Annotated in this window: 314 protein-coding genes and 1 tRNA gene (1 of these 315 running past the window's edge); 98 read left to right on the top strand and 217 right to left on the bottom strand. The window is 69.1% G+C overall.

Annotated elements, in window-relative coordinates:
- Positions 1-331: 331 nt before the first annotated feature.
- Positions 332-1633, bottom strand: a complete 1302-nt coding sequence (gene tyrS / locus AC6CH0_RS17720) for a tyrosine--tRNA ligase (RefSeq protein WP_498103276.1) — start codon at positions 1631-1633, stop codon at positions 332-334.
- A gap of 108 nt (positions 1634-1741) precedes the next feature.
- Between tyrS and AC6CH0_RS17715 the strand changes: the two genes are divergently transcribed.
- Complete coding sequence (locus tag AC6CH0_RS17715; protein ID WP_498103274.1) at positions 1742-2347, top strand: DNA-binding protein; 606 nt, start codon at positions 1742-1744, stop codon at positions 2345-2347.
- Positions 2344-2946 (top strand): hypothetical protein, encoded by a 603-nt coding sequence (locus AC6CH0_RS17710; protein WP_498103272.1) that lies wholly within the window; start codon positions 2344-2346, stop codon positions 2944-2946. The genes AC6CH0_RS17715 and AC6CH0_RS17710 overlap by 4 nt, the downstream gene beginning before the upstream one ends.
- Before the next feature lie 25 nt (positions 2947-2971).
- Here the strand turns inward: AC6CH0_RS17710 and AC6CH0_RS17705 are convergent, their stop codons facing one another.
- The 17 genes from AC6CH0_RS17705 to infC all read right to left on the bottom strand — a co-directional run bounded on the left by AC6CH0_RS17705 (position 2972) and on the right by infC (position 19858).
- Positions 2972-3589, bottom strand: coding sequence for a DNA-3-methyladenine glycosylase (locus AC6CH0_RS17705; protein WP_498103322.1), 618 nt, complete (start codon positions 3587-3589; stop codon positions 2972-2974).
- Positions 3586-5046 (bottom strand): argininosuccinate lyase, encoded by a 1461-nt coding sequence (gene argH / locus AC6CH0_RS17700; RefSeq protein WP_498103270.1) that lies wholly within the window; start codon positions 5044-5046, stop codon positions 3586-3588. The genes AC6CH0_RS17705 and argH overlap by 4 nt, the downstream gene beginning before the upstream one ends.
- On the bottom strand, positions 5046-5975 hold the full coding sequence (argF, locus tag AC6CH0_RS17695; RefSeq protein WP_498103268.1) for an ornithine carbamoyltransferase: 930 nt from the start codon (positions 5973-5975) through the stop codon (positions 5046-5048). The genes argH and argF overlap by 1 nt, the downstream gene beginning before the upstream one ends.
- 24 nt (positions 5976-5999) lie before the next feature.
- Complete coding sequence (locus AC6CH0_RS17690) at positions 6000-7205, bottom strand: acetylornithine transaminase (protein WP_498103266.1); 1206 nt, start codon at positions 7203-7205, stop codon at positions 6000-6002.
- Positions 7202-8101 carry an acetylglutamate kinase gene (gene argB, locus AC6CH0_RS17685; RefSeq protein ID WP_498103264.1) on the bottom strand — a complete coding sequence of 300 codons (900 nt, stop codon included), beginning with the start codon at positions 8099-8101 and terminating at the stop codon, positions 7202-7204. The genes AC6CH0_RS17690 and argB overlap by 4 nt, the downstream gene beginning before the upstream one ends.
- A 2-nt stretch (positions 8102-8103) precedes the next feature.
- Entirely contained in the window at positions 8104-9255 is a 1152-nt protein-coding gene (gene argJ, locus AC6CH0_RS17680) for a bifunctional glutamate N-acetyltransferase/amino-acid acetyltransferase ArgJ (RefSeq protein WP_498103262.1), read from the bottom strand.
- Positions 9252-10295, bottom strand: a complete 1044-nt coding sequence (gene argC, locus AC6CH0_RS17675) for an N-acetyl-gamma-glutamyl-phosphate reductase (RefSeq protein WP_498103260.1) — start codon at positions 10293-10295, stop codon at positions 9252-9254. Before argC ends, argJ begins: the two co-directional genes overlap by 4 nt.
- Before the next feature lie 249 nt (positions 10296-10544).
- A complete protein-coding gene (gene pheT, locus AC6CH0_RS17670; protein ID WP_498103258.1) occupies positions 10545-13085 on the bottom strand; it encodes a phenylalanine--tRNA ligase subunit beta in 2541 nt (846 codons plus the stop codon).
- Position 13086: 1 nt separating this feature from the next.
- Positions 13087-14127 carry a phenylalanine--tRNA ligase subunit alpha gene (gene pheS, locus AC6CH0_RS17665; RefSeq protein WP_498103256.1) on the bottom strand — a complete coding sequence of 347 codons (1041 nt, stop codon included), beginning with the start codon at positions 14125-14127 and terminating at the stop codon, positions 13087-13089.
- Between the two features lie 49 nt (positions 14128-14176).
- Positions 14177-15109, bottom strand: a complete 933-nt coding sequence (locus AC6CH0_RS17660) for an amino acid ABC transporter permease (RefSeq protein WP_498103254.1) — start codon at positions 15107-15109, stop codon at positions 14177-14179.
- Positions 15106-15753 carry an amino acid ABC transporter permease gene (locus tag AC6CH0_RS17655; protein WP_498103252.1) on the bottom strand — a complete coding sequence of 216 codons (648 nt, stop codon included), beginning with the start codon at positions 15751-15753 and terminating at the stop codon, positions 15106-15108. Before AC6CH0_RS17655 ends, AC6CH0_RS17660 begins: the two co-directional genes overlap by 4 nt.
- Before the next feature lie 67 nt (positions 15754-15820).
- Positions 15821-16687 (bottom strand): glutamate ABC transporter substrate-binding protein, encoded by an 867-nt coding sequence (locus AC6CH0_RS17650; protein ID WP_498103250.1) that lies wholly within the window; start codon positions 16685-16687, stop codon positions 15821-15823.
- A gap of 53 nt (positions 16688-16740) precedes the next feature.
- Positions 16741-17529, bottom strand: a complete 789-nt coding sequence (locus tag AC6CH0_RS17645; RefSeq protein ID WP_498103248.1) for an amino acid ABC transporter ATP-binding protein — start codon at positions 17527-17529, stop codon at positions 16741-16743.
- 56 nt (positions 17530-17585) lie between these two features.
- Positions 17586-18398, bottom strand: coding sequence for a TrmH family RNA methyltransferase (locus tag AC6CH0_RS17640; protein ID WP_498103246.1), 813 nt, complete (start codon positions 18396-18398; stop codon positions 17586-17588).
- A gap of 170 nt (positions 18399-18568) precedes the next feature.
- Complete coding sequence (rplT, locus tag AC6CH0_RS17635) at positions 18569-18955, bottom strand: 50S ribosomal protein L20 (RefSeq protein ID WP_056657885.1); 387 nt, start codon at positions 18953-18955, stop codon at positions 18569-18571.
- A gap of 32 nt (positions 18956-18987) precedes the next feature.
- Complete coding sequence (rpmI, locus tag AC6CH0_RS17630) at positions 18988-19182, bottom strand: 50S ribosomal protein L35 (protein WP_495350512.1); 195 nt, start codon at positions 19180-19182, stop codon at positions 18988-18990.
- Positions 19183-19237: 55 nt separating this feature from the next.
- The gene (infC, locus tag AC6CH0_RS17625) at positions 19238-19858 is read right to left on the bottom strand and encodes a translation initiation factor IF-3 (protein ID WP_498103320.1); all 621 of its coding nucleotides are present in this window, start codon (positions 19856-19858) and stop codon (positions 19238-19240) included.
- Positions 19859-20121: 263 nt separating this feature from the next.
- Between infC and AC6CH0_RS17620 the strand changes: the two genes are divergently transcribed.
- A complete protein-coding gene (locus AC6CH0_RS17620; RefSeq protein ID WP_074261092.1) occupies positions 20122-20472 on the top strand; it encodes a DUF1844 domain-containing protein in 351 nt (116 codons plus the stop codon).
- 41 nt (positions 20473-20513) lie between these two features.
- Here the strand turns inward: AC6CH0_RS17620 and AC6CH0_RS17615 are convergent, their stop codons facing one another.
- From AC6CH0_RS17615 to AC6CH0_RS17600, 4 genes are all read right to left on the bottom strand, one after another.
- Complete coding sequence (locus tag AC6CH0_RS17615) at positions 20514-21290, bottom strand: DNA-formamidopyrimidine glycosylase family protein (protein WP_498103244.1); 777 nt, start codon at positions 21288-21290, stop codon at positions 20514-20516.
- Positions 21277-25905 (bottom strand): ATP-dependent helicase, encoded by a 4629-nt coding sequence (locus AC6CH0_RS17610; protein WP_498103242.1) that lies wholly within the window; start codon positions 25903-25905, stop codon positions 21277-21279. Before AC6CH0_RS17610 ends, AC6CH0_RS17615 begins: the two co-directional genes overlap by 14 nt.
- Positions 25906-25982: 77 nt before the next feature.
- Positions 25983-27404, bottom strand: coding sequence for a pyridoxal phosphate-dependent decarboxylase family protein (locus AC6CH0_RS17605; protein WP_498103240.1), 1422 nt, complete (start codon positions 27402-27404; stop codon positions 25983-25985).
- 101 nt (positions 27405-27505) lie between these two features.
- Positions 27506-29032 carry an alpha/beta hydrolase gene (locus AC6CH0_RS17600; protein WP_498103238.1) on the bottom strand — a complete coding sequence of 509 codons (1527 nt, stop codon included), beginning with the start codon at positions 29030-29032 and terminating at the stop codon, positions 27506-27508.
- Positions 29033-29314: 282 nt separating this feature from the next.
- Here AC6CH0_RS17600 and AC6CH0_RS17595 point away from each other — a divergent pair, with 282 nt between their 5' ends.
- From AC6CH0_RS17595 to AC6CH0_RS17575, 5 genes are all read left to right on the top strand, one after another.
- The gene (locus AC6CH0_RS17595; protein WP_498103236.1) at positions 29315-31120 is read left to right on the top strand and encodes an Hsp70 family protein; all 1806 of its coding nucleotides are present in this window, start codon (positions 29315-29317) and stop codon (positions 31118-31120) included.
- Between the two features lie 191 nt (positions 31121-31311).
- Positions 31312-33669 (top strand): helix-turn-helix transcriptional regulator, encoded by a 2358-nt coding sequence (locus AC6CH0_RS17590; protein WP_498103234.1) that lies wholly within the window; start codon positions 31312-31314, stop codon positions 33667-33669.
- Between the two features lie 286 nt (positions 33670-33955).
- Positions 33956-35119 (top strand): IniB N-terminal domain-containing protein, encoded by a 1164-nt coding sequence (locus tag AC6CH0_RS17585; protein WP_498103232.1) that lies wholly within the window; start codon positions 33956-33958, stop codon positions 35117-35119.
- A gap of 118 nt (positions 35120-35237) precedes the next feature.
- On the top strand, positions 35238-37145 hold the full coding sequence (locus AC6CH0_RS17580; protein ID WP_498103230.1) for a dynamin family protein: 1908 nt from the start codon (positions 35238-35240) through the stop codon (positions 37143-37145).
- Positions 37142-38725: a dynamin family protein gene (locus tag AC6CH0_RS17575; protein WP_498103228.1), complete on the top strand. Its 1584-nt coding sequence runs from the start codon at positions 37142-37144 to the stop codon at positions 38723-38725. The genes AC6CH0_RS17580 and AC6CH0_RS17575 overlap by 4 nt, the downstream gene beginning before the upstream one ends.
- Here the strand turns inward: AC6CH0_RS17575 and AC6CH0_RS17570 are convergent.
- From AC6CH0_RS17570 to AC6CH0_RS17540, 7 genes are all read right to left on the bottom strand, one after another.
- The gene (locus AC6CH0_RS17570; protein WP_498103226.1) at positions 38612-39262 is read right to left on the bottom strand and encodes a hypothetical protein; all 651 of its coding nucleotides are present in this window, start codon (positions 39260-39262) and stop codon (positions 38612-38614) included. The two genes, AC6CH0_RS17575 and AC6CH0_RS17570, sit on opposite strands and share 114 nt — an antisense overlap.
- Positions 39263-39296: 34 nt before the next feature.
- Entirely contained in the window at positions 39297-40082 is a 786-nt protein-coding gene (locus tag AC6CH0_RS17565; RefSeq protein ID WP_498103318.1) for an SseB family protein, read from the bottom strand.
- Between the two features lie 100 nt (positions 40083-40182).
- Positions 40183-40929, bottom strand: coding sequence for a bifunctional 1-(5-phosphoribosyl)-5-((5-phosphoribosylamino)methylideneamino)imidazole-4-carboxamide isomerase/phosphoribosylanthranilate isomerase PriA (gene priA, locus AC6CH0_RS17560; RefSeq protein ID WP_498103224.1), 747 nt, complete (start codon positions 40927-40929; stop codon positions 40183-40185).
- A gap of 101 nt (positions 40930-41030) precedes the next feature.
- On the bottom strand, positions 41031-41669 hold the full coding sequence (gene hisH, locus AC6CH0_RS17555; protein ID WP_498103222.1) for an imidazole glycerol phosphate synthase subunit HisH: 639 nt from the start codon (positions 41667-41669) through the stop codon (positions 41031-41033).
- Complete coding sequence (gene hisB / locus AC6CH0_RS17550; protein ID WP_498103220.1) at positions 41666-42280, bottom strand: imidazoleglycerol-phosphate dehydratase HisB; 615 nt, start codon at positions 42278-42280, stop codon at positions 41666-41668. Before hisB ends, hisH begins: the two co-directional genes overlap by 4 nt.
- Entirely contained in the window at positions 42277-43377 is a 1101-nt protein-coding gene (locus AC6CH0_RS17545; protein ID WP_498103219.1) for a histidinol-phosphate transaminase, read from the bottom strand. The genes hisB and AC6CH0_RS17545 overlap by 4 nt, the downstream gene beginning before the upstream one ends.
- Before the next feature lie 44 nt (positions 43378-43421).
- Entirely contained in the window at positions 43422-43805 is a 384-nt protein-coding gene (locus AC6CH0_RS17540) for a LysM peptidoglycan-binding domain-containing protein (protein WP_498103217.1), read from the bottom strand.
- Between the two features lie 269 nt (positions 43806-44074).
- Here AC6CH0_RS17540 and lexA point away from each other — a divergent pair, with 269 nt between their 5' ends.
- Positions 44075-44752: a transcriptional repressor LexA gene (lexA, locus tag AC6CH0_RS17535; protein WP_498103316.1), complete on the top strand. Its 678-nt coding sequence runs from the start codon at positions 44075-44077 to the stop codon at positions 44750-44752.
- Between the two features lie 61 nt (positions 44753-44813).
- Here the strand turns inward: lexA and AC6CH0_RS17530 are convergent, their stop codons facing one another.
- The 4 genes from AC6CH0_RS17530 to hflX all read right to left on the bottom strand — a co-directional run bounded on the left by AC6CH0_RS17530 (position 44814) and on the right by hflX (position 50757).
- On the bottom strand, positions 44814-45581 hold the full coding sequence (locus AC6CH0_RS17530) for an alpha/beta fold hydrolase (RefSeq protein ID WP_498103215.1): 768 nt from the start codon (positions 45579-45581) through the stop codon (positions 44814-44816).
- 86 nt (positions 45582-45667) lie between these two features.
- The gene (gene metE / locus AC6CH0_RS17525; protein ID WP_498103213.1) at positions 45668-48013 is read right to left on the bottom strand and encodes a 5-methyltetrahydropteroyltriglutamate--homocysteine S-methyltransferase; all 2346 of its coding nucleotides are present in this window, start codon (positions 48011-48013) and stop codon (positions 45668-45670) included.
- The gene (locus tag AC6CH0_RS17520; protein ID WP_498103211.1) at positions 48010-48996 is read right to left on the bottom strand and encodes a methylenetetrahydrofolate reductase; all 987 of its coding nucleotides are present in this window, start codon (positions 48994-48996) and stop codon (positions 48010-48012) included. The genes metE and AC6CH0_RS17520 overlap by 4 nt, the downstream gene beginning before the upstream one ends.
- Positions 48997-49206: 210 nt before the next feature.
- Positions 49207-50757: a GTPase HflX gene (gene hflX / locus AC6CH0_RS17515; protein ID WP_498103209.1), complete on the bottom strand. Its 1551-nt coding sequence runs from the start codon at positions 50755-50757 to the stop codon at positions 49207-49209.
- A gap of 21 nt (positions 50758-50778) precedes the next feature.
- Between hflX and AC6CH0_RS17510 the strand changes: the two genes are divergently transcribed.
- The gene (locus AC6CH0_RS17510; RefSeq protein WP_498103207.1) at positions 50779-51393 is read left to right on the top strand and encodes a class I SAM-dependent methyltransferase; all 615 of its coding nucleotides are present in this window, start codon (positions 50779-50781) and stop codon (positions 51391-51393) included.
- Between the two features lie 81 nt (positions 51394-51474).
- Here the strand turns inward: AC6CH0_RS17510 and dapF are convergent, their stop codons facing one another.
- The 10 genes from dapF to AC6CH0_RS17460 all read right to left on the bottom strand — a co-directional run bounded on the left by dapF (position 51475) and on the right by AC6CH0_RS17460 (position 61099).
- Positions 51475-52356 (bottom strand): diaminopimelate epimerase, encoded by an 882-nt coding sequence (gene dapF, locus AC6CH0_RS17505; protein ID WP_498103205.1) that lies wholly within the window; start codon positions 52354-52356, stop codon positions 51475-51477.
- A 4-nt stretch (positions 52357-52360) separates the two neighbouring features.
- Positions 52361-53281: a tRNA (adenosine(37)-N6)-dimethylallyltransferase MiaA gene (gene miaA, locus AC6CH0_RS17500; RefSeq protein WP_498103203.1), complete on the bottom strand. Its 921-nt coding sequence runs from the start codon at positions 53279-53281 to the stop codon at positions 52361-52363.
- Position 53282: 1 nt separating this feature from the next.
- Positions 53283-54860 (bottom strand): tRNA (N6-isopentenyl adenosine(37)-C2)-methylthiotransferase MiaB, encoded by a 1578-nt coding sequence (gene miaB, locus AC6CH0_RS17495; protein WP_498103314.1) that lies wholly within the window; start codon positions 54858-54860, stop codon positions 53283-53285.
- A gap of 45 nt (positions 54861-54905) precedes the next feature.
- The gene (locus tag AC6CH0_RS17490; protein ID WP_498103201.1) at positions 54906-55520 is read right to left on the bottom strand and encodes a regulatory protein RecX; all 615 of its coding nucleotides are present in this window, start codon (positions 55518-55520) and stop codon (positions 54906-54908) included.
- A gap of 202 nt (positions 55521-55722) precedes the next feature.
- Positions 55723-56790, bottom strand: coding sequence for a recombinase RecA (recA, locus tag AC6CH0_RS17485; RefSeq protein ID WP_498103199.1), 1068 nt, complete (start codon positions 56788-56790; stop codon positions 55723-55725).
- Between the two features lie 325 nt (positions 56791-57115).
- Positions 57116-57361 carry a DUF3046 domain-containing protein gene (locus tag AC6CH0_RS17480; RefSeq protein ID WP_498103197.1) on the bottom strand — a complete coding sequence of 82 codons (246 nt, stop codon included), beginning with the start codon at positions 57359-57361 and terminating at the stop codon, positions 57116-57118.
- Between the two features lie 67 nt (positions 57362-57428).
- The gene (locus AC6CH0_RS17475; protein WP_056013571.1) at positions 57429-57737 is read right to left on the bottom strand and encodes a helix-turn-helix domain-containing protein; all 309 of its coding nucleotides are present in this window, start codon (positions 57735-57737) and stop codon (positions 57429-57431) included.
- Positions 57738-57883: 146 nt separating this feature from the next.
- The gene (locus AC6CH0_RS17470) at positions 57884-59485 is read right to left on the bottom strand and encodes a tripartite tricarboxylate transporter permease (protein WP_498103195.1); all 1602 of its coding nucleotides are present in this window, start codon (positions 59483-59485) and stop codon (positions 57884-57886) included.
- Positions 59478-60035 carry a tripartite tricarboxylate transporter TctB family protein gene (locus AC6CH0_RS17465; protein WP_498103193.1) on the bottom strand — a complete coding sequence of 186 codons (558 nt, stop codon included), beginning with the start codon at positions 60033-60035 and terminating at the stop codon, positions 59478-59480. Before AC6CH0_RS17465 ends, AC6CH0_RS17470 begins: the two co-directional genes overlap by 8 nt.
- Positions 60032-61099, bottom strand: coding sequence for a Bug family tripartite tricarboxylate transporter substrate binding protein (locus tag AC6CH0_RS17460; protein ID WP_498103191.1), 1068 nt, complete (start codon positions 61097-61099; stop codon positions 60032-60034). Before AC6CH0_RS17460 ends, AC6CH0_RS17465 begins: the two co-directional genes overlap by 4 nt.
- 187 nt (positions 61100-61286) lie before the next feature.
- On the opposite strand from AC6CH0_RS17460, the gene AC6CH0_RS17455 reads away from it, so the two are divergent.
- Both AC6CH0_RS17455 and AC6CH0_RS17450 read left to right on the top strand, forming a co-directional pair.
- A complete protein-coding gene (locus AC6CH0_RS17455; RefSeq protein WP_498103189.1) occupies positions 61287-62930 on the top strand; it encodes an ATP-binding protein in 1644 nt (547 codons plus the stop codon).
- Entirely contained in the window at positions 62927-63622 is a 696-nt protein-coding gene (locus tag AC6CH0_RS17450) for a response regulator (protein ID WP_498103187.1), read from the top strand. Before AC6CH0_RS17455 ends, AC6CH0_RS17450 begins: the two co-directional genes overlap by 4 nt.
- Positions 63623-63650: 28 nt before the next feature.
- Here AC6CH0_RS17450 and AC6CH0_RS17445 read toward each other — a convergent pair whose 3' ends face one another.
- From AC6CH0_RS17445 to AC6CH0_RS17405, 9 genes are all read right to left on the bottom strand, one after another.
- Positions 63651-64151: a CinA family protein gene (locus AC6CH0_RS17445; RefSeq protein ID WP_498103185.1), complete on the bottom strand. Its 501-nt coding sequence runs from the start codon at positions 64149-64151 to the stop codon at positions 63651-63653.
- A 13-nt stretch (positions 64152-64164) separates the two neighbouring features.
- The gene (gene pgsA / locus AC6CH0_RS17440; RefSeq protein WP_498103183.1) at positions 64165-64767 is read right to left on the bottom strand and encodes a CDP-diacylglycerol--glycerol-3-phosphate 3-phosphatidyltransferase; all 603 of its coding nucleotides are present in this window, start codon (positions 64765-64767) and stop codon (positions 64165-64167) included.
- 37 nt (positions 64768-64804) lie between these two features.
- Positions 64805-67711, bottom strand: a complete 2907-nt coding sequence (locus tag AC6CH0_RS17435; protein WP_498103181.1) for a DNA translocase FtsK — start codon at positions 67709-67711, stop codon at positions 64805-64807.
- 96 nt (positions 67712-67807) lie between these two features.
- Entirely contained in the window at positions 67808-68296 is a 489-nt protein-coding gene (locus AC6CH0_RS17430) for a GNAT family N-acetyltransferase (protein WP_498103179.1), read from the bottom strand.
- A 49-nt stretch (positions 68297-68345) separates the two neighbouring features.
- The gene (locus AC6CH0_RS17425; RefSeq protein WP_498103177.1) at positions 68346-69587 is read right to left on the bottom strand and encodes an ABC transporter permease; all 1242 of its coding nucleotides are present in this window, start codon (positions 69585-69587) and stop codon (positions 68346-68348) included.
- Positions 69584-70378, bottom strand: coding sequence for an ABC transporter ATP-binding protein (locus tag AC6CH0_RS17420; RefSeq protein WP_498103175.1), 795 nt, complete (start codon positions 70376-70378; stop codon positions 69584-69586). Before AC6CH0_RS17420 ends, AC6CH0_RS17425 begins: the two co-directional genes overlap by 4 nt.
- Positions 70375-71457, bottom strand: a complete 1083-nt coding sequence (locus tag AC6CH0_RS17415) for an efflux RND transporter periplasmic adaptor subunit (RefSeq protein ID WP_498103173.1) — start codon at positions 71455-71457, stop codon at positions 70375-70377. The genes AC6CH0_RS17420 and AC6CH0_RS17415 overlap by 4 nt, the downstream gene beginning before the upstream one ends.
- Positions 71458-71542: 85 nt before the next feature.
- Positions 71543-72829: an MFS transporter gene (locus AC6CH0_RS17410; RefSeq protein WP_498103171.1), complete on the bottom strand. Its 1287-nt coding sequence runs from the start codon at positions 72827-72829 to the stop codon at positions 71543-71545.
- Positions 72819-73388, bottom strand: a complete 570-nt coding sequence (locus AC6CH0_RS17405; RefSeq protein WP_498103169.1) for a dihydrofolate reductase family protein — start codon at positions 73386-73388, stop codon at positions 72819-72821. The genes AC6CH0_RS17410 and AC6CH0_RS17405 overlap by 11 nt, the downstream gene beginning before the upstream one ends.
- Before the next feature lie 80 nt (positions 73389-73468).
- Between AC6CH0_RS17405 and pdxR the strand changes: the two genes are divergently transcribed.
- Positions 73469-74911 (top strand): MocR-like pyridoxine biosynthesis transcription factor PdxR, encoded by a 1443-nt coding sequence (gene pdxR, locus AC6CH0_RS17400; protein WP_498103167.1) that lies wholly within the window; start codon positions 73469-73471, stop codon positions 74909-74911.
- Between the two features lie 21 nt (positions 74912-74932).
- Here pdxR and AC6CH0_RS17395 read toward each other — a convergent pair whose 3' ends face one another.
- The 4 genes from AC6CH0_RS17395 to AC6CH0_RS17380 form a co-directional block, all read right to left on the bottom strand.
- Positions 74933-76609, bottom strand: a complete 1677-nt coding sequence (locus AC6CH0_RS17395) for a ribonuclease J (protein ID WP_498103165.1) — start codon at positions 76607-76609, stop codon at positions 74933-74935.
- Positions 76610-76696: 87 nt separating this feature from the next.
- On the bottom strand, positions 76697-77671 hold the full coding sequence (dapA, locus tag AC6CH0_RS17390) for a 4-hydroxy-tetrahydrodipicolinate synthase (RefSeq protein ID WP_498103163.1): 975 nt from the start codon (positions 77669-77671) through the stop codon (positions 76697-76699).
- A 48-nt stretch (positions 77672-77719) separates the two neighbouring features.
- Complete coding sequence (locus tag AC6CH0_RS17385) at positions 77720-78229, bottom strand: dihydrofolate reductase (protein WP_498103161.1); 510 nt, start codon at positions 78227-78229, stop codon at positions 77720-77722.
- Positions 78226-79035 (bottom strand): thymidylate synthase, encoded by an 810-nt coding sequence (locus AC6CH0_RS17380; protein ID WP_498103159.1) that lies wholly within the window; start codon positions 79033-79035, stop codon positions 78226-78228. Before AC6CH0_RS17380 ends, AC6CH0_RS17385 begins: the two co-directional genes overlap by 4 nt.
- Positions 79036-79169: 134 nt before the next feature.
- On the opposite strand from AC6CH0_RS17380, the gene AC6CH0_RS17375 reads away from it, so the two are divergent.
- Genes AC6CH0_RS17375 through AC6CH0_RS17360 form a run of 4 tightly spaced genes read left to right on the top strand, consistent with a single transcriptional unit; the run spans position 79170 to position 81480 of the window.
- Entirely contained in the window at positions 79170-79610 is a 441-nt protein-coding gene (locus AC6CH0_RS17375) for a thioredoxin family protein (RefSeq protein WP_498103157.1), read from the top strand.
- On the top strand, positions 79594-80094 hold the full coding sequence (locus AC6CH0_RS17370; protein ID WP_498103155.1) for a DUF4395 domain-containing protein: 501 nt from the start codon (positions 79594-79596) through the stop codon (positions 80092-80094). Before AC6CH0_RS17375 ends, AC6CH0_RS17370 begins: the two co-directional genes overlap by 17 nt.
- 54 nt (positions 80095-80148) lie before the next feature.
- Positions 80149-80574: an OsmC family peroxiredoxin gene (locus AC6CH0_RS17365; RefSeq protein ID WP_498103154.1), complete on the top strand. Its 426-nt coding sequence runs from the start codon at positions 80149-80151 to the stop codon at positions 80572-80574.
- A 3-nt stretch (positions 80575-80577) separates the two neighbouring features.
- Positions 80578-81480 carry a TIGR01777 family oxidoreductase gene (locus AC6CH0_RS17360; protein ID WP_498103152.1) on the top strand — a complete coding sequence of 301 codons (903 nt, stop codon included), beginning with the start codon at positions 80578-80580 and terminating at the stop codon, positions 81478-81480.
- A 66-nt stretch (positions 81481-81546) separates the two neighbouring features.
- Here AC6CH0_RS17360 and AC6CH0_RS17355 read toward each other — a convergent pair whose 3' ends face one another.
- Together AC6CH0_RS17355 and dapB are read right to left on the bottom strand one after the other, a co-directional pair.
- Positions 81547-81987, bottom strand: a complete 441-nt coding sequence (locus AC6CH0_RS17355) for a hypothetical protein (protein ID WP_498103150.1) — start codon at positions 81985-81987, stop codon at positions 81547-81549.
- Positions 81984-82736 carry a 4-hydroxy-tetrahydrodipicolinate reductase gene (gene dapB / locus AC6CH0_RS17350; RefSeq protein WP_498103148.1) on the bottom strand — a complete coding sequence of 251 codons (753 nt, stop codon included), beginning with the start codon at positions 82734-82736 and terminating at the stop codon, positions 81984-81986. The genes AC6CH0_RS17355 and dapB overlap by 4 nt, the downstream gene beginning before the upstream one ends.
- A gap of 93 nt (positions 82737-82829) precedes the next feature.
- Between dapB and AC6CH0_RS17345 the strand changes: the two genes are divergently transcribed.
- Positions 82830-83312 (top strand): GNAT family N-acetyltransferase, encoded by a 483-nt coding sequence (locus AC6CH0_RS17345; RefSeq protein ID WP_498103146.1) that lies wholly within the window; start codon positions 82830-82832, stop codon positions 83310-83312.
- A 51-nt stretch (positions 83313-83363) separates the two neighbouring features.
- Here the strand turns inward: AC6CH0_RS17345 and AC6CH0_RS17340 are convergent, their stop codons facing one another.
- The 3 genes from AC6CH0_RS17340 to AC6CH0_RS17330 are packed head-to-tail and all read right to left on the bottom strand — an operon-like array spanning position 83364 to position 86503.
- On the bottom strand, positions 83364-83966 hold the full coding sequence (locus AC6CH0_RS17340; RefSeq protein ID WP_498103144.1) for a histidine phosphatase family protein: 603 nt from the start codon (positions 83964-83966) through the stop codon (positions 83364-83366).
- Between the two features lie 36 nt (positions 83967-84002).
- Positions 84003-85388, bottom strand: a complete 1386-nt coding sequence (locus tag AC6CH0_RS17335; RefSeq protein ID WP_498103142.1) for a M16 family metallopeptidase — start codon at positions 85386-85388, stop codon at positions 84003-84005.
- Positions 85389-85441: 53 nt separating this feature from the next.
- Positions 85442-86503 carry an aldo/keto reductase gene (locus AC6CH0_RS17330; protein WP_498103140.1) on the bottom strand — a complete coding sequence of 354 codons (1062 nt, stop codon included), beginning with the start codon at positions 86501-86503 and terminating at the stop codon, positions 85442-85444.
- Positions 86504-86670: 167 nt separating this feature from the next.
- Here AC6CH0_RS17330 and AC6CH0_RS17325 point away from each other — a divergent pair, with 167 nt between their 5' ends.
- Genes AC6CH0_RS17325 through AC6CH0_RS17315 form a run of 3 tightly spaced genes read left to right on the top strand, consistent with a single transcriptional unit; the run spans position 86671 to position 89172 of the window.
- Entirely contained in the window at positions 86671-87396 is a 726-nt protein-coding gene (locus AC6CH0_RS17325; RefSeq protein WP_498103138.1) for a TetR/AcrR family transcriptional regulator, read from the top strand.
- A 49-nt stretch (positions 87397-87445) separates the two neighbouring features.
- Positions 87446-88381, top strand: a complete 936-nt coding sequence (locus AC6CH0_RS17320) for an ABC transporter ATP-binding protein (RefSeq protein ID WP_498103136.1) — start codon at positions 87446-87448, stop codon at positions 88379-88381.
- Entirely contained in the window at positions 88378-89172 is a 795-nt protein-coding gene (locus AC6CH0_RS17315; RefSeq protein ID WP_498103134.1) for an ABC transporter permease subunit, read from the top strand. The genes AC6CH0_RS17320 and AC6CH0_RS17315 overlap by 4 nt, the downstream gene beginning before the upstream one ends.
- A gap of 82 nt (positions 89173-89254) precedes the next feature.
- Here AC6CH0_RS17315 and AC6CH0_RS17310 read toward each other — a convergent pair whose 3' ends face one another.
- The 8 genes from AC6CH0_RS17310 to AC6CH0_RS17275 all read right to left on the bottom strand — a co-directional run bounded on the left by AC6CH0_RS17310 (position 89255) and on the right by AC6CH0_RS17275 (position 98223).
- Positions 89255-90070, bottom strand: a complete 816-nt coding sequence (locus AC6CH0_RS17310) for an HpcH/HpaI aldolase/citrate lyase family protein (protein WP_498103132.1) — start codon at positions 90068-90070, stop codon at positions 89255-89257.
- Positions 90067-90624, bottom strand: a complete 558-nt coding sequence (locus tag AC6CH0_RS17305) for a MaoC family dehydratase (RefSeq protein ID WP_498103130.1) — start codon at positions 90622-90624, stop codon at positions 90067-90069. Before AC6CH0_RS17305 ends, AC6CH0_RS17310 begins: the two co-directional genes overlap by 4 nt.
- Before the next feature lie 9 nt (positions 90625-90633).
- Positions 90634-91794: an acyl-CoA dehydrogenase family protein gene (locus AC6CH0_RS17300; RefSeq protein WP_498103128.1), complete on the bottom strand. Its 1161-nt coding sequence runs from the start codon at positions 91792-91794 to the stop codon at positions 90634-90636.
- An 8-nt stretch (positions 91795-91802) separates the two neighbouring features.
- Positions 91803-93881 carry an acetyl/propionyl/methylcrotonyl-CoA carboxylase subunit alpha gene (locus AC6CH0_RS17295; RefSeq protein WP_498103126.1) on the bottom strand — a complete coding sequence of 693 codons (2079 nt, stop codon included), beginning with the start codon at positions 93879-93881 and terminating at the stop codon, positions 91803-91805.
- Positions 93882-94023: 142 nt separating this feature from the next.
- Complete coding sequence (locus tag AC6CH0_RS17290) at positions 94024-95667, bottom strand: cytochrome b/b6 domain-containing protein (protein ID WP_498103124.1); 1644 nt, start codon at positions 95665-95667, stop codon at positions 94024-94026.
- A gap of 3 nt (positions 95668-95670) precedes the next feature.
- Positions 95671-96657 carry an electron transfer flavoprotein subunit alpha/FixB family protein gene (locus tag AC6CH0_RS17285; RefSeq protein ID WP_498103122.1) on the bottom strand — a complete coding sequence of 329 codons (987 nt, stop codon included), beginning with the start codon at positions 96655-96657 and terminating at the stop codon, positions 95671-95673.
- Between the two features lie 10 nt (positions 96658-96667).
- Positions 96668-97444 carry an electron transfer flavoprotein subunit beta/FixA family protein gene (locus AC6CH0_RS17280; RefSeq protein WP_498103120.1) on the bottom strand — a complete coding sequence of 259 codons (777 nt, stop codon included), beginning with the start codon at positions 97442-97444 and terminating at the stop codon, positions 96668-96670.
- A gap of 212 nt (positions 97445-97656) precedes the next feature.
- Positions 97657-98223, bottom strand: coding sequence for a TetR/AcrR family transcriptional regulator (locus AC6CH0_RS17275; RefSeq protein WP_498103118.1), 567 nt, complete (start codon positions 98221-98223; stop codon positions 97657-97659).
- Positions 98224-98317: 94 nt separating this feature from the next.
- Here AC6CH0_RS17275 and AC6CH0_RS17270 point away from each other — a divergent pair, with 94 nt between their 5' ends.
- Positions 98318-99043, top strand: coding sequence for an MBL fold metallo-hydrolase (locus AC6CH0_RS17270; protein WP_498103116.1), 726 nt, complete (start codon positions 98318-98320; stop codon positions 99041-99043).
- 6 nt (positions 99044-99049) lie between these two features.
- Here the strand turns inward: AC6CH0_RS17270 and AC6CH0_RS17265 are convergent, their stop codons facing one another.
- On the bottom strand, positions 99050-100657 hold the full coding sequence (locus AC6CH0_RS17265; protein ID WP_498103114.1) for a carboxyl transferase domain-containing protein: 1608 nt from the start codon (positions 100655-100657) through the stop codon (positions 99050-99052).
- 174 nt (positions 100658-100831) lie between these two features.
- Between AC6CH0_RS17265 and AC6CH0_RS17260 the strand changes: the two genes are divergently transcribed.
- Together AC6CH0_RS17260 and AC6CH0_RS17255 are read left to right on the top strand one after the other, a co-directional pair.
- Positions 100832-101437 (top strand): TetR/AcrR family transcriptional regulator, encoded by a 606-nt coding sequence (locus tag AC6CH0_RS17260; protein WP_498103312.1) that lies wholly within the window; start codon positions 100832-100834, stop codon positions 101435-101437.
- Positions 101416-101898 (top strand): GNAT family N-acetyltransferase, encoded by a 483-nt coding sequence (locus AC6CH0_RS17255; RefSeq protein WP_498103112.1) that lies wholly within the window; start codon positions 101416-101418, stop codon positions 101896-101898. The genes AC6CH0_RS17260 and AC6CH0_RS17255 overlap by 22 nt, the downstream gene beginning before the upstream one ends.
- Positions 101899-101956: 58 nt before the next feature.
- On the opposite strand, the gene AC6CH0_RS17250 is transcribed toward AC6CH0_RS17255, so the two are convergent.
- Genes AC6CH0_RS17250 through pdhA form a run of 4 tightly spaced genes read right to left on the bottom strand, consistent with a single transcriptional unit; the run spans position 101957 to position 105918 of the window.
- The gene (locus AC6CH0_RS17250) at positions 101957-102268 is read right to left on the bottom strand and encodes a 4a-hydroxytetrahydrobiopterin dehydratase (protein WP_498103110.1); all 312 of its coding nucleotides are present in this window, start codon (positions 102266-102268) and stop codon (positions 101957-101959) included.
- A 43-nt stretch (positions 102269-102311) separates the two neighbouring features.
- Entirely contained in the window at positions 102312-103721 is a 1410-nt protein-coding gene (locus tag AC6CH0_RS17245) for a dihydrolipoamide acetyltransferase family protein (RefSeq protein ID WP_498103310.1), read from the bottom strand.
- Between the two features lie 5 nt (positions 103722-103726).
- Positions 103727-104737 carry an alpha-ketoacid dehydrogenase subunit beta gene (locus tag AC6CH0_RS17240; RefSeq protein WP_498103108.1) on the bottom strand — a complete coding sequence of 337 codons (1011 nt, stop codon included), beginning with the start codon at positions 104735-104737 and terminating at the stop codon, positions 103727-103729.
- Positions 104734-105918, bottom strand: a complete 1185-nt coding sequence (pdhA, locus tag AC6CH0_RS17235) for a pyruvate dehydrogenase (acetyl-transferring) E1 component subunit alpha (RefSeq protein WP_498103106.1) — start codon at positions 105916-105918, stop codon at positions 104734-104736. Before pdhA ends, AC6CH0_RS17240 begins: the two co-directional genes overlap by 4 nt.
- Before the next feature lie 166 nt (positions 105919-106084).
- Here pdhA and AC6CH0_RS17230 point away from each other — a divergent pair, with 166 nt between their 5' ends.
- The 3 genes from AC6CH0_RS17230 to AC6CH0_RS17220 all read left to right on the top strand — a co-directional run bounded on the left by AC6CH0_RS17230 (position 106085) and on the right by AC6CH0_RS17220 (position 107534).
- On the top strand, positions 106085-106543 hold the full coding sequence (locus AC6CH0_RS17230; RefSeq protein ID WP_498103104.1) for an Lrp/AsnC family transcriptional regulator: 459 nt from the start codon (positions 106085-106087) through the stop codon (positions 106541-106543).
- A gap of 112 nt (positions 106544-106655) precedes the next feature.
- Positions 106656-107306 carry an ArsR/SmtB family transcription factor gene (locus AC6CH0_RS17225; RefSeq protein WP_498103102.1) on the top strand — a complete coding sequence of 217 codons (651 nt, stop codon included), beginning with the start codon at positions 106656-106658 and terminating at the stop codon, positions 107304-107306.
- 6 nt (positions 107307-107312) lie between these two features.
- Positions 107313-107534 (top strand): hypothetical protein, encoded by a 222-nt coding sequence (locus AC6CH0_RS17220; RefSeq protein WP_498103100.1) that lies wholly within the window; start codon positions 107313-107315, stop codon positions 107532-107534.
- A gap of 82 nt (positions 107535-107616) precedes the next feature.
- On the opposite strand, the gene AC6CH0_RS17215 is transcribed toward AC6CH0_RS17220, so the two are convergent.
- Positions 107617-109899: a polyribonucleotide nucleotidyltransferase gene (locus AC6CH0_RS17215; RefSeq protein ID WP_498103098.1), complete on the bottom strand. Its 2283-nt coding sequence runs from the start codon at positions 109897-109899 to the stop codon at positions 107617-107619.
- Positions 109900-110335: 436 nt separating this feature from the next.
- Between AC6CH0_RS17215 and AC6CH0_RS17210 the strand changes: the two genes are divergently transcribed.
- Complete coding sequence (locus tag AC6CH0_RS17210; RefSeq protein ID WP_498103096.1) at positions 110336-110527, top strand: DUF5302 domain-containing protein; 192 nt, start codon at positions 110336-110338, stop codon at positions 110525-110527.
- 6 nt (positions 110528-110533) lie between these two features.
- Here the strand turns inward: AC6CH0_RS17210 and AC6CH0_RS17205 are convergent, their stop codons facing one another.
- Positions 110534-112627: a glycosyltransferase gene (locus AC6CH0_RS17205; RefSeq protein ID WP_498103094.1), complete on the bottom strand. Its 2094-nt coding sequence runs from the start codon at positions 112625-112627 to the stop codon at positions 110534-110536.
- Between the two features lie 208 nt (positions 112628-112835).
- Between AC6CH0_RS17205 and AC6CH0_RS17200 the strand changes: the two genes are divergently transcribed.
- Positions 112836-113042: a dodecin family protein gene (locus AC6CH0_RS17200; protein ID WP_498103092.1), complete on the top strand. Its 207-nt coding sequence runs from the start codon at positions 112836-112838 to the stop codon at positions 113040-113042.
- Between the two features lie 113 nt (positions 113043-113155).
- Positions 113156-113809 (top strand): DedA family protein, encoded by a 654-nt coding sequence (locus AC6CH0_RS17195; RefSeq protein WP_498103090.1) that lies wholly within the window; start codon positions 113156-113158, stop codon positions 113807-113809.
- Here AC6CH0_RS17195 and AC6CH0_RS17190 read toward each other — a convergent pair.
- From AC6CH0_RS17190 to AC6CH0_RS17180, 3 genes are all read right to left on the bottom strand, one after another.
- Positions 113784-114413, bottom strand: coding sequence for an FMN reductase (locus tag AC6CH0_RS17190; protein WP_498103088.1), 630 nt, complete (start codon positions 114411-114413; stop codon positions 113784-113786). The two genes, AC6CH0_RS17195 and AC6CH0_RS17190, sit on opposite strands and share 26 nt — an antisense overlap.
- 2 nt (positions 114414-114415) lie before the next feature.
- Positions 114416-115564 carry an LLM class flavin-dependent oxidoreductase gene (locus AC6CH0_RS17185; protein ID WP_498103086.1) on the bottom strand — a complete coding sequence of 383 codons (1149 nt, stop codon included), beginning with the start codon at positions 115562-115564 and terminating at the stop codon, positions 114416-114418.
- Between the two features lie 184 nt (positions 115565-115748).
- Positions 115749-117320 carry a M28 family peptidase gene (locus tag AC6CH0_RS17180; protein WP_498103084.1) on the bottom strand — a complete coding sequence of 524 codons (1572 nt, stop codon included), beginning with the start codon at positions 117318-117320 and terminating at the stop codon, positions 115749-115751.
- Between the two features lie 197 nt (positions 117321-117517).
- On the opposite strand from AC6CH0_RS17180, the gene AC6CH0_RS17175 reads away from it, so the two are divergent.
- On the top strand, positions 117518-118324 hold the full coding sequence (locus AC6CH0_RS17175; protein ID WP_498103082.1) for a glycosyltransferase family 2 protein: 807 nt from the start codon (positions 117518-117520) through the stop codon (positions 118322-118324).
- Positions 118325-118328: 4 nt separating this feature from the next.
- Here AC6CH0_RS17175 and AC6CH0_RS17170 read toward each other — a convergent pair whose 3' ends face one another.
- Positions 118329-119297, bottom strand: a complete 969-nt coding sequence (locus tag AC6CH0_RS17170) for an alpha/beta fold hydrolase (protein WP_498103080.1) — start codon at positions 119295-119297, stop codon at positions 118329-118331.
- 121 nt (positions 119298-119418) lie between these two features.
- Between AC6CH0_RS17170 and AC6CH0_RS17165 the strand changes: the two genes are divergently transcribed.
- Complete coding sequence (locus AC6CH0_RS17165; RefSeq protein ID WP_498103078.1) at positions 119419-119796, top strand: thioredoxin family protein; 378 nt, start codon at positions 119419-119421, stop codon at positions 119794-119796.
- Positions 119797-119826: 30 nt separating this feature from the next.
- Here the strand turns inward: AC6CH0_RS17165 and AC6CH0_RS17160 are convergent, their stop codons facing one another.
- Genes AC6CH0_RS17160 through AC6CH0_RS17150 form a run of 3 tightly spaced genes read right to left on the bottom strand, consistent with a single transcriptional unit; the run spans position 119827 to position 122391 of the window.
- Positions 119827-120444: a hypothetical protein gene (locus AC6CH0_RS17160; protein WP_498103076.1), complete on the bottom strand. Its 618-nt coding sequence runs from the start codon at positions 120442-120444 to the stop codon at positions 119827-119829.
- A 45-nt stretch (positions 120445-120489) separates the two neighbouring features.
- The gene (locus tag AC6CH0_RS17155; protein ID WP_498103074.1) at positions 120490-121377 is read right to left on the bottom strand and encodes an LLM class flavin-dependent oxidoreductase; all 888 of its coding nucleotides are present in this window, start codon (positions 121375-121377) and stop codon (positions 120490-120492) included.
- Between the two features lie 9 nt (positions 121378-121386).
- Complete coding sequence (locus tag AC6CH0_RS17150) at positions 121387-122391, bottom strand: EamA family transporter (protein WP_498103072.1); 1005 nt, start codon at positions 122389-122391, stop codon at positions 121387-121389.
- 92 nt (positions 122392-122483) lie between these two features.
- Between AC6CH0_RS17150 and AC6CH0_RS17145 the strand changes: the two genes are divergently transcribed.
- Entirely contained in the window at positions 122484-123032 is a 549-nt protein-coding gene (locus AC6CH0_RS17145) for a CGNR zinc finger domain-containing protein (protein ID WP_498103070.1), read from the top strand.
- Positions 123033-123147: 115 nt separating this feature from the next.
- Here AC6CH0_RS17145 and rpsO read toward each other — a convergent pair whose 3' ends face one another.
- Both rpsO and AC6CH0_RS17135 read right to left on the bottom strand, forming a co-directional pair.
- Entirely contained in the window at positions 123148-123417 is a 270-nt protein-coding gene (rpsO, locus tag AC6CH0_RS17140; RefSeq protein WP_022893496.1) for a 30S ribosomal protein S15, read from the bottom strand.
- 175 nt (positions 123418-123592) lie between these two features.
- A complete protein-coding gene (locus tag AC6CH0_RS17135) occupies positions 123593-124612 on the bottom strand; it encodes an NAD(P)-dependent alcohol dehydrogenase (protein ID WP_498103068.1) in 1020 nt (339 codons plus the stop codon).
- A 128-nt stretch (positions 124613-124740) separates the two neighbouring features.
- Between AC6CH0_RS17135 and AC6CH0_RS17130 the strand changes: the two genes are divergently transcribed.
- Positions 124741-125106, top strand: a complete 366-nt coding sequence (locus tag AC6CH0_RS17130) for a DUF488 domain-containing protein (protein WP_498103066.1) — start codon at positions 124741-124743, stop codon at positions 125104-125106.
- Positions 125107-125168: 62 nt separating this feature from the next.
- A complete protein-coding gene (locus AC6CH0_RS17125; protein ID WP_498103064.1) occupies positions 125169-125627 on the top strand; it encodes a CHRD domain-containing protein in 459 nt (152 codons plus the stop codon).
- A 49-nt stretch (positions 125628-125676) separates the two neighbouring features.
- On the opposite strand, the gene AC6CH0_RS17120 is transcribed toward AC6CH0_RS17125, so the two are convergent.
- Complete coding sequence (locus tag AC6CH0_RS17120) at positions 125677-126552, bottom strand: CPBP family intramembrane glutamic endopeptidase (RefSeq protein ID WP_498103062.1); 876 nt, start codon at positions 126550-126552, stop codon at positions 125677-125679.
- 14 nt (positions 126553-126566) lie between these two features.
- A complete protein-coding gene (locus AC6CH0_RS17115) occupies positions 126567-127457 on the bottom strand; it encodes a hypothetical protein (RefSeq protein WP_498103060.1) in 891 nt (296 codons plus the stop codon).
- 60 nt (positions 127458-127517) lie between these two features.
- Between AC6CH0_RS17115 and AC6CH0_RS17110 the strand changes: the two genes are divergently transcribed.
- Positions 127518-128567 carry a M4 family metallopeptidase gene (locus tag AC6CH0_RS17110; protein ID WP_498103058.1) on the top strand — a complete coding sequence of 350 codons (1050 nt, stop codon included), beginning with the start codon at positions 127518-127520 and terminating at the stop codon, positions 128565-128567.
- Positions 128568-128622: 55 nt separating this feature from the next.
- The gene (locus tag AC6CH0_RS17105; protein ID WP_498103056.1) at positions 128623-128961 is read left to right on the top strand and encodes a protealysin inhibitor emfourin; all 339 of its coding nucleotides are present in this window, start codon (positions 128623-128625) and stop codon (positions 128959-128961) included.
- Here the strand turns inward: AC6CH0_RS17105 and AC6CH0_RS17100 are convergent.
- Positions 128955-129542 carry a TetR/AcrR family transcriptional regulator gene (locus AC6CH0_RS17100; protein ID WP_498103054.1) on the bottom strand — a complete coding sequence of 196 codons (588 nt, stop codon included), beginning with the start codon at positions 129540-129542 and terminating at the stop codon, positions 128955-128957. The genes AC6CH0_RS17105 and AC6CH0_RS17100 overlap by 7 nt on opposite strands.
- 134 nt (positions 129543-129676) lie before the next feature.
- On the opposite strand from AC6CH0_RS17100, the gene AC6CH0_RS17095 reads away from it, so the two are divergent.
- On the top strand, positions 129677-130066 hold the full coding sequence (locus AC6CH0_RS17095) for a nuclear transport factor 2 family protein (protein WP_498103052.1): 390 nt from the start codon (positions 129677-129679) through the stop codon (positions 130064-130066).
- A 97-nt stretch (positions 130067-130163) separates the two neighbouring features.
- Here the strand turns inward: AC6CH0_RS17095 and AC6CH0_RS17090 are convergent, their stop codons facing one another.
- The 4 genes from AC6CH0_RS17090 to AC6CH0_RS17075 form a co-directional block, all read right to left on the bottom strand.
- Positions 130164-130871, bottom strand: a complete 708-nt coding sequence (locus tag AC6CH0_RS17090) for a lysoplasmalogenase (RefSeq protein ID WP_498103050.1) — start codon at positions 130869-130871, stop codon at positions 130164-130166.
- 179 nt (positions 130872-131050) lie between these two features.
- On the bottom strand, positions 131051-131422 hold the full coding sequence (locus tag AC6CH0_RS17085; protein WP_498103048.1) for an FKBP-type peptidyl-prolyl cis-trans isomerase: 372 nt from the start codon (positions 131420-131422) through the stop codon (positions 131051-131053).
- Positions 131423-131601: 179 nt separating this feature from the next.
- Complete coding sequence (locus tag AC6CH0_RS17080) at positions 131602-132759, bottom strand: PrsW family intramembrane metalloprotease (RefSeq protein WP_498103046.1); 1158 nt, start codon at positions 132757-132759, stop codon at positions 131602-131604.
- Between the two features lie 9 nt (positions 132760-132768).
- On the bottom strand, positions 132769-134175 hold the full coding sequence (locus tag AC6CH0_RS17075) for an FAD-binding oxidoreductase (protein WP_498103044.1): 1407 nt from the start codon (positions 134173-134175) through the stop codon (positions 132769-132771).
- A gap of 75 nt (positions 134176-134250) precedes the next feature.
- Here AC6CH0_RS17075 and AC6CH0_RS17070 point away from each other — a divergent pair, with 75 nt between their 5' ends.
- Both AC6CH0_RS17070 and AC6CH0_RS17065 read left to right on the top strand, forming a co-directional pair.
- The gene (locus AC6CH0_RS17070; protein ID WP_498103042.1) at positions 134251-135822 is read left to right on the top strand and encodes a DNA-3-methyladenine glycosylase 2 family protein; all 1572 of its coding nucleotides are present in this window, start codon (positions 134251-134253) and stop codon (positions 135820-135822) included.
- Between the two features lie 31 nt (positions 135823-135853).
- A complete protein-coding gene (locus tag AC6CH0_RS17065; protein WP_498103040.1) occupies positions 135854-136525 on the top strand; it encodes a FadR/GntR family transcriptional regulator in 672 nt (223 codons plus the stop codon).
- Between the two features lie 85 nt (positions 136526-136610).
- Here AC6CH0_RS17065 and AC6CH0_RS17060 read toward each other — a convergent pair whose 3' ends face one another.
- From AC6CH0_RS17060 to AC6CH0_RS17030, 7 genes are all read right to left on the bottom strand, one after another.
- Entirely contained in the window at positions 136611-137597 is a 987-nt protein-coding gene (locus AC6CH0_RS17060) for an ABC transporter substrate-binding protein (protein WP_498103038.1), read from the bottom strand.
- A gap of 58 nt (positions 137598-137655) precedes the next feature.
- Positions 137656-138687, bottom strand: coding sequence for an ABC transporter permease (locus tag AC6CH0_RS17055; protein ID WP_498103036.1), 1032 nt, complete (start codon positions 138685-138687; stop codon positions 137656-137658).
- On the bottom strand, positions 138684-140219 hold the full coding sequence (locus tag AC6CH0_RS17050) for a sugar ABC transporter ATP-binding protein (protein ID WP_498103034.1): 1536 nt from the start codon (positions 140217-140219) through the stop codon (positions 138684-138686). Before AC6CH0_RS17050 ends, AC6CH0_RS17055 begins: the two co-directional genes overlap by 4 nt.
- Positions 140216-140656: an RbsD/FucU family protein gene (locus tag AC6CH0_RS17045; RefSeq protein WP_498103032.1), complete on the bottom strand. Its 441-nt coding sequence runs from the start codon at positions 140654-140656 to the stop codon at positions 140216-140218. The genes AC6CH0_RS17050 and AC6CH0_RS17045 overlap by 4 nt, the downstream gene beginning before the upstream one ends.
- 106 nt (positions 140657-140762) lie before the next feature.
- The gene (locus tag AC6CH0_RS17040; RefSeq protein WP_498103030.1) at positions 140763-141614 is read right to left on the bottom strand and encodes an amidohydrolase family protein; all 852 of its coding nucleotides are present in this window, start codon (positions 141612-141614) and stop codon (positions 140763-140765) included.
- The gene (locus tag AC6CH0_RS17035) at positions 141611-142579 is read right to left on the bottom strand and encodes an aldo/keto reductase (protein ID WP_498103028.1); all 969 of its coding nucleotides are present in this window, start codon (positions 142577-142579) and stop codon (positions 141611-141613) included. Before AC6CH0_RS17035 ends, AC6CH0_RS17040 begins: the two co-directional genes overlap by 4 nt.
- A complete protein-coding gene (locus AC6CH0_RS17030) occupies positions 142576-143880 on the bottom strand; it encodes an enolase C-terminal domain-like protein (protein WP_498103026.1) in 1305 nt (434 codons plus the stop codon). The genes AC6CH0_RS17035 and AC6CH0_RS17030 overlap by 4 nt, the downstream gene beginning before the upstream one ends.
- A gap of 149 nt (positions 143881-144029) precedes the next feature.
- On the opposite strand from AC6CH0_RS17030, the gene AC6CH0_RS17025 reads away from it, so the two are divergent.
- The 3 genes from AC6CH0_RS17025 to AC6CH0_RS17015 all read left to right on the top strand — a co-directional run bounded on the left by AC6CH0_RS17025 (position 144030) and on the right by AC6CH0_RS17015 (position 146640).
- Positions 144030-144878, top strand: a complete 849-nt coding sequence (locus AC6CH0_RS17025) for a fumarylacetoacetate hydrolase family protein (RefSeq protein ID WP_498103024.1) — start codon at positions 144030-144032, stop codon at positions 144876-144878.
- A gap of 17 nt (positions 144879-144895) precedes the next feature.
- The gene (locus AC6CH0_RS17020) at positions 144896-145654 is read left to right on the top strand and encodes an SDR family NAD(P)-dependent oxidoreductase (RefSeq protein WP_498103022.1); all 759 of its coding nucleotides are present in this window, start codon (positions 144896-144898) and stop codon (positions 145652-145654) included.
- Between the two features lie 107 nt (positions 145655-145761).
- On the top strand, positions 145762-146640 hold the full coding sequence (locus tag AC6CH0_RS17015; RefSeq protein ID WP_498103020.1) for a fumarylacetoacetate hydrolase family protein: 879 nt from the start codon (positions 145762-145764) through the stop codon (positions 146638-146640).
- A 13-nt stretch (positions 146641-146653) separates the two neighbouring features.
- Here the strand turns inward: AC6CH0_RS17015 and AC6CH0_RS17010 are convergent, their stop codons facing one another.
- Both AC6CH0_RS17010 and AC6CH0_RS17005 read right to left on the bottom strand, forming a co-directional pair.
- Positions 146654-148159: an aspartate ammonia-lyase gene (locus AC6CH0_RS17010; protein ID WP_498103018.1), complete on the bottom strand. Its 1506-nt coding sequence runs from the start codon at positions 148157-148159 to the stop codon at positions 146654-146656.
- Positions 148160-148298: 139 nt separating this feature from the next.
- Entirely contained in the window at positions 148299-149861 is a 1563-nt protein-coding gene (locus tag AC6CH0_RS17005; RefSeq protein WP_498103016.1) for an amino acid permease, read from the bottom strand.
- 225 nt (positions 149862-150086) lie between these two features.
- Between AC6CH0_RS17005 and AC6CH0_RS17000 the strand changes: the two genes are divergently transcribed.
- From AC6CH0_RS17000 to AC6CH0_RS16980, 5 genes are read left to right on the top strand one after another with little or no spacing between them, the layout of a single operon-like run.
- Positions 150087-151454 (top strand): glutamine synthetase family protein, encoded by a 1368-nt coding sequence (locus AC6CH0_RS17000; RefSeq protein WP_498103014.1) that lies wholly within the window; start codon positions 150087-150089, stop codon positions 151452-151454.
- Positions 151435-152208: a gamma-glutamyl-gamma-aminobutyrate hydrolase family protein gene (locus AC6CH0_RS16995; RefSeq protein WP_498103012.1), complete on the top strand. Its 774-nt coding sequence runs from the start codon at positions 151435-151437 to the stop codon at positions 152206-152208. The genes AC6CH0_RS17000 and AC6CH0_RS16995 overlap by 20 nt, the downstream gene beginning before the upstream one ends.
- Complete coding sequence (locus tag AC6CH0_RS16990; RefSeq protein ID WP_498103010.1) at positions 152205-153560, top strand: aldehyde dehydrogenase family protein; 1356 nt, start codon at positions 152205-152207, stop codon at positions 153558-153560. The genes AC6CH0_RS16995 and AC6CH0_RS16990 overlap by 4 nt, the downstream gene beginning before the upstream one ends.
- Before the next feature lie 25 nt (positions 153561-153585).
- Entirely contained in the window at positions 153586-154377 is a 792-nt protein-coding gene (locus tag AC6CH0_RS16985; protein WP_498103008.1) for a 3-oxoacyl-ACP reductase, read from the top strand.
- Positions 154378-154386: 9 nt separating this feature from the next.
- Positions 154387-155148, top strand: a complete 762-nt coding sequence (locus AC6CH0_RS16980) for a FadR/GntR family transcriptional regulator (RefSeq protein WP_498103006.1) — start codon at positions 154387-154389, stop codon at positions 155146-155148.
- A gap of 67 nt (positions 155149-155215) precedes the next feature.
- Here the strand turns inward: AC6CH0_RS16980 and AC6CH0_RS16975 are convergent, their stop codons facing one another.
- Positions 155216-155533, bottom strand: coding sequence for a hypothetical protein (locus AC6CH0_RS16975; RefSeq protein WP_498103004.1), 318 nt, complete (start codon positions 155531-155533; stop codon positions 155216-155218).
- A 208-nt stretch (positions 155534-155741) separates the two neighbouring features.
- On the opposite strand from AC6CH0_RS16975, the gene AC6CH0_RS16970 reads away from it, so the two are divergent.
- On the top strand, positions 155742-157028 hold the full coding sequence (locus tag AC6CH0_RS16970; protein ID WP_498103002.1) for a uracil-xanthine permease family protein: 1287 nt from the start codon (positions 155742-155744) through the stop codon (positions 157026-157028).
- Between the two features lie 87 nt (positions 157029-157115).
- Here the strand turns inward: AC6CH0_RS16970 and AC6CH0_RS16965 are convergent, their stop codons facing one another.
- The 7 genes from AC6CH0_RS16965 to AC6CH0_RS16935 all read right to left on the bottom strand — a co-directional run bounded on the left by AC6CH0_RS16965 (position 157116) and on the right by AC6CH0_RS16935 (position 166297).
- On the bottom strand, positions 157116-158600 hold the full coding sequence (locus AC6CH0_RS16965) for an NCS2 family permease (RefSeq protein ID WP_498103000.1): 1485 nt from the start codon (positions 158598-158600) through the stop codon (positions 157116-157118).
- 57 nt (positions 158601-158657) lie between these two features.
- A complete protein-coding gene (locus AC6CH0_RS16960) occupies positions 158658-159002 on the bottom strand; it encodes a peptidase (protein WP_498102998.1) in 345 nt (114 codons plus the stop codon).
- The gene (locus AC6CH0_RS16955) at positions 158999-160177 is read right to left on the bottom strand and encodes an inorganic phosphate transporter (protein WP_498102996.1); all 1179 of its coding nucleotides are present in this window, start codon (positions 160175-160177) and stop codon (positions 158999-159001) included. Before AC6CH0_RS16955 ends, AC6CH0_RS16960 begins: the two co-directional genes overlap by 4 nt.
- A gap of 109 nt (positions 160178-160286) precedes the next feature.
- On the bottom strand, positions 160287-160769 hold the full coding sequence (locus AC6CH0_RS16950) for an 8-oxo-dGTP diphosphatase (RefSeq protein WP_498102994.1): 483 nt from the start codon (positions 160767-160769) through the stop codon (positions 160287-160289).
- 2 nt (positions 160770-160771) lie between these two features.
- Positions 160772-161803, bottom strand: a complete 1032-nt coding sequence (locus AC6CH0_RS16945; RefSeq protein ID WP_498102992.1) for a 6-phosphofructokinase — start codon at positions 161801-161803, stop codon at positions 160772-160774.
- A gap of 115 nt (positions 161804-161918) precedes the next feature.
- Positions 161919-164042 carry a DEAD/DEAH box helicase gene (locus AC6CH0_RS16940; RefSeq protein ID WP_498102990.1) on the bottom strand — a complete coding sequence of 708 codons (2124 nt, stop codon included), beginning with the start codon at positions 164040-164042 and terminating at the stop codon, positions 161919-161921.
- Between the two features lie 323 nt (positions 164043-164365).
- Positions 164366-166297 carry a DUF2207 domain-containing protein gene (locus tag AC6CH0_RS16935; RefSeq protein WP_498102988.1) on the bottom strand — a complete coding sequence of 644 codons (1932 nt, stop codon included), beginning with the start codon at positions 166295-166297 and terminating at the stop codon, positions 164366-164368.
- 85 nt (positions 166298-166382) lie between these two features.
- On the opposite strand from AC6CH0_RS16935, the gene AC6CH0_RS16930 reads away from it, so the two are divergent.
- Positions 166383-166661 (top strand): metal-sensitive transcriptional regulator, encoded by a 279-nt coding sequence (locus AC6CH0_RS16930; RefSeq protein WP_498102986.1) that lies wholly within the window; start codon positions 166383-166385, stop codon positions 166659-166661.
- Between the two features lie 38 nt (positions 166662-166699).
- Here the strand turns inward: AC6CH0_RS16930 and AC6CH0_RS16925 are convergent, their stop codons facing one another.
- The 13 genes from AC6CH0_RS16925 to truB all read right to left on the bottom strand — a co-directional run bounded on the left by AC6CH0_RS16925 (position 166700) and on the right by truB (position 178518).
- A complete protein-coding gene (locus AC6CH0_RS16925) occupies positions 166700-167689 on the bottom strand; it encodes a glycerophosphodiester phosphodiesterase (protein WP_498102984.1) in 990 nt (329 codons plus the stop codon).
- 119 nt (positions 167690-167808) lie between these two features.
- Positions 167809-168969, bottom strand: coding sequence for a N(5)-(carboxyethyl)ornithine synthase (locus tag AC6CH0_RS16920; protein WP_498102982.1), 1161 nt, complete (start codon positions 168967-168969; stop codon positions 167809-167811).
- 191 nt (positions 168970-169160) lie between these two features.
- Positions 169161-169400: a hypothetical protein gene (locus tag AC6CH0_RS16915; RefSeq protein WP_498102980.1), complete on the bottom strand. Its 240-nt coding sequence runs from the start codon at positions 169398-169400 to the stop codon at positions 169161-169163.
- 9 nt (positions 169401-169409) lie between these two features.
- A complete protein-coding gene (locus AC6CH0_RS16910; protein WP_498102979.1) occupies positions 169410-170270 on the bottom strand; it encodes an aldehyde dehydrogenase family protein in 861 nt (286 codons plus the stop codon).
- Positions 170267-171862 (bottom strand): aldehyde dehydrogenase family protein, encoded by a 1596-nt coding sequence (locus AC6CH0_RS16905; protein WP_498102978.1) that lies wholly within the window; start codon positions 171860-171862, stop codon positions 170267-170269. The genes AC6CH0_RS16910 and AC6CH0_RS16905 overlap by 4 nt, the downstream gene beginning before the upstream one ends.
- 82 nt (positions 171863-171944) lie before the next feature.
- Complete coding sequence (gene deoC / locus AC6CH0_RS16900; protein ID WP_498102976.1) at positions 171945-172952, bottom strand: deoxyribose-phosphate aldolase; 1008 nt, start codon at positions 172950-172952, stop codon at positions 171945-171947.
- Positions 172953-172996: 44 nt separating this feature from the next.
- Entirely contained in the window at positions 172997-173941 is a 945-nt protein-coding gene (locus AC6CH0_RS16895; protein ID WP_498102974.1) for a sugar-binding transcriptional regulator, read from the bottom strand.
- Positions 173942-174090: 149 nt separating this feature from the next.
- Entirely contained in the window at positions 174091-174501 is a 411-nt protein-coding gene (locus AC6CH0_RS16890; RefSeq protein ID WP_498102972.1) for a hypothetical protein, read from the bottom strand.
- A 74-nt stretch (positions 174502-174575) separates the two neighbouring features.
- Entirely contained in the window at positions 174576-175790 is a 1215-nt protein-coding gene (locus tag AC6CH0_RS16885; RefSeq protein ID WP_498102970.1) for an MFS transporter, read from the bottom strand.
- Positions 175791-175822: 32 nt separating this feature from the next.
- A complete protein-coding gene (locus tag AC6CH0_RS16880) occupies positions 175823-176755 on the bottom strand; it encodes a bifunctional riboflavin kinase/FAD synthetase (RefSeq protein WP_498102968.1) in 933 nt (310 codons plus the stop codon).
- A complete protein-coding gene (locus tag AC6CH0_RS16875) occupies positions 176752-177195 on the bottom strand; it encodes a hypothetical protein (RefSeq protein ID WP_498102966.1) in 444 nt (147 codons plus the stop codon). The genes AC6CH0_RS16880 and AC6CH0_RS16875 overlap by 4 nt, the downstream gene beginning before the upstream one ends.
- 25 nt (positions 177196-177220) lie before the next feature.
- Positions 177221-177589 carry a hypothetical protein gene (locus AC6CH0_RS16870; protein WP_498102964.1) on the bottom strand — a complete coding sequence of 123 codons (369 nt, stop codon included), beginning with the start codon at positions 177587-177589 and terminating at the stop codon, positions 177221-177223.
- Complete coding sequence (gene truB / locus AC6CH0_RS16865) at positions 177586-178518, bottom strand: tRNA pseudouridine(55) synthase TruB (protein WP_498102962.1); 933 nt, start codon at positions 178516-178518, stop codon at positions 177586-177588. Before truB ends, AC6CH0_RS16870 begins: the two co-directional genes overlap by 4 nt.
- 58 nt (positions 178519-178576) lie before the next feature.
- On the opposite strand from truB, the gene AC6CH0_RS16860 reads away from it, so the two are divergent.
- Positions 178577-179572 carry a ketopantoate reductase family protein gene (locus tag AC6CH0_RS16860; RefSeq protein ID WP_498102960.1) on the top strand — a complete coding sequence of 332 codons (996 nt, stop codon included), beginning with the start codon at positions 178577-178579 and terminating at the stop codon, positions 179570-179572.
- A gap of 69 nt (positions 179573-179641) precedes the next feature.
- On the opposite strand, the gene AC6CH0_RS16855 is transcribed toward AC6CH0_RS16860, so the two are convergent.
- A complete protein-coding gene (locus tag AC6CH0_RS16855; RefSeq protein ID WP_498102958.1) occupies positions 179642-181780 on the bottom strand; it encodes a hypothetical protein in 2139 nt (712 codons plus the stop codon).
- 340 nt (positions 181781-182120) lie between these two features.
- A complete protein-coding gene (locus AC6CH0_RS16850; protein ID WP_498102956.1) occupies positions 182121-182723 on the bottom strand; it encodes a nucleoside/nucleotide kinase family protein in 603 nt (200 codons plus the stop codon).
- A 47-nt stretch (positions 182724-182770) separates the two neighbouring features.
- On the opposite strand from AC6CH0_RS16850, the gene AC6CH0_RS16845 reads away from it, so the two are divergent.
- Positions 182771-183661, top strand: a complete 891-nt coding sequence (locus AC6CH0_RS16845; RefSeq protein ID WP_498102954.1) for an HhH-GPD family protein — start codon at positions 182771-182773, stop codon at positions 183659-183661.
- On the opposite strand, the gene rbfA is transcribed toward AC6CH0_RS16845, so the two are convergent.
- From rbfA to nusA, 4 genes are all read right to left on the bottom strand, one after another.
- Positions 183662-184147 (bottom strand): 30S ribosome-binding factor RbfA, encoded by a 486-nt coding sequence (gene rbfA, locus AC6CH0_RS16840; protein WP_498102952.1) that lies wholly within the window; start codon positions 184145-184147, stop codon positions 183662-183664.
- Between the two features lie 123 nt (positions 184148-184270).
- Positions 184271-187096, bottom strand: coding sequence for a translation initiation factor IF-2 (infB, locus tag AC6CH0_RS16835; RefSeq protein ID WP_498102950.1), 2826 nt, complete (start codon positions 187094-187096; stop codon positions 184271-184273).
- An 83-nt stretch (positions 187097-187179) separates the two neighbouring features.
- On the bottom strand, positions 187180-187440 hold the full coding sequence (locus tag AC6CH0_RS16830; RefSeq protein WP_498102948.1) for a YlxR family protein: 261 nt from the start codon (positions 187438-187440) through the stop codon (positions 187180-187182).
- Between the two features lie 77 nt (positions 187441-187517).
- Positions 187518-188516: a transcription termination factor NusA gene (gene nusA, locus AC6CH0_RS16825; protein WP_498102946.1), complete on the bottom strand. Its 999-nt coding sequence runs from the start codon at positions 188514-188516 to the stop codon at positions 187518-187520.
- Between the two features lie 154 nt (positions 188517-188670).
- Between nusA and AC6CH0_RS16820 the strand changes: the two genes are divergently transcribed.
- Complete coding sequence (locus tag AC6CH0_RS16820; protein ID WP_498102944.1) at positions 188671-190170, top strand: alanine/glycine:cation symporter family protein; 1500 nt, start codon at positions 188671-188673, stop codon at positions 190168-190170.
- A gap of 63 nt (positions 190171-190233) precedes the next feature.
- On the opposite strand, the gene AC6CH0_RS16815 is transcribed toward AC6CH0_RS16820, so the two are convergent.
- The gene (locus tag AC6CH0_RS16815; RefSeq protein WP_498103308.1) at positions 190234-192255 is read right to left on the bottom strand and encodes a PhoX family protein; all 2022 of its coding nucleotides are present in this window, start codon (positions 192253-192255) and stop codon (positions 190234-190236) included.
- 220 nt (positions 192256-192475) lie between these two features.
- Between AC6CH0_RS16815 and AC6CH0_RS16810 the strand changes: the two genes are divergently transcribed.
- Positions 192476-193288, top strand: a complete 813-nt coding sequence (locus tag AC6CH0_RS16810) for a DUF1206 domain-containing protein (protein ID WP_498102942.1) — start codon at positions 192476-192478, stop codon at positions 193286-193288.
- Between the two features lie 3 nt (positions 193289-193291).
- On the opposite strand, the gene AC6CH0_RS16805 is transcribed toward AC6CH0_RS16810, so the two are convergent.
- Entirely contained in the window at positions 193292-195058 is a 1767-nt protein-coding gene (locus AC6CH0_RS16805) for a proline--tRNA ligase (protein ID WP_498102940.1), read from the bottom strand.
- A 39-nt stretch (positions 195059-195097) separates the two neighbouring features.
- On the opposite strand from AC6CH0_RS16805, the gene AC6CH0_RS16800 reads away from it, so the two are divergent.
- The 5 genes from AC6CH0_RS16800 (at position 195098) to AC6CH0_RS16780 (ending at position 198376) form a co-directional block, all read left to right on the top strand.
- Positions 195098-196558, top strand: coding sequence for an RNB domain-containing ribonuclease (locus AC6CH0_RS16800; protein WP_498102938.1), 1461 nt, complete (start codon positions 195098-195100; stop codon positions 196556-196558).
- Positions 196559-196685: 127 nt separating this feature from the next.
- Positions 196686-197690, top strand: a complete 1005-nt coding sequence (locus AC6CH0_RS16795) for an iron-containing redox enzyme family protein (RefSeq protein ID WP_498103306.1) — start codon at positions 196686-196688, stop codon at positions 197688-197690.
- The gene (locus tag AC6CH0_RS16790; RefSeq protein ID WP_498102936.1) at positions 197687-197935 is read left to right on the top strand and encodes a CDGSH iron-sulfur domain-containing protein; all 249 of its coding nucleotides are present in this window, start codon (positions 197687-197689) and stop codon (positions 197933-197935) included. Before AC6CH0_RS16795 ends, AC6CH0_RS16790 begins: the two co-directional genes overlap by 4 nt.
- A gap of 50 nt (positions 197936-197985) precedes the next feature.
- Positions 197986-198177 carry a hypothetical protein gene (locus AC6CH0_RS16785; protein ID WP_498102934.1) on the top strand — a complete coding sequence of 64 codons (192 nt, stop codon included), beginning with the start codon at positions 197986-197988 and terminating at the stop codon, positions 198175-198177.
- On the top strand, positions 198170-198376 hold the full coding sequence (locus AC6CH0_RS16780; RefSeq protein WP_498102932.1) for a multidrug transporter: 207 nt from the start codon (positions 198170-198172) through the stop codon (positions 198374-198376). The genes AC6CH0_RS16785 and AC6CH0_RS16780 overlap by 8 nt, the downstream gene beginning before the upstream one ends.
- 71 nt (positions 198377-198447) lie before the next feature.
- Here AC6CH0_RS16780 and ispG read toward each other — a convergent pair whose 3' ends face one another.
- The 5 genes from ispG to AC6CH0_RS16755 form a co-directional block, all read right to left on the bottom strand.
- Positions 198448-199578: a flavodoxin-dependent (E)-4-hydroxy-3-methylbut-2-enyl-diphosphate synthase gene (gene ispG, locus AC6CH0_RS16775; RefSeq protein ID WP_498102930.1), complete on the bottom strand. Its 1131-nt coding sequence runs from the start codon at positions 199576-199578 to the stop codon at positions 198448-198450.
- A 158-nt stretch (positions 199579-199736) separates the two neighbouring features.
- Positions 199737-200471: a hypothetical protein gene (locus tag AC6CH0_RS16770; RefSeq protein WP_498102928.1), complete on the bottom strand. Its 735-nt coding sequence runs from the start codon at positions 200469-200471 to the stop codon at positions 199737-199739.
- A 228-nt stretch (positions 200472-200699) separates the two neighbouring features.
- Positions 200700-201428 (bottom strand): hypothetical protein, encoded by a 729-nt coding sequence (locus AC6CH0_RS16765; RefSeq protein WP_498102926.1) that lies wholly within the window; start codon positions 201426-201428, stop codon positions 200700-200702.
- 110 nt (positions 201429-201538) lie between these two features.
- Positions 201539-202171, bottom strand: coding sequence for a CoA transferase subunit B (locus AC6CH0_RS16760; protein ID WP_498102924.1), 633 nt, complete (start codon positions 202169-202171; stop codon positions 201539-201541).
- A 1-nt stretch (position 202172) separates the two neighbouring features.
- The gene (locus tag AC6CH0_RS16755) at positions 202173-202946 is read right to left on the bottom strand and encodes a CoA transferase subunit A (protein WP_498102922.1); all 774 of its coding nucleotides are present in this window, start codon (positions 202944-202946) and stop codon (positions 202173-202175) included.
- A gap of 121 nt (positions 202947-203067) precedes the next feature.
- On the opposite strand from AC6CH0_RS16755, the gene AC6CH0_RS16750 reads away from it, so the two are divergent.
- Entirely contained in the window at positions 203068-204252 is a 1185-nt protein-coding gene (locus AC6CH0_RS16750) for an acetyl-CoA C-acetyltransferase (protein ID WP_498102920.1), read from the top strand.
- Between the two features lie 68 nt (positions 204253-204320).
- Positions 204321-205607: a low temperature requirement protein A gene (locus tag AC6CH0_RS16745; RefSeq protein WP_498102918.1), complete on the top strand. Its 1287-nt coding sequence runs from the start codon at positions 204321-204323 to the stop codon at positions 205605-205607.
- A 60-nt stretch (positions 205608-205667) separates the two neighbouring features.
- Here AC6CH0_RS16745 and AC6CH0_RS16740 read toward each other — a convergent pair whose 3' ends face one another.
- The 6 genes from AC6CH0_RS16740 to AC6CH0_RS16715 all read right to left on the bottom strand — a co-directional run bounded on the left by AC6CH0_RS16740 (position 205668) and on the right by AC6CH0_RS16715 (position 211324).
- Entirely contained in the window at positions 205668-205982 is a 315-nt protein-coding gene (locus AC6CH0_RS16740; protein ID WP_498102916.1) for an SHOCT domain-containing protein, read from the bottom strand.
- 130 nt (positions 205983-206112) lie between these two features.
- Complete coding sequence (locus AC6CH0_RS16735; protein ID WP_498102914.1) at positions 206113-206775, bottom strand: response regulator; 663 nt, start codon at positions 206773-206775, stop codon at positions 206113-206115.
- On the bottom strand, positions 206772-207944 hold the full coding sequence (locus AC6CH0_RS16730; RefSeq protein ID WP_498102912.1) for a sensor histidine kinase: 1173 nt from the start codon (positions 207942-207944) through the stop codon (positions 206772-206774). The genes AC6CH0_RS16735 and AC6CH0_RS16730 overlap by 4 nt, the downstream gene beginning before the upstream one ends.
- A gap of 115 nt (positions 207945-208059) precedes the next feature.
- Positions 208060-209385 carry a M50 family metallopeptidase gene (locus tag AC6CH0_RS16725; RefSeq protein WP_498102910.1) on the bottom strand — a complete coding sequence of 442 codons (1326 nt, stop codon included), beginning with the start codon at positions 209383-209385 and terminating at the stop codon, positions 208060-208062.
- A 140-nt stretch (positions 209386-209525) separates the two neighbouring features.
- Positions 209526-210623, bottom strand: coding sequence for a 1-deoxy-D-xylulose-5-phosphate reductoisomerase (gene dxr, locus AC6CH0_RS16720; RefSeq protein WP_498102908.1), 1098 nt, complete (start codon positions 210621-210623; stop codon positions 209526-209528).
- A 53-nt stretch (positions 210624-210676) separates the two neighbouring features.
- Positions 210677-211324 (bottom strand): 4'-phosphopantetheinyl transferase family protein, encoded by a 648-nt coding sequence (locus AC6CH0_RS16715; RefSeq protein ID WP_498102906.1) that lies wholly within the window; start codon positions 211322-211324, stop codon positions 210677-210679.
- 95 nt (positions 211325-211419) lie between these two features.
- Here AC6CH0_RS16715 and AC6CH0_RS16710 point away from each other — a divergent pair, with 95 nt between their 5' ends.
- Both AC6CH0_RS16710 and AC6CH0_RS16705 read left to right on the top strand, forming a co-directional pair.
- Positions 211420-212178 (top strand): lysophospholipid acyltransferase family protein, encoded by a 759-nt coding sequence (locus AC6CH0_RS16710; RefSeq protein WP_498102904.1) that lies wholly within the window; start codon positions 211420-211422, stop codon positions 212176-212178.
- 46 nt (positions 212179-212224) lie between these two features.
- Positions 212225-213157 carry a hypothetical protein gene (locus tag AC6CH0_RS16705; protein ID WP_498102902.1) on the top strand — a complete coding sequence of 311 codons (933 nt, stop codon included), beginning with the start codon at positions 212225-212227 and terminating at the stop codon, positions 213155-213157.
- A 46-nt stretch (positions 213158-213203) separates the two neighbouring features.
- Here the strand turns inward: AC6CH0_RS16705 and AC6CH0_RS16700 are convergent, their stop codons facing one another.
- Positions 213204-213680 (bottom strand): OsmC family protein, encoded by a 477-nt coding sequence (locus AC6CH0_RS16700; protein ID WP_498102900.1) that lies wholly within the window; start codon positions 213678-213680, stop codon positions 213204-213206.
- 137 nt (positions 213681-213817) lie between these two features.
- Between AC6CH0_RS16700 and gabT the strand changes: the two genes are divergently transcribed.
- Together gabT and AC6CH0_RS16690 are read left to right on the top strand one after the other, a co-directional pair.
- On the top strand, positions 213818-215194 hold the full coding sequence (gene gabT, locus AC6CH0_RS16695; RefSeq protein ID WP_498102898.1) for a 4-aminobutyrate--2-oxoglutarate transaminase: 1377 nt from the start codon (positions 213818-213820) through the stop codon (positions 215192-215194).
- Positions 215195-215199: 5 nt separating this feature from the next.
- Complete coding sequence (locus AC6CH0_RS16690; RefSeq protein ID WP_498102896.1) at positions 215200-216189, top strand: asparaginase; 990 nt, start codon at positions 215200-215202, stop codon at positions 216187-216189.
- Positions 216190-216292: 103 nt separating this feature from the next.
- On the opposite strand, the gene AC6CH0_RS16685 is transcribed toward AC6CH0_RS16690, so the two are convergent.
- The 14 genes from AC6CH0_RS16685 to AC6CH0_RS16620 all read right to left on the bottom strand — a co-directional run bounded on the left by AC6CH0_RS16685 (position 216293) and on the right by AC6CH0_RS16620 (position 240053).
- Entirely contained in the window at positions 216293-217093 is an 801-nt protein-coding gene (locus AC6CH0_RS16685) for an ABC transporter permease (RefSeq protein ID WP_498103304.1), read from the bottom strand.
- Positions 217094-217188: 95 nt separating this feature from the next.
- Positions 217189-218100 (bottom strand): ABC transporter permease, encoded by a 912-nt coding sequence (locus tag AC6CH0_RS16680; protein WP_498102894.1) that lies wholly within the window; start codon positions 218098-218100, stop codon positions 217189-217191.
- Positions 218101-218102: 2 nt separating this feature from the next.
- Positions 218103-219302, bottom strand: a complete 1200-nt coding sequence (locus tag AC6CH0_RS16675) for an ABC transporter ATP-binding protein (protein ID WP_498103302.1) — start codon at positions 219300-219302, stop codon at positions 218103-218105.
- A gap of 1 nt (position 219303) precedes the next feature.
- The gene (locus tag AC6CH0_RS16670) at positions 219304-220518 is read right to left on the bottom strand and encodes an ABC transporter substrate-binding protein (RefSeq protein ID WP_498102892.1); all 1215 of its coding nucleotides are present in this window, start codon (positions 220516-220518) and stop codon (positions 219304-219306) included.
- 150 nt (positions 220519-220668) lie between these two features.
- Positions 220669-223698, bottom strand: coding sequence for an FtsK/SpoIIIE domain-containing protein (locus AC6CH0_RS16665; protein WP_498102890.1), 3030 nt, complete (start codon positions 223696-223698; stop codon positions 220669-220671).
- A 153-nt stretch (positions 223699-223851) separates the two neighbouring features.
- Positions 223852-224463, bottom strand: coding sequence for a zinc-ribbon domain-containing protein (locus AC6CH0_RS16660; RefSeq protein ID WP_498102888.1), 612 nt, complete (start codon positions 224461-224463; stop codon positions 223852-223854).
- A complete protein-coding gene (locus tag AC6CH0_RS16655; RefSeq protein ID WP_498102886.1) occupies positions 224460-226805 on the bottom strand; it encodes a transglutaminaseTgpA domain-containing protein in 2346 nt (781 codons plus the stop codon). The genes AC6CH0_RS16660 and AC6CH0_RS16655 overlap by 4 nt, the downstream gene beginning before the upstream one ends.
- Positions 226802-228124 carry a DUF58 domain-containing protein gene (locus AC6CH0_RS16650; protein ID WP_498102884.1) on the bottom strand — a complete coding sequence of 441 codons (1323 nt, stop codon included), beginning with the start codon at positions 228122-228124 and terminating at the stop codon, positions 226802-226804. Before AC6CH0_RS16650 ends, AC6CH0_RS16655 begins: the two co-directional genes overlap by 4 nt.
- Complete coding sequence (locus AC6CH0_RS16645; protein ID WP_498102882.1) at positions 228121-229092, bottom strand: AAA family ATPase; 972 nt, start codon at positions 229090-229092, stop codon at positions 228121-228123. Before AC6CH0_RS16645 ends, AC6CH0_RS16650 begins: the two co-directional genes overlap by 4 nt.
- 12 nt (positions 229093-229104) lie before the next feature.
- Complete coding sequence (locus tag AC6CH0_RS16640) at positions 229105-234999, bottom strand: Ig-like domain-containing protein (RefSeq protein ID WP_498102880.1); 5895 nt, start codon at positions 234997-234999, stop codon at positions 229105-229107.
- On the bottom strand, positions 234999-236423 hold the full coding sequence (locus tag AC6CH0_RS16635) for a serine/threonine-protein kinase (protein WP_498102878.1): 1425 nt from the start codon (positions 236421-236423) through the stop codon (positions 234999-235001). Before AC6CH0_RS16635 ends, AC6CH0_RS16640 begins: the two co-directional genes overlap by 1 nt.
- Before the next feature lie 131 nt (positions 236424-236554).
- Positions 236555-237382: a PP2C family protein-serine/threonine phosphatase gene (locus AC6CH0_RS16630; RefSeq protein WP_498102876.1), complete on the bottom strand. Its 828-nt coding sequence runs from the start codon at positions 237380-237382 to the stop codon at positions 236555-236557.
- Between the two features lie 25 nt (positions 237383-237407).
- A complete protein-coding gene (locus AC6CH0_RS16625) occupies positions 237408-238541 on the bottom strand; it encodes an FHA domain-containing protein (protein ID WP_498102874.1) in 1134 nt (377 codons plus the stop codon).
- A gap of 78 nt (positions 238542-238619) precedes the next feature.
- A complete protein-coding gene (locus AC6CH0_RS16620; protein WP_498102872.1) occupies positions 238620-240053 on the bottom strand; it encodes a gamma-aminobutyraldehyde dehydrogenase in 1434 nt (477 codons plus the stop codon).
- Positions 240054-240241: 188 nt separating this feature from the next.
- On the opposite strand from AC6CH0_RS16620, the gene AC6CH0_RS16615 reads away from it, so the two are divergent.
- From AC6CH0_RS16615 to AC6CH0_RS16605, 3 genes are read left to right on the top strand one after another with little or no spacing between them, the layout of a single operon-like run.
- Complete coding sequence (locus tag AC6CH0_RS16615; RefSeq protein WP_498102870.1) at positions 240242-240769, top strand: Lrp/AsnC family transcriptional regulator; 528 nt, start codon at positions 240242-240244, stop codon at positions 240767-240769.
- Between the two features lie 32 nt (positions 240770-240801).
- Positions 240802-242190 (top strand): aspartate aminotransferase family protein, encoded by a 1389-nt coding sequence (locus AC6CH0_RS16610; RefSeq protein WP_498102868.1) that lies wholly within the window; start codon positions 240802-240804, stop codon positions 242188-242190.
- A complete protein-coding gene (locus AC6CH0_RS16605; protein WP_498102866.1) occupies positions 242190-243641 on the top strand; it encodes an NAD(P)/FAD-dependent oxidoreductase in 1452 nt (483 codons plus the stop codon). The genes AC6CH0_RS16610 and AC6CH0_RS16605 overlap by 1 nt, the downstream gene beginning before the upstream one ends.
- On the opposite strand, the gene AC6CH0_RS16600 is transcribed toward AC6CH0_RS16605, so the two are convergent.
- Complete coding sequence (locus AC6CH0_RS16600; protein WP_498102864.1) at positions 243628-244770, bottom strand: DUF4192 family protein; 1143 nt, start codon at positions 244768-244770, stop codon at positions 243628-243630. The two genes, AC6CH0_RS16605 and AC6CH0_RS16600, sit on opposite strands and share 14 nt — an antisense overlap.
- 186 nt (positions 244771-244956) lie before the next feature.
- On the opposite strand from AC6CH0_RS16600, the gene AC6CH0_RS16595 reads away from it, so the two are divergent.
- A complete protein-coding gene (locus AC6CH0_RS16595; RefSeq protein WP_498102862.1) occupies positions 244957-245448 on the top strand; it encodes a methylated-DNA--[protein]-cysteine S-methyltransferase in 492 nt (163 codons plus the stop codon).
- Positions 245449-245453: 5 nt separating this feature from the next.
- Positions 245454-246044, top strand: a complete 591-nt coding sequence (locus AC6CH0_RS16590) for a DNA-3-methyladenine glycosylase I (RefSeq protein WP_498103300.1) — start codon at positions 245454-245456, stop codon at positions 246042-246044.
- A gap of 24 nt (positions 246045-246068) precedes the next feature.
- Here AC6CH0_RS16590 and AC6CH0_RS16585 read toward each other — a convergent pair whose 3' ends face one another.
- From AC6CH0_RS16585 to AC6CH0_RS16515, 15 genes are all read right to left on the bottom strand, one after another.
- Positions 246069-246833, bottom strand: coding sequence for a YaaA family protein (locus AC6CH0_RS16585; protein ID WP_498102860.1), 765 nt, complete (start codon positions 246831-246833; stop codon positions 246069-246071).
- Positions 246834-247388, bottom strand: a complete 555-nt coding sequence (locus AC6CH0_RS16580; protein WP_498102858.1) for a P-loop nucleotide/nucleoside kinase family protein — start codon at positions 247386-247388, stop codon at positions 246834-246836. It abuts the gene before it with no gap.
- A gap of 28 nt (positions 247389-247416) precedes the next feature.
- Positions 247417-247677 (bottom strand): F0F1 ATP synthase subunit epsilon, encoded by a 261-nt coding sequence (locus AC6CH0_RS16575; RefSeq protein WP_498102856.1) that lies wholly within the window; start codon positions 247675-247677, stop codon positions 247417-247419.
- A 2-nt stretch (positions 247678-247679) separates the two neighbouring features.
- Positions 247680-249143 carry a F0F1 ATP synthase subunit beta gene (gene atpD / locus AC6CH0_RS16570; RefSeq protein ID WP_498102854.1) on the bottom strand — a complete coding sequence of 488 codons (1464 nt, stop codon included), beginning with the start codon at positions 249141-249143 and terminating at the stop codon, positions 247680-247682.
- Between the two features lie 23 nt (positions 249144-249166).
- Positions 249167-250069, bottom strand: coding sequence for a F0F1 ATP synthase subunit gamma (locus tag AC6CH0_RS16565; RefSeq protein ID WP_498102852.1), 903 nt, complete (start codon positions 250067-250069; stop codon positions 249167-249169).
- A 93-nt stretch (positions 250070-250162) separates the two neighbouring features.
- The gene (gene atpA, locus AC6CH0_RS16560) at positions 250163-251803 is read right to left on the bottom strand and encodes a F0F1 ATP synthase subunit alpha (protein ID WP_498102850.1); all 1641 of its coding nucleotides are present in this window, start codon (positions 251801-251803) and stop codon (positions 250163-250165) included.
- A gap of 76 nt (positions 251804-251879) precedes the next feature.
- Complete coding sequence (locus tag AC6CH0_RS16555) at positions 251880-252674, bottom strand: F0F1 ATP synthase subunit delta (protein ID WP_498102848.1); 795 nt, start codon at positions 252672-252674, stop codon at positions 251880-251882.
- A gap of 3 nt (positions 252675-252677) precedes the next feature.
- Positions 252678-253244, bottom strand: a complete 567-nt coding sequence (locus AC6CH0_RS16550; RefSeq protein WP_498102846.1) for a F0F1 ATP synthase subunit B — start codon at positions 253242-253244, stop codon at positions 252678-252680.
- 28 nt (positions 253245-253272) lie between these two features.
- Positions 253273-253506, bottom strand: coding sequence for an ATP synthase F0 subunit C (atpE, locus tag AC6CH0_RS16545; RefSeq protein ID WP_022888426.1), 234 nt, complete (start codon positions 253504-253506; stop codon positions 253273-253275).
- Between the two features lie 45 nt (positions 253507-253551).
- Positions 253552-254331, bottom strand: a complete 780-nt coding sequence (gene atpB, locus AC6CH0_RS16540; RefSeq protein ID WP_498102844.1) for a F0F1 ATP synthase subunit A — start codon at positions 254329-254331, stop codon at positions 253552-253554.
- A 182-nt stretch (positions 254332-254513) separates the two neighbouring features.
- Positions 254514-254990 (bottom strand): Cg1360 family ATP-synthase-associated protein, encoded by a 477-nt coding sequence (locus tag AC6CH0_RS16535; RefSeq protein WP_498102842.1) that lies wholly within the window; start codon positions 254988-254990, stop codon positions 254514-254516.
- Positions 254971-256275: an MraY family glycosyltransferase gene (locus AC6CH0_RS16530; RefSeq protein ID WP_498102840.1), complete on the bottom strand. Its 1305-nt coding sequence runs from the start codon at positions 256273-256275 to the stop codon at positions 254971-254973. Before AC6CH0_RS16530 ends, AC6CH0_RS16535 begins: the two co-directional genes overlap by 20 nt.
- A complete protein-coding gene (locus tag AC6CH0_RS16525) occupies positions 256272-257057 on the bottom strand; it encodes an L-threonylcarbamoyladenylate synthase (protein ID WP_498102838.1) in 786 nt (261 codons plus the stop codon). Before AC6CH0_RS16525 ends, AC6CH0_RS16530 begins: the two co-directional genes overlap by 4 nt.
- Positions 257058-257157: 100 nt before the next feature.
- Positions 257158-257982: an ABC transporter permease gene (locus AC6CH0_RS16520; RefSeq protein WP_498102836.1), complete on the bottom strand. Its 825-nt coding sequence runs from the start codon at positions 257980-257982 to the stop codon at positions 257158-257160.
- Between the two features lie 5 nt (positions 257983-257987).
- Positions 257988-258896, bottom strand: coding sequence for an ATP-binding cassette domain-containing protein (locus tag AC6CH0_RS16515; RefSeq protein ID WP_498102834.1), 909 nt, complete (start codon positions 258894-258896; stop codon positions 257988-257990).
- 131 nt (positions 258897-259027) lie between these two features.
- Here AC6CH0_RS16515 and AC6CH0_RS16510 point away from each other — a divergent pair, with 131 nt between their 5' ends.
- The gene (locus AC6CH0_RS16510; protein WP_498102832.1) at positions 259028-259990 is read left to right on the top strand and encodes a TetR/AcrR family transcriptional regulator; all 963 of its coding nucleotides are present in this window, start codon (positions 259028-259030) and stop codon (positions 259988-259990) included.
- Between the two features lie 34 nt (positions 259991-260024).
- Here the strand turns inward: AC6CH0_RS16510 and prmC are convergent, their stop codons facing one another.
- Complete coding sequence (gene prmC, locus AC6CH0_RS16505) at positions 260025-260909, bottom strand: peptide chain release factor N(5)-glutamine methyltransferase (protein ID WP_498102830.1); 885 nt, start codon at positions 260907-260909, stop codon at positions 260025-260027.
- Between the two features lie 87 nt (positions 260910-260996).
- Between prmC and cysK the strand changes: the two genes are divergently transcribed.
- Both cysK and epsC read left to right on the top strand, forming a co-directional pair.
- Positions 260997-261932: a cysteine synthase A gene (cysK, locus tag AC6CH0_RS16500; protein ID WP_498102828.1), complete on the top strand. Its 936-nt coding sequence runs from the start codon at positions 260997-260999 to the stop codon at positions 261930-261932.
- Between the two features lie 4 nt (positions 261933-261936).
- Positions 261937-262515: a serine O-acetyltransferase EpsC gene (gene epsC / locus AC6CH0_RS16495; RefSeq protein ID WP_498103298.1), complete on the top strand. Its 579-nt coding sequence runs from the start codon at positions 261937-261939 to the stop codon at positions 262513-262515.
- Between the two features lie 90 nt (positions 262516-262605).
- Here the strand turns inward: epsC and prfA are convergent, their stop codons facing one another.
- The 8 genes from prfA to AC6CH0_RS16455 all read right to left on the bottom strand — a co-directional run bounded on the left by prfA (position 262606) and on the right by AC6CH0_RS16455 (position 273834).
- On the bottom strand, positions 262606-263682 hold the full coding sequence (prfA, locus tag AC6CH0_RS16490; protein ID WP_498102826.1) for a peptide chain release factor 1: 1077 nt from the start codon (positions 263680-263682) through the stop codon (positions 262606-262608).
- A 7-nt stretch (positions 263683-263689) separates the two neighbouring features.
- The gene (gene rho, locus AC6CH0_RS16485; RefSeq protein WP_498102824.1) at positions 263690-265951 is read right to left on the bottom strand and encodes a transcription termination factor Rho; all 2262 of its coding nucleotides are present in this window, start codon (positions 265949-265951) and stop codon (positions 263690-263692) included.
- 367 nt (positions 265952-266318) lie between these two features.
- The gene (thrB, locus tag AC6CH0_RS16480) at positions 266319-267284 is read right to left on the bottom strand and encodes a homoserine kinase (RefSeq protein ID WP_498102822.1); all 966 of its coding nucleotides are present in this window, start codon (positions 267282-267284) and stop codon (positions 266319-266321) included.
- The gene (thrC, locus tag AC6CH0_RS16475) at positions 267281-268378 is read right to left on the bottom strand and encodes a threonine synthase (RefSeq protein ID WP_498102820.1); all 1098 of its coding nucleotides are present in this window, start codon (positions 268376-268378) and stop codon (positions 267281-267283) included. The genes thrB and thrC overlap by 4 nt, the downstream gene beginning before the upstream one ends.
- Entirely contained in the window at positions 268379-269686 is a 1308-nt protein-coding gene (locus AC6CH0_RS16470; RefSeq protein WP_498102818.1) for a homoserine dehydrogenase, read from the bottom strand. It abuts the gene before it with no gap.
- Positions 269683-271113, bottom strand: a complete 1431-nt coding sequence (lysA, locus tag AC6CH0_RS16465; RefSeq protein ID WP_498102816.1) for a diaminopimelate decarboxylase — start codon at positions 271111-271113, stop codon at positions 269683-269685. Before lysA ends, AC6CH0_RS16470 begins: the two co-directional genes overlap by 4 nt.
- 193 nt (positions 271114-271306) lie before the next feature.
- Positions 271307-272134 carry an LmeA family phospholipid-binding protein gene (locus tag AC6CH0_RS16460; protein WP_498102814.1) on the bottom strand — a complete coding sequence of 276 codons (828 nt, stop codon included), beginning with the start codon at positions 272132-272134 and terminating at the stop codon, positions 271307-271309.
- Positions 272135-272160: 26 nt separating this feature from the next.
- Complete coding sequence (locus AC6CH0_RS16455; RefSeq protein WP_498102812.1) at positions 272161-273834, bottom strand: arginine--tRNA ligase; 1674 nt, start codon at positions 273832-273834, stop codon at positions 272161-272163.
- A gap of 39 nt (positions 273835-273873) precedes the next feature.
- On the opposite strand from AC6CH0_RS16455, the gene AC6CH0_RS16450 reads away from it, so the two are divergent.
- The 10 genes from AC6CH0_RS16450 (at position 273874) to AC6CH0_RS16405 (ending at position 283224) form a co-directional block, all read left to right on the top strand.
- Positions 273874-274488 carry an iron ABC transporter ATP-binding protein gene (locus tag AC6CH0_RS16450; RefSeq protein ID WP_498102810.1) on the top strand — a complete coding sequence of 205 codons (615 nt, stop codon included), beginning with the start codon at positions 273874-273876 and terminating at the stop codon, positions 274486-274488.
- Positions 274489-274504: 16 nt separating this feature from the next.
- On the top strand, positions 274505-275686 hold the full coding sequence (locus tag AC6CH0_RS16445) for an ROK family protein (RefSeq protein ID WP_498102808.1): 1182 nt from the start codon (positions 274505-274507) through the stop codon (positions 275684-275686).
- A gap of 65 nt (positions 275687-275751) precedes the next feature.
- A tRNA-Arg gene (locus AC6CH0_RS16440) sits at positions 275752-275824 on the top strand.
- A 164-nt stretch (positions 275825-275988) separates the two neighbouring features.
- Complete coding sequence (locus tag AC6CH0_RS16435) at positions 275989-276516, top strand: SigE family RNA polymerase sigma factor (RefSeq protein WP_498102806.1); 528 nt, start codon at positions 275989-275991, stop codon at positions 276514-276516.
- Positions 276509-277327 carry a hypothetical protein gene (locus tag AC6CH0_RS16430; protein WP_498102804.1) on the top strand — a complete coding sequence of 273 codons (819 nt, stop codon included), beginning with the start codon at positions 276509-276511 and terminating at the stop codon, positions 277325-277327. The genes AC6CH0_RS16435 and AC6CH0_RS16430 overlap by 8 nt, the downstream gene beginning before the upstream one ends.
- A 95-nt stretch (positions 277328-277422) precedes the next feature.
- A complete protein-coding gene (locus tag AC6CH0_RS16425; RefSeq protein WP_498102802.1) occupies positions 277423-279447 on the top strand; it encodes a TPM domain-containing protein in 2025 nt (674 codons plus the stop codon).
- 100 nt (positions 279448-279547) lie between these two features.
- A complete protein-coding gene (locus tag AC6CH0_RS16420; RefSeq protein WP_498102800.1) occupies positions 279548-280285 on the top strand; it encodes a PspA/IM30 family protein in 738 nt (245 codons plus the stop codon).
- Between the two features lie 88 nt (positions 280286-280373).
- Complete coding sequence (locus AC6CH0_RS16415) at positions 280374-281225, top strand: arginase family protein (RefSeq protein ID WP_498102798.1); 852 nt, start codon at positions 280374-280376, stop codon at positions 281223-281225.
- Between the two features lie 80 nt (positions 281226-281305).
- Positions 281306-282790 (top strand): dihydrolipoyl dehydrogenase family protein, encoded by a 1485-nt coding sequence (locus AC6CH0_RS16410; protein ID WP_498102796.1) that lies wholly within the window; start codon positions 281306-281308, stop codon positions 282788-282790.
- Positions 282787-283224, top strand: a complete 438-nt coding sequence (locus AC6CH0_RS16405; RefSeq protein WP_498102794.1) for a Fe-S oxidoreductase — start codon at positions 282787-282789, stop codon at positions 283222-283224. Before AC6CH0_RS16410 ends, AC6CH0_RS16405 begins: the two co-directional genes overlap by 4 nt.
- On the opposite strand, the gene AC6CH0_RS16400 is transcribed toward AC6CH0_RS16405, so the two are convergent.
- The 5 genes from AC6CH0_RS16400 to AC6CH0_RS16380 form a co-directional block, all read right to left on the bottom strand.
- Positions 283187-284110 carry a siderophore-interacting protein gene (locus AC6CH0_RS16400; RefSeq protein ID WP_498102792.1) on the bottom strand — a complete coding sequence of 308 codons (924 nt, stop codon included), beginning with the start codon at positions 284108-284110 and terminating at the stop codon, positions 283187-283189. The genes AC6CH0_RS16405 and AC6CH0_RS16400 overlap by 38 nt on opposite strands.
- 28 nt (positions 284111-284138) lie before the next feature.
- The gene (locus AC6CH0_RS16395; RefSeq protein ID WP_498102790.1) at positions 284139-286247 is read right to left on the bottom strand and encodes an iron ABC transporter permease; all 2109 of its coding nucleotides are present in this window, start codon (positions 286245-286247) and stop codon (positions 284139-284141) included.
- Positions 286219-287199 (bottom strand): ABC transporter substrate-binding protein, encoded by a 981-nt coding sequence (locus AC6CH0_RS16390; RefSeq protein ID WP_498102788.1) that lies wholly within the window; start codon positions 287197-287199, stop codon positions 286219-286221. The genes AC6CH0_RS16395 and AC6CH0_RS16390 overlap by 29 nt, the downstream gene beginning before the upstream one ends.
- A gap of 63 nt (positions 287200-287262) precedes the next feature.
- Positions 287263-288138 (bottom strand): ABC transporter ATP-binding protein, encoded by an 876-nt coding sequence (locus AC6CH0_RS16385; RefSeq protein ID WP_498102786.1) that lies wholly within the window; start codon positions 288136-288138, stop codon positions 287263-287265.
- A gap of 73 nt (positions 288139-288211) precedes the next feature.
- The gene (locus tag AC6CH0_RS16380; RefSeq protein ID WP_498102784.1) at positions 288212-289636 is read right to left on the bottom strand and encodes an amidase; all 1425 of its coding nucleotides are present in this window, start codon (positions 289634-289636) and stop codon (positions 288212-288214) included.
- Positions 289637-289818: 182 nt separating this feature from the next.
- On the opposite strand from AC6CH0_RS16380, the gene AC6CH0_RS16375 reads away from it, so the two are divergent.
- Positions 289819-290442, top strand: coding sequence for a hypothetical protein (locus AC6CH0_RS16375; RefSeq protein ID WP_498102782.1), 624 nt, complete (start codon positions 289819-289821; stop codon positions 290440-290442).
- A 31-nt stretch (positions 290443-290473) separates the two neighbouring features.
- Here AC6CH0_RS16375 and AC6CH0_RS16370 read toward each other — a convergent pair whose 3' ends face one another.
- The 5 genes from AC6CH0_RS16370 to AC6CH0_RS16350 all read right to left on the bottom strand — a co-directional run bounded on the left by AC6CH0_RS16370 (position 290474) and on the right by AC6CH0_RS16350 (position 293890).
- Positions 290474-291052, bottom strand: a complete 579-nt coding sequence (locus AC6CH0_RS16370) for a GNAT family N-acetyltransferase (RefSeq protein ID WP_498102780.1) — start codon at positions 291050-291052, stop codon at positions 290474-290476.
- Positions 291053-291116: 64 nt separating this feature from the next.
- Positions 291117-291827, bottom strand: coding sequence for a uracil-DNA glycosylase (locus AC6CH0_RS16365; RefSeq protein WP_498102778.1), 711 nt, complete (start codon positions 291825-291827; stop codon positions 291117-291119).
- Positions 291824-292345, bottom strand: a complete 522-nt coding sequence (locus AC6CH0_RS16360) for a phosphoribosyltransferase (RefSeq protein ID WP_498102776.1) — start codon at positions 292343-292345, stop codon at positions 291824-291826. Before AC6CH0_RS16360 ends, AC6CH0_RS16365 begins: the two co-directional genes overlap by 4 nt.
- 25 nt (positions 292346-292370) lie before the next feature.
- The gene (locus tag AC6CH0_RS16355; protein ID WP_498102774.1) at positions 292371-293102 is read right to left on the bottom strand and encodes a potassium channel family protein; all 732 of its coding nucleotides are present in this window, start codon (positions 293100-293102) and stop codon (positions 292371-292373) included.
- A gap of 2 nt (positions 293103-293104) precedes the next feature.
- Positions 293105-293890 carry an SDR family NAD(P)-dependent oxidoreductase gene (locus AC6CH0_RS16350; protein ID WP_498102772.1) on the bottom strand — a complete coding sequence of 262 codons (786 nt, stop codon included), beginning with the start codon at positions 293888-293890 and terminating at the stop codon, positions 293105-293107.
- 48 nt (positions 293891-293938) lie between these two features.
- Here AC6CH0_RS16350 and AC6CH0_RS16345 point away from each other — a divergent pair, with 48 nt between their 5' ends.
- The 6 genes from AC6CH0_RS16345 to AC6CH0_RS16320 all read left to right on the top strand — a co-directional run bounded on the left by AC6CH0_RS16345 (position 293939) and on the right by AC6CH0_RS16320 (position 301030).
- Positions 293939-295039: an acyltransferase family protein gene (locus AC6CH0_RS16345; RefSeq protein WP_498102770.1), complete on the top strand. Its 1101-nt coding sequence runs from the start codon at positions 293939-293941 to the stop codon at positions 295037-295039.
- Positions 295040-295153: 114 nt separating this feature from the next.
- Positions 295154-296476 (top strand): bifunctional o-acetylhomoserine/o-acetylserine sulfhydrylase, encoded by a 1323-nt coding sequence (locus tag AC6CH0_RS16340; protein ID WP_498102768.1) that lies wholly within the window; start codon positions 295154-295156, stop codon positions 296474-296476.
- A 155-nt stretch (positions 296477-296631) separates the two neighbouring features.
- Positions 296632-297837: a homoserine O-acetyltransferase MetX gene (metX, locus tag AC6CH0_RS16335; RefSeq protein WP_498102766.1), complete on the top strand. Its 1206-nt coding sequence runs from the start codon at positions 296632-296634 to the stop codon at positions 297835-297837.
- Positions 297838-297968: 131 nt separating this feature from the next.
- Positions 297969-299126: a sensor histidine kinase gene (locus AC6CH0_RS16330; RefSeq protein ID WP_498102764.1), complete on the top strand. Its 1158-nt coding sequence runs from the start codon at positions 297969-297971 to the stop codon at positions 299124-299126.
- Positions 299123-300379, top strand: a complete 1257-nt coding sequence (locus AC6CH0_RS16325) for a hypothetical protein (RefSeq protein WP_498102762.1) — start codon at positions 299123-299125, stop codon at positions 300377-300379. The genes AC6CH0_RS16330 and AC6CH0_RS16325 overlap by 4 nt, the downstream gene beginning before the upstream one ends.
- Positions 300380-301030: a response regulator gene (locus tag AC6CH0_RS16320; RefSeq protein WP_498102760.1), complete on the top strand. Its 651-nt coding sequence runs from the start codon at positions 300380-300382 to the stop codon at positions 301028-301030.
- A gap of 51 nt (positions 301031-301081) precedes the next feature.
- Here AC6CH0_RS16320 and AC6CH0_RS16315 read toward each other — a convergent pair whose 3' ends face one another.
- From AC6CH0_RS16315 to AC6CH0_RS16300, 4 genes are all read right to left on the bottom strand, one after another.
- Entirely contained in the window at positions 301082-302365 is a 1284-nt protein-coding gene (locus tag AC6CH0_RS16315) for an MFS transporter (protein WP_498102758.1), read from the bottom strand.
- 69 nt (positions 302366-302434) lie between these two features.
- The gene (locus tag AC6CH0_RS16310) at positions 302435-302755 is read right to left on the bottom strand and encodes a thiamine-binding protein (protein ID WP_498102756.1); all 321 of its coding nucleotides are present in this window, start codon (positions 302753-302755) and stop codon (positions 302435-302437) included.
- Between the two features lie 17 nt (positions 302756-302772).
- Positions 302773-304062, bottom strand: a complete 1290-nt coding sequence (locus AC6CH0_RS16305; protein ID WP_498102754.1) for a glycosyltransferase 87 family protein — start codon at positions 304060-304062, stop codon at positions 302773-302775.
- A 77-nt stretch (positions 304063-304139) separates the two neighbouring features.
- Positions 304140-304988, bottom strand: coding sequence for an ADP-dependent NAD(P)H-hydrate dehydratase (locus AC6CH0_RS16300; protein ID WP_498102752.1), 849 nt, complete (start codon positions 304986-304988; stop codon positions 304140-304142).
- A gap of 23 nt (positions 304989-305011) precedes the next feature.
- Here AC6CH0_RS16300 and AC6CH0_RS16295 point away from each other — a divergent pair, with 23 nt between their 5' ends.
- The gene (locus tag AC6CH0_RS16295; RefSeq protein ID WP_498102750.1) at positions 305012-305650 is read left to right on the top strand and encodes an HAD family hydrolase; all 639 of its coding nucleotides are present in this window, start codon (positions 305012-305014) and stop codon (positions 305648-305650) included.
- 13 nt (positions 305651-305663) lie between these two features.
- Here AC6CH0_RS16295 and AC6CH0_RS16290 read toward each other — a convergent pair whose 3' ends face one another.
- The 5 genes from AC6CH0_RS16290 to guaB1 all read right to left on the bottom strand — a co-directional run bounded on the left by AC6CH0_RS16290 (position 305664) and on the right by guaB1 (position 310782).
- Positions 305664-306038 carry a VOC family protein gene (locus tag AC6CH0_RS16290; protein WP_498102748.1) on the bottom strand — a complete coding sequence of 125 codons (375 nt, stop codon included), beginning with the start codon at positions 306036-306038 and terminating at the stop codon, positions 305664-305666.
- 88 nt (positions 306039-306126) lie between these two features.
- Complete coding sequence (locus AC6CH0_RS16285) at positions 306127-307164, bottom strand: hemolysin family protein (RefSeq protein WP_498102746.1); 1038 nt, start codon at positions 307162-307164, stop codon at positions 306127-306129.
- A complete protein-coding gene (locus AC6CH0_RS16280) occupies positions 307161-308489 on the bottom strand; it encodes a hemolysin family protein (RefSeq protein WP_498102744.1) in 1329 nt (442 codons plus the stop codon). The genes AC6CH0_RS16285 and AC6CH0_RS16280 overlap by 4 nt, the downstream gene beginning before the upstream one ends.
- A 384-nt stretch (positions 308490-308873) precedes the next feature.
- A complete protein-coding gene (locus AC6CH0_RS16275; protein ID WP_498102742.1) occupies positions 308874-309275 on the bottom strand; it encodes an ArsR/SmtB family transcription factor in 402 nt (133 codons plus the stop codon).
- A 67-nt stretch (positions 309276-309342) separates the two neighbouring features.
- The gene (gene guaB1 / locus AC6CH0_RS16270; RefSeq protein WP_498102740.1) at positions 309343-310782 is read right to left on the bottom strand and encodes a GMP reductase; all 1440 of its coding nucleotides are present in this window, start codon (positions 310780-310782) and stop codon (positions 309343-309345) included.
- Positions 310783-310943: 161 nt separating this feature from the next.
- Between guaB1 and AC6CH0_RS16265 the strand changes: the two genes are divergently transcribed.
- Entirely contained in the window at positions 310944-314738 is a 3795-nt protein-coding gene (locus tag AC6CH0_RS16265; RefSeq protein WP_498102738.1) for a multifunctional oxoglutarate decarboxylase/oxoglutarate dehydrogenase thiamine pyrophosphate-binding subunit/dihydrolipoyllysine-residue succinyltransferase subunit, read from the top strand.
- Positions 314739-314845: 107 nt separating this feature from the next.
- Here AC6CH0_RS16265 and AC6CH0_RS16260 read toward each other — a convergent pair whose 3' ends face one another.
- The 3 genes from AC6CH0_RS16260 to AC6CH0_RS16250 all read right to left on the bottom strand — a co-directional run bounded on the left by AC6CH0_RS16260 (position 314846) and on the right by AC6CH0_RS16250 (position 318015).
- Positions 314846-316993 carry an MMPL family transporter gene (locus AC6CH0_RS16260; protein ID WP_498102736.1) on the bottom strand — a complete coding sequence of 716 codons (2148 nt, stop codon included), beginning with the start codon at positions 316991-316993 and terminating at the stop codon, positions 314846-314848.
- A gap of 111 nt (positions 316994-317104) precedes the next feature.
- Positions 317105-317356 (bottom strand): zf-HC2 domain-containing protein, encoded by a 252-nt coding sequence (locus tag AC6CH0_RS16255; RefSeq protein WP_498102734.1) that lies wholly within the window; start codon positions 317354-317356, stop codon positions 317105-317107.
- Positions 317353-318015: a sigma-70 family RNA polymerase sigma factor gene (locus AC6CH0_RS16250; protein ID WP_498102732.1), complete on the bottom strand. Its 663-nt coding sequence runs from the start codon at positions 318013-318015 to the stop codon at positions 317353-317355. The genes AC6CH0_RS16255 and AC6CH0_RS16250 overlap by 4 nt, the downstream gene beginning before the upstream one ends.
- Positions 318016-318126: 111 nt before the next feature.
- Here AC6CH0_RS16250 and aroA point away from each other — a divergent pair, with 111 nt between their 5' ends.
- The 3 genes from aroA to bcp are packed head-to-tail and all read left to right on the top strand — an operon-like array spanning position 318127 to position 321126.
- Positions 318127-319497 (top strand): 3-phosphoshikimate 1-carboxyvinyltransferase, encoded by a 1371-nt coding sequence (gene aroA, locus AC6CH0_RS16245; protein WP_498102730.1) that lies wholly within the window; start codon positions 318127-318129, stop codon positions 319495-319497.
- Positions 319494-320597 (top strand): ribosome small subunit-dependent GTPase A, encoded by a 1104-nt coding sequence (rsgA, locus tag AC6CH0_RS16240; protein WP_498102728.1) that lies wholly within the window; start codon positions 319494-319496, stop codon positions 320595-320597. Before aroA ends, rsgA begins: the two co-directional genes overlap by 4 nt.
- A gap of 52 nt (positions 320598-320649) precedes the next feature.
- Positions 320650-321126 (top strand): thioredoxin-dependent thiol peroxidase, encoded by a 477-nt coding sequence (bcp, locus tag AC6CH0_RS16235; RefSeq protein WP_498102726.1) that lies wholly within the window; start codon positions 320650-320652, stop codon positions 321124-321126.
- A 45-nt stretch (positions 321127-321171) separates the two neighbouring features.
- Here the strand turns inward: bcp and AC6CH0_RS16230 are convergent, their stop codons facing one another.
- Positions 321172-321639, bottom strand: coding sequence for a hypothetical protein (locus AC6CH0_RS16230; protein ID WP_498102724.1), 468 nt, complete (start codon positions 321637-321639; stop codon positions 321172-321174).
- 203 nt (positions 321640-321842) lie between these two features.
- Between AC6CH0_RS16230 and AC6CH0_RS16225 the strand changes: the two genes are divergently transcribed.
- Positions 321843-322091 carry a WhiB family transcriptional regulator gene (locus AC6CH0_RS16225; protein WP_022893204.1) on the top strand — a complete coding sequence of 83 codons (249 nt, stop codon included), beginning with the start codon at positions 321843-321845 and terminating at the stop codon, positions 322089-322091.
- Between the two features lie 33 nt (positions 322092-322124).
- Here AC6CH0_RS16225 and rdgB read toward each other — a convergent pair whose 3' ends face one another.
- Genes rdgB through murI form a run of 3 tightly spaced genes read right to left on the bottom strand, consistent with a single transcriptional unit; the run spans position 322125 to position 324375 of the window.
- Positions 322125-322736 carry an RdgB/HAM1 family non-canonical purine NTP pyrophosphatase gene (rdgB, locus tag AC6CH0_RS16220; protein ID WP_498102722.1) on the bottom strand — a complete coding sequence of 204 codons (612 nt, stop codon included), beginning with the start codon at positions 322734-322736 and terminating at the stop codon, positions 322125-322127.
- 5 nt (positions 322737-322741) lie between these two features.
- A complete protein-coding gene (gene rph / locus AC6CH0_RS16215) occupies positions 322742-323515 on the bottom strand; it encodes a ribonuclease PH (RefSeq protein WP_498102720.1) in 774 nt (257 codons plus the stop codon).
- Positions 323512-324375 carry a glutamate racemase gene (murI, locus tag AC6CH0_RS16210; RefSeq protein WP_498102718.1) on the bottom strand — a complete coding sequence of 288 codons (864 nt, stop codon included), beginning with the start codon at positions 324373-324375 and terminating at the stop codon, positions 323512-323514. The genes rph and murI overlap by 4 nt, the downstream gene beginning before the upstream one ends.
- Positions 324376-324430: 55 nt before the next feature.
- Between murI and AC6CH0_RS16205 the strand changes: the two genes are divergently transcribed.
- Positions 324431-325750 (top strand): nicotinate phosphoribosyltransferase, encoded by a 1320-nt coding sequence (locus tag AC6CH0_RS16205; protein ID WP_498102716.1) that lies wholly within the window; start codon positions 324431-324433, stop codon positions 325748-325750.
- Positions 325751-325807: 57 nt separating this feature from the next.
- On the opposite strand, the gene AC6CH0_RS16200 is transcribed toward AC6CH0_RS16205, so the two are convergent.
- The 4 genes from AC6CH0_RS16200 to AC6CH0_RS16185 form a co-directional block, all read right to left on the bottom strand.
- On the bottom strand, positions 325808-326095 hold the full coding sequence (locus tag AC6CH0_RS16200; RefSeq protein WP_498102714.1) for a DUF3039 domain-containing protein: 288 nt from the start codon (positions 326093-326095) through the stop codon (positions 325808-325810).
- 10 nt (positions 326096-326105) lie between these two features.
- Positions 326106-327680, bottom strand: a complete 1575-nt coding sequence (locus AC6CH0_RS16195; RefSeq protein WP_498102712.1) for a hypothetical protein — start codon at positions 327678-327680, stop codon at positions 326106-326108.
- Between the two features lie 118 nt (positions 327681-327798).
- A complete protein-coding gene (locus AC6CH0_RS16190) occupies positions 327799-329070 on the bottom strand; it encodes a DUF6575 domain-containing protein (protein ID WP_498102710.1) in 1272 nt (423 codons plus the stop codon).
- Positions 329067-329486: a hypothetical protein gene (locus tag AC6CH0_RS16185; protein ID WP_498102708.1), complete on the bottom strand. Its 420-nt coding sequence runs from the start codon at positions 329484-329486 to the stop codon at positions 329067-329069. Before AC6CH0_RS16185 ends, AC6CH0_RS16190 begins: the two co-directional genes overlap by 4 nt.
- 147 nt (positions 329487-329633) lie before the next feature.
- On the opposite strand from AC6CH0_RS16185, the gene AC6CH0_RS16180 reads away from it, so the two are divergent.
- On the top strand, positions 329634-330437 hold the full coding sequence (locus AC6CH0_RS16180; protein ID WP_498102706.1) for a hypothetical protein: 804 nt from the start codon (positions 329634-329636) through the stop codon (positions 330435-330437).
- Here AC6CH0_RS16180 and AC6CH0_RS16175 read toward each other — a convergent pair.
- The 6 genes from AC6CH0_RS16175 to AC6CH0_RS16150 form a co-directional block, all read right to left on the bottom strand.
- The gene (locus AC6CH0_RS16175; protein ID WP_498102704.1) at positions 330406-331578 is read right to left on the bottom strand and encodes a tyrosine-type recombinase/integrase; all 1173 of its coding nucleotides are present in this window, start codon (positions 331576-331578) and stop codon (positions 330406-330408) included. The genes AC6CH0_RS16180 and AC6CH0_RS16175 overlap by 32 nt on opposite strands.
- Before the next feature lie 109 nt (positions 331579-331687).
- Positions 331688-332326 (bottom strand): recombinase family protein, encoded by a 639-nt coding sequence (locus AC6CH0_RS16170; RefSeq protein ID WP_498102702.1) that lies wholly within the window; start codon positions 332324-332326, stop codon positions 331688-331690.
- 211 nt (positions 332327-332537) lie between these two features.
- Positions 332538-332933 (bottom strand): hypothetical protein, encoded by a 396-nt coding sequence (locus AC6CH0_RS16165; RefSeq protein WP_498102700.1) that lies wholly within the window; start codon positions 332931-332933, stop codon positions 332538-332540.
- A 454-nt stretch (positions 332934-333387) separates the two neighbouring features.
- A complete protein-coding gene (locus AC6CH0_RS16160; protein ID WP_498102698.1) occupies positions 333388-335580 on the bottom strand; it encodes an AAA family ATPase in 2193 nt (730 codons plus the stop codon).
- A 9-nt stretch (positions 335581-335589) separates the two neighbouring features.
- Positions 335590-335805, bottom strand: coding sequence for a helix-turn-helix domain-containing protein (locus tag AC6CH0_RS16155; protein WP_498102696.1), 216 nt, complete (start codon positions 335803-335805; stop codon positions 335590-335592).
- Between the two features lie 230 nt (positions 335806-336035).
- Positions 336036-336201, bottom strand: partial view of a hypothetical protein gene (locus AC6CH0_RS16150; protein ID WP_498102694.1) — the final stretch only. The gene runs 353 nt beyond the window's last position; 166 of the gene's 519 nt are visible here — the last part of the coding sequence; its start codon lies beyond the right edge, outside the window; the stop codon is at positions 336036-336038.

Below are 336201 nucleotides of genomic sequence, written 5' to 3'. Positions count from 1 at the left end.
CGGTGCTCGAACCTGATCGGATCGAACTGCCGGAGCTTTTCCTTCTCATTCGGGCATCCTTTACAGGACGGAACCGAACGCTTCAAACACAGTGAAGACATCGTCTTCATGGTTTGGGATCTTCGTGCCACTTGAGGAGGATGAGCTGGACGCTTCTCAGCAGTTCCGCTCTTTCGCTCCTGTGGGGCAACGAGTGATTACATTACGTGGATCCTGGGGGTCGTGCAAGTTCTCCCTGCATCCCGGGCGTGTCGCAGTGTTGGGCCCGGAAACACAAGGGCTCCGGCCGCGCACCGAGGTGCGCTACCGGAGCCCAGACGAGGTCGCGCGACTACTCCACGAAGATTCCGGCGAGCGTCTTCTTGCCACGACGAAGCACGGCCATTCCGCCGGCAGCGACCCGTCCGGCGAGCGTCGCCGCTTCGTCGTCGATGCGCACGTTGTCGAGCGAGACGCCGCCCTGCGCGATGGCACGTCGCCCCTCGCTCTGGCTCGACACCAGGCGGGTCTCGACGAGCAACTGCACGATCGATGCATCCGGAGCGCTGATCGTGTGCGGGAGTTCGCGCAGCGCCGCCTCGAGCGTCGAGGGATCGAGTGTCGCGAGGTCGCCCTGTCCGAACAACGCACGCGACGCCGCGATGACGGCAGATGTCGCGTCTTCGCCGTGGACCAGCGTGGTGACCTCGGTGGCGAGCACTCGTTGCGCCTCGCGCTTGTACGGCTCGGCCTCGACGAGCTGGGCGAGCTGTTCGATGCGCTCGCGGCTCAGGAAGGTGAAGATCTTCAAGCGCTCGATGACATCGGCGTCGTCGGTGTTGAGCCAGAACTGGTAGAACGCGTACGGGCTGCACATCGCGGCATCCAGCCAGATCGCGTTGCCCTCGCTCTTGCCGAACTTCGTGCCGTCGGCGTTCGTCACGAGCGGAGTGCCGATGGCATGCGCACTCACGCCTTCGACCCGGTGGATGAGATCGGTTCCGCTCGTGAGGTTTCCCCACTGGTCACTGCCGCCGGTCTGCAGCACGCAGTCGTACTGGCGGTGGAGCTCGAGGTAGTCGAAGCCCTGCAGGATCTGGTAACTGAACTCGGTGTAGCTGATGCCTGCGTCGGAGTTCAGCCGAGACGCGACCGCGTCTTTCTTGAGCATCGTGCCGACCCGGTAGTACTTGCCGATGTCACGAAGGAAGTCGATCGCGGAGAGTCCCGCGGTCCAGTCGAGGTTGTTGACGAGCCGAACGGCGTTCTCTCCTTCAGCCGAGAGGAACCGGGAGACCTGCCCCTGCAGGTACCCCACCCACTCGGCGACCGTCTCCTTCGTGTTGAGGGTTCGTTCGGCCGTCGGTCGTGGGTCGCCGATCAGGCCGGTCGATCCACCGACGAGTCCCAGTGGCTTGTGGCCCGCCAGCTGCAGGCGTCGCATCACGAGGAGTTGCACGAGATTGCCGAGGTGCAGGCTCGGCGCCGTGGGGTCGAATCCGCAGTAGTACGTGATCGGCTCCCCCGCGAGGAGCTCTTTCAGCGCGGCTTGGTCGGTGGAGACGTGCACGAGGCCACGCCACACGAGTTCTTCCCAGACGTCTGCGAAGGAGGCGTCGTTCTGCTGGGTACTGAGGATCACGGGGTCTGGCACCCTGTCAGGTTATCAGCGAGCGAATTAGGTTCCATCTCTAACCGAAGTCAAATTAATGATGTATGCTTATCTGTGCCTCGATAAAGGCTGCAAACTGAAGGAGTCGTCATGATCGTCGTCACCGCAGACCAGGTCGCGAGTCGCACCAATGCCGACCTCGCCGGCGCGGAACGCGACCGAATCCAGCACGACCACGGGGAGCAGCTCCTGCTGCCGGTCGCCCGCAATGCGGGAGATGAGATCCAACTGCTCACGCACGATGCGCAGACGGTGGTCGAGGTCGTCTTCGAGCTCACCCGAGGCGGGGCCTGGAGCGTCGGCATCGGGTGCGGCGATGTACGGTCTCCCCTTCCCTCCGATATCCGGGAGGCGAGCGGCGAAGCATTCTTCGCCGCTCGCGACGCCGTCGAACGCGCCAAGAAGAGCTCGCCGCGGCTCGCGATCGAAGCCGCGCACGAGGACGCCGCGCACGTCGAAGCGCTTTTCAAGCTCGCGCTCCTGCTTCGGGAGCGCCGCTCAGATCAGGGCTGGGAAGTCTACGACCGCATCATCGCGGGTGCCATGCAGTCCGAGATCGCCGATGAGCTCGGCGTCAGCGCCCCGGCGATCAGCTCGCGAATGAAGTCGGCCAACATCCGTGCAGAACTCGACGCCGTGCCCGCGCTCGCTAGGCTGCTCGAGAACCTCGACAGTTCGACGGGAGCCCGAGCATGAACCTCTTCATCATCGCCGACGCCATCACGTGGTCGGCCCTCGTGGTCTCGCTGATCGCTGCCGCCGGGCTCTCAGTACTCGCGTACCTCCGACCACGCCGCACATTCATCTGGTTCGCGGCCGGAGCTCTCGCCGCCGCGCTGCTCGCTGCAGCCACCGCGACGGATCCCGCGCAATTCGGCCTCGCCCCGCTGATCACGGTTCTCGGATTCGCGATCGCCGTGTTCGGCGGAAGCCCTGCCGCCGCCACCGCGCTCGACCTCGCGATGGGAGGCACGGTCGCCCCAGGGCTCCACGGCGGCATCATCGTCGCCGAGAAGCGATCCGCCGACGAGGAACATCGCGGCGTGCAGTCCAGCGCGCGGCGAGAGGTGCTGCGGGGCGGCCTCACCATCGGAGTACTCGAGCGCATCGCCTCGGCCGGCGCCATCATCGCCGGCTTCCCGGAGGCCCTGGCAATCGTGGTCGCCGTCAAAGGCGTCGGTCGCTTCACTGAACTCGAAGCACCCGAAGCGCGCGAGCGATTCATCATCGGCACCTTCGCAAGCCTCATCTGGGCATGTGCCGCGGCCCTCGTCGTACATCTCGCGGTGCGCTGAGGCGCCTGCCGCCATGCACTCCGCGTCACTCCGCGGCGAGTTTGTGCCTTCGGTAGGGCGAGACGCCCTCGTCGCCGGGCAGCCAGAATCGCCAGGGGTACTGCGACCCGCCGCCCGCCCCACCGACACCGGTGCGGGGGCCGCTCGCATGATGGAACGGAGTTCGCGGCGCCTGCAGCGTGAAGGGCGGTGCGAGCAGATCGCTGCCGTCCGCGACGAGCGGCACGCCGAGCGCTTTCGCGAGCCGCCCCGGGCCCCGGGCGAGGTCACGGTCGTTCACCCCCGGACGACGATGACGAGCGAGCTCGATACCCTCGACGACCGTGGCACCGCGCAGGAGCACTCCCGACGAGCTGCCGACCGGCCGGGCGACGACGTTCAAGCAGACGTGCATGCCGTAGCTGAAGTACGCATACAGATGAGCGGGTGCGCCGAACATCACCTCATTGCGCGGCGTGCGGCCCCGGAACGCATGCGACCCGGGATCTTCACCGACGCCGCGGTACGCCTCGAGCTCCGACAGCCGGATCGCCACGCGACCATCGGGCGCGTCGTACCCCAGCACCGCTCCCAGCAGGAGCGGAGCGAGCGTGACAGGGTCCTGTTCGAAGAACTCCCGATCGGGTGTGAAGAATTGGCTCAGCTCCGCGCCTCCGGCAACCCGGCGACGAGGTGGCGCACCCGGTCTGCCAATCGGGAGAACTGCTCGGCGACGCGCACCGGCGCAGTGCCTCCGATGCCGTCGCGACTCGCGATCGAGCCCTCGACCGTGAGCACCTCGCGCACGTCGGGCGTGAGGTGCGGGGAGATCGCCGCGAGCGCGTCATCGTCGACCGCGTCGAGTTCGAGCGAGCGCTCCTCGGCGTACCGCACGAGCGCGCCGGTGATCTCGTGCGCATCGCGGAACGGAACCCGACGTTTGACGAGCCACTCCGCGACATCCGTTGCCAGCGAGAAGCCGGCCGGCGCGAGCTCGGCCATGCGTTCGGTGTGGAACGTGAGCGTGGCGACCATTCCCGTGAACGCCGGCAGCAGCACCTCGAGTGTCTCGACCGAATCGAAGACGGGCTCCTTGTCTTCCTGCAGGTCGCGGTTGTACGCGAGCGGGAGCGCCTTGAGCGTCGCGAGCAGGCCGGTCAGATTGCCGATGAGCCGGCCGGACTTGCCGCGCGCGAGCTCGGCGATGTCGGGGTTCTTCTTCTGCGGCATGATCGACGAGCCGGTCGAGTAGCCGTCGTCGAGGGTGACGAAGCCGAACTCACGGGTGTTCCAGAGGATGATCTCTTCAGCGAATCGCGACAGGTCGATGCCGATCATCGCCGTCACGAATGCGAACTCTGCGACCACGTCGCGGCTCGCGGTGCCATCGATCGAATTCTCGGCCGGCGCGGCGAGGCCGAGGTCGCGAGCGACGGATGCCGCGTCGAGACCGAGCGTCGAGCCCGCGAGCGCTCCCCCGCCATACGGTGACACATCCGCGCGCTTCGTCCAGTCGACGAGGCGTTCGAGGTCTCGTGAGAGTGCCCAGGCATGCGCGAGCAGGTGGTGCGCGAGGAGCACCGGCTGCGCGTGCTGCAGATGCGTGCGCCCGGGCATGACGGCGGCACGGTGGGCATCCGCCTGCGCCGCGAGTGCATCGATCAGGTGCACGAGATCGCGGCCGATGGTCGCCGCGTGGTCTTTGAGGTACAGGCGCACGAGCGTGGCGATCTGGTCGTTGCGACTGCGGCCCGCGCGGAGCTTGCCGCCGAGTTCGGGTCCGACGATCTGGATCAAGGCCGTCTCGAGCGCGCCGTGCACGTCTTCGTCGGTCTCGGCGGCGACGATCTCGCCCGTGACAACCCGCGCCTCGAGGACATCGAGACCGGAGAGCATCGCGTCGAGTTCGTCTGCAGCGAGATACCCGGCGGCTGCGAGTGCGCGGGCGTGCGCCCGGGAGCCGGCCAGGTCGTAGCCGGCGAGCTGCCAGTCGAAATGGGTCGACTTCGAGAGGCGCTGCAGTTCGGGCGACGGGCCCGTCGCGAACCGTGCACCCCAGAGCGAACCCTCATTGGTGCCGTGGGCATCGGTCGCGCCCGGAGTGCCGTTCACGTCGCTCATCAGGCGTCCTTTCTCGCGAGCAACCAGACGAGCAACGCCTTCTGCGCATGCAAGCGATTCTCGGCCTCGTCCCAGATGATCGATTGCGGTCCGTCGATGACGTCTGCCGTCACCTCGTAGCCGCGGTCGGCGGGGAGGCAGTGCATGAAGGCGGCGCCGGGCGCCGCGAGCGACATGAGCTCGGCGTCGACCTGGTAGGCGCCGAACATCGCGACACGATGCGCCTTCTCCTCCTCTTTGCCCATCGACACCCAGGTGTCGGTCACGACCACATCGGCTCCGGTCACCGACTCACGAGCGTCGGTGAGCACCGCGACCGATCCGCCCGTGCTAGCGGCAATCCGCTCGGCATCGGCGACGACGGACGCATCGGGCGCGAATTCCGCCGGAGTGGCGACGCGCACATGCATGCCCGCCGTGGCACCCGCCAACAGGTACGACTGGGCCATATTGCTGCGACCGTCGCCGAGGAAGGTGACGGTGAGCCCGGCGAGCCGGCCCTTGTGCTCACGAATGGTGAGCAGGTCGGCGAGGAGCTGGCACGGGTGGAAGTCGTCGGACAGGGCGTTGACGACGGGCACGGTCGTGCCGGCCGCCATCTCTTCGAGGCCTGCCTGCGCATAGGTGCGCCAGACGATGGCGGAAACCATGCGTTCCAGCACCCGCGCAGTGTCCGACGGCGTTTCCTTGCCGCCGAGCTGGCTGTTGGCCGTGGAGATGATCAGGGGCGAGCCGCCGAGGTCGGCGATGCCGACCGCGAACGAGACCCGTGTGCGCGTCGAGGACTTGTCGAAGATCACGGCGACGGTCTGCGGACCGGCGAGCGGCGTCTGCGACCAGCGGTCGGCCTTCAGTTGCACGGCGAGATCGAGGATCTCGGACTGCTCGGCTTGGGTGAGGTCGTCATCCCGGAGGAAGTGGCGGGTCATGGTCGTTCTCGTCCGTTTCGTGATTCAGGTCAAGTCGTGGTGAGCATCGGCGAGCGCGCGAGCGAATCGCGCCTCGAACTCGTCGATCTCGGCGTCGCCGATGATGAGCGGCGGCGCGATTCGGATGGTGTGGTCGTTGGCGGCGTTCACGATGAGCCCACCGCGCATGGCGTGGGCGACGACTGAACCGGCGACCGGCTCGGTGAGGGCGACGCCGACGAGCAGGCCACGGCCCCGGGTGCCGCTGACGAGCGGGGAACCGATCGCCTCGATGCGCGCGCGCAATTGCGGGCCGCGAGCGGCGGCGTTCGCGACCAGCCCCGCGCGTTCGATCTCACCGAGCACGGCATTCGAGACGGCGGTCGCGAGCGGATTGCCCCCGAAGGTCGACCCGTGCTGGCCCTTGCGGAGGAGCTCTGACGCGTGGCCGAACGTCAGGAGGCCTCCGATGGGCATGCCACCCCCGATGCCCTTCGCGACGGTGATCGCGTCGGGCGTGATACCGGCGTGCTGGAACCCGAACCACTCGCCGGTGCGGCCGGCGCCGGTCTGGATCTCATCGACGATGAGCAGCGCCCCATGTCGCCGCGTCAGATCGCGGGCGGCCTGCAGGAAGCCGTCTGGCAGTTCGACGACTCCGGCTTCACCCTGGATCGGTTCGACGAACACCGCGGCCACGCCGTCGTCGACGGATGCTTCGAGCGCTTCGATCGTGGCGGGGATATGCTCGACTCCCCCGGCCATCGGCTCGAATGGAGCGCGCATATGCGGCTTGCCCGTGAGGGCGAGCGAACCCATGGTGCGCCCGTGGAAGGCGTCGACCAGCGCGAGGATACGCGTTCGCGCGCCGCCCGAGTTGTTCAGCCGCGCGAGCTTGAACGCCGCTTCATTGGCCTCGGCCCCCGAGTTGCCGAACCAGGCGCGCCCCTCGGGGTCGGCGCCTGCGAGCCGCACGAGCCGCTCGGCCAGTTCGAGCGCGGGCTCGGTCGTGAAGTAGTTCGACACGTGCGCGAGCTTCGACGCCTGTGCGGTGATGGCCTCGACGAACACGGGATGGGCGTACCCCAGCGAGTTGACCGCGATGCCGGCGAGGAAGTCGAGGTAGGTCGTGCCCGAGGCATCCGTCACCCACGCGCCCGACCCATGCTCGAGCTTCGCGAGGGGCATGCCGATCGACCGCATGATGCGCTGGTCGAAGCGCTGCTGCCAGTCGCTCATGCCGTCGCTCATGCCGCCACCACCTCGGTGCCGATGCCCGAGGTGGTGAAGACCTCGAGCAGGATCGAGTGCGGCACGCGTCCGTCGATGATCGCCGCCTTGGCCACGCCGCCCTCGACGGCTTCGAGGCAGGCCGCCATTTTCGGGATCATGCCCGATTCGAGATTCGGCAGCAGCTCGATGAGCGATGGCACATCGATGACGGACACGAGCGAGTCGCGATTCGGCCAGTCACGGTAGAGGCCGGCGACATCGGTCAGGATCACGAGCTTCGCCGCGCCGAGCGCCACGGCGAGCGAGGCCGCGGCGGAATCGGCATTCACGTTGAGCGACTGCCCGGTGACGTCGCCGTCGGGCGCGATCGAGGAGACGACCGGGATGCGCTCGGCCGCGAGTTCGGCGAGAACTGCAGCCGGGTCGACCGCGATGACATCGCCGACGAGGCCGAGGTCGACCTCTTCGCCGTCGACGATGGCACCGCGACGACGGCCCGTGAAGAGACCGGCGTCTTCGCCAGAGAGCCCCGACGCGAGCGGGCCGTGCTCATTGATGAGCGAGACGAGTTCGCGGTTCACCTGGCCCGAGAGCACCATGCGCACGACGTCCATGGTCTCGGGAGTGGTCACGCGATAGCCGCCCCGGAACTCGCTCGGGATGCCGAGGCGCTCGAGCATCGCCGAGATCTGCGGGCCCCCGCCGTGCACGACGACGGGCTTGATTCCCGCATAGCGCAGGTAGACCATGTCTTCGGCGAATGCGCGCTGCAACTCGGGGCTCACCATGGCGTTGCCGCCGAACTTCACCACGATCGTCTCGCCGCGGAATCGCTTCAGCCAGGGCAGCGAATCGATCAGCACCTGAGCCTTCGCGGCGGCGTCATTGGTATCGGGTTCTGTGTCGTCGCTCATGCTCAACTCGCGTAGGCGCTGTTCTCATGCACGTAGTCGTGCGTGAGGTCGTTCGTGAAGATGGTGGCGGATGCCTCGCCCGCGTGCAGTTCGATGAGCACGTGCGTGGCGCGCGGCGCGAGATCGACCTGCTCTCGGGGCGCATCGGGTCGCCCGGCGTGGCAGACGCGCACCCCGTTCATCGAGACGTCGACGAGGTACGGGTCGAACGGTGCCGACGTGGTGCCGATCGCCGCGAGGACGCGGCCCCAGTTCGGGTCGTTGCCGAAGATCGCCGCCTTGAAGAGGTTGTTGCGGGCGACCGAGCGGCCCACCTCGACGGCATCGTCTTCGGTGTGGGCGCCGACTACCTCGATGGCGATGTCGTGGCTCGCCCCCTCGGCGTCGGCCTGGAGCTGCAGCGCCAGGTCCCGGCACGCCTCGGTGAGCGCGGCGGTGAACACCGCGAGGTCGGGCGTCACCCCCGACGCACCCGACGAGAGCAGGGAGACCTGGTCATTCGTCGACATGCACCCGTCGGAGTCGAGACGATCGAAGGTCACCCGCGTGGCTGCGCGGAGCGCGGTGTCGAGGTCGGCGGCCGGCAGCGCGGCATCCGTCGTCACCACCACCAGCATCGTGGCGAGACCCGGCGCCAGCATGCCGGCACCCTTCGCGATACCGCCGATCGACCAGCCGTCGCCGGCGACGACGACCTGTTTCGGCGTCGTGTCGGTCGTCATGATCGCGCGCGCCGCGTCATCTCCGCCGTCGGCGGAGAGCCGGGCGATCGCCGAGAGCACGCCCTCTTCGAGCAGCTCGCCGTCGAGCTGCTCGCCGATGAGGCCCGTCGAGCAGACGAGCACGTCGCCTGCGGCGACGCCGAGGCCGGAGGCGGTGGCCTCGGCCGTGCGATGAGTGACCTGGAACCCCTCTGGGCCGGTGAAGCAATTGGCGCCGCCCGAGTTCAGCACGATCGCCGAGACGATACCGTCGGCAGCGACCTGCCTCGACCAGATGATCGGGTTGGCCTGGGCGCGATTGGCCGTGAAGACCACGGCCGCCTGCTGCGAAGGGCCGCGATTCACGATGAGCGCGAGATCGAGCGCTCCGGTGCGCTTGATGCCGGCGGCGACGCCAGCCGCCTCGAATCCCTGCGGATGGGTGACGGTCACGGGGCGACTCCGTTCACGGGCAGCCCGGTCGACTCGGTGAGGCCGAGCGCGATGTTCGCGGACTGGATGGCGGCACCCGCGGTGCCCTTCACGAGGTTGTCGACCGCGGCGATCACGACGACACGGCCCGCGTTCTCGTCGATCTGCAGGCCGAGCAAGGCGGTGTTCGCGCCGAGCACGTCGGCGGTGCGCGGAAACTGGCCTGCTGGCAGCAGTTGCACGAAACGCTCTCCCGCATAGGCGTCTTCCCAAGCCGCACGTACCGTCGCGGCATCCGTACCCGGCACGATTCTCGCGGTCGAGGTCGCGAGGATGCCCCGCGACATCGGCACGATGACCGGCGTGAACGAGATGGTGGGCTGCGCTCCGCCGGCCCACCGCAGCGCCTGCTGGATCTCGGGGATGTGCCGGTGCACGCCTCCGACCGAGTACGGGTTGGCAGACCCGAGCAGCTCCGAACCGAGCAGGTGAGCCTTCAGGCTCTTGCCGGCTCCCGACGGGCCCACCGCGAGCACCGAGACGAGGTCGGCAGCCTCGATGACGCCGGCACGGATGCCCGGCGCGAGCGAGAGGGCCACGGTCGAGGCGTTGCAGCCGGGTGCCGCGATGCGCTTCGTCTTCGCGAGACGGTCACGCTGCGTGCCCGACAGCCGTGGCAGCTCGGGCACACCGTAGGTCCAGGCGCCATGGAATTCGCCGCCGTAGAACGACGCCCAGTCGGTCTTCGACTCGAGCCGATGATCGGCGCCGCAATCGATGACCAGGGTCTCGGCTGAGAGCTCGGCGGCGATGGCGCCGGATGCGCCGTGCGGAAGCGCGAGGAACACGATGTCGTGCCCCGCGAGATTCTCGGCCGTCGTGTCTTTCAGCGTGAGATGCGTGTAGCTGCGCAGGTGCGGCTGCACCGCGATGAGCGGCTGGCCGGCGTTGGAGTGCGCAGTGACCGTGCGCACGTCGAAATCGGGATGATCGGCGAGGAGACGGAGAATCTCGCCTCCGGCATAGCCGGACGCGCCGGAAACGGCGACGGAGAACGTCATGGTTCCACCTTAAAGGTCGAAGCGGTCGAGGGATGGCTCCGGCGACACCTGCTGACGGCCTCGTTGCCGTGCGCTGGGTCGCCTAGAGTCGGCGCTCGCCACGACGTCGGCTGCGCACCACGGCCGCACGCGTGACGCGTGCGGAGGTGGCGAACCGAGCGGCGGACATGATGCGACCCTATCGGGCGGGCGCTGACCGGCGCAAACGCGCGGCCGCTGCACGTCACACGCGGCCGCGCGCGCCATCGGTCATTCGCGGATGCTCGCCTCGAACCGCTCGTGTGCGAGCGCAGCGCCCGCGAGCTTCGCCTCGCTGGCCTCGGCCGCCGTCAGCGTGCGGTCGGAAGCACGGAACCGGAGAGCGAACGTGAGGCTCTTCGACCCCGCCGGCACGCCCTGACCGCGGTAGTCGTCGACGATCGAGAGCTGCTCGAGCAGCTCACCGGCACCCTCACGAACCGCCGTCGCGACATCGGCGGCGGCCACGTCGGCGGGAACGATGAGCGACAGGTCCTGTGTCGCCGCCGGCAGCGTGCCGATCGTGCCGGCCTCGACGACCGGCTCGGTCAGCGCGATGACCGAGTCGAGGTCGAGCTCGACGATCGCAACGACGCGCGGAAGGTCGGCGTCGGCGGCGAGTGCCGGCAGCAGCTCACCCGCGAAACCGACCGTCGTGCCGGCGACTCGAAGCTCAGCAGTGCGCCCCGGGTGCAGGGCACCGTGCGAGCCGCGCACGATGTCGATGCGGGCTCCGGTGGCGAGCTCGACCTGGCGCACCACGTCGAGTGCGTCGGCGATGCCGGCGGGCAGTGCTGCTTGACCAGGCTGCTTCGACACCACCTCCCCCACGATGAGTGCGCCGAGGTGGCGGGGCTGCGGCGGGATGCCGGAGTCGAGCGCGGCGAGCACGTCGTCGCTCGGCTTCGCGTCGCCGACCGGCAGCTCGGCTGAGCCGTAGTTGCGGCCGAGCTCAGGCAGGAAGACCGTGCCGATCTCGAAGAGCGAGAGATCGGTGAGTCCGCGCGACAGGTTGCGGCGTGCCGCGCCGATCAGTCCGGAAATGAGCGAGCGTCGCAGGTACGGTGCCGTCTGGTCGAGTGCATTCGCAATGCGCACGGAGGCCACTGGCGATCCGTCAGCGCTGCCGAACACGGCGTTGTCGTCGGCCGACACGAACGGGAACGAGAGCACCTCGGTCGAGCCCGCGGCCGCGAGAGCGTCGGCGGCGCGACGGCGGAGCCGCTGCGAACGAGTGAGGCCCCGACCGGGAGGAGCGACCGGCAGCACCGAAGGGATGCGGTCGTAGCCGATCAGGCGCGCGACTTCTTCCGCGAGCTCCTCGCGGCCGGTCAGGTCGGGGCGCCAGGCCGGAGGTACGACCGAGAACCCGCCGTCGACTGGCGTGATGGTGCCGCCGATCTCGGCGAGCGCATCATGCACTTCGTCGTTCGTGTACTCGACACCGATGATCGCCGAGACGAACCCATGCGGCAGGACGATCGCCGACCGCGCCGGCGTGGTCTGGATGAGCGATCCGCCGTCGTCGGCGGTTCCCCCGGCGAGGTCGACCATGAGCTGCGCGACCCGTGAGACCGCCGCCGCGGCGATCTCGGGGTCGACACCGCGTTCGTAGCGCTTCGCTGCCTCGCTCGGCAGCTTGTGGCGTCGGGCAGTGCGGGCGATCGACACCGGGTCCCAGTTCGCCGCCTCGACGAGCACGTTGCGGGTCGTCTCGCCCATCTCGGTCTCAGCGCCGCCCATGACGCCGCCGAGCCCGATCGGGCCGCGGTCGTCGGTCACGACGAGGTCTTCGACATGGAGCGTGCGCTCCTTGCCGTCGAGCGTCGTGAACTTCTCACCGGCGGTGGCGCGGCGCACGACGATGCCGCCCTGCAGCTGGTCGAGGTCGTAGCCGTGGATCGGCTGGCCGAGCTCGAGCATGACGTAGTTCGTGATGTCGACCAGCACCGAGATCGAGCGGATGCCGGCGAGCTTCAGCCGTGCGATCATCCATGCCGGCGTCGGACGCGACGGGTCGACACCGCGCACGATGCGCGTCGCGAAGACCGAGGATCCGACCTTGCCGCGGATCGGGGCTGCATCGTCGATGACGACGGAGAACGCCGCCGTCGAGCCGGGTTCGGTGGGCACTGCCGCGGGTGCCGACTGCTCGACCGGATCGCGGAAGCGTGCGCCCGTCGCGTGCGCGTACTCGCGAGCGACTCCGCGAATCGAGAAGGCGTAGCCGCGATCGGGCGTGACGTTGATCTCGACCGCCGCGTCGTCGAGTCCGAGGAGGGCGATGGCATCGCTGCCGACTGGAGCGTCGAGGCCGAGCGTGGAGAGCCGGAGGATGCCGTCGTGCTCCTCGCCGAGGCCGAGCTCGCGCGCCGACGCGATCATGCCGTCGGAGACATGTCCGTATGTCGTGCGCGCCGCGATGGGGAACGGGCCCGGCAGTACGGAACCCGGCAAGGTCACGACGACCTTGTCGCCGACGAAGAAGTTGCGTGCACCGCAGACGATGCCGTGCACGGCCTCGCCGCCGTCGGCAGCGGTCTCGCCGTCGGGGGCGACGCGCACCTGGCACCACCGGATGGTCTTGCCGTTGGTCTGCGGCTCCTCGACGAACTCGAGCACCTCACCGACGACGATCGGCCCCTCGAGGTCGAACGTGTGCACATCTTCTTCTTCGAGACCGACCTTCACGAGGGCGGCGTGCACCTCTTCGGGCGTCGTGCCCGGCACGAGTTCGACGTACTCGGCGAGCCAGCTGAGCGGCACCCTCATGTCAGACCACCATTCCGAACTGCTGGGAGAAGCGGATGTCTCCCTCGACCATTTCGCGCATGTCCTGCACGTCGTTGCGGAGCATCAGCCCGCGCTCGATGCCCATGCCGAACGCGAATCCGGTGTAGACCTCGGGGTCGATGCCGGCCGCCTTGAGCACGTTGGGGTGCATCATGCCGCAGCCGCCCCATTCGATCCAGCGCGGACCCTCTTTGAAGGTCGGGTGCCAGAAGTCGAGCTCGGCGGATGGCTCGGTGAACGGGAAGTAGCTCGGGCGCAGGCGGATCTTCGCCTCGTCACCGAAGATCGACTTCACGAAGTGGTCGAGCGTGCCCCTGAGGTGCGCCATCGTGAGGCCCTTGTCGACGGCAACACCCTCGAACTGCATGAAGACCGGCAGGTGGGTCGCGTCGAATTCATCGGTGCGGTACACGCGGCCCGGAGCCAGCACGTAGAGCGGCAGCTCTCGCTCGAGCATCGAACGGATCTGCACCGGGCTCGTGTGCGTGCGCAGTACGAGGTGCGCCTCGGGCGGGTCGACGAAGAACGTGTCCTGCATCGCGCGCGCCGGGTGGTCGGCGTCGAAGTTCAGGGCGTCGAAGTTGAACCACTCGCTCTCGACCTCAGGGCCCTCTGCGATCTCCCAGCCCATGCCGGTGAAGACATCGCAGACGCGGTCCTGCAGCAACGTCAGCGGATGCCGCGCGCCCGGCCGGTATCGCGAGGCGAGCGCCGTGACGTCCACCGTCTCCGCCTCGAGCTGCGCGGCTGCTTCGGCCTCGAGGATCTCGGCCTCGCGAACCGCGAACGCCTGGTTCACTCGACCGCGGGCGCCGCCCACGAGCTTGCCCAGGGCGGCCTTCTGGTCGCCCGGCACGTTGCGCAGCTGCGCGTTCAGGAGCGCGAGGGTGGACTTCTCCCCGGTGTGCTCGGTGCGGACCTGCTTCAGCGCGGCGGAGTCGCCGGCCGACGCGATCGCCGCGAGGGCTGCGTCGACCGCCGTCTGGACGGCGCTCTCGGTGATTTCACGGGGCTCGGACACGAAGAACGAGTCTAGTCGTCCAGCGTCGCCACAGCGGCGTTCGACGAGGTCAAAGAGTCGCGGTGCCGCTCTGATCTTCGGACCGTCGAGCCGCTGCCGACGCCTGCGCGACGAGCACCGCCTGGTTGGGATCCTCGGGGTCGAGCCGCATGCCGGACGACTTGCTCGCCGTTCGACGGGAGAGCCACCGTGCGAACCACGACAGCGACAGGTTCATGATCAGGTAGAGCACCAGGGTCACGACGAACAGCGAGAACAGGTAGCGGTTGCCGTAGAAGCTCGCGAGGTTGTTCATGTTGACGCGCAGCAACTCGACGTACCCGACGATGTACCCCAGCGAGGTGTCTTTCAGGAGCACCACGAGCTGCGCCACGATGATCGGCAGCATCTGGCGGAACGCCTGAGGGAACTCGACGAGCATCTTCGACTGGAGCGGACGCATGCCGAGACTCAGACCGGCTTCTCGCTGACCTCTCGGCAGTGACACCAGGCCGGCGCGCAGTGCCTCGCCGATGAGCGCGCCGTTGTACAGCGAGAGTGCCGCCACCACGGCCCAGAACGCGCCCGTGCTCATCACGAGCAGGATGAACAGCATCATGAGCAGCACGGGCATGCCGCGGAGGAACTCGAGCACTACTGCGGTGGGCACCCGGATCCACGCCGTCTCGGCGCTGCGGAGCAGGGAGAAGAGGATGCCGAGTGCGACCGCGAAAACGGCAGCGGTGAGGGCGGCCCGGAGCGTGCCGAGCACACCCTCGAAGATGATGAACGACCACACCTCGGGGTCGGCGAAGATGTCCCATCTGCTCGGGTCGAAGTAGCCCGGCAAGGTGATGCCGCCGCTGTCGCGCGGGGCGGCGAGGATGAGGACGATCCACGTCAGCCCGGCGAGGATGACCACACCGGCGACGATCGACAGGATGAGCGACAGCCGCCGGGCCTTGGGGCCCGGGGCGTCGAAGAGCACGCTCGAGCCGCTCATCGCTGCACCACCCACTTCCGTTCGAGTTGACCGGCGAGGATGCCGAGCGGAACCGTGATCACGAGGTAGAGCGTGGCGGCGGCGAGGAGGATCGCCAACACGGCATTGCCGTTGGCGTTCGCGACCTCACGAGTCGCCGCGAAGAGTTCGAACACGAAGAAGCCGCCCGCGACCGAGGTGTTCTTGGTGAGAGCGATGAAGACGTTGATGAGCGGCGGGATCGTCATGCGGAAGGCCTGCGGCAAGACGATGAACCCGACCGTCTGACCGAACCCGAGGCCGAGGCTTCGGGCCGCTTCCGCCTGGCCGACGGGCACGCCGTTGATGCCCGAGCGAAGCGCCTCGGCGATGAACGGCGAGGTGTAGACCGAGAGCCCGATGGTCGCGGCCGTCGCATAGTCGAGGCGCGAACCGATGTACGGCAGGATGATCGCGCAGAAGAAGAGCACGAGGGTGAGCGGAGTGTTGCGCACCAGCTCGGTGTAGACCGTGGCGAAGCCACGAAGCGAGGCGACCGGCGAGATCCGCATGGCGGCGATGATCGTGCCGAGCACGAGTGCCACGAGGCCGCTCACGACGAGCAGCCGGAGCGTCATGCCGAACCCCTCGAGGTAGGTCGGCAGGTTATCGATGACGGCGTCCACACGCCTCCGTTCGGGATCTCAGGTCGATCGGCGTGGCCCGGGCACCGAGTGCCCGGGCCACGATCGATCAGTAGCGGTCGACTGCGGGCGGCTCGACGAACGGGAGCACGGCTCCGGCCGTCGACTCCCATGCCTCTTCGTAGCGGCCGTCTTCATAGGCCTCTTCGAGCACGTCGTTGATCCAGTCACGGAACTCGGTGTCTTCGAGCGCGAGACCGATGCCGTACGGCTCCTCGGTGAAGGGCTTGCCGACGACCTTGAACTCGCCCTCGTTCTGCGCGGCGAGGCCGGCGAGGATGACGTTGTCGGTCGAAACGGCGACGACCTGACCGCTGCGCAGCGGCTCGAGGCAGTTGGTGTACGTGTCGGTCTCGAGCACCTCGGCGCCGAGCTCCTTCAGGTTGGCGGCGGGCGTCGACCCGGTCACCGAGCAGACGGGCTGACCGACGAGATCTTCTTCGCCCTTGATGTCGTCGTTGTCGGCGAGCGTCAGGATCGACTGGCCGGCGAGGTAGTACGGCCCCGCAAAGGACACGACCTCCTTGCGCTTGTCGTTGATCGTGTACGTCGCGACGACGATGTCGACGTCACCGTTCTGGATGAACGGCTCGCGGTTCGCGGAGACGGTCTCGGTCCACTCGATCTTGTCTTCGGCGATGCCGAGCTCGCTCGCGATGATCTTCGCGATCTCGACGTCGAAGCCCTCGGGCGCGCCGGACGGACCCTTGAGACCGAACAGCGGCTGGTCGAACTTCGTTCCGACCGTGATCGTGCCGGCCTCGGCCAGCGTCTCCATGGTGCTCCCGGCTGCGAACGTGGGAGCAGGCTCAGCCGTCGGCTCCTCGGTGGCGTCGCCGCTGCCGCCGGCACAACCGGCAAGCGCGAGCGCCGACACCGCAGCTGCTGCGACGAGTGCGATTCTCATGCGTTTCATGTCTCTGCCTCTTTCCTGTGTGATGGTTCCTCGCCGCTCGTGGCAGCGCAGGTCTAGTGGTCGAGGATCTTCGAGAGGAAGTCCTGCGCGCGCTCCGACTGCGGGTTGTCGAAGAACTCCGCGGGCGTCGCCTCTTCGACGATCTTGCCGTCGGCCATGAACAGCACTCGATCGGCCGCCTTGCGGGCGAAGCCCATCTCGTGAGTGACGACGATCATGGTCATGCCGTCTTTGGCGAGACCGATCATCACGTCGAGCACCTCGTTGATCATCTCGGGATCGAGTGCGCTCGTCGGCTCGTCCATCAGGATGAGCTTCGGGTTCATCGCGAGCGAACGCGCGATGGCGACTCGCTGCTGCTGCCCGCCCGAGAGCTGGGCCGGCAACTTCTTGGCCTGGTTCGCCACGCCGACGCGCTCGAGCAACTGCATCGCCTTCGCCTCGGCGTCTTTGCGCGACATCCGCTTCACCTTGATCGGTGCGAGCGTGACGTTCTCGAGCACCGTCTTGTGCGCGAACAGGTTGAACGACTGGAAGACCATGCCGACGTCAGCACGGAGTCGAGCGAGCGCGGCGCCCTCTTCGGGCATCGTCTGGCCGTCGATGGAGATCGACCCCGAGTCGATCGTCTCGAGACGGTTGATCGCCCGACACAGGGTCGACTTGCCGGATCCGCTCGGACCGATGACGACGACGACCTCGCCGCGGTTGACGACGGTGTTGATGTCGTTCAGCACATGCAGATCGCCGAAGTGCTTCTCGACGTGCTCGACGACGACGAGTGGTTCACCACGACGCACGGAGATGTTCGAGGTCGGCGGGGCGGGCTGGGTTGGCTCCATACCCCCAAAACTAGGGCTCACGATGGCTCAGCGCCAAGTAGCGCCGCGGAGGTTACCTAACCGTGATGCGCGCTGCGCTGCGCGAAGGCGCTCTCGTACAGGCAGACGGATGCCGCGGTGGCGAGGTTCATCGATTCGGCGTGCCCGTAGATCGGCACGGTGACGGCCCGATCGGCGAGCTCGAGCTGCTCATCGGGCAGACCGCGCGCCTCGTTGCCGAACACCCACGCCGTGGGCTGAGCGAGCACGCCGTCGTTGCGGGCGGCGAGCAGGTCGTCGCCCTTCACGTCGGCGGCGAGCACCGTGAGCCCGGCGGCCCTCGCGCGCACGAGAACGTCTGCGAGTTCTGCGCCGATGGCGACGGGCAGGTGGAAGATCGAACCGGTCGAGGAGCGCACGACCTTCGGGTTGTACAGGTCGACGGTTCGCCCGGTGAAGATCACGGCATCGGCGCCCGCCGCGTCGGCCGCGCGCACGATGGTGCCTGCGTTGCCCGGGTCGCGTACCTCTTCGAGGATGGCGACGAGCTTCGGGCCCGCCGCGAACACGTCTTTCACGGCCGTGGGGAACTGACGGCACACCGCCACGAACCCCTGGGGGGTCACCGTGTCGGCCATCGAGTCGAGCACCTCTTCGGTGACGAACTCGATCTCGACGTCGGCTGCCTCGGCGGCCGCCGCGAGCTCGTCGTACCGCTCGAGTGCGCTCGGCGTGGCGAACAGCTCGACGACCAGTTGCGGGCGGAACGTCAACGCCTCGGCGACGGCCTGCGGCCCCTCGAGCAGGAACAGCCCGCTCTCGGCACGTGCCGCCTTCTTGGCGAGCTTCGCGACGGCGCGGACGCGCGGCGACCTGGGATTCTCGAGCATGCCGCCAGTCTACGGCCGACGCACTACGACCTTTCGCGTGACGCAGCAGTCCTCGCGTCCGTGTCGGAGTGCGCGAATGTTCGTGACGCGCCACCTGGGAACGCAGAACGGCCCGGTACTCGCTGCGTGTTCACGCAGCGAGTACCGGGCCGGACGAATGCAGACGCTGCTTACGCGGCGGTCTTCGGTGCCGAGGTGTCGGCCGGGAGGGCCTTCTTGGCCGACTCGACGAGCGCCGCGAACGTGGCGGGCTCGTTGACCGCGAGGTCGGCGAGGATGCGACGGTCGACCTCGATGCCCGCAAGGCCGAGGCCCTGGATCAGGCGGTTGTACGTGAGGCCGTTCGCACGCGACGCGGCGTTGATGCGCTGGATCCAGAGGCGACGGAAGTCACCCTTCTTCTGGCGGCGGTCGCGGTATGCGTAGACGAGGGAGTGGGTGACCTGCTCCTTCGCCTTGCGGTACAGACGCGAACGCTGGCCGCGGTAACCCTCGGCGCGCTCGAGGATGACCCGGCGCTTCTTGTGGGCGTTGACCGCCCGCTTCACTCTTGCCATGACTCTGTTTCTCTCTTAACGGGTCTCGCGGCTCAGCGGCCGAGAAGCTTCTTGATGACCTTGGCGTCGGGGGCCGACACGACCTTGTCCTGGTTCAGGCGGGCCTTGCGCTTCGAGGACTTGACCTCGAGGTTGTGGCGCATCCCGGCCTGCTGCTTCTTGATCTTGCCGCTGCCGGTGATCTTGAAGCGCTTCTTGGACCCGGAATGGGTCTTCTGCTTCGGCATCTCGTCTTTCTCCTTGGTTCTGCCGCCACGCGAGTGACGGACGGGTGTGTCTGGCTCAGCCCTCGGCGGGCTCTGCCGTCTGCGGCTCTGCTTCGACCGGGGCATCCGCCGCCGGTCGCGCCTTCGCCGCAGCACGCTGTGCGTTCGCCTCGGCCTTGGCCTCGGACTTGTTCTTGAGGGGCCCGATCACCATGACCATGTTGCGGCCATCGATCGTGGGGTTGTGCTCGACGGTGCCGAACTCGGCCACGTCTTCGGCGAAGCGCTGCAGAAGACGCACGCCCATCTCGGGGCGCGACTGCTCGCGACCACGGAACAGGATCATCGCCTTCACCTTGTCGCCGGCCTTCAGGAAGCCGACGGCGCGCTTCATCTTCGTCTCGTAGTCGTGCTTGTCGATCTTGAGACGGAACCGCACCTCTTTGAGGATGGTGTTCGCCTGGTTGCGCCGGGCCTCTTTCGCCTTCTGCGCAGCCTCGTACTTGAACTTGCCGTAGTCCATGATCTTCGCGACCGGCGGCTTCGAGTTCGGAGCGACCTCGACGAGATCGAGATCGGCCTCCTGCGCGAGCCGCAGTGCCACCTCGATCTTGACGACGCCGACCTGCTCTCCGGCAGGCCCGACGAGGCGAACCTCGGGGACGCGGATACGGTCGTTTGTACGGGGATCGCTGATGCGTGTTCTCCTCTACTCAAGCTGATTCGCTCGGTCGGGAGGCGGTTGCCGCCCGACGACGAAAGGAGAAATCCACGCATTTGCGCACGGAATCCCACCGTGCAAATCATGCGGCACCCTGCCTACTCCCCCGTCTTGCGACGTGAGAGCGGAGTGCAATCGACCCGGTAACCTTGATGAAGCGGTATGCGCGGGTGGGAGAATCTCCACTTTCGTACCGGGGTGAAGCCCCGGAGCCCGAAGTAGTCTAGCAGAGGAACTCCGTGAACAGTAGTTCAGACGAGACCACCGTCGAGGGCGCCACCCGCGACATCGCCGAGGTCCCCGCGGTCGAGATCATCACGACCGCAGCAGTGCACCTCATGAGCGCAGCCGCCGTCAAGGTCGGACTCGCCGAAGATCCCGAGGAGCAGATCGACCTCGACGAGGCGCGCAAGCTCATCAACGCCCTTGCCGGCCTCATCACCGCGGGAGCCCCCGAGATCAGCGACATGCACGCACGCAGCCTCCGCGACGGCCTGCGTTCGCTGCAGCTCGCGTTCCGCGAGGCATCGGTGATCCCCGACCCCATCGGCAAGGGCCCGGGCGAGAAGTGGACCGGCCCGGTCAGCTGAGCCCGCTCACTCTCCCACGAGGGATCGGCTGAACCGGCAGCTCAGCGCTGACAGTTCGGGCACCACCAGGTCTCGCGCAGTTCGAGCTCGTTCCGGCCGAGTCGGCCATGCTCGATGCGGGTGCCGCAGCGCCGACAGGCTTCGCCGCCGCGACCGTACACCCACAGCCGACGGCCGCGATGGGTGTCACCCGTCGTGGTGCGCGCGCCGCGCTCGCGGTTGGCACGGATGACCAGGCTGGCGAGCGCGACGAGCGGCGGGAGTTCCACGTCGGCGACGACGCGCGAGGGCAGGATGCCGCGAAGGAAGCAGAGCTCGTTGACGTAGACGTTGCCGAGGCCGGCGAGATTGCGCTGCTCGCCGAGCGCGACCGCGATGGGCATGTCGGGACTGCTCGCGAGTCGTCGCACCGCCTCGTCGGGGCGCCAATCGGGGCCGAGCAGGTCGGGTCCGAGATGCTCGAGTCGGTGCGCCTCCTCATCGGCCGGGAAGACCTCGAGCGTTCCGAGGTCGAAGCCGACCGCTGTGGCGTCGGCGACCTCGATGATGGCTCGCGCCTGCCACGCCGGACGCCGCCACGGCTCACCGGGGTGGAATACCCGCCATTCCCCCTCCATCTTGAGGTGCGAGTGCACCACCTGTGCGCCGATGCGCATCAGGAGGTGCTTGCCGCGGCTGCCCACGGAGTGCACGGTCTGGCCGGAGAGGTCGACGGTGGCGAACGCCGGCACCCGGAAATCGGAGCGTGTCACGATGCGCCCCGCGAGCGCGGCGTCGAGCCGGAGCGCGGCCCGGTAGACGGTGTCACCCTCGGGCATCGAAGCGCAACCCACGTGGTGTCTCACGGAAACCGGCGGCACGAAGCGGACGGTCGAGCGTTGACCCGAACACGCCGCCGCCGTTGACGGTCTCGACGCGGAGCCGCTCGGACCGGCCGCGGGCGAGGGCGGCGGCGAGGGCGGTCGCCGCCGCTGCAAGCGCTTCATCGTCATCGGCGAAGGTCAAGGCGGTGCGCCCGCCGCGCTCGAGGTAGAGCACTGCCTCGCCGTCGACGATGGCGACGAATGCGCCCGCCTTGCGAGCCGGGCGATGCGTACCGTCACCGATGGACTCGGGCCAGTCGAGGGCAGCACCGAACGGATTCGCCGGGTCGGTTGCCGCGAGGGCGACGGCTTCAGCCTTCGGAGCGGCACGCAACCGGTCGACCGCAGCACCGGTCGCGAACTGCGCCCCTCCCTGACCCTCGATGAAGTAGCCCCGACGAACCCGCCCGGAGTCCTCGAAGCCCGACAGGGTGCGATACGCGAGGGCGAACCCGCCGAAATGCCCCTCGGCCACGACGGAGCCGCGCGTCACGACGCCGTAGCGTTCGAGCAGCGCCTCGCCGAGCGCATGCGCCCGCGGCGTCGCGGCCGCAGTGACGAGCGGCAGCACCGACCAGCGTCCGGCGGCGTGCGGCGGATTCGCACGAGCTGCCGCGGCGCGGCCCGCCTGCACGCTCGCTGCGAGGGATCGACGAGACAACGAGCCGGCCCGCAGACGCGCCCGAGGGGTCGGCGCCGTCGTCTTGTGCGCGCCCCCGCCGCTGAGCATGCCGCGCACCGGTGCGAAGGTGTCGTTCGTGACGAGCCCGGCCCAGACCAGTCGCCACAGCGCGTCGGCGAGTGCGCGATCGTCGTCGGAACCGACGGCGTCGGCCAGCTGCCGGAAGAAGAAGCCACCGCCGCCACCGAGCACCGCGATCAGCTCCGATTCGAGCGGATCGAGCGGTGCGGAGGCCGGCTGCGGCAGCGTGAGCTCCGCCGCCTCCGCCAAGTGCAGGCTGATCCACCCGTCGTCCCCGGCAAGCGGCCCTGCTCCCGCCCAGAGCACCTCCCCGGCTGCCGTCAACTCGTCGAGCATGCCGGGTCGATAGTCGGTGACGCGCGCCGGCAGCACGTAGGACTCCCACGCCGATGCGGGAATGCGCGCCCCCTCGAGCTGCTCGATCACGGCAGCGACGCCGTCGACACCGGTGAGCCTGCCGCCGACGTGCTGCCACGACGGCAGGAAGCGGGCGAACTCGCGCGGCTCGACCGGTTCGACCTCATTGCGGAGCACGGCGAGGGACCGTCGTCGGATGCGCCGCAGCACACCGTTGTCGCACCACTCCATGCCTGATCCGTGAGGGAGGAACTCGCCCTCGACCACCCGGCGTTCACCCGCGAGCCGGGCGAGGGCAGCGGATGCCACGGCCTGCCCGATGCCGAAGCGCGCCGCGACGGCCGGCGCGGTGAACGGCCCGTGGGTGCGCGCGAATCTGGCGATGAGGTCGCCGAGCGGGTCGCGCACCGGCTCACCGAACACCTCGGGCAGGCCAGGCGGGATCGGCACCCCGAGCGCATCGCGCAAGCGGCTGACGTCTTCGACCGCGACGAACCACGACTCGCCCGCGAATCGGACGCGTGCCGCTCGCCGCGTCTCCACGAGCACGGCGAGCGCGGCCGCAGCATCGGTCTCCTCGTCGACGCGAGCGGCGACTTCGTCGCCCGTGAGCGGCCCGAGGTCGCTCAGCAGGTCGGCCACGCCCTCGTCGCCGCGCGCGACCCGATCGGGATGCACGCGCTGGAGCATGCGTTCGACGTCATCGACGACCTCGGGGTCGAGGAGCTCGCGCAGTTCGACCGTGCCGAGCAGTTCGGCGAGCAGAGCAGGGTCGAGCGAGAGCGCGGCGGCACGTCGCTCGGCGAGCGGCGCGTCGCCCTCGTACATGAACGCACCGACGTATCCGAAGAGCAGGCTCGAGGCGAATGGGCTCGGCGACTCGGTGGTGACATCGACGAAACGCAGTTCACGGCGCTCGATGCGCTCGGCGAGACGCGTCAGGGCGGGCAGGTCGTAGACGTCTTGCAGGCATTCGCGTACCGCTTCGAGCACGATGGGGAACTCGGGGAAGTCGCGAGCCACCTCGAGGAGCTGCGACGCGCGCTGGCGCTGCTGCCAGAGCGGCGACCGCTTGCCCGGATTGCTGCGGGGCAGGATGAGCGCCCGGGCTGCGCACTCGCGGAACCGCGCGGCGAAGAGCGCCGAACCACCGACGTTCGTCGTGACCAGCTCGGTCAACTCCGCCGGCTCGAACGCGAACAACTCGGCACCCGGCGGCTCATCGCCGGTGTCGGGCATGCGCAGCACGATGCCGTCGTCGCTCGCGACGGCGTTCGCGTCGACGCCGCTCTGCTCGCGAATGCGGGCGCCGATGGCGAGCGCCCACGGCGCATGCACGCGCATGCCGTAGGGCGAATGGAGCACGATGCGCCAGTCGCCGAGCTCGTCACGGAACCGCTCGACCACGAGATTCGTCGCATCGGGCACCACGCGGGTCGCCGCACGCTGGTCGTCGATGAACTTCACGAGGTTGACGGCTGCTCGTTCGTCGAGCCCGGCGGCCCGACTTCGCACGAGGGCGTCTGCCGTCGGTGCGCCGGCGAGTTCGGCGATGAATTCCCCGATGGCAGCGCCGAGTTCGGCTGGCCGCCCGATGCCGTCACCTCTCCAGAACGGGAGTCTTCCGGGTTCGCCGAAGGCCGGAGCCACGAGCACCCGGTCGTGCGTGATCTCCTGGATGCGCCAGCTGGTCGCACCGAGCGCGAAGACATCGCCGACCCTCGACTCGTAGACCATCTCTTCGTCGAGCTCTCCGACTCGACGGCCCGGACCCGCCTCGCCGACCATGAACACCCCGAACAAGCCTCGATCGGGGATCGTGCCGCCGCTCGTGACCGCGAGCCGCTGGGCACCGCGTCGGCCGATGATCGTGCCGGCATCACGATCCCAGACGATGCGTGCGCGGAGCTCGCCGAATCGATCGGATGGATAGCGGCCGGCAAGCAGGTCGAGGGTTGCGTCGAAAGCCGATCGCGGCAATGCGGCATACGGCGCCGCCCGGCGCACGAGCTCGAACCACGACTCGACGTCCCACTCGTCGAGGGCGGTCGCAGCGATGGTCTGCTGCGCGAGCACGTCGAGGGGGTTGGCCGGAATGCGCAGGTCTTCGATGGCTCCGCCGATCATGCGCTCGGCCACGACCGCCGAGTGCAGCACATCGGCGCGATGCTTCGGGAAGATGAGCCCCTTCGAGGTCTCGCCGACCTGATGGCCGGCGCGGCCGAGCCGTTGCAGGCCGCTCGCGACGGACGGCGGCGATTCGACCTGCATGACGAGATCGACCGCGCCCATGTCGATGCCGAGTTCGAGGCTCGAGGTCGCCACGACGCAACGCAGCCGCCCCGACTTCAGGTCGGCCTCGACGAGCGCCCGCTCCTCTTTGCTGACCGAACCATGGTGCGAGCGGGCGATCACCGGCGGTGCGCCGCCGGTGATGCCCGACGCGCCCACCGCTTCTGCGGGTGCGCGTCGAAGCGATGTCGGTGGCTGCGGTGCATCCACCACGATCGGTGCGCCGTCGACGGCAGCGGATGTCGCGTCATCCGCCGCCCGCATGGCGCCGACCGCGGCGACCGCACCGGCCTCGGTTGCGTCTGTCACCTCGAGCACGACCGCGGTGCGTTCGGCCCACAACTCGTTGAGCCTCGCGGTCAGGCGCTCGGCGAGACGACGAGAGTTCGCGAAGACGATCGTGGAGCGGTGCGCCAGCACTTCGTCGAGGATGGCCTCTTCGACGTGCGGCCACACCGAGCCCGACGCCGTCTCGCCGGCGAGATCGGACAGATCGTCGACGGGCACGGTGACCCTGAGATCGAACCGCTTGCCCGAGGCCGGGGCGACGATCGTGACCGCACGCGTGCCGCCGAGGAATCGTGCCACCTCCTCATGCGGGCGAACGGTCGCCGAGAGCCCGATGCGCTGCACCGGCTGCGCGGTGAGTTCGTCGAGCCGCTCGAGGGAGAGGGCGAGGTGCGAGCCGCGCTTCGTGCCCGCGAGTGCGTGGATCTCGTCGACGATGACCGTCTGCACGCCTCGGAGCGTCTCGCGCGCGGCCGAGGTGAGCATGAGGAAGAGCGACTCGGGCGTCGTGATGAGGATCTCAGGGGGGTGTGCGACGAGCGAACGTCGCTCGGCCGGCGGGGTGTCGCCCGACCGCACGCCGACCGACACCTCGGGCACCTCGAGTCCGTGCGCCGCGGCAGTACGGGCGATGCCGATGAGCGGGGCGCGCAGGTTTCGTTCGACGTCGACGCCGAGCGCCTTGAGCGGCGAGAGGTAGATCACCCGGGTGCCGGTCGTGCTCGCGTCGGCGCCCTCGTGGTGCAGGCGGTCGATCGCCCAGAGGAACGCAGCGAGCGTCTTGCCCGACCCCGTCGGTGCCACGACGAGCGAGTGGTCGCCCCGCGAGATCGACTGCCACGCACCCAGCTGAACCGCGGTGGGTTCGCTGAAGGACTCGCTGAACCACGCCCGCGTCGCGGGCGAGAACGCATCGAGCGCCTCTGACATGTCTCCATTCAAGCGGATGCCACCGACGGCGACGCCGCCGTTGTGCGGTTGCGATGCACCTGCTCCTGAGTGGGGCGCTATTCGTCCGGCGTCTGCGCCCGGATCGCGGCGAGGGCACGAGCGACGGCGTCGACCGTGCGTCGCACCTCCGACGCATCCGTACGCCAATTGCTCACCGAGAACCGCACGACCGTTCGGCCGCGCCAGCGCGAGGTCATCGCGAGCACCTCGCCATCGTTCCAGAGCCCTTCGCTGAGCGCCGCGGTGGCGTCGTCGGTCTCGAGTGCGATGCACACCTGCGTGAAGACGACGTCGTTCAGCACCTCGACACCCGGAAGACCGCCCACCCCATCGGCGATGCCCCGAGCCGCTGCAGCGAGACCATCGACGAGCCGGGCCACGCCGTCACGACCGAGGGACCGGAGCACGGCCCAGGTCGGCACGCCGCGTGCGCGGCGCGAGAGCTCGGGGACGCTCTCATGCGGGTCGGCGCCGACATCGGTCGCCTGCAGGTAGCTCGCGTGCATTCCGAGCGCACGGCGCATCGCGGCGGGGTCGCGCACGATCGCGATGCCGCAGTCGTAGGGCACGTTCAACGTCTTGTGCGCATCCGTCGACCACGAGTCGGCAGCCTCGTACCCCGTCGTCAGGTGCCGAAGCGCCGGCGACGCCGCGGCCCACAGTCCGAACGCCCCGTCGACGTGCACCCAGGCGCCAGCCGTATGCGCGACCGCGATCGCCGCGTCGAAGTCGTCGAATCCGCCCGAGTGGATGTTGCCGGCTTGGAGGGCGACGATCGCCGGACCGGAACCCGATGCGAGCACGGTTTCCAGTTCATCGACTCGGATGCGCCCCTGCTCATCGGCGGGCACGGTGGTGGGAGCGCCGAGACCGAGGTAGCGCGCGGCCAGGTCGACCGTGCCATGTCGCTCCTCACCGGCGACGTACCGCACGGCCGGGACGCCGGTCAGGCCGTCGGCCTCCACGTCCCAGCCGACTCGGCGCAGCACCTCGTTGCGGGCGGCCGCCATGCAGGAGAACTGCGCCATCGTCGCCCCGGTGGTGAAGCCGACATCGCTGCTCGACGGCAGCCCGAGCAGCTCGAGGAGCCACGCCGCCGCGAGCTCCTCCACCGCGGCTGCGCCGGGAGTGATCGCCCGGAGACCGGTGTTCTGGTCCCACGCGGACACGAGCCAATCCGCAGCGAGCGCGACAGGCTGCGTGCCGCCGATCACCCAGCCGTAGAAGCGCGGCGAGCCGATCGCGATCATCCCCGGTTCGGTGCCCTCTGCGAGGCGGTCGATGACTTCGGCGGGAGCCTCGCCCGATTCCGGCAGCGAGCGCCCGAGCCGCTCTTTGATCTCCTCGGCTCCCATCCGGGGCGGGATGTGCCTCTCGCCGACCCCAGCCAGCCAGGCCCGCGCGTGCCGCTCGGCGACGTCGAGAACCTCGTCGTACCCGACATCGCCATCGGAGTGCCGCTCGTGCGAATCGGCCATGGGACACCTGGATTCCGCGCGACTGAGCGCGCCTCCTCGATTCTGCTCCGACGACGGCATCCGGTCAACGGCACCACCGATGGCCGTGTTCGGTTCGCGGGTCAGCACAGCACGTCGGCCGGCGGCACGACGCCGTCGATCAGGTACTGCTCCACCGTCGCGTCGACGCAGGCATTGCCCTTGTTGAACGCCGTGTGTCCATCGCCCTGTCGCGTCACGAGGATGCCGCTCTCGAGTTGCGCCGCGACGTTGACCGCCCACTGGTAGGGCGTCGACGGGTCGTTGGTCGTGCCGAGCACCAGGATGGGCGCCGCCCCGGGAGCCGCGACCGGAGCTGGCACGTTCTCGGACTGGAACGGCCACGACAGACACGCGAGGTCGCTGTACGCGAAGTAGGGACCGAGGTACGGGGCGGCGTCCGCCAGCGCCTTGCCCTGCTCCTTCATGACGGAAACGCTGTTCTGCGCCGGATAGTCGAGGCAGCGCACTGCGCGGAGCGACTCGAACAGGTTGCTCGTGTACGTCCCGTCGGCGGTTCGCCCGAAGTAGCCGTCGACGACGGTCAGGGCGAAGTCCGGCTGCCCGGCGAGGATGGTGGTGAACAGCGTGTCCAGAGCCGGCCAGGTGTCGGCGCTGTAGAGCGGGGCCGCGATGGCGATGAGCAGGGTGTCCGCGCCGACGGTTCGGCCGTCGGTCGACGGAATCGGATTCTTCGAGACCGCGTCGAGGATGCTCCGCACCATCGCCATGCCGTCGTCGACCGTGCCCTGGAAGGGGCAGGTCGCCGCGGCGATGCACGCCGCGAGGTAGGACCGGAGCGCCGTCTCCACGCCCTGCGCCTGCGCCAGGGTGATCTGCGACTCGCTGAAGCTCGGGTCGATCGCGCCGTCGAGCACGAGCCGCCCCACATTCTCCGGGTAGGTCCCCGCGTAGATCGTGCCGAGATAGGCACCGTACGAGTAGCCGAGGTAGTCGAGCTGGTCCTCGCCCAGGAGGGCGCGCAGCAGGTCGAGATCGCGCGCGGCGCTGACCGTGTCGACGTTGGCGAGCAACGGTCCGGTATTCGTGAGGCAGGCCTGCCCGAGTGAGTGGGTGAGCTCGTTCTGGCCGGTGATCCACCCGTTGCTGCCTCGGGATCCGGGTGCGACCCCGTACAGCACGTCGTCGAGTTCCTTCGGTTCGAGGCAGGTGACGGCGGTCGAGCGCCCGACGCCGCGCGGATCGAAGCCGACGATGTCGTAGCGATCCTGAACGGGCGCGGTGACGGCGAGATCGATGGAAGTCGCCACGAAGTTGTACCCCGAAACGCCAGGTCCACCCGGGTTGAGGAGCAACGAACCGACCTTCTCCTCCTTCGCCGGCTGTCGGATGAGCGCCAGCTCGATCTCATCGGTCGACGGCTCGTTCCAGTCCAGCGGCGCATTCGCCGTCGAGCAGAGGAACTCGCCGCACTGATCCCACCGGAGGACTTGAGAATAGAACGGTTCGAGCACGGCGTCGACGTTCTCGGGGTACGGCGTGGACTCCTCGACGACCGGAAAGAACAGCGACATCCCACAGCCGCTCATGGCGACCGGCAGCGCGATCGCCATCGCGACCGCGAGCATCGTCTTCGGGGCCCGGCCCATGTGTCCCAAGTATGAGCCGCTGCACGCCGATTTGCGGGCTTACCCCTTGTTTTGGGGGTAGGGCCGCGCTTTCCCGACGCGGAACGACGCTCCGTTCCGATCAGGCGCGGAATCCCGGCGATGCCGCGCCGGCGTGGTCGCCGCGTGTCCCCCGAACCGGCTTCTCCGACGCGAAACGCGCCATTGCCGCGTCCAAGACGATGAGGGATACTCGCGTTGTTGTGTGGGGCTCTCCCCGAGTACTCGACCGGGCGGCGCTGCTCACACCGTGAGGGGACAGTCATGGGGAGCGCCTTCGTGCTCGGCATCGACATCGGCACGAGCTTCACCGCCGCCGCCGTCGGTCGGCGACGAGCAGACGGCTCGATGGAGATCGAATCGCTCGAACTCGGTTCGCGCCGGACCGCAGTGCCCACAGTGCTGTTCCTCGGAGACGACGGTGGCGTCCTCGTCGGCGAAGCGGCCGAACGACGGGCGATCGACCAGCCGGAGCGGGTGGTGCGCGAGTTCAAGCGACGCATCGGCGACCAGACGCCGATCATCGTCGGCGAGCTCAGCGTCGCCCCCGAGGACATCTTCGCGATACTCGCCCAATGGGTCGTCGAGCGCGCCGAGCAGCAGGAGGGCGAAGCGCCCGCCGTCATCGCGCTGTCGCACCCCGCATCGTGGGGCGAGCATCGTCTCGGGCTCATCCGCGCGGCTCTCGCCGGCGTGGGGCTCGGCGAGGTCGAGCTCGTGAGCGAACCGGAGGCGGCGGGCCTGCACTATCTCGGCCGGCAGAAGGTGGACAGCGGCGCGGCGATCGCCGTCTACGACCTCGGCGGCGGCACATTCGATGTCGCGCTCCTCCGGATGCAGGGCGACGAGGCCTTCCGACTCATCGGCGCACCGGCCGGCATCGAGCACCTCGGCGGCGCGGACTTCGACCAGCGGATCTTCGAGCACGTGAGGTCGCTCGCGGGTGACGCGTTCCACGGCCTCGACGAGTCCGAGCCGGACGACGCGCTCGCGCTCGCACGGGTCCGGCGCGACTGCGTCGACGCGAAGGAGGCGCTCTCCTTCGACGCCGAGACCGTCGTCCCCGTGCTCCTGTCGAGCGGGCAGACTCGCGTGCGCCTCGTGCGAGCGGAGTTCGAGCACATGATCGCCGCCGACCTGGGGCGAACGGTGGAGACGTTGCGTGGTGCCGTCTCCGCTGCCGAACTCGAGCTCGCCGATCTTTCGACGGTGCTGCTCATCGGTGGTTCGTCGCGCATCCCCGCGGTTGCGCAACTCATCTCCGTCGAGCTCGAACTCCCGGTCGCGGTCGATACCGATCCCAAAGCCGCCATCAGCCTCGGCGCGGCCGCGGCCGCTTCGCGCCGTCTCGTGCCACTGGCGGTCGAATCACCCGATGAAGGCTCCGATCCCCCGCACCAAGACGCCCTGGATTCACTCGCCCGTGCGGGTGCTCCAGTCGGAATCGCCGCAGCGCCGTCCACGCACGGCACGTCGGTCGGTGTGCGTGCCACGGTGCTCGCGGGGGTCGCCGCCGCGCTCATTGCAATCCTCATTCCGGTCACGCCCCTCGCGATCGGCACGCAACAGCAGCCAGGGGAAGGCGACTCGAACGGCTCGACCGCCGACGTCGACGGCACGCCCGCCGGAGTGTACGTGACCGGCGAAGCTCCACTCGTCGAGCTCCCACCGGACCCCGTGTTCGAGAAGCCGGACCCGGTGTTCGAGCGCGAGCGCGCCACCGGCGGAACCGACGCCCGGGTCGAGGATGAATCGCCCGCCAGTCCCATCCGTTCGTCGCCGAACGCGGAAAACGCCCCGTCGGAGCAGTCATCCGCGAACGTCCCCACGCCCGATCCGACGGCCGACCCCGTTCCGACCGTCGACCCGGCCCCGAGCCCCGAGCCGGACCCGACACCGGATCCCGTTCCCGACCCGGAGCCGACTCCGGACCCCGTGCCCGAGCCGGACCCCGTTCCCGACCCGGAGCCGACTCCGGACCCCGTTCCCGAGCCGGACCCGACTCCAGCGCCGACCGGTACACCGGACCCAGCGCAAGAACCGACGGCGCCGCTGCTGTCAGAGTCATGACCCAGGCGCGCTCGACGATGGAAGCGCTGGATCCGGCGTCCCTCGGTGGGGACGATGCCGCCGTTCTCGTTCGACAGGTACTCGATGACACCGCCGCGGTTCACGCTGGAATCGTCGGGCCCGGAGGGGCCGGGAAGTCGACCCTCCTGCATGAGCTGGCTGAGGTTCTGCGCGGAGAAGGTCTCGACGTCATGAGGAGCCTCGACGACTTCCAAGGTGCGGATTCCGGCAGCGAACGGGCTGTCCTCCTCGTCGATGATGCGCACTTCCTCAGCAATGAGGATGCCGCGGCGCTCACGACGCTCATGCGCGGCGACGGCCCGCACATCATCCTCGCCTTCCGTCCGTGGCCCCGGTCGGAGTCGGTGGCCCGTCTCGTGGACCGCGTCGGCCGTGAGCGGCCCCACATCGCGTTGCAGTACTTGTCGGCGACCGCCATCCGTCGCCGCGCCGCCGCCCTGCTGGATGAGGAGTTGTCCGACGCGCAGGTCGAGACGGTTCTCGATCTCACGTCCGGAAGCCCTCGGTTCGTCGACGAGGTACTGCTTGCGCTTCGCGATGACGGGTGGGACCTGAACCCGGTCACCCCATTGCCGGCGACGGCGTTGGAGCGCCTCCGGCACCCGGTCGACGGCTTCCACCGTGAGCTCCGCGACTTCGTCGTGGCCCTCGCCATCGGGTTCTCGATCTCCGAACCGGCTTTCGCCATGTCGGCGCGATTCGCCGATTTCGACCAACGCGAGCTGATGGCGGCGGCCCGGGCGTCGGGGACGGTCTCCCCCGACGGAACACTCCTTCCCATCGTGCAGACCGCCATCCTGCAGAGCACCCCGGCGCACGAACTGTGGCCGGTTCGGCGCGAGTTGGTGGACGCGCTGGAGGCGGCCGGTCTCCCCCTCGGCGGCACGGCGCTGCAGCTCGCACTTCACGGTTTCCGTGACCCCAGAGTTGCGGACGCTCTGTGCGCGCAAGCCGATGCGGCACTGTCCACCGAGCCTGTGGAGGCATGGCGCCTCTACGCCGCCTCGATCGAGGCCGGAGCGGATGCCGCCTCCCTCGCCGGGCGACGGGCCCAGGCGGCGTGGGCCGCCGGCGACATCCCCACCGCCGAGCGACTGGTCGACGGTCTGCTCACCGGCAGCGAACATCCAGACCTCCCTCGCGCCATGCACATCGCAGCGGCCATCTGGTCGCGGAAGGGGATGCTGCGCCGCGCCGCCGACGCCTACGTGGGGCTCGCTGACACAGGCGTCTCGGCGGCACCGCTCGCAGCAGTGACCCTCGCGGTCCTCGGCGAACCCGAGCGGGCCCGGTCGATCCTCGCCGGCGCTGCGGTCGCAGAGTATCCGACGTCGGCACAGGTCGCGATCTCGCTCGCAGCGGAGGGGATCCTCGACTCACTCGAGGGAGCTCCCGACCGTGCACTGTCGGCGCTCCTCCAGGCGTCGAGCGTCATGAACGAGTCGGGCGAGGCCATCCCCCTGCCGGAGGCGCCCGCCGTACTCGCAGCACATGTCGCATTCAACGCCGGAGAACTCGACATCGCCGCCGGCGTCCTGCACGCCTCGGCCGATTCCGTGCAGGGCGGCCCGGCGCTACGGAATCGACTCCGACTCACGCATGCGCTCGTGGAACTGCGCGCCGACCGTCCCGCTCGCGCGCGCAAGCTCCTGGAGGCGGTCGACTCCTCACAGCGGCCCCTCGGTCTCCGCGACGAGGTTCTCGCTCACTCGGTACGCATCGGGCTGGCCCGCCGCACCGACGACCTCGCCAACCTCGTGCGCGCATGGACAGCCGCTCGCCAGACAGTGGCCCGCATGCCGATGGATCTGACCGCCCTTCCCGCGCTGGCGGAATTCGCCATCGCGGCAGCACGGCTCAACGAGTCGCACTTCATCGCGCAACCCCTCGCGAGTGCTTGGGCGCTGCTGGACGGCGTGGGCAAGCCCGCGTCCTGGTCGACCAACCTCCACTGGGCGGAACTCCAGGCGGCGATCCTGCGCAACGACCCGGCAGGCCAGGCTGCGCACTCGTCGGCACTGCTCGACGCCGCTGCGACGAATCGCGTCGCGAGCCGGCTGGCGGAGGCGGGTCGGGTATGGGCCTCCGCCCTCGGCGGTGATGTCGATCCGCCGACCGTCGAGCGGGCGGCGCGCGACCTCGCCGCGGCCGGCTACCGATGGGATGCCATCAGGCTCGCCGGCCATGCCGCAGGGCGCGCCGCAGACCACCGGGACACGATCACCCTGCTCGCCCTCGCGCGCGACCTGCATCCCGATGGAACAGCGTCCGAGAAACGCCGTGAGCCCCAGGAGACGGTGGAGCACCGAATCGGCGACGGGTCGCTGAGCACCCGCGAACGAGAAGTGGCCCTGCTGGTGCTCGAGGGCAAGACCTACGCGGAGATCGGCGCGGCCATGTTCATCTCCCCGCGCACGGCGGAGCATCACATCGGCCGAATTCGTCGACGGCTCGGCGTCACCACGCGCTCGGATCTGATCGCACGTCTGCGTCTCGCGCTCGACGACGACGACGACGGATCCCCGTAGCGAGCGTCCCGAACCCCCTACCCGAACCCGTACCCCACCCCCGGACCCCGAACCCCCCACCCGCCCCCCACTTCGAAACCCGTAACCGAGATGCCAACCACTCCCCACCCCCTATCCGCTTCCCAGAACTCCCCTGCTCGCGCCCGCGCCCACCCCCAGTCGGCCGCCGGCAGACAGGGGGCTTCGCACCGATGCCGTGGACGGCGGAAACCGGGAGTCTTCTTCGTGGAGGCCGGCATTCGTATCGGCCATCGAACTCACACCTCGAAGAGGAGGGGAACAGATCATGGCGAACATCACAACAGCGCTGCTTGACTTCCTGATGGGCTTGCTCAAGAGCCCGCAAGCCGGCGCGGACTTCGCAGCCGATCCTGACACGGCACTGCAGAATGCAGGTCTCCAGGGCATCTGCGCGGCAGACGTCGACGCGGTCCTTCCGGTCGCACTCGACTTCTCGCCGGTCGGCAACCGCGAATACGACACCGGCGGCAACTCGATCGACAGCGGCGCCTGGGGCGGTGCCGGCGGTGCCGGCGGCGGCGGCGGTGCCGGCGGTGGCGGCGGTGGCGGCGGCGGCGGCGGCGGTGGCGGCTGGGGCGGCGGCGGCGGTGGCGGCGGTGGCGGCGGCGGTGGCGGTGGCGGTGGCGGTGGCGACTATGCCGCGGCGAAGGCCAAGCTGGTCAGCGTCGTGAACAACTACTCGTACATCGACGACCGCGACGTGGTCAACGACCAGTCGACGACCACGGCGATCTGGGCCGAGGACAGCATCGTCGGCGTCAACAACGAGGTCGAGAACACGGCGACGAACGTCGGTGACGGCAGCATGGTGGCCACGACCGGAGGCACGATCATCGCCGGCAACACCGAGTACGACCTCGACGTCGACATCGAGGACTCCTTCAACGAGGAGACCGAAGTCGAGATCGAGGACTCGTTCAACGACAACTCGGACAACTCGACCAACGTCCTGGTGAACGACTCGTTCAACACGGACAACTCGGTCGAGGTCGACATCGAGGACTCCTTCCAGGACAACTCGGTCGAGATCGAGGACTCCTTCCAGGACAACTCGACCGAGGTCGACATCGAGGAGTCGTTCAACGAGACCGACACCGAAGTCGAGGTGGACATCGAGGACTCGTTCAACGAGGACAACTCGACGGACAGCTCGGTCAACACCGACGTCGAGGTCGAGATCGAGGACTCGTTCCAGGCGAACGACAACGTGGTCGACTCGTTCGACGACAACGTCGTCGTGGAGGACTCGTTCCAGGTCAACGACAACACCGTGGTCGAGGACAACATCGTCGTGGACGACTCGTTCCAGGCCAACACCGATGTCGACGTCGAGGTGGAGGACTCGTTCCAGTCGAACGACAACTTCAGCGACAACGCGGTCGAGACGGGCCCTGGAGACCAGGTCGCCGACAACGACGTCGCGTTCTAGGAACAAGTACAGACAGCACAAGACCGGTTCGGCCCGGCACGGCGAGCTCCGTGTCGGGCCGAACCCACGGCCGTTTCCACCAATCAACTCGATCCTGCCGGAACCCGGGAGTGCAGACATGCAGCAGCTCATCGAACTGGTCGACCATGGCATCACCCTCGCAGGCAGCGGAGACCGCGCAGACCTTCGCAGACGACTCGAACAGACCAGAGACCGCCTGCTCGATCCGAGCATCCGGGTCATCGTCGTCGGCGAGTTCAAGCAGGGCAAGAGCCAGCTGGTGAACGCCCTGGTGAACGCCCCGGTCTGCCCCGTCGATGACGACATCGCCACGGCCGTGACGACCAGCGTCCGCTACGGGGAGCATTCGACCGCGTTCGTGCTCTCCCAGCGATCGAGCTCGGGGACCGTCGAATCCGGAGGGCGGGTGGAGCGGACCGAGGTTGCGATCCGAGAACTCGCGCAGTTCGTCTCCGAGCGTGCGGATCCGGAGCCCGGGCACGAGATCATCGGCGCCGAGGTTCTGCTCCCCAGGAAGCTCCTGCGGAGTGGACTCACGCTCGTCGACTCGCCCGGAGTCGGCGGCCTGACCTCAGCACACGCGCTCACCACGCTCGCCGCCCTTCCCTCGGCGCATGCACTCCTGTTCGTCTCCGACGCCTCCCAGGAGTACACGGAGCCCGAGATCCAGTTCCTCCGACATGCGATGCGCATCTCACCGAACGTCGCGTGCGTGCTCACGAAGACCGACCTCTATCCGCATTGGCGACAGGTCGAGGAACTAAACCGTGCCCACCTCGCCCGCATCGATCCGTCGATCCGACAGTTCTCCGTGTCATCCCAGTTGCGACTGACCGCAGCGACGAACTCGGACGCCGAGTTGAACGCGGAGTCCGGCTTCCCCGAGCTGGTCTCGTACCTCCGACAGGACATCATCGGAAAGGCGGAGATCCTGCAGCGGCGATCGACCGTGAACGATCTCCTGTCCACGACCGAGCACGTGCGACTCGCGATCGACGCCGAGCTGAGCGCGCTTCAGAACCCCGAGCGCACACCTGAAATCGTGGCGCAACTGGAGGCGACGAAGGGTCGCGCCGATGAGCTGCGGAGGATCTCGTCGCGCTGGCAGGTCACACTCAACGATGGAGTCACCGACCTCATCGCCGACATGGAGCACGATCTGCGCGACCGGATGCGTTCCATCCAGCGAGAGGCGGAGGACTCGATCGACGAAGGCGATCCCGGACCCGTCTGGGACCAGTTCGTCGAGTGGTTCGAGAAACGCGTCTCCGCGGCCGTCACGGATACTTTCGTCTGGACGCAGGAGCGCGCCACCTGGCTCTCCGAGAAGGTGGCACGGCACTTCACCGAAGACGAGGTCGCCCTTCCCATCATCAACGTCGACGACACTCGTGACGTGATGGAGTCCGTGGGGATGGTCTCCGATCTCGATTCGGGCCGACTCGGCGCGATGCAGAAGTTCTACATCGGCCTCAAGGGCTCCTACGGCGGCGTGCTCATGGTGGGCATCATCACCAGCATCATCGGGATGTCCCTCATCAACCCGCTCTCGCTGGCCGCCGGTGCCGTGATCGGGCGAAAGGCGTACAAGGACGACGTCGAGGCACGGCTGCTCCGACGGCGCAACGAGGCGAAGGTGCTGGTCCGCCGACAGGTCGACGAGCTCATCTTCCAGGTCGGCAAGCAGCTGCGCGATCGCCTCAGGATCGTGCAGCGCACCACGCGCGACCACTTCACCGCGATCGCGGACGAGCACCACCGGTCGCTGGCGGACTCGGTGCTCGCGGCGCAGAAAGCCGCGACGATGTACGCGACCGAACGCGACAAGCGAGTCACGGCCCTGCGAACGGACCTCGAACGGGTCGACCTCCTCACGAAGCGGGCTCGCGCCATCACGACGGTGGACTCCCGAGCGGCGACGACTGATGGCGCTGCTTCCGCGAAGCAGCCTGCTGCGTCGGCCGACGTGGCGGTGCAACCGGCAGTGCGGACGGCCGCGACGTGACACTCCACGTGCTCGAGGAGACGCGCTCCCTCCTCGACACCGTCATCAGCGAGTACCACGACGACGCCGTCGCGGTCCGGCAATTGCGCGACCACTCCACCCGGCTTCGAGAGCCACTGCGTCTCGCCATCGCGGGAATGGTGAAAGCGGGCAAGTCCACCCTGCTGAACGCGATCATCGGCGAGGAGATCGCGCCCACCGATGCGGGCGAGTGCACGAAGGTGATCACGTGGTACCGGCACGGAACGACCCCCCGCATCACGCTGCGCCTTCGTGCCGGCGACACGCGCACGCTTCCGGTTCGGCGCAATGACGGACGGCTCGTCATCGACCTCGGCGCGACCTCCGTCGAAGAAGTCGAGCGGATCGAGGTGGAATGGCCCTCTGCGCGCCTCGAAGATGTCACGCTCATCGATACACCTGGCATCGCGTCGTTGTCACCGGAGGTCTCTGCGCGATCCGCCGCGTTCCTCACCCCTGAGGGGGCGCCGTCCGAGACGGACGCCATCATCTACCTGATGCGACACCTGCACTCGGCCGACCTCGGCTTCCTCTCCGCCTTCCACGACACGGCGGTCGGCCGGTCCGGCACTGTGAACGCCATGGCAGTGCTCTCGCGAGCCGACGAGATCGGCGCCGGGCGCATCGACGCTCTGCTCTCAGCCCGTGGCATCGCCGAGCGATACCGCACCGACGGCGCACTCCGCTCACTCGCGCTGGATGTCGTCCCCGTCGCCGGGTTGGTCGCCCAGTCGGCGCGAACTCTTCGCCAGCGCGAATACGATGCCCTGCGGCAGATCGCGCGCCTCGGCCGCCAGGCGCGGGAGCGACTCCTCGTCTCGGTCGACCGCTTCGTTCGAGCGGATGCCGATATCGACGTGTCCTCCGACGATCGTGAGCTGCTCCTCGACCGATTCGGCATGTTCGGCATCCGGATGTCATCGGTCATCATCCGCTCAGGGTGCGACGACTCGACGGAGCTGGCTGATGAGCTCTACCGGCGAAGTGGCATGGACGACCTTCTGCGCCTCGTCTCCGATCAGTTCCGGAGCCGATCGGATGCGTTGAAGGCCCGAACCGCCATCGCCGCCGTCAGGGCACTCCTGGAGCGTCGACCGACTCCTCGCTCGCCCGAACTCGTGCGTATCGTCGAACGCCTCGAGGCGAACGCGCACGAGCTGCGCGAACTCGCCCTGCTGTCCGACGCCCGCTCAGCCGGACTCGGCCTCACTCCCCCCGAGGCGGCCGAAGCGGAGCGACTGATCGGCGGATCGGGAACCGCGCCCGCGCGACGCCTGGGTCTGCCCGACGACGCACCCCTCGAAGAGCTGCGCACGGCGGCGACCCGAGCGCTGCATCGCTGGCGCGCGATGGCGGGGAGTCCGCTGCGTGACCGAGCCGCCACCGAGGCGTGCCAAGCGGTGATCCGCTCGTGCGAAGCACTGATGGTGAGTATCGCCCCGGACTCAGCCGAGCGCCGCCAGCTGCGCCTCATCCTTCAGCCGGAACCAGCGATTGGCCTGTGGGACGAGACCGAGCAGCCAGGCGGCGACCGCCAGCACGAGGCCGGCCAGGATTGATAGCTCGATGACGACCGCCCAGTCGCCGATCGCGATGAAGGCCGACGCCACCAGCACCACACCGGCGTGCAGCAGGAGGACGAGGAACTGCAACCACCTGGCTCGCCCGCGGCGGTTGAGGACGAATGCGAGGAGCACCGCTTCGATCGTGATGATCAACGCGAGTCCGACGATGCTCGCCCAGTACACGACGTTGACGAGCGACTCGACCTCACCGGGATCGTATCCGGGTGCCAGCCGGCCGAGCGTCTCGGTGAGCTCCACGATGAGCGTGTCCCGGGACAGGAAGGCGATGAACACAGCGGATCCGCCCAAGACGAAGCTCAGGACCCAGAACGAGCGGGCTACCTTGACCACGCGGGGTATGGGGATCTTGCGCAGTACCGGCGGCTTGGTGTCGTCCGACATCGGCGGTCGCGCCGGCGGCGGCGAGTCGTCTTCGTCCGTGCGCGGTGACGTCGACGGCGCAGCCGCCCCGGGCGGCGCGTCCTGATGCCCGGTGTCGTCCACCGGCGGCTTCGAATCGCCATCCCCCATACCGAGGAATATACGGCAGCAAGTGCCTCGGATGTCAGGCGGAGGCGGTATCCGGCCCGTCCGGCCCGGTCACGAGTCGCACGGTGAGCGAGTCGACGAGCGTTGCGATCGCGTCGTCGGCGGCCCACCTCGCGGCAAGCCGCTGGAGAACGACGTCGAGCTCAGCGCGTGTCAGGCCCCCGACGAGCGTCAGTCGAACGACGAGCTCGGGCCCCGCCAGACGGGCATCGGGATCGCCGGCGAGCAGCCTCACTTCGAGCACCGCGAGTTCGCGCTCGATCGAGCGCCGGAACGCGGCGTCGACGTCGGGAGATTCGAAGGGCGGCCGCCATTCGAGCGACTGCGCAACCGCCCAGACGGCCGGCCGTCGCAGCACGAACTCGCTCGGCGAGCCCGGGTCGAGCACGACGAGATCGGTGCCGTCGTCGGCCGCGGCCAATGCCACCCGCACACCGTCGGCCGGTACCGGCCGAGCGAGCGGGTTCCAGCGGGACATCGCCTGCACCGATACGAACACCGGAAGCACCTTTCGCCCGTCTGGACCCTGCACGGTCACGATCGAGAGCTCCTGGCTCTTGTCGACCGCGAGACCGTGAGCGCCGACCTCGGTTCCACCGTCGCCGAGTTCGGCGAGCAACGGGATCAGCAGCCGAGCGCGGGCGAATTCTGCGACGACGGCCGCCTGCCCACCGTCACCCGAACGGAACGCGGTCAGTGCCGCAGCGAGTGCTTCAGGTGCGCGCCCGTCGTCGGCCGCATGGGTGTTCGATTGGAAGGATCGGCCGGCCCACGGCACGCCTGCCGAATCCGTCGCATGCATCGGACCGGCCGATGTGGCGTCGCGCGCGCCGGGTTCGGAGCCCGATGCCGCGACGGATGCCGCGGCATCCGTCACTCCGCGACCCGGCTCGGTGCCGGGGTCACTGGGAAGCGACATCCAGTGCCTCGACCAGCGTGAACGCGCCGGCGTAGAGCGCCTTGCCCACGATCGTGCCCTCGAGGCCGAGTGGCACGAGTTCGCGCAACGCGACGATGTCATCGAGGCTCGAAATGCCGCCAGAGGCGACGACCGGACGGTGAGTGCGGTCCATCACCTGACGGAGGAGGTCGAGATTCGGTCCCTGCAGGGTTCCGTCTTTCGTGACGTCGGTCACGACGTAGCGGGCGGCACCCGCCTCTTCGAGGCGGTCCATGACCTGCCAGAGATCTCCGCCGTCCTGGGTCCACCCGCGTGCAGCGAGGGTCGTGCCGCGCACATCGAGTCCGACGGCGATCGCCTCGCCGTACTGGGCGATCACCGAGGCTGCCCACTCGGGGTTCTCGAGGGCCGCCGTGCCGAGGTTGATGCGCTTGGCGCCGATCTCGAGCGCGTGCTCGAGCGACTCGTCATCACGGATGCCTCCGGAGAGTTCGACGTTGACTCCGCGCACCTGACGGATGACCTTCTTGAGCACACCCGCGTTCGAACCGCGACCGAACGCGGCGTCGAGGTCGACGAGGTGGATCCACTCCGCGCCCTGGTCAGCCCAATCGACCGCCGCGTCGACGGGGTCGCCGTAGCTCGTCTCGGTGCCGGCCTCGCCCTTCGTCAGGCGCACGGCCTTGCCGCCGGCGACATCCACTGCCGGCAGCAGCACGAGGCGGGGGGTCTTGTTGAATTCACTCATTCACTGTCCTAGTCATCGCGGGCGCGCCTTGCGAGTCGGCACAGTCACAGCATCCTAGTCCGACCTGCGTCCGACCGGGATTCACGTGACGTGCCGACGCCTCACTCGAGGGTGCCGAGCCAGTTGGCGAGGAGCCGGATGCCGGCGTCCGACGACTTCTCTGGATGGAACTGCGTCGCCGAGAGCGGACCGTTCTCGACCGCAGCGAGGAATCGACCACCGTGCTCGGCCCAGGTCAGCGCGGGCGAGGGGAACGGCGGCATCACGTCGAGCAGCCACTGCTGCGCGGCGAAGGAGTGCACGAAGTAGAAGCGCTCCTCTTCGATGCCGGCGAACAGGGCAGAGCCTTCGCCCGGCTCGACCGTATTCCAGCCCATGTGCGGCAATACCGGCGCCGGCAGCTCGGTCACCGTTCCCGGCCATTCGCCGAGACCCTCGGTGTCGACACCGCGCTCGACGCCACGCTCGAACAACACCTGCATTCCCACGCAGATGCCGAGCACCGCCCGCCCGCCCGCGAGACGGCGATCGATGATCTCTTCGCCGCGCACCGAACGCAACTGGTCCATCACCGCCTTGAACGCGCCGACTCCGGGAACGACGAGGCCGTCGGCCTCGAGCGCTGCTGCGCGATCGGCCGTGACGGTGACCTCGGCACCCGCCCGCTCGAGCGCCTTCGCGGCCGAGTGCACGTTGCCCGAGCCGTAGTCGAGCACGACGACCTGCCGGCTGCGACTCACAGGGCACCCTTCGTCGACGGGACGCCGGACACCAGCGGATCCAACGACTTGGCCTGACGGAAGGCGCGCGCGAACGCCTTGAACTCGGCCTCGGCGATGTGGTGCGGGTCACGGCCGCCGAGCACGGTCACGTGCACGGTGAGACCCGCGTTGAACGCGATCGCCTCGAACACGTGCCGCACCATGGAACCGGTGAAGTGGCCGCCGATGAGGTGGTACTCGAACCCCGCGGGCTCACCCGTGTGCACGAGGAACGGACGCCCCGAGATGTCGACGACGGCCTGGGCCAGCGCCTCGTCGAGCGGCACCACGGCATCGCCGTATCGGGAGATGCCGCGCTTGTCGCCGAGCGCCTGCCTGATGGCCTGGCCGAGCACGATGCCGACGTCCTCCACCGTGTGGTGCACGTCGATCTCGATGTCGCCGCGCGCACGCACGGTGAGGTCGGTGAGCGAGTGCTTCGCGAACGCCGTCAGCAGGTGGTCGTAGAAGGGCACGCTCGTCTCGATGTCACTGACGCCGGTGCCGTCGAGGTCGATCGAGAGGTCGATGCTGGATTCGCTCGTCTCACGCTGGACCCTTGCGGTGCGCGATGCGCTCGATGCGGTCATGACCTCATCTTATTCGGGGCGTTCGGGGCCCAGACCGCGATCGCCTCGAGGAAGGCCGTGGTCTCCGCCTCGGTGCCCGCCGTCACCCGCAGGTGACCAGGGATGCCGATCTCGCGGATCAGGATGCCTCGCGCCAGCAGGTGCTCGAACACCGCTCGCGGGTCGTCGACGCCACCGAAGAGCACGAAGTTGGAACCGCTGCGGTAGGGGTGGAAACCGAGGCGCGACAGCTCGGCCGAGATCCGATCGCGCTGGTCTCGAATCTCGGCGACCATCGCGAGCATCTCGCCCGAGTGCGCGAGGGCGCCGAGGGCCGCCGCCTGCGTCAGTGCCGAGAGGTGGTAGGGCAGCCGCACCAGGCGCAGCGCGTCGACCGCGGCGGGATCGCCGGCCAGGTAACCGACGCGCGCACCGGCGAAGGCGAAGGCCTTGCTCATGGTGCGCGAAATGAGCAGACGCGGCCGGCCGCTCAGCAGGGTCAGGGCGCTCGGCGTGCCAGGCTCGGCGAACTCGAAGTAGGCCTCGTCGACCACGACGATGCCGCGCGCAGCGTCGGCGACCGCCTCGATCGTCTCGATCGAGAGCGGCGTACCCGTCGGATTGTTCGGCGCGCAGAGCAGCACGATATCGGGATCGTGCTCGTGCACTGCCGCGACCGCAGTGGCGGGACTCAGCTCGAACTCGTCGTCTCGATGCGCGGTGACCCACTCGGTGCCGGTGCCGGCGGCGAGCAGGCCGTACATCGAATACGTGGGATCGAAGCCGAGCACCGTTCGTCCCGGACCTCCATAGGCCTGCAGCACGTGTTGGAGCACCTCGTTCGACCCATTCGCAGCCCAGATCTGCGCCGGCTCGAGACCATGCCCAAGATACTCGGCGAGAGCATCGCGGAGCTCACTGAATTCGCGATCGGGATACCGGTTGAGCGTGAGGATGGCCGCGGCGACGCGGGCGACGATGTCGTGCGCGACGGCCTCGGGAATCGGATGCGTGTTCTCGTTGACGTTCAACGCGACCGGGACGGTCTTTTGCGGGGCACCGTATGGCGCACGACCGCGAAGGTCGTCGCGAATGGGGAGGTCTTCGAGACTCGTCACGAATCCATGCTAACGACGCACAGCGACGTGATTTCAGACTGTCGTCACGGAACGACCGGCAACGCGAGGCGCTGGCCAGGCTCGACCACCGCGTCGTCGAGACCGTTGAGGCGCATGATCTGGTCGATGACCTCACGCACGTCGGCAGCGGGATCGACCGACTCGGCGATCGCCCACAGGGAATCGCCCTGGCCGACGGTCACGTAGTCGAAGGTGGCGCCCGCAGCGTCGATATCGGCGGCAGCGGCGCCTGCGCCGAGCACGGCGACGAATGCCCAGACCACGAGCGGCACCGAAGCGAGCCCGGTGAAGACCACGCGGCCGCGCCGGGTGAGCCGCAACCGCGTGCGGACAGGAGTAGTCGCGGCGGACTCCGCCTGATGGGCCCCTGCGGGCTGGAAACCGGTCGTAATGGTCACTGCGCTCATGTCACACCTCCTGTAGGAGTCGTATCCGGCCCTCGGCCGGGAGGACCGGATACGAAACTCTGTTCCGAATATATCTTCGAACAATCGACATCGCAAGGACGAAATGCCGGAAACTCCTGTCGCGGATTCTCCGACACACTCGAACGAATGTTTGCCGCACCCGCGTGAGGCGGATACAGTTTCGAATGTCTGGAAGACAGTCGACCAGACACCACCGACATTCGGCCGCGAGACGGCCGTTACGAGGGGCGGAGACGTTGAGCACCGACATCGATGACGTGCAGGCAGTCGGCAGGCCGCGCCGCCGCAAGAGCCTGAGCGCCAAGCAGATCGCGATCCTCGAGATGATCCAGCGCTCCGTTTCGAGCCGCGGCTATCCGCCGAGCATGCGCGAGATCGGCGACGCGGTCGGTCTCTCGTCGCTGTCGAGCGTCACGCATCAGCTCAACCAGCTCGAACTCGCCGGATACCTTCGCCGCGATCCCAACCGTCCTCGCGCACTCGAGGTGCTGATCGAGCTTCCCGGCGTCACTGAGCGCAGCGTCACCTCGTCGGCCCCGACGCCCGTCGGCGACGCGGCGATGGTGCCACTCGTCGGCCGCATCGCCGCCGGCGTACCGATCATGGCCGAGCAGCAGATCGACGAGGTGTTCCCGCTCCCCCGCCAGCTGGTCGGCAAGGGAGAGCTGTTCATTCTCAAGGTCGTCGGCGAGTCGATGATCGACGCCGCGATCTGCGACGGCGACTGGGTCGTGGTGCGCTCGCAGCGCACCGCCGAGAACGGCGAGATCGTCGCGGCGATGCTCGACGGCGAGGCCACGGTCAAGGTGTTCCGCCAGCGCGACGGCCACACCTGGCTGCTCCCCCGCAACAGCGCCTTCGAGCCGATCGTCGGCGACCACGCCGAGGTGCTGGGCAAGGTCGTCGCCGTGCTGCGGGCGGTCTGATCCGTTCGTTCGCGCTGCCCGCGAACGTCACCGCGACATCGACACGACCGGCCGCGAAGGCCTAGCCTGCGGCAGGAGCCGAGCGCAACGGCGCTTCGGCTGCGCCCGGCGCGAGCGCTTGGAGCCACCCGAACACGGCCTCCATGAACCCGGCGTGATCGTCGCGGAACACGGTGTGCCCGGTCCCCGCCACCGTCTCGACGGTCATGCCCTGGCGGCGAAGCTGCCGCGCGACCTTCGCAGTGATGAGCAGGCTCTTCTCCGCCAGCACCACGAGCGTGGGAGCGACCAGGCGGGCGGGCGGCACGAGTCCCCGCGTGTCGGCGAACCCGAGAACGGTGCGCTTGTCCCAGTCGCGAAGTGTCGCGAGTTCGATCTCGACGTCGTCGGCACTCCATTTGGGGTTCATGCGAACGAGTGCTGAGCGACGAGGTCGCGGTGCCATGGCGAAGAACGCCTTGAACGCCCAGCCCTTCACCCCTGTCGGGAACGAGAACGCCGGGTCGATGTAGATCGCGGCACGCGGCGCCAGCCGGTCGGCGACGAGACTCGCCACGAGGCCGCCGAGCGAGTGGCCCATGACGACCTCGGGCGGCCGGTCGAGCAGGGGCGCCAGCGTCTCGACCACGTCGTCGGCCCACCTGGCGGGTGAGTACCGCACCGCGCGCGGGCTGCGTCCATGCCCGGCGAGATCGACGGCGAGCACGCGGAAGCCCCGCGCCTCGAGCTCAGCCGTGACCCGATGCCAGGCGCGCGAGTCCGACATGATGCCGTGGATGAGGATCGCCGTTCGCGAGCCGCCGCCGGATTCGTGGACCGCGAGTTGCATGGGCCGACCGTACGCGCCGCGCCTGTGCGTCAGCCCGGCGGGAGCCGAGCGGATGCCGCGAGCCCGCGACATCCGCTCGCCTCGAGCTATCCGGCGAGCACGGGCGCATCGAGCTGCGCGCGCACGGCGCGCGTCGCCTCGACGATGTGCCGCAGGGACTCGACGGTCTCGTCGTAGCCGCGGGTCTTCAGGCCGCAGTCGGGGTTCACCCAGAGCCGCGACGAGGGAATCGCCGCAGCGGCGCGCTCGAGCAGCGTCTGCACCTCGTCGGTGCTCGGCACGCGGGGAGAGTGGATGTCGTAGACGCCCGGCCCGATTCCGTGGTCGAAGCCGCTCGTCTCGAGATCGTCGACGACCTCCATTCGACTGCGCGCCGCTTCGATCGAGGTCACGTCCGCGTCGAGGTTCTTGATCGCGTCGATCACGACGCCGAACTCCGAGTAGCAGAGGTGCGTGTGCACCTGGGTCGCCGGCTCGGCGCCGCCGGTCGCGAGCCGGAACGAACCGACCGACCAGTCGAGGTAGGCGGGATGGTCGGCGAGCTTCAACGGCAGCAGCTCACGCAGGGCGGGCTCGTCGACCTGGATGACGCGGATGCCGGCCGCTTCGAGGTCGGCGATCTCGTCACGCAATGCGAGCGCCACCTGCCGCGCAGTGTCACCGAGCGGCTGGTCGTCGCGAACGAACGACCACGCGAGAATCGTGACCGGTCCGGTCAGCATGCCCTTCATCGGCTTCTCGGTCAGCGACTGCGCGAATGCCGACCACTCGACGGTCATCGGCTGCGGTCGGGACACGTCGCCCCAGAGGATCGAGGGGCGCGTGCACCGCGAGCCGTACGACTGCACCCAACCGTGCTGCGTGACGGCGAACCCGTCGAGCAGCTCGGCGAAGTACTGCACCATGTCGTTGCGCTCGGGCTCCCCGTGCACGAGCACGTCGAGGCCGAGTTCCTCTTGCAGCTCCACCACGCGCGTGATCTCGTCACGCATCAGGCCGGTGTACTCGTCGCTCGTCAGTGTGCCGTTCACGAGGCGCGCACGGGCACGGCGGATCTCGCTCGTCTGCGGGAACGATCCGATCGTCGTCGTCGGCAGCGCGGGCAGGTCGAGCGCGTCCTGCGCGGCGACGCGCTCGTCGTACGAGGCGCGGGCGAAGTCCTGGTCGCCGAGTGCGGTGAGTCGGTCGCGAACCGTGGGCACGTGCACCCCGGGCGCCTCGTTGCGATCGACGAGGGCAGCGGATGCCGCGGCGAGCTCGCCCTCGATCGCGGTACGCCCGTCGACGAGCCCGCGAGCGAGCACGGCGACCTGGCCGACCTTCTGGTCCGCGAACGCGAGCCAGCTCACGAGCCGCGCGTCGAGGGCGCTCTCGTCGTCGACGTCGTGCGGCACGTGCAGCAGCGAGGTCGACGTGGCGACCGCGACAGAAGCCGAGAGGTGCTGCGCGGCCTCGACCCGCTCGAAGGCGGCAGCGAGGTCACCGCGCCAGATGTTGTGACCGTCGATGACGCCGGCGACGACGGTCTTCGACGCCAGCGACTCGGCGGTGGCCGGGTCGAGGTTCTCGGGCAGCGTGCCGCGCACCAGGTCGAGGCCGATCGCTTCGACGGGCGTGGCAGCGAGCGCGGGCAGCGCATCGTCGAGCGAGCCGTAGGGCGCCGCGACGAAGATCGCCGGCCGCTCCTCGAGCGCGCCGAGCACGTCGTACGCGGCGCCGACGGACTCGATGATCCGGCCGCGGGCGACGTCGATGCTCTCGCTCACGAGCGCGGGCTCGTCGAGCTGCACCCACTCGGCACCGGCCGCGGCGAGCTGCGCCAGCAACGCCGCGTAGACGGGCACGAGGTCGGGGAGCCGATCGATCGGCTCGAAGCCGGCCGGAGCGCCGTCAGCGGCCTTGGCGAGCAGCAGGAAGGTCACGGGGCCGACGATCACCGGCCGCGTCAGGTAGCCGGCCGCCTTCGCCTCGGCGAATTCGGCGACGATGCGCTCGGCGTGCAGCGAGAACTCGGTGCCGGGTCCGATCTCGGGCACCAGGTAGTGGTAGTTGGAGTCGAACCACTTGGTCATCTCGAGCGGTGCATCATCGCCGGCGCCGCGCGCGATCGTGAAATAGCCCGCGAGGTCGACGTCGCCGTGCTCGTCAGCGAGCCCGGCGAACCGCGTGGGCACCGCGCCCACCGCGATCGCGGCATCGAGTACCTGGTCGTAGTACGAGAACGACTCGGGAATCGCCGAGTCGGTGCGGCCGAGGCCGAGCGACGCGAGCCGCTCGCGAGTGGCTGCACGCAGCCGCGCAGCTTCCTGCTCGAGTTCGTCGGCGGAGATCGAACCGGCCCAGAACGACTCGACGGCGCGCTTGAGCTCGCGTCGTCGCCCGATGCGCGGGTAGCCGAGGATCGTCCCGTCGGGGAAGGCGGAGGTGGTCATCGTGTGGTGTTCCTTTCGTGGGCGAGCCGGTCGGCACGGATCCCGAGCCGGTCGACGACGTCGAGCACGGCTTCATGGCGGTTGAAGGTGTACAGGTGCAGGCCCGGAGCATCGCCCGCGAGCACTTCGGTTGCGAGTCGAGTCGCGTAGGCGATGCCGAGTTCGGCCTGGGCCGCGGCATCCGGTTCGATCTCGAGGTCGATGGAGAGCTCCGCGGGCGGTTCCACGCCCGTGAGTTCGGTGAGGCGGCTCAGACGCGCGGGAGTCGTGACCGGCATGATGCCGGGCAGGATCGGAATGGTGACGCCGCCGGCTCGAGCCCGATCGACGAAGCCGAGGTAGTCATCGGCGCGCCAGAAGAGCTGGGTGATCGCGAGGTTCGCTCCGGCGATCTCCTTCGCGAGCAGCGTGTCGACGTCTTGCCCGACTCCACGAGAGCGGGGATGCCCCGTGGGGAACGCGGCCACCGCGACCCGCTCGGGTCGCGGCCGATCGCGGATGCGCGACGCCCCGGGGTTGCCCGGGACTCGAACCTGCGCGAACGGCTCCCGCTCCTCCTGCACCCGGTGGATGAGCTGCACGAGCTCTGCAGCGCTGCCGAGGTCGCCGATGCCGGCGTCGGGATCGGAGACGGCCGGCGGATCGCCCCGGAGGGCCAGGAAGCTCGTGATGCCGGCGTCGAGGAACTCTCGCACGATTCGATTGGCTTCGGCGTGCGATGAGCCGACGCACGTGAGGTGGGCCATGGCCTCGACGGAGGTGTGCTCGAGCATGTACCGGAGGACGGTCAAGGATCGTTCGCGCGAGCTGCCGCCGGCGCCGAAGGTCACCGAGATGAACGCCGGGTCGACCTCGGCGAGTCGGTCGATCGTGCGACCGAGGGCGAGGGCGGCAGCGTCGCTGCGCGGCGGGAACAGCTCGAAGGAGATCGGCACGGCAGGCGAACAGTCGGCGCCCGATGAGTCGGAGGCGGTCGATGCCATGGTGCTCCTGCGTGGCAAGCGGCAACGGCGGAAACACGGCAGGCCGCGCTCCCCCGGCCGGAACGGCGGGTGGGTCTCGCGGGCGGATGCCGGGCTCGGCGGTCGCTCCAAGTGGTCGGCTTCGGGCCGATCACTGTTCGATCAGGAGCGACGATACGCCGCCTCGGCGGCGTTCGGTGCGTCTATGACGCGAGGTGACGACGACGGCGTTCAGGCGCCGGCTTCGGCCGCGGTGAAGTCTGCGAGCTGGCCGGCGAGCTCGGGCGATGCCAGCGCCCGCACGCGAGTGCCTTCTTCTGCGTAGTCGATCGAGAGCACGCGGCCGGTCTCGTGCAGAGTCGAGACGATGTCGCCGCGGTCGTAGGGCACGAGCAGGTCGATCTCGACCGCCGGGTCTGGCATCATGCGCGCGATCGCCTCGAGCACCTCTGGGATGCCCTCGCCCGTTCGCGCCGACGCGAAGATCGCCGTGGGGGCGAGGCCGCGCAGCACGAGACGGTCTTCGGGCGTCACGAGATCGGCCTTGTTGAACACGATGAGCTCGGGGATGTCTCGGGCGCCGACCTCGCCGATGACGTCGCGCACCGTGGCGATCTGGCCCGCCGGGTCGGGGTGGGCGGCGTCGACGACGTGCACGATCAGGTCGGAGTCGCCGACCTCCTCGAGCGTCGAGCGGAATGCCTCGACGAGCTGGTGCGGAAGGTTGCGGACGAAGCCGACCGTGTCGGCGATCGTGTAGACGCGACCGTCGGCGGTCGTGTTGCGCCGCACGGTCGCGTCGAGCGTCGCGAAGAGCGCGTTCTCGACGAGCACCCCGGCGCCCGTGATGCGGTTCAGGATGCTCGACTTGCCGGCATTCGTGTACCCGGCGATCGCGACGGAGGGCACGGCGTTGCGCTTGCGGTTGGCGCGCTTGGCCTCGCGGGCCGGCTTCATGCCGGCGATCTGCTTGCGCAGCCTGGCCATGCGGGAGTGGATGCGCCGTCGGTCGAGCTCGATCTTCGTCTCACCGGGGCCACGGGATCCCATGCCTGCGCCGGCGCCGCCGACCTGACCACCGGCCTGGCGCGACATCGACTCGCCCCAACCGCGAAGGCGCGGCAGGAGGTACTCGAGCTGCGCGAGCTCGACCTGGGCCTTGCCCTCACGGCTCTTCGCGTGCTGGCTGAAGATGTCGAGGATGACGGCGGTGCGGTCGATCACCTTCACCTTGATGGCGTCTTCGAGCGCACGCCGCTGGCTCGGGGCGAGTTCGGTGTCGGCGACGACGGTGTCGGCCCCGAGTGAGGCGACGATGTGGCGCAGTTCTTCGACCTTGCCGCGCCCGAGGTAGGTGCTCGGGTCGGGGTGCGGCCGACGCTGCAGCACGCCGTCGAGCACACGTGCACCCGCGGTCTCGGCGAGGGCAGCGAGTTCGCGCATCGAGTTCTCGGCCTCGTCTTGCGAACCCTGCGAGTAGACCCCGATGAGCACGACGTTCTCGAGACGCAGCTGCCGGTACTCGACCTCGGTGACGTCTTCGAGCTCGGTGGAGAGCCCGGCGACCCGACGAAGGCCGGCTCGGGCCTCGCGGTCGTACTGTTCGCCGTCGGAATCGGCGCCGCCGCCGAACAGCGATTCGGGTGCCATCAGCGCCTCGGCGGCCGCTGAGCCGAACCGGGTCACCCCCGCCTTGGACTCTGCGCCCCTGAGCACTCGTTCGACCGCGTCGTCTGCGGAGTTCTGTTCGGCGTCGTTCATCGTGTTAACCCTAGTTCCCATGGCTGCGATAGGTTCCCCTGTATGGCCTCCGACCACTATTTCTCCTCTCGACCGGGCGGCGAGGCCACTCTCCGCACCATCACCGCCACCCTGGCCGGGCGCGAACTCTCGCTCTCGACCGCCGGCGGGGTCTTCAGCCCCGAGCATCTCGACGACGGCACGCGCATCCTCCTCGATCGCGCACCGGCACCGCCGGCGAGCGGTGACCTGCTCGATCTCGGCACCGGATGGGGACCGATCGCGATCTCCTTGGCCCTTCGGGCTCCGGATGCCACGGTGTGGGCGGTCGATGTCAACGAACGCGCACTCGACCTCGTGCGCCGCAACACCGCACGCCTCGGCATCACCAATGTCAACGCAGTGGCGCCCGACGATGTTCCTGCCGACGTGCGATTCGCCGGGATCTGGTCGAACCCGCCGATCCGCGTCGGAAAGGTCGAGTTGCATGCGCTCCTCGAACGCTGGCTCCCCCGGCTCGACACGGATGCCAGCGCGTGGCTCGTCGTGGCGAAGCACCTCGGTGCCGAGTCGCTGCAACGCTGGATCGGCGAGGAGCTCGGACTCCCGATCGATCGCGCGGCCCAAGACAAGGGCTTCCGCGTGCTCGAGGTGACGGCCGCGGCATCCGACCGCTGATCGCCGAGTCTCACGACACGAGAACGCGGCACGGGTCGTTCGACGCTCCCTGTTGCAGCGCAACGAGGCTGCGCCTCGCGCTCAGGCGAGGCTGAGGACGCCGTCGAAGACGAGCTCCGCCGGCCCCGAGAGGGCCACGTGTTCGCCGTCGTCGCCTGGGAACATGCGCACGCCGAGCACCCCGCCAGGCACCTGGACGCGCCAGACGTCGGGCGCCGCCTCGCCGGCCCAGTGGCGTACGGCGAGCGCTGACGCCACGGCGCCGGTGCCGCACGAGAGCGTCTCTCCGGAACCGCGTTCGTGCACTCGCATGCGGATGCGTCCGACGCCGCCTTCGACGAGCGGGTCGGCCGGCACGACGAACTCGACGTTGGCACCCGCGTCGGGGACCGGTTCGATCACGGGCTGGTAGGCGAGGTCGAGGCCATCGAGCTCTTCATCGTCGGCGAGAGCGACGACGATGTGCGGGTTGCCGACGTCGATGCCGAGTCCGGGCCGGGCCACCGCCAGGCTCTTCCCGCGCACGACCGGTTCGCCGTCGGTGAGTCGCCAACGCCCGAGATCGGCCTCGAAGCCGGTGGCGGTGCGGCGCACCGTGCGCACGCCGGCGCGGGTTCCGATCGCGATCGAGGCATCGGCGTCGATGTCGGCGAGCCCCTGGTCGAGCAGATAGCTCGTGAACACCCGGATGCCGTTGCCGCACATCTCGGAGACCGTGCCATCGGCATTCCAGTAGTCCATGAACCACACGGCATGCGGGTTCTCGGCGAGTGCTGCAGCGCCGTCGTCGAGGTTCGCGGAGCGAACCGCGCGAATGACCCCGTCGCCGCCCACGCCGAATCGACGATCGCAGACCGCTGCGATCTGCGTGGGGGTCAGCGGCGACTCCCCCTCTGGGTCGCTGAAGAGCACGAAATCATTGCCCGTGCCCTGGCCCTTGGTGAACCGCAGATCGAACGCCATCGGATCAGTCTAGGGCCGCGAGCCGGGCGAGTTCCGCGGCGCGATCGTCGGCGTCATCGGCGTCGATCGTGACCGCGTCGCGGTATCGCTTGAACCAGCTCACCTGGCGTCTCGCGTAGGTGCGGGTGAGCTGTTGCGTCTCGGCGATCGCGTCGGCCCGCGAGAGCCGCCCGCTGATCTCGCCGAGCGCTTGCGCGTAGCCGATGGCCCTGCGCGCGGTCACGCCTCGTTCGATGCCCTGCGGCAGGAGAGAACGCGCCTCGTCGACGAGACCGTCGTGCCACATCGTCTCGACACGGGCATCGAGTCGCTGGACGAGCGTCGCCCGCTCGCTCCGCAGATGCACCGCACGGTACGGTCGCCATGGCACCGGTTCGTCGGGCAGTCGCGCCGCCTTCGGCTCTCCGGTCAGCTCGATCACCTCGAGCGCACGCACGAGTCGGCGCCCGTTCTGCGCGTCGACGCTCGCAGCGGTGACGGCGTCGAGTTCGCGGAGACGCGCGTGCAGGAGACCGGGGCCACCTGCGGCGAGCTCGGCCTCGAGACGGGCGCGCACTGCGGCATCCGTGCCGGGAAAGCGGAAGTCGTGGATGACGGACGAGACGTAGAGGCCGGACCCGCCGACGAGCAACGCAGTGGCACCGCGCGCGAGCAGCTCGTCGACGGCCGCGCGAGCGTCTGATTGGTACGCGGCCACGGATGCTTCGTCGACGACACCGAGCACGTCGAGCAGGTGATGCGGCACACCGCGACGCTCGTGGGGCGGGAGTTTCGCGGTACCGATGTCCATGCCACGGTAGAGCTGCATCGCATCGGCGTTCACCACCTCGGCCGCGCGACCGGCCCGGCCGAGGGCTTCGGCGAGGTCGAGTGCGAACGCGGACTTGCCCGTGCCGGTCGCGCCGACGATCGCGATGAGGGTCACGTCAGCGTTGGCCGTCTGTCGGGTCGTAGATCGGCATCGTTGCGACTCCGGGCGAGACGAGCGGCTCGCCGGCACGGGCGCGCAGCACGGGCAGTCCGAGCGAGACCCGACCGGCGACGGACGCTCCGGGGGCGGATGGAACGGCGCAGCTCTCGGCTTCGGATCGGTCCCACGCATCGCCGGCACGGGTTCGGCGGATGCGCAGTGCGGCATCGTCGGACGAATCGGCGATCAGATGGAATGGTGCCGCCTGGGTGACGACGACCGAGACGACGTCGCCAGGACGCGGCGGTTCGGACCCGGTGGGCACCTCGAAGTGCACGAGGCGGCTGTCTTCGGCGCGACCGCTCAACCGGTGCGTCTCTGCGTCTTTGCGGCCATCGCTCGTGGAGACGAGCACCTCGACGGATCGGCCGATGAGACGCTGGTTCTCTTCCAAGGAGATGCGCTCCTGCAGGGCGACGAGACGCTCGTAGCGCTCTTGCACGACCTCTTTGGGCACTTGGTCTTCCATCGTCGCCGCAGGCGTGCCGGGACGGATGGAGTACTGGAAGGTGAATGCCGTGGCGAACCGCGCGGCTTCGACGACGCGCAGGGTGTCTTGGAAGTCCGCTTCGGTCTCGCCCGGGAACCCCACGATGATGTCGGTGGAGATGGCGGCCTCGGGGATACGTGCGCGCACTCGATCGAGGATGCCGAGGAACTTCTCGGAACGGTAGGAGCGGCGCATCGCCTTCAGGATGCGATCGGAGCCCGATTGCAGCGGCATGTGCAGTTGCGGCATCACACTGGGCGTCTCGGCCATGGCGTCGATGACGTCGTCGGTGAACGCCGCCGGGTGCGGGCTCGTGAAGCGGATGCGCTCGAGTCCGTTGATCTGCCCGGCGGCCCGCAGCAGTTTGCCGAATGCCTGCCGGTCGCCGAACTCGACCCCGTAGGAGTTCACGTTCTGGCCGAGCAGCGTGACTTCGACGACCCCGTCGTCGACGAGCGTCTGGATCTCGGCGAGCACGTCGCCGGGCCGCCGGTCTTTCTCTTTGCCGCGAAGCGCCGGGACGATGCAGAAGGTGCAGGTGTTGTTGCACCCCACCGAGATCGACACCCAGCCGCTGGAGACCGAGTCGCGCTTGGTCGGCAGCGTCGACGGGAAGACCTCGAGCGAGTCGAGGATCTCGAGCTGCGCCTCGTCGTTGTGTCGAGCACGCTCGAGCAGCCTCGGCAACGCACCCATGTTGTGCGTGCCGAAGACGACATCGACCCACGGCGCCTTCTCGAGGATGACGTTCTTGTCTTTCTGGGCCAGGCAACCGCCGACCGCGATCTGCATGCCGGCGTGACGTCGCTTGACCGAGGCGAGGTGGCCGAGGTTGCCGTAGAGCTTGTTGTCGGCGTTCTCGCGGACGGCGCAGGTGTTGATCACGACGATGTCGGGCTCGGCGCCGTCGGCGGGCACGTAGCCCGCAGCCTCGAGCGAGCCCGAGAGCCGCTCGGAATCGTGCACGTTCATCTGGCACCCGAACGTGCGAACCTCGTACGTGCGCGGCAGTACTGCAGGTTCAGCGACCCGGTCGCGGGGCATCTCATCAAGGGAGACGTCGTGAATGGTGCTCATGATCGCACCAGTTTACGAGCGATCGGCTGCCAGTGCCGCCGACACCGCCTCGCGCACGACGTCACCGGGGTACCCCCGTCGCTGCAGGAACGCCGAAAGCCGGCGCTCTGCCGTCTGCCGGTCGAGTCCCCTGAGCTGCCGCGCACGACGCTCGGCGACCACTCGCGCGTTGTCGAGCTCGGTCTCGGGGTCGAGGTCTTCGACCGCGGCGCGCGCAAGGGAGTTGTCGACGCCGCGACGGCCCAGTTCTTGCAGAATCGCACCGCTGCCGCGGCCTCGACGCACGCCGTGACTGTGCACCACCTGCTCGGCGAGTCTGGCGTCGTCGAGATAGCCGAGGCGCTCGTAACGCTCGACCCACTCCTCGACCTCGATGTCGTCGAGCCCGTGCTCGACGAGCACTGCCCGCACCTCGGATACCGAGAGGGCGGATCGGCGCAGCCGCGAAACGACGAGCCGGTCGACTCGTGCATCACGTTCGGCCCCCGTCTCGTCGGGCTCATCCGCACCGTTCTGGACTTCTCGCGCGCGACCGTGCCCGGCAGCCCCACGCCCCCAGGTGGTGGACGCCTGCTCTCTGCGCGGTGACTCAGGGGGCAGGTCTTGAGCGGGAGTCACGAGGGGCACGATCCCGTCTCGGGGAGAATCGCGTGCGTCGACACCCGCCTGCTGCGCGCGAGACGCACGGGTCGGAGGAGCCACTGGCTCCTTCGCCCACGGCAAGTACGTGACCGGGGCAAGCCGTTCCGATGATTCGTCGCTCATATCTGGCTCACCCCGGTCTTCGTCGTGTTCACTACGCCGTCAGGCTTCGATCGCTTTCGGTGCGTCAGGCGCCCTTGCGGCCGAGCTTCGGCTCGATGGATTCGACATTCGACGGTGCCGCGACCGCGCCGGCAGGCTGCCCGACGCCGAGCTTGACGAGGATCTTCTGCTCGATATCGGCCGCGATGTCGGGATTCTGCAACAGGAAGTTGCGAGCGTTCTCTTTGCCCTGGCCCAGCTGATCGCCGTCGTAGGTGTACCACGCGCCCGACTTCTTCACGATCGCCTGGTCGACGCCGAAGTCGATGAGGCTGCCCTCGCGCGAGATGCCCGTGCCGTACAGGATGTCGAACTCCGCCTGCTTGAACGGCGGCGCCATCTTGTTCTTCACGACCTTGACCCGGGTGCGGTTGCCCACCGCCTCCGTGCCGTCTTTCATCGTCTCGATGCGACGGATGTCGAGGCGCACCGAGGCGTAGAACTTCAGCGCCTTGCCGCCGGCGGTGGTCTCGGGGCTGCCGAAGAACACGCCGATCTTCTCGCGCAACTGGTTGATGAAGATCATGGTCGTGTTCGTCTGGCTGAGGCCACCCGTGAGCTTGCGGAGTGCCTGCGACATGAGGCGCGCCTGCAGACCCACGTGCGAGTCGCCCATCTCGCCCTCGATCTCAGCGCGAGGCACGAGTGCGGCCACCGAGTCGATGACGATGAGGTCGATCGAGCCCGAGCGCACGAGCATGTCGGCGATCTCGAGCGCTTGCTCACCCGTGTCGGGCTGGGAGACGAGGAGCGCATCGATGTCGACGCCGAGCTTCTTGGCATACTCGGGGTCGAGCGCGTGCTCTGCATCGATGAATGCCGCAATGCCGCCGGCCTTCTGAGCATTGGCAATCGCGTGCAGCGTCAGCGTGGTCTTGCCCGAGGACTCGGGGCCGTAGATCTCGACGATGCGGCCGCGTGGGATGCCCCCGATGCCGAGCGCGATGTCGAGGGCGATCGAACCGGTCGGGATGACCTCGACGGGTGCGCGATCTTCGCTGCCGAGACGCATGACCGAGCCCTTGCCGAATTGGCGATCGATCTGCGCGAGTGCGGTCTCAAGCGATTTCTCGCGGTCTGCTGGTGATGCCATGGTGGGCTCCTTCGATGCTCGATTGCTGCTGCCTCTAGGCTGTCGTTCCACGTTGCGGGCCCCAATGGATTGGTGCTGACCCGCGGCGTCTCGCGACAAGGCGTTTGCGGTGTGTTCCGACGCATCGACCGTATGACCGGCCACCGACATCCGACGCCAGACTCGACGAGGATGTGGACAGATGCGCTGGTACTCCTGCTGTTGAGGAGCCTAGCGCAGCCTCCGAACACACATTCGAAGAAACACCCGCGTGTCGAACATGGATTCGATGCAGATTCGATGCAGATTCGATGCGGTTTCGATGCGGTGAGGAACTGCCCGCGCGTCAGAGTCGTCTCGGTGGGCGCGACTCCCCCGGCACCGGGCGTCCTGCGCCGTGGCGTCGCTCGTCGGGGACGTCCGTCGCCTCGCAGAGCGCGAACCAGACCTCGCGCGGCCGTACACCCGCAGCCAGCGCTTCGCGCGCCGTGCGACCGCCGAGCGAAGTGAGGACCAGGTCGTTCACGAGCACGCCGCCGTAGCCGGCGCCGAACTCGTCGTCGATCGCGGTCCGGAATTCGCTGAGCTTCACTGGCACCTCTCGGACAGACGATCGGCCGGTCCGAGGACCGGCCGATCGGCGTTTCGTAAGCGGGTGGTCAGCGGACCATCAGGTCGGCGTCGAACTCTGCGACGAGCTCGTCGGGCAGGCTGTCGGGCACCACCGAGAGGCCCTCGAGCACTGCGATGCGATCGCCGACCTCGTGCATGATCACGGAGATGGGCGTGTCGAGTGCGTCGGCAACGGAGGCGAGGATCTCGGAGGAGGCCTCTTTCTGGCCGCGCTCCACCTCGCTCAGGTAGCCGAGCGCGACGCTCGCCTTGGACGCGACCTGACGAAGGGTGCGACCCTTCTGCAGGCGGAAGTCCCTCAGCACATCGCCGATCTCCTGTCGAACCAGGACCATCGGGAACCTCCTTCTCTTTGCCTGCGACTCCGCTGGAGCCGGAAACGGGAGCGTCAGTCTACCTGACTCTCCGTGGCTTCCAATCTAGCGTTGCACACTGGGGCTTTCGTGTGAACCTGCCACATGTAACAGGGTGTTCACGAAGACTATTCCGCGTTCCCGCCGGATTCCCTTCGACTCCCGGATGTCTCGTGCTCCCGGCCCTCGATGGCCGCGATCGCCGCCGTCGGCACGAGCGTCGGCGTCGCCTCGAGCTTCGCCTTGCGCCGCTTCAACCAGATGCCGAGCACGATGATGGCGGCCAGCGTGCTGTAGGCGACGATCGCGAACGGGCTGTGCACGAGATAGGCGAGTTCGCCCTGGCTGATCGCCATCGACTTGCGCAGCTGCTCCTCGGCCATCGGACCGAGGATGCCGCCGACCACCATCGGCGCCACCGGGTACCCGTATCGGCGCATGAAGAAGCCGACGAGGCCGACCACGAGCAGGGTCACCGTGTCGAACACGTTGAAGTGCAGCGCGTAGGCGCCGAGCCCTGCGAAGGCGAGGATGCCCGCGTAGAGGTACGGCCGCGGGATGCGCAGCACCTTCACCCACATCCCGACGAGGGGCAGGTTCAACACGAGCAGCATGACGTTGCCGATGTAGAGGCTCGCGATGAGCGCCCACACGAGGCCCGACTGGTTCTCGAAGAGCATCGGCCCGGGGCGGATCCCGTACGACTGGAACGCCGAGATGATGATGGCGGCCGTCGCCGTGGTCGGCAGCCCGAGCGTGAGGAGCGGGACGAGCACGCCCGCGGCCGCCGCGTTGTTGGCGGCTTCGGGCCCGGCCACTCCCTCGATCGCACCGCGGCCGAACTCGGCCCGCGCATCGCCCTTCGCGAGCTTCCGCTCCGCCGCGTAGGAGAGGAAGGTCGCGACATCCGCACCGCCCGCCGGGATCGTGCCGATCGGGAAGCCGATCGCGGTGCCGCGCAACCACGGGCGCCACGAGCGCGACCAGTCGCCGCGGGTCATCCAGCTGCGCCATCCCTTCGTCACCGGGATGACGCGCACAGCGCCGTGCCGGAGGCGCGACGCGACGTAGAGCGTCTCACCGAGGGCGAAGAGGCCGACGGCGATGATCACGACGTCGATGCCGTCGGCGAGGCTCGGGATGCCGAAGGTGTAGCGCTGCTGGCCCGAGAGCACCTCGGTGCCCACGAGCCCGAGCAGCAGGCCGAGGCCGAGCGAGACGAGCCCGCGCGGCACACTCGAGCCGAGCAGTGCGCCGACCGTGAGGAAGGCGACGACGATGAGCGCGAAGTAGTCGGCGGGGCCGAGCTGCACCGCGAGCTTGGAGATGCCGGGGGCGAGGAACGTAAGGGCGAGCGTCGCCGCCGTTCCCGCGACGAAGGACCCGATCGCAGCCGTCGCGAGGGCCGCCGCACCGCGACCGGCCTTCGCCATGCGATTGCCCTCGAGCGCCGTCACGATCGACGCGGACTCCCCCGGCGTGTTCAGCAGGATCGAGGTCGTCGATCCGCCGTACATGCCGCCGTAGTAGATGCCGGCGAAGACGATGAGCGCACCCGTGGGATCCAGCGAGTAGGTGAGCGGCAGTAGGAGCGCGACCGTCATCGCGGGGCCGATTCCCGGCAGCACGCCGACGGCGGTGCCGATGAACACGCCGAAGAGGGCGTACAGCAGGTACTGGGGCTGCAGCGCGGTGGCGAACCCCTCGAGCAGTGCGGTGAGGCTATCCATGGAAGATCGGGATCCAGTCGAGGAGGGGTCCGGCGGGCAGCGAGAGTCCGAGCCACGAGCCGAACACGAGTTGGGTGACGAGTCCGAGACCGAACCCGACGGCGACGGCCATCCACCAGCGCTTCGCGCCGAGCGACCACGCGGCCCCCGCGAAGAGGACCGTCACCGCGAGCGGCCAGCCGGCGAACTCGATGAGCACGATCTGCGAGAGGAAGCACACGACGAGCTTGACCACCGTGAGCCAGTCGGTCGGAGCATCGGGGTCGACGTCCTCCCCCTCGTCGGGCACGCCTCGGCGGCCGCGCACGAGCTGCACCACGACGGCGACGGATGCCGCGACGAGCAGCACCCCGACGGCGTACGGGAAGGCCCGGGGCCCGAGCACGCTCGCCGAGCCCGGCGGCACGCGGATGAATCCGGCGCCGATGATCGCGTAGGCGCCGAGGGCTGCGCACACCGCTGCGAAGACGTACTCCCCGACCGGTGCACCCAGAGGCGCGGGTCCCCCCGGCGCCGCAGCGTCGAGGGGAGCCCTGGCGGCGTCGGTCACGGGGCGACCAGGCCGATCGTGGCGAGCGTCTTCGTCACCTCTGCGATGTCGCCGTCGAGGAACGACTGGAACTCGTCGCCGACGAGGAACGCGTCGGCCCAGCCCTTGTCTGCGAGCGTCGCGGTCCAGCCCTCCGAGTCGTGCAACTCGGTGACGAGCGTCGTGAGCGCCTCGATCTCGGCGTCCGAGATGCCGCCGGGCGCGAGGAGTCCGCGCCAGTTGGTGAGTTCGACGTCGTAGCCCTCGTCGACGAGGGTCGGGGTGTCGGGCAGCAGTTCGACGGGCTCGGACGACGAGACGGCGAGTGCGCGGAGTTCGCCGGCCTCGATCTGCTCGACGAACTCGCCCACGCCCGAGATGCCCGCCTGCACGGTGTTGCCGAGCAGCATCGTGACGGCCTCGCCGCCGCCGGCGTTCGGGATGTAGTTGAGCGTCGTCGGGATGTCGTCGGGATCCACGCCGGCGTCCGTCAGGAGCATTCCGGCGAGGATGTGGTCGGCGCCGCCCGCGGAGCCACCGGTCACCGAGATCGCCGCGCCCTCTTCGACGATCGCGTCGACGAGGTCTTCGGTGGTCTTGTAGGGCGACGAGGCGGGCACCACGAGCACGAGCGCCTCTTCGGTGAGCCGCGCGATGGGGGTCATGTCCTCGATGCGCACGTCGGAGGCGTTCGTCTCGACGGCGCCGACCATGACGAGACCGGTGACCATGAGCGTCGCCGGGTCCTTCTCGTTCGCGAGGGAGGCGAGCCCGACGGTTCCGCCGGCGCCGCCGACGTTCTGCACGGGCGCCTGCGTGACGAGACCCTCGTCGGCCAGCACCTGCGAGATGGCGCGGGCCGTCTGGTCCCAGCCGCCGCCGGGGTCGGCCGGAGCGATCAGGTTCACGGCATCGAGGGATGCCGCAGCGCCATCCGCCTCGCCTGCGTCGCCGCCGGCAGGGGCCGCGCACGCGGCGAGGCCGAGCAGGGCGGCGACGCCGACGCCCGTGAACGCGATGCGCGCCGTGGTGCGGGGGGTCCGGGTGAGTGCGGCCGACGTGCTCGGCCCGCTGTGAGATCGCAAAGCTCCTCCTTGAGTGCCCGGGAGATCCACGGGCGTGACGATCGATGTGCCGCCGACGCTAGGGCGGGCGGAGCCCGCGTCGGAAGCCTGCGGTCGTAACGGTCGTACTGGTCGTTTCGGTCGATTCGGTCGTATTGGTCACGGTCGCGCGGGCTTGCGCTCCGTCGTCGTGCGGCAGACTTGACGGATGGGCCGGTCGATGACGCTTGGCATGCAGCTCCTGCTGCTGCAGCTCGTCATCGTGCTCACGACCGTGGTCGGCACGGGCGTCACCGCGGTGTGGATGCAGGAACAGCAACTGCGCGACGCCTACGAGGACCGCATGGTCGCCGTCGCCCAGTCGGTGGCCGGACTCCCCGTGATCACCGGCGCCTTCGACGATCTCGACCCCTCGGCGACGATCCAGCCGGTGGCGGAGGTGGTGCGGCGCGCCTCGAACGTCACGTACGTCGTCGTGGCGAACGACCTCGGCATCCGCTACTCGCACCCGAACCCCGACCGCATCGGCGAGAAGGTGTCGACCGACCCCGCGATCCCCCTCTCGGGCGAGGTCTACGTCGGCACGCAGACGGGCACGCTCGGCGAGTCATGGCGCGTGAAGGTGCCGATCTTCGCGGCCGACGGCGAGGTCATGGGACAGGTCTCGGTGGGAATCCTCGAGTCCGAGCTGCGTGCCGACTTCGCGGGCGGGCTCACGATGCTCCTCGTCGCGCTCGTCGCGGCCGCCGTGATCGGGGTGATCGGTTCGGCGTGGATCGGCCGCGTCATCCGTCGCCGCATCTACGGGCTCGAACCCGATGAGATCCGGGCGCTCCTCGAGACCCGGGAGGCGATGCTGCACGGCATCCGCGAAGGACTCGTCGCCGTCGACGACGCCGGGCGCATCGTGCTCATGAACGATGCCGCCGCCCGCCTGCTCGACATCGACGAGCCGGCGGCAGTGCTCGGCGAGCAGGTCAACGCGGTGCTCGATCGCGAGCTCGCCGCGTTCATCGCGTCGGGAGAAGACCGCGAGACGCTCGTGCTGTCGGGCGAACGAGTGCTGCTCGTGCACGGCGACCGCGTCGACGTCGACGGGCGCGAGATCGGTTCGATCGCGATCCTGCGCGACCGCACCGAGCTCGAGACCATGCTGCGCGAGCTCGAAGGAGCGCAAGGGCTCGCCGAGGGGCTGCGGGCGCAGTCGCACGAGTTCGCCAACAAGCTGCACGTCGTGAGCGGGCTGCTCGAGCTCGGACACGTCGAGGCGGCGATCGCGTTCATCGAACGCGTCGGCAGCGGCGGCGCGCTCTCCACCCTCGACGAGCACGACGGCATCGGCGACGTCGAGACGGCCGCCCTGGTGCTCGCCAAGCGCTCGCGCTCGCAGGAGCTCGGCATCGAGTTGACCCTCGACCCCGAATCGCACCTCGATGCGGCCGGCGACGGTGCTCCGAGAACCGAGCTGCTGACCGTGGTCGGCAATCTCCTCGACAATGCGATCGAAGCGTGCGTGCTCGGCGGTCGGGTGACGCTCTCGATTCGTGACGACCTCGTGCCAGGAGAGGTGGTCGTGCGCGTCGACGACGACGGCCCCGGAGTGCCCGTCGACCGGCGCGCGGCGATCTTCGAACCCGATGTGAGCGAGAAGTCGCCGGCCCCGGGCAAGGCGCGTCGCGGCATCGGACTCACGATCGTCACGCGCATCGCCGATCGTCTCGGCGGCTCGGCGACGGTCGACGCGGCACCGGCTGGCGGCGCGCGATTCACGGTGCGACTCCCCTGGCCGGAGCCACGCCGTCGGGAACATCCCGAGACGCTGGCAGGCACCGGCATCGGGGCGCCCGCATGAGCGACATCCGTGTCGTCATCGTCGACGACGACTTCGCCGTGGCGCAGGTCAACCGGGCCTTCGTCGACGCGCGTTCCGGCTTCACGGTCGTCGCCGAGGCGCACACCGGCACCGAGGCGCTCGCGGCGATCGAGCTGCACCGCCCGCAGCTCGTGCTCCTCGACGTCTACCTGCCCGACCTCGGCGGCATCGACGTGCTGCGGCGCCTTCGCGCGGCCGACGACGACGTCGAGGTCATCGCCGTCACCGCGGCGCGCGACCTCGACACGGTGCGCCGGGCGCGACAGCTCGGCGTGCGCCACTACCTCGTCAAGCCCTTCTCGGGTGCCTCACTCGGCGAACGGCTCGACGAGGTGCGCCGTGGCATCGTCGCCGACTCCGCGATGCCGGACGCCGCGCTCGACCAGCGCGCGGTCGACCAGATACTCGGTGGCGCGTCGACCCGGCGAGCGGTGCTTCCGAAGGGCCTGTCCTCGGTGAGCCTCGAGCGCGTCGCCGCGCAATTGGCCGTCTGCGAATCGGATGCCTCGGCCGCCGAGATCGCCGAGTCCCTCGGCATGTCGCGGGTCAGTGCACGCCGCTACCTCGAGCACCTCGTCGCGCGTGGTGCCGCCGAGGTGTCGCCGCGATACGGCACCGCCGGGCGACCCGAACACCGGTACCGTGCGCCTCGGGCGCGACCGGTCGCCTGACGCGGTCTCGACTCCTCGGCGACCCGCCTCAGGCGTGAGCCAGGCCGACGAGCGCCGCCTCGATCGCGGCGCGCACGGTCGCGGTGCGGATCTCGGCACGGCTGCCGCTCAGCGCGAGCTCGACCGCCTCGACCTCGCCGCTGAACGCGATGCCCACGAAGACCGTGCCCGGCGGCTTGCCGTCTTGCCCGGTCGGCCCGGCGACCCCGGTGGTCGCGATGCCGAGGTCGGCGGCGCGGCCGTCGACCGCGAGGGCGATGCGTACCCGATCGGCCATCTGCCGGGCGACCTCGGGGTGCACGGCGCCCTCGGCTTCGAGCAGCTCGGCGTCGACGCCGAGCACCGACCGCTTCACGGCGGTGGCGTAGGCCACGACGCCGCCGCTGACCACGACGGACGCCCCGGGCACGCTCGTGAGCTCGGCGACCACGAGCCCGCCCGTCAGCGACTCGGCGACGGCGACGCGCAGGTCGCGCTGTGTGAGCTCGGCGATGAGCCGGGCTGCCGGGTCTCCGGTGGCACGAGGCATCCGTTCGCTCGTCTCAGCTCGCGTCGCGGGGCGCGCGTGCGAGACGAATGGCGTCACGCACGTAGAGCAGGCCCGACCAGAGCGTGAGCACGACCGCCGCGGTCATGAGCACGCCGTTGACCCAGTGCACCCACTCGCCGACCACGAGCCACAGGGGCACGAGCGCGAACGAGATCGCGACCGATTGCACCACGGTCTTCAACTTGCCGCCGGATGACGCGGGCACGACGTTGCCGCGACGCAGCTCGACGAGGCGCCAGACGGTGATGCCGACTTCGCGCACCACGATGATCGCCGTCACCCACCAGGGCAGTTCACCGAGGATCGAGAGACAGACGAGTGCGCCGCTCGTCAGCAGCTTGTCGGCGATCGGGTCGAGGATCTTGCCGAGATCGGTGACGAGTCCCCGCGAACGGGCGATGTGCCCATCGATGCCGTCGGTGGCGATGGCCAGGATGAACAGCACGGCCGCGGCCCACCGCAGCCAGCCGTCGGCTCCCCCGTCGGCGAGCAGCATCCAGAAGAACACCGGCGCTGCCAGGATGCGAACGACGGTGATCGCGTTCGGAAGGTTCCAGTTCGCCGATCGCACGGGGCTTCCGGCGGAGGAGGTCATGGTTCCAGACTACCGGCCACGGCGGCGCGGATCATGCTCAGTCGCGGCCCGTGAGGCCCCAGGCGTCTTCATCGGAGTCGGAGTCCGCCTCGACCTCGGGCAGGCCCTCGCTCGCTCGGGCCACCGGATCGTCGTACCGGGAGTCGGGTTCGTCGTAGGCCTCGCCCGACGCGATGCCGTCGCCGAGCGGCCCGCTCTGGTTCGTCGCCGGCGCCGGCGCCGCAGCACGGGGCGCTGGCGCGCCCGCCGGCTCCTCGCCGCGAAGACGTGCCAGCACGCCGGCCAGCTGCTCGGCGGTCACGAGCACGTCGCGCGCCTTCGAGCCCTCGGACGGGCCGACGATCTCGCGGGACTCGAGCAGGTCCATGAGTCGGCCGGCCTTCGCGAAGCCGACGCGGAGCTTGCGCTGCAGCATCGACGTCGAGCCGAACTGCGTCGACACCACGAGCTCGGCGGCCGCCAGCAGCAGCTCGAGGTCGTCGCCGATGTCGGAGTCGATCTCTTTGCGTTCGACGGATGCCGCGACATCCTGCCGGTACTCGGGCCGCGCCTGCCGGGTGACGTGCTTGACGACCTTCTCGATCTCGGCCTCGGTGACCCAGGCGCCCTGCACGCGGATCGACTTGGACGCACCCATCGGGAGGAACAGCGCATCGCCCTGGCCGATGAGCTTGTCGGCACCGGGCTGGTCGAGGATGACGCGGGAGTCGGTGACGCTCGTCACCGCGAACGCGAGGCGCGAGGGCACATTCGCCTTGATGAGCCCCGTCACGACGTCGACCGACGGTCGCTGGGTCGCCAGCACGAGGTGGATGCCGGAGGCGCGCGCCAGCTGGGTGATGCGCACGATGGAGTCTTCGACGTCGCGCGGAGCCACCATCATGAGGTCGGCGAGCTCATCGACCACCACGAGCAGGTACGGGTACGGCTTGAGCTTGCGCTCGGAGCCGGCGGGCAGCACGATCTCTTCGTTGACGACGGCCTTGTTGAAGTCGTCGATGTGGCGGAAGCCGAACGACGCGAGGTCGTCGTAGCGCATGTCCATCTCTTTCACGACCCAGGAGAGCGCTTCGGCGGCCTTCTTCGGGTTCGTGATGATGGGCGTGATGAGATGCGGGACACCCGCGTACGGTGCGAGCTCGACGCGCTTCGGGTCGATGAGCACCATGCGCACGTCTGAGGGCTTCGCCCGCATCAGGAGCGAAGTGATCATCGAGTTCACGAAACTCGACTTGCCCGAACCGGTCGAACCGGCGACGAGCAGGTGCGGCATCTTCGCGAGGTTGGCGACGACGTAGCCACCGCCGACGTCTTTGCCGACGCCGATCGTCATCGGGTGGTTCGCATTGACGGCTGCGCTCGAGCGCAGCACGTCGCCGAGCGTCACCGTCTCGCGGTCGGCATTCGGGATCTCGACGCCGATCGCGCTCTTGCCCGGAATCGGCGAGAGGATGCGCACCTCGTTGGAAGCGACCGAGTAGGCCAGGTTCTTCGAGAGCGCGGTGACCCGCTCGACCTTCACGCCGGGGCCGAGCTCGATCTCGTACTGCGTGACCGTCGGTCCGCGCGAGAATCCGGTGACCTTCGCGTCGACGCCGAACTGGTCGAGCACTGCGGTGATCTGTCGCACGACGTCGTCGTTCGCCTGCGACCGGGTCTTGGGCGGCGGGCCCGCTGCGAGGCTCGATGCCGCCGGCAGATTGTACGGACGGTCGGGTTCGGATGCCGCCTCCGCCTCGAACTCCGACGATTCCGCCGCAGCCGGCACCGCGGCGGCGGAACCGGCGTCGTCGAACACGGCGAGCGCGTTCGTGGCCCCCGCGTCATCGCCGCGGAGTCCGGTGCCGCCTCGCGGCACGTCTCCGGTGAACTGCTGCAGCGCGGACTCGGCGCGCTCGAGATCGCCGAGCACCTCGGTGTTGTACGTGCTGGGCGCGGGCACACCCTCGAGCGGGGTCTCGAAACTGCCGGCGACCGAACCGGGCCCGAAGACCTCGGTGAGGCCTTCGACGCCGGGTGCAGCGAAGGACGGGTCCTCCTCGCGGTTGGAGTCGTTGCGACGCCACCACGGCACGAGACCGCCGCGGGCCGGCTCGTCGTCGTCTTCGCCGGGCACGCCGAGCGCGTCGATGCCGTCGAGTTCGGTCTGCACCGACTTCTTGCGATCGCGCTTCGCGGGCTTCGGGCCGACTTCGGTGACGGGCTCGTCGTGCGTGGCGCCGAAGAGCCATTCGTAGAGCTCGCGGAAACGGGCCGGGATGCGGTTCGGCGGCGTCTTGGTGATGATGAGCAACGACAGGAGGAGCAGCACGATCACGACGGCTGTCGCGCCGGCCTGGGTGATGAGCAACGTGAGTGGAGCCGCCACCATCCAGCCGAGGATGCCGCCGGCCCGCGCGAGCACTGCCATGCCTTCGCTCGGCTCGGGCTGGCCGCCGAAGAGGTGGCAGAGCGCCGAGACGGTCAGCAGGAGGAGCCCGAGACCGATGCCGATGCGCGTGTTGTCGTGCACGGAACTCGGATGCCGGAACAGCCACACGGCGAACAGCAGCATCACGACCGGCAGCGCGAACGCGACACGGCCGAAGAGACCACCGAAGGTCCACGAGTCGAACGCCTGCGCGACGGGGTCGTTGATGAAGAACCACTCGACGACCGCGCCGACGATGGCGAGTACCACGATGAAGAACGGCAGCCCGTCTCGGCGTTCTTCTTTGGAGAGCGTCTCGGGGCCGAGTGCACGGGCCGCGCCGCCGATCAGGTGCGCCAGCCCCATCCACGCGCGCACGAGGAGGTTCGGTCCCTCGGGTGCCGCAGGGGTCTTCTTCGCCGCAGCGGTACGGGTGCTCGTGGCGGGCAGTTTCTTCGTGGGCGCCGTGCGGGCACTCGAAGCACGCGAGGGCGCGCCCGAGGCACGACCGTTCGACCTGGTGCTCGTAGCCATGCCCATAAGGCTACGGCCGCTCGCCCACACCGGGCCGCATCCTGCCGCGAGTGTTGACGATCCGTGCGCGACATCCGCTCGCCAGATGTCGCGCACTCAGCGCAGCGACCGCACCATCGTGTGCCGGTCCGCGCCCCTCGCGACGATGACGAAGCCCTCCGATCGATACAGCGACTCGGCGAAGTTGCCGTGCTCGACGCTGAGCGTGAGCCGCGAGAACCCGGCAGTGCGCGCCGTGTCGGCGAGGGCCTGCATGAGCGCTCGCCCGACGCCCTGCGCGCGCCAGAGCGGCCGGACCCCGATGATCACCTCGGGCACCCCGACCGCGACGAAGCCATGAGCTGCACCTGCCGCGAACAGCCGGTACCACGCGGCACCCACCGGTCGCCCGCCGCCGTCGATCGCGACGACACCGCGGTCGGCCGGTCGCTGCCAGCCTGCGATGTACCCGCGGGAGTAGGGGTCGGCGAGCACGGTCGGTCGCGGCCGGACAGCTCCCGACCGCCAGTTCGCCGCCTCGACCACCATGTCGGCGAGGAACGAGCCGTCGCTCGGGGTGGCCGGGCGCACGCTGAACGCCGCCATGCGCGGAGGCTACGCGCGCCGTGTTTCGTCGGTGTTACGTGCGTCGAGGTCAGAAGCGGATGGCGTCGATGACCTTCACCCGCACCGCGCCGAGTGCCGGAAGCAGACCTGCGAGGGCGCCCACCGCGACCGCCGAACCGATGCCGATCAGTGCGGCCTCGACGGGGAATCCCGGCATGTCCTGGATCTCGGCGCCGCCCAGCATCATGCCCATGAGCGGGCTCCGCACCAGCGCGATCGCGATGCCGACCCCGACGACACCCGCCACGAAGGTGCCGACGACCGTCTCCATGAGCACCGAGAAGAACACCCGGCCCGCCGTGGCTCCGAACGAACGCCGCACCCCGATCTCGCGGATGCGGCCCCGCACGGTCACGAGTGCGATCGTCAGGAGCCCGAGCGCGCCGAGCAGCAGGATCACGACCGCCACACCGACCACCAGCAGCTTGATCGGCAGGAACGGGTCGCCCTCCTGCGCGGCGAAGTCGCTGCGCCATCCCTCGACCGTCGCACCCTCGCCCAGCTCCGAGGTGAATGCCTGCTTCATGGATGCCGTCAGCTCTTCGGCCGAGCTGTCGGGAACCCACATCTCGTACGACGGCGTGTAGGCGCCCATCATCGGATCGGCCGTGGCGCTCTGCAGCGGCAGAAAGGCATCCGTCAGGATCATCGCGGTGGGTTCGGTCTCCCACTCGCTCTGCGACGGGGTGACGCCGGTGATCACACCGGTGGTGGCACCCCTGCCGACGAGTTCGACCGTCGGATGACTCGCGAGCGGCGGGCTCCCGAGTCGCGCCCAGAACACCTCGTTCACGATGACGGCCGGCGCCAGCCGGTCGGCATCGCGTTCCGTGAACCACGCACCCTCCATGAGGCGCACCCGGTGCATGACGCCGTAGTCGGCGTCGACGACCTGCATCGGCACGGACACCGCTCCATCGGCGAACTGCACGGTCAGACTCCCCGAGCCCGTACGGCTCGCGTACTCGATCTCGTGCCGATCGAGCGCGGTCCGCCAGGCGGTGGCGGCGGCTTGGGCGTCGGGCGCGCTGCTCGCCACGCTGACGTTGAACGAAACGGTGGCGGGCCGACCGCCGTACCGCTCCTGCATCTCGCGGCTCGCCTGTTCGGCGATCGCGCCGGCGCCGACGACCGTCGCGAGCGCACACACCGCGATCGCGACACCGATGAGCGAGAGCAGCACCCGACCGCGGTGGATGCGCAGCTCCTCGAGCGCCTCGACGACGGTGCTCACCATGCCCGTCGCGATGCGGGCCAGCCAGCCGGTCACGCGACGGCCTCCGCTTCGGCGTCCGCTTCCGACATCGCCGACGACCCCCACGTGTCCGCCCGCACGGACGACCCCGACGGCTCGGACGAATCGGATGCGTCAGCAGCGCCATCCGTCGACTGCAGCCGCCCGCTCACGAGCCGGAAGTGTCGATTCGAGCGCGCAGCGATCGCAGGATCGTGCGTGATGGTGACGAGCGCGGCGCCGGTCTCGACGGCGACCGACTCGATGAGCGCCATCACCTCGGCACCTGTTTCGAGGTCGAGCGCCCCCGTCGGCTCGTCGGCGAGGATCAGCCGCGGCCGTCGAACGAGTGCGCGCGCGATGGCGACACGCTGCTGCTCGCCGCCCGAGAGCCGTTCGGGCTTCGTCGTGAGCCGCTCGCCGAGCCCCACGCGCTCGAGCATCTCGCGGGCGATGCGCTCGCGGCGCCAGAACTCGATGCCTCCCGAATACAGCAGCGGCGTCTGCACATTCTCGAGCGCCGTGCGCCCCGGCAGCAGGTTGAACTGCTGGAAGACGAATCCGATCTCGCGCCCGCGCAGCCGATCTCGAGCGCCGCTGCCGATGCGACGCATGTCATGGCCGAGGAACGCGAGTTCACCCTCGGTCGGCGCATCGAGCAGGCCGAGCAGATTCAGGAGGGTCGACTTGCCCGAGCCGGAACGGCCGACGATCGACACCCGGTCGCCCTCCGACACCGTGAGGTCGACGCTCGAGAGGATCGTGAGTGGGCGCCCGTCCGGGAGTTCGACCGTGCGGCCGACGCCGCGCGCCTCGATGAGCGTCATTGGGTGACGGTTCCGCACATCATCATGCCGTCGGGGGTCTGGATGCAGCCCTCGGCACCGGTCTCACCCGGTGCGCCCGGCACGAACTGCAGCACCTCGTCTCCCTCTGCGAGGCCCTCGACGACCTCGACCTGGGTGCCGTCGCTGAGCCCGAGTCGCACGGCCTGCTCAGCTCGTTCGCCGTCGGGCGTGACGATCCAGACCACCCCGGTCTCAGCACCGCCCTCGACCGCCGTGATCGGCACGACCAGCACGTCGGCGACGCTGCCTGCCGAGATCTTCACCTGGGCCGACAGCCCGGGGAACACCCTGACGTCGCCCGGCACCGCGCAACGAACGGTCGTACCGCTCGCTCCCGCGCCACCGCCGCCGGCGACGGACTCGCCCGACGCCCCCGCCGCCCCGGCCGCGCCGCCGGCCGGATTCGCGCCGGCACCGGAGAGCGGCGTCGAGATCACGAGGCCGCCGCAGGTGAACGGCGCAGGGCCGCCGGCGATCGTCACCAGCGCCTCGGTGGGCGCGCTCGTGAGCCGGTACTGCTGTTCAGGACTGAGCGTCGCGGTGACGTTGAAGCTCGGCGGCGCGACCTGGCCTGCGACATCCCCGGTGGCGACGGGCTGCCCCGCGATGACGTCGAGAGACGAGAGCACGCCGGCGGTCGGCGCCAGCACCTTCTCGAAGTGGAACGTTGCACGCGGCATCGTCGTCATCGGCAGGCCGTCGGGCCCCGTCGACTCGACGGGCTCGACTTTGTCTTCGACCTTGATGTCGAAGAGCTTCTGCCCGGCCGAGACCTGCTGCCCCGCCCCGACGAAGACCTCGTCGACCGTGCCGGTGCCCGTCGCCTTCACGGGCGCCGAGGCATCCGCGTTCACCGTGCCGGTGAGCACGATGTCGTTGGCGATCGACCCACGTGCGACCGCGACCTGCGGTTCGGAGACGGTGCCCGTCGGCGAGATCGACTCTGCGTCGGCTTCGGCCCGATCAGGGAAGAACGCGAGCTTCGCGAGTGCGATCGCGATCACCGCCACCAGCACGACTCGAACGATCGGGAAGATCCACTTGCGCCAGACGCCCACGGCACTCCTTCTTGATGTCGCCCGGTCAGAGGCCGCCGGGCATCTTCACCACCCTAGGGAGTCGCGGTGGATCGCGGAGTCCCTCTCAGGGATGATTCGGGGACATCCCCGACGCGGCGGCAGCCGGCATCGGGACGCGTCCGCGTCCGACCCGATCGGAGCGGGTGCCGCGTTCCGGCCCGTCGCCGCGCCGAACGAGCACCAGTGCCGCAGCCGGCAGCAGGAGCACGCCGGCGATGGCCGCGGCACTCTGGGGTGCGATCGACGACGCGAGGACACCGAAACCGAACGTGCCGGCCGCGAGCCCGAGATCGTAGGCGAGGTTCCACAGTGCGCTCGCAGCGGCGAGGTCGGCGGCGACACGGGCGCGGCAGAGCGCCTGCAGCGTCGCATTCTGCACGGCACCGAACCCCGCACCCGATGCGCCGGCCGCGATGATGAGCGCGACCGGATCCGTGGCGATCGCGGCCACGAGCAGGCCCCCCGCGCTGAGCACGAGCGACGGCGCCAGAAGGACCCGTGGGGCGAGTCGGTCGCCGAGACGGCCAGCGATCACCCGGGCGATGGGAGCGCCGAGCGCGAGTGCCGTGAGAGCCGCGACCCCGACCACCATGTCACCGCCCGACAACGGCACGAAGACGACGAACACCCCGTTCGCCGCAGCGGCAGCGGCGAGCGCCGCCGCGAGGGGCACGGCGCCGCGAGATCGGACCGCAGCGCGGAGGCCGGCGCTCCCGGCCGTGCGGCGCTGGCGGGCGGAACCCGCTGTCCGCACCGAGGTGGGCCGAGCGGATGTCCCGGCGCCCTCCCCTGCCCGGTGCGGGAGCGCGATCGCCGCAGGGATCGCCGCAACGGCGGCGCCGGCGGCGATGAGGTGCACCGCCGTGTACGCGCCTGCATCCGCGAGCGCAAGCCCGAGTGGGAGTCCGACGATCGACGGCACGCCCGCCACGAGCCCGTACCAGCCGAGCTCCGAGCCGAGACGACCCTCTTCGGCCGCCGCCGCGACGATGGCCGCAGCAGCGATGACCACCGCGGCGAAGCCGATGCCCCGAGCCGCGGAACAGAGTGCCCACACGACGAGCTGGTCGGAGGCGGCGAAGACGAGCGACGGCAGCCCGAGCATCACGAGACCGCACACGACTGCGCGGCGTTCTCCGAGTCGTCCGATGACCGCCGTCGACCCGAGCTCTCCGAGCACGATCCCCATGAGGAACACGGTCGAGAGCAGCGCCGCCGCCGCTGCACCGTTCCCGGCGGCGGCCGCTTGCGCCGGCGTCGCGGCGAGGGGAACGGCGAACGCCGTCATCGCCCCGGCCGAGACCGCGAACACCGGAAGACGCCGGAGACCGCCTGCACGCTCACACGGCATGACGCACCCCGTACCCGACCTCCGTGACCTCGGGGCCCGGAACGCATGATCGCGATTCGAGCTCGATCGTCGCCGGCAGCCCGCCGTCGAACAGACGAGTGCCTCCGCCGAGCAGGATCGGCACGAGGTGCAGAAGGACCTCGTCGACGAGTCCGGCGCGCAGGAACTGGTTCGCGACATCGGGCGCGCCCATCAGCGCGACGGTACGCTCGCCGGCCGCGGCCTGCGCGAGGGCCAGCACTTCGGCGGGCGTTCCCGCGACGAAGGTGAACACCGTGCCGTTCTTGGCCACCGGCGGCAGCGTCTCGTGAGTGACGACGAACACCGGGGCGCTGAAGACCTCCTCGTCGCCCCAGGGCTCCTGCCCCGAATCGTAGGTGCGTCGCCCGAAGACGATCGCGCCGGCCTCGCCGAATCGCCGGGTGAATTCGTCCGAATAGCCCGTGCCGGTCGCGGCCTCGAAGTCGTACAGCCACCGGTGCAGCCGAGTGAGGTCGCCGTCGACGCCGGTCGCGTATCCGTCGACGGAGACCGAGGCGAAGAGCGCCGTGGTGCCCATAATCTGTTCCTTTCGCGGGAAAGCGGTGATGTCTCCGACGGTACGGATCATCTGGCCCAGTGCTAAAGTCCACTTTCATAGTGGAAAACTGGACCAGTTCGGAACTTCTCCTCACCCTCACCCCCTACCTCGCGGGCGACGGGGGCATCGGAGCTCGCCTGCAATCCGCCCTGCGCGATGCCGCTCGCGCGGGCAGGCTCGCCGGCGGCGACACGCTCCCCTCGAGCCGAGCGCTGGCGCCCGAACTCGGCGTCGCCCGCGGCACGGTCGTGCAGGCGTACGAGCAACTCGTCGCCGAGGGCTACCTCGACGCAGAGCCCGGATCGAAGACCCGGGTCTCACCCCGTGCCGCGAGACGCGACGCCGCGAGCGCCCCGAGCTCCAAGTCCGGGGCGCCGCCCGGACCGGTGCATGCGCGCTACGACCTCCGCCCCGGCGTGCCCGATCTCTCGCGCTTTCCGGCCCGCGATTGGGCCTGGGCGTTCACGGAAGCGACCCGGCGGGTACGGCCCAGAGACCTCGACTACGACGACGGTCGGGGGCATCCGCTCGCGCTCGACGCCGTCGCCGCCCACCTCCGTCGGGCGAGGGGCGCAGACGCCTCGGCCGAACGCCTCGTGCTCGCGACCGGGTTCGCCCAGTGCATCGCCATCGCGATCGACGTCATCGCCCGGCGGGGCATCCGCACCCTGGCCGTCGAGGACCCCGGAGACCGTTCCGTCGACCAGCTCGCCATCGCGGCCGGAGTCTCGCCCGTTCCTGTCCCCGTCGATGCCGACGGCATCGACGTCGCGCTGCTCGAAGCCTCCGGCGCGCGCGCCGTGCTCGTCACCCCGGCGCACCAATCACCGACCGGAGCGGTGCTGTCGCCAGTGCGACGGCGCGCCCTCGCCGAGTGGGCCGAGCGCGTCGACGGGTACATCATCGAAGACGACTACGACTCCGAGTTCCGCTATGACCGCCAGCCGATCGGCGCCGTGCAGGGTCTCGCTCCGAACCGAGTGCTGCTCATCGGTTCGGCCAGCAAGACCCATGCGCCCGGCCTGCGGCTCGCGTGGATGGCGACGCCGGCGTCGCTCACCGAACCGCTCGCCGACGCCAAGCGCTCGCGAGACCGAGGCAGCTCACGACTCGATCAATACGCGTTCGGTCTCCTGCTCGAGAGCGGCCGACACGATCGGCATGTCCGGGCCATGCGCGGCATCTACGCGTCACGTCGCCGCGTGCTGCTCGATGCGCTCGACCGGTACGCACCGGGACGCACCCTCACCGGCCTGGCAGCCGGTTTCCACGGCGTGCTCGAACTCCCGTCGGGGGTGAGCGAATCGCACGCCGTCGCAGCCGCGGCCGAACGATCGATCGCCGCGGTCGGTCTCGCCCGGTCGGTGCTCACTCGCACCGACCTCGTGCCGGCACTCGTCATCGGCTTCGGCAACACCGACGAGGAGTCCCTCGTCGAGGCGATCGCCGCGCTCGGGCCCGTCATCGCCGAGCCCGAGCCTGCCGCCGCGGCCGCGCCCTGACGACGAGCGCGCCTCGCCGGGTTACGCCTCGATGACGAGGGGCACGAGCATCGGGCGCCGACGCAGGCGCCGGTTGACCCAGCCGCCGAGCACGCGGCGCAAGATCTGCGAGAGCGCGTGCGAATCACGAACGCCGTTCTGCGCCGCCTCGGCGAGCGCCTCGATGATCTTCGGCTTGACGTCGTCGAACACCGACGCGTCTTCGGCGAAACCGCGTGCGTGGATCTCGGGCCCGGTGATGACCCGGCCGGTCGACGCGTCGACGACGACGATGACCGAGATGAAGCCCTCCTCGGCGAGGATGCGGCGGTCTTTCAAGTCGGCGTCGGTGATCTCGCCGACCGTCGAGCCGTCGACGTAGACGAAGCCGAGATCGAGCTGTCCGACAACCCGCAGCACGCCGTCGCGCAAGTCGTAGACCGAGCCGTTCTCGCCGATGAAGGTGTTCTTCGCGGGGATGCCGGTGTCTTGCGCAAGCTTGGCGTTCGCGAACAGGTGGCGGTACTCGCCGTGGATCGGCAGCACGTTCTTCGGCTTCAGGATGTTGTAGCAGTAGAGCAGCTCGCCGGCCGCCGCGTGCCCGGAGACGTGCACCTTGGCGTTCGCCTTGTGCACGACGTTCGCGCCGAGTTTCGTGAGCCCGTCGATCACGCGGTAGACCGCGTTCTCGTTGCCGGGGATCAGGCTCGAGGCGAGGATCACCGTGTCGCCCTCGCCGACCTCGATCTGGTGGTCGCGATTCGCCATGCGGGAGAGCACGGCCATCGGTTCGCCCTGCGATCCGGTCGACATGTAGACGATCTGGTCGTCGGGGATGTTGCCGGCCTTCTTGTAGTCGATGAGCACGCCCTCGGGCACCTTCAGGTAGCCGAGTTCGGCGGCGATCGTCATGTTGCGCACCATGCTGCGACCGAGGAGCGCGACGCGTCGGTGGTTCGCCCATGCTGCATCGAGCACCTGCTGCACACGGTGCACGTGGCTCGAGAAGCTCGCGACGATGACGCGGCGAGGAGCACGGTTGATGACCTCGTCGAGCACGGGGCCGATCGAGCGCTCGAGGGGGGTGAAGCCCGGGACATCCGCGTTCGTGGAGTCGACCATGAACACGTCGACGCCCTCTGCACCGAGCCGCGCGAACTCGCCCAGGTCGGTCAGACGGCCGTCGAGCGGCAGCTGGTCCATCTTGAAGTCGCCGGTCGCGAGCACGGTGCCCGCGTCGGTCTTGATCGCCACGGCGAGCGCGTCGGGGATCGAGTGGTTGACGGCGATGAACTCGAGGCGGAACGGGCCGATCTGCTCTCGCCCGCCCTCCTTCACCGTGAGGGTGTACGGCTTGATGCGGTGCTCTTTGAGCTTCGCCTCGATGAGCGCGAGCGTGAGCTGCGAGCCGATCAGCGGGATGTCGCCCCGGAGCCGCAGCAGGTACGGCACAGCGCCGATGTGGTCTTCGTGACCGTGCGTCAGTACGACGCCCACGATGTCGTCGACGCGATCCTTGAGGAAGCCGAAGTCCGGCAGGATCAGGTCGACGCCCGGCTGGTGCTCTTCGGGGAAGAGCACGCCGCAGTCGACGATGAGGATCTTGCCGTCGATCTCGTAGCTGGTCATGTTGCGGCCGACCTCCCCCAGGCCGCCGATGGGGATGATGCGGAGCGTCCCGGCTTCGAGCGGGGCAGGATCGATGACGACGTCGGGCATGGGCCCTCCTTCTGTTGCGGTGTTCAGTTCAGTGCGACCACTCGCGGCCGCGGATGCCTCGTGGCGCGAGCGGACTCGCGCGGGGGTCTAACGGGTCGTACCCGCCACCTTCGGCAGTGCGCCGCCGGCTGCGGCGTTGCGATCGGGGCGGAAGTTGTGGAAGTCGGCGCCCGGGATGCCCGTGACGTGGTCGATCTCGTCTTCGATGAGCGCGGCCTCCCACTCTTCGGGACCGACGAGCGGCAGGCGCACGCGAGGGCTCCCGATGCGACCGAGGCCGTGCAGGATGTACTTCGCGGCGACCGTGCCGGGAACGTGCGTCATCACGGCACGTACGAGCGGCTCGAGCTGCTGGTGCGCGGCAGTCGCCGTGGTGAGGTCGCCGGCGTTCACCGCGTCGATCATCTGGCGGTACGGCGCCGGCGCGATGTTCGCCGTGATGCCGATGAGCCCGGTCGCGCCGATCGCGAGGTGCGGCAGCACGTTCGCGTCGTCGCCCGAGAAGTAGAGCAGATCGGTCTGGTTCAGCACGCGGCTGACCTCGGAGAAGTCGCCCTTTGCGTCTTTCACGGCGAGGATGTTCGGATGCTTCGCGAGCCGCATGATCGTCTCGTACATGATCGGGACGCCGGTGCGCCCGGGGATGTCGTAGAGGATGACGGGCAGGTCGGTCGCGTCGGCCACGAGGCGGAAGTGCGTGAGGATGCCCGCCTGGGTGGGCTTGTTGTAGTACGGCGTGACGATCATGATGCCGTCGGCGCCGGCCTGCTCGCTGTGCTTGTAGAGCTCGATCGCGTGCGCGGTCTCGTTCGACCCGCCACCCGTGATGATCTTCGCACGCCCCGCGGCGACGTCTCTGCCGACCTCGACGAGGCGGATCTTCTCGGGGTCGGTGAGGGTCGACGTCTCGCCCGTCGTGCCCGTGACCACGATGCCGTCGGCGCCGTTCGTGATGACGTCGTCGATGTGCTTCTCGACTCCGGGCCAATCGACCTCGCCGTCCGCCGTCATCGGCGTGACGAGCGCGACGAGCACTTGTCCGAAGGGATTCTCAGAAGTCACGCCCTCCAGCGTATCGGTTCGCCCCCGCACTGCGGGTCACCGGCAGCCTCAGGGGCGCTCATAGCGACGGAACAGGTACCCGACGCCGGCACGGGAGACCGCGGCCGCGGTCCCGGTGTCGGCGAGACGCCAGCTCAGGTCGATCGAGGGAGCGAACGCGTCGCCGGGAACGTCGAGGTCGAGTTCGGTGACCTCGAGGCGATCGGCCCGATCGATGAGCCGGTCGAAGAGCTCGGCACCGCCGATCACCCAGATCCATTCGGGGTCGGATGCCGCGGCCGACGCCAGCGCCTCGTCGATGGACCCGGCGCGGACGGCGCCGTCGGCCGACCACGCGGGATTCCGGGTCACGACGATGTTCTCGCGCTCCGGCAGCGGGCGGAAGCGCTCGGGCAGCGAGTCCCAGGTCTTTCGCCCCATCACGACGGGGCTGCCGAGCGTCACCGCCTTGAAGTGGGCGAGGTCTTCGGGCACGTGCCAGGGCATCACTCCCCCGGCCCCGATCACGCCGCCATGCGCCTCGGCCCAGACGAGACCGAGTTTCGGTGCTGCGCTCATACGGCGACGGCAGCGCGGATCGGGGGGTGGTGCTGGTAATCCTCGACGACGAAGTCGTCGTACTCGTAGTCGAGGACCGAGTGGGGCGTGCGCGCCAGTCTCAGCCTCGGCGGCGCGAACGGCTCGCGCGTGAGCTGCTCCGTCACCTGCTCGACGTGGTTGTCGTAGATGTGGCAGTCACCGCCGGTCCAGACGAAGTCGCCCACCTCGAGACCTGTCTGCGCCGCGATCATGTGGGTGAGCAGCGCGTACGAGGCGATGTTGAACGGCACGCCGAGGAACAGGTCGGCGCTGCGCTGGTAGAGCTGGCACGAGAGCTTTCCGTCGGCCACGTAGAACTGGAACAGTGCGTGGCACGGCGCCAGCGCCATGTCGGGGATGTCGGCCGGGTTCCACGCCGAGACGATGAGCCGTCGCGAGTCGGGGTTCGTACGGATCTGCTCGACGACCTGCGTGATCTGATCGATGGTCTCGCCCGACGGCGTCGGCCAGGAACGCCACTGCACGCCGTACACGGGTCCGAGTTCGCCCGCAGCGTCGGCCCACTCGTCCCAGATGGTGACGCCGTGGTCGCGCAGCCATCCCACGTTCGACGAGCCCTGCAGGAACCACAGCAGCTCGTAGGCGATCGACTTGAAGTGCACGCGCTTCGTCGTGACGAGCGGGAACCCTTGCGAAAGGTCGAACCGCAATTGGCGGCCGAACACGCTTCGGGTGCCGGTGCCGGTGCGATCGGTCTTCACCGTGCCGTGCTCGAGCACGTCGCGCAACAGGTCTTCGTACGGAGTGGGAATCGTCTCGGCCATCTCGTCAAGGCTAACCCCGTCGGGCGAGATCGGGGTGGAGCGCGCGCTGCTGCACGACGAACGGATGCCGCATACCCCCGTCATCCGCGGTCACACTGCCCGACCACGGCCGCGTGCTGCGTACGCTCGACCGCATGGACTGGCTGACCGCTCTCGCGACCGGCGCCGCACTGCTCCTCGCCACGACGGCGATCGGACTCGTGTGGCGCTCGCGGCAAGGGGTCGCGCAGCGCGGCTCGGGCGATGTCGTGCGTCCGGCCGATCTCGGAGTCGCCGCCTTCGGTGCACGAGCCACGCTCGTGCAATTCAGCACCGAGTTCTGCGCTCGCTGCCCGGCGGCCGGGCGGCTGCTCTCGCATCTCGCGCACGAGCACGACGGCGCCAGCCATGTCGAAGTGGACCTCACGCATCGGCCCGACCTCGCCGGCCGGTTCCGGGTCACCGAGACGCCGACCACCCTGCTGCTCGACGGCGAGGGCGTCGTCCGCGCCCGCATCTCCGGCCTGCCGCGCGCCGCGGCAGTACGTGAACGCCTCGACGACCTCTTGAGGAGCCCAGATGTCATCCCCTCGTGAATCGGCCGACGCCCCCGCCGACCGCCCCGCCGCGTCGGAACGCACGGGCATCGACCCGCGCGGTCCGCGCTTCGGCGCGGCGATCACCGCGACCCTGCTCCTGGCCACCGTGGTGCTCTCCGTCGCCGGTGCCGCCTCGGCGGCCTTCTGGCTGCTCGTCGCCATCGCCCTGCTCTTCGCTTGGGGCGCGTTCGCCGGCATTCGGCGACACCCCTACGGACTGGTCTTCGCGAGACTCGTGCGCCCGCGGCTCGCACCTCCGGCCGAACTCGAAGACCCCCGACCGCCGACCTTCGCACAGGGCATCGGCTTCGCCGTGGCACTCGCCGGCGTCATCCTCGCGCTCATCGGCGTCGAGTACGCCGTGCCGATCGCCGCCGCGATCGCGTTCGTCGCGGCGTTCCTGAACGCGGTGTTCGACTTCTGCCTCGGCTGCCAGATCTACCTGCTGCTCACTCGCGCCCGCCTCGTTCCCGGTATCTGACCGGCGGCCGCGCTCGCCGCTAGGCTGGGAGCCCGGTTCGACGAGGAGGATGACATGGCACTCACGAGTGAAGCGACCACAGTCTGGAAGGGCACGCTCTTCGAAGGTTCGGGCGATGTCGCGCTCGACTCCTCGGGCCTGGCCAGCTTTCCGGTGAACTGGAAGGCCCGCGCCGAGGGCACCGCAGGCACCACCAACCCCGAAGAACTCCTCGCCGCCGCGCACTCCTCGTGCTTCTCGATGGCCCTCTCGCTCGCTCTCGCCCAGGCGGGCACCCCCGCCGAGAGCATCCAGACCACGGCGGCCGTCACGTTCGAGGCCGGCAAGGGGGTGCTCGGCAGCCACCTGCTCGTGAGCGCACGCGTGCCGGGGCTCACCGAAGAGCAGTTCGAGGGACTCGCAGAGGACGCGAAGAAGAACTGCCCCATCTCGCAGGCGCTCGCGGGAGTCCCGATCACGATCGAAGCCGAGCTCGCCTGACCCATGCGGGTCCTCGTCGCCGGCGCCTCCGGATTCATCGGCACCGCGCTCGTCGGCGTACTGACCGCCGAGGGGCACGACGTGGTGCGCCTCGTTCGCCGTCGCGCCCACGGATCCGACGAAGCGGCGTGGTCGCCCGCGGCCGGCATCATCGACTTCACCGTCATGGACCGCGTCGACGCGGTCGTGAACCTCGCCGGCGCATCGCTGGCGCGCCTGCCGTGGACGAAGTCGTACCAGGGCGAGATCCTCGACTCGCGCATCACGGCGACGCGGACGCTCGCCGACGCCATGCGCAAGGCGCGACGGGCGCCGCCGGTCTTCCTCAACGCGTCGGCGGTCGGATACTACGGCGACCGCCCTGGCGAGCTCCTCACGGAATACTCCAGCCAGGGAACCGGGTTCCTCGCCGAGGTCGTCGGGCGCTGGGAGGCCGCCGCCCAGCTCGCTCCCGAAGAGACCCGAACGGTCACCTTTCGCACGGGAGTGGTCGTGGGGCACGGCGGCGCACTGAAACGTGTCGGCACACTCACCCGGCTCGGCGTGTCGGCCCGACTCGGCACGGGGGGCCAGCACTGGCCGTGGGTCGCACTCGACGACGAGGTCGGTGCGCTCGTGCACCTGCTCGACTCATCGTTGTCGGGGCCGGTGAACCTCGTGGGTCCCACTCCGGCCACCGCCGATCGCGTGCTGAGCGCGATGGCAGAGCGGATGCACCGTCCGTACGCGTTCGGCGTCCCCGAACGCCTGCTCGAACTCGCCCTCGGCCGGGCCGCAGACGAGCTGCTGCTCTCGAGCCAGAAGGTTCGACCGCAACGCCTCATCGACGACGGCTACCGGTTCCGGCATGCCACCGTGGAGTCGGCGCTCGAGGCGATGCTCAGCAGCCCGCCGGCTGCAGCCTGAGCGCCCGCGAGGGGAGCTCGACGATCGGCGCGCGCCTGCGCGACCTGCCGTGCCGTGGAGACCGGCTCAGCGCTCGGCCCGCTCCAGTTCGATCGCCCGTCGGACCGCCTGGCGAGCGGCGCGCCGGTCGCCGGCGGCGTCGTATGCGAGCCCGAGGCGCAGAGCCGCGCGCCACGATGCCGGCTCTGCATCGGCGGCCGTGCTGAAGGCGTCGAGCTCGGCCCGCGCGGCGCTTCGTTCGGGCTTGCCGCTCGGCAGCAGGGGGAGCCCCAGGTCGAGCCCGCCCTCGGCATCGAGACGCTTGACCAGCTCGTGCGATCGCACGCCGAACGACAGTTCGCGCCAGAGCGCCCAGACGGCGATGACCGGCAGCACGACGAGCGCGATGCCCATGGCGATCGCGATGGGCTCACCGGTCGCCATGAACTGCACCGCGCGCCAGCCGACGAGCGCGATGTAGAGCACGAGGAGGGCGGCCATGATGAGCGCGCCGATCTTCGTCGTCATCGGGTGGCGCCGGGCAGTCCGAGATCGAGCAGCTTGTCGAGCCCGACCGTCACACCGGTCGCCGAGGGGGCGCTGCGCAGGGCGAGCAGGATGCCGGTCTCGTACGAGCTGGGAGACAACGTGGCATGGGTGATGGTCAGCGTCTCGCCGTCGCCGCCGAAGACGACCCGCTGTTCGGCCGCGACACCCGCCATGCGCAGGCTGTGCACCGGCACGCCGCTGACCAGCTGGCCCCTGGCTCGCTGATCGGCATGCGGCGCAGCGACCGGGCCGCCGGCCGCACGGGCATCGCCGATCAGTTCGGCCGTGCGCACGGCGGTGCCCGACGGCGAGTCGACCTTTGCCGCGTGGTGCGCCTCGACGATCTCGATCGAGGCGAAGTACGGCGCGGCGAGCGCGGCGAACGCCGTGCCGAGCACGCTGCCGATCGAGAAGTTCGGAACGAACAGCACCGCGCCTGCGTCGGCGTGGCCCCGCACGAACGCCGAGATGTCGGCGATGCGATCGCTCGACCAGCCCGAGGTGCCGACGACGATCGGGATACCGGCGCCGGCTGCGAACTCGACGATCTCGGCGCTCGCGCCGGGGTGCGTCACGTCGAGTGCGACGTCGGCCCCCAGCATGAGGTCGAGGCTCGATCGCGAGTCGAGTGCGGCGTGGAGTTCGAGGTCGTCGGCCTCTTCGATCAGCCGAACCGCCAGTTGACCCATCTTGCCCGTGGCTCCGGCCACGGCGACCCGTATCGTCACGGCTTCACCCTAGCAAGCGTGCGTCGGCGCCACCGATGCCGGGCCTCCACTCGCGGACGCACGCCGCGAGTCCGACCGTCATAGTGTGGAAGCATGCTGCGCTTTCGAGACGCCCCCGTCACCGACGCCGAAGCGCACGCGCTGCTCGGCGCCTACTTCGCCGAACGGGCGATCGGCTTTCCGGCGGCACAGGGCGAGTACCGGCCGACCTGGCCCGACGCCGCGCAGTTCACTCCCCCGATGGGTATCTTCGTCATCGCGGTCGACGAGTCCGATGCCGCCGTCGGATGCGGCGGGGTTCGGCGAATCCCCTCGCACCCGAGGTCGGTTGCGGCTCGCTTCGAGCTGAAGCACCTCTGGCTCGCTCCGTCGGCACGCGGTTCCGGCGAGGGGCGTCGCCTGCTCGAGCAACTCGAACGTCGTGCGGTCGAGTTCGGCGCGGGCGAGCTCGTGCTCGACACGAATGCGAGCCTCGAGGCGGCGGGGCGGCTCTACCGATCGAGCGGCTTCGTCGAGATCGAGCCGTACAACGAGAACCCGAACGCGACCCACTGGTTCGGCAAGCGCCTCGACTGATGCCGCGATCGACGTCGCTCGTCTCGCGACGACCGGCGTCACCGCACGCCGTCAGAGCGCGTAGGGCTCGGGCAGGCCGGTGCGCAGCTCGGGAGGCAGGTGGGCGATGTCGTTGTGCGCGACGAGGCTCCACGGCCGACCTGGCTTCTGCGTGAGCACGGTGAGCGCGCAGTTCGCCTGGTTCAGCGAGACCCAGCGCCAGTCGGGCGCGCCCAGCACTTCGCGCACGAACCACGCGATCACGAAGTTGTGGGTGATGAGCAGGTCGTGCCGGTCTTCCCGGTGGGAACGCAGGAACTCGGCAGCCGCGTCGGCCATCTGCGCACTGCCGGCCTCGATCTCGGCCTCGGTCACGGACCCGAAGAAGGGGTCGTAGGCCTTCGGCGTCTCGGGGGCAGGACCCGATGGAATGCAGTCGAAGAGCAGGGCCGACGGCTCGGGATTCAGCGCCGGCATCTTCGCCGCGATGATCTTCGCCGTCTCGGTGGCGCGTTGCAGGGGCGAGTGCCAGGCGTTGTCGAACGGCACGCCGCCGAGGCGTTCGGCGAGGAGCTCGGCCTGACGTCGGCCGCGCGGAGACAGCGGGCCGTCGGGCAAGCCGTGCTCGGCGTCGAGCTGCTCGCCGTGCCGGACGAGGTAGAGATGGTGGGCCACGGTATCGGTTCCTCTGGTGCGGGGCTGGTGCCGCCGTCAGGCGACGTCGGAGCTCGCGGCGACCGCGTCGGCCGCCCCGGTGAAGACCGAATCCTCGATCGCACCGACGGCGACGAGCGAGAACGGGCGGGAGGCGAGGTCGCCGGCGAGACGTTGCACGTCGCCGGCCGTGACGAGTGCGATGCGGCGCAAGGCCTCATCGAGGTCGACGAACTCCCCGAGGGTCAATTCGGCCCGGCCGAGCCGCGACATCCTCGTGTCGGAGTCTTCGAGTGCGAGCGCCGATGCCCCGGCGAGCTGGCCGGAGGCTCGCCTGAGTTCATCGGCGGTGACGCCGTGCTCGGCGAGGCGCTCGAGCTCGTCGCGCATGAGTGCCGCGACGGTGCCGGCCTTCGTCGGAGCGCAGCCCGCGTACATGCCGAAGAGGCCTGCATCGGAGTAGCCCGGCGCGAAGGAGTAGACCGAGTAGGCGAGGCCGCGGCGTTCGCGCACCTGCTGGAACAGTCGGGAGGACATACCCGAGCCGAAGATCGCGTTCAGCACGCTCATCGTCGGGCGTCGATCGTCGGTCGCGACGAGTCCGGGAACGCCGAGCAGCAGATTGACCTGCTCGGTGGGACGCGAGACGACCGTGACGGCGGGGCCCGCCTCGAGCGCGGCGGGGGCGACCGACCGCCGCTCGACCGGTGCGCCCGGTGCCGCCGGGTCCCATCCGGCGAACGCGAGCGCTCGATCGAGTTCGGCGAGCAGCAGATCGTGGTCGACCGCTCCGGCGACCGTCACGACGAGATCTTGCGGGCGGTAGTTCGCCCGGTAGTGCTCCCACACCCCGTCGCGGGTGGCGGCGCGAATCGTCTCGGGGCTGCCGCCGATCGGCCGGCCGAGCGGGTGCGCACCGAGCACCGCTTCGAAGAAGCGCTCGTTCGCGACGTCGCCCGGGTCGTCGCCCGCCATCGAGAGCTCTTCGAGGATCACGCCGCGTTCGCTCTCGAACTCGTCGGCGTCGAGGAGGGATGAGGTGAACATGTCGGCGAGCACGGCGACCGCCATCGGGAGGTCGCGGTCCTGCACCTTCGCGTAGTAGCAGGTGTACTCCTTGGCGGTGAGGGCGTTGTGCTCGCCGCCGACCGCGTCGAAGGAGATGGCGATGTCGAAGGCTGAACGCGTCGTCGTGCCCTTGAACAGCAAGTGCTCGAGGAAGTGGGTCGAACCGTACGTGGCGAGGTGCGCGGCATCCGCTCGCTGTTCGTCTCGCGACCCGACGGCGACCCAGAAGCCGATGGTCGCGCTGCGGCTGCCCGGCACCTGTTCGCTCAGCACCCGCACTCCCGATGGGAGCACGCTGCGCCGAACTCGCGCGTCGCCTGCGGCTGTGAAGGAGAGTTCGGCTTGGCCGAGTGGGAGGTCGACAGCGCCGTTCATCCGGATCAGCCTATGCCACGTGCGTCGCGAATGCTCGGCCGGCTCGGCCGTGGTCAGTCGGAGGCGCGGTCGAGTTCGACGATCTCGGAGCGCTGGAGCTCGACGGATGCCGCTGCGACCAGCGCGTCGACCTGTTCGGGCCGGCTCGCACTGACGACCGGTGCGACGACCGTCGGTTTGGCGAGCAGCCATGCAAGGGCGATCGTCGCCGGCTGAACACCGTGGGCGAATGCCACCTGGTCGACCGCGGCGAGCACTCGGTGCCCCCGCCGACCGAGGTATCGTGCCTGACGTTCGCCTCGCGCGTCGTGGCGCACGTCGGCACGGCGACGCACCTGCCCGCCGAGGAATCCGTTCGCGAGGCCGAAGTAGGGCAGCACCGCGAGCCCCTGGGCGTGCGCGACGAGCTCGGGCGCGCCCTCGAAGACGCGTCGTTCCATGAGGTTGTACCTCGTTGTGAGCGCCTGGAATCGGGGCAGTCCGTTGGCCGCAAGCACACGCGCCTCGATGAGGCGTTCGGGAGCGAAGTCGGCGGCGCCGATGGCACGCACCTTCCCGGCGGAGATCAGGGCATCGACGGCGCCGAGGCTCTCTTCGAGCGGTACAGCGGCGTCATCGCCGTGGAAGTACAGCAGATCGATGCGCTCGATGCCGAGGCGCAGCAGGGAGTCGTCGACGGCCGCAGCGATGTCGACGGGCGCGAGCCCGCGGTGATCGGGGTGGTGTCCGACCTTCGTCGCCACTGCCACACGGTCGCGGGTGCCGCGCGAGGACATCCACTTGCCGATGATCGACTCGCTGCGGCCCGCTGCGTAGCTGTCGGCCGTGTCGATGAGCGAGCCGCCGATGCCGGCGAAGCGGTCGAGCACCTCGAATGCCTGCTCGGTGCTGAGCGTCCAGCCGAAGGTGCTGCCCCCGAGCGCGAGCGGGTGCACCTCGATGCCGCTGTCGCCGATCGGCACGCGATGGGGAACGCTGATGGGGCCTGAGAGCGGGTTCGATGTCACGACGTCGACGCGGTGAGCGTCGAAGACCTCGGCATCGTGCATCGCATCAGCGAACGCCAGGGCGCCACCGGTCGCCGCGTGCGCCTGATACACGTGTCGTCGTGCCATGTTCTCCCCTCCTCCCCAGGATTGACTCCGAGAATACGTGCTCGGGGTATGGGATCCGCGGAACGACGGGTGAACTGTTATCGAATCGTTTGCACCGGCGGGTCCTGTGGCCGTGGCGCCCGGCTCGCCTCTTGCGCTCGACTGAACGACTGTTTAGCATTATGAACATGCGTTCAGTCTCCGCCGAGGATGCCACCGCGGCAGCACGGATCCGCGACGCCGCGGTCGCCCGGTTCGGCGTGCACGGCTACGACGGCACGACGGTGCGCGACATCGCGATCGATGCCGGCGTCAGCGCTGCTCTCGTCATCCACCACTTCGGATCGAAAGACGGCCTGCGCCAGGCCTGCGACGAGTGGCTGGTCGCCGAGCTCATGGGCGAGAAGTCCAAGAGCTCGGCACCGGCGGTCGCCCAGTCGCTGCGCTCGTGGCTCGACGAGCCCGAGCAGTTCCGACCGTACATCGACTACTTCGCGACGATGCTCGCCGCAGGCGGTGACGGCGGCAACCGGCTCTTCGATCGCCTCCTCCGCGAGACCATCGCGATGATCGACGATGGCGTCGCGAACGGCACCATGCTGCCGAGCGCCGACCCCGAGATGCGCGCGATCATGATCACCCTCAACGGACTCGCACCGCTCCTGCTCCGTGAGCAGCTCACGCGAGTGCTCGGCTCGCCGATGACGAGCGCGGCCGGCATCCGGCGAATGACCCTGCCGACCCTCGAGCTCTACACGCACGGGCTGTACGCCGACTCGAGCCTGCTCGACGCCGCCCGCAGCGCGCTCGAGGGCACCGTCGAGACGAGTGGCACCCTGCGGTCCGACAAGGGCCCCGGAAATCCCAATCAGGATCCGGATCCACCGACCACCGAGCCCGAACGCTCCCCCTGACGGCGCCGTGACCGGTGTCCGTCGACCACTCGACTCGAACAGGACCGGAATGACCGCACTCACCTCGCCCGCCGTCACGACCCGCGGGCTCATCAAGCGCTATGGATCGCGGACCGCGCTCCACGGCATCGACCTCGACATCGCGCGCGGCAGCGTCTTCGGTGTCATCGGCCCGAACGGCGCCGGCAAGACGACGACCATGCGCCTGCTGCTCGACATCATCCGCCCGAACGGCGGCGAACTGCGCGTACTCGGCGAGTCGCCGCGCGACGGCGGTGCTGCGCTTCGCCGTCGCATCGGATACCTGCCGGGCGAACTGCATCTCGCAACCCGGGCACGCGGACGCGAGTTCCTCGCCCACTACGCCGAGATCTCGGGACCCGTGCGCCGCGGCGTCGTCGAATCCCTGGCCGAGCGCCTCGGGCTCGAGCTCGGCCGTCCGGTGCGCAGCCTCTCGAAGGGCAACAAGCAGAAGCTCGGGCTCGTGCAGGCCTTCATGCACGAGCCCGAGCTGCTCGTGCTCGACGAACCGACGAGCGGGCTGGACCCGCTCGTCCAGCAAGAGTTCCTGACGATGCTGCGAGAGGCGAAGGAGCGCGGGCAGACCGTGTTCCTCAGCTCTCACGTGCTGAGCGAGATCCAGCAGGCCGCCGACGAGGTCGCGGTGCTGCGCGCCGGGCGGATCGTCCAGGTCTCGACGGTCGCGCGGCTCCGCGAGACGGCGGTGCGCCGTGTTCGCATCATCGTGCCCGAGTCCTCGGCAACTTCGGTCGACGCCACCCTCGAGCAGCTGCCCGGCATCACGGGCGTGCGCCGTAGCGACGACCGCCCCGGCGCTGCCGCGTTCGAAGCGCAGCTCGACGCGCACGTCGACACCTTCGTGAAGGCCGTCGGCAGGCACGAACTCATCGACCTGACGATCGAAGAACCCGATCTCGAGCAAGCGGTGCTCGGCCTCTACTCCGGTGCGGAGGTCGAACGATGAGCGCGCTCCCCCTGTTCCGGCGCAGTCTCGCCGACTCCTGGCGTGGTCTTCTCGGGTGGACGGCGGGCGTTGCGGCCGCACTGCTGCTGTACCTGCCCCTGTTCCCGTCGCTCGGCGGCAACGGCCAGTTGCAGGGCATGATCGACTCGATGCCGCCCGAGCTGGTGAAGACGCTCGGCTACGACGCGATCGGCACCGGCGCGGGCTACACGCAATCGACCTTCTTCGCGCTCATCGGTTTCGTGCTGCTCACGATCGCGAGCGTCGCCTGGGGTACCGGCGCGATCGCGAACGACGAGGAGAACGGGCAGCTCGAGCTGACGATCGCGCACGGCGTGACCCGAGGCCAACTCCTCGGCGAACGCAGTGCAGCGGTGTTCGTCAAGCTCGCCTGGCTGGGGCTCGTCGCGGTCGCGCTCGTCAGCGCGCTCAACGACAGCGCCGAGCTCGGCATCGAGTTCGCGCCGCTCGTCGCGACGGCGGCGGCCCTGGTCGGCCTCACGTCCCTGTCGGCGTCGGCAGCGATCCTGGTGGGCGCAGTCGCGGGCCGCCGGAGCTGGGCACTCGCGGCGGGATCGGGCATCGCCGTGCTGGGCTACGTGATGAACGCGCTCGGCAACCAGACCGGCGACCTCGCCTGGCTGCACGAATGGTCGCCGTACTCGTGGGCATTCAGCACCGATCCGCTCACGAACGGGTGGGACTGGCACATCTGGCTGCTGTTCGCAGGGACGGCCCTCTTCCTCGTCGCCGGTTGGCTCGTCTTCCGGCGGCGCGACCTGACCGTCTGAACCACGGCCCAGACGAGGGATGCCGCATTTCGCGCCGCGGCATCCCTCGGTCTGTTCGGGTCTCGGGTGTCTCCGCGGCGCGTCAGGAAACGGCTCGACGGAGCAGCGCCGCGGCCTGCCGGAGCACCGGCGCATCGACCATCTCGCCGCGAAAGGTGAAGACGCCCGCCTGCTCCTCCGCCGCGGCGGTGACCGCCCGCGCCCATTCGAGTCGATGCTCGTCGGGCCGATAGGCGGCGCGAACCACCTCGACCTGGGTCGGATGGATGCACGCCGTCGCCGCGAAGCCCAAGGCCACGGCATCTTCGGCCTCGGCCTGCAGCCCGTCGATGTCGCCGATCTCGAGATGCACGGTGTCGACCACGGCGATGTCGTGCGCGGCCGCCGCGAGGCACACCTGGGACCTGGCATGCCTCGCGACATCGCGGTACCGGCCGTCGGCGAACCGGCTCGAAGAACCCCCGAGCGACGCCACGAGGTCTTCAGCACCCCACATGAGCGCGGCGACGTTCGGAATCGCCGCGATGTCGTTCGACGCGAGGACGCCTCTCGCCGTCTCGCACAGTGCAATGACCTCGAAGCCGCCGAGATCGACGAGGTCGGCGGTGCCCTCGCACTTCGCGAGCATCACGGTGCGGTACTCGGTCTGGGCGATGGCCGCCAGATCATCGGCGAGATGGGCGGTCGATGCCGGATTCACCCGCACGATGACCCGTTCGGGATCGAGGGAGGTCTCGACCAGCGTGCGCCGGGCGCGGGGCTTCGCGTCCTCGCCGACCGCGTCTTCGAGGTCGAGGATCACCGCGTCGGCGCGCTCCAGCGCCTTCGCGTAGCGATCGGGCCGGTCGGCCGGGCAGAAGAGCAGGGCCGGGCCGAAACGGAACGGCGGATGCGTCATCCGTTCACCGCCGCATCGGAGGCGCGGCCCGCGGCCGTGGCCCCGGCATCGGCGATCGTTGCCTGGCGCTCCCCCGCCTCTCGGAACCACACGAGCACTGAGCGCGTGGCATGGGCCACCTCGACGCCGTCTTGGTTGCGACCCGTGTGGCGCACCGTCACGATGCCCTGCCCGGGCCGAGACGCCGACGGCCGCGTCTCGATGATGAGGCTCTCGCTGTAGAGCGTGTCGCCGTGGAAGAGCGGCGCGGGAAAGCCGACCTCGGTGAAGCCGAGGTTGGCGACGATCGTGCCCTGCGTGAGCTGTGCGACGGAGGCCCCCACGATGGTGGCGAGCGTGAACATCGAGTTCACGAGCCGCTGGCCGAAGGGCTGGGTCGCGGCCCACGCGGCATCGAGGTGCAGGGCCTGCGTGTTCATCGTCAGCGTGGTGAACAACACGTTGTCGGCCTCGGTCACCGTGCGCCCGGGGCGATGCAGGTACCGTGTGCCGGGCTCGAACTCCTCGAACCAGAGGCCGCGCTCCACGACCTCGCGCATCGGGACATCCGTCATGGCGACCTCCTAGTCGAGTCCGAGCTCACGCGCGATGACCATGAGCTGCACCTCGTTCGTGCCCTCGCCGATCTCGAGGATCTTCGAGTCACGGTAGTGCCTGGCCACGAGGCTTTCGTTCATGAACCCCATGCCGCCGAAGATCTGGGTGGCATCGCGGGAGTTGAGCATGGCGGCGTCGCTCGAGACGAGCTTCGCCATCGCGGCCTCCTTCTTGAACGGGAGGCCCGCGTCGACGCGCCGAGCGGCGTCGTGCCAGGCGAGGCGTGAGGTGTAGACGCGTGCCTGCATCTGCGCGATCGTGAAGGCGATGTACTGGTGGGAGGCGATCGGCACGCCGAAGACGTTGCGCGTCTTCGCGTAGGCGAGTGCCTCGTCGAGGCACCCCTGTGCCACGCCGGTCGCAAGGGCGGCGATCGCGACGCGCCCCTCGTCGAGGGTGCGCAGGAAGTTGGCGAAGCCGCGGCCCCGTTCGCCGAGCAGGTTGGCGGAGGGCACCCGCACGTCGTCGAACGTCAGCGGGTGTGTGTCGGAGGCGCGCCAACCCGACTTGTCGTACCCCGGCGCAACGGTGAACCCGGGCGTGCCGTTCGGCACGATGATCGTCGACAGCTCTTTCGAGACCGAGCCGTCGGGTCGCGTCCGCTCACCCGTCACGGCGGTGACGGTGACGAACTTCGTGATCGGCGTGCCCGAGTTGGTGATGAACTGCTTCGAGCCGTTGATGACCCACTCGTCGCCGTCGAGCACCGCCGTCGTGCGCGTGGCGCCGGCATCGGACCCGGCCTCGGATTCCGTGAGGCCGAAGCCGCCGAGCGCGCGTCCGGCCACGAGGTCGGGCAGGTGTTCGGCCTTCTGCTCCTCGGTTCCGTGACGGTAGATCGGCATGGTGCCCAGCCCTACGGCTGCCTCGAGGGTGATCGCGATGGACTGGTCGACACGGGCGAGGGCTTCGATCGCGAGCCCGAGCGCCATGTAGTCGCCGCCCTGGCCCCCGTACTCCTCGGGGAACGGCAGGCCGAAGAGGCCGAGTTCGCCCATCTGGGCGACGACGTCCATCGACAGGGTGTGCGTGCGGTCGGCCTCATACGACTGCGGGGCGACCACCGTGTCGGCGAACTCGCAGACCATCTCGTACAGCTGCAGTTCCTCGGGGCTCAGGTCGTGCATGGTGTTCCTCATTCCTGGTGGGATGCGTGCGCGACGGCGCCCTCGTGAGGGCCGTCGGTCGACTCTGGTTCGGATGCGTCGTGGTGCGGCTCGATGCGTGCGACCGCCTGGTCGCGACCGACGAGATCGCCGACCCCGACGCTGAGCCGCACGGTGCCCGCGAGGGCGGCGACGACGCGATGCTCCATCTTCATCGCCTCGATGGCGACGATGGCGTCGCCCGCCTCGACGGTGTCGCCGTCCACGGCGAACACCGCCGTGACGGTTCCCGGCATGGGCGCTCGCAGTTCGGGGTCGGCGGCGAGGCCGCCTCCGCGTTCGGTCGCGGCGCGGCGGTGCTCGGCGTGCGCCCGACGATCGATGCGCACGAAGGAGGCCGACGCGCCATCGCGGTGCACCCACACCGAACCGTCGTCGCCGACCCGCACGACCGTCTCGCCGGGGTGGGCGGGCGGACCGTCACCGGGCTCCACCTCGACCGCGTGCGCCTCGTGCGGATGGTCGCGCGGGGCGAGCAGTACGACGGCTGGGCGCACGGATCCCGGGCGCCAGCCGGTGGCCGACTGCCAGGCGTTCGGCCCTGCCCCGGTCGACGCGAGCCGGTCGGCGACCTCTGCAGAGGCGAACCGGCGCGCAGCCGCATCGAGCAACGCCGGCGACAGCTCGGCGTGGTCGACCTCGGGCATCCGATCGATGAGTCCGGTATCGAGCTCGCCCGCGCGCACCGCGGGCTCGGCGAGCAGGCGCCGGAGGAAGGCGATGTTCGTGTCGACGCCGAGCACGACGGTGTCGGCGAGCGCGCGGTCGAGGCGATCGAGGGCCTGCGAGCGGTCGGAACCGAATGCGATCACCTTGGCGATCATCGGGTCGTAGTGGGCAGAGATCTCGAGCTGCTCGGCGATGCCGGCGTCGACCCGTACGCCCTCGCCCGCCGGAGCCCGCCAGGCGAGCACCTCGCCCGTCGACGGCAGGAAGCCGCGGTGCGGGGTCTCCGCGTAGACGCGAGCCTCGATCGCGTGCCCGTGCAGCTGGATCTGCTCCTGCGTGAAGGCGAGCGGCTCGCCCGAGGCGATGCGAAGCTGCTGCTCCACGAGGTCGACACCGGTGACGAGCTCCGTCACGGGATGCTCGACCTGGAGCCGGGTGTTCATCTCGATGAAGAAGAACTCGTCGGGCGCGACATCCGACACCAGGAACTCGACGGTGCCTGCACCCAGGTAGTCGACGCTGCGAGCCGCATCGCAAGCGGCCTTGCCGATGCGCGACCGCGTCGCGGCGTCGAGCAGTGGTGAGGGCGATTCCTCGATGACCTTCTGGTGCCGGCGCTGCAGGGAGCACTCGCGTTCGCCGAGGTGCACCACGGCGCCGTGCGCATCGGCGAGCACCTGCACCTCGATGTGGCGGGGCCGCTCGATGAGCCGCTCGATCAGCAGCGTGTCGTCGCCGAAGGCGGCGAGCGCGATGCGGCGGGCGGCGGGAAGCGCAGCGGCGAGCTCCTCGGCATCGCGCGCGACCTGCATGCCCTTGCCGCCGCCGCCCGCCGATGGCTTCACGAGCACGGGGAAGCCGACCGGGCCGGCCGTGGCGAGCAGCGCGGCATCGTCGAGCGACGGGTCCGCGATGCCCGGCACCGTCGGCACTCCCGACCCCTCGACGTGTTGCTTCGCGCGGATCTTGTCACCCATGACGTCGAGCGCCTCGATGCCGGGGCCCACGAACACCAGTCCGGCGGCGCGGCAGGCCCGGGCGAAGCCGGCATGTTCCGAGAGGAACCCGTAGCCCGGATGCACGGCCTCGGCACCGGTCTCGAGAGCTGCGCCGATGATGCGCTCGGGGTCGAGGTAGCTCTCGATCGCGGGCGCCGGCCCGATGCGCACGGCCTCGTCGGCGAGCCGGACGTGCGGTGCGTCGGCATCGGCATCGGAGTAGACGGCGATCGAGTGGATGCCGAGGCGGCGCAGCGTGCGGATGACGCGAACGGCGATCTCGCCCCGGTTGGCGACGAGCACTCGCTCGAAGGGGCGCGACGCCTCGGCGCGCGGCGTCGGCTCCGATGCACGATCGGGCGAGCTCATGAGCGTGACCATCCGCGCCTCTCTGCGACGTTGCCCGCGCGTCCAGTTAACGCGCACTAACTGGAATAGATGTTAGCGGTCGCTAACTGAAATGACAAGCGCTCGCGCAGGCACCCGGTCTCGAATTCCCGGCCGACCACGGGTCGGTTGCGGGCTAGCGGCCGACCTTGCCGAACACCCCTGCGATCGGGGCGAGCACCATCGGCCGAGCTGCGACCCAGGCCGCCGCGATCACCACGAGGGAGGCGACGAAGATCCAGAAGCCCAGCCAGTTATCGGCATCTCGAGCCGCGTACATGTGGTTCAGGTTGCGGAGCGCGCCGGTCGTGAAGACCAGAACGACGTGCACCGCGATGAAGGCGACGAAGTACAGCATCACCGGGAAGTGCACGGCGCGCGCCCACTCGACGGGATAGACCCGGTTGAGCGTCGTCGCGTTCTTCGGCCACAGCCCCGACATACGCACGCCGGTCAGCGCGGCGAGCGGCGCCGCGATGAAGATCGTCGCGAAGTACGCGAGCACCTGGAGGCTGTTGTAGTTGACCCATCCGTTCTCGAGCGGCCAGTTCAGCGACAGGTACTGCAGCCCGGCCGAGGCCGCGTTCGGGATGAACTCCCAACTCGTCGGCACGACGCGCATCCACTGGCCGGTCGCGAACAGGAGGACGACGAAGACGATGCCGTTCACCAGCCACAGGATGTCGAGAGCCTGGTGGAACCAGAGGTTCAGGCTGATCTTGCCCTGCCCTCCCTTCGACCACCGCGGCGTCCAGTAGGCCGCCGGCCGCTTCTCGGTGCGCACCTGCAGGCCCGAGCGGATGATGAGCACGATGAGGAAGGCGTTGAAGAAATGCTGCCAGCCGAGCCACGCCGGCAGACCCACCGGCGCTCCCTCGGGGAGATGCGTCTCGCCGGGGTACGTCGCGAGGAAGTCCTGCATGAAGTCCAGCCCGATGAACCAACGCGTGAGCTGCACGACGACGGTCGCGGCGCCGATGACCGCGAGAATGCCGACGACGGATGCCCCGAGCCACTGCGTTCGGGTGAGTGGCCCGTACCGCTTCACACCGGATTCCTCGTGAGTGCTCGCTCGGGTCACCGCCTCGGACGTGGGCTGCACGGGGGCCCTCGGAGGCGTCGGTGCGGCTGCCGCAGCGCCTGTGGCGGGGGGCGCGACTGAGGGCGGCGCTGTTGCCGGGGCGATGGCAACCGCGGGAGACGGAGCGGCCGGCACCCGGGCGGCGACCGGCGCGGGGGCGGCGGCGGGCGTTGCGACCGGCGCGGGGGCGGCTATGGATACGGCTGCCGGCGCGACCGGCGACGACGGCCACGGGTCTCCCCCGGCGACGCGCGGCAGCCCGCGGCGAACCGCACCGTGCGAAGCCGGTGCCGGCACCGGAGCCGGGGCGGGCTGTGGTGCGGCGGGCTTCGGAGGAGCGGGCAACTGCGTCGTCTCGCCGACGTTCGTGGGCTGCGTGACGACCGCGGCCGCAGCATCCGTCACCTCGATGTTCACCGCATCGGGCGCCTCAGCGGCCTCCGGCCACGACCGACCGCCGGCCACCCGCGGAAGGCCGCTTCGACGGCGCGAAGGCGGCGCCGAGGCGACGACGGCAGGAGCCGCCGGCATCGACGCAACCGGGGCCGCCGCAACCGCCGCATCCGCCGCAGCGGCGGACGTGGAGGGCTCGACCGGCGCAGCGTCGAGGTCACCAGACGCGTCGCCGGGCGGCGGCCAGGCGTCACCGCCGCGTTGTCGAGGCAGTCCGCTGCGCAGCTTGCCCGTATGGTTGGCCACCGGTCACCGCTTCCGCTCGGCGAGCGCGCTGATCAGCTGCGGCACCACCGTGAACACGTCGCCGACGACGCCGAGATCGGCGACCTCGAAGATCGGAGCGTCGGGGTCTTTGTTCACGGCAACGATGTGCTTGGCGGTCTGCATGCCGGCGCGGTGCTGGATCGCACCCGAGATGCCGAGCGCGATGTACAGCTGCGGCGAGACCGAGACGCCGGTCTGCCCCACCTGGTGACTCACCGGGATGTAGCCGGCGTCGACTGCGGCGCGCGATGCGCCGACGGCGGCGCCCAGCGCGTCGGCGAGCTCCTCGACGAGGGCGAACTTCTCGACGGAGCCCAGGCCGCGACCACCTGAGACGACCCTCGTCGCTCCTCGCAGTTCGGGCCGACTCGATGTCTCGGTCACCGCCTCGACCGACTCGACGGTCGCGGACGCCGCACCCGAGGCCTGCACCTCGAGCGTCTCGAGCGCAACCGGCTGCGCCTCGGCGCGAGCTTCGATCACGCCACGGCGCACAGTCACCACGAGCGGCCCGAAGGTCGCCGCCGAGTCGACGCTGTACGCACCGCCGTAGACGGAGTGGTGGGCGACGATGCCCTCGTCGTCGCGCGAGACGCCGATCGCGTCGACGGCGATCGGGGCGCTCACACGGGCCGCGAGGCGGCCTGCGATGTCGCGACCGTCGATCGAGTTCGAGATGAGCACAGCGTGCGGGTCGACGGCCGCCACGGCAGCCACGAGCGCGTCGACCTGCGGGATCGTGAGCTGGGGCTGTGTCGTGTTCATCTCGACGACCAGAACTCGCGCGGCTCCGGCGGCCGCAGCCTGCTCGGCGATCGGCTGCGCCTTGCCCGACGCGACGACAATGAGCGCCACGGGCGTGCCGACGAGCGAAGCCGCGCCGAGGACACCGGCCGCACTCGTCGCGAGCTCGCCGTTCGCCGAGGTCTCGAGGAGCACGAGAATCGAGTCTGCAGGGTAGTCGGGCATGGTCTTCCTCTCAGACGAGCCGGTTCTCGATCAGGTACTCGGCGATCTTCGTGCCGCCATCGCCGTCATCGGTGACCTTGACGCCGGCCGCGCGCGGGGGCCGCTCGGCGACGGCGGTCATGATCGACATCGCGACCGAGAAATCGTGCGGCTCGATGCCGAGATCGGCCAGGCTCAGGGTCTCGAACGGCTTCTTCTTCGCTGCCATGATGCCCTTGAAGTTCGGGAAGCGAGCGGTCGGGAGCGCCTCGGTGATCGAGATGACGGCGGGCAGTGCGGCATGGACGCGCATCGTGCTGTCGTCGGTGTTCCGAATGCCGGATACCGAGTCGGCCGCGATCTCGACCGACGAGAGGGAGGTGGCGTTCGGCACGTCGAGCAGTTCGGCCAGCATCGCGGGGAGTACGCCGCCGCTGCCGTCGGTCGAGAGGTTGCCGGTGATGACGAGGTCGAACCCGGTTCGGCGGATCGCGGCCGCGAGCACGCGGGCCGTCAGGCCGAGGTCGGCGCCGGCGAGGGCGGGGTCGGCGACCTGCACGGCGGATGCCGCCCCCATCGCCAGACCCTTGCGGATCGTCGCAGCGGCGCTCTCGGGCGCCATCGAGAGGATCACGATCTCCGCATCGTCGCGCGAGTCGGCATGGGCGAGTGCCACTTCGAGGGCCCGCTCGCTGATCTCGTCGAGCACCGCTTCGCTGGCAGCACGATCGGCCAGTGCCGTCTCGAGGTCGAGTCTGCGCTCCCCGTACGTGTCGGGGACCTCCTTGACGAGGACGATGATCTTCATCGGACAGGGTCCTTTCCTCTGCCGGTGAGCCGCGGCGCACACCGATTTCCGTCGAGCTGGTCGCGAGGTTCAGGCGGCACCTGTTGGGACCGCACTCAGCACCACCGAACCGCACCACCTGCGACGTCGTGTCATGCGCTCACAGTTAGTGAGCACTAACTGGATTCGATGTTAGTTCCGACTAACTGTAATGGCAAGGCCCGACATGCTGCTCACGCACGCAGCGACAGCGCGTCCGTGAGGATCGCAATGCCGAACTCGAACGCCCGATCGACCTCACCACCGAGGCGGAATGCGCCCGAGAGCTCCATGCCGACGAACCCGTTCAGCCAGGCGGTCACCGTGCGCGCCGCGTCGAGCGCTCGATCCTCGCCCGCGAGCTCGGCCGCGACGCGGATCATCGTGGCGCTCGCCCGCGCGAGCGACTCGGTATCGAGGTCGACCTCGGTGCCCGGGGCGAACACGAGGCCGAACGCGACCGGACGCTCGTGCGCGAACGACCGCGCCGCTCGCGCGAGTGCCGACAGGGCTCGTCGCGGATCCGGCTCGGGCGCGGCGGCGACAGCGAGCCGCTCGCCGAGTTCGCGGATAGTGGCCTCGGCGACGAGCGAGACCAGCTCGCTCCGATCGCGCACCCGCTTGTAGAGCGAGGGAGCGCGCACGCCGACCCGATCCGCGACGGCCTGCATCGTGAGACCCGAGAGACCGCCGGATTCGAGCAGGGAGCGTGCGGCGTCGACGATCTCGGCGAGCGAGGTGCGGTCGGGTGCGGGCATCATGTCCTCCGGCTCGATCCTAAGCTATTGACCATAGCCATGATGGCTATGTATCATAGCCATCGATCGCGCCCCACCCGCAACCGCAAGGAACCAGTTGAAACTCGGCCCATCCCTCCACCGCATCGGCTCCGACATCGTGGCCGTCTACCTCATCGACGCGCCCGAGGGGGTGACCGTCATCGACGCGGGCCTCGCCGGCCACTGGCGAGAGCTCGTCACCGAGCTCCAGGCGATGGGTCGAACACTCGCCGACATCCGCGGCGTGGTGCTGACCCACGGCGACACCGACCACATCGGCTTCGCCGAGCGGCTGCACCGCGAGCACGGCGTACCCGTCTACGTGCACGAGGCCGACGCGGCGCGTGCCCGCGGCGAAGCGACCTCGAAGCCCGAATGGGGTCGGCTCAAGATCGGCCCGACCTCGCGATTCCTCTGGTATGCACTACGGAAGAACGGGCTGCGCACGACGGCGCTGACCGAAGTGGTCGCCGTGCACGACGGCGAGGTGCTCGACCTCCCGGGCGCACCGCGGGTGATCGGATTGCCCGGTCACTCCGCGGGCAGCATCGCGATCCACGTTCCGATCGCCGACGCCGTCTTCGTCGGCGATGCACTCACCACGCGGCACGTACTCACCGGCGCGAAAGGCCCGCAGCCGGCACCGTTCACCGACGACCCGGCCATGGCCCTGGTGTCGCTCCGCCGTCTCGAGGGCCTCGACGCCACCTGGGTGCTGCCCGGCCACGGCTCACCGTGGAACCGCGGGGTCGACGAAGCGGTGCGCGAGGTCAGCGCGGCGGCGGCGAGATCGGGCTCGTGAGCCGGCTCACATCCTGAAGAGGCCGAACGCCGGCTCGGGCAGCGGCGTGCGACTCGCGAGCTCGAGCGCCAGTGCGAGCACGGTGCGGGTGTCATCGGGGGCGATGATGCCGTCATCCCAGAGCCGCGCAGTGGAGTGGTACGGACTCCCCTGCTCGTCGTACTGGGTGCGGATCGGCGCCTTGAAGGCCTGCTCCGCGGCATCCGGCCAGCCTTCGCCCTTCACCGCGAGCTGATCGCGCTTGACGGTCGAGAGCACGGATGCCGCCTGCTCACCGCCCATCACCGAGATGCGCGCATTCGGCCACATCCAGAGGAACCGCGGGGAGTACGCCCGACCGCACATCGAGTAGTTGCCGGCACCGAACGATCCACCGATCACGACCGTGAACTTCGGAACCCGGGTCGTCGCGACCGCGGTGACCATCTTCGCCCCGTGCTTCGCGATGCCCCCGGCTTCGGCATCGCGGCCGACCATGAAGCCCGAGATGTTCTGCAGGAACAGCAGCGGGATGCCGCGCTGGTCGCAGAGCTCGATGAAGTGCGCTCCCTTCATCGCGGACTCGCTGAACAGGACGCCGTTGTTGGCGATGATCCCGACTGGGTGGCCGTCGATGTGCGCGAAGCCCGTCACGAGCGTGTCGCCGTACTCGCGTTTGAACTCGCTGAACTCGCTCGCGTCGACGAGTCGAGCGATGACCTCGCGCACATCGTAGGGCTGCTGCACGTCGACGGGCACGACCGAGGTGAGGCCCGCCGGGTCGACGGCAGGGGGCCGCGGCTCGCGCACCGGCCAGGCTCGCGGCGCCAGAGCGGGAAGGGTCGCCACCATGTCGCGCACGAGCTCGAGGGCGTGCTCGTCGTCGTCGGCGAGGTGGTCGGTGACGCCCGAGACCCGCGAGTGCAGCTCTCCGCCGCCGAGCTCTTCGGGAGTCACGACCTCGCCGATCGCCGCCTTCACGAGCGGCGGCCCGCCGAGGAAGATGGTGCCCTGTTCACGCACGATGACCGTCTCGTCGCTCATCGCCGGCACGTAGGCGCCGCCGGCCGTGCACGAGCCGAGCACCGCAGCGAGCTGCGGGATGCGCATCGAGGAGAGCTGGGCCTGGTTGAAGAAGATGCGACCGAAGTGCTCTCGGTCGGGGAACACCTCGTCTTGCAGAGGCAGGAACGCACCGCCGGAATCGACGAGGTAGATGCACGGGAGCCGGTGCTCCTTCGCGACCTCCTGCGCGCGCAGGTGCTTCTTGACGGTCATCGGGTAGTACGTGCCGCCCTTGACGGTGGCGTCGTTGCAGACGACGAGCACGGGTCGCCCGTGCACGAGGCCGACGCCGGTGATGATGCCGGCACCCGGCGAATCCCCGCCGTACAGGCCATCCGCCGCGAGCGGTGACAGCTCGAGGAACGGGCTGCCGTCGTCGAGCAGCCGGGCGACCCGGTCGCGCGGGAGCAGCTTGCCGCGGGCGACATGGCGATCACGGGACGCCACCGGGCCGCCGGCCGCCGCTGCGGCCACCTTCTCGCGGAGTTCGCGCACGAGTGCCGCGTGCGCCGCGGCGTTCGCGCGCGCCGTTTCACCGACGGGATCGATGCCGCTGTGGAGAGTGCCCATTCGCTTCGCCTTCGAGCTCGGCGCGGCCCCTTGTGCGGGTGCGCGATTTCGGTTAGTGTACACTAACTCGATTCCCGATGTTAGCGAGCATTAACCGAGATGGCAACCACTTCCGCCGCAGCCGAGCAGAACGGCAGCGAGCTCCGCACCGGTGCGGTCCTCGCCGACGAGCTGATGCGCCCGCGCGCGACGAGCACGACCGAACGCAGCCGGCAGAAGGCCGACCGTCGACAGGCGATCCTCACCGCCGCCGCGACGCTCTTCGCCGAACGCGGCTACGCGGGCGTCACGATCGAAGACCTCGGCGCCGCGGTCGGCGTGAGCGGACCCGCGGTCTACCGGCACTTCCCCGGCAAGGCCGCCGTGCTCGCCGCGATCCTCCAGGGCGCGAGCCGCACCCTGCTCGACGGCGCCGAGCGCGTGCTCACCGAGGCGAACGATGCGACGGCGGCGCTCCGCGAACTCATCGCCTTCCATGTCGATTTCGCGCTCGGCGACGCCGACGTGATCCTCGTGCAAGACCGGGAACTCGAACAACTCGACGTCGGCGCCCGGCACGAAGTGCGACTCCTTCAGCGCAGATACGTCGAGCACTGGGTCGACACCCTCTCCAGACTCCGGCCCGATCGGGCCGAGGCGGAGCTCAGGTTCCGGGCACACGCCGCCTTCGGCCTCCTGAACTCCACTCCGCACAGCGCCCGCATCCCCGGGCGCAGACCAGCCGACGGCGCCGTCCGCGGCATCCTGGAGGAAATGGCATGGGCGAGCCTCATGTCGTGACCCTGCGCGCGACCCGCGCGGGCGATCTCGACGCACTGTTCGACGTCCGGCACGACCCGGTCGCGATGCACATGGCCGGTTTCACTGCAGACGACGCCAACGATCGCACCACCTTCGACGAACGCTGGGCGCGTCTCATCAGCGACCCCGATGCCAGAGTGCGCACGGTGCGCGCCGACGGGCAGATCGTCGGCGATCTCGTCGTCCGGCACGACGGCGAGGGGTGGCTCGTCGAGGCCTGGATCGGCCGGTCGCAATGGGACCGCGGCATCGCCACGCGGGCGCTTCGCCTGTTGCTCGACGACGTCGTCGAACGCCCGGTGCACGCCAAGATCGCCGCCGACAACGCCCGCGCGACTGCGGTGCTCGACCGTCTGGGCTTCCGGCGAGTCGGGCTCGACATCGCGTACGCGAGCGGTCGCGGCGCCGAGATCGAAGAGCTGCTGTACCTCCTTGCGTGACGCTGGTCGTCGACGGTGGGCTCGGCCGGTTCGAACGCGCCGCGTTGAGCGATGACCCTCAGGCGCCGGGGCCCGCGCCCTGCTCGGTGGCGATGCCGCCGATGCGTTGGGCGAGCGCGAGGTCGCGTGACGTGACTCCGCCGACGTCGTGCGAGCTCAGCTCGAACACGACTTTCCCCCAGCCCAGACGCACGTCGGGATGGTGGTTCATTTCGTCGGCGACGAGTGCCACGGCGTCGAGCAGCCGCACGGCGCTCGCGAAGTCAGCCGTCGAATAGGTCACGACGAGGTGGTCGTCGACGTGCACGAAGCGCGAGCCGGAGAGTTCGTCGGCGGTCTCGGCCGGCGAGAGGATGTCGCGTGCATTCATACGACCATCCTCTCGCCGTCTCGGCGATCGTGCTACGGCGGGTTCACAGCATGGTCAGTGCGCGGGCGGGGTCGCGGAGGATCGTGCCGATATCGGCGAGGAACCGCGACCCCTGCGCGCCGTCGACGAGCCGGTGATCGAACGAAAGGCTCAACGTCATCACCTCGCGCAGCGCGATCTCGCCCTGGTGCTCCCACGGCTGCCTGCGCACCGCGCCCAGCGCCAGGATCGCCGCCTCGCCCGGATTCAGGATGGGCGTGCCCGCGTCGATGCCGAAGACCCCGATGTTCGTGATCGAGATCGTGCCGCCCGTGAGCTCGGCGGGACTCGTGCGGCCGGCCCGGGCGGTTTCGGCGAGCGCGGTGATCGCGTCGGCCAGCTGGGCGAGGGTCATGCGCTCGGCCCCCTTGACGTTCGGCACCACGAGTCCGCGATCGGTTGCCGCCGCGATGCCGAGGTTGACGCTGCCGAATCGCACGATCTCCTGCGCCTCCTCGTCCCAGCGCGAGTTCACCTCTGGAGTACGGCGTGCAGCGAGGCACACGGCCTTCGCGGCCACGGTGAGCGGCGTCACCTTTCGTCCGGCGAACTCGCGGTCGTCGCGAAGGCTCCGAAGCAGTGCCATGGTGCCTGTCACATCGACCGTCAGGAACTCGGTGACATGCGGAGCGGTGAAGGCGCTGCGCACCATCGCCGCCGCCGTGTGCTTGCGCACGCCCTTGATGGGGACCCGAGTCTCGGTCGCTGCGCCTCCGACGGTCGGCGAGAGCGACGAGAGGTCATCGGGCACCGGCATCGAGACTCCGGATGCCGCGCGCTCGACGTCGACCCTCGTGATCAGCCCGCGCTCCCCCGTGCCGCTGATCGTCTCGAGGTCGAGGCCGAGATCGCGGGCGAGCTTGCGCACCGGCGGCGTCGAACGCGGTCGCTCGGATCGGGCGGCCACGCCGCTCGTGGGAACCGACGGTGCCGGCTCGACGCCGTGGCTCGACACCTCAGGCGCCTCCGGTACCGAGGGCACCAGGTCTTCGGCGAGCGCTGAACGACGCGCACGGCGCTTCGGGCCGGTCTCGGCCGCAGCCCCGTAGCCGACGAGGTTCGGTCCCGGTGCGGCATCCGGCGAGGAACTCGACTCGCTCGCGGGCGAGGGGGCGGCCATGCTCGGCGCCTCATCGACGCTGGAGGCCGCCGCGCCTTCCGTCCCGGTAGCCGGTTCCCCCGTGTCGCAGGAGAACAGGGGCGCACCGACCTCGACCGTCTCGCCCTCGGCCGCGTGCAGCGCCGTCACGACACCGGCGAACGGCGACGGCAGTTCGACCACGGCCTTGGCGGTCTCGACGTCGGCGATGATCTGGTTCAGCTCCACCCGGTCGCCGACCTCCACTCGCCACGCCACGACCTCGGATTCGGTGAGCCCCTCACCGAGATCGGGCAACGCGAAGTCGCGGATCATCGCGGTCACGCCTCCACTCCACTCATCGAGTTCGGCCTGCCGAGCACGCGGTCGACGCCGTCGAGGATGCGATCGAGGTCGGGAAGGTGGTGACGCTCGAGCTTCGCCGGCGGATAGGGGATGTCATGCCCCGTCACCCGCACGGGTGCCGCCTCGAGAAACTCGAAGCACCGCTCGGTGATCGAGGCGGCGAGCTCGGCGCCCACCCCGCCCTGTTGCCCGGCCTCGTGGGTCACCACGAGTCGTCCGGTGCGCCGCACCGACGCCTCGATCGTCGCATAGTCGACCGGCGCGAGCGACCGAAGGTCGATGACCTCGATCGACACCCCGTCCTCGGCGGCGGCGATGGCCGCATCGCGAGCCGTCTGCACGAGGGCGCCGTACGTCACGAGGGTGACATCGGTGCCGTTCGAGATCGTCGTCGCGACACCCATCGGGCGGGCATCTGCGAGGTTCGCCATCTCGTCGACCTCGCCCTTCACGTGGTAGCGGCGCTTCGGCTCGAAGAAGAGCACCGGGTCATCGCTCGCGATCGCCTGCCGGATCATCACGTACGCGTCGGCGGGGTTCGAGCAGGCGATGACGCGGAGCCCGGCCGTGTGGGCGAAGTAGGCTTCGGGCGATTCCGAGTGATGCTCGGCCGCACCGATACCGCCGCCGAACGGCACGCGGATCGTGATCGGCATGCGCACGTTGCCGCGCGATCGGTAGTGCAGTTTCGCGACCTGCGCCACGATCTGGTCGAAGCCCGGGTAGATGAAGCCGTCGAACTGGATCTCGACGACCGGCCGGAACCCCCGGTACGCGAGTCCGACCGCGGTGCCGACGATGCCGGCTTCCGAGAGCGGCGTGTCGACCACCCGCTTCGCGCCGAACTCGGCTTTCAGTCCGTCGGTGACGCGGAACACACCGCCGAGCGTGCCGATGTCCTCCCCCATCAAGACGACCTTCTCGTCATCGGCGAGGGCGCGCCGCAGCCCCGCGTTCAGGGCCTTCGCGAGTGTGAGCGTGGTCATCGTGCGTCTCCTTCGGCGCTCGCGGATGCCGCGGCATCCTCACTGCCCTCCGTCGACGCAGCGTCGAACATCGCGAGGTAGCGCGTGTAGTGCTCGCGCTGCCGCTCGAGGTGGCTGTTGGGTTCGGTGTAGACGTGATCGAAGACGCTGAGCGGCGCCGGATCGGCGATCGTCGTGATGGCGGCCCGAAGGTCGGCTGCGGCGCGATCGGCCTCGGCGGCGACGTCGCGCTGGAGACCGATGATGTCGACCCCGGATGCCTCGAGCAGCGCGAGCACGCGCGCGAGCGGATCGCGGCCTCCCCACTCGACCAGCTCCTCGTCGGTGCGGTAGCGCTTGGGGTCGTCGGCCGTCGTGTGCGGCCCCATGCGGTAGGTGACCGCCTCGATGAACGTCGGACCCGCGCCGCGCCGTGCACGATCGAGGGCGATGCGCGTCGCCGCGAGCACCGCGAGCACGTCATTGCCGTCGACACGCACCCCCGGCATGCCGAAACCGTCGGCTCGGCGTGCGAGGTGCTGCTTGGACTGCAGGCCGACCGGCTCGGAGATCGCCCACTGGTTGTTCTGGCAGAAGAACACGACGGGGGCATCGAAGCTCGCGGCGAACACGAGGGCCTCGTTCACATCGCCCTCGCTCGTGGCGCCGTCGCCGAAGTACGCGATCGCGGCAGTGTCGGTGCCGTCCCACGCTGCACCCATGGCATAGCCGGTGGCGTGCAGTGCTTGCGCGCCGATGATGATCTGGGGCACGGCCATGCCGTGCTCGAACGGGTTCCAACCCGATGCGGTGCTGCCGCGCCACACCGAGAGCAGTTCGGCCGGCTCGACGCCGCGACACCATGCGAGCGCGTGCTCGCGGTAGCTCGAGAAGATGAAGTCGTCATCGCGGAGCGCGCGCCCCGACCCGATCTGCGCCGCCTCCTGACCGGCGAGCGGTGGCCAGAGCCCCAGTTCGCCCTGCCGCTGCAGTGCGGTGGCCTCGGTGTCGATGCGCCGCACGATGGCCATGTCGCGGTAGAGGCGGCCGAGCGCAGCCAGGTCGACGTCGGTGATCCAGGGGTCGAACTCCGCATTCGAACGGCGCTCGCCGGTGGGAGTGACGAGCTGCACGAAGTCGTCGGGCCGTGTGACCTCGCTCTGCGTGAGGAGCCCGGTGGCGTCTCGGTCGGATGGGGTCATCGTCGATCCTCGCTGTCGGCGGGCTGGCTTCGTGGGCTGCCCGCGCCCGGCGGCTCTGCCGGATACCCAGAGCGTACGTCGATATGGCACACAGCTCAACCATCTGCGCACCCGTTGAGCATGTTGCAAAGGAGGCGTCGCACTCGGGGTGCTATCGTGTGGCGTTATGCCCGGTTATGATGACGTCGACAAAGCGCTCCTCACGGCACTCGCCCCCGATCCACGAGCGACGGTCGTCGCACTGGCCGACCGGCTCGGGCTCTCGCGCAACACGGTGCAGGCGCGAATGGCGCGCCTCGAGGCATCCGGTGCCTTCCTCTCGTTCGAACGCAGCATGGACCCGACGCCGCTCGGCTACCCGCTCGAGGCGTTCATCGCGGTGCACGTGCGGCAGAAGCTGCTCGGGGCAGTGGTCGACGAGATCGGGCGCATCCCCGAGGTGATCCAGGCGCACGGACTGTCGGGATCGATCGACCTGCTCGTGCGCGTCGTCTGCCGTGATGCGCACGACCTCTTCCGCATCGACGGAGAGATTCTCGCGGTCGACGGCGTCGAACGCACCGAGACCTCGCTCGCGATGGGCGAGCTGATCCCGTACCGATTGAAGCCGCTCCTCGACCGCTGACCGCCGTCCGGCGTTCGCCGAGCGCCGCGCGCCGCCGTCTCCTCGCAGGCCGACTCCGACGAGTTGCAAACAAACCCTTGCAAAGCTTTCTTTGCAACGGTATCTTTGCATCATGTCCACGAACGCCGAAGACCTCGAGTCCCAGCCGAGCAGCACCCGCCATCCCGGCATCGATCACGTGCTCACGAGCGACAGCCTGAAGAGCCTCGCCCACCCGCTTCGCGTGCGCATCTACGACGAGCTCTCCTCCTACGGGCCGATGACCGCGAGCGGCCTGGCCGAGCGGCTCGGCGAGTCCAGCGGCTCGACGAGCTACCACCTGCGCCAGCTCGAACGAGCAGGCCTCGTGCGCGAAGACGAATCGCGCGGCAAGGGCCGCGAGCGCTGGTGGGAGCGACGACCTGGGTCGATCGCCGTACCGGACGCCCGCAATCTGCCACCGGGGAGCGCCGAGCGACTCGCCGTGAAGTTCCTCGAAGAGGAGTGGTACCGCACGCGCGAGCAGAACTTCCGCGAATACGTCGCCGACGGCGACGACGTCTTCGGACCCGAGTGGCTCGATGTCGCGACGAGCGACACGATCAACCTCCGCCTCACGCCGGAGCAGCTGCACACGCTCGTCACCGACATCGACGTCGTGCTCAAGAAGTACCTCGACGCCTACAAGAAGTCGCCGACGCCGGGATCCCGCCCGGTGCAGATCCACATCAACGCCTTCCCGCTCGTGCGCGGAGAGCCGACAGCGGACGCAGACATGAGATGAGATGAGATGACCATGAACACCGCGCTCCTCCCCCGCCGCCCCGGAATTCTCGCCGGCCTGGCGGTCCGCGGCGGCCTCACGCTGGCGAGCTGGGGCCTCGAGCGGGCGGCCGCCCGCATCGACCGCGATCGCCTCGCGCGCCGGCTCGCGGCGCGGGCCGCCGCCGAGACTGCCCTGGCCGAGCGCGACGCGGTCTACCGGTCGTCGGCCTATTTCGGCCTGATGTAGGCAGCGCGTCGCTTCGGCGATGAAACGACGGATGCCCCGCCCGAACGAATCGGGCGGGGCATCCGTGTCTCGCGGTTGCGAACTACGCGTCGGCGCCCTCTGCGGGCTCTTCGGCGTGCGTGCCGGAGGTCTCGCGACCCTCGGTGTCGGCGTCTTCGGCCAGCACCGGGGCGAGCGAGAGCTTTCCGCGGTCGTCGATCTTCGTGATCTCGACGAGGATCTTCTGGCCGACGCCGAGCACGTCTTCGACGTTCTCGACGCGCTTGCCGCCGGCGAGCTTGCGCACCTCGCTGATGTGCAGCAGGCCGTCTTTACCCGGGAGCAGCGAGACGAAGGCGCCGAAGGCGGCGATCTTCACGACGGTGCCGAGGAACTGCTCGCCGACCTCGGGGTTGGTCGGGTTGGCGATCGCGTTGACCTGGGCGCGGGCGGCCTCGGCCGAGGGGCCGTCGGTCGCGCCGATGTAGACGGTGCCGTCCTCCTCGATGGAGATGTCGGCGCCGGTCTCATCTTGAATGGCGTTGATCGTCTTGCCCTTCGGGCCGATCAGCTCGCCGATCTTGTCGACGGGGATCTGCACCGAGATCACGCGGGGCGCGGTCGGGGCCATCTCGTCGGGCGCGTCGATCGCGGCGTTCAGCACGGCGAGGATCGTCGTGCGGGCGTCCTTCGCCTGCGTCAGCGCGCCGGCGAGCACCGAGGCGGGGATGCCGTCGAGCTTCGTGTCGAGCTGGATCGCCGTGACGAACTCCGACGTGCCGGCGACCTTGAAGTCCATGTCGCCGAGCGCGTCTTCTGCACCGAGGATGTCGGTGAGCGCCGCGTAGCGGGTCTCACCGTTCACGGTGTCGGAGATGAGACCCATCGCGATGCCGGCGACCGGAGCCTTCAGCGGCACACCGGCGTTCAGCAGCGCGAGCGTCGAAGCGCAGACCGAGCCCATCGACGTCGAGCCATTGGAGCCGAGCGCCTCGGACACCTGGCGAATGGCGTAGGGGAACTCCTCGCGCGTGGGCAGCACCGGCACGAGTGCGCGCTCGGCGAGTGCGCCGTGCCCGATCTCGCGACGCTTCGGCGACCCGACGCGACCGGTCTCACCGGTCGAGTAGGGCGGGAAGTTGTAGTTGTGCATGTAGCGCTTCTTGGTGACCGGGCTCAGCGAGTCGATCGACTGCTCGAGCTTCAGCATGTTCAGCGTGGTGATGCCCATGATCTGGGTCTCGCCGCGCTGGAAGATGGCCGAGCCGTGCACGCGGGGCACGACCTGCACCTCTGCGTCGAGCGGGCGGATGTCGGCGAGCCCGCGGCCGTCGATGCGCACACCCTCTTCGAGCACGCGCGAACGAACGACGTGCTTCGTGACCGACTTGTACGCAGCGGAGACCTCGGCGTTGGCGGACTCGGGCAGCTCGCCCGCTTCGACCTTGGCCGCGACGTGCTCCTTGACGCGCGCCTTGAGGGCGTCGTCGGCGTCTTGACGCTCGACCTTGCCGGCGACCTGGTAGATGCCCTTGAGCTCCTCGAGCGCGAACGCCTCGACGACGCTCTTCGTCTCGGCCTGGTAGGGCGGGAACGTCGGGTAGTCGGCCGTGGGCTTGGCTGCGGTCTTCGCGACCGACTGCTGCGCCTCGACGAGCTGCTTGATGAAGGGCTTCGATGCCTCGATGCCCTGCGCGATGACGGCCTCGTCGGGCTTGACCCCGCCGGCCTGGATGAGGTTCCACGCGTTGTCGGTGGCCTCGGCCTCGATCATCATGATCGCGACATCCTGCGAGCCGTCGGCCTCGGTGACCACGCGACCGGCGACGACCATGCTGAACACGGCGTCTTCGATCTGCGAGTACTTCGGGAACGCGACCCACTGGCCGTCGATGAGCGCGACGCGCACGCCGCCGACGGGACCCGAGAAGGGCAGGCCGGAGAGCTGCGTCGAGAGCGATGCCGCGTTGATCGCGAGCACGTCGTAGTACTCGTCGGGCTCGATGGCGAGCACGGTGACGACGACCTGCACCTCATTGCGAAGGCCCTCGACGAACGAGGGACGCAGGGGGCGGTCGATCAGACGGCAGGTGAGGATCGCCTCAGTCGAGGGGCGGCCCTCACGACGGAAGAACGAGCCCGGGATGCGGCCGGCGGCGTACATGCGCTCTTCGACGTCGATCGTGAGCGGGAAGAAGTCGAAGTGCTCCTTCGGCTGCTTGGAGACCGAGGTCGCCGAGAGCAGCATGGTCTCTTCGTCGATGTAGGCGACGGCGGAGCCCTGCGCCTGCTGTGCGAGACGTCCCGTCTCGAAGCGGATGGTGCGGGTGCCGAACTTGCCATTGTCGATGACGGCTTCGGCGAACGTGATTTCAGGACCTTCCAAGAGGTCGTCTCCTTTGTTTACCGTCGCACCCCGTGTGGGCGCGACTCTACAGAGGAGCAGGAACAGGCAATACGAATTGCATCGGGCGATGCATTCACGCTGGCCACCAGTAGAAGTCCACCGCTCGAATCTCGATACACGACTTCGTCGCACTCGATCAACGATCGGTAATCCACCACAGGGGACCAGCTTCCTGCCGGCCTGCTCCAAATGCTCGAATGAGCACAGTGCTCGATCTTGAGTTGTGCGTCTGCGGCCCTGCGGCTTCGCGCCGCTTCACGGCACTGCAGACGACGGCAACCCATCGGGCAACCGCTCCCATGCTAGCAGAGCACGGCATTTCGCCCGGTGAACAGCGGATGTCGCGCCTCGAAATGCCCGCCGCGCCATGCCGCGCGGTGCGCGGCACCCCGGCATCCGTGCCAGACTCGAACGCATGAGTTCCGACGAGCAGAGCACACCGGGCCCGTCCGACGAGACGAAGCGCAAGTTCCGCGAGGCCCTCGACCGCAAGAACAAGGCCTCGAAGCAGCGCGAGGGCGAGTCGCATCTCGACGCCGCCGGCGGCGCCCAGCACACGCAGGGCCCGGCCGACCACAAGCGCGAGTTCCGCCGCAAGAGCGGCTGATCCGGCTCAGTCCGTCGACAACGCCGACGGCCGCCCCTTCTCGTACGCGACCGGCGACGGAACCGCGCTCGGTGCGATGACGGGGAGCAGTGCGGCCCGCTTCGGCTCGCGTCCATCACCCGCGGTCCGACCCTGAAGCCGACGGCGCATCCAGGGAACCGCATGCCGGCGCAGCCACTCCAGGTCGCCGACAGCGGTCACCGACTGGTCGTCGCCGACATCGTGCACGGCGCGTTCCAGCGCGCCGAGTTCGCTCGCGTCAGGGACGCCGAGGATCCGTGCGGCGGCGTACGCGATGCCGCGATGCCCGGCTGCGTTCAGGTGCACGCGATCGGCAGCCCAGCGCTCGTTCCCGATGAGGTCGGGGTGCGCGCCGACATCGAGCAGCATCGAGCCCGAGGCGGCCGCGAGCTCACGGAGCCGCGCGTTGTAGATCGTGAAGCGCCGTGCGAAGAGGCGCGCCGCCGGCCTTCTCGGCATGAACGCCGTGACCAGCAGCACATCGCAGCCCGTCGCGCGGAGTCGGGTCACGGCAGCAGCGAGTTCCGCGGCCAACTGCTCGGGGTCTGCGCGACGCCCGACGAGATCGTTCCCGCCGATGAGCACCGAGACGAGGTCGGCGCCGAGCGCTTCGGCCTGTGGCAGCTGCACCTGCGCGACATCGCGCACCCGGCGACTGCGCACCGCGAGGTTCGCGTACCCGACGGGAGTCTTCGCCGAGTTCGTGACGGCCAAGAGCATCGCGAGCCGGTCGGCCCAGCCTCGGTACTCCCCCGACGGCATGCGCGAATCGTCGCAGAGCCCCTCGGTCAATGAGTCGCCCACCGCGACGTAGCGCCGCCAGCGTCGAGTCGCGGTCGCGGGAGGCGTCACGTTTCGCGCCGCTGCGACGATCGATGCCGGGAGTGCGGCGTGGGCGGCGGGTGGCCGGGCCGGCGTCATGGTCGGCGGCGCGGCGGCATCGCCGGCCACGGGCGGAGCAGCGGCCGGCAGCCGACCGCCGACCGCCTCCTCGTAGTGCCCGATGAGCTCGTCGCCGAGCCGGTCCCAGCTGCGCCCCGCCACAGACGCGCGCGCCTGCTCGCCGAATACGCGGCGCTTCGCGGCATCTCCCGTCAGATCGCGAACCCGTTCGCGCAGGTCGTCGAGGTCACCGGGCCGGTACAGCCATCCGTTGGTGCTGTTCTGCACGAGGTCGAGCGGACCGCCGCGCCCGGTCGCGACCACCGGCACCCCGCTCGCCAGCGACTCCTGCACGGTCTGGCAGAATGTCTCGCTCTCGCCGGGGTGCACGAAGACGTCGAGGCTCGCCATCGCCCGCGCGAGCTCGTCTCCGCCGAGGAAGCCGGTGAACACAGCGGTCGGCAGCATCCGCTCGAGCACCGGTCTCGAGGGACCGTCGCCGATCACGACGAGACGCACACCGGGCAGGTCGGAGATCGCGCGGAGGTCCTCCACCTGCTTCTCGGGTGCGAGGCGGCCCACGTAGCCGACGAGGATCTCACCCGCCGGTGCGATGGAGTGCCGCCACGCGTCGTCGCGCCGAGCCGGAGCGAACCGCTCGGTGTCGACGCCCCGACGCCAGAGGCGGATGTCGGGGACGCCGAGGGACTCGAGCCGCTCGACCGCCGATGAGGAGGGCGCGAGTGTCAGCGTCGCCCGCCGGTGCAGGCGGCCGAGGTGTCGAGTGAGCGCGGGTGCCGCGCCGGGCACGCCGTAGCGCTCGGCATACGACGGGATATCGGTCTGGTAGATCGCGACCGACGGAATGCCGAGCGCCTCTGCCGCGAGCACCCCGCGCCAGCCGAGCACGAACGGCGACGCGAGATGCACGACGTCGGCATCGTGCGCCCGCATCACGGCGGCGAGCCGATGGGCGCTCGCGAGCGTGACGCGCACATCGGGATAGCTCGGCAGCGGCATCGACGGCAGCAGCACGGCGCGAGCGCCGTAGAGCGTGTGGTCGATCGGCCCGGATCGCGGGGCGATCACGAGGGCATCGTGCCCCCGTCGCTCGAGGTGGCGCAACGCCTGCAGGAGCGAGTGCGTCACGCCGTTCATGTGCGGGAGGAACGATTCTGCGAGGAGGACGACCTTCACGCCTCCAGCGTGAGGCCCGCGCGCGCCGCGAGCCGCCGGAATCGGGTTCCGGCGCCGAGGATTCACCGACTGGTCGGCTGCCGTTCGCCGGCGCTTCGCCCGATCACGCCGTGTGCGGCACCGAGGCGCGTCAAGGCCTCGCTTTCCCGCGGCGCGGGGCGGATGATGGGGGTCGTACGCACGCACGCATCATTCGAGGAGGAATGCCATGGCTTCCGTTGCACGTGTCACCACCATCACGGTCCGCTCGGAGACGAGCTTCGAGGACGCCGTCAGCGCGGGCGTCGCGCGCGCCGCAGAGACGCTCCGAAACGTCAGCGGTGCCTGGGTCAAGGAGCAGAAGGTCGAGGCGGTCGACGGCAAGGTCACCGCGTGGTCGGTCACCCTCGAGGTGACCTTCGTGCTCGACGACTGACGGGCCCCGCGAAGCGGGTGTGCCGGGCGAGGCGTCGAACGTTCTCGCCCGGCTGCCTGCGCCCGAGGCCGGTGCGACATCCGCCGTTCACCTGGGGCCGTTAGAACGGGCAGGTGGACGAAGCATGGATCGGTGAGCTCGCGGCATCGCCCTGGATCGCTCCACTGCTCTTCGCCCTCGTGGTCGGCGACGCATTCCTGGTGGTGCTGCCGAGCGAGACCGCCGTGGTCGCCCTCGGAGCGCTCTCGGCCACCACCGACGAGCCCAGCCTGGCCGTCATCGTTCCCGTCGCCGCCGCGGGCGCGGTCGTCGGCGACGGTCTCTGCTACCTGATCGGGCGACGTCTCGGTCTCGAACGATGGCGGTGGCAGCGCACCGGTCGCATCGGTGCCGCGATCTCTCGGATCCGCATCGCCGTGCACCGCCGCACCGCCGTGCTGGTGTTCACGGCCCGATATGTGCCATTCGCCCGAATCGCGGTGAACCTCGCGGCCGGAGCCGGTCGTGTGCCCCTTCGTCGCTACCTGCCGCTCTCGGCAGTGGCGGGTCTCGTCTGGGCCTGCTACAACGTCGCGATCGGCGCGATCGTGGGAGGCGTCATCCGTGACTCGCCACTGCTGGCGATCGCGGTCTCGATTCCGATCGCCATCGTGCTCGGGCTGCTCGTCGATCGGGGCGTCGCAATGCTCGGTTCGCGCGATCGAGCCGGAGCCGCCGCCGAGGCGGGCCCCGGCTCCGACGTCACTCCCCCGCCAGACCCCCGATGAGGTGGCCGAACGGGCGGTCGAGTGCGAACGGGTCGCGCACGCGGCCCGAGCGGTCGCTCGCCGCGACGAGCGTCGCGAGTTCACCGGCGGCACGCTCGATGCGCGCGGGCAGTGTCTTCACGCTGTCGGCGGACTCGCCCCAATCGCCCGTGGCGGCGAACACGCCCGTCGGCGCGACGATCGCGTGCAGGTAGGTGAACATCGGTCGCAGCGCGTAGTCGAGCGCCAGCGAATGCCGCGGGGTTCCCGCCGTGGCGCCGATCACGACCGGAAGCTCGGCGAGGGCTGCGCTGTCGACCACGTCGAAGAACGACTTGAAGAGCCCCGAATAGCTCGTCGTGAAGATCGGCGTGACGGCGATCAGGCCGTCGGCGCCGGTCACGGCATCGATCACCGCCTCGAGCCTGGGGCTCGGAAAGCCCGTCAGCATGTGATTCATGACGTCGGTCGCGACATCGCGGAGCTCGAACGTCTCGACCGTCGTGTCGATGCCTTGCTCGGCGAGCTTGGCGACCGTGGCGTCGCTGAGCTTGTCGGCGAGCATGCGCGTCGACGACGGCTGGCTGAGCCCGGCCGAGACGACGGCGAGGGTACGGGTGGTCATGGTCATGCTCCCTTCACTGCCGCAGCGCCGAACGCCGCGCCCTTCGGTGCTTCGGTCGCCCCGCCGGCGGCCTTTGCGGCGTTGCGCGAGGCGACGAGCGACGTGTGCGTGGGGGCATCCGGAACCGACGCGGGACGGTTTGTCGCGAACTCGCGTCGCAACACCGGCACGACCTCGGAGCCGAGCAGGTCGAGCTGCTCGAGCACCGTCTTCAGCGGGAGGCCCGCGTGGTCCATGAGGAAGAGCTGGCGCTGGTAGTCACCCACGTAGTCGCGGAATCCGAGTGTCTTGTCGATGACCTCCTGCGGGCTGCCGACGGTGAGGGGAGTCTGCGAGGTGAATTCCTCGAGACTCGGCCCGTGTCCGTAGACCGGCGCGTTGTCGAAGTACGGACGGAACTCGCGAACGGCATCTTGCGAGTTCTTGCGCATGAAGACCTGGCCGCCGAGCCCGACGATCGCCTGGGCGGCGGTGCCGTGCTCGTAGTGTTCGAAGCGCTGGCGGTAGAGGGCGACCATGCGCTGGGTGTGGGAGGCCGGCCAGAAGATGTGGTTCGCGAAGAAGCCGTCGCCGTAGTAGGCCGCCTGCTCGGCGATCTCGGGGCTGCGGATCGAGCCGTGCCACACGAACGGCGGCACGTCGTCGAGCGGTCGCGGAGTCGACTGGAAGCCCTGCAGCGGGGTGCGGAACCTGCCGTCCCAGTCGACGAAGTCCTCGCGCCACAGGCGGTGCAGCAGCGCGTAGTTCTCGAGGGCGAGGTCGATGCCCTGGCGGATGTCCTTGCCGAACCACGGGTAGACCGGCCCGGTGTTGCCGCGGCCGAGCATGAGGTCGACCCGACCGTCGGCCACGTGCTGGAGCATCGCGAAGTCTTCGGCGATCTTCACCGGGTCATTCGTCGTGATGAGCGTGGTCGACGTCGTGAGCTGGATCTTCGACGTCTTCGCCGCGATGTAGGCGAGCGTCGTCGTCGGCGAGGAGGAGAAGAAGGGCGGGTTGTGGTGCTCACCGAGTGCGAAGACGTCGAGCCCGACCTCTTCGGCGTGCTGCGCGATCGTCAGCACGTCGGTGATGCGCTCGTGCTCGCTCGGGGTACGTCCCGTCGTGGGGTCTTGCGTGATGTCGCTGACGGTGAAGATTCCGAACTGCATGGTGCCCTCCTGGGCTCATCCTCGTGGGAGTTCCGTATTGCATGCTTTTGCATACATCTGAGCAAACGGATGTCTCCTGCACAGTATTCCCGATCGGTTCCACCCGCGCAGGCGCGCGAACGGGGCGGGCACGCCCATGGCCTGCCCGCCCCGTGTTGCCGCTCTCAGCCGGCGTCAGTCGACCTCAGTCGACATCATCGTGATCGTGGCCGTGATCGGGTGCGAGTCCACCTCCACCGGGAAGGTTGACCGTGCCCTCGGGGCCGCCCGGTGCCGGCAGGGTGAATCCGCCGGGTACCTTCTTGCCGACGACGCCGTTCACGGTCTCGGTGGAGTAGGCGTACGTGAGCACCGCCGTCGCGATCGCATCGGTGTTGACGTCGAGCGCGTCGAGGGAGAGGTTATCGATCGTGTCGCAGGCGAGGTGGTAGCACGGGTCGTACTGCGCATCGGCGGTGCCGCCCCAGATCGACGCCTGCTCCTCGGTCTTCACGACTTCGGCGCCCGTGAACAGGCCGCCCGCGGGCACGCCATTCTGGATGAACGCCTGGTAGTCGCTGCGACCGCTGAACTCGGCGTCGTCGTACGGCACGCCCGCCCATGTGTAATAGCTCTCGAACAGGTCCTCGATCTGCACCGATCCCTCGGGCACGACGACCGGCGCCGGCCATCCGGACTCGTCGCCGTCGTAGACCATGAAGATGTAGTTGGGCGAGGCCACCATGTCGAAGTTCAAGTAGAGCGCGACCTCATCGAGCGTGCCTGCCGCGACCTGATCGGCGACGTAGGCACGCGAGCCGAGCAGTCCGCTCTCTTCGGCACCCCACCATGCGAGGCGGATCGTGTTCTCGGGCTGCAGCTTCGAGATCTGCTGCGCGACCTCGAGGAGCGCCGAGGAGCCGCTGCCGTTGTCGTTGATGCCCGGACCGGCCTGCACCGAGTCGAGGTGCGCTCCGGCCATCACGACGTTGGCGTCGTTCTTGCCCGGCAGTTCGGCGATGACGTTGACCTGCGGACGCGGCTCAGGAGAGAGGACCGCGACTCGCGCGGTCGAGTTCGCCTGAGCGAGCGCGGCGCCGTCGGCGAAGCTCGCGCCGACCACCGGGATCGACAGCGGCGTCTGGTTGACGCCGAAGAGCGTGCCCGTCAGGAGTCCGGACCGGAGTTCGGTGTTGCCCTGGTTGAAGAGGATGACGGCGGTCGCGCCGGCCTCCTGCGCGTTGATCGCCTTCTCGCCGAACTCGCACGTGCCGCGCTGGATGAGCGCGATGGACCCGACCGGGAACCCGGCGAAGTCGCTGTCTTCACAACCGCTCGTCACGGGCTCACGCGGCGGCGCGAGCATGATGTCGACCGGCACCACGTCGCCGCTGATGTCGCCGAACCCCGTACCCGTGAAGACCGCCGACTCGTAGTCCGCGGCAACCGGCGTGAGCTGTTGAAGGGTGGGCGGTGGCACGTAGGTGAAGTCGAACTCGTCGAGCTCGACGCTCCAACCCGCTGCCTCGAGCGTTTCGACGACGTAGTCGACGCTCTCGGTGTAGCCGGTGGTGCCCGCGGCGCGGTTGCCGTCGTTGGCATCCGCGATGGCCTGCAGGGCCTCTTGGTGCTCCATGACGCCGTCGACGCGGACGCACTCGAGGAGCTTCTGGTACGTGTTGTTCGTGCGGTTGTCGCACCCGGCGCCCGATGGCGCCGCCATCGCCGCGCCGGTCGGCACGAGTGCCATTCCGGCGATCGCCGCGGTTGCGATCATCGCCGTCCTGGCACGTCTGGAAAGTGTTGCAGATGGATACATCGTCGTCCCTTCCGAACCGGTACGTCTCCGTCGACCCCCGGCTGGGGGCCAGCATATGTGTTGGCTGTGCGCGCGCGACAGCCCCCATTCCCATTCGGCCACCACGACGCAGCGAACGTGCGTCGCACGACGAAGTGGTGGCTAGACTCGCCGTGATGGGCACGATTTCGGTCATCATCCCGAGCCTGAACGATGCGGGCTATCTCGCGGCCTGCCTCGACGCGCTCGCACGGCAGCTTCGCCCCGCCGACGAGATCATCGTGGTCGACAACGGCTCCACGGACGCCACGGCAGACATCGCGCGGCGGTCCGGCGCGCGGGTCGTGCGCGAACCGCTGCGCGGCATCTGGCCGGCGACCGCGGCGGGCTTCGACGCGGCATCCGGTGCCGTGCTTGCACGGCTCGACGCCGACTCGGTGCCTGCTCCCGACTGGATCGCCGAGATCGAGCGGCGCATGAGCAGCTCCGACCGACCCGCCGTCGTCACGAACGGCGGCGCGTTCTACGGTCGGAACGCCGCCGTGCGCTGGGTCGCGCGCAACATCTACATCGGCGGCTACTTCACGGTGATCGGAGCGCTGCTCGGGCACCCGCCGATCTTCGGGTCGAACTACGCCATCAGGGCCGATGCGTGGCGTGAACTTCGCGACGTGGTGCACCGCGACCGGGCCGACGTGCACGATGACCTCGACCTGGCGTGGTGGATGCGACCGGGCATGACCGTCGTGCGCGATCGCCGACTCGTCGTCGGCGTCTCTGCGCGGCCGTTCGACAGTTTCGAGGGCCTCTCGCGACGGGTGCGGATGGCGTTCCACACGATGTCGGTGGAATCACGCGAGTGGCCGCCACTCGCGCGACGCGCCGAGCGCCGACGTGCACCGGCCTGGGTGTGGGAATCCGTGATCGATCCACCAGGCACGCCCGCGGGCGATCGCGAGGGCGACGAGACGCTCCCGGTCTGATCGGTCACGGAATGGCGTCGGTTGCGGCGAACAGCGTCAGCATGTCGCGCACGAGCTGATGCGGCGCCGTCTCGCAGGGACTGTGCCCCGTGGGATACACCGCCAGGTGCGCGCCGATCCGGCGGGCGAACCGCTCGTGAAGACTGCGAGGCCACAGGTCGTGCTCGCCGACCGCGACGAGCTTGGGAACCGGTGCGGCGGCGAGTTCGGCACGAAGATCGGGCGTCTGCATCATGAGCGCGATGATGTCGTCGACGCTCTCGCGGCGGGTCAGCGCGAACCGGTCGCGCACGAACTCGAGGCGGCGCGGCGGCACCCGATTGAGGTTGTTTCGGATTCCCCAGAGCATGAGCGTTGCGCCCTGGTGCGGCGAGGTGAACCCGCTGATCTGGCCGATGCGCTTGACGCCGCGGAAGGCCTGGCCAGGCTCGGGCGGCGCGCTCAGCAGCGTGAGGCTCGCGAAGCGGTCGGGCCGTTGCAGCAGGGCGAGCTCGGCGAGCGTGCCGGCGAAACTGTAGCCGAGCACGTGCGCCGCGCCGGCGCCGTCGTCGAGCACAGCGAGCAGGTCGTCGAGGAACAGCTGCTGGTCGTAGCTCGTGCGCGGCGGATCGAGGTTCCACGGTCCTGCACGCCACGACTCGTACTGACCGGCCAGATCGAACGACTCGACCCGGTAGCCGGCCTCGGCCAGGAGCGGCATCATCAGCACGAAGTCTTCTTTCGAACCCGTGGCCCCGGGCACGAGCACGATGCGCGGGCCCGAACGCGGGCCGAGCGCGACTCGCGCGAGCGCACCACTCGGCGCCGCGAAGATCGAGTGCTCGGTCTCGGCCGGGAACACGCGCCAGTCGAGGTCGGGGATCGCTTCGTCGGCGAGCCGCGCGGCATCGACCGCGGACCCGGGCTCCGATCGCCCATCGACGATCGCGCCGCGTCGACGGAACGAACCGAGAGCGCCTCCGAATGCGACCACGGCTTCACGATACCGGCGACCGCCCACCTCAGGGTGGCTGCCGCCGAGCGATCTCGGCGCGCACAGCTCGCTCGAAGCCGGTACCGGGCACGAGCACAGCGAGCGCGCCTAGGCTGGAAGCATGGCTACCGTGGCACTCACCCTGGACACCTTCGAGAAGACGATCCTCGAGGGCGGCACCGTCTTCGTCGACTTCTGGGCGGGGTGGTGCGGCCCGTGCCTGCAGTTCGCACCGCACTACGAGGCTGCGTCCGAGGCCAACCCCGACCTCACATTCGCGAAGGTCGACACCGAAGACCAGCAGCAGCTCGCCGCGGCCATGAACATCACGTCGATCCCGACGATCATGGCGTTCAAAGACGGCATCGGCGTCTTCGCCCAGGCCGGCGCCCTGCCGCGGCCGACGCTCGACGACCTCATCTCGCAGGTTCGTGCGCTCGACATGGAGCGGGTGCGGGCCGACCTCGCCGAGCAGGAAGCTGCCGAGGCGACCGCCTGACCGGGTCCGAGCTCGCGTCGGCGCGGGCTGTCAGCCCTCGGCACCGTTGCCGAGCCGTTCGAGCCCGCTGAGGTCGAGTTCGACGCCGTAGGGCCGCGAGGCGCCGGTGATGAGCGCCGGCACCTGCACGTACCTGCCGCGATCGCGTAGCGCGTCGAGCTGGTCGCGCCACCGATCGTCGGCCACCTCACCGAGGAAGCCGGCATGGCGTGGCCGATCACCGCCGGCGACGAGCTGCACGCCCACCCGGTACCGTCGGGAGAGCCAGCGGCTCGCGCGCGGCACGAGCACGGCCTGCTGCGCGGTTCCGCCGTGCAGGCGGGCCAGCTCGATCGCCGCCTGGTGGCGATGCGCGTCGGTCACGGGCACGACCGTGCGTACCGCGCGTTCAACAGGCGACGCAGCCACGAGCTCGATCCCGTCGAGATCGGCGAGGTCGCCCCAGCGGTCGGGATTCGCGGGTCGCGCACCACGCACGAGAACGACCACGAGCCACGCGACGGCGGCCACGATCAGCAGCACGAACGGCCAGAACAGCCAGGGCGCGGCACTCGGACGCACGATGCCCGTCGCGAGGAGCAGCACCAGCACGACGAGGAACGGGAGTGGCTCCCACGCGAGCAGGGGCTTCGAGCGGGGCGCAGGCATGGGAGTCAGGCTATCGCGAGCGGGCGGATGTCTCGGCGCCCGCCCTCAGCGGGCGTCGCTCATGAACTGCGCCACCTCGTCGAGCACCGACTCGTCGCCGGCGTAGAGCCCGTGTTCGCGCGGCCAATGCGCGACGACGTCGGTGAATCCGAGCTCGGTCGCCCGGCCGACCGCGTCTTCGAAGGCGGCAGTGCTCGAGAGGCTGTAGCGCGGCTCGGAGTCGAGGGAGAGGATGCGGTCGATGCTCGAGGCGTCGCGGCCCACCCTGGCGCAGGCATCGTCGAGCCGAGACGCCAGCTCGGCCACGCGTCGCCACCACGCGTCGTCGTCGTCGACCGTACCGGCGGTCGTGACCCAGCCGTCACCGAGCCGCGCCGCCACCTCCAGCCCCTTTGGGCCTTCGGCGGCGAGGTGCAACGGGGTGCGAGGACGCTGCACGGGCTCGCCGACCATGCGGGCGCCGGATGCCGTGAACCACTCGCCCTCGAAGGAGATGCCGTCGGAGCCGGACCGCTCGAATCGAAGCAGCACGTCGAGCGCCTCGGCGAACTCGGTGAACCGCTCGAGGCGCTGCCGCGGCGTGTACTCGGGCTGGCCGAGCACGAAGGCGTCGAAACCCGTGCCCCCGGAACCCACGCCGAGCATCAGGCGACCGCCCGAGAGCTGGTCGAGGGTTGCGACCTCCTTCGCGAAGGGGACCGGATGCCGATAGTTCGGACTCGCCACGAAGGTGCCGAGGCGGATGCGTTCGGTGACCATCGCCGCCGCGGTGAGCGTCGGCACCGTCGCGTGCCATCGCTCTCCCGCGAGGCCGCGCCACGAGAGGTGGTCGTACGTCCAGGCGTGATCGAAGCCGAGCTGCTCGGCGCCGCGCCAGTGACGGGCGGCGTCGGGCCAGTCGTGCTGCGGGAGGATGACGATGCCGAAGCGCATGTTCAGAGTCTAGGCAGTGGCGCGCGAGCCACGTGGCCGTGGGCTCACGGGAACGGGAACGGGAACGAGATCGATCTCGAGCGCGACATCCGCAGCGCCCCCTGTCGTGCCCCCGGGTCGTTCGAATCGCACGAGCACGATGCCGCCGAGGATGAGCAGCCCACCGAGGGCCTGCAGCGGGCCGACCGCCTCGCCGAGCACCAACCACGCGACGATCGCCGCGAAGATCACCTCGGAGAGCCCGAGGAACGAGGAGAGCCGTGCACCGAGGAGGCGGATCGCACTGATGCCGGCGACATAGGCGAACGCGGTCGACACGAGGCCGACCGTGAGCACCGGCACCCACCACGGGGCGATCGTGCCGAAGTACGGCACCTCGACGAAGCTCGCGGAGAACGGCACGATGCCGAGTGCGCCTGCACCGCCGAGCACGATGGCACCGACCACGAATCCACTCGCAGCGAGCGCGATCGGCGGCACCGACGCATCCGCTCGCTCGCCCAGCACGTAGTAGACGCAGACCCCGATCATGGCGACGCCCGCGAGCAGGAGCCCGACGAGGTCGAGCCCCTCGCCACCCGGGCCGATGACCAGCACGAGGCCGGCGATCGCGAGCACTGAGCCCACGAGCACGACGGCTTGCGGCGCACGGCGCTGCCGCGCCCAGGCGAGGAGCACGAGCGCGACGGGTGCCAGGTACTCGATGAGCAGGGTCGTGCTCACCGGAATGAGCGCGATCGACGCGTAGAACGCGACCTGCGTGCCGACGATGGCGATCAGCGCGTAGGCGAGTACCGTCCAGCGTGCCCGCCAGAGCGGCCGGAGGTCGAAGCGGAGGGCGATGAGCCCGGGCACGATGAGGGCGAGTGCGGCGACGCTGATTCGGGCGAAGACCGCGGCCCCCGGGGACCAGCCCGATTCGAGCAGCGGCTTCACCACCGCACCGCCCGCGCCGAATGCGAGCCCCGCCCCGAGGCCGAGCACGATGCCGAGCAGGCCCTTCGAACCGCGCATCCACGTCTCCTTCGCATCGGGGCGCCGAGGCCACGTCATGACCGAACAGCGTTATGCTCGTGACGCTACTCGGTACCACCGTCAGGAGTCAAATGATTTTCACCGATGACACGATCGCCGCGCTCGGCTTCGTCGCCGCACTGGCCGACACGGTGCCCGAAGCCTCCGAATCCGGCGTCGACGAACTCTCGACGCCGCAGGAGCTGTCGGCCGTGCTCGATGCCTGGTGGTACTCCGGCCGCCGCGACGGCGACGCCTCCGAAGTGGCCGAGGTGGCGGCAGCGCGAGACCGCCTCCGCGCGCTCTGGCGACTGGATCGCGACGACGCCGTGACCGAGGTGAACGCGATCCTCGCCGAGGCCCACGCGACCCCTCGCCTCGTGCGGCACGACGACCTCGACTGGCACGTGCACGCGACCTCGCAGGACGCCCCCCTCGCCGAACGCATCCTCGTCGAAGCGGCGATGGCACTCGTCGACGTCATCCGGGCCGACAGCATGGACCGCCTCCGCAGCTGCGATGCCGAGGACTGCGCCGGCGTCTTCCTCGACCTGTCGAAGAACGCGTCGCGCCGGTTCTGCAGCACGCGCTGCGGCAATCGCATGGCCGCACGGGCGCATCGCGCGCGCGTCGGCGAGTAGCCGCGCGATCGCCGGCACACCACCCGGCGGTCACGCGAAACGGGCCGCCACCCGGAGGTGACGACCCGTTCGAAGAAGTTCGCGGTATCAACGAGAGCCGCAGAGACGACTCTGCTTAGCGGCGCAGACCGAGACGCTCGATGAGCTTGCGGTAGCGGTTGATCTCCACATCGGCGAGGTAGCCGAGCAGACGACGACGCTGACCGACGAGGAGGAGCAGGCCACGACGCGAGTGGTGGTCGTGCTTGTGCTCCTTCAGGTGCTCGGTGAGGTCTTTGATGCGCTTCGTGAGGAGCGCGATCTGGACCTCGGGGGATCCAGTGTCACCGGGGTGGGTCGCGTACTCTTCGATGATCGCCTTCTTGACATCAGCTTCAAGTGCCATAGATGGGATCCCCTTTCTCTTCGTTGCGCGCTGCCCGTGGCCGAATGCCTGGGCTCTCTTTGTGCGCGGCCGTCATGACGGCAACCTCCACACTCTACCAGAGCGGATGCCTCGTGGCCGCCGCGAGCGGATCCCCGCCCGAGTCCCGAACCCACGTCGGCGCGCACGCATCAGGTCAGCCGACGGCGATGACCGCCTTGCCGAGAATCTCCCCCGCACGAAGTCGCCCGAGTTCATGCGGCACCTGTTCGAGCGGGTGCGGACCGTCGATGACCGCGCGCAACTCCCCTGCCGCGGCGAGCACGGCCAACGCCGGCAGGTCGCGGTTCGGGACAGCCGCGAGCAGCCCGACACGAGCACCGCTCGGGGCCGCGCTCCGACCGCCGCGCGCGCTCGCGACGAGCACCTGCATGATGCGGCCCGGGCTCCCGCCGATGGTGACGGCACGGCCACCCTCGGCGAGCAGCGATCGCGACCGCGACGGCGGCAGCGCGCCGACGACGTCGAGCACGAGGTCGAAGGGTCCGGGCGAGGCCGACTCGCCGTCGACGCCGGTGTCGACGACGTCCGCACCCAGTTCGGCGAGCGCGTCGAGCTTCGACACCGCGCGCTCGACCGCCGTCACCCTGGCTCCAGCACGTGTCGCGAGCTGGATCGCGAACGTGCCGACTCCCCCGCCCGCGCCGACGATGAGCACACGACGCCCGTGCAGCGCACCGTCCGGGGCGACCGCCTCGACCCCGCCGAGCGCCTGCCACGCCATGCTCGCTGCCTGCGGCAGTGCGGCGGCGGTGACGTCGTCGAGCCCGGGCGGCCGCGACACGACAGCGTCCTCGGGTGCGACCACGAGCTCGGCGAAGCCGCCCCAGCCCGACGCCGAAAGCTCGCCGAAGACGGCGTCGCCCACGCGGTGACGGGAGACCCCGCGGCCGACCGCGACGACCGTACCGGAGACATCCGAGCCGATCACCCGATGCTTCGGGCGGAAGGGCGCCGCAAGGCGCACGAGTGTCGCACCGGTGGCGAGGTCGACGTCCCAGGAGTTGAGCGAGACCGCGGTGACGCGCACGGCGACCTCCCCCGCGGCCGGCACGGGTTCTGCGACCTCGGCGAGCCGCATGACGCGCTCGGGGAGGCCGTACCGGTCGAGCACGATCGCACGCATCGCCACGGCGCCCTCCCATCGCTCCAACACGTGCTCCGAGGATAGCGATCCCAGGCTCCGCGGCGGAGAGCTGCGGCCGCTCGCCTGAGGGCCGGCAGCGCCCGCAGGCGATCGCTGCGAGGCTTGGCATGACGGATGCCCCGGAGCAGACTGACCCCATGGGGTTCGTCATCAAGCGGGTCTACGACCCGGCCGAGGCATCCGACGGCTACCGCGTGCTCGTCGACCGGCTCTGGCCGCGCGGCGTGAGCAAGGAGCGCGCCGCGCTCGACCTGTGGGACAAAGAGGTCGCACCCTCCCCCGAACTCCGCACCGAGTGGCACCGCAACCGTGAACGGTACGACGAGTTCGCCGCGCGGTACCGAGCCGAGCTCGACGGGAACGACGCGGCGCCGGCGCTCATCGCGGTGGGTCACGAGCACGAGCGGGTGACGCTGCTCTTCGGCGCACGCGACGAGCAGGTGAACCACGCGGTCGTGCTGCTCGACTGGCTCGCCGACCACGGGGCATCCGTCGACCGTTGATCTTGCAGTCGCCACCCGGGCGGCGTAGCGTGCGAACCGATCGAAGGAAGTGAGCAGCCATCATGATCACGATCGCTCGAACACGCACCATCGCACTCGGCCTCGCAGCCGCCGCCCTCGCGTTCGCGGGCACGGGAGCAGCCCAGGCGGCGCCGCCCGGCACCCCCGCGATTCCGCTCAACAACGAGCAGGAAGCGCAGACGACCGGCGCCACCGGCGGGGCACGAGGCTTCTTCGCCTACGAGATCACCGGCGGCGACTTCTGCTACACGCTCGAGGTGTCCGGCCTCACCGCCGGCGCTACCGCGGCGCACGTCCACGTCGGCCCCCGCAACGCCGCCGGCCCCGTCGTCATCCCGATCCCGGTGCCGAACTCGACGAGCTTCGAGGTGACCGCCTGCGCCATCCCCGCCCCCGCTCCGGCGCTGCTCGACGCGATCGCCTCGACACCGAAGGCCTACTACATCAACGTGCACACGCAGACGTTCCCCGGCGGCGAGGCCCGCGGCCAGCTGAAGTAGCCGCGCGATCCGAGAGAGCGGATGCCGCGCCATCCGCTGGTTCTCTGCGCTACGGCGCCAACAGGAAGATCGCGGGCCAGCCCGTGTGCGCGTAGACGATGACGGCGAACACGACCGCGTCGAAGAGCATGTGCACCACGAACACGTACGTGAGCGACTTCGTCAGCTTGAACGTGTAGCCCTGGATGAGTGCGAAGGGGATCGTGAGCAGCGGCCCCCACGACTGGTAGCCGAGCTCCCACAGGAACGACACGAACACGATCGTCTGCAGCAGGTTCGCCTGCCAGCTCGGAAAGTGCCGGCGCAGCAACACGAAGACGGTGCAGACGAAGAACAGTTCATCCCAGGTGCCGACGGCGACGACGCCCACGAGCAAGCGGGCGATCTCGTCGGGTTCCGTCACCGTCGGCCAGTTCTGGTACGAGCCCGAGGTGATGAAGTAGAAGGGCAGGATCAGCCAGCCGGCGAGGGTCACGAAGATCAGGTACAGCCACTGCGTGCGGTTCCAGCGCCGGCCGGTCCGCCAGGGGAAGCGGATGACGCGTTCGCGGTAGAGGAACCGTGAGATGAGGTACGGCACGAGCACGGCGAGCCCGAGCACGACGGCGAAGCGCAGCATGCCCTCGTCGCTGAGATCGGCCTTCAGCGAGACCGTCGAGATGATGACCTGGCCGACAGCGATGAGCGCGAGGTCGGCGAACAGCCGCTCGGTGCGGCCGGAGCGATCGCAGAGCCACGCCGCGAGGAGGCCGACCGCGAGCATCGCGTAGCCGACGATCGACAGCAGGAAGCCGAACAGCAGCACTGCTGCACCGCACACGAGCAGGGCAGGAAGGAGTGCGATCGGGTGCGTTCGCAGGGCCGGCGGGTCGGAGGATGCCGCCGTGCCGGCGTCTGGGGCTCCGTTCTCGTCCGCGCGCGACATCCGCTGCTCGCCGTCTACTCGTCGTCGCCGAGTTCGCCGCGACGCGACGCCCCGGCCCAGCGGGAGAGGAACACCGCGCCGGCCTCGTCGTGGATGAGCTCGCCCGCGGTCAATACCCGGTACCCGGTGGCCGGGATGCCCTCGGCCGGGCGCACATCGACGTGCCGCACCCGCTCGCCGCGGTCATGGAGCCAGTCGGCCATGCGGTAGTCGCCCCGCGAATCGCCCATCGTGCGCCAGTACTGCGGCCGGATGCCGCGCCCGGCGAGCAGCTCGACGGCGCGCTCGGCGCCCAGGTCTTTACCGAGTCGCACCGACTCGACGTCGGTCGAGATGATGGTCGGGTCGATGCGCCAGTGCACGCGGCCCGCGGCATCCGGTCGCTCCTCGCTGCCCAGCACCGTGCCGAAGCCGCGCGAGGCGAGCGACTCGTGCGCGTGCGCGTCGAAGCGCGGCTGCGCCTCGAGGTACGCCTCGGATGCCACGTGCACGTGCTGCTCGACCGAGACCATGGCCCGCTTCGTGTCGTCGAAGAAGGCGAACTCGTCGAAATGAGCCTCGACGTAGGCGCGCATGTCGGCCGCGAAGTCGTGGGGCATCGCCAGCTCGAGGTCGACGAAGACCTCGCCGAGACCGCCGCGGTCGATCTCGGCCCAGACGGCTCCCTTCTCGCAGATCGCCCAGACCGGCGCGCCGGCCTCGAGACCGGCCGCGAGAAGCGGTGGCACGACCTGCTCGGCGATGAATGCGTCGGAGCGGCCCGTATTGAAGATCACGGGATTTCCGGCGTTCGCCAGCGCAGCGAGGTCGCGCGCGATCGAGGGAATCGCGATCGACCGCGTCACGGGACTGGCGATGGGGCCGTCGACGTCGAGCAGGAGGCCGAGGAGCGGGGTGGAGGTCACGCAACCAGCCTATGGGCGCGGCGCCCCGGCGATGTCGTCGGCAGGTGCGAGCATCGAGCCATGCAGCAGATCGTGCCTCCCTACCTGCTCGACCGCATCGCTCACGCAGCCGGCCCGAGGTTCCCGCTCGCGGCCGAGGCCGCGAGACGCGCACTCCTCCGCGAACCTCCGGCGCGACTCGGCATCGAGACGCTGCACGACCTTCCGAGCCTGCTCCCCGACGTCCCCTCGAAGCCCGATCGTCGCATCTCCGATGCCGAGGGTCGCGAGGCGCTTCCGGGCCGACTCGTGCGCCGCGAAGGCGAACGCGCCACGGGCGACGAGGCCGTCGACGACGCGTACAACGGCCTGGGCGACACGCACCGCATGTTCGACCGCGTCTTCGGTCGCGACTCGATCGACGGCGACGGCATGCCGCTCGAGGCCACCGTGCACTTCGGCGACCGCTACGACAACGCCTTCTGGGACGGCGAGCGCATGGTGTTCGGCGACGGCGACGGCGAGGTCTTCCGCGGGTTCACCGATTCGCTGAGCGTCATCGGCCACGAACTCGCCCACGGGGTCACCGAGCACACGGCGAAGCTGCGCTACCACGGGCAGTCCGGCGCGCTCAACGAGCACGTCTCCGACGCATTCGGCGCGCTCGTCGAGCAGTACTCGCTCGGCCAAGACGCGGGCGCCGCGAGCTGGTTGATCGGCGAGGGCATCTTCACCGACGAGGTGCAGGGGCGCGCGCTGCGATCGATGCTCGAACCTGGCACGGCGTACGACGACGACGTGCTCGGGCGCGACCCGCAGCCCGGGCACATGCGCGACTACATCGAGACCACCGACGACAACGGCGGTGTGCACCTGAACTCGGGCATACCGAACCGGGCGTTCGCCCTCGCCGCCCGAGAGCTCGGCGGCTTCGCCTGGGAGCACGTCGGGCGCATCTGGTACGACGTGCTCACCTCGGGGCGCTTGCCGATCGACGCCGAATTCGACCGTTTCGCGGCCGAGACACGGCGCGCGGCGCGTGAGCGCTACGGACCCGACAGTGCAGAGGAGCGCGCCGTCGCTCGCGGCTGGTCGGCCGTCGGCATCGAGCCGCCGACACCCTCCGACTGAGCGGGCTCCGCGACATCCTGTCGTCTCGTACCGGCACGGGAGTACGATCGCCAGCATGGACGTCATCGTGTCGCGCTCGGGTGGCCTCGCCGGCCTGCGCCTCACATGGCAGGTTCACGTCGACGACCAGCCCGACTCCGACGACTGGTACGTGCTGATCGAACGGATCCCGTGGACCGCGGCTCCCCCGGTCCCGCCTGAACCCGACCGTTTCGTCTATCGCATCCGATGCGAGCCGAACACCGCGAGTACAGCCGATCGTGCTCACGAGGCGACCCTCGCCGAACGTCAGCTCACCGGACCGTGGCGGAAGCTCGTCGACCTCGTGCAGGATCGAGCCGAACCCGAGCGGCAGGGACGGCGCGCAGCTTCGACACGCGATGATGCTCAGTGATCGGTGCCGACCGAGGCCTTCACGAGCTGCAGCTGCAGTGCGACTCCTGCGCGCACCGGCAACGCAACTGCCCGGTCGTGCTTGAGGCCGTCGACCACTGAGACGATCAGGCTCGCCAACTGCTCGCTCGTCGCATCGATCTCGGCGAGCCGGATCTCGCCGGACTCGTCGGCGTTTCTCACGGCTGCAGCGAGCAGCTGGAGCAGCCGCTGACGGGCATCGCGAGCAACGTCACCCACGAGTTGCGTGCTCACGTCGAAGAGCTCCGATCCGTGTGGACTCGCGCTGATCTCCTCCATCAGACCGGTGAAGTACGCGGCGACGGCCGCTTCGATGCGTTCGAACACGCCTGTCGGTCGCGCCAGCTCCGCCTCGACGGCATGCAGCACACGCTCGTGGGTGCGGATCGACCCCGACCGGAAGATGTCCTCCTTGTTCGCGAAGTGGAGGTACAGTGCCGCGCGGGACATGCCGGCGGCTTGGGCGATGTCGCTCATCGACGTCTTCTGAAACCCGTACCGGCAGAACACCGTCAGCGAGGAGTCGAGGATCGCGTCGGAGGTGCGCTCGGAGGTGGTCACCGAGACAGATTGACACTTTGTGCCGAAAGTGTCAATCTGTCGTTGCCCGCGAACCGACGGGTGGGAAGCCGCCGCCGGCGCCGCCCCACGGCGTGGCCACCACCGACGACAACAGCTCCGGATGAGGAATCGCCATGCAACAGCCCGCCCATGAGATCGAAGCCGAACTGCTTCGCGACGTCGAACGAGCCCGACTGCGTGCGCTCGTCGAGGGGAACATCGCGGCCGCCGGCGTACTGCACGCCGCAGATTTCCAACTCATCACGCCCATCGGAGCGCCCCTCAGCAAAGAGCAGTACCTCAGCGCCATCGACGCCGGCCGCATCAACTACATCTCCTGGGATCCCGGCCCCATCGCCGTCCGACTCTCCGGGCCTGTCGCGACGCTCCGCTACGCAGCCGAGCTCGAGGTCGTCTTCGACGGCCTCCACATCGCGAAGACCGGCTATTGGCACACCGACACCTACGAGCTGAATCACGGACATTGGCAGGCGGTGTGGTCGCAGGCGACCGCGATTCGATAGCGGCCGGTCGCAACGCACCCGCCACATCGGTTCACGGCGCGTGCGGACGCACGGCAATCGTCGCGGTGCCTGCTCGTACAGCAACGGTCGCCGAGCATCATCCGGCCGCGGCGGAAGCGCTCCGACCTCTGTTCTGCTCACGCCGTGCCCGAGCGGCCGGCGCGCCGCGCAGGGCTGACACGGCGCCCCACGCGATGAGGCCCTGGGCCGCGAGGTAGCTGAGCATGACCACGAGGTCGTGCAGGCCGAACTCGTACCCCGGCAGGAATCGGCCGAGCGCGAGCACCGAATCCGAGACGACGAAGAGCGCACCGCCGAGGGCGACGACTCCGCCGCGCCCGCCCGCGAGTGCTCCCATCAGGCCGAGCACGGCGCCGTAGACCGCCACCGGCACGAGCAGCGCCCCGAGGTGCCCGGCGAGCAGGGCGAGGAAGACGCCGTACCAGCCGAGGTACACGAGCGTCCACGCCGGCAGACGTACGCCGGTCGACGGCGCCGGCAGCCGGAGGAACAGCCCGACGTACGCGAGATGCGCCAGGAGGAAGCCGAGCAGTCCTGGCACGAACAGTCCCGGAAACGACAGCAGCACGTCGCCGACCCACGATGCCGCCAGCGCGGCGAGGAGCAGCCATTCCGTCGACGTTCGCACCGGGCGGAGCGCGACGATCACCGCGACGAGGAGCGCCGGCACCAGCAGCGCCTTGGAGATCGTGATCGCCGAAGCCGGACCGGTGTACAGCACCACCAGATGGAGGAGCGAGAGCAGCAGATACGGCAGGAAGAGGCGCAGGGTGCGGCCGGTCACGTCATCGTGTCCTCAGGTCGGGGCGGAATCAGGTCATCGTATCCGGTCGCATCGACGCCGTTCGATTCCGGCGATCCGGCGCCGTTCCACTCGTCGCAGCACGCGATGCGAGCAGTCGGGGAACGGCGAAGGCCGGCGAGCACACGCTCGCCGGCCTTCGAGATTCGGATCGGTTCGGCTCAGCTCACGCCGAGCAGGTCGATCACGAAGATGAGCGTCTTGCCCGAGAGCTGGTGGCCGCCACCGGCGGGCCCGTAGGCCTGCTGCGGCGGCACGGTGAGCTTGCGACGCCCACCGACCTTCATGCCGGGGATGCCCTCCTGCCAGCCGCTGATCAGCGCTTGCAGCGGGAAGTTGATCGACTGACCGCGGCCCCATGAGGAGTCGAACTCCTCGCCGCTGTCGTACTCGACGCCGAGGTAGTGCACGTCGACCGTCGAGCCGCGCTGCGCCTCGTCGCCGTCGCCCACGACGATGTCTTCAATCACGAGTTCGGCAGGAGCCGGCCCCTCGGGGGCGTCGATCTCGGGCTTGCTGTTCGTATCGGTCATGCATCCAGTTGAACAGGTTCGCGGCGCGGTCGCAATCGCGGACAACCGTCCACCCCCCTCTTGCGCTGACTGCGAACAGGATGCACTCTGGAATTCGAGAACTCGTCGCCTGGTAGAGATGTCGGCAGTGCCACACCACAAGGCGGCGAGTTTCTTTGCGCCGGGAGGCTGCCCGAAAGCTACCCGACGAGCACTCGTCGCTCATCGACGACCGCCGCGAGCAACGCCTGTTCTTCGGCGAAGGTGCGCTCCCCGGCGAGACCGGTTGCGATGCGTTGCCTCGTGAACGCCAGGTGCGTGGCGGCCGTGATCATCTTCTTCATGGCGCTCGTGCGCGGTGGCGTCTGCGCCCGCGCCCACGCCCTCGCCTGACGGCGGCCGCCGGGCGTCGCGAGCATCTCGACCTCGGCGGGGCTGAACCAGCCTGCGGCGCCGTACTCGGCGAGTCGGCGCCGCGTCACCCGCACCTCTTGGCGACGGAGGAAGAAGGTGAGCAGCACCGCACCGACGAAGATCGGCACCTGCACCGTGAAGTAGAGCCCGATCGCGTCGTCGGCGAACGCGAGCGATCCGTTCCACAGGGCGTGCAGCAGCACGGCGCCGAGGAGGCCGAGCAGGAACCAGCCGATCACTCCGGCTCCCCCACCGCGGCGCGCGCCGATGCCGATCGCCAGACCCGTGCACACCGTGAACAGCACGTGCGCGAACGGCGAGAAGAGCCCGCGCACCACGAAGGTCGCACCGAGCGTCGCTGCGCCTCCCTCTGCGAGTGCAGCGCCGAAGTACAGCACGTTCTCGGTGAACGCGAACCCGGCTGCGACGGTCGCTGCGTACACGAGGCCGTCGACCGGTCCGTCGAAATGCGACCGCGAGAAGGCGAAGATCAGGAGCACGCCGATGCCCTTGGCGAGCTCTTCGACGATCGGCGCCTGAACGACGGCTTGCAGCGCCTCGTCGCGTGCGCCACCGGGTTCGGCGTAGGCCAGCGCGAGCTGCACGCCGAGGTCGACGACGAGCGCGATGGCGACCGAGACGGCCGCGCCCCAGAGGAAGGCGAACCAGAGCGCCCAGCGCGGCTCCGGCTCCCACCGGTCGACCCAGCGCACGGCGAGCAGCACGACGGCGAGGGGCACGAGTGCGAGGAGGGAGCCGATGGCGAGCGTCGGCAGGCCGAAGCCGATGGCGATGTACGCGACGACGAGCAGGCCCACGAATCCACCGACCACGATGCCGACGATCGCGAACGCGAGTCCGCCGCCCCGCGCCTTCGGAGACGCGGACCAGATCGGCGGTGCGGGAGACGGGTTCTGGGCAGGTTCTGGGGCCACGGAGGTCACCCGGGCAGCCTATCGAGCGCCGGGCGCGGATGCCGCGAACATGACCCCCGGGTTCAGGATGCCGGTCGGGTCGAAGAGCGCCTTGATGCCGCGCTGCAGCTCGAACGAGTCATCGCCGAGCTCGTCGGCGAGCCAACGCCGTTTCAGCACCCCCACTCCGTGCTCGCCGGTGAGCGTGCCGCCGAGCGCGACGGCAGCTCGGAACATGTCGTCGGCGGCGGCCCAGACGGGTTCGGGCACCTCATCGCCCGTGAAGACGAAGTTCGGGTGCAGGTTGCCGTCTCCCGCGTGGGCGATCGTCGGGATCTCGATGCCGTAGCGGCGGCTGATCTCCTCGATGGCGCGGAACATCTCGGGCAGGCGCGAACGCGGCACGGCGACGTCTTCGATGAGCACCTGGCCCGAAGCCGCGAGGGCGGGGTGCATGGCCCGGCGGATGCCGAGCAGGCGGTCGCCCGTCGCCGCATCCGTCGACAGGGTCACCCGACCGCCCGAGGCGGAGAACAGGCGGGCGATCTCGGCCGCCTCTCCGGCGGCACCGGCCCCGTCGCTCTGCGCGAGCAGGAACGTCTCTGCCGGGGCCACGGTCTCGAGCGGCGTACCGGCGAGTTCGGTCGGGCCGAGGAAGGCCGCGACCCTCGCGAGCCCGACGGCGTCGATCAGTTCGAGCACTGCCGGTCGCAAACGCGCAGCGGTGACGGCAGCGGCTGCCGCGGCGGCGGTCTCGACGTCGGGGAACACCGCAGCGACGGTCACGATCTCGCCGGCGGTGATCGGCCGCAATCGCACCGTCGCCTCGACGATGACCCCGAGGGTGCCCTCCGAGCCGGTGAACAGCGCGGTGAGGTCGTATCCGGTGACGCCCTTCACCGTTCGGTGACCCGTGCGCAGCAGCCGGCCGTCGGCGAGCACCACAGCGAGGCCGAGCACCGCCTCTCGCGTCACGCCGTACTTCGCGCAGAGCAGCCCGCCGGCATTGGTCGCGATGTTGCCGCCGATCGACGAGATCGCGCGGCTCGCGGGGTCGGGCGCGAACCAGAGTCCGCGTGCGGCGAGCGCATCGTTCAGGTCGCCGTTGAGCACTCCGGGTTCGACGACCGCGAGTTCATCGGCTTCGGAGATCTCGAGCACCCGGTTCATTCGCGAGAGGTCGAGCACGATGGCGCCGGGGCTCGCGATCGCGCCGCCGGCCAGGCCGGTGCCGGCTCCCCTCGGCACCACGGGAGTGCCGGTCTCGTGCGCGATGCGCATGACGTGCTGCACATCGGCGACGGATGCCGCGTGCACGACGGCGAGCGGAGGGGTGGCGCTGCGCCACCCCGACCGGTCGTCGCGACTCGCCTCGAGGTCTGCCGGATCGGTGGACACTGCTGCCCCGATGACGTGTTGCAAACGGGTCACGACGGCGTGCGGCATCCCTCCACCCTACGGCGAACCGCTCGTGTCCGATTCCCGCTGGTCGATGTCGGTGCGGCGTGCGAGGCTGGAGCCATGACGAGCACCGCCACCAACCGCCGACTCGCGATCGAACCGCTCGACGACCCCGTGTTCGCCGAGCGGTACCGCGCGATGCAGGCGCGCGACGCCCGATTCGACGGTCAATTCATCACGGGCGTGCACTCCACCGGCATCTACTGCCGCCCGAGCTGCCCCGCGGTCGCTCCGAAGCCGAAGAACGTCAGCTTCTACCTCACGGCGGCCGCGGCGCACGAGGCCGGTCTGCGTGCGTGCAAGCGGTGCCTGCCTGACGCCGTGCCCGGCTCTCCCCAGTGGGACCTGCGCGATGACCTCGCGGCCAGGGCCATGCGTCTCATCGCCGATGGCGTCGTCGAGCGAGCCGGAGTGCCCGGTCTCGCCGCGCGCCTCGGCTACACGCCGCGCCACCTCACCCGAGTGCTGACCGCCGAGCTCGGGGCCGGCCCGCTCGCGTTGGCACGGGCGCACCGCGCGCAGACCGCGCGGGCGCTGCTCACTTCGACGACCCTGCCCGCAGCGGATGTCGCCTTCGCCTCGGGCTTCGGCAGCATTCGCCAGTTCAACGACACGATCCGCGAGGTCTACGAGCGCAGCCCGCTCGAGCTCCGCGCCGCAGCGCGGTTGCGCGAACGCCGCCCGTCGGCGCCTTCTGCGGCGCCGGCATCACCCGAAGGCGTGTCGATCGACCCGACGGCCGACAGCGGCGTGGTCCGGCTCCGGCTCCCTGCGCGAGCGCCGTTCGATGCCGCAGGCGTGTTCGCCTGGCTGGCCGCGAGAGCCCTCGACGGTGTCGAGCGGGCCGGCGACGACCGGTACGAACGCACGCTCGGCCTCCCCGGCGGACCTGCCGTCGTCATCTTCACCCCGGCGGGCGACACCACGGCTCCGGCGATCGAGGTCGAGGCGCGACTCGCGATCCTTTCCGACCTCCCACCCCTCGTCGCTCGGGTTCGCCGCCTCTTCGATCTCGACGCCGACGCGGTGGCGATCGACGCGCTGCTCGCCCGCGACCCGGCACTCGCGGCATCGGTCGCAGCGACTCCCGGCATCAGGGTGCCGGGATGCCTCGACCCGCACGAACTCGTCTTCCGCGCGCTGATCGGTCAACAGGTCTCGGTCAAGGCGGCACGCACCGCCCTCGCACGGCTCGCCGCCGAGCTCGGCGAGCGCGTGCCCCGGCATGCCGACGGCGCCCCGACAGTGCTGTTCCCGAGCGCGGCGACGATCGCCGAGCACGGCGACGCGGTGCTCAGGGGGCCGGCAGCGCGGGTTCGCACGATTCTCGAGGTCGCAGCCCGACTCGCCACCGGTGAGCTCATCGTGGCCGCCGAATGCGAGCGCCACGAGCTGCAGGCCGAACTCCTCGCCCTGTCCGGCATCGGTCCGTGGACCGCGGGCTACGTGGCCATGCGCGTGACTCGGGCGCCTGACGTGCTGCTGACCGGCGACCTGGCGCTCCGCAACGGCGCCGAGCGGCTCGGGCTCCCGTCATCGCAGGCCGAACTCGCGTCGACGAGCGCGCGTTGGGCGCCATGGCGCAGCTACGCCTCGATGCATCTCTGGCGCGCCGCCGGCACAAAGATCTGATGTCTCGGCCGACCCGCGGTACGATCACCGCATGGCCGTCACCGACGAAGCGATTCTGCGCATCAAAGAGATGATCATCGCGGGCGAACTCGCCCCCGGTGATCGATTGCCGCCCGAGAAGGAACTCAGCGAACGACTCGGTCTGTCACGCTCCTCGCTGCGTGAGGCCGTGAAGGCCCTCGAGGTGATCCGCGTCCTCGATGTGCGGCGCGGCGACGGCACGTATGTCACGAGCCTCGAACCGCGCCTGCTGCTCGAGGCGATGTCGTTCGTCGTCGACCTCCACGACGACCATTCGGTGCTCGAGATCTTCGCCGTACGCCGCATCCTCGAACCTGCCGCGAGTTCGCTCGCGACACGGAACGCCGGCCCCGACGACGTCGATCGTCTTCGCGAGATCGTGGCGAGCGTCGACCATGCGGCGGGCGTCGAGGCACTCGTCGAGCACGACCTCGAGTTCCACCGCGGCATCGCCGAGGCTGCAGGCAACGCATATCTCGCGAGCCTCATCGACTCGCTCTCGAGCCACACCGTGCGTGCGCGCATCTGGCGCGGCATCACGCAGGAGAACGCCGTCGAACGCACCCTCTCCGAGCACCACGCGATCCTCGACGCGATCGCCGCGGGCGACGCCGACCTCGCCTCCGCCCTCACCGTCGTGCACGTCAGCGGTGTCGAGCAGTGGCTCCGTTCCGCCCTCTGACGCCTTCCACCGTCGGCGGCCTGACCGCCGGCGTGCACGACGAAGGGGCGCCGGTCGCGACCGACGCCCCTGCGACATCCTGCGTCTACTCGTAGAGCACTGCCTGGATCTCGTCATCGTCGATGTTCGACGCGTCGTACCAGTAGAAGCCCGTGTCGATCGTCTTCGGCAGTTCCTTGCCGTCGAGCGCCTCGACGGCGGCCTTCACCGTCTCGTAGCCGATGCCGACCGGGTTCTGGGTGATCGCGCCGATCATGAGGCCGTCGCGGATCGCATCCATCTGCGCCTTGCCGGAGTCGAACCCGACCACGACGAGCTGGCTCGGGTCGATGCCGAGTTCCTTGACCGCCTGAACCACGCCGATCGCCGATCCCTCGTTCGAGCCGTAGATGCCCTTCAGGTCGGGGTTCGCCGCGAGGATCGCCTTGGCGAGGTCGGCGGACTTGGCCTGGTCGCCGCCGCCGTACTGGACGTCGACGATCTCGATGTTCGGCTCGTTCTCCTCCATGTAGTCGACGAAGCCGTCGCGGCGTTCCTGACCGGTGACCGAGGTCTGGTCGTGCACGACGAGGGCGACCTTGCCCTCGTGGCCGACGGCCTCGGCCATGTGCTTGGCGGCCTCGGCGGCGGCGGCGAGGTTGTCGGTCGCCGCGGTCGTGAGCGGGATGTCGCTGTCGACGCCCGAGTCGAACGCGATGACCGGGATGTTCGAGTCCTTCGCCTGCTGCAGCAGCGGACCCGCCGCCTGGCTGTCGAGGGCCGCGAACCCGATCGCCGCGGGGTTCTTGTCGAGCGCGGTCTGCAGCTGCTGGATCTGCTGGTCGACGTCGGCCTCGGTGTCGGGACCCTCGAAGGTGATCTCGACGTCGAACTCCTCGGCCGCCTGCTCGGCGCCCGACTTCACGGCCTGCCAGAACTGGTGCTGGAAGCCCTTCGAGACGAGCGCGATGTACGGCTTTTCGCCGTCTCCTCCGCCCGTGTCCGAACCTCCGCCGTCGCTCGCGCAACCGGCGAGCACGAGCGCTGCGGCAACGGCGCCGACGATCACGCCCATCGTTCGCTTCTTGAACATGGTCACTCCTTGGTGTTGTGGGTATTCGTGGGTGGAACGGGGGTGCAGGCGATTCGGTCTACGACCGTCGCCGACGCAGCATGTCGAGGTACACGGCGACGAGGATGACGATGCCGACGGCGACCGACTGCCACTCCTGCGGAACGGAGATGATGCGCAGGCCGTTCGTCAGCACGGCCATGATGAGGGCGCCGATGACGGTGCCGACGATGGAGCCCTTGCCGCCCTGCAGCGAGGTGCCGCCGATCACAACGGCCGCGATCGCCTCGAGCTCGAGGCCCATACCGCCCGTCGGTTGTGCCGACGAGAGACGGGAGGCGCTCAGCACGCCGGCGAGACCGACGAACAGCCCCGCGAGCGTGTAGACGATGATCTTCCAGCGGCGAACGTTGACACCGGACAGGGCCGTGGCCGCCTCGTTCGAGCCGATCGAGAAGGTGTACCGGCCGACGATCGTCTTCGACAGCAGCACCGCGGCGACGATGATCATGACGATGAAGATCGCGACGCCGAGTGGGAAGCGCACGCCAGGGATGATCGACAGGTTCATGATCGATTGGAACTCGGGGGTGTCGTTGAAGTAGATCGGCTTCGTGCCCGAGATCACGAGCGACAGGCCCGCCGCGATGAGCATCATGCCGAGTGTCGCGATGAACGGCGGAATGCCGAGCACTGAGACGTTCACGCCGTTGATGAGGCCGATCAGTCCACCGAACAGGATGGTGGCGCCGACGCCGGCCCAGAGCGGCCAGCCGAGATAGGTGAGGAAGACGCCGGCCATCACGCCGCAGAGCACCATTCCGGTGCCGATCGAGAGGTCGATGCCGCCGGTGATGATCACGAAGGTCGTGCCGAGCGCCAGGATTCCCGTGACCGTCGCTGCGGTCAGGATCGAGACGAGGTTGTTCGTCGTGAAGAAGTGCGGACTCGCGAAGGAGAAGACCGCGACGATCACGATGAGGCTGGCGAACGCGAGCAGCTGCTGCAGCGAGCCGCGCAGCCACGCGAATCGGGGGGTACCGGCTTCGACCGCGGCGAATGCCGTCGTCGACGGGGTCGGTGCTGGCGGTTGCGTCGTCGTCGGGCTCATCGTGCGATCGTTCCTTCGCTGGTGAATCGGGTGGCGTAGTCCATGAGGTTCTCCTGCGTCGCCTCGGCGTTGTCGAGCACCGCGGTGAGGCGACCCTCGGCCATGACGGCGATCCTGTCCGAGAGTCGCAGCACCTCGGGCAGCTCCGAGGAGATCATGATGATCGCCTTGCCCTGGTCGGCGAGCTGGCGCAGGAGGGCGTAGATCTCCTCCTTGGCACCGACGTCGATGCCGCGGGTGGGTTCGTCGAAGATCAGCACTTCGCAGTCCTTCGCGAGCCATTTCGCGATGACGACCTTCTGCTGGTTGCCACCGGAGAGGTTCTTCACGAGCTGCGCCGTCGACGGCGTCTTGATGCGGAGCTTCTCGACGTACTCGCGCCCGGTGGTCTCGATGCGAGACCCGTTCACGAAGCCGAGACCCGAGACGTAGTCGCGCAGCGACGCGAGCACGATGTTCTCGCGAACACTGCGCTCGAGCAGCACGCCGAGCTGCTTGCGGTCTTCGGAGAGGTAGCCGATGCCGTACCGCGCCGCTTCGGCGGGATTCGCGATCGTCACCGGCCGGCCGTGCACGAGGATCTCGCCCGCCTCCCGGCGATCGGCACCGACGATCGCGCGAGCCACCTCGGTACGCCCGGCGCCCATGAGCCCGGCGAAGCCGAGGATCTCCCCCGGTCGGACATCGAAGCTGACGTCGCGAAGGAGGTGCTTGGTCGAGAGGCCGCGGACCGAGAGCACCGGCTCGCCGCTCGACCCGGTCGCCTGCGGCCGTTGCTCGCCGGAGATCGCCCGGCCGACCATGAGCGAGATGATCTCGCTCGGCTCGGTCTCCGTCGTGATGCGCGTGCCGATGTACCGGCCGTCGCGGAGCACCGTGATTCGGTCGGAGACACGGGCGAGCTCTTCCATGCGGTGCGAGATGTAGATGACGCCGGTTCCGGGGGTGCGGAACCGGCCGATGAGCTCGAAGAGCACGTCGACCTCTGCGTCGTTCAACGCTGCCGTCGGCTCATCCATGATGAGCACCTTGGCGTCGAACGAGAGCGCCTTCGCGATCTCGACCATCTGCTGGCGCGCAACCGTGAGGCGCTCGACGCGCTCAGCCGGGTCGAGCGCGAGTCCGAGCCGATCGAACAGCTCCTGCGCGCGACGGTTGAGGGCCCGCTCGTCGAGGAAGAGCCCGCCCGCGCGGTGCTCGCGCCCGATGAAGATGTTCTGCGCGACCGTGAGGTCGGGCATGAGGTTGAACTCCTGGTGGATGATCGAGATGCCGAGTTCTTGCGCATGCCGCGGTCCCTCGATCGTGAGCTCCTCGCCGTTGAGGCGGAAGGACCCGGCGTCGGGCGTGTAGATGCCGGCCAGCAGCTTCATCAGGGTGGACTTGCCGGCCCCGTTCTCGCCGACGAGGGCGAGCACCTCGCCGTGGCGGAGCTCGAGCTGCACATCGGCGAGCGCCTGCACCCCGGGGAACCCCTTGCTCACGCCCTCCAGGTCGAGCAGCGGCGTCGCACTCGCCGTCTGAGCGCTCATCGCGCTGCGCCGCTCGGTGAGGAGTCGTTCACGACGCCCTTGCGCATTACGGCATTGCCGTATGGCCGCAGTTCTCCGGTGCGGACGACGAGCTGCGCTGCGGCCGCCCGATCGTAGAACGCGAATCGCTCGAGCTCCTCCACCCGGCCGGCGCCGGCGTCGGCGGCGGCGACGAGCTCGTGCTGCACAGGCGGTCGTTCGCCTCCCTCGGCCGACATGAGGAGGACCGATGCGCCCTCGTAGCCGTCGAGCGGCAGGACGGTGCGGATCGCTGTGACCACATCTGCAGCAGAGAGCGCCGGCAGCTCGATGACGGGCTTCCCCATGCGGTGCGCGGGAAAGTTCGCGTCTGCGACGACGAGTTCGTCGCCGTGACCGAGCCGATCGAGTGCAGCGAGCAGTTCGCCGCAGAGGATCGGGTGGATGCCAGTCAGCACGTGCGCCTCTCTTCCTTGAGATTCGAGATGATTGTACTACTCATCCGATGTTTCGTCAGATTTCGCTCGACTTTGTCGCGATTCAGCACTCGTTCGGCATGAGACATCAGATTACTCCGGCCGAATACACGCGCTCAGCAGTACCGCCGAGCACGGCGGCGCGCTCCTCGGGCGCGAGCGCGTCGAGGCATCCGCTCATGACGGTCCACGTCGGTCGATAGCCGCCGTGTGGCACCGTCATCGGCCAATCCCCGCCGTACATGAGGCGATCCGGCCCGAACGCGTCGAGTGCGAGCTCCCAGAGGGGTCGAACCGACGCGACGCCGAACCGCACGCCCGGCAGATGCAGGCCCGAGAACTTCGCGACGGTGTTCGGCAGCGCCGCCGCCTCTTCGAACTCCGCGCGCCAGGCGGCGAAGTCGTCACGGCCGACCGGCGGTTTCGCAAGGTGATCGATCACCACGGTGAGCTCGGGCAGCGCGCGAGCGAGTGCACCGGCCGAACGCAGATGGTGCGGCCACGCGTCGGGCACGTCGAATGCGAGCCCGCGGCCGGCGACCTCCGCCAATGAGGCGCGCACGTCGGGCAGCTCGAGGAAGTCGTTTCGCGGGTCGTCGTGCACGAGATGGCGGATGCCGCGGAGTGCAGGTTCGTCCTCGAGCGCGTCGAGCGCCCGGAATGCCGCAGCGCGATCGTCGAGCGGAACCCAGCCCACGACCCCGGCCACCCAGTCGTGGCGCGCCGCGACGTCGAGCATGAAACGCGTGTCCGCGAGCGAGTCCTCGGCCTGCACGAGGATCGCAGCGTCGATACCTGCCGCCTCGAGCTCGGCCCACGCCTGCTCAGGGCCGAAGTCCGCATCGAGCGGGCCGAGCTCCGGCGTGATCCACGCGTACTCGCTCACCGCGCGATCCCAGAGGTGCAGGTGCGCGTCGATCGTTCGGACAGTGTCGGTCACGGGATGAACCCCTCGTCTCGCAGCCTGGTCCACAGGGAATCGGGCACCGCTGCGCCCATGCGCGCGGCATTCTCGGCGACGCCGCGCGCCCTCGCGGAGCCCACGACGACGGTACGCACGGCGGGATGGCGCAGCGGATAGTGCAGTGCCGCCACGGGAAGCGCGACGCCTTCGGCGCGACAGCTGTCGGCCAGGCGCTGTGCATGCGCCAGCGTGGCGGGGGGAACGATGCCGTAGTTGTACCGGCCACTCGCCGAGGGCTCATCCGTGGCCAGAAGCCCGGAGTTGAAGACGGCGGCGGCGACAACGCCGACACCGCGTTCGAGGCAGAGGGGCAGCAGCTCGACGAGGGCGGGTTGTTCGAGCAGCGTGTACCGCCCGGCGACCATCACGAGGTCGAGGTCACCCTCCCGAACCGCACGAGCTGCGGCATCCGCGCTGTTGGTGCCGATGCCGATCGCACCGACGATGCCCTCGTCTCGCAGCTTTGCGAGCGCAGGGAGCCCCTCGCCGAGCCCTCGATCGAGGTCGTAGACATCAGGATCATGCAGGTAGGCGACGTCGATGCGGTCGAGCCCGAGGCGCTCGAGTGAGTCCTCGATGCTGCGGCGGATGCCCGCCTCGCTCGGATCGAAGCGCCGGACGGTGCGGTTCGGCACGGCGAATTCGTGGGCGAGATCGTCGCCGCCCGCGAAGTCGGGGTTCGGATCGAGCACCCGGCCGACCTTCGTCGAGAGCACGAAGTCGTCACGTGGCTTCTCGGCCAGGAACGCGCCGAGCCGACGCTCGGAAAGGCCGAGACCGTAGTGCGGTGCGGTGTCGAAGTACCTGATACCGCCGTCCCAGGCCGCGGCGAGCGCGTCAGCCGACTCTGCGTCACTCACCTCGCGGTAGAGATTGCCGACCGGGGCGGCACCGTAGCCGAGCGGGCCGAGCCGCTCGGCGGAGCACACGTCGGAGCTCACGCAACCACCTCGTCGACGTGCGCGCCGCGCCAGGTGTACGCGTCGACGGATGCCTCGAGCATCTCGGTGCCGGCTCCGGGCGCCACCGGCGTGAGGTAGCGGCCCCGGCGCACCACGGCGGGGGTCACGAAGTGCTCGTGGAGGTGGTCGACGAACTCGATCATGCGCCCGTCCATCGTGCCTGAGAGTGCGACGAAGTCGAACATCGAGAGGTGCTGCACCGCTTCGCAGAGACCGACCCCGCCGGCGTGCGGGCAGACGGGCACACCGAACTTCGCCGCGAGCAGCAGGTTCGCGATGTTCTCATTGACGCCGCCGACTCGCGTCGCATCGATCTGCATGACGTGCATGCCGCCCGCCTGCAGCAGTTGCTTGAACATGATCCGGTTCGCCGCATGCTCGCCCGTCGCCACCTTGATCGGCGCGATGCCGCGCGCGATGGCGGCGTGGCCGAGAATGTCGTCGGGGCTCGTCGGCTCCTCGATCCAGGTGACGTCGAATCCGGCGAGCGCGCGAACCCACTCGATGGCGACGTCGACGTCCCACCGCTGATTCGCGTCGATCGCGATCGGAAAGCCGTCCCCGACCGCTGCGCGGGCGATGCCGAGGCGACGGATGTCGTCGGCGAGGTCGGCGCCGACCTTGAGCTTGATCTGCGGGTACCCCTCGGCGACGGCCTCGCGGCAGAGCCGATCGAGTTTCTCGTCGGAGTACCCGAGCCACCCCGGCGTGGTCGTATAGGCGGGGTAGCCGAGCTCGAGGAGCTCGGCGGTGCGCTCGGCGCGGCCGGGTTCGGCGGCACGGAACAACTCGAGCGCCTCGCCGGGAGTGAGTGCGTCGCTGAGGTAGCGGAAGTCGACGAGCGCGACGAGCTCTTCGGGCGAGAGCTCGGCGAGCAGGCGCCAGAGCGGCAGTCCGGCGCGCTTCGCCTTGAGGTCCCAGAGGGCGTTGATCGCCGCGCCGATCGCCATGTGCATGACGCCCTTCTCCGGGCCGAGCCAACGGAGCTGCGAATCGTGGGCGAGCAGGCGCCACGCCGCGCCCATGTCATCGAGCAGCGCCTCGACGTCTTGGCCGATCAGGTGCCCGCGAAGCGCGTCGAGTGCCGCAACCTCGACGTCGTTGCCTCGGCCGATCGTGAAGACGAAGGCGTGGCCCTCGAGGTCGTCGTCCGCGTCGGTGCGGAGCGTGAGGTACGCCGCCGAGTAGTCGGGGTCGGGGTTCATCGCGTCCGACCCGTCGAGCTCGAGGGAGGTCGGGAAGCGGATGTCCCGGGTATCAACGCTGACGATGGTGCTCATGAGGTCCTTTCGTGGCGATCCCGAGCATAAACATCCGATGTCTACTGTGTCAAGCGCGATGAGATGTGCAAGAATCTCCCTGATTCAGCGCACACCTCAGTCAGAGTTCAGATGTTCTCGCGGCGCCGCGCTCAATGGAGAGGACCAGCATGAGATTCGCCCGGCTCGGCAGCATCGGCACCGAGATCCCCGTCGTCTTCGACGGAGATCGCGCGCTCGACCTGCGTGCGATCACCCCCGACATCGACGGGTCGTTCCTCGGCTCCGACGGGATCGAACGTGCGCGTGCCGCGGTCGCCGCCGGCGAACTGCCCGAACTGCCCGATGCCGCGAGCCTTCGCACCGGTGCCCCCATCGCCCGGCCGTCGGCCGTGTACTGCATCGGCATGAACTACGCGGCCCACGCTGCCGAGTCCGGCTCGGAACCGCCGAAGCAGATCGTCATGTTCATGAAGTCCCCGAACACCGTCGTCGGCCCGTTCGACGACGTCGCGATCCCGCGCGGCAGCGAGAAGACCGACTGGGAGGTCGAACTGGGCGTCGTGATCGGCCGGCGCGCGAGCACCCTCGATTCCCCGGCGGAAGCCCGTGCGCACATCGCCGGCTACGTCACGGCGAACGACCTCTCCGAGCGCGATTGGCAGATCGCGCAGTCGGGTGGGCAATGGTCGAAGGGCAAGAGCGCACCCGGCTTCTGCCCGACCGGGCCGTGGCTCGCGACCGACGATGAACTGATCGCGGACGACGTGCGCCTGCAGAGCTTCGTCAACGGCGAGCCGCGACAGGACTCGCGCACGAGCGACCTCATCTTCGGCATCGACACGATCATCTGGACGCTCAGCCGGTACCTCACGCTCGAACCGGGCGACCTCGTGCTCACGGGTACTCCCGAGGGCGTTGCACTGTCGGGCCGGTTCCCCTACCTCTCCGCCGGCGACGTCGTGGAACTCGAGATCGACGGCCTCGGACGCCAGCGTCAACAGTACGTCTCCGCCTGACCGGAAGGACCCTCAACATGACCAGTGAATTCAGCGGCCTCGTCGCGATCGTCACGGGCGGAGCATCCGGCATCGGCGCCGCGATCGCCGCCCGGCTCCAGCAGGGTGGCGCACGCGTAGCCGTCTTCGATCTGCAGCCGGATGCCGCGGCGCACGCCGATCTGGCGGTCGCCGTCGACGTGGCCGACGATGACAGCGTGCGCGCCGGCATCGAGCAGGTCGTCACCGAGCTCGGCCGCATCGACATCGTCGTGAACAACGCCGGCATCGGGGCGCAGGGCACGATCGAGTCGAACCCAGACGACGAATGGCACCGGGTCTTCGATATCAACGTGGTCGGCATGGTGCGCGTCGCGCGGGCGGCACTGCCGCACCTCCGCAACTCGCCGGCCGCCGCGATCGTCAACACGGCGTCGATCGCCTCGACGGCGGGTCTGCCCCAGCGAGCGCTCTACAGCGCGAGCAAGGGTGCCGTCGCTGCGCTGACCAGGGCGATGGCCGCCGACCACGTGCGCGAGGGCATTCGCGTGAACGCCGTGAACCCCGGCACCGCCGACACTCCCTGGATCGGCCGACTGCTCGACTCCGCCGACGACCCGGCGGCCGAGCGTGCGGCGCTCGAGGCCCGACAGCCGCACGGGCGTCTCGTCTCAGCCGACGAGGTCGCGGGTGCCGTCGCGTATCTCGCGAGCCCCGCCTCGGGGTCGACGACCGGTGTCGCGCTGGCCGTCGACGGGGGCATGCAGGAACTGCGGCTACGGCCCGCCGCCCACTGACGAGGGGTGGTCTCCGGGCGCCGCTTGTCGACGCGGCGGTGCTCGGAGCCTCCTTCGTTGTACATCGTGCACAGCGCGTTCGCCCGGTCGCCCGATAGCCTGAAGAGGTGAAGTTCGCGCACCTGAGAGTCGAAGGCCAGACCACCCCTCGACTCGCGGCGGTGATCGCCGAGCACGCGATCTTCCTCGACGAGCTCATGGAGCGCCCACCGCGCGACCTGCAAGACCTCATCGAACGAGGCGCAGAGGGGCTCTCCGAGGTTCGCGACGTCGTCAACAGCGCGGTCGCACGAGGCACCGCGACGACCCCGCCGGTCGCCGAGCTCCGTCACTCGTCGGCCGTGCTGCGCCCGGCGCAGGTCATCGCCATCGGCGCGAACTACGCCGCGCACGCTTCCGAGCTCAAGCTGCGCTCCGAGACGGCGATGACGATCTTCTCGCTCTGGCCGAACTCCCTCACCGGCCACGGCGCCACCACGACGTGGCCCGACGACCTCACCACGCAGGTCGACTACGAGGCCGAGCTCGGCGTCATCATCGGCCGACCGGCCCGCGGCGTGCACGTTCGCGACGCGCTCGACTACGTGTGGGGCTACACCGTCGTGAACGACATCACCGCCCGCGACCTGCAGTTCAGCGAGGCGCAGTGGTCGCGCTGCAAATCGTTCGATGGATTCACCCCGACCGGGCCGGTGGTCGTGACCGCCGACGAGATCGCCGACCCGCAAGATCTGTGGCTGACGACGAATCTCGACGGCCGGATCCTGCAGGACGCGTCGACGAACGAGATGGTGCGGGGCGTTGCCGAGATCATCTCCTACCTCTCACGTTCCGCGACGATCCCGGCGGGCACGCTCATCTCGACCGGCAGTCCGGGCGGCGCCGGGTATTCGCGCAACCCGCAGGTGTTCCTGCGCGACGGCTCGACGGTCACCGTCACGATCGAGGGCATCGGGTCGCTGACGACGCACTGCCGGGTCGTCTGACTCGCTTCGGACCCTACTCCGAGGGTTCGCCCTGCAGGTCGATCAACGGGATCGCCGTCGTGATCGGGTGGATGCCCGAGAGCTTCGACGGTTGCAGCTGCGCCATCACGGCTTCACGGCTCATCAGCCCCGCCTCGACGACGAGGTCGGCGACCGGCCGGCCGGTCTTCAACGCGAGCTTCGCGAGTGTGGATGCCTCGGTGTAGCCGATGAACGGGATGAGCGCCGTGATGACACCGACACTCGAGGCGACCATGGCCTCGAGCCGATCGACGTTGGCCGTGATGCCGTCGATGCAGTTGACCCTGAGCGTCCAGCACGCCTGCCGCATCCAGGTGATCGACTGCAGCAGTGAGTGGGCCATCACGGGCTCGAACGCGTTCAACTGCAGCTGGCCGCTCTCGGCCGCCATCATCACCGTGACATCCGCCCCGGCGACCGCGTAGGCGACCTGGCTGACGGCCTCGGGGATGACGGGGTTGACCTTGCCCGGCATGATGCTGGACCCGGCCTGCTTCGGCGGCAGGTTGATCTCGCCGAACCCGGCCTGCGGCCCTGACGAGAGCAGACGGAGGTCGTTGCAGATCTTGGACAGCTTGATCGCGCTGCGCTTCAGCGCACTCGAGAAGGTCATGAAGACGCCCGTGTCGCTCGTCGCCTCGATCAGGTCGGGCGCCGTCTCGAGGCGCAGCCCGGTGATCGCGCTCAGGTGCCGCACGGCCGCCGCCGCGTACCCGGGGTCGGCCGTGATGCCGGTGCCGATCGCGGTCGCACCGAGGTTCACCTCCGAGAGCAGGGTGATCGTCTCGCTCAACCGCTCGTGGTCTTCACCGAGGGTCGTGGCGAAACCGTGGAACTCCTGGCCGAGCGTCATCGGCACCGCGTCCTGCAGTTGGGTGCGCCCGACCTTCAGCACCTCGTGGAACTCCTGACCCTTGCGGCCGAACGAGAGTCGCAGCAGATCCAGCTCGCGGAGCATGCTCGTCAGCGAGAACGTCATCGCGAGCTTGACCGCGGTCGGATAGGTGTCGTTCGTCGACTGGCTTCGGTTGACGTCGTCGATCGGGTGCAGCACGTCGTAGCTGCCCTTTGGGTGGCCGGCGATCTCGAGCGCGAGGTTCGCGATGACCTCGTTGGCATTCATGTTCGTCGAGGTGCCGGCACCTCCCTGGATCACGCCGACCACGAACTGCTCGTGGAGCTCGCCGTCGATGATGCGCTGGCAGGCCTCGTCGATCCATTCGGCCTTCTGCTCGGTGAGCACGCCGACCTCGCGGTTCGCCCGTGCCGCGGCCTGCTTCACCGAGGCGAGCGCCACGACGAGGTCGGGATAGACCGAGATCGGGCGCTTCGAGATCGGGAAGTTCTCGAGCGCGCGCATCGTATGCACGCCCCAGTATGCGTCGAACGGCACCTCGAGGGACCCCAGGGAGTCGGTCTCGGTGCGGGTGAGCGGCTGCGCGCCGCCCACCGGGCTCGGTTCGGTGTACGTCTCGTCGGTGGTGTCGGGCTCGTGCATCTCTTCCTCCACGGAGTCGTGCGCGAGTGGACGTCGAGGGTGTCGACGCCCCCGCTGCCGGCTCCATCGCCTGGGGTCTGCGCGGGATCGCCGCGCTCGTACTCGAACCGAGCCTATCGCCGCAGGCGGTCGCCCGCGTTCAGACGCGGTCGCTCTCGTCGACGCCGTCCGCCGAGAGCAGTTCGCTCTCCACCGCGCCCCCGTACCCCTCGGTCTGCGGGTCGCCGTGCAGGCCGCCCGACACGGCGTACTCCTCTTCGGGCGAGAGGATGAGCCGGTGCCGGCCCCAGAGCGCGAAGATCGCGAGCATCACGGCGTAGACCACGACGATCGCGATGATCGCCGGCACGAAGGTCGGGTTCAGCAGGAATCCGAGGAAGATGAGTGCGGCGATCAGCGCGGCGACCACTGCTCCGGGCACACCCCACGGGCTGCGATACGGGCGCTTCGCGTTCGGGTACTTGCGACGCAGGATCACGAACGCGACCATCTGCAGCAGGTAGGCGAGCACCGCTCCCCACACCGCGATGTTCAGCACGACCGCGCCGGCGACCGCACCCGCCCCCTCGGCATCGACCTGCGCGAGCACGTCGAGCACGATGAGGGCGGCGAACCCGATCAGCGCGCCGGCGACGAGCGCGACCCACGGCGTCTGCCGCTTTCCCGTCAGTGAGAGGAACTTCGGGTAGTAGCCGGCACGCGAGAGGGAGTACATGTTGCGGCCGTAGGCGAACATAATGCCCTGCAGTGACGCCATGAGGCCGATCAGTGCGAAGAGCGCGAGCACCGCGGCGAGTTCGTCGCCCACGATCGCCCGGAAGCCGTCGAGGAGGGGCTCCCCGGCCACGCCCGTCGCCTCAGCACCGACGACGCCGGTGTTCAAGAAGAGCACCAGGAGGCCCGTGACGATGAGCGTGGCGCGCGCGATGAGGCCGGCCTTCGGGATGTCGCGGACCGGATCCTTCGACTCCTCGGCCGCGAGCGGCAGCTCTTCGATGCCGAGGAAGAACCACATCGCGAACGGCAGGGCGAACAGGATCGGCAGCACGCCGTGCGGGAGGAATGCGGTCTGGCCGGCGTCGGGCACGATGTCGAAGAGCTTGTCCCATGAGAACTGTCCCGAGAAGATCGCCATGGCGCTGAAGACGAGCAGGATCGCGATCGAGATGATCGAGACGACGATCGCGAACTTGAACGAGATGTTCGCGCCGGCGGCGTTGATCCCGATGAACACGACGTAGAGGATCAGCCACCAGATCCATTGCGGCATCGAGAAGCCGAGCAGTTCACTCGTGATCGCGTCGGCATACGAACCCGAGAAGAAGACGATCACGGCGGTCGTCGCGACGTACTCGATCGTCTCGGCGAGTCCCGTCACGAATCCGCCCCACGGCCCCATCGCCGCCCGTGAGAAGGAGTAGGCGCCGCCCGTGTGCGGCATCGCCGACGCCATCTCCCCGATCGAGAAGATCAGGCCGTAGTACATGACCACCAGCACGGCGAACGCGATCAGCATGCCGCCGAAGCCGGCGAAGTCGATGCCGAAGTTCCAACCCGAGAAGTCGCCCGAGATGACCGCGGCGACGGCGAGGCCCCAGAGGCCCCAGACTCCGGCCGTACGGGTGAGTCGGCGTTTCTCGAAGTACCCGGCATCGGCGGTCGTGTACTTCACTCCCGAGACCTTGAGCGTGTCCTTGGTCATGGCGGTTCCCTTGCTCTCTCGAAGCGCGCGGCCGTGAGCAGCGCGGGGGTGGGATGCGTTGGCCCGACTATAGGGCCCCCAATGGTTGCTCGTACAGACCTTTCTTGGAGATCCACTTCGAGAACTGCTGCACTTCGCGGCGTCGAGACAGGTGGATATCGCGCGACCGTGTGATGTAATGGTCGGCATCACCGACCATTCACCGACTCGAGGAGGCGCCAGCGGATGTCGGCACCCACCGGATACCTCACGCTCGACGCCCTGCGCGGCGCAGTCGCCGACGGCCACGTCGACACGGTCATCGTCGCGTTCACCGACATGCAGGGCCGGCTCATCGGCAAGCGCGTGTCAGCCCGGCTCTTCCTCGACGACGTCGCCGAGCACGGCGCGGAGTGCTGCAACTACCTCCTCGCCGTCGACGTCGAGATGAACACCGTCGACGGGTATGCGATGTCGAGCTGGGAGCACGGCTACGGCGACATGGCGATGATTCCCGACTTCTCGACCCTGCGCATGGCGCCCTGGCTCGAGGCGACGGCGCTCGTCACCGCCGAACTGCAGTGGCTCGACGGCACGCCCGTCGAGGCGTCCCCGCGGCGCATCCTGCAACGACAGCTCGAGCGCCTCGCCGAGCGCGGCCTCACGGCATTCGTCGGCACCGAACTCGAGTTCATCGTCTTCGACGACTCCTTCCGCGAGGCGTGGCGCAAGGGCTACCGGGAGCTCGCTCCCGCGAGCGACTACAACATCGACTACGCACTGCTCGCGTCGACGCGCATGGAGCCCCTGCTCCGCGACATCCGGAATTCCATGGACGGCGCCGGCATGTACTGCGAAGGGGTCAAGGGCGAGTGCAACCTCGGCCAGCAGGAGATCGCCTTCCGCTACACCGATGCGCTCGGCACGTGCGACAACCACTCGATCTACAAGAACGGGGCGAAGGAGATCGCCGACCGGCACGGCAAGTCGTTGACCTTCATGGCGAAGTTCAACGAGCGCGAGGGCAACAGCTGCCACATCCACATCTCGCTCCGGGGCGAGAGCGGTGACGCGGTCTTCAGCGATCCGGATGCCCCGCACGGCATGTCGACGCTCTTCCGTCAGTTCCTCGCCGGACAGCTCGCCGCGATGCGCGAGCTCACGCTCTTCTCGGCGCCGAACATCAACTCGTACAAGCGCTACGTGGCCGGCTCCTTCGCGCCGACCGCGATCGCCTGGGGACTCGACAACCGCACCTGCGCGCTTCGCGTCGTCGGCCGCGGCCTCGGAATGCGCGTCGAGAACCGGGTACCGGGCGGCGACGTGAACCAGTACCTCGCGGTCGCGGCGCTCATCGCGGCGGGGCTGCACGGCATCGAGAACGAGCTCGAGCTGCCCGACGCATTCGTGGGCAACGCGTACGAGAGCGACGTGTCGCGCGTCCCGGCGACGCTGCGCGAATCAGCCGCCCTCTTCGCCGAATCGGCCATCGCGCGCGACGCATTCGGCGACGAGGTCGTCGATCACTACCTGAACAACGCCGGTATCGAACTCGCCGCATACGACGCGGCCGTCACGGACTGGGAGCGGGTGCGTGGCTTCGAACGGCTCTGAACCGATCCGACCGGTCATCGGCGTCACCACCTACCTCGAGCAGGCGCAGACCGGCGTCTGGGACCTGCCGGCCTCGTTCCTGCCGAAGGCCTACATCGACGCCGTGACCGATGCCGGCGGCATCGCCGTGCTGCTGCCGCCCCAGCCCGCCACCGACGAGATCGCCACCACCCTGCTCGCGACGCTCGACGGGCTCATCGTCTCGGGCGGTGCCGACGTCGACCCGCGACGGTACGGACAATCACCGCACGAGCGCACCGGGGCGCCGCGCACCGACCGCGACGAGTGGGAGGACCGGCTGCTGACCGCGGCGATCGAGCTCGAGCTGCCGTTCCTCGGCATCTGTCGCGGTGCGCAGATGCTGAACGTCGCGCTCGGCGGCACGCTCGTGCAGCACCTGCCCGATGTCGTCGGCAGCGATGCCTACCAGCCCGCGCCGGCGAAGTTCGGCGAAGCCGAGGCCTCCGTGGCACCTGGTTCCCGGCTCGCCGCGCTGCTCGGCGACCCCGCCGCACCCCTGCCGATCCACGTGTACCACCACCAGGCGCTCGACGAGGTGGCGCCCGGCCTTCGCGTGACGGCCCGCACCGACGACGGCGTGATCGAAGCCGTCGAGCTCGCAGCCGTGCCGTTCGGCATCGGCGTGCAATGGCATCCCGAAGAGAACGCCGCCGATCGCCGGCTCTTCGCCGGTCTCGTCGAGGCCGCACGCGCGCACCACCGAACCCGATCACGAACGAGGAGCCAGGCGTGAGCCACACGATCGTCAACCCCGCCGACGAGAGCATCGTGACCACGGTCGCGTCAGCCTCGATCGACGAGACCGATGCGGCCATCGCACGGGCCGCCAGAGCGCAGCGCGACTGGGCGCGGATCGCACCCGTCGACCGCGCTCGCCTGCTGCGCCGCTTCGCCGACGCCGTCGACGGCGCCATCGAGGAGCTCGCGAGGATCGAGGTGCGGAATTCGGGGCATCCGATCAGCCAGGCCCGGTGGGAGGCCTCGCACGTGCGCGACGTGCTCGAGTACTACTCGGCGGCGCCCGAGCGACTCTTCGGCCGCCAGATCCCCGTGGCAGGTGGGCTCGACGTGACCTTCCAGGAGCCGCTCGGGGTCGTCGGCGTGATCACACCGTGGAACTTCCCGATGACGATCGCCGCATGGGGGTTCGCGCCGGCGCTCGCGGCGGGCAACGCCGTCGTCCTGAAGCCCGCGGAGTGGACCCCGCTGTCGAGCCTGCGACTCGCCGAGCTCGGGCTCGAGGCAGGCCTCCCCGACGGCCTCTTCCAGGTGATCCCCGGGTCGGGTTCCGTCGTCGGAGAGCGCTTCGTGACGAATGAGACGGTGCGCAAGATCGTCTTCACCGGCTCGACCGAGACGGGCAAGCACATCATGGCGGGCTGCGCCGACCAGGTGAAGCGGGTCACCCTCGAGCTCGGCGGGAAGAGCGCGAACATCGTGTTCGCCGATGCCGACCTCGAACGCGCCGCAGCGACGGCCCCGTACGGGGTCTTCGAGAACGCCGGCCAGGACTGCTGCGCCCGCAGTCGCATCCTCGTCGAACGCAGCGTCTACGACCGGTTCATGGAATTGCTCGAACCGGCCGTCGCCGGGGTCAGGGTCGGCGACCCCGCCGACGAATCGACCGAGATGGGTCCGTTGGTCGCCGCTGCGCACCTCGAGCGGGTGCGATCCTTCGTTCCGGATGACTCCGAACTCGCCTTCCGCGCGGGCGCGCCGGACGGGCCCGGCTTCTGGTTCCCGCCCACAGTGCTCACCCCGACGCGCGATGCCCGTGCCGCGAGCGAGGAGATCTTCGGACCGGTGGTCTCGGTCTTCCCGTTCGACGACGAAGACGATGCCGTGGGCTTCGCGAATGCCGGTCGCTTCGGCCTGTCGGGTTCGATCTGGACGCGCGACCTCAGCCGCGGCATCCGTGTCGCCCGTGCCGTCGAGTCGGGCAACCTGTCGGTCAACTCGCACTCGTCGGTGCGGTACACGACGCCGTTCGGCGGTTTCAAGCAATCGGGCCTCGGCCGGGAGCTCGGCCCCGACGCGCCGCTCGCCTTCACCGAGACCAAGAACGTCTTCCTCGCCGTCGACTGACGGCACGATCCACGACAGGAGCACCATGACCGACCTTCCCCGCATCGACCTCACCCAACGCCTCGCCGGTCGCGTCGCCGTCATCACGGGCGGCGCATCGGGCATCGGACTCGCCACCGCGAAACGCCTCGCCGCCGAGGGAGCGAAGGTCGTCATCGGCGACATGGATGCCACGGCAGGACCGGCCGCCGCCGAGCTCGTCGACGGGCTCTTCGTGCAGGTCGACGTCACCGACGAAGCACAGGTCGACCACCTCTTCGATGAGGCCGCGCGCGTCTACGGCGCGGTCGACATCGCGTTCAACAACGCCGGCATCTCGCCGCCAGACGACGACTCCATCGAGACGACCGAACTCCCGGCCTGGCAGAAGGTGCAGGACGTCAACCTGAAGTCGGTCTATCTCTGCTCGCGGGCCGCTCTTCGGCACATGACCGCGAAGGGGCGCGGCTCGATCATCAACACGGCGTCGTTCGTCGCCGTGCTGGGTTCGGCCACCTCCCAGATCTCGTACACCGCCTCGAAGGGCGGGGTGCTCGCGATGAGCCGCGAACTCGGCGTGCAGTTCGCCCGACAGGGGATCCGCGTGAACGCGCTGTGCCCGGGTCCGGTCAACACGCCCCTGCTGCAGGAGCTCTTCGCCAAGGATCCCGAGCGTGCCCAGCGGCGGCTCGTGCACATCCCGGTCGGCAGGTTCGCCGAGCCCGACGAGCTCGCGGCGGCCGTCGCGTTCCTCGCGAGCGATGACTCCTCGTTCATCACCGGCTCGACCTTCCTCGTCGACGGCGGCATCAGCTCCGCGTACGTCACACCGCTCTAGGCTCGAGACATGACCGACGCGGGGCACGACGAGCAGGCGGAACCCGCCGAGGTGCTCAGCGCCGGCCTGCTGCTGACCCCGGCCCGCCCGGCGAACGCCTTCGAAGAGACGGTGCAGCGGCTGCTGCAGTCCATCCGCCTGGGCCTCATCGGGCCGGGCGAGCGACTGCCCGCCGAACGCGAGCTGGCGACCATGCTCGAGGTCAGCCGCGACACCCTCAGGGAGGCGATCGCGTCACTGGCCGACGCGGGGTGGATCGTGGCGCGCCGCGGCCGCTACGGCGGCACGTTCGTCGCCGACGAGCTGCCGACCACCGTCGCCGCGACGTCGGGTTCCTCGGCCGATCCGCTCGTCACGTCGGGACGTCTGGAAGACACGCTCGCCCTGCGCTCGGTGATCGAAGTGGGCGCCGCCCGCCGCGCCGCCGAGAGCGAGCTCACCGGCAACGACCGCGAGCGACTGTGGCAGGCCGACGAGGAGTGCCGCGCCGCCGCCGGAGAGCAGTACCGCATGGCCGACTCCCGGCTGCACCTGCTGATCGCCGAGGTGCTCGGGGCACCGAGCGTCATTCCGCTCGTGGCCGACGTGCGGATGCGCGTCAACGAGTTACTCGACGGCATCCCCCTGCTGGCACCGAACATCGCGCACTCCAACGAGCAGCACCGGGCCATCGTCGAAGCGATCCTGCGCGGCAGTGCCGACGACGCGGCGACCGCGATGGCAGAACATCTCGAGGGCACGGAGGCGCTGCTCCGCGGCTTCTACGCCTGACCGCGTTCCGCGGCACGCGAACGGGCCGCCTCCCGGAGGAGACGGCCCGAATCTCGGAGCAGCGGGCTCAGATGAAGGCGAAGGGCAGCATCGCGAGGCCGAAGACGAGGAAGCCGAGCGTCGCAAGCACGGCTCCGGCGAGCATGACCGAGTTCAGCACGATGCCCCAGATGGCCATGGTGCGTGCCGCGGGCTCGCGCTTGAGTGCCATGATGCCGAGCACCAGGCCGATCGCCGGCACGACGAAGGTGTAGCTCGCGACGATTGAGACGAGGCCGAGCACGAGGCTCGAGATGCTGAACCCGCGCGTCTCCGCCGCCGGCGCGGCGTACGGGTTCGGCTCCGCGAACGGCGCCTGGGTTGCGGTGTCGGTGAGGGTCGTCATGGTGGTGGTCTCCTGTTCGTGGGTGCCCGGTTCGTGGGCATGAGACAAGGCTACGGATGCGTCCGACGGCACGATATGGGGCTATCCCCCGGTTCCCGGGGCGGGCGTGCACACGTCCGGCCCGCGGGTGAACCGCGGCGCTGGTACCCGCCTGCTGAGCCGATACGATCTGATGGATTCCCCGCCCCCTCCTCCTGAACGGAGCAGTATGACCCTGCCCTGGACCATCCACGGCGATGGCAAGAACGTGGCCCCCGACGAGGTCGTGGCCCCCGGCGAGCGGCTCAGCTGGCCGCGCACGATCGGCCTCGGCGCCCAGCACGTCGTCGCCATGTTCGGTGCGACCTTCCTCGTGCCGATCCTCACGGGCTTCCCGCCCGCGACGACCCTGCTCTTCTCCGGCCTCGGCACGATCCTCTTCCTCGTCATCACGAGGAATCGGGTGCCGAGCTACCTCGGTTCCTCGTTCGCGTTCATCGCACCGATCACGGCGGCGACGGCCGCGAGGGGTGTGGCCGACCCGATGGGCGCAGCGCTCTTCGGCATCGTCGTGGTCGGCGTGCTGCTCGCGCTCGTGGGGCTGCTGGTGCTGTGGGTCGGCACGAGATGGATCGATGTGCTCATGCCTCCCGTGGTGTCCGGCGCGATCGTTGCCCTCATCGGGTTCAACCTGGCGCCGGCGGCGTTCGACAACTTCAAGGCCGCCCCCCTCACGGCACTCATCACCCTCGTGGTCGTCGTCATCGCGAGCGTCGCGTTCCGCGGCATCCTCGGCCGAGTGTCGATCCTCATCGGCGTGCTGGTCGGCTACGCAGCTGCCGCGATCCAGGGCGAGATCGACTTCACCCGCATCGAGACGGCGGCGTGGGTCGGCCTGCCGGCATTCCACCTGCCCGCCAATCCGCTCGCCGATGCCGCCGTCTGGGGCGTGCTGCCGGCGTTCCTCCCGGTCGTCCTGGTACTCGTCGCCGAGAACGTCGGTCACATCAAGGGCATCGCCCAGATGACCGACCCCTCGGTCAATGCGCACACCGGGCGAGCACTCTTCGCCGACGGCCTCGCGACCACCATCGCCGGATTCTTCGGCGGCTCCGCGACCACGACCTATGGCGAGAACATCGGCGTGATGGCCGCGACGCGCATCTACTCCACCGCGGCGTACTGGGTCGCGGGCGTCATCGCGGTGCTCCTCGGCCTCTCCCCCAAGTTCGGCGAGGTCATCAACACGATTCCCGCCGGCGTGCTCGGCGGCGTGACGACGGCGCTGTACGGACTCATCGGCATCATCGGCGTGAAGATCTGGCTCGAAAACCGGGTCGACTTCTCGAAGCCGGTGAACCAGTTCACCGCCGCGACGGCGCTCATCATCGGCATCGCGAACTTCACCTTCCAGATCGGCACGGTCGCGTTCAACGGCATCGCCCTCGGCACGATCGCCGCAATCGTGATCTACCACCTCATGAACGGCATCGCCCGGGCACGCGGCACCGCGTGAGAACGGTGTCGACCTGACGAGGCCACGAACGACGGATGCCCCGGGGCCGATGATCGGCTCCGGGGCATCCGTCGTTCGATGGCTCGATCAGCCGCCGAGCAGCGCCTCGACCGGCCCGCGAGCGAAGTAGATCAGGAAGCCCGCGGCCACGACCCAGAGCAGCGGGCTGATCTGGCGCACCTTGCCCGACAGCGAGCGGATCACGACCCAGGCGATGAAGCCCGCACCGATGCCGTTGGCGATCGAGTACGTCAGCGGCATGACGGTGACGGTGAGGAAGACCGGCACGAGCACCGAGAACTCGGTGAAGTCGATCGACTTGATCTGCGCCATCATCAGCGCACCGACGATGACCAGCGCAGCGGCGGCGACCTCGGTCGGCACGATCGAGACGAGCGGCGTGAAGAACATCGCCGCGAGGAACAGGAGGCCGGTCACGATGTTCGCGAGTCCAGTGCGCGCCCCCTCGCCGATGCCCGCCCCCGACTCGATGAAGACCGTGTTCGAGGAGCCGGACGTGAAGCCGCCGGCGACCGCACCGACGCCCTCGACGACGAGGGCGGACTTCAGACGGGGGAAGTCGCCCTTCTCGTCGGCGAGACCGGCCTCTTTCGAGAGCCCGGTCAGGGTTCCCATCGCGTCGAAGAAGTTCGTGAACACGAGGGTGAAGACGAGCATCAGCGCGGCGAGCACACCGATGCGCTCGAAGCTGCCGAACGAGACCTGGCCCACGAGCGAGAGGTCGGGAAGACTCACCCATTGCGCCGGGAGCTCCGGCACCGAGAGACCCCAACCACCCGGGTTGACCTCGTCACCCGCGAACTTCGGGCCGATGTTCCAGATGGCCTCGACGAGCACCGCGATGACCGTGCCGGAGAGCAGGCCGATCAGGATGCCGCCCTTGACCTTGCGCGCCACGAGGATCGCCGTGAGCAGCAGCGTGACGACGAAGATGATCGTCGGAACGGTGCTGACCGAGCCGTTGATGCCGAGACCGACTGGCGGGGACCCCGCGCCCGTCGAGGTCACGAAACCGGCGTCGACGAAGCCGATGAACGCGATGAAGAGGCCGATGCCCACGGTGATCGCGATCTTCAGCTGGATCGGCACTGCGTCGAAGATCAGACGTCGAAGGCCCGTCACCGCGAGCAGCACGATGATGAGGCCGTTGATGATCACGAGCCCCATGGCTTCGGGCCAGGTGACCTGGCCCACGACCGAGACCGCGAGGAAGGAGTTGATGCCGAGACCCGCGGCGAAGCCGAAGGGCAGTCGCGCCACGAGGCCGAACAGGATCGTCATCACGCCGGCAGTGAGACCCGTGACGGCCGACACCTGTGCGAACCCCAACTGATCGCCGTCGACGTCGACGCCGGCCGACAGGATGATCGGGTTCAGGATCACGATGTAGGCCATCGTCACGAAGGTGACGATGCCGCCGCGAATCTCGGTCGCGACCGTCGATCCGCGTTTCGTGATCTCGAAGAAGCGGTCGAGGCGGCCCCCTGCCCGCTCGCGCTGCGGTGCGGCCTCGGGGGCCGTTTGCGTCTCAGGGGTCGTTTCAGTGGTCATCCGGGAACCTTCGATGAGGGACGCGCACTGCGTGCGCGACGGGTGGACTGGACGGGGTCAGCCGAACAACTTGGTGAGGTGCTCGCCCACGATCAGGTAGATGCCGAGGATCACGGCGAGGCCGCTCACCACGAAGCAGGCCCAAGCTCCGATGAAGGCGGCGCGCTTCTGCCCGTCGCTCAACGGGCTCTTGCGCGCTGCCTTGGCCGCACGCTTCTCGGCTTGGCGGATCTCGGCGGGCGTCACGATGGTGATCGCGTCGGTGAACTCGGCGGGAGTGACGATCGGTGTGCGGCCCGAGGTCGTCAGCAGCCGGATGCCGAGCGCATACGAGGCGACGACCACGCCAGTGCCGACCATCGCCGACACGAGCACGAGCAGGAAGGAGAGCCAGTTGATCACGAGGCCACCTTCTTCTTCGGCTTCGGGTTCCGCTTGATCTTGACGGCGCGACCGGAATGCGCGACCTCGCTGACCACGTTGTGGTGCGAGACCTCGCTGCGACGCGACCACAGGAAGATGCCCGCGATGACGGCGACTCCGACGATCGCGTCGATGATGATGCCGATGACGCCGAGATGCGCCACGAGCGCGGCGAGCGCGCCGACGCCACCCGCCGCCGGGAGCGTGAGCAGCCAGCCGATGCCGATGCGTCCCGCGGTGCGCCAACGCACCTTCGAGCCGCGGCGGCCGAGGCCGGAGCCGATCACGGATCCCGACGCGACCTGCGTGGTCGAGAGTGCGAAGCCCACGTGGCTCGAGGCGAGGATCGTCGCCGCGGTTGCGGTCTCCGAGGCGAACCCCTGCGCGGGCTTCACGTCGGTCAGGCCGGTGCCGAGGGTCTTGATGATGCGCCAGCCGCCCATGTACGTGCCGAGCGCGATCGCCACGGCGCACGTAACGATGACCCAGAGCTGCACGTCTGCACCCGCCGGCTGCAGGCCTGCGGCGACGAGGGTGAGCGTGATGACGCCCATCGTCTTCTGAGCGTCGTTCGTGCCGTGCGCGAGCGCGACGAGAGACGAGGAGAACACCTGCGCGTGGCGGAATCCGTCGCGGCCGTCGGGCTTGCCGTCGTAGCGACGGGTGATGGCGTAGGCGAGTTTCGTGGCTGCGTACGCGATGAGCCCAGCAGTGAGGGGCGCGAGCAGTGCCGGCAGGATGACCTTCGACATCACGACCGCGAAATCGATCGCTCCCACGCCGAAGCCGACGAGCGCCGCGCCGATCAGTCCGCCGAACAGCGCATGACTCGACGACGACGGCAGCCCGAGCAGCCACGTGATCATGTTCCACACGATCGCGCCGATGAGCCCGGCGAAGATCAGCTCGGGAGTGATCAGCACCCCGCCGTCGCCCTCTTTGATGATGCCGCCGGAGATGGTCTTCGCCACCTCGGTCGAGAGGAACGCACCGACGAGGTTCAGGATCGCGGCGAGCCCGACGGCGACCTTCGGCCGCAGCGCGCCAGTGGCGATGGGAGTCGCCATGGCGTTCGCCGTGTCGTGGAATCCGTTGGTGAAATCGAAGAAGAGCGCCAGTGCGATGACCAGCACGACGATGAGGGTGAGATCCACCGGCGTCTTTCTCTGGGATCGGTGAGGCCCATGCCTTCGAGCGTGGAATTCACCAGATGTTCAGGGGACGTGCCTTGCAGAGTCGGCGTTCGCCGTGCACCCGTCGATACTACGCGACGGGACTCCGCTCCTCCACCACGGTCGCGAGGTCGGCGCCGAAGACGAAAGTCCGGCGCACATCGCCGCCCGCGAGTACCCCGGGAAGCCATCGCTTCGCGTCGTCCCACATCTCGTCGAGCGGGATTTCGAGCACGTCGAACCACTCGGGATCGAGTTCATCGGACGACGCCGGCACGCCGTTCCAGCGACGGCACACGAACACGTTCGACTCCTGGCTCCACGCCTCGCGATGCGGGAAGAGATAGCTCAGCAGCCCGCGCGGCTCGAGGTCGGCGGTCGAGACCACGAGACCGGACTCTTCGAAGACCTCGCGCACCGCGGCATCCGCCGGCGACTCCCCCGGCTCGAGCTTGCCGCCCGGCGCGACGAAGTAGCCCGTGCCGAGCCCGTGCTTCTTGCGGCCGAGCAGCACCTCGGTGCGACCACCGTGCTCGCGCAGGAGATAGCAGACGCACACCTGGGGCAACGACATGCTCAGCCGAAGAGGATCTTCGCCTCGTCGTACCGGGACTGCGGGACGCGGTTGAGGCTGCCGACGGCGTCGGCGATCGAAACGGTGCGGATGTCGGTGCCGCGGAGTGTGACCATCGAGCCCCACGCGCGATCGTAGACGGCCTCGACGGCGGCCATGCCGAGGCGGGTCGCGAGCACGCGGTCGTACGCCGAGGGGGCACCGCCGCGCTGGATGTGGCCGAGCACCGTGGCCCGCGATTCGATGCCCGTGCGCTCTTCGATCATCGGGGCGAGCTGTTCCGAGATGCCGCCGAGGCGGGGGCGGTTGAAGGCATCGAGGCCCTTGTGGGAGTGCGCCTCGTTCATGCCGGGCAGGGTGAAGCCCTCGGCGACGACGACGAGCGGTGCACGACCGCGGTCGCGCACCGACTCGACCCATTCGCAGATCTGCTCGATCGACTGGGGCTGCTCGGGGATCAGGATCGCGTGCGCTCCCCCGGCCATGCCGGAGTGCAGGGCGATCCAGCCGACGTGGCGGCCCATGACCTCGAGCACCATGCAGCGGCCGTGCGAGTCGGCGGTGGTGCGCAGGCGATCGATCGCCTCGGTGGCGATCTCGACGGCCGTGTCGAAGCCGAAGGAGTAGTCGGTGGCGGCGAGGTCGTTGTCGATCGTCTTCGGCACGCCGACGACGTTGATGCCTCCCTCGTCGTGCAGGCGGCGCGCAGCCGTCAGGGTGCCCTCGCCGCCGATCGCGATGATCGCGTCGATGCCCTGCTCGTCGAGCATGCGCTGGATGTTCTCGGGCCCGCCGCCCTCGCCCTCGAACGGGTTGGTGCGACTGGAGCCGAGGATCGTGCCGCCCTGCTTCGCGAGACCGCGCACGTCATGACGCGTGATCGGCATGATGTCGGCTTCGACGACGCCCTTCCAGCCCCAACGGAACCCGACGAACTCGGTCTCGTGCGAGATGACGCCCTTCAGCACCGCACCGCGGATGACCGAGTTGAGGCCGGGGCAATCGCCGCCCGACGTGAGGATGCCGATCTTCATGGCGCGTGAGACTCCTTGCTGTGGGGGAATGCGTCGCGGGAGCCGCTTCATCGGGGCACGACTCCGGGAAGTCTAGCGAACCTCGACTTCGCCTTCCGACGCGGTCCGGGATCGTCTACAACGACCCGTCGAGCGCCTGCCGCAGGAGGTGCTGCAGGGCGTCGAGTTGCACCGAGTCGGCCGAGCCCGGCTCGACGTCGCTGCCGTCGAGTGCTCGAGCGGCGAGGCCCTGCTTGGAATCGATGAGCTCGGCGATGCGGGCATCGATGGTATGCGCCGCGATGATGCGCCAGGCCGTGACCGGCTCGTCTTGGCCGATGCGGTGCACGCGGTCGATCGCCTGCGTCTGCTCTGCTGCCGTCCAGCTGAGCTCGGCGAGCACGACGTTCGACGCGGCCTGCAGGTTGACGCCGACGCCCGCCGCGGTGAGCGAGCAGACGGCGACGGCGACCTCGGGGTCGTTGTTGAACGCGTCGATCGCAGCCTGACGCTGCAGTGCGGTCTGGTCTCCGCGCAGCGAGACGGTTCGGAGCTCCCGGGCGGCGAAGGCCGCCTCGGCCTGGTCCATGACGTCGATGTGCTTGGCGAAGAAGACGACCTTCCCGACCGAGCGCGCCAGCTGGGCCGCGTAGTCGGCAGCGAGCCCGGCCTTGGCCTGGCCGATGCGGCGCACCATCGTGAAGACGTTCTCACCCGACTTCGTCGACTTCGACTCCTCGAGTTCGGCGCTTGCCACGGCTCGGATGAACTGGTCGCGCTGTTCCTCGTCGAGGTCGCCGACACGCAACTTGCGCGCCTCGACGAGAGCCCGGAAGCGTCCGGCGAGGCGGTTGCCGAGCTCGCGCTCGGCGGCGCGGACCGAACGGCCGAGCTCATCGTCGAGCTCGACGGGGAGATCGGCGATGCGCTTGGCGGGCAGGTCGGCCGCGACATCCACCTTTCGACGGCGCACGATGCCGAGATCGATCACCGAGCGACGAGCGGCGCTGTAGAAGCCGGGATCGGCGGGCGTGAGCCCCGTCTCTTCGAGCCGGCCGAGCAGCTCGGGCGAGGGCTTGTCGCCCTCGATCCAGCCGAGGAACTTCCAGATCGCCCGGAAGTCGTCGACGTCGTTGATGAGGGGGGTACCGGTGAGCGCGAGCAGCAGTGGGTCTCCACCGGGCGCGGCGCGGCGGATGCGCTCGGCGAGGGCGAGCACGTTCTTCGATCGCTGCGATTGCAGGTTCTTGATGAAGTGCGCTTCGTCGACGACCATGCCCTTGAATCCGAGGGTCGACAGCCACGCCATGTGCCGGTCGAGCACGTCGTAGTTGACGATGACGACGTCGGCGAAGGCATCGAGAGTGTCGCCGTCGCCGTGGATCACGGTGGCCCGGCGATGGGGAGTCCACCGCTCGACCTCGCGCGCCCAGTTCATCTTCACGACGTTCGGTACGACCGCGAGCAGCGGGTAGGCACCCGAGACGGATGCCGCGAGCACCGACTGCGCCGTCTTGCCGAGGCCCGGTTCATCGGCGAGGAGGAAGGTGCGGTGGCCCTCTCGCGCGCTCTCGATGAAGCGCACCTGGTGTTTCATCAGCTCGAGGCCGCGCGGCGAGAGCCGGTCGACCTTGGGCGCCTCGGGCAGCTCCATGCTGGCCGCCTGACCGCCTGAACCGACCTCGAACGACTTGAACAGCGGTCCGAGCAGCTCCCAGTTCGCGAGCCGGCGCACCGGCACCGTCGAGGCGGCCGGCTTGGAGAAGTCGGGCGGGAGGAACGGGTTCGCGAGCTGCCGCGAGCGAACAGATGCCGGGATGACCTGATTCTCGCTGAGCTGGGGTGCGACCTCGGCCTCCCTCGTGATGATGAGCTCGTCTGGTGAGAGTTCGGCGCCGGACTCGAGCAGCCAGTCGCGACGGAATCGCTGCGCCACGGTGGAGATCGAGGCATCGGGTTCGAGCAGGGCGATGAGGCTCGTGTCGCGGGCCGCGGTCTTCGCGAGGATCTGCGCGATGCCGTCGAGCCGCTTGAGCAACTCGGCTCTCGCGGAGTCGGTCACCTCGGTGTCGGTCTTCACCCGGGCACGCTCCTCGCGCATGAGGAGCGCGATCACCTGGAACTTCGTGCGGTTCGTCGGGCCGAGTTTGCCCTTCTGCGCCTTCTGCTCCACCTCGCGCACCTTGCGCGCGAGGATCGGGATGATCGGTGCGTCATCGTCGCGTGAGCGCGTCCGCTGTCGCTGCCTCGTCTGGGCCAATGGTCCTCCAGTATCTGGGCCGAATCCGGCACGCCCCTCGCCACCGTCGGATGATCGAGACCGCTCGATCGCACCGACTGCATCGGTGGCCCGCGGTGCGCGAATCCCGAACCGAGCATCGCGAGAACTCAGGTTCTGTGATCAGACCCAGCTCACGCGGTCGGCCGAAGAACGGATTCGCCGTGCGCAAGCCCAGTCTAGCGTCAACGCCGTGCAGGATCGGTGCGCGAGAGGCACGGCGCGGTGAGTCGGCCCCCATCGACGATCGCGAGCCTCTCGGCGATCACGAGCCCCGACGGCGAGGAGTGCGCGCGACTCGAAGCTCAGACGCCGCCACCGCCGCCGCCGCCACCACCGCCACCCGAGGAGCCACCGCCGCCCGAGCCACTCGACGACGAACTCGAGCTCGAACCCGACCACGAGGAGCTCGAGGCCGACGAGAACGACGACACCCCGGCAGCCAGCATCCCTGCATTGAATCCGGCTCGGCCGCTGTACCACGTGGGCTCGGCACCGGTCTGCTCGTAGAGCGCGGAGAGCACGCGACTCCATTGCCGTTCGAGGCCGAACAGCACGGCGTACGGCAGCAGCCGCTCGTTGAGCTTCAGCACGGTCACGGGATCGAGGTTCGCAGCGTGAGCCGGAATGCTCGCACCACCTGTCGAGCCGGGCCCCGGTACGGATGCCGCGGCCGGCCGTTGCTCCCGCAGGGCGCCGCTCGGACTCTGCAGCACGCGGAGTCGATCAGCCTCGGCGAGCCTGATGTAGAGCCTGAGTCCTTCGAGATGGTCGCGGATCGTGCGCCCGCGTTCGGTGAGCGGCCGCACCGAGATGATCACCGCAATCGTCGAGATCGCCGCAAGGATGGCGACGATGAAGCAGATCGCTGGCCAGAATCCACCCATCTGCGTCTCGAGGGCGACGATGCCGAAGAAGAACGAGAGCGCCGCGCCGGCGACCGCAACGGCGATGAGCAGCAACCGCGGACCGAGCGGCGGCTTCCAACGGAGCCCTCCGGCGACGACCTGCTTCGCCACCGACTGGCGCAGCGCGAGCAACTGCTTGCCGAGTGCGGTGTCTTCCGTGAGTTGTCGGCGGCCGTAGTTGCGCTGCTCCCCGAACAGGACGCTCAACACGGCTGCGGACTCGGGGTCGACGTCGGCCCGCGCCGCATCGTGGCGGTACTCGACGGCGTACTTGCGCTTGCCCGACTCGACGATGCGCACCTCGCCGGCGACTGCTCGATCGAGGATGGTCGCCGTCACACCCTTGTCGGGCCGCCCGACCAGATCGGCGGCGATCATCGGCGAGACTCCGGCCGGCGGTTCGTACTCGGCGATGATCGTGCCGCGCCCGGCGTGGTTTCGCCACCGGATGCCGCGCATGAAGACGGCGACGCCCGCGGCGAGCACGGCGAGCACGGCGGCGATCGCACTCGTGATCGCGGCCGGCGACGAGCCGAACGACTCGTCACGCGGCACGAAGGTGCCGTCGGTGAATGCCGCTGCGATCGTCAGGTTCTCGAACGGCCCGAGGTCGAGGGCCTCGGCCGTGATCACGAGAGGCTGCGCCTCGGCGACCTCGAGCGAACCGCACACGGTGCTCGATCCGATGCCGCCCTGGTAGCAGGCGACGTCACCGGTGAACGCCGTCGCCACGTCGTCACTCAGGTGCAGTTCCGCGCTCACGCGGCCGAACGGCTGGGCCCAGCCGGTGCCGTTCACGTCCCAGTAGAACTCGTCGATCGCCGCATCGTCGGGCTGCAGCGTGACGTTGTGCTGGCGGTACCCGATCACGTAGGTCTGCTCGCCGTGCACGTAGTCGTCGGCCCGGATCGTGACGAAGAGGAAGTCCTCGTCATCGTCGTCTTCGTGCACCTCGAACCGCCGGGGTGCGCCCGACTCATCCGTCACCGTGATGCGCTCGATGTCGGTGGGGTGCCCGCGATAGGAGCTCGGGATCGCTCGTCGGATGCCGCGGTTCTGGTCGATCTCGGGAAACCTGGCGACGATGGACTCGGTCGTGTCGAGCACCGAGCGACCCGCGTCGTCGCGCGACAGCTCGTAGACCGCGTCGAATGAATCGAAGGTGAAGTCGTCGACACCGGCCGAGAGGTCGGTGAGCACGGATGTCGCGGGCTCGGCGACGGTGAACGGCGTCACCTGGGCCCAGGCCGCTGCAACCGGCACGAGGGCGAGCCCGACGACGGCCGTGCCGACGGCGACGAGTGTTGCGGCGAGGCGGATGCGGCGCATGCCCCTACGCTAGCGCGGCGGGGCGCAGGGCTCCGAGGAAATGTACCCCTTGGGGGTATCCGGGTCGACGGGGTATCCTGTACTCGTGATCGAGGACATCAAGAAGCGCGCCATCCACCGCACGAAGATCATCGAGGGCCAGTTGCGCGGCATCGAGAAGATGATCGAGAACGACGAGTACTGCGTCGACATCATCACGCTCTCGCTCGCCGTGCAGAAGTCGCTCGGGTCGCTGAACAAGCTCCTCGTCGAGAACCACCTGCGCACCCACGTCACCGAGATGTACGAGGCAGGGGGCGAGCAGCGCGACGCGGCGGTGGCCGAACTCGTGCGTGTCTTCGAGCTCTCCAACAACCGCGGGTAGACCGCCGGCTGATCGAGCAGACCAGCGGACGCCTCGGCTCAGGTGCCGGGTGCCGTGACTGCCAGCCAATCGTCGAGCTCGCTCGGCTCATCGGTGATGATGCCGTCGACGCCGAGCGCACTCACTTCCTCCCAGTGCTCATGGCTGTTGAGCGTGTAGCAGAGCACCGCGACGCCCGCCTCATGCAGTGCCGCGAGGGCGCCGGGCTCTGCGGTGACCGAGACCACCGTCGTGCCGAACCCGATCACGCCGAGTCGTTCGGCCAGTGGGACCGGATCGGCCGGAAGTTCGCGCGTCAGCAGGATGCGCGGAATGGTCGGGGCGACGCGTTGCAGGTTGAACAGCGTCTCGAGGCTGAAGCTCTGCAGCACGATGCGACCCCTGAGCCCGTGCTGGTCGATGAGACCGGTGACCTTCCGCACGCCGTCGGCATCCCAGTCGGCCTTCAGCTCGACGAGCGCGCGCGCCTCGCGCCGTTCGGCGAGTGCCGCGAAGAAGGCGTCGAGCGTCGGAATGCGGGTGCCCGCGAATTCGGGGCCGTACCAGGACCCGGCGTCGAGCCGCGCGATGGCGTCGGCGTCGAGCTCTCCGACGGTTCGCGGGTCGCCCGTGATGCGCTCGAGGGTCGTGTCGTGGAACAGCACGGGCACGCCGTCGCGCGTGAGTTGCACGTCGGTCTCGACGAATGCCAACTCGTCCATCGCGAGCTCGAGCGATGGCATCGTGTTCTCGGGGGCTGCGGCCCGGTCACCGCGGTGCCCGACGGTGAAGGCCGGCTCGCCCGGCTCCCGCAGCGCTCCGAACACGTCGATCGCATACACGGTCGGGGGCATCTGGGCAAACAGCAGGAGCCCGGCGAGCACCGCCACGCCGCCAACCGCCATCGCCAGCCGGGCGGCACGGCGGCGCGGCGAGAAGTGGCGCGATCGCGCCTCGGAACGCGCAGGAATCGGTGTTCGAGTCCGGCCGGCCGGGTCGGTCGGTCGGAGGTCGGTCGCAGCGGTGAACGCGCCGGGGGCGTGGTACACGAGTTCGGGCCTTTCCACCGTTCGCGCGCCGTTGCGCGATCGGTGCAGGTCACTCTAGCAAAGCCCGTTACCATTTCGTTACCTCCCGTTCGCGGCACATCTCGCCCACGAACGGGACCTCACTCGATGGTCGGGTGCGGATACTCGGCTGCCCGCCGCTGGAACTCCAAGATGGCCGGATTGCGGACACGCCCCTCGGCGATCTCGATCGCTCGATCGATCGTCGACGATTCCGCCCAGGCCGCCGGTCCCTCCATGACCGTGCGCAGGAACGGCAGCAGCGCTTCGCTGATCTCCCACGTCGCCGAGTTCCAGAGGTACGACGGGCTGTGATCGACCGCGTAGTAGTTCGTCGTCTCCCCCACGGTGAACATCGGGTCCTCGAACGACGTCGGGCGCGCCCAGCTGAAGCCCATGCCCTCATCGACCGAGACGTCCACGATGAGGCTGCCCGGCCGGAAGACGCCGAGGTCTTCAGTGCGGAGGTAGGTGAGCGGTGCATTCGGATCCTGCAGCGTGCAGTTCACCACGACGTCTCGCTCGGCGAGGAACGGAGCGAGCGGCACGGGGCCGTCCTCCGTGTTGACCGTGCTGAGGAACGGCGCCTCGGGGTTGTGTTCGAACTGGAGGATGTCGACCGACGGGATCGGCGACCCCACCGCGGCCGTATCCCGATTGGTGAGCACCCGGACGTCGTGGATGCCGTGCGCGTTGAGCGCGGTCACGGCGCCTCGAGCGGTCGCCCCGAAACCGATGACGACCGCACTCAGGCGCCGCCCGTAGTCCCCCGTCGAGCCGCAGAGCTGCAGCGCATGCAGCACCGAGCAGTAGCCGGCGAGCTCGTTGTTCTTGTGGAACACGTGCAGCCCGAATCCACCGCCGGCGGTCCAGTGATTCATGGCCTCCCACGCGATCAGCGTGAGTCGCCTGTCGATGGCGACCTGCGTCATTGCGCGGTCTTGAACGCAGTGCGGCCAGCCCCAGAGCACCTGGCCGTCGCGCATCTCCGCAAGATCCGACGCCCGGGGCTTCGGCAGCAGCACGACCTCCGACCGGGCGATGAGCTCACCGCGAGCGCCGAACCCGGCGACGAACGGCTCGAGCTCGGCATCTGTGAAGCCGAAGCGCTCACCGTAACCGTGCTCGAGGAACAGGTTCTGCCGCAGCTCGGCATCGATGCGGTCGAGGTGCGACGGATGCAGCGGCAGTCGCTTCTCGTCGGGCTTGCTCGAGTGCGCCAGCACTCCGAGACGAAGGAGCTTCGAGCTGGTGGTGGTCATGGCGGACGTCCTGTCTCGCCGGTGCGCTGCACTCGACGGATTCACTCGGAGGAATCCGCGATGAACAGGTCGCCGTCGAATCACCGGTCGCGCATGCGGCGACCTGCTCTGAGGCTACGCCATGCCGTCGACCCCGTCGGTGGGCGACGAGCGCACGCACGAGGACCGCTTCGCTCGGTCGTCAGCGGGCGTTACGACCGTTCGTTGCCTCGACGGTAGTTGCCGCTCGCCCGGGCCAGCAGGTGCTGCGCTTGTGCATCGTCCGCGAGTTGCAGTGCGGCGACGAGTCGCGCCGCGTCACGACCTCCGACGGTCATGACCGGCTGGCCGCCTCGGACGACGATCACGCCGCCCTGTTTCGTGACACGGTACTCGAACGGGTCGCTCACGAGCCGACCGCGTTCGTCGGAGGCTCCATTTCGACCGGCCATGGCGTCGCGCTACTTGAGGCTCTTCGTGTGCCACACGGTCTTGCTCTCGGTGAACGCCGAGATTCGGCCGAGCGCGGGCGCCGCGGCATCCGGACCCGATTCGGGACGCAGCACGCGCTTGAGCGTGTCCGCGGCATCGATCTCGAGTGAGATCCAGTCGAGGTCGCCCGCGCCGACGAGGTCGAGTGCGTTGACATCGGCGTGGCTCGCGAGCCACGGCGCGATTTCAGCCGGTGAACCGGTGAGCACGTTGACGACGCCCTTCGGCACGTCGCTCGTGGCGAGCACCTCGGCGAGGCTGATCGCCGAGAGCGGGAACCGCTCGCTCGCGACGGCGACGACGGCGTTGCCGGCGACGAGCGCCGGAGCGATCGCGGAGACGAGGCCGAGCAGCGAATCGTGCTGCGGCACGATGACCGCGACGATCCCCGTCGGTTCGGGCACCGTGATGTTGAAGTAGGGTCCGGCCACCGGATTCGCGTTGCCCGTCACCTGAGCGAACTTGTCGGCCCAGCCGGCGTACCAGACCCAGCGGTCGATCGCCTCGTCGACCTGGGCGGATGCCGCGGCGCGGGAGATTCCCTCGGCCAGCTCGATCTCAGCGACGAACTGGGCCCGGCGCCCTTCGAGCAGCTCGGCGATGCGGTAGAGCACCTGCCCGCGATTGTAGGCCGTGGCGCCGGACCAGCCCCCGACGGCGCCGCGGGCAGCGACGATCGCGTCGCGGGCGTCTTTGCGCGATGCCTTCGCGGCATTCGCGAGGAAACCACCGTCAGCGGCGAGCACCTCGTACGTGCGCCCTGACTCGCTGCGCGGGAAGGCGCCTCCGATGTAGAGCTTGTAGGTCTTCGGCACGGCGAGGCGGCTCATCGCTTCGATCCCTTCGTCATGGCGCCGGCTTGTCGACGCTTCGTCGTTCGCGCCCGCCGGGTAGCGGCCGACTCGAGATCAGCGGTCGCGGCATCCTTGGTCTCGAGACGCGGCTTCGCCGCTCCTCGCCCGGCCGAGAGCGCGGACTGGCCGATCGGCGCGGGCATCAGGTACGCCCCGAGCCCGTGCCGGCCGCCCTCGCGGCCGTAGCCCGACTCCTTGTAGCCGCCGAACGGCGACGCGGGGTCGAAGCGGTTGAAGGTGTTCGCCCAGATGACGCCGGCGCGCAGCTGATCGGCGACCGCGAGGATGCGGCTGCCCTTGTCGCTCCAGATGCCGGCGGAGAGGCCGTAGGGCGTGTTGTTCGCCTTCGCGATCGCCTCGGCGGGCGTGCGGAAGGTGAGCACCGAGAGCACCGGGCCGAAGATCTCCTCACGGGCGATGCGGCTCGAAGTCTGCACGTTCGTGAAGATCGTCGGCGCGTACCAGAAGCCGTTCTCGGGGATCACGCACGGAGCGCTCCACCGATCGGCGCCTTCGGCGACGCCGATGTCGGAGAGCTCGCGGATGCGCTCGAGCTGCTCCTTGGAGTTGATGGCGCCGATGTCGGTGTTCTTGTCGAGCGGGTCGCCGAGGCGGAGCGTCGACAGGCGCAGCTTCAGGCGCTCGACGACCTCGTCGTGGATGTTCTCCTGCACGAGCAGGCGGGAGCCTGCGCAGCACACGTGCCCCTGGTTGAAGAAGATGCCGTTGACGATGCCCTCGATGGCCTGGTCGATGGGCGCGTCGTCGAAGACGATGTTCGCGGCCTTGCCGCCGAGCTCGAGCGTGACCTTCTTGTCGGTGCCGGCGATCTGCTTCGCGATCGCCCGCCCGACACCGGTCGAGCCCGTGAAGGCGACCTTGTCGACGCCCTCATGGGCGACGAGTGCGGCACCCGTGTCGCCGGCCCCCGTGATGATGTTCACGACACCCGGCGGAAGCTCGGCCTGCTGCAGGATCTCGGCGAAGATGAGCGCCGTGAGCGGCGTCGTCTCGGCCGGCTTCAGCACGACCGTGTTTCCGGCGGCGAGCGCCGGTGCGATCTTCCACGCGAGCATCAGCAGCGGGAAGTTCCACGGGATCACCTGGGCAGCGACGCCGAGGGAGCGCGGGTTCGCGCCGAGACCGGCGTGATCGAGCTTGTCGGCCCAGCCGGCGTAGTAGAAGAACCACGCGGCGACGAGGGGCACGTCGACGTCGCGCGACTCCTTGATCGGCTTGCCGTTGTCGAGCGACTCGGCGACGGCGAGTTCGCGTGCCCGCTCCTGCACGAGGCGGGCGATGCGGAAGAGGTACTTGCCGCGGTCGCGGCCGGACATGCGCGACCAGGTGCGGTCATAGGCGCGCCGGGCCGCAGCCACCGCGGCATCGACATCGGCCGTGTTCGCGCTCGAGATCGTCGCGATGCGCTCTTCGGTGGCGGGGCTGATCGTCTGGAACGGCTCGCCGCGTCCATCGACGAACTCGCCGTCGATGAAGAGGCCGTAGCTGTCGCGGAGCGACAGGATCGCTCGGGACTCGGGTGCGGGTGCGTAGTCGAGGAAGTTCATAGCTGGGAACCTTTCGGTTCGAGAATCATGTGGATGCGGGTGGTTCGGTGATCGAGTAGGCCCGCCAGGGCCGTATCGAGATTCAATCGATCGTCACGTAGTCGGCGCCGGAGTAGTGGCCGGTCGCGATCTTCTGCCGTTGCAGCAGCACGTCGTTCAGCAGGCTCGACGCGCCGAATCGGAAGAGGTGCGGCACCAGCCATTCCTCACCCACCGTCTCGGCAACCGTCACGAGGTACTTGATGGCGTCTTTCGACGAACGGATGCCGCCGGCCGGCTTCACTCCGATGCGCTGGCCTGTGGCCAGGTGCCAGTCGCGCACGACCTCGAGCATGAGCAGCGTGACCGGCAGCGTCGCCGCGGGAGCCACCTTGCCCGTGGAGGTCTTGATGAAATCGCCGCCCGCGAGAATCGCCAGCCACGAGGCGCGTCGCACGTTGTCGTAGGTCACGAGTTCACCGGTCTCGAGAATCACCTTGAGGCTGGCGCTCGAACCGTCGGGCCGTCGGCACGCCTCTTTCACGGCGGCGATCTGGTCGAAGACGAGTCCGTAGCGGCCGGCGAGGAAGGCTCCACGATCGATGACCATGTCGATCTCATCGGCGCCCGCCGCGACCGCCTCGGCCGTGTCGGCGAGTTTGATCTCGAGAGATGCCCGGCCGCTCGGGAACGCGGTCGCCACTGCCGCCACCGAGATGAGGCCGTTGTCGGGGTCGCCATGTGCGGCGCCGAGCGCATCGATCGCGTACGGCACCATGTCGCCGTAGACGCAGACCGCCGCGACCCGCGGCGTCGTGGCATCGGCGGGGTCGGGGGTCATCGCCTTGGCGACGAGGGAACGCACCTTGCCTGGAGTGTCGGCGCCCTCGAGCGTGGTGAGGTCGATGAGGGTGATGATCTTGTCGAGGGCCCACCGCTTCGATGTGGTCTTGATCGACCGCGAGCCGAGACCGGCGGCGCGCTGCTCGAGGCCGACCGCGTCGACCCCGGGAATGCCGTGCAGGTAGCGCCGAAGAGTCGCGTCGTCGGGCTCGCCGCCCAGCACGGCGATGGCCCGCTCGCGGGCGGTGACGAGTGAGGTGCCTGACATGAGGAAGAACCTGGCTTTCGTGATGGGAATGGCCGACGGTCGCGTCAGCCGTCGAGGAGGTGGAGGGCGGTGGCTTCATCGGTGACGAGCACCGAGCACAATCTGCTGCGCACCACGGCGTCGGCCACGGCGTGCTTGCCCGGGCCGGATACGACGGCGATCGCGAGTTCGGCACGGCGCAGCTCGTCGAGCGTGAGCCCGACGGTCCGCGCGTCGAGCGCCGGGTCGACGATGTTTCCGTCGGAGTCGATGTATCGGCCGACGACGTCGCCGACGGCCCCCTTCTGCACGAGTACATCGACGTCGGGCATCGAGAGGTAGCCGCTCTCGACATGCACCGAGGAGTGATCGGCGGCCCCGGCACTGAACAGGTACGCGTCGGCGGATCGTGCGAGGTCGATGACGCCCGCGACGACCCGGTCGGACTCGATCGCCTCTTTCGTCTCGAGTCGCTCGAGGATCGCCGGGCTCGGCAGCAGCGTGGCGCTGCCGCCGCCCTTCTGCGCGATGCCGACCGCCGTCGCCGCTGCGGTGCCCGGCCGGCGATTGAGGCTCACGCCGCCGTTGATCTGCACGACGTTCACACCGGTGGCCCAGCCGTTGCGGAGCTGCTGCGAGATCTCGAAGAGCGTTCGCCCCCAGCTCACGCCGAGGGTGCGCGGCACGGGTCGGAGCGCGGTGAGGTAGTCGGCAGCCGCCTGTGCGGTGCGCGCTTGCAGCTCTTCAGGTGAGGTGACCCCGGCCGTCGAGACGACGATCGCGTCGGCGAGGCCGCGTTCGTCACGCAGTCGCCGCTCGATCGCCAGCCGCCGTGCGCGCGGGTGCAGGATCTCGATGCGGATGAAGCCGCGCTGCTTCGCCTGCGCGAGAAGTCGGCCGACCTTCCACCGGGTCAGGCGCAGTGCCTGTCCGATCTCGTCTTGGGTCTTGTTCTCCTCGTAGTAGAGCTCAGCCGCCCTGATCGAGAGCAGTTCGTCGATCTCGTCCATGCGCCTCCGTCCGTCCACTCCAGCGTAGGCAGCCGAGTGCGCATCGGCAACACTCGTTGGCCCTACTGCTCATATGAGCAGGGCGATGGCGGATGTCGCGCGCCGCTGCGACCCGGATCGCGTTCGCGCATTCCGGCCTGCAACCGGAGTCAGCCTCCGACGAGGGGCGGCGAATCCGACACGGGCGGCGGTGCGTGCCTCGCGAGCTGCACGGCTGAAACGGCGCGATGCCGCACGAGTACGAGCGCGCCGATGCCGACCAGCACGATGAACACGACGGTGAGCGCGACGAGCGCGAACCAGTTCGAGTCGAGCGCGAGCACCGTACCGGCGGAGACCACCGTGATGCCGGCGGCGGAGAGCTTGGACCCCGACTTCAGTTTCAATGCCGGCGACATCCTGCCGTCGGGCCGGTCGCCTCGCGCGAGCAGCATGTCGGCGAACGAATCGATCGTCGCGAAGAGCGCTCCGCTGTAGGCGAGCGCGCAACCGAGCGCTCCCCAGAGATTCGGGGGCTTCGCGGTGGTCGCGGCCTCGGCGAGTTGCAGCAGCGTTTCCATGGCACCCGGATCCTACGACTCGGCGGCCTCCGCGGCAATGGTGCACCGCGCATCCGCGGCACGAGGTGCCGGAGCTACGAGGCGCGCTCTTCCTCGAAGTAGCGCGGCCGGGCGACCACGGCGCCCGCGATCGCCGCAGGCACGGCGGAGGCGAGGAGGAAGAGCAGCGGCCACGTCCACCCGCCCGACCATTCGTGCAAGAGCCCGACCAGGAGCGGTCCGACGGCCACGATGACGTAGCCCGCCGATTGCACGAACCCCGAAAGCGCCACCGCGCCGGAATGCGTTCTCGTGCGGAGGTTGATGAGCACGAGCGCGAGCGGGAACAGAAGCGGGCCGGTACCCACCAGCGCGACCCAGAGCCACGTCGCCCAGTCGGGAACGAGCAGCAGTCCGAGGTACCCGATCACGAAGGTCGTGACCGCGACCGCGATCAACAGGTGCACCTTGCCGTACTTGGCCGCGACCACCGGCACGAGCAGCCCTGCCGGCAGCCCCATCGCCGCGTACAGCGAGAGCAGGGCACCTGCTTCGGCCGGTGAAACACCTGCGACGTCGTGCAGGATCGTCGGCAGCCACGCGAACGCTGCGTAGGCATTGAATCCGGCGACGGCGAACACGATCGCGAGGGACCACGCGAGGGGTGAGCGCAGGGCGTGGCGGAGCTGGCCGGGGTCGGCCTCTTCGGGAAGCGCCGCAGCGGTCCGGCGCCCCGGCTGCAACAGCATCACGACCCACGGCACGAGCGAGATCGTGGCGATGAGCGCCCACTGGCCGAGGGAGACGCGCCAGCCGGCGGCATCCGCCATCGGAACGGCGATCAACGGCGGCGTGAAGGTGCTGATCGACATGGCCGTCACGTAGATCGTCGTGACGAGACCGATGCGGTCGGGGAAGTAGCGCTTGACGAGCGGCGGCAACAGCACGTTGCCCACGCCGATCGCCGCGAAGGTGACCGTCGAGGCCGCGACGAGCCACAGCGCGGAACCGGCGAGGCCACGACCGGCCAGCCCGACCGTGAGTGCGAGGAGCGCGATGACGAGGGTCAGTTCGAGCCCGAGCCGTTTCGCGACCATCGGGGTCAGGATGCCGAAGAGCGCATAGCAGAGCGGGGGCAGCATGCCGAGGAAGCCGACGACCGCCGGCGCGAGCTGAACCTCGGCCTCGAGTTGTCCGAGGATCGGCGAGAGCGAGGCCACCGCGGTGCGGAGGTTGAACGCGACCAGCACGATTCCGGTGAGGGCGAGCGCGCGACCCGCCCAGAGCGGTCGGGACGGGAGCGAATTCATCCCCTCGAGTCTATGGGCGCGCGCGTGGCTCCTCAGCCGGCGAGGATGCCGCGGGAACGCTCGACGTCGTCGCGGATCGTCTCGACCAGCGCATCGATGCTCGTGAACGCGACCATGCCGCGGATTCGCTCGACGAACTCCACGTCGACGACGTGGTCGTAGAGGTCGAGCTCACGATCGAGCACATACGCCTCCACCTGCTTCTTCGGAACGCCCTCGAAGGTCGGATTGTTGCCCACGGAGATCGCCGCCGGGTATCGGGTGCCGGCGTCGGTGAGCCACCCCGCGTACACCCCGTCGGCCGGAATCAGCCCCTCGGACTCCGGGCTGAGATTCGCCGTCGGGAAGCCGAGTTCCCGCCCGCGAGCGGCTCCGTGCACGACGATGCCCGACACCGTCGGCGTGTGGCCGAGCAGTTGCGTCGCTCGTCGCACGTCGCCTTCGGCCAGCAACTCGCGAATCCAGGTCGAGGAGACGCGGCGCTCGCCCTCGGGCCGCACATCGTCGATGACCTCGACGGTGAAGCCGAACTTCGCACCGAGATCGATCAGCAGCGGCACGTCGCCGGCGCCTCGCGCGCCGTAGCGGAAGTCGCTGCCGACGAGCACGGCCTTCGCGTCGAGCGCATCGACGAGCACGCGTTCGACGAACTCGGTCGCCGGCACCGAGGCGAGCGCCCGGTCGAACGGCAGCAGCAGGGTCGCATCGACCCCGGTCGTCGCGAGCAGCTCGAGCTTCTGCCGAACGCTCACGAGCGAATCGGGGCATTTGTCGGGTGCGAGCAGCGCGAGCGGGTTGCGGTCGAACGTCACCACGACGGTCGCGAGACTCCGCTCGTCGGCGATGCGACGCGCTTGGGCGATGACGGCACGATGCCCCTCGTGCACACCGTCGAACTTGCCGATCGTGACGACCGACGGCCCGATTCCGGCGGGCACTCCGGCCAAGCCCTTGAAGGTCTTCACGAGGCATCCGTTTCGGGAGACGGCCGGTGCCGGGCGAGCCACCACATGCCGAGCACCGGCAGCACGAGCGGTATGAACAGGTAGCCGCGACCGAACCACGACCACACGGTGTCGTGCGGGAACAACTCCGGGAAGACGATGCTGAGGGTGCCGATGACGATCACGCCGGTGAACTCGAACGCGATCGTCGCCCATGCCACGCGGTACCACACGGCGCCGGGACGGATCAGCGCGATCGTCGCGACGACGTAGACGAGCGCTGCGAGCGCCGAGAGCGAATACGCGAGCGGCGCCTCGTCGAACTTCGAAGCGATCTGCACGAACGAGCGACCGACCGCCGCGAGCGCGAGCACCCCGTAGACGGCCACGAGCACTCGCCCGATGCCGCTCATTCGCCGCCCCTGTCGCACCTCGGGCTGGGCACTCCGCACCTCACTCATGTCGTTCGATTCTCGCAGACCGGCTTCACGCCTGCTGCACGGTCCAGATCTGCAGCATGCGGTAGACCATGACGCCGACGGCGAGCGCTGCGACGCCGAGGATCACGGTCGCCCAGCGGTTTCGCTCGAGCAAGGCCCAGAAGGCGGCTGCCGGCGGCAGGAGCAACGCGCCGACGAGGTAGGTGTAGAACTCCAGGGCGCTGCCCGTCGGCGAGTTGCCGAAGGCCGGTGCCGCGATCGCGATGACGAGCTGGACGATGAGCAGCACCTCGACGAGCGCGAGCGCGCCGATCGTGAGATCGCTCGGCACGCGCCCGGCGAGGCCGAGGGCGATCGCGGTCAGCCCGGCGACGACGGCGACGGCGAGTTGCACCCAGGTGAACCACTCGATCACGCGCCGGCCTCCCCCGCTTCAGCGGGTGGGAACCCCGTGACCACCTTCAATTGGCGGCCTCGCGGCTCGACGATCGCGACGAGGCGATCGTCGGCGTCGATGGCGGCGAGCACTGAGGGCAGTGGCGCCTCGCCGGATGCCGCGATCCCGCCGACATCCGCGAGGTCGACGCGTTTGCCGTGCCCGAGGTCGACGGCCTGCGCCGCGCTGAGTTCGACGAAGGGCAGCGCGCGGCGCGCGGCATCCGCCGGACTCATGAGCGATGCGGCGACGTCGAATTCCTCGAGTGCGCTCGCCTCGGTGACGCTGAACCGCCCGATTCGAGTACGCCTGAGCGCCGCCAGGTGTCCGCCGGTGCCGAGTGCGGCGCCGAGGTCACGAGCCAGCGCACGGATGTACGTGCCCGATGAGCATTCCACGCGCACCTCGACATCGACGTGGTCGTCGCCAATGCGGAAGGCGATCGGCTCGAACGCCGAGATCGTGACCCGGCGTGCGGCGAGCTCGACGGTCTCACCGTCGCGCACCCGCTGGTACGCGCGCTTGCCATCGACCTTGATGGCACTGACCGCGCTCGGCACCTGCTCGATCTCGCCGGTGAACGGCACGATCGCGGCACGGATCGCCGCTTCGGTGGCGGCGGCGACGGCGACGGCGGATGCCGCGGCGAGCGGTTCTCCCTCGGCATCGTCTGTGCTCGTGTTCCAGCCCAGCCGGATCGTGGCGAGGTATTCCTTGTCGAGACCCACCAGGTAGTGCAGGAGGCGTGTCGCGCCATTCACGCCCAGCACGAGCAGGCCGGTGGCCATGGGGTCGAGGGTGCCGGCATGCCCGATCTTTCGCGTACCAGCGAGGCGGCGCATGCGCGAGACGACGTCGTGGCTCGTGATTCCCTGCGGCTTGTCGACGAGGAGGATGCCGCTGTTCACGCCGTACAGGCTAACAGCCGCGCGCGGTGCGGCCGTGCGGCACGCATACGCTGGAGCGGTGAAGATCGGCATCATCGGCGCAGGCGCCCTCGGCGGCACCTTCGCGGCACTGCTCGCGCGAGCCGGGCACGACGTCGAGGTGACGGCGCGCGGCGCCGGCCTCGAGGCGATCCGCGAGTCGGGCATCAGGCTGAGCGGCGGGTATGGCGACGTGCACGCACGAGTGTCCGCCGGAGAAGTGCTCACCGTGACTCCCGACCTGGTGCTCGTCTGCACGAAGGCGCAAGACGCGGCATCAGCCATCGAATCGAACTCGCGACTGATCGACGGCGCTCCGATCGTCATCGTGCAGAACGGGCTCGACGGGGTCGCAACCGCCGAGCGCCTGCTCCCCCGATCCTCGTGCATGGGTCTGTTGTCGATCATTGCGGCCAACTACACCGAGCCTGGGGTCGTTCGAGTGACCACGCCCGCGACGAGCTACCTCGGCCGCGGCGACGGTGCCGCCGACGCGGAAAGCACGCACGTCGCTGCAGTGCTCTCGGACGCCGTGCCGGTCGTCGCGATCGACGGCTTCCGCGGCGCCCAGTGGACCAAACTCGTCGTCAACATGCTGAACGCCGTGCCCGCCATCGTCGGGCGCAGCGTGCAAGACGTCGTCGACGAGCGGCGACTCCGCCGAGTGGTCACCGCCTCCATGCGTGAGACCGTGCGGGTCGGCATCGCCCGAGGCGTGCGCTTCGGCGCACTGCAGGGGCTGGGCGACCGCCGGCTCCGGTTGTTCTCCCACTTGCCGCTCTCGATCGGCCAGGTGCTGCCGCGATTGATGCGGTTGCGCATGGGCGCGGTGCCGAATCTCGGGTCGACGCAGCAGAGTGTGCGCCGCGGCCAGCCGACCGAGGTCGACTTCCTGAACGGGGCGGTGGTGCGCGAGGCATCCGTCGCCGGGCTCGATGCACCGGTGAATCGCGCGCTCACCGCGCTCGTGCACGAGGTCGAGACCGGCGGCGTTTCGTTGCCCGCCGAGCGCGTGCTCGCCGACGTGCGAGTCTGAGCAGCCGCCCGGTAGGTACGACGAAGGGGGCCCGGCGAACCGGACCCCCTTCGCGTGCGTCAGCGAGCGTTACGCGCGCTTGCGGCGGATACGCGCGATCACGAGGAACGCGAGTCCGGCGATCACGACGATGCCCGCGACGATCGCGATGGTCGTGCCGGCGAATCCGGTGCTCGCGAGGCCGGTACCGGGCGAAGCCGGGGTGCTCGCGCCGCCGCCGGATCCCTTCGGGCCGGTGGCGCACTCGGGCGTGGCCGCCGGGTACGAGATCGCGACGGGGGTCTCGGGGTTCACGACGATCTTGGCGTCGATGTCACCACGGGTCCATGCGAAGTTGTCGTCGACCTCGATCCACTGGTTGCCGACCTTCGCCCATCCGGGCCAGCCGTTCGCCGTGCCGTTCTCGTCGACCGACGCACCGGGCCAGAGCGCCTGGCCTTCGAGCTTGTCGTCGACGAGCTCGCCGAGCTCGATGGTGTGCGTGTTCGTGCCGTCGGTCAGCACGAGCGTCGCCGTGGTCTCCGTGGACTGCTCGTCGGGGTCGATCAGCTCGACGTCGAAGAAGATCCACGGCGAGTCGGCGAGGCAGACGCCGGTCGCGACCGATCCCTTGAGGCTCGGCTCGATGCACTCGACGTCGGAGTACGAGAAGGTCCAGGTCACCGGACCGCCCTCCTTGAAGGTGTAGCCGGGCTTCGCCGTCGCGGTGACGGTGAAGACGCCGTCGGCGCGCACCGACTCCCAGTCGATCGTGTCCGTGTCCTCGGGAACCGTCCGCTGCTCGTTGTTCGGCCCACAGGTGTCCTCGAATGTCGGCGCGCCGACGAGCTCGATCACGCAGGGGCTGTCATCGACGTTGAACGTCCACGTCGTGGTCGCCCCCTCGGGGAACGTCGAACCGGCCTTCGCCGTCGCCGTCACCGTGATGACGCCATCGACCTCGGTCGAGCTCCAGTCGACCGTCGCGGTGTCGTCGGGAACCGTCAGCTGCTCGTTGTCAGGCCCACACTTGTCGGAGAAGGTCGGAGCACCGACCACATCGATCACGCACGGCTTGTCGTTGACGTTGAACGTCCACGACGTGGTCGCACCCTCGGGGAACGTCGAGCCGGCTTTCGCCGTCGCCGTCACCGTGATGACGCCATCGACCTCGGTCGAGTTCCAGTCGATCGTCGCGGTGTCGTCGGGAACCGTCAGCTTCTCGTTGTCAGGACCGCAGGTGTCCTGGAACGCTGGAGCACCGACGACCTGGATCACGCACGGGCTGTCGTCGACGTTGAATGTCCACGTCGTCTGCGCGCCCTCGGGGAACGTCGAGCCGACCTTCGCCGTCGCCGTCACCGTGATGACGCCATCGACCTCGGTCGAGTTCCAGTCGACCGTCGCGGTGTCGTCGGGAACCGTCAGCTGCTCGTTGTCAGGACCACACGCGTCCTGGAACGTCGGTGCACCATCGACCGGGATCTCGACATCCGGCTTCACACAGTCCTCGTACTGGAGCAGGCTCTGGTCGCCCTGCGCAGGCACGTGGATGACCTTGCCGTCCTTGACGTAGTTGAAGGCCGGGTAGATGTCGCCATGGTTCTGGTGGTCATCGTGGCCCGAGTTGAAGAACGCCTCGACAGCCGTCTCGATGCGCTCGTACGGGTGGGTCGCGCTGCCGGTGGCGTGACAGAACTCGATCTTCTTCACGATCGGAACGTTCGGAGCGCAGTCGCCCTTGAGTCGCTCCTTGAGTTGGCCGTCGGAGCCCTTCTTGGAGTCGCCCCAGGTCGTGTAGGCGTAGACCCAGGGGCCGAACCCCGTCGTATCACCGGCGAGGTGCTCGGTGCCGAGCGTGATCGTCGTGTCGCCCTTCGTCGTGATCGGGCCGCGATCCATGCCGGTCGCGTTCGACGGCGTGCCGTCGAAGTGGGTGTCTCCGACGCGCCACTTCGTCGTGCCGGACTTGCCGTTCGGCACGTTCGAGAGGATCAGCTTGTAGGTCACGTCGTACTCGCCGGTGGCGGTGTTGCACACGGCGCTGGCCTTGAGGTCGCCGGTGTGGGCGCTCGCCGGCGCGGCGACGCCGACGAGGGCGAGTCCGGCGCCGAGCGCGAGTGAGGTGAGGATCGCCGCAATGCGGCGGAGCGGGCGGCGTGACGACCATCGGACGCGAGTGCGTGCGATGCCGTCGGCGTGCGCCAGAGCGGCGCCGGGCTTACTCATTCGGGGTTTCTCCATCGATTGGCCCGGCACAGGGTCAGCGAAACCGATGGGGGTGACAGAGGGCGCGTTCGGGGCGCGCAGCAGTGCCGACGGGCGCGGGCGCGCTCGTCGACGGACGTCGGGTAATTCGGGTGGTGCGATCGGGTTCGCGTAGCCGGGGGGGGCTGGCAGTTCCACCAGTATGTCGGAAAGCGGGGGCGCGTACCCCGTTTTTTTGAATCAGGGTACATTTGTCCCCCGAAATGGGGACATTCTCCTACTCAGCGCAATCGTCGGGATGCGCCGGACCTTCCCTCTGATCAGGGGTGATGCCGTGCTCGCGTCGTGGCGAACCGGCCGCTCAGCAGCCGTCGAAGAAGCGGCGCCGCGGGTGCGCGGGGTCGCGGTTGTCGATGACGACGGATGCCACGAGGCGCGGGTCGTTCTCGGCGTACGCGATCTCGTCGGCAGGGTCGACGGGGTCGCCGTCGAGTGCGATACGCACGTCCCACAGATCCGCGAGCCGTTGCCGCAACAGGAACCGCCCGTCGATCACCAGGATCGCGTCATCGGGCCCCGTGAGCCACTTCGGTTCGACCCACGCGTCGCGAGTCGGGTCGAAGACGCGCGTCACGAATGCCGTCGATCCGCCCAGCCGGAACGGTTCGACGAGCACCCGCCGCAGCGCCGACTCGTCGAATCCGTATCGGTAGTACCGCGCGGGAGTGTCGTCGCCGAAGACGGCCTGCGCCTCGCGCGAGCGATGGAATCCCTCCATGCTCGCCCTGAACACGGCGTGATCACGCTCTTCGAGCACGGCGGCGAGGTCGTCGCCGAACGCCGTCTTCCCGCTCTGCAACGGCCCGTCGATCGCGACGATCATGCGCCCACGACCGTGATGCTGCACGATCTCGTCGGCGATCGAACGGAGGAAGGTGACCCGGGGCGTGGTGACAAGCCGCATGCCACGAGCCTAACTCCGCGGCATCCGCCTCGACGTAGGCTGGTCGGATGCGTCCGTCCTCGACCGTCACCGAGCTCCCGGGCCTCGTGATCGACTGGTTCGCGGAAGCTGCGCGGCCACTGCCGTGGCGTGCAGCAGAGGTGTCACCGTGGGCGGTGCTCGTCAGCGAGTTCATGCTGCAGCAGACCCAGGTCGCGCGGGTGGTGCCCCGCTGGGAGGCCTGGATCGAGCGCTGGCCGACGCCCGCCGCCCTCGCCGCCGAGCCTCCCTCCGAAGCGGTGCGGGCCTGGGACCGCCTCGGGTACCCGCGTCGCGCCCTGTGGCTGCACCGTGCCGCGGTCGAGATCGTCGAGCGTCACGGCGGCGAGGTGCCCGCCGAGCTCGACTCGCTCCTCGCCCTGCACGGCATCGGGCCGTACACGGCTCGTGCGATCGCGGCATTCGCGTTCGGCGTTCGGGTGCCGGTCGTCGACACGAACACGCGCCGGGTGCTCGCCCGTGCGGTGAGCGGTCAAGCCGAACCCTGGCCTCCGTCGACGACGCGAGACCTCGCAGCGATGAACGAGCTGCTCCCCCGTGACGATGCCGACGCGCGTGCGTTCAATGCCGGTGCGATGGAGCTGGGCGCAACGGTGTGCACGGCGCGGGCACCACGCTGCGAGGTGTGCCCGATCGCCGCCGCATGTGCGTGGCGAGCGGCTGGCTTCCCCGCATACGACGGTCCGAAGAAGTCGGCACAGGCACGATTCGAGGGCTCCGACCGGCAGGTGCGCGGCATGGTGATGCGGGAGCTCAGGGCTGCGCACCGACCAGTACCGCGAACGGAGCTCGGGATGCTGCAGGCGCCCCCGACCCAATTGGATCGTGCACTCGCGAGCCTCGTCGTCGACGGACTCGCCGTGCACGACGCTGATGGCTATCGGCTGCCCGAGGCCTGATCAGCGCGCGGCATCCGCTTCGTCGTCGGTGCGCGGCTCGTCGTCGAACTCGTCGCTTTCGTCGAACTCCCGCGGCTTCACGTACGGGTCGGCTTCGCCCGCGTACTCGGCGGTCGAGGCGAGCTCGGCCGTCTCGGTGTCGCGAGTGCGCGCCTCATGCAGAAGCGCCGCGATGTGCTGGGCGTTCTCGGGGATCGCGTCGGCGATGAACTCGAGCGACGGCGTGAGCCGCGCGGTGATGTTACGGCCGACTTCGCTGCGAAGCATGCCGGTCGCCGCCTTCAGCGCCTTCGCGGAATCTTCGCGCTCCTCGTCGGTGCCGTAGACCGTGTAGAAGATGCTGGCGTGCTGCAGGTCACCCGTGACGCGTACATCCGTGATGGTGACGAATCCGAGTCGCGGGTCTCGCAATCCCTTGTCGAGGCGCTTCGCCACGATCTCCTTGATGCGATCGGCCATCTTCCTGGCCCGTGCCGGATCCGCCATGTTCCTCAGCCTCTTTCCCTCCCAGGACGTTGCGTCCTTGGGGTCCCTGATTCTCTACTCCGGTGAATCGGGGTAGGGTCCCCGCCCTTCACCGAAGTGAAGGGCGGGGACCCCGTCCACGAACTACGCCCGGGGCTTCTCCCGCATTTCGATCGTCTCGATCTCGTCGCCGACCTGGATGTCGTTGAACTTGCCGAGGCCGATGCCCGCCTCGAAGTCCGTGCGGACCTCGGTGACGTCGTCTTTGAAGCGACGCAGCGACTCGATGGCCAGGCTGTCGCCGACCACGACACCGTCGCGGATGACGCGCGCCTTGGCGTTTCGCGTGATCGTTCCCGATCGCACGATGACACCGGCGATGTTGCCGAACTTCGAGGAGCGGAACACCTCGCGGATCTCGGCGACACCCGACTGCACCTCTTCGAACTCGGGCTTCAGCATGCCCTTCAGCGAGTCCTCGATCTCGTCGATCGCGTTGTAGATCACCGAGTAGAAGCGGATGTCGACACCCTCGCGAGCTGCGCGCTCGCGCGCCTTCGTGTCGGGGCGCACGTTGAAGCCGACGATGATCGCGTTGTCGATCGTCGCGAGGTTGACGTCGCTCTCGGTGATCGCACCCACACCGCGGTGGAGGATGCGGAGCTGCACCGAGTCGTCGACCTCGATCTTGAGGAGCGATTCCTCGAGCGCCTCGACGGCACCCGAGACGTCACCCTTGATGATGAGGTTGAGCGACTCGACCTTGCCCTCTTCGAGTGCACGGGTGAAGTCCTCGAGCGAGATGCGCTTGCGCGCCTTGGCCAGCTGGGCATTGCGCTCGGCGGCTTCACGCTTCTCGGCGATCTGACGTGCGGTGCGGTCCTCCTCGGTGACGAGGAAGGTGTCACCGGCGCGCGGCACGCTCGAGAGGCCCTGCACCTGCACCGGTCGCGACGGCGTGGCCTCGAGCACGGCGTCGCCGTTCTCATCGGCCATGGCACGAACGCGGCCGTAGGCGGTGCCGGCGACGATCGCATCGCCGACGCGCAGCGTTCCCGACTGGATGAGCACGGTCGCCACGGCGCCGCGTCCCTTGTCGAGCTTCGCCTCGATGGCGACGCCACGCGCGTCCTTGTTGGGGTTCGCACGCATGTCGAGACCGGCGTCGGCCGTAAGCAGCACGGCATCGAGGAGTTCCTTGATGCCGATGTTCTCGCGAGCCGAGACGTCGACGAACATGACGTCTCCACCGTACTCTTCGGCGACGAGGCCGAATTCGGTGAGCTGCTGTCGCACCTTCGCCGGGTTGGCGTCGGGCTTGTCGATCTTGTTCACCGCGACCACGACCGGCACGTTCGCCGACTGGGCGTGGTTCAAGGCCTCGATCGTCTGCGGCATGATGCCGTCATCGGCTGCGACCACGAGGATCGCGATGTCGGTCACCTGCGCACCACGGGCACGCATGGCGGTGAACGCCTCGTGGCCAGGTGTGTCGATGAAGGTGATCGGACGGTCGACGCCCTCGTGCTCGGCGTGCACCTGGTACGCACCGATGTGCTGGGTGATGCCACCGGCCTCACCGGCGACGACGTTCGCGTTGCGAATCGCGTCGAGGAGTCGCGTCTTACCGTGGTCGACGTGACCCATGACGGTCACGACCGGAGGACGCTGCTGGAGGTCTTCATCGGTTTCGTCTTCGAGCTCTTGATCGAGGTCGATGTCGAAGCCCTCGAGAAGCTCGCGGTCTTCGTCTTCAGGCGAGACGACCTGGATCTTGTAGCCGAGCTCTTCGCCGAGCACCTGGAAGGTGGCCTCGTCGAGCGACTCGGTCGCCGTCGCCATCTCGCCGAGGTGGAACAGCACGGTGACGAGCGCACCGGGGTTGGCGTCGATCTTGTCGGCGAAGTCCGAGATCGAGGAGCCGCGACGCAGCCGGATGACAGTGTTGCCGTCGCCGCGGGGAACGCTCACGCCGCCGAGCGACGGAGCCTCCCGCATCTCGAATTCCTGACGCTTCGTACGCTTCGACTTGCGAGCCTTGCTCTTGCCGCCGCCACGACCGAAGGCACCTGCCGTGCCACCACCGGGGCCACGGCCACGACCGCCACCGCCAGCGGGGCGCGGTCCACCGAAGCCACCGCCGCCGGGAGCGCCACCGGGACGCTGGAAACCACCGGCACCACCGGGACGTGCACCGGCGCCACCGCCGGCACCGCCGGGACGCTGGAAACCGCCGCCGCCGCCGGGACGACCGCCTGCACCGGCCGGACGCGGAGCACCGGGACGCGGTGAACCGGGACGCGGAGCCTGCGGACGCGGGATGTTGCCGGGGCTCGGGCGCTGGCCCATGCCCTGCGCGCTCGTGAACGGGTTGTTGCCCGGACGCGGCTGAGCGGGGCGCGAGCCCATGCCCTGCGAGCTCGTGAAGGGGTTGTTGCCGGGGCGGGGCGTGCCGCCGCCGCTGGGACGGGGGGCGCCGGGACGCGGAGCCGTGCCTGCGGGCTTGGCGGCACCGCCGGGCTTGACGGCGTCTGCGTCGTCACCGGTCGAGTCGGCTGCCGGAGCATCCGTCGACTTCTCGGCCGCTGCCTGCGCAGCGCGCTCCTCGGCCTGCGCCTGACGTTCGGCGACCGTGAGCGGCACCTCGACGACCGGGGCCTCGACGGCCTCGGGGGTCTCGACAGGGGCGGGCTCTGCGGGAGCCGCGGGACGCTTCGGGGCCGGCTTGGGGCCGGGCTTCGCGCCGGGCTTCGCGCCGGCCGTTGCGGCGGGCTTCGACGCGGCAGGCGCTGCGGCCGTGGCCGCACCTGCGGCTTCGAGCGCGGCCTTCAGCCGACGTGCGACGGGGGGTTCGATGGACGACGAGGGTCCCTTGACGTACTCGCCCATCTCCTTGAGCTTCTCAAGGGCGATCTTGCTGTCGACACCGAGCTCGCTTGCGATCTCGTGTACGCGTGGTTTGGCAGCCACTTCTCTCCTGTTCCGGGTCCGACCCCGGACAGGGGCGGACCATCAATGACGGACGGGTCTCATTTCGAGCCGCTCATGAGTCATTACTCATTAGTGATCACGCCGTTCAGCCTGTTCTCTACGTTGCTGGTGTCCACCTCGCCGCGAATGCGGAGCGCACGCCCGAAGGCACGTCGCCGCACGGCGAGCCGGTAGCACTCGAGTGACGGATGCAGCCACGCCCCCCTGCCCGGAAGCACGGCCGCACCATCTGCGATGACGTGGGAGTTCTGGGTGACGACCCTCAGAAGTGAGGACCGCGGGGCACGCGAACGGCATCCGATGCACGTTCTGACGGGTTCCATCTTACACTCTGCGCTGTTCGTCCGCCGACGGCGGGCAATCGGTGGATATCGGCGGCGGCCGCAGGGCGGCCGTCGGACTAGTCCGACTCGAGGACCGAGTCGGGCTGGATGTCGATCTTCGCACCCGTCAGCTTCGCGGCGAGGCGGGCGTTCTGCCCTTCCTTGCCGATCGCGAGCGAGAGCTGGTAGTCGGGAACGAGGGCTCGCACCGCTCGCGTCGACTCATCGATCACGAACGCACTCGTGACCTTGGCCGGGCTCAACGCGCTCGCGACGAAGGTCGCGAGGTCGTCGTTCCAGTCGACGATGTCGATCTTCTCGGCACCGAGTTCCGCCGTGACGGCGCGCACGCGCTGACCGAGTTCGCCGATCGCGGCGCCCTTCGCGTTCACGCCGGCCTGCGTCGCACGCACCGCGATCTTGGTGCGGTGGCCGGCCTCGCGGGCGAGCGACACGATCTCGACGACGCCCGAGGCGATCTCGGGCACCTCGAGTGCGAAGAGCTTGCGCACGAGCGCCGGGTGCGTGCGCGACACGGTGATCGACGGGCCCTTGAGACCCTTCGCGACGCTCGTCACGTACACGCGGATGCGCTGGCCGTGCAGGTATTCTTCGCCGGGCACCTGTTCTTCGGGCGGCAGGATCGCCTCGACGCTGCCGAGGTCGATGTGCACCATGCGCGGGTTCGGGCCCTGCTGGATGATGCCGGCGACGATGTCGCCTTCGCGTCCGCGGAACTCGCCGAGCACTGCATCGTCGGCGATGTCGCGAAGTCGCTGGTTGATGACCTGCTTCGCGGCGAAGGCGGCGATGCGGCCGAAGTCGCTCGGGCTGTCTTCAGCCTCGCCGATGACGTTGCCCTCTTCGTCGAGTTCGGGAACGTACACCGAAACGTGACCGGTCTTGCGGTCGAGGTGCGCCCGCACGCCGTCGGGGTTCGCGTGGCCGTGCTGGTCGGGATGCGTGTGCTTCAGGTAGGCCATCAGAATGGCCTGCTCGATGATCTCCACCAGTTCGTCGAATGGGATCTCTTTCTCGCGCTCCATCATCCGCAGCACGCTGAGGTCGATATCCATAACCCGGCCTCCTCTATTCAGCTCTCAAGCCGCTTCCCTTCGGAGCGGACAGGACTCTACGGTACCGGATGTCGCGGCCCCGGGCATCCGCCGCCGACCCTGTCGGCGGCGCGGCGAGGATGACGTGACAACGCCGAATCGACATACTGGGGCGATGGATGACGTGAACGAGTTCGTGCTCGCCGGAGGCGACACCCTCTGGACCTGGATCGTACTGCCCGTCGTCGTCGTTCTCGGCGCGTATTTCACCGTTCGGTCGGGGGTGGTCCAGTTCCGATTGATCCCCGAGATGTTCCGCACACTCACCGACAAGACGCCGAAGGACACGGCCGGCCGGCCGCAGTCGGTCTCGGCGTTCCAGGCCTTCACGATCTCGGCGGCTTCCCGCGTCGGCGTCGGCAACATCGCCGGTGTCGGAACGGCGATCGCCATCGGCGGCCCCGGCGCGATCTTCTGGATGTGGCTCATGGCGTTCGTCGGCGGTGCCTCGAGCTTCGTCGAATCAACGCTCGGCCAGCTCTTCAAGGTGCGCGATAGCGACGGTTTCCGCGGTGGCCCCGCGTACTACATGCAGCACGGCCTCAAGGCCCGGTGGATGGGCATCGTCTTCGCGGTGATCCTCATCTTCACGTTCCCCCTCGCCTTCTCATCGCTGCAGGCGAACACGATCAGCGCGACGGTGACCTCGACGGTCGGCGCCGACGATGGCGCCGGCTGGATCGTGTGGGTGGTCGGGGTGATCGTCGCCGCACTGACCGCGCTCGTGGTGTTCGGCGGCGTGCGCCGAATCGCCTCGGTCACCCAGGCGGTCGTACCGCTGATGGCGCTGCTCTACCTGCTCGTCGGCCTCGTCATCGTCGCGATGAACATCTCCCGGCTGCCCGAGGTCTTCGCGTCGATCTTCACGCAGGCGTTCGGATTCAACGAGGTCCTCGGCGCCACGCTCGGCACGATCATCCTCACGGGAGTCAAGCGCGGCATGTTCTCGAACGAGGCCGGTCTCGGATCCGCTCCGAACGCCGGCGCGAGTGCCGCCGTCACGCACCCCGTGAAGCAGGGGCTCGTGCAGACGCTCGGCGTCTACTTCGACACCTTCCTCATCTGCTCGATCACGGCGTTCATCATCCTCGTGTCGAACCCCGACCTCGAGAACGCCACGCGCGGCATCGGCCTGACGCAAGACGCGATCGTGTCGAACCTCGGCAGTTGGTCGGGCATCCTGCTGACGGCGATCATCTTCCTGCTGGCGTTCAGCTCGATCCTCGGCAACTACTACTACGGCGAATCGAACATCGAGTTCATCACCCCCCGTCGCTGGGTGCTGACGACGTACCGGGTGTTCGTGGTGGCCGCGATCCTCGTCGGATCCGTCGCCTCCTCCGACCTCATCTGGAACAGTGCCGACGGCATCATGGGTGTCATGGCGCTCGTGAACCTCATCGCGATCGCGCTGCTCTCGGGCATCGCCTTCCGTCTGCTGCGCGACTACACGAGGCAACGTCGCGAGGGGCGCAACCCGGTGTTCACGCGGGCGTTGCTCCCCGATGTCGACGGCATCGCGTGCTGGGAGGACGAGCTCACGGTCACCGGTCCGCTCGATATCCAGACGCTCCGCCACGAAGCCGAGAAGCACCGCGACCACTTGCGGGACTGAGCCGCCCGGCATGACGAAGCGGGTGACGGATGCCGCGGCATCCGTCACCCGCTTCGTCGATTCTCAGCCGCGCCAGACCTGTACGACCGATGGCCGCGGGGCGGCGACGAGCCCGCTCTCCGGCCGGTGCGTCGGCACGTAGTCGGGGAAGTAGGAGTTCGGCGCAGCGACCGTGCCGTCCTCTCCCGGGTGCTGCACGGCGACATAGACCATGCTCTCCCGATCGTGGATGATCGGACCGCAGGTCTCGCCATCGCGCGGAACCGACAGGAACTGCTGCACGTGGCCGCGGTCCGGTCCCTCGAGCGGCACCTTGAACAAGCCGTCGTTGAACCCGATCTTGCTGGGCGCCCCGTCGGTCGAGACCCAGAGGTTTCCGACCGAGTCGAACGCGAGGTTGTCGGGGCAGGAGATGGGCGAGACCAGTTCCTTCGGGAACCCGGCGAAGTAGGTGTTCTGGTCGACGGCCGGGTCACCGCAGAGCAACAGGATGCTCCAGCCGAACGTCGCGCCCGACTGGCCGGCCGTCTCGGTCAGCTCGATGACGTGTCCGTTGCGGTTGCCGGTGACGGGGTTCGCCTCGTCGACGTTCGCTGCGATGCGCGACGAGTTGTTGGTCAGCGCGACGTAGACCTTGCCGGTCTTCGGGTTGGGCTCGACGTCCTCGGGGCGGTCCATCTTCGTCGCGCCGACGGTGTCGGCCGCGAGACGGGTGTAGACGAGCACCTCTTCGGTGGTCATGCCGGGGATGACGCTCTGGCCGTGCTGCGTGAGCGGGATCCACTCCCCCGTGCCATCGAAGAGCCCGTCGGCCGGCAGCGCACCGGTGCCGTTGATCTCGGCGACCGGCGAGTTGCCGGTGAACTTCGCGACGTAGAGGTCGCCCTCGCTCAGGAGGCCGAGGTTCTTGCGGCGCGCGACCGGCGTGTGCCGCGGATCGAACGTACCCTTCGACACGAACTTGTAGAGGTAGTCGTTCGTCTGGTCGTCGCCCATGTAGGCGACGACCCGGCCGTCTTCGGCGACGATGACGTTGGCGCCTTCATGCTTGAACCGGCCCATGGCGGTGTGCTTGCGGGGCGTCGACGTGGGGTCTTCGGGGTCGATCTCCACGATCCAGCCGAAGCGGTTCGGCTCGTTGACGAACCCGGCATCGTGGGCGTCGAACCGCGGGTCGATGCGCTCGAAGGTATAGGTCGACTTCGCGCTCGGCGTCGCACGATAGCGCTTCTGGCCGGCCGTGTCGGCCGACCAGGCGAAGTACCCGTCGAAGTTCTCCTCGCCCGACAGCACGGTGCCCCAGGGCGTCGTACCGCCGGCGCAGTTGCCGAGCGTGCCCTTGATCCAGCGCCCCTCGGGGTCCTCCGCGGTTCGCATGAGTTCGCTGCCCGCAGCCGGGCCGGTCGCCTCGAACACGGTGTCAGCCGTGATGCGGCGGTTGCGGCGCCCGTCGACGAGGTAACGCCACGGCTGGCCGAGCTTGCTGCGCCGGAGCTCGACGACCGAGAAGCCGTGGGCTGCCTTGTAGATCGCGGCGCGGCGGTCGAGCTCTGCGGCGTCGTCGGACGGCGGGAACATCAGTGCGGGATTCACGTACTCGTGGTTGCTCGCGAGCACGGCGGTGCGGCCGCTCCGATCGGCGATGATGTCGATGTAGTCGCAGTTGTACCCGAACTGACCGGCCTGGGCTTCCGCCGTCTGGTTGCCGAGGTCGAGCGCGGGAATCCCCGAGAAGAGCGGGTCGCCCCAGCGGATGATCGGCTTCCAGGAGTAGCCGACGGGCACGTTGAAGTCGTCGACCATCATCGGCACGGGCGCGATCGGGTCGAAGCTGAGGCCGCCGTGCCCGAACCCGGCGCCGGGGGGCGCGGCCACGGCCGATCCGCTCGGCGCGGCCGCGGCGAGTGCGACGCCGACGGCGCCCGCTGCGCTGAGACCGAGCAGCGCGCGGCGCGTCAGTGCGGCCGAGGCGATGTCACGGAAGCTGGAGTTGCCCGAGGTGTTGCACTCGGGTCCGAGGCAGGCGTTGCCGCACTTGAAGTGGCAGGTGACGGCCGAACGCTTGCCTCGCGCGTGGTCGGCCATCGGGAACAACTGGATGTCGGTGATCGTCACGGATCGTCCTCACGCTCGTGGTCGGGATTCCACTTGCACAGTGCTCGGGGAATCCGACGCGACTCTCGATGAGGGGTGAACGAGAGGTGAACGCCGAGCGAACGCTCCCGGGTCGTGGCGACCCGGGAGCATTCCGGGTCGCCGAACGCAAGGGGGCGACGGGCGACGTCGCGCTCGGTACGCTGACGCGATGAACCCGAACAGCGCGCAGGCCGCCGCGTCGGCTACGCAGGACTCTCCCACCTTCCGATTGCTCGCGAGGGTCGGGTACGTCGTGCTCGGTCTCCTGCACCTCATCATCGGCGCGATCGCCATCTCGGTCGCCGTCGGCGCCGGCGGCGGCGAAGCCGACCAGGGCGGCGCGCTCGAACAGGTCGCGCGCGTCCCGTTCGGCGTCGTCGTGCTCTGGATCATCGTGCTCGGACTGGTCGCCCTCGCGGTGTGGCAGCTCGTCGAGGGATTCGTCGCCCAGAACGAGACCGATTCGAAGAAGAAATGGGGGCACCGGGTCAAGGCCTTCGGTACGGCGATCGCCTATCTCGTGATCGCGGCGACCGCGCTGGTGTACGCGCTCGGCGGCCAGTCGAGCTCGTCGGAGTCCACGAAGAGCTTCAGCGCTGCGCTGCTCGCGACGCCCGGCGGCGTCGTGCTGCTCGTCGCCATCGGCCTGGGCGTCGCGGGCGTCGGCGTCGGGTTCGTCGTGCGAGGCATCCGACGCGACTTCGAGAAGCAGCTCAGCCTGCCGGTGGGGGCTGTCGGCAACGGCGTGCGCGCTCTCGGCCTCGTGGGGTACCTCGCCAAGGGCGTCGCCATCGCCGTGGTCGGCGTGCTCTTCGTCGTGGCCGCTGTCACGGCCGACCCGGACGCGGCAGGCGGGCTGGATGCCGCGCTCAAGAGCCTCGCGGAGCTTCCGTTCGGTCAGGTCATCCTGTGGTTGGTCGGAGCGGGACTCGTGATCTACGGCGTGTACTGCTTCGCCCGCGCGAAGTACGCCCGCCTGTGAGCGCTATCCACGGAGCGCGGCGACGACCTCGGCGATCGGCACCTGCGTGCGCTCACCGGTTGCGCGGTCCCAGACCTCGACGATGCCTTCGGCCACGCCGCGACCCGCGATGACGATCTTCGGAATGCCGATGAGCTCGGCGTCGCCGAACTTCACGCCGGGCGAGACCTTCGGCCGGTCGTCGAAGAGCACATCGTAGCCGGATGCCTCGAGGTCGGCCACGACCGTCTCGGCCGCGTCGAACACCGCCGCATCCTTGCCTGCCGCGAGCACGTGCACGTCGAACGGGGCGACCGATGGGGGCCAGATGAGGCCCTTGCCGTCGTTGTTGTCCTCGGCGATGATCGCGAGGATCCGGGTGACGCCGATGCCGTAGGAACCCATCGTGACGGTGACGAGCTTGCCGTTCTCGTCGAGCACCTTGAGGCCGAGGACCTCGGCGAAGAAGCGACCGAGCTGGAAGACGTGGCCGATCTCCATGCCGCGGGCGAGCTCGACCGGGCCGGAGCCGTCGGGGGCAGGGTCGCCGGCTCGGACGTTCGACGCCTCGACCGTGCCGTCGGCCACGAAGTCACGGCCGGCGACGAGCCCGAACACGTGCTTCTCGTCGACGTTCGCTCCGGTGATCCATTCCGTGCCGTCGACGACACGAGGGTCGACGACATAGCGGATGCCAGTGGCCGACTCTGCGCCGAGCACGGCGCCATCGGCCGACCAGGGTCCTATGTATCCCTTCACGAGGCCGGGGTGCTTCGCGAAATCCGTCTCGGTCGCGGGCCCGACCTCGCCCGGCGCGAACGCCACCTCGACTCGCTTCATCTCGACATCACGGTCACCCGGCAGTCCGATGACGACGACCTCACGGGTGCCGTCGGGATGTGCCACGGCGAGCACGACGTTCTTCAGCGTGTCGGCGGCGGTCCATGGGCGACCGTCGGGGCGCGGGTACTCGGCATTGGCGAGGTCGACGAGGGTCGCGATCGTCGGTGTGTTCGGCGAATCGAACACGACCGGTGCGGGCAGACCGTCGAAGGGAACGGATTCGGGCACCACGGTCTCGAACGCCTCGACGTTCGCCGCGTATCCGTCTGCCGAGCGCACGAAGGTGTCTTCACCGATGGGCGTCGGGTGCAGGAACTCCTCACTGCGCGCGCCGCCCATGAGCCCGTTGTCGGCGTTCACGATGACGTATTCGAGCCCGAGTCGCGTGAAGATGCGCTCGTAGGCGTCGCGCTGCGCCTGGTAGCTCGCATCGAGGCCTTCGTCGGAGATGTCGAAGGAATACGCATCCTTCATCGTGAACTCACGGCCGCGCAGGAGACCGGCGCGGGGGCGCGCCTCGTCACGATACTTGTCCTGGATCTGGTAGATCGAGAGCGGGAGGTCTTTGTACGAGTTGTAGAGGTCCTTCACGAGCAGCGTGAACACCTCTTCGTGCGTGGGGGCGAGCAGGTAGTCGGCGCCCTTGCGATCATGGAGACGGAAGATGCCATCCCCATAGGTCTCCCACCGGCCGGAGGCCTCGTAGGGCTCGCGGGGCAGCAGCGCAGGGAAGTGCACCTCGTGCGCGCCCGCGTTCGTCATCTCGTCGCGGATGATCGCCTCGATCTTCGCCTTGACCTTGAGCCCCAGCGGCAGCCACGCGAACACGCCCGGCGCCTGGCGCCGGATGTAGCCGGCGCGCACGAGCAGGCGATGGCTCGTGACCTCGGCATCGGCCGGGTCTTCGCGGAGGGTGCGGAGGAAGTAGTTCGTCAGGCGAGTTGGCACTCGACGATTCTAGTTCGGGCGCCCACCTAGGCTGGGCCCATGCCAGCCCGCCGCGCTCATGTCGCCGATTCCGCCGCTCAGAGCGAGCTGGCGCTCTCCCTCGCCGAGCTCCGACGCTCACTCGACGTCCCCGCCGATTTCCCGCCCGAGGTCGAGGCGGAGGCCGCGGCGACGCTCGCGCCGACTCCCCCGCCCGAGGCGGACCTTCGCGATGTCGAGTTCGTCACGATCGATCCGCTCGGCTCTACTGATCTCGACCAGGCCCTGAACATCGCGAGGAGCGATGACGGATACCTGGTGCACTATGCGATCGCGGATGTCCCCGGTTGGGTGCGACCCGACGGCGCCGTCGACCGTGAAGCGCGACAGCGGGGCCAGACCCTGTACGCGGCGGATGCGAGGGTGCCGTTGCACCCGACCGTCTTGAGCGAGGATCGTGTCTCGCTGCTGCCGGGTGCCGATCGGAGCGCCTTCGTCTGGTCGTTCGACCTCGATCGGCACGGCACGGTCGCGGCGACTCGGCTGGTTCGAGCGCTCGTACGCTCACGGCGCCGGCTCAGCTACGAAGAGGCGCAGACCCACCTCGATGCCGGCGACGGAGACCCGTCACTCGGTCTGCTTCGCGAGGTCGGGCTGCTGCGCATCGAGCTCGAGCGTTCTCGCGGCGGAGCGAGTCTCAACTCCCCTGATGAGGAGATCGTGCGCACCGCCGACGGCGGCTATACGCTCGAACGCCGTCGTCTGCTGCCCGTCGAGGATTGGAACGCCCAGCTCTCGCTGATGACGGGGCTGGCCGCCGCCGAGATCATGCTGGCCGGGCGCATCGGGGTGCTCCGTACCATGCCGAAGCCGACCGAGGAACACATCATCGCCTTCCGAACGCAGACGAGGGTGCTCGGCCGCCCGTGGCCGGAGGACATCTCCTATGGCGAGTACCTTCGCGGGCTCGATCGCGATGATCCGGCGTCACTCGCCGTGATGCAGGCAGCGGGCAGCCTCTTTCGAGGCGCCGGCTACGTCGCGTTCGACGGCACGCCGCCCACGGATCCGACGCAGTCGGCGCTCGCAGCGCCGTATGCGCACGTGACCGCGCCGCTGCGCCGTCTCGTCGACCGTTGGGGACTCGTGGTGTGCGAAGCACTTTCGGCGGGCAGAGACGTGCCGGCCTGGGCACGAGCGTCGCTCGCCGAGCTTCCGGCACTCATGGGTGCGTCGATCCAACGAGCGAATCAGCTCGAGGCGGCATCCGTGGCACGTGTCGAGGCGGCCGTGCTGCAGGCGCATCTCGGCGAGCGTTTCGCCGCGACCGTGCTCGAGGTGCGAGGCGAGCAGGTCGTGTTCCAACTCGCCGATCCGGCCGTCACCGCGACGTGCCCGGCGCCACCCGACGTCCGCGCCGGGGTGATCATCGACGTCGTGCTCGAGCACGCCGACATCCGCGCCGGCGAGGTGCGATTCCGGGTCGACTACCGCTCGCCCGTCAGACGGTCAAGCCCCTGACAGCTCGGCATTGGCTTCATACGGTGGAAGCACACCGCAACCGATGGAGCCTGGCATGACGATCACCGCCGAACCCCGAGGGGACGCAGCGGCCCGGCACACGAGCCGACTGCCCTCGATGCGACCGATGGCGCTGCCGAGTCCTCGTGGTCAGGTCACGGAGGCGCTCGTCGCGCAACTGACCGGCCCGCTGCACGCGCCCGTGCGCGATCTCGCCGTCGCGGTGACCGACGCGCTCGCGGCATCCGAGGACCTGCTCGTTGACGACGACCTCCAGCTCGCGCTCTTCCTCATGTACGAACTGCACTACGGCGGGCTCGAGAGCGTGCCCGATACCTGGGAGTGGGACCCGCGCCTCCTGGCCGTGCGCGGGCCGATCGAGCGGGAGTTCGAGGACGCACTCCGGCATTCGGTCGCCCAGCCCGTCGCGACCCGCGACATGCCCGAGGCGCTGTTCGCCCTGGCGGGCGCAGATGACGGCCCGAGCCTCTCCGCCTTCGTGGAACGCGACGCGACGGCGGAGCAGGTGCGAGAGGTCTTCGCGTGCCGCACGATCTACACGTTGAAGGAGGCGGACCCGCACAGCTGGGCCATCCCGAGACTGCACGGCCGAGCCAAAGCCGCGCTCGTCGAGATCCAGGCCGACGAGTACGGCGGCGGACGCCCGGAGCGCCTGCACGCCACGATCTTCGCGAAGGCGCTCCGCGGAGCCGGTCTCGATGACCGCTACGGCGCGTACGCCGACCATGTGCCGGTCACGGTCTACACCTCGATGAACCTCATGTCGCTCTTCGGACTGCACCGGCGCCTCCGGGGAGCGATCGTCGGTCATCTCGCCGCCTACGAGATGACGTCGTCACTCCCCTGCCGCGCATACGCGAGCGGCCTCCGCCGGCTCGGCTTCGGCGAGGAGGTCACCGAGTACTTCGACGAGCACGTCGAGGCCGATGCGGTGCACGAGCAACTCGCCGCCCGCGACCTCGCCGGTTCGCTGGCCGAAGACGAGCCCGGAATCGCGAACGACATCCTGTTCGGCGCGGCGGCCTGCCTCTCCGTCGACGGCCGCCTCTGGGGCGAGTTGCGCGAACGGTTCGAGCGCGGCGAATCGGCACTGAGGAAGCCGCTGTCATGAGTGCCGCGGCATCCGCCCACCCGGTCTCGATCACGGCGTGTCCCGACGGGCCGTTGCTCGTCCGCGGCGACCTGGCGCTGTTCGACGACGACGGCGAGCCGGTACAGCCAGGCCGTCGCACCTTCGCGCTGTGCCGCTGCGGTGCCTCGGCCATCCGCCCGTTCTGCGATGGATCGCACAAGCTCGTCGGGTTCCGCACGAGTCCGCCGGCGCGCACCCCCGCCGTGACCTTCGATGCACCGTGATGTCCGACGATCGCCGGATCCACTCCACCAACGAACAAGAGGAGACGCTCGTGTCAGACGCTGAGATCACCCCATCCGAGCAGGACCCGACGAAGGAGACCGACGGGCACGAGAACGGCGGTCGGCCGAATGCCGACGACATCCCGCTGCCCGAGGAGCGTTCCGTGGGCGGCGAGACCGTCGTGGCGGACACCGCTTCCGGCGGGGCCCCCGAGCCGGCGAACGGCGGGGACGATGAGTGAGCGTGACGGTCGAGGTGACGGTCTGCCCGATGCCGGGAGCGCCACGGACGCCGACAACGCCGAAGACATCGTGAACCCCGAAGACCTGCCCGCGCAGATCGAGGTCACCGAACACGATGGAGTGACCCGGATCGACATCGCGGATGATGCCGCGACCCGACCGGGCGACCCTGACGCAGGCGACGGCGACCCGGCGTAAGCCGGCCGCCGGACGGCGCGGGTTTCCCCGCCGACACCGACTGCAGTTAGCGGCTGCGCCGGTCGCTCGTTTTACGGGGTGAGCACCTGAGGCGAGCCGACCGGCGCGTCCGCGCCCATCTCGTCGGCGATGCGGTTGGCCTCTTCGATGAGCGTCGCCACGATCTCGGACTCGGGGACGGTCTTGATGACTTCGCCCTTCACGAAGATCTGGCCCTTGCCGTTGCCGGATGCCACGCCGAGGTCTGCCTCGCGAGCTTCGCCCGGGCCGTTCACGACGCAGCCCATGACGGCGACGCGAAGCGGCACGGTCATGCCCTCGAGTCCGTCGGTGACGTCGTTCGCGAGCTTGTAGACATCGACCTGGGCCCGGCCGCACGACGGGCACGAGACGATCTCGAGCTTGCGCTCGCGGAGGTTCAGCGACTGCAGGATCTGCAGGCCGACCTTGACCTCCTCGACGGGTGGAGCCGACAGGGAGACGCGGATCGTGTCGCCGATGCCCTCGCCGAGGAGGATTCCGAACGCGGTGGCCGACTTGATCGTGCCCTGGAACGCCGGGCCGGCCTCGGTCACGCCGAGGTGCAGGGGCCAGTCGCCGCGCTCCGCGAGCTGACGGTAGGCCTTCACCATCACGATCGGGTCGTTGTGCTTGACCGAGATCTTGAAGTCGTGGAAGTCGTGCTCTTCGAAGAGGCTCGCCTCCCAGACGGCGGACTCGACGAGCGCCTCCGGCGTGGCCTTGCCGTACTTCTGGAGCAGGCGCGGATCGAGCGACCCCGCGTTCACGCCGATGCGGATCGAGACGCCGGCAGCCTTCGCGGCCGCGGCGATCTCGCCGACCTTGTCGTCGAACTTGCGGATGTTGCCGGGGTTCACGCGCACGGCGGCGCAGCCGGCGTCGATCGCCTGGAACACGTAGTTCGGCTGGAAGTGGATGTCGGCGATGACCGGGATCTGGCTCTTCTTCGCAATGATCGGCAGCGCCTCGGCGTCGTCGCGACTCGGCACGGCGACGCGGACGATGTCGCAGCCCGATGCAGTGAGCTCAGCGATCTGCTGCAGCGTCGCGTTGATGTTCGTCGTCGGCGTGGTCGTCATCGACTGCACGCTCACCTGGGCGTCGCCGCCGACGAGCACCTTGCCCACCTTGATCTGGCGGGACTTCCGTCGCGGGGCCAATACCTCAGGGACTTTGGGCATTCCGAGATTCACAGCAGGCACGAGACGAGTCTACTTCCGGCACGCAGGCGCGCCGCCTCGATCCAACGGATGCTCAGGCGCAGGCTCCATCGAGACAGCGTGCGCCGCGAAGTCGTGGGCGGGACGTGCCCACGCACCGATACCGACACCACCTTGTCCTAGACACATCCGGTCTCGACCACAGGCGCGCGAACCATCGCCAGGGCCGAAGCGTCTGCGGTGGGGATGAGGTCGACGACGATCCGCTCAGTCCACGAATACGACTCGCCATTCTCGGTGATGCTGACCGCCTCCTCGCGCGATTCCGTGAAGGCGTGGGCGCACTCGCCGGCTGTTCGGAACGTCGGCTGCCCTTGCACGTCTGCCCAGGGCTCACCCACGATCCGGCCGTCGGCGGTCGTCAACGACACGCCTGCCGCGTCTTCCCCAGCCATCTCGACCACGAACGACGGCGTCCGCGTCGGGACGGAAGTGCTCCGCGTGAATCCGTCGACGTAGCGCTGCTCGATCAGGGTGAAGGCTCCCCAGGTGTGCCACGTCGAGGGGCGCACCTCCATGCCGCCCCTGCCACGCTCCAGGACGACCGCTGGCTCCCCGAACACCGTCTCGAGCGCGCCGGCGACCGTGGCTGCGTCGTCGGTGAGGTAGTCGAATGAATCGATGACCGCGCCGTCGATTCCATGCAGTACGAGCATGTCGGAAGCCGCGGCGATCGCCGTCACGCTGGTCAGGGGATCCACCGGTTCGGTGCTCGGCGTCGGGATCGGCGTCGCGGAGGCCGACGGCACGGCTTCGGGAGATGCTACCGGTGTCGGGCCGACGCATCCGCTCAGGACGAACACCAGCGAGAGGCCGACAGCGGTAAGGGCGGCGGCGAAGAGGGGGCGGGTCATCGGGGCTCCAGTCTTGCGATCAGTGGGGTGCTCGCACACAGGTCATGATCCTTCTCTTGTGAGCGGTTGTAGTTCAATCCGATGGCGATGGCGACTCGCGACACTCGATCCGATCCCGGGGAGAGTTGACGGGTTGATCGATCAGCCGCTCGGCCACCAGAACATCGAGCGCCGGAGTGCCGCTCCGGAGCATCGGGTCCGTGAGGCAAGGATCGGCGGGAGCACCTGTCAGACGCAACCCGCGGCGACCGAGGTCGGTGCTTGGATCGACGCGACATGATCGACCTGACGCCCAGAGTTCTGCGCCGCTTCGTCCCACGCCCACTCGGACACGCCGACGCCGATCTTCACGGAGCCTGCGTTCGGGTCGGGCAGCTCGACGAACTCGATCGCCCACCCATGGCAGGTCCAGAGATCCGGGTCGATCTGCTCCCCCAAGGCCTCGAAAGAGTCGCCGACGCGGATCCCGTCAGACGTGGAGAGGGCCTTGCCTCGCACCTCGACCGCGTCGAAGGAGACCCGGAAATCCGGCGCGCTGACCGTGGCAGCGCCGTGGCGGATCACGCCCTCGCCATAGTGAACCTCGTCGACGACGAGTGCGTCGTCCCACGTGTGTGTAACGCCGGGAGCGTAGTGGTTGCCCCCCTCGTAGGCTTCGTCCAACGGAGGGCCGCCGAGAACCACGGTGAGCGTGTCGACCGCGACATCGGCTGGCCCTGCGTAGTCGAGCGACGCCACTACGGAGCCATCGTCGGCGCGCAACTCGAGCGCCTCGGGCCGGGCGACGATGGCGACGACCGTCTCGAGCGGATCGGCGACGACGGTCGGGGTCGGCGACGGGATTGCGGCCGGCGTGGTCGGGCCAGCCATCGGCTCCGCGAGGGGCGTGGCGCAGCCCGACAGGAAGAGGGCGGCGGCAAGGGCAAGCACGGATCCGAGACGGGTAGCACGGGACATCCGCCCACCATTCCTTCTACGGCATGCGGTGCCGCAACCAAGATTCTCGCAGTGACATATGCCCAATGAGCGCCGGGCACGGCGACGATCTGATAACGAAAGAACCTCCGTCAAGCAGTGAGGAGCGGCGGCTCCGTGACCGCGATCACCTCCTCGACGCTCACACCCGGTGCGCACTCGACGAGCACAAGCCCCTCGGAGGTCACGTCGATGACCGCGAGGTCGGTGATGATGCGGTCGACGACGCCCTTGCCGGTGAGCGGCAGCGAGCACTCGTTCACGATCTTGGGCGACCCGTCTTTGGCGACGTGCTCCATGAGCACGATCTTGCGCCGCGCACCGTGCACGAGGTCCATCGCACCGCCGGGGCCCTTCACCATCTTGCCGGGGATCATCCAGTTCGCGAGATCACCCGCGGCCGAGACCTGCATGGCACCGAGGATGGCGGCGTCGATCTTGCCGCCGCGGATCATGCCGAAACTCGCCGCCGAGTCGAAGTACGCCGCACCGGGCAGCACGGTCACCGTCTCTTTGCCGGCGTTGATGAGGTCGGGGTCGACCTCGGCGTCAGTCGGGTACGGTCCGACGCCGAGGATGCCGTTCTCCGATTGCAGCAGGATCGTGACCCCGTCGGGCACGTAGTTCGGCACGAGCGTGGGCAGGCCGATACCGAGGTTGACGTACGAGCCGTCGGCGAGCTCACGGGCGGCCCTGGCAGCCATTTCGAAACGTGTGAGCGCCATTTCAGTTCCCCTCTCGCACGGTGCGGCGTTCGATGCGCTTCTCGATGTCGGGGCCGACGACGACGAGGCGGTCGACGTAGATGCCGGGCAGGTGCACGGCATCGGGATCGAGCTCCCCGGCCTCGACGACCTCCTCGACCTGCGCGATGCAGATGCGCCCCGCCATCGCGGCGAGCGGCGAGAAGTTGCGCGCCGACTTGTCGAAGACGAGGTTGCCGTAGCGGTCTCCCTTGAGCGCGTGCACGAGCGAGAAGTCAGTCGTGATCGCCTCTTCGAGCACGAACTCGCGCGGCTCGCCGGCGACGTCGAACGTCTGCACGGGCTTCACCGCGCTCGCCACGGCGATCGTGCCGTCGGCGTTGTACCGGCGAGGCAGGCCGCCCTCGGCGACCTGCGTGCCGACACCCGTTTGCGTGAAGAACGCGGCGATGCCGCTGCCACCCGCCCGCAGCTTCTCGGCGAGGGTGCCTTGCGGAGTGAGCTCGAGCTCGAGCTCACCCGAGAGGTACTGCCGTTCGAACTCCTTGTTCTCGCCGACGTACGACGAGGTCATCTTCGCGATGCGCTGCTTCGCGAGCAGCACCCCGAGGCCCCAGTCGTCGACGCCGCAGTTGTTGGAGACGACGGAGAGCCCGTCGACCCCGGCATCGAGCAGCGCCTGGATCAGCACCATCGGGATGCCGCAGAGTCCGAATCCGCCGACGGCGAGACTGGCTCCGGCCGGAATGTCGGCGACCGCCTCCCGCGCTGTCGGAACGGTCTTGTCGATCGTCATGCCGCGACCTCCTCGTCACGATTCACCGCCGAACCTCGTGAGTCCGGTGAATGTCTCCTAACTGAATCGTAGAATGGTTGCGAGCACAACCCGTCTCATCCGACAAAGGAGTCACACGACCATGAGCATCCCCGACGTCGTCATCATCGCTGGGGCGCGCACCCCGTTCGCCCGCATCAACGGCAATCTCGCCGACCGGACCGCGGTCGAACTCGGCACCGTCGCGATCCGCGGTGCGCTCGACAGGGCCGGAGTCTCCGCCGACGACGTCGACGCCGTGATCATGGGCCAGGTGCTGCAGGCCGGCGCCGGCCAGAACCCGGCCAAGCAGTCTGCAGTGGCAGCGGGCATCCCCTGGAGCGTTCCCGCCACGACCGTCAACAAGGTCTGCCTCTCGGGTCTCGTCGCCATCACGGATGCCGCGAGGCTCATCCGCCTCGGCGAGGCTTCCGTCGTCGTGGCCGGCGGCCAGGAATCGATGACGAACGCACCCCACCTGGTGCCGGGTTCGCGTGGCGGCCGGGCCTACGGATCATGGGAGCTGCTCGATCACGCTGCACATGACGGCCTCACCGACGCCTTCGACCACGACTCGATGGGTGCCTCGACCGAGCGCTTCAACGCGCGCTACGACGTCACGCGCGAGGCGCAGGACGAGATCGCCGCGGCCTCCCATGTGCGAGCAGGAGCAGCGCAGGCCGAGGGCGTCTTCGCCGACGAGATCGTCCCGGTCGAGATTCCGCAGCGCAAGGGCGAACCCGTGGTCGTCGCGGAAGACCAGGGCGTGCGCCCCGATTCGACGACCGAGGTCCTCGGCCGGCTCCGCCCCGCGTTCTCGGCAGATGGTTCGATCACAGCTGGCAACTCGTCGCCGCTGTCCGACGGCGCGGCAGCCGTCGTCGTCGCCAGTCGCGAATGGGCCGAGGCGCGCGGGCTGCCGTGGCTGGCACTCGTCGGCGAGGCCGGACAGGTCGCCGGGCCCGACAATTCGCTGCACGCGCAGCCGGCGAACGCGATCGCCGCCGCCCTGGCGAAGTCGGGCGACACGACCGCCGAGCTCGACCTCATCGAGATCAACGAGGCCTTCGCCGCCGTGTCCCTCGAATCGACGCGCGAGCTCGGCGTCTCAGCCGATATCGTCAACGTGCACGGCGGAGCGATCGCCCTCGGCCACCCGATCGGCGCATCCGGCGCCCGCCTCGCCCTGCACGCCGCGCTCGAGCTCTCCCGCCGCGACGGCGGTCGCGCCGCAGTCGCCCTCTGCGGCGGCGGCGGGCAAGGAGAGGCACTGCTGCTCTCCCGCTGAGCGCGACGAAGGCGCCTGTGGCAGCATGATCCACGGGCGCCGTCGGTGCGCTCTGAGAGGGATGCACGATGAGCGAGAGCCAGGCGCAGCAGGCGCACAGCGAGGCATCCGCCCGCCCGCCCCTCGATCACCGGTTCCGCCGGATGGTCGGGCGCGACCCGAACGAGCCGCATCGCGCTGCGACCCCGCTCGAGCTGCTGTTCGATCTCACCTTCGTGGTCGCGTTCAGCGCAGCCGGCGCCCAGACCGCGCACCTCCTCGAGCTCGGCCACTGGGCTCCCGCGGTCGGCGGCTTCGCGTTCGCGGTCTTCGCCATCTGGTGGGCGTGGATCAACTACTCGTGGCTGGCATCGGCGTACGACAACGACGACATCTTCTTCCGGGTGGCGACGCTGGTGGAGATGCTCGGGGTGCTGATCCTCACGCTCGGGCTGCCAGACCTGTTCCACTCGCTCGACGAGGGCGCGCACGTCGACAACGGCATCGTCGTCGCCGGTTACGTCGTCATGCGAATCGCCACGATCGCGCTGTGGCTGCGCATCGCTCGGCACGACGAGGCGCGACGGCGCACGGCACTCACATATGTGGGCTACGTCTCGGCCGCACAAGTGGGCTGGATCGTGCTGATCTTCGTCAACCTGCCGCTCGTGCCGACGCTGGCGCTCACCGCCGCACTCATGCTCCTCGAAATCGTCGGACCGTATGTCGCTGAGCACGGGCGGGACGGTGGCACGCCGTGGCATGCACACCACATCGCCGAACGCCACGGCCTCCTGGTCATCATCACCCTCGGCGAGATCATCCTCGGCACCACCCTCGCCATCTCAGCGGTGATCGACGAGCAGAATTGGTCGGTCGAGACCGTGGCGGTCGCCTTCGGCGGCATCGCACTCACCTTCGGCTTGTGGTGGAGCTACTTCACCATGCCGTCGGGCAAGATCCTCCATCAATACCGCGAGCGCGGCTTCGTCTGGAGTTACGGGCACTACTTCATCTTCGCGGGCCTCGCCGGCACCGGTGCGGGCCTCCACGTGGCGGCCTACGAGATCGAGGGAGTCGCCCACATCGACCTGGTGCAGGCGCTCCTGACCGTCGTCATTCCCGTCGGCATCTTCATGGTGTCGCTGTTCACGATCTACTCGCTCCTCCTGCGGCAATTCGACCCGTTCCATATCTGGCTCTTCCTCGGCAGCATCGGTGTACTGGCGCTCGCCGTCGTCGCCGTCGCGTCGGGTGCGAGCTTCGGAGTGGGCATCCTGATCACGGCCGCCTCACCCTTCGTCGTGGTCGTCGGCTACGAGACGGTCGGCCACCGGCACCAGGCCACAGCACTGCATCGAGCGCTCGACGAGTAGTCCGGCAGCTCTGGTGCGGGTCGGATGCCGCGGCATCCGACCCGCAACGGCCCTTCGTTTCTACGAGGCGTTCGGGCGATTCGCGCGGAGCACCTCGAGGCGTGCGCGGTATTCCGTCTCGTCGATGTCGCCCTTCGCGAAGCGCTCGGCGAGCGTCGACTCGGCACTGGCACCGCCGTTGCGCATCCACGGCGGGCCGTACGAACCGTCCGGGCCGCCCTGCGCCCATGCACGGTGACGCCGCGTCACGGCGAAGACGACGAGTCCGATGACGAGGATCCAGAAGATCGGGATGAGGAAGAAGACCCATCCGAAGCCGGATGCCCAGGGGCCGGCATGGGTGACCACCGCGGTGGTGGCGAGCGTGGCGAGCATGAGTGATTCCCTTGATCGTGCAGCCTGCGGTTCAGGCCGTCGATCCGAGTCTCGTGAGCGGGCGGCCTCCGCGAATCCGCCCCGCGGAGGCACTTCGGCTGCTCCCGCGGGAGCACGAATGGCCGTGCAGCTACTGCCAGCCCGGGGCCACGAGCCCCGACTCGTAGGCGACGACCACGAGATGCACCCGGTCGCGGGCATGCAGCTTCGACATGATGCGTGAGACGTGCGTCTTCGCCGTCAGCGGGCTCAGCACGAGCCGCGCGGCGATCTCGTCATTCGTGAGTCCGAGCCCGACGAGGCGCAGCACCTCGCGCTCGCGCTCGGTCAGCGCCGCGAGCCGTTGCTCGTCGGGGGCATCCCGAAGGCCGGTCGACATGCGCTCGAGGAGCCGTTTCGTGACCCCTGGCGAGAGAAGCGCCTCGCCGCCTGCGACGACCCTCACCGCGCGAATGAGGTCGACGGGTTCGGTGTCCTTCACGAGGAATCCGCTTGCGCCCGCTCGAACCGCCCTCGCGACGTACTCATCGAGCTCGAACGTCGTGACGATCACGACGCGCACGCCGGTGAGTACCGGGTCGGCTGCGATCTGCTCGGTCGCCCAGAGACCGTCGCCGCCGGGCATCCGGATGTCCATGAGCACGACGTCGACCGGAACCCGGCGCACGAGTTCGAGCAGCTCCTCGCCGGTCGACGCCTCGCCGACGATCTCGACGTCGTCTTCTGCTTCGAGCAGTGCACGAAAGCCCCCACGCACGAGCACCTGATCGTCGGCGAGCGCGACGCGGATCATGCTGCACCGCCCCACGGCAGTCGAGCGGTGATGCGGGTGCCGCCGAGCGGGGATGCGTCGAGTTCGACGGACCCCCCGAGCAACGCGGCGCGTTCTCGCATGCCCAGAATGCCGCTGCCGTCGCCGAGGCCACCCCCTGCACCGGACTCGACACTGCTCGCGATGCCGGCCCCGTCGTCATCGACGACCAGCACGAAGTCGTCGCCGACCCGCTCGACCGTGACGATCGCGCGAGAAGCCCCGGCATGGCGTACGACGTTCGTGAGCGCTTCCTGCGCGATGCGGTAGCCGGCGAACTGCACCGCCCGCCGCGGCGACTCGGCCAGTCGGTCGACGAGTCGCGCCTCGAACCCCGGCGAGCCGACGCCGCGCACGAGTCTCGGCAATTCGGCGAGCTCCGCCTGCGGGGCGAGCGGCGCTTCACCGTCGCGGATCACGCCGAGCACGGTGCGCACCTCTTCGAGCGCGGACTTGGAGGTCTCCTTGATGCTGCCGAGCGCCGCGCGCGCCTGCTCGGTGTCGCGGTCCATGAGATGGAGGCCGACACTCGCCTGCACGTTGATCTGCGACAGCGCGTGCCCGATGACGTCGTGCAGCTCGCGCGCGATGCGCACGCGCTCGCGCTCCTCGGCGCTCTGCCGCCGGCGGAGCGCCTCGGCACGGAAGGCGGAGGCTCGCGAACGGCGCACCCGCACGAACCAGCCGATGCCGAAGCACACCGCGAGCGCGAGCGTCGTGAACGCGATGCGGAACGGATGCCATGACGGGCCGAGGATCGAGCCGAGGACGATCGCCGCCACCCAGGCCACGACCACGACGGACACCGCCCAGACCACGGCACCACGTGCGACGGCGAGGACGATCGCGAAGCCGACCGCGATGTACGGTGGCCCGAGATCGGGTGCGAGCAGGAGATCGGCGAGCGCGGCGGCGACGACCACCGCGACCGTCGGACCCGGGTACCGTCTCGCACCGAGCAGCGCGAGCGGGCCGACCGCCGCGAGGCCGACCTGCGCGATCGCCGCAGGCCAGGCGACATGGGTCCACACGGCGATGCCGATCGCAGCCGGTACCTGCACGAGGAGACTGATGACGACCGGCGCGAACAGCACGAGCCCCGGCGGCGGCCGGAATCGTTCGGGGCGACCGTCCCACGGGGGTACGGGCATTCCCCGATCGTATCGCCGGCCCAGTCGTTCCGAATCGGCTTCGCGAAGGCTCACCCGCTACTCCCCGGGGAGTATGTACGTGTGGTGCCCATGGCGAGCGCAATCGGCGCGGTGATCAGAAGAGCTGCACCGGCTTGACGATGTCGGCGTAGATCAGCAGTGCGCTCATCGCACCGAACACGACGACGACCGCGAGTGTCACCGGCATCAGCTTCGCGAGATCGACGGGCCCTGGATCAGGGCGGCGGAACAGCTTGGCGACACCGCGACGGAGGCCCTCCCATAACGCACCCGCGATGTGACCGCCGTCGAGCGGCAGCAGCGGGATCAGGTTGAAGACGAACAGCGCGATATTGAGCGAGCCGAGGATGCCGACCATGGTGGCCGCCTTCGACGCGATCGGGATCTCGTCGATCGTCGCGATCTCGCCGGCCAGCCGGCCGACGCCCACGACCGACATCGGACCGTTCGGATCGCGTTCTTCAGGCCCGAAGGCGGCGTTGGCCACGTCGATGATGCGCTGCGGCAGGTTCAGGATGATGCCGGCGACGCCGGCGACGTTCTCACCGACGGCAGGCAGCACGGCCGTCGCCGGCTGCTGCACGATCTCGGTCGCCGGACTGACTCCGACGAACCCGGCCGGTACGGTGAGCTCGGTGCCCGAGGCATCCGTCACGACCCTGCCCTTGTCGTCGAGGACGTACCGCTCGCTCAGCATCGGGGTGACCTCGAGGTCGAGCGTCTCGCCATCCCGTTCGACGACGAACGCGAGGGGCTCATCGGGGTGATCACGGATGATCGCGGTCGACTCGTTCCACGACTCGATGGGTTCGCCGGCGACCGAGACGATGCGGTCGCCCGGCTGGATGCCGGCCGCAGCGCCGGGCGCTGCAGGGTCACCCGGCTCGCAGCTCTGTCGTTCACTGGTGGCCGGCAGCGCACACGCCGAGACCGACCCGATCGTGGTCGAGGCCTGCGCGACTCCGAACCCCATGAGCAGCACCCCGAAGAGCACGACCGCGAGCAGGAGGTTCATGAACGGGCCGCCGAACATGACGATGATGCGCTTCCACACCGGCAGCAGGTAGAACGCGCGATGCTCGTCGCCCGCCGTGATCGACTCGGTGCTCGAGTCGCGGGCGTCCTGCACGAGCCCGCGGAAGAATCCGGTGCTGTCGGCGTGCACCTGCTCGCCCTTCGCGGGCGGGAACATGCCGATCATCGAGATGTAGCCGCCCAGCGGAATCGCCTTCACGCCGTACTCGGTCTCGCCCTTCTTGCGCGACCAGAGCGTCGGGCCGAAGCCGATCATGTACTGGGTGACCTTGACGCCGAACAGCTTGGCGGGCACCAGGTGACCGATCTCGTGCAGGCCGATGGACACGGCGAGGCCGATCACGATGATGACGACGCCGAGGATGAAGGCGAGCACGGAATCCACGGCTGCAAGCGTAGTGCGGTCGGCTTTGAGACTGCTGTGCCGTGGTTCGTCGGTCGAGTAGCGACGAAGGAGCGAATCGAGACCCCCGCACGAGAATCTCGATACGGCGCCGGCGCGCCGACTCGATCGACGAGATGTGCCTACTCGATCGACGAGACCGCGGCGATGCGAGCCTCAGCAGCCCGGCGCGCCGCCCGTTCGGCCTCCCCCAGCGATTCGATCGTGAGTACGGCGTCGGATGCCTCGTGGTGCTCGACCACATCGCGCACCGTGTCGACGATGTCGAGGAATCCGATGCGGCCCGCGTGGAACGCCGCGACGGCTTGTTCATTCGCCGCGTTGAACACGGCGGGGTACTCGCCGCCCGCCCTGCCCACCTGCTTGGCGAGGGCGACTGCGGGGAACGCCTCGGTGTCGAGCGGTTCGAACGTCCACTCCTGCGCCCGCGTCCAGTCGAGCGGGGTGCCGACGGCTGCGACCCGGTGCGGCCAGTCGAGGCCGAGCGAGATCGGCAGGCGCATGTCGGGCGGCGACGCCTGGGCGATCGTGGAGCCGTCGACGAACTCGACCATCGAGTGCACGATGGACTGCGGATGCACGACCACGTCGATGCGGTCGTACTCGACGTCGAAGAGCAGGTGCGCCTCGATCACCTCGAGCCCCTTGTTCACGAGGGTCGCCGAGTTGGTCGTCACCACCAGGCCCATGTCCCACGTCGGGTGAGCGAGCGCATCGGCCGGCGTCACGGCCATGAGCTCGTCGCGTCGCCGGCCGCGGAACGGCCCGCCTGAGGCGGTGAGCACGAGACGGCGCACCTCATCGTCGGTCCCGGAGCGCAGGGCCTGCGCGATGGCCGAGTGCTCGGAATCGACCGGCACGATCTGGCCCGGCCTGGCGATGCGGGTGACGAGGTCGCCGCCGACGATGAGCGATTCCTTGTTCGCGAGGGCGAGGGTGGTTCCGCGCTCGAGCACCGCGAGCGTCGGCCCGAGTCCGACCGAACCGGTGATGCCGTTCAATACGACGTCGGCATCGACGTCGCGCACGAGCTGTGCCGCCTCCTCGATGCCGACGGCGGTGTGCTCGACACCGAACTCGGACGCCTGCGCCTCGAGGAGAGCGCGATTGGAGCCGACCGCGAGTCCGACGACGTCGAAGCGGCGCGGATTCGCCCTGATGACGTCGAGGGCCTGGGTGCCGATCGAACCGGATGAGCCGAGGATGATGACGGAGCGCACATCCCCACTGTATTGGGCGGCCACGGTGCCGGATCAGTCGGTCTCGGGTCCGCTCACGTTGCTCGACCGAGCACGGCCACCGACGCGGCCCGATTCCCGGACACTTCGATGTCGTGGAAGCGGATGTCGCGCCATCCGGATCCGAACTCGGGCACGCTCCGCTCGATGCGGCCGATGCCGCCGTCATCGCTCGGCAGTGTGAGCGCCAGACGAGACGGTTCGATGAACTCGGTGTGGCCGACGGCACGGAGGAGCGCCGTCTTTCGCGCCCAGACCGTTGCTCGGGCGATGGCACGGGTGGCGGCGTCGAACCGGTCGAGTGCTGCCCGCTCGCTCGCGTGGAACGCCGCCTCGTCGATGACCGCTCCGGTGTCGAGGGAGGCCGCTTCGATGCCGACACCGATCGGGTGCCGCGTGGCCGCCGCTCCGACGACCGCATCACCGGCCACGGCGACGTCGGCGTACCAGGTGCCGCCCGAGGGCGTCAGCGGGTAGGCCACCGACGGCCGACCATGGCGTGCCCCGCATTCGGCGCACGCGTGCACGAGTTCGACGTCGGCAGCCGGTACACCGCTCGCGTGGGCCACGAGTCCGCATAGCACAGTGTCGGCTGCCGGACCTCGCCGGCCGCGCGTGACCACGACGACCCGCACCCCGGATGCCTCGAGCTCGATGAGCTCGCCCTCGGTCGCGACATCCATGCCGTCCATCATCCCGCACTGCCGGCGACCGTGGGCGACGCGCGCGGGAACGGGATATGCCTCGCGACGCATGTCGCCACGCGTAGGGTCGAACGGTGACAGAGATCGAGGCCGATTCCGTGCCCGCACCCGTGCGACAGGGCCCGCTCTACCGCATCGTTCGGGGCGTCCTCCGCCCACTCGTGCGGCTCGTCTACCGCCCGAAGATCACGGGCGCCGAGCACGTGCCCATGCGCGGACCCGTCATCCTCGCCTCGAATCACCTCTCCTTCGTCGACAGCATCGTGATCCCGCTCGCTTCGCCGCGGCCCGTGCAGTTCCTCGCGAAGTCGAGCTACTTCACCGGCACGGGCTTCTCGGGCTGGGTGTCGAGAACGTTCTTCGGGGCGATCGGCGCGGTCGCCGTCGAACGCGGTGCCGGCACCCAGGCCCAAGAGGCGCTCGACGCCGGCCGGCGCGTGCTCGACGCCGGCAACGCCTTCGCGCTGTATCCCGAGGGCACGCGCTCGCTCGACGGGCGCCTCTACCGCGGACGCACGGGCGTCGCCTGGCTGGCGCTCACGACCGGGGCGAAGGTCGTACCTGTGGGGCTCATCGGCACCGAAGAGATCCAGCCCGTCGGCGCGAAGCTGCCGCGGGTCCGCCCGGTGACGGTGCGTTTCGGCGAGCCCCTCGACCTCAGCCGGCACGGGCAGGCGACCTCAGGGCGCGCTCGACGTGCCGCGACCGACGAGATCATGACGGCCATCCATGCATTGAGCGAACAGGAGCTCGCGGGCGTCTACAACGAGACGCCGCCGCACGGCGCACTCGCCAAACTCGCCGATCGCGTCGTGCCGCGCGAGCGGATGTGACGGGATTCCCAGCCATTCCCGGTTGCGTCCCGGTATCGTCGGTCCGATGAGCTCCGCCAAGGTCGTCGTCCGCGTCGCCGCGGCCGTGCTCGTGGTGCTCTCCTTCGCCGCTTGCGCCGGCCCGAGCGACGCACCGCGGGCGGCCACCGCACCCGACGCGGCAACGGTGACCGATCTCCCCATCCCGCCCGCGACCGAGTTCGATCCCGGACTCATCGTGAGCGACGACTCCTTCTACGACAGCGGCGCGATGAGCGAGCCCGAGATCCAGGCGTTCCTCGACGGACTCGACTGCCGACCGGTCGATCGAGTGCCGTGCCTCGCCGACTTCAAGCAGAGCACCACCACCCAGCCGGCCGCCGGGCCCGCACACTGCGCCGAGTATCGCGGCGGCATCCGCGAGCGCGCGAGCCGCATCATCGCCAAGTCCGCCGCGGCCTGCGGCGTGAGCCCGAAGACGCTGCTCGTGCTGCTGCAGAAGGAGCAATCGCTCCTGACCCGGCCGAGCGAGTCGGGTTACCTCAGGGCGACCGGCTACGGCTGCCCTGACACGGCCGACTGCGACACGAAGTACTTCGGCTTCTTCAATCAGGTGTACAACGCGGCCTGGCAGTTCCGCCAGTACACCGAGGAGCCCGAACGCGCGTACCGGGTCGGCGCCGTCGACGTGCAGTTCCATCCGGATGTCGCGTGCGGCGCGAGCTCCGTCGCCATCGCCAACCAGGCCACGGCGAACCTCTACAACTACACGCCGTATCAACCGAACCCGGCCGCCGTCGCGAACCCCGAGGCGGGCGACGGCTGCTCGGCCTTCGGAAACCTGAACTTCTGGCGGCTCTGGCACCGCTGGTTCGGCGACCCGGAAGCCGAGCGCTATCCCGGCTTCCTCCCGCCCTGCAGCCGTCTCGTCGGCGGGCATACCTGCCCGATTCCAGAAGCGACGATCCCGGCCGTCCCGCCACCGGCCGCCGAGGAGTGACCGGACGCGCGTCCTCCGGTTCGTTCGGCTTCAGGTGATCACCTGGTCACCTCGCGACGGTAACGCTCGGTTCGTGCCGAACCGGGAACGCCACGGATGCCGCGATGAAGCACTTCTCGGAGGCTTCCGCGTGCAACGACCGGGCGAGCTCGAGCATCGAGGCATCCGCCACCTCGAGTTGCGGCCGCAGTACCGCCTCGACGAATGCGCCGCCGCCGCGGCCGTCCTCTCGCATGGTGCCGGTCGCATGGTCGACGTAGGCACGCACGACGACGCCGTGGTTGGTCGCGACGTGAAGGAATGCGAGCATGTGGCACTCGCTGAGCGCCGCGAGCAGGAGCTCCTCGGGGTTCCAGCGCTCCCGGTCGCCGTGGAAGGCGCGGTCGCTCGACCCGGCGATCTCATGCAGCTTGCCGGCGGCACGCACGACGTGTCCGCGCCCGTAGTCGCGGTAGCCGCTCGTGCCGGTGCCCCGGTCGCCCTGCCACTCGACCTCGATCTCGTACCTGTGCTCACCGAGCATGATTCCCTCCGATCGCGCGCCTGCAGCGCTGCATCCGATTCTGCACCTGTCGCCATCGCCTGCACGCGCGGAGCCGGCCGTCAGCCTCTCGTTCGCCGCCTCTGCGAGGCACTCGACGGCGATAAGCTGAGGGCACCATGACTGATACCCGCATCGACGCCCAGACAGCCGCCGCCCCGGTCTACACCGTGCCGCAGGAGCGCAAGATCGTGACCGCCATCCCCGGTCCGAAGTCGCTGGAGCTGCAGGCACGACGATCGAAGGTCGTCTCGGCCGGTGTCTCCTCCGCGCTTCCGGTCTACATCGAGCGCGCCAACGGCGCGATCCTCGTCGACGTCGACGGCAATCAATTCGTCGACTTCGGCGCCGGCATCGGGGTCACGACCGTCGGTCATACCGAGCAGCGCGTCGTCGCGGCCGCTGCCGGCCAGCTGCAAGACGTCATCCACACCCTCTTCACGATCACCCCCTACGAGGAGTACGTGCGGGTCGCCGAGCTCCTCGCCGAGCACACGCCCGGCACCTGGGAGAAGAAGAGCGTGCTCGTGAACTCGGGCGCCGAGGCGGTCGAGAACGGCGTGAAGATCGCCCGCAAGTTCACCGGCCGACGAGCGGTCGCAGTGCTCGACCACGCCTACCACGGCCGCACGAACCTCACGATGGCCATGAACTACAAGGCGCACCCGTACGCCACCGGCTACGGCCCACTGGCCGGAGACGTCTACCACGCGCCGAATTCCTACCCGTATCACGACGGCCTGTCCGGCGCCGACGCCGCAGCACGCACCATCGCGTACCTCGAGAAGGTCGTCGGCGTCAGCGACCTCGCGTGCCTCGTGGTCGAGCCCATCCAGGGCGAGGGCGGTTTCATGGTTCCCGCCGAGGGGTTCCTGCCCATACTGCAGACCTGGTGCACCGAGAACGGCGTCGTCATGATCGCCGACGAGATCCAGTCGGGCATGGCCCGCACCGGTCGCTACTACGCGAGCGAACACTTCGGATGGGAGCCGGATCTCGTGCTCTCGGCGAAGGGCATCGCCGGCGGGCTTCCGCTCGCCGCGGTCACCGGCCGCGCCGAGATCATGGACGCCTCGCAGCCCGGCGGTCTCGGCGGCACGTTCGGCGGCAACCCGGTCGCCTGCGCAGCCGCCATCGCCGTGTTCGAGTCCATCGAGGAGAACGACCTGCTCGCCGAGGGGCGACGCATCGAGGCGACCCTGCGGGCCGGACTCGAGAAACTGGCGCAGCGCTACGACATCATCGGCGACATCCGCGGCAGGGGGGCGATGATCGCCATCGAGGTCGTCCAGCCCGGCACCGCCGAGACCACGAAGGCGCCGAACGCCGACGCAGTCACCGCCCTCGTCGCGTACGCCGCCCAGCACGGCGTGCTCTTCCTCAACGCCGGCACCTACGGAAACGTGCTGAGATTCCTCCCGAGCCTCGCAGTCGGCGATGCGCTCATCGAAGACGGGCTTCGCGTGCTCGACGACGCCCTCGCCTCGCTCGGATAAGACAGGTGGCCGGCACATTCTCAGTATCTGACGCCGTCGAACTCGCCGTGGTCGAGCGCAGTGGTTTCATCGAGTCCCGGCACGCGGGTTCCGCCGTCGTGCTCTCCCCCGAGGGCGAGGTGCTGCGCGCCCTCGGCGACGTGGCGAGCCCGATCTTCCCCCGGTCGTGCCTGAAGCCGTTCCAGGCGGTCGCGATCATGACGTCCGGGGTCTCGCTTCGCGGAGAAGATGCCGCGATCGCGACGGCCAGCCATTCGGGCACCGCCGCGCACGTCGCGCTCGTGCGAGGCCTGCTCGAACGGCAGGCGCTGCCCGAATCGGCACTGGGCTGCCCACCGGCGGCCCCGTCCGATCAAGCCGCCCGCGAGCAACTCATCCGTTCGGGCGGACCGCGCGAGCGCGTGTACATGAACTGCTCGGGCAAGCACTCGGCGATGCTCCTCGCATGCGTCGCGAACGAGTGGCCGCTCGACGGCTACCTCGATCCCGAGCATCCCCTGCAGAAGCGGGTGCTCGACGTGATCGAACGATTCACGGGTGAGCGCCCGGCGGCGACCGCGGTCGACGGATGCGGCGCGCCCGTGCACGCCATCAGCCTCAACGGACTCGCGCGAGGCATCCAGAAGATCACGACCGCGGCACCCGGCTCGCCCTTCGCCCTGTACCGCGAGGCTGCGGCGCTCACCGAGGCGGTGCGTGAGCATGCGTGGGCGGTCGGCGGACCGGGCCAGCCCGACACGATCGCCGTCGAGCGTCTCGGCGTGTTCGCGAAGGTCGGAGCCGAGGGGGTCATGGTGATGTCGGCGCCCGACGGCACCACGGTCGCCCTCAAGGTCCTCGACGGGTCGTCGCGTGCGTCGACGATCATCGCACTGCGTCTGCTCGCGCAGGCCGGTGCGATCGACGATCAGGCGATCGACGCCGTGCAGACCGAACTCGACCTCTGGGTCATGGGCGGCGAACGCCGCGTCGGCTCGATTCGCGCGACCATCTGACGCGCGACCTCACGCGGACGGATGCCGCGGCGAGATCGCTCGCCGCGGCATCCGATGCCTGTGCTCGTGCTGTGCCCGCGCTGTGGCCCGGTGTGCCCCCGGCTCAGCCGAGCCGGGCGAGCCGTTTCGCACGCGCCGTTCGCGAGACCTGTGCGACGATCACGAGCACGAGCGCGAAGAGGAACACCGCCGAGGCGATGACGTTCGCTTCGGCCGGAATCCCCCTCGACGCCGAGATGTACACGTATTTCGGGAACGTCGAGACAGACCCGGAGTTGAAGTTCGTGATGATGAAGTCGTCGAAGCTCAGTGCGAAGGAGAGCAGCGCAGCCGCGACGATGCCCGGCAGCAGGAGCGGGAACGTCACTCGCCAGAACACCTGCGACGGCGAGCCGTAGAGGTCGCGCCCGGCCTCTTCGAGGGCGGGATCGAGGCTCGCGACGCGCGCCTTGACGGTGACGACCACGAAGCTGATGCAGAACATCGTGTGCGCGATGATGATCGTCGTCATGTCTTTCGCGACACCGAGGGCGAGGAACTGTGCGGCGAGACCGGCGCCGAGCACGACCTCGGGTGTCGCCATCGGAAGGAACAGCAAGAGGCTGATCGCCCCGCGAGCACGGAAGCGGTACCGCACGAGCGCGATGGCGATCATCGTGCCGAGCGTCGTCGCGAGCACCGTCGCCGCGAGTCCGATCACGACGCTGTTGCCGAATGCCTCGCAGACCGCGCCGCCCTCGACGTTGCAGACGTTCAGCCACTTGTCGAAGGTGAACCCGCGCCAGGCGATGTTCGACTTGACCGAGTCGTTGAACGAGAACACGAAGGTGTACGCGATCGGGATCAGCAGGAACACGAAGGCGATGATCGTGTATGCCGGCAGCAGCCAGTCGCCGAGCCCGATGCGGCCACGTCGGGCGGTGCGTTGCCCGCGCTGCACCGGGCGTTGCTCGCTCTCTGCGAGGCCGCCGAGCACGGCCCCGGCCTGGACTTCTCCGCTCACAGCAGCTCCTCCGTTCCGGCTCGTTTGACGTACACCCCGACGAGCACGAGGATCGCGGCCATCAGGATGATCGAGAGCGCCGCGGCCGCCGGATAGTTCAGCAGCACGAGGAAGTTGGCCTCGATCACGTTGCCCATCATCTGCGTATCGGGTCCGCCCAGGAAGTCCCGACTCGCGTTCACGTAGTCGCCCGCCGCCGGTATGAAGGTGAGCAGCGTGCCGGCCACGATGCCGGGCATCGACAACGGCACCGTCACCTTGCGGAAGACGGTGAACGGGCCCGCGTAGAGGTCGCCGCCCGCCTCGAGATATCGCAGGTCGAGCCGTTCGAGCGTCGTGTACAGCGGCAACGTCATGAAGGGGATGAAGTTGTAGGTCAATCCGAAGATCACGGCGAACGGAGTGCCGGTGAAGTGCGCGTCGGGCGCCATCAACGAGAGCGCCTTCAGCGAGGTGATGATGAACGACTCGTCTGAGAGGATCTGCTTCCACGCGAGCGTGCGCAACAGGAAGCTGATGAAGAACGGGGCGATCACGAGCACGAGCATGAGGCCCTGCAGCAGCGGCCATCGCCTGGCCTTCACGCCGATGAAGTACGCGAGCGGATAGCTGAAGAGCAGGGCGAGCACGGTCGCGGCGAGCGCGTAGCCGAACGAGCGCATGATGTGCGGCAGGTAGTTCTGCACCACGGTGACGTAGTTCTGCCAATTGAACGCGTAGTCGTATTGGCCGATGTCCCCGAACTCGCGTGGCGCCTGCAGCGAGGTCAGCAGCAGCGAGACGAGCGGTGCGAGGAAGAACAGCACCAGGTAGGCAATGCCCGGGAGCAGCAGCAGGAGCGCGATCTTGCTGTGACGTTTGGGCGCCTGCGGCACGGCCTCCGCGGTCTGGAAGGCGGCGAAGGCCATCGTCAGTGCTCCTCGAGCTCCGCGACGAGCGCGTCACGGCGCTGCGCGGCGATCGAACGCGTGTCGGCATCGGCTGGGAACCGAACCTGGGCCGGTGCCTCGTCATCGAGGCCGAAGCCGTGGTCGACCTGCCAGGACACCCACACCTCCGCCCCCTCCGCCGCAATCGGGCCCGATCCGATGTTCTGCGCGAACACCGTGATCGTGCTCATGCCTGGAACGGCGACGAGATACTGGGTGCTGACACCCGAGAAGGAGACGTCGATCACCGTGCCCGGCCCGATGCGGTTGCGATCGGATGTCTCGACAGGGGCCTCACGATGCAGGGTCACCTTCTCGGGGCGCACCCCGATCGTGACGTGGCCTTGATGACGGCGGGCCCGCGCGGTCGGCACGGTGAGGCGCGCACCGGCGATGTCGACGGTGATCGCGGCATCCGTCGAACCCACCACCTCGCCCGTGAACAGGTTGGACTGGCCGAGGAAGTTCGCGACGAACGCGGTGCGCGGCAGCTCGTAGAGCTCGGCCGGTGCTCCCATCTGTTCGATGGCGCCCTTGTTCATGACGGCGACCGTATCGGCCATCGTCATGGCCTCTTCCTGGTCATGGGTGACGTGCAGGAAGGTGAGCCCGACTTCCTCCTGGATGGTCTTCAGCTCGAGCTGCATCTGCCGGCGGAGTTTCAGGTCGAGCGCGCCGAGCGGTTCGTCGAGCAGCAGGAGTGCCGGACGGTTCACGATCGCCCTGGCGAGTGCGACGCGCTGCTGCTGTCCGCCGGACAGCTGTGCCGGTCGCCGTTGCGCGAGATGGTCGAGCTCGACGAGGCGCAGCGCTTCGTGAGCCCGCCCGATCGCGTCGTCGATGCGTCGCCGCTTCAGACCGAACGCCACGTTCTCGAGTACCGACATGTGCGGGAACAGCGCGTAGCTCTGGAACACCGTGTTGACGGGTCGTTCGTGGGATTTCGTCTCGGTGACATCGCGGCCGCCGATCAGGATGCGGCCGCTCGTCGGCTCCTCGAGGCCGGCGACGAGCCGGAGCGTGGTGGTCTTTCCGCAACCGGACGGCCCGAGCAGGGCGAAGAACGAGCCTGCCGGGATCGTGAGGTCGAGCTCCTCGATCGCGGTGAAGCCGGGGAATCGCTTCTGGATGCCGACGAGCTCGAGATCTGCGCCGCGTTCGGCGAACTCGCGAACCGACATCTCAGGCACCCAGCAGGATGCTCTGGAACTCCGCCTGGTACTTCTGCTCCTCGGTACCGTCGAGCGACCGGAAGATGTGGGCCTTCGCGAGGGTCTCTTCGTTGGGGAAGATCAGCTGGTTCTCGGCGAGTTCGGGATCGATCGCCGCCGCTGCCTCCTTGGCGCCGACGACCGGGGTGATGTAGTTCACCCATGCAGCGACCTCTGCCGCGACCTCGGGCTCGTAGTAGTAGTTCATCAGGGCCTCGGCGTTGGACTTGCGCGGGGAACCGATGGGAACCAGGAAGTTGTCGTTCCACAGCGTGCCGCCCGCCGTGGGAATGGCGAACTGCCACTTGTCGCCGGCCTCGGCGTTGATGACCGTGATGTCGCCCGACCAGCAGATCGCGGCGAGCGTGTCTTCGCTCTTCAGGTCCTCGAGGTAGGAGTTGCCCTTGATGTTGCGCACCTGACCGTCGGCAACCTGCTGACGGAGCACGTCGATGCCCGCCGTGAATTCGTCGTCGCCCCAGTCGCCGGCGATGTCGACGCCGTTCTGCAGCATGATGAGCCCCATGGTGTCGCGCATCTCGGAGAGCACACCGACGCGACCCTTGAGGTCGGCGCTCCACAGGTCTTCGACCGATTCGAGGCCGCCGGGTATCGCCTCGGTGTTCCAGCAGATGCCGGCGAAGCCGCCCTGCCACGGCAGCGAGTACTCGCGCCCCTTGTCGAAGTCGGGATCGCGCAGCGCCGGGTTGAGATTGGCGAGGTTCGGGATGTTGTCGTGGTTCAGCTTCTGGGCGTACCCGAAGCGGATCCAGCGGGCGATCATCCAGTCGGTGAGCACCGCCGTGTCGGCGCCGATGTCCTGGCCGAGCGCGAGCTGGTCTTTGACCTTGCCGTAGTACGTGTTGTTGTCGTCGACGGCGACCTCGTAGTTGACCTCGATGCCGGTCTCTGCGGTGAAGCGCTCGAGGGTCGGGTACGCACCGCTGTCGTCCTCGTCGATGTAGGCGGCCCAGTTGGCCCAGTTGAGCGTCTTGTCTTCGGCCGAAGCATCGGCAGCGGGCGTCGGTTTGCCCTGGGACCCTCCGGTGGAACAGGCGGCGAGCGCGAGGGCCGTCGCACCTGCACCTGCACCCGCGAGGAGCGTGCGGCGATTCAGCTGCGCCTGACGGGCCTGCGCGATGAGGGCGCGGATCATCGGGTCCTGGGGAAGGGGGCGTCGACTCACGGGGGACTCCGTTCGGGATTTGCTGCAGTGCAAGGGTGGGAAGATACTGACACACTGCCGGGCAGATTTCACTCGATGATGTCCGAATCGTTAATTTCTGCGAACATCTCGTTCGGAATCAGCACCTCTCCGGCCATTCAGCCAACGATTTCATTGGTCGGCGTGACGCGGCCAGGTCGCTCGTCGCACGGCGACGCCCGGCTCGAGGACCCAGCACTGCGCAGGGTCCTCATCGAGGAGCGGCGGAAGCTCCCGGGAACGCACGAGGGCGCGATACTCGGAGGCGCCACCGTGGATCACGACGACGGCCTCCTCGCGAAGTGCTGCTGCCAGCGACCAGCTCGCCGCCCACGCATCGCCGTCGCCCACGATGACCGGTGCCGGGGACGCCCCGACCGGTCGTGCCGCGAGTGCGGCGCGGACGGCGGCCTCGCCGCCGGCCGTCAGCACCAGCGCCGGTCGGCCGAGCGAGATGATGGACGCTGCGGCAGCTCGCGGGGAGGCGGTGGCGATCGCGTATGACCGTTCGCGATGCAGCTCGAGCTCGGGCACCGATGGGCGAGTCGGCGCGGACTCCTGCTCGGTCTGCACGAGCTGCACCCGGGACTGGCGCCACTGGCCCGCGCCCGGTTTCTCGGCGGCACGCCAGAGTTCACCTCGACCTCCCGATTGCACCAGGTCCGATCGGGTCGAGTGTCGCAGCAGCAGGCGCGAGCCGAAGCCGTCGCGCACGGCGGCACCGACGCCGTGCGGCCGGGCTGCCGACGCGGCGATCGCGAGGCCCGCGGCGCGCCCCTCCCGGATGATGCTCTCGATGGCATCGAATATGCTCTGGCGGTACTCGTCGGGCCAGGCTCGGAAACGCGCGTCGAGATCGTCGATCACGATCACGCGCAGCGCCGAACTCCCCCCTCGGAGCGCGAGCTGCGCGCCCAGGATCGCGTCCCAAGCCGCGCTCCTCGGTCCGTCGATTCTGAGTACTGCGCCGGGCCCGAACGCAGCCGAGCCGGCCTGCTCGATCGCTGCGAGTGCCGTGCTCCGCCCGCTGCCCGGCTCTCCGATCACGAGCAGGCTGCCGTCGCGCCGCGGCGACCACTGCGCGATGCTTCGCCGCTGGACCTCCGGCTCGTCGAGCACGCCGATCGTGAGGCCATCGGCCGGCAACGGGTCTCCCGGCGTGTCGACGTCTGAGGGCAGCAGGGATGCCGGGCTGCTCACGAGACCGCCGACCTCGTCGGATGCGATGCGGGCGGGCAGCGGATCGAGCCAGGTTCGTCGTGCTCGATCGAGCCCGGCCGCTGCACTGGCGATCGCCGCGATCGCACCGGGCTCGGCGATCGCGGACTGGAAGAGCTCTGGGCTGCCGTCGCCGCGATCGATGACGCCACGGCCCGGCGAATCCGGCCGAATCTCAGCCGCGAGGGGGCTCCCGACCACCGCCTCGCTGTCAGCACGCTGCATGACTCGCAGCGATACCCGGATCGCGCAGTTGGCACTGACCTGTTCGCGCACCACCCCGTTGGGACGTTGCGACGCCAGCACGAGGTGCATACCCAGAGAGCGCCCTCTCGCTGCGATGTCGGCGACGATGGCACCGATGTCGGGGAATCGTTCGATCATCGCCTGGAATTCATCGATGACGATCACGAGACGCGCCAGGTCGACGCCGGATCCGAGCTCGGCGATGTCGCGAGCTGCGGCAGCGGCGAGCACGGCCTCGCGGTGCCGGAGCTCGGCGCGCAGGCTCGACACCGCCCGCTCGGCCTCGGCCTCATCGAGGTCGGTCACGATGCCGGTGACGTGCGGGAGCCTGCGGATCGGCTCGAACGCCGCTCCGCCCTTGAAGTCGATCAGGAGGAATGAGACGACCGACGGCGCGTACGCAGCCGCGAGCGCGACCAGCCAGGCGAGCAGGAACTCGCTCTTGCCGCTGCCGGTGGTGCCGGCGACGAGGGCGTGCGGACCACCGCGCACGAGATCGAGCTCGAGCACACCACCGGAGACGGCACCGACTGCCGCGAGGAGACTCGCCCGACCGTGGCGATCGACGACGGGCTGCGGCAGTTCGGCGAGCCCGACTCGCTGGGGAAGGGCTCCCGATCGATCACCGAGCCCGGCTCTCTCCGCCGCGAGATCGGCCGAGCGTGCCCAGCGTTCGGCCTCGGCCTCGCCGATCAACGATGGCGAGAACGGCGAGTCCGCAGCGCCATCGCGTCGGCGGAGCGTCGCGGCATCGGGCGATTGGAGCACGACGACCGTGGCGAGGCCCGGCGGCAGTTCGGCCGGTGTCGAGGCAACCGAGATCAGTGCGGGCGGGCGATCGCGCACCGAACGACGGGACTCGGCGGCCGTCTCGATTCGAGCATGGCCGCCGCTTCGTGCTTGGTCGGGGTCGCTCGCGTCTCCCCCGGCCTCCACTGCGCCGGGACCCCCACCTCGCGCGGCTCCACGGTCGACCACGCGCAACCCTCGCTGGGCCGGCCCGTGGCGGTGCGGCAGCGCCCGCATCCACGCCCATGGATCGGGACCGTCGAGATCGGGCGCCTCGATCGCGAAGCTCCGCGGGCTCGCATGATGCGCGAACTGCAGGATCGCCGCGCGTGCCGCAGCCCTCGCCAGAACGAGATCGCCGACGAATCCGATGCCCGCTCGAACCTCTGCGAGTACCGGGGCGTCTCCGAGGCTGCTCGCACGGAGCAGCAATTCTCGATCGGCCGCATCGACCGCGCCCCCGTCGACCCGGATGACACTCGACACGACACCGCGCCCGAGCACGATCGTCGGCGGTTCGTCGTCACGCCAGGCCGCATGGTCGCCACTCTCGAGGATTCGGCGCGGCGATGGCGAGCGCCGCCAAGCCGCCTGCCGTTCGAGACCGTGCCGGTGCTCGATTTCGGCCGCGAGCTCATCGAGTCGCTGCCGCCGTTCGGCAGCGGACCGGCGGCGCTGCCGTCTCGCGGCTCGTCTGGCATCGAGCATCGACGCGATCGCCACGAGCGGGCCGAGCACGGCGAAGAGCAACGAGAACGGTGAACCGGTGATCGCCCAAAGCCCCAGGGCGCCGAGCACCGGCGCCAGCGAAGCCAGCAACGGGAAGCCGGGTCGGGTCGGCTCCGAGGGCGCCGCCGGCAGGGCGAGCGGGGCGGCCATCGTGTGCGAGGCGGGGTCGAAGCGTTCCACGGACCGATCAGATCACGGGCGGCTCGACGCATCGACGGTTCACCTTCGCTGCATGACGAGACCGATCCCGGACGCGCTGTGGAGGACGAGTCAGCTCCGGCCATGAGCGCGCCGGTCGCTCAGAGGCGGACGCCCCTCGCTGCCGAGCGCGGCTCAGGACACGACGAAGTACTGCTCCGCCATCTCGACTCGACTGCCGCGCGGCACGAGATATCGCCGGCCGGGCTCGCAGCGCACCGCGCCGTCGTCGGGTCGCCGCACGATCGTGCCGTTGCCGGAGAACCGATCGGCCACCCAGAGCGTGCCATCGTGCTCCCCGAACTCCACATGGGTCTTCGAGACGGAGAGCGACCGGTCGGCGATCTGCACGAGATGGTCGAAGACCTCGCCGGGCTGCGGCATCGGCCGGCGACCGATCAGCCCGGTGCCGAACACTGTACGGGTCTGTCCCGTGCTGAATGTCAGCACGAATCTCGCTGCAGCGGGTGGCTGTGTCGCGGCCGGAGGCACGAAGGGTTCGGCTTCGGCGAGCGACGCCGTTCCCGGGACATCCGTCGATCCGATCGGCGTCGCGGCGCGAAAGCCGTCGACGGGAATGCTGATCACCCCGCTGTTGCGCCGCGTCGGCCGTTCGAACACGGTCGTATCACCCGGCCGCGGATCGGGCCGGCGCCGGGACTCGGGCGTCGCGCTCGTCGAACTGCCGCATTCGCCGCAGAACATCGCTCCGTCGGGGAGCTCCGCCCCGCAGATTCGGCACGTCACGAGCGAGCTCCTCTCCGGGTCACAGCGTACCCGCCGAGCGAAGTGAGCGAGACCGCAGCGCGCACGCGCTCTCGGAACGACCTCGGGGCCCCCAGGCGTTGACGCAGCTCGTCGACCGAGTCCCAGACCCGGAGATCATCCCCCTCGGCGGGGCCGCCCGGTGCGAACACCGCACGATCGACGACCGAGGCGAGCACGAGCGGCGCCAGCCCTCCGACCGTCGCCGCCTGCTCGGACCGCGTCGCCGTCGGTCGTATGGCATACCCGAAGTCGACCGCGGCATCGGCGAACTCCTGCCACCCGCCCTCGATGCGCTCGACCACGTCGGGCGCGCGTCGCCGCAGCCGACGGCGACGGATCTTCGCGACGATCACGGCGAGGAACGGGCTGATGAGCACCGCCAACCCGGCGAGGACGAGGCCGGAGATCCCGAGCACCCTGATCAGGACGTGCAGCCAGGCAGCTCCATCGTCATCGGGCTCATCGGGCGGAGTCTCGGGATCGGAGGCGAGCTCGTCGACGGGCGTGCGCTCGGCCGGCGGCGGCAGCGCCGACTGCGGCCGCGAGACGATCGTCGGCTGGTCGGGTTCCCGCTCGGGGATCTCCCTCGGCGCTGGATTCGGATCGACGGCGATCCAGGCGCCGTCAGCACGTTGCACCTCGATCCACGCCTGCTTGTCAGCGCCCACGAAGCGAGTGAACCCGTCGGGTGCCGGCCCGCTCGCGACATCCGCTTCACCGTCGCGCCCATCGCCGTCGCTCCCGTCGTCGTCGCCGGGGAGATAACCGACGACGACTCGCGCCGGGAAACCGATCTGCCGCGCCATGAGCGCAGCAGCCACCGCGTACTGTTCACCGTCGCCGACCATCGGGCGCGACGTCACCAGCTCCGCCAGGCGATCGAGCGAGTGTCCGGATCGACTCGACGGCTCGTCGTCGCCGACGCCATGGCTGACGAAGCCATCCCGGTGGAAGCCCTCGATGAGCGCCCGCAACCGGTCGCCCTCGTCATCCGATGCCGGCGCCCACTCGTCGAGTTGCTGCGCGAGCTCCTCGGGCAATTCGGGTGCCACCGGCAGCACGCTCGTGCCCGGACGCAATCCACCGAGGTCGTCGGGACCGACAGGTACCACCGAGGTCGCCGTATAGCGGTCACCCGGCCGCATGCCGCCTTGCACGGCGCCGGTGCTCGTCACGTCGTTGTAGAAGAACGACTCCGAGAGGGCCTCAGCACGAGCCCCTCCGAAGCTCATACGCTCGAGACGGCCGACGCCGGGCACCCACACCTCCGCGTAGCCCTGCACCTCGACCTCGATCTCGACTTTGGTCAAGGGTTCGGCCGCCCCGGACTGATCGAGTCGATACGGCACGCGGGTGAACCGGCCGGAGTCCGACGCCCCATCGGTCCCGCCGACCGAGTAGACGGTGCCGTCGTACGTGTCGAGCGTCGCGATGCGCACCCCCGACCCCTCGGGCAGGCCGCGCACCTCGATCATGGGCTCGTCGGCGATGTCGTCGCGGAACGCGGCACGGAATCCGGCGAGCGGGCTGTCATGCTCGCGCGGCTCGAACGGGGGTTGCAGCTCGGCGCGCACGACGTTGCGCGGCGGAACCGGCACGGCGACGGACGCCGCAGTCGCACCGACGACCGCGATGGCCACGAGTGCCGACGCACCGAGCACCCGTCGCGCATCGGTGAGCGCGAGCTCGACTCTCCGGCCGCTGGTGACGGCTCGGCGATCGGCGATCGACACGCGTACCAGCCACGCCACCGCGGTGATGAGAAATGCGAGGCCCGCCTCGACAGCGAAAGCCGCATGCACCACGCCGAGTGCGATGCCCACAACGAGCAGCAGCGCCGGCGGCAGCGCTGCCGCCGCGGGTCGCCGGCTGCGCAACGCGATCGAGATCGCGGCGGTGGCAGCGGTGAGTGACAGGAGGAAGGGGGGAACGAGCAGCGCCTGGTAGGAACCGACCGGCACCGAGATGGTCACGAGTTGCTTCCACGACAGCGCGGCACCCGCCACGAGCTCGACGATGCCCGCGGGCGTCGGCAGCACGCCGGCGACCGCGCGGCCCGGCACCGCGCTGGGTACGCCGAGCAGGAGGTAGGCGCCGAAGACTGCGAGCACGATGATCCACGACGCGAGCCGGAACCGTGCGCCGACGACTCCGATCGCGGTACCCGCGGCGATCGCGACACCGGCCGAGACGAGGAATGCGGGGCTCTCGTAGACCGGCCACCACGGCACCATCGCAGCGGCGAGCATCGCCACGACGAGCACGACCGTCACGAAGGTCGGTGCGAAACGGGTCGCGCCTGCCGGCGTTCGCGTGCTCATGCGACCGACGCCGATCTGGCGAGCATCGCGCGCAGGTCTTCGAGATAGCCGATGCCGAAGATCGTCACACCGGAGATCGCGCGCGCGCTGGCCTTCCCCTCGGGCGAGCATTGAACGGCGATCGTCTCCACGCCGGGCGGCAGGCGCGTCGCCGCGGACCGCAGCGGTGCGATGCCGCGCGCAGTGCCGGTGACGAGGAACGCGAGGGAGACGCCGGCGAGCGACTCTGCAGCCGCTCGGGCGACGTCGGGCAGCATCACCGCGTCGGAGTCTGTCTCGACGACGCAGAGCGCGTCGAGGAGTCGGTCCCGCGACACCGTGGGCAGCTCGCGCATCGCGTTCCGCGCGGAGTCGGTGCCGCGAGCGCGTCCGGAGACGACGAAGGAGACCGTTCGGGCATCGCGAATGGCTCGCGCCCCGACCGACGCCGCGGTACTGACGGCGAGCTCGAACTCCGCCTCGTCGGTGTACGCGCCAGGGTCGAGGTCGAGCAGGATCATGAGGCGGCTGCGGCGGGTCTCCTCGAACTGACGCACCATGAACGTGCCCGTCTTCGCCGAACTGCGCCAGTGGATGAACCGGCGATCGTCGCCCGGCACGTACTCGCGCAGGGCGTGGAAGGCGATGTCGTTCGCGGTCAGGTCGCGGGTGGGCGAGCCCTCGAGATCGCGGATGAAGCCGGTGCTGAGGGCGGCGATCGGAACCGTTCGCGGATGCACGTGCAGTTCGGCGGTCTCCGACCACACGAACTCGCGTCGCATGAGCCCGATCGGGTCGGCCCGAACCGTGCGAGCCGGGCCGACGACGACGACGCCCCGCCGCTCGGTGGGAATGCCGAACTGCTCGTCGAACGCGCCGCCGCGGGGCAGCCCCGGCAGCACCCGCTCGACGATTCGGCGCCCGACCGGCAGCTCCAACTGAACGCCCCCGAATCGTCGCCGCCCCGGGTTCGCCGCGATCAGTCGAGCTTCCGCGGGTTCACCGACCACCACCCGAGGAGACGGCAGCACCAGCGTGATGCTGCCGGCGCCGCGACCGATGAGCCAGACGGATGCCGCGGCCGCGAGCACCGCGAGACCCCAGCCGAGTGCGATCAGCTCGAGCCAACCCCAGACGTACCCCACGACGAGCGAGAGCGCGGCACCGGCGATCACCGCCCAGCCGAGCGGAGTCACCACCCCCTGCACGGCACCCGAAGCGGTGACGATCGCGGCACCCGCGGCACGCGCCGCGATGACGGCGCGTTCGATCACGACCGCGAGCAGGCCCTCTCTCTTGGCGTCCTCGGGAATCGTCGTGCGGGTCTGGGTGAGCGTCACACCGCCTGCCTGGTCGAGGGTGGGGGCGTCTCGATCAGCACTTGCGCGATCATGTTCGAGGCGGTCACGCCATCGAATTCGGCTTCGGGATCGAGGATCAGCCGGTGGGCGAGCACGGGCTCGGCGAGCGCCTTCACGTCGTCGGGAACGACATAGTGCCGACCGCGGCCGGCGGCGTGCGTCTTGGCAGCTCGGATGAGTGCGAGCGCCCCGCGCACGCTCACGCCGAGCCGGACTTCACGTGCGGTTCGAGTGGCGTCGACGAGCCGCGAGACGTAGTCGTGGATCGTCGGGTCGACGTAGACGGTGCGCGCGGTCGCCGCCATCTCGACGACTTCGGCGGCGGCGAGCTGGGAGCCGACTCGCTGTTCGTGGGCACGGTGGTCGGCGCCCTCGAGAATCCTGATCGTCGAGGCGTGATCGGGATACCCGATGGAGGTGCGCATCAGGAAGCGGTCGAGCTGCGCCTCGGGCAGACGATAGGTGCCGGCCTGTTCGACGGGGTTCTGGGTCGCGATGACCATGAACGGATGTCCGACGGGGTGGGTCTGACCGTCGACGGTGACCTGACCTTCTTCCATGACCTCGAGCAGCGCCGACTGGGTCTTCGGGCTCGCCCGGTTGATCTCGTCGGCGAGCACGATGTTCGAGAAGACCGGCCCGGGGTGGAACTCGAAGACGCCCGATCTCTGGTCGTACACGGTCATGCCGGTGATGTCGCCGGGAAGCAGGTCGGGCGTGAACTGCACGCGGTTGCTCGTGCCCTCGATGGACTGCGCCATGGCCCGGGCGAGCGACGTCTTCCCGGTACCCGGCACGTCGTCGAGGAGCAGGTGACCTTCGCTGAGGAGGGCGGTGAAGGCGAGCCGGATGACCCGGTTCTTGCCGAGGAGCACCTCCTCGACCGCACCGACGAGTCGGTCGAGCGTCGCGGCGAATCGCGTCGCCTCCTCGGGGGTCATGGTCATGGGTGCTCCTTCTCAGCGATTCTCGTAGCGGACGATGACGCCCGCGATCTCAACATCCAACCAGACCCGATCGGCGGGCTTCGCCTCGGGGAGCTGACAACTCGTCGCGGTCTGGGCGGGCCGGCCATCGCGCTCGCCCTCGATGCCGCAGCTGAAGGCGACGGGCAAGCCCGAGTTCTCGGGCGCCGAGGTCCACGACCAGGTCTTCGCTGCGGCGTCCCACACCCGACTGGGCAGGGCGAACGTCAACGATGGGCGCGCATCGGAGGGCAGCACGCCCGACCAGGGGCCGCAACTCCCCCAGACGGAGCACGCCTGCACCCGGAAGCGAACGGACTCGCCGAACGGTCGGGCGAAGAGTTCCTGGGCCCAGCCCGATCCGCGGAACTCCCGAATCGTGCCAGGGATCTGCGCACCGCTCGCATCGACCGCGACGATGTTGTACCGCCACGCGTTGGGCGAGACCCGATCGATGTACCGGTCGTAGGTCTCGGCGGTCCGGAAGTCCATGCGGCTGTCGACTCCCTGGATGGTGCCGGGCGCCGGCCGCACGACGATGCCGGCGACCTCGGTGCTGGCGCACGCGGCGCGGTTGTATCCCCACACGACGAACGAGTACCGCGTGGCCTCGGTCGCGGTGCCCGCGAATTGCAGGCTCGTGGTCTCGGGCCCGACCTGCACGATCTCGGCGACGCTGCCCCCGCTCGACGGTGCGACGACGGATCCCGGTGCCGGGCTCGTGACCGCGCACGCCTGAGCGCCGCTCGGAACCTCGGAGGCACCGTCGACGAGCCGCTGCACGAAATACCCGCCCACGGGGTCGCCGTTTCCGGCGAACGAATCCCAGGTGACCGTGACCGTTCCGGCGGCGGCGTCGCCGTTGACCGAGATGCCTCCGGCGATCGGCGGGCCGAACGGCGTGCCGCTTGCGCCGGCCTCGGTCCACACCGCGAGCGCCGGGTAGGCCTGGTTGCGTGCGCTGACCGTGATCGGCACCTGGCTGCCGTTCTCGAGCGGCTGCGACTCGGCGGAGCAGAGGCTCGCCGTGCAGATCGCCGCCGCCGACACCTCGTTCGAGACTCCCGCGACGGTGACGACGTAGGAGCCGACGGAGCTGCCCGCCCCGGTCGACACGGGCGCCCACTCGATCAGGAGCCGGCCGTCGCGCGGCACGGCGCGGAGAGCGGTGGGCGGCGACGGGATCACGTCGGACCAGATCGGTCCGGGTGCCTCGACGGCGTCCGAGAGGCCGATCGCGTTCTTCGCCTGGATTCGGACGAACACGGCGTTCGACTGGCCGTTGCCCGGCGTCGGAACGGTGCAGGTCGTCGCAGCGCACTCGGATGACCGCAGCACCTCGCGCGTACTCGCATCGAGCAGCGCGATCTCGTATCCGGTGATCGGGGAATTGTTGAACGCGCCGGCACCGAACGCGAGGTCGAGCGATCCGTCGCCGAACGCGGTCACCTGCGCACCGGTGACCGGATCGGGTCGGTCCTGCACGGAGATGGTCACGGTGCCCCACGCGTAGCGGCTCGGATCGTCCGTGGCATCGGCCACCTGATACTGTACCGAGGAGTTCACCGGTGCAGCGCCGGCATCGACCGTCACGTTCAGGGTCGAACGGTCGTCGCTCGGTTCGATCGACACGCCGTCGGGCAGGCTGTCCTCGTCGATTCCGCGCACGCCCACGACGCGGAGCGGCACCTCGGGGAACGGATTGGCCGCGCCGTCGTTGGCGAGCACGTCGATCGTGGTCGTGCGGCCGCGTGCCGCGACCGCGCTGTCGGAGACAGGTCGGGCGATCGGTTTCGTCGATGGCACGACGCGCAACTCGATACGGCCGGGCCGACCGTCGCCGGCATCATCGGCGACGCCGACGGCGATCGCGGCACGGGTGCCCTTGGCCGTGGATTCCTCGGCCTCGATGGTGAGTTCGTCACCGTCGAGCGTGAAGCGGAATCCTTCGACGGGCGGCGGCAGCACCTCGTAGACGAGTTCGTCGCGAGCTTCGGGGTACGGGTAGTTCGTGAGCTTCAGCAATTCGATGGTCTTGGATTGGCCCGGCTCGAAGTCGATGACGCCCCCCGTGAAGACGGGCGGCTGGTTCTCGGTCGGGAGCACCGTGATCGGGATCACGATCGTGCCCGTGCGCCCGGATGGGTCGGCCGCGGACTCTCCGTCGGTCACGGCGAACGAGAGGGACGCCGGGCCGAAGTAGCCGGCTTCACTGCGATAGCGGAGCGTGTTCTGATCGACCACGAGCTCGGAACCGTCACTGTGCGAAGCGCGGACGGTCGCTGCATCCGTCAGTTCGACCGGTCTGCCCGACGCGGCGATCACGTAGTCGTCGAGCTCGAGCGTCACCGTCGCGCCGCTCATCACGCGCACGCTCGGGGCGTCGGCGCGCAACTGCGGCAATGCGTCGTCGCGGCCCGGCACCCAGATGAACGCGAAGGCGACGACGGCGGGATCTTCGGGGTGCGCGACGGAGAACGGGATGATGCGACGACGGTCTTCGATCTGCACGCGGATGCTGCCGTCACGGCGCACCTCTGCGCCGCGATCGTAGCCCGCGACCAGCGCGACATCGAGGTCGGAGACGTCGCCGTCGGCGAGGAAGACGTTCCGGAGCACCGGCACGTCGATGCGGTCTTCGCCGAGGATGTCGCTGAGGGTGAGCACCGTGTCGGATGCTTCAGGGCGGGCGAGCGGCGCGTCTTCGCTGGCGACGACCCGTAGGAAGGTCGACGCGGTGCCGAGATGTTCGTTCTCGATCTCGTAGACGAATCCGTACTCGGCCTCACCGGGCGGCACCTCGACCTCGATGTGGTCGCCGACGATCGTCGCGGTCGCTGTGCCCTGCGTCACGTCGACGCGCTGCAGCGAGAGTGCGCTGCCGTCGGGGTCCGAATCGTTCTCGAGGACCCGAACCGAGATCGTGCGCCCAGGCCGCACGATCGCGAGGTCGTCGACGGCGATGGGCGTTCTGGCGCCGTCGAGTCGCGGCGCGATGCCGACCCTGACCGTGCCGGTCGCGCGCTCACCGAGCGCGTCGACGACCTCGTACCGGAACTCGTCGGTGCCGGCCGAGTACTCCCCCGAGGAGTATTCGAGCCAGTCGGCACCGCGCGCGGTGACGCTGCCGCGTTCGGGGTTCGACTCCTGGCCGAGCAACTGCACGCTGTCACCGTCGGGGTCGACACCGCCGAGCGGAATCGGAATGCGCACCGTATCGCCGGCGAGCACTCGCGCCGTCACCGAGGCCGGCACCGGCGGCGTGTTCGTCTCGGGATCGGCGGTACGGACGGAGATCTGCACGGTCGCCGTCGCCGACTGACCGTCGGGACCGGTGATGCGGTACACCGCCTCGAACTCGCCGGCCGCGTCCGGGGCGAAGTACCGGAGCCGGTCACCGTCGACGAAGAGAAGGCCGGCGTCGGGGGCGCGCTCGAGCTCGGCATCGAGCGTGATGGGCAGCGCGTCGGGATGCTCGTCGTTGGCGAGCACGGCGATGTCGACGACGTCGCCGGTACGGGCGGCGATCGTGTCGGGCACCGCGACGGGCGGCTGGGTGCGCTGCGGGTCGGGCACCTGTACGAGTGTGACCTCACCCTCGGCCTCGGCCAGTCCGTTGCTGACGCGATAGCCGAATACGGTGGAGCCCGTATCGAGCGGGCGGGTGAGCGTCACGCGCAGGATGCGATGCTCGACGACTTCGATCTGCACCCCGGCCTCGGCGGCCGGCTCACCGAGACCCGTGACGATGAGCACCCCGCCGACCGGGTCGATGTCGGTGGCGAGCACGTCGACGTCGACGGGTTGCTCGGCTCGGAGGAACGCGGTGTGCGGCACGGTGATCGGTGTCGTGTCACGTTCCGGCGGGGCGGAGACGTCGACGCGCACACGGCCGGTCGACGTATCGGTGCCATCGGTGACGGTGTACTCGAGGTAGTGGGTGCGCACCGTGCCGCTGGTGAAGCGGAATGTGCCGCCGTCGAAGTCGGGGGTCAGCTGCACCTCGGGCTTGGCGGGAACAGCGCTGAGCTGGATGCGTCCTGAGCCGCCGCGCACGTGTCGCAGCGGGTCGACGCGCACCTCTTGACCGGCGGTGGCGAGCACGACGAACGAGTCGGCGATGAGCGGGACCGTGCCCGGCGCGCGCACGTCGATCTCGAGTGTGCCGGCCGAGACGTCGCGTCCGTCGGAAACGTGGAGCGAGACGGTGCGCGCGGCCCCGGTACCGCCCTTCTCATCGAACACGACGACGCCGTCTGCCGTCGACGACATCGAATCGGGTGCGCCGGTCGCGGCCTGCTCCAGGAAGAACGGGTCGCCGTCGGGATCGACCCAATCGCCGAGCACGGCAGTGGTCACCCGGCCACCGGCAGCCACTGCGGCCCTGGTCTGCCGTTGCTGCACCGGGGGCGAGTTCTCATCGGGCTCGCGCAGGGTCACCTGCACGGTCGCCCGTGCGGTGCCGCCGACGCCGTCGCCCACGGTGTACCCGAAGGCGATCACCCCGGACACGTCATCGTCGACGGTCAACTGCAGTTGCTGGTTCGCGGCGATGCGGTCGATGGTGACGCCCGCCGGCAGTTCGCCGTCGACGGTGTCGACGACGATCACATCGCCGTTGGCGTCGTAGTCGTTCAGGAGCACCGGCAGCGAGGTCGTGCGTCCCGGACGTGCGCCGAACTCGTCGTCGGCGGCGACCGGGGGAACCTGGCTCTTCTCGATCGTCGGGATCGTATCGGGGTCGTTCTGCTCGATCGTCTCCTCATCGCGTTCGATCTCGAGCAACTCGTCCCAGTTGTCGATGAACCCGTAGTCGTCGGCCGCGGCCCAGCTCGCGCCGCTGCGCCGGTCGCTGAGCACGAGCGCCGTGCCGTTCGAGAGGAAACCGTAGTCGCCGATGCCCGGCGCCTCGGAGAGCTCGATGCGCGCGGCCTCGCCGGCTCCGCACGATCGCCACGCCGTTCCGGTGGCCCACGCCGCGTGCAGGCAGCCGTCGAACATCATCGGAGCGGCGGGCAGGCCGAAGCGACCCTCGACCCGCTCGCTCGGCTCCCCGCCGTCGAGCCCGACGGTCAGGAGACCATGGCGAGTGGCGATGGCGACGTCGCCGCCGTCGCCGTCTCTCGCGGGCTCTTGCAGGACCGGGGCGTCGCCTGGCTCGATGAACGCCGTGAGATCGACGGTGCCGCGGTCGAGGTGGAGCCTCCGCGCATCGACGTCGAGCACAGCCCAGCGACCGCCGACCGAGGTGATCTGCACGTCGGGCTCGCCGGCGATCGGTGCGATCTGCCAGCGCGCCGCGACGGTTTCGGCCTCTGCAGCGTCGACGAGCGCGACGTCACCGGTGGACGGGGTGTAGGCGAAGAGCATTCCGTCGTCGTCGACCGAGACGACGGCGCCTTCGCCGAACACGAGCATCGGTTCGGCATCGGCGCCGAACTGCGCGAAGTCCGCGACGGGCGTCGACCAGACATCGCCGTCGGACGCGACGATGACGCGGGAACCGGCGAGCGCGAGCGAGGCGTCGTCGGGCGGCACCGCGACCGTGTCGGTGAGGGTCGAGGTGGTCACGTCGATGATGTCGACGCTGGCTCGGGTGGTGTCGAGCACGAGCACTGTCGAACCCTGCTGAACGATCTCGACCCCGGTCGATCCGGTCTCGACCACCGAATTCAGTTCGAGTATCGCCGTGTTCGCGCGGCCCACCGACTGGTGGGCATTGCTCGGCACCCAGACGGAGGCGTCACCGAGATCGACGCGCTGGGCGGCATACCCGCCGGATGCCACGGCGACGCCCGCGATCAGGGCCACGACCGCGGTCGTCGCCGCCGCCGTCATGATCGCGGGGCGGGGCGGTGAGAAGCGGTCGAGCACGGGGAATCGGCGCATCATTCCCCTTGGCCGAGGTCCACGACGACGTCGACGCAGCGTTCTGCACTCGGTGAACCCGACTTGCCGTCGCGCGTCACCGTCACGGTGGCGCAGACCCGGTCGCCATCGTCGGCTGGAACGCTCACCTGCGACTCACGCTGCACCGGCAGGGTCGCGCCGTCGACCCGGACGACGTAGGCGTCACCGCTCTGCAGGCCAGGGTCGTTCCACGAGAACGTCACCGCCTCGCCGTCGGCCGCCCCCTGCACATCGGAGACCACGGGAATCGACCGGGTGCCCTGGATCACCGCATAGGCGCCGGCTCCGACGAGCGCGATCAGCAGCACCGAAACGATCGAGATGCCCCAGGCGAGTCGACGGTTCGTCGGCGGCGGCGTCGCGCGTGCGCGGCCGGTGCTGGGATCGTTCGGGCGCGAATCCGCGCCGAGGTGCGTGGCTCCGGATCCGGCGCCGCGAGGCCGCCGACGACGGCCGGCAGCGTCTCCGACGCCGTGGGCGCCGCTGATTCGGGTGCGTTCATCGAGGTCGACTGCCGTCGCCAGCGCCCAATCGTCCATCGCCACCTCGACGGGCGTCTGGGCGAGTCCGAGCTCCGCCTCCACCGCCTGCAGGTCTCGAATGAACTCGAGCGCACTCGATTGGCGTCCTGCCGGTGAGCGCGACATGGAGCGCGCGAGCACCGCTTCAAGGCTCGCCGGCACGTCCACGCGGCCCGTGGGCGCGAGCTTGGCCTTCTCGATGCGCGCCATCAGTGCACCCGAGCCGTTCTCGCCGCCGGGTACCTCGAACGGACTCCGTCCGGCGAGCAGGGAGTACACGGTGGCGCCGAGCGACCACACTTCGCTGGCGACGTTGCCCGACACTTCGTCGTGCAGCACTTCGGGAGCCGACCACGGAATGGAAAGCCCGACGGCGTCGCTCGCCTCGGCCTCGCCGAGAGTCGCCGCGATGCCGAAGTCGGACAGCACGGGATGGCCGTATGCCGTCGTCAGGATGTTGGACGGCTTGATGTCGCGATGCAGCACGCCCTGGCGGTGCGCCGTCTCGACCGCGCTCGCGATGCGGACCCCGACTGCGAGTACCTCCGCAAGCGGCAACTGCACCGCGCGGTACCGCTGTCCGAGCGAAGCGGAACAGTACTCCATGACGAGGTACGGCCGACCGTCGGCAGCCACGCTCGCCTGGAAGACCGTGAGGATCGACGGGTGCGAGGACAGCTGGGCCATGAGGTTCGCCTCGGCCTGGAACATCTGGCGCAGGTCGTCGTTGACGACTTCGGCGAGCAGCACCTTTACTGCCACGAGACGTCGAGGCATGTTCTGCTCGTAGAGGAACACGTCGGCGAAGCCGCCGGAACCGAGCACGCGGATGAACGCGAAGCCCGGGAGATTCGGCGGAGTGGACGGCAGTCGACGAGACACGGTCCTCCTGCCTGCACGGGTCGATCACACGCCGCCCAGTCGCCGGCGGCGCCCGGTGAGCTCATTGTATCTGCGACGCGGATGCCTCGACGGGCAGTGTGCACAGGGCGAACGGCCGCCCGCGGCATCCGTCAGGCGTACTCGAGCTCGCCGTCGTCGGACCGCGTCGCACCGGCCGGCCGCACCACCTTCAGCACGTCGACGATCACCGCGGTGACGTTGTCGCGGCCGCCGTTGCCGAGCGCGGCTTCGAGCAGTTGCCTGGCGGCCTTGTCGGGCTTCGGATTGGCGACCAGGAAGTGCCGGATGCCGTACGAGGTGAGTTCTTTGGTGAGCCCGTCGGAGCAGACGAGCAGTCGCATGCCGGGTTCGACGGCGATCGCACGGTAGTCGGGGATGGGCGCTTCGTGGAAGCCGACCGCCCTGGTGATCACATTGGAGTGCGGGTGCGTATCGGCTTCTTCGCGGGTGATCTGCCCCGCATCGACGAGTTCTTGGACGATGGAGTGGTCGACGGTCAACTGCTCGAGCACTCCCCCGACGAGGCGGTAGACGCGCGAGTCGCCGATGTTGAACACGATCCAGGCGGGCTCATCGGCGATCGCGCCGAGCGCCGCCCCGGTCACCGTGGTGCCGCTGCCCTCGTCGGTGACGCCGGCGCCACGGCCCATGTCCTGCACGGCGAGCCGGAGTGCCTGGTCGATCTCGGGCGTGCCCACGAGGGTCTTGCCCCCGTGTTCAGCGAGGCGGGTGACCACTGCGGCGCTCGCGAAGTCGCCGGCGGCGTGACCGCCCATGCCGTCGGCGACGGCGAAGATCGGCGCCTGGGCGACGAAGCTGTCTTCGTTGACCTCGCGGCGCAACCCCGTATCGGTGACGGCGGCCCAGGCGAGGGTGATCTCCGTGCCGTCGGGCAACGTCACTCGATGGCGGGCGTTGCCATTGCCGATCTGCGTCACCTGTGAAGCCTGCTGTCTGGTCGGGTCATGCGCCGGGAACACCCTGGGCGGAGAGGATCTCGACGATCGTATCGTCTCCGAGCTCGAGCGTACTGCCCGGCATCACCACGATCGATTCACCCGCACGGAGTCGGCGCGCTCCTGACGTGGTTCGCAGCACGGTGCCGTTCGTCGATCGAAGATCGGTGGCGACGAGCCGGGTGCCGACGAGACGCAACTCGAGATGCGTGCCTGAGACGATCTCGCGAGGCGAGGCGACGGTGACGAGCGTCGGAGCCGGGCCGGAGCCGGCGATCCGCGGGGGCAACGGGCGTCGCCCGATGAGCACCGGCGACGTCACCGTCACCGGCGTGCCGCCGCTGATGCGGAACCTCGGGCCGCCGGGGGCGGCGGCCCCGACGACGAGATCAGGCGACTGCGACGCGCTTTCGGGTGCAGCCGCGGCGATCGCCTCGGTGGCCCCCGCCGGATCGTGCGAGGGTGTCTCGGGCGTCGGCGCGACGGGGTGGCGCGGTGGCTGCGGCAGCCGCGGGGTGACGATCGTGTCAGCGACCGCATCGTGCAGTTCGGACTCGTGCAGGTGCCGCGCGAGCACGGTGTCGGCATCGGCTTCGGCATCGGCATCGGCTTCGCCGTCACCGCGAGCGGCGGGAGCCGCCCGGCGCGCCGGGCGGCGCGGCGTCTCAGCCGCCCATTCGACCGCGGACGCCCTGAGGCTCGCTCGCGCGTGCTCGACGGCGTCGCCGGTCATCGCCACCCGATCGAGCGGAGCGGTCGCATCCGTGATGCGCACGGCGACGACGTCGTCGAAGTCCGCGAGATGCCATGGCCGGATGCCGCGTGCGTCGAAGCGGCGACTTCCGCCCGGCGAGGCGAGGTCGACGACGGCGTCGCCGCGCACGACCGCGGTGACGCTCGAGGTCGACTCGGCCGGCCACCAGACGATGCCGAACGAGTCGATCGGGCCCACCCGGCCCGACGGGATCATCCCCACGAGCGTCTCGAGGGCCAGCTGGCCGTCGCTCGCAGCTTCGGCCAGCGCGCTCAGTACCCGCTCCGGGGCGGGTGCAGCGAGCGCGACGATGAACCGGTCGCCCACGATCACGTCCCACGCCGGCGCGCCGATCGACGCCGAGCTCGTGACACCGCCTGCGACCATGCGGAACAGTCTGGCACCGGCCGGCGCCGCACGGGAATCGTCTCGCCCACTCGGCGAGACGGATCGCAGCCGTCCGGCTCAGCGACCGATGTAGCTCATCACGTGCTTGATGCGCGTGTAGTCCTCGAAGCCGTAGTTCGAGAGGTCTTTGCCGTAGCCCGAGTGCTTGAACCCGCCATGCGGCATCTCGGCGACGATCGGAATATGGGTGTTGATCCAGACGCAGCCGAAGTCGAGGTGTTTCGCGAAGCGCATCGCCCGGGCGTGGTCCTTCGTCCACACCGAGGAGGCGAGACCGAACTGCACGTCGTTCGCGAAACGGAGCGCTTCGCCGTCATCGCGGAAGCGCTGCACCGTGATGACCGGACCGAACACCTCTCGCTGGATGATCTCGTCATCTTGTGCGAGCCCCGACACGACGGTCGGGGTCCAGAAGTAGCCGCGCTCGCCCTGGCGACGCCCGCCGGTCTCCACGACGGCGTGGTCGGGCAACCGGTCGATGAAGCCCGAGACCTGCTCCAGCTGGTTCGCGTTGTTCACCGGTCCGAAGAAGACCCCCTCGTCACGAGGCGCACCGGTGCGCAGCGTCGCCGCGTGCTCGGCGAGCGCGGCCGTGAACTCGTCGGCGATGCGCTCGTGCACGAGCACTCGGGTGGCGGCGGTGCAGTCCTGACCGGCGTTGAAGTAGCCGGCCGCCGCGATGCCCTCGACCGCCGCCTCGAGATCGGCATCGTCGAAGACGATGACAGGTGCCTTCCCGCCGAGCTCGAGGTGAACGCGTTTCACGTCGACGGCCGCGGCCTTCGCGACCTCCATGCCGGCACGCACCGAACCCGTGATGGCGACCATCTGCGGTGTCGGGTGCTCGATCATCGCCGCACCCGTGCTGCGGTCACCGGTCACGACGTTGATCACCCCGGCCGGGAGGAACTCGGCGGCGACCTCGGCGAGCAGCAAGGTGGCGAGCGGGGTCGTGTCGGACGGCTTCAACACGATGGTGTTGCCCGCCGCGATCGCGGGTGCGAACTTCCACACCGCCATGTTGAGCGGGTAGTTCCAAGGCGTCACCTGGCCGATGACCCCGATCGGCTCCCGACGGATGAATGAGGTGTGGTCGGCGAGGTACTCGCCGGCCGACCGGCCCTCGAGGTTGCGGGCGGCTCCCGCGAAGAATCGGATCTGGTCGACCGAGAGGAGGATCTCGTCGTCGACGAGGCTCGCACGGGGCTTGCCGGTGTCCTGGGATTCCGCATCGGCGAACTCCTCGGCGCGGGCCTCCATGGCGTCGGCGATGCGGAAGAGGGCGAGCTGGCGCACCGCCGGTGTCGTCTCGCCCCAGATCTCGAACGCAGCGGATGCCGCACGGTAGGCGGCATCGACGTCGGCCGGTGTCGAGACGGGCGATTGGGCGTAGACCTCCTCGGTCGCCGGGTCGACCAGGTCGAGGCGTGCGTCGCCGCGCCCCTCGACGTAGTCGCCATCGATGAAGTTTCGAAGGGTGTCGGTGGTCATTTGCTCGCGTCCTCGCTTCGTGCACGGCCCGAGCTCGCGTCGGGCGACGCCATGATGGGCGCCGTTCGCGGCCATGGTACCCGCGATCCGTCGTCGAACGCGAGGAAGAAGGGCGAAATCAGTTGTGAAAACACACGAAGTCGACGGAATCACTTGCTCGTGGCATCCGTCACTGTCACAATCGACGAATGACGAACGGACCTCGTTCCACGGCGCCCCGCTCGGGGCAGTCCGATGATGCCGCCAAGGGTCGCGCCCATCACCGACCGGTGCAACTCGACGACGTCTCCAAGGCCATCATCGAGCAGCTGCAGGCCGACGGCCGACGCTCCTACGCCGACATCGGCAAGGCGGTGGGACTGTCCGAGGCGGCGGTTCGCCAGCGCGTGCAACGGCTCACCGAGTCCGGCGTCATGCAGATCGTGGCCGTGACCGATCCGATGCAGCTCGGTTTCACGACGCAGGCGATGATCGGCATCCGCTCGTCGGGCGACACCCGCGTGCTGGCCGCCCGGCTCGCCGAGATCGCCGAGATCGACTACGTCGTGCTCACCGCGGGCAGTTTCGACGTGATGGCGGAAGTGGTGTGCGAGAACGACGAGGAGTTGCTCGATCTCTTGAACACGCGCATCCGCGTGATCGAAGGCGTGCAGTCGACTGAGACGTTCGTCTACTTGAAGCTCCAGAAGCAGTTCTACAACTGGGGCACTCGCTGAGAAGGCGGGTGCTCGACGAGAAAGGGATGGCGATGACCGACACGGTCTATGACAACGACGCGCTGCAGCAGAAGGCGAAAGATCATCTGTGGATGCACTTCGCCCGGCAGTCGACGATGGCGACAGCGGGGGTGCCGATCATCACCCGGGGCAAGGGCCACCACGTCTACGACGTCGAGGGCCGGGAGTACTTCGACGGCCTCGCGGGTCTCTTCGTCGTGAACGCCGGGCACGGTCGCAAGCGCCTCGCCGAGGTTGCAGCCAAGCAGGCGGAACAGCTCGCGTTCTTCCCGATCTGGTCGTACGCCCACCCCTCGGCGATCGAGCTCGCCGACCGTCTCGCGGGCTACGCGCCCGGCGATCTGAACCGGGTGTTCTTCTCCACCGGCGGCGGAGAAGCCGTCGAGACCGCATTCAAGCTCGCCAAGTACTACTGGAAGCTGCAGGGCCGCCCGACCAAGCACAAGGTGATCTCGCGCTCCGTCGCGTATCACGGCACCCCACAGGGCGCTCTCGCGATCACCGGCATCCCGGGCATGAAAGAGATGTTCGAGCCGGTCACGCCGGGCGGCTTCCGCGTGCCGAACACGAACTTCTACCGTGCCGCCGAGATGGGTGCGCCGGCCGACGACCTCGAGGCCTTCGGCCTGTGGGCAGCCAACCGCATCGAGGAGATGATCCTCTTCGAGGGCCCCGAGACGGTCGCTGCCGTCTTCCTCGAGCCCGTGCAGAACTCGGGTGGCTGCTTCCCCCCGCCCCCCGGCTACTTCAAGCGAGTACGCGAGATCTGCGACCAGTACGACGTGCTGCTCGTGTCCGACGAGGTCATCTGCGCCTTCGGGCGGCTCGGCCACATGTTCGCGTGCGACGCGTACGGCTACGAGCCCGACATGATCACGTGCGCGAAGGCCATGACCTCGGGTTACTCCCCCATCGGCGCGACCATCGTGTCGGAGAAGATCTACGCCCCGTTCGCCGAGGGCAACACGTCGTTCTATCACGGCTACACCTTCGGCGGGCACCCGGTGTCGGCCGCGGTGGCGCTCGAGAACCTCGACATCTTCGAGGAAGAGGGGTTGAACGAGCGCGTGCGCGAGAACTCGCCGCTCTTCCGCGCGGAGCTCGAGAAGCTGCTCGACCTGCCGATCGTCGGCGATGTGCGCGGTGACGGATACTTCTTCGGCATCGAGCTCGTGAAAGACAAGAAGACGCGAGAGACGTTCGACGACGAGGAGTCGGAGAAGCTCCTCCGCGGCTTCCTCTCGAAAGCGCTCTTCGACTCCGGACTCTACTGCCGGGCCGACGACCGCGGCGACCCCGTGATCCAGCTCGCCCCGCCGTTGACGATCGGCCCTGCCGAGTTCGCGGAGATCGAGCAGAAGCTCCGCGGAGTGCTCACCGAAGCCTCGAACCGCCTCTGATGGCCGGCGCTCACCCGACAGCGACGGACGGCTCACCCGACGCCTCCCGCCGGGTGAGCTTCTGGCTCGACGACCTGGTCGCTCGCGGGCTCGATGACCTCCGCCCGCGAGCGGCCCTCACCTCGAGCGCCAGGTTCGACGTCTGCCTCATCGGCGGCGGGCTCACGGCGCTCTGGACCGCGTACTCGCTCGCAAAGGCGGACCCGTCGCTCCGCATCGCGGTGCTCGAGCGCGAGTTCGCCGGATTCGGCGCGTCGGGGCGCAACGGTGGCTGGTGTTCGGCGCTGTTCCCCCAATCGGCGACCTCGATCGAGCGCGCGCACGGGTTCGATCAGGCCCAGGCGATGCGACGCGCCATGATCGACACCGTCGACGAGGTGGGCCGCGTGACCGAGCTCGAGCAGATCGACTGCGACTACGTGAGGGGCGGAACGCTCGTGTTCGCGCGCAACCGTCCGCAGCGCGAACTCGCAACCGCTGAGGTCGCGGAAGCGCGCCGCTTCGGCGTCGATGCGCTCGAGTTCTGGGATGCGCGCACCGTCGGCTCCCGCTTCGGTGTCACCGGTCTCGGCGACATCGCCCCCGTCGCGATGTACGACCCTGCTTGCGCACGCGTACAGCCGGCCAAGCTCGTGCGCGGACTCGCGCGCGTCGTCGAAGCGCTCGGCGTCTCGGTGTTCGAACGCACCGAGGTGGTGGGATGGTCGGCCGGTCGCGTGCAGTTCCGCGCGCTCGACGGCAGTGAAGCAGCGGGCACGGTCTCCGCCCGTCATGTGATCGTCGCGACCGAGGGGTACGGCGCACAGCTGCCACGCGTGCGTCGGCGCATCCTGCCGCTCTACTCCCTGATGATCGCAACCGAGCCGCTCAGCGACGAGGTCTGGAGTGAGATCGGTCTCGAGCACGGGCAGACGTTCAGTGATTACCGTCACCTGCTCGTCTACGGCCAGCGCACCGCCGACAACCGATTCGCATTCGGCGGGCGCGGGGCGAACTACCACTGGGGCAGTGCGTTGGATCCGGCCTATGAACACGTCGGATCGGTTTTCGCCCATCTGCACACCGCGCTGCGTGAGCTCTTCCCGGCGGTCGGCGATGCTCGGGTGACGCATCGTTGGGGCGGTCCGCTCGGCGTGGCACGCGACTGGAACGCGACAGCGAGCTACAACCCGAAGACGGGGGTCGGGTTCGCCGGCGCCTACGTCGGCGACGGCCTCTCGACCACGAATCTCGCGGGCCGAACGATGGCCGACCTCGTGCGCGGCGTCGACAGCGAGCTCACACGACTCCCATGGGTGAACCACCGATCGCCCCTCTGGGAACCCGAGCCACTGCGCTACATCGGCGCGAACCTCGGCGTGCTCGGCATGCAGTTCGCCGATGCCGAGGAACGGGCGACCGGGCGACCTTCCCTGGTGGCGCGGGCGCTCGGCCGACTCACCGGGCACTGAACGCCCAGTCAGGCACCGCTCCACTGCCGATGTGGGCGGCGAGCAGACCCGCCATCGAATGCTCGGGGTCGATCGCGAGCGCTCGATCGATGAACGCGCCGGCTACCGACCCACGGCCGAGCGACCATGCGAGCCAGGCGGCGATGCAGAGTGGCCCGATCCGATGGTGTGCAGGCGCGTTCGCGACGAGTGGGCGGAGCATCGCGAGCGCCCGTTCGACGCGACGGCGATCCGGGCGAAGACTCGACTGCCCGAGCAGGAGGCGGGACAGCATCTCGCTGACCTCGCCGGTCACGCCGGCAGCCATCTCGTGCACGACGAGCCCCTCGACGCTCGTATCGAGCGCGACGGCGCGCTCCGCCGTCTCGATCGCGTCGTCATGCGCCGCCTCACCCACGACCGCGCCGAATGCGCACTGCAGCATCATCGCGTCGCGCAGGGCCGGCAGTGATGCCAGATGCAGGAACCACGCGAGTCGGAGCGAGGGATGCACCGTCTCACGCCCCAGCAGACTCTCGACCAGGGTGACGGGATCACTGTCGGGCCCGAGCCTGATCAGCGCGGCACCGCGAGCGGCGCCGGTCAGTTCGGCGAGGGCACCGGCGAGCGCAGCGGTCGCCGCGGCATCGGGCTGCGGGAGCTCACCGGCCGCGCCCGGTGAGCCGAGCATCTCGAGCTCCGGCGGCGCGAGCCGCATCACCGGGCTCTCGTCGATCATGGCGAGCGGATGTCCCGATGGAGGTGTCGCGGGGTCGATCAGTGATCCCCAGCCATCCGCCGCGCGGCACAATGCGTCGCGAACGAGGAAGCCCGCCTGCTCGGCGCGTTTGACGAGCACGGAGAGCAGCGCGCGTTCCGGGAGACCTCGCGCCGTCTCGAATCGGTCGTCGGTGTAGACGATCGGCACGATCGCGTCGACCTCGCGCATGCGGCAGATGGTGCCGACGATCGCCGCTGCGAGCGGCGTGCGGTCGCGAGCACGACGCGGCAGGTCGTAGCGCAGCACACCGGCCGTTCGGTTGCCGGTGAATGCGACGCACACGAGCGAACGTTCGGGCCGGAAGCCGGCGAGCGTCGGAACCAGGGCCAGGAACTCGTGCGCCGCCTCGGCGCGAATGATGGTGGTCATGCGGTGAGCGTGCCGCGGCCGAGCGGTGCCCGGTTCACCCATCGCAGCGATCGGTGGATGCGTGCCGTCGCCGTTCGCCTGTCGAGGAGGAGTCGACCACGCCTCCACAACGTCGTCGCCATCGCGATTTCGTGCAATGTCCGAATCCCGCGAGCCGGTGTCGGACGGCGTGGCTACGCTCGAAGCATGACGAACGTGTACCTCATCCGCCTCAGCAGCCCGATCGGGCGCCTCGAGCTCGTCGGCGACGACGACGCCGTCACGAGCCTCAACATCGAGCGCGGCGGCGTTCTGCCACACGACGCCGATGCCGAACGCCCCAATGCCGTGCTCGAACTCGCGCGCGATCAGCTCGCCGAGTACTTCGAGGGTCGTCGTCTCGACTTCGACGTTCCGGTTCGGCTCACCGGCACCCCGTTCCAGCGTGCCGTGTGGGCCGAACTGGAACGACTGCACTGGGGCGAGGCCACTTCCTACGGCTCGCTTGCCGCCGCGGTCGGGCGTCCAGGGGCTGCACGGGCCATCGGCGGAGCGGTCGGCGCCAACCCGGTTCCCATCATCGTGGGCTGCCACCGCGTCCTCGCCACCAACGGTCGAATCACCGGATACTCCGGGGGCGAAGGGGTTCCGACGAAACTCTGGCTGCTCGGGCACGAGCAGATCGGGTTCGCCGCGTGAGCGTCATCCCCCGGGCCGAGATCATCATCGGCGACGACGGCTTGGCGCGCTGCGGCTGGGGCGCCTCCGACCCCGAGTACCGTCGCTATCACGACGAAGAATGGGGCACCCTGCAACACGACCCGGTTCGCCTGTTCGAGAAGGTGTGTCTCGAAGGGTTCCAGGCCGGCCTCTCGTGGATCACGATCCTCCGGCGTCGGCCCGCGTTCCGCGAGGCGTTCCACGGGTTCGAGGTCGAGCTCGTCGCTGCGATGGACGATGACGACGTCGAGCGGCTACTCGGCGATGAGCGCATCATCCGGCACCGCGGCAAGATCGAGGCGACGATCCAGAACGCGCGAGCGACCCTCGAACTCGATGTCCCCATCGACGAACTGCTGTGGAGCTTCGCTCCGCCAGCACGCCCGGCAGCACCGCTCTCGTTCGCCGAAGTACCTGCGACGACGACCGAGTCGGCGGCGATGAGCAAAGAACTGCGTCGGCGTGGATTCCGCTTCGTCGGGCCGACGACCATGTACGCACTCATGCAGGCGTCGGGCATGGTCGACGACCATCTCGCAGGGTGCCATCGAGCAGAGACCTCGTCCACGGCGTGAGCCGCACGTTCGCGGTGTACGCGATCAGGCGACGAGCTCGAGTTCGCTCACGCCGGCCCCGCGCCTCGGAGAAACCGTGAGCGAGAACCCGGCCTCGGGCGCCCACTCGATGAGTTCTTCGATCGACGTGATGTGCGGACGCGCCGCCAGCAGGGCGCGGGTGAAGAGCCCCTTCGCCCGCTTGTTGAAATGGTTCAGTGCCCGGCTCCGACCACCCTCGTCCACGGAGACGACCCTGACGAACGCCGATTCGCGGTGGAGCGGCGCCGGTCCGAGTTCCGCGTACGCCTCAGAACGCAGGTCGAGCACGATGCCGCGTTCAGCTTCCAGCGCGAGGAGGGTCGAGATCGGGCTTCTCCAGAGCTGCTTCAAACGCACTCCCGGCACACGTGAATCATGCGAGAGTCGGTATGCCGGAATCTCGTCCATGGCGCCGAGCAGGCCGAACAGCGCGGAGTGCACGACGACGTGTTCACCGGCGAAGGCGCGGGCTCGTTCGTCGAGGCTCGCCGCATCCAATGCGTCGTAGAGCACACCGGTGTAGCGGTCGAGCGCCGGCATCGTCGCGGACTCGCGCAATGCACGGTTGCGATGCACCTCGTGCGTCAGTCGAGGACCGAGCTTCAATGCACGCATGGCCGCATCAAGATCGCCCGCGAGGGCGACCACGGCATCGGCCGCCTCGGCGCGCATCGATGAGAGCGCCCCGAACGAGAGCCGATCCAGATCGAGTGGCCTGTCGACTCCGCCGTCGCGCTTCGTTTCCGACGGCGGGAGCAGCAACCGCATCTACGAACCGATGAAGGCGAGGGCCGCGTCGACGTTCGATCCGAGAGATTCGATGCTGTCGATCGTCACCCGCGGCAGGGCCGACGATGGCCCCGTCCAGGCTGCATAGCCTTCGAGGCTCTGCTCGACCGCGCGCCAAGTCGTCTCTTCGAGATGCGGCAGCTTGCGCTCGCGCTTCTCGAGCCGCGCACGATGCAGTGCTTCATCGGAACAGACCACCTCGATCACGCGTAGCCGGACTTCGGCGCGTTCAGCGAGATCGCGCCACTGCAGGCGTGCCGCCTCGCCCGCGTTGACGGCGTCGACGATGACGGTTCGCCCCGAGTCGAGCTCTTTCTCGGCGATCTCTTCGGCCACGAGATATGCGGCGAGACCGGTCGGCTGATCAGCGTCGATGCCCGCGCGGAGGATCGCCGACTCGATCGGGTCCACTGACACGACCGTGGCACCGAGGCGGGCGCCGATGATCTCACCGATCGTCGACTTTCCCGCACCCGGCAATCCGGCCATGATAACGAGCTGGGTGACACTCAGGTCACCGAACTGGCGGTCCATCGGCTGCTCCCCCTGCATCCGTGACTCCCTAGACGAGCTCGGCCCGAGACGCGACGATCTGCACCGCATTCGCCTGGACCGAGAGGAACCCGTCGTCAGCGTTGGCGGTGATCTTCTCGCCGCCCGGCAGGGTGACGCGCACCTCGCCACCGGCGAGGATCGCGAGCATCGGCTCGTGACCGGGCAGAATGCCGATCTCGCCCTCGACGGTGCGTGCCACCACCATGGACGCCTCGCCCGACCAGACCTGCTGGTCGGCCGAGACGACACTCACGTTGAGGCTGGCCATGCTCAGCCGTTCTCCTTCTGGATCTGAGCCCACTTCTCTTCAACATCGCCGATGCCACCGACGTTGAAGAAGGCCTGCTCGGCCACGTGGTCGAACTCGCCCTTGGCGATGGCGTCGAACGACTCGATCGTGTCCTTGAGCGGCACGGTCGAGCCCTCGACACCGGTGAACTTCTTCGCCATGTAGGTGTTCTGCGAGAGGAACTGCTCGATGCGTCGCGCACGCGACACGGTGATCTTGTCTTCTTCGGAGAGCTCGTCGACACCGAGGATGGCGATGATCTCCTGCAGTTCCTTGTTCTTCTGGAGGATCTGCTTGACCGTGGTGGCAACGCGGTAGTGGTCTTCGCCCAGGTACCGGGGGTCGAGGATGCGCGAGGTCGAGGTCAGCGGGTCGACAGCCGGGTAGAGGCCCTTCGACGCGATCGCACGAGAGAGCTCGGTCGTGGCGTCGAGGTGGGCGAAGGTCGTCGCCGGAGCCGGGTCGGTGTAGTCGTCAGCGGGCACGTAGATCGCCTGCAGCGAGGTGATCGAGTGGCCGCGCGTCGACGTGATGCGCTCCTGAAGGATACCCATCTCGTCGGCGAGGTTGGGCTGGTAGCCCACCGCGGACGGCATACGACCGAGCAGCGTCGAGACCTCGGAGCCGGCCTGCGTGAAGCGGAAGATGTTGTCGATGAAGAGCAGCACGTCCTGCTTCTGCACGTCACGGAAGTACTCGGCCATGGTCAGGGCCGAGAGGGCGACGCGGAGACGCGTTCCCGGCGGCTCGTCCATCTGTCCGAAGACGAGTGCGGTCTTGTCGAAGACACCCGCCTCTTCCATCTCGTGGATGAGGTCGTTGCCCTCACGGGTGCGCTCGCCGACGCCGGCGAACACCGACACACCACCGTGGTCTTGGGCGACACGCTGGATCATCTCCTGGATGAGCACCGTCTTGCCGACACCGGCACCGCCGAAGAGTCCGATCTTGCCGCCGAGCACGTAGGGCGTGAGGAGGTCGATGACCTTGATGCCGGTCTCGAAGAGCTGCGTCTTCGACTCGAGCTGGTCGAACGCCGGGGGCTTGCGGTGGATGGGCCACCGCTCGGTGATCTCGATCGTCTCACCGGGCTCGCCGTTGAGCACCTCGCCGATGACGTTGAAGACCTTGCCCTTCGTGACGTCGCCGACGGGAACCGAGATCGGCGCACCGGTGTCGGTCACCTCCTGGCCGCGCACGACACCGTCGGTCGGCTTCAGCGCGATCGCTCGCACGACGTCGTCGCCGAGGTGCTGGGCAACCTCGAGCGTGATCGTCGTCGTCACGTCGCCGATGGTGATATCGGTCTTCAGCGCGTTGTAGATCTCAGGGATCGAGTCGTGCGGGAACTCGATGTCGACGACGGGGCCCGTGACCCGGGCGACGCGGCCGACGGCGCCGGCCACAGGCGCGGCCGCGGCCGGGGCGGTAGCGGTGTCAGTCATGTGTTCTCTCTCTTCGTAAGGGGCTACTTGGCGGACGACAGTGCGTCAGCGCCGCCCACGATCTCGGAAATCTGCTGGGTGATCTCCGACTGGCGCGCGTTGTTGGCAAGGCGCGTGTAGTCGGTGATGAGCTTGTCGGCGTTGTCGGAGGCCGACTTCATCGCCTTCTGCGTCGCCGCGTGCTTCGCCGCAGAGGACTGCAGCATCGCGTTGTAGATGCGGCTCTCGATGTAGACGGGAAGAAGTCCGTCGAGCACCGTCTCGGCGTCGGGTTCGAACTCGTACAACGGGAAGACCTCGTGCTTGGCCTCTGGCTCCTCTTCGCTCTCGACGACCTCGAGCGGAAGCAGTCGCGTGACGACGGGAACCTGGCTGATCCGGCTGACGAACCGGTTGTAGACGATGTGGATCTCGTCGACGCCGCCGTCGGAGGAGTCCCGCAGGAACGCCTCGAGCACGGCATCGCCGATCTCCTTCGCCGTGTCGAAATCGGGGGAATCGGTACCGCCGACCCAGCTCCGCTCGAACGAGCGGTGCCGGAACTTGAAGTACCCGACCGACTTGCGTCCGACGAGGAAGTACTCGACGTCTTTGCCCTGGCTCTTCAACAGCTCCGTGAGCTCTTCGGCCTCACGCAGCACCTGCGAGTTGAAGGCGCCGGCGAGACCGCGGTCGGACGTGAAGATCACGATCGCCGCACGGTCGATGCGCTCGGGCTCGGTCGTCAGCACGTGCGCCACGTTCGAGTAGCTCGCGACCGCCGACACCGCACGGGTGATCGCCGTCGAGTACGGCTCGGACGCCGCGACCCGCGCCTGGGCCTTCTGGATCCGCGAGGCGGAGATCAGCTCCATCGCTCGCGTGATCTTCTTGGTCGTCTGGGCAGATTTGATCTTCTGCCGGTAGACCCGAAGCTGCGCTCCCATGTTTCTCCTGTGTCCTGTCGTTCTGGTACTGAGGCTCTCGAATCGACCCTGTGAGGTCAGTTCCCTTCGAGAGCCTCAGGGAACCTGGAATGACTAGCGGCGACCCTTGACGATCTTCTCCTGCACGACCTCTTCAGCAGCGATCGCTTCGAACTGCTCGGAACCGACCGAGGCGAGCGGCTTGCCCTCACCGGTCTGGAACTCGAGCTTGAACGCGTCGACGGCCGAGTCGAGTTCGGCAGCGGTCTCGTCGGAGAGCACGTTCGTCTCGCGAAGGGAGTTCAGCACCTCGGTGTTGCGTGCGAGGTAGTCGTGCAGCTCGCTCTCGAAACGGAGGATGTCCTCGACGGGAACCTCATCGAGCTTGCCCTTGGTGCCGGCCCAGATCGAGACGACCTGCTTCTCGACCGACATCGGCGAGTACTGCGGCTGCTTGAGCAGCTCGGTCAGACGCGCGCCACGTGCGAGCTGGCGACGGCTCGCCGCATCGAGGTCGGATGCGAACATCGCGAACGCCTCGAGCGAGCGGTACTGCGCGAGCTCGAGCTTCAGCGTGCCCGACACCTTCTTGATCGACTTGACCTGGGCGTCACCGCCGACTCGCGACACCGAGATGCCCACGTCGACCGCCGGACGCTGGTTCGAGTTGAACAGGTCGGACTGGAGGAAGATCTGGCCGTCGGTGATCGAGATCACGTTGGTGGGGATGTACGCCGAGACGTCGTTGGCCTTGGTCTCGATGATCGGCAGGCCGGTCATGGAGCCGGCGCCGAGCTCATCGGAGAGCTTCGCGCAACGCTCGAGCAGACGCGAGTGCAGGTAGAAGACGTCACCGGGGTACGCCTCGCGTCCCGGCGGACGACGCAGGAGCAGGGACACGGCGCGGTAGGCCTCGGCCTGCTTCGACAGGTCGTCGAAGATGATCAGCACGTGCTTGGAGTCGTACATCCAGTGCTGGCCGATAGCCGAGCCGGTGTACGGCGCGAGGTACTTGAAGCCCGCGGGGTCGGACGCCGGAGCGGCGATGATCGTCGTGTACTCCATGGCGCCGGCGTCTTCGAGCGCGCCCTTCACACCGGCGATCGTGGAGCCCTTCTGACCGATCGCGACGTAGATGCAGCGCACCTGCTTCGATGGGTCGCCCGACTCCCAGTTGGCCTTCTGGTTGATGATCGTGTCGATCGCGATGGCCGTCTTACCGGTCTGGCGGTCGCCGATGATCAGCTGGCGCTGGCCGCGGCCGACGGGGATCATCGCGTCGATGGCCTTGATGCCGGTCTGCAGCGGCTCGTGCACCGACTTGCGCTGCATGACGCCGGGCGCCTGCAGTTCGAGGGCACGACGGCCCTCGATGCCGGTGATCTCACCGAGACCGTCGATCGGGTTTCCGAGCGGGTCGACGACGCGGCCGAGGTAGCCCTCTCCGACGGGCACCGAGAGGACCTCGCCCGTGCGGGTCACCTCCATGCCCTCTTCGATGCCGGTGAACTCGCCGAGCACGACGACGCCGATCTCGTCTTCGTCGAGGTTCAGCGCGAGGCCGAGCGTGCCGTCGGCGAAGCGGATGAGCTCGTTCGCCATGACCGAGGGCAGCCCCTCGACGTGCGCGATGCCGTCAGCCGCGTCGGTGACGTACCCGACCTCGGTCTTCTGCGCCTGGCCCGGCTCGTACGACGAGACGAACTCCGAGAGAGCCGAACGGATCTCGTCGGGGCTGATGGAGAGTTCTGCCATTGTCTTTTCCCTTTTCTGTACCGGTTGTACAGCTACTGGTGTGTCGCGGCGAGGACGCCGGTCGTTTCAACCGGCGTCAGCCGGCAAGCTTCTGCCGCAGCGAACTGAGGCGCGAGGCGACGCTGCCGTCGATGACGTCGTCGCCGATCTGCACGCGGATTCCGCCGAGGACGGCGGGATCGACGATGGTGTCGAAGCGGACACGGCGGCCCGCCTGGGCGGCGAGCCCCTGCTCGAGCCGGCCCAGCTGGGCAGCGCTGAGCGGAACCGCGCTCGTGACCGTCGCGATGTCGAATCCGCGCTGGTCTGCGACGATGGATGCCCCGTGGCGGAGCAACTCGCCGATGCGGCGGCCGCGCGGCTGCTGCACGAGGTGCTTCACGATCACGACCGTCTGCGGAGCCGCCTTGCCCGCGAGGAGCCGATCGACGATCTTCGTCTTGGCCGCCGGGTCGCCGAGCTTCGAACCGAGCGCGAGCTCGAGATCGGCATCGCCGGCGACGGCTCGCTCGAACGCGAACAGCTCGGCGTCGATGTCGACGCCGTCTGCCGCCGACTCGGCGGCGACGCGGATGCCGATCTCTTCGATGCCGGCGAGGAAGTCGTCGCCCGAGGACCACCGGCGCGACGCCGCGCTCACGAGGAGCGAGGCGGCTTCAGCCGGAATACGGGAGCCGAACACGGCCTCGACGAGCGCACGCTTCTGCGCGAGGTCGGCCTCGGTGTCGATGAGTGCCGTGCGCAGATGACCGGACTCGCCGATCACCCGGCCGACGGCGAGGAGTGCCTCGGCGACCGGGAGCTCGGCGCGGCCGAGTTCGGCCAGCGCGGTCCTCGATGCGGCGAGGGCCCCTCTCGTAGCGCTACCCATGGACTACTTCTTCCCTCCGGCGGTGGCCTCCGAGGCCTCCAGCTCGGCGAGGAACCGGTCGACGACCGCGGTCGCCTTGGCGTCGTCGGAGAGCGACTCGCCGATGACTCCGGACGCGAGGTCGATGGCGAGCGTGCCCACCTCGGAGCGGAGCGAGACGAGAGCCGACTGTCGCTCCGCCTCGATCTGCGCCTGCGCGCTCGCGGTGACGCGAGCAGCCTCGACGGTCGCGACATCCTTCGCCTCGGCGACGATCTTCTTGCCGTCGTCGCGCGCGGTTTCGCGGATACGACCGGCTTCGGCGCGCGCGTCGGCCAGCTGGGCGGTGTACTCCTCGAGTGCCGCCTCTGCCTTGCGCTGCGCCTCGTCGGCCTTCGCGATGTTGCCCTCGATCGCCTCGCCGCGCTCGTCGAGCAGCTTCTGCACGCGCGGGAGCACGTACTTCCAGAAGAAGATGAGGATGATGACGAAGCACACCGACGACCAGATGATGTCGTACCACTCCGGGATCACCGGGCTGCGGCCCGATTCACCGCCCTCGGTTGCAGCGCTCAGTACTGCATGAAGCACGTTGGCCTCCTCAGTTGGGGCGAGTGGATCAGACGAAGATGAAGTAGGTGGCGATGCCGATGAAGGCGAGCGCCTCGGTGAAGGCGATACCGATCCACATCAGCACCTGGAGGCGGCCTGCCAGCTCGGGCTGGCGAGCGACGCCTTCGATCGTCTTGCCGACGACGATGCCGACGCCGATGGCCGGGCCGATCGCCGCGAGGCCGTAGCCGACGGTCGCGATGTTGCCGTTGATCTCAGCGAGAACGGTGGTTGCGTCCACGTTGGGTTTCCTTTCCTAGGGAATGTTCTGGGCGGATGCCCGGGCTCAGTGCTCTTCCGCCACCGCGAGCTGGATGTAGACCGCGGTGAGGAGTGCGAAGACGTAGGCCTGCAGGACGGCCACGAGGATCTCGAACAGCGTGAACGCGAAGCCGAAGGCCAGCGTTCCGACGCCGAGGAGGGTCCACCATCCGCTCATCTGCACGACGAAGAACTGCGTCGCAGCGAAGAAGAGCACGAGCAGGAGGTGCCCGACGATCATGTTCATCATGAGTCGGAGCGTGAGGGTGATCGGGCGGATCACGAACGTCGAGATGAGCTCGATCGGCGTGACGATGATGTACACCGGCCACGGCACACCCGAGGGGAAGAGGGAGTTCTTGAAGAAGTTCTTCGGGCTCTTCTTGACACCCGCGTAGATGAAGGTGACGTACGCAACGATCGCGAGCACGAGCGGCACGCCGATCACCGAGGTGCCTGCGATGTTCAGGAACGGGATGACACCCGTGATGTTCATGAACAGGACCATGAAGAAGATGGTCGTGAGGATCGGCAGGAACCGCTTGCCGTCTTTCTTGCCGAGCAGGTCGTCGGCGATGTTGACACGAACGAGGTCGAGGCCCATCTCGATGAGACTCTGGAATCGCCCGGGCACGACGCGCATGCGGCGGGTGCCGAGCCAGAACACGAGCAGCAGTGCCCCGACCGCGAAGAAGCGGACGAGCATGATGCGGTCGATCTCGAAGGGGGTGCCCTCGAAGAACAGCGCCCCAGGGAAGAATTCGTCGATCGACGGCCCGTGGAAGCCACCATCATCGGTTGACATCGGAACCAGCAGGTTCAGAGCGTTAGCTAGCAGCGCTTTCTCCTGTTTCGGGGCGTGGAGCTCGGCTCTCGCGACGACGAATATGGACCGCGGTCGACCCATGCGTGAGCAGGGCAGAACCGTGGGGGGATCTCCATTACTCTAGCAATACTTCGGGCTGCCGACGAATCGCCGAGAGCGATTCAGTCCTCGCTCGGCGCCTTCGGCAGCTCGACGTCGCTCACGTACGGCAGCCGTGACTTCGCGACGACGAGCACGTCGACGACGAGCGATGCGAGCACGCCCGCCACGAGGCTGAGGAAGAGCACCGTCGGGTTCAGCCAGTCGGCGTCGCGCAGCACGACGACGAGCACGATGAAGACGATGAACTTCAGGATCCAGCCACCGAGCACGATGCCGAAGAACGCACCGACGAAGAGGTCGCTCGAGGCGAAGCGATTCGCCGCGAGAATGCTCGCCGCGGTGATGCCCATGAAGACGACGGCCATGAGCGTGCCGATGAGGCCGCCCAGCAGCCCGGGCACGCCCGCGAAGACGAATCCGAGCACCGCGCTGACCACGAGGATCACCCCGGCGAGCAGCGCGCCCCAGGCGAGCGCCTTGCGCAGTACGGGGTTCGAGGTGGGCGTGCGGTCGGCGTCAGCTCGTGCGTCGTTCATCGTGCTCCAGTTCGGGGTCGCCCGATTCTACCGGGGCGTCCTGAACATGCTCCGGGTCGCTCACCTCGACGCCGTCGAGCTCGTCGAGTCCCGCAAGCTCCACCCCGGCGACTTCGACCTCGGAGTCGGAATCCGCCTCGGCCGCGACGGTCAGGCGCTTGCGGCGCCCGAGCGGTGCCAGCGTGAGCACGGTGCAGGCGAGGAATCCGACGCCGAGCAGCACGAACGCGACCCACGACGGAGTCCCGAAGTACACGGGTAGCACGTAGGCGAGCAGACAGCCGATGGAGGCCACCGCGGTCCATGCGTAGAAGATCAGCACCGCGTTCAGGTGCGAATGCCCCATGTCGAGCAGGCGGTGGTGCAGGTGCTTGCGGTCGGCGGCGAACGGCGACTTGCCGGCGCGGAGGCGGCGCATGACCGCGAGCCCGAAGTCGAGCAGCGGGATCACGAGCACCGCGAACGGCAGGATGATCGGGATGAAGGCCGGGAACAGCTGTGCGCGCCCGAGCGAGACCGGGTCGATCTGACCCGTGACCGCGATCGCCGACGTCGCCATCAGCAGTCCGATCAGCAGCGCTCCGGCATCGCCCATGAACAGTTTCGCCGGATGCCAGTTCAGCGGGAGGAACCCGATGCACGCACCGACGACGATGACCGCGAGCAGTGACGCGAGGTTGAAGTAGTTCAGCGGCGACGTCTGCTGCACGAGTAGGTAGCTGTAGAGGAAGAACACGCCGTTGGCGATGAGCGCGACGCCCGCGACGAGACCGTCGAGACCGTCGATGAAGTTGATCGCGTTCATGACGAGCACGATCGTGAACACCGTGATCGTCGCGCTCATCCACGATGATCCGACGGTGATGCCGCCGATCGGCAGCGAAACGATCGACACGCCCTGCCAGGCGATGAGTCCTGCGGCGATGAACTGCCCGGCGAGCTTCGTCGTCCAGTCGAGGTCCCAGATGTCGTCGGCGACGCCGATCAGCACGATGAGCAGCGCCGCACCGAGGATCGCAAGCATCTGTCCGGGGTTCTGGAAGATGATCGCGACGTTCGCGAACCGGGACGAGCCGAGGGTGGAGACGAACGCGGCGGCGCCGATCGCGACGAGGATGCCGACGAACATCGCGACGCCGCCGAGCCGGGGCGTCGGCCTCGTGTGCACGTCGCGATCGCGGATCTTCGGGTAGAGCCGGTACTTGAGGCTCAGCTTCCAGACGAGGATCGACCCTCCGAAGGTGACGAGCGCCGTCAGCAGGGCCAGTGCGAGGAAGAGGGTCATGAGGCGGCGGCATCCGCCTCGTCGGCGGAGGCCACGGCGTCGAGGTCGGTGCTCGACTCGGCGGCTGCGCCGGAGCCGTCGCGTTCCTCGGCGGACTCGAGCAGTTCCTCCCCCACCACCGCGGCGATGCGTTCACGGGTGATCACGCCGGCTCGCACGATGCGCAGGCGGCCGCCCTCGTGTGCAAGCGCCGTCGCGTCGACGATGGTCGAGGAGGTGTCGCCGGCGCGTTCGCCGACGGCCTCGTACGACTCCCCCGCTGCGCCACCATCGAGGTAGATGGTGACCGACTCGCCGAGCATCTCCGCGGCCTCCGCCGCCGTGGTCGCCGACGGTTGTCCGGAGAGGTTCGCCGAGGAGACCGCGAGCGGGCCGGTCTCGGCGAGCAGTTCGAGCGCGACGGGGTTGGCAGGCATGCGCAGCGCCACCGTGCCGCGGGTCTCGCCGAGGTCCCATTGCAGCGACGGCTGCGCATGCAGGATGACGGTCAGCCCGCCGGGCCAGAACTCGCCGACCAGCTGCCGAACGGCAACGGGCACCTCGCTCGCCAGCGCATCGAGCGTCGGAATTCCCGGGATCAGCACGGGCGGCGGCGCCGTGCGGTCGCGGCCCTTCGCCTCGAGCAGCCGGGCGACGGCATTCGCGTCGAACGCGTCGGCGGCGACGCCGTAGACCGTGTCGGTGGGAATGACGACGAGTTCACCGCGCCCGATCGCGCTGCGCGCGAGACGCATGCCGGTGAGGAGCTCTGAATCGACCGAGCAGTCGTAGATGGCAGTCATGACCTGCCGATTCTAGACCAGCAGCCACGGCGAAACATCGGTGAACGACGGATGCCGCGGGTGCCCGACGGCACCGCGGCATCCGCCCTGCGCGCGGAGGCTACCGGCGGCCCGCCCTGCGCCGGAAGAGCCAGCCGCCCCAGAGGATCGACGTGAGGAGGATGCCGACGCACCAGCCGAGGGCCAGCCACCCGGTGTCGCCGACCGGAGCATCCATCAGGAATCCCCTGATGGTCTCGATGATCGGGGTGATCGGCTGATTCTCGGCGATCCATTGCAGCCACTCGGGCATCGTCTCGACCGGCACGAAGGCGCTCGAGAGGTAGGGCAGGAACAGCAGGATGAAGCCGTACCCGCTCGCCGCCTCGGGGCTCGACGCGGCGAGTCCGATCGCCGCGAACAGGTACGTGATCGCGAGGATGTAGAGCGCAACCAGACCGAACACCGCGACCCACTCGAGCGGCGTCGCCACCGGACGGAACCCGACGAGCAGGGCGACGGCGATGACGATGCCGGTCGCCACGAGGTTGCGCACCAGGCTCGCGACGACATGACCGGTGAGCACGGCTCCACTGCGCAGCGGCATCGTGCGGAACCGGTCGATGATGCCGGTGGTCATGTCGCGTGAGACCGAGATCGCCGTCGACGAGGCGCCGAAGCCTGCGCACAGCAGGATGATGCCCGGTACGACGTAGTCGACGTAGCTGCCCGACGGATCGATGGCGTTGCCGAAGATGAAGGTGAACATCAGCATCAGCATCGTCGGCAGCATCACCGCCATGAGCATGGCGTCGATGTCGCGGACCGAGTGCCGGAAGCTGCGTCCGATGAAGGTCGATTCCGCGGTGAGCGCGCCGAGTCGTGCGCGGGCTGGAGCCGAAGCCGGGGCGGGTGCCGGGATGGTCGGGGCAGTGATGGTCGTCATGGCGCTCACTTCGATTCGATGAGTTCGGGGGCGGATGCCGCTGCGCCGGCGGTGATCGCGAGGAACACGTCGTCGAGGCTGGGGCGGCGGATGGAGACCTGGGCGCCCGGGACCGCGGCTGCCGGCGAGTGGTCGAGTTCGTCCATGGCCGAGCGGAGCCCGTGCACGCTGCCGTCGGTCGGCAGCTCGAGCAGGAGTGCGCCGTCGGCACCGCGCAGTTCGACGACGTCGCCGCCGATCCGCGCCTTGAGCTCGTCGGAGGTGCCCTCGGCCGCGATGCGGCCACGGTCGAGCACGGCGATCCGGTCGGCGAGCCGGTCGGCCTCCTCGAGGTACTGGGTCGTGAGGAAGACCGTAGTGCCAGCCTCGCTGAGCGAGCGGATGACGCTCCAGAGCTCCTGGCGGCTGCGGGTGTCGAGGCCCGTGGTCGGCTCGTCGAGGAACAGGATCGGCACGTCGACGACGAGGCTGAGGGCGAGGTCGAGACGACGGCGCATGCCGCCCGAGTACGTGCCGACACGTCGGCGCGCGGCATCCGTCAGCTCGAATCGTTCGAGCAACTGTCCGGCACGGTCGCGCGCGACCGAACGGCTCAATCCCGACAGCCGACCCATCATCACGAGGTTCTCTGTGCCGCTCAGCACCTCGTCGACGGCGGCGGACTGGCCGGTGAGCGCGATGCGCTGCTTCACCTTCGCGGGTTCGGCGGCCACGTCGAAGCCACCGACCCGGGCGACGCCGGCATCGGGCCGCACGAGGGTGGTGAGGATGTTGATGGTGGTCGTCTTTCCGGCACCGTTCGGGCCGAGCAGGGCGAACACGGAGCCCGTGGGCACGCCGAGGTCGAGGGCCGCGAGCACATCGGTCGAGCCGAACCGCTTGCGGAGCCCGTGCGTCTCGATGGCGAGTTGCATGTTCTCTTCCGTTCTCTGAGGCTTGCGCGTCTCTTTGAGTACGACGCAAACTGTGTATGTGATGCACTGTTGTTTAAGTAATACACAGTTCTAGACTGTGGGTCAACACCATCTCGAGAACGGAACCCCCAGTGACCCCTGAGCGACACGACCCCGAGCTCCCTCGCGCGGTCGCGCTGGCCTGGGGCGTCGCGGTCAATCCGCAGCGCGGGCCGAAACGGGAGCTCTCCATCGAGCGCATCGTCGAGGCGGCCACCGAGATCGCCGACGCCGAGGGGCTGCCCGCGGTGTCGATGAGTCGGGTCGCGGCATCCCTCGGCTTCACGACGATGTCCCTCTACCGCTACGTCACGAGCAAAGACGACCTGATCCTGCTCATGCAGGAGGGTGCGACCCTCGTGCCCGTGCCCGATGAGACGCACGAACACGAATGGCGCGACGGCGTGACGGCCTGGGTGCTCAGCGTCCGCGCCGCCTACCGCGAGCACCCCTGGCTCGTCGACATCCCCATTTCGGGTGCGCCCATCACGCCGAACAACCTGACGCTCGTCGACTGGTTTCTGCGCGAAGTGCATACGCTGCCGATGAGCGACGGCGAGAAGATGTCGGCACTCCTCCTGCTGACGAGCTACGTCAGGGCGGTCAGCGCGCAGGAACGCGACCTCGGAGCCGCCGTCGCGAACGGCGACCCCGCGGATGTCACCGGCGAGAACTTCTTCGAGTCGCTGGTCGAGCTCGTGACCCCCGAACGCTTCCCGTACCTCGGGCCGCTGCTGGCCTCGGGCGGCTACGTGGCGCAGCCTGGCGCGGCACCCGACGATGACGACGACGACTTCTCGTTCGGGCTCCAACGCATCCTCGACGGCATCGAACACCACGTCGAACGGGTCGGCTCCGGTCACCCAGCACGGCCCGTGCCCGAGCTCCCACCCGCGCTCGAGCTGCCCCGAGACAAGAAGGTGCGCGAAGCGGCGAAGGCCCGTCGAGAGGCGGAGAAGTCGCTCCGTGAGGCGCAGAAACGCGAACGAGAGGCGATCAAGCACGCGCTCGAACGCGAACGGCACGAACGGGAGAAGGCCGAGCGGAGCCGCTGAGCCGATCCGCTGATCCGACTGGCGCGGCGCGCGCTCAGCGCACGGCCGAGGTCGCCCGGTCGCGCGTCGTGAGGTCGCGGTGTCGAGCGACGGCCCGCCAGCCGTCGGCGGCGAGGATCTCGGCGACCGCAGCCGACTGCTGCTCGCCGTGCTCGATCACGAGCACTCCCCCGGGCCGCAGCAGCGCGAGGGCGCGCTGCGACAGAACGCGCACGACATCGAGCCCGTCGGCGCCGCCGTAGAGCGCCTGCTCGGGGTCGTAGAGCCGCACCTCGGGGTCGCGGGGCACCTCGCCGAGGGGCACGTACGGCGGATTCGAGATCACCACGGCCACCCTGCCCTCGAGTTCGGGAAGCGCGACCGCGAGGTCGGCGAACACGAGCTCGAGGTTCGGTGCCGCAACCGCTCCGACATTGCGGGTGGTCCACACGAACGCCTCGGGCGAGTTCTCGACCGCCCAGACCCGGGCGTGCGGCACCTCCGTCGCGAGGGCGAGCGCGATGGCGCCGCTCCCGGTACCGAGGTCGACGCCGATCGGCTCGGGCTCCGCCGCCGCCAGGAGGGCGTCGATCGCGAGCTGGGCGACCTCCTCGGTCTCGGGCCGCGGCACGAAGACACCCGGACCGACGTGGAGTTCGAGCCCCCTGAACGCAGCGCGACCCGTGATGTGCTGCAGCGGCTCACGCCGAGCGCGTCGGCCGACGAGCACCGCCAGCGCCGCGGCATCCGCTTCGTTCAGCTCTGCTCCGACGACGATCCGCGCCTGCACGCCACCCCGCGACAGGCCGAGTACGTGGCCGATCAGCAGCTCGGCGTCGACCTCGGCATCGGGAACGCCGACCGACGAGAGTCGCGCCACCGTCTCGTCTCGGAGCTCACGCAGGGATCGCGCTTGCGCGCCGGGGCTCGTCGTATCCACGCAATGGAATGTAACGCACTCGCCTCCGCGCCAGCCGAACCATAGGCTGGGCCCGTCGTTCACCACCCGGACCCGAGAGGCAAGCTCATGGCGCAGATCTACGAGAACATCACCGAGGTATTCGGGCGAACCCCGCTCGTGCGCCTCAACCGAGTGACCGACGGCGCAGACGCCACGGTGCTCGCAAAGCTCGAGTTCTACAACCCGTCGGCGAGCGTGAAAGACCGCCTCGGAGTCGCGATCGTCGACGCCGCAGAAGCCTCCGGCGAGCTCGCACCCGGCGGCACGATCGTCGAGGGCACGAGCGGCAACACCGGCATCGCACTCGCGATGGTCGGCGCTGCACGCGGATATCGCGTGGTCATCGCGATGCCCGAGACGATGAGCAAGGAGCGCCGCGCCCTCCTCCGGGCCTACGGCGCGGAACTCGTACTGACTCCCGGCGGCGAGGGCATGAAGGGCGCCGTCGCCCGGGCCGAGCAGCTCGTCGCGGAGACTCCCGGCGCCGTGCTCGCGAAGCAGTTCGAGAACGAGGCGAACGTCGAGATCCATCGCCGCACCACGGCCGAGGAAGTCTGGAACGACACCGACGGCGAAGTCGACATCTTCGTGTCGGGCATCGGCACCGGTGGCACGATCTCGGGAGTCGGCCAGGTGCTCAAGGAGCGCAAGCCCGAGGTGCAGATCGTGGGCGTCGAGCCTGCCGAGTCGCCGATCCTCAACGGCGGAGCGCCCGGCCCCCACAAGATCCAGGGGATCGGTGCGAACTTCGTGCCGGCGATCCTCGACCGCGACGTCTACGACGAGATCATCGACGTGAACATCGACCAGGCCGTCGCCACCGCTCGCCGTCTCGGCGTCGAGGAGGGCATCCTCGGCGGCATCTCCTCGGGCGCGACGATCTACGCGGCGGCGCAGCTCGCGAAGCGGCCCGAGAACGCCGGCAAGACCATCGTCGTGATCGCCGCGAGCTACGGGGAGCGGTACCTGTCGACGGTGCTGTACGAAGGTCTGCTTGACTGAGCGAGTGGGATTTCTCGCCAGGCTTCGTGAAGACATCTCGACCGCACGCGCCCACGATCCCGCCTCGCGCGGATCGCTCGAGGTGTTCCTCGCCTATTCGGGGTTGCACGCGATCTGGGGTCACCGCGTCGCGCACCGGCTCTGGATGAGCGGGCTCCGCTTGCCCGCGCGGCTCCTGTCGCAACTGGTGCGCTTCCTCACGGGCGTCGAGATCCACCCGGGCGCGACCATCGGCCGGCGCTTCTTCATCGACCACGGCATGGGTGTCGTGATCGGCGAGACGGCCGTGCTCGGCGACGACGTGATGCTCTACCACGGGGTCACCCTCGGCGGGAAGGCGCGGCGCGGCGCCGGGCGCGGTGCCAAGCGGCATCCGACGCTGGAGAACGGCGTCACCGTCGGGGCCGGCGCGAAGGTCCTCGGCCCCGTCACGATCGGGGCCTGGAGTGCGGTCGGGGCGAACGCCGTCGTGACGAAGGACGCCCCCTCGCACTCGCTCATCGTCGGCATCCCCGCGACGTTCAAGCCGCTCTCTCACGAGGCAGCCGACGCAGCCCGTGGCGTGCACGACTGGCACATCTGAGCGCTCGGCACGACCGAGCGCGGCCGTGAACGATCGGATGCCCCGGACACTCGCGTGTCCGGGGCATCCGATCGTTGCAATTCTGGGCCGTTACTGGTCGCCGAGATGCGCCAGGCGCGCCTCTTCATCGGCCTGGATGGCCGACTCGACGATCGGGTCGAGCGCGCCGTTCATCACGGTGTCGAGGTTGTAGGCCTTGTACCCGGTGCGGTGATCGGCGATGCGGTTCTCGGGGAAGTTGTACGTGCGGATTCGCTCGGAGCGATCCATCGACCGGATCTGCGACTTGCGTGCGTCGGACGCCGCCGCCGCGATCTCCTCCTGCTGGCGGGCGAGGATGCGAGCACGGAGCACACGCATCGCCGCCTCGCGGTTCTGCAGCTGCGACTTCTCGTTCTGCATCGACACGACGATTCCCGTCGGCAGGTGCGTGATGCGCACAGCGGAGTCGGTCGTGTTCACCGACTGGCCGCCGGGGCCGGAGGACCGATACACATCGATCTTCAGGTCGTTCTGACTGATGTCGACTTCTTCGGGCTCGTCGACCTCGGGGAAGACGAGCACCCCCGTCGTCGAGGTATGGATGCGCCCCTGCGTCTCAGTGACGGGCACACGCTGCACGCGGTGCACGCCGCCCTCGTACTTCAAGTGCGCCCACACCCCCTGCGACGGATCGGTGGCATTCGACTTGATGGCCACCTGCACGTCTTTGTAGCCGCCGAGGTCGGACTCGTTCTGGTCGAGCATCTCGACCTTCCACCCCTTCGACTGCGCGTACTGGATGTACATGCGCAGGAGATCGGCTGCGAAGAGGGCGCTTTCCGCGCCGCCTTCGCCGCCCTTGATCTCCATGATCACGTCGCGGCCGTCGTCGGGGTCTCGCGGGATCAGGAGCCGCCGAAGCCGCTCCTGCGCCGTGGCGAGGCCCTCTTCGAGTCCCGGCACCTCTTCGGCGAACGCCTCGTCTTCCTTCGCGAGTTCACGTGCAGCAGCGAGGTCGTCTTGGGCCTCGAGCCACGCCGAGTGCGCGGCGACGATGCGGCTCAGCTCGGCGTATCGCCGGTTGACCCGCTTCGCTCGCGCAGCATCGGCGTGCAGCGCCGGGTCGGCGAGCTCCTCTTGGAGCTGCGCGTGCTCGGCGAGCAGGCTCTGGACGGACTCGAACACGCGAGACTCAGCGGTGGTCGGTCTCGTGCCCGTGCGAGTTGCCGTGGCCGGCGGCGACCGGCATCGACTTCTGCATGAGCATGAGGAACTCGACGTTCGACTGGGTCTCTTTCAGCCGGCCGAGCACAGCCTCGAGAGCACCCTGCTGCTCGAGCCCGGCGAGGGCGCGGCGCAGCTTCCAGGTGATCTTGACCTCGTCGGGCGAGAGCAGCATCTCTTCGCGACGGGTCGACGACGCGTTGACGTCGACCGCCGGGAAGATGCGCTTGTCGGCGAGCTGACGCGAGAGGCGCAGCTCGGAGTTGCCGGTGCCCTTGAACTCCTCGAAGATCACCTCGTCCATCTTCGAACCTGTCTCGACGAGCGCGGTGGCGAGAATGGTGAGCGAACCACCGTTCTCGATGTTGCGCGCGGCGCCGAAGAACCGCTTCGGCGGGTAGAGCGCCGAAGCGTCGACACCGCCCGAGAGGATGCGACCGGATGCCGGTGCGGCCAGGTTGTACGCACGGCCGAGACGCGTGATCGAGTCGAGCAGCACGACGACGTCGTGCCCGAGCTCGACGAGGCGCTTCGCGCGCTCGATGGCGAGCTCGGCGACCGTCGTGTGGTCTTCGGCGGGGCGGTCGAAGGTCGAGGCGATGACCTCGCCCTTCACCGTGCGCTGCATGTCGGTGACCTCTTCTGGGCGCTCGTCGACGAGCACGACCATGAGGTGGACCTCGGGGTTGTTGATCGAGATGGCGTTCGCGATCTGCTGCAGCACGATGGTCTTGCCCGCCTTCGGGGGCGCGACGATGAGGCCGCGCTGGCCCTTGCCGATCGGGGCGACGAGGTCGATGATGCGCTGCGTGAGCTTCGTGGGCTCGGTCTCGAGGCGGAGACGCTCCTGCGGGTACAGCGGCGTCAGGTCCTGGAAGTCGACCCGCGCGGCCGCCTCTTCACCGGTCTGGCCGTTGACGGAGTCGACCTTGACGAGCGCGTTGTACTTCTGGCGGCTCGACGAGTCGCTGTCGCGCGGCTGCTTGATGGCACCGACGACGGCGTCGCCCTTGCGCAGGTGGTACTTCTTCACCTGGCCGAGGGAGACGTAGACGTCGCTCGGGCCGGGCAGGTAGCCGGTGGTGCGCACGAAGGCGTAGTTGTCGAGCACGTCGAGGATGCCCGCGATGGGGATCAGCACATCGTCGTCGAGGATCTCGGGCTCGAGCTCGTCGCCGACGCCGCCCTGGCCGCGACGCTTGCGGTCGCGGTAGCGGTTCCGACGGCCGCCCTCACCGTCGAGCTGCTGGTTGTCGCGAGCCTGCGGGTCGCGACCGCGACCGCCCTCGTTCTGCTGCTTGGCCTTGTCGGCGTCGCCGGCCTGGCGGGGCTCGCCGGACTTGCCGGCCTGCTCCTCGCCCCGGCGACCCTGCTGGTCTGCGTTGCGACCCTGCTGCTCGCCAGTGCGGCCCTGCTCGCCGTTGCGGCCCTGCTGCTCCGCGTTGCGGCCCTGCTGGTCGCCGTTCTGACGCTCGCCGTTCTGGCGGCCCGTCGGGCGCTCATCCGCCTTCTGCTCGGTCTTCTGGGCGTCGCCACCGCGATCGGCGCGTTCGCCGCGGTCGCCACGTTCGCCACCGCGACGGCCGCGGTTGCGACCGCGGCCCTGACGGGGCTCCTCGGTGGAGACGGCATCGCCGTCTTCGGGCTGCTGAGCGGCGCGCGCACCCTCGCCGGTCGCTGCCGCGAGCTCTTCTCGCACCGCAGCACGAGCCGCCTCACGGGCGTCGTCGGTCTCGGGCACGAGTGCGGCACCGGCGTCGCCGCCGTTGACGTGCTGCACGGCGGCGGTCGTCGCGCTCGTGGCGCGGCGCGGCTGACGGCGCTGACGAACGGGCGCCTCGGCGACGGGTGCGGTGTCGATCGACGCGGCGTCGGCCGCGCCATCCGCCGCCGGAGCCTGCGCGGACCTGCGCGGCTCGCGCTTGGCGCGAGTCTCGGCCGCTGCGGGCACGTCGAGCTCAACGGATGCGTTGACGGGCGCCTGCGTCTCGACATCGGGCGTCGCGGCGGTCGAGTCGGCGGCGGATGCGGAGCCGTCGACGGATGCGGCGGGGGCGCCGCCGGCTGCCGCTTCCTGGTGGGCGGAGATCAACTCCACGAGTTCTCCTTTACGGCGCTTGCCGCCCGCGAGACCGAGAGACGCAGCGAGCTCTTGGAGCTCGGCGACCTTCAGGGCGGACAGACGGGCGGTGTTGGCCACGCGATCGGCGTGGTCGATTCCGATGGTCACTGGGTATGTTCCTTTCCCCTGACGCAAGAGTTGCGGATTCAGGAGAGCTGATCGCTTGCACGAACGATGTCGGTGCGCACGAAGGCGCAGACATGCGCGAGAGCGAAAGCAATAGATTGCCGGGAATTGCACGAGCGAGCGGGAACGCGAACTTTGCGTCACCTGCCGGGTGCGCTGTCAGTCTACCATCACCGGACCGTTCGTCCCGACCAACGACGCGCCTGTGGACAGCGGATGCCGCGTGGCGGCCGCCTTTCGCTCTCCGGTCTTCCGCGAGGGGCGGCGTCACTCTTCGGAGTCTTCCGCGGGACGCTTCGCGGCACTGGGGCGCCGCTGAAGCTACGGCTGCCGCCTTGCGCGGCGGTCGTCAACGCTCCGCGTTGACGACCGTCGCGCCCTTGAAGTCCACCGCGAGCGGCAGTGCCTGCCACGCAGTGTCAGCGGATGCCTCGACGAGCGCGATCGCCGCGGCACGTTCGCTCGGGTCACTCGCGAGCACCAGAATCGACGGTCCGGCACCCGAGACGACTGCCGGGTGTCCCGCCTCGCGCAGCATGCGGATGAGTCGGTCGGTCTCGGGCATCGCCTTCGCACGGTAGTGCTGGTGCAACTTGTCTTCGGTGGCCTGGAAGAGCAGCTCGGGGCTCTGGATGAGGGCGGCGATGAGCAACGCCGAACGCGAGACGTTGAACACGGCGTCTTCGTGCGGCACCGACTCGGGCTGCAGCGAGCGCGCCAGCGCCGTCGACATCTCGTGTTCGGGCACGAGCACGAGCGGCGAGACGCCTCGGTGCACGATGAGCTTCTTGTGGCGCGGCCCGTCGGGGGTGACCCAGGCGATCGTGAGCCCGCCGAACAGGGCGGGCGCGACATTGTCGGGGTGCCCTTCGAGCTCGGTCGCGAGATCGAGCAGTTCGTCGGCGCTGAACTCGACGACGCCCTCGAGCAGCCCTTTGGCGGCCATCACGCCCGCCACGATCGCCGCACCGGAGGAGCCGAGGCCGCGACCGTGCGGAATCCGATTGTGCGCGATGAGCTTCAGCGGCGGCAGCGCGACCCCGACCCGGGCGAAGGTATGCGCGATCGCCCGCACCACGAGGTGCGACTCGTCGAGCGGCACCTCACCCTCTCCGACGCCGTGCACCTCGATCTCGAGCCCCGGTGCATCCGGAACCGAGACGTCGAGCTCGTCGTAGCTGGCGAGCGCGAGGCCGAGGGTGTCGAAACCGGGGCCGAGGTTGGCCGAGGTCGCCGGTACCTTCACGAGCACGCGGCGGCCCGCGAGCGACGACGAGACGACCGCGTCGGCGCCGGCCTCGACGGGCGCGGTCATGAGGTCAGCCCGAGCACCGAGGCGATCTGCGCGGTGTCGACGGGCACGATGACCGGCTGAACGTCGGAACCGTCGGTGGTGCGAAGCGCCCACTGCGGATCCTTCAGGCCGTGGCCGGTGACCGTCAGCACGACGCGAGCTCCCGCGGGGATCACGCCGGCGGCCGAACGCTCGAGCAGGCCCGCGACCGAGATCGCCGATGCGGGCTCGACGAAGATGCCGACCTCCGCAGACAGGATGCGCTGCGCCTCGAGGATCAGGCCGTCGTCGATCGCGCCGAAGTAGCCGTCGGACTCGTCGCGCGCCTCGAGCGCGAGCTCCCATGACGCCGGGTTGCCGATGCGGATCGCGCTCGCGATGGTGTCGGGGTCTTTCACGACCTCGCCGCGCACGATCGGCGCGGATCCGGAGGCCTGGAAGCCGAACATGCGCGGCAGTCGAGTGGCGTTGCCGGCAGCGATGTCTTCGCGATAGCCGCGCGTGTACGCCGTGTAGTTGCCGGCGTTGCCGACCGGGATGAAGTGGAAGTCGGGCGCATCTCCGAGCACCTCGACGACCTCGAATGCCGCGGTCTTCTGACCTTCGATGCGGTCGTTGTTGACCGAGTTCACGAGGTGCACCGGGTAGTTCGCTGCGAGGTCGCGGGCGATGTCGAGGCAGTCGTCGAAGTTGCCCTGCACCTGCAGCAGCTCGGCGTTGTGGGCGATGGCCTGGCTGAGCTTGCCCATCGCGATCTTGCCCTCGGGCACGAGCACTGCGGCCTTGATGCCGGCGTGCGTCGCGTACGCCGCTGCCGACGCGGAGGTGTTGCCGGTCGAGGCGCAGATGACGACCTTCGCACCGTGCTCGACGGCCTTCGTGACGGCCATCGTCATGCCGCGGTCCTTGAAGGAGCCGGTGGGGTTCATGCCCTCGAACTTCACCCAGACGTCGGCGCCGGTGCGGGCCGAGAGCGCGGGAGCGGGCAGGAGCGGCGTGCCGCCCTCGCCGAGCGTCACGACCGGTGTCGCATCGGTGACGTCGAGGCGGTCGGCGTATTCGCGGATGACTCCGCGCCACTGACGCGAGTTGGCCTTGGGGGTGGGCTGGTTCACTTACGTTCCTTCGACTCGGAGGACGGACGCGACGGATGCGACGACGGGGCTCTGGGCGAGGGCGGCGACGGTCTCGGCGAGCGCGGACTCCTTCGCCTCGTGCGTCCCGATCACCAGCGTAGCTCGCTCCGACCCTTCGCTGACGGTCTGCTGCAATTGCTCGACCGAGACTCCGTGCTCGGCGAAGGTGTGCGCGATCTGTTCGAGCACGCCCGGTTCGTCGGCGACCTCGAGCGTGATGGCGTAGCGCGTGGTGATGCGACCGATGTCGAGCACCGCGAGCTCGGCGTGCGTCGACTCGGCCATGCCCGGGCCGCCGATCACGTGCCGCCGGGCGATGGCGACGAGGTCGCCGAGGACGGCGGAGGCCGTCGGCACTCCCCCGGCACCGGCGCCGTAGAACATGAGCGGCCCGGCAGCGGATGCCTCGACGAAGACGGCGTTGTTGGCGCCATGCACCGCGGCGAGTGGATGGCTGCGCGGCACGAGCGCGGGATAGACCCGGGCGGAAACACCCTCTTCGCCGGTCTCGGCGTCGGTGAGGCGCTCGCAGATGGCGAGGAGCTTCACGACGTAGCCCGCCCGCCGCGCCGAGTCGACCTGATCTGCGGTGACCCCCGTGATGCCCTCACGATGCACGGACTCGACCGGCACGCTCGTGTGGAACGCGAGACTCGCGAGAATGGCGGCTTTCTGCGCAGCGTCGTAGCCCCCGATGTCGGCCGTCGGGTCGGCTTCGGCGTAGCCGAGTTCGGTCGCGGTCGCGAGGGCGTCTTCGAGCGATGCCCCGGTCTGGTCCATGCGGTCGAGGATGAAGTTCGTGGTGCCGTTGACGATGCCGAGGATGCGCTCGACACGGTCGCCGGCGAGGCTGTCGCGCAGCGGCCGGATGATCGGGATGGCGCCGGCCACCGCGGCTTCGTACGAGAGCTGCGCGCCGACCTGCTCGGCCGCGGCGAAGAGCTCGGGGCCGTGGCTCGCGACGAGTGCCTTGTTGCCGGTGACGACGTCGGCTCCTGAGGCGATCGCCTGCAGCACGAGCGTGCGCGCCGGTTCGATGCCGCCCATGAGCTCGATGACGATGTCGGAACCGAGGATCAGCGCGTCGGCATCGGTCGTGAGCAGGTGGCGAGGCAGCTCGGTATCACGTCTGGCTTCCAGGTCGCGCACGGCGATGCCGACGAGTTCGATGCGGGCGCCGATGCGCTGGGCGAGCTCGTCGGAGTGCTCGAGCAGCAGGCGTGCCACCTGGGAGCCGACCGAGCCCGCGCCGAGCAGGCCCACTCGAATGGAGCGGTACTCGATCATGCGGGGTTCCCTTCGATGGTGCGGCGGTCCGCCGATTCGGCGGATGCCCCGAGTCCGGCATCGCGCGCGAGCAGCTGCTCCTCGGTCTCGCCGTGCACGATGAGACGTACTGCACCGTCGCGTACGGCGACGACCGGCGGCCGGGGCACGTGGTTGTAGTTGGAGGCGAGCGACCAGCAGTAGGCGCCGGTCGCCGGCACGGCAAGCAGGTCGCCCGGGGAGACGTCGCCCGGCAGGTATTCGGTGTCGACGACGATGTCGCCCGACTCGCAGTGCTTGCCCGCGACGCGGACGAGCACCGGGGTGGCATCGGAGACGCGTGATGCGATGCGGGCCGAGTAGTCGGCCCCGTAGAGCGCGGTGCGGGCGTTGTCGCTCATGCCGCCGTCGACCGAGACGTAGTGTCGCACGCCGCCCTCGATCGGCACCGGCTTGACCGTGCCGACGGTGTAGAGCGTCACACCGGCCGGGCCGATGATCGAGCGCCCCGGCTCGAAGGCGAGCTTCGGAACGGGCACGTCGTGCTCGCGGCATCCGTTCACGACCGCCTGCACGATGCCGCGCGCGATCTCCTCGATCGGCGCCGGCTCGTCGTCGGCGGTGTAGGCGATGCCGAACCCGCCGCCGAGGTTCAGCTCGGGCACCGGCGCGACCCGGGAGAGCTCCGCGTGCGCGGCGAGCAGGCGTTCGGCTGATTCGGCGAAGCCCGCGGAGTCGAAGATCTGGGAGCCGATGTGGCAGTGCAGCCCGAGGAAGTCGAGCGAGTCGTGCGAGCGGATGCGAGCACCGAGCTCGACCGCCCGGTCGAGGGAGACCCCGAATTTCTGGTCTTCGTGAGCCGTCGCGAGGAATTCGTGCGTCGAAGCGTGCACACCGCTGTTGACCCGGAGCCGCACGGCCTGCACTCGACCGGCGCGCGCCGCGGCATCCGCGACCCGCTCGATCTCGATCTCGCTGTCGATGACGATCGCGCCGACGCCGACGGTGACCGCACGTTCGATCTCGGCGAGCGACTTGTTGTTCCCGTGGAAGCCGAGCCGCGCCGGCTCGGCTCCGGCCGCGAGCGCGACCGCGAGCTCCCCGCCGGTGCACACGTCGACCGCGAGGCCCTCGTCGGCCATCCACCGCACGACCTCGGCCGAGAGGAACGCCTTTCCGGCGTAATAGACCGTCACACTCGTGCCGGCGGCGGCCGCCGCGATGTCGAACGCGCGCGTGATGCGTGCGGCACGGGTGCGCGCCTCGGCCTCATCGACCACGTAGAGCGGCGTGCCGAACTCGGCGGCGAGCGAGGCAGCATCGCGACCGGCGATGACGAGGGCACCGGCATCGTTGCGCGCCGCGGTCGTCGGCCACACGAGCGGCGCGAGCGCATTGGCGTCGTCAGGCACGCGGAGCCGGTCGGGTGGGGGTGCGGTGGATGCCACGGGGAACCTCACGAGATGGAACAGAGGGCACGGATCGCTCGCGGCGAGCGAACCCGGATCGGTTCCTGAAGCCTGCAGTGCGCGCCGACCTTGTGAGTCGGCGTACGGCGAGTCTATCGAGGGTCGAATGCCGGGCCGAATCGATGACCGTGCGCGACGCGTGCCTCCGGGTCGGGCCGACAGCAGCCGGCGGCTACCCGCAGCTCCCGGTCTGCTCGAGGCTCGCGGCGTCGAGCGCGAGCCCGTCGGCGGTGAGCCTGACGGTCGCCGCGCCCGGCGTCACTGCGATGGCGTCGAGTTGCACTCCCTGCGGCAGTCGGTCGGCGACGCACACCGACAGCGGGTCGCCGCCCATCAACCGGTCGATGACGCCCGAGACGTCGATCGTCGCGCCGCCGGCGCCGACCTCGATCCCGGCTGGCTGGAGCAGCACCGAATCGCCGGCCGCGGTCGGCGTCGCCGTGACCTGGTAGCTGACCGGCACGCCGAACACGTCGAGCTCGCCCTCGTAGCCGACGGTGCCCTCGCCCAAGGTGAACCCGGCCTCGACGCCCGCCACTGAGACCAGCCGGTTGATCGAGGCCTCGTCGGCGTCGATCGTCGCCGTCAGTCGGCGCACGGGCGATTCGAAGTCGACCGGCAACCCCTGTGCGACGACCGTGACGTCGATGGGCGCACCCTCGACGCTCAACTGCGAAGCGTCGAGCTCGACGCGCTCCATGGTGCCCGTCAGGTACTGCCCGATCACAGAGAACCCGCCGATCGTGACGTCGAGGTCGCCCTCGACGCCGTCGGGCAGGTTCGCCTCGATCTCTTCGGCGACCCGTTGCTCGGCGATGCCGCGGGCGACGATATCGGCCACGACGACCAGCACGACGAGTACCACGAGCACCACCGAAGCGATGATCCATCCCCGCGCAGCACGCCGCCGGGGCGCCCGCTCGGCCAGAGCCGGATCGTCGCGCACGCCGAGGAGCACCTCGGTCGCGCCGTCGCTGTCGTGTCGTTCGCCCTGCGCCATCGGAACCTCCGGATCGGGGTGGTCGGTCACATGCGCTCGGGCGCGGAGACGCCGAGCAGCTCGAGGCCGTTGCGCAGCACCTGCCCGGTCGCGTCGTTCAACCAGAGCCGCGTGTGGTGGAGCGCACCGATCGGCTCCTCGCCGAGCGGCAGCACCCGGCAGTTGTCGTACCAGCGGTGGTAGAGGCCGGCGAGCTCCTCGATGTAGCGCGCGACCCGGTGGGGTTCGCGCAGCTCCGCCGATTGGGCGACGATGCGCGGGAACTCCTGCAGTGCGCCGAGCAGCGCAGACTCCGTCTCGTGGGTCAGCAGTTCGGGCGCGAACACCGAACGGTCGAGGCCGGCGGATGCCGCGTTGCGGTCGACCGCGCAGGTGCGGGCATGTGCGTACTGCACGTAGAAGACGGGGTTGTCGTTCGTTCGGCGCTGGAGGATCTCGGGATCGATCGTCAGTGGCGAGTCGGCCGGATAGCGGCCGAGGGTGTAGCGCAGCGCGTCGGTGCCGAGCCAGGCCTGCAGGTCGTCGAGTTCGATGATGTTGCCCGCGCGCTTGGAGAGCTTCGCGCCGTTGATCGAGACGAGCTGGCCGATGAGCACTTCGACGTCGCGCTCAGGGTCGTCGCCGGCCGCACCGGCGAGTGCCTTCAGCCGGTGCACGTAGCCGTGGTGGTCGGCGCCGAGCAGGTAGATCTTGTGCGCGAACCCGCGGTCGCCCTTGTCGAGGTAGTAGGCGGCATCGGCCGCGAAGTAGGTGTAGACGCCGTTGCCGCGACGGATGACCCGGTCTTTGTCGTCGCCGAAGTCGGTGGTGCGCACCCACACGGCGCCGTCTTCGTCGAAGACATGGCCCTGGGCGCGCAGACGTTCGATCGCCGTGTCGATGTCGGACAGGCCGTCGTCACCCTTCGCGTGCAGCCGGCGCTCGCTCGTCCAGACGTCGAAGTGCACGTTGAACCGCTCGAGCGAGGCGCGGATCTCGCCGAGCTGCAGCTCGTAGGCGATCTCGGTGGCGGTGTGCAGGGCGATCGCGTGGTCGAGCTCGACGAGGTTCGGCTCCCGCTCGAGCACGCGCCGCGCGAGCTCGCCGATGTATGCGCCGGGATAGCCGCCCTCGGGGGTCGGTTCGCCCTTCGCCGCCGCGAGCACCGACGCTCCGAACGTCTCCATCTGGTTGCCGGCGTCGTTGATGTAGTACTCGTTGGCGACCTGGGCGCCCGCGGCTCGCAGCACCCGGCCGATCGAGTCCCCGAGCGCCGCCCACCTGGTGTGTCCGATGTGCAGGGGCCCCGTGGGATTGGCCGACACGAACTCGACGTTGATGACGCTGCCGGCGAGGGAGTCGCTGTGCCCGAAGGCCTGGCCCGCCTCGACGATCGTCTTCGCGAGCGCGCCGGCGGCGGCGGCATCGAGCCGCACGTTGATGAATCCGGGACCGGCGACCTCGGCGCTCGCGACGCCGTCGACCTCCGCGAGGCCGGCTGCGAGCTCGGTCGCGATCTGCCGGGGATTCGTGCCGAGCGGCTTCGCCACCCGCATCGCGATGCTCGAGGCCCAGTCCCCGTGTTCGCGCAGCTTCGGCCGCTCGAGCGTGACATCGTCGGCAGCGAGCTCGAGCTCGACCTCGTCGCCCGCGGCACGACGTCGCTCGGCGAGGGCGAGGACGAGGTCGTACAGGGCACGCGAAAGATCGGCTGGAGTCACCCGCAAATCCTACCCGGCGCCATTGATAAGGTTCGTCTCATGCCGCGCTCGCTCCGACTGCCCCGCCCTCGCCCAGCTGCCATCGCACTCGTGGCGACCGCAACCGTCGTGCTGCTGAGCGGATGCGTCGGTGGGACACCCGAACCGAGCGGCACCGCCGCGCCGCCGAGCTCGAGCGAGACGCCGTCGCCGACGGCAGCGCCCACCGAGACCGCCGAGCCCGCCGTGCCGTTCGAGATCGCCTGCGATGCGCTGCTCACCCTCGAGCAGGTGTACGAGTTCAATCCGAACTTCGGCACCGCTCCCGACTTCGAGCCGTCGAGCGAGGATGTCATCGCTGTGGTCGAAGAGCAGGGCACAGCCTGCGGCTGGAGCAACCAGACGAGCGGCGAGATCATCGAGATCGGCGTCTCGACGCCCACTGCGGACGCGCTCCTCACCCACAAGAACGAGGCGGCGATGGGATCGAGCCCCGTGCCCACCTACGGCACGCCGCCCGACGTCGAGGGATACTTCAGCCAGGCCGGGGGCAGGGGCGAAGCGCAGATCTTCACCGGCCGCTACTGGATCGTGATCGAGTCGGCCGTCCTCTTCGAGCCCGGCGACGCCGGCCAGCTCGTCACCGCCGTGCTCGGCAATCTGCCCGCCGAATGACCGCCGTGCAGCGACGATGAGAACGACGCAGGGCACGCCGTCGTGGCTCGGCGCGGTCAACGACCGGGTCGGCCTCTCGGCGCTGCTCGATCACGGTCCGCTCACTCGCAACCGCATCTGCGAACTCGTCGGCGTCTCCAAGCCGACCGCGTCGATGATGATGACCCGACTGATCGCCGCCGGAGTGGTCGAGGAGCGCGGGCAGGTCGCGGGCAATCCCGGTCGGAATGCCGCACTGTACGCCGCGCGTACCGACCGGCCGCTCGGCGTCGCGATCGCGATCGAGGCCACAGAACTGCGCGCGTCCGTCGTCGACGCTGCAGGCGGTGAGCGGCCGGTGGTGCGCATCGCGCTGCCCCGCGATGCCTCCGGCCGCGACGCCGTGCTCGAGGTCGGTGCCGCGATCCGCGAGGCGAGCGCCGCAGCGGGCACGGACCCAGCGGTCGTGCACTCCGTGTGCATCGGCACGGCCGGGTACGTCGATCCAGGCGAGAAGGGCACGCTCTTCAGCGAGACCCTGCCGGGTTGGCCGGTGACCGGTCTGCGCACGACACTCGAGACCGAGCTCGGCGTCGCCGTCTTCGTCGAGAACGACGTGAACCTCGCGGCGATCGCCGAACGCGATTCCGGCGCGGGCGAAGGTCGCGACGTCTTCGCACTGCTCTGGCTCGGCAACGGTGTCGGAGCGTCGTTCGACGTCGCGGGCGACCTGCACCGCGGCAGCTTCGGCGGCGCCGGCGAGGTCGGCTTCCTGCCGCTGTCGGTCGCCGCGCAAGCGCTCGACTCGCACGCCGTGACGAGCCAGGACCTCGCAGGAGCCGCAGCTGTGCGTCGGATCGCGGCCGGCCACGGACTCGATTCCGTCGACCACCGTTCGGCCCTCGAGGCGATCGCCGCGAGCCCCGACCGCGACGCGATCATCGAGGAGCTCGGCGAACGCGTCGCGCACATCGCGCTGCCGCTGCTGGCGACGCTCGACCCCGGGCGTCTCGTGCTCGCGGGCCCGACCGCGATCGTCGGCGGTCATGCCCTCGCCGACTCCGTCGAACGCGGCATCCGCCGTCTCAGCCGCTGGTACCCCGAAGTGGTCGCAACCCGCGTCGACCACGATCCCGTGCTGCACGGCGCACGTGCGTTCCTGACGGCGAAGGTGCGCGAGGATCTACTCGGAACGGTCGCCCGGCTCAGCCTCTCCTGAGGGGCGCAGCCCCCCGCTGCACGTGTGAACGGCGCGCTCGGGAGTGGTAGTCTCTCTAGCTGTGCGCCTCCGTAGCTCAGGGGATAGAGCGCCGGTTTCCGGTACCGTAGGTCGGGGGTTCGAATCCCTCCGGGGGCACGTTGTGAGTGGTGACGACGACGCTGCGCGTCGTGGTCACTCGCACTCGAATCGAGAAGCCTCGGCGATCCGCCGGGGCTTTTCTCGTTCCTCCACCCAACGAAACGACTCCCTCGGTCGTCTCATACAGTGACGGGGAAGCGCCGCCGTCGGGAGGAGCACGCGTGGGCGGGTCGTGGGACACCGTGGCGGAGACGCTCGTCGCCGAACGCGGCGACGCGCTCAGCCGGTACGCCTACCTGCTCACCGGCAACGTCGACGACGCCGCGGATCTCGTGCAGGACGCGCTCGTGCGCACCTTCGGGCGACAGCGCATCGGACTCACGCTGCCGCGCGCAGAGGCCTACGTGCGTCGCGCCATCCTGAACGCGGTGATCGATCGCTCACGCCGCAGCGGAACCTGGCGGCGGGTACGGCATCTCGCACTCGTCCCGGATTCGGTGGAATCTCCGGCCGCGGCGAGCGACGAGCGGCTCGACCTCGCCGCCCGGGTGCGCCGGTTGGCGCCCCGGCAGGCGGCCTGCATCGTGCTGCGCTACTACGACGACCTGACGGTCGACGCGATCGCCTCCGTGCTCGGCATCAGCTCGGGTGCGGTCAAGCGATACCTCAGCGACGGCTTGAAGGCGCTCTCCGCCGCCATCGATCCGGCGGGCGAACGCACCGCGCGAACGGGAGGCAGCCATGTCTGAACGTGAACGGGACGGCGCAGGCGATCGCATCGGCGCACAGCTCACCGCGTCGGCGGATGCCGCGACCCCGCGTCCGATCGACGTCGACGCGGTGCTCGTGGCGAGCCGGGCTCGGCGACGGTCGCGCCGCAGCGCCATCGTCGGCGGCGTCGCGGCGACGGCGGTCGTCTTCGGACTCGGCGGCGTCGTGCTCGGGCTCGGGTTCGTCGGCGGCATGGGCGCCTCGACGACGGCCGGCGACTCGTCGCTGAGCGAAGCTCCCGCGGCCGACACGATGCCCGGCGACGGAACCGAGTCGGCCGAGGGCGACACCCTCGATCTCCCGTTCGCGGCACCAGAGAAGGTCAACCTCTGCGGCGCTCCCGTGACGAGCGCCCCAGATGTCGGAGCGGCTCAGCTCAGCGTCGAGGTCACCGCGCCCGCGGCCGCTACGGCCGGGACATCCGTTGCCGCGCTCGTCACCGTCACCAATTCGAGCGACGCACCGGTGAGCGGGTGGATCCGGCTCGCTCCCGCGCTGACGGTCGCCGATTCGGGGATCACGGTGTGGCACTCGAGCGACGACACCGACCCTCTGGTCCGATCGATCGAACTCGCACCGGGCGCGTCCATCGAACTCGCCGGCATGTTCGAGACGCGACGCTGCGGCGCCGACGACGAACGCCTGCCATCGCTCCCCGACGATCTGCCCGCCCTCGCGGCCGGGCGCTACGGCCTGGGCGCCGTCGTGGTCTTCACCGACGCCGAGCACAGCGGAGCTATCGAGTACCTGATCTCGCCGCTCGCCGGTCTCGACGTCTCCGCAGGCTGAGCGCTCGCCGACCATCACCGACGGAGCATGGACGCGCCCTCGGCCCGCGCCATAGACTCGGAATCGTCCGCTCGGACGGGGAAAGGCACTGGTGCATGCGCGCAGTACGCAAGTGGTCCGCGGCTCTCACGATCGTGCTCGGGGCGGTGATCGGAGCCGGCACCATCGGCGTCGCCTGGGCTGAAGACCCGGTCGCTTTCAACCCCTCATCTCCCGTGGTCGACACCGTCGGCGCCCTCGATGGGCGCACCGCTCAGGTCGAGTCCGCGCTCGACGCCGCCGCCGACCGAAGCGGCAAGCAACTGTTCGTGGCATATGTGAGCCAGTTCACGAATCCCGCGACGGCGGCGGACTGGGCCGACCAGACCGCGATCAGGAACAACCTCGGCAGCGAGGACTACCTGCTCGCGGTCGCGCTCGACGGCGGCGCCTACTACCTCTCCGCGGCGAGCGATGCCTCGCTCTCCGACGAGGAGCTCGACCGCATCAGCCTCGACGTCATCGAGCCCGAGCTGCGCGACGGCGACTGGGCGGGTGCCGCGATCGCCGGCGCCGACGCCATCGCCGGCGGTTCGGGCGGCGCCAGTGGTGGTGGCGGTTGGGGCTTCGTCTGGATCGTCGCCATCGGTGCCGTCGTCGTCGCGATCATCGCGATCGTGCTCGCGAGGCGCAAGAAGCAGCGGGCCGCCGGCGCCGCTCCCGGCCAGCCGCCGCTCCCCTCGATCGACGAGTTGCGCCGCCGTGCCGGCAGTGCACTCGTGCAGGCCGACGACGCCGTGAAGACGAGTGAGGAGGAGCTCGGTTTTGCGGTCGCCTCCTACGGCGACGCCGCCACCGAGGCGTTCCGCGCCGCGCTCGAGACCGCGAAGGCGAAGCTCTCAGAGGCATTCGCGATGCAACAGCAGCTCGACGATGCCAGCCCCGATACCGACGAGCAGCGCCGCGAGTGGTACGGCGGCATCATCCGTCTCACCGGCGAGGCCGATGCGATGCTCGACGAACAGGCCGAGCAGTTCGACGAGTTGCGCGCGCTCGAGCGCGATGCGCCGGGCGAGCTCGAGCGCGTCCGAGCGGCAGCGACCGCCGCAGAGGCCGCGATCGCGCCCGCCGGGCAGCGACTCGCCACCCTCACCGCGCAGTATGCCGCATCCGCCACCGCGCCCGTCATCGACAATCCGGCGCAAGCGCAGTCGCGCATCGGCTTCGCACGTGAGGCGTTGGCCGGCGCCGATACTGAAGTGGCGGCCGGCGATGCAGCGCAGGCCGCGGTCGGCATCCGCGCCGCGGAAGAGGCCGTCGACCAGACCAAGCTGCTGACGGCAGCCGTCGAGCGGCTCGCGGCCGATCTCGCCGCCGCCGACCAGGCGGTGGCCGCGACGCTCGGTGAGCTCGACCGCGATATCGCGACCGCTCGCGGCCTGTCGAACGATGCCGCCACCGCGCTCGCCGATCGAGTCGCCGCTGAAGTGGCCGCCGTACGCAGCGCGATCGGCTCCCCGGGGCGCGATCCCGTCGCACTGAACTCCAGGCTCGAACAGGTCGACAGCGAGATCGACGCGACGATCCAGGGGGTTCGTGACGCCGCCGAGCAGGCCGCTCGGGCGCAGGCGCAACTGGGCCGAACACTCTTGACCGCCAGGTCGCAGGTGCAGGCGACCGAGGACTACCTCGTCGCCCGGCGCGGGGCGATCGGCGCAGAGGCACGCACACGGCTCGCCGAAGCCGGACGCCTCCTCATCGAAGCAGAGGGCATCGCACCGACCGATCCGGCCGCGGCGCTCACGTCGGCGCAACGCGCCGAACGGCTCGCATCCGAAGCCATGTCGCTCGCGCAGCGCGATGTCGGCGGATTCGACGGCGGTATGGGCGGCGGCTTCGGCGGGGGCTTCGGCGGCAGTGCCGGCGGCGGATCCACGGGCTCGGGCGGCGACGTCTTCGGAGCCGTCCTCGGCGGCATCCTGGTCAACTCGGTGCTCGGCGGCGGCGGTGGCGGCTTCGGCGGAGGTTTCGGCGGAGGCTCATCCGGTGGCTTCGGCGGCCGCGGCGGCGGTGGCCGCTCGGCCGGCAGCTTCGGCGGCTCCGCGACCCGCTCGCGGCGCGGAAGCGGAGGCCGGTTCTGAACCCCGACGACGTCGCGGCCCCCCGGCGGCCGTCAGCCGACCGATTCCCACCGACCACGAACCGACAGACCGAACTCGGATCACCACGAAAGGAACAACCATGACCAAGCAGTCCATCTTCGGACGGATCTCGCAGCTCGTGCGAGCCAACGTCAACAACCTCATCGACCAGGCGGAAGACCCGCAGTTGATGCTCGACCAGATGGTGCGCGACTTCACGAACGCGATCGCCGATGCTGAAGCTGCCATCGCCGAAACGATCGGCAATCTGCGCCTGCTCGAAGACGACCATCGCGAAGACGTCGAGGCCTCACGCGAGTGGGGCGAGAAAGCTGTCGCGGCGAGCCGCAAGGGCGACGAACTGCGCACGGCGGGCGACCCATCGGGCGCCGACAAGTTCGACAACCTCGCGAAGGTCGCCCTCAGCCGACAGATCTCCTCCGAGAATGAGGCGAAGGCCGCCGAACCGCAGATCGCCGCGCAGACCGAGGTCGTCGACAAGCTGAAATCCGGCCTCAACGGCATGAAGGAGAAGCTCGTCCAGCTGCAGAACAAGCGCTCCGAGCTCGTCGCCCGCTCGAAGACGGCCGCGGCCCAGAAGCAGGTGCACGACGCTGTCAAATCGATCGACATCCTCGACCCGACGAGCGACCTCGGCCGCTTCGAAGACAAGATCCGACGCGAAGAGGCCGTCGTGCGCGGACAGGCCGAGCTCGCCGCATCGAGCCTCGACGCGCAGTTCAACGAGCTCGACGACCTCGGCGAACTCACCGAGGTCGACGCGCGCCTCGCCGCGCTGAAGGCCGGCGGCAACTCGCAGGGCGCCATCGGCGGCTGACCCCCCTGAGCGCGTCGAGCCTGTCGAACCCTTTCGGGTCTCGGCAGGCTCGACCACCAGCGGCACCAAGCGCGCGATACTTGAGGACATGCCCGTCTCGTTCGTCGTCGTCCCCCTCTGGCAGGGTTCCGTCTCCTCCCGAGCCATGAGCCACGCCGATGGCGCCGCCGCCATCCTCGGCGACCTGCCGTCGTCGTCCACGGTGGTCGTCGAGGTGCCGGTCGAGGCCGGCGAGTCGCTCGGCACCGGCGTGCTGCGCTACAGCACCCTCGTGCGCGTGCGTGAGCTCACTGCTCGCGCGCTCGCCGCGGTGCCCGACTGGGCGCTCACGATCGGCGGCGACTGCGGCGCATCCCTCGCGGCTGTCGGCCATGCCTCCACCGCGGCCGCCGGCGATCTCGCAGTGCTCTGGCTCGACGCGCATCCCGACCTGAACACCCCCGAGTCCTCGCCCTCGGGCGGCTTCGGCGGCATGACCCTGCGTGCCATCGTCGGCGAGGGCGCCGACGGGCTCGCGCTCGACCCTGACACGCGCATCGCACCCGAGCGCCTCGTGCTCGGCGGCATCCGCGCGATCGACGACGAGGAGCGCCGATTCATCGACGCGCACGAGGTCGCGACACTCACCGTCGAAGACCTCTCCGACCCCGCCGTCGTGATCGCAGCCCTCGAAGCGACCGGTGCTTCGCAGGTCTTCGTGCACATCGACCTCGACGTGCTCGACCCTTCAGCGCTCGCGGGTCTCTCGTATCCGATGCCGTTCGGCATCGGGGCGACCGACCTCGTCGCGCTCGTCCGAGCGGTCGTCGCCCGTTTCCCGATCGCCGGCGCGGCGATCGCCGGCTTCGCACCGGCGTCGCCGCACGCAGCCGACGACGACCTGCCGACGATCCTGCGCCTCGTCGGCGCGCTGACCTCGGGCACCGCCGAACCGCGCTGAGGCGGATGCTCCGGAGCACCGCTTCTGCCTAGGCTGGGGGCAGGCCGCCGGCGCGCGCCGGTGCACCGGAGGGGAACGGGATGGAACACGAGGTCGACGTCATCGTCATCGGTGGCGGACCAGTCGGAGAAAATGCCGCAGATCGGGCGCGGGCCGCGGGGCTCGAGGTCGTGCTGGTCGAGCGCGAACTCCTCGGCGGAGAGTGCTCGTACTGGGCCTGCGTGCCCTCGAAGACGTTGCTGCGGAGCGCCGCGGCCCTGCGCGCGGCACAACGGGTCGGCGGTGCGCGCGAAGCCGTGACCGGCACGCTCGACGTGCCGGCTGTGCTCGCACGGCGCGACTACTGGGTCTCCGACTGGAGCGACCAGGGCGGCGCAGACTGGCTCGAGGGTATCGGAATCCAGCTCGAGCGCGGCCACGGCCGTCTCGACGGAGAGCGTCGGGTCATCGTCGAACGCGTCAGCGGCGAGGAGGTCGCGTATCGAGCCCGGCACGCCGTGGTCCTCGCGACCGGCTCGGACCCCGTCATTCCGCCGATCACCGGCGCCGCCGAGGCGCGGCCGTGGACGAACCGCGAGGCCACGAGCGTCACCGAACCCCCGGCCCGGCTCGCCATCATCGGCGGCGGGGTCGTCGCGGTCGAGATGGCGACGGCGTTCGCCGGGTTCGGCACCGAGGTGACCGTGCTCGCCCGCAGCGGCCTGCTCGGCGGCATGGAGCCGTTCGCCGGCGAGGCCGTCGCGGCCGGGCTGCGCGGGCTCGGGGCATCCGTTCGCCTCGGAGTGCAACCGAGCCGAGTGGTGCGCAACGCCGCGGACGAGGTCGTCGTCACCCTCGACGACGGCGAGACGATCACCGCCGACGAGGTTCTCGTCGCGACCGGGCGGCAGCCCCGCACCGACCGACTCGGCGTGGAGTCCGTCGGGCTCCGACCCGGCGAGTGGGTCGACGTCGACGACACCATGCTCGCGACGGGGGTCGACGGCAACGCGGATCAGCAGTGGCTCTACGCCGTCGGCGACGTCAACCACCGCGCACTGCTGACCCACCAGGGCAAGTACCAGGCGCGCGCCGTCGGCGACCTCATCGCGGCGCGAGCCCTCGGCCGGCCGCAGCAGACGGCTCCCTGGGGTGCGCACGTCGCCACGGCCGACCACTCGGCGGTGCCGCAGGTGGTCTTCGCCGAACCCGAGGCCGTCTCCGTCGGCCTCACGGCTGCCGCGGCGAGCCGCGACGGGCGGCGCGTGCGACTCGCCGACGTCTCGTTCTCTTCGGTCAGCGGCGCCGGCATCGTGGCCGACGACTACGAGGGGCGCGCGAGACTCGTCGTCGATGAAGAGCGCGGCACCGTCGTCGGAGCGACGTTCGTCGGCCAAGACGTCGCAGAGCTCCTGCAGTCGGCCACCATCGCGATCGTCGGCGAGGTGCAGATCGACCGGCTCTGGCACGCCGTGCCGGCGTTCCCGACGATGAGCGAGGTGTGGCTGCGGCTGCTCGAGGCGCTCGGCAGGCCCGGCGCAACGGATGTCGCGGAATCGACGGCATCGGCGGAGGAAGCCGCGTGAGCGGGCGAACCGGCAACGGAACGCTGCGCATCAGCTTGACGAACTCTTCCATCAGCCGCGCGGGCTATTGGTGGGCGACCGCCGTCGGCTTCATCTGGGGCTTCATCTGGAGCACCGGGCCGATCGAGCGCAAGCACGGCCTGATCATCTTCACCGGCATGCCGAAATGGACGTTCGGCCGAGGGGGCTCCTGCGTCGGCGGGTGCTATCTCACGAATGGCAACGCCGGCGACCGCGTGCTCGGCCACGAGGCGGTGCACAAGGTGCAATGGCAGAAGTACGGCATGCTCTTCCCGCTGCTGTACTTCATCGCGGGGCGCGACCCGCTGAAGAACCGCTTCGAGATCGAGGCGGGGCTCGAAGCCGGCGGCTACCTGCCCACCCCTCGGCGCGCCCCTACCCCTCGGCGCGGCCGAGCTTCCAGTACCCCATGAACGCGACGCGGCGGCGGTCGACGCCGAGTCCCTTGACGAGATGCCGCCGAAGCGTGGTGATCGCGGAGGCCTCCCCGGCGAGCCAGGCGTAGAGTCCACCGTCATCGGCGGCCTCCGGCACCTCCCAGAGGAGGTCCTCGTCGTCGAGCGCCGGGAGTTCTCGCACCGTTGCGGGCGCGCCGGCGGGGATGGCCGCCGCGGTCGGGTCGGCGGCCACCCACGCATCGGCCCACTCGGTGACCGCTTCGACGAGGCGAGCACCGTAGCCGGCTGCCTCGTCACCGCGTGGGAGCCAGCGCACCTCGACGCCGACCGGAGCGCGCAGCTCCAGCCCGTCGCCCACCTCGGGCACCTCGAGGAAGACGGCCCCGCGCGCATCGGCCGGCAGCTGCTCGAGAATCGCGCCGACGGCGGGGACCGCCGTCTCGTCGCCGGCGATGAGCAGTGTTCGGGCTGCCCCCGGGTGCCACTCCCAACCGCCCGACTCCTCGTCGCTCGTGGCATCGGGCGCGACGATCAGCATGCGGTCGCCGGGGCGGGCCGCCGCGATCCAGCGGGATGCAGGACCGCTGTCACCGTGCGCGACGAAGTCGACGTCGAGCTCGCCCGCCTCAGGCCGGGCCGCACGGATCGTGTATGTACGGATCGGGTTGCGCCGTTCATCGGGCAGGGCGCGCCATGCCGAGTACCAATCGGCCTCGCCGGTCGGAAGCTCGCCGAAGCCGCTCGACTCGAGGGGCAGTACGACCTTGATCCGCTGGTCGGGGCCGTCCCAGCCGATCTCCCTGAGGTCGTCGGAGCGGAAGGTCACGCGCACGAAGTGCGGCGACATCCGTCGGATCTCACCCACCTCGGTGTCGAACACGCGGTATCCGGGCTTGGCCATGCGAGGTCTCTCCTATCGGAATCGAACTTCAGGCGGCGCGACGCGAACGCCAGAGCAGCCAGACGAAATAGGGGGCGCCGACGACCGCGGTGAGCAATCCGGCGGGCAGCTGGGCGGGGGCGATGATGGTGCGGCCGAGCGTGTCGGCCACGCAGACGAGCAGCGCACCGAGCAGTGCCGCGAGTGGCAGCACGAGGGCGTGACGCGAGCCGACGAGCGCGCGTGCCGCGTGCGGGGCGACGAGCCCGACGAAGCCGACCACGCCGACGGCGGCGACCGCCGTCGCGGTCAGTGCGACGCTCACCGCCAGGAGGCCGAGCCGAGCAGTGCCCAGCCGCACGCCGAGTACTCGCGGGGTGTCGTCATCGAACGCGAGCAGGTCGAGTTCGCGGCGCGCCGAGGCGAGGAGCGGCACCGCGACGAGGATGACGATCGCGAGCGGGACGAGCTGCGGGAAGGTGCGGCCGTACGTCGAGCCGTTCATCCACGTCAGCGCCTTGGCCGCGTTGTACGGATCCGTCGCGATGATGAGCATCGAGGTGACGGCGGCCGCTGCCGCCGAGACGCCGAGCCCGATCAGGATGAGCCGCGTCGATGCGAGCCCGCCGCGCATCGCGAGGCCGAAGACGATGAGCGCGGCCAGCGCTGCGCCCGCGAATCCGCCGGTCGTCACGCCGAGGAAGGTCGCGAACGGCCAGAACGTGATCACGATCACTGCGCCGACGCCCGCTCCCCCGGTGACACCGAGGATGGCGGGCTCGGCGAGCGGATTGCGGGAGACCGCCTGCACGACCGTGCCCGCGAGCGCGAGCGCCGCGCCCGCGAGGATCGCCGCGGCGACGCGCGGCGCACGAGTGTTCATCACGAACTCGACGAGCGGCCCGGCCTGCCCGGTCACCCAGTTGAGCACGTCGCCGCCGAGCAGTTTCGCGTCGCCGAGCAGGAGCGAGACGAAGGCGAGTACGACGAGCAGCACGGCGGATGACGCGATCACGAACACGCGTCCGCGGCGGGAGAGACCCGCCCCGATCACGAAGCCGGTGCCGGTCTCGGTCGATGCACGGGCGCGCAGGGCGAGCGCGATGAGGAACACCGCGCCGAAGATGGTGGTGACGACGCCCGTCGGCACCTCGACCGCGGCCTGACCGCCGAACGCGAGGCGCAGCAGCACGTCGGCGCCGAGCACGACGATGACGCCCATGAGCGCGGCGGCGGGGATGAGCAGCACATGCCGCTGCATGCCGGGCACCCGCACGGCGATGAGTCGCACGATCGCGGGCGCCGCGAGGCCGACGAAGCCGATCGGTCCCGCGACCGTCACGGCGGCGGCGGAGAGCAGCACCGCGATGACGATGCCGATGAGCCGAGTGCGGCGAACCCGCACGCCGAGCACCGTTGCGGTGTCGTCGCCGAGGGCGATGAGGTCGAACTGACGCGCGAACAGGAAGAGGGCCGCGATCGCGAGCAGCACGACGGGCCCGAGTTGCAGCATGGGCGCCATGCCCGTCTGGGAGAGCGTGCCGTTGCCCCATGCATAGAGGCCCTCGGTCCGCTCGGGGAAGAGCAGGATCATCGTCGTCGTCAGTGCGGACAGCGCGAGCGCGATGGCCGAGCCCGCGAGCACGAGGCGCACGGTGCCTCCGCCGCGCCCGCCGCCCGCCGAGAGCGCGAGCACCAGGCCCGCTGCGGCGAGACCGCCGATGAAGGCGACGACGCCGCCGCCGGCGATGGGCAATACGATGCCGAATGCCGTGACCGCGACGACGGCCAGGTAGGATCCGGCGTTCACCGCGAGCGTGTCGGGCGAGGCGAGCACATTGCGCGAGACGCTCTGCATCACGAGCCCGGCGACGCCGAGCGCGACGCCCACGAGCACACCGGCGGCGAGCCGCGGCATCCGCGAGGCGACGAGGACGGCTGCCGCTTGATCGTCGGAGTCGCCTCCGAGCAACCCCAGCAGTTCGGGCAGCCCGACGTTCGCCGAGCCCTGGGTGACGTGTACCGCCGCGAACAGCGTCGCGATGACGAGACCGAGGGCCAGGAGGAGCACCGCGCCGAGCCGGGGCCGTGCGGCCCCGCCCGGCGCGGGATTCAGCGCTTCGAGCCGCTCAGCCCGCGAGAGTCGCGACGACGGCATCGATGTAGTCGTTCATCGACGAGGGGCCGCCGAACATCCAGACGCCGTCGGGCAGACGGTGCACCTTGCCGCTCTGCACGAAGGGCAACGACTGCCACACGGCATTGCCCGCGAGCTCGTTCTGGTACGGGTCGGTGTCGCCGTTGGCGATGTAGAGGAACTCCACGTCGCCGACGCCCGTGAGGCCTTCGACATCGGTCGAGCCGAGGCCGTAGTCGGCGTCGCCTTCGCCGGTCCAGGCGTTCTCGAGCCCGAGTTCCTCGGTGACCGCGGTCAGCAGCGCGCCCTCGGCGAACGGCCGGATCGAGACCTGGCCACCGCTGGGCCACGCGTCGCTCATCATGAACGGTGCGCCGGAGAGGCCCGCGTCGGCGAGCGCGGCAGCGCCCTCGGCGAGCTTCTCCTGGAACCCGGCGAACACCGCTTCGCCTTCCGCCTCTCGGTCGGTGGCCACGGCGATGCGCTCGAGGTTCAACTCCATCTGGCCGATGGGGTTCGACGCGTCGGCGCCGCGAACCACGAGCACCGGTGCGAACTCCTCGATCTGGGCGATGACCGACTCGGACAGGTCGCTGGTGGTCAGCACGAGGTCGGGCGCGAGGCCCGCGATGGCGTCGACCGAGGGCTCACCGCGTGTGCCGACATCCGTCACGCTCTCATCGAGCGTCTCGGACTTGACCCAGTCGCCGTAGCCCTCGACATCGGCGACGCCGACCGGCATGACGCCGAGCGCCACGAGGTTCTCGGCGGTGTTCCATTCGAGCGCGACGACCTTCTCGGCCGGCGCAGCGAGCTCGATGCTCTCGCCGCGGTCATCGGTGATGGTGATCACGGCTTCGCCGCTCGCCTCGCCCGCGTTCTCGGTGGTGCCGCAGCCGGTGAGCAGCAGCACGGATGCCGCGATGGTGGCGGTGAGGGCGATGGTCGGCCGATTCACGGCAGCTCTTCTCATGGTGTCCTTCGATCGGCGCGCGGGCATAGGGGTCCCGCGCGAGGGGGGTATGGGCGGCCGGCGCTAGGCGACGGCGAGTCGGTGGTCGGCGCGTTGCCGGGTGTTGTACCGGCCGATGGGGCAGGTCGTGATGCAGCCGCGGTCGTCGACCTCGACGTCGACGCGAATGCCGTAGGCCGAGCTCAGCATGTCGGAGACGAGTACCTCGGCCGGCGTGCCCACGGCGCGGATGCGGCCGGATTCGAGGAGCACGACGCGGTCGGCGACAGCGGCGGCCTGGTCGAGGTCGTGCAGCACGACGCCGATGGTCACGCCGTGTTGGTCGGCGAGTTCGCGGATGAGGTCGAGGAGCTCGACCTGGTAGCGCAGATCGAGGTATGTCGTCGGCTCGTCGAGGAGCAGCACTCCCGTGTCCTGCGCGAGGCAGGACGCGAGCCACACCCGTTGCAGTTGGCCACCGGAGAGACGGTCGACGGGCTGGTCGGCGAATTCCGTGACCCCCGTGAGCTCCATCGCACGGTCGACGATCGCGGCACCGCCGGCGTCACCGGCGATCCAGCGGCCGCGGTGCGGGTGACGCCCGAACTCGACGAGCTCGCGCACGGTGATGCCACCGGGCGTCGGTCGGCTCTGCGCGAGCAGGGTGACCCGGCGCGCGAAGTCGCGCCCGCTCAACGTGGCGGCGTCGACGCCCCGCTCGAGCAGCTCGGACGGCTCGGCGCCGGACTCGCCCTCGCTGATCGTGTGGCCGTCGTCGGCGGCGAGGAGCACGCGACCCGCGTCGGGCTGGTGCAGTCGGGCGAGCGCGCGCAGGAGCGTGGACTTGCCGCTGCCGTTCGGACCGACGAGCGCGGTGACCTTGCCCGGTTCGAGATGGATCTCCGCACCGTGCACGACAGGTGCACCGTTGTAGGAGAGGGTGAGGTCGAGACCGAGCATGCCTCCACTATAGGTGAGGCTTACCTAAGTGCGTCAATTCGTGTCACGAGCCGTCGCCGTCGCGGCCGAGAGCTCACCAGGCCACCGGGTGCTTCCCGGTGCGCCGTACCTGTCGCTCGAGCTGCGCCGCGAGCGCGAAGAGCGTCGCCTCACCGCCGGGGCGACCGATCAGCTGCACACCCATCGGCACACCGCTCTCGGTCTCCGAGATCGGCACCGTGATCGCCGGCAGGCCCGCGACGTTCACGAAGGAGGTGAAGGGCGTGAACTGCACCTGCTGGGCGAAGTTGCGCTCCCCGTCGTGGGGGTCATACCAACCGAGGGGACGAGGCGTGAGCGCGAGCGCCGGCGTGAGCACTGCGTCGAACGACGCGAACCGGCGGATGGTGCGCTCCTCGAAGCCGGTCAGCCAGGCGAGCGCCTCGGCGAGCTGACGCGCGGGCACGGCCCGACCACGCAGCAGCAGCCAGCGGGTCAGCGGTTCGAGCAGCGCCTCGGGTTCGCCGTCGACCGGGATCGTCGCGGCGCCCGCCTGCCAGATCGTGCGGAACGCCTCGGCATAGCCGGGCTCGGGTGCCGGCGCGATCGCCTCGATGCCGTGGCCGAGGCCGTCGAGCAACTCGATGCCGCGCTCGATCGCCGCACGCGCCTCGGGGGCGACGACGATGTCGTAGGCGTCATCCCACGGTGAATCCGTCATCACGCCGAGCTGAAACCGACCCTCGCCGCGAATGGCCGCACCGAGGAACGGTCCGTCATCGCCGGCCGCCCTTAGTGCGAACCGATGCGCAGCGGGGTACCCCGCCGGCGCGATCATTCCGTCGAGGAGGAGCGCTGCGTCGGCGACGGTGCGCGCGATCGGACCGGCGACGCCGAGTCCGGCGAGGCTCGAGATTCCCGACCCGGCGGGCACGCGGCCGCGAGACGGCTTCATACCGACGAGCCCGCATGAGGCGGCGGGAATGCGAATCGATCCGCCGCCGTCGGAGCCGGGTGCGAACGGCAGCATGCCGGATGCCACGGCGGCGGCGGCTCCCCCGCTCGAGCCGCCCGCGCCGAGCGCGAGGTTCCACGGGTTCCTGGTCGGCGGCACGCCGACCCCCTCGGTGTACGACGGCAGGCCGAACTCGGGCGTCTGCGACTTGCCGAGGCTGACCGCGCCTGCGGCGTCGACGGCCCGCACGAGCTCGTCCGAGGCCTCCGGCACGAAGTCGATGAAGGCACGGGAGCCGAATCGGGCCGGCACGCCCGCACGAAGATGCAAGTCCTTGTCGGCGAGCGGGAGCCCCCAGAGCGGCGCCGTCTTCGGCACGCTGGCCGCGACGTGCCGAGCCCGCTCGATCGCCGCGTCCGGTGTCACCGTCGCGAAGGCGCCCACCTCGGGGTCGAGCCGTGCGATGCGGGCCAGATAGTGCTCGGCGAGCTCGACCGGCGAGACATCGCCGCGTTGCAGCAGCTGGTGGAGTTCGAGGGCCGTGTGCTCGTGCAGCGCCGTCATGCTCCGAGCCTACGGCCGCGAGCCGTCGGTCGACGCTATGCCCGTGCAGCGCAATGATCTCCCGAGCCGACGGCCGCTGGCCCCGCCTGCGCCCGGCCGACGCTATGCCCGTGCAGCGCAATGATCCCCCGAGCCGACGGCCGCTGGCCCCGCCTGCGCCCGGCCGACGCTATCGTGGGGCCATGATCAGCGCTGCGCTCGCGAGGCATCCGCTGGCGTGGGGCGCTGGGTGGGCCGCTGCGCTCGGCGCCGTCATCGTGCTCGCCGCGGTCCTCGACTGGCCCGTCTGGGCCTGGTCGCTCCTCGTCGTCCTGCTCGTCGCGCCGAGCCTCGCGGCGACCATCGCAGTACTGCGTGCGACACCTCGCGACCATCTCGCCCACCGCAGCTCGGTATTCGGGCACTTCTTCTCGCGCTACCTGACGCTCGTGCTCGCCTTCGTCGCCTGGTCGGGTTCAGTCGTCCTGGGTGCCGCGATCTCGACCTCGATCCAACTCGCGGCCGAGGGCAAGGAGGACGAACTCACCGGCATCGGCTTCGACGTGCTCGCAGCACTCACCCCGGTGGCGGCCGGAGTGCTGTGGGCCGCGCTCATCGTGCGCTGCTCCTGGTTCCTCGCCCGATTGCGCGGGTGGTCCGAGGCGCCGACGACGAGCGAGGTGCCGCAGTCGATGCTCGTGAACCGCCCGCGACTCCGCCGGATCACCATCGGGCTCGCCCACCCCGGCCTGCTGCTCGCCACCGGCTTGGTGTCGGCCTTCCTCGCGATGTTCGCCGCCGAGGTCGAGTTCGGCATCGTCAGCTGAGGAGGGCCCGCCGGCTTCGCGGCTCGGCACGCTACTTCAGCGACTTCTGCAGCAGCACCGTGCCGAGCCAGCGCTCGAACTTGAAGCCGACCCGCCCCATGCGCCCGATCTCCTCGAAGCCGAACTTCTCGTGCAGCGCGATCGACGCCTCAGCGCCCTGGTCGGCGATGACCGCGATCATCTCTTTCAGTCCCGCGGCCTTCGCCCGCTCGATCAGCTCCGCGAGCAGCACCCGACCGAGCCCCTTGCCGGATGCCGCGGGGCCGAGGTAGATCGAGTTCTCGACCGTGAAGCGATAGGCGCGCTTCTGCTTCCACGGCGAGACGAGCGCATAGCCGAGCAACTGCCCGCTCGGCGACTCGGCCACGATGAACGGCATGCCGAGCTTGGCCAGGTAGGCGAATTTCGCCTTCCACTCCTTCAACGTCATGGCATCTTCGTCGAAGGTGACGGTCGAATTGGCGACGTAGTAGTTGTAGATCTCGCGGACCGCGGGCAGGTCGGCTGCGCGCGCGTCGCGGAGCGAGTACTCGAATGGCGCCTCGGACGGCGCTGCCGGGCGAAGGTGGGGCGGCAGCACGCGTCGCGTCTGGTATTCCTCTTCGAGCATGCCGCCAGAATACCCGCGGCAGATTGCCGACGGGTTACGCCGCGGAACGCTCGGCCCGTCGGGTTCAGGCCGGCAGGGTCCAGTCGATCGGCGCAGCGCCCTGCGCGTCGAGCAGGGCGTTCGCTCGACTGAAGGGCTTCGAACCGAAGAACCCGCGCGACGCCGAAAGGGGGCTCGGGTGCGCCGATTCGATGACCGGCGTCGCACCGAGCAGCGGCTTGAGGTTCTGCGCGTCACGCCCCCACAGGATCGCCACGAGCGGTGCGCCTCGCGCGACGAGCGTGCGGATCGCGTGATCGGTGACCGCTTCCCAGCCCTTGCCGCGGTGCGATGCCGGAGCGCCCGGCTGCACCGTGAGCACCCGGTTCAGGAGCATCACGCCATTCGTGCTCCACCGCGTGAGATCGCCGTGCGGCGGCGGCACCACTCCGAGGTCGTCCGCGAGCTCGCGGTAGATGTTCGCAAGGCTGCGCGGCACCGGCCGCACGTGCGGATCGACCGCGAACGAGAGGCCGATCGGATGCCCCGGCGTGGGGTACGGGTCTTGACCGACGATGAGCACCCGCACGTCGTCGAGCGGCGCAGCGAACGCACGCAGCACACGGTCTCCGTCCGGCAGGTAGCCGCGACCGGCGGCCGTCTCGTCGCGCAGGAACTCGCCGAGCTCGGCGATCTTCGGTGCGACGGGGGCGAGTGCGGCGGTCCATGCGGCATCGAGCAGTCCAGCGGCTGCGAGCTCGTCGAGCGACTTCGCCGTCTCCGGGGCGGAGGTCACGCCACCCCGGCGAGATCGACGGGCGGGAGAGCCGACCACGGGAAGACGATCCAGTCGTCGGTGCGGCGGTAATCGAAGTCGGGTGCGAGCACGGTGTGCGATTTCGTGTAGAGCGTCGCCGTGCGCACGTCGGCGCCCTCGGCGCTCAGGAGCGCGAGCACCTTCGCGAGTGTGCGGCCGGAGTCGGACACGTCGTCGACGAGCAGCACGCGCTTGCCGCCGAGCGCCGGGGCATCGAGCATCGGCGGATGCAGCACCGGCTCGGGCAGTCGCTCGTCGATGCCGGTGTAGAACTCCACGTTGATCGAGCCGCACGCCTTCGTGCCGAGCGCGTACGAGATCGCCCCCGCGAGCAGGAGGCCGCCGCGGGCGATCGCGATCACGACGTCGGGGCGGAACCCCGACCCCAGCACGTCGCTCGCGAGCGATCGTGCCGCGTCGCCGAACTGCTCCCAGGTGAGGATCTCGCGGCGGATTCCGTCGACACCGCTTGCGGCGTCATTCGCATCGAACGTCATTCCCCAAGGGTAGCCGCGCGGTTCGTCAGACGCGGCCGTCGGGCGGCGGCTCCTCACCATGTTCGACACCGGAGTGCCCGTGGCGCACCTGCCCGATGCGCTCGTTGATGAGCGAGATGATCGTGGCCGACGCGGTGCCGACGATCGCGACGCCGCCCGCCATGAGCAGCACGGCGTAGAGGCGGCCGAGCCCGGTGACCGGGTACATGTCGCCGTAGCCGACCGTCGCGATCGTGACGAATGCCCACCAGATCGAGTCGCCGAAGGTGGTGATGGTCGCTCCGGGTGCATCGCGTTCGGCGTGCAACGTCGCAAGCGAGATGAAGTACACGAAGAAGGCGGCGTAACTGGCGGCATAGGTGACGAGGCGTGCACGCACCGCGGCACCGCTATGGCGCCGGAAATAGGGCACCTGGTGGAGGAGTCCGAGCACCCGGAATGCACGGAACAGTGGAACCACGGCCGAGAGCACGTCGGCGAAGTGCAGGCGGACGAACTGCCACCGGCCGCCGCGGGGCGTGAGCACGATGCGCACGACGACATCGACGCCGAAGGCGATCCACGTCGCGATGAGCACGACCGCGATGAGCGCGCCGACCCAGCCCGGCGCCTCGGGCAGCAGCACCAGTACGGAGTACGCGGCGATGAACGCGAGCCCGAGCACCACGAGCGGCACGGTTGTCAGGGCCTCCCAGCGGTCCCGCTTCGGCGCCGCCGGAGTGCGCTCGGAGGTCTCGACGAACGAGGTGTCGACCATGGTCAGTCGCCTTCGCCGCGAACGGTGAGCGGCCCCTTCGTGAGCCGGTACGGCGCCGCCTGCGCGACGGGCTTGACGACGATCAGGTCGAGGTCCACATGCCGTGGCTTCTGCACGGCGTCGGTGATGACCGCGGCGATGTCGGCCGCCACGAGCGGCTCGGGCACATCGTCGTAGACGGCATCGGCTCTCGCCCGGTCACCCCCGAAGCGCACGAGCGCGAACTCATCGGTCTTCACCATCCCGGGCGCCACCTCGATCACCCGCAGCGGTTCGCCGTTCAGCTCGAGCCGCAGCACCTCGGTGAGGGCGTGCGCGGCGAACTTGGCGGCGTTGTACCCGCCGCCGCCGACGTAGGCGGTGTGCCCGGCGATCGACGTGACGTTCACGATGTCGGCGACACCACGTGCCACGGCGCCCTTCCGGAGCAGTGGCAGCAGTGCGGTCGTCACGCGCTTCAGCGCGAGCACGTTGACCTCGAACATCCACGCCCAATCGTCGATGTCGGAGGCCTCGACCGAGTCGAGCCCCTTGGCTCCGCCGGCGTTGTTGACGAGCGCGTGCACCGGGCCGGTCTCGGCGAGGTGCTCGCGCAGACGATCGACGTCGGCCTGCTTCGTGAGGTCGGCAACGACGACGGATGCCCCGGTCTCGGCCGCGAGCGCCTGCAGGCGATCCTCGCGGCGGGCGACTCCCACGACGTCCCATCCGGCGGCCCGAAACGCTCGCACGGTCGCCTCGCCGATGCCGGAACTCGCGCCGGTCACGACCACTCGCAGCTTGCTCATGCGCCCATTCTGCCGTGCCGGGTGCCGCGCGTGCGGTTGAATGGACTGATGCAGACGAGGCCGCAGGCCACCCCGAGCAAGCGCAGACGTGTTCCCCTGTGGGACAACGCCAGGTGGATCGCGATCACCCTCGTCGTCATCGGCCACGGAATCCTGCCGCTCATCGGCGAGTCGGATTCGGCGTACAGCGTCTACCTGTTCATCTATTCGTTCCACGTCGCCGTGTTCGTCACCGTGAGCGGGTACTTCGCGAAGTCCGGCCCGCCGAACGCCCGCAGCATCCGCCAGACCCTCACCGACATCGTCTTCCCCTTCTTCATCTTCGAGACGATCTGGACCGTCATCCGGTGGATCCTCGGCGGCGAGTTCGCCCTCGACTTCACGACTGCGTCGTGGACGCTGTGGTTCCTCATCGCCCTCGCGGTGTGGCGCATCGTGCTGCCCTACCTCGTGATGCTGCGATACCCCTTGCTCATCGCGATCGCGATCTCGATCGGGGCGGGGTACACCGAGACGATCGACTCCACGCTCGCGCTGTCCCGCACCCTCGGCATGCTGCCCTTCTTCGTCTTCGGCTGGAAGCTGCGGCAGTGGCAGCTCACCGGCCGCTGGCTCGAGTTCGGCGCTGCCGTCGCGTGGCGGTGGCGCGCCGGCGCCATCCTGCTCTTCGGCACGACCCTCGCGGTCATGCCCGCCGCGATCGAGACGTGGCGCGACCTGAAGCTGCGCCGGTTCATGCTCTACGACGAGTCGTACGAGGCGATCGGGTACGACGAGCCGTGGTCGGGAGCCATCCGGCTCGGCCTCCTGCTGTTCGCGATGCTGCTCGCCGTCGCGTTCCTCGTGCTCATGCCCCGAGGCGCGCACTGGTTCACGCCGTTCGGCACCGCCACGATGTACATCTACCTGCTGCACACCTTCGTGCTCTTCCCGTTCCGGGAGACCGAGCTGCTCGCCGGAGACCAGCCGTTCTGGGTGCTGCCCGCGATGATGGTCTTCTGCGTCGCGATCTCGATCGTGCTGTCGCTGAAACCCGTGCGCCGGGCGTTCCGGCCGCTCGTCGAGCCGAAGGCGCGATGGCTGTTCCGGCCGGAGCCGTCGACCGCGACGGGCACGATCGTGCTGCCGTCCGACGGCGAACTGAAATAGCGGATGCCTCGAGCGTGACGCCGTGTTGCGGCATCCATTGCCCCCTCTTCGGTGCCCGCATAGCGTGGCTCGAAAGCCACGGCGCACCATGCGCGATTTCCTGAGGAGACTTCCATGAGCGACACCGCCGACTGGCGTTTCGAGACCAAGCAGGTGCACTCGGGTGCAGCGCCCGACCCCGTGACCAACGCGCGCGCGACGCCGATCTACCAGACCACGTCGTACGTGTTCAACAACGCCGAGCACGCGCAGAATCTCTTCGCGCTCGCGGAGTTCGGCAACATCTACACGCGCATCCAGAACCCGACGCAGGCCGTGGTCGAAGAGCGCCTCGCGGCGCTCGAGGGCGGCAGCGGCGCACTGCTCGTGGCGTCGGGCCAGTCGGCGTCGACCTTCGCAGTGCTGAACATCGCCGAGGCAGGCGACCACATCGTGTCGTCCTCGTCGATCTACGGCGGCACCTACAACCTCTTCAAGTACACGCTCGCCAAGCTCGGCATCGAGACGACCTTCGTCGAGAACCAGGACGACCCCGACGAGTGGCGCCGCGCGGTGCGTCCCAACACGAAGCTCTTCTTCGCCGAGACGATCGGCAACCCGAAGATCAACATCCTCGACATCCGCACGGTGTCCGATGTCGCGCACGAATCGGGCGTGCCCCTCGTCGTCGACAACACGATCGCCACCCCCTACCTGATCCGCCCGTTCGAGCACGGCGCCGACATCATCGTGCACTCGGCCACGAAGTTCCTCGGCGGCCACGGCACCGTGATCGGCGGTGTGATCGTCGACGGCGGAACGTTCGAGTGGTCGAAGAACGTCGAGCGGTTCCCGGGCCTCACCGAGCCCGACCCCTCGTACCACGGCGCGAGCTACACGGCAGCGGTCGGCGACAGCCTCGCCTACATCATCAAGGCGCGTGTGCAGTTGCTGCGCGACCTCGGTGCGGCGATCGCGCCGGCGAGCGCGTGGCAGCTCATCCAGGGCATCGAGACCCTGTCGCTGCGCATCGAGCGCCACGTGCAGAACGCGCAGGAGATCGCGGAGTGGCTCGACACCCACCCCGACGTCGCGAGCGTGAACTACTCGGGCCTGCCGTCGAGCCCGTGGTACGCCGCGGCCAACACGTACGCGCCGAAGGGCGTCGGAGCCGTGCTCTCCTTCGAGCTGAAGGGCGGCGTCGATGCCGGTCGTGCGCTCGTCGACAGCCTCTCGCTGTTCAGCCACCTCGCGAACATCGGCGACGTGCGCTCGCTCGTCATCCACCCGGCGTCGACGACGCACTCGCAGCTCACTCCCGAGCAGCAGCTGACGACCGGCGTGACGCCGGGTCTCGTGCGCCTGTCGGTCGGCATCGAGAACATCGACGATCTGAAAGCCGACCTCGAGGCGGGCTTCGCGGCGGCGCGCGCCGCAACGGAGGCTGCACGGGTCTGAGCTCCTGCTTGTCGCCTCGGCGGATGCCGCGAGCCCACCCGGGCCCGCGGCATCCGCCGTTCGCATCGCCGGCGTCGGCGTCGGCGTCGGCGTTCGCACCTTGGTTGCGCCGTAACAAAGCGCGGCGAGCCGACCGGATTCGGGAGAATCGAAGCATGGACTGGCAGACGACGGCTGACGCGGTGCCCGCGAGCATCGTCACCGAGGCGCGGGCGGCATCGCTCGCCGGTCGTGCCCCGGCAACCGGTGCGTGGCGCGAGGGCGACCCCGTCGGCGACCGCCGCTTCGTCGGCATCGGCGACGTGGCGTTGGAATCGGGCCGGACCCTTCCCGCCGCCCGCATCGCCTACGAGCAGTGGGGCACGCTGTCGCCGGCACGCGACAACGCGATCCTCGTGCTCCACGCGTTGACCGGCGACAGCCACGTGATCGGTCCGGCCGGTGCAGCGCATCCGAGCGCCGGCTGGTGGCCCGGCATCGTCGGCCCCGGCCGCGCGATCGACACCGATCGGTGGTTCGTCGTCGCCCCGAACGTGCTCGGCGGGTGTCAGGGATCCACGGGGCCGGCGTCACTCGCCCCCGACCGGAGCGAGTGGGGCATCCGATTCCCGTTCCTCACGATCCGCGATCAGGTGCGAGCGCAGATCGCGTTCGCGCGCGAACTCGGCATCGACCGCTTCGCCGCCGTGGTCGGTGGATCGATGGGTGCGATGCACGTGCTCGAGTGGGCGATCATGGCGCCCGATGCGGTCGAGCGCATCGCCGTGCTCGCAGCACCGGCAACGACCACCGCCGACCAGATCGCGCTCAACTCGGTGCAGATCGAGGCGATCCGCGCCGATCCGGCCTTTCGAGGTGGCGAGTTCTACGACGCCCCCGACGGCGATGGGCCGACCCGCGGGCTGGCGCTCGCCCGGCGCATGGCGATGCTCAACTACCGCACCGCGGCCGAGCTCAACCAGCGCTTCGAGCGCAGTTGGCAGTCCGATCTCGATCCCCTGGGCAGCGACGGGCGGTTCGCCGTCGAGTCCTACCTCGACTTCCACGGCAACAAGTTCACCCGTCGCTTCGATGCGAACAGCTACATCGTGCTCACCCAGGCGATGAACTCGCACGACGTCGGCAGAGGCCGGGGCGGCGCCCGGGCCGCACTGGCTGGAGTCGAGGCTCGAAGTCTCGTGCTCGGCATCGACAGCGACCGGTACTTCCCGTTGACCGGCCAGGCGGAGATCGCGGCCGGACTGCCCCACAGCGTGCATGGCCCCGCACCGGTGCTCGTCACGTCCGAGTACGGCCACGACGCGTTCCTCATCGAAGACGACGCGGTCGGCGCCGCGCTCACCGGTCTCCTCGCGGCCTGACCCGTGCCGGGGCGGTCGCGGTCCGTCCGGGCCGTGACACCAGGTCGTTCCCCCGTTCCCTGGCGCGATTCCGCTACTCTTCGAGAGTGACGATGGCCGTGTCCGCGGCTCCGTCCGCATCAGGGGGTGACATGAAGCGCATCCACAAGGAACGCGATCGCCTGCTGCGCCAGCTCACCCGGGTGACCGGTCTCAGCGGCACGATCGGCGCCCTCGCCTGCCTCCTCGTTCCGGGCGCCACGACCGGGTTCGAGCTCGCATCGGCCGCCCTCCTCAGCCTCGGCGCCGGCGTCGGCATCGCCCTCCACGCGATACGGGGCGCCGTCGCGCCGGCCATCGCCGCAGTGGCGTGCTCGATCGCGCTCATCATGCTGCTCGGCACGGGACCCGTGATCGATCCCGTCACGATCGCGGCGATGGCGATCACCGCGTCGATCACCGCCTCATCGGTCGCGGTCACCCTCATCGTGCGCTCCGACGGCCCCTTCCTCGTGCTCGGCCTGGTCGCAGCGACCCTGATCGCGATCGGTCTGGTCGCCGTCACCGGTCACGAGATGCAGGTCGTGGCCATCGGCGCGCTCATGGGTTGGGCCGCGAACGCAGCGATCGGCATCTGGCTCGATCGAGCGATCGCGATGGCCTCCGACCGCATCGCAGAGGTCGGTCGGGCACATGAGGCCGAACGGATGGCGAGCGAGCTCGAGACGCAGCAGCGACAAGACGCCCGCGTGCTCCACGACACGGTGCTGGCCACCCTCAGCCTGCTCGCCCACTCCGGTGTCGGCGTCAGCGCTGGGGCGCTGCGCCAACAGGCCGGTGACGATGCACGGCTGCTCAAGCAGCTCCGCCTCGGCGCACCGCTCGACCGCGGGTCGAACGCGGTGTTCTCGCCGGAGTCCGACGACGACACGCTCGGCCTCACCTTCGAGTCGGTGCGGCAGCGCTTCGCGCGCATGGGCCTCGACGTGAACTGGCACGGCGCCGGCCGCCTCGCCCTGCCTCGCGACACCCTCGATGCGCTGCTCGGTGCGCTCGGCGAGTGCCTCGAGAATGTGCGCCGGCATTCCGGCGTCACCCAAGCGGATGTCACGGTGAGCGACGACGATCGCACGGTGCGCGCGATGGTCACCGACGCCGGCACCGGCTTCGAGCCCGACGCGGTCGACGGGGCGCGTCTCGGCTATTCCGAGTCGGTCGTCGGACGGCTGAACACCGTCGGCGGGCGCGCCCGGGTCTTCTCCTCCCCCGGTTCCGGCACGACGGTGATGCTCGAGGTGCCGAAGCCATGAGCGAGCCGCAGGTCGCGGTCTCCGGGCGTCACTTCCGGCGGCCGAGTCGATCAGCTCGGGCCGCGGGCGACGTGCGCGAGAGCCACGGCGGCCGCCGTCTCGCGGTCGGCATCACGATCGCATCCGGCCTCGTGATCGCCGGACACCTCGCACATGCCCTGACGCTCGCTCCGCTCTTCCCTCCAGGGCCGGGACCGTGGACCGCGTGGCTCGCGCTCCTCGCCGTCGTCGGCATCGGCGTCGTCTCCCGTATGGTCTCGCGCAGTACCCCGCTGCCTGGCTGGCTCTACCTGGTGCTGCTCGTCGGTCTCGCGGTCCCCGTCGGGCTCGACGTGGCCGCGACGCAGGGCCTGCTCCACCTCGGCGTGACTCCGACGGCGGCGGCAGCAGCAGGGGCGGTGCTGATGCCGGTCGCGGCGATCAAGGGCACCCGCATCCCCGTGCTCGTCGCCGGCGCGATCGGCATCGTGATGGCCGTGGCGGCACTCGTCCAGCTCCAATCAGCCGGGCACCACACCGTGACCGGGCTCGTCGTCGCGGCATCGGCCGTGCTTCCCGTCATCGTCGCCGTGCTCGCGATCGACGGGTTCCGGCGTCTCGTACGCCGGGAACTCGACCTCTCGCTCGTGCAGAGCACGGTTGCGACACCGCGCACCGCCGTGGGCATGCGTGCCTCGGAAGAGCTCGCGCAGCTCGACTTCGACGCGGAGTCGCTGCTCGACGACGTCGGCTCCGGACGCATCGCCATTCCCCTGCCGTCCGAGCCCGCCGAACGCGCGGGCAGGATCGCGGCCCGACTCCGCGTGCGGTTGATCGAGGGCCGGAACGACACCTGGCTCCGGCATGCGGTCACCGAGTCCGCCTACCTCAGCAATCGGGTCACCGTCGACGATCCCGCTGGGCTGGCGGGCCTGCTCGACCAATCGCAGCGCGACGGCCTGCTCCTCGCACTGTGGTTCCTGGTGGGCGAGCAGTCGAAGGGCACTGCCGAGCTCGCGGCGCAGGTCACCTGCCGCGAACCGGCCGATGCCTCCGCCCCCGAGACGCCCGACCTGCTGCTCTCGATCGAGGTGCGAGGTCTGGCTCGTCGCCGCGTCGACCCCGCAACCTGGGATGTACTCGATAGTGTCGGTACACACGAGGTCGAAGCGGCGTCCGATACCTTTCGCATCGACATCGACTGCCGGGTCGACCCGAATGTCTCGGCTGGTGTACCGGTCGTCCGCAGGGCGGCCCATCCGAGGGGAAGCTGAATGGCCGACACTGCTCCACCGATCCGCCTGGCGATCGTCGACGATCACCGCATGCTCCTCGGGGCCCTCTCGGAGTGGATTCGCACCGCGGCTCCTGACATCGAGCTCATCGCCGCGGTGCCGTCGTGGTCCGAACTGCTCGCCCACCCCGACTTCCCCGTCGACGTCGTGCTGCTCGACCTCGACCTGCGCGACAACATCCCGATCTCGCTCAAGCTGTCGATGCTGAAGTCGGCCGAGGTGCAGACGATGCTCATGAGCACCTATTCAGAGCCCGCGGTCGTGCGCGAAGCACTCGGTTCGGGCGCGCTCGGCTATCTGGTGAAGTCCGAGCCGGTCGAGACCATCATCGAGGCGATCCGCGCAGCACGCATCGGGGAGTCCTATCTCACGCCCGAGCTCGAGGTCGCCCTCAGCGAAGAGGGCACCGCGCCGAAGCTCTCAGCGCAGGAACGGCGGGTGATGGCGCTCTACGGCGCCGGCCAGCCCGTCAAGGCTGTGGCCTTCCAGCTCGGCATCTCCGAAGAGACGGCGAAGAGCTACCTCAAGCGCATCCGTGAGAAGTACCGGGCGTCGGGGTACGACGTCGGCACCAAGGTGGCGCTGCGCAAGCGCGCGATCCTCGACGGCATCCTCCTGCAGTCCGACTGAGGCCGGTGAGGAGACGGATGCCGCGGCACCCGTCTCCCCACCGGCCGCGGATCAGGCGTCGACGGGCTCGACGGCCCGGATCGCGCCCGTTGCATAGGGCACCACGACGCCGCGACGGTGTCGGGCCCGATCGAGGGCGAACGACGTCACCGCGAGTGCCGCCCCTGCGAGCGTGAGCAGGAGCCCGATCCAGATCGGGGCGACGTAGCCGAGACCGCCCGCGATCGCGATGCCGCCGAGCAGGGCGCCGAGGCTGTTGCCGATGTTCAGCGCCGAGTGGTTCAGTGCGGCGGCGATCGATTGGCTGTCGCGTGCGACGTCCATGAGCCGCGCCTGGATCGTCGGCGAGAGTGCCGCTGAGGCCCCGCCCACGAGCATCACGCCCGCGAACAGACCGATCGGGTTCGACGCGGTGAAGCCCAGCAGCACGAGCGCGCCGGCGAGAATGGCGAAGAACAGGTACATCGACCGTCGCACGCTCCAGTCGGCGAGGCGTCCGCCGGCGATGTTGCCGATCGTCATGCCGATGCCGAATGCGATGAGCACGACGGGCACGAACGCTTCGGGCAGGCCCGTGACGTCGGTGGCGAGTGGAGCGACGTAGCTGTACACGGCGAAGAGGCCGCCGAAGCCGATCGCGCCGATGCCGAGTGCGAACCACACTTGACTCCGGGTGAACGCACGCAGTTCTCGCTTCATCGTGGCGTGCGGATCACCGGCCTGCCACGGAACGGCGACGAGCACGGCGACGAAGGTGAGCGCGAAGATCGCCGCGACGGCGAGGTAGGCGATGCGCCATCCCGCGGCCTGACCGAGCCAGGTGATCGCCGGCACCCCGACCACGTTGGCGATCGTGAGGCCCGAGAGTACGAGCGCGACGCCGCGCGCGCGTTTGCCGGGACCCATGAGGCTCGCCGCCACGAGCGACGCGATTCCGAAGTACGCCCCGTGCGGCAGCGCGGCGACGAACCGCGCGACGAGCACGAGTTCGAACGTGGGCAGCACGGCAGAAGCGATGGTGCCCACGGTGAAGGCGGTGAGCAGGGCGAGCAGCAGTCGCTTCCTCGGCCAGCGCGCCGCGGCGGCGGCGATGGTCGGCGCTCCGACGACGACACCGAGGGCGTACGCCGAGATGACCCAGCCCGCGTTCGCGTTCGCCTCGGCCGAGGAGCGCGCATAGAGCTCGGGCAGGAGGTCGTGGGCGATGTTCGGCAGCAGGCCCATGGCGACGAACTCGGTCGAGCCGATGCCGAAGCCGCCGAGTGCGAGCGCGAGGAGCGCGAAACGAATACGGGCCGGCGACAACGTCGTCGGCCCGTCGGATGAGTGGGTCACCCGACGATTCTCGCACAGATCGAATCGATTCGATGGCGCGGTTCCGCGGCCGGCCGGACTGGACGGGGACTACGCGACGCCGTTGCCGGCTTCGTCGATCGCGGTCTCGAGTCGCTCGATCTTCGCATCGAGCTCACCGGAGTAGCCCGGTCGGATGTCGGCTTTCAGCACGAGCGACACCCTCGACCCGTATTCGCCGACGGCCTCCGTGGCACGGCGGACGACGTCGAAGACCTCGTCCCATTCACCCTCGAGTTCGGTGAACATCGACGTCGTGCGGTTCGGGAGCCCCGACTCCCGCACGACCTGCACGGCCGCCGCAACAGCGTCGTGCACGGACCCGTCGGCGCGGCCCGTGCCGCTCGGCGCAACTGAGAATGCCACCAGCATGTTCGACTCCTTCGCGATCACTCGTTCGATTCCATTGTGCCGCGCACCGCGTCGACGATGTGCGGCGTCGGATGCGCTGCACCGAGCCGCCAGAGCACGTGGATGGCCCACGCGAGCAGCACCACGAGCAGCACGGCCTTCGCGGTCAGCAGGAAGACGAACGCCGGATTCGCGACGAGGAGCCAGCCGTACCAGTACGGGTAGATGATGTGCGTAAACAGCGCGATCACCGCGGCGAGGAGCGCGGGCACGGCGAAGCGCCCTGGGCGCAGTGCCAGCCCGAGGATCACCGGCGCGGCGAGCCACGTCACGAACTGGGGAGAACCGACCTTGTTCGCGAGCATGAGCACGACGACGAAGCTCAGCGCCAAGGGCGGCAGGACCCGGCCGAACACCGCGCCACGGCGCATTGCCCGGATGCCGACGAGCGCGACGACGAGCACGCCGATCGCCATGACGGGTGTCGTGACCGCGGCCGCGACATCCGCCCCCGGTCCCTGGATCTGGAAGGTGAGGATGTCGCGGTCGTAGACGATGCTCACGGAGCCCGACCCCGCGACGATCTGCCAGAGCCAGACGACCGCGATCGGCGCCTCGATCTGCAGCCCGCGTCCGGCCTGCTCGGCGATGAACCCGATGGCGTTCGTGCCCGCCCCGGCGAGCAGGCTCGCCCCGAGGATGCCCGCGCTCAGCGAGACGACCACAGTGACGATCTCGAGTCGTCGGCGCGCCGAGATGATGAGCGCGGCGACGAGCGCGGCCGGCCACACCTTCACCCAGGTCGCGATCGTGAGCAGCACCGCCGCGACCCGCGGCCTGCCCGCCGACCAGAGCAGGCCGAGCACGGCCAGTGGCACCGTGATCGCGTCGATGCGTCCGAATGCGATCGGTCCGAGCAGCGCGAGGAAGCCGAGCCACCACCACGCCGCGAGTCGACGTGGACGCGACAGCCGGGCGCGGCCGATGAGCACCCCGAAGGCGATCGCGTTCAGCACGGTCACGAGCGCGAGCCACGCCTGCGCGTAGAGGGTCGAGCCGAGGGCGAGGGCGGCGGCCATCGGAGCGAAGGCGAGGATCGGATACACCCACGGCACGTCGATCCCCATGCGCACCCACCCGTGCGCGGCGTTCTCGGCCCAGACCCGGTAGACGCCCGTGACGTCACCGAGCGGATAGCCGGGTGCCGCGAGATTCAGGCAGATCAGCGCGAGGTGCACCATCGCGAAGCCGGACCAGAGCGCGGCGCGAGAGCCGAGCCGGCGGCGGAAGGGGTGAGCGGATGCCTCCTGCCCAGCCTCGCCCGTCATGGCGACGAGCCTAGCCGAGCATCACATTCCGCCACGCTCCGGTGCACGTCGGTGGCATCGTCGCTCGCCGCCGCCCTTCAGCGCGAAAGCAGCGCGCCGATCACCCGGGGAACCGCGCCGGCGATGTCGAGCGCCGTCACCGGGCCGCCGGCGACGTCGGTGCTCGCGAGGCGCGCCGCTTCGCCGTGCACCCACGCCGCGGTCGCCGCGAGCGAGGTGAGCGCCTCGGCATCGGTGGCGAGGCGCTCATGGTGGGTCGCGACGAGCGCGCCGAGGATACCGCCGAGCACGTCTCCGGTACCGGCGGACGCCAGCCAGTGCGTCGGCGCGGTGATCGTGTAGCGGTCGCCGTCGGGGTCGCAGACATGCGTGACGGCGCCCTTCAGGAGTACCGCGACGCCGAGTTCGCGGGCGGCGCGCTGCGCCCACCCGGCAGGATCATCACGCACCTGGGCGATGCTCGTGTCGATCTCGCGCGAGGCCAGCAGCGCGGCGAGCTCTCGCGTGTGCGGCGTGATGACCGTGGGTGCCGAATGGGTGCCGACGAGGTCGAGCGCACCGGCATCGAGCACGACGGGCAGTCGTGAGGCGAGCGCGCCCTGCAGGTCGCCGAGCAGCATGAACGAGCGCCGACCGGCGTCGATGCCCGAGCCGATGAGCCAGGCCTGCACTCGACCGGGCGACGTCACGGTCTCGGGCCGGCGAGCGAGCACGGCCGTGCGCACCGCGCGAGGGCCGGTGTAGCGCACCATGCCGAGGCCGGCTCGGTGCGCGGCTTCGACGGCGAGCACCGCGGCGCCCGGGTACTCGGGTGAGCCGGCGACGATGCCGAGCACGCCGCGCGAGTACTTGTCGTCGTCGGCGTTCGGTGCGACGACCCATTCCACCGCGTCGTCGGCGGTCCATTCCTGCCACGGCCTGTTCATGGTCCCACGATAGGTTGGCGGGGATGCCTCCGACAGCTCCCGCACCGATCAGTCTCGCTCCGCGTGTCGTCGTCTTCGACTACGGAGAGGTCATCTCCCGCGAGCCGAGCGCCGGCGACCGCGCGTTGCTCGTCGCTCGAGCCGGCATGGCCGAGCGCTCCGCGTCCTTCTGGGAGGCGTACTGGGCGCACCGGCACGGCCTCGACCGCGGCACGATCTCGATCGCCGAGTACTGGCAGGCCGTCGCTACGGACCTCGGTGCGGAGTGGAACGCCATCGACGTGCACGAGCTGTGGGCGATCGACCACCGGAGCTGGCTCTCGGTCGACCCCGGCACACTCGGCGTGCTGCACGCGCTTGCAGCAGGAGGCACCCGACTCGCCCTGCTCTCGAACGCGGGCGCCGACTTCTCGGGCTGGTTGCGCCACGGCTCGTTCGCGCCGCTCTTCGAGCGCGTGTTCGTCAGCGCCGAGCTCGATCTGGTGAAGCCCGACGCGGCGATCTACGAGCACGTCATCGGTGAGCTCGGCATCGCGGCATCCGACTTCGTGTTCATCGACAACAAGTCCGAGAACGTCGAGGGCGCGGAGGCGGTCGGCGGCAGCGGGCACGTCTTCACGGACGCCGCGACGCTCGAGTCCTGGCTACGGTCGCTGACCTAGCCCCGGAGTCCGGCTACCGCCGTTGCCCGAGGGCGATGATGTTGCCTTCGCTGTCATCGAACCAGGCGGTGCGCATGCCGTCTTCTTCGACGACGCCGTTCTCGGTCGTGACACCGGGCAGGTCGTACTCGTTGAAGACGACGCCTCGCTCGCGAAGCACCGCCATGTCACGATCGAGGTCATCGGTGTCGATGCCGAGGGCCGTGTTCTGCGCGGTCCCGGCGAACTGCGTCTCGTAGACCAGCACCGGCGTTCCGCCGACTCGAAGCATCACTCCCCCGGTCGAATCCTCGACCGGGTCGAGATCGAAGACCTCCTTCCACCAGCGCTTGGCGCGCTCGAGGTCGGCTGCCGGCAGCACGGCGTACCCTTCAGCGGATTCGAACATGATGAACCCTCATTTCTCGCTCGAAGCGAGCCTACGCCCGGGCACGAAGCGCGGGCAGCCCCCAATACGGGCGCCGCCCGCGCCGAGATCACCGTCGACGAGTGGCGTCCTGCACCTCGCCGACGAGCTCCTCGATGATGTCCTCGAGGAAGATCACGCCAGTCGTGGCGCCGTCTTCGTCGAACGCCCGCGCGACATGCGTGCCGAGGCGTCGCATCGTGGCGAGCGCGTCTTCGAGGTCGGTGCCCGCATAGATCGAGACCAGGCGCCGCACGCGCTTCGCCGGGATCGGATCGTCGAACTCGTCCTCATCGAGATCGATGACGTCTTTCAGGTGGACGTAGCCGTCGGGCTCGCCCGCCGGGTCGAGGATCGGGTATCGCGAGAATCCGCGACGAGCGACGGCGCGCTCGACATCGGTCGGCGTGGCCGCGGGCGGCAGGCTGACGAGCGCATCGAGGGGCACCGCGACATCCTGCACCCGCTTGGTCGTGAACTCGAACGCGGCCGTCAACGTGCCGCTCGCGTCGTGGAGCACGCCCTCGCGGCGCGACTGGTTCACGATCGTCTGCACCTCTTCGAGCGTGAACGTCGAGGTCGCCTCGTTCTTGGGCTCGACGCCGAACAGCCGCAGCACGCCGTTGGCGATGGCGTTCAGCGCGACGATGATCGGCCGGAAGATGCGTGCGAGGAACACGAGCGGCGGCGCGAGCAGCAGCACGGCACGGTCGGGAATCGAGAACGAGAGGTTCTTCGGCACCATCTCGCCGAAGACGACGTGCAGGTAGGAGACGAGCACGAGCGTCACGATGAACGCGATCGTGGACACCACTTCGGCGGACCAGCCGGTCAAGTGCAGCGGCACCTCGAGCAGGTGGTGGATCGCAGGTTCCGACACGTTCAGGATCAGCAGCGAGCAGATCGTGATGCCGAGCTGGCTCATGGCGAGCATGAGCGTGGCGTGCTCCATCGCCCAGAGCGCGGTCTTGGCGCGGCGGCTGCCCTGTTCAGCGAGCGGCTCGATCTGCGAGCGTCGCGCCGAGATGACGGCGAACTCCGCCCCGACGAAGAAGGCGTTGGCGATCAGCAGCACGACCAGCCACGCGATCCCGGCCCAGTCGCTCATCGTTGCCCCCCTGCCGACTCATCGGTTCCGGGTGATGGATTCGGAACGAATCGCACCCGATCGATGCGCCGTCCGTCGAGACGTTGCACGACGAGCGTGCCGTCGTCGATCAGCACTTCGTCGCCGGCGACGGGCAATCGACCGAGTTCGGCCATGACGAATCCGCCCACGGTCTCGTAGTCTCCGTTCTCGGGCACGCGGATGCCGGTGCGCTCGAGCAGTTCGTCGGGTCGGAGGATGCCGGGGAAGCTCACGTCGTCACCGCGTCGCACGATGCCGGCACGCGTGCGGTCGTGCTCGTCGGCGACCTCGCCGACGAGCTCTTCGACGAGGTCTTCGAGCGTCGCGACGCCGGCGGTTCCGCCGTATTCGTCGACGACGACCGCCATCTGGTAGCCGCGTCCGCGGAGTTCGCCGAGCAGGGTGTCGAGCTTCATCGTCTCGGGAACGCGCAGCGCCTCGGTCTGCAGCGCCGAGGTCGGCACGTCGCCGCGCTTCTCGCGCGGAACGGCGACGGCCTGCTTGACATGCACGAGGCCGACGACGTCGTCGAGATTCTCGTCGTAGACGGGGAAGCGGGAATAGCCCGTCGTACGAGCGAGCTCGAGCACCGCCTCTGCCGGCTGCAGTCGCTGCACGGCGGCGACGGCGGGCCGAGGCGTCATGACATCGGATGCGTCGTGGTCGGCGAATCGGAGGGTGCGACCGAGCAGGGTCGCAGTGTCCTGCTCGAGCAGGCCGGCGCTCGCCGATCGGCGCACGAGGGAGGAGAGTTCCTCCGCGGTCCGGGCACCGGAGAGCTCTTCCTTCGGTTCGATGCCGAAGGAACGGAGGATGCCGTTGGCGCTGCCGTTCAGCAGCGCGATCGCGGGCCGGAACACCCAGGTGAACGCCGTCTGGAACGGAATGACGATGACGGCGGTCTGCCGCGGCAGCGCGAGCGCGAAGTTCTTCGGCACGAGTTCACCGATCACCATCGAGAGCAGGGTGGCGACGACGACGGCCGTGATCGTGCCGACCGGGCGCACGAGCGCCTCGGGGATGCCGAGTGCGGTGAGCGGCGCCGCGAGGAGCGACGAGATCGCCGGTTCCATCGTGTAGCCGGTGAGGAGCGTGGTCAGCGTGATGCCGAGTTGCGCGCTCGAGAGGTGCGTGGACGTGATCTTCAGCGCGGCGATCGTGAGGCCGAGCCTCGTCTCACCTCGCGCACGTCGTGCCTCCAGGTCGGCCCGGTCGAGATTGACGAGGGCGAACTCACTGGCGACGAACAAGCCCGTGCCGATCGTGAGAAGGAGTCCGATGCCGAGGAGTATCCACTCAGACATCGCCACCTCCCCGAGCAGTCACGGGCGAGGGTCTATGGCCTGGCGTCGACGCAGAAGGGGGATCGTCCATTGTGCCTTCAGTATATCGACGCGCCACGCGCGATCCCCGCGCCGTAACCCGGGCGACACATTCGCCCTCCTCTTCAGCGCTGATCTCGCCGACGACGGCCGCAACGCGAAGCACCAGGCGTGCCCCGTCGCTCGCGATGTTCCCCGTTCTCCGACCGGTGGCATTCGTCCTCGCAGCTCATGTGAATCCTGCCTCATGTGAGGCAGAGCTCACATGAGGTGGAGAGACGATGAGTTCGATCTCGGCGCGCAGAATCGAACTGCAGATCAGCAGGATCGAGGCTGCCGGACGGTTCGAAGCCGCTGTCGCACGTGCTACAGGCTCGACGGCCACTCGCGACGACGGTTCGCAGCTTCGCGCCATCGATGCCGCCGCCTCAGAGTGCGCGGAGGGTCGACGATCGGCGCCCGGTCCAGGGCACTGCCATATCGGTGGTCCCAGAGTTCGAACAGTTCCCCGACCGCGTCATCGAGTCGAGACAGGAAGTCTGCGTCCAGCATGTACCGCCGAGAGCGCGGTTCGGCCGGATCGACTTCGGACTTGACGACACCCTCTGCTCGCAACGCTGACAAGTGGTGGGAGACCGCGGTGCGGGAGACGCCAGCCTCGTTCGTGACAAGTTCGCCGAGCTCGCCCGTCGAGTGATCGCCGACGGCGAGTACCTCGATGATGCGACGCCGAATCGGTTGAGCGACGATCTCGAAGGGGTGCGCCATGGCACGGAAGCGTATTGGACTCCAGCACCGGGTGCGCCGGGTCATCCACAGCCGCCGGGCGGAGGCGTCACCAGCTGACCGGGAGCGCCTTGCCCTCCTCGTAGCCGGCGGCCGACTGGATTCCGACGCGGGCGCGGTCTCGGAACTCCGCGAGGGTGCGGGCACCGGCGTAGGTGAACGAGCTGCGCACGCCGGAGGTGATCATGTCGAGCAGGTCTTCGATCGAGGGTCGAAGCGGGTCGAGGTAGATCGACGACGACGAGATGCCTTCGGCGAAGAGCTCCTTGCGGGCGAGTTCGTACGGCGAGAGCCGGTCGAAGCGCTCGCGCACGGCCTTCGTCGACGCCATTCCCCAACTCTCCTTGTAGAGGCGGCCGGATGCATCGCGCCGCAGCGTTCCCGGCGCCTCGATGGTGCCCGCGAACCACGAACCGATCATCACCGACGCGGCGCCGGCGGCGAGTGCGAGCGCGACGTCTCGCGGGTAGCGCACCCCGCCGTCGGCCCAGACGGTCGCGCCCAGTTCCCGCGCGGCCTCCGCCGTCTCGAGCACGGCGGAGAACTGCGGCCGGCCGACCGCCGTCATCATTCGCGTGGTGCACATGGCGCCCGGACCGACGCCGACCTTCAGCACGTCGGCGCCGGCCTCGACGAGGTCGGCCACCGCATCGGCGGTGACGATGTTGCCGGCGACGATCGGCACGTCGAGGCCGAGGTCGCGCACGATCGACACGGCACGGATCATGCCCTCCTGGTGCCCGTGCGCGGTATCGATCACGAGCATGTCGACCCCGGCCGAGACCAGCGCAGCGGCCTTGGCCGCGACATCGCCGTTGATGCCGACCGCCGCGGCCACCCGAAGCCGGCCGTCCGCGTCGACGTTCGGCTCGTAGATGGTGCCGCGCAGGGCGCTCCGCCTGCTCAGGGTGCCGACCACCCGACCGTGCTCCAGCACAGGGGCGAAGTCGAGGCCGGCCTCGACCATGAGGTCAAAGGCACGACGCGGCGTCGAGACGTCGTCGGCATCGAGCGACGCGAGGCCGCCGTGCACGAGGTCGCCGAGGCGGGCGTCGGGCAGCGCCGTCGCGAGGCGGTCGGCCGTGATGCACCCGACGTACCCCCCGCGAGCGTCGTGCAGCACGATGCCGTGACCGGCGACCGGAGGAAGTACGGCGAGCGCATCGGCCGCCGTGGCGTCGGGGCTGAAGTCGTGCGGCGTGTCGAACCGTGGCGATTGCGCCTTCACCGAGCGGATCGCCTCGTCGAGGTCTTGCAGGTGCAGGTCTTGCGGCAACACGCCGAGACCGCCGCGACGCGCGAGCGTCGCCGCGAGCCGCGGGCCGGTGATCGAGTTCATATTCGCCGACACGATCGGCACGGACGCCCCTGACCCGTCGTCGGGTGCGAGGGACACGTCGAGGCGGCTCGTCACGCCCGATCGACTCGGCACGAGGAACACGTCGGAGTAGGTGAGGTCGTTGCTGGGTGTCGTCCGGTAGAACTCCATGTCCGCCACGCTACCGCCGTCACCTGCGGAGGGGCGGGTGCTCCCGTCGATGCTGAGGGGATTAGGCTTGTGTGCGGTGGTCCGGCCGTGCCCGCGTGCGTACGGCGTGATCGCCGACAGCAGGCAATTCCAGCATCAATGGAGAGAGTGGGCGAGAGGCTGTGTCGAGCCAATTGACCGGGTCAGGTTCCGACGAGACGACGTCGGGCGAATACGGAGCCAATGAATGGCTCGTCGACGAGATGTACGAGAAGTTCGTCGTCGATCCCGAGTCGGTCGACAAGACCTGGTGGCCGGTGCTCGAGCACTACCGCCAGGTGAAGACCGAGGGCGCCGCCGCTCCGGCTTCGGCTCCGGACACCACGGCGTCCGAAGCATCGCCCGAGGCCGCTGCTCCCGCCCAGGCAGCCTCTCCCGCCCCTCCCACCGCGGCTCCGGCGCCATCCGAGCCGGCCGCACCGCCTGCTCCGGCAGCCGCCGAGTCGACGCCGACGCCCCCCACCGGGCAGGCGCCCGAGGCGAAGACGACCTCGGTCGCCCCGCGCACGCAGCCCGTTCCCGCCGACGTGCCGGTCACGAGCCCGCAGCCCATCGTCGCCGAGGCTCCGCACGAAGACGAGGTCGTCCCGCTCAAGGGCATGCCGAAGGCCCTCGCGGCCAACATGGACGCCTCGCTCACCGTGCCGACCGCGACGAGCGTGCGCACGATCCCGGCGAAGCTCATGATCGACAACCGCATCGTGATCAACAACCACCTGCGGCGCTCCCGGGGTGGCAAGATCTCGTTCACGCACCTCATCGGGTGGGCGTTGATCCAGGCGCTCAAGGACTTCCCGAGCCAGAACGTCTTCTACTCGGAGCCCGACGGCAAGCCCAGCGTGGTCAAGCCCGCGCACATCGGCCTCGGCATCGCGATCGACATCCCGAAGCCCGACGGCTCCCGCGCGCTGCTCGTGCCCGCCATCAAGCGTGCCGAGACGATGACGTTCAACGAGTACCTCGCCGCCTACGAAGACCTCGTGCAGCGCGCCCGCCAGAACAAGCTGAAGGCCGACGACTTCTCGGGTGCGACGATCTCGCTCACGAACCCGGGCGGCATCGGCACCGTGCACTCCGTGCCCCGCCTCATGAAGGGCCAGGGCTGCATCATCGGCGCCGGCGCCCTCGAGTACCCCGCCGAGTTCCAGGGCTCCTCCGAGAAGACCCTCGCGAACCTCGCCATCGGCAAGACGATCACGCTGACCTCGACCTACGATCACCGGGTCATCCAGGGCGCCGGTTCCGGCGAGTTCCTGAAGAAGGTGCACGAACTGCTCATCGGGCAGCGCGGATTCTACGAGGGTCTCTTCGCGGCATTGCGCCTCCCGTATGAGCCGATCCGCTGGGCGCCCGACATCTCCGTCGACATCGCGAGCGCGATCGACAAGACGGCACGCGTGCAGGAGCTCATCAACTCGTTCCGCGTGCGCGGCCACCTGATGGCCGACACCGACCCGCTCGAGTACGTGCAGCGTTCCCACCCCGATCTCGACATCGCGAGCCACGGCCTGACCTTCTGGGACCTCGACCGCGAGTTCGTCACCGGCGGTTTCGGCGAGAAGCGCACGGCGCTGCTCCGCGACATCCTCGGCGTGCTCCGCGACTCCTACTGCCGCACGATCGGCATCGAGTACATGCACATCCAAGACCCCGTGCAGCGGCGGTGGATCCAAGACCAGGTCGAGCGCAGCTACGAGAAGCCCACCCACGACGAGCAGATGCGCATCCTCGGCAAGCTCAACGAGGCCGAGGCGTTCGAGACGTTCCTGCAGACGAAGTACGTCGGCCAGAAGCGCTTCAGCCTCGAGGGCGGCGAGTCCGTGATCCCGCTGCTCGACGAGATCCTGCAGGGCGCCGCCAAAGAGGGGCTCGACGAGGTCGCCATCGGCATGGCGCACCGCGGACGCCTCAACGTGCTCACGAACATCGCCGGGAAGACCTACGGCCAGGTGTTCCGCGAGTTCGAGGGAACGCAGCAGTCCAAGGGCTTCACCGGCTCGGGTGACGTGAAGTACCACCTCGGCACCCAGGGCACCTTCACCGCCGACGACGGCCACCAGGTCCCCGTCTCGCTCGCGGCGAATCCCTCGCACCTCGAAGCCGTCGACGGCGTGCTCGAAGGCATCGTTCGGGCCAAGCAGGACCGGAAGCCCATCGGCACCTTCTCAACACTGCCCATCCTCGTTCACGGCGACGCCGCCATGGCCGGCCAGGGCGTCGTGCTCGAGACCATGCAGATGTCGCAGCTGCGCGGGTACCGCACGGGCGGCACCATCCACGTCGTGGTCAACAACCAGGTCGGCTTCACGACGGTGCCGGGCGACGCCCGATCGTCGATCTACTCGACGGATGTCGCGAAGACGATCCAGGCCCCGATCTTCCACGTCAACGGCGATGACCCCGAGTCGGTCGTTCGCGTCGCGGAACTGGCCTTCCGCTACCGCCAGGAATTCAAGCGCGACGTCGTCATCGACCTCGTCTGCTTCCGCCGTCGCGGTCACAACGAGGGTGACGACCCCTCGATGACCCAGCCCCTGATGTACAACCTCATCGAGGCGAAGCGCTCGGTGCGCAAGCTGTACACCGAGGCACTCGTCGGTCGCGGCGACATCACCGAAGAAGAGTACGAAGCGGCGCACCGGGACTTCCAAGACCGGCTGGAGCGCGCCTTCGCCGAGACGCATGCCGCCCAGACGGGGGCGATCCCGATCATCGGCGCCACCGAATCGGCCGAAGCGGTCGAACCCGTTGCCGGCGAACTCGAGACCACCGGGGTCTCCACCGAGGTCGTGCACGCCATCGGTGACGCGTTCAACAACAAGCCGTCGGGCTTCACCGTCCACCCGAAGATCCAGCAACTGCTGACGAAGCGGCTCGACATGAGCCGCAACGGCAAGGTCGATTGGGGTTTCGGTGAGCTGCTGGCGCTCGGCTCGCTGCTGCTCGAGGGCACGCCCGTGCGTCTGGCCGGACAGGACACCCGCCGCGGCACGTTCGTGCAACGTCACGCCGTGCTCCACGACCGCATCAACGGGCAGGAGTGGCTGCCGCTGCAGAACCTCTCCGACAACCAGGCCAAGTTCTGGATCTACGACTCGCTGCTCTCCGAGTACGCGGCGATGGGCTTCGAATACGGCTACTCGGTCGAACGCGCCGATGCCCTCGTGATGTGGGAGGCGCAGTTCGGCGACTTCGCCAACGGCGCGCAGACCATCATCGACGAGTTCATCTCCTCGGCCGAGCAGAAGTGGGGTCAGCGCTCGAGCGTCGTGCTCCTCCTCCCCCACGGCTACGAGGGCCAGGGCCCCGATCACTCGAGCGCCCGCATCGAGCGATACCTGCAGCTCTGCGCCGAGAACAACATGACCGTCGCCCGCCCCTCGACGCCGGCATCGTACTTCCACCTGCTGCGCCGCCAGGCGTACGCCCGGCCGCGCAAGCCGCTCATCATCTTCACGCCGAAGGCGATGCTGCGGCTCCGCGGCGCGACGAGCGAGGTCGCCGACTTCACGCACGGCAAGTTCGAGCCGGTCATCGACGACGCCCGCATCACCGATCGCGACGCGGTCAAGCGCATCGTGTTCGTCTCGGGCAAGATCTACTACGACCTGATCACCGAGCTCGACAAGCAGCAGAACACCGAGGTGGCGGTCGTGCGCCTCGAGCAGCTCTATCCGCTGCCTGCCACCGAGCTCAAGGCCGTCGCCGAGTCGTACCCCAACGCCGAGCTGATGTGGGCGCAGGACGAGCCCGAGAATCAGGGCGCGTGGCCGTACTTCATCATCGAGACGAACAAGCTCGGGGCGCGTCCCGTCACGGTCGTCGCCCGCACCGCGGCGGCGTCGCCGGCGACGGGCTCGGCGAAGCGCCACGCGACCGAACAGGCCGAACTCGTTCGTCGCGCGACCACGCTGTAGCCGGCGAAGCGCGCACGCCTCGCCGGTCGAGTAGCGACGAAGGAGCGTATCGAGGCCCGTTCAGTTGCGGGTCTCGATCCGCTCGCTTCGTCGTTGCTGCCGGAACGCTACACCGTGCCGCGTGCCAGTCTGCTCGGCCACCAGATGGCCCGACCGATGTCGTTCGCGAGCGCCGGCACCAGCAGGGTGCGCACGAGGAACGTGTCGAGGAGCACCCCGAACGCGACGATGAAGGAGATCTGCGCGAGGAAGAGGATCGGCAGCACTCCGAGCGCCGCGAAGGTCGCCGCGAGCACGAGGCCGGCGGAGGTGATCACGCCACCCGTCAGCCGCAGGCCCCTCACGATGCCCGTTCGCGTGCCGAAGCGCAGCGACTCCTCGCGCACCCGCGTCATCAGGAAGATGTTGTAGTCCACGCCGAGTGCGACCAGGAAGACGAACGCGAACAACGGCACCGACGGATCGGCTCCCGGAAAACGGAACACGTGCTCGAAGACGAGCGCCGAGACGCCGAGTGCCGCCGCGAAGGAGAGCACGACGCTGCCGACGAGGATCACCGGCGCGACGATCGACCGCAGCAAGAGCATGAGGATCACGAGGATCGCCGCGAGCACGAGCGGGATCACCAGCGTGCGGTCGGCGATGGCCGCGGCGTTCGTGTCGAGGGCGACAGCCGTCGGTCCACCCACGAGCACCTCGGTGCCGATCTCGTCGAAGTGCTCGCGGAGCTGTTCGATGGTCGCCTCCGCTTCGAGGGAGTCCGACGGGTCGGCGAGCGTCACCTGCAGCGCCACCTCGCCGTCGACGACCGTCGGGGCGGGCGCGGGCGTTCCGGGAGGCCCGAGCGGCTGGATGCCGTCGGCGGTGACGGGCGCCGTACCGGCCGGCGAATCCCCGCTCACCACGGCAACGGAGTCGACACCGGCGGTGTCGAGCGCGACATCCGTCATCTGCTGCAGTTCGTCCTGCGGGCCGATCACGATGGCCGGGGTGCCCGACCCGGCGGGGAAGTGCTCGCCGAGCAGCACCTGACCGTCGCGCGCCTGCGATTCGCCGAGCACGAACTCGCTCGAGGCGACGCCGTCGGCGTCGAGCTGGGTGAGGCCGAGCGACATCGCACCGAGGGCGAGCACCGAGACGACCCACACGGTGCGCGGGCGCTTGGCGACGAGCCGCCCGACGCCCGCCCAGAGGCCCTGCTCGGGAAGGTCGTCCCCATCACTCGTCGCGCTCGCCGGGCGACGCGGCCAGAAGGCGACGCGACCGGCCCAGAGCAGGAGCGCCGGCAGCAGGGTCAGCGACGCCAGCAGCGCGAAGACGATGCCGATCGCCGCCACCGGCCCGAGGATCTTGTTCGAGGTGAGCTCGCTCGCGAGCAGGATCAGGAGTGCGACGATCACCGTGCCGCCCGAGGCCACGATCGGCTCCCACGAGCTCTTCAGCGCCGCCCAGCTCGCTTCCCACTTGCGTTCGTATCTCGTCAGCGTCTCGCGGTAGCGCGAGATGTAGAGCAGCGCGTAGTCGGTGGCCGCGCCGATCACCAGAATGAAGAGGATGCCCTGGGTTTGACCCGAGAGCAGGAGGACGTCGGCGCGTGCGAGCGCGACGACCGTGAACACCGAGGCGCAGAGTGCCGTGAGGCTCGAGAACAGCACGATGAACGGCAGGAGCGGCGAGCGGTACACGACGATCAGGATGAGGAAGACGGCGGCGAGCGCGACGACGAGCAGCAGGCCGTCGATGCCGCTGAACGCCGCCGCGAGGTCCGCGGTGAAGCCGGCCGGGCCGGTCACCGCGGCGGTCGTGCCGTCGACGGGGTGGTCATCCAGCACGGTGCGCAGCTCGGCGACGACCTCGGCGGGTTTCGCTGCGCCGTCGGAATTCTCGATCGGCATCACGATCTGCGCGGCAGCGCCGTCGTCCGACGTCACGACCGGTGAAGCACCGTCTGCGTTCACTCCATCGACCGCGAGCAGCTCGTCGCGCAGATCGTCGATCGCCGCGAGCTGCGATGGATCGAGCTCGCCGGGGTCGGTGGCGCCGATGACGATGATCGCCGGTACCTCATCGGAGTCGCGGAACCCCTCCTGCAGCTCGGTCACCTCGGTCGCCTCGGCCGATGCAGGCAGGAACTGCGCCTGATCGTTCGTTGAGACGTCGCTGAGTGAGCCGAACGCGGCGCCGCCGGCGCCGAACAGGGCCAGCCACACGAGGATGAGGGCGGCGGGAATGGTCACCCGCAGCCACGTGGGCACGCGGGAGGTGGAAGTTCGGGCGGAATCGTCGATCACATCATCGACGTTACGGCCGGGCGACGGTTCGCACATCGAACGAACGATGGAACCCGTCGCGGGTCTCGAACGGGATCAGGCGGGTTCGTGCGACGACTGGAACACCCGGATGCGCTCGAGCACGATCGTGCGCAACTCGTCGGGCGCACTCTCACGGCAGGCGCGCTGCACGACTTCGGTGATCGCTACGCCCACGCGAAGTTCCGCCTGGCAGTCGGCGCAGTTCTCGACGTGCTCACGGATGTCGGCGGCATCCGCTGCCTGCAGTTCGTGGTGCAGGTACTCCTCGAGTTCGGCTCGGGCCTTCTCGCAGCCGCAGTCGGTCATCGTGAGCTCCTCGGCATGGTCTGCCTCCTGGGTTTCGGCGCCGCATCGCCCGCTGCGAAGCCTTGTTCGCGGGCGTAGTCGGCGAGGGACTCGCGGAGCAGGCGCCTGCCACGGTGCAGGCGGCTCATCACGGTCCCGATGGGGGTGTTCATCATGTCGGCGATCTCCTGGTAGGAGAACCCTTCGACGTCGGCGAAGTACACGGCGAGACGGAAGTCTTCGGGCAGCGCCTGCAACGCGTCTTTGACCGCGCTGTCGGGCAGATGGTCGATCGCCTCGGCCTCGGCGGAGCGGCTCGCGCGGGCGGTCGTCGATTCTGCACCGCCGAGCTGCCAGTCTTCGAGATCGTCGATCGTGCCCTGGTACGGCTCGCGCTGCTTCTTGCGATAGCTGTTGATGAAGGTGTTCGTGAGGATCCGGTAGAGCCACGCCTTGAGGTTGGTGCCCTGGGTGAACTGCCCGAAGGCGGCGAACGCCTTGACGAACGTCTCCTGCACGAGGTCTTGCGCGTCGGCCGGGTTCTTCGTCATGCGAAGAGCGGCGGCGTAGAGCTGGTCGATGAACGGCAGTGCCTGCTCTTCGAAGAGTTCGCCGAGCGGCCGGGCGGCCTCCGCGGTTTCGGGGTCGGTCGGCGTCGCGTCGATCTGATCGGCAGTCATCACCGGCCATCCTAGATCGTCAACCCCGGCGACCGTCGGGCGTTCGAGCACTCCGAGTGTCACGCGCACACCATCTCTTTCCGCGTCCTCTGACGCTACTGTTGATAACCGATGCAGATTTCGAGGTATTCCGCACCCGAGTTCGATCCGTACGGCGAAGCGAGGCAGACCGAGACGGATGACGGGTGGCGCGCGCCGGTCGCGACCGCTCCGCTCTCCTCGGTGCTCGCGCTACCGGGGTCCAAGTCGCTCACCAATCGCGAACTCGTGCTGGCCGCGTTGGCCGACGGTCCGTCCACACTGCACGCTCCCCTGTGGTCTCGCGACAGCGAACTGATGATCGACGGACTCCGCGCCCTCGGCACCGGCTTCGAGCGGATTCCGGGCGGCGGCGGCTTCGGCGACGACCTTCGGGTGACCCCCGCCGACGAACTCCTCGGCTCGACGACCATCGACTGCGGGCTCGCCGGCACGGTCATGCGATTCCTGCCCCCGGTGGCGGCGCTCGCGCTCGGACCGACGACGTTCGACGGCGACGAGCACGCGCGTCGTCGCCCGATGGCCGGCGTGATCACCGGCCTGCAGACCCTCGGCGTCGACCTCGACGACGATCGACGTGGCACGCTGCCCTTCACCGTGCACGGTACCGGCACGGTCGGCGGCGGCGAGCTGCAGATCGACGCGTCGGCCTCGAGCCAGTTCGTGTCGGCGCTGCTGCTGTCGGCCGCCCGATTCGAACACGGCATCGACCTGCGCCACTCCGGCGAGCGGCTGCCGAGCCTGCCCCACATCGAGATGACGATCGAGACCCTCCGTGCACGGGGCGTCGAGGTCGCGAACCCCGAGCCCGGCCGTTGGATCGTCGCCCCCGGACCGATCGGCGCGATCGACGTCGACATCGAGCCCGACCTCTCCAACGCCGCTCCATTCCTCGTTGCTGCGCTCGTCGCCGGCGGCTCGGTCACCATCTCCGGCTGGCCGGCCGAGACCACCCAGGTCGGCGCGCAGCTCATCCACCTGCTCCCCCGGTTCGGTGCTCGCGTCGAACGCGACGCCGACCACGTGACCGTGCACGCCCCCACCCGCGGCGACGACGGCTCTCGAGGCATCCGTGGCGTCGAGCTCGACCTCTCGGAGGCCGGCGAGCTCGCACCGAACCTGGTGGCCCTCGCAGCCCTCGCCGACAGCCCGTCGACCATCGTCGGCATCGGGCACATCCGCCATCACGAGACCGATCGTCTGGCGGCCCTGGCTGCGGAGATCAACGGACTCGGCGGCCGGGTGACCGAACTCGACGACGGACTGCACATCGAGCCTGCGCCGCTCCATGGCGGCCCGTGGGGGGCGTACGCCGACCACCGCATGGCCACGAGCGGCGCGATCATCGGCCTCGCCGTGCCCGGAGTGGTCGTCGACGACATCGCCTCGACCGGCAAGACCCTCCCCCAGTTCACCGCCCTCTGGGAGCAGATGCTGGCATGACCTGGTGGAGCGCCGACGACGATGACGACGAGCCGGAGTTCGACGAGTCCGATATCCGAGTGCGGCCGAGCCGCCGAGGCAGTCGCCCTCGAACGAAGCAGCGCCCCGAGCACGCCGACGCGGTCACCGGCATGGTCATCGGCGTCGACCGGGGCCGCTACAGCGTGCTCATCGATGAGAACGGCCCTGCCGAGCGCGTGATCACCGCTGCGCGTGCGAGCGAGCTGCGACGCAAGTCGGTCGTCACGGGTGATCACGTCGACCTCGTCGGCGACACGACCGGAGACACGGGCACACTGTCGCGAATCGTGCGCGTCGGCGAGCGTACGACGTTGCTTCGACGCAGCGCCGACGACACCGACGAGGTCGAACGCGTGATCGTCGCGAACGCCGACCAGATGCTCATCGTCGTCGCCGCCGCGAATCCCGAGCCCCGCATCCGGTTGCTCGACCGCTACCTCGTCGCGGCGTTCGACGCCGGCATCCGCCCGCTGCTCGTGGTCACGAAGACCGACCTCGCGGAGCCCGAGGAGTTCCTGCGCAACTTCGCCGGCCTCGACCTGCCGGTGTTCCTGAGCGGCACCGACGAGATGCCGCTCGACGAGATCGCCCGAGTGCTCGTCGGGCATCGCACCGTCTTCGTGGGCCACTCGGGCGTCGGCAAGTCCACGCTCGTGAACGCGCTCGTGCCGAGCGCTCGGCGTGCGACCGGCCACGTCAACGTCGTCACCGGCCGCGGCCGTCACACCTCCTCCTCGACCGTCTGGCTTCGCTTCGACGCCGGCGACCTGCCCGGGGCCGACGAACGCGTTGGCGACGGGCACCGCACCGACGATCCCGATACCGGCTGGGTCATCGACACTCCGGGAGTGCGGTCCTTCGGTCTCGGCCACGTCGATCGTGCGAACATCCTTCGCGCCTTCACCGACCTCGACCGTCTCGCCGAGCGATGCCCGCGCGGCTGCACGCATCTGCCCGACGCGCCCGACTGCGCGATCACCGAGGCTGTGGCGGCCGGTGAACTCGGCGAGACGGGCGCGGCTCGGCTCGAGTCGCTGCAGCGCCTCCTGACGACGTTCGCGGGCGCCACCGCCACCTGACGCGACGGCATCGCGGGCGCGCGGCATCCGTCGACGTGCCTACCATGGAGGCATGACCGATGCACGTCTCGCCCCCGGCGACCTCGCTCCCGATTTCACCCTGCTCGACCAGAACGGCGAACCGGTCACCCTCTCGGGCCTCCGCGGCACGAAGGTGGTGCTGTACTTCTATCCCGAGGCGATGACGCCGGGCTGCACCACCGAGGCCTGCGACTTCCGCGACAACCTGAGCTCCTTCGCGAGCGCCGGCATTCGTGTGCTCGGCGTCTCCAGAGACGAAGTGGCCAAGCTCGCCGCATTCGCCGAGCGCGACCGGCTCAGCTATTCGCTGCTCTCCGACACCGATCTCGGGGTGCAGCAGGCCTACGGCGTCTGGGGAGAGAAGTCGCTCTACGGCAAGATCGTCGTCGGCTCGATCCGTTCGACCTTCGTGATCGGCGAAGACGGCGGCATCGAGCGGGCCTTCTACAACGTCAAGGCCACGGGCCACGTCGCCCGCCTGCGACGCGAACTCGGCCTCGACGGCTGACCCGACGGGCCTCGCCCTCCAGGCCGCGGTCGCGCTGCGGCACGGTTACGCCGCGGCGTGCTCGTCGGAGGAGGCGTACGCCACCCGCACCGGGGTCCACAGCAGCAGACCGATGACGGTGATCGCCGGCACCAGCAGCGCCCAGCCGAGGTCGGGGCGCGCGAAGAGCCCCTGGAACGCGCCCACGGCGATCGACACCTGCAGGATCTGCCACACGATGGCGGCGGCGCGCGACCACGGCGCCCGGCGCAGCGACGCGAACGCGACCGCGACGACCCAGATCGCGCCGATCGCGACGAGCACGAGCAGGGCGATCGCCGTGGCGTACGACGACGGTTCCAGCGCGAACAGGTCGACCAGGAGCCAGACCACGAGGCCCGTCATCGTCGCCGCCTCGAGGAAGAGCAGCACACTCACGACGAGCAATGCGATGCGAGTGCCGGAGTCGGCGCCGCGGGCTGGAGCAGCCGGTGCGTCGTCGGCATCGAGCTGGGCGTCGTCGCGCCGATTCACAGGGTTATCCCATTCACAGCTATTGATTCGATCTCTCCGCTATGCGACCATTTATGAGGCCGAATTGATGCTCACAGGGACGTGAGCCGATCAGTCACTGATCCTACTTCCCGATATTCGGCTTTCCCCCTGCAGCAGCCGAAATCGGCAAGCGCAATCGAGCGCGTCTGCAATCGAAGTACACCCCCGCAAGGAGCATCTCCATGGATTGGCGCGACAAGGCCGCCTGCCTCACCGCAGACCCGGAACTCTTTTTCCCGGTCGGCAACACGGGTCCTGCCGTCGACCAGATCGAGAAGGCGAAGACGGTCTGCGGCCGTTGCACCGTCACCGAGATCTGCCTGCAGTACGCCCTCGAGACCGGACAGGACTCGGGCGTATGGGGTGGTCTCAGCGAAGACGAGCGGCGCGCACTGAAGCGCCGCGCCGCGCGCGCCCGCCGCGCCTCGTAGCGGCGCCGGGCCGCGCCAGGCGCGGCCCCGCCCTCAGCGCCCCGCCGTGATTCGTTCGAGCTCCGGAATGAGCGCCGCGAATGCACGAGCCCGATGGCTGTGCGCATTCTTCACCTCTGGCGCGAGCTCGGCCGTCGACACCTCGAAGCCCTCTGGCACGAAGATCGGGTCGTAGCCGAACCCCTGCGCGCCCGATTCGGCGGTTGCGATCCGTCCGGGCCATCGTCCGACCGCCGCGTACTCGTGCGGCCCACCTGCCGCTTCGGGCACCACGAGCGCGATGGTGCAGTGGAAGTGGCCGGTTCGATTCGGGTCGCGGATGTCGCTGAGCTGGGCGAGCAGCAGGTCGAGGTTCGCCTGCGCTCCCCGACCCGGCCCGGCCCACCGCGCCGAGAAGATGCCGGGCGCGCCGCCCATCACGTCGACGGCGATGCCCGAGTCGTCGGCGAGCGCGATGCGCCCGGTGTGCGCCGCAGCTGCCCGCGCCTTGATGAACGCGTTGGCTTCGAACGACGTGCCGTCTTCGATCGGCTCAGGACCGTCGTAGGCGAGCACCGTGAGTTCCGGCATCCGCTCGCCCAGGATGCGCTGGAACTCGTCGACCTTGTGCTGGTTGTGGGTGGCGAGCAGGATCTCGAGCGGCATCGGCGTCACTCCCCTGCGGCCGCGTTCGCCTCGGCGAGCACGAGCTGCTGGATGCGGGTGAGGTCGGCCGTGCCGGCGAGCGCCAGGTCGAGCAGCGCATCGAGCTCACGCCGGTCGAACGGCGCGCCCTCGGCGGTGCCCTGCACTTCGACGAACAGGCCCCGGCCGGTCGCCACGACGTTCATGTCGGTCTCGGCTCGCACGTCTTCGACGTAGGCGAGGTCGAGCATGGGCGTTCCGTCGATGATGCCGACGGAGACCGCGGAGACCGTGTCGATGAGCGGCTTGGCGCGCTGGCCGATGAACTTCTTCTCGCGCGCCCACTCGACCGCATCGGCGAGGGCGACGTAGGCGCCGGTGATCGCGGCGGTACGAGTGCCGCCGTCGGCCTGCAGCACGTCGCAGTCGATCTGGATGGTGTTCTCGCCGAGGCCCTTCATGTCGACGACCGCACGGAGGCTCCGCCCGATGAGTCGACTGATCTCGTGCGTTCGGCCGCCGATGCGGCCCTTGACCGACTCCCGGTCGTTGCGGCTGTTCGTCGCCCGGGGCAGCATCGCGTACTCGGCGGTCACCCAACCCTTGCCCTTGCCGCTCATCCAGCGAGGCACGCCGTTGGTGAACGACGCCGTGCACAGCACCTTGGTGCTGCCGAATGAGATCAGAGCGCTGCCCTCGGCGTGTTCGCTCCAGCCGCGTTCGATGGTCACCTCGCGCAACTGGTCTGCGGTGCGCCCGTCGGCGCGGATGAGGGTGGTGGGCTCGGATGCCTCGGTCATGCGTTCTCCTGTCGAAGCCGGCTGCGGTTGCCGGCAGATCGGTGGTCTGGAATGGTGACGGCACCGGTCTCGACGAGCTCGACGCTCGGGATCTCGGGGCCGATCAGCCGATGGGCGAGGTCGAGGAAGGCACTCGTCGAGTGGCCCGTCGCCTCGTAGCGATAGGTGGGCGGCGTCGCGGCGCGACGCTCGATGCCGGTGCCGACGAGCACGCGGTAGACGTCGTTCGCGGTTTCGACGTCGCTCGAGACGAGCGAGACGCCTTCGCCCATGACGTAGGAGATCGCACCCTTCAGGAACGGGTAGTGGGTGCAGCCGAGCACCAGCGTGTCGATGCGTGCACGCTGCAGCGGGGCGAGGTACTCCTCGGTGACCGAGAGCAGTTCGTCGCCGGTGGTCACCCCGGCCTCGACGAACTCGACGAACCTCGGGCACGCCTGCGAGAAGAGCTCGAGGTGGGGCGCTGCGGCGAACGCGTCGTCGTAGGCGCGTGAGCTGATCGTGCCCGCCGTGCCGATGACGCCGACCCGGCCGGTCTTCGTCGCCGCGACGGCGCGACGCACGGCCGGCTGGATGACCTCGACCACCGGCACCTCGTAGCGCTCGCGTGCATCGCGCAGCATCGCCGCCGAGGCCGTGTTGCATGCGATCACGAGCATCTTCACGCCCTGCGCGACGAGGTCGTCGAGCACCGCGAGTGCGTACCCCCGCACGTCGGCGATCTTCTTCGGACCGTAGGGAGAGTGCTCCAGATCGCCGATGTACAGGATCGACTCGTTGGGCAGCTGGTCTTTCACGGCCCGGGCGACGGTGAGCCCGCCGACCCCGGAGTCGAAGATCCCGATCGGTGCATCCGTCACGACATGCAAGCGTAGCGCGCCCCGCTGGGAGCACCCGCCTCGCTAGGCTGATCACGTGACCGGGTCTGCTGCGCTCTTCACCGATCGATACGAACTGACGATGGTCGACGCCGCGTTACTCGACGGCACCGCACATCGCGAGAGCCTCTTCGAGGCGTTCGCTCGGCGCCTGCCCGACGGGCGCCGATACGGCGTGGTCGCGGGCACCGGGCGCCTGCTCGAGCTGATCCAGCGCTTCCGCTTCGAAGAAGCGGAGCTCGAGTGGTTGCGCGAACACGACGTGGTGCGGCCGGCCACACTCGACTGGCTCGCCGACTACCGGTTCACGGGCGACATCTGGGGGTACCGCGAAGGCGAGGCGTACTTCCCGGGCTCTCCTCTGCTCACCATCCAGGCCACGTTCGCCGAGGCCGTCATGCTCGAGACCATCGTGCTCTCGACCCTGAACTACGACTCCTCGGTCGCGAGCGCCGCCGCCCGTATGGTCTCCGTCGCGCTCGGCCGGCCGATCGCCGAGATGGGATCGCGCCGCACGAGCGAGGGCTCGGCGATCGCCGCGGCTCGAGCCGCCTACATCGCCGGGTTCGACGCGACATCGAACCTCGAGGCCGGACGCACCTGGGGCATCCCGACCATGGGCACCGCGGCGCACGCGTTCACCCTGCTGCACGACACCGAAGAAGACGCGTTCCGCGCCCAGGTCGAGGCGTTCGGGCCGAAGACGACGCTGCTCGTCGACACCTACGACATCGCCCAGGGCGTCGAGCTCGCCGTGAAGGTGGCCGGCCCCGAGCTCGGCGCCGTGCGCATCGACTCGGGCGACCTGCCGACCGTCGTGGCCGCGGTGCGCGAGCAGCTCGACACGCTCGGCGCCGTCGACACCCGCATCACGGTGACGAGCGACCTCGACGAGTTCACCATCGCCGGGCTCTCCGGTGCGCCGGTCGACTCCTACGGCGTCGGCACGGCGGTCGTGACCGGCTCGGGCTTCCCGGCGGCCGGAATGGTGTTCAAGATCGTGGCCCGCCGCGATGATGCAGGCGAGTGGGTCTCGGTCGCGAAGGCGTCGACGCAGAAGTCGAGCGTCGGCGGCCGCAAGAATGCCGCCCGTCGACTCGACTCGACGCTCACTGCCCGGGAAGAGCTCGTCTTCGTCGGCGACGGACCCGACGGGGAAGCGGAATTCGAGGCCGACGACCAGCTGCGCCCGCTCATGGTTCGCCTGATGTCGAACGGCGAAGCCGACCCCGCCTACCTCGGGGAGGCCGGCACGATCGCCGCGCGAGCACATCGCGCCGAGGTCATGCAGGAACTGCCGATCGAGGCGTTCCGTCTCGGCCGCGGCGAGCCCGTGATTCCGACGAGCTATCGCTGAGCCGGTCGAGGAGCGAGCCCCAGCGAGCGCATCGAGGCCCCGGCTACCGCTGCTGCCCTACTCCGACTTCATCCGCTCGTAGATCTCTTTGCAGGTCGGGCAGACCGGGAACTTCTCGGGGTCGCGCCCCGGAGTCCACTTCTTGCCGCAGAGCGCCTTCACGGGCTTGCCCGTGAGCGCCGACTCGAGGATCTTCTCCTTCTTCACGTAGTGCGAGAAGCGCTCGTGATCGCCGGGTTCGATGGCCTCGTCTTGCAGAAGCTTCTCGAGCTCACGGTCGAGAACGGAGGTGCCGCCGCCCGGCGAATCGGGGTCGGCGATGCTCACGCGCACGGAGGAGATCATGGCTTCGATTCTACGCGCGGATCGAAGCGGCGAGGATCTCGGGGCCCCGGTGATCGAACACGCGACCGCCTCCCCAGACGCCGACGATCAGCACGATGACGCCCAGCCCGACGCCCGACGCGAACGACGCCGCGTGCCACGCCGGATCGACAAAGAGGCCGAGCGCCCCGAACACGAGGGCCGGCAGGGCGATGAGCAGCGAGCCGAGCATCGTGATCGACTGCACGAGGGCCGTGATCGTGCCGGTGGCCTGCGGCTGCTGGAACGGGCTGTCACCCGGCTTCACGGCGGGATACGGGAATCGAGCGGAAGTGATCGAGCCCACTCCGAGTCCGGCCAGCAGCAACGCCGTGCTCACGCCGAGGAGTGACGGCAGCAGGCGCCAGTCGTTCAGCACGAAGACCGTGACCGCACTGCCAAGGCCGATCACGAGGACGCCGGCGATGAGCACCGGCACGAGCCGGCCCACCCGATCGGCGGCACCGCGGACGCCCGACACCACGTGCAGCCAGATCGCCGTGGAGTCGTAGGCGGTGTCGTTGTGCAGGGTCCAGCCGAGCAGGAGACACATGAGCGGCACCGGGATCAGACCGAGGTAGAGGTTCGGGATGCCCGCGAGGCTCAACGGCACCATGACGATCACGGGCGCGATCGGCACCATGACGAGCGAGACCCAGTACCTGGCGTCGCGGATCCAGTAGGTGAAGCTGCGAGCGGCGATGGCGCCGGCAGGACCCTGTGGCAGTCGGTCGAACCAGCCGAGGCCGCGGTAGCTCTTGGCCGAGGCTTCGCGGCCCGGGGTGACGAGCATCTTCGCGACGAGCGCCTGCCAGCCGAACCAGATGACCACGACGGTCGCCGCCGCGATCAGGAGTTTCAGGATGGCGGGGCCCCAGTCGCCGGCTGCAGCGTCGCCCGGCACGGCGAAGACGGCGCCGAGCGGCGTCCAGCCGAGCACACCGGCGAACGATTCCATCACCCGGGCGCCGGAGCTCTCCCAGTCGATCGAGACGAGCACGACGATGAGCGGAGAGGCCATGACGATCAACAGGAGTCCGAGCACTCCGCTGAGTTCGCGAGCACGACGCGTGGCGAGCAGCAACGAGGCGAGACCCGTCGACACCCGTGCGAACAACACGCACGTCGCGAATGCCAGCGCCGCGGCGACGATCGCGAGCAGGGTCTCACCGACCCCGCGCGACCACGTGACCACGGTGCCGAGCAGCACGATCGCGAGCACCAGTGCCGGCACGCCGATGACGGCGGCGACCGCGAGGCCGAGCGCGAGCGAGCGGTCGGGCAGCCCGAACATGGCGAACCGACGCGGATCCATCGTGTCGTCGACCCCGAAGATCAGCGGCAGGATGATGAACCCGAGCACGGTGACCGCGCCCGCCACGACGAATCCGTCGCGAATCGACTCGACGTCACCGACGAAGCGCAGGCCCACGAGTGCGGCGAACAACAACGCCGACAGACCCAGTCCGTAGATCAGCCCGACGACGATGCCGACGACCTGCCACGGGCTTCGCCGGAAGATGTTCCCGAGCAAGCGCAGTTTCAGTCGGAGAAACTGTGCTGTCATACCGTGGCTCCCCAGTGTTTTACTGGGCTGTTCGGTCAGTGTCGCCTGTGTCATCCCCGCGAAAACCCCGCGCTCCCTCGTTGCCGTGCTTCGAGCCTACTTGGTGCTCGTACAGCGGTTATGGCTCGCGGAAGATGATCGGCAGTCCGAACGATCCTTCGACCACCTCGACTGTGGCCTCTAGTGGCACTTCAGTCTCGCTCGCCACCAACTGTTCGAGAACGTACTTCGGCTTACGATCACCGACCGCCTGGTCGTAGTGCACCGTCGCAGAGATCACTACGTCGTAAACCGCGTTTGAGACCGCGTGATCTACCTGCGGAAGTGCGCGGTCGGTGATCCCGCCCTCGTAAGAGGATCCGTCGTAGAGGTCGCGAAGCCCAAACAGCTTTCTATCCATGTCGAACCGGAAAAGCCTCATGCGCCCTCGAATTTCAAAGGCGTCGTCAGGAACAATTTGGTTGAGAAGAGCGCGCAGATTGTCCACTTGTTCCGCGCTTAGCTTCGACTCTTTGTATCCCGCGTTAGCACCGGCAACTGCCACGGTCACGTCCGCGCCTGTATTCGCAAGTTCGTTGACGAACGATCTAAAGCTCTTTGCTCCTCGCGGCCTTAGTTCGACTAGCTCACTCATCAGTGCCTCCGGCGGGAGGTCCACAGCCAAGAGTTCGACCAACGTGCTCGCGGCGTGTGTGAAGGGCGAGTCGCCGAACAAGTCGGTTCCATCAGCCGATCCGAGCTCAACAACGAAACTCGCCGCTGTTAGGCCAACGATGTCCGTCGACATCTGTGCCTTTACGTCGTTGGGGATGCGCCCTGCTTGCGACGGTGCCGCCTGCAATTGAGCATGCCCGATGTTGTCGAAGACATTTTGGGTCGACACGAGCAGTTCGCCGATCCGACGCGTCGGGGCTTCGCTTCGTGTCCGATCCGGCAAGTGGACCCTGAGCCGGAATCGTGTCCTTCCCTCCTGTCGGGCTAGACGTTCGATCTCGCGCCCGTCGGCGGCGGCCGGCAGGGTGGGAGTTTCAAGATCGAGACGATATCCGTCAGCCGGGAGCCATGCTTCTGCAAGGCGAATGCCTGGTTGGACCTCTAGGCGATTGCCCTCTGACTCGTCGATCGGCATATGCACGACATAGACAAAACCCTCTGGCTGCTGGAACGCTGCGCGAAGGTCAACGCCTCCAGATCGAACCATTCGGTAGCGCGCCTGCGAGATGGGTACAAAGAGCCAAGTATCGCTGTGAGGTCCTTCCTCAGCCCACCCGACGAGATAGAGCTGATCCGTAGTCGACTGCGCCAGAAAGACCCGCGGACCGTCGTACTCTACGAGCACCTCTTGAATGTCCAGCACGCCCATCGGCGTGTCTGCAGGAAGCCAATTCATGGCGTCACCGCGAACGATTCCCACGCCCGGTCACCGATGGGCCGCCACCAGCTGTGGTGCGATTTCGAGCGTTCGCTTGGGGTGTGCTGCATCGCACCCGACCCCGTGATATCTCCTCGCGCAACGCGTTTGTGTCGGAGCGAACCGATCGCGCCGCGGGTGTCGTCCGCGTCCGCCCTGTTCTGGAAGAGGCTACATGAGGCGGCTTGAACGTCGTCCTTCCAGAACCTGCGCTGTTTGCCGGCGAGGTGACGCTCCAGATGCGATATGAAATCTTCCTCGACCACGACGTCGCCGTCTGTGAGGCGGAAGAACTCGCCCGCAGCAGGGGAAGATCCCTCGGGCGGGCACGCCGGAGGAAACCACTCCGGCCACGGAGACTCATGGGCGCGCCCTGCCGCATCGGAAACAGTCATCCGCGTCAGCGTAGCGGGATCCACACACGACCATCCATACCATCAAGGAGCGCTCCCCCGTTCTGGGGGCAGGCTAACGCACGCCACCGACGCACGTTCCGGCGACTCATGGCCCTGCAGGCTGACGTGTCCGCTACGCTTCGGCCCATGAGTGATGAGGAGAGCGGCTGGGAGCAACTCGCACGATCGTCCGTTGCGATCCTGGGTGCTGGCGCCGGAGCTGGAGTTTCTCTGCTCCTCGCGGACCCGATCGCAGGGGCGATGGCCGGTCAAGCAATGGTAGAGGTCGGGAACGATATCGCTCGTCGTGTTCTCAGCCCTCGCGAGAAGCAGCGTGTTGGCACTGTTCTCGTAATGGCCGCGGGCGGCGTCATGGCGAACCAGACGCTCGGTATGAAGCTGCGGGACGACGGCTTCTTCGACGGCGAGCGTTCAGACGCCGACGAAATCATCGAGGGCACCCTGCTGGCCGCACGAGATGAGCACGAAGAGAAAAAGCTGCCCTATCTTGCGAGCCTACTGGCGAGAGCACCGTTCCTCGAAGGGCTGAGCGTCTATGTCCTGAACGAGGCGCTCGAGAGTGCAGAAGCACTCAGTTGGCTCGAGTTGCAGTTGCTTGCGATTTTCAGTCGCCCGGAGGACTTCCCGTTGCCGGACGACGAGATGAAGCGGCAGGCATCTGGTTGGAACGACTGGGCGATCAATGAGGCGGTCTTCACCATGACAAACGAAGCGCGCCAGTTGATCTACCACCCCCATGGAGAGCCAACGCCCAATATTGGGCTCGGACGCTACGACCTCCGGATGTCGAGGCTCACTCGAACCAACTTGGGAATGTTGCTCGCAGACCTCCTGGAGCTACACAAGATGCCCCGGAACGAGCTACGACCAATTCACGAGGCACTCATACGCTTGGCAGCTACATCAAGTGATGAGACCCAGACCGCGTGAACGCCTCGAAGCGCTCAATCTGCGTGGCGTAGTCGCTCGGGTACAGGTGCGCGTAGATGGCGTCCGTCGTCGAGACGTTAGCGTGCCCCATCCAGCGGGACACCTTCCACGGCTGGAACCCTGCGGCGAGCATGAGACTCGCGAAGGTGTGGCGGAGGTCGTGAAAGCGCATGTGCGGCGTGACCCCGAGGCGAGCGGCTGCGGGAACAAGGTGGCCCATCCGCACAGCCGTCGTAGACACCGGGCGGGAGAAGTCGAGCGGGCTGCTGTCGACGGGGTGCGGGCCAAACCGGAGCCCTGCCCAGAACAGCGCGTCGGGGTCGCCGCTCTTCGGGTGCTGCAACAGGTACAGTCTCAGGTCGGCCGACAGGCTGCGCGACAGTAGCGGCACGTCTCGCGAAGACCGGGCAGACTTCGGTGGAACGACTGTCCACTCCCCCGCGATCCTCTTGAGCGTCCGGCGCACCTCCACGTGGCCGGCTGACAGGTTGACGTCTCGAATCCGAAGACCGGCGATCTCGGCTGCGCGAAGCCCAGTGTTGGCAGCGAAGCGGATAAGCAGGCCGTACTGCGAACCGGGCGCGTGGCGATCAATTTCGGCCGCGACGGCTTCCACCTCTGCGATGGTCAGGAAGACCGGCTTGAACGTGTCGCGGTGGACCATTCTCGGGAGCACGACTGCGGGGCACGGGTTGTGCGCGATGATGCGATGCTTCACGGCGAACGTGAACACCTTGTTTACTGCGATGTAGTGGTTCCGGATGGTGTTCGGGGCGAGCCCTTCTCCGGCGAGCGCGGCCACCCACGCCTGCACGCTGGCGGAGTCCACTCGGGCAATACGCTGCCCGCCGAACGTGTCGTAGATGCGGCCGTTGTACAGCGCCTCGTATTGGAGGAGCGTGCCGCGCTTGAGCCGGGGAGCCTGCGCCGTCAGCATTGCCTCTGCGACCTCGCGGAAGGTCTTACCGCGCGTCAGCGCCTCTGTCGTCGCTCCGATCTCCTTCGCGGTCTCGACCTTGTGGGCATGTCGCTCGGCATCGCGTTTGGCCGTGAACGTCCGCTGGCGGTCCTTACCGCCCTCTCGCCAACGCACCTCATACGCCTTGCCGCCCTTGCGCTTGACCTCGCGAACGTGCGCCATCAGCGGTTCACTGCTCGGAAGCCGCATTGCACGAGAATGACGGCGATCTGCCGGTTCGTGTATCCGGCGCGCTCCATGATCCGGATGATGTCGCCGGGCGTCAGGGCGGTCATGCCGCCACATCCTTCGCCTTCGCGCTGGAGTAAGCGCGGCGGACAGTGGACTCGTGCCAGTCGGGAAGGCCGGTCGGCGACAGGATGCACTCTGTCGTGAGTTCGCGGGCGATGCGGCCGAAGCTTGCCCCGGCGTCGCGAGAGAGCACGATCCTCCGCAGAATGCCAGCCGGGATCGCGGTCTTGCGCCCGTTGTCGAGTCCGCGCGCCTTTCGCGCGGCGAGGGCTTCCTTCGTTCTCGAACTAATCAGATCTCTCTCCAGTTCGGCGAACGTCGCGAGCATGTTCGCCATCGCCCGTCCTCCCGGCGTGGTCAGGTCGAGAGCATTGTCGAGAACGGTGAGCGACCACCCGCCGTGAATCGCATCGTCGATAATCGCGGAAGCGTGCCGTACCGACCGTGCGAGCCGATCGAGCTTGGCTACAACGAGTCCGTCTGCCTGCCCTGACGCGAGGAGGTCGAGCGCTCGCCGAAGGTGCGGGTTGACGTGCTTCCCGCTCGCGCCGAGATCGTTCATCATCTCGACGTTCCAGCCACGGCGTTCGCACTCGCTGAGGATCGCGTCAGTTTGCGCCTCGATACCGAGCCCGGAGCGCTCCTGCTCCTCAGTGCTCACACGGACGTAACCGATCATGTGCTTTGTCATCTCTCTCCCTCTCGAATGAGGCGAACGGCGGGGACGGACGTTTCCGCCTGAGAGCGAAGCGAACCCTGACAACGGCTGCATCACTACTCCGCCGGGCGAATCAGAGCCACTGGCGATGTAAGGCCGTATCGCTCGCCAACCCAGCCCCGCGCCTGCCTTCGGGCCGCAGTCGCCGCAGATCGCCAGCAGATCGCAGCCGTCATCGTTGCCGCGCTCGCTCCGGGCGTAGGGGCTTCAGCCGACTCGGGTTCGGCTCGTACCAGGCCGGTGCCTCGCTGCCCTCGGACGGGAGCGTCGGAGCCTTGCCCTGCCGCTTGCGGCGAGCGCGCGCCGCATCCCGTTCAATGGCTGCGTCGTCGCGGGAGGCGTCATCCTCCACTACCTCGGCGTCCACGATGTCGGGAGCTTCGAGCTCGCCGCGTGTGATGGTGACGAACTCGATCATGCCCTTGGCCTCGAGCGCGGCTTCCCACGCGGGTACTTCGAGCTGAATTGGAATCTTGCCGCTGAAGCCTGCGCGTGACAGAAGGTCCTGCGCGATGGTGGTTCGGGTCTTTACGTCCACGTCGGGATCGGCCATGAACTCGACCAGCATGTCGGCGGCGTACCCGCTCGCTTCTGCAATCCGCACAGCAGCCGAGGTCTTGCTCCGTTTGTTCGCACTTCCGTGCCAGCGGCACGTCCTCTGCCCGGGTGCGAGGTAGCGCTTACACCGTTCTCCGGTTCGCTTGCTCGTTGCCGGACATTGCCGCTTCCGAGCTATCAGCGAGCTATCCAAGTGCTCTCGCCGTTCAAGGGGCTCCCGCTTGCTCATGTCATTTCTCTCCACTTCTCGCGCATCTACTTCTGGAAGGTGAACCCAGCCGAGCAACGCGACGACGACGGTCGCACCAAGGGTTGTTGCTCGGCTGGGGGTCTATGTGTTGTTGATTGCTACTGAGCGACCCGCGCCGCTTCCGTCGTCCCGTGTACCAACCCTCTGCGACCCCTAAAGGGGTTCGCGGGTCGGTATCACGGGTCACGACGACCCGCTGTGCCGGGTTCACGGGTCACGGGTCACGGGTCGCTGAGTCATCGCCGACTCCCTCCGGGCTCGGGATCGCGGCGTTTGATGGGTCTGCGGGGTCTGCAGGGTCCGCGAGATAGTGCCTCTTCGGTGCGTTCGCTGCGGTGCCGGACCGTTCGACGCGGAACGTACCCGCATCAACGAGCGCACCCACACGCGTTTCGAGGGTGTCCTTGCCGACGCCCTGACCGAGCGACGCCTTCACGAGTGCGCCCTGGACGACGCCGGGGTTGGCGCGGACGTGTTTGATGAGAAGCGCGTCGGCTTTGCTGTGCTTGACGGACGCGCCTGACTCCGAGAGCTTGATCTTTGTCTCGGCGCGGTCGCGGAACTCTGTGCTGGTCTTGTCGGCGTAATACTCGACGGCACTCATCCGCTTGTGCGTTGAGAGCGCCAGCGATGGGCCGACCTCCTGTGGGAGCAGCACGAGAGCGCGCCGCTGGGCGTTCTTCTGCTTCTCCTGCACGATGCCGACGAAGTCCCCTTTGAGAGTCTCCACTCGGACGTGCGCCCCGGCTCGCATGCGTAGCTGGTCACCGCCACGCGCTCGCAGACCTTCGGCGTTGGTGTGCGCACCCACGATCACGGCAATATCGAGGTACTGCGCGAGAGCCCGAAGGCCGCGCGTAACAAGAGCCATGCCCTCGGTCGACTCGTCTCCGGTCATGTACTCCACGAGCGGATCGAACGCGACGGCGACAACCGTCTCGCCGCAGTCCGCCTCGAAGTCGCGCACCGTACGAGCCACACGCGCCACGCCTTCGGGCGTTGTCATGTCCACCGGCACCGAGAGTGAACCACCGGGCGCCAGCGGCGGGTACTCATTGTGCTCGTTCCACGCAAGGATGCGCGCCTGCAACTGTTCAAGCCCTTCGCCCTCAAACAGCAGGGTTGCTCCCCGCTCGACGGAGTGACCGTGCCACGGGACCCCTGCGCGAATGCTGCGGAGCATGTCGAGGATGACGAACGTCTTCTTGGCTCCGGGCTCGCCGAAGAAGTCCGAAAAGAAGCCCTTCGGAACCCACCCGTCGATGACGAACCGGGGCGGATCGAGCGAGAGAATGTCATCGTCAGACAGCACGTCCGCGATAAGGGATTCTCGAGCGTCATCCGCAGCGAGGAACAGCCGCTCAATCTCGTACAGCACGTCATCAACGGCCTCTCCGGATCGGGCACGGTCCATCTCGGCGACGATCTGCTCAGCAGTGCCCCGCGCCTTCATAAACCAGTCGGTGAGGTCTTTCCGGGTGTTGTCACCCGTGGGCAGGCCGAGCGTTGTCCAGTCGAGTACGTGGACGCTCGCTCCTGTCTTTCGCAGGGCTCCGGCGATCTTCTCGGCACCCTTGTGGCCGGCGTCATCGTTGTCGTAGAGAACGAACACCTCACGACCGGCGAGCATCGACAGATCGCTGGGGACCGTGCCCGCGCCGCCCGTCGCAGTCACCGCGACGAACTGACCCTCGCCAATCTGGTTCGCGAGAAGCGCATCGAACTCTCCCTCAACCAGCAGCACTGGAAGCAGTTGCGCCAGAACCTCGGTGAAGGCGAGAACCGCTGTGCCGTGGCCGGGTAGGTTGAGCATCTTCTCTGCCGCGCCCGAGTTCGGCAGGTAGCGCCGGACGTTGACCCACTCGCCGCGGTAGCGAATTGGGATTGTGAACCGCTGGCCGTCGTGGCCGAGCTTGAACTTGCCGATGGTTTCGTGGCTGAGGCCGCGCTGGGTTGTCAGATACTCGACTCGTTTAGGGAACCGGGCGACCATCTGGTCGTGCCAGTCGGCGACCTTCTCTTGGTTTTCGAGAGGCGGCGGCAACTTCGGCTTGACCTTCGTGGACGAGGTCGGCGCGACGACGGTCGCAGTCGCCCGCATCGCGAAGCTCTCGGGCCGCGCCTTGAGCGTCTGCACGAGGTCATAGATGGAGCCGCCGTGATCATCGGTCTTGAGACAGTTCCACTCGCCGCGCTCAGCGTTCATGGAGGCGGACGGGCTGACACTCTCGGTCGGGTCCTCGCAGAGCGGGCAGAACATGCGCTGCTCACCGTCGGGCGACTCAGCGCCGTCCGCCCACTCCTCGAACGCAGTGCGAACGGCGTCGGGGCGGTATCGTTTTCGGCGCTGCGGGCGAGCACGGGCGAGCGGGCGCGGAGCAGGCACGCCGTTGATGGTGCGGGGCACGGGATCCGACTACCGAACTGCGCGGAACGTGGAGCGCTCAACGAATTCGCGAAGATGCTCCTCACTGAACTGGACCTTGCCGCCAAGCCTGATGCCCGAGAGCTTGCCTTGGTCACGAGCACGGCGCAGTTGACGGTCTGTAACTCCGAGCCCTCGCAGAATCGGCGAATCCGGCGCAGTGTTGTAGTCCCAGTACTCCGGAGTGCTGGGGTGCTTGATGGACATTCGGTTCTCCTCTCGGTGAGGAGGACGGAACGCCGGAGGCAACAAAAAGACCTCGAAACGTACCGCCCTCTTCGGGTGGTCTTCACGTTTCGGGGTCCTTCCCCTAGCCCTCCGTAGCACGCCACGGCCCAAGCACTGCTGTTCAGTTGTGTGATGCAAAGCTACGCACAAGTTCGCCCTGCATCAACTCAGCCCTTGGCGCTAACCGGAGTTGAACGGGCGAATTAAGGCTACCGGATTTCACTCTCGCGGCGCTCGGTGGGCTCGTTTGCCAACTGTGCAGTTCGCTCAGAGAGTCGCATCCGCCGGTACTTTCCGAGCAGTTCGGTCGGCTCGCCAGAAATCCAAACCTTGGTGCCAAGGTCGGCCGCGTCGAGTGATCGGAGCAACTCCCAG

The organism is Agromyces sp. GQ35 (assembly GCF_059758475.1).
Note: the sequence above shows the minus strand (reverse complement) of the source record. Positions and strands in the feature narration are given on the sequence as shown.

Coding starts and splice junctions, on each gene's coding strand:
- AC6CH0_RS17055 (WP_498103036.1), bottom strand. CDS start 138,687: ATGAGCCCGACGACGACGCAACCGCCAGCACCGACCCCGTCGACGACG.
- AC6CH0_RS17660 (WP_498103254.1), bottom strand. CDS start 15,109: ATGAGCGGCTCGAGCGTGCTCTTCGACGCCCCGGGCCCCAAGGCCCGG.
- AC6CH0_RS17325 (WP_498103138.1), top strand. CDS start 86,671: ATGCGTTCAGTCTCCGCCGAGGATGCCACCGCGGCAGCACGGATCCGC.
- AC6CH0_RS16470 (WP_498102818.1), bottom strand. CDS start 269,686: ATGATCGAGTACCGCTCCATTCGAGTGGGCCTGCTCGGCGCGGGCTCG.
- AC6CH0_RS17445 (WP_498103185.1), bottom strand. CDS start 64,151: ATGCCTCGTGCCACCGGAGACCCGGCAGCCCGGCTCATCGCCGAGCTC.
- AC6CH0_RS16600 (WP_498102864.1), bottom strand. CDS start 244,770: ATGACCACCATCATTCGCGCCGAGGCGGCGCACGAGTTCCTGGCCCTG.
- AC6CH0_RS17470 (WP_498103195.1), bottom strand. CDS start 59,485: ATGGATAGCCTCACCGCACTGCTCGAGGGGTTCGCCACCGCGCTGCAG.
- AC6CH0_RS17275 (WP_498103118.1), bottom strand. CDS start 98,223: ATGATGCCCGCACCCGACCGCACCTCGCTCGCCGAGATCGTCGACGCC.
- AC6CH0_RS16340 (WP_498102768.1), top strand. CDS start 295,154: ATGAGCGACACCGCCGACTGGCGTTTCGAGACCAAGCAGGTGCACTCG.
- AC6CH0_RS16390 (WP_498102788.1), bottom strand. CDS start 287,199: ATGAGAAGAGCTGCCGTGAATCGGCCGACCATCGCCCTCACCGCCACC.
- AC6CH0_RS17180 (WP_498103084.1), bottom strand. CDS start 117,320: ATGATCGCAACCGCGGCGATCGCCGGAATGGCACTCGTGCCGACCGGC.
- AC6CH0_RS17150 (WP_498103072.1), bottom strand. CDS start 122,391: ATGCGCGGTTCGAAGGGCCTGCTCGGCATCGTGCTCGGCCTCGGGGCG.
- AC6CH0_RS16585 (WP_498102860.1), bottom strand. CDS start 246,833: ATGCGGTTGCTGCTCCCGCCGTCGGAAACGAAGCGCGACGGCGGAGTC.
- AC6CH0_RS16410 (WP_498102796.1), top strand. CDS start 281,306: ATGGAACACGAGGTCGACGTCATCGTCATCGGTGGCGGACCAGTCGGA.
- AC6CH0_RS17220 (WP_498103100.1), top strand. CDS start 107,313: ATGACCATGAACACCGCGCTCCTCCCCCGCCGCCCCGGAATTCTCGCC.
- AC6CH0_RS17010 (WP_498103018.1), bottom strand. CDS start 148,159: ATGCACGAGCCCGACACCACCGACGAGACGTACACCGAACCGAGCCCG.
- AC6CH0_RS16415 (WP_498102798.1), top strand. CDS start 280,374: ATGCCCGTCTCGTTCGTCGTCGTCCCCCTCTGGCAGGGTTCCGTCTCC.
- AC6CH0_RS17570 (WP_498103226.1), bottom strand. CDS start 39,262: ATGGGGGATGGCGATTCGAAGCCGCCGGTGGACGACACCGGGCATCAG.
- AC6CH0_RS16810 (WP_498102942.1), top strand. CDS start 192,476: ATGAACCCGAACAGCGCGCAGGCCGCCGCGTCGGCTACGCAGGACTCT.
- AC6CH0_RS16420 (WP_498102800.1), top strand. CDS start 279,548: ATGACCAAGCAGTCCATCTTCGGACGGATCTCGCAGCTCGTGCGAGCC.
- AC6CH0_RS16275 (WP_498102742.1), bottom strand. CDS start 309,275: ATGGCGCACCCCTTCGAGATCGTCGCTCAACCGATTCGGCGTCGCATC.
- AC6CH0_RS16385 (WP_498102786.1), bottom strand. CDS start 288,138: ATGCTCGGTCTCGACCTCACCCTCTCCTACAACGGTGCACCTGTCGTG.
- guaB1 (WP_498102740.1), bottom strand. CDS start 310,782: ATGGAGTTCTACCGGACGACACCCAGCAACGACCTCACCTACTCCGAC.
- argB (WP_498103264.1), bottom strand. CDS start 8,101: ATGAGCGACGACACAGAACCCGATACCAATGACGCCGCCGCGAAGGCT.
- AC6CH0_RS16320 (WP_498102760.1), top strand. CDS start 300,380: ATGGCCGACACTGCTCCACCGATCCGCCTGGCGATCGTCGACGATCAC.
- AC6CH0_RS16400 (WP_498102792.1), bottom strand. CDS start 284,110: ATGGCCAAGCCCGGATACCGCGTGTTCGACACCGAGGTGGGTGAGATC.
- AC6CH0_RS16460 (WP_498102814.1), bottom strand. CDS start 272,134: ATGGCGCAGGGCGAACGACACGACAGCGACGGCGCGACCGAGGTGCTC.
- AC6CH0_RS16740 (WP_498102916.1), bottom strand. CDS start 205,982: ATGCTCGCCACGCTCGCCACCACCGCGGTGGTCACCCATGCCGGCCCC.
- deoC (WP_498102976.1), bottom strand. CDS start 172,952: ATGTCAGGCACCTCACTCGTCACCGCCCGCGAGCGGGCCATCGCCGTG.
- AC6CH0_RS17185 (WP_498103086.1), bottom strand. CDS start 115,564: ATGCAGTTCGGAATCTTCACCGTCAGCGACATCACGCAAGACCCCACG.
- AC6CH0_RS16555 (WP_498102848.1), bottom strand. CDS start 252,674: ATGGGTAGCGCTACGAGAGGGGCCCTCGCCGCATCGAGGACCGCGCTG.
- AC6CH0_RS16450 (WP_498102810.1), top strand. CDS start 273,874: ATGCCGCGCTCGCTCCGACTGCCCCGCCCTCGCCCAGCTGCCATCGCA.
- AC6CH0_RS16520 (WP_498102836.1), bottom strand. CDS start 257,982: ATGACGACCATCACTGCCCCGACCATCCCGGCACCCGCCCCGGCTTCG.
- AC6CH0_RS17005 (WP_498103016.1), bottom strand. CDS start 149,861: ATGACCAAGGACACGCTCAAGGTCTCGGGAGTGAAGTACACGACCGCC.
- AC6CH0_RS16895 (WP_498102974.1), bottom strand. CDS start 173,941: ATGGACGAGATCGACGAACTGCTCTCGATCAGGGCGGCTGAGCTCTAC.
- AC6CH0_RS17250 (WP_498103110.1), bottom strand. CDS start 102,268: ATGAATGCACGCGACATCCTCTCGCCGGCCGAGACCGCCGACGAACTC.
- AC6CH0_RS16355 (WP_498102774.1), bottom strand. CDS start 293,102: ATGGTCGACACCTCGTTCGTCGAGACCTCCGAGCGCACTCCGGCGGCG.
- pdhA (WP_498103106.1), bottom strand. CDS start 105,918: ATGACCCCATCCGACCGAGACGCCACCGGGCTCCTCACGCAGAGCGAG.
- AC6CH0_RS17255 (WP_498103112.1), top strand. CDS start 101,416: ATGGGCGAGCCTCATGTCGTGACCCTGCGCGCGACCCGCGCGGGCGAT.
- AC6CH0_RS16815 (WP_498103308.1), bottom strand. CDS start 192,255: ATGGCCGACCACGCGCGAGGCAAGCGTTCGGCCGTCACCTGCCACTTC.
- AC6CH0_RS16830 (WP_498102948.1), bottom strand. CDS start 187,440: ATGGAACCCGTCAGAACGTGCATCGGATGCCGTTCGCGTGCCCCGCGG.
- AC6CH0_RS17395 (WP_498103165.1), bottom strand. CDS start 76,609: ATGCCCGACGTCGTCATCGATCCTGCCCCGCTCGAAGCCGGGACGCTC.
- AC6CH0_RS16595 (WP_498102862.1), top strand. CDS start 244,957: ATGACGAACGTGTACCTCATCCGCCTCAGCAGCCCGATCGGGCGCCTC.
- argC (WP_498103260.1), bottom strand. CDS start 10,295: ATGACGTTCTCCGTCGCCGTTTCCGGCGCGTCCGGCTATGCCGGAGGC.
- AC6CH0_RS16625 (WP_498102874.1), bottom strand. CDS start 238,541: ATGGTCGCAGGCGGTGTCACGAGCTCGGCGTCGATCGGCGCGCCGGCG.
- AC6CH0_RS17690 (WP_498103266.1), bottom strand. CDS start 7,205: ATGAGCGACGGCATGAGCGACTGGCAGCAGCGCTTCGACCAGCGCATC.
- AC6CH0_RS17335 (WP_498103142.1), bottom strand. CDS start 85,388: ATGAACGGCGCTGTCGACCTCCCACTCGGCCAAGCCGAACTCTCCTTC.
- AC6CH0_RS16875 (WP_498102966.1), bottom strand. CDS start 177,195: ATGAGTGAGGTGCGGAGTGCCCAGCCCGAGGTGCGACAGGGGCGGCGA.
- rbfA (WP_498102952.1), bottom strand. CDS start 184,147: ATGGCGGATCCGGCACGGGCCAGGAAGATGGCCGATCGCATCAAGGAG.
- AC6CH0_RS17450 (WP_498103187.1), top strand. CDS start 62,927: ATGAGCGACATCCGTGTCGTCATCGTCGACGACGACTTCGCCGTGGCG.
- AC6CH0_RS16185 (WP_498102708.1), bottom strand. CDS start 329,486: ATGACTGTTTCCGATGCGGCAGGGCGCGCCCATGAGTCTCCGTGGCCG.
- recA (WP_498103199.1), bottom strand. CDS start 56,790: ATGGCATCACCAGCAGACCGCGAGAAATCGCTTGAGACCGCACTCGCG.
- AC6CH0_RS17025 (WP_498103024.1), top strand. CDS start 144,030: ATGAGATTCGCCCGGCTCGGCAGCATCGGCACCGAGATCCCCGTCGTC.
- AC6CH0_RS16525 (WP_498102838.1), bottom strand. CDS start 257,057: ATGACTGCCATCTACGACTGCTCGGTCGATTCAGAGCTCCTCACCGGC.
- AC6CH0_RS16175 (WP_498102704.1), bottom strand. CDS start 331,578: ATGGCGCACGTTCGCGAGGTCAAGCGCAAGGGCGGCAAGGCGTATGAG.
- AC6CH0_RS17320 (WP_498103136.1), top strand. CDS start 87,446: ATGACCGCACTCACCTCGCCCGCCGTCACGACCCGCGGGCTCATCAAG.
- rplT (WP_056657885.1), bottom strand. CDS start 18,955: ATGGCAAGAGTGAAGCGGGCGGTCAACGCCCACAAGAAGCGCCGGGTC.
- AC6CH0_RS17455 (WP_498103189.1), top strand. CDS start 61,287: ATGGGCCGGTCGATGACGCTTGGCATGCAGCTCCTGCTGCTGCAGCTC.
- AC6CH0_RS16780 (WP_498102932.1), top strand. CDS start 198,170: ATGAGTGAGCGTGACGGTCGAGGTGACGGTCTGCCCGATGCCGGGAGC.
- AC6CH0_RS17360 (WP_498103152.1), top strand. CDS start 80,578: ATGCGGGTCCTCGTCGCCGGCGCCTCCGGATTCATCGGCACCGCGCTC.
- AC6CH0_RS16745 (WP_498102918.1), top strand. CDS start 204,321: ATGAGCGAGAGCCAGGCGCAGCAGGCGCACAGCGAGGCATCCGCCCGC.
- AC6CH0_RS16620 (WP_498102872.1), bottom strand. CDS start 240,053: ATGACCACCGACACCCTTCGAAACTTCATCGATGGCGACTACGTCGAG.
- AC6CH0_RS16250 (WP_498102732.1), bottom strand. CDS start 318,015: ATGACTGCCGATCAGATCGACGCGACGCCGACCGACCCCGAAACCGCG.
- aroA (WP_498102730.1), top strand. CDS start 318,127: ATGCAGATTTCGAGGTATTCCGCACCCGAGTTCGATCCGTACGGCGAA.
- AC6CH0_RS16945 (WP_498102992.1), bottom strand. CDS start 161,803: ATGAAGATCGGCATCCTCACGTCGGGCGGCGATTGCCCCGGCCTCAAC.
- AC6CH0_RS17475 (WP_056013571.1), bottom strand. CDS start 57,737: ATGGTCCTGGTTCGACAGGAGATCGGCGATGTGCTGAGGGACTTCCGC.
- AC6CH0_RS16915 (WP_498102980.1), bottom strand. CDS start 169,400: ATGGCCGGTCGAAATGGAGCCTCCGACGAACGCGGTCGGCTCGTGAGC.
- AC6CH0_RS16910 (WP_498102979.1), bottom strand. CDS start 170,270: ATGAGCCGCCTCGCCGTGCCGAAGACCTACAAGCTCTACATCGGAGGC.
- AC6CH0_RS16380 (WP_498102784.1), bottom strand. CDS start 289,636: ATGACGGCGCTGCACGAGCACACGGCCCTCGAACTCCACCAGCTGCTG.
- atpB (WP_498102844.1), bottom strand. CDS start 254,331: ATGTCAACCGATGATGGTGGCTTCCACGGGCCGTCGATCGACGAATTC.
- AC6CH0_RS16200 (WP_498102714.1), bottom strand. CDS start 326,095: ATGATCTCCTCCGTGCGCGTGAGCATCGCCGACCCCGATTCGCCGGGC.
- AC6CH0_RS17710 (WP_498103272.1), top strand. CDS start 2,344: ATGAACCTCTTCATCATCGCCGACGCCATCACGTGGTCGGCCCTCGTG.
- AC6CH0_RS17510 (WP_498103207.1), top strand. CDS start 50,779: ATGGCCTCCGACCACTATTTCTCCTCTCGACCGGGCGGCGAGGCCACT.
- AC6CH0_RS16795 (WP_498103306.1), top strand. CDS start 196,686: ATGGCGCTGCCGAGTCCTCGTGGTCAGGTCACGGAGGCGCTCGTCGCG.
- metE (WP_498103213.1), bottom strand. CDS start 48,013: ATGACCACCTCCGCCTTCCCCGACGGGACGATCCTCGGCTACCCGCGC.
- nusA (WP_498102946.1), bottom strand. CDS start 188,516: ATGGATATCGACCTCAGCGTGCTGCGGATGATGGAGCGCGAGAAAGAG.
- AC6CH0_RS16790 (WP_498102936.1), top strand. CDS start 197,687: ATGAGTGCCGCGGCATCCGCCCACCCGGTCTCGATCACGGCGTGTCCC.
- AC6CH0_RS17105 (WP_498103056.1), top strand. CDS start 128,623: ATGGACGTCATCGTGTCGCGCTCGGGTGGCCTCGCCGGCCTGCGCCTC.
- AC6CH0_RS17240 (WP_498103108.1), bottom strand. CDS start 104,737: ATGACCACGCTCACACTCGCGAAGGCCCTGAACGCGGGGCTGCGGCGC.
- AC6CH0_RS16965 (WP_498103000.1), bottom strand. CDS start 158,600: ATGACCACTGAAACGACCCCTGAGACGCAAACGGCCCCCGAGGCCGCA.
- AC6CH0_RS16155 (WP_498102696.1), bottom strand. CDS start 335,805: ATGTCCATCAAGCACCCCAGCACTCCGGAGTACTGGGACTACAACACT.
- AC6CH0_RS16225 (WP_022893204.1), top strand. CDS start 321,843: ATGGATTGGCGCGACAAGGCCGCCTGCCTCACCGCAGACCCGGAACTC.
- AC6CH0_RS17380 (WP_498103159.1), bottom strand. CDS start 79,035: ATGGCCGAGACGATTCCCACTCCGTACGAAGACCTGTTGCGCGACGTG.
- AC6CH0_RS17000 (WP_498103014.1), top strand. CDS start 150,087: ATGTCGGCACCCACCGGATACCTCACGCTCGACGCCCTGCGCGGCGCA.
- AC6CH0_RS17315 (WP_498103134.1), top strand. CDS start 88,378: ATGAGCGCGCTCCCCCTGTTCCGGCGCAGTCTCGCCGACTCCTGGCGT.
- AC6CH0_RS16715 (WP_498102906.1), bottom strand. CDS start 211,324: ATGGATGTCGCGACCGAGGGCGAGCTCATCGAGCTCGAGGCATCCGGG.
- argF (WP_498103268.1), bottom strand. CDS start 5,975: ATGACCCGCCACTTCCTCCGGGATGACGACCTCACCCAAGCCGAGCAG.
- AC6CH0_RS16970 (WP_498103002.1), top strand. CDS start 155,742: ATGACCCTGCCCTGGACCATCCACGGCGATGGCAAGAACGTGGCCCCC.
- metX (WP_498102766.1), top strand. CDS start 296,632: ATGGACTGGCAGACGACGGCTGACGCGGTGCCCGCGAGCATCGTCACC.
- AC6CH0_RS16985 (WP_498103008.1), top strand. CDS start 153,586: ATGACCGACCTTCCCCGCATCGACCTCACCCAACGCCTCGCCGGTCGC.
- AC6CH0_RS16290 (WP_498102748.1), bottom strand. CDS start 306,038: ATGTTCGAATCCGCTGAAGGGTACGCCGTGCTGCCGGCAGCCGACCTC.
- AC6CH0_RS16360 (WP_498102776.1), bottom strand. CDS start 292,345: ATGACGTTCGATGCGAATGACGCCGCAAGCGGTGTCGACGGAATCCGC.
- ispG (WP_498102930.1), bottom strand. CDS start 199,578: ATGCCCAAAGTCCCTGAGGTATTGGCCCCGCGACGGAAGTCCCGCCAG.
- AC6CH0_RS16765 (WP_498102926.1), bottom strand. CDS start 201,428: ATGTCCCGTGCTACCCGTCTCGGATCCGTGCTTGCCCTTGCCGCCGCC.
- AC6CH0_RS16845 (WP_498102954.1), top strand. CDS start 182,771: ATGCGTCCGTCCTCGACCGTCACCGAGCTCCCGGGCCTCGTGATCGAC.
- AC6CH0_RS17590 (WP_498103234.1), top strand. CDS start 31,312: ATGAGGAGCCTCGACGACTTCCAAGGTGCGGATTCCGGCAGCGAACGG.
- AC6CH0_RS17375 (WP_498103157.1), top strand. CDS start 79,170: ATGGACTGGCTGACCGCTCTCGCGACCGGCGCCGCACTGCTCCTCGCC.
- AC6CH0_RS16975 (WP_498103004.1), bottom strand. CDS start 155,533: ATGACGACCCTCACCGACACCGCAACCCAGGCGCCGTTCGCGGAGCCG.
- AC6CH0_RS17355 (WP_498103150.1), bottom strand. CDS start 81,987: ATGACGACGAAGATCGGCGCGCTCATCATGGCCGCCCTCCTCGTGCTC.
- AC6CH0_RS16755 (WP_498102922.1), bottom strand. CDS start 202,946: ATGACGATCGACAAGACCGTTCCGACAGCGCGGGAGGCGGTCGCCGAC.
- AC6CH0_RS17640 (WP_498103246.1), bottom strand. CDS start 18,398: ATGCTCGAGAATCCCAGGTCGCCGCGCGTCCGCGCCGTCGCGAAGCTC.
- AC6CH0_RS16325 (WP_498102762.1), top strand. CDS start 299,123: ATGAGCGAGCCGCAGGTCGCGGTCTCCGGGCGTCACTTCCGGCGGCCG.
- AC6CH0_RS16750 (WP_498102920.1), top strand. CDS start 203,068: ATGAGCATCCCCGACGTCGTCATCATCGCTGGGGCGCGCACCCCGTTC.
- AC6CH0_RS16730 (WP_498102912.1), bottom strand. CDS start 207,944: ATGCCCGTACCCCCGTGGGACGGTCGCCCCGAACGATTCCGGCCGCCG.
- AC6CH0_RS17405 (WP_498103169.1), bottom strand. CDS start 73,388: ATGGGCACCACGGCGCTCTTCGCCTCGGTCTCCGTCGACGGATACGCG.
- atpA (WP_498102850.1), bottom strand. CDS start 251,803: ATGGCAGAACTCTCCATCAGCCCCGACGAGATCCGTTCGGCTCTCTCG.
- AC6CH0_RS17330 (WP_498103140.1), bottom strand. CDS start 86,503: ATGGCACGACGACACGTGTATCAGGCGCACGCGGCGACCGGTGGCGCC.
- AC6CH0_RS16285 (WP_498102746.1), bottom strand. CDS start 307,164: ATGAGCGACTGGGCCGGGATCGCGTGGCTGGTCGTGCTGCTGATCGCC.
- AC6CH0_RS16655 (WP_498102886.1), bottom strand. CDS start 226,805: ATGAGCACGCGAACGCCGGCAGGCGCGACCCGTTTCGCACCGACCTTC.
- AC6CH0_RS17530 (WP_498103215.1), bottom strand. CDS start 45,581: ATGCAACTCGCGGTCCACGAATCCGGCGGCGGCTCGCGAACGGCGATC.
- AC6CH0_RS17050 (WP_498103034.1), bottom strand. CDS start 140,219: ATGAGCGCTCAGACGGCGAGTGCGACGCCGCTGCTCGACCTGGAGGGC.
- AC6CH0_RS17095 (WP_498103052.1), top strand. CDS start 129,677: ATGCAACAGCCCGCCCATGAGATCGAAGCCGAACTGCTTCGCGACGTC.
- AC6CH0_RS17230 (WP_498103104.1), top strand. CDS start 106,085: ATGCCCGGTTATGATGACGTCGACAAAGCGCTCCTCACGGCACTCGCC.
- AC6CH0_RS16850 (WP_498102956.1), bottom strand. CDS start 182,723: ATGCGGCTTGTCACCACGCCCCGGGTCACCTTCCTCCGTTCGATCGCC.
- AC6CH0_RS17245 (WP_498103310.1), bottom strand. CDS start 103,721: ATGATCCGCGACTTCGCGTTGCCCGATCTCGGTGAGGGGCTCACCGAA.
- AC6CH0_RS17085 (WP_498103048.1), bottom strand. CDS start 131,422: ATGACCGATACGAACAGCAAGCCCGAGATCGACGCCCCCGAGGGGCCG.
- miaB (WP_498103314.1), bottom strand. CDS start 54,860: ATGCCCCGCGACCGGGTCGCTGAACCTGCAGTACTGCCGCGCACGTAC.
- AC6CH0_RS17365 (WP_498103154.1), top strand. CDS start 80,149: ATGGCACTCACGAGTGAAGCGACCACAGTCTGGAAGGGCACGCTCTTC.
- rpsO (WP_022893496.1), bottom strand. CDS start 123,417: ATGGCACTTGAAGCTGATGTCAAGAAGGCGATCATCGAAGAGTACGCG.
- AC6CH0_RS16680 (WP_498102894.1), bottom strand. CDS start 218,100: ATGGCCTTCGCCGCCTTCCAGACCGCGGAGGCCGTGCCGCAGGCGCCC.
- AC6CH0_RS16425 (WP_498102802.1), top strand. CDS start 277,423: ATGCGCGCAGTACGCAAGTGGTCCGCGGCTCTCACGATCGTGCTCGGG.
- AC6CH0_RS17060 (WP_498103038.1), bottom strand. CDS start 137,597: ATGTTCAAGAAGCGAACGATGGGCGTGATCGTCGGCGCCGTTGCCGCA.
- AC6CH0_RS16935 (WP_498102988.1), bottom strand. CDS start 166,297: ATGCGCCGCATCCGCCTCGCCGCAACACTCGTCGCCGTCGGCACGGCC.
- AC6CH0_RS17120 (WP_498103062.1), bottom strand. CDS start 126,552: ATGTCGCGCGCGGACGAGAACGGAGCCCCAGACGCCGGCACGGCGGCA.
- AC6CH0_RS17075 (WP_498103044.1), bottom strand. CDS start 134,175: ATGCCGCACGCCGTCGTGACCCGTTTGCAACACGTCATCGGGGCAGCA.
- AC6CH0_RS16180 (WP_498102706.1), top strand. CDS start 329,634: ATGAGTGATGAGGAGAGCGGCTGGGAGCAACTCGCACGATCGTCCGTT.
- AC6CH0_RS17300 (WP_498103128.1), bottom strand. CDS start 91,794: ATGCACGACCTGAGCCCCGAGGAACTGCAGCTGTACGAGATGGTCTGC.
- AC6CH0_RS16605 (WP_498102866.1), top strand. CDS start 242,190: ATGGCCGGCGCTCACCCGACAGCGACGGACGGCTCACCCGACGCCTCC.
- AC6CH0_RS16645 (WP_498102882.1), bottom strand. CDS start 229,092: ATGACCATGACCCCCGAGGAGGCGACGCGATTCGCCGCGACGCTCGAC.
- AC6CH0_RS16735 (WP_498102914.1), bottom strand. CDS start 206,775: ATGATCCGCGTCGCGCTCGCCGACGATCAGGTGCTCGTGCGTGGGGGC.
- AC6CH0_RS17160 (WP_498103076.1), bottom strand. CDS start 120,444: ATGCCTGCGCCCCGCTCGAAGCCCCTGCTCGCGTGGGAGCCACTCCCG.
- AC6CH0_RS16705 (WP_498102902.1), top strand. CDS start 212,225: ATGAGCTCCGCCAAGGTCGTCGTCCGCGTCGCCGCGGCCGTGCTCGTG.
- rph (WP_498102720.1), bottom strand. CDS start 323,515: ATGACCGAGGCATCCGAGCCCACCACCCTCATCCGCGCCGACGGGCGC.
- AC6CH0_RS16950 (WP_498102994.1), bottom strand. CDS start 160,769: ATGTCGTTGCCCCAGGTGTGCGTCTGCTATCTCCTGCGCGAGCACGGT.
- AC6CH0_RS17110 (WP_498103058.1), top strand. CDS start 127,518: ATGCAGCAGATCGTGCCTCCCTACCTGCTCGACCGCATCGCTCACGCA.
- argH (WP_498103270.1), bottom strand. CDS start 5,046: ATGAGCGACGTGAACGGCACTCCGGGCGCGACCGATGCCCACGGCACC.
- AC6CH0_RS17265 (WP_498103114.1), bottom strand. CDS start 100,657: ATGGGCACTCTCCACAGCGGCATCGATCCCGTCGGTGAAACGGCGCGC.
- AC6CH0_RS17595 (WP_498103236.1), top strand. CDS start 29,315: ATGGGGAGCGCCTTCGTGCTCGGCATCGACATCGGCACGAGCTTCACC.
- AC6CH0_RS16760 (WP_498102924.1), bottom strand. CDS start 202,171: ATGGCGCTCACACGTTTCGAAATGGCTGCCAGGGCCGCCCGTGAGCTC.
- AC6CH0_RS17540 (WP_498103217.1), bottom strand. CDS start 43,805: ATGAGCGCAGTGACCATTACGACCGGTTTCCAGCCCGCAGGGGCCCAT.
- AC6CH0_RS16640 (WP_498102880.1), bottom strand. CDS start 234,999: ATGCGCCGATTCCCCGTGCTCGACCGCTTCTCACCGCCCCGCCCCGCG.
- AC6CH0_RS17190 (WP_498103088.1), bottom strand. CDS start 114,413: ATGACCACCCGTACCCTCGCCGTCGTCTCGGCCGGGCTCAGCCAGCCG.
- AC6CH0_RS16330 (WP_498102764.1), top strand. CDS start 297,969: ATGAAGCGCATCCACAAGGAACGCGATCGCCTGCTGCGCCAGCTCACC.
- AC6CH0_RS17345 (WP_498103146.1), top strand. CDS start 82,830: ATGCTGCGCTTTCGAGACGCCCCCGTCACCGACGCCGAAGCGCACGCG.
- AC6CH0_RS17615 (WP_498103244.1), bottom strand. CDS start 21,290: ATGCCCGAGGGTGACACCGTCTACCGGGCCGCGCTCCGGCTCGACGCC.
- AC6CH0_RS16190 (WP_498102710.1), bottom strand. CDS start 329,070: ATGAATTGGCTTCCTGCAGACACGCCGATGGGCGTGCTGGACATTCAA.
- AC6CH0_RS17200 (WP_498103092.1), top strand. CDS start 112,836: ATGGCTTCCGTTGCACGTGTCACCACCATCACGGTCCGCTCGGAGACG.
- AC6CH0_RS16580 (WP_498102858.1), bottom strand. CDS start 247,388: ATGGACCGCCAGTTCGGTGACCTGAGTGTCACCCAGCTCGTTATCATG.
- hflX (WP_498103209.1), bottom strand. CDS start 50,757: ATGGGAACTAGGGTTAACACGATGAACGACGCCGAACAGAACTCCGCA.
- AC6CH0_RS16445 (WP_498102808.1), top strand. CDS start 274,505: ATGAGAACGACGCAGGGCACGCCGTCGTGGCTCGGCGCGGTCAACGAC.
- AC6CH0_RS17370 (WP_498103155.1), top strand. CDS start 79,594: ATGTCATCCCCTCGTGAATCGGCCGACGCCCCCGCCGACCGCCCCGCC.
- AC6CH0_RS16700 (WP_498102900.1), bottom strand. CDS start 213,680: ATGCTCGGTGAGCACAGGTACGAGATCGAGGTCGAGTGGCAGGGCGAC.
- AC6CH0_RS17020 (WP_498103022.1), top strand. CDS start 144,896: ATGACCAGTGAATTCAGCGGCCTCGTCGCGATCGTCACGGGCGGAGCA.
- AC6CH0_RS17125 (WP_498103064.1), top strand. CDS start 125,169: ATGATCACGATCGCTCGAACACGCACCATCGCACTCGGCCTCGCAGCC.
- AC6CH0_RS17605 (WP_498103240.1), bottom strand. CDS start 27,404: ATGGCCGATTCGCACGAGCGGCACTCCGATGGCGATGTCGGGTACGAC.
- AC6CH0_RS17420 (WP_498103175.1), bottom strand. CDS start 70,378: ATGACGCTCATCGAGGCGCGCGGCGTCGGCCGCACGGTCGAACTCCCG.
- AC6CH0_RS17305 (WP_498103130.1), bottom strand. CDS start 90,624: ATGACGGATGTCCCGATGCGCGAGGTCGTGGAGCGCGGCCTCTGGTTC.
- AC6CH0_RS16300 (WP_498102752.1), bottom strand. CDS start 304,988: ATGAACAGGCCGTGGCAGGAATGGACCGCCGACGACGCGGTGGAATGG.
- AC6CH0_RS17285 (WP_498103122.1), bottom strand. CDS start 96,657: ATGCCCGACTACCCTGCAGACTCGATTCTCGTGCTCCTCGAGACCTCG.
- AC6CH0_RS16800 (WP_498102938.1), top strand. CDS start 195,098: ATGCCAGCCCGCCGCGCTCATGTCGCCGATTCCGCCGCTCAGAGCGAG.
- AC6CH0_RS17175 (WP_498103082.1), top strand. CDS start 117,518: ATGGGCACGATTTCGGTCATCATCCCGAGCCTGAACGATGCGGGCTAT.
- AC6CH0_RS16430 (WP_498102804.1), top strand. CDS start 276,509: ATGTCTGAACGTGAACGGGACGGCGCAGGCGATCGCATCGGCGCACAG.
- AC6CH0_RS17280 (WP_498103120.1), bottom strand. CDS start 97,444: ATGAAGATCATCGTCCTCGTCAAGGAGGTCCCCGACACGTACGGGGAG.
- AC6CH0_RS16675 (WP_498103302.1), bottom strand. CDS start 219,302: ATGTCGGTTCGCGAGTTCGCCGAACGCGGCGCAGATCTCGAGCTCGTC.
- AC6CH0_RS16820 (WP_498102944.1), top strand. CDS start 188,671: ATGGATGACGTGAACGAGTTCGTGCTCGCCGGAGGCGACACCCTCTGG.
- AC6CH0_RS17580 (WP_498103230.1), top strand. CDS start 35,238: ATGCAGCAGCTCATCGAACTGGTCGACCATGGCATCACCCTCGCAGGC.
- AC6CH0_RS17410 (WP_498103171.1), bottom strand. CDS start 72,829: ATGCCGTGTGAGCGTGCAGGCGGTCTCCGGCGTCTTCCGGTGTTCGCG.
- AC6CH0_RS16255 (WP_498102734.1), bottom strand. CDS start 317,356: ATGACCGACTGCGGCTGCGAGAAGGCCCGAGCCGAACTCGAGGAGTAC.
- AC6CH0_RS17645 (WP_498103248.1), bottom strand. CDS start 17,529: ATGGAGCCAACCCAGCCCGCCCCGCCGACCTCGAACATCTCCGTGCGT.
- AC6CH0_RS16890 (WP_498102972.1), bottom strand. CDS start 174,501: ATGGAAACGCTGCTGCAACTCGCCGAGGCCGCGACCACCGCGAAGCCC.
- atpD (WP_498102854.1), bottom strand. CDS start 249,143: ATGACTGACACCGCTACCGCCCCGGCCGCGGCCGCGCCTGTGGCCGGC.
- AC6CH0_RS17585 (WP_498103232.1), top strand. CDS start 33,956: ATGGCGAACATCACAACAGCGCTGCTTGACTTCCTGATGGGCTTGCTC.
- rdgB (WP_498102722.1), bottom strand. CDS start 322,736: ATGCCGCTCGAGATCCTGCTCGCCACCCACAACCAGCACAAGGTCGAC.
- AC6CH0_RS16920 (WP_498102982.1), bottom strand. CDS start 168,969: ATGACCACCACCAGCTCGAAGCTCCTTCGTCTCGGAGTGCTGGCGCAC.
- AC6CH0_RS17715 (WP_498103274.1), top strand. CDS start 1,742: ATGATCGTCGTCACCGCAGACCAGGTCGCGAGTCGCACCAATGCCGAC.
- AC6CH0_RS17650 (WP_498103250.1), bottom strand. CDS start 16,687: ATGAAACGCATGAGAATCGCACTCGTCGCAGCAGCTGCGGTGTCGGCG.
- AC6CH0_RS17130 (WP_498103066.1), top strand. CDS start 124,741: ATGGGGTTCGTCATCAAGCGGGTCTACGACCCGGCCGAGGCATCCGAC.
- AC6CH0_RS16295 (WP_498102750.1), top strand. CDS start 305,012: ATGCCTCCGACAGCTCCCGCACCGATCAGTCTCGCTCCGCGTGTCGTC.
- AC6CH0_RS17070 (WP_498103042.1), top strand. CDS start 134,251: ATGACGAGCACCGCCACCAACCGCCGACTCGCGATCGAACCGCTCGAC.
- hisB (WP_498103220.1), bottom strand. CDS start 42,280: ATGACCGCATCGAGCGCATCGCGCACCGCAAGGGTCCAGCGTGAGACG.
- AC6CH0_RS16170 (WP_498102702.1), bottom strand. CDS start 332,326: ATGATCGGTTACGTCCGTGTGAGCACTGAGGAGCAGGAGCGCTCCGGG.
- pgsA (WP_498103183.1), bottom strand. CDS start 64,767: ATGACCTCCTCCGCCGGAAGCCCCGTGCGATCGGCGAACTGGAACCTT.
- AC6CH0_RS17565 (WP_498103318.1), bottom strand. CDS start 40,082: ATGCATGCGACGGATTCGGCAGGCGTGCCGTGGGCCGGCCGATCCTTC.
- AC6CH0_RS16535 (WP_498102842.1), bottom strand. CDS start 254,990: ATGAACGACGCACGAGCTGACGCCGACCGCACGCCCACCTCGAACCCC.
- AC6CH0_RS17310 (WP_498103132.1), bottom strand. CDS start 90,070: ATGACGCATCCGCCGTTCCGTTTCGGCCCGGCCCTGCTCTTCTGCCCG.
- AC6CH0_RS17165 (WP_498103078.1), top strand. CDS start 119,419: ATGGCTACCGTGGCACTCACCCTGGACACCTTCGAGAAGACGATCCTC.
- AC6CH0_RS17610 (WP_498103242.1), bottom strand. CDS start 25,905: ATGTCAGAGGCGCTCGATGCGTTCTCGCCCGCGACGCGGGCGTGGTTC.
- rsgA (WP_498102728.1), top strand. CDS start 319,494: ATGACCTGGTGGAGCGCCGACGACGATGACGACGAGCCGGAGTTCGAC.
- AC6CH0_RS17435 (WP_498103181.1), bottom strand. CDS start 67,711: ATGGCTACGAGCACCAGGTCGAACGGTCGTGCCTCGGGCGCGCCCTCG.
- AC6CH0_RS16195 (WP_498102712.1), bottom strand. CDS start 327,680: ATGACAGCACAGTTTCTCCGACTGAAACTGCGCTTGCTCGGGAACATC.
- AC6CH0_RS16395 (WP_498102790.1), bottom strand. CDS start 286,247: ATGCCGTCGTCGCGACTCTCGCGGGCTGAGCGGCTCGAAGCGCTGAAT.
- AC6CH0_RS16310 (WP_498102756.1), bottom strand. CDS start 302,755: ATGCTGGTGGCATTCTCAGTTGCGCCGAGCGGCACGGGCCGCGCCGAC.
- AC6CH0_RS17385 (WP_498103161.1), bottom strand. CDS start 78,229: ATGAGCGCAGCACCGAAACTCGGTCTCGTCTGGGCCGAGGCGCATGGC.
- AC6CH0_RS16610 (WP_498102868.1), top strand. CDS start 240,802: ATGACCGACACGGTCTATGACAACGACGCGCTGCAGCAGAAGGCGAAA.
- AC6CH0_RS16885 (WP_498102970.1), bottom strand. CDS start 175,790: ATGAATTCGCTCCCGTCCCGACCGCTCTGGGCGGGTCGCGCGCTCGCC.
- AC6CH0_RS16350 (WP_498102772.1), bottom strand. CDS start 293,890: ATGAGCAAGCTGCGAGTGGTCGTGACCGGCGCGAGTTCCGGCATCGGC.
- AC6CH0_RS17065 (WP_498103040.1), top strand. CDS start 135,854: ATGGCCGTCACCGACGAAGCGATTCTGCGCATCAAAGAGATGATCATC.
- AC6CH0_RS17430 (WP_498103179.1), bottom strand. CDS start 68,296: ATGGCGGCGTTCAGCGTGCGCCCGGCCACCCCGAGCGACGGCTCGTTC.
- priA (WP_498103224.1), bottom strand. CDS start 40,929: ATGAGTGAATTCAACAAGACCCCCCGCCTCGTGCTGCTGCCGGCAGTG.
- AC6CH0_RS16280 (WP_498102744.1), bottom strand. CDS start 308,489: ATGTCTGAGTGGATACTCCTCGGCATCGGACTCCTTCTCACGATCGGC.
- dapF (WP_498103205.1), bottom strand. CDS start 52,356: ATGGCGTTCGATCTGCGGTTCACCAAGGGCCAGGGCACGGGCAATGAT.
- AC6CH0_RS16855 (WP_498102958.1), bottom strand. CDS start 181,780: ATGAGTAAGCCCGGCGCCGCTCTGGCGCACGCCGACGGCATCGCACGC.
- AC6CH0_RS16770 (WP_498102928.1), bottom strand. CDS start 200,471: ATGACCCGCCCCCTCTTCGCCGCCGCCCTTACCGCTGTCGGCCTCTCG.
- AC6CH0_RS17600 (WP_498103238.1), bottom strand. CDS start 29,032: ATGGGCCGGGCCCCGAAGACGATGCTCGCGGTCGCGATGGCGATCGCG.
- AC6CH0_RS16615 (WP_498102870.1), top strand. CDS start 240,242: ATGACGAACGGACCTCGTTCCACGGCGCCCCGCTCGGGGCAGTCCGAT.
- AC6CH0_RS16575 (WP_498102856.1), bottom strand. CDS start 247,677: ATGGCCAGCCTCAACGTGAGTGTCGTCTCGGCCGACCAGCAGGTCTGG.
- gabT (WP_498102898.1), top strand. CDS start 213,818: ATGACTGATACCCGCATCGACGCCCAGACAGCCGCCGCCCCGGTCTAC.
- AC6CH0_RS16980 (WP_498103006.1), top strand. CDS start 154,387: ATGACCGACGCGGGGCACGACGAGCAGGCGGAACCCGCCGAGGTGCTC.
- AC6CH0_RS16370 (WP_498102780.1), bottom strand. CDS start 291,052: ATGCTCGAAGAGGAATACCAGACGCGACGCGTGCTGCCGCCCCACCTT.
- AC6CH0_RS16165 (WP_498102700.1), bottom strand. CDS start 332,933: ATGCTGGTCGAGTTCATGGCCGATCCCGACGTGGACGTAAAGACCCGA.
- rpmI (WP_495350512.1), bottom strand. CDS start 19,182: ATGCCGAAGCAGAAGACCCATTCCGGGTCCAAGAAGCGCTTCAAGATC.
- AC6CH0_RS16565 (WP_498102852.1), bottom strand. CDS start 250,069: ATGGGAGCGCAGCTTCGGGTCTACCGGCAGAAGATCAAATCTGCCCAG.
- cysK (WP_498102828.1), top strand. CDS start 260,997: ATGGCGCAGATCTACGAGAACATCACCGAGGTATTCGGGCGAACCCCG.
- AC6CH0_RS16905 (WP_498102978.1), bottom strand. CDS start 171,862: ATGAACTTCCTCGACTACGCACCCGCACCCGAGTCCCGAGCGATCCTG.
- AC6CH0_RS16515 (WP_498102834.1), bottom strand. CDS start 258,896: ATGCAACTCGCCATCGAGACGCACGGGCTCCGCAAGCGGTTCGGCTCG.
- AC6CH0_RS17210 (WP_498103096.1), top strand. CDS start 110,336: ATGAGTTCCGACGAGCAGAGCACACCGGGCCCGTCCGACGAGACGAAG.
- AC6CH0_RS17155 (WP_498103074.1), bottom strand. CDS start 121,377: ATGCGCTTCGGCATCGTCATCCTCCCGCAGCACGACTGGCCCGACGCC.
- bcp (WP_498102726.1), top strand. CDS start 320,650: ATGACCGATGCACGTCTCGCCCCCGGCGACCTCGCTCCCGATTTCACC.
- pheT (WP_498103258.1), bottom strand. CDS start 13,085: ATGAGGGTGCCGCTCAGCTGGCTCGCCGAGTACGTCGAACTCGTGCCG.
- AC6CH0_RS17520 (WP_498103211.1), bottom strand. CDS start 48,996: ATGGCATCGACCGCCTCCGACTCATCGGGCGCCGACTGTTCGCCTGCC.
- AC6CH0_RS17295 (WP_498103126.1), bottom strand. CDS start 93,881: ATGGTCACGCTCATGAGCTCGCCCGATCGTGCATCGGAGCCGACGCCG.
- AC6CH0_RS16345 (WP_498102770.1), top strand. CDS start 293,939: ATGCAGACGAGGCCGCAGGCCACCCCGAGCAAGCGCAGACGTGTTCCC.
- AC6CH0_RS16530 (WP_498102840.1), bottom strand. CDS start 256,275: ATGACCCTCTTCCTCGCACTGGCCCTGCTGACGGCGCTCGTCACCTTC.
- AC6CH0_RS16375 (WP_498102782.1), top strand. CDS start 289,819: ATGATCAGCGCTGCGCTCGCGAGGCATCCGCTGGCGTGGGGCGCTGGG.
- AC6CH0_RS17260 (WP_498103312.1), top strand. CDS start 100,832: ATGCGCCCGCGCGCGACGAGCACGACCGAACGCAGCCGGCAGAAGGCC.
- AC6CH0_RS17225 (WP_498103102.1), top strand. CDS start 106,656: ATGTCCACGAACGCCGAAGACCTCGAGTCCCAGCCGAGCAGCACCCGC.
- thrB (WP_498102822.1), bottom strand. CDS start 267,284: ATGACCGCGCCCGTCGAGGCCGGCGCCGACGCGGTCGTCTCGTCGTCG.
- AC6CH0_RS17145 (WP_498103070.1), top strand. CDS start 122,484: ATGATTTTCACCGATGACACGATCGCCGCGCTCGGCTTCGTCGCCGCA.
- AC6CH0_RS16305 (WP_498102754.1), bottom strand. CDS start 304,062: ATGACGGGCGAGGCTGGGCAGGAGGCATCCGCTCACCCCTTCCGCCGC.
- AC6CH0_RS17030 (WP_498103026.1), bottom strand. CDS start 143,880: ATGAGCACCATCGTCAGCGTTGATACCCGGGACATCCGCTTCCCGACC.